The sequence below is a fragment of the Streptomyces bluensis genome (assembly GCF_014650715.1).
GTDB classification, from domain to species: Bacteria; Actinomycetota; Actinomycetes; order Streptomycetales; family Streptomycetaceae; genus Streptomyces; species Streptomyces bluensis.
Genome location: NZ_BMVM01000001.1, coordinates 795,903 through 1,122,599, shown reverse-complemented (window position 1 = coordinate 1,122,599; position 326,697 = coordinate 795,903). Strand labels below are relative to the sequence as shown.

The 326,697-nt window shown below is 71.1% G+C and carries 306 protein-coding genes, 13 pseudogenes and 2 riboswitches (1 of these 321 cut by a window edge); of the genes and pseudogenes, 156 read left to right on the top strand and 163 right to left on the bottom strand.

Translation table 11 applies throughout. The features are described from left to right. The first annotated feature begins 166 nt into the window (after positions 1–166). The 10 genes from clsA (at position 167) to IE262_RS05140 (ending at position 10,532) form a co-directional block, all read left to right on the top strand. A complete protein-coding gene (gene clsA / locus IE262_RS05185) occupies positions 167–775 on the top strand; it encodes a cardiolipin synthase ClsA (protein ID WP_134044073.1) in 609 nt (202 codons plus the stop codon). Positions 776–890: 115 nt separating this feature from the next. Further along, complete coding sequence (locus IE262_RS05180) at positions 891–3,386, top strand: mannose-1-phosphate guanyltransferase (protein ID WP_134044076.1); 2,496 nt, start codon at positions 891–893, stop codon at positions 3,384–3,386. A 105-nt stretch (positions 3,387–3,491) separates the two neighbouring features. Next, positions 3,492–4,397 (top strand): DUF881 domain-containing protein, encoded by a 906-nt coding sequence (locus IE262_RS05175; RefSeq protein WP_189871525.1) that lies wholly within the window; start codon positions 3,492–3,494, stop codon positions 4,395–4,397. Next, the gene (locus IE262_RS05170) at positions 4,394–4,726 is read left to right on the top strand and encodes a small basic family protein (RefSeq protein WP_131564207.1); all 333 of its coding nucleotides are present in this window, start codon (positions 4,394–4,396) and stop codon (positions 4,724–4,726) included. The genes IE262_RS05175 and IE262_RS05170 overlap by 4 nt, the downstream gene beginning before the upstream one ends. Before the next feature lie 5 nt (positions 4,727–4,731). Beyond that, positions 4,732–5,673, top strand: coding sequence for a DUF881 domain-containing protein (locus IE262_RS05165; RefSeq protein WP_189871523.1), 942 nt, complete (start codon positions 4,732–4,734; stop codon positions 5,671–5,673). Positions 5,674–5,863: 190 nt separating this feature from the next. Then, the gene (locus IE262_RS05160) at positions 5,864–6,694 is read left to right on the top strand and encodes a zinc-ribbon and FHA domain-containing protein (protein WP_189871521.1); all 831 of its coding nucleotides are present in this window, start codon (positions 5,864–5,866) and stop codon (positions 6,692–6,694) included. Positions 6,695–6,711: 17 nt separating this feature from the next. After that, positions 6,712–7,470 (top strand): transcriptional regulator FtsR, encoded by a 759-nt coding sequence (ftsR, locus tag IE262_RS05155; protein ID WP_189871519.1) that lies wholly within the window; start codon positions 6,712–6,714, stop codon positions 7,468–7,470. A gap of 85 nt (positions 7,471–7,555) precedes the next feature. Continuing rightward, positions 7,556–8,029: a bifunctional nuclease family protein gene (locus tag IE262_RS05150; protein WP_028797289.1), complete on the top strand. Its 474-nt coding sequence runs from the start codon at positions 7,556–7,558 to the stop codon at positions 8,027–8,029. 379 nt (positions 8,030–8,408) lie between these two features. Continuing rightward, a complete protein-coding gene (locus IE262_RS05145; RefSeq protein ID WP_134044088.1) occupies positions 8,409–9,080 on the top strand; it encodes a MerR family transcriptional regulator in 672 nt (223 codons plus the stop codon). Between the two features lie 78 nt (positions 9,081–9,158). Then, the gene (locus IE262_RS05140; protein ID WP_189871517.1) at positions 9,159–10,532 is read left to right on the top strand and encodes a DNA polymerase IV; all 1,374 of its coding nucleotides are present in this window, start codon (positions 9,159–9,161) and stop codon (positions 10,530–10,532) included. Between the two features lie 265 nt (positions 10,533–10,797). Here IE262_RS05140 and IE262_RS05135 read toward each other — a convergent pair whose 3' ends face one another. Beyond that, positions 10,798–11,166: a PRC-barrel domain-containing protein gene (locus IE262_RS05135; protein ID WP_181587353.1), complete on the bottom strand. Its 369-nt coding sequence runs from the start codon at positions 11,164–11,166 to the stop codon at positions 10,798–10,800. A 121-nt stretch (positions 11,167–11,287) separates the two neighbouring features. Beyond that, positions 11,288–11,382, top strand: a riboswitch (glycine riboswitch). 175 nt (positions 11,383–11,557) lie between these two features. Between IE262_RS05135 and gcvP the strand changes: the two genes are divergently transcribed. Further along, positions 11,558–14,467 (top strand): aminomethyl-transferring glycine dehydrogenase, encoded by a 2,910-nt coding sequence (gene gcvP, locus IE262_RS05130; RefSeq protein WP_189871515.1) that lies wholly within the window; start codon positions 11,558–11,560, stop codon positions 14,465–14,467. Positions 14,468–14,560: 93 nt separating this feature from the next. On the opposite strand, the gene IE262_RS05125 is transcribed toward gcvP, so the two are convergent. After that, positions 14,561–14,755 (bottom strand): DUF5999 family protein, encoded by a 195-nt coding sequence (locus IE262_RS05125; RefSeq protein WP_134044096.1) that lies wholly within the window; start codon positions 14,753–14,755, stop codon positions 14,561–14,563. Positions 14,756–15,146: 391 nt separating this feature from the next. Beyond that, a complete protein-coding gene (locus IE262_RS05120; protein WP_134044099.1) occupies positions 15,147–15,725 on the bottom strand; it encodes a hypothetical protein in 579 nt (192 codons plus the stop codon). A 569-nt stretch (positions 15,726–16,294) separates the two neighbouring features. On the opposite strand from IE262_RS05120, the gene IE262_RS05115 reads away from it, so the two are divergent. Both IE262_RS05115 and IE262_RS05110 read left to right on the top strand, forming a co-directional pair. Continuing rightward, a complete protein-coding gene (locus IE262_RS05115) occupies positions 16,295–17,815 on the top strand; it encodes a glutamate-cysteine ligase family protein (protein ID WP_134044102.1) in 1,521 nt (506 codons plus the stop codon). A 444-nt stretch (positions 17,816–18,259) separates the two neighbouring features. Next, positions 18,260–19,060, top strand: a complete 801-nt coding sequence (locus IE262_RS05110) for a CPBP family intramembrane glutamic endopeptidase (RefSeq protein ID WP_189871671.1) — start codon at positions 18,260–18,262, stop codon at positions 19,058–19,060. A 37-nt stretch (positions 19,061–19,097) separates the two neighbouring features. On the opposite strand, the gene IE262_RS05105 is transcribed toward IE262_RS05110, so the two are convergent. Together IE262_RS05105 and IE262_RS05100 are read right to left on the bottom strand one after the other, a co-directional pair. Next, entirely contained in the window at positions 19,098–19,907 is an 810-nt protein-coding gene (locus tag IE262_RS05105; RefSeq protein WP_189871512.1) for a PhzF family phenazine biosynthesis protein, read from the bottom strand. Between the two features lie 160 nt (positions 19,908–20,067). After that, complete coding sequence (locus tag IE262_RS05100; protein ID WP_134044110.1) at positions 20,068–20,847, bottom strand: SDR family NAD(P)-dependent oxidoreductase; 780 nt, start codon at positions 20,845–20,847, stop codon at positions 20,068–20,070. 284 nt (positions 20,848–21,131) lie between these two features. Here IE262_RS05100 and IE262_RS05095 point away from each other — a divergent pair, with 284 nt between their 5' ends. After that, entirely contained in the window at positions 21,132–21,737 is a 606-nt protein-coding gene (locus tag IE262_RS05095) for a hypothetical protein (RefSeq protein WP_189871510.1), read from the top strand. 184 nt (positions 21,738–21,921) lie between these two features. On the opposite strand, the gene IE262_RS05090 is transcribed toward IE262_RS05095, so the two are convergent. The 3 genes from IE262_RS05090 to IE262_RS05080 form a co-directional block, all read right to left on the bottom strand. Then, positions 21,922–22,260: a hypothetical protein gene (locus tag IE262_RS05090; protein ID WP_189871508.1), complete on the bottom strand. Its 339-nt coding sequence runs from the start codon at positions 22,258–22,260 to the stop codon at positions 21,922–21,924. Between the two features lie 140 nt (positions 22,261–22,400). Continuing rightward, the gene (locus tag IE262_RS05085; RefSeq protein WP_229877092.1) at positions 22,401–23,102 is read right to left on the bottom strand and encodes a Clp protease N-terminal domain-containing protein; all 702 of its coding nucleotides are present in this window, start codon (positions 23,100–23,102) and stop codon (positions 22,401–22,403) included. Positions 23,103–23,428: 326 nt separating this feature from the next. After that, positions 23,429–24,325, bottom strand: a complete 897-nt coding sequence (locus IE262_RS05080) for an aminoglycoside phosphotransferase family protein (protein ID WP_189871506.1) — start codon at positions 24,323–24,325, stop codon at positions 23,429–23,431. A 477-nt stretch (positions 24,326–24,802) separates the two neighbouring features. On the opposite strand from IE262_RS05080, the gene IE262_RS05075 reads away from it, so the two are divergent. Next, positions 24,803–25,441, top strand: coding sequence for a PadR family transcriptional regulator (locus tag IE262_RS05075; protein ID WP_189871504.1), 639 nt, complete (start codon positions 24,803–24,805; stop codon positions 25,439–25,441). 106 nt (positions 25,442–25,547) lie between these two features. Here IE262_RS05075 and IE262_RS05070 read toward each other — a convergent pair whose 3' ends face one another. Further along, positions 25,548–25,976 carry a type II toxin-antitoxin system Rv0910 family toxin gene (locus tag IE262_RS05070; RefSeq protein WP_134031574.1) on the bottom strand — a complete coding sequence of 143 codons (429 nt, stop codon included), beginning with the start codon at positions 25,974–25,976 and terminating at the stop codon, positions 25,548–25,550. A gap of 238 nt (positions 25,977–26,214) precedes the next feature. On the opposite strand from IE262_RS05070, the gene IE262_RS05065 reads away from it, so the two are divergent. The 3 genes from IE262_RS05065 to IE262_RS05055 all read left to right on the top strand — a co-directional run bounded on the left by IE262_RS05065 (position 26,215) and on the right by IE262_RS05055 (position 29,143). Next, entirely contained in the window at positions 26,215–26,781 is a 567-nt protein-coding gene (locus tag IE262_RS05065) for a Clp protease N-terminal domain-containing protein (protein ID WP_229877091.1), read from the top strand. Between the two features lie 113 nt (positions 26,782–26,894). Then, complete coding sequence (locus tag IE262_RS05060) at positions 26,895–27,950, top strand: EamA family transporter (protein WP_189871500.1); 1,056 nt, start codon at positions 26,895–26,897, stop codon at positions 27,948–27,950. Between the two features lie 230 nt (positions 27,951–28,180). After that, positions 28,181–29,143, top strand: coding sequence for a DMT family transporter (locus IE262_RS05055; protein WP_189871498.1), 963 nt, complete (start codon positions 28,181–28,183; stop codon positions 29,141–29,143). 148 nt (positions 29,144–29,291) lie between these two features. On the opposite strand, the gene IE262_RS05050 is transcribed toward IE262_RS05055, so the two are convergent. Beyond that, entirely contained in the window at positions 29,292–29,975 is a 684-nt protein-coding gene (locus IE262_RS05050) for a pyridoxamine 5'-phosphate oxidase family protein (RefSeq protein WP_134031692.1), read from the bottom strand. A 35-nt stretch (positions 29,976–30,010) separates the two neighbouring features. Between IE262_RS05050 and IE262_RS05045 the strand changes: the two genes are divergently transcribed. After that, the gene (locus tag IE262_RS05045; protein ID WP_189871496.1) at positions 30,011–31,342 is read left to right on the top strand and encodes an aminotransferase class I/II-fold pyridoxal phosphate-dependent enzyme; all 1,332 of its coding nucleotides are present in this window, start codon (positions 30,011–30,013) and stop codon (positions 31,340–31,342) included. A 15-nt stretch (positions 31,343–31,357) separates the two neighbouring features. Here IE262_RS05045 and IE262_RS05040 read toward each other — a convergent pair whose 3' ends face one another. Next, positions 31,358–32,302: a DMT family transporter gene (locus IE262_RS05040; protein WP_189871494.1), complete on the bottom strand. Its 945-nt coding sequence runs from the start codon at positions 32,300–32,302 to the stop codon at positions 31,358–31,360. Between the two features lie 75 nt (positions 32,303–32,377). Here IE262_RS05040 and IE262_RS05035 point away from each other — a divergent pair, with 75 nt between their 5' ends. Then, the gene (locus IE262_RS05035; protein ID WP_134031556.1) at positions 32,378–33,304 is read left to right on the top strand and encodes a LysR family transcriptional regulator; all 927 of its coding nucleotides are present in this window, start codon (positions 32,378–32,380) and stop codon (positions 33,302–33,304) included. Here IE262_RS05035 and IE262_RS05030 read toward each other — a convergent pair. Further along, on the bottom strand, positions 33,296–33,763 hold the full coding sequence (locus tag IE262_RS05030) for a pyridoxamine 5'-phosphate oxidase family protein (RefSeq protein ID WP_189871492.1): 468 nt from the start codon (positions 33,761–33,763) through the stop codon (positions 33,296–33,298). The genes IE262_RS05035 and IE262_RS05030 overlap by 9 nt on opposite strands. A 114-nt stretch (positions 33,764–33,877) precedes the next feature. Between IE262_RS05030 and IE262_RS05025 the strand changes: the two genes are divergently transcribed. After that, a complete protein-coding gene (locus IE262_RS05025) occupies positions 33,878–34,573 on the top strand; it encodes a cysteine hydrolase family protein (RefSeq protein WP_134031550.1) in 696 nt (231 codons plus the stop codon). 12 nt (positions 34,574–34,585) lie between these two features. Here the strand turns inward: IE262_RS05025 and IE262_RS05020 are convergent, their stop codons facing one another. Further along, positions 34,586–35,068 carry a Rieske (2Fe-2S) protein gene (locus tag IE262_RS05020; protein WP_189871488.1) on the bottom strand — a complete coding sequence of 161 codons (483 nt, stop codon included), beginning with the start codon at positions 35,066–35,068 and terminating at the stop codon, positions 34,586–34,588. Positions 35,069–35,268: 200 nt separating this feature from the next. Between IE262_RS05020 and IE262_RS05015 the strand changes: the two genes are divergently transcribed. The 7 genes from IE262_RS05015 to IE262_RS04985 all read left to right on the top strand — a co-directional run bounded on the left by IE262_RS05015 (position 35,269) and on the right by IE262_RS04985 (position 41,408). Next, positions 35,269–36,024, top strand: a complete 756-nt coding sequence (locus IE262_RS05015; protein ID WP_134031544.1) for a HipA family kinase — start codon at positions 35,269–35,271, stop codon at positions 36,022–36,024. Beyond that, entirely contained in the window at positions 36,021–36,431 is a 411-nt protein-coding gene (locus tag IE262_RS05010) for a DUF3037 domain-containing protein (RefSeq protein ID WP_134031541.1), read from the top strand. The genes IE262_RS05015 and IE262_RS05010 overlap by 4 nt, the downstream gene beginning before the upstream one ends. A gap of 169 nt (positions 36,432–36,600) precedes the next feature. After that, the gene (fabG, locus tag IE262_RS05005; protein WP_189871486.1) at positions 36,601–37,362 is read left to right on the top strand and encodes a 3-oxoacyl-ACP reductase FabG; all 762 of its coding nucleotides are present in this window, start codon (positions 36,601–36,603) and stop codon (positions 37,360–37,362) included. A gap of 18 nt (positions 37,363–37,380) precedes the next feature. Next, positions 37,381–38,148 carry an SDR family oxidoreductase gene (locus IE262_RS05000; RefSeq protein WP_189871484.1) on the top strand — a complete coding sequence of 256 codons (768 nt, stop codon included), beginning with the start codon at positions 37,381–37,383 and terminating at the stop codon, positions 38,146–38,148. Positions 38,149–38,348: 200 nt separating this feature from the next. Next, the gene (locus IE262_RS04995; protein ID WP_189871482.1) at positions 38,349–39,929 is read left to right on the top strand and encodes an ABC transporter substrate-binding protein; all 1,581 of its coding nucleotides are present in this window, start codon (positions 38,349–38,351) and stop codon (positions 39,927–39,929) included. Between the two features lie 135 nt (positions 39,930–40,064). Continuing rightward, a complete protein-coding gene (gene ung / locus IE262_RS04990) occupies positions 40,065–40,748 on the top strand; it encodes a uracil-DNA glycosylase (protein WP_134031529.1) in 684 nt (227 codons plus the stop codon). A 132-nt stretch (positions 40,749–40,880) separates the two neighbouring features. Continuing rightward, a complete protein-coding gene (locus tag IE262_RS04985; RefSeq protein ID WP_189871480.1) occupies positions 40,881–41,408 on the top strand; it encodes a hypothetical protein in 528 nt (175 codons plus the stop codon). Positions 41,409–41,417: 9 nt separating this feature from the next. On the opposite strand, the gene IE262_RS04980 is transcribed toward IE262_RS04985, so the two are convergent. The 3 genes from IE262_RS04980 to IE262_RS04970 form a co-directional block, all read right to left on the bottom strand. After that, entirely contained in the window at positions 41,418–41,882 is a 465-nt protein-coding gene (locus IE262_RS04980; protein ID WP_134031523.1) for a hypothetical protein, read from the bottom strand. A gap of 73 nt (positions 41,883–41,955) precedes the next feature. Beyond that, positions 41,956–42,468 (bottom strand): DinB family protein, encoded by a 513-nt coding sequence (locus IE262_RS04975; RefSeq protein WP_189871478.1) that lies wholly within the window; start codon positions 42,466–42,468, stop codon positions 41,956–41,958. A gap of 107 nt (positions 42,469–42,575) precedes the next feature. After that, the gene (locus IE262_RS04970; protein ID WP_189871476.1) at positions 42,576–43,175 is read right to left on the bottom strand and encodes a TetR/AcrR family transcriptional regulator; all 600 of its coding nucleotides are present in this window, start codon (positions 43,173–43,175) and stop codon (positions 42,576–42,578) included. 153 nt (positions 43,176–43,328) lie between these two features. Between IE262_RS04970 and IE262_RS04965 the strand changes: the two genes are divergently transcribed. Both IE262_RS04965 and IE262_RS04960 read left to right on the top strand, forming a co-directional pair. After that, positions 43,329–44,546, top strand: a complete 1,218-nt coding sequence (locus IE262_RS04965; RefSeq protein ID WP_189871474.1) for an FAD-dependent monooxygenase — start codon at positions 43,329–43,331, stop codon at positions 44,544–44,546. Between the two features lie 35 nt (positions 44,547–44,581). Further along, a complete protein-coding gene (locus IE262_RS04960; RefSeq protein ID WP_189871472.1) occupies positions 44,582–45,487 on the top strand; it encodes a Gfo/Idh/MocA family protein in 906 nt (301 codons plus the stop codon). Here IE262_RS04960 and lnt read toward each other — a convergent pair. After that, positions 45,411–46,988, bottom strand: coding sequence for an apolipoprotein N-acyltransferase (lnt, locus tag IE262_RS04955; protein ID WP_189871471.1), 1,578 nt, complete (start codon positions 46,986–46,988; stop codon positions 45,411–45,413). The genes IE262_RS04960 and lnt overlap by 77 nt on opposite strands. 178 nt (positions 46,989–47,166) lie before the next feature. Continuing rightward, positions 47,167–47,646: a nuclear transport factor 2 family protein gene (locus IE262_RS04950; RefSeq protein WP_189871469.1), complete on the bottom strand. Its 480-nt coding sequence runs from the start codon at positions 47,644–47,646 to the stop codon at positions 47,167–47,169. Between the two features lie 231 nt (positions 47,647–47,877). Here IE262_RS04950 and IE262_RS04945 point away from each other — a divergent pair, with 231 nt between their 5' ends. Next, positions 47,878–48,063, top strand: a complete 186-nt coding sequence (locus IE262_RS04945; protein ID WP_134031502.1) for a hypothetical protein — start codon at positions 47,878–47,880, stop codon at positions 48,061–48,063. 97 nt (positions 48,064–48,160) lie between these two features. Here IE262_RS04945 and IE262_RS04940 read toward each other — a convergent pair whose 3' ends face one another. From IE262_RS04940 to IE262_RS04925, 4 genes are all read right to left on the bottom strand, one after another. Beyond that, positions 48,161–48,769 (bottom strand): chloramphenicol phosphotransferase CPT family protein, encoded by a 609-nt coding sequence (locus IE262_RS04940; protein ID WP_189871467.1) that lies wholly within the window; start codon positions 48,767–48,769, stop codon positions 48,161–48,163. Positions 48,770–48,779: 10 nt separating this feature from the next. After that, on the bottom strand, positions 48,780–48,959 hold the full coding sequence (locus IE262_RS04935; protein WP_131564309.1) for a hypothetical protein: 180 nt from the start codon (positions 48,957–48,959) through the stop codon (positions 48,780–48,782). A 68-nt stretch (positions 48,960–49,027) separates the two neighbouring features. Further along, complete coding sequence (locus tag IE262_RS04930; protein WP_189871465.1) at positions 49,028–49,183, bottom strand: hypothetical protein; 156 nt, start codon at positions 49,181–49,183, stop codon at positions 49,028–49,030. Positions 49,184–49,506: 323 nt separating this feature from the next. Then, positions 49,507–50,382 carry an undecaprenyl-diphosphate phosphatase gene (locus IE262_RS04925; RefSeq protein WP_134031493.1) on the bottom strand — a complete coding sequence of 292 codons (876 nt, stop codon included), beginning with the start codon at positions 50,380–50,382 and terminating at the stop codon, positions 49,507–49,509. Positions 50,383–50,752: 370 nt separating this feature from the next. Here IE262_RS04925 and IE262_RS04920 point away from each other — a divergent pair, with 370 nt between their 5' ends. The 3 genes from IE262_RS04920 to IE262_RS04910 are packed head-to-tail and all read left to right on the top strand — an operon-like array spanning position 50,753 to position 53,734. After that, positions 50,753–52,012, top strand: coding sequence for a Gfo/Idh/MocA family protein (locus IE262_RS04920; RefSeq protein WP_134031489.1), 1,260 nt, complete (start codon positions 50,753–50,755; stop codon positions 52,010–52,012). After that, complete coding sequence (locus IE262_RS04915; RefSeq protein ID WP_189871464.1) at positions 52,009–52,983, top strand: DUF6807 domain-containing protein; 975 nt, start codon at positions 52,009–52,011, stop codon at positions 52,981–52,983. The genes IE262_RS04920 and IE262_RS04915 overlap by 4 nt, the downstream gene beginning before the upstream one ends. A 40-nt stretch (positions 52,984–53,023) precedes the next feature. Next, positions 53,024–53,734 (top strand): cupin domain-containing protein, encoded by a 711-nt coding sequence (locus IE262_RS04910; RefSeq protein WP_134031689.1) that lies wholly within the window; start codon positions 53,024–53,026, stop codon positions 53,732–53,734. Positions 53,735–53,908: 174 nt separating this feature from the next. Here the strand turns inward: IE262_RS04910 and IE262_RS04905 are convergent, their stop codons facing one another. After that, a complete protein-coding gene (locus IE262_RS04905) occupies positions 53,909–54,691 on the bottom strand; it encodes a TVP38/TMEM64 family protein (protein WP_134031483.1) in 783 nt (260 codons plus the stop codon). 755 nt (positions 54,692–55,446) lie between these two features. Between IE262_RS04905 and tuf the strand changes: the two genes are divergently transcribed. After that, on the top strand, positions 55,447–56,628 hold the full coding sequence (gene tuf, locus IE262_RS04900; protein WP_189871462.1) for an elongation factor Tu: 1,182 nt from the start codon (positions 55,447–55,449) through the stop codon (positions 56,626–56,628). A 139-nt stretch (positions 56,629–56,767) separates the two neighbouring features. Then, positions 56,768–57,613 carry a spermidine synthase gene (locus tag IE262_RS04895; RefSeq protein WP_189871459.1) on the top strand — a complete coding sequence of 282 codons (846 nt, stop codon included), beginning with the start codon at positions 56,768–56,770 and terminating at the stop codon, positions 57,611–57,613. On the opposite strand, the gene IE262_RS04890 is transcribed toward IE262_RS04895, so the two are convergent. The 3 genes from IE262_RS04890 to IE262_RS04880 all read right to left on the bottom strand — a co-directional run bounded on the left by IE262_RS04890 (position 57,575) and on the right by IE262_RS04880 (position 60,857). Continuing rightward, the gene (locus IE262_RS04890) at positions 57,575–58,900 is read right to left on the bottom strand and encodes an MFS transporter (protein ID WP_189871458.1); all 1,326 of its coding nucleotides are present in this window, start codon (positions 58,898–58,900) and stop codon (positions 57,575–57,577) included. The two genes, IE262_RS04895 and IE262_RS04890, sit on opposite strands and share 39 nt — an antisense overlap. 108 nt (positions 58,901–59,008) lie before the next feature. After that, complete coding sequence (locus tag IE262_RS04885) at positions 59,009–60,016, bottom strand: DUF8017 domain-containing protein (protein ID WP_189871456.1); 1,008 nt, start codon at positions 60,014–60,016, stop codon at positions 59,009–59,011. 73 nt (positions 60,017–60,089) lie between these two features. Then, positions 60,090–60,857 carry a FadR/GntR family transcriptional regulator gene (locus tag IE262_RS04880; protein ID WP_134031468.1) on the bottom strand — a complete coding sequence of 256 codons (768 nt, stop codon included), beginning with the start codon at positions 60,855–60,857 and terminating at the stop codon, positions 60,090–60,092. A 236-nt stretch (positions 60,858–61,093) separates the two neighbouring features. Between IE262_RS04880 and IE262_RS04875 the strand changes: the two genes are divergently transcribed. From IE262_RS04875 to IE262_RS04840, 8 genes are all read left to right on the top strand, one after another. Beyond that, positions 61,094–62,461 carry an MFS transporter gene (locus tag IE262_RS04875; RefSeq protein WP_134031466.1) on the top strand — a complete coding sequence of 456 codons (1,368 nt, stop codon included), beginning with the start codon at positions 61,094–61,096 and terminating at the stop codon, positions 62,459–62,461. Beyond that, positions 62,458–64,203 (top strand): dihydroxyacetone kinase family protein, encoded by a 1,746-nt coding sequence (locus tag IE262_RS04870; RefSeq protein ID WP_189871454.1) that lies wholly within the window; start codon positions 62,458–62,460, stop codon positions 64,201–64,203. Before IE262_RS04875 ends, IE262_RS04870 begins: the two co-directional genes overlap by 4 nt. A gap of 11 nt (positions 64,204–64,214) precedes the next feature. Further along, positions 64,215–64,703, top strand: coding sequence for a ribose-5-phosphate isomerase (locus IE262_RS04865; protein ID WP_134031460.1), 489 nt, complete (start codon positions 64,215–64,217; stop codon positions 64,701–64,703). After that, a complete protein-coding gene (locus IE262_RS04860; RefSeq protein WP_189871452.1) occupies positions 64,703–65,482 on the top strand; it encodes a triose-phosphate isomerase in 780 nt (259 codons plus the stop codon). Before IE262_RS04865 ends, IE262_RS04860 begins: the two co-directional genes overlap by 1 nt. Beyond that, complete coding sequence (locus tag IE262_RS04855; RefSeq protein WP_189871450.1) at positions 65,482–66,282, top strand: sugar phosphate isomerase/epimerase family protein; 801 nt, start codon at positions 65,482–65,484, stop codon at positions 66,280–66,282. The genes IE262_RS04860 and IE262_RS04855 overlap by 1 nt, the downstream gene beginning before the upstream one ends. After that, positions 66,282–67,157 carry a phosphogluconate dehydrogenase C-terminal domain-containing protein gene (locus IE262_RS04850; RefSeq protein WP_189871448.1) on the top strand — a complete coding sequence of 292 codons (876 nt, stop codon included), beginning with the start codon at positions 66,282–66,284 and terminating at the stop codon, positions 67,155–67,157. Before IE262_RS04855 ends, IE262_RS04850 begins: the two co-directional genes overlap by 1 nt. A gap of 207 nt (positions 67,158–67,364) precedes the next feature. Continuing rightward, positions 67,365–68,939: a carboxylesterase/lipase family protein gene (locus IE262_RS04845; RefSeq protein WP_229877090.1), complete on the top strand. Its 1,575-nt coding sequence runs from the start codon at positions 67,365–67,367 to the stop codon at positions 68,937–68,939. 71 nt (positions 68,940–69,010) lie between these two features. Next, the gene (locus IE262_RS04840) at positions 69,011–69,661 is read left to right on the top strand and encodes a DedA family protein (protein WP_134031448.1); all 651 of its coding nucleotides are present in this window, start codon (positions 69,011–69,013) and stop codon (positions 69,659–69,661) included. Between the two features lie 28 nt (positions 69,662–69,689). On the opposite strand, the gene IE262_RS04835 is transcribed toward IE262_RS04840, so the two are convergent. Further along, positions 69,690–70,220 (bottom strand): gamma carbonic anhydrase family protein, encoded by a 531-nt coding sequence (locus IE262_RS04835; protein ID WP_134031445.1) that lies wholly within the window; start codon positions 70,218–70,220, stop codon positions 69,690–69,692. Between the two features lie 89 nt (positions 70,221–70,309). Here IE262_RS04835 and IE262_RS04830 point away from each other — a divergent pair, with 89 nt between their 5' ends. Then, complete coding sequence (locus IE262_RS04830) at positions 70,310–71,113, top strand: acyltransferase (protein ID WP_189871667.1); 804 nt, start codon at positions 70,310–70,312, stop codon at positions 71,111–71,113. A gap of 18 nt (positions 71,114–71,131) precedes the next feature. Here IE262_RS04830 and IE262_RS04825 read toward each other — a convergent pair whose 3' ends face one another. After that, complete coding sequence (locus tag IE262_RS04825) at positions 71,132–71,998, bottom strand: EamA family transporter (protein WP_134031441.1); 867 nt, start codon at positions 71,996–71,998, stop codon at positions 71,132–71,134. Positions 71,999–72,091: 93 nt separating this feature from the next. Between IE262_RS04825 and IE262_RS04820 the strand changes: the two genes are divergently transcribed. Both IE262_RS04820 and IE262_RS04815 read left to right on the top strand, forming a co-directional pair. Continuing rightward, positions 72,092–72,664 carry a helix-turn-helix domain-containing protein gene (locus IE262_RS04820; protein WP_189871446.1) on the top strand — a complete coding sequence of 191 codons (573 nt, stop codon included), beginning with the start codon at positions 72,092–72,094 and terminating at the stop codon, positions 72,662–72,664. Positions 72,665–72,706: 42 nt separating this feature from the next. Further along, positions 72,707–73,264: a YbaK/EbsC family protein gene (locus IE262_RS04815; protein ID WP_189871444.1), complete on the top strand. Its 558-nt coding sequence runs from the start codon at positions 72,707–72,709 to the stop codon at positions 73,262–73,264. A 42-nt stretch (positions 73,265–73,306) separates the two neighbouring features. Here the strand turns inward: IE262_RS04815 and IE262_RS04810 are convergent, their stop codons facing one another. Both IE262_RS04810 and IE262_RS04805 read right to left on the bottom strand, forming a co-directional pair. Next, positions 73,307–74,293 (bottom strand): cation diffusion facilitator family transporter, encoded by a 987-nt coding sequence (locus IE262_RS04810; protein ID WP_229877089.1) that lies wholly within the window; start codon positions 74,291–74,293, stop codon positions 73,307–73,309. Between the two features lie 205 nt (positions 74,294–74,498). Continuing rightward, positions 74,499–75,059 carry an NAD(P)H-dependent oxidoreductase gene (locus tag IE262_RS04805; protein WP_189871440.1) on the bottom strand — a complete coding sequence of 187 codons (561 nt, stop codon included), beginning with the start codon at positions 75,057–75,059 and terminating at the stop codon, positions 74,499–74,501. 127 nt (positions 75,060–75,186) lie between these two features. Here IE262_RS04805 and IE262_RS04800 point away from each other — a divergent pair, with 127 nt between their 5' ends. Further along, on the top strand, positions 75,187–75,843 hold the full coding sequence (locus IE262_RS04800) for a TetR/AcrR family transcriptional regulator (RefSeq protein WP_189871438.1): 657 nt from the start codon (positions 75,187–75,189) through the stop codon (positions 75,841–75,843). 7 nt (positions 75,844–75,850) lie between these two features. On the opposite strand, the gene IE262_RS04795 is transcribed toward IE262_RS04800, so the two are convergent. Continuing rightward, the gene (locus IE262_RS04795; protein ID WP_189871436.1) at positions 75,851–76,516 is read right to left on the bottom strand and encodes a CBS domain-containing protein; all 666 of its coding nucleotides are present in this window, start codon (positions 76,514–76,516) and stop codon (positions 75,851–75,853) included. Positions 76,517–76,561: 45 nt separating this feature from the next. Next, entirely contained in the window at positions 76,562–77,023 is a 462-nt protein-coding gene (locus tag IE262_RS04790) for a Crp/Fnr family transcriptional regulator (RefSeq protein WP_134031419.1), read from the bottom strand. Positions 77,024–77,216: 193 nt separating this feature from the next. Between IE262_RS04790 and IE262_RS04785 the strand changes: the two genes are divergently transcribed. Then, the gene (locus IE262_RS04785) at positions 77,217–78,122 is read left to right on the top strand and encodes a universal stress protein (protein ID WP_189871434.1); all 906 of its coding nucleotides are present in this window, start codon (positions 77,217–77,219) and stop codon (positions 78,120–78,122) included. Between the two features lie 95 nt (positions 78,123–78,217). Then, positions 78,218–80,629 (top strand): phosphoketolase family protein, encoded by a 2,412-nt coding sequence (locus IE262_RS04780; RefSeq protein WP_189871431.1) that lies wholly within the window; start codon positions 78,218–78,220, stop codon positions 80,627–80,629. Between the two features lie 33 nt (positions 80,630–80,662). On the opposite strand, the gene IE262_RS04775 is transcribed toward IE262_RS04780, so the two are convergent. Then, positions 80,663–81,382 carry a response regulator gene (locus tag IE262_RS04775; protein WP_166681560.1) on the bottom strand — a complete coding sequence of 240 codons (720 nt, stop codon included), beginning with the start codon at positions 81,380–81,382 and terminating at the stop codon, positions 80,663–80,665. 23 nt (positions 81,383–81,405) lie between these two features. Next, positions 81,406–83,058 (bottom strand): sensor histidine kinase, encoded by a 1,653-nt coding sequence (locus tag IE262_RS04770; protein WP_189871429.1) that lies wholly within the window; start codon positions 83,056–83,058, stop codon positions 81,406–81,408. 292 nt (positions 83,059–83,350) lie between these two features. Between IE262_RS04770 and IE262_RS04765 the strand changes: the two genes are divergently transcribed. The 4 genes from IE262_RS04765 (at position 83,351) to IE262_RS04745 (ending at position 87,646) form a co-directional block, all read left to right on the top strand. Beyond that, positions 83,351–84,334, top strand: a complete 984-nt coding sequence (locus tag IE262_RS04765; protein ID WP_189871665.1) for a Bug family tripartite tricarboxylate transporter substrate binding protein — start codon at positions 83,351–83,353, stop codon at positions 84,332–84,334. After that, complete coding sequence (locus IE262_RS04760; RefSeq protein ID WP_134031401.1) at positions 84,331–84,870, top strand: tripartite tricarboxylate transporter TctB family protein; 540 nt, start codon at positions 84,331–84,333, stop codon at positions 84,868–84,870. Before IE262_RS04765 ends, IE262_RS04760 begins: the two co-directional genes overlap by 4 nt. Before the next feature lies 1 nt (position 84,871). Continuing rightward, entirely contained in the window at positions 84,872–86,368 is a 1,497-nt protein-coding gene (locus IE262_RS04755; RefSeq protein WP_134031397.1) for a tripartite tricarboxylate transporter permease, read from the top strand. Positions 86,369–87,019: 651 nt separating this feature from the next. Next, complete coding sequence (locus tag IE262_RS04745; RefSeq protein ID WP_134031393.1) at positions 87,020–87,646, top strand: GntR family transcriptional regulator; 627 nt, start codon at positions 87,020–87,022, stop codon at positions 87,644–87,646. Positions 87,647–87,759: 113 nt separating this feature from the next. Here IE262_RS04745 and IE262_RS04740 read toward each other — a convergent pair whose 3' ends face one another. The 3 genes from IE262_RS04740 to IE262_RS04730 are packed head-to-tail and all read right to left on the bottom strand — an operon-like array spanning position 87,760 to position 90,290. After that, positions 87,760–88,107: a cupin domain-containing protein gene (locus IE262_RS04740; protein ID WP_134031390.1), complete on the bottom strand. Its 348-nt coding sequence runs from the start codon at positions 88,105–88,107 to the stop codon at positions 87,760–87,762. Further along, complete coding sequence (locus IE262_RS04735; protein ID WP_134031385.1) at positions 88,104–88,895, bottom strand: carbon-nitrogen hydrolase family protein; 792 nt, start codon at positions 88,893–88,895, stop codon at positions 88,104–88,106. Before IE262_RS04735 ends, IE262_RS04740 begins: the two co-directional genes overlap by 4 nt. 39 nt (positions 88,896–88,934) lie before the next feature. Then, positions 88,935–90,290 carry an MFS transporter gene (locus IE262_RS04730; RefSeq protein ID WP_134031383.1) on the bottom strand — a complete coding sequence of 452 codons (1,356 nt, stop codon included), beginning with the start codon at positions 90,288–90,290 and terminating at the stop codon, positions 88,935–88,937. Between the two features lie 149 nt (positions 90,291–90,439). Between IE262_RS04730 and IE262_RS04725 the strand changes: the two genes are divergently transcribed. After that, positions 90,440–91,126: a DUF2848 domain-containing protein gene (locus IE262_RS04725; RefSeq protein ID WP_189871427.1), complete on the top strand. Its 687-nt coding sequence runs from the start codon at positions 90,440–90,442 to the stop codon at positions 91,124–91,126. Between the two features lie 454 nt (positions 91,127–91,580). On the opposite strand, the pseudogene IE262_RS39350 reads toward IE262_RS04725, so the two are convergent. From IE262_RS39350 to IE262_RS04700, 6 genes and pseudogenes are all read right to left on the bottom strand, one after another. Continuing rightward, positions 91,581–92,019, bottom strand: a pseudogene (locus tag IE262_RS39350) (alpha/beta hydrolase); the annotation flags it as partial. Between the two features lie 345 nt (positions 92,020–92,364). Further along, positions 92,365–92,772 carry a CoA-binding protein gene (locus tag IE262_RS04720; protein WP_189871425.1) on the bottom strand — a complete coding sequence of 136 codons (408 nt, stop codon included), beginning with the start codon at positions 92,770–92,772 and terminating at the stop codon, positions 92,365–92,367. Between the two features lie 125 nt (positions 92,773–92,897). Then, positions 92,898–93,767, bottom strand: a complete 870-nt coding sequence (locus tag IE262_RS04715; RefSeq protein ID WP_134031368.1) for a sugar phosphate isomerase/epimerase family protein — start codon at positions 93,765–93,767, stop codon at positions 92,898–92,900. Continuing rightward, positions 93,764–94,783, bottom strand: coding sequence for a Gfo/Idh/MocA family oxidoreductase (locus IE262_RS04710; protein WP_189871423.1), 1,020 nt, complete (start codon positions 94,781–94,783; stop codon positions 93,764–93,766). The genes IE262_RS04715 and IE262_RS04710 overlap by 4 nt, the downstream gene beginning before the upstream one ends. 67 nt (positions 94,784–94,850) lie before the next feature. Then, on the bottom strand, positions 94,851–96,281 hold the full coding sequence (locus IE262_RS04705; RefSeq protein WP_134031362.1) for a sugar porter family MFS transporter: 1,431 nt from the start codon (positions 96,279–96,281) through the stop codon (positions 94,851–94,853). Between the two features lie 9 nt (positions 96,282–96,290). Continuing rightward, on the bottom strand, positions 96,291–97,241 hold the full coding sequence (locus IE262_RS04700) for a TIM barrel protein (protein WP_189871421.1): 951 nt from the start codon (positions 97,239–97,241) through the stop codon (positions 96,291–96,293). 165 nt (positions 97,242–97,406) lie between these two features. After that, positions 97,407–97,592, top strand: a riboswitch (cobalamin riboswitch). Positions 97,593–97,661: 69 nt separating this feature from the next. Between IE262_RS04700 and IE262_RS04695 the strand changes: the two genes are divergently transcribed. The 6 genes from IE262_RS04695 to IE262_RS04670 all read left to right on the top strand — a co-directional run bounded on the left by IE262_RS04695 (position 97,662) and on the right by IE262_RS04670 (position 102,461). Next, positions 97,662–98,684, top strand: coding sequence for an ABC transporter substrate-binding protein (locus IE262_RS04695; protein WP_134031356.1), 1,023 nt, complete (start codon positions 97,662–97,664; stop codon positions 98,682–98,684). Then, a complete protein-coding gene (locus IE262_RS04690; RefSeq protein WP_189871419.1) occupies positions 98,681–99,694 on the top strand; it encodes a FecCD family ABC transporter permease in 1,014 nt (337 codons plus the stop codon). Before IE262_RS04695 ends, IE262_RS04690 begins: the two co-directional genes overlap by 4 nt. Then, positions 99,691–100,542 carry an ABC transporter ATP-binding protein gene (locus IE262_RS04685; protein WP_189871417.1) on the top strand — a complete coding sequence of 284 codons (852 nt, stop codon included), beginning with the start codon at positions 99,691–99,693 and terminating at the stop codon, positions 100,540–100,542. The genes IE262_RS04690 and IE262_RS04685 overlap by 4 nt, the downstream gene beginning before the upstream one ends. Positions 100,543–100,617: 75 nt before the next feature. Further along, positions 100,618–101,289: a hypothetical protein gene (locus tag IE262_RS04680; RefSeq protein ID WP_134031347.1), complete on the top strand. Its 672-nt coding sequence runs from the start codon at positions 100,618–100,620 to the stop codon at positions 101,287–101,289. Further along, positions 101,286–101,825 carry a SixA phosphatase family protein gene (locus IE262_RS04675; protein ID WP_189871415.1) on the top strand — a complete coding sequence of 180 codons (540 nt, stop codon included), beginning with the start codon at positions 101,286–101,288 and terminating at the stop codon, positions 101,823–101,825. The genes IE262_RS04680 and IE262_RS04675 overlap by 4 nt, the downstream gene beginning before the upstream one ends. A 9-nt stretch (positions 101,826–101,834) precedes the next feature. Beyond that, a complete protein-coding gene (locus IE262_RS04670) occupies positions 101,835–102,461 on the top strand; it encodes a YigZ family protein (RefSeq protein ID WP_134031341.1) in 627 nt (208 codons plus the stop codon). A 49-nt stretch (positions 102,462–102,510) separates the two neighbouring features. On the opposite strand, the gene IE262_RS04665 is transcribed toward IE262_RS04670, so the two are convergent. Further along, positions 102,511–103,104: an ANTAR domain-containing protein gene (locus IE262_RS04665; protein ID WP_229877088.1), complete on the bottom strand. Its 594-nt coding sequence runs from the start codon at positions 103,102–103,104 to the stop codon at positions 102,511–102,513. Between the two features lie 114 nt (positions 103,105–103,218). Here IE262_RS04665 and IE262_RS04660 point away from each other — a divergent pair, with 114 nt between their 5' ends. The 7 genes from IE262_RS04660 to IE262_RS04630 all read left to right on the top strand — a co-directional run bounded on the left by IE262_RS04660 (position 103,219) and on the right by IE262_RS04630 (position 109,179). Next, a complete protein-coding gene (locus IE262_RS04660) occupies positions 103,219–103,575 on the top strand; it encodes a helix-turn-helix transcriptional regulator (RefSeq protein WP_189871413.1) in 357 nt (118 codons plus the stop codon). 139 nt (positions 103,576–103,714) lie between these two features. Continuing rightward, positions 103,715–104,674 carry an LLM class F420-dependent oxidoreductase gene (locus tag IE262_RS04655; protein WP_189871411.1) on the top strand — a complete coding sequence of 320 codons (960 nt, stop codon included), beginning with the start codon at positions 103,715–103,717 and terminating at the stop codon, positions 104,672–104,674. Between the two features lie 27 nt (positions 104,675–104,701). Next, a complete protein-coding gene (locus IE262_RS04650; protein WP_134031329.1) occupies positions 104,702–105,379 on the top strand; it encodes a HemK2/MTQ2 family protein methyltransferase in 678 nt (225 codons plus the stop codon). Further along, entirely contained in the window at positions 105,363–105,593 is a 231-nt protein-coding gene (locus IE262_RS04645) for a CDGSH iron-sulfur domain-containing protein (RefSeq protein ID WP_189871409.1), read from the top strand. Before IE262_RS04650 ends, IE262_RS04645 begins: the two co-directional genes overlap by 17 nt. Before the next feature lie 7 nt (positions 105,594–105,600). Then, entirely contained in the window at positions 105,601–106,614 is a 1,014-nt protein-coding gene (locus IE262_RS04640) for an iron-containing redox enzyme family protein (protein WP_189871407.1), read from the top strand. A 78-nt stretch (positions 106,615–106,692) separates the two neighbouring features. Next, on the top strand, positions 106,693–107,256 hold the full coding sequence (locus IE262_RS04635; RefSeq protein WP_189871405.1) for a hemerythrin domain-containing protein: 564 nt from the start codon (positions 106,693–106,695) through the stop codon (positions 107,254–107,256). 141 nt (positions 107,257–107,397) lie between these two features. Beyond that, positions 107,398–109,179, top strand: coding sequence for a glycoside hydrolase family 15 protein (locus tag IE262_RS04630; RefSeq protein WP_189871403.1), 1,782 nt, complete (start codon positions 107,398–107,400; stop codon positions 109,177–109,179). 6 nt (positions 109,180–109,185) lie between these two features. On the opposite strand, the gene IE262_RS40335 is transcribed toward IE262_RS04630, so the two are convergent. From IE262_RS40335 to IE262_RS04615, 3 genes and pseudogenes are all read right to left on the bottom strand, one after another. Next, complete coding sequence (locus IE262_RS40335; protein ID WP_373304965.1) at positions 109,186–109,683, bottom strand: thiamine pyrophosphate-dependent enzyme; 498 nt, start codon at positions 109,681–109,683, stop codon at positions 109,186–109,188. Positions 109,684–109,923: 240 nt separating this feature from the next. Continuing rightward, positions 109,924–111,078: pseudogene (locus tag IE262_RS04620) on the bottom strand (enolase C-terminal domain-like protein). Continuing rightward, positions 111,078–112,874 carry a thiamine pyrophosphate-requiring protein gene (locus IE262_RS04615; RefSeq protein ID WP_134031307.1) on the bottom strand — a complete coding sequence of 599 codons (1,797 nt, stop codon included), beginning with the start codon at positions 112,872–112,874 and terminating at the stop codon, positions 111,078–111,080. The pseudogene IE262_RS04620 and the gene IE262_RS04615 overlap by 1 nt, the downstream one beginning before the upstream one ends. Before the next feature lie 233 nt (positions 112,875–113,107). Here IE262_RS04615 and IE262_RS04610 point away from each other — a divergent pair, with 233 nt between their 5' ends. From IE262_RS04610 to IE262_RS04580, 7 genes and pseudogenes are all read left to right on the top strand, one after another. Next, a complete protein-coding gene (locus IE262_RS04610; RefSeq protein ID WP_134031304.1) occupies positions 113,108–113,554 on the top strand; it encodes an SPW repeat protein in 447 nt (148 codons plus the stop codon). 578 nt (positions 113,555–114,132) lie between these two features. Next, positions 114,133–115,123, top strand: a pseudogene (locus IE262_RS04605) (NAD-dependent epimerase/dehydratase family protein). A gap of 59 nt (positions 115,124–115,182) precedes the next feature. Continuing rightward, positions 115,183–115,488: pseudogene (locus IE262_RS04600) on the top strand (carbamoyltransferase N-terminal domain-containing protein); the annotation flags it as partial. Positions 115,489–115,534: 46 nt separating this feature from the next. Then, positions 115,535–115,912 carry a glycosyltransferase family 2 protein gene (locus tag IE262_RS04595; RefSeq protein ID WP_189871680.1) on the top strand — a complete coding sequence of 126 codons (378 nt, stop codon included), beginning with the start codon at positions 115,535–115,537 and terminating at the stop codon, positions 115,910–115,912. Positions 115,913–115,986: 74 nt separating this feature from the next. Then, a pseudogene (locus tag IE262_RS04590) lies at positions 115,987–116,408 on the top strand (CBS domain-containing protein). A 170-nt stretch (positions 116,409–116,578) separates the two neighbouring features. After that, positions 116,579–117,742 carry an exonuclease SbcCD subunit D gene (locus tag IE262_RS04585; RefSeq protein ID WP_189871399.1) on the top strand — a complete coding sequence of 388 codons (1,164 nt, stop codon included), beginning with the start codon at positions 116,579–116,581 and terminating at the stop codon, positions 117,740–117,742. After that, positions 117,739–120,732: an AAA family ATPase gene (locus tag IE262_RS04580; RefSeq protein WP_189871397.1), complete on the top strand. Its 2,994-nt coding sequence runs from the start codon at positions 117,739–117,741 to the stop codon at positions 120,730–120,732. Before IE262_RS04585 ends, IE262_RS04580 begins: the two co-directional genes overlap by 4 nt. 7 nt (positions 120,733–120,739) lie before the next feature. Here the strand turns inward: IE262_RS04580 and IE262_RS04575 are convergent, their stop codons facing one another. Further along, positions 120,740–121,186, bottom strand: coding sequence for an Lrp/AsnC family transcriptional regulator (locus IE262_RS04575; RefSeq protein ID WP_134031289.1), 447 nt, complete (start codon positions 121,184–121,186; stop codon positions 120,740–120,742). 94 nt (positions 121,187–121,280) lie between these two features. Between IE262_RS04575 and IE262_RS04570 the strand changes: the two genes are divergently transcribed. From IE262_RS04570 to IE262_RS04560, 3 genes are all read left to right on the top strand, one after another. Further along, positions 121,281–121,763, top strand: a complete 483-nt coding sequence (locus IE262_RS04570; protein ID WP_134031285.1) for a rhodanese-like domain-containing protein — start codon at positions 121,281–121,283, stop codon at positions 121,761–121,763. Positions 121,764–121,828: 65 nt separating this feature from the next. Continuing rightward, positions 121,829–122,344 carry an immunity 21 family protein gene (locus IE262_RS04565; protein ID WP_134031282.1) on the top strand — a complete coding sequence of 172 codons (516 nt, stop codon included), beginning with the start codon at positions 121,829–121,831 and terminating at the stop codon, positions 122,342–122,344. A gap of 81 nt (positions 122,345–122,425) precedes the next feature. Further along, entirely contained in the window at positions 122,426–123,271 is an 846-nt protein-coding gene (locus IE262_RS04560) for an SDR family oxidoreductase (RefSeq protein WP_134031279.1), read from the top strand. A 111-nt stretch (positions 123,272–123,382) separates the two neighbouring features. On the opposite strand, the gene IE262_RS04555 is transcribed toward IE262_RS04560, so the two are convergent. Continuing rightward, positions 123,383–125,074 (bottom strand): DUF885 domain-containing protein, encoded by a 1,692-nt coding sequence (locus IE262_RS04555; protein WP_189871395.1) that lies wholly within the window; start codon positions 125,072–125,074, stop codon positions 123,383–123,385. Between the two features lie 79 nt (positions 125,075–125,153). Then, positions 125,154–125,645 carry an Lrp/AsnC family transcriptional regulator gene (locus IE262_RS04550; protein WP_189871393.1) on the bottom strand — a complete coding sequence of 164 codons (492 nt, stop codon included), beginning with the start codon at positions 125,643–125,645 and terminating at the stop codon, positions 125,154–125,156. A 60-nt stretch (positions 125,646–125,705) separates the two neighbouring features. Between IE262_RS04550 and IE262_RS04545 the strand changes: the two genes are divergently transcribed. Continuing rightward, on the top strand, positions 125,706–126,953 hold the full coding sequence (locus tag IE262_RS04545; RefSeq protein ID WP_189871392.1) for a trans-sulfuration enzyme family protein: 1,248 nt from the start codon (positions 125,706–125,708) through the stop codon (positions 126,951–126,953). Here IE262_RS04545 and IE262_RS04540 read toward each other — a convergent pair. From IE262_RS04540 to pdxR, 3 genes are all read right to left on the bottom strand, one after another. Beyond that, positions 126,886–128,265: a GNAT family N-acetyltransferase gene (locus IE262_RS04540; protein ID WP_189871390.1), complete on the bottom strand. Its 1,380-nt coding sequence runs from the start codon at positions 128,263–128,265 to the stop codon at positions 126,886–126,888. The two genes, IE262_RS04545 and IE262_RS04540, sit on opposite strands and share 68 nt — an antisense overlap. 96 nt (positions 128,266–128,361) lie before the next feature. Then, positions 128,362–129,957, bottom strand: coding sequence for an alkaline phosphatase D family protein (locus IE262_RS04535; RefSeq protein WP_134031264.1), 1,596 nt, complete (start codon positions 129,955–129,957; stop codon positions 128,362–128,364). Positions 129,958–130,173: 216 nt separating this feature from the next. Beyond that, the gene (gene pdxR / locus IE262_RS04530) at positions 130,174–131,628 is read right to left on the bottom strand and encodes a MocR-like pyridoxine biosynthesis transcription factor PdxR (protein ID WP_189871388.1); all 1,455 of its coding nucleotides are present in this window, start codon (positions 131,626–131,628) and stop codon (positions 130,174–130,176) included. A 47-nt stretch (positions 131,629–131,675) separates the two neighbouring features. Between pdxR and IE262_RS04525 the strand changes: the two genes are divergently transcribed. From IE262_RS04525 to IE262_RS04515, 3 genes are all read left to right on the top strand, one after another. Continuing rightward, positions 131,676–132,629: a DMT family transporter gene (locus IE262_RS04525; protein ID WP_189871386.1), complete on the top strand. Its 954-nt coding sequence runs from the start codon at positions 131,676–131,678 to the stop codon at positions 132,627–132,629. Continuing rightward, complete coding sequence (locus tag IE262_RS04520) at positions 132,626–133,534, top strand: RNA polymerase sigma-70 factor (protein WP_189871385.1); 909 nt, start codon at positions 132,626–132,628, stop codon at positions 133,532–133,534. The genes IE262_RS04525 and IE262_RS04520 overlap by 4 nt, the downstream gene beginning before the upstream one ends. Positions 133,535–133,679: 145 nt before the next feature. Next, complete coding sequence (locus tag IE262_RS04515) at positions 133,680–134,441, top strand: GntR family transcriptional regulator (protein ID WP_134031252.1); 762 nt, start codon at positions 133,680–133,682, stop codon at positions 134,439–134,441. A gap of 93 nt (positions 134,442–134,534) precedes the next feature. Here the strand turns inward: IE262_RS04515 and IE262_RS04510 are convergent, their stop codons facing one another. The 3 genes from IE262_RS04510 to IE262_RS04500 form a co-directional block, all read right to left on the bottom strand. Continuing rightward, a complete protein-coding gene (locus IE262_RS04510; RefSeq protein ID WP_134031249.1) occupies positions 134,535–135,692 on the bottom strand; it encodes an ROK family transcriptional regulator in 1,158 nt (385 codons plus the stop codon). 137 nt (positions 135,693–135,829) lie between these two features. Beyond that, positions 135,830–136,492 (bottom strand): response regulator transcription factor, encoded by a 663-nt coding sequence (locus tag IE262_RS04505; protein ID WP_131563765.1) that lies wholly within the window; start codon positions 136,490–136,492, stop codon positions 135,830–135,832. A 94-nt stretch (positions 136,493–136,586) separates the two neighbouring features. Next, positions 136,587–137,741: a sensor histidine kinase gene (locus tag IE262_RS04500; protein ID WP_134031247.1), complete on the bottom strand. Its 1,155-nt coding sequence runs from the start codon at positions 137,739–137,741 to the stop codon at positions 136,587–136,589. A 109-nt stretch (positions 137,742–137,850) separates the two neighbouring features. Here IE262_RS04500 and IE262_RS04495 point away from each other — a divergent pair, with 109 nt between their 5' ends. The 3 genes from IE262_RS04495 to IE262_RS04485 are packed head-to-tail and all read left to right on the top strand — an operon-like array spanning position 137,851 to position 140,011. Continuing rightward, positions 137,851–138,780, top strand: a complete 930-nt coding sequence (locus IE262_RS04495; RefSeq protein ID WP_189871383.1) for an ABC transporter ATP-binding protein — start codon at positions 137,851–137,853, stop codon at positions 138,778–138,780. A 2-nt stretch (positions 138,781–138,782) separates the two neighbouring features. Beyond that, positions 138,783–139,505, top strand: a complete 723-nt coding sequence (locus tag IE262_RS04490) for an ABC transporter permease (RefSeq protein ID WP_189871381.1) — start codon at positions 138,783–138,785, stop codon at positions 139,503–139,505. A 59-nt stretch (positions 139,506–139,564) separates the two neighbouring features. After that, positions 139,565–140,011: a hypothetical protein gene (locus IE262_RS04485; RefSeq protein WP_189871379.1), complete on the top strand. Its 447-nt coding sequence runs from the start codon at positions 139,565–139,567 to the stop codon at positions 140,009–140,011. Between the two features lie 25 nt (positions 140,012–140,036). Here IE262_RS04485 and mug read toward each other — a convergent pair whose 3' ends face one another. The 9 genes from mug to IE262_RS04440 form a co-directional block, all read right to left on the bottom strand. Next, entirely contained in the window at positions 140,037–140,588 is a 552-nt protein-coding gene (gene mug, locus IE262_RS04480) for a G/U mismatch-specific DNA glycosylase (protein WP_134031680.1), read from the bottom strand. Further along, the gene (gene purB / locus IE262_RS04475) at positions 140,585–142,027 is read right to left on the bottom strand and encodes an adenylosuccinate lyase (RefSeq protein WP_189871377.1); all 1,443 of its coding nucleotides are present in this window, start codon (positions 142,025–142,027) and stop codon (positions 140,585–140,587) included. Before purB ends, mug begins: the two co-directional genes overlap by 4 nt. A 119-nt stretch (positions 142,028–142,146) precedes the next feature. Next, positions 142,147–142,956: an SGNH/GDSL hydrolase family protein gene (locus IE262_RS04470; protein WP_189871375.1), complete on the bottom strand. Its 810-nt coding sequence runs from the start codon at positions 142,954–142,956 to the stop codon at positions 142,147–142,149. A 67-nt stretch (positions 142,957–143,023) separates the two neighbouring features. After that, positions 143,024–144,040, bottom strand: a complete 1,017-nt coding sequence (locus IE262_RS04465) for a hemolysin family protein (RefSeq protein ID WP_189871374.1) — start codon at positions 144,038–144,040, stop codon at positions 143,024–143,026. Then, on the bottom strand, positions 144,037–145,404 hold the full coding sequence (locus IE262_RS04460; RefSeq protein ID WP_189871372.1) for a hemolysin family protein: 1,368 nt from the start codon (positions 145,402–145,404) through the stop codon (positions 144,037–144,039). The genes IE262_RS04465 and IE262_RS04460 overlap by 4 nt, the downstream gene beginning before the upstream one ends. 217 nt (positions 145,405–145,621) lie before the next feature. Continuing rightward, positions 145,622–146,056, bottom strand: a complete 435-nt coding sequence (locus IE262_RS04455; RefSeq protein WP_189871370.1) for a GNAT family N-acetyltransferase — start codon at positions 146,054–146,056, stop codon at positions 145,622–145,624. A 77-nt stretch (positions 146,057–146,133) separates the two neighbouring features. Beyond that, on the bottom strand, positions 146,134–147,015 hold the full coding sequence (locus tag IE262_RS04450) for an LLM class F420-dependent oxidoreductase (RefSeq protein WP_189871368.1): 882 nt from the start codon (positions 147,013–147,015) through the stop codon (positions 146,134–146,136). A 46-nt stretch (positions 147,016–147,061) separates the two neighbouring features. Further along, on the bottom strand, positions 147,062–149,629 hold the full coding sequence (locus IE262_RS04445; protein WP_189871366.1) for an FtsX-like permease family protein: 2,568 nt from the start codon (positions 149,627–149,629) through the stop codon (positions 147,062–147,064). 4 nt (positions 149,630–149,633) lie between these two features. Further along, positions 149,634–150,497, bottom strand: a complete 864-nt coding sequence (locus IE262_RS04440; protein ID WP_229877087.1) for an ABC transporter ATP-binding protein — start codon at positions 150,495–150,497, stop codon at positions 149,634–149,636. A 229-nt stretch (positions 150,498–150,726) separates the two neighbouring features. On the opposite strand from IE262_RS04440, the gene IE262_RS04435 reads away from it, so the two are divergent. Both IE262_RS04435 and IE262_RS04430 read left to right on the top strand, forming a co-directional pair. Next, positions 150,727–150,999, top strand: a complete 273-nt coding sequence (locus IE262_RS04435) for a toxin-antitoxin system HicB family antitoxin (protein WP_134031214.1) — start codon at positions 150,727–150,729, stop codon at positions 150,997–150,999. 4 nt (positions 151,000–151,003) lie between these two features. Beyond that, positions 151,004–151,378 carry a fic family toxin-antitoxin system, toxin component gene (locus IE262_RS04430; RefSeq protein WP_189871364.1) on the top strand — a complete coding sequence of 125 codons (375 nt, stop codon included), beginning with the start codon at positions 151,004–151,006 and terminating at the stop codon, positions 151,376–151,378. 89 nt (positions 151,379–151,467) lie between these two features. Here the strand turns inward: IE262_RS04430 and bioD are convergent, their stop codons facing one another. Genes bioD through bioB form a run of 3 tightly spaced genes read right to left on the bottom strand, consistent with a single transcriptional unit; the run spans position 151,468 to position 154,694 of the window. Continuing rightward, positions 151,468–152,256, bottom strand: a complete 789-nt coding sequence (bioD, locus tag IE262_RS04425; RefSeq protein ID WP_189871362.1) for a dethiobiotin synthase — start codon at positions 152,254–152,256, stop codon at positions 151,468–151,470. Position 152,257: 1 nt separating this feature from the next. Continuing rightward, the gene (locus IE262_RS04420; protein ID WP_134031205.1) at positions 152,258–153,538 is read right to left on the bottom strand and encodes an adenosylmethionine--8-amino-7-oxononanoate transaminase; all 1,281 of its coding nucleotides are present in this window, start codon (positions 153,536–153,538) and stop codon (positions 152,258–152,260) included. Further along, on the bottom strand, positions 153,531–154,694 hold the full coding sequence (bioB, locus tag IE262_RS04415) for a biotin synthase BioB (RefSeq protein WP_134031202.1): 1,164 nt from the start codon (positions 154,692–154,694) through the stop codon (positions 153,531–153,533). Before bioB ends, IE262_RS04420 begins: the two co-directional genes overlap by 8 nt. Positions 154,695–154,861: 167 nt before the next feature. Here bioB and IE262_RS04410 point away from each other — a divergent pair, with 167 nt between their 5' ends. Further along, positions 154,862–155,989: an 8-amino-7-oxononanoate synthase gene (locus tag IE262_RS04410; protein WP_189871360.1), complete on the top strand. Its 1,128-nt coding sequence runs from the start codon at positions 154,862–154,864 to the stop codon at positions 155,987–155,989. A gap of 41 nt (positions 155,990–156,030) precedes the next feature. Here the strand turns inward: IE262_RS04410 and IE262_RS04405 are convergent, their stop codons facing one another. Both IE262_RS04405 and IE262_RS04400 read right to left on the bottom strand, forming a co-directional pair. Continuing rightward, entirely contained in the window at positions 156,031–156,261 is a 231-nt protein-coding gene (locus IE262_RS04405; protein ID WP_189871358.1) for a DUF397 domain-containing protein, read from the bottom strand. 9 nt (positions 156,262–156,270) lie between these two features. Beyond that, positions 156,271–157,131 (bottom strand): helix-turn-helix domain-containing protein, encoded by an 861-nt coding sequence (locus IE262_RS04400; RefSeq protein ID WP_189871356.1) that lies wholly within the window; start codon positions 157,129–157,131, stop codon positions 156,271–156,273. Positions 157,132–157,382: 251 nt separating this feature from the next. Here IE262_RS04400 and IE262_RS04395 point away from each other — a divergent pair, with 251 nt between their 5' ends. Then, positions 157,383–157,841, top strand: coding sequence for an ATP-binding protein (locus IE262_RS04395; protein WP_189871354.1), 459 nt, complete (start codon positions 157,383–157,385; stop codon positions 157,839–157,841). A 142-nt stretch (positions 157,842–157,983) separates the two neighbouring features. On the opposite strand, the gene IE262_RS04390 is transcribed toward IE262_RS04395, so the two are convergent. From IE262_RS04390 to IE262_RS04380, 3 genes are all read right to left on the bottom strand, one after another. After that, positions 157,984–158,457, bottom strand: a complete 474-nt coding sequence (locus IE262_RS04390; RefSeq protein ID WP_134031187.1) for a C40 family peptidase — start codon at positions 158,455–158,457, stop codon at positions 157,984–157,986. 542 nt (positions 158,458–158,999) lie between these two features. Beyond that, positions 159,000–159,308 carry a hypothetical protein gene (locus IE262_RS04385; protein WP_189871352.1) on the bottom strand — a complete coding sequence of 103 codons (309 nt, stop codon included), beginning with the start codon at positions 159,306–159,308 and terminating at the stop codon, positions 159,000–159,002. A 7-nt stretch (positions 159,309–159,315) separates the two neighbouring features. Then, positions 159,316–159,951 carry an ATP-dependent Clp protease proteolytic subunit gene (locus tag IE262_RS04380; RefSeq protein ID WP_134031180.1) on the bottom strand — a complete coding sequence of 212 codons (636 nt, stop codon included), beginning with the start codon at positions 159,949–159,951 and terminating at the stop codon, positions 159,316–159,318. A 171-nt stretch (positions 159,952–160,122) separates the two neighbouring features. Between IE262_RS04380 and IE262_RS04375 the strand changes: the two genes are divergently transcribed. After that, the gene (locus IE262_RS04375; protein WP_134031177.1) at positions 160,123–160,398 is read left to right on the top strand and encodes a type II toxin-antitoxin system Phd/YefM family antitoxin; all 276 of its coding nucleotides are present in this window, start codon (positions 160,123–160,125) and stop codon (positions 160,396–160,398) included. A gap of 88 nt (positions 160,399–160,486) precedes the next feature. Here IE262_RS04375 and IE262_RS04370 read toward each other — a convergent pair whose 3' ends face one another. Continuing rightward, positions 160,487–161,512: an ABC transporter permease gene (locus tag IE262_RS04370; RefSeq protein WP_134031174.1), complete on the bottom strand. Its 1,026-nt coding sequence runs from the start codon at positions 161,510–161,512 to the stop codon at positions 160,487–160,489. A gap of 135 nt (positions 161,513–161,647) precedes the next feature. Here IE262_RS04370 and IE262_RS04365 point away from each other — a divergent pair, with 135 nt between their 5' ends. The 8 genes from IE262_RS04365 to IE262_RS04330 all read left to right on the top strand — a co-directional run bounded on the left by IE262_RS04365 (position 161,648) and on the right by IE262_RS04330 (position 168,827). Then, on the top strand, positions 161,648–162,298 hold the full coding sequence (locus tag IE262_RS04365; RefSeq protein WP_134031171.1) for a TetR/AcrR family transcriptional regulator: 651 nt from the start codon (positions 161,648–161,650) through the stop codon (positions 162,296–162,298). Between the two features lie 114 nt (positions 162,299–162,412). After that, positions 162,413–162,715, top strand: coding sequence for an urease subunit gamma (locus IE262_RS04360; protein ID WP_103838990.1), 303 nt, complete (start codon positions 162,413–162,415; stop codon positions 162,713–162,715). Positions 162,716–162,731: 16 nt separating this feature from the next. After that, positions 162,732–163,043, top strand: coding sequence for an urease subunit beta (locus IE262_RS04355; RefSeq protein WP_189871350.1), 312 nt, complete (start codon positions 162,732–162,734; stop codon positions 163,041–163,043). After that, the gene (locus IE262_RS04350) at positions 163,036–164,757 is read left to right on the top strand and encodes an urease subunit alpha (protein ID WP_134031165.1); all 1,722 of its coding nucleotides are present in this window, start codon (positions 163,036–163,038) and stop codon (positions 164,755–164,757) included. Before IE262_RS04355 ends, IE262_RS04350 begins: the two co-directional genes overlap by 8 nt. Positions 164,758–164,768: 11 nt before the next feature. Beyond that, the gene (locus tag IE262_RS04345; protein ID WP_189871348.1) at positions 164,769–165,452 is read left to right on the top strand and encodes an urease accessory protein UreF; all 684 of its coding nucleotides are present in this window, start codon (positions 164,769–164,771) and stop codon (positions 165,450–165,452) included. Between the two features lie 152 nt (positions 165,453–165,604). Next, positions 165,605–166,300, top strand: coding sequence for an urease accessory protein UreG (gene ureG, locus IE262_RS04340; RefSeq protein ID WP_189871346.1), 696 nt, complete (start codon positions 165,605–165,607; stop codon positions 166,298–166,300). Continuing rightward, a complete protein-coding gene (locus IE262_RS04335) occupies positions 166,297–167,055 on the top strand; it encodes an urease accessory protein UreD (protein ID WP_189871344.1) in 759 nt (252 codons plus the stop codon). Before ureG ends, IE262_RS04335 begins: the two co-directional genes overlap by 4 nt. 170 nt (positions 167,056–167,225) lie before the next feature. Then, the gene (locus IE262_RS04330) at positions 167,226–168,827 is read left to right on the top strand and encodes an alpha/beta hydrolase (protein ID WP_189871658.1); all 1,602 of its coding nucleotides are present in this window, start codon (positions 167,226–167,228) and stop codon (positions 168,825–168,827) included. 52 nt (positions 168,828–168,879) lie between these two features. On the opposite strand, the gene IE262_RS04325 is transcribed toward IE262_RS04330, so the two are convergent. Both IE262_RS04325 and IE262_RS04320 read right to left on the bottom strand, forming a co-directional pair. After that, the gene (locus IE262_RS04325) at positions 168,880–169,902 is read right to left on the bottom strand and encodes an NAD-dependent epimerase/dehydratase family protein (RefSeq protein ID WP_189871656.1); all 1,023 of its coding nucleotides are present in this window, start codon (positions 169,900–169,902) and stop codon (positions 168,880–168,882) included. Between the two features lie 134 nt (positions 169,903–170,036). Further along, positions 170,037–170,777: a lysophospholipid acyltransferase family protein gene (locus IE262_RS04320; RefSeq protein WP_189871342.1), complete on the bottom strand. Its 741-nt coding sequence runs from the start codon at positions 170,775–170,777 to the stop codon at positions 170,037–170,039. Between the two features lie 522 nt (positions 170,778–171,299). Between IE262_RS04320 and IE262_RS04315 the strand changes: the two are divergent. The 4 genes and pseudogenes from IE262_RS04315 to IE262_RS04305 all read left to right on the top strand — a co-directional run bounded on the left by IE262_RS04315 (position 171,300) and on the right by IE262_RS04305 (position 175,213). Then, positions 171,300–171,851 (top strand): annotated as a pseudogene (locus tag IE262_RS04315) (hypothetical protein). Positions 171,852–172,311: 460 nt separating this feature from the next. Continuing rightward, positions 172,312–172,650, top strand: a complete 339-nt coding sequence (locus IE262_RS39335) for a hypothetical protein (RefSeq protein ID WP_229877114.1) — start codon at positions 172,312–172,314, stop codon at positions 172,648–172,650. A 43-nt stretch (positions 172,651–172,693) separates the two neighbouring features. Further along, positions 172,694–172,835: pseudogene (locus tag IE262_RS39330) on the top strand (carbohydrate ABC transporter permease); the annotation flags it as partial. A 164-nt stretch (positions 172,836–172,999) separates the two neighbouring features. Continuing rightward, the gene (locus IE262_RS04305; protein ID WP_189871340.1) at positions 173,000–175,213 is read left to right on the top strand and encodes a sialidase family protein; all 2,214 of its coding nucleotides are present in this window, start codon (positions 173,000–173,002) and stop codon (positions 175,211–175,213) included. Between the two features lie 54 nt (positions 175,214–175,267). Here IE262_RS04305 and IE262_RS40505 read toward each other — a convergent pair whose 3' ends face one another. Then, positions 175,268–175,552, bottom strand: a complete 285-nt coding sequence (locus tag IE262_RS40505; protein WP_189871338.1) for a non-reducing end alpha-L-arabinofuranosidase family hydrolase — start codon at positions 175,550–175,552, stop codon at positions 175,268–175,270. A 137-nt stretch (positions 175,553–175,689) separates the two neighbouring features. Beyond that, complete coding sequence (locus IE262_RS04295; protein WP_189871336.1) at positions 175,690–177,921, bottom strand: alpha-L-fucosidase; 2,232 nt, start codon at positions 177,919–177,921, stop codon at positions 175,690–175,692. Between the two features lie 436 nt (positions 177,922–178,357). On the opposite strand from IE262_RS04295, the pseudogene IE262_RS04290 reads away from it, so the two are divergent. From IE262_RS04290 to IE262_RS04280, 3 genes and pseudogenes are all read left to right on the top strand, one after another. Beyond that, a pseudogene (locus IE262_RS04290) lies at positions 178,358–178,495 on the top strand (Zn-dependent alcohol dehydrogenase); the annotation flags it as partial. A gap of 11 nt (positions 178,496–178,506) precedes the next feature. Continuing rightward, positions 178,507–178,758, top strand: a pseudogene (locus IE262_RS04285) (SDR family NAD(P)-dependent oxidoreductase); the annotation flags it as partial. 300 nt (positions 178,759–179,058) lie between these two features. Further along, positions 179,059–179,781: a FadR/GntR family transcriptional regulator gene (locus IE262_RS04280; RefSeq protein WP_134031138.1), complete on the top strand. Its 723-nt coding sequence runs from the start codon at positions 179,059–179,061 to the stop codon at positions 179,779–179,781. A 275-nt stretch (positions 179,782–180,056) separates the two neighbouring features. Here the strand turns inward: IE262_RS04280 and IE262_RS04275 are convergent, their stop codons facing one another. The 6 genes from IE262_RS04275 to IE262_RS04255 all read right to left on the bottom strand — a co-directional run bounded on the left by IE262_RS04275 (position 180,057) and on the right by IE262_RS04255 (position 188,201). Next, positions 180,057–181,163, bottom strand: a complete 1,107-nt coding sequence (locus IE262_RS04275; RefSeq protein ID WP_134031135.1) for a ricin-type beta-trefoil lectin domain protein — start codon at positions 181,161–181,163, stop codon at positions 180,057–180,059. A 57-nt stretch (positions 181,164–181,220) separates the two neighbouring features. After that, on the bottom strand, positions 181,221–181,580 hold the full coding sequence (locus IE262_RS40500; protein WP_373304964.1) for an nSTAND1 domain-containing NTPase: 360 nt from the start codon (positions 181,578–181,580) through the stop codon (positions 181,221–181,223). Between the two features lie 65 nt (positions 181,581–181,645). Further along, positions 181,646–183,292 carry a glycoside hydrolase family 27 protein gene (locus tag IE262_RS04270; protein WP_189871334.1) on the bottom strand — a complete coding sequence of 549 codons (1,647 nt, stop codon included), beginning with the start codon at positions 183,290–183,292 and terminating at the stop codon, positions 181,646–181,648. Positions 183,293–183,385: 93 nt separating this feature from the next. Then, the gene (locus tag IE262_RS04265) at positions 183,386–184,801 is read right to left on the bottom strand and encodes a non-reducing end alpha-L-arabinofuranosidase family hydrolase (protein WP_189871332.1); all 1,416 of its coding nucleotides are present in this window, start codon (positions 184,799–184,801) and stop codon (positions 183,386–183,388) included. A gap of 162 nt (positions 184,802–184,963) precedes the next feature. Further along, positions 184,964–187,273: a beta-L-arabinofuranosidase domain-containing protein gene (locus tag IE262_RS04260; protein ID WP_189871330.1), complete on the bottom strand. Its 2,310-nt coding sequence runs from the start codon at positions 187,271–187,273 to the stop codon at positions 184,964–184,966. Positions 187,274–187,832: 559 nt separating this feature from the next. Continuing rightward, positions 187,833–188,201, bottom strand: a complete 369-nt coding sequence (locus IE262_RS04255) for an RICIN domain-containing protein (protein ID WP_229877086.1) — start codon at positions 188,199–188,201, stop codon at positions 187,833–187,835. 554 nt (positions 188,202–188,755) lie between these two features. Here IE262_RS04255 and IE262_RS04250 point away from each other — a divergent pair. Continuing rightward, positions 188,756–189,997, top strand: coding sequence for a PP2C family protein-serine/threonine phosphatase (locus tag IE262_RS04250; RefSeq protein ID WP_189871328.1), 1,242 nt, complete (start codon positions 188,756–188,758; stop codon positions 189,995–189,997). 4 nt (positions 189,998–190,001) lie between these two features. Here IE262_RS04250 and IE262_RS04245 read toward each other — a convergent pair whose 3' ends face one another. After that, entirely contained in the window at positions 190,002–192,296 is a 2,295-nt protein-coding gene (locus tag IE262_RS04245) for a heavy metal translocating P-type ATPase (protein WP_134031119.1), read from the bottom strand. A 149-nt stretch (positions 192,297–192,445) separates the two neighbouring features. On the opposite strand from IE262_RS04245, the gene IE262_RS04240 reads away from it, so the two are divergent. Beyond that, entirely contained in the window at positions 192,446–193,336 is an 891-nt protein-coding gene (locus IE262_RS04240; RefSeq protein ID WP_189871326.1) for a universal stress protein, read from the top strand. A 47-nt stretch (positions 193,337–193,383) separates the two neighbouring features. Here IE262_RS04240 and IE262_RS04235 read toward each other — a convergent pair whose 3' ends face one another. The 3 genes and pseudogenes from IE262_RS04235 to IE262_RS40490 all read right to left on the bottom strand — a co-directional run. After that, positions 193,384–194,409 (bottom strand): 6-phosphofructokinase, encoded by a 1,026-nt coding sequence (locus tag IE262_RS04235; RefSeq protein WP_134031113.1) that lies wholly within the window; start codon positions 194,407–194,409, stop codon positions 193,384–193,386. Further along, positions 194,406–195,257 carry a PP2C family protein-serine/threonine phosphatase gene (locus tag IE262_RS40495; RefSeq protein ID WP_373304975.1) on the bottom strand — a complete coding sequence of 284 codons (852 nt, stop codon included), beginning with the start codon at positions 195,255–195,257 and terminating at the stop codon, positions 194,406–194,408. The genes IE262_RS04235 and IE262_RS40495 overlap by 4 nt, the downstream gene beginning before the upstream one ends. Positions 195,258–195,281: 24 nt before the next feature. Beyond that, positions 195,282–195,407 (bottom strand): annotated as a pseudogene (locus IE262_RS40490) (hypothetical protein); the annotation flags it as partial. Here IE262_RS40490 and IE262_RS40485 point away from each other — a divergent pair. The 6 genes from IE262_RS40485 (at position 195,407) to IE262_RS04205 (ending at position 199,823) form a co-directional block, all read left to right on the top strand. After that, positions 195,407–195,955, top strand: coding sequence for a hypothetical protein (locus IE262_RS40485; protein ID WP_373304976.1), 549 nt, complete (start codon positions 195,407–195,409; stop codon positions 195,953–195,955). The pseudogene IE262_RS40490 and the gene IE262_RS40485 sit on opposite strands and share 1 nt — an antisense overlap. Next, entirely contained in the window at positions 195,952–196,557 is a 606-nt protein-coding gene (locus IE262_RS04225; RefSeq protein ID WP_189871324.1) for an Rv1733c family protein, read from the top strand. Before IE262_RS40485 ends, IE262_RS04225 begins: the two co-directional genes overlap by 4 nt. Before the next feature lie 40 nt (positions 196,558–196,597). After that, complete coding sequence (locus IE262_RS04220; RefSeq protein ID WP_189871322.1) at positions 196,598–197,992, top strand: nicotinate phosphoribosyltransferase; 1,395 nt, start codon at positions 196,598–196,600, stop codon at positions 197,990–197,992. Between the two features lie 11 nt (positions 197,993–198,003). Then, the gene (locus IE262_RS04215; protein ID WP_134031101.1) at positions 198,004–198,288 is read left to right on the top strand and encodes a DUF1876 domain-containing protein; all 285 of its coding nucleotides are present in this window, start codon (positions 198,004–198,006) and stop codon (positions 198,286–198,288) included. Between the two features lie 61 nt (positions 198,289–198,349). Continuing rightward, entirely contained in the window at positions 198,350–198,820 is a 471-nt protein-coding gene (locus tag IE262_RS04210) for an Hsp20/alpha crystallin family protein (RefSeq protein ID WP_134031098.1), read from the top strand. A 139-nt stretch (positions 198,821–198,959) separates the two neighbouring features. Further along, positions 198,960–199,823 (top strand): pyridoxamine 5'-phosphate oxidase family protein, encoded by an 864-nt coding sequence (locus IE262_RS04205; RefSeq protein ID WP_134031095.1) that lies wholly within the window; start codon positions 198,960–198,962, stop codon positions 199,821–199,823. 86 nt (positions 199,824–199,909) lie between these two features. Here IE262_RS04205 and rocD read toward each other — a convergent pair whose 3' ends face one another. The 3 genes from rocD to IE262_RS04190 all read right to left on the bottom strand — a co-directional run bounded on the left by rocD (position 199,910) and on the right by IE262_RS04190 (position 202,639). Then, entirely contained in the window at positions 199,910–201,181 is a 1,272-nt protein-coding gene (gene rocD, locus IE262_RS04200) for an ornithine--oxo-acid transaminase (RefSeq protein ID WP_189871320.1), read from the bottom strand. Beyond that, positions 201,178–201,999 carry a dimethylargininase gene (gene ddaH / locus IE262_RS04195; protein WP_189871318.1) on the bottom strand — a complete coding sequence of 274 codons (822 nt, stop codon included), beginning with the start codon at positions 201,997–201,999 and terminating at the stop codon, positions 201,178–201,180. The genes rocD and ddaH overlap by 4 nt, the downstream gene beginning before the upstream one ends. 148 nt (positions 202,000–202,147) lie before the next feature. Next, positions 202,148–202,639, bottom strand: a complete 492-nt coding sequence (locus IE262_RS04190; RefSeq protein WP_189871316.1) for an Lrp/AsnC family transcriptional regulator — start codon at positions 202,637–202,639, stop codon at positions 202,148–202,150. Positions 202,640–202,717: 78 nt separating this feature from the next. On the opposite strand from IE262_RS04190, the gene IE262_RS04185 reads away from it, so the two are divergent. The 4 genes from IE262_RS04185 to IE262_RS04170 are packed head-to-tail and all read left to right on the top strand — an operon-like array spanning position 202,718 to position 206,850. Then, a complete protein-coding gene (locus IE262_RS04185; RefSeq protein ID WP_134031086.1) occupies positions 202,718–203,473 on the top strand; it encodes a LytR/AlgR family response regulator transcription factor in 756 nt (251 codons plus the stop codon). A gap of 10 nt (positions 203,474–203,483) precedes the next feature. Continuing rightward, on the top strand, positions 203,484–203,843 hold the full coding sequence (locus IE262_RS04180) for a hypothetical protein (protein ID WP_189871314.1): 360 nt from the start codon (positions 203,484–203,486) through the stop codon (positions 203,841–203,843). Positions 203,844–203,852: 9 nt separating this feature from the next. Next, positions 203,853–205,631 (top strand): sodium/solute symporter, encoded by a 1,779-nt coding sequence (locus IE262_RS04175; protein ID WP_189871312.1) that lies wholly within the window; start codon positions 203,853–203,855, stop codon positions 205,629–205,631. Between the two features lie 43 nt (positions 205,632–205,674). Continuing rightward, the gene (locus IE262_RS04170; protein WP_189871654.1) at positions 205,675–206,850 is read left to right on the top strand and encodes a sensor histidine kinase; all 1,176 of its coding nucleotides are present in this window, start codon (positions 205,675–205,677) and stop codon (positions 206,848–206,850) included. A 30-nt stretch (positions 206,851–206,880) separates the two neighbouring features. Here IE262_RS04170 and IE262_RS04165 read toward each other — a convergent pair whose 3' ends face one another. The 5 genes from IE262_RS04165 to IE262_RS04145 form a co-directional block, all read right to left on the bottom strand. Then, positions 206,881–207,039 (bottom strand): hypothetical protein, encoded by a 159-nt coding sequence (locus IE262_RS04165; RefSeq protein ID WP_189871310.1) that lies wholly within the window; start codon positions 207,037–207,039, stop codon positions 206,881–206,883. 148 nt (positions 207,040–207,187) lie between these two features. Continuing rightward, on the bottom strand, positions 207,188–208,132 hold the full coding sequence (locus IE262_RS04160; protein WP_189871308.1) for a cytochrome c oxidase assembly protein: 945 nt from the start codon (positions 208,130–208,132) through the stop codon (positions 207,188–207,190). A gap of 128 nt (positions 208,133–208,260) precedes the next feature. Then, positions 208,261–209,286 (bottom strand): 6-phosphofructokinase, encoded by a 1,026-nt coding sequence (locus IE262_RS04155; protein ID WP_131561904.1) that lies wholly within the window; start codon positions 209,284–209,286, stop codon positions 208,261–208,263. Between the two features lie 177 nt (positions 209,287–209,463). Next, the gene (locus tag IE262_RS04150) at positions 209,464–210,192 is read right to left on the bottom strand and encodes a type 1 glutamine amidotransferase (RefSeq protein WP_134031071.1); all 729 of its coding nucleotides are present in this window, start codon (positions 210,190–210,192) and stop codon (positions 209,464–209,466) included. 38 nt (positions 210,193–210,230) lie between these two features. Then, positions 210,231–211,469 (bottom strand): MurT ligase domain-containing protein, encoded by a 1,239-nt coding sequence (locus IE262_RS04145; RefSeq protein ID WP_134031068.1) that lies wholly within the window; start codon positions 211,467–211,469, stop codon positions 210,231–210,233. Positions 211,470–211,616: 147 nt separating this feature from the next. On the opposite strand from IE262_RS04145, the gene def reads away from it, so the two are divergent. Then, positions 211,617–212,156, top strand: a complete 540-nt coding sequence (def, locus tag IE262_RS04140) for a peptide deformylase (protein WP_134031065.1) — start codon at positions 211,617–211,619, stop codon at positions 212,154–212,156. A gap of 145 nt (positions 212,157–212,301) precedes the next feature. On the opposite strand, the gene IE262_RS04135 is transcribed toward def, so the two are convergent. Continuing rightward, positions 212,302–212,940, bottom strand: a complete 639-nt coding sequence (locus IE262_RS04135; RefSeq protein WP_134031062.1) for a TetR/AcrR family transcriptional regulator — start codon at positions 212,938–212,940, stop codon at positions 212,302–212,304. A gap of 177 nt (positions 212,941–213,117) precedes the next feature. Between IE262_RS04135 and IE262_RS04130 the strand changes: the two genes are divergently transcribed. Beyond that, positions 213,118–214,344 (top strand): acyl-CoA dehydrogenase family protein, encoded by a 1,227-nt coding sequence (locus IE262_RS04130; protein WP_189871306.1) that lies wholly within the window; start codon positions 213,118–213,120, stop codon positions 214,342–214,344. 178 nt (positions 214,345–214,522) lie between these two features. Continuing rightward, complete coding sequence (locus tag IE262_RS04125) at positions 214,523–215,194, top strand: thiaminase II/PqqC family protein (RefSeq protein ID WP_189871304.1); 672 nt, start codon at positions 214,523–214,525, stop codon at positions 215,192–215,194. A gap of 19 nt (positions 215,195–215,213) precedes the next feature. On the opposite strand, the gene IE262_RS04120 is transcribed toward IE262_RS04125, so the two are convergent. The 5 genes from IE262_RS04120 to IE262_RS04100 form a co-directional block, all read right to left on the bottom strand. Continuing rightward, complete coding sequence (locus IE262_RS04120; RefSeq protein ID WP_131561917.1) at positions 215,214–215,450, bottom strand: DUF6213 family protein; 237 nt, start codon at positions 215,448–215,450, stop codon at positions 215,214–215,216. A gap of 25 nt (positions 215,451–215,475) precedes the next feature. Next, positions 215,476–216,861, bottom strand: coding sequence for an NADP-dependent succinic semialdehyde dehydrogenase (locus tag IE262_RS04115; RefSeq protein WP_189871301.1), 1,386 nt, complete (start codon positions 216,859–216,861; stop codon positions 215,476–215,478). Positions 216,862–216,943: 82 nt separating this feature from the next. Continuing rightward, the gene (locus tag IE262_RS04110) at positions 216,944–217,420 is read right to left on the bottom strand and encodes an NUDIX hydrolase (RefSeq protein ID WP_134031051.1); all 477 of its coding nucleotides are present in this window, start codon (positions 217,418–217,420) and stop codon (positions 216,944–216,946) included. Then, positions 217,417–218,955, bottom strand: coding sequence for an ATP-dependent DNA ligase (locus IE262_RS04105; protein ID WP_189871299.1), 1,539 nt, complete (start codon positions 218,953–218,955; stop codon positions 217,417–217,419). Before IE262_RS04105 ends, IE262_RS04110 begins: the two co-directional genes overlap by 4 nt. A 53-nt stretch (positions 218,956–219,008) precedes the next feature. Continuing rightward, positions 219,009–219,983, bottom strand: coding sequence for an NAD(P)/FAD-dependent oxidoreductase (locus tag IE262_RS04100; protein WP_189871297.1), 975 nt, complete (start codon positions 219,981–219,983; stop codon positions 219,009–219,011). Between the two features lie 78 nt (positions 219,984–220,061). Between IE262_RS04100 and IE262_RS04095 the strand changes: the two genes are divergently transcribed. The 6 genes from IE262_RS04095 (at position 220,062) to IE262_RS04070 (ending at position 225,394) form a co-directional block, all read left to right on the top strand. Then, positions 220,062–220,640, top strand: a complete 579-nt coding sequence (locus IE262_RS04095; RefSeq protein ID WP_134031041.1) for a helix-turn-helix domain-containing protein — start codon at positions 220,062–220,064, stop codon at positions 220,638–220,640. 85 nt (positions 220,641–220,725) lie between these two features. Further along, positions 220,726–221,703 carry an NADPH:quinone oxidoreductase family protein gene (locus IE262_RS04090; protein WP_189871295.1) on the top strand — a complete coding sequence of 326 codons (978 nt, stop codon included), beginning with the start codon at positions 220,726–220,728 and terminating at the stop codon, positions 221,701–221,703. Next, complete coding sequence (locus IE262_RS04085; RefSeq protein WP_189871294.1) at positions 221,700–222,881, top strand: acyl-CoA dehydrogenase family protein; 1,182 nt, start codon at positions 221,700–221,702, stop codon at positions 222,879–222,881. Before IE262_RS04090 ends, IE262_RS04085 begins: the two co-directional genes overlap by 4 nt. Further along, positions 222,878–224,011 (top strand): acyl-CoA dehydrogenase family protein, encoded by a 1,134-nt coding sequence (locus IE262_RS04080; RefSeq protein WP_189871291.1) that lies wholly within the window; start codon positions 222,878–222,880, stop codon positions 224,009–224,011. The genes IE262_RS04085 and IE262_RS04080 overlap by 4 nt, the downstream gene beginning before the upstream one ends. A gap of 207 nt (positions 224,012–224,218) precedes the next feature. Continuing rightward, complete coding sequence (locus tag IE262_RS04075) at positions 224,219–225,082, top strand: phosphatidylinositol-specific phospholipase C/glycerophosphodiester phosphodiesterase family protein (RefSeq protein WP_189871289.1); 864 nt, start codon at positions 224,219–224,221, stop codon at positions 225,080–225,082. A gap of 117 nt (positions 225,083–225,199) precedes the next feature. Then, the gene (locus tag IE262_RS04070) at positions 225,200–225,394 is read left to right on the top strand and encodes a hypothetical protein (RefSeq protein WP_134031025.1); all 195 of its coding nucleotides are present in this window, start codon (positions 225,200–225,202) and stop codon (positions 225,392–225,394) included. A gap of 13 nt (positions 225,395–225,407) precedes the next feature. Here IE262_RS04070 and IE262_RS04065 read toward each other — a convergent pair whose 3' ends face one another. The 7 genes from IE262_RS04065 to IE262_RS04035 form a co-directional block, all read right to left on the bottom strand. Continuing rightward, a complete protein-coding gene (locus IE262_RS04065; protein WP_229877085.1) occupies positions 225,408–226,646 on the bottom strand; it encodes a phosphodiester glycosidase family protein in 1,239 nt (412 codons plus the stop codon). Between the two features lie 76 nt (positions 226,647–226,722). After that, positions 226,723–227,055, bottom strand: coding sequence for a DUF779 domain-containing protein (locus tag IE262_RS04060; RefSeq protein ID WP_134031668.1), 333 nt, complete (start codon positions 227,053–227,055; stop codon positions 226,723–226,725). Between the two features lie 173 nt (positions 227,056–227,228). Further along, complete coding sequence (locus tag IE262_RS04055) at positions 227,229–228,497, bottom strand: glucarate dehydratase family protein (protein WP_189871287.1); 1,269 nt, start codon at positions 228,495–228,497, stop codon at positions 227,229–227,231. After that, on the bottom strand, positions 228,494–229,402 hold the full coding sequence (locus IE262_RS04050; protein WP_189871285.1) for a 5-dehydro-4-deoxyglucarate dehydratase: 909 nt from the start codon (positions 229,400–229,402) through the stop codon (positions 228,494–228,496). The genes IE262_RS04055 and IE262_RS04050 overlap by 4 nt, the downstream gene beginning before the upstream one ends. A gap of 661 nt (positions 229,403–230,063) precedes the next feature. Beyond that, positions 230,064–231,053, bottom strand: a complete 990-nt coding sequence (locus IE262_RS04045; RefSeq protein WP_134031016.1) for an HpcH/HpaI aldolase/citrate lyase family protein — start codon at positions 231,051–231,053, stop codon at positions 230,064–230,066. Further along, positions 231,043–232,266 (bottom strand): CaiB/BaiF CoA transferase family protein, encoded by a 1,224-nt coding sequence (locus IE262_RS04040; protein ID WP_189871283.1) that lies wholly within the window; start codon positions 232,264–232,266, stop codon positions 231,043–231,045. The genes IE262_RS04045 and IE262_RS04040 overlap by 11 nt, the downstream gene beginning before the upstream one ends. Before the next feature lie 56 nt (positions 232,267–232,322). Further along, positions 232,323–233,318: a LysR family transcriptional regulator gene (locus tag IE262_RS04035; protein WP_189871282.1), complete on the bottom strand. Its 996-nt coding sequence runs from the start codon at positions 233,316–233,318 to the stop codon at positions 232,323–232,325. Positions 233,319–233,461: 143 nt separating this feature from the next. On the opposite strand from IE262_RS04035, the gene IE262_RS04030 reads away from it, so the two are divergent. The 7 genes from IE262_RS04030 (at position 233,462) to IE262_RS04000 (ending at position 242,331) form a co-directional block, all read left to right on the top strand. Further along, positions 233,462–234,775 carry a CitMHS family transporter gene (locus tag IE262_RS04030; RefSeq protein ID WP_166681553.1) on the top strand — a complete coding sequence of 438 codons (1,314 nt, stop codon included), beginning with the start codon at positions 233,462–233,464 and terminating at the stop codon, positions 234,773–234,775. 14 nt (positions 234,776–234,789) lie between these two features. After that, positions 234,790–236,874 carry a 3-hydroxybutyrate oligomer hydrolase family protein gene (locus IE262_RS04025; protein WP_189871280.1) on the top strand — a complete coding sequence of 695 codons (2,085 nt, stop codon included), beginning with the start codon at positions 234,790–234,792 and terminating at the stop codon, positions 236,872–236,874. A 347-nt stretch (positions 236,875–237,221) separates the two neighbouring features. After that, the gene (locus tag IE262_RS04020) at positions 237,222–238,241 is read left to right on the top strand and encodes a substrate-binding domain-containing protein (RefSeq protein ID WP_134030998.1); all 1,020 of its coding nucleotides are present in this window, start codon (positions 237,222–237,224) and stop codon (positions 238,239–238,241) included. Positions 238,242–238,445: 204 nt separating this feature from the next. Next, a complete protein-coding gene (locus IE262_RS04015; RefSeq protein ID WP_189871278.1) occupies positions 238,446–240,938 on the top strand; it encodes a sensor histidine kinase in 2,493 nt (830 codons plus the stop codon). A 14-nt stretch (positions 240,939–240,952) separates the two neighbouring features. Next, positions 240,953–241,384, top strand: a complete 432-nt coding sequence (locus IE262_RS04010; RefSeq protein ID WP_134030992.1) for a roadblock/LC7 domain-containing protein — start codon at positions 240,953–240,955, stop codon at positions 241,382–241,384. Position 241,385: 1 nt separating this feature from the next. Further along, positions 241,386–241,742, top strand: a complete 357-nt coding sequence (locus IE262_RS04005) for a DUF742 domain-containing protein (RefSeq protein ID WP_134030989.1) — start codon at positions 241,386–241,388, stop codon at positions 241,740–241,742. Then, a complete protein-coding gene (locus tag IE262_RS04000) occupies positions 241,729–242,331 on the top strand; it encodes a GTP-binding protein (RefSeq protein WP_134030986.1) in 603 nt (200 codons plus the stop codon). Before IE262_RS04005 ends, IE262_RS04000 begins: the two co-directional genes overlap by 14 nt. 25 nt (positions 242,332–242,356) lie before the next feature. Here IE262_RS04000 and IE262_RS03995 read toward each other — a convergent pair whose 3' ends face one another. Then, entirely contained in the window at positions 242,357–244,345 is a 1,989-nt protein-coding gene (locus IE262_RS03995; protein WP_373304974.1) for a galactose-binding domain-containing protein, read from the bottom strand. Between the two features lie 265 nt (positions 244,346–244,610). On the opposite strand from IE262_RS03995, the gene IE262_RS03990 reads away from it, so the two are divergent. Both IE262_RS03990 and IE262_RS03985 read left to right on the top strand, forming a co-directional pair. Beyond that, the gene (locus IE262_RS03990) at positions 244,611–245,357 is read left to right on the top strand and encodes a class I SAM-dependent DNA methyltransferase (protein ID WP_189871273.1); all 747 of its coding nucleotides are present in this window, start codon (positions 244,611–244,613) and stop codon (positions 245,355–245,357) included. An 84-nt stretch (positions 245,358–245,441) separates the two neighbouring features. After that, on the top strand, positions 245,442–246,932 hold the full coding sequence (locus tag IE262_RS03985) for an alpha/beta hydrolase (RefSeq protein ID WP_189871271.1): 1,491 nt from the start codon (positions 245,442–245,444) through the stop codon (positions 246,930–246,932). A gap of 36 nt (positions 246,933–246,968) precedes the next feature. On the opposite strand, the gene IE262_RS03980 is transcribed toward IE262_RS03985, so the two are convergent. The 4 genes from IE262_RS03980 to IE262_RS03965 form a co-directional block, all read right to left on the bottom strand. Continuing rightward, positions 246,969–247,805, bottom strand: coding sequence for a carbohydrate ABC transporter permease (locus tag IE262_RS03980; protein WP_189871269.1), 837 nt, complete (start codon positions 247,803–247,805; stop codon positions 246,969–246,971). Next, positions 247,802–248,815 carry a carbohydrate ABC transporter permease gene (locus IE262_RS03975; RefSeq protein WP_134030971.1) on the bottom strand — a complete coding sequence of 338 codons (1,014 nt, stop codon included), beginning with the start codon at positions 248,813–248,815 and terminating at the stop codon, positions 247,802–247,804. Before IE262_RS03975 ends, IE262_RS03980 begins: the two co-directional genes overlap by 4 nt. A 2-nt stretch (positions 248,816–248,817) precedes the next feature. Then, positions 248,818–250,119, bottom strand: coding sequence for an ABC transporter substrate-binding protein (locus IE262_RS03970; protein WP_189871266.1), 1,302 nt, complete (start codon positions 250,117–250,119; stop codon positions 248,818–248,820). Positions 250,120–250,189: 70 nt separating this feature from the next. Beyond that, the gene (locus IE262_RS03965) at positions 250,190–251,431 is read right to left on the bottom strand and encodes an aminotransferase class V-fold PLP-dependent enzyme (protein ID WP_189871265.1); all 1,242 of its coding nucleotides are present in this window, start codon (positions 251,429–251,431) and stop codon (positions 250,190–250,192) included. Between the two features lie 254 nt (positions 251,432–251,685). On the opposite strand from IE262_RS03965, the gene IE262_RS03960 reads away from it, so the two are divergent. Beyond that, on the top strand, positions 251,686–252,387 hold the full coding sequence (locus IE262_RS03960) for a FadR/GntR family transcriptional regulator (RefSeq protein ID WP_134030960.1): 702 nt from the start codon (positions 251,686–251,688) through the stop codon (positions 252,385–252,387). A 155-nt stretch (positions 252,388–252,542) separates the two neighbouring features. After that, positions 252,543–253,670 (top strand): PQQ-dependent sugar dehydrogenase, encoded by a 1,128-nt coding sequence (locus tag IE262_RS03955; protein WP_189871263.1) that lies wholly within the window; start codon positions 252,543–252,545, stop codon positions 253,668–253,670. A gap of 50 nt (positions 253,671–253,720) precedes the next feature. Here the strand turns inward: IE262_RS03955 and IE262_RS03950 are convergent, their stop codons facing one another. The 11 genes and pseudogenes from IE262_RS03950 to IE262_RS40155 all read right to left on the bottom strand — a co-directional run bounded on the left by IE262_RS03950 (position 253,721) and on the right by IE262_RS40155 (position 266,086). Beyond that, a complete protein-coding gene (locus IE262_RS03950) occupies positions 253,721–254,344 on the bottom strand; it encodes a hypothetical protein (protein ID WP_134030954.1) in 624 nt (207 codons plus the stop codon). Positions 254,345–254,541: 197 nt separating this feature from the next. Beyond that, the gene (locus IE262_RS03945) at positions 254,542–255,294 is read right to left on the bottom strand and encodes a FadR/GntR family transcriptional regulator (protein ID WP_134030951.1); all 753 of its coding nucleotides are present in this window, start codon (positions 255,292–255,294) and stop codon (positions 254,542–254,544) included. A 10-nt stretch (positions 255,295–255,304) separates the two neighbouring features. Continuing rightward, entirely contained in the window at positions 255,305–256,351 is a 1,047-nt protein-coding gene (gene denD, locus IE262_RS03940) for a D-erythronate dehydrogenase (protein ID WP_189871261.1), read from the bottom strand. After that, positions 256,348–257,151: a 2-oxo-tetronate isomerase gene (otnI, locus tag IE262_RS03935; protein WP_189871259.1), complete on the bottom strand. Its 804-nt coding sequence runs from the start codon at positions 257,149–257,151 to the stop codon at positions 256,348–256,350. The genes denD and otnI overlap by 4 nt, the downstream gene beginning before the upstream one ends. 83 nt (positions 257,152–257,234) lie before the next feature. Continuing rightward, positions 257,235–258,536 carry an MFS transporter gene (locus tag IE262_RS03930; RefSeq protein ID WP_166681552.1) on the bottom strand — a complete coding sequence of 434 codons (1,302 nt, stop codon included), beginning with the start codon at positions 258,534–258,536 and terminating at the stop codon, positions 257,235–257,237. 57 nt (positions 258,537–258,593) lie between these two features. Continuing rightward, complete coding sequence (locus IE262_RS03925) at positions 258,594–259,340, bottom strand: class II aldolase/adducin family protein (protein ID WP_229877084.1); 747 nt, start codon at positions 259,338–259,340, stop codon at positions 258,594–258,596. Further along, positions 259,337–260,617: a 3-oxo-tetronate kinase gene (otnK, locus tag IE262_RS03920; protein WP_189871257.1), complete on the bottom strand. Its 1,281-nt coding sequence runs from the start codon at positions 260,615–260,617 to the stop codon at positions 259,337–259,339. The genes IE262_RS03925 and otnK overlap by 4 nt, the downstream gene beginning before the upstream one ends. Before the next feature lies 1 nt (position 260,618). After that, positions 260,619–261,566, bottom strand: a pseudogene (ltnD, locus tag IE262_RS03915) (L-threonate dehydrogenase); the annotation flags it as partial. Between the two features lie 157 nt (positions 261,567–261,723). Beyond that, positions 261,724–263,229, bottom strand: a complete 1,506-nt coding sequence (locus IE262_RS03910) for a family 43 glycosylhydrolase (RefSeq protein ID WP_189871253.1) — start codon at positions 263,227–263,229, stop codon at positions 261,724–261,726. Between the two features lie 13 nt (positions 263,230–263,242). Then, positions 263,243–265,942, bottom strand: a complete 2,700-nt coding sequence (locus IE262_RS03905; RefSeq protein WP_229877083.1) for a discoidin domain-containing protein — start codon at positions 265,940–265,942, stop codon at positions 263,243–263,245. Positions 265,943–265,954: 12 nt separating this feature from the next. Beyond that, positions 265,955–266,086: a hypothetical protein gene (locus IE262_RS40155; RefSeq protein ID WP_268249557.1), complete on the bottom strand. Its 132-nt coding sequence runs from the start codon at positions 266,084–266,086 to the stop codon at positions 265,955–265,957. Positions 266,087–266,504: 418 nt separating this feature from the next. Here IE262_RS40155 and IE262_RS03900 point away from each other — a divergent pair, with 418 nt between their 5' ends. After that, on the top strand, positions 266,505–266,645 hold the full coding sequence (locus IE262_RS03900; RefSeq protein WP_189871251.1) for a LacI family DNA-binding transcriptional regulator: 141 nt from the start codon (positions 266,505–266,507) through the stop codon (positions 266,643–266,645). 52 nt (positions 266,646–266,697) lie between these two features. Here IE262_RS03900 and IE262_RS03895 read toward each other — a convergent pair whose 3' ends face one another. The 5 genes from IE262_RS03895 to IE262_RS03875 form a co-directional block, all read right to left on the bottom strand. Beyond that, positions 266,698–267,354 carry a maleylpyruvate isomerase N-terminal domain-containing protein gene (locus IE262_RS03895; RefSeq protein ID WP_189871249.1) on the bottom strand — a complete coding sequence of 219 codons (657 nt, stop codon included), beginning with the start codon at positions 267,352–267,354 and terminating at the stop codon, positions 266,698–266,700. Between the two features lie 195 nt (positions 267,355–267,549). Further along, positions 267,550–268,767 carry an MBL fold metallo-hydrolase gene (locus IE262_RS03890; protein ID WP_189871247.1) on the bottom strand — a complete coding sequence of 406 codons (1,218 nt, stop codon included), beginning with the start codon at positions 268,765–268,767 and terminating at the stop codon, positions 267,550–267,552. Between the two features lie 34 nt (positions 268,768–268,801). Continuing rightward, a complete protein-coding gene (locus IE262_RS03885) occupies positions 268,802–269,896 on the bottom strand; it encodes an ABC transporter ATP-binding protein (protein WP_134030918.1) in 1,095 nt (364 codons plus the stop codon). Then, the gene (locus IE262_RS03880) at positions 269,889–271,664 is read right to left on the bottom strand and encodes an ABC transporter permease (protein ID WP_189871245.1); all 1,776 of its coding nucleotides are present in this window, start codon (positions 271,662–271,664) and stop codon (positions 269,889–269,891) included. The genes IE262_RS03885 and IE262_RS03880 overlap by 8 nt, the downstream gene beginning before the upstream one ends. A gap of 65 nt (positions 271,665–271,729) precedes the next feature. After that, entirely contained in the window at positions 271,730–272,902 is a 1,173-nt protein-coding gene (locus IE262_RS03875) for an ABC transporter substrate-binding protein (RefSeq protein WP_189871244.1), read from the bottom strand. Positions 272,903–273,168: 266 nt separating this feature from the next. Here IE262_RS03875 and IE262_RS40150 point away from each other — a divergent pair, with 266 nt between their 5' ends. Beyond that, positions 273,169–273,933: a FadR/GntR family transcriptional regulator gene (locus tag IE262_RS40150; protein WP_308432713.1), complete on the top strand. Its 765-nt coding sequence runs from the start codon at positions 273,169–273,171 to the stop codon at positions 273,931–273,933. Between the two features lie 166 nt (positions 273,934–274,099). Here the strand turns inward: IE262_RS40150 and acnA are convergent, their stop codons facing one another. Together acnA and IE262_RS03860 are read right to left on the bottom strand one after the other, a co-directional pair. Continuing rightward, on the bottom strand, positions 274,100–276,760 hold the full coding sequence (gene acnA / locus IE262_RS03865) for an aconitate hydratase AcnA (protein WP_189871242.1): 2,661 nt from the start codon (positions 276,758–276,760) through the stop codon (positions 274,100–274,102). Between the two features lie 273 nt (positions 276,761–277,033). Then, positions 277,034–277,960, bottom strand: a complete 927-nt coding sequence (locus IE262_RS03860; RefSeq protein ID WP_229877082.1) for a GntR family transcriptional regulator — start codon at positions 277,958–277,960, stop codon at positions 277,034–277,036. Positions 277,961–278,118: 158 nt separating this feature from the next. Here IE262_RS03860 and rraA point away from each other — a divergent pair, with 158 nt between their 5' ends. Further along, positions 278,119–278,613 (top strand): ribonuclease E activity regulator RraA, encoded by a 495-nt coding sequence (gene rraA, locus IE262_RS03855; RefSeq protein ID WP_189871240.1) that lies wholly within the window; start codon positions 278,119–278,121, stop codon positions 278,611–278,613. A gap of 205 nt (positions 278,614–278,818) precedes the next feature. On the opposite strand, the gene IE262_RS03850 is transcribed toward rraA, so the two are convergent. Next, positions 278,819–280,255: an FAD-binding oxidoreductase gene (locus IE262_RS03850; RefSeq protein ID WP_189871238.1), complete on the bottom strand. Its 1,437-nt coding sequence runs from the start codon at positions 280,253–280,255 to the stop codon at positions 278,819–278,821. 102 nt (positions 280,256–280,357) lie between these two features. Here IE262_RS03850 and IE262_RS03845 point away from each other — a divergent pair, with 102 nt between their 5' ends. Next, positions 280,358–281,023 carry a TetR/AcrR family transcriptional regulator gene (locus IE262_RS03845; RefSeq protein WP_189871236.1) on the top strand — a complete coding sequence of 222 codons (666 nt, stop codon included), beginning with the start codon at positions 280,358–280,360 and terminating at the stop codon, positions 281,021–281,023. Between the two features lie 109 nt (positions 281,024–281,132). Here the strand turns inward: IE262_RS03845 and IE262_RS03840 are convergent, their stop codons facing one another. After that, complete coding sequence (locus tag IE262_RS03840; RefSeq protein ID WP_189871233.1) at positions 281,133–282,143, bottom strand: zinc-dependent alcohol dehydrogenase; 1,011 nt, start codon at positions 282,141–282,143, stop codon at positions 281,133–281,135. Further along, complete coding sequence (locus IE262_RS03835; RefSeq protein ID WP_189871231.1) at positions 282,136–282,567, bottom strand: tautomerase family protein; 432 nt, start codon at positions 282,565–282,567, stop codon at positions 282,136–282,138. Before IE262_RS03835 ends, IE262_RS03840 begins: the two co-directional genes overlap by 8 nt. Before the next feature lie 103 nt (positions 282,568–282,670). Between IE262_RS03835 and IE262_RS03830 the strand changes: the two genes are divergently transcribed. The 7 genes from IE262_RS03830 to IE262_RS03800 all read left to right on the top strand — a co-directional run bounded on the left by IE262_RS03830 (position 282,671) and on the right by IE262_RS03800 (position 290,814). After that, on the top strand, positions 282,671–283,261 hold the full coding sequence (locus IE262_RS03830; RefSeq protein ID WP_189871229.1) for a TetR/AcrR family transcriptional regulator: 591 nt from the start codon (positions 282,671–282,673) through the stop codon (positions 283,259–283,261). 166 nt (positions 283,262–283,427) lie between these two features. Further along, positions 283,428–284,441: a LacI family DNA-binding transcriptional regulator gene (locus IE262_RS03825; protein ID WP_189871227.1), complete on the top strand. Its 1,014-nt coding sequence runs from the start codon at positions 283,428–283,430 to the stop codon at positions 284,439–284,441. Beyond that, a complete protein-coding gene (locus IE262_RS03820) occupies positions 284,438–285,430 on the top strand; it encodes a 2-hydroxyacid dehydrogenase (protein ID WP_229877081.1) in 993 nt (330 codons plus the stop codon). The genes IE262_RS03825 and IE262_RS03820 overlap by 4 nt, the downstream gene beginning before the upstream one ends. Further along, positions 285,427–286,650: a D-mannonate dehydratase ManD gene (manD, locus tag IE262_RS03815; protein ID WP_134030887.1), complete on the top strand. Its 1,224-nt coding sequence runs from the start codon at positions 285,427–285,429 to the stop codon at positions 286,648–286,650. Before IE262_RS03820 ends, manD begins: the two co-directional genes overlap by 4 nt. A 1-nt stretch (position 286,651) precedes the next feature. Further along, entirely contained in the window at positions 286,652–288,172 is a 1,521-nt protein-coding gene (locus IE262_RS03810; protein WP_189871225.1) for a mannitol dehydrogenase family protein, read from the top strand. Positions 288,173–288,204: 32 nt separating this feature from the next. Beyond that, positions 288,205–289,239 carry an NAD(P)-dependent alcohol dehydrogenase gene (locus IE262_RS03805; protein WP_134030881.1) on the top strand — a complete coding sequence of 345 codons (1,035 nt, stop codon included), beginning with the start codon at positions 288,205–288,207 and terminating at the stop codon, positions 289,237–289,239. Positions 289,240–289,419: 180 nt separating this feature from the next. After that, positions 289,420–290,814, top strand: coding sequence for an MFS transporter (locus IE262_RS03800; RefSeq protein ID WP_134030878.1), 1,395 nt, complete (start codon positions 289,420–289,422; stop codon positions 290,812–290,814). Here the strand turns inward: IE262_RS03800 and IE262_RS03795 are convergent. The 13 genes from IE262_RS03795 to xylB all read right to left on the bottom strand — a co-directional run bounded on the left by IE262_RS03795 (position 290,808) and on the right by xylB (position 303,012). Then, complete coding sequence (locus tag IE262_RS03795; RefSeq protein ID WP_189871223.1) at positions 290,808–291,578, bottom strand: maleylpyruvate isomerase N-terminal domain-containing protein; 771 nt, start codon at positions 291,576–291,578, stop codon at positions 290,808–290,810. The two genes, IE262_RS03800 and IE262_RS03795, sit on opposite strands and share 7 nt — an antisense overlap. 188 nt (positions 291,579–291,766) lie before the next feature. After that, the gene (locus IE262_RS03790) at positions 291,767–293,599 is read right to left on the bottom strand and encodes a complex I subunit 5 family protein (protein ID WP_189871221.1); all 1,833 of its coding nucleotides are present in this window, start codon (positions 293,597–293,599) and stop codon (positions 291,767–291,769) included. 9 nt (positions 293,600–293,608) lie between these two features. After that, a complete protein-coding gene (locus IE262_RS03785; protein ID WP_189871219.1) occupies positions 293,609–293,953 on the bottom strand; it encodes a sodium:proton antiporter in 345 nt (114 codons plus the stop codon). Next, positions 293,950–294,705, bottom strand: coding sequence for an MnhB domain-containing protein (locus IE262_RS03780; RefSeq protein ID WP_189871217.1), 756 nt, complete (start codon positions 294,703–294,705; stop codon positions 293,950–293,952). Before IE262_RS03780 ends, IE262_RS03785 begins: the two co-directional genes overlap by 4 nt. After that, on the bottom strand, positions 294,702–294,983 hold the full coding sequence (locus IE262_RS03775; protein WP_134030866.1) for a Na(+)/H(+) antiporter subunit B: 282 nt from the start codon (positions 294,981–294,983) through the stop codon (positions 294,702–294,704). Before IE262_RS03775 ends, IE262_RS03780 begins: the two co-directional genes overlap by 4 nt. Continuing rightward, complete coding sequence (locus IE262_RS03770) at positions 294,980–295,288, bottom strand: cation:proton antiporter (RefSeq protein WP_189871215.1); 309 nt, start codon at positions 295,286–295,288, stop codon at positions 294,980–294,982. The genes IE262_RS03775 and IE262_RS03770 overlap by 4 nt, the downstream gene beginning before the upstream one ends. Continuing rightward, entirely contained in the window at positions 295,285–295,581 is a 297-nt protein-coding gene (locus IE262_RS03765) for a monovalent cation/H+ antiporter complex subunit F (RefSeq protein WP_134030860.1), read from the bottom strand. The genes IE262_RS03770 and IE262_RS03765 overlap by 4 nt, the downstream gene beginning before the upstream one ends. Further along, positions 295,578–296,069 carry a hypothetical protein gene (locus IE262_RS03760; RefSeq protein ID WP_189871213.1) on the bottom strand — a complete coding sequence of 164 codons (492 nt, stop codon included), beginning with the start codon at positions 296,067–296,069 and terminating at the stop codon, positions 295,578–295,580. Before IE262_RS03760 ends, IE262_RS03765 begins: the two co-directional genes overlap by 4 nt. Positions 296,070–296,274: 205 nt before the next feature. Then, positions 296,275–297,798, bottom strand: coding sequence for an aldehyde dehydrogenase (adh, locus tag IE262_RS03755; protein WP_189871212.1), 1,524 nt, complete (start codon positions 297,796–297,798; stop codon positions 296,275–296,277). A gap of 220 nt (positions 297,799–298,018) precedes the next feature. Further along, complete coding sequence (locus IE262_RS03750) at positions 298,019–299,311, bottom strand: GAF domain-containing protein (protein WP_189871210.1); 1,293 nt, start codon at positions 299,309–299,311, stop codon at positions 298,019–298,021. A gap of 123 nt (positions 299,312–299,434) precedes the next feature. Then, entirely contained in the window at positions 299,435–300,046 is a 612-nt protein-coding gene (locus IE262_RS03745; protein WP_189871208.1) for an N-acetylmuramoyl-L-alanine amidase, read from the bottom strand. A gap of 197 nt (positions 300,047–300,243) precedes the next feature. Beyond that, positions 300,244–301,452 (bottom strand): ROK family transcriptional regulator, encoded by a 1,209-nt coding sequence (locus IE262_RS03740; RefSeq protein WP_189871206.1) that lies wholly within the window; start codon positions 301,450–301,452, stop codon positions 300,244–300,246. A gap of 114 nt (positions 301,453–301,566) precedes the next feature. Beyond that, on the bottom strand, positions 301,567–303,012 hold the full coding sequence (xylB, locus tag IE262_RS03735) for a xylulokinase (protein ID WP_134030842.1): 1,446 nt from the start codon (positions 303,010–303,012) through the stop codon (positions 301,567–301,569). Positions 303,013–303,213: 201 nt separating this feature from the next. Here xylB and xylA point away from each other — a divergent pair, with 201 nt between their 5' ends. Continuing rightward, positions 303,214–304,380, top strand: a complete 1,167-nt coding sequence (gene xylA, locus IE262_RS03730; RefSeq protein ID WP_134030839.1) for a xylose isomerase — start codon at positions 303,214–303,216, stop codon at positions 304,378–304,380. Between the two features lie 163 nt (positions 304,381–304,543). Here the strand turns inward: xylA and IE262_RS03725 are convergent, their stop codons facing one another. Beyond that, positions 304,544–305,806 carry an SWIM zinc finger family protein gene (locus IE262_RS03725; protein ID WP_189871205.1) on the bottom strand — a complete coding sequence of 421 codons (1,263 nt, stop codon included), beginning with the start codon at positions 305,804–305,806 and terminating at the stop codon, positions 304,544–304,546. After that, on the bottom strand, positions 305,803–308,655 hold the full coding sequence (locus tag IE262_RS03720; protein WP_189871203.1) for an SCO1167/SCO6262 family helicase: 2,853 nt from the start codon (positions 308,653–308,655) through the stop codon (positions 305,803–305,805). Before IE262_RS03720 ends, IE262_RS03725 begins: the two co-directional genes overlap by 4 nt. 257 nt (positions 308,656–308,912) lie before the next feature. On the opposite strand from IE262_RS03720, the gene IE262_RS03715 reads away from it, so the two are divergent. After that, positions 308,913–309,101, top strand: a complete 189-nt coding sequence (locus IE262_RS03715; RefSeq protein WP_152862407.1) for a tail-anchor membrane protein — start codon at positions 308,913–308,915, stop codon at positions 309,099–309,101. A 42-nt stretch (positions 309,102–309,143) separates the two neighbouring features. Here the strand turns inward: IE262_RS03715 and IE262_RS03710 are convergent, their stop codons facing one another. From IE262_RS03710 to IE262_RS03695, 4 genes are all read right to left on the bottom strand, one after another. Beyond that, the gene (locus tag IE262_RS03710; protein WP_189871201.1) at positions 309,144–309,986 is read right to left on the bottom strand and encodes a hypothetical protein; all 843 of its coding nucleotides are present in this window, start codon (positions 309,984–309,986) and stop codon (positions 309,144–309,146) included. 134 nt (positions 309,987–310,120) lie between these two features. Beyond that, positions 310,121–310,417: a hypothetical protein gene (locus IE262_RS03705; RefSeq protein ID WP_189871199.1), complete on the bottom strand. Its 297-nt coding sequence runs from the start codon at positions 310,415–310,417 to the stop codon at positions 310,121–310,123. A 130-nt stretch (positions 310,418–310,547) separates the two neighbouring features. Continuing rightward, positions 310,548–311,147 carry a class I SAM-dependent methyltransferase gene (locus IE262_RS03700; protein WP_189871197.1) on the bottom strand — a complete coding sequence of 200 codons (600 nt, stop codon included), beginning with the start codon at positions 311,145–311,147 and terminating at the stop codon, positions 310,548–310,550. Positions 311,148–311,309: 162 nt separating this feature from the next. Next, positions 311,310–311,738 (bottom strand): PPOX class F420-dependent oxidoreductase, encoded by a 429-nt coding sequence (locus IE262_RS03695; RefSeq protein WP_189871195.1) that lies wholly within the window; start codon positions 311,736–311,738, stop codon positions 311,310–311,312. A gap of 95 nt (positions 311,739–311,833) precedes the next feature. Between IE262_RS03695 and IE262_RS03690 the strand changes: the two genes are divergently transcribed. Then, a complete protein-coding gene (locus IE262_RS03690; RefSeq protein ID WP_189871193.1) occupies positions 311,834–312,235 on the top strand; it encodes a roadblock/LC7 domain-containing protein in 402 nt (133 codons plus the stop codon). 135 nt (positions 312,236–312,370) lie between these two features. Continuing rightward, positions 312,371–313,363 (top strand): DUF6397 family protein, encoded by a 993-nt coding sequence (locus tag IE262_RS03685; protein ID WP_229877080.1) that lies wholly within the window; start codon positions 312,371–312,373, stop codon positions 313,361–313,363. Between the two features lie 116 nt (positions 313,364–313,479). Here the strand turns inward: IE262_RS03685 and IE262_RS40145 are convergent, their stop codons facing one another. The 3 genes and pseudogenes from IE262_RS40145 to IE262_RS03670 all read right to left on the bottom strand — a co-directional run bounded on the left by IE262_RS40145 (position 313,480) and on the right by IE262_RS03670 (position 315,839). Continuing rightward, a complete protein-coding gene (locus IE262_RS40145; RefSeq protein ID WP_268249559.1) occupies positions 313,480–313,776 on the bottom strand; it encodes an acyl-CoA thioesterase in 297 nt (98 codons plus the stop codon). Between the two features lie 46 nt (positions 313,777–313,822). Further along, positions 313,823–315,328 (bottom strand): cryptochrome/photolyase family protein, encoded by a 1,506-nt coding sequence (locus IE262_RS03675; RefSeq protein ID WP_189871192.1) that lies wholly within the window; start codon positions 315,326–315,328, stop codon positions 313,823–313,825. Then, positions 315,325–315,839: pseudogene (locus IE262_RS03670) on the bottom strand (FAD-binding domain-containing protein). Before IE262_RS03670 ends, IE262_RS03675 begins: the two are co-directional and overlap by 4 nt. A gap of 42 nt (positions 315,840–315,881) precedes the next feature. On the opposite strand from IE262_RS03670, the pseudogene IE262_RS39310 reads away from it, so the two are divergent. Further along, positions 315,882–316,063 (top strand): annotated as a pseudogene (locus tag IE262_RS39310) (amine oxidase); the annotation flags it as partial. Positions 316,064–316,346: 283 nt separating this feature from the next. On the opposite strand, the gene IE262_RS03665 reads toward IE262_RS39310, so the two are convergent. The 4 genes from IE262_RS03665 to IE262_RS03650 are packed head-to-tail and all read right to left on the bottom strand — an operon-like array spanning position 316,347 to position 321,476. After that, a complete protein-coding gene (locus IE262_RS03665) occupies positions 316,347–317,342 on the bottom strand; it encodes a Rieske (2Fe-2S) protein (protein ID WP_189871643.1) in 996 nt (331 codons plus the stop codon). Between the two features lie 11 nt (positions 317,343–317,353). Then, positions 317,354–318,385: a phytoene/squalene synthase family protein gene (locus IE262_RS03660; RefSeq protein WP_189871190.1), complete on the bottom strand. Its 1,032-nt coding sequence runs from the start codon at positions 318,383–318,385 to the stop codon at positions 317,354–317,356. Continuing rightward, positions 318,382–320,148: a phytoene desaturase family protein gene (gene crtI, locus IE262_RS03655; protein ID WP_134030806.1), complete on the bottom strand. Its 1,767-nt coding sequence runs from the start codon at positions 320,146–320,148 to the stop codon at positions 318,382–318,384. Before crtI ends, IE262_RS03660 begins: the two co-directional genes overlap by 4 nt. Continuing rightward, the gene (locus IE262_RS03650; RefSeq protein WP_189871188.1) at positions 320,145–321,476 is read right to left on the bottom strand and encodes a polyprenyl synthetase family protein; all 1,332 of its coding nucleotides are present in this window, start codon (positions 321,474–321,476) and stop codon (positions 320,145–320,147) included. Before IE262_RS03650 ends, crtI begins: the two co-directional genes overlap by 4 nt. Positions 321,477–321,802: 326 nt before the next feature. Between IE262_RS03650 and IE262_RS03645 the strand changes: the two genes are divergently transcribed. The 3 genes from IE262_RS03645 to IE262_RS03635 are packed head-to-tail and all read left to right on the top strand — an operon-like array spanning position 321,803 to position 325,403. Then, positions 321,803–323,086 (top strand): lycopene cyclase family protein, encoded by a 1,284-nt coding sequence (locus IE262_RS03645; protein ID WP_229877079.1) that lies wholly within the window; start codon positions 321,803–321,805, stop codon positions 323,084–323,086. Then, positions 323,083–323,811: a methyltransferase domain-containing protein gene (locus IE262_RS03640; protein ID WP_189871186.1), complete on the top strand. Its 729-nt coding sequence runs from the start codon at positions 323,083–323,085 to the stop codon at positions 323,809–323,811. The genes IE262_RS03645 and IE262_RS03640 overlap by 4 nt, the downstream gene beginning before the upstream one ends. Next, the gene (locus IE262_RS03635) at positions 323,808–325,403 is read left to right on the top strand and encodes an FAD-dependent oxidoreductase (protein WP_189871184.1); all 1,596 of its coding nucleotides are present in this window, start codon (positions 323,808–323,810) and stop codon (positions 325,401–325,403) included. Before IE262_RS03640 ends, IE262_RS03635 begins: the two co-directional genes overlap by 4 nt. A 335-nt stretch (positions 325,404–325,738) precedes the next feature. Here the strand turns inward: IE262_RS03635 and IE262_RS03630 are convergent, their stop codons facing one another. Beyond that, positions 325,739–326,611 (bottom strand): acyl-CoA thioesterase, encoded by an 873-nt coding sequence (locus IE262_RS03630; protein WP_134030794.1) that lies wholly within the window; start codon positions 326,609–326,611, stop codon positions 325,739–325,741. 19 nt (positions 326,612–326,630) lie between these two features. After that, positions 326,631–326,697 carry the end of a DEAD/DEAH box helicase gene (locus IE262_RS03625; protein WP_189871181.1) on the bottom strand. The gene runs 2,447 nt beyond the window's last position, so only the last 67 of its 2,514 coding nucleotides appear in the window; its start codon lies off the right edge, out of view — the gene reads right to left on this strand; the stop codon is at positions 326,631–326,633.

Below are 326,697 nucleotides of genomic sequence, written 5' to 3'. Positions count from 1 at the left end.
TTACAGCGCCGATGGTACTGCAGGGGGGACCCTGTGGGAGAGTAGGACACCGCCGAACTCCTTTTAGAGCTCTGGCTCTTGGGTGAGATGCCCAAGAGCCAGAGCTTTTTTGCGTGAGGTAGGGTCAGGAGGCATAGTTGGCTCGTTTCCCACAGGAGGCCCCCGGGTGGAGGTCCAGGAGACCCGGATCCAGACAGACCGGGTCCTCACCATCCCGAACATCCTCAGCATGGCGCGGCTCGTCGGTGTGCCAGTCTTCCTGTGGTTGATCCTCTGGCCGGAGTTCGGCGGCCCCAACAGTGACGGCTGGGCGCTTCTGGTACTGGCGCTGAGCGGCGTCAGCGACTATCTGGACGGCAAGCTGGCTCGGCGCTGGAACCAGATCAGCAGCCTTGGCCGGCTCCTCGACCCCGCCGCCGACAGGCTCTACATTCTGTCGACTCTGCTGGGTCTGACCTGGCGCGAGATTCTGCCACTTTGGTTGACCGCTGTACTGCTGGCGCGAGACCTGGTTCTGTTGGTGATGGTGGGGGTCCTCAGGCGTCATGGCTATCCACCACCGCAGGTGAACTTCCTAGGGAAAGCCGCTACCTTCAACCTGATGTACGCCTTCCCGTTGCTGTTGCTCAGTGACGGAAGTGGATGGATCTCGTCACTCGCTGCTATTTTCGGATGGGCGTTCGCCGGATGGGGTACAACGCTGTACTGGTGGGCAGGGATCCTCTACGTGGTTCAGGTCCGCCGACTTGTCAGGGCGGACGCCATGGCCGATTGAGCTCGCCTGATTGGGCAGCCGTAGTGGCCTGATGGCCCGTGTCGGAAAAGTGCGGGACAATCTGGACGGGTGAAGTCGGCTAGACCGTCGTCTCTTCGAGGAGGACGCTTCCGACATGAAGGCCGTCGTGATGGCCGGAGGCGAGGGCACGCGCCTTCGCCCCATGACCTCAAGCATGCCCAAACCGCTCCTGCCCGTGGCGAACCGCCCGATCATGGAGCACGTGTTGCGGCTGCTCAAAAGGCATGGACTCAACGAGACCGTCGTAACTGTCCAGTTCCTGGCCTCGCTCGTCAAGAACTACTTCGGTGACGGTGAGGAGCTCGGGATGGAGCTCACCTATGCCAATGAGGAGAAGCCACTCGGAACTGCCGGGAGCGTCAAGAACGCCGAGGAGGCACTGAAGGACGACGCGTTCCTCGTCATCTCCGGCGATGCTCTGACCGACTTCGACCTCACCGAGCTCATCAACTTCCACAAGGAAAAGGGTGCGCTGGTCACCGTTTGCCTGACGAGGGTGCCGAATCCCCTGGAATTCGGAATTACCATCGTGGACGAGGAAGGCAAGGTGGAGCGATTCCTGGAGAAGCCCACCTGGGGCCAGGTCTTCTCGGACACGGTGAACACGGGCATCTACGTGATGGAGCCCGAGGTCTTCGACTATGTCGAGCCCGACGTTCCCGTCGACTGGTCCGGCGATGTCTTCCCCCAGCTGATGAAGGAAGGCAAGCCGATCTATGGCTATGTCGCCGAGGGCTACTGGGAGGACGTCGGTACCCACGAGAGCTATGTGAAAGCGCAGGCCGACGTCCTGGAGGGCAAGGTCGACGTCGAGATCGACGGGTTCGAGCTCTCGCCCGGGGTGTGGATTGCCGAGGGCGCCGAGGTGCATCCCGACGCGGTGCTGCGGGGGCCCTTGTACATCGGTGACTACGCAAAGGTCGAGGCCGACGTCGAAATCCGTGAGCACACCGTCGTCGGGTCGAATGTCGTCGTGAAAAGAGGGGCTTTCCTCCACAAGGCCGTCGTCCACGACAACGTGTACATCGGCCAGCACAGCAATCTGCGGGGCTGTGTCGTCGGAAAGAACACCGACATCATGCGGGCCGCGCGGATCGAAGACGGTGCCGTCATCGGCGATGAGTGTCTCGTCGGTGAAGAATCGATCGTGCAGGGAAACGTCCGGGTCTATCCCTTCAAGACCATCGAGGCCGGCGCCTTCGTCAACACCTCGGTGATCTGGGAATCGCGGGGGCAGGCGCATCTGTTCGGTGCCCGCGGTGTGTCAGGCATCCTGAACGTGGAGATCACGCCAGAGCTGGCGGTACGACTCGCTGGGGCGTATGCGACGACCCTCAAGAAGGGCTCCACCGTCACCACGGCCCGCGACCATTCGCGAGGTGCCCGTGCGCTGAAGCGGGCGGTCATCTCGGCGCTCCAGGCCAGTGCCATCGACGTACGCGACCTGGAGAACGTGCCCCTGCCGGTGGCCCGGCAGCAGACTGCCAGGGGCAGCGCAGGCGGGATCATGATCCGGACGACGCCCGGAGTGCCGGACTCCGTCGACATCATGTTCTTCGACGGGCAGGGGGCCGACCTCTCCCAGACGAGCCAGCGGAAGCTGGACCGCGTGTTCGCGCGCCAGGAGTACCGGCGGGCGTTCCCCGGAGAGATCGGTGACCTGCACTTCCCGGCGAGCGTCTTCGACTCGTACACCGGATCGCTGCTGCGGAACGTCGACACGACCGGGATCTCCGAGTCGGGCCTCAAAGTCGTCGTGGACGCGTCCAACGGCAGTGCCGGGCTCGTACTGCCCAGCCTGCTCGGCAAGCTCGGGGTGGACTCGCTGACCATCAATCCCGGTCTCAACGAGTCCCGGCCGACGGAGACCGCGGACATGCGGCGGTCGGGGCTGGTGCGCCTGGGCGAGATCGTGGCGTCGTCGCGGGCCGCGTTCGGGGTGCGGTTCGACCCTGTAGGTGAGCGGCTCTCGCTCGTTGACGAGAAGGGGCGCATCGTCGAGGACGACCGGGCACTGTTGGTGATGCTCGATCTGGTGGCGGCGGAGCGACGCAGCGGACGGGTGGCGCTGCCGGTGACCACCACGAGGATCGCGGAACAGGTGGCGGCGTATCACGGTACGCAGGTGGAGTGGACGACGACGTCGCCCGACGATCTCACCCGGGTCGGGCGTGACGACTCGACCATCTTTGGCGGGGACGGGCGCGGTGGGTTCATCGTGCCGGAGTTCAGCAGTGTCTTCGACGGGACGGCGGCCTTCGTGCGGCTCATCGGGCTGGTGGCCCGGACGCAGCTCACGCTCAGCCAGATCGACGCGCGGATTCCACGGGCGCATGTCCTCAAGCGGGATCTCGCAACGCCCTGGGCTGTGAAGGGACTGGTCATGCGGAGGGTCGTAGAGGCCGCCGGGGATCGGTTTGTCGACACGACCGACGGTGTTCGGGTCGTGGAGACCGACGGGCGGTGGGTGATGGTACTGCCCGACCCGGCCGAGGCTGTCACGCATCTGTGGGCCGAGGGACCCGACGACCGGTCCGCGCAGGCGCTCCTGGACGAGTGGGCGGAGGTCGTGGACAGCGCCGGGCGCTGAGCACACGCGCGCGTGCCGGACAAGTACCCCCAACGGGGCTTGTCCGGCACGCCGATCGGGCCACCCGGTGGGGCCATTCGGAGGTACTGATCGCGACGTGCGACTATGTGCGGCATGCCGCAGCAGACCCCCGTTCGGGGTACCCCTACGCGACCCTCGCGCCCGGACGCCTCCATGTCGCTGCTCACCAACGTCATGGACCACAGCCTCGACGACGGGTACGCCGAGGCCGCTGCACGCAAGCAGACCGAGGGCATCAGCGGCATGCCCAAGACCGTGCGGGCCAAGCTCGGGCTGGCCGCTGGTCTGGTGCTCGCGGCCCTCGTGGTGACGCTGGGAGCGGCGCAGGCACGCGTCGCGGCCCCCGTCGTGGCCAAGGAGCGCGAGGAGCTCATCGACCGTATCGAGCGCGAGACCGCGGCGGCGGACAAGCTGGAAGGCGCCATTGACGAGCTGCGCGGCGACGTGAGCGCTCGGCAGCGCGAGGCGCTCAGAAAGGGCGGTGGCAGCGACCAGGGGGAGCTCGTAGGTATTCTTTCGGGGGCCGTCGAGGTGCACGGTCCCGGTGTCAAGCTCGTCGTCAACGACGCCAAGGATGCCAGCTCGGGCGGTAACGGCGACGCACGGGCGACCTCCGGGTTCTCCGACACAGGTCGCGTCCGTGACCGCGACATGCAGCGGGTCGTCAACGGGCTGTGGCAGTCGGGCGCCGAGGCGATCTCGATCAACGGGCAGCGGCTGACGGCGCTGTCCGCGATCCGGGCCGCGGGTGACGCGATACTGGTCGACAACAAGCCGCTGGTGCCGCCGTACACGGTGCTTGCCGTGGGGGACGGGAAGAAGCTGAGCACCAGGTTCCAGAACAGCCCCGACGGGTTGTATCTGCATGCGCTGCAGGAGAACTTCGGAATCCGGACGGCCATCTCCGTCGAGGGCGGCGTGCGGCTGCCTGCCGCGCCGAGCGTGATCGTACGAACCGCAGAACCGAGAACTGAGAAGGGCACATCGTGATCGCCGTACTGGGCCTCGTCGTGGGAGTCGTGGCCGGACTCTTGGTCCGGCCCGAGGTTCCGGCGGTGGTTGAGCCGTATCTTCCCATCGCCGTCGTGGCGGCGCTCGACGCCGTGTTCGGAGGCCTGCGCGCGATGCTGGACGGCATCTTCGACGACAAGGTCTTCGTGGTGTCGTTCCTGTCGAACGTGGTCGTGGCCGCGCTGATCGTGTTCCTGGGCGACAAGCTGGGTGTCGGCGCCCAGCTGTCCACGGGCGTCGTGGTCGTCCTCGGTATCCGTATCTTCTCCAACGCCGCGGCGATCCGCCGGCACGTCTTCCAGGCGTGAGGCCGATGAGCGACCACGACGAAACGCCGACGACGAACCTGCGCATGGACGGCGTCCCGAAGATCGGCGGGCAGAAGGACGGCGGGCAGAAGGACGGCGGACAGAAGGACAGAGGCCGGGAGGAGGCGCCGCAGACGCGACTGCGCCGGGAACTTCCCGAAGAGGTGCCCTCCGAGCCCACCGCTGCCGCTCAGGAGACCGAGCAGGAGGACCAGCAGCCTGTTCTGACCGGTCGGCAGCGGCTCGTGATGGGGCTGTGGCCGCCGCGCGTCACACGGGCCCAACTCATCGTGGCCCTGTTGCTGTTCGGCCTCGGCTTCGGCCTGGCCGTGCAGGTGGCCTCCAACAGCGACAACGACAGCGCTCTGCGTGGCGCACGTCAGGCAGATCTCGTTCGCATTCTTGATGAACTGGATGACCGTACTCAGCGTCTGGAAGAGGAGAAGCAGGGTCTCGAAGATCAGCGCACCGAGCTGGAGAACAGTTCGGACCAGGCCGAGGAGGCCCGGAAGCAGACAGTCGAGAAGGAGAGAAAACTCGGCGTCCTCGCGGGCACGGTGGCGGCGGAGGGACCCGGCATCACATTGACGATCAATGACACGAAGGGGACGGTCGAGGCGGACATGCTGCTCGACGCGATCCAGGAGTTGCGCGCGGCCGGCGCGGAGGCGATCCAGGTGAATGGTGTACGAGTTGTCGCCAGCACGTATCTGACGCAATCGGGCAAGCGGATCAGTGTCGACGGGAACAAGATCACCCAGCCCTATCGTTTCAAGGTCATCGGCAAGCCGCAGGACCTGGAGCCCGCACTGAACATCCCGGGAGGCGTGGTGCAGACGCTGGAGAAGGAGCAGGCCACGGTGACTGTGGAGCGGGCGGACAAGATCATCGTGGACGCCTTGCGGGCGGCGGAGCGGCCTGACTACGCTCGGTCGTCCTCCCAGTGAACCCCGGGTGCATGGGGGCCGTCGGACGGGGGCATGAGGTTGCGGGGGGTCGGCGCACCAAACGGGTGGTGCGTGGTGGAAACTGTCTGGTGGATACGGACGTTGTGAGGATGTCCGGGTCGACCGATGTGGTCAATCAGGGTTCGTCCTGCCCCACGGGCGGGTCTGTTTCGGTCAAGGGGAATCGCCCGTGAAGTTGTTTGCGAAGTTGTTCGGCAAGAGCGCGCGAGAGGGCAGCGACAACGCTACCGCTCGCCATCGGGCACAGCCCGACGAAGAGGGCCAGCGCCCTCTGTTCCGTGATCAGGTTTCTGGTCCGGGCGGTGACATTTCCGGAGGTCAGGGCGCGCCGTCAGTTGACCCTGCCCAGTCCGGCCGCATAGGTTTCGGGGATCCGTCAACCCCAGGTGCGGGTGGAGGGTTCGGCCCCGGCCCGTACGAGTCCCATGCCCCGGCGGGGCAGCCGCGGCAGGAGGATCCGTCCATGTCGGCCCTGGTGTGTACGAGGTGCGGTAACCGCAACGCGGAGAACAGCCGTTTCTGCTCCAACTGCGGTGCGCCGCTGCGGGCCGGGGCGGCCGCAGAGCGCCCGTCCGAGACGACCTCCACGATCTCCATCTCGGGCATCGAGGCGTACGACTCCGAGAGCACCGGTCAGACGCCCATGCCGGCTCTGTCGCCCGAGGCGCAGGCGGCCGTGGACGCGCTGCCGCTCGGTTCGGCCCTTCTGGTGGTACGCCGCGGTCCGAACTCGGGCAGCCGGTTCCTCCTGGACGGTGACCTGACGACGGCGGGGCGTCATCCGCAGAGCGACATCTTCCTGGACGACGTGACTGTCTCGCGTCGTCATGTGGAGTTCCGTCGCGGAGCGGACGGCTCCTTCACGGTCGCCGACGTCGGCAGCCTGAACGGCACGTACGTCAACAGGGAGCGGATCGACCAGGTCGCGCTCTCGAACGGTGACGAGGTGCAGATCGGCAAGTACCGCCTGGTCTTCTACGCGAGCCAGCGAGGCTACTGACCCGTCAGGGAAGGTCCATGCTTCATACACCGAGCGGTGGTGCCGGGAACGGCGCCGCCGCCACGGACAGCGGACTGATGAGCATCGGCACGGTGCTGAGCGTGCTGCGCGACGAGTTCCCCGAAGTGACGATCTCCAAGATCCGTTTCCTGGAGTCGGAGGGGCTGGTCGAGCCGCAGCGTACCCCGTCGGGGTACCGGAAGTTCAGTGCCGAGGACGTCGAGCGGCTCGGCCACGTGCTGAGGATGCAGCGGGACCACTATCTGCCGCTCAAGGTGATCCGGGAACATCTGGACGCCCTGGAGCGAGGTGACCCGGTGCGGCTGCCCGTCCTGGGGCGTCAGCGTGACACGGGTGAGGGGGAGCAGCGGCTCGACGAGATCTTCGGGGAGCCCCCGGATCCGGCAGCGGGCCGGCTCGGGCGGGCGGAGCTCCTGGCCGCAGCCGAGATCGACGAGGACCAGCTGGCCGAGTGGGAGTCGTACGGACTCGTCTGTGCGCTGCCCGACGGGGCGTACGACCCGGAGGCGGCGACCGTGGCCACCCTTCTGGTGGAACTGGGGCGGGTGGGGATCGGGCCACGGCACCTGCGGGCCATGAAAGCCGCCGCCGACCGTGAGGCGGGCCTCGTCGACCAAGTGGTGTCGCCCCTGCGACGCCACCGCAATCCGCAGACCAGGGCCCATGCGGAGGCCCGTACGAAGGAGCTGGCGGGGCTCACGGTGAAGCTGCACGCCGCACTGGTGCAGACAGCGCTCCGAGTGAGGCTGCCCTGACTCTCCGGGGTGGGACGGGACCGGTCTGGTGGGCCATTCTCTGTCCGACTACCCAAACGTCCCGCGCACGGCCTAGGGTTGCTGTGTGAACGAGCTCGATGTCGTAGGTGTCCGGGTCGAAATGCCCTCCAACCAGCCGATCGTGCTCCTGCGTGAAGTGGGAGGCGACCGTTACCTCCCCATCTGGATCGGGCCGGGGGAGGCAACGGCGATCGCTTTCGCACAGCAGGGTATGGCCCCCGCTCGACCGCTGACCCATGACCTGTTCAAGGACGTGCTGGAGGCCGTCGGCCAGGAACTCACGGAAGTGCGCATCACGGATCTGCGTGAGGGCGTCTTCTACGCGGAGCTGGTGTTCGCCAGCGGCGTCGAGGTGAGCGCCCGCCCGTCCGACGCCATAGCGCTGGCCCTGCGCACCGGGACGCCGATCTTCGGCAGCGATGGAGTGCTTGACGATGCCGGCATCGCCATCCCGGACGAGCAGGAGGACGAGGTGGAGAAGTTCCGCGAGTTCCTCGACCAGATCTCGCCCGAGGACTTCGGTACGAGCAGCCAGTGAGTCGGTTCGCGGGGCCAGGGAGCGGCGCTTCTTAGCGGGACCAAGCAAGGCCGGTCCGGTCGGCTGGGAAAGCAGTCCGCGGATCCGTCCGCCACAGCGCCTTCGGTCAGTCTGCCGGTTGGGCCAGGAGACAGTCCGCCGGTGAGTGCGAGGCTTGGAAATCGCTGGGGCGATTCGTGGTCGTGTGCGCCCTGCGTACCGATGGCGGCGTGGTATTACGCGGCCCGGCGAAAGCGCATTCGGCTAGCCTTTCCCAGCGGCAGGGCACGGGAAACCACTCCTTGGGTGATTATCACTCGGCGTGCCGAGTGTGGCGATCGTTGACGCACCCCTGGTGACTGCCTACCGTCGAGAAGGCAGGTCAAGGACGGAGGTCGGCGTGAGAAACAGCGGCGACGGTACGGCTGGGGGCGCCCCGGGACACAGTCCGGGGGAGAGTGGCCCGTACCCTCCCCCGAGCGTTCGGCTCCGCGCGAGCAGGGGGTATCCCCATTCCGGCAACGTCTCGCCCAGGCCGACGGCGGTGCCGGTCGACGCGGGGGCGGCGTCCGAGGCGGCAGAGCAGATCGGTTACCGCGGCCCCACTGCGTGCGCGGCCGCCGGCATCACCTACCGGCAGCTCGACTACTGGGCCCGCACAGGGCTCGTCGAGCCGAGCGTACGGCCCGCCTACGGATCCGGTACACAGCGGCTCTACAGCTTTCGGGACGTCGTCGTCCTGAAGGTCGTCAAGCGGTTCCTCGACACCGGCGTGTCGCTGCAGAACATCCGCACCGCTGTCCAGCACCTCAGAGAGCGTGGCTTCCAGGACCTGGAGCGGATGACGCTGATGAGCGACGGCGCGACCGTCTACGAGTGCATGTCCCCCGACGAGGTCCACGCCCTGCTGCAGGGCGGGCAGGGCATCTTCGGGATCGCCGTGGGCGTGGTGTGGCGGGATGTGGAGAGCGCTCTGTCCCAGCTGCACGGCGAGCGGGTCGACACGGGTGAGACGCTCATGGGTCACAACCCCGCGGACGAGCTGGCACGGCGCCGGAACCGGGCGGTCTGAACGACGCAGGACCGCCCGGGGCCCGGTGCGGGTTGCCGTACCGGCGCATTGTCAGTGGTGTAGGGCAGCATCGGAGTTGTGAGAACCGCGCCCACGATCCTGCATCTCGACATGGATGCCTTCTACGCCTCGGTGGAGCAGGCATCCAAGCCGAGCCTGCGCGGGAAGGCCGTCATCGTCGGCGGGCTCGGGCCGCGTGGGGTGGTCGCCACCGCCTCCTACGAAGCGCGGGTCTTCGGGGTGCACTCGGCGATGCCCATGGCCCAGGCCCGGCGGCTCGCGCCCCACGCCGCGTATCTCGTGCCGCGGTTCGAGCTGTACCGGGCGATCAGCGAGCAGGTCATGGGACTGCTGCGTGCGCTGTCGCCGCTGGTGGAGCCGCTGAGCCTGGACGAGGCGTTCGTCGACCTGGAGGCCGGAGGAGCCGCCTGGGACGCGGAATCGGCGCGCCTCACCGGGACGAAGCTGCGCGCGGACATCCGGGCCGTGACCGGGCTGACCGGGTCCGTGGGGCTTGCCGCGTCCAAGATGCTCGCGAAAATCGCGTCCGAGGAGGCCAAGCCCGACGGGCTTGTGCTCATCGAGCCCGGGACCGAGCGGGCGCTGCTCGGGCCCAGGTCGGTGCGGATCCTGCCGGGAGTGGGGCCCGCGACCGGGGACCATCTGCGGCGGGCCGGGATCACGACGGTCGAGGAGATCGTCGAGGCCGGTGAGGACGAGCTCGTGCGACTGGTGGGGAAGGCCCACGGACACGGTCTGTACGCCATGGCGCTGGCGCACGACGACCGGCCCGTGGTGGCCGAGCGGGACACGAAGTCGGTATCGGTGGAGGACACCTACGACGTGGACATCCACGACCGGGTCCGGGTCCGCACGGAGGTGCAGCGGCTCGCGGACCGTTGTGTGCGGCGGCTGCGCGGGGCGCGGCTGTCCGGGCGGACCATAGTGCTGAAGGTGAGGAGGTACGACTTCTCGACGCTGACCAGGTCCGAGACGCTGCGGGGGCCCACGGACGATCCGGCCGTGGTGCGGGAGACGGCGGCGCGACTGCTGGAGGCCGTGGACACCACGGGCGGCGTACGGCTGCTCGGGGTGGGCGTCAGCGGGCTCGCCGACTACACGCAGGAGGACCTGTTCGCTCAGGCGGCGGGGGAGACACCTCTCGACGACGAGGACGCGCTGGAGGAGCCGGCCCGGGAGGACACCGCGCCCGTCGAGCGGCGGTGGCCCGCCGGGCACGACGTACGCCACGCCGAGTACGGGCACGGGTGGGTCCAGGGCAGTGGGCTGGGCCGTGTGACCGTGCGCTTCGAGACGCCCGACTCGGCACCCGGCCGCGTCCGCACCTTCCGTACCGACGATCCCGCCCTCCAGCCGGCCGATCCGCTGCCGCTGAAACGGGATGGGCCAGGACAGTCGGAGGTGACGGCGGTGGGGAGGAAAGAGGGCTGAGGCCGGAGGGGGCCGTTGCGGCGAAAGAGTGAACCCGAATGGCGGGAGCCGGGCGGCAGGGCCTGAGTTCTTCGGCTTCGGGGTGCAGTTCCATCGTTCGCCCGAGGGCGGGCCATGCGGCGTGCGGCGCGCGCTCTCGGCGTGCCGGGCGTCGCGACGGCGCAGAGATTCGGCAGCAGGGCCCTAAGGGCGCCGGGTGGCGGGCTGCCCGGCTCCGCCGCCGGCGCTGCGGGACGAGTCGTCCTGGTCGTGGGACTGTTGCTGCTCAGGCCTCCTCCGTGCCCGCGATCCGGCCGAATTCGCTGTCCACCGGGGGAGGAGGGGCGATGTCCAGGCCGTAGTGGTGGTAGAGCTGGAGTTCCTGCTCCGGGGAGAGGTGGCGGCCGACGCCGAAGTCGGGGGCGTCCTTGATGAGGGCGCGGTCGAAGGGGACGCGGAGGGCGCCCTCTACCAGTTCGCTGGGCTCCAGGGGGACGAAGGCGTCTCGGCTGAACAGGCCCATGCGTATCGCCGCCCACTCGGGGATTCCGGTCGCGTCGTCGAGATACACCTCGTCGACGGTGCCGATCTTGGTGCCCTTGCGGTCGAACGCTTTGCGGCCGATCAGATTGCGCGGATCAATGTCGGTCTGCACGGGCCCTCCAAGTGATCGCATATGGAGCAACTCATCCGTAACACTACGAAAAGGCACATCGAGGGAGGTGGCCACTCGAAGGCGCGTGCGTTGACCGCGCTGGTAGGCTGACAACGGCTGCTGACCCCGTGCGGGAGAGTCCTCCGGCATCGTCGGAGGCGCCGAAGGAGCAACTCCTCCCCGGAATCTCTCAGGCCCCTGTACCGCACGGACGAGGTCACTCTGGAAAGCAGAGCGGGTGTCGACGGCTTCCGCTCTCACCGACGGTGAAAGCCGGGACCCTCGGGTGACCCGGCGAAGCTCTCAGGTTGAGATGACAGAGGGGGAGGCCGTCCGGGCACCCGCGCCGTGGTGCCCCTCGAAGGTCGCGTCAGACCAGGAGGCCTCCGCAATGACCGCCGATCGCATCCCGCTCTCCGAGCTCGAACAGGGCACCCCGTTCGAGCAGCGCCACATCGGCCCCGACCTTGAGGCCCGGGCGAAGATGCTCGCCCAGGTCGGGTACGGCTCGCTCGACGAGCTGACCACCGCCGCGGTGCCGGACGTGATCAAGAACGCCGAGCTGCTGGAGCTGCCGGGCGCCCGTACCGAGCCCGAGGTCCTCGCCGAGCTGCGCTCCCTCGCGGACCGGAACCAGGTGCTGGCCTCCATGATCGGGCTCGGCTACCACGGGACGTTCACGCCGCCCGTCATCCTGCGGAACGTCATGGAGAACCCGGCCTGGTACACGGCCTACACCCCGTATCAGCCGGAGATCTCGCAGGGGCGCCTCGAAGCGCTGCTGAACTTCCAGACGATGGTCGCCGACCTGACCGGCCTGCCGACCTCGGGTGCCTCGCTGCTCGACGAGGGCACGGCGGCCGCGGAGGCGATGGCGCTGTCGCGGCGCATGGGCAAGAACAAGAAGGGCCTCTTCCTGGTCGACGCGGACGCGCTGCCGCAGACCATAGCCGTGATCGAGACGCGTGCCGAGCCGACCGGGGTCGAGGTCGTCGTCGCCGATCTGAGCGAGGGCATTCCGGCCGGGATCGCCGAGCGCGAGATCAACGGCGTCCTCCTCCAGTACCCGGGCGCCTCCGGTGCCGTACGCGACCTGAGGCCCGTCATCGAGCAGGCGCACGAGCTGGGCGCCCTGGTCACCGTGGCCGCCGACCTGCTCGCGCTCACCCTGCTGACCTCGCCCGGAGAGCTGGGTGCCGACATCGCGGTCGGTACGACGCAGCGCTTCGGCGTGCCGATGGGCTTCGGCGGGCCGCACGCCGGCTACATGGCCGTGCACGAGAAGTTCGCCCGCAGCCTGCCGGGGCGGCTCGTGGGCGTCTCGGTGGACGCGGACGGACACAAGGCGTACCGGCTCGCCCTGCAGACGCGGGAGCAGCACATCCGCCGCGAGAAGGCGACCAGCAACATCTGCACCGCCCAGGTGCTGCTCGCCGTGATGGCCGGCATGTACGCCGTGTACCACGGGCCCGACGGGCTGAAGGCCATCGCCCGGCGCACGCACCGGTACGCCACGATCCTCGCCGCCGGCCTCACCGCGGGCGGAGTCGACGTCGTGCACGGCGCGTACTTCGACACGCTGACCACGCGGGTGCCGGGGCGGGCCGCCGAGATCGTCGCGGCCGCACGCGAGCACGGGGTGAACCTGTGGCTCGTGGACGCCGACCAGGTGTCGATCGCGTGTGACGAGACCACCACGCGGGATCAGCTGGGCGCGGTGTGGACGGCGTTCGGCGTCAAGGGTGACATCGAGGCGCTGGACAAGACGACGGAGGACACGCTGCCGGCCGCGCTGCTGCGCACCGACGACTACCTGACCCACCCGGTCTTCCACCAGCACCGCTCCGAGACCGCGATGCTGCGCTACCTGCGCAGGCTGGCCGACCGCGACTACGCCCTCGACCGCGGCATGATCCCGCTGGGTTCCTGCACGATGAAGCTCAACGCGACCACCGAGATGGAGCCGGTCACCTGGCCGGAGTTCGGGCAGTTGCACCCCTTCGCGCCCGCCGAGCAGGCGCAGGGCTACCTCACGCTCATCACCGAGCTGGAGGAACGTCTCGCCGAGATCACCGGGTACGACAGGGTGTCGCTCCAGCCGAACGCGGGTTCGCAGGGCGAGCTCGCCGGACTGCTGGCCGTACGCGGTTACCACCGTGCCAACGGTGACGAGCAGCGCACGGTCTGCCTCATCCCGTCCTCCGCGCACGGCACGAACGCGGCCAGCGCCGTGATGGCCGGTATGAAGGTCGTCGTCGTGAAGACCGCCGAGGACGGCGAGATCGACGTCGAGGACCTGCGGGCCAGGATCGAGCAGTACCGCGACGAGCTGGCGGTGCTGATGATCACCTACCCGTCGACGCACGGCGTGTTCGAGGAGCATGTCGCCGACGTCTGCGCGGCCGTGCACGACGCGGGCGGCCAGGTGTACATCGACGGGGCGAACCTCAACGCGCTGGTGGGTCTGGCCAAGCCGGGTCACTTCGGCGGTGACGTCTCGCACCTGAACCTGCACAAGACGTTCTGCATCCCGCACGGGGGCGGCGGTCCGGGTGTCGGCCCCGTCGGCGTACGGGCGCACCTCGCGCCGTACCTGCCGAACCACCCGCTCCAGCCCGCGGCCGGTCCGGCCGGGACATCAGCCGCCGACGCGGCGGGCGGCGTGGGCCCGATCTCGGCAGCCCCCTGGGGCTCCGCGGGCATCCTGCCCATCTCCTGGGCGTACGTCCGCCTCATGGGAGGTGAGGGGCTCAAGCGCGCCACACAGGTGGCGGTCCTCAGCGCCAACTACATCGCCAAGCGCCTGGAGCCGCACTACCCGGTGCTCTACACCGGCCCCGGCGGCCTCGTCGCGCACGAGTGCATCATCGACCTGCGGCCGCTGACCAAGGCGACCGGCGTGACCGTCGACGATGTCGCCAAGCGGCTGATCGACTACGGCTTCCACGCGCCGACGATGTCGTTCCCGGTGGCCGGGACGCTGATGATCGAGCCGACCGAGTCCGAGGACCTGACCGAGCTGGACCGTTTCTGTGAGGCGATGATCGCGATTCGCGCGGAGATCGAGCGGGTCGGTTCGGGGCAGTGGCCGGCGGACGACAACCCGCTGCGGGGTGCCCCGCACACGGCTGCCGCGCTCGGCGGGGAGTGGGAGCACGCGTACTCGCGCGAGGAGGCCGTGTTCCCGGCGGGCGTCTCGGCCGCGGACAAGTACTGGCCGCCGGTGCGCCGGATCGACCAGGCCTTCGGCGACCGGAACCTGGTCTGTTCCTGCCCGCCGCTGGACGCCTACGAAGAGTAGTCATCCCGGGGTATGCGTCGGGGCCGGTGCGGAGAGTGCTTCTCCGGCCGGCCCCTTCAGGTCTCCGGGCGGTTGCCCGCCGTGGTGTGCGACTCAGACGGCCGTCATCGCGTGTGGACGGTGCGGGGCGATGATCTGGCCGTCGGGCAGGAGCTCACCGGTGTCCTCGAAGAGCAGAACGCCGTTGCACAGGAGGCTCCAGCCCTGCTCCGGGTGGTGCGCCACGAGGCGGGCGGAATCCCGGTCGGCGGATTCGGCTGTCGGACACGATGGCTGATGCTGGCACATGGTGGTAGGGATCTTTCGGTTTGTCGTGGTGTGTGGGATTGCTGTTGTGGCCGGCTCGCGGCTTGAAGCATGGTTCATGGCCGCCCCCGTTGTGATAAGTCGATCGGTCCCAGTGTTGCCCTACGAGCGTCAATCCGCAGCGGTTTTGCGGCACCGCTTTTCTCACAGGTTGATGACGCTTCTCACGCGCGGACGGTTCATCCCCGCCGCACTGTCCCTTCGGGTGGTTCGCCCTGGCCGGATGGGGCTAGTCCACGCCGGCCGACGGGCCTTTCTGGCTCTTACGAGCGTTATCGCGCCCGAAAGAGCGGGAGTCCTGTCGGCATGAAAGCCGTACCCCGCCGCCGGTCATTTCCGGGGCGGGGTACGGGGGTCGTCCGGGTGTGGGGTGTCAGGCGCTGAGCAGTGGTGCGGGAGTCACCCGGTGGGTCAGGACCGGCAGCAGGTCCGCGACCTGGTAGGGGCGGTTGGCCGCGATGCCGGGTGGGGCGGGAGCGAGCGGGACCAGGAGGTCCGTGGCGGCAGGGTGGCCGGTGGCGCCGTCCGCGGCGCAGTCGCCGTGCAGCCAGAGCGTGAGCATGTACAGCTCGGGTACCGACAACAGGCGTGCCTGATAAGGCTGTTGCACGGACTCCGCCTCGCGCAGCGCGAGCTCCGTGGCGGCGACGTACGGGCCTTCGAAGAAGTGCGAGAAGGCCCAGCCGTCGGGCGTCAGCCGGGTTTCGGCGGCGGCCACCGCGCGGTCGCCGCAGCGGATCAGGAAACGCCACCCGGCCAGCCGGGTGGCGGACGCGCCCTCGGGGGTGATCCGGTCCAGTACGTGGACGGGCAGCGGGAGTTCGGGCGTCACTGGTCCCTGGGCGTTGCGCAGGGACGTGGTGCGTGCCTCGCGGACGGCGGTGGGGGAACCGAGTGCCGTCAGGACGGTGCGCAATGCGGGCGCGGGAGCCGGGGGGACATGCAGCGGCATGGTGGGTCGCCTCTCATTCGACAGGCACGGTGGCGCGAGGTCGGGGGCGGACGGCGCTGTCAGCTCTCGGGCTCAGAGAGGTGGGGCCTTGGGATCCGGTGCGGGAGGGCGGTCTGCCGCACGTCGCCCGACGGCAGGCCGAGGACCGCGAGCGCCAGCTCTCTGCCTCGTTTCGCGAATTTTATACGAGAAGTCTTCAGGCGTTGTTTCGGCTAGCCGTCCCGGATATGCGCAGCAAGGCACTATTCGGCCTCGGTAATGCGGGGTTTCATCCCGATTGCAGACGGGGTGCGCGGCGATGACCTCGGAATTTCCCCGGGCAACGGACGGCCGGTTCTCGTCGGCCTTTTTCACAAGGTCGCAAGGCGCGGAAACCGGTGCCACTTCATGCCTAGTGAATGTGCCTATGGGTACTTGGTCAGCCTAGCGGGTCACGGGCCCGCCCGGGGAGTTGTTGAGGGACTCGCTGTGGGACGTTACTGATCGCGCTGCCTGGGCATCATCCCTCGTGGACCCGGGACAGCAGCGGCCGGATCGTCGGCCTGCCCATCCGAGGAGGGGACGCTTCGATGGGGGAGAAGGTCGTGGCGGGGTCGTTCGACCTGTCCGATCGGCACCGCTACCGCGAGAAGCTCCGTCAGTGTCTGACGGTGCTCGGGCGGCTGTTGGAGGAGAAGCGGTTCGACCGGCCCAAGAACCTGATGGGGCTGGAGATCGAGCTGAATCTCGCGGGCGCCGACGGTCTGCCCAGAATGATGAATGCGCAAGTGCTGGAGCGCATCGCGAGCCGTGATTTCCAAACAGAACTGGCCATGTTCAATCTGGAAGTCAACATAGCCCCCCACCGATTGGAGGGCCGTGTATTCGACCGGCTTTCCGAGGAGCTCCGTACGTCCCTGGCATATGCCGACCGGAAAGCGGGTGAGCTGGACGCGGGCATCGTGATGATCGGCATTCTGCCCACCCTCGGCCGGGACGACCTGGTCTCCTCGAACATCTCCGACGTGGACCGCTACACGCTGCTCAACGATCAGATCGTGGCCGCCCGGGGAGAGGACTTCGCGCTCGACATCGACGGTGTGGAACGGCTTGTGTGCACATCGAAGTCGATCGCGCCCGAAGCCGCCTGCACGTCCGTGCAACTGCATCTCCAGGTCACCCCGGGCCGGTTCGCCGACGTGTGGAACGCGGCGCAGGCGGTGGCCGCCGTGCAGGTCGCCGTGGGCGCCAACGCCCCGTTCCTGTTCGGGCACGAGCTGTGGCGGGAGTCGCGGCCTCCGCTGTTCCAGCAGTCCACCGACACGCGGCCGCCCGAGCTCCAGGCGCAGGGTGTGCGGCCGCGCACCTGGTTCGGGGAGCGGTGGATCGACTCGGCGTACGACCTCTTCGAGGAGAACCTGCGCTACTACCCGGCGCTGCTGCCCATCTGCGACGACGAGGACCCGCTGCGCGTCCTCGACCGGGGAGGCACGCCCAGGCTCGCCGAACTCGTCCTGCACAACGGCACGGTGTACCGATGGAACCGGCCCGTGTACGGGATCGCCGACGGCGTACCCCACCTGAGGGTGGAGAACCGGGTGCTGCCCGCGGGGCCGACCGTCATCGACGTCATAGCCAACGCGGCGTTCTACTACGGGGTGGTGCGGGCGCTCGCCGAGGAGCCGCGGCCGGTGTGGACGCGGTTGCCCTTCGAGGCCGCCGCCGCCAACTTCGACGCGGCCTGCCGGCATGGCATCGAGGCGCGTCTGCGGTGGCCTCGGCGGGGTCGCTACGGCGGCGGGACCGTGGAGGTGGACGCCGTGAGCCTGGTGCGCGACGAGCTGCTGCCGTTGGCCGCGGTGGGGCTGGACGCGTGGGGCGTCGAGCCGGCGGACCGGGACCTCTACCTCGGGGTGATCGAGGAGCGCTGCCGACGGCGGGTCAATGGGGCGAGTTGGCAGGCGGAAACGTTCCATCGGGCGCTGGAGAAGGGGCTCGACCGGGATGTCGCGCTGGCCGCGACCACGCGGCGGTACTGCGAGCTGATGCATGTGGGGGAGCCGGTGCACACCTGGCCGGTGGGGTTGCCGGAGCCGGTGCCGCTGGGGTGAGGGGTGTGTCTCGCCCTCACCGCCCCTACCCCCGTCCCATCCCTGGGGGCTGCCGCCCCCAGGGCCCGCTGTCGGCCTGGACGGCCTCGTCTCAAGCGCCGGACGGGCTGGACGGCCGGCTCAGCTCTGGCTGCCCGCCTCCGTGACGGCGTTGATTCGTCACGTTGAGTAACGGTCGTCAGGCGTACGTTGAGTGCGGGAGCGATGTCGGGGGAGGCGGACGGCGGCCGCCGTACCTCCGGCGATGGTGGGGACGAAGACCGTCGCGACCGTGATGGTGCGGCCGAGGGCCGGATGCGCCCAGCCTGGGAGGATCGGGCAAGCTGTGACCGTCCCGTGGGATGGTGCCCTTCGGGTCCGGACGTCGTGACATGACATGGCTCCCCGAGGGCCCCGTCCGGGCGAAGACGGGGATGCGGTGGGATGACGCAGCTGGAGGCAGGAGTGCAGGTGGACGCAGGGGCGGTGGCCGATTTCTCTCCGTTGGAGGGGGCGGCTCGACGGACTCTCCGGAACGAGACGCTGCTCGTACTGGGGCTTTCGCTCGGCGCGAGTGGAGTGTCCGCTCTGATCAGCTTTGTTGGATCGGTCACGAAACCAGGAGGGCTCAAGGATCAGGCTGCGACCCTCAATGCCTCGGCCGCGCCGGGCCGTCCCTGGCTGGATCTCGCCTGGCAGCTCTTCGGGATCACGACGGCGCTGGTGCCGGTCGCGCTCGTCGCGCACTTCCTGCTGCGTGACGGCAAGGGGCTGCGGACGCTGGGGTTCGACCGGACGAAGCCGTGGTTCGACCTCGGGTGGGGGGCGGCGGTCGCGGCGGTGATCGGCAGCACGGGCATCGCGTTCTACCTCGCGGCACGCGGACTCGGCTTCAACCTCACGGTGGTGCCGGAGGCGCTGCCCGATGTGTGGTGGAAGTTCCCCGTCCTGATCCTCTCCGCGATCCAGAACTCGGTGGTGGAAGAGGTCATCGTCGTCGGGTATCTGCTGCGCCGGCTGGGCCAGTTGGGCTGGAGCCCGGGGTCGGCGCTGATGGCGAGCTCGCTGCTGCGCGGCTCGTACCACCTCTACCAGGGCATCGGCGGCTTCATCGGCAACGTGGTGATGGGCGTGGTGTTCGTCTACCTGTACCGGCGCTGGGGGCGGGTCGGGCCGCTCGTGGTGGCGCACTCGCTGCTCGACATCGGCGCCTTCGTCGGGTACGCGCTGCTGGCGGGCAAGGTGGGCTGGCTGCCGACGGCGTGAGGGTGCGTGGAGCCGGCGGTATGCCCCCTCGGTGCCGTCACGCCAGCAGCTCGCCCTCGATGACCGTGACGGCACGGCCGGTCAGGAGGGTGCGGTCGCCGCGGACCTCGGTACGGACCAGGCCGGCGCGCGGTGAGGCCTGGAGGCCGGTGAGGGCGGGGCGGCCGAGGCGGTCGGACCAGAACGGGGCGAGGGCCGTGTGGGCGCTGCCCGTGACGTGGTCCTCGTCGATGCCGAGGTTGGGGTAGAAGCAGCGCGAGACGAAGTCGTAACCCTGGGAGGGGTCTTCGGCGCGGGCCGTGGCGATGACGCCGCGCTCGGAGTAGCCGCCGAGGGCCCTGAGGTCGGGGGTGAGGCCGAGGACGGTCTTCTCGTCGGCGAGTTCGAGCAGCAGGTCGCCGATGTTCGGGCCGGTGTCGAGGGCGGTGAGGGGCTGGGCGCCCAGTGCTTCGGCCACGCCGTCGGGGAGCTCGGCCGGGGCGATGGGTGCGGTGGGGAAGCCCAGGGTGAGGGACCCGTCCTCGTGGGGTGTCGCGACGAGGACACCGCTGCGGGTGGCGAACCTGACGGTGCCGGAATGCGCCCCGCTGGTGGCGAGGACGTGTGCCGTGGCCAGCGTGGCGTGGCCGCACATCGCGACCTCGACGGCGGGCGTGAACCAGCGCAGGGCCCAGTCCGCCTCGGCGCTCTCGGGCAGCCGATGGGCGAACGCCGTCTCGGGGTGGTTGACCTCCCGGGCCACGCGCTGGAGCCAGGTGTCTTCGGGGAAGGCGTCGAGGAGGACGACCCCGGCCGGGTTGCCGGCGAAGGGGCGGTCGGTGAAGGCGTCGACGATTCGGATCCGCATGGTCCGACGCTAGATGCCCGGTGGAGCGGCGGGCCAAGGCCAATTCCGGGGTGCTGGACCCATTTCGGGGGAGCCGGGGAGTGGGGTTCGGGGCAGCGAGGGGCTGGGCGCGGCGAGGTGGCGAGGCCGCGCCCCGGTTCTGGTCGCCCGATGTGGTGGGTCAGTGAACGGAGAACCCGCCGTCGACGAAGATCGCCTGCCCGGTGACGTAGCCGGACGCGCGGCCGGCCAGGAACACCGCCGCTCCGGCGAAGTCCTCGGCCAGGCCGTTGCGCCCGACCATCGTGCGCGCGGCCAGTGCGGCCACCTTCTCCGGGTCGGACGACAACCGCGCGTTGAGCGGGGTCATGACGAAGCCCGGCACCAGCGTGTTGCAGGTGACGCCGTACGGCGACCAGGCCTCGGCCTGCGAGCGGGCCAGCGACTCCAGTGCCCCCTTGGAGACCCCGTATGCGCCGCTCTGGACGAACGCCCGGTGCGCCTGCTGGGAGGTGATGTGGATGATCCGCCCGAAGCCCCGCTCGGCCATGCCGGGCCCGAACCGCCGGCCCAGCAGGTAGGGCGCCTCCAGGTTCACCGCCATCGTGGTGTCCCACACGTCCTCGCTCAGCTCGTCCATCGGCGGACGCAGGTTGATCCCGGCGCTGTTGACGAGAATGTCGGGCTCGCCGAACACCTCGGCTGCCTGCTCCGCTGCCGCGCGCACCCCGTCGCGGGTGCTCAGGTCGGCGCTCACCCAGGCTGCCCGGCAACCGTCCGCCGCCAGCTCGTCGACCGTAGCGGCCAGCTCCGCCTCCCCGCGCGCCACGATCACCACGCTGGCGCCCGCCCGCCCGAGCGCACCGGCGATGGCCCGGCCGATGCCGGAACTGCCACCGGTCACCACGGCGACCCGGCCGTCCAGCGAGAACAGTTCGGAGAGGTAGCTGTGCGAGGTCATGCGCGCACCTTAGACGGCGCGTCCACGGCGACGGTGGCCGGGGCGACGGTGGCCGGGGCGGAGCTGTTGCGTCGCAGACAAGCTGGTCCCGCCCCAGGCTTGTGACCACGCCGCACATCGCGGGCTCGCTCGGCACGGAACTGAGCCGCATGGCGGAGTCGGCCATCGCGGAGCTGCCCCGCTTCGCGTCCGGCGAATCCTCATCAGGGGGAGGCCGGGTGGCGGGCCCTCCTTCTTCGAAGTTCCGGCTACCACCCCCGGATCACTCCCCATACATTGGACGGATGGGACAGAACTGGCGGTTGCATGCCGGCCGGATCCTCGGCGCCGCATGCGGTGTCGTTACGGGCGCGTTCATCGGTGCCCCGATCGGTTCCTGGACGGGAGCTCTGGTGGGTGCCTACGGCGGCTTCGTCAGCGGCACGACCATCGGCAGCGGACTCGTCCGCTCGACAGTGAGCGCTGACGACGAGAAGCGCCGCGAGGGGATCGGCAGGCTCGGCTACGGTATCGGCGCCGCGCTCGGCGCCGCGCTGGGGTACTGGATCGGCACGATGGGCATCGACCGCCTGCCGCCGATGGCAGGCTTCTTCGCCGGGCTCGCCATCGGCAGTCTCGTCATCGGGCTCATCGTCTCCCGTCTGGTGCGGACGGAGATGCTGCCGCCCGCGTTACCCGGCATCCTCACCACCGCGGGTGCGGGAGGCGGTGCCTGGGTGGGGACGGTGCTCGACCATCCGGTGGCCGTCGCGTGCTGGCTCGCGATCGGGAGCGCCGTCGGCCTGCTGCTCAGCCACCTCCTGCTGCAGGGGCTGGAGAAGGCCTTGGACGACTATCTTGAGAACGGCAGAGCCGGGTACGACGAGCGGCGCGGCAATTTGCCCTACTAGCCTCAATCTCGCATGAGGGTCCGTCAGCTTGCTGACGGACCCTTTCGGCACGCGATTCCGTATCGCGCGTCCCTTGCGTATTGATTCAGCGGCGTGCAGCGGATCCGTGTGCCATCGAAGCTTGCCCGATGGCGCGCGAGCCTGCCCCCCCGGCCCGTGAGGCCGCGGGGCAGGCAGGAACGACTCAGATGGAGACGCAGATCCGGTCCTCGATCACTCGGCCGTCGCGTTCCAGGTCTCCGCAGACGAGCTTGGAGCCCGCCTGCTCGTAGCCCACCACCCAACGGTGCCTGGCGGCGACAACCCTTGAGGAGCGGAAGTTCCCCCAGTACGAGCGCAGCGTTCCGGGGAGTCCGTCCCTGGTCTGGACGGTGATGTCCTGCACGAACCTGTTGTGGTGCGCCGTCATCACACAGATGTACCTGCCGCATCGGCTGTCAACCTCGGCGCTCGCCGGCGTAGCGGCAAGAAGAGGAAGGGCGCATGCTGCGAACAGCGTCGCAAGCTTCTTCATGTTGTTCATGCCTGGTTAAACGATCACTTGGCGCTTTGGTGACTGACGTCAGTAAGAGGCGTGGACTCGGTTCGTTGAGACAAACGGCGATCTGTCGAGGGTTGCCCGGACTTGGGTGGGGCGATATTGCCCGTCCGCCGTTGCTGCGATCAGTGAGCGTCCGCAGATGTGTCGTCGATGGATGCCAGGGTGAAGCCGGCGTCGGTCAGGACTGCGGCGGCAACTCCGCGGCCAATTTGGGCGAGGCCGATCAGGAGGTCGTCGCAGTCGATATGGCCTGATCCGTTTTGTTCGGATCGTGCCTCGGCGATGGAAATTGCCTTGCGGGAGTAGGGAGTCCAGGCGATCCGTTCGGCTGCCTGGGAAGCCCCCATGCTGAGCCGGGACCCGACGGAACGGTGGACTGTTTCCGGTGAGACGCCGACGGTCCGCAGGAGCTTGGTGGCGCTGTTGTCCTCCGCGGTCAGTCCCCAGAGCAGGTGCTCGGTGCCGATGTAGTTGTTGCGGTGCTGCACCGCCGCCTGTTTGACGTGGACCATCGCTTCGCGGAGGCTGCCGGTCATCGTCTCGGGGCTGTAGCGCTTGTGCGGGGCGTGGAAGCGCTGCTGGACCGCTTGCCGGGTCACGCCCAGAGCGGTGCCGATGTCTGTCCAGGACGAGCCGTGCATCCGGCAGTGCTCGACGTAGTCCTCGACCAAGTCGTCTGCGAGGGCCTGTAGTTGGCCTGAGAGGTGCGCTGCGACCGTGAGCAGGGCGAGCCAGTCTGGCTGCTCCTGTCTGCCGGCGAGGTGCGCGGTGTCGCATCTCCTGTCGACTTCCGCGATGAGGTCGTCCAGGTCTGGGAGAGTCATGAAGGCAAGTTCGCCTTGACAGTTTGGAATTGTCAAGGCGAACTTGCCTTCATGACTAGTGTCGGCAGGCAGGCCGTCAGTAGCGGTAATGGGGGCCGCCGACGGGTCCGCTGCAACTGCTCGAAGGCCCTGCGCGGACCGCGGCCGCTACCGCCGCAAGAAGCAGGCAGCCGACCCCACCCATGCCGATCCCGCCTGATCTTCGTGACCACCGGTCCAACTTCGGTGGCAATCAGTCCAGATGCGATGTCAGGGGGGGGAGCGAGCGCGTGATGTCCCGTCCCACCCGTTCTGTTCCTGTTGGTGCTGTTGTCGGTGGGGGCGACTCACTCCATCGACTTCAGGATGCGGTCGAGTGTCCGGCGCCCCATTCTGCTCATCGTCGGATTGCTCTCGATGTAGTACCAGACGACACCCATCGCCTGTTGGAGCGCCCAAGCCTTGCCGCGCTCCCACTCCAGATCGTCACAGGCCAGTGTCCGTCGGAGCACTTCCCGCGGGCCTGGCTGCAACAGGTGCCAGGCGCTGACCAGATCCAGCGCGGGGTCGGCCGGGCCGAAGCCGCCGGTGTCCAGTACGCCGCTGAGCCGGTCTCCCGCGACCAGTACATTGCCTGGAATCAAGTCACCATGGCTCATCACGTCGGCACCCGTGCGTGGCAACTCCCGAAAGTTGCTCCACACCTGGCGCAGCCGGGGCACGTCGAGCAGCCCCTTGCTCTCCTCGAAGCACTTCGCCATCCAATCGTCGTGGTCAGCGAGAACACCGCCACGACCTTCGCCGCTGAAAAGCCGCCCCCGCGTCTCGGCGTCCCGCAGGTCTGCGATGAAGGCCGCAAGGTCCTCGGCGAAAGCGTCCGACCCACCCGGGTCGGCATCAAAGGCCACCGTTCCCGGCACCCATGTCTGGACCGACCACGGCATGGGATAACCCGCTCCAGGCTTTCCCAAGGCGACGGGTTCCGGGGCGGGGAACCGGGACACCTGTGCCAGTTCCGCGCTCGCCCGGGCTTCCTGTTCCAGAACCGCCAGCGCCTCGGCGGCATCGGCCAGACGCAGTGGGAAACGCGCAGAGAGGTCGTTGCCGATGCGAAAGATGGCGTGGACCGTGCCGGTCGACGACAGGAGTTGGATCGCCTTGCCGCTCCACTGAGGGAACTGTTCTTGGAGCAAGGTCGCAACGATTTCGGTGGTCACGTCCACCTGGTCATCGTGCATGGTCATGCTCGCAGGCCCTTCCACCGGTCCCATTCGAAACGCTGGAAGCAGACCGGATCAACTGAGACGACTGTCAGTATTCATACGCCAAGGTCCAGATCAACTGAGATTTTCGGCCGCCCAGGCGTCTCAACCGTCCGGTCGCCCCAGGTCACAACTGCGGCTCGGACCAGATCACTTGAGACGGGACGGCGAGCCGATCGCCAAGCTCCCATTCCAGGTCCGGCCGATCGCCGGTGAAGGCTGCTGTCCGTTCATCGCCCGCCATGCCAACTGCCTCCCGCCCCTACCTGCGGCGTTTCCTCGCAGGCGGGATGCCCATGTGCGGCATCGGCGGCTGCTCACCGAAGAGCGGCCCACCGGCGTAGTCGACCTTCGCTGAGACAGGTCAGGCGTGCCTGCTCTGCGAGGCTTGCCATGCGAACTATGCCGATATATCGTTGAGGCATCGCGACAGATCAACGATGGAATGGAGTGAATGCGATGCGTACCCGTGGACAGGACTACGGATTCGAGCGTGGACATGGACGTCACGGTGGGTGCGGCCCGCACGGGCGCCCCGACTTCGAGGCGCTGCGCGGTGCCTTCGGGCCGTTCGGGCCGGGGCATGGTGGCCCCGGTTTCGGGCCGGGTTTCGGTCCGGGCCCGTGGGGCGGGCGCGGCAGGGGAGGGCCGAGGGGGAGGGCACGGCGCGGTGACGTACGGGCATCGATCCTGGCGCTCCTCAGGGACCGGCCCATGCACGGTTACGAGATGATCCAGGAGATCGCCGAGCGTAGCGGCGGGGCATGGAAGCCCAGCCCCGGCTCGGTCTACCCCACCCTCCAGTTGCTGGAGGACGAGGGCCTCATCGCCAGTGAGACCGAGGGCGGCAAGAAGCTGTTCTCGCTCACCGAGTCGGGTCGTACGGCGGCCGAGGAGGGGCCCGAGGCGCCGTGGGAGGAGGCCTCGCGCGGAGTCGACTGGGAGGCGCTGAGCGAGATCCGGCAGGCCGGCTTCGGTCTGATGGAGGCGTTCGGCCAGGTCTGGAAGACCGGCAGCAAGGACCAGCGCGACAAGGCGCTGGCGGTCATCAACGAGGCCCGCAAGAAGCTGTATCTGATCCTCGCCGACGAGGACTGACAGCCGACAGGCCCATGGTGCGGCATGGGGCGCCCCGCGGATGTGGTCCGCGGGGCGCCTTGTTGCGCGCCGGAGGGGCGGTCGGTGCGGAGCCGTGCTTTCGTTCCTACGCCACGAGTCCGCCCAGCTTTCGCAGCGACTCGTTCAGCGCGGCCGTCGCCGAGTCCTTCAGCTTGCCCGCCATCAGGGCCACGGCCGCACCCGTGAACGCGCCGTCGATGCGGACCGTGGTGGCGGAGCCGTCCGGCGTGAGCGTGTAGCGCGTGGAGAGGTCCACGGCCATCGGGCCCTTGCCGCGGATGGTGAGCACCCGGGCGGGTTCGAGTTCCGCGATGGTCCACTCGACCTCGGCCGGGAAGCCCATGAGCTTCAGGTTCTCCTGGAAGGTGCCGCCGACCGCGAGGGTCGCCGGGCCACCCTTGGGAAAGGCGGTGTGTGTCGTGTTCCACTCCCCGTACGCGGACCAGTCGACGAGCTGGGCCCACACCTTCTCGGCGGGTGCCTCGATGCGTGCCTCCGCGCTGACCTCGGCCATGCGACCACCTCTTCGTCTCGGGCTGCGGTGTCGCGGAACGTAGCCGCACGGCCTGGAACATTCAATACTGATGAGCCGTCAGAAAGCGTCCGGTGGTGAACGTGCTGATGTCGTCCCCGAAGGGGTGTTCTCATCCGTAAGGAGGAGAAGCGGCGCATCCATGCCCAACCTGTGTCGGACGCGGAAATGCTGCCGGGCGGGGATGACCCGGCCGGAAGGGACTGATGGGGTGGGGCATGTGCGACCCCGTATTCCCCGGCAGTCAGCCGCCGGACACGACCGGACAAGCCGCGACCGGACAGGTGCGGAGCCCGATGCCCGGCTCACCGACGAACTGGCAGCGGTGATCGCGGGCGCGCGCAGGCGGGCGCTGCGGGACGGGGACCGGCAGATCGACACCGCCCATCTGCTGCACACGCTCCTGGAGTCCGACCCCGAGGTGCGCGCCGTCTTCGGCGACGGCCCGCGGATCGCCCGGCTGCTCGGATACCTCGTGCAGCGGAGCATCGGCTACGGACTGCGCTGGCAAAGCGGCGTCGAGGACTCCGGAGCCGTACCCGTGCTCACCGGCGTGGCGGGCTGGTCACCGGTGGCGGCCGGGGCGCTGGAGGGTGCGTACGGGCGTGCCGCGCGATGGGGTCGGGTACGGGCCCGCGGGATCGATCTCCTCGCCGCGATCATCGCGGACCCCGAGTCACGTGCCGTGGAGGTCCTCGGACGCGCGGGCATCGCCGCGGACGAGTTGTCGGAGCGGATCGAGGGCGGGCAGGCAGGGCGCCCGGCGGGTGGGGACGCCGCCCGCTGAGGCGCTGCCGGACGGGCGCGGGCACCGCGGTGTGCCTCGTCCGGAGCCCGGACCGTCCAGACATTGAGACAGGTGTCAAAGGGGGTGACGCTCATGTCATCGCCTGTCATCATGTGCCGGTGCACACCACTCAGGGCAGTCAGGGCGACCGCGGCAGGGGCGTCGGCCTCGGGCTCGCGCTCGGGTCGGCGATCGCCTTCGGCGGATCGGGTGTCGCGGCGAAGCCGCTGATCGAGGAGGGCCTCGACCCGCTCCACGTGGTGTGGCTGCGGGTCGCGGGCGCCGCGCTGGTGATGCTGCCGCTCGCCGTCCGCCACCGGGCGCTCCCGCGTCGCCGGCCCGCACTGCTCGCAGGGTTCGGCCTGCTCGCCGTCGCCGGGGTACAGGCCTGCTACTTCGCCGCGCTCTCGCGGATCCCGGTCGGTGTCGCGCTGCTCGTGGAGTACCTGGCGCCCGCGATCCTGCTCGGCTGGGTCCGGTTCGTGCAGCGACGGCCCGTCACGCGTGCCGCGGCCGTGGGGGTCGTGCTCGCGGTCGGCGGACTCGCCTGTGTCGTCGAGGTGTGGTCGGGGATGGCCTTCGACGCCCTCGGTCTGCTGCTCGCCCTCGCCGCCGCCTGCTGCCAGGTCGGCTACTTCGTCCTGTCCGACCAGGGCGCCGACGCCGGCGAGGAGGCTCCGGACCCGCTCGGCGTCATCGCGTACGGCCTGCTCGTGGGCGCCCTCGTGCTCACCGTGGTGACCCGCCCCTGGACGATGGACTGGTCCGTGCTCGGGGGAACCGTCAGCATGGACGGCACGGCCGTCGCGGCCTGGCTGCTGCTCGGCTGGGTCGTGCTGATCGCGACGGTCCTCGCGTACGTGACCGGAGTGGTCGCCGTCCGCAGGCTCTCCCCACAGGTCGCGGGCGTCGTGGCCTGCCTGGAGGCGGTCATCGCGACCGTGCTCGCCTGGGTACTGCTCGGCGAACACCTCTCCGCTCCCCAACTCATCGGCGGTGGCATCGTCCTGGCCGGCGCCTTCATCGCACAGTCCGCCACGCCCGCCAAGATCCCGGACGAGCCGGTCGCGGGCGGCCCGGGCCATGCTCAGGGCAACGGTGCCGCAACGGACGGCAGCGGGGCGGGCGGTCCCGAGAGGCAGTTGTCGGCCCCTGGAAGCGCCTCGTAGGATGCGGATCATGCCGTCGACGCTTGTTCTTCCTCCTCCGGCCGCCTGAGGCGGGCCTCCGGAAACCACGTCCTGCCGACGGCAGGGCGGAGCGGTGCTGCCCGCAGAAGAAGTCCCAGGACCTTTCCGTACGCCGGTGAGCCGTGCCGAGCGCACATCAGCGCCCAGCAAGCCTCACCCCGGCGACGACGTGGTCCTTTCCCGAACTTCTGTCTCTGCGGAGAGAACACGTGTCGAACGCTGTATCAGGCCTGCCCACAGGGCGAGGCCTCCTCTTTCTGATCGTCGCCGGTGCCGCCTGGGGCACCGCGGGCGCGGCCGCGTCCCTGGTCTACCGGGCCAGTGACATGGGGCCGGTCGCCCTTTCCTTCTGGCGCTGCGCCGCCGGGCTCGTCCTGCTGCTCGCCGTGCGACGCCTCCCGCGCCCCCGGCCCGCCGTCGCCCTCACGACCGTCCGCGAACCGCTCGGCCGCAAGGCTCTGCGGGCCGGGGCGACGGGCATCGGGCTGGCCGTCTTCCAGACCGCCTACTTCGCCGCCGTCGACGAGACCGGCCTCGCCGTGGCGACCGTCGTGACGCTGGGCGCCGGGCCGATACTGATCGCGCTGGGCGCCCGGCTGACCCTGGGCGAACGCCTCGGACGAGGCGGCGTCGCAGCCGTCGCCGGGGCGCTCGTCGGACTCGCCGTCCTCGTGCTCGGCAGCGGCGGGACGAGCGTACGGCCGTGGGGCGTGCTGCTCGCGGTGGTGTCGGCTGCCGGGTACTGCGTGATGACGCTGCTCACCCGGCGGTGGGGGCGTGACGGCGGGGGCGACGCCTCCGGTACGACCGCGTGGACGTTCGCGGTGGCGAGTCTGTGTCTGCTGCCGCCCGGCCTGGCCGAGGGGCTGGTCCCGGCGACTGCCCAACCTGTTCTGCTGCTGGGGCTCCTGGCGTACATCGCCGCCATCCCCACGGCTCTCGCCTACGCGCTGTACTTCGCCGGTGCGGCCGTCGTCCGCTCGGCCACCGTGTCCGTGATCATGCTGCTGGAGCCGGTGAGCGCGACGGTGCTCGCCGTTGCGCTGCTCGGCGAGCGGCTGACGGCGGCGACAGCCGTCGGCACGCTGCTGCTGCTCGGGTCGGTCGCCGGGCTCGCGCTGGCGGAGGCGCGGGGTGCGGGCGCGGTGGCGGAGGAGGCGGTACACGTGTGAGGGACGGGTGGGTGCGGGCCCCCTCGGCGGGGCCCGCACCGTCACCTGCCGGCAGCCCACACGTCTCGTCGGCGCACCTGAGTTCCCGCGCCGCGGCGTCCCCCAGTGGTGGGCGGCCGGCCGGGGCGCGTCCCACGGGTGGACAGCATCACAGCACCGCCAGGTAGTCGGGGAGTTCCGTGCCCGGCGCCAGGTCCGGGTCGGGCACCGGCGTGCCGTAGCCCTTGTGCAGCGGGACGACGCCGGCCCAGTGGGGGAGGGCGAGGTCCTCGGGCTCGTCATTGACACCGCCTGTGCGGATCTTGGCGGAGACCTCGTCGAGGTCGAGGCGGATCACCGCGGTGGCGGCGGACTCCTTGCCGTTGGCGGGCCGCGCGTCACGTGAGCGGCCGGGCACGACCTGGTCCACCAGCGCGTCCAGGGCCAGACGCTTCTCCTCCGGGTCGGTCACCTGGTGGGCGACGCCGTGCACCACCACGGAGCGGTAGTTGATCGAGTGGTGGAAGGCGGACCGGGCGAGCACCAGCCCGTCGACGTGCGTGACCGTCACGCATACCGCGAGGCCGGGATCGGCCTGGCCGGTCATGCGCAGCGGGCGCGACCCCGTCGAGCCGTGGAGGTAGAGCCGCTCGCCGGACCGGGCGTACAGGGTGGGCAGCACGACCGGAGCGCCGTCCCGCACGAAGCCGAGGTGGCAGACAAAGCCGTCGTCGAGTATCGCGTGCACCACGTCCTTGTCGTAGGAGGCCCTCTGTGCGGAGCGGGTGGGGACGGTGCGGTCGGTCGGGGTGTAGGCGGTGGGCGGCGAGGTCGGCTGCGGGGTCCCCTGCATTGCGGTCTCCATTGCGCTAGTGCATAATCTGCTTTGTGCTAGGAGAGTATCGGATCGAAGGGCGTCGCGCAGCAGAGATCGCGGCGAGCATCGAGCGTGCGGTGGGTTCCGGAGAACTGGAGCCGGGGCAACTGCTGCCGCCGATGAGGGAGTTGGCGGCCGAGCTGGGCGTGAATCCGAATACGGTCGCGGCCGCTTACCGCACCTTGCGTGAGCGCGGGGTCATCGAGACCGCCGGGCGCCGCGGCAGCCGGGTGCGGTCCAAACCGGCCACGACAGGGCGCGAGTACCTCCGGGTGGACGTACCGGAAGGTGTACGCGACCTCGCCGACGGCAATCCGGACCCGGCGCTGCTGCCGCCGCTCGTGAAGGCGTTCGCGGCCGCCGCCGAACAGGGCGATCGTGACCCCGTTCTCTACGGCCGGGCCCCGGTCGAGCCGGAACTGGCACGGATCGCGCGCGCGGACCTGGACACCGACGGTGTGCCGGACGGCCCGGTCACCGTCACCTCCGGCTCGCTCGACGCCATCGAGCGCGTCCTGGCCGCGCACCTCAGGCCGGGCGACACGGTGGCCGTCGAGGACCCGGGGTGGGGCAGTGTGGTCGACCTCGTCCCTGCGCTCGGGCTGCGCACGGTCCCCGTGGGCGTCGACGACGAAGGGCCTCTCCCCGGTGACGTACGCCGTGCTCTGGAGGCCGGGGCGCGGGCCCTGATCGTGACGGACCGGGCGCAGAACCCGACCGGCGCCGCGGTGACCGCCACGCGCGCGCGTGCCCTGCGGTCCGTGCTCGCGGACCACCCGGGGACCCTGCTGATCGAGGACGATCACGGGTACCGGATCGTCGACCAGCCCCTCCACCCGCTGGCAGGTGTCACGCACCACTGGGCCTTCGTCCGTTCGGTAGCCAAGGCCTACGGGCCCGACCTGCGGCTCGCCGTGCTCACCGGCGACGCCGTGACCGTGGACCGGGTGCGGGGGCGGCAGCGACTCGGGCCCGGATGGGTGAGCCGGCTGGTGCAGCGGGCGGTGGTGCGGCTGTGGGCCGACGGTGCCGTGGACGCGCGGGCCGTGGCGGGGGCGTACGGGGGAAGGCGGGACGCGCTGATCGGTGCGCTCGCGGAGCGCGGGGTGGCGGCGCAGGGGCGCAGCGGGATGAACGTGTGGGTTCCGGTCCCGGACGAGACCGGCGCGGTCGCCCGGCTGCTGCACGCCGGCTGGGCCGTGGCACCCGGCGCCCGCTTCCGTCTGAGCGCCCCGTCCGGCATCCGGATCACGGTGTCCACACTCACGGAGGGCGAGACCGGGCCCGTGGCGGACGCCGTGGCCTCGGCGATCCGCCCGGCGCCCGCTCGGCGCTATGTGTGACGCCCCGTCCGGCGCTCACCGTCTCCGGGGCTTCACCTGGGTCAGCGCCGCGCCCGCCAGCACGATCACCGCACCGACCGGAGTGGACCAGGTGAGCGACTCGCCGAGGATCGCGACGCCCGCCGCTGTGGCGATCACGGGAATGAAGTACGTGACCATCTGAGCGGTGGTCGGGCCGACCTCGGCGACGATGCCGTACTGAACGAGCATCGCGAGACCGGTGCCGAGGGCGCCGAGCGCGACGATCGCGAGCAGGGGAAGCACCGGGAAGCCGGCGGGCAGGGACGTGAACAGCGGGGTGACGATGGCGAGTTGGACGGTGGCCAGCAACAACTGGGCGCCCGTCAGCGAGAGGTTCGAGTGGCCGGAGCCCGCCAGTGTGCGGCGGACGTAGATCCAGCCGATCGGATAACTGAGCGAGGCCAGCAGAGCCATCGCCGTGCCCGAGGCGTCGAGGCTGCGGAAGCCCTGCCAGGCGCCGAGCACCGTGAGCACGCCGAGGAAGCCGAGTCCGAGCCCGGCGACCCGCACCCGCGTCGGCCGGTCCTCGGAGAGCGCGACCAGTGACAGGGCCATGCCCCACAGGGGTGAGGTCGCGTTGCAGATGCCCGCGAGCGTGGACGGGATCGTCAGCTCCGCATAGGCGAAGAGGGAGAACGGCAGCGCGTTCAGCAGCAGGGCCGCGACCGCGAGGTGGCCCCAGGTGCGGGCCCCGCGCGGCAGCCGCTCCCGCTTCACCGCCATCGCCACCGCGAGCACCGCCGTCCCGAACAGCAGCCGTCCGAAGGTCACCTGGAAGGGTGCGTAGCCCTCCGTGCCGACCTTGATGAGGAGGAAGCTGAAGCCCCAGATGAGGGCGAGGAAGCCGAAGCGGACGCGCCAGCCGACGGAAGGACGGCGACGTTCGGCGGTGGCCGTGGTGCGGGTGGACGGGCGGGAGGCGCCCGTGGCGGTGGTCATGGGCGTCACGATGCCTCCCAGCGATCTCGTAGCACAAGCGAGAATTAGTGAGCGGAATCTCGTAGCATCACTTACATGTTGAACCTGGAGCGCCTGCGCACCCTCGACGCCCTGGCCCGGCACGGCTCGGTCAGCGGAGCGGCCGAGGGGCTGCATGTCACGACGTCGGCCGTCTCCCAGCAGATGGCCAAGCTGGAGCGCGAGGTGGGACAGCAGCTCCTGGCCAGGAACGGGCGCGGGGTGCGCCTCACCGACGCGGGACGGCTGCTAGCCGACCACGCCGCACGCATCCTGTCGCAGGTCGAGCTCGCGCAGTCCGACCTGGAGGCGCAGCGCGGGCAGGTGGTGGGCGAGCTGCGGCTGACCGCGTTCCCGACAGCGATGCGCGGGCTGTTCCCGGCGGTCCTGAGCGCGCTGCGGGCCGACCACCCGGCACTGCGGGTGCGCTCACGCGAGCTGGAGCCCGAGTCCGCGGTCAACACGGTGATCCGGGGCGACGCCGACCTGGCCCTCGTCCTCGACTGGTACAACAAGCCCCTGCCCATGCCCGAAGGGCTCGCCAAGGCGGCGATCCTGGACGACCCCGTGGAGATCGCGATGCCCGAGGGGCACCCGCTCGCCGGCCGGGACGCGGTCGACCTGGAGGACTTCGCCGACGAGGAGTGGGTCGCCTGGGCCGAGGGCGAGTTCTGTCACGAGTGGCTGCTCTACACGCTGCGGGGCAAGGGCATCGAGCCCTGCATCGCCCATCGCGCCGAGGAGCACCAGACCCAACTCGCCCTGGTCGCCGCCGGGCTGGGTGTCTGTGTCGCACCTCGGCTGGGACGTGACCCGATGCCGGCGGGGGTGCGGGCCGTACCGCTGCGGCATGGCGTCCACCGGTACATCTACGCGGTGTGGCGCGCGGACGCCGACCGGCGCCCGTCGATCAGGGCGGCGGTGGAGGCCCTGCGGAAGGCGGGGGAGAGCATCGGCTCGGCGGCCTCACCCGCATCACCGTGACGCCAGCTTCCTGAAGTCCCACGAAGTGACCGATTCCGGCGTCAGCCGTACCCACGCGTGCCGGCCGTCGTGCGGCATCTCGGTGAGGCCGAAGTTCTTGCCGGCGAACAGGCGCTCGACCGAGGCGAGTTCGGGGACCGGCTCGCCCGTACGAGGCGCCTCCCCGACGAACTCCACGGTGCCCGACAGCTCCACGCCCCGCAGCTCGCCGTAGTCCTCGCCCGCGTCGACCGTGACGGCGACGCGCGGATCACGGCGCAGGTCGGCCCACCGCTTGCTGCGTGTGAGCGAGTACAGCCACAGCGAGGTTCCGTCCCAGACGAACCACAGCGGGCTGACGTGCGGTGATCCGTCGGCCGAGACCGTCGCGACCCGGCAGGTGCGCTGCGTGGCCAGGAACTCGTCCAGCTCGGCCGGTGCCATCATGATTTTCCGGCCCCGGCGCTGCGTGACGGCCATGGAAGCTCCTTTTCTGACGCCGCGTCAAAAAACAGCATGAGTCGTCTTCCGCCCCTGCGCAAGGGACGTTACGCTCGCCCGCCCCGAGTGCCGGTGACAGGACGAAGGGGAGCCATGCCGTCGTACGCGAGTGAGCCGAAGGGACCGCCCCGGAGGCGAACCGAGCCAACAGGACTCGCAGCGCTCAGCGCTCTGCTCGACCCCGCGACCACGGTGCTGCTCACCGTCGAGTGCCAGCGGGGTGTCGTGGGCCCGGACAGCGCACTGCCCGAACTGGCGCAGGAGGCACGCTCGTCGGGCGCGCTGACGAACGTCGCCCGGCTGGTCGCCGCGGCCCACGAGAGCGGGGTGCAGGTCGTGCACGCCGTCGCCGAGCGGCGGCCCGACGGCCGCGGCGCGAGCCGCAACGCCCGGTTGTTCCGTGCGGCTGAACGGCTGCCCGTCCAGCAACTGTCGGGTACCACGGCGGTACGCCTCGCGCCGCCCGTCGAGGTCGCCGAGGAGGACCTGGTCGTGCGGCGGCTGCACGGACTCTCACCGCTCGCCGGCACCGGTCTCGACGCGCTGCTGCGCAACCTCGGCTGCCGCACCCTGGTCGTGACCGGTGTCTCGGCCAACGTGGCCGTCCCGAACGCCGTGTTCGACGCCGTCAACCTCGGCTACACGGCCGTCGTACCCGGGGACGCCATCGCGGGAGTGCCCTCCGAGTACACCCCCGCGATGATCCGCAACACCCTCGCGTTGGTCGCCACGGTCGTGACCACCGACGAGGTGCTGGAATGCATCGGGCGGCCCCGCCCGCGGGCCTGAGAGCCCGCCGGCTCAGGCCATCTTGATCGAGTCGCCGTCGACGGTGATCTCCATGGCGGGCAGGGGCTTGGTCGCCGGGCCGCTCTTCACGCTGCCGTCGGTGATCGAGAAGTTGCTGTTGTGGCAGGGGCAGTTGATGACGCCGTCCTTGACGCTCTTCACGGCACAGCCTTGATGGGTGCACGTCGACGAGAACGCCTTGAACTGGCCCGCCGTCGGCTGCGTGACCACCATCTTCTGGTCGGCGAAGACCATGCCGCCGCCCTCCGGGATGTCGGAGGTCTTCGCCACCTCCGTGCCGCCCGAGCCCGCGCCGCCGCTGCTCGCGCTGTCGCCCTGCTCGGTGCCGGCGGCGGTGGAGTTCGAGGAGGCGGACGAGGAGTCGTTGTCCGATCCGCACGCGGTCAGCGCGACGGCGAGCCCCGTCGCTCCGGCTGCTGCGATCACGGCGCGGCGGGCCGGTTTCGATGCGGGCTGGTGCGGTGCGCTGGTCATGCTGGGGTTCCCTTCCATGGGGGGTGTGCATCTGCCGACAGGTACGGCCGGCAGAGATCGCCTGTTCAGACGATGCCGAAATCTTCGCCCGTATGCGATGAGACATGGGTAAAGCGGAGCTGTCGGTTCGCTGTCGGAGGGTGGCGCACCGCCGCCGGGCCGTCTCCGGCATCCGTCCGTCGCCCCAGTAATCTGGGGCGATGCTCAAAGAAGTCACCGTGACCCGCTACATCACGCCGCTGCGTGAGGGCGGGTCGCTGCCGGGACTGGTCGAGGCCGACGACCTCGGCACCTATGTCATGAAGTTCACCGGCGCGGGCCAGGGCCGCAAGACGCTCGTCGCGGAGGTCGTCTGCGGCGAGCTCGCCCGCCGGCTCGGACTGCGGGTGCCCGGCCTGGTGACGATCGACCTGGATCCCGTGCTGGGTCTCGGCGAGCCCGACCAGGAGGTGCAGGGCCTGCTCAAGGCGAGCGGCGGAGCCAACCTGGGCATGGACTTCCTGTCCCGCGCGATCGGCTTCGACGCCCTCGCCTTCCCGGTGAGCCCCGAGGAGGCCGGCCGGATCGTCTGGTTCGACGCCCTCGTGGGCAACGTGGACCGCTCCTGGCGCAATCCCAACCTCCTGGTGTGGCACGGCGACCTGTGGCTCATCGACCACGGCGCCACGATGATCTGGCACCACAACTGGCCCGGCGCCCGGACTCTGGCCGAGCGGCCGTACGACGCTTCCGACCACGCGCTGGCGCCCTTCGGGCCGGATGTCGCGGGCGCCGCCGACGCGTTGGCGCCCCTGGTCACCGAGGACCTGCTGGCCGAGGTCACCGCCGAGATCCCCGAGGTGTGGCTGGCCGGCGAGCCGGGGTTCGGCGACCCGGACGAGCTGCGGCGGGCATACGCGGAGCAGTTGCTGGCGAGGGCCGCCGTCATCCACGAACGCATCGAGGGGATCACGTGAGCGAGCGCACCCTGGGGACCCGGTCGAGGGAGCAGGACGTCTTCGAGTACGCGCTGCTGCGGGTCGTGCCCCGCGTCGAGCGCGGCGAGTGCTTCAACGCGGGCGTGCTCGTGTACTGCCGTGCCCGGTCCTTCGTGGCCGCACGCACGCACCTCGACGAGACCAAGCTGCTGGCGCTGGACCCCGGGGCGGACGTCGCGGGGGTACGGGCCGCCCTGCGCGCCGTCGAGGGAGTGTGCGCCGGAGGCGAGGCGGCGGGCCAGGCCGCGCGCGACGACGCCGGGCGGCGCTTCCGCTGGCTGATCGCGCCCCGCTCCACGGTCGTCCAGCCAGGGCCCGTGCACACCGGGCTCACCATCGACCCCGGGGCGGAGGCGGAGCGGCTGCTCGACCTCCTGGTCACGTAGGGCCGTGTGCCGTTGACACCGGCTGCCGGGGCTTCTAGCGTCACGTCCGGGCAAGGTACTAAGCGGTCGCTCATCGGAAGGGCGTACCGCGCGGCCGCAGGCTCACCAGAAGGTGTCCCTGGGCTTCCAGGGCCGTCCACACGCTTTCCGAGGGCGAGGAGAAGCAGCAATGTCCACCACTGAGCAGCGGGTCGCCGTGGTCACGGGTGCCGCGCGCGGCATCGGCGCCGCGACCGCCGTACGACTGGCCGCGGAGGGCCGCGCCGTCGCGGTGCTCGACCTCGACGAGTCCGCGTGCAAGGACACCGTGGAGAAGATCACCGCCGCCGGCGGCAAGGCCCTCGCGGTCGGCTGTGACGTCTCCGACGAGGCGCAGGTCGAGGCCGCCGTCGCCCGGATCGCCGAGGAACTCGGGGCCCCGACGATCCTGGTGAACAACGCGGGCGTGCTCCGCGACAACCTGCTGTTCAAGATGAGCTCCGCCGACTGGGACACGGTCATGAACGTGCACCTGCGGGGCGCCTTCCTGATGACCAGGGCCGTCCAGAAGTACATGGTGGACGCGGGGTTCGGCCGCGTGGTGAACCTCTCGTCGTCCTCCGCGCTCGGAAACCGCGGCCAGGTCAACTACTCGGCCGCCAAGGCGGGACTGCAGGGCTTCACCAAGACCCTCGCCATCGAACTCGGCAAGTTCGGCATCACGGCCAACGCCGTCGCGCCCGGCTTCATCGCCACCGACATGACCGCCGCCACCGCCGCCCGCGTCGGCATGGACTTCGAGGAGTTCCAGGCCGCCGCCGCGACCCAGATCCCCGTGCAGCGCGTCGGCACCCCGGACGACATCGCCGGCGCCATCGCCTACTTCACCGGTGACGCCGCCGGCTTCGTCTCCGGCCAGGTGCTGTACGTCGCCGGCGGACCGCTCAACTGAGATCCGGAGACGAAGAACATGACTTCCGCTCAGCTCCCCGAGCCCTCGGGCAAGGTCGCGATCGTCACCGGCGCCAGCCGCGGCATCGGCTATGGCGTCGCCGAGGCACTTGTCCGCCGCGGTGACCGCGTGTGCGTCACCGGCCGTAACGAGGACGCCCTGAAGGAGGCCGTCGAGCGGCTCGGCGCCGACCGCGTCATCGGCGTCCCCGGCAAGGCCCACGACGAGGCCCACCAGGCAGTCGCCGTCGAGCGCACCATGGAGGCGTTCGGCCGCGTCGACTTCCTGGTCAACAACGCCGGCACCAACCCGGTCTTCGGCCCGATCGCCGACCTCGACCTGAACGTGGCGCGCAAGGTCTTCGAGACCAACGTCGTCTCGGCCCTCGGCCTGGCCCAGAAGACCTGGCACGCCTGGCAGAAGGACAACGGTGGCGCGATAGTCAACATCGCCTCCATCGCAGGCGTGTCCGCTTCCCCGTTCGTCGGCGCGTACGGCATCAGCAAGGCCGCCATGATCAACCTGACCCTGCAACTCGCGCACGAGTACGCGCCCAAGGTGCGGGTCAACGCGATCGCGCCCGCGGTGGTGAAGACCAAGTTCGCGCAGGTCCTGTACGAGGGGCGCGAGGCGGAGGCCGCCGCCTCCTACCCGCTGGGACGGCTCGGGGTGCCGTCGGACATCGGCGGCACCGCCGCGTTCCTCACCTCGGAGCAGTCCGACTGGATCACGGGCCAGACACTGGTGGTCGACGGCGGCATCCTGCTCAACGCAGGCGTCGGCTGACGGCGGCGGTGGGCGTCCGCGCGGCTCCCGAGAAACGCGCGGACGCCCACCGGCCGCGAGGCACAAACGGAGAACACCATTCCTTCACGGCACGGACATACTCGCTGATCAAGGCCCGTTCCAGGGGCGGGGTCCCATGGGGCGAACACTGCGGTAAGGTCTGCGCACCCTTGCGGTACGCCCGATCGAGGATGGTGCGCGTGTTCAAGCGGGACAGATGCCTTCGTCAGCTGGCGGCGGCCACATCCATAACCATGGTCGCCGGATGTGGCGTCCTCTCCTCGGACTCGTCCGACGACGACCGGCCGATCGTCGTGGGGACCACCAGCACCCCGAGCACCCTGGATCCGGCGGCCGCCTGGGACAGCTCCTGGGAGCTGTTCCGCAACGTCTTCCAGACCCTCCTGAACTATTCCCCCGACGCCTCCGAGCCCCAGCCCGACGCCGCCGAGAGCTGCGCGTTCACGGACGGCTCAAGCACGGTGTACAGCTGCAAGCTCCGCGAGGGCCTGAAGTTCGCCGACGGGCACGAGCTGAACGCGGAGGCCGTCAAGTACTCCATCGACCGGGTCAAGAAGATCAACGTCAACGGCGGCCCGGCGGGTCTGCTGGGGACCCTCTCCCGAGTGCAGGTCAAGGGCGACCGCGAGGTCGTCTTCCACCTCTCCGAGCCCGACGCCACCTTCCCCTTCGTGCTGACCACGCCCGCCATGTCGATCGTCGACCCCGAGGAGTACCCCGCGGACTCGCTCCGCGAGGACGGCAGCATCACCGGCTCGGGACCGTACAACCTGGAGTCCTACGACGACGGCGACAAGGCCCGGCTCGTGCGCAACGACAGCTACCAAGGCATCGCGGACCGCAAGAACAACGCCGTCACCATCCGCTACTTCCAGCAGTCGTCGCAGATGGTCGACGCCCTCAAGAAGAAGCGGATCGACGTCATCTACCGCGGTCTTCCCGCCTCCGACACCGTCGACATCCAGGCGGGCGGCGAGGAGCAGGGGCTCCAGCTCATCGAGAACCCCACCACCGAGATCAGCTACCTGGTGTTCAACCCGAAGGACCCCTGGGCCAAGAACCCGGCGGTCCGCAAGGCGGTCGCCCAGGTCGTCGACCGCCCGGCGCTCGCCCACAAGGTCTACAAGGACACCGTCGAACCGCTGTACTCCATGATCCCCAGGGGGCTGGTAGGCCACACCACGGGCTTCTTCGACGACTACGGGGACCCCAGCGCGAAGAAGGCCAAGCAGATCCTCGATGACGCGGGCATCACCGAACGCGTCCCGCTCACCCTGTGGTACACCAGCGACCGCTACGGCTCCCAGACCGAGCCCGCCTTCCAGGAGCTGAAGCGACAGCTCGAAGCCTCCGGCCTGTTCACCGTGACGCTCAAGAGCCGCCCCTGGAAGACGTATGTGCAGGGCTACCGGAAGGGCGAGTACCCGGTGTTCGGGCGCGGCTGGTTCCCCGACTTCGCCGACGCGGACAACTTCGTCGCCCCCTTCGTGGGCGAACAGAACGCGCTCGGTACCCCCTATGAGGCCCCCGAGATCACGGGCAAGCTGCTCCCCGAGTCGCGCCGGAAGAGCGACCGCGGAGCCGTGGCCGAGGAGTTCGAGAAGGCTCAGCAGATCTTCGTGGACGACGCCCGGCTGCTGCCGCTGTGGCAGGGCAAGCAGTACGTGGCCGCCAACGTGGAGATCGCCGGCGCCGAGCAGGCCATCGACCCGGCGACGATGATGACGATGTGGGCGCTGTCCTGGAAGACCAGCTGGTAGCTCCCCTTTCGGGGCGCGGTTGTCAGTGGGCGCCTGTAGGTTCTGTGCTCGGAAGGCGGCCGTGCTCTCGCACGGCGGCCCACGGTCGCGCGCTGTGCGGCCGTATGAAGTGAGCGCACACCGGAGGAAGTTGACGTGACCGACATCGCCATGCTGCCCGAGTCCTGGCGCGGCGTCCTGGGCGAGGAACTGCAGCAGCCCTACTTCAAGGAGCTCACCGAGTTCGTCGAGGAGGAGCGCGCGAAGGGTCCCGTCTACCCGCCCCGCGAGGAGGTCTTCGCCGCGCTGGACGCGACGCCGTACGACCGCGTGAAGGTGCTGATCCTCGGCCAGGACCCGTACCACGGCGAGGGCCAGGGCCACGGCCTGTGCTTCTCGGTGCGCCCGGGCGTGAAGACCCCGCCCTCGCTGCGGAACATCTACAAGGAGATGCAGGAGGAGCTGGGCACGCCCGTCCCGGACAACGGCTATCTGATGCCGTGGGCCGAACAGGGCGTACTGCTGCTCAACGCGGTGCTCACGGTCCGCGCCGGCGAGGCCAACTCGCACAAGGGCAGGGGCTGGGAGAAGTTCACCGACGCGGTGATCCGCGCGGTCGTGGACCGGCCCGACCCGGCGGTCTTCGTGCTGTGGGGGAACTACGCGCAGAAGAAGCTGCCCCTGATCGACCAGGAACGGCACCTGGTGGTGAAGGGCGCGCACCCCTCGCCGCTGTCCGCGAAGAAGTTCTTCGGCTCCCGCCCGTTCACGCAGATCAACGAGGCGGTGGCGGCGCAGGGCCACGATCCGATCGACTGGACGATTCCGAACCTGGGCTGACCCGATCACCCGCCGTACGGCCACCGGGACCGTCACCGGCCTGGCCCAGTGGCCGTACGGAGCCGCCTGACCGCGATTGTCAGTGCCTGCCGTTAGCGTCCTGAGGGACTGACGACGAGCAAGGAGGACGCGGTGGCGGAGCAACAGGAACAGGCGGCGCCGGACCCCGTGATGACCCGGATCGGCCAGGTCGTCATGCTGCACCACGCCGGTGACGTCGACGAGGCGCGGGACCGCTTCCTGGAACTGTGGGGGGAGATCGGCGAGGACGGCGACGCACTGCACCGCTGCACGCTGGCGCACTACATGGCGGACACCCAGGAGGACGCCGCCGACGAACTCGCCTGGGACCTGCGGGCCTTGCTGGCCGCCGAGGAGCTGACCGACGGGCGGGTGGAGGACCACCACCACTCGCTCGCGGTGCGCGCCTTCTACCCGTCACTGCACCTGAACCTCGCCGCCGACTACGCGAAGCTCGACCGCACGGAGGCCGCCCGCAGCCACCTCAGCCTGGCCTACGAGGCGGTCGACGCCCTCGGCGACGACAGCTACGGCGACGGCATCCGCGCGGCGATGAACCGCCTGGACCTGCGACTGAACGGGCGCGACTCCATCGGCGGGCAGGAGGAGCGGCCGGGACTGCCCGGACAGCGACCCTAGGTCCTGTCGTCAACGTCCGTAGGTGTCCTGGCAGATGGCGGCCTGCGGGCTGCCGTCCGGCCAGCCGCCGTACTTGCGGCCGAGGGCGCACAGGTCACTGGTCCTGGGCGGTTCGGGCAGGTCCCGGGGGATCGCGGTCCGGGGGGCCGGCACGCCGGGCTTCGGCTGTGCCGGCGGGGCGGGGCGCGGTCGTCGGGGCCTGGCGGAGGGGGCGGCGGCCGGGGTGGAGACGGCCTTCGGCGCCGCGGACGCGCTCGGGGTGGGCGTCCGCAGCGGGCCGACGCGCTCCAGCGCCTCCTGGGCCGGGGCCTGCACGACCTGGGGTTCGGTGTGGCCGTCCGGGGGCGGCGCCGAGGGCCGGGTTCGTGCGGGTGTCACTTCGGGTGAGGCCGGGTGCTGGATGGTCACACAGCCGGAGAGGGCCGAGACGGCTGCGGTGACCAGCAGCGTTGCGGTGGTCGTCGTTCGATGCACCCGTGCCACTCTGCTGTGTCCGAACCGATTCGGGGCGAGGACGGGCCCGGGATGCCCCGCATGAGTGACGGCGTCACTCCCCTGTGGCGCCGTCGATGCGCTCCCTGAGCAGATCCGCGTGGCCGTTGTGCCGTGCGTACTCCTCGATCATGTGGTGGTAGATCCACCGCAGGGTGATGGGCTCCTCGGTGAACCGGCTCCTGCCCTCGCTGACGTCGTCCAGGGCGAAGCGTGCCGCGTTGCGCCGGGCCGTCGCCATCTCGGCCTGCCAGGTGGCGTACGCCTCCTCCCAGGTGTCCGTGCCGGTGAGGTGGAACTCGCCGTCCGGGTCCTCGTCGCTGTAGTGGAGGGGCCCCGCGTCCTCGTCGGCGAGCACCCTGCGGAACCAGTTGCGCTCCACGTCCGCCATGTGCCGTACCAGACCCATCAGGGAGAGCTCGGAGGGCGGCACCGACGCGGTCCTGAGCTGGGCGTCGTCCAGGCCCGCGCACTTCAGCTCCAGCGTCTGTCGGTGGTAGTCGAGGAAACCCTCCAGCATGGACCGTTCGTCCGTGTTGGTCGCGGGGTCGGTGCGCTTGATCGTCATGATGTGCATCTTCCGGGAGTGGCCTCGCGGGGCGCTACGCATTTGCGTGGAGCACCGCATATTCGCCGGAACGCCGGCGACAGCGCGAGCCAGTCGGCCCGCCGGGATCAGCGGCGCAGCATCCCGCTCATCAACTCGCGGAATCCCTTCCGCAGTTCGTCCAGGGTCGGCACGGCCGTGTGGAACGATCCCGCGACGCACGAGAACAGCATCCCGTCGCAGAACGCCACCAGCGACAGCACGTGCCGCGCCGGGTCCCGCGAACCCGCCTCGGTGACCAGCACGGTCAGCGGATCACGGAACCGCTTCCCGGCCGCGTCGTAGAACTCCCGCAGTCCGGGCCGCCGGGTGGCTTCGAGGGCGAGTTCGTAACGGGCGACCAGCAGGTCACGGTGACCGGTCAGGTAGCGGTGCAGGGCGAGAGCGAGCCCGTCCACGAGCCCGTCGACCCCGTCGCGCCCGTCCTGGGCGGCCGGCATCTCGTCCGGTGTGAGCACCTGGGCCTCCCGCTCGGCCAGTCTCCGCACGGCGGTCTCCAGCAGTGCCTGACGGGTGCGCGCGTGGTTCGAGGTCGAGCCCTGCGGGAGCCCCGCCTTCTCGTCGACGGCCCGGTGGGTGAGGCCGCGCATCCCGCGCTCGGCGAGCAGGAGGAGGGCGGCGTCGGCGATGAGATCGGCGCGGGAGGGGCCGGGGCTGCGTACGGGCATGGGATCAAACCTACCTCCAGGACTACACCTGTAGTACGGTCGAGAGGGAGTGCTACTACAGCTGTAGTAACGGCTGTAGTGGCAGCTGTAGTGACAGATGGCAGTGACAGCTGCAGTGACCGTTCGCCGGTTTGGAATGCACGAGGAGGAGCCATGGCACAGCAGCGCGGCAGGGCCCACGCCGTGATCGTCGGAGGCGGCATCGGAGGGCTCACCGCGGCGGTGGCCCTGCACACCAGCGGCTGGCACGTCACCGTCCTGGAGCGGGCTCGCTCGCTGGAACCCGTGGGTGCCGCGATCTCCCTCGCCCCCAACTCCCTGCGCGCCCTCGACGTCATCGGACTCGGCGAGGAGATCCGTGGCCTCGCCGCCTGGCAGGGCGATGGAGGAGTGCGCACACCGAGCGGCCGCTGGCTGTCGCGCGCCCACGCCGCCGCCGTGGCCGAACGCTTCGGCGGACCGCTCGTCCTGCTCCATCGCTCCGCGCTCATCGACCGGCTCGCGGCCCGGCTCCCCGAGGACGCCGTACGGGTGTCCGTCCCCGCGACCCTCGCCGACCCCGGCGGCCCGGACCGGCCCGCCCGTGTCGGCACGCCCGACGGCGAACTGGAGGCCGACCTCGTCGTCGCGGCCGACGGCATCCACTCCGCCGTACGCCGTGTGCTCTTCCCCGGCCATCCCGGCCCCGTCTACGCCGGGTTCACCACGTGGCGTGTCGTCATCCCCGTACCGGGGCTGCACCCCGGCACCGTGGCCTCGCACGAGACCTGGGGCAGGGGCCGCATCTGGGGCACGCATCCGCTCAAGGACGGCAGGGTGTACGCGTACGCCGCCGCCATGACTCCCGCCGGAGGGCACGCGCCGGACGACGAGCAGGCCGGACTCGTGCGCCGGTTCGGTACCTGGCACGACCCGATCCCGCAGGTCATCGCTGCCGCGCGCCCCGAGGACGTACTGCGCCACGACGTCCATCACATCGCCGAGCCGCTGCCCGCCTTCCACCGCGGCCGGGTGGCGCTGCTCGGGGACGCCGCCCACGCCATGCCGCCGACTCTGGGCCAGGGCGGCAACCAGGCCGTCGAGGACGCGATCGTGCTCGCCGCCCACAGCGGCGACCTCGCCGCGTACTCGGCCGCGCGGCTGCCCCGTACGACGGAGATCGCCCGCAAGGCGGTGGGGGCCGCCCGGCTCACCATGATGTCCGGCCGGGTCGGCACGGCCGTACGCGACGCGATGGTCGCCGCGCTCTCCAAGGCCGCGCCGGGCCTCCTCCTGCGGAGCTTCGACGGGATCGCCGACTGGTGCCCGCCTCAGCCGCCGTATGCTTCGGACGAGGCACGCGCCGGCACCCCCCGGAAGCCCTACGAGTAGCCCTGCGCCCCGCACACACTGGACGGGAGATCCCTGTGAAGGTCGGCTGCATCGGACTCGGCGACATCGCGCGGAAGGCATACCTGCCGGTTCTCGGCACCCAGCCGGGGGTCGAACTGCACCTGCAGACGCGGACGCCCGCGACACTCCACCGGGTCGCCGACAGCCTCCACCTCCCCGCGGCGCAGCGGCACACCGACCTCGACGCCCTGCTCGCCCAGGGCCTCGACGCGGCCTTCATCCACGCGCCCACCGACGTCCACCCGGAGATCGTCGCGCGGCTCCTGGAAGCGGGCGTACCGACGTACGTCGACAAGCCGCTCGCGTACGATCTCGCCGATTCCGAACGCCTGGTGGGACTCGCCGAGGAGCGCGGCATCGGGCTGGCGGTGGGCTTCAACCGGCGTTACGCACCCGGGTACGCACAGTGCGCGGACCACCCGCGCGAGCTGATCCTGATGCAGAAGAACCGCGTCGGCCGGCCCGAGGCACCGCGCACGATGATCCTCGACGACTTCATCCACGTCGTCGACACGCTGCGCTTCCTGGTGCCCGGACCCATCGACGACGTGACCGTGCGGGCCCGTGCCGAGCAGGGACTGCTGCACCACGTCGTGCTTCAGCTGTCCGGCGACGGCTTCACGGCGCTCGGGGTGATGAACCGGCTGAGCGGCTCGGCCGAGGAGATCCTGGAGGTGTCCGGGCAGGACACCAAACGCCAGGTCGTCAACCTCGCCGAGGTCATCGACCACAAGGGGCAGCCGACCGTGCGGCGGCGCGGCGACTGGGTGCCGGTCGCCCGGCAGCGGGGCATCGAGCAGGCCGTGCTCGCCTTCCTCGACGCCGTCCGCGCGGGCAGGGTGCTCAGCGCCCGTGACGCACTGGCGACTCACGAACTGTGCGAGCGGGTGGTGCGGGTGGTGGAGGAGATGTCCTCCTGAGCCGCACGGCCCGTCCGCCCTCGACGGCGCCCCACGCGATCAGCACCAGCACGGACACGTGCACCGGCCATGCGCCGAACCGGGCGTAGGGCGTGACACCGTCCGCCAGCGGCACCTCGTACACCGCTGCCGTGCTGGCGCTCGTGCCGAGCCAGGGCCCGATGCGTTCGCCGCTCGGACCGTAGACCGCGGAGACGCCGGTGAGCGTCGCGTGGACCATCGGGCGGCCGGTCTCGGCGGCCCGCAGCGCGGCCAGCGACGCGTGCTGCTCGGGGGCCCAGCTGTGCTGGAAGGTGGAGGTCGAGGACTGCGCGACCAGCAGATCGGCGCCGTCCCGTGCGAGATTCCGGCTCATGTCGGGGAACGCCGACTCGAAGCACACCATCGGGCCCACCTTCAGCCCGCCGTGCCCCACCTCCATGACGACCTGTTTGGTTCCGCGCATACGATCCTCGCCCGCCGCCTTGCCGACCGAGGTGGCCCAGCCGAGGAGCGGACGGAAGGGTATGTACTCGCCGAAGGGGACCAGCCGCATCTTGTCATAGCGTTCGCCGGTGAGGCCCTGCGGACCGACGAGGACCGAACTCTTGTATATGCCGGGGTGACCGGCGCGGCGGGCGTCGACGTTCACGAGGATGTCCGCCCCCGTCTCTCGGGACAGGGCGGCGACGCGGTCTGCGAGGTCGGGGCGGTGGGTGAGGTCGTAGCCGACGCTGCTCTCGCCCCAGACGATCAGATCCAGGTCGCGCCCGGCGAGCCCGCGAGTGAGGGCCTCCTCGCGGGCGAACCGCTTCTCCGGGCTGCCGCTACCCGCGATGACACTGGGCTGCACCACGGCGATCCGCGCCCGCCCGACCACGTCGGGCCGTGGCGACCACACCCAGGCAGCAGAGGTGACGGCGACGGTCGCGACGAGCCCGGCGACCGCGAGAACACGGGGCCGTCGCACGGCGGCGAGCACGGTGACCGCGACGTTGACCGCCACCACCAGGAAGCTGAGCAGCCACACCCCGCCGACCGAGGCGAGCCGCAGCGCGGGCTCCACCTGCCACTGGCTGGACCCGAGCAGCCCCCACGGCCCGCCCAGTCCCTGCCAGGACCGCACGAGTTCCACCATCAGCCACCCCGACGGCAGTACGACCAGCGCGGCTGCCAGCCGCCCGGCCGAGGGCGCACCGGCCAGGAACCGGCGCACCAGCCAGCCCCAGGGCGCCCACAGCACGCCCACCAGCGCCGCTATCACGAAGATGAACACGTGCAGGCTCGGCAGCAGCCAGTGGTGCACGGCCACCAGGAAACCGACACCGCCCAGCCAGCCGTCGTACGCGGCCCGCCTGCCCGTGGGCGCCGAACGGGCCAGCAGCATCCAGGGCACCAGGGCGACGTACGCGAACCACCACAGGGACGGCGCCGGGAACGCGAGCATCGGCAGGGCCCCGGACAACACGGCCAGCAGTCCGCGCCGCCACGGGGAGGCGAGCCAGCGATCGGGCATCTTCATGGAGCGCCTCCCTCCCCGGTGATGCGTACCTCCAGTGTGCGCGCGGCAGACGATCTCCGACAGGTGCTCTCCGGCCAGGTCGGAGGTGACTCCGGGGTGGCTCCGGGGTGGCTCAGGGGCCGCTCGAAGGTGGGTCGGGTTCGTTCAGGGCGTGATGGGCGGCTGCCGGGTGGGTCGTTCAGGGCGTGGTGGGCTGCCGGTCGGGCGAGTGGCGCCACTTTTCCCGGACCACCACCTCGCGCAGCCTCCAGCCCTCGGACGTTCGCACCAGGGCGAAGGCGTAACGGCCGCCGCACACGAAATCGGGGGCCGTGGATCCGCTGTCCTGGCCGGTGAACCGCATCGGGTTGACGTAGTCCGCCTGGACGTGGGCGGTGTCGCCGGTGTCGTGCTCCAGGGAGCCGAAGCGGATGCGCCGGTTGACGATCAGGTGCTGCCGCATGGGGAACGACTCCATGCTCCGGGCGAGCCATCCGGCGACCTCGACCGCGTCCCCTTCGATGCCTCCGGCCGAGCGGTAGTCCGCGCGCCCGCCCGGGCCGAACAACCCTCGGTACGTTTCCCAGTCGCCGTCGTCCACAGCCACGGCGTACTCGGTGATCAGCTCGTCCACGGCGAGCCTGTCCATCACGGTAGCGAGATCTACACGCTGCGTCATCGGCTCAGTGTTGGGGGAGGAGGCGGGCCGCGCCAAGGGCCCTGCAGGGGGATATTCGGTGGCAACGGAGTGCTGTGACGAGGGCGGGTGCTCCGACCACCCTGGCGCAAAGGCCACGTCAGCATCGAAATTCTACTGACAAGACCGGACTGACCGTCCCATAACTAAACGACCCTGGGTAAAATTCCAAACGTCATTTCCGGAACGATCGTTGCGGGTAACGTCGCCGCTATGAGTCATGAAATCCGCATAGACCGCGCCCCCGCTTCTGCGGGCGGCATCCAGATCACCGTCAGTCTTTCCCCCGCGGTTTTGGCGAAACTCCAACAGGACGGCTCCTGGAGTGAAGCGATCGGCGAAGGCCAGGTCACCGGGGACGGACCGACCATCACCCAGATCGAGTTCAGGGTTCCGTAAGAGAAAGCAGCCGTTCGGAGCCGTTCGGCGTAGTAATGATGTGCAGGGCGCGGCGGCGTGTACGTGTATCCCCGTTCCTCTTCCGTCGTGATTCCTCTTACCAAGCGTCGGAGTTCTTCTCCCGTAGCCGCTGGAAGGCCGTGGGCATGGGCCGGTGCGGTAGGAAATCCTTGATGATGCGGGCGCACTGGTGGGGATCGGCGCGACCGGTGTCGCACTCAATGTCGTACACGCCGTGCGCGTGGACCTGCGCCAGCTGCCGTACGGCCAGACCGGCTGGGCGGTCACCACGCTTGCGCTCTCGCCGCTCGACCTCGTCGCGCGGGCAGCGCACCCCGACGAACACGACGTCCTGCGGCACAAAGAGATCGAGACAGTCCCGCAGCCGCCACTCCTCGCTCATTACGTGGTCCATGACGACGTTGTTGCCGGCGGCGGCCATTCCGGCCACCGCCCGGTGATAGCCGCGCCAGGTGTTGTGCAGAACGGTGGTGAGCTGGCCGGGTGGTATCTCCTGACGTGTCCGCATTGCGTGGAACGCGTCCACCGGTAGGTGGAAGTACGGCTCGTCGAGGATCCGGAGCAGCTCGGTGGCGATGCTCGACTTGCCCGAACTCGATGTGCCGTTCAGGAAGATGACGGTCCCGCGTGAGGCGCCGGGATCCGGATGCCCGGCGTCGAACTCCCGGCAGGACGCCTCGCTCACCCTGTGCCCCTCATGCCGCCTCGATGATCTCTCCGCGTATCGCCGCCGCCCACTTGACGACCAGCAACTCGTACTCGGCCCGCTCCTGTGCCGACAGCGAGCCGCCGGCGCGCATCCACAGTGCTCGGATCTGCTCGTTTAAGTCGGCAGCGGACCGCACGGAACCAGGGGTCATGGAATCGGGGGACATGCCGACCAGCGTAGGGCCAAGGACTGACAGTGCGCTACCGCGCCGCTACTCGTGTGGTATGTGGTTGGTCACGATGCGGAGTTCGGGCAGTCAGCCGGTCGGTCCACGGGGTTCGTCAGCCGCTCCCGCATCGCGAAGGACACGTAAGTACGTGCGAGCGCGGCGAGCCGGTCGGCGAAGGAGGCGCCGGCCTGATCCAGTGCCCCGGTCAGCGTGGCCGCCACTTCACCGCCTCCTGGCAGGGCGACCTCGACATTCTGATCAACAACGCCGGTGTCATGAACACCCCCGAAGGCAGACCACCGCCCGAACTCCCTGAGCCGCAGCGGCGACGCCCTCGCCGGCCAGGTCGTTGCGGAGCCCGCCCTGATGGCTGACGGGCGGCCCTTCCGGACCCCGAACACCCCTCAGGTGGTCCCGCAACCCTCGTCTCGGCGGCGAATAGGTACGGCCCCCGCAGAGCGGAAGTGCTCTGCGGGGGCCGCTGTCATGAGCCCCGGGCCGGGAGAGGGGGAGATGAATGAAGCCGGAGACCGGCTTCCCCGGATCAGCCCGCCGACTCGGCCGCGTGAGGGCTCAGTACACCCGCGCTCACCAGCACAATGATCACGACTCCGAGGACGATGCGGTACCAGACGAACGGCATGAAGCTCTTGGTGGAGATGAACTTCATGAACCAGGCGATCACCGCATAGCCGACCGCGAACGCGATGAAGGTGGCGAAGAGCGTCGGGCCCCAGGCGACGTGGCCGCCCTCCATCGCGTCCTTCAGTTCGTAGCCGCCGGAGGCGAGCACCGCCGGGATGGCGAGGAGGAAGGAGTAGCGGGCCGCGGCCTCACGCTTGTAGCCCATGAGGAGGCCGCCGCTGATCGTGGCGCCGGAGCGGGAGACGCCCGGGATGAGGGCCATGGCCTGGCAGATGCCGTAGATCAGGCCGTCCCGGACGGTCAGCTGGTCGAGCGTCTTGCGCCGCTTGGGTACCCGGTGCTTTCCGGCCGTCTCGTCGCGGGCGGCCAGCCGGTCCGCCACGCCGAGGACGATACCCATGACGATCAGCATCGTGGCGGTGATGCGCAGATCGCGGAACGGACCCTCGATCTGGTCCTTGAGCGTCACCCCGAGCAGGCCGATCGGGATGGAGCCGATGATCACCAGCCAGCCCATCTGGGCGTCGTGGTCGCTGCGCATCTCCTTGTTCACCAGCGAGCGGGACCACGCCGAGATGATGTTCACGATGTCCTTGCGGAAGTAGATCAGCACCGCGGCTTCCGTGCCGATCTGCGTGATCGCCGTGAAGGCGGCACCGGGGTCCTCCCAGCCGGAGAACGCGGCGGTCAGGCGCAGGTGCGCACTTGAGGAGATGGGGAGGAACTCCGTCAGCCCCTGGACGAGTCCGAGGATGAGGGATTCAAACCAAGACATGGAGTTAGGTGGTCCAAGCGCTGCTCGTGGGAGGGCCGACGGACACGCCGTGCCCGCGGGGCGGGCTGATCACGGGTGTTGAGGGGCAGCGTAGCGTCCTCCGGTGACAGGGTTGTCACGGGGGCGTCCCCCGGTATGGGCTTCGGGGTAACGGGCACGGTCCGAGGTCTGGTCGTTCTGTCCGGTCGCTCTGTCTGGTCGGTCTGTCTGGTCGGTCTGTCCGGTCAGGGCGTCGGTGGTGTTGACCGGTCACTATGTCGACACATACGTTGCAGCCGGAGGAGAAAGCGCTTGCTGTCACCGGTCCGCCCGGAGTCAACAGGCGTTGGCCGGCGTCTGACGTCCCGTCGATGGAGTGCTGATCACGTCCATGCCCACACCCAGCAACGCCCACAGTCCCGATCCCGCCCAGAACCCGGGCCAGGACCCGGACCCGAGCCCGGCCCCGGGCTCGGCTCCGGACCACCCCGCGGCCCCGCTGAACGGCCGTCGCATCCGGGCCGCGATCATCGGCACCGGTGCCATCGCCCGCGGCTCCCACCTGCCCGCGCTCGTCCAGCTCGCCGCGGAGGGCGAGACGGAGGTGGTCGCCGCGGTCGACATCGACGCCGACGCGGTGAAGGCGTTCTGTGAAGCGGGGGGCGTTCCCCACGCGTACACCGATCTGGACCGGATGCTGGCGGAGCAGCGGCCCGACCTGGTCAGCGTCTGTACTCCGCCGACGCTGCACCGCGAGCAGACCGTGGCCGCACTGCGGGCCGGCGCCTGGGTGTGGTGCGAGAAGCCGCCCGTGCCCACGCTCGCGGACTTCGACGCCGTTGAGGCGGAGGAGGGCACCGACGGCGGACCGTACGCCTCCATCGTCTTCCAGCACCGCTTCGGCTCGGGGTCGCGGCACGTACGGCGGCTGATCGCCGAGCAGTCCATGGGCCGCCCGCTGGTGGCCCACTGCCAGACCACCTGGTACCGCGACGCCGCCTACTACGCCGTGCCCTGGCGTGGCCGCTGGCAGAGTGAGGGCGGCGGGCCCGCCATGGGGCACGGCATTCACCAGATGGACCTCCTGCTCGACCTGCTCGGGCCGTGGAGCGAGGTGCGGGCGATGGCCGGGCGCCTGGTCCACGACGTGGAGACCGAGGACGTGTCCACCGCCCTCGTCCGCTTCGAGAACGGTGCGATGGCCACCATCGTGAACAGCGTGCTGAGCCCCGACGAGGTGAGCCGCATCCGCATCGACTGCGAGCGGGCCACCGTCGAGCTGACCCACCTGTACGGCCACAGCAACGACAACTGGCGCATCACCGCCGCCCGGGGCGTTCCGGACGACGAGGCGGCGGCCTGGAAGGACTTCGGCGCGGACGTGCCGAGCTCGCATCTGGAGCAGTTGCGGGACCTGGTCGCCGCGATGCGCGCGGGGGAGCGGCCGCGCAGCAGCGGTGCCGACGGACGGACCAGCCTGGAACTGATCACCGCGATCTACAAGTCGGCGTTCACTGACACGACCGTGCGGGCCGGCGAGATCGGACCCGGTGACCCGTACTACACCGCCATGCACGGGGGCGCCCCCGGCTGGGCACCCGTGGTGACACCGGCATCGGAGACCGCCCCGAGCGAGGAGATCCCCGCATGAGCGCGAACCAGCAGGCTCCGCAGCCCCGGCAGGCGCAGAACGACGGTCGGCGTCTGCGTATCGTCCACGCCCACGGCGACCGCATCACCGTCACCGAACCCACCACCGGTGTCGAGCTCTTCAGCTACGTCTACCGGCCGGAGGCGGCCTGGGAGGCGCCCAAGCCGTACCTGCACCCGGTGAGGACCCTGGCGGGCGACGTCGTCACCGACTACCGCCCCAACGACCACCGCTGGCACAAAGGCCTGCAGCTGACGGCCTCGCACCTGTCCGGCCAGAACCTGTGGGGCGGCAACACATACGTTCACGGAGAGGGATATCTCAGACTGCCGGAACGGGTGGGGTCGATGGCCCACGTCGGCTTCGACGAGGTCGCCTCGGACGGCGCCCGGGCCGTGATCGCCGAGCGGCTCACGTGGCACCCGTACACCGGGGAGCTGTGGGCCGACGAGGAGCGCCGGATCGAGGTGCACGACGTCGATACGGCGACGGGATCCTGGGCGCTGACCTGGACGAGTTCCCTCACGAACCGGCGTGAGGAGCCGCTGCGGTTCGGCAGCCCGACCACCGCCGGGCGCGAGATGGCCGGTTACACGGGTCTGTTCTGGCGGGGGCCGCGGGCCTTCCGGGACGGGCGGATCATCGGGCCCGACGCCGAGGGACCCGAGCTGATGGGCGAGCAGGCGCCCTGGCTCGCCTACTCGGGGGAGCACGACGGCTCGGACGGGCATGCCACCCTCGTCTTCGCCCACGCACCCGAGAACGACCACGCGGGCAGCGGCGGCACCCATCCGGCCCACTGGTTCGTGCGCAACGAGCCCTTCGCCGCCGTCGCCCCCTCCTGGTCCTTCTTCGAGGAGCTGGAGCTCGCTCCCGGTGACACGCTCACCCGCCGCTACCGGGTTGTCGTGGCCGACGGGGCGTGGGAACGGGCGGAGATCGCCAAGTACCTGGAGGAGCACCCGTGGTGAGCCCCCGCCAGGAGTACCAGGGATACGGGAGGTGAGCGCGATGGAGTTCACGGGACTGCCGGGAGCCGTCGCCGTGTCGCATCTGTCCGTCTACGACTGGCCCGCGGCGGACGGGGTGTGCGGCGGCACTCCCCATATGCATCTGACCTGTTCGGAGGCGTACGTCGTCACGGGCGGACACGGCGCGGTGCAGACCCTGACGACGTCCGGGTACGAGGTCACGCCCCTCGTGCCCGGCACGGTCGCCTGGTTCACGCCCGGCACCATCCACCGGCTCGTCAACGAGGACGCCCTGCGCATCACGGTGCTGATGCAGAACAACGGGCTCCCCGAGGCGGGCGACGCCGTGCTCACCCTGCCGCCCGAGTACCTCACCGACCCGGAGACGTACGCCGCCGCCACGGCCGTCCCGGCGGACGTGTCCGAGGAGGAGCAGGAGCGGGTCGCCCGCGCCAGGCGTGACCTCGCCCTGCGGGGCTTCCGGGCACTGCGCGATGCGGACGGGCCCGAGCCGCTGGCCGCCTTCCACCGTGCCGCGGCCGCGCTGGTACGGCCCCGGCTCGCCGAGTGGCGGGAGCGGTGGCAGCGCGGTGCGCAGGCGGCTGCCGCGGCCACGGGGGACCAGCTCGACCGGCTGGACCGGGGCGACCTTTCGCACCTCTCCGACGCCGTGGTGAAGGCCGAACAGCCCGCGGCCTACGGCAAGTTCGGGATGTGCGGGCGGCTCGACGTCTACAAGGGAACTTCCTGAGGGATTCTGTGGGGAGCCCCCCGGGGGGACTCCCCACAGAATCGCGGGGACCTGTTACGTCACCGCCGGGCCCGCCACCGTCCAGCCCGGGGTCTGGCCGCCGCAGCCTAGGGACGGCGCCCGTCTCCTGCCGCCAGGCAAGGGCGACGCTGGAGAGCGGGATCGGCGCCGGTCTCAGCTTCCGCCCAGGTGGTGCCGCTTGCGCCAGGCGACGACCGCACCGATCAGGGCCGGCACCGCGATGACCCCGATGGCGACCAGGAAGACGGGCGAGGTCGGCGTCGAGGCACGCGCGCCGGCGACGACGTACGCGGCGGTGTTCGGGATCGAACCGAGCGCCGTCGCGAGCAGAAACGGCAGCCAGCCCATGCGGGAGACGGCCGCGCAGTAGTTCGCCGCCCAGAACGGCACCCCGGGGAACAACCGGCACGCCATCATCGAGCGGAAACCGTGCCGGCTGAGCTGCCCGTCGACCACCTTCAGGAAGCGGGCGCGCAGCAGCGGGCGCAACGCGTCCTGCCCGAGGACCCGGCCGAGGCCGAACGCGATCCCCGCCCCGAGGACCGTGCCCGCAAGCGCGGCTCCCAGTCCGAGCTCCGAGCCGAACACGGCGCCCGCCGCCAGGTTGAGCAGCGGCCGGGGCACGAACGCGGCCGTGCACAGCCCGTATGCCACAGCGAACACCGCAGCCGCCGCGGCACCGCCGAGCTGTGGTGGCCAGCCTTCGGCCAGCAGCCGCTGCGGCTCGAACAGCAGCACGCTCGACGCGGCCCCCGCCAGCAGCGCGACGAGCAGCGCGAACCGCGACCACGGCGAGAGCAGCACTCTGGTGCAGCGGGCGGCGATACCGGTCGGGGTCACAGGGGTGACGGTAGCCGGGACGACGGCGAGTTCCGCTGAGGTGGCCTGGGGAACGGCCGTGGCGGTGCCTCCCGAGCGGGTGGTGGCATCGAGCATTCGGCGACACTAACCGACCAATGTGAGTGATCGCCGTACGGTTCGTCTCATCGGCGTCACAGGAAGAGGAACAGCCGGATACCTCCGTCCGGGTGCCGTACGCGCGCCCCGCGGGCGTCGTGCTGACACGAATCACCAGCGCGTACAGCCCCGCGGACACCGGCTTGAAGGGCGCGCGTCAGGGGCGCGGGTCTGCGGGACGTCGCGGCATCACGGGGCCTGACCAGGTCCGTTGATCCCGCCCTGCCGCGGATAGTGCTCGGAAACCCCCGCGTACCCCGACGAGAGGCCACCGCGGCGCGTGGCGCCCGCCGCCGCACCTCCCGAAGCACGGGCACCCCCGCTGTGGAGAACGCCACGGACGACACGACCGAGCGTTCATGTGAAGCATCTCTCGTCCCAACTCCCCTTCACCCGGCACCGCCTCCACCAAGAACCACGCCCACCACGGGCCACCCCGACAGGCGCCGGCCGCACCCGAAAACCATTCGACGTGGACAGCCGAGTCGGCGATGATCGACGGCATGTTCGGGCACGCCTTCCTCCTCGCAGCATCCGCGGCAGTCGCGGATGCCCCGAAGGCTGCCCTTCTGATCGTCGCGGCCGCCCCGGACGGCGCCCGAAGCTGACCCTTCCCGGATCGTCCGGCGGACCCCGCAGGGGGAGGGTCGGCAAGTACTCGGGGTCCCCGTTCCGGCCGCGTTCCCGCGCCGGGGCCATCACTCAGCATCACTGAGAGGCTTCGAGGTACCGTCATGCCCAAGACGGCTTACGTCCGCACGAAACCGCACCTGAACATCGGCACCATGGGTCACGTCGACCACGGCAAGACCACTCTGACCGCCGCCATCACCAAGGTCCTCGCCGAGCGCGGGGGCGCCGGCGGCGGTACCCGGTTCGTGCCGTTCGACCGTATCGACCGCGCCCCGGAGGAGGCCGCGCGCGGGATCACCATCAACATCGCGCACGTCGAGTACGAGACCGACACCCGGCACTACGCGCACGTCGACATGCCCGGCCACGCCGACTACGTCAAGAACATGGTCACCGGCGCCGCGCAACTCGACGGGGCGATCCTCGTCGTCTCCGCGCTCGACGGGATCATGCCGCAGACCGCCGAACACGTGCTGCTCGCCCGGCAGGTGGGCGTGAACCACATCGTGGTGGCGCTCAACAAGGCCGACGCGGGCGACGAGGAGCTCACCGACCTTGTGGAGCTGGAGGTCCGCGAGCTGCTCACCGCACACGGGTACGGGGGCGACTCCGTGCCCGTCGTACGGGTCTCCGGCCTCAAGGCCCTTGAGGGCGACCCGCGTTGGACGGCGTCCATCGAGGCGCTGCTCGACGCCGTGGACACGTACGTACCCGTTCCCGAGCGGTATCTTGACGCGCCGTTCCTGTTGCCGGTCGAGAACGTGCTCACGATCACCGGTCGCGGCACGGTCGTCACCGGCGCCGTCGAGCGGGGCACGATCCGCGTCGGCGACCGGGTCGACGTGCTCGGCGCCGGTCTGGAGACCGTGGTCACCGGGCTGGAGACCTTCGGCAAGCCCATGGAGGAGGCCCAGGCCGGGGACAATGTGGCGCTGCTGCTCCGCGGGGTGGCGAGGGGTTCCGTCCGGCGCGGGCATGTCGTGGCGGCGCCCGGCAGTGTCGTACCGCGTCGGCGTTTCACGGCGAGGGTGTATGTGCTGTCGGCGCGGGAGGGCGGTCGGACGACCGCGGTGTCGAGCGGCTACCGGCCGCAGTTCTACATCCGTACCGCGGATGTGGTGGGTGACGTCGACCTCGGTGAGGTGGCGGTTGCCCGGCCGGGGGACACCGTCACGATGACGGTGGAACTGGGGCGTGACGTGCCTCTGGAGGCCGGGCTCGGGTTCGCCATCCGTGAGGGCGGGCGGACCGTCGGTGCGGGGACGGTGACTTCGGTCCACTGAAGGGGGCTGTTGTCGTGTGCTGTTGTCGTGTGTGGGGGACTGCGGGTCCGTCGTGGCTGGTCGCGCCCACGCGGCGCCAGCCGCATATCGACGCGGCCCCGCGCCCCTTGCGGGCGCTCCCACCGGCACAATGGACCCCGTGACCGAACCCATACCCGTCACCCGCGTCACCGACCTGGGGACCGCCAAGCTCATGCCGGACGTCGACCGGGAGCGGGCCTGGCTGCTGACGGTGGACGGGGCGCCGCAGTCGTACGTCGACCTGGACGCGCCCACACATCTGGAGTTCGAGTACGTGCGGCGGCTCGGGCACGTGCTGGACACGGTCGCCGAGCCGGGGCGGGCGCTCGACGTGCTGCACCTCGGCGGGGGAGCGCTCACCCTGCCGAGGTACGTCGAGGCGACCCGGCCGGGCTCGCGCCAGCACGTGGTGGAGGTTGACCGCGGGCTGCTGGACCTGGTCGTCGAGCACCTGCCCCTGCCCGACGGACACGGGATCACGCCGCACGGCGCGGACGCCCGGGAATGGCTCGAAAGCGCCCCGGCCGGCTCCGTGGACGTCCTGGTCGCGGACGTCTTCGGTGGCTCTCGTATCCCGGCGCACCTGACGACCGTGGCGTACGCGCGTGCCGCCGAGCGGGTGCTGCGCACCGACGGTGTCTACCTGGCCAACCTGGCCGACGCGGCGCCGTTCGCCTTCCTCAGATCCCAACTCGCCACGTTCGCGGCGGTGTTCGAGGAAATGGTGCTGATCGCCGAGCCCGCCGTGCTGCGCGGCCGTCGCTTCGGCAACGCCGTGCTCCTCGCCGCCCACCACCCGCTCGACACCGCTGCGCTCATCCGCCGCACCGCCGCCGACGCCTTCCCGGCGCGGGTGGAGCACGGCAGGGCCCTGCGCGACCTCATCGGCGCCGCCACGCCCGTGGGCGAGGAGGACGCCGTACCGTCACCCGAGCCGCCCGACGGGGCCTTCAGCATCGGCTGAGCCGCCGGCCGAGGCGGACTCCGGCGCGGCCCCACCGCCCGGCGCTCCCTGGGCCACCGGCTTGCTGCGCCGGGTCAGAGTCCGTACGTCCCGCACGCACAGCACCGCCGCCGTCGCCACCACGACCAGTGCCGCACAGCCCCACAGGGCGGCCGACCGGCCGAAGGCGCCCTCCGCCGGGCCCGCGAGTGCCGTGGCGAGGGGCACGACCGACACGGAACCGAACCAGTCGTACGCGGAGACGCGGGACAGTTTCTCCTCCGGGATCTCCTGGTGCAGGGCGGTCATCCAGGAGACGCCGAACACCTCGATCGACAGACCGCTCACGAACATCGCCACGCACAGCAGGGCGACGGGCACGGGTACGGCGAGCGCGGCGGACGGCAGGGCGAAGGGGAAGACGCACAGGATGCCCACGAGGAGCAGCCGGCGCGGTTTCCAGCGGGTCATCAGCAGCGCACCGGCCGCCATGCCCGCCCCGAACAGGGCCAGTGCCACGCCCCACGGTCCCGCCCCGCCCAGACTGTCCCGGGCGACCTGGGGCCCGTAGACCGCGTCGGCCGCGGCGACGACCGCGTTCACCAGGGAGAACTGGACGACGATCGCCCACAGCCAGGTGCGGCCGGTGAACTCCCGCCAGCCGTCCCGGAGATCGGCGAGCAGGCCCCCTCCCGGTTCGCGCGGCGGGATGTGGCTCACATCGAGGAAGGAGCGCATCGCCGCGGCGACCGCGAAGGCCGCCGCGTCCAGCGCCAGCACCCAGCCGGGCCCGACCACGGCCACCATCACGCCGCCGAGGGCCGCGCCGCTCAGCGTCGCGCCCTGCGACGCGAACCGGAACAGGGCGAAGGCGCGGCCCGCCTGCTCACCTGTGACCGAGGCCAGCAGCATGCCCTCGGCCGCCGGGTTGAAGAACGCCTGTCCGGTGCCGCCGAGGGCCGACAGCAGCATCATCTGCCACAACCGCGGCTCGCCGGTCAGCACGAGTACCGCGAAGGCGCCCTGCGAGAGGCAGTTGAGGGCGTTCGCCGCGACCATCACGTGGTGCCGGGGGATCCGGTCCGCGACCGCGCCGCCGATCAGCAGGAACAGCACCAGCGGCAAGGTCCGGGCCGCCGCGACCAGGCCGACGTCACCACCGTCGCCGCCCGTCTCCAGGACCGCGAACGCCGCGGCGATCAGGGCGCCGTGGCTGCCCAGGTTGGTGACGACCGCGGCGGCGGTCAGCAGGGTGTAGTTGCGGCCCGCCCAGGCGGGGCGGAGGCGGGAGGCGGCGGGTGAGGTCACCGAGCGACTATCGCCGCCGTGGGGCCCGCTTGCCAAACACGTTTTCGGCCCCGGCCGGCGGGGACGTCCAGCTCCCGGCCGACCGAGGCCGGCGCGAGCGCGGAGCGCTCACCGAGCGGGGTCGCTCTCGGCGAGGCGCACTGTGCTCAGGATCTTCTGGACCGTGGCCTCCGGGATCTCCCCGTCGACGCCCTTGGCGCCGAACAGGCTCCAGGCCACGAAATCACCCGAGCCGTTCTTGAACGCGAAGGTGATGGCCTTGCCGTCGCTGTCGCACTTGCCCTTGTTCGGTGTGTTGACCGAGTAGGCCGTGGCGAGGCTGCCGGTGAGGCCGGACTTCGTGGTGTACGGCTTCGCCCTGGTGTACGTGATGCTCTTCGTGTCCGGCTGCGTGTAGCCGCCGTACACATACAGCGGCACCCGGTTCTCGGCCGCCTCGTCCGTGGAACTGGCGCCGTTGTCGCCGCTCGTCCCGGTGATGGCCAGCGCGGTCTCGTTCTTGGCGCCGTCCTTCTCCTCGCTCGTGCACCAGGTGGGCTTGAGGTAGGCGGGGGAACTGACGCTGATCTGGCCCCTCTCGCCGTTCTCCGTCCACTCGAAGCCGGTGATCCTGCCCGGGGTGCCGACTTCCCAGCCGGCGGGGACGTCGAACGCCGTGCCGTACTTCGGGTTGATGACGACCTTCCAGCCGGGGACGGTCGGCTTCTCCCCCTCGGAACTGCGCGAGTCGTCCGTACTGTCGTCGGACGCCGAGGCGCGCGGGTCGGCCGGAGCGCTCGCCGGTGCCGTCTCCTTGCCGTTGTCGCCCTTGGCTTCCTCGTCCTTGTCGCCGCCGAGGACGAGGACACCGGTCACCCCGGCCACGATCACGACCGCCGTGGCCGCCACGATGGCGGTGATCTTCGTCTTGTTCCCGTCACCGCTGGGGGCACCGCTCGGCGGCTGCGGGGTGCCGGCCGGCGTCTGCGCGCCCCACTGCTGTTGCCCGTAAGGGCTGGGCTGCTGGTACCCGGGCTGCTGGTACGGGTTGGGCTGCTGGTAACCCGGCTGCTGGTACGGGTTCTGGTCCCGCGGTGGGTGCTCGCCCCCGGGCGGCTGCTGCTGTCCTGGCCACATGGGCGCCAACCTTAGGCCCTGTCGCCGGACTCCCGCCTGCCCCGGGCGGGACGTCCGCGTCCGGGGGCGTGCGTCAGGCCGGCGCTTCGTCGGTCATGGAGGCGCGGAGCCGGGCACTCGCCATGCGCATGTGCTCGGCCATGGCCCGGTCCGCCGCCTCGGGGTCGCGGGCGCGGATGGCGCGCAGCACCGCCTCGTGCTCGCACAGGGTGCCGCTGACGGTCCCCTCGATGTCGCTGACGCGCTCCATCCACACCTGCAGCAACGCGCGAATGCTGTGCAGGATGTCGCTGAGTACGCTGTTACGCGCGATGCGGGCCGTTTCCAGATGGAAGTCGATGTCCGCGTCGATGAAGGCTTTCGCGTCGTCGGCGGCCGCGTGCATGTGCTGAAGGTGCGTTTCCAGCAGTGCCAGATCCTCGTCCGTCGCACGCTCGGCGGCCAGCCGGGCCGAGACCGCCTCCATGTAGGTGCGCACCTCGACCAGGTCCTGGGTCCGGCGCTGGCCCAGCATCAGGCCCCAGTTGATCGCGCGGGGCAGGAACTCCGAGGTGCCCTCGCGTACGTACGAGCCGGAGCCGGGGCGGATCTCGATGATGCCGAGCACGTCCAGGGCGGACAGGGCGCCGCGCACGCTGGAGCGCGCCACACCGAGCGCCTCGGCGAGCTGGCGCTCGGCGGGCAGCCGGGTGCCGGGGCTGATGTCGCCGGCCGACAGATGGTCGAGCAGGCGCTTGGCGACCTCGCTGACCGAGGACTCGCGGACGACGGGACGCAGGAGCCGCGCGAGGTCGGAGGTGGCACCGGAAGGCTGCTGATCAGGCTGACTGGTCACGGTCACCAGTCAACCAGATGGGGTTCGCACGATTCTGACCAGCCAGTTCATCAGTCCTATGGGTCAGGTTTGTCAAGAGTTGGAACGGTGTCGCGTCTATGATCGTCGCCACACCGGTAAATTGGTGACCAATTTGGGTTCTGGCGCCTAGCGTGACATCGAACCGGTCGGCCGTGCCCTGACGCAGAGCTGCCGGAGCACCCACCCCGGACGGAGTTGTCCGGGCGAGCCGAGGAGTCGCCATGGTCGCCGACGCGCCATCCACGGCAGTCGAGAGAACTGCCATCAAGAAGGTCTCAGTCCGCCTCGTGCCGTTCGTGGCACTCATGTTCTTCGTGAACTACCTGGACCGCACGGCCGTCTCGTTCGCCGAACCGAACGGGATGGGGGAGGACCTCGCCCTGACGGCCGCGCAGTTCGGTTTCGCGTCCGGGATCTTCTTCCTCGGCTACATCGTGCTTGAGGTCCCCAGCAACATGGCCCTGCACCGCTACGGAGCCCGTCGCTGGCTGGCCCGGATCATGGTGACCTGGGGGATCGTCTCCCTGCTCTTCACCTGGGTGAGCAACAGCGAACAGCTCTACACCCTGCGCTTCCTGCTGGGCGTGGCCGAGGCCGGGTTCTTCCCCGGCGCCATCCTGTTCCTCAGTCAGTGGGTGCCCGCCCGCCACCGCACCAAGATCCTCGGCCTGTTCTACCTGGCCCAGCCCCTCACCACCGTGCTCGGAGCCCCGCTGGCCGGCTGGCTCATCGGGCACCACGGACTGTTCGGCCTCGAAGGCTGGCGCGTGATGTTCCTGTTCGTCTCGCTGCCCGCGATCCTCCTGGGCGTCGTCGCCTGGTTCTACCTGATCGACAAGCCCGCCGACGCCAAGTGGCTCACCCCGGCCGAGCGGGACTGGCTGACGAACGAGCTGGCCGCGGAGAACGCGCAGAAGACCGGCCACGAGGGCAAGCACGCCAAGGGCGACCTCAGGGCCGCCCTGAGCAGCGGCCGCGTCTGGGTCCTCGCCCTGGTGTACTTCGGCTTCGTCTACGGCCTGTACGCGCTCGCCTTCTTCCTGCCGACGATCATCGACGGCTTCCAGGAGCAGTACGACACCACGTTCAGCGTGATGGACAAGGCCTGGATCACCGCCATCCCCTACCTGCCCGCCGCCATCGTCCTGTTCTTCTGGACCCGGCACGCCACCCGCCATGGCACCCGCACCTGGCACGTCGCCGGCCCGGCCGTCGTCGGTGGCCTGAGCATCCCGCTCGCCCTCTCCATGGGCTCCCCGGCCGCCACGGTCGCCGTCATCACCGTGACCGCCTGCTCCATCTTCGCCGCCCTGCCCGTCTTCTGGTCGGTGCCCTCCCGTTTCCTGACCGGAGCCGCCGCGGCGGCCGGCATCGCCCTCATCAACACCATGGGCAACGTCGCCGGATTCGCATCGAGCTATGTCACGGGCTGGCTCAAGGACTGGACCGGCACCTACTACGCACCGCTCTACCTGGTCGGTTTCTTCATGCTCCTGTCGGCCGTCCTGATGATCTGGCTCTCCGCCCGCGGCCACACCGCCGAACCGGCTGCCGGAACCGAGCAGCAGCAGATGGAGACCGTTCGATGACCCGCCTGTTCAACGACCCCGCCGTCTTCGCCGACGAGGCCCTCGAAGGTTTCGCCGCCGCCCACCGCGACCGGGTCCGCCCGGTCACCGGCGGGGTCGTGCGGGCCGGGACGACCCCGGCCGGGCAGGTCGCCGTGGTCATCGGCGGCGGCTCGGGCCACTACCCGGCCTTCTCCGGTCTGGTCGGCCGCGGCCTGGCCCACGGAGCCGCCGTCGGCAACGTCTTCGCCTCGCCCTCCGCCGGGCGGATCCGCTCCGTGGCCCGCGCCGCCCACGGCGGAGCCGGCGTCCTGCTGATGTACGGCAACTACGCCGGTGACGTCCTCCACTTCGGCCAGGCCGCCGAGCGCCTGGCCGCCGACGGCATCGAGTCCCGCACGTTCGCCGTCACCGACGACATCTCCAGCGCCGCTCCGGGGGAGTCCGCCAAGCGGCGCGGCATCGCCGGTGACCTTCCCGTCTTCAAGGCGGCCGCCGCCGCGGCCGAGCAGGGGCTGCCGCTGGACGAGGTGCTGGCCGTCGCCGAGCGCGCCAATGCCCGCACCCGTTCCTTCGGCATCGCCTTCTCCGGCTGCACCCTTCCCGGCGCCGACCACCCCCTGTTCACCGTCCCCGAGGCCCGGATGGCCGTCGGCCTCGGCATCCACGGGGAGCCCGGCATCGGCGAGGACGCCCTGCCCACCGCCGACGAGGCCGCCCGCCTCCTGGTCACCACCCTGCTCGGCGAACTCCCCGAGGGCATCGGACGCCCGGAGGGACAGCGCGCCGCGGTCATCCTCAACGGGCTCGGCTCGGTCAAGTACGAGGAACTCTTCGTCGTCTACCGCAAGGTCGCCGAACTCCTCGGCGAGGCCGGCGTCGACATCGTCGAACCGGAGGTCGGCGAACTCGTCACCAGCTTCGACATGGCCGGCGTCTCCCTCACCCTGACCTGGCTGGACGACGACCTGGAGCGGCTGTGGCGCGCTCCGGCCGACACCCCCGCGTACCGCAAGGGCTCCTTCGCCGCTCCCGGGGCGCCGGGCGTGGGCAACGTCCCCGCGGCCGAGTACACCGAGCACACCGAAGGCATCGTCCTGCCGGAGGCGTCCGAAGACTCCCGCCGGGCCGCAGCCACCGTCCTCACCGTGCTGCACACGGTGGCCGACACCATCGACACCCATGCCGAGGAACTGGGCCGCATCGACGCCGTCGCCGGCGACGGGGACCACGGCATCGGCATGCAACGCGGCTCCACCGCCGCCCGGCGGGCCGCCGTCGACGCCCACGCACAGGGAGCGGGAGCCGGCACCGTCCTCGCCCGGGCCGCCGACGCCTGGGCCGACGAGGCGGGCGGCACCTCCGGCGCCCTGTGGGGCACCATCCTGCGCGCCCTCGGCACCGCCCTCGGCGACCAGGACGCCCCCACCGCCCCCCGCGTCGCCGACGGCGTGGCGCAGGCCTCCGCCGGCGTGCGCCGCCTCGGCGGCGCCGAGGTCGGCGACAAGACGATGGTGGACGTCCTCGTCCCCTTCGCCGACACCCTCACCGCCGCCACGGCCACCGGATCCCCGCTGACCGCGGCCTGGGACCGCGCCGCCACCGCCGCCGAGACCGCGGCGGCCGCCACCGCCGGCCTCCTGCCCCGCAGGGGCCGGGCCCGCCCGCACGCCGAGAAGTCCCTCGGCACCCCCGACGCGGGAGCCCACTCGCTCGCCCTCATCGCCCGCGCCGTCCACGGCGTCCTGCTCGACCACCACTGAGGAAAGCCGATATGACCGACAAGCTCCGTATCGTCGTCGGATCCGACGACGCCGGCCACCAGTACAAGGAAGCCCTCAAGCAGGACCTGCAGAGCAGCTCCCTGGTCGCCGAGGTCACCGATGTCGGCGTGGACGCCGACGGCCACACCGCCTACCCGAGGATCGCCATAGCCGCCGCCGAAATGGTGGCCCGCGGGGAGGCCGACCGCGCGCTGCTGGTGTGCGGCACCGGCCTCGGCGTCGCGATCGCCGCCAACAAGGTCAAGGGCGTCCGCGCCGTCACCGCCCATGACTCCTTCTCCGTCGAACGCGCGATCCTCTCCAACAACGCGCAGATCCTGACCTTCGGCCAGCGCGTCATCGGCCTCGAACTCGCCCGCCGACTGGCCGCCGAGTGGCTCACCTACCGCTTCGACGAGAACTCCCCGTCGGCCGCGAAGGTCCAGCTGATGTGCGACTACGAGAACGACTATGAGAGCGACGACGAGGCAGCCGCCTGATGTCCGGTCCCGCAGCACCACCCGTCCTGCTGGGGGTGAGCCTGAAGATGTACTTCGGCCACCACCAGACCCTCAACTGGGCCCGCAAGGTCGCCGACCTGGCCCGTGACCACCCCGCCGTCACCTCCGGCGCCGTCCGTCTGTTCGTCCTCCCGGCCTTCCCGGCCCTCGTCCCCGCGAACGGCATCCTCGGCCCGTACGGGATCTCCGTCGGCGCCCAGGACATCGCCACCGAGGACACCGGTCCCTACACCGGAGAGGTCGGCGGCCCGTCCCTGAGAGAGATCGGCTGCCAGTACGCCGAGGTCGGCCACGCCGAACGCCGCCGTCTGTACGGCGAGGACGACACGGTCGTCGCCGCGAAGACGGCCGCCGCCCTGCGCAACGGCCTCACCCCGGTCCTGTGCGTCGGCGAACGCGACCGGGGCACGCCGCAGGAGGCAGCCGAACGCACGGTCGCCGAGGCCGCCCGCCTGCTGCACGGCCTCGACGGCAGCGTGGTCGTCGCCTACGAACCCCAGTGGGCCATCGGTGCGCCCGAGCCCGCCTCCACCGAGCACATCGGGACCGTCTGCACCGCCCTGCGGGAGTGGCTCGACAGCCGACCCCGGCACACCGCTTCGACGGTCATCTACGGCGGCAGCGCGGGCCCCGGCCTGCTCAGCCGACTCGCGGGCACGGCGGAAGGCCTCTTCCTCGGCCGGTTCGCCCACGATCCCGCGAACGTCGCGGCCATCCTGGACGAGATCCGTCCCCCGGTACCCGCGGAGGTGGCGTGATGGCCTACGGCATCAGCACCTACGCCTACTTCTGGCGCGTCTCCCGGCGCGCACCGCGGCCGATGGACCTCACCGACATGCTGCGCGACACCGCACGGCTCGGCGGTCAGGTCTTCCAGATCTGCGACTACCTCCCCATCGAGTCCTACGACTCGGCCCAGCTCGCCGACGTCCGCGCCACCGCGCAGGACCTCGGACTGCGCCTTGAACTCGGCACCCGGGGCGTGCGCACCGAACACCTGCGCACCTACCTGCACCTGGCGGGCGAACTGGGCGTCACCCTGGTCCGTTCCATGCTCAACACGGCCGACCACCAGCCGGATCCGGCCGAGGCGGTCACCCTGCTCAAGGAGTCCGTACCCCACTACGCCGCCGCCGGCGTCACGCTGGGCCTGGAGACCTACGAGCAAGTGGCCACCGAGGACCTGCTGGCTGTCGTACGAGGGGTCGACAGCGAGCATCTCGGCGTCGTCCTGGACCCGGGCAACAGCGTCGCCCGGCTGGAACGCCCGGTGGACGTCGTCAGCGCCACCGCGCCGTACGTGGTCAACATCCACGTCAAGGACTTCGCCTTCACCCGGCGTGACGGCTGGGTCGGCTTCACCTACGCCGGCTGCCCGCTCGGCCAGGGGCTCCTGGACTACGACGCCATGATCGCCGCCGTCCGGCCCGAGGAACGCGGCGTCAACCAGATCGTGGAGCACTGGCTCCCGTGGCAGGACGAGGGCTTCGACGCCACCGCCCGGCTCGAACACCAGTGGACGCAGCACAGCATCAACACCCTTCTGAGGAGCGAGTAATGGCCACCGATATCCAGACCCAGGCCGACGCCAGGACCGTCGCCGTCATCGGGGCCGCAGGCAAGATGGGCCAGCGCGTCTCCAACAACCTGGTCACGAGCGACTTCCGGGTCCTCTTCAGCGAGGCCTCGCCCAAGGGTCAGGAACTCGTCCGTGGCCTCGGCCGCGAGCTGACCGACTCGGCCGCCGCGGCCGCCGAGGCCGACGTGGTCATCCTCGCCGTCCCCGACGTCGTCCTCGGCAAGGTCTCCGAGGAACTCGTGCCCCTGATGAAGCCCGGCACGATCGTCCTCACCCTCGACCCGGCCGCCGCCTACGCCGGACTGCTGTTCGCCCGCGACGACATCCACTACGCCTGCGCCCACCCCTGCCACCCGTCGGTGTTCCTGGAGCGCACCACCAAGGAGGAGTGGCAGGACACCTTCGGCGGCATCGCCGCCCCGCAGGAGGTCGTCGCCGCGTACGAGGGCGGGGACGACGCCAAGCAGGAGCTGGCCGACTCCGTCATCCGCGTCATGTACGCACCCGTCGTCGACGTCCACTGGGTGACCGTCAAGCAGCTCGCCGTCCTGGAGCCGACCCTCGTCGAGACCATCGCCTGTATGGTCGGCGCCCTCCTGACCGAGGCCCTGCACGAGACCGTGCACACCGTCGGCGTACCGGAGAAGGCCGCCCGCGCCATGCTCCTCGGACACACCCAGGTCGCCCTGGCCAATACCCTCAAGGGCTCCAACCCGTTCTCGGACGCCTGTCTGATCGCCATGGACTACGGCCGCGAGTCCATCGTGCGCGACGACTGGAAGAAGGTCTTCGAGGACGAGGAACTCGACAAGGTCATCACGCGCATGCTGAAGATCAAGGAAATCAAGCGCTGACCTCCCCCCATGCCCAGGTCGTGCCCCTTCTCCTCCCCTGAGGGGCACGGACCCGGCCGTTCGTCTTGTTCACTTCATTGACACGAGTCACTCCCGGTCATATTTTTCGCGCCGGACCCGGGGACCGTGACGGCATGTCAAGTGGTGGCCTGCGGTTGGTGCCTTGGCCCGAGATCCTTGACCGCGTACCACCGTGGAGGTGATCAAGTGTTACGCCGACCAGCGATGCGCCGGCTCGTCACCGGGCTGACGGCCCTCGCGGCCGCCCTCGTGGCCCCGCTGCCCGCCCAGGCGGCTCAGGATCCTGTTGTCGTACGCACCGAGGCGGGCCGGGTCCAGGGGGAAACCACCGACGAGGGACGGCAGTTCCTCGGTATCCCCTACGCCCAGCCGCCCGTCGGGAAGCTTCGCTGGAAGGACCCGCGCCCCGTCCGCCCATGGCAGGGAGTGCGTACCGCGGAGGACTTCGGCAACAGGTGTGTCCAGGGAGCGAGCTGGGACCCGGGCTACGAACAGCCCAGCCACACCGAGGACTGCCTCGACCTCAACGTGTACGTCCCCGAAGGCTCCGTACGCCGTCCGGTCATGGTCTGGCTGCACGGAGGCGGGCTCACCGCGGGCGCGGGCCAGGACGTCGTGCCCGACACCTTCGCCCGGCAGACCGGTACGGTCGTCGTGACCATCAACTACCGCCTGGGCGCCATGGGTTACCTGGCCACGGCCGGACTCGACGACGAGGCCCGCGACGGCGTCTCGGGCAACTTCGGGATGCTCGACCAGCAGGCCGCGCTGCGCTGGGTGCGCGCCAACATCGGCCGCTTCGGCGGCGATCCGGGCCGCGTCACCATCGCGGGCGAGTCGGCGGGCGGCCGCTCGGTCTGCACCCAGCTGGCCTCCCCGGGCGGCAAGGGCCTGTTCCGCGCCGGCATCATCCAGAGCGGCGCGTACGGCGACTGCGCGGCCCGCAGCCACGACCAGGCGGTCGAGCAGGGCGCGGCCTTCATGGAGAAGCTCGGCTGCGCGAGCCTGGCGTGCCTGCGCGCCAAGTCCGCCGAGGAGGTCCTGGCCGCCCAGCCGGGCTTCGACTGGGCACCCGTGACCGGCGGTGCCTTCCTGCCCGTCCAGCCCGCCGAGGCGTTCGCGGACGGCGCCGCCGCCCGCGTACCCGTCCTCAACGGCGCGAACAAGGACGAGGGACGGCTCTTCGCCTTCTCGCGGTTCGACGCGGGCGGCACCCCGCTCACCGCCGAGCGGTACCCCGCCGAAATGCGGGCGGCCTTCGGCGAGCGCGCCCTGGAGCGCTACCCGCTGTCGTCGTACCCCTCGCCGTCCATCGCGTACGGCACCGCCATGGGCGACCTGCTGTTCGCCTGCCCGTCGCTCCGGCTCGACGAGGTGCTCGCCGCCCGCGGACCGGTCTACGCGTACGAGTTCGCCGACCGCACCTCACCGCCCTTCGCCTCGCTGCGGAACCTCGGCACGGACTTCGACTTCGGGGCCACCCACGTCAACGAGGTGCAGTACCTCTTCAAGCACTTCGGCCTCGACACCCCGCTGAACGCCGAGCAGCGGGTGCTGTCCCGGCAGATGATCCAGTACTGGGGCTCGTTCATCCGTGACGGCGTGCCGCGTGCGGCAGGGCAGCCGTCACCGCCCGACGGGCGTGATTCCGTGCTCTCCCTGCGGACGGCCTCGGCGGGCGGCAACGTCCTGAGCGCCACCGTGCACGATGAGCACCAGTGCAACCTCTGGGACGCCCCTGCCGTCTCCGTGAACAGGTAGGCTGCCCCGGCGTGCGCCCATGGCCGGGCGCACGCCGGAACGCAGGGTCCACTGACATGGGAGGAGCGGCGTTGCACGTCCAGGAATGGCTCGAATCGGTGCCCGCGATCAGTATCTATCTGCTCGTGGGCCTGGTCATCGGCCTGGAGAGCCTGGGCATCCCGCTGCCCGGGGAGATCATCCTGGTCTCCTCGGCGTTGCTCGCCTCTCAGCACGGTGAGATCGACCCGTTCGTCCTCGGCGCGTGTGCCACCGCGGGTGCGATCATCGGGGACTCCATCGGCTACGCGATCGGACGCAAGGGCGGGCGCCCGTTGCTGGCCTGGCTCGGTGGGAAGTTCCCCAAGCACTTCAGCGAGGGCCATATCGCGACCGCTGAGCGGTCCTTCGAGAAGTGGGGCATGTGGGCCGTCTTCTTCGGCCGGTTCGTGGCCCTGCTGCGCATCTTCGCCGGTCCGCTCGCGGGCGTGCTCCGGATGCCGTACTGGAAGTTCCTGACCGCCAACGTCCTCGGCGGCATCCTGTGGGCGGGCGGCACCACCGCGGTCATCTACTACGTGGGTGTGGTCGCCGAGGCCTGGCTCAAGCGGTTCTCATGGCTGGGGCTGGTGGCGGCGGTGCTGTTCGGCGTGGGGTCGATGCTGATCCTCAAGCGCAAGGCGAAGAAGACGCAGGCTCAGGCCTCGGCGGCCGATCCGGAGCCGGTGCCGGCCGCCGAGTAGGGCCCCCTGCCCCTACTCGGCGACGCCGTCACCCCCCATGCGCTTCCCGGTGCGTCCGGGCCAGTTCCACGTACGCCGCCGCGTTGAGCGCGATCCCTTCCCGTTCCTCCGCCGTCAGCTCCCGTTTGACCTTCGCGGGCACCCCCGCGACCAGCGACCCCGGCGGCACCCGCATGCCCTGGGGCACGAGGGCCTGAGCGGCGACAAGAGACCCCGCACCGATCACCGCGCCGTTCAGCACGGTCGCCCCCATCCCGATCAGGCAGTCGTCCTCGACGGTCGCCCCGTGCACCACCGCGTTGTGCCCGATCGAGACGCGCTCGCCGATGGAGACCGGGAATCCGGGGTCGACGTGGAGCGTGCAGTTGTCCTGCACGTTGCTCCCGGCCCCGACCACGATCGGTTCGAACTCGGCGCGCAGTACCGCGCCGTACCAGACGCTCGCCTCCGGGTGCAGCGTCACATCGCCGAGCACCACGGACGTCGGCGCCGCGAACGCCGCCTGATCCACCTTCGGGTCCTTGCCGCCCACACCGGCGATCAGGGCCTCGTGCGTCATCGTTCACTCACTCCTCGTCTCGGGGACAGGGGCACCGTAAGCCATCGGTGCCCTCCGTCGTGGGGCGAAGATCACAGCCGTACGGCCTCATGGGCACGGCTCCCGCTGAGTACGGTGAGCGGGTGCCCGAGTGGAGGAACACGTTCTCATCCTGGCGTCGCCGTCTGGCGCAGCGCGCCGTTCACGCGGGCTGGGCCTGGGTGCAGCGGACGGGTTCCGTGACCACCGACCGCCCCGGGCGGTTCCGCTTCGGTGCGATGGGAACAGGTACCAGGCTGGCCTTTCCGCTCGGCACCGTGTTCGGCGAGCCGTGGATCCACCTCGGCTCCCACTGCATCGTCGGCGAGCAGGTCACGCTCACCGCCGGGCTGATGCCCGACCTCGACCTCGGCCCCGACCCGATCCTGCGCATCGGCGACGGTGTCGTCCTCGGCCGCGGCAGCCACGTCATCGCCGACACCACGGTCAGTATCGGCAGCGACTGCTACTTCGGGCCGTACGTGTACGTGACCTCCACGAACCACTCCTACGACGACCCCCACGAGCCCATCGGCAAGCAGTGGCCGCGCATGGAGCCGGTGTCGATAGGGCCCGGCTGCTGGATCGGGACGGGGGCCGTGATCCTGCCCGGGGCGCGGATCGGGCGGAACGTGGTCGTGGCCGCGGGAGCGGTCGTACGGGGGGTCGTGCCCGACCGTTCGGTGGTGGCCGGGGCGCCCGCCAGGGTCGTACGGAGCTGGGACCCGGTGGCGGGCTGGCAGCCGCCGCTGCGGACCCCGGCGCCCGTGCCGATCCCGGACGGGGTGACGCCGGAGCAGTTGCTGGCCCTGGCGGAGCTGGGCGAGGGAGCCGCGACGGCACTGGCGGAACCGGCCCCGAAGGGAGAGCACTAGTCATTTCCTCTGGCCGGTTCAGCCCGTGGCCAGCAGGAGCGTGCCGACGAGGGCGAGGCCCGCGCCTGCCGCCTGGACGCCGCGCAGCCGTTCGCTGAGAACGCCGCGGGCGGCCAGGGCCGTCACCACGGGATAGAGCGAGGCGAGGACGGCGACGACCGTGACCGGGCCGCGCTGGGCGGCGACCGAGTAGGTGCCGTTGGCGGCGACGTCCGCGAGGCCGACGAAGGCGAGCGCCGGGAGCGAGCGCCAGGGGAAGCCCTCCGAGGGGAGAGCGGGGGTGCCGCGCCGCACCGCGACGTACAGGGCGGTGCCGCTGGCGGCGACGTTCGTGACGCGCTGCACGAACAGCGCGAGGAACAGGCCGGTGAGCGTCGTCGAGGCCTCGGCGATCAGGGCCATGACCGCGCCGAAGCCGAACGCCGCGAGCAGCGTCAGCAGGATGGCCTGCCGCTGGACCGGGGCGCCCCGGAACTGTGGGCCGCCCGCGAGCACCACACCGGCGACGGCGACGACGATCCCCGCGAACTGCGGCACCCCGGGGCGCTCGCCGAGGACCAGCCCCACCCCGACCGGGACCACCACGCCGAGCGAGCCCAGGGGGGACACCACGCCCATGGGGCCCAGCGCGAGCGCCTTGTAGAAGGCGAGGAGCGCGACCGGTCCGACGAGACCCGCGGCCACCGCGAACCACACCTGTGGCCCGGCCTCGCTCCAGCCGCCGGTCGCGACCACGATCGCGCCGAGTGCGACGACCGCGAGGGACTGCGAGACGACCACCACCGTGAGCGCGGGCGTCCGCCGCGTCAGCAGTCCGCCGCCGAAGTCGGCCAGGCCCCACAGGAGACTGGTGGCCAGGGCGAACAGCGCCGGCGTCGTCGTCATACGGGGGCCTCGCAGTACAGTGCGGTGAACGTAGGGTGCACTCCACCGTAGTTCATTGTATTGAACGCTGTCATTCACAATATTGGACGGAATGTGTCGGACCTCGACCTGCTGACCCAGTCCCTGGCGCGCAACGTCAAGCGCTGGCGCACCGAGCGCGGCTTCACCCTGGACGCGCTCGCCGCCCGGGCCGGAGTCAGTCGCGGCATGCTCATCCAGATCGAGCAGGCCCGCACCAACCCCAGCCTCGGCACCGTCGTCAAGATCGGCGACGCCCTCGGCGTCAGTGTCACCACACTGCTCGACTACGAGCGGGGGCCCAAGGTCCGCGTGGTCCCGGCCGAGCAGGTGGTCCGGCTGTGGCACACCGAGGCGGGAAGCTACAGCAGGCTCCTCGCCGGTGCCGAGGCGCCCGGCCCGCTGGAGATGTGGGAGTGGCGGCTGATGCCGGGCGAGAGCAGCCGGTCGGATCCGCACCCCGTCGGCACGGTCGAGATCGCCCATGTCGTGGCGGGCGAGCTGACACTCACCGTCGAGGGCGCGGAGTACCGCGTCCCGGCCGGCGACAGCGTCACCTTCGAGGCCAACGCCACGCACCTGTACGGCAATCAGGGTGACGTCCCGACGGAGATGGTGCTGACGGTGTCGGTGCCGCCCGTGCGCTGAGACGCCGACTCTCCCGCCCGCGCGGCCTGTTAGCGTGCGCTCATGCGCGCACCCATCGGGCACTTCGACCACGCGGCCCCCGCCCCCGACAGCCTCGACGACCTCACCGCCCCGGTCGCCGAGGCCGTACGCGACTGGAGCGGCAGCATCCCCGCGGACCAGATCGTGTACGTCGACACGGACCCCCAGTGGGCCGACACCGCGGTGTTCGTCCAGCACTACGGGCAGGAGCTGCTCGAACAGTCCGCGAACTGCGTGGTCGTCGCCGGCAAGCGGGGCGGTGAGTCGACGCTGGCCGCCTGCGTCGTCCTGTCCACCACCCGCGTCGACGTGAACGGCGCGGTCCGGCGCCAGCTCGGCGCCCGCAAGGCCTCGTTCGCCCCCATGGACACGGCGACCGGGGAGACCGGCATGGAGTACGGCGGCATCACACCGATCGGACTGCCCGGGCACTGGCCCGTGCTGGTGGACTCCGCGGTGGTCGACCTGCCGTACGTGCTCGTGGGCAGCGGCCGGCGGCGCGGGAAGCTGCTCGTGCCCGGGAAGGCGTTCGCGGAGCTGCCGAACGCGGTGGTGCTGGAGGGGCTCGGGGTCGCCTGACGGGGACCGGGTCGGGCGGGGACGGAGCGTGTACTGCGGGGCCTACGGCGCCACGTGGTGGGCCAGCGCGAGGTGCGGGTCCGTCTCGCCCGGTGCCGTCGTGGGGTCCGCGTGGACCAGGGCCGCGGTGAGTCTCGGAACCGCGTGCAGCAGGGCGTGCTCCGCCTCGACGGCGGTGTGGTGCGCCTGACGAGCGGACACATCCCCGTCGACGACGACCGCGACCTCGGCCCGTAGCCGGTGGCCGATCCAGCGCAGCCGCAGCTCGCCCACCTCCCGTACGCCCGGCACGTTCCGCAGCGCCTGTTCGGCGCGGTCCACCAGCGCCGGGTCGACGGCGTCCAGTACGCGCCCGAACACCTCGCGCGCGGCGTCGCGCAGCACCAGCAGGATGGCGGCCGTGATCGCCAGCCCCACCAGCGGGTCGGCGAGGTGCCAGCCGAGCGCCGCGCCGCCCGCGCTCAGCAGGACCGCCAGTGACGTATAGCCGTCCGTCCGCGCGTGCAGTCCGTCCGTGACGAGCGCGGCCGAGCCGATCGCGCGGCCGACGCGGATGCGGTAGCGGGCCACCCACTCGTTGCCCAGGAAGCCGATGATCGCGGCCACGGCGACGATCGGGACGTGGCCGATCGGGTGCGGGTCGATCAGACGCTGGACCGCCGTCCAGCCCGCGAGGACCGCGGAGGCGGCGATGGTCAGCACGATCGCGATGCCCGCCAGGTCCTCGGCGCGCCCGTAGCCGTACGTGAACCGGCGCGTCGCCGCGCGGCGGCCCAGGACGAAGGCCATGCCCAGCGGAACGGCGGTCAGGGCGTCGGCCGCGTTGTGCACGGTGTCGCCCAGGAGCGCGACCGAGCCCGACAGCACGACCACGGCCGCCTGGATCACCGCTGTCATTCCGAGCACGGTCAGCGAGACCCACAGCGCTCTCATGCCGCGAGCGGAGGACTCCAGCGCGCAGTCCAGCCTCAGGCCATGGTCGTGCCCGTCGCCCTGGCCGTGTTCATGCCCGTTCCGATGATCGCTCACGTCGTTCCCCTTCCCGTGTACGGGAGCGGACGTGCTCGCGCTCATACGCCCATTATGTGCATATAAGCGCATGCAAGCACCTGTCACCTGCGCACGATGTGCAGCCGCGCCTCGGAGAACGAAAAACGGTTCCGGGCGGAGGGTGCGTGCCTCCGCCCGGAACCGTTCGCGGGTCATGGCCGGTGCATCACGCGGCCGTGTCGCATCAGGCGGCCGCGGTGCCCGTGGAGGCCGTGAGCTGCTCCAGGACCTGGGTCAGACCGGTGACGACCTCGGCGTCGTCGGCCGGGTGGGTCTCGGCGAAGCGGGTCACGGAGCCGGGGATGGAGAGCTTGGCGTCCTTCAGGACCGTGCCGCCGGCGATGCCGAGAGCCTTGCGGGTCTCGTCCTGCGCCCACACGCCGCCGAACTGGCCGAACGCGGTGCCCACCACGGCGGCCGGCTTGCCGGACAGCGCACCGGCGCCGTACGGGCGGGACAGCCAGTCGATGGCGTTCTTCAGGACGGCCGGGATCGTGCCGTTGTACTCGGGAGAGAAGAGCAGGAAGCCGTCGGCCTGGCCGGCGGCCTCGCGCAGGCGGGCCGCGGCGGCGGGGACGCTGCCCTCGACGTCGATGTCCTCGTTGTAGAACGGCACGTCGGCGAGGCCCTCGTACAGCTCGATCTCGATGCCCTCGGGGGCGTGCTTGGCGGCGGCCTCGGCGAGCTGGCGGTTGTGCGAACCGGCGCGGAGGCTGCCGACGAGCGCGAGGATGCGAACGGACATGAGCTGACTCCTAGCAAAAAGGATGAGACGCTGAGCGGGGTGATTAAGCGGACCAAGGTCCGTTGAACTTTGTATCACTTATCCGGACCGTGGTCCACTTGTCTGTGGTGAGCGTTACTCTCACTCCATGACAGAGCCGCTGCCGCACCTTCCCGTGTCTCAGGAGCGCGACCCCCTCGACGGGCTCTTGGAGCTCATACCGACCCCGGACGACCAGCCACGTCTACGGGCCGACGCGGCCCGCAACCGCACCCGGCTGCTGGAGGTGGCCGCGCGGCTGGCGGGGGAGTGCGGGGCCGCCAACCTGACCATGGAGGGCGTCGCCACCGCCGCCGAGGTCGGCAAGGGTACGGTCTTCCGGCGGTTCGGCGACCGCACCGGGCTGCTCATCGCCCTCCTCGACCACCAGGAGCGGGAGTTGCAGAGCGCGTTCCTGACCGGGCCGCCGCCCCTCGGCCCGGACGCGTCCCCCGTCGAGCGGCTGAGAGCCTTCGGCGCGGCCGTGGTCCGGCATGAGTACGCCCACCGCGACCTGTATCTGGCGGCCCGCGCGGACGCCTTGCGCCACCACACCATTCCGGCGACCCTCCTCCGGCTGAGCCACCTCTGCATGCTCCTGCGCCAGGCCGGAGCGCGGGGCGACATCGAGCTCCTGGCACAGACCCTGCTGGGGTACCTCGACATCACCCTCGTCGATCACCTGATCTCGCGCCGCGGGATGACGCTGGAGCGACTGGAGGCCGGGTGGAACGACCTCGTCGGGCGTCTCGTGGCGGTGGAGTGATCGGCCCTCAGTACGCCTCGGGGGTGCGGTGCGGGCCCGTCAGCTCGCACTCGACGTCCACCACGCCCTCGACGGCGCGGACCATACGCACCGCCACGGGGATCAGCGCGATGTCGCTGACCCGGCCGGTGACTTTGACGACGCCGTCGTGGACGCCCACATGGACCGGCGACAACGGGGTCGGGAACAGATACGACACCACCTCGTGCCGCACCTCCTCGGCGATGTCCTCGTCGTCCCGGAGGAACACCTTGAGCAGGTCCGCACGGCTGACGATGCCCTGCAGCATGCCGTGGTCGTCGACGACGGGCAGCCGTTTCACCCCGGCGTGCGCCATGGTGCGGGCCGCCGCCGCGAGCGTCGCGTCCGCGTGGACGGTGACAGCCGGGCTGGTCATCAGCTCCCCGGCCGTCACCGCCCGGGCCTTGACCAGGTCCGCCAGCCGGCCGAACCCGACGGGCCGGTCCGGTTCGCTGTCGCGGAACTCCTCCTTGGGCAGCAGGTCCGCCTGGGAGACCACCCCCACGACCCGGCCCTCACCCTCCAGGACGGGCAGCGCGCTGACCTGCCACTGCTCCAGCAGCCGCACGATCTCCTTGAAGCCCGCCCCACGGCCGACGGCCGCGACCGTGTGGGTCATCACGTCACTCACGATGCGGGGGGTGCTGTGCACGGTGACTCCCAGTACGCGTTCCGGATGGTGCGAGCTGTGCAGCGGTCAGTGGCCGCCGCTGCCGTAGGGGGCGTACAGGTCCAGCAGCCGGGTCCGCGCCGACCGGAGCCGATGGGCGAGGATGCCGCCGATCCACTCGGCGACGGTCAGCCCGAACGCGGGATCCTCCCGGCACAGGGCGCGCACGCCCACGGCGTCGAACTCGTACGCCCGGACCGGGCTCGTCGCTTCGGCGCCCAGGTGCCAGGTGTGCGGGGCGAACAGCCAGGACCAGCCGACCAGGTCGTTGATGCCCAGGGTCTCGATCACCACCGCGCGACGGCCCGGCACGCGCATGTCGAGATCCACCGTGCCGGTGCGGATGACCCAGAACCGGTCCGCGCGACCCTCCTCCTCGAAGAGCCGGGTGCCCTGCGGGAACGACACCTGCTTGGCCATGCCCATCAGACGTTGGCGGTGTTCGGCAGGGAGCGCGCGGAACATGGGGGTGGCGGGGGGAGCGTTCATGGCGGTGCCTCCACGGAGCGTAAGAACCTGCCACCTCCAGCGTCGCTCCGCGTCCCCGTCCTCGCCATGGGCTTCCGGCCTCGACCACGGTGGTTCCCCGGCTCCGGACGCGCCGAGGCTTGTCGCGCACAGGGCGGGTACTCGCCCTTTCGGCGATGCTGGAACCAGGCCCCCGATCTGGGAGGTGCGCCCCATGTCACGCACGGTCACCGTCGGGCTCGACGGGTCGCCCGAGAGCCTGGCCGCCGCCGAGTGGGCGGCGCGTGAGGCCCGTCTCAGAGAGTTGCCGTTGCGGCTGGTCAACGTCTGGGAGCCGGTGCCGGAACCCATGGGCAGGGCTCCGCTGATGGGCGAGGACGCCGAGCACGAGTGGCGGGAACGCGTCCCCCGTAACGCGGCGGACGACATCCGGCGGCGCCACCCGGGGGTCGAGGTGACCGTCGGACAGGTCTTCGGCGCGGCCACCGAGGTGCTGACCGAGGAGACGAAGGACGCCGAACTGCTCGTCCTCGGATCCCGCGGGCTCGGCGGCATCGGCGGATTCCTGCTCGGCTCCGTCGGCCAGTCCGTCGTCGCGCACTCGAAGGTGCCCGTCGTGCTCGTACGGGCCGGGGAACAGGCCACCGACGAGCACATGAGGGACTTCGCGGGCGTCCCGTCCGCCGAAACCCCGTACCGGCCGGTCGTCCTCGGCCTCGACACCGCCAGTCCGGACGACACACTGATCGGGTTCGCCTTCGACGCGGCGGCCCGGCGCGACACGGCCCTGAAGGTCGTCCACGGCTGGAGTCCGCCACCCCACTTCGCGCACGGCATCCCCGAGCATCAAGGGCTCGATACCGAGCGGGGCCAGTGGGAGGCCGTCGCCCTGGCCGACGCGCTGCGCCCCTGGAGGCAGAAGCTGCCCTCCGTCGAGGTCGTCGAGGAGGCCCGGCCCGGCAAACCGGCCCACCACCTGGTGGAGGCGTCGCGGGAGGCGTCCCTCGTGGTCGTCGGCCGCCGTGTCCGCCGTTCCCCCATCGGCGCCCACATCGGACCCGTCACCCACGCCGTCCTGCACCACGCCACCGCCCCCGTCGCCGTCGTCGCGCATGGCTGACCCCTCCAGGGCCGGTGTGCCGAGAGCGGCGCCCGCCGGCCGACGCCACTCCCGACACACCCCTGCATGACCCGTCGACGCCCCAGGAGTCACCCATGCCGAAGCCCCCACACCAGGACCTGCCAGGCGACGGACACCAAGGCCGCCGCACCACCCTGACCGACGGCGAGCTGCGGGCCCTGGACGCCCACTGGCGGGCCGCCAACTACCTCGCCGCCGGACAGATCTACCTGCTGGCCAACCCGCTGCTGACCGAGCCCCTCACCGGCGCCCACATCAAACCGCGACTCCTCGGCCACTGGGGCACGTCACCGGGGCTCAACCTCGTCTACACGCACCTCAACCGGGTGATCAAGGCCCGCGGTCTGGACGCGCTCTGCGTGTGGGGGCCCGGCCACGGAGGACCCGCCGTACTCGCGAACTCCTGGCTGGAGGGCAGCTACAGCGAGACGTACCCCGACGTGACCCGCGACGCCGAAGGCATGGCGCGGCTCTTCCGGCAGTTCTCGTTCCCCGGCGGAGTGCCCAGCCACATCGCACCCCAGACACCGGGATCGATCCATGAGGGCGGCGAACTCGGCTACTCACTCGCGCACGCGTACGGCGCCGCCCTCGACAACCCGGACCTGCTGGTCGCCTGTGTGATCGGCGACGGCGAGGCCGAGACCGGGCCGCTGGCCGCCTCCTGGCACGCGAACAAGTTCCTCGACCCCGTGTGCGACGGCGCCGTCCTGCCGATCCTCCACCTCAACGGCTACAAGATCGCCAACCCGACCGTGCTGGCCCGGATCCCGGAACCCGAACTCGACGACCTCCTCAAGGGATACGGCCACGAGCCCGTCCACGTCACCGGCGACGACCCCGTCCAGATCCACCGCGCCCTGGCCGAGGCCTTCGACCGGGCGCTCGACCGCATTGCGCTGCTGCAACGCACGGCGCGCGAGGAGCGGGGGAGCGAGCGCCCCCGCTGGCCCGTCATCGTGCTGCGCACACCGAAGGGCTGGACCGGACCCGCCTGGGTCGACGGGCAGCCGGTGGCGGGCACCTGGCGCGCCCACCAGGTGCCGCTCGCCGGTGTCCGCGAGAACCCGGACCACCGGCGGCAACTGGAGAGCTGGCTGCGCTCGTACCGCCCCGAGGAACTCTTCGACGCCGAGGGCCGTCCGACCGCGGACGTTCTCGCCTGCGTCCCCGAGGGCGCCAGGCGCCTTGGCGCCACCCCGTACGCCAACGGAGGTCTGCGCACCCGTGACCTGCCGCTGCCGCCCCTCGACGGCTTTGCCGTCCCCGCCGACAAGCCCGGCGTGACCCTGCACGAACCGACCCGGGTCCTCGGCGGCTTCCTCGCACAGGTCATGCGGGACACCGCCACCCGCCGCGACTTCCGCCTGGTCGGCCCCGACGAGACCGCCTCCAACCGGCTGGAGGCGGTCTACGCCGCCAGCGGCAAGGCGTGGCAGGCCCAGACGATCCAGGTCGACGAGCACCTGGACCGGCACGGCCGGGTCATGGAGGTCCTCTCCGAACACCTCTGCCAGGGCTGGCTGGAGGGATATCTGCTGACCGGCCGGCACGGGCTGTTCTCCTGCTACGAGGCGTTCGTGAACATCGTCGACTCCATGGTCAGCCAGCACATCAAGTGGCTCAAGACATCACGGGAGCTGCCGTGGCGCGCCCCGGTCCCCTCGCTCAACTACCTGCTCACCTCCCATGTCTGGCGCCAGGACCACAACGGCTTCTCCCACCAGGACCCCGGCTTCGTCGACCATGTCCTCAACAAGAGCCCCGACGTCGTACGCGTCTACCTGCCGCCGGACGCCAACACGCTGCTGTCCGTGACGGACCACGCACTGCGCAGCCGGGACTACGTGAACGTGATCGTGGCGGGGAAGCAGCCGTGCTTCGACTGGCTGTCCATGGACCAGGCTCGCGCCCACTGCGCCCGCGGCGCCGGGATCTGGGACTGGGCGGGTACCGAGGACGGCGACCGCGAGCCCGACGTGGTGCTGGCCTGCGCGGGCGACGTGCCCACCCAGGAGGTGCTGGCCGCGTCCGACCTGCTGCGGCGGCACCTCCCGGAACTGGCCGTGCGCGTGGTGAACGTCGTCGACATGACCCGGCTGCTGCCACGCGAGGAACACCCGCACGGGATGCCCGACTTCGAGTTCGACGGACTGTTCACCACCGACAAACCGGTGATCTTCGCCTACCACGGCTACCCCTGGCTGATCCACCGTCTCGCCTACCGCCGCACCGGCCACCGCCACCTGCACGTGCGCGGCTACAAGGAGATGGGCACCACGACCACCCCGTTCGACATGGTCGTCCGCAACGACCTCGACCGCTACCGCCTGGTCATGGACGTGATCGACCGGGTCCCCGGCCTCGGTGTCCGCGCCGCCGCCGTACGCGAGCGCATGGCCGATACCCGCACCCGGCACCACGCCTGGATCCGCGAGCACGGCACGGACCTGCCGGAGGTGGCGGAGTGGACGTGGGCCGGCTGAACCCGGCACCCGGCCGGACGCGTCAGTGGTTCCTCACCCGCGCCAGCTGTACCGCCGCTCCGGGCGGCCGGCCGCGCCGTAGCGCAGGGACACCTCGGCACTGCCGGCCGCGTGGAAGTACTCCAGATAGCGGCGGGCACTGACGCGGGAGATGCCTGTGGCGGTCGCGCACTCGGTGGCGGAGAGAGTGCCGTCGGTGTCGCGGAGGGCGCGTTCGATGAGGTCCGCCGTCTCCACGCTGAGCCCCTTGGGCAGGGCGTTGCCGGGGCTCGGCGCGAACGCCCCGGCCAGGACGCGGTCCACGTCGGCCTGGCCCCGGACGACCGTGGTGAGCAGCCGGCCGCGCTGCGCGGCGTACCGTTCCAGGCGGACGCGCAGGTCCTCGAACTCGAAGGGCTTGAGGAGGTAGTCCACGACCCCGTGCCGGACGGCGCCGCGCACCGCGTCGGCCTCGCGTGCGGCACTGATGACCATGACGTCGCAGTCGTGACCGGCGGTACGCAGCCGGGGGATCACGTCCAGGCCGAAGATGTCCGGGAGATAGAGGTCGAGCAGGACCAGGTCCGGTCTGAGCTCGTCGACCGCGGCGATCGCCTGCTCGCCGGTGCCGGCCGTGCCGACCACGCGGAACGGCCGGACGCGTTCGACGAAGGTGCGGTGGACCCGGGTCACCATGAAGTCGTCGTCGACGACGAGCACATCGATGGCGTCGCTCATGCTGTTCGTGCTGTTCATGTGGTTCGTGCCGATCATCGGAACCGTCGCGGGCGACGAGCTCATCGGGGCCCTCCTTCCGCCACCGCGCCGGCGGGGTGGCTCACGGACATACGGGCGGTGAACATGGCGCCGTCGGGCGTGTTGGCCACGGCGATCTCCCCGCCACGGCGCTTGCAGACGAGCCGGGTGAGGGCGAGACCGATCCCGCGCTCGCCCTCCTCGGCGGCCTTGGTGGTGAAGCCGTGGACGAAGACCTCCTGGGCGAGTTCGGGAGCGATGCCGGGGCCGGAGTCGCGGACGACGATCTCCACGCTGGCGGCGTCCTGCCGCAGCTCGACCTCCACCCAGGCCGCCTCACCGTCCGCGTACTCGCCCGCGGTGGCCGCGTCGATGGCGTTGTCCACGAGGTTGCCGACCACCGTCGCCACGTCGGCCGCGTCCTCCGGGGCGAGCCGGCCGAGGGCGGTGTCGTCCGAGATGCGCAGGGTGACCTTCCGCTCGGCCGCGAGGGACGTCTTCGCCATCAGCAGGGCGGCGACGGCGGTGTCCCGCACCCGGCGGGTCAGCGTCATGTCGAGCGACTGGCGGCGCTGGTTCAGCGCCCGGATGTAGCGCACCACCTCGTCCTGCTCGCCGATCTGGATCAGCCCGGAGATGGTGTGCAACTGGTTGGCGAACTCGTGGGCCTGGGCGCGCAGCAGCTCGGAGGAGCTGCGGAAGGAGCCGATCTCCCGTTCCAGCCGTGCCAGTTCCGTGCGGTCCCGCAGCGTGGTGACCGAGCCGAGCGGGCGGCCGTCCTTGGTGACGGTCATCCGGTTCATCACGAGCACCCGCCCGTGCCGTATGACGACCGCGTCCCGCGGATCCGCCGACTCGTCCAGGGCACCGACCAGGACGTCCCGCAGGCGTCCCTCGATGCCGAGGTCGGACAGGCTCTTGCCCACGCAGTCCTCCGGCAGGTCCAGCAGGCGCCGGCCCATGTCGTTCACGAGGGTGAGCCGGGCCCCCGGGTCCAGGGCGATCACTCCCTCCGCGATGCCGTACAGCATCGCCTCCCGGTGCTCGGCGAGACCGGCGATCTCGCGCGGCTCCAGACCCAGGGTCTGCCGCTTGACGCGCCGCGACAGCAGCCAGGAGCCGGCGAGCCCCAGGCCGCTGGCGATGCCGAGGTAGGCCAGCAGATACGAGGACGCCCCGCTGAGCCGCTGCCACACCGTCGGGGACGCCTCGCCGATCATGACGGTGCCGAGGTTCTGCCCGAGGTTCTCCTCCATCGCCCCGAGCACCGGCACCTGCGCCACCAGCTCATGGCTGTCGTCCCAGGTGAGCGAGCCGGACCAGCCGCGGCCCGCGGCGACTCCGGCCCCCAGCGGCATCCGGTCGCCGACCACCGTGGGATTCGTCGAGCTGACGATACGGCCGTCCGTGACGGCCAGGGTGACGGAGGTGACCCTGGACTGCACCCGGGTGGACTCCACCAGCGCGTCCAGTGCCTCCCGCGGCCCCGGCTGCGTGAGCTGGCTCCGTACGAGGGGGTTGGCGGCCAGCTGTTCGGCCAGCGCGGCGACCCGGCGGCCCTCGACCCGGTTGAAGGTGGCCTCCGACTGCGCGAGCGAGACCGCGGCGACGGCGAACAGCACCACCACGACGATGGCGAGCTGGAGCACCAGCATCTGGCCCGCGAGGGTATGGCGACGAAACGTGGCGACCACAGTTGACTCAATCTCCACCACTGACACGACCCGGGCGGCTCATCTGCCGAGTCGCCCCATCATGGCGCCCGCCTGCGGCGGAGGAAAGAGACCTGCGGGGACTGTTCCGGCCCGCATGCCCCCGGTAACCTGCCGCCCCACGGCCGGGCGCCCGACCGCAAAGACCACAAGCTCCGTTGGTTCCGCAAGAGAGACAGGCCGGCCGAGATGCGGGCACGATGTGGCGCACATCACCCTCCCCCCACAGGGGTCCCGCACCCGCAACGACTTTTTCAGACAGGTGGTGGCATTAGTGCGCCTGCGCGCCCCTCTCGCCCTGGCCGGGGCCGCCGTGCTGGTACTCGTAGGTCCGCCGCTGCTGACCACGGGCAGTGGCTCCGAGACCGGCACGCAGATCCCCGGCCTGCGCTTCATGGTCCCCAACACCCCCGGCGGCGGTTACGACATCACGGCCCGCACGGCCGCGAAGAACGCCGAGGACGCCGGGCTCACCCACAACATCGAGGTGTTCAACCTGCCCGGCGCCGGCGGCACCGTCGGCCTGACCCGGCTGGTCAGCGAGCACGGCAACGGCAAGCTCGCGATGTCCATGGGCCTCGGCGTCGTCGGCGCCGTCCGCTCCAACGACGCGCCGAGCACCCTCGCCGACACCACTCCGATCGCCCGGCTCACCGAGGAGCAGGACGTCGTCGTGGTCGCCAAGGACTCCCCGTACAAGACGATCGACGACCTCATCGGCGCCTGGAAGGAGAAGCCAGGCAAGCTCCCGGTGGGCGGTGGTTCGTCGCCCGGCGGGCCCGACCACCTCGCGCCGATGCTGATGGCGCGGGCCGCCGGGATCGCACCGAAGGACGTCAACTACATCCCCTTCGACGGCGGTGGCGAACTCCTCGCCTCGATCCTCGGCAACAAGGTCGCGTTCGGCGTCTCGGGCGTCGGCGAGTACCTGGACCAGATCAAGGCGGGTGAGCTGCGCCTTCTCGCGGTCACCGGCCCCGAACGCGTCGACGGTCTCGACGCGCCCACGCTCCAAGAGGCGGGCTACGACGTGAACTTCACCAACTGGCGCGGCATCGTCGCCCCGCCCGGCCTCTCCGACAGCGAACGCGAGAAGCTCACCCGGCTGATAGAGGAACTCCACGACTCGCCCGAGTGGCAGAAGTCCATGAAGCAGAACGGCTGGGACGACGCCTTCCTCACCGGCGACAAGTTCGGCGAGTTCCTGGACGCCGAGGACAACCGTGTGGTGTCGGTGCTGAAGGAGCTCGGGCTGTGACGACGCAATCGACCGGCACCTCACCGGCACCCGCGACCGAGCGCCGCTCCTGGCTGCGTGACCACTCCGAACTCGGCGTCTGCGTCCTGCTGCTGGTCCTCGGCGTGCTCGTCCTCACCGACGCGCTCACCATGGACGTCGACATCGCCCAGCGAGGTCCGGTCGGACCGCGGACCGTGCCCCTCGTGGTCGGTGGGGGACTGCTGGTCATCGCCGCCCTGCTCGCCGTGGACGTGCTGCGTGGCGGCCGCGGCCAGGCCGAGTCCGGTGAGGACGTCGACCTGTCCGAACCCGCCGACTGGCGCACCGTTGCCCTGCTCACCGGGGTCTTCCTCGGCGCGGCCGTCCTCATCAACCCCCTCGGCTTCCCCGTGGCGGGCGCGCTGCTGTTCTGGGGCGCGGCGTTCGCTCTCGGCAGCCGCCGCTTCGACCGCGATCCGCTCATCGCGGCGGTCCTCTCCCTGGCCACCTACGCCGTCTTCAACAACCTGCTCGGAGTGCCGCTACCTGGCGGTCCCCTGATGGGAGCGCTGTGACATGGACGCCCTCAACTCCCTCCTGGACGGCTTCGGCACGGCCCTGAGCCCCCTCAACCTGCTGTGGGCGGCCCTCGGAGTGCTGCTCGGCACCGCCATCGGCGTCCTGCCCGGCATCGGTCCCGCGATGGCGGTCGCGCTGCTGCTGCCGGTGACCTACGGGCTGAACCCGATCGCCGCGTTCATCATGTTCGCGGGCATCTACTACGGCGCGATGTTCGGCGGCTCGACCACCTCCATCCTCCTCAACACCCCGGGTGAGAGCGCGGCCGTGGTCGCGGCCATGGAGGGCAACCCCATGGCCAAGGCGGGGCGCGGCTCACAGGCGCTCGCGGCCGCCGCCATCGGCCACTTCGCGGGCGGCATGGTCGGCACGATCCTGCTGGTCGCGCTCGCGCCGACGGTCGCCGAACTGGCGGTGGACATCGGCGCGCCCGACTACTTCGCCATCATGGTGCTCGCGTTCATCGCCGTGACGTCGGTCCTGGGCTCGTCGCGCATCCGGGGCCTGGCGTCCCTGCTCATCGGCCTGACGATCGGCCTCGTCGGCCTCGACCAGATGACCGGCCAGCAGCGCCTCACCTTCGGCTCGCTCCAGCTCGCCGACGGCATCGACGTGGTGATCGTCGCGGTCGGCCTGTTCGCGATCGGAGAGGCCCTGTGGGTGGCCGCCCATCTGCGGCGTACGACGGGTGAGGCCATCCCGGTGGGCCGTCCGTGGCTCGGCCGCGCTGATGTGAAGCGGACCTGGAAGTCCTGGCTGCGCGGCCCGTTCATCGGCTTCCCGTTCGGCGCGATCCCGGCGGGCGGCGCGGAGATCCCCACGTTCCTCTCCTACGTCACGGAGAAGCGCCTGTCGAAGCACAAGGACGAGTGGGGCAAGGGCGCCATCGAGGGCGTGGCGGGACCGGAGTCGGCGGCGTCGGCCTCGGCGGCGGGCACGCTGGTGTCCATGCTGACCCTCGGCCTGCCCACCACGGCGGTCGCGGCCGTCATGCTGGCCGCGTTCCAGCAGTACGGCATCCAGCCCGGCCCGCTGCTGTTCGAGCGCGAACCCGAGCTGGTGTGGGGCCTGATCGCCTCGCTGTTCGTCGGTATGGTGCTGCTGCTCGCGCTCAACCTGCCGCTGGCGCCGCTGTGGGCGAAGCTGCTGCGCATCCCGCGGCCCTACCTGTACGCGGGGATCATGTTCTTCGCGGCGGTCGGGGCGTACGCGGTCGGCGGCGAGGTGATCGACCTGGTGATCCTGCTGATCATCGGCCTGATCGGCTTCGGCATGCGGCGCTACGGGCTGCCCGTGCTCCCGGCCGTCATCGGTGTGATCCTCGGCCCCAACGCCGAACAACAGCTGCGGCGCGCCCTCCAGATCAGCGACGGCAGTGTCACCGGGCTGGTCAACACGCCGTTCGCGGTGACCGTGTACGCGGTGATCGTGTTGCTGCTGGCCTGGCCCCTGCTGAAGAAGGCGGTCATCCGCAACCGCGTGGTGAGCCCCTGACACAGCGGTTCCTGGGCCGGGCGAGCACCCACCGGCCGGCCCACGCCTCGCCTCGCCCGCCGTCATGATGCGCGGTCCGGGAGTCTCCCGGCGCCGTGCACCCTGACGGCGGGCGGCTGCTGCGTCCGCGACGCCGAGCGGGGTGGGCGAGCCCACCGGCCGCGCCTACTTCCCTACGCCGCCGAACCGGTCGACGTCATCCTGCTGTGTCTGCCGTCACAGGGACCTGATCTCGATCGCGGGGCAGCGAAGGTATAAGTCACCGTGTCGCCGCAAGCTCGTGGGTGGCACCCCTGCGAAGTAGGCATATACGTGGCCATCGCCCCGGCGAGCGAAGCGGAACTCGACATCGTGGGCGGTAGTACATGAAGCGTGCCGGCTTGGTCGGCCTCGATCCGCTGCAACGCCTCCTCGCGCGTCGTGTGCCCGCCGAGGAAGCCGCTGTTGACGATCAGCTTGCCACCGAAGCGTCGCCGCAGCTCCTGCACCAGTTCACTGTGTCCTGGATGTCGATCTCCGGCGAGATCCGCAGCCCGACCCGCTCAGCGCCCACAGCCGTCGCGACCGCTGTGACCACGTCGACGACGAAGCGAGCCCCACCTACGTGGTAGCGTCGGTATACACAGTGTATGCGAGGCACTAGGGGTTGCGGTGGCGTCCGGTCGGGAGAAGGCGTACTCGTATCTCAAGGACACGGTACTGACGGATCCCGAGATGCAGGGAGCGTTCCTGTCGGAGCAGGACATCGCCGACCGGATCGGTGTGTCCCGCACCCCGATCAGGGAAGCCCTGCTGATGCTCGCGGCCGAGGACCTGGTCGAGCTCGTGCCCAAGCGGGGCGCCCGGGTGGCGCCACTGACGGGGCGGGAGATCAGGGAACTGATGGAGCTGCGCGGAATCGTCGAGCGGTACGCCGCGCAGCAGCTCATCGCCACCGACCGGGCTCCGGTGCGGGAGCTGCGGTCGCTCCTGGAGCGGCAGAGCGAGCTGACCGGCCCCGACCAGGCCCGGGAGTTCATCGCCGTGGACCACCAGTTCCACTCGACGCTGGTGTCCGTCGTGGGCAACGCGCTCCTGGACCGGCACTACGACGGCCTGCGCAGCCGCCAGGTCCGGGCCGGAGTGGTGGCCGTGTACAACCAGCAGGGGCGGCAGGAGGCGGTGCTCGAAGAGCACGGGGCCATCCTGGACGCCCTTGCCGCCGGTGACGCCGAGGTCGCGTGTGCCGCGATCGACCACCATCTCGAATCGACGCTCAAGGTGCTGCTCGCCGGCTGAGCGTGCTGCTCGCGGGCTGGGCCCTGTCGTCAAACCCCCGCCGTCCGCCCGGAGGGCGGGCCCCGCGGCGTCTGGTGCTTAAGGCCGTTGGGGAGGGAGTTTGACGACAGGGCCTAGCCGGGCTCGGGATAAGTGATCACGAGCATCGTGACGCCGTCCTGCGAGATCCAGGGGCCGTGAGGCATGCCCGGTGGGCGGCAGGCGTACATGCCCGCGGTAGAGGTCCGGCCGAGCGTCAGGTCGTGCAGCGCTCCCTCGACGAGGTAGACCTCCTCCCAGAAGTCGTGACGTGTCACGCCGTCGGCCGAGGTGTCGGTGCCCGGCGCCCAACGGACCAGTGCGGTACGGCATCCGCGCTCGGGGTCGTGGGCCAGGAGGCGCTCCTCGACTCCGGGGCCCGCGCCGACCGGGGCAGTCCACGGTCCGTCGGGGAGGTGGAATTCGAGCTGAGGCTTGCTCACCGCCACACCTCCGGCCGCCGGTTGGCCAGGACGGACGTCTTCTCGCGGACTGCGGCGACCTCGTCGATGTCCAGTTCGGCCACCAGCAGCTGCGGCGCGGCCGCCAGGGCATGGCGGACGGTTCCGTCGGGACCGACGATCCGGCTGTGCCCGATGCCGGTCGGCGCCGGGCCGGGCGCGGTGCCGGGGTCGGCCTGGTCGACGGCGGCGAGCCACACGGTGGCGTCCAGAGCGCGGGCCCGCACCAGCAGCTCCCACTGGTCGAGCTTGCCCGGTCCGGCTCCCCAGGAGGCCGCCAGCAACGTGGCCTTGGCCCCGGCGTCGGCGTGGGCCCGGAACAGCTCCGGGAAGCGCACGTCGTAGCAGGTGGCCAGGCCCAGTCGCACGCCGTCCACGTCGATGACGGAGATACGCGACCCCGCGGTTACGGTGGCGGACTCGCGGTAGCCGAAGGCGTCGTAGAGATGGATCTTGTCGTACGACGTCTCGACTCCGGGGCCGGTGGCCAGCAGGGTGTTGGCCACCAGTCCGCCCGGGGCCGGGGTGAACATGCCGGCCACGACAACGGTCCCGGTGGCCCGGGCGATCTCCCGCACGCCGTCGGCCCACGGTCCGTCCAGGGGCTGGGCGAGCGGGGCCAGCGGGGTGCCGAAGCAGGCCATCGACGCCTCGGGGAAGACGACGACGTCGGCTCCGGCGTCCGCGGCCCGCTGGGTCCAGTCCTCGATGAGCCGCAAATTCTTTGCGGGGTCGGGGCCGGTGGTGAGCTGGCTGAGGGCGATACGCACGGTGGGCTTCCTCCTTCTCGGGGTCGCGGGGTCGCGGGATCAGACGGCGTCGGCCGTGGCCCGGGAGGACGGTGCGGCGAGCCGGGTGTCCTCGTCGACGGCGGCGTCGGGGTCACGCCCCAGGAACACCCCGATGACGCTGACGGCCGCGGCGACGGCGATGTAGACGGCCAACGGCACCCAGCTGCCGTAGGCACTGAGCAACGTGGTGAACAGCAGCGGTGCGATGGCACCGCCGATGATGCCGGCCAGGGTGTAGGCCAGCGAGGAGCCGGTGTAGCGCAACCGGGGCGAGAACTGCTCGGCGATGAAGGCGGCCTGCGGCCCGTACAGGAAGGAGTGGATCGCCAGGCCGACGACGACACCGATGACCAGCGGCATCCACGCGCCGCCGCCCGCCATGAGGAAGAACAGGAACGGCCACACCCCCGCGGCCACGGCCGCGCAGCCGTACAGCAGGCGGCGGTTGATCCGGTCGGAGACGGCGCCGGCCAGCGGGATGAGGAAGACCTGGAGCGAGGAGCCGATCAGGACGGCCGCCAGGGCGGAACCGCGCGACATGCCGAGTTCCTGAGTGGCGTACGTCAGGACGAACACGGTGAACATGGCGTACAGGACATCCGGGCCGACGCGGCAGAGCATCGCGGCGGTCAGGGCTCGGGGCTGGGTGGTGAAGACCTCGCGGATCGGTGCCTCGGGCCGGGACTGCTCGGCCTCCATCGCCTTGAAGACCGGGGTCTCCTCCAGCTTGGCCCTGATCCACAGCCCGAAGGCGACGAGCACCCCCGAGAGCAGGAAGGCCACACGCCAGCCCCACGACTCGAACTGGTCCTCGGTCAGCAGTGCGCCGAGGGCGGCCAGCACACCGTTGGCCAGCAGGTTCCCCGCGGGCGGGCCCACCTGCGCGGCGGAGGCGTAGAAGCCGCGGCGACGCGGATCCCCGAACTCGCTGGACAGCAGTACGGCGCCGCCCCATTCGCCGCCGACACCGACGCCCTGCGCGAACCGCAGCAGGACCAGGACGATCGGGGCGGCGACGCCGATGGTGGAGTACGCGGGCAGGACACCGATCAGGAAGGTGGCCACGCCGATGAGAACGAGCGTGGCGATGAGCACCTTCTTGCGGCCGATGACATCACCGAGGCGGCCGAAGACGAACCCGCCCAGCGGGCGCGAGACATAGCCGACCGCGTAGGTGGAGAACGCCAGGAGGGTGCCGGTGAGCGGGTCCTCCGAGGGGAAGAACAGATCGCCGAAGACCAGCGCCGCGGCGGCGGAGTAGACGGCGAAGTCGTACCACTCAAGAGCCGTACCGGTCAGGCTTGCGGCGAAGGCCCGGCGGACGCCGGAGCGCCGCTCGGACAGCGCCGGACCGTCCTTGGAGATGTCGTGCATGGTTCTCATCCTTGCGTCGGGAGGGCCGGGGGACATCGACCTTCCGGCATACTTCTTGTATACAGGTCGTATGCGCAAGCCCTGCGCGAGAAGTTAACCGTGGAGAAATCCGCGTCCGTCTACCGAACCCGATCTCTGGGAGTGCCCTCATGGCCGTGCTGACCTTCGAACTGCCCGACGGATCGACGCGCGAGGCCGACATCACACAGGTCCTCAACGCCGGGTACGCCGGGCGCAGCCAGGAGGACGTCGCCGCGCACGTCGCCGAACTCGCCGAGCTCGGCGTGCCCGCCCCCTCCGTGACCCCGGCCCTCTACCCCGTGGCCCCCTACCTCGCCCAGCAGACCGACCGCGTCGAGGTGCAGCACGGACGCACCTCGGGTGAGGCGGAGTGGGCGCTGGTCGTGGCCGACGACGGGGACCTGCTGCTCACGGCCGCCTGCGATCACACCGACCGCGATCTCGAAGTGCACGGCGTGGCCTGGAGCAAGAACGCCGGCCCGGACGTCCTCGCCCGGCGCGCCTGGCTCCTGGCCGACGTCGCACCCCGCCTCGACGACCTGACCCTGCGCGCCTGGGTCACCCACGGCGACAAGGAGACCGAGATCCAGCACGGCACCCTCGCGGAACTCCTCACCCCGGCCTACTGGGTCGACGTCCTGCGCTCCCGCGACGCCCTCACCCCCGGCACCGTCCTCATCTCCGGCACCATCCCCATGGCTCCCGGCGTCGACCAGTTCGCCGACGCCTGGCGCGTGGAACTGAACGACCCGACCACCGGTGACACCATCCGCCTCGCCTACCGCGTGCAGCGCATGCTGGAGCCGATCGGCTGAGGGGCGGCCGGCGGGTGGAGGGCACCGGAGCATCTGGCGGCCGGGCACCTCGGTCAGGTCCCGGCGGTCACCAGCGGTCAAGGCCACCCCTGCCGGAAGGCGGCATACACAGAAGCCCTCTGCCCACGGCAATGCCGTCGGCAGAGGGCTTCTACGGCCGCGCTCAGCACCCCAGCCATGGGCGACGAGCATCGTGAACAGGCGCTCGATCTCGTTGCAGGTGAGCGGGACAATCGCTGAAGAGACTCCGGCCGGGAGCAACTGCTTCCTCCAGCGCAACGTGACTCTTCGCTGAACGGCACGCCCGGCAGCGCGACTCCCTGGTCAGTACTTCCGACCCCTGCCACATCGTCCGTACCCCGGACGGGACGCAGCTCCACGACAGGACGGTCCCGTTGATGCCGCTCCAGGGGAACGGTGTACTGCTTGCAGCGCCGCGCTGTCGTGTCACCCGGCCAACGATGCCGCCCATGGTGTGCTCGGCCTCGGCGATGGCGAGCAGGCTCTTGGGGGCCGGGCTGAGGTGGTAGGTGTCGGTGAACCACTCCGGCTCCCCGGGTGGTGAGCTGCGACTGGTCCTTGCTGCCCGCGATGACCAGGGCCGGGGTGGCCATGGTGGAGAAGTCCGGCTTCAGGAACGGGAGATCCTCGGCGGCGAACGGGGTGAGGGTGTCGCCGGTCCCGGCCGCGGGGATCAGCCTGCCGGCCGACACCGCGGAGTGGGAGAAGTCCTCGCCGGGAACACCGTCGGCGTCGAGTACGCGGGCACCGAGGATGGCGCCCGCGGTCTGGGCGCCCCAGGAGTGGCCGACCACGGCGATGCGCTCACGGTCGACGCGGGTCTCCAGGCCGGCCTGGGCCAGGAGGTCGCCAAGGTTGTCGAGGATCGCGTGGAAATACTTCGCCGCCTTGCGCAGGATCTCGCGCCTCCTCCAGCTCGCGGACTTTCTTGCGCAGAGCGGCGTTCTTCGCCTCCACTGGTGTCGGCGGCTCGGCCGGCACCTCGGCCCGGCGTCCCCGCGACTGGCACGGCGCGACCGCGTCCGCCTTGAACTGCGGCGGACAGTTCTTCATGACCACGAGATGTCCATTGTCAGATCCTCAGGATCCAGTGTCCCGTGTGTCCAAGATCAAGGGTCAAGGCCCCGGGGACGCTTCGCGCAGGCTGCTTGGCGCTACCGCTTCCCGGTCGTGGAGATCGGGGATGAAGGCACGTGGGAACCGCTCGCCGAGCCGAATCAACGTAGTGCGTTAAGTTCAATCGCCGGGCAGCGGTCCATGACCATGTCCAGGCCGGCCGCGCGGGTGCGCTCGTAGGCCGGCTCGTCGACGACGCCCAGCTGGAACCAGACGGCCTTGGCGCCGATGGCGGCGGCCTCGTCGGCGACCGGTCCGGCGAGCTCGCTGTTGACGAAGACGTCGACCACGTCGACGTCGAAGGGGATCGCGTCGAGGGACGGATACCCCGTCTCCCCGTGGACGGTCTCGGCCTTCGGATGGACGGGGACGATGCGCTTGCCGAAGCGCTGGAGGACCTCGGCGACACGGTATGCCGCGCGCTGCTGGTTCGATGAGAGGCCGACGATGGCCCAGGTGTCGCCGAGCTCGGTGAGGATCTTGCGGATCGTTGCTGAGTCGCCGTACACGGCTCGCCTCCCTTGGGCTTCTTTCGGTGCCTGCTCTCGCGGACAACAGCAGGCGGCGAGCGGTGATTCCCCAGGGCTCCGTACCCTGCCGGGCGGTTGTCGGCGCCCGGCAGGGCTTTGGGGTCTCAGGCGGCGAGCTCCCTGGTGATGCGGTCGAGCATGAACGCGGAGGATTCACGGGCGCGTTCCTCCCAGGCGAAGACGCAGGCCGTGGCGACCCCGTCGAAGTTCATCTCGCGCAGGGTGGTGAAGAAGGCGTCCCAGTCGACCTCGCCCTGCCCGATGTCCAGGTGCTGGTGGATGCGGGCCGGGGTGCCGGGCGGGTTGAGGATGTAGCGCAGGCCGGAGGATCCCTTGTGGTTGAAGGAGTCCGCGATGTGCACGTGCCGCAGCTTGTCACCGGCGTAGCGCATCATCGACGCGATGTCCGCTCCGGTCTGCGCGGCGCCTGAGAGGTGGAAGGTGTGCGGGGCGCAGTAGAGGTAGTTCACCCAGGGTTTGTTGATCGCGCGGACGAGGTCGACGGCGGGGGTGTTCTCCTCGCAGAAGTCGTCCGGGTGGGCCTCCAGGTTCAGGGCGATGCCCTCCCGCTCGAAGAGGGGCAGCAGCTCCTCCAGGGAACGCCAGAAGGCGGCCTCGCTCTCGGCGGCGTGCTCGGGGCGGCCGTTGAACTCCGAGTTCATCAGCGGGCATCCGAGATCCGCGGTGATCTCGATCATCCGCTTCCAGTAGCGGACGGCGGCCTGCCGCTCGGTCTCGTCGGGCGAGGACCACTTGTACAGCGGCAGCACGGAGGACAGCTGGACGCCGTGCTGCCGCAGGGACTTCTTGAGCGCGGCGATGCGTTCGTCGTCGGCCCGCGGGTGCAGGAAGAACGGCATGAAGTCCTCGCGCGGGGACAGCTCGATGTACGCGTAGCCGAGTTCGGCGACCGTGCGCACCATGTCGTCGAGCGGCAGGGCGCGGAACATGTAGGGGTCGAGGGCGATCTTCACGCGGTGCCTCCGTAGAACGCGGGTCGGGTCTTCATGCCGACGGTGACAACGGCGCCGTCGGTCTGGAGGGAACGGACGGCGGCGTCGGTGATGACCGTGGCGGCGTAGCCGTCCCAGGCGGACGGGCCGGTGGGTTCGGCACCGGTCGCGACGGCGCCCGTCCACTCACGGAACTCGGTGTCGAAGGCCGCGGCGAAGCGGGCCTTCCAGTCCTGCGGGACCGCGGTGCCGTGCCGTCCGGCGGTGCGGACGGAGACGGAGGCCGGGTCGGGCAGCCGGACCACGCCCTCCTCGCCGACGGCCTCGCACTGGATGTCGTAGCCGTACTGACAGTTGACGAAGACCTCCAGGTCGATACGGACGCCGCCCGCGGTCTCGAAGAGCATGATCTGCGGGTCCTTCAGATGCGCGAACCGCTTGCTCGTGGCCCGTGGAGTGATCACCTGGGCGGAGACGATCTCGTCGTCGAGCAGCCAGCGCAGTACGTCGATCTCGTGGACGGCCGTGTCCTGCGCGGCCATCGCGGAGTAGTACGCGTCGGGCACGGTCGGGTTGCGGTGCGCGCAGTGCACGATCAGCGGCGCGCCGAGGGAGCCGGAGTCGAGGACCTCCTTCATCTGGCGGTAGCCGGCGTCGAAGCGACGCATGAAGCCGACCTGGACGAGACGGCGGCCGTGGGCCTGCTCGGCCTCGACGACGCGCAGACAGTCCTCGGGGGTCGTCGCGAGGGGTTTCTCGCAGAACACGGGCTTGCCGGCCGCGATGGCGTCCAGGACGTGCTCGGCGTGGGTGGGGCCCCAGGAGGTGACGAGGACGGCGTCCACCTCGGGGGAGTGGATCAGTTCGGCGCCGGTGGGCAGCACGGTGGCGCCGACGCGGGCGGCGACCTCGGCGGCGCGGGCGGCGTCGAGGTCGGTCACGGCGGTGACGGCGGCCCCGGTGACGACGTCGGTGAGGCGTCGTATGTGGTCCTGGCCGATCATCCCGGTGCCGATGACACCTACACGTACGGTCATGGCCGTTCCCTTCGATGGGCTTGCGAGGGCCGGGAGCCCATCTGCTCCCGGCCCTCAGGGGAGGAGGTCAGGAGAAGCGGGCCCTGAGTTCCGCTTCGAGGCTTTCGAGCGTGCGGCCCTTGGTCTCGGGGACGTAGAGCTTCACGAAGGTGAGCGAGAAGACACCCGCCACCACGAACAGGAAGAAGGTGCTGGAGATCCCGATCCCGGAGACCAGGGAGGGGAAGACCAGGCCGATCACGAAGTTGGTCAGCCACAGCACCACGGCCGCGACGCCCATCCCGAAGCCACGCATCCGCATCGGGAAGATCTCCGACAGCATCAGCCAGGTCACCGGCGAGATCGCCCCCTGCTGGAAGGCGAGGAAGGTGACCGTCATCGCCAGCACCGCGTACGCCCGGCCGTCACCGGAGGGCAGCACCAGGGAGAAGACGCCGATCAGCAACAGGGCCACCGTGGTGCCCGCCTGACCGGCCATCAGCATCGGGCGGCGCTTGACACGGCCCAGCAGCCAGATGCCGACGAAGGTGGCCAGCACCGAGATCACGCCGTTGGCGATGTTCGCGGTGAGCGCGCTGTCGGCGGCGAAACCGGCGTCGGTGAGGATCTGCGTGCCGTAGTACATGATCGTGTTGACGCCGGTGATCTGCTGCACGACGGCGATGCCGAAGCCGACGAACATCAGCCTGCGCACCCATGGCGTGCTCCTGATGTCCTGCCAGCCGCCGAGTTTCTCCTGCTCGTCCTTCACGGCGAGCGCGGACACCTCGCTCAGTTCGGCTTCGGCCCGCTGCCGCGACCGAACCTGCCGGAGGACCTCAAGAGCGTCGTTGAAGCGGCTCTGGGAGGCCAGCCAGCGCGGGCTCTCCGGCATCACCAGCATGCCGAACCACAGCACGACCGCCGGAAGCGTGGCCACGACCAGCATCCAGCGCCAGACGCCACCGGACTCGCCGCCCACCTGGGCGATGATCGCGTTCGAGGTGAAGGCGAGCAACTGCCCGGTGACGATCATGAGTTCGTTGCGGGTGACCAGCGCGCCACGCCGCTCGGCGGGCGAGACCTCCGCGAGGTAGACCGGTACGGTCACCGACGCGCCACCCACCGCGAGGCCGAGCACGAACCGGGCCACGACCATGACGGCCGTGGTCGGGGCGAGGGTGCAGCCGAGCGCGCCGACGAAGAACAGCACGGCCAGGGTGAGGATGGTCCGGCGCCGTCCCCGCGCGTCCGACAGCCGCCCGCCGGTCACCGCGCCGAGCGCGGCGCCGAGGAGGAGCGAGCTGGTGACCATGCCCTCGGTGACCGGGGTCAGACCGAGGTCGTCGGTCATGTACGGCAGGGCGCCGTTGATGACGCCCGTGTCGTAGCCGAAGAGGAGTCCGCCGAAGGTGGCGACGAGGGTGATGAGCCGCAGCCGCCGGGAGACCTCGGGAGGGGTGTCGTCCGGTACGGCGGCGGTGGCGGGGGCCTGGGGCGTGTCCTTGCTGACGTCCATGGCCACCTCCTACTTGTCGACGGCGGGGCGCCGGGTGCCGGTCAGGCCGCAGCCGGCCAGGTGCTCACGCGTGCGGACCGCGATGGGCAGTGGCACCTCGGGAGCGCAGGGGTACAGGTCCTGCTCGACGATCACGAACAACTCGGCGTCCAGCCTCGCGAGTTCGGCCACCACATCGGCGGGCTTGGGCACGCCCGCCGGAGGCGACACGCACACCCCGCGTTTCACGGCCTCGCCGAACGAGAGGTTCTCGGCGGCGACCTGGGCGAGGATCTCGGGGTCCATCTGCTTGATGTGGACGTAGCCGACGCGCTCGCCGAAACGGCGGATCAGATCGAGGTTGTCGCCGCCGCCGTAGGCGACGTGCCCGGTGTCCAGGCAGAGGTTCGTGCAGCGGGAGTCGGACTCGTTCAGCAGCCGCTCGATCTCCGGCTGGGTCTGGATGTGGCTGTCGGCGTGCGGGTGGATGACGAGCCGTACGTCGTACTCGTCCAGAAGCAGTGCGCCGAGCCGGTCGGCGGCCCGTCCGAAGCCCGCCCACTGCGCGGCGGTCAGCTCCGGTGGCTCGGTGAACGCGCCGGTCTTCTCGTCCCGGTACATCGGCGGGATGAGGACGAGGTGGTGGGCGCCCGCGGCGGCGGTCAGGGTGGCCACCTGCCGGACGTGGGCGAGCATCTCGTCCCACGCCTCAGGGCGGTGCAGCGCGCCGAACGCCGTCCCGCCGGAGACCTTCAGCCCGCGGGCGTCCAGCTCCTCCCTCAGCCGCTGCGGGTCGGTGGGGAGGTAGCTGTACGGGCCGAGTTCGAGCCATGTGTAGCCGGCCGCGGCCAGCTCGTCGAGGAAGCGGGTGTACGGGACCTGGTGCTCGTCCTCGGGGAACCAGACGCCCCAGGAGTCGGGGGCGGAGCCGAGACACAGATTGCCCACGACGGGGCGGAGGGGGGATGGCGTCGTTGCCACGGTGCACGTCCGTCCTTCGAGTACCGGATGCTGTGGATGCTGCGCTCTCTTCAGCGCTCTACTAGCGCGCTCTAGTGTGCGAGTACGATGACCCCTGTCCGAATGTCATGTCAATAGCTTGTTGCCGGGAGATTTCGGGACCGCCCGTAAGCCCCGCCGGCCACGTGATAGCTTGCCGACGCCAGTCGAACCCACGTGCGTGGGTCAGGGAATCCGGTGCGAATCCGGAGCTGACGCGCAGCGGTGAGGGGGACGGGCGGGGCATCGGCCACTGGACCGTACGGCGGTCCGGGAAGGCGTTCCGTCCGGGTGATCCCGAGTCCGAAGACCTGCTGGCGACCCCTGCGGTCGTACGACGGCGGGGGAGCACCGTCCACCGGGCTCCGCGTTCGAGCCCTCGACGACCAAGGACTCACTGCCGTGCCGTTCGCACGTTTCGCCCGCCCCGCCGTTCCGCTCGCCGTCGCCGCACTCACCCTGACCGGATGCGGGTCCGGCTCGTCCGCCGCCCCGGCCGCACGCGCCGCGGTCACGCTCACCAACTGCGGGCACACCGTACGCGTCGAGTCACCGCCGAAGCGGGCCGTCTCCCTCAACCAGGGCACCACCGAGATCATGCTCTCCCTCGGCCTCGCCGACCGCATGGCGGGCACGGCGACCTGGACGGACCCCGTGATGAAGGGGCTGGAGAAGGCGAACCGCGGCGTGGAGCGCATCGCCGACAACGCCCCCTCCTTCGAACGGGTGCTGGACGCCGACCCCGACTTCGCCGCCGCCTCCTTCGTCTCCACCCTCGGCCAGGGCGGCGTGGCCACCCGCGACCAGTTCGAGCGACTCGGTGTGCCCACGTACGTCTCCCCGTCCGACTGCGCGGGCAAGGACAACTCGGGCGACGGTGACGGGTCGCGGGCGAAACCGCTGACCATCGACACCGTGTACGGCGAAGTCCGCGACCTGGCCAAGGTGTTCGGAGTGGAGCGGCGGGGCGAGAAGCTCATCGCGTCCCTCAAGAAGCGCATGACCACGGCCACTTCCGGGATCGACGCCTCCGACGTGACCCTCCTGTACTGGTTCGCGAACTCCGAGTCCCCCTACATGGCGGGCTGCTGCGGCGCACCCGGCATCATCACGCGAGCCCTGGGCGCCAGGAACGTCTTCGACGACACGCACGAGGAATGGCCCCAGATCAACTGGGAGACCGTCGCCGACCGCGACCCCGACCTGCTCGTCATCGGCGACCTGACACGCGAGTCACAGACCGCCGAGTCCGCCGAGCAGAAGATCGCGTTCCTGGAGTCCCACCCCGTCACCAGGAACATGACGGCCGTGAGGAACAAACGGTACGTACTGCTCAGCGGGCAGGCCATGAACCCGACCGTGCGGACGGTGGAGGGTGTGGAGCAAGTGGCCGCCGGACTGCGCGAGTTCGGGCTTGCCGGGTGACCACGCGTGGGCTGGTCCTCGCAGTGACCGGGCTCGCTCTGCTCTACGGGTCCCTCGCCGTGGCGATCACCATCGGGCCGGCCGACATCCGCGTCGGTGACGTGTGGTCGGCCGTCGCCGCACACCTGGGCTGGGGGAGCACCGGCCTGAGCCCCGTCAGGGACGGCATCGTGTGGCAACTGCGGCTGCCGCGCACCCTGCTGGCCGCCGTGTGCGGGGCCGGGCTCGCGGTCTGCGGGGCGGTCATGCAGTCCCTGCTGCGCAACCCGCTCGCCGACCCGTTCGTGCTCGGGGTGTCGTCCGGGGCGTCCACCGGAGCGGTCGCCGTGGTCGTGCTGGGAATCGGCGGCGGCGCCGTGTCGCTGTCGGCGGGTGCCTTCGTGGGCGCGCTGCTGTCGTTCGCGCTGGTGCTGCTGCTCAGCCACACGCTCGGCGGCACCACCGACCGGGTGGTGCTCTCGGGGGTGGCGTCGATGCAGCTCTTCTCCGCGCTGACCTCGTTCGTCGTGCTGACCGCGGCCGACGCCGAGACCACCCGCGGAGTGCTGTTCTGGCTGCTCGGCTCGCTCGGGGGCGCGGGCTGGACGGACGTGTGGGTGTGTCTGGGCGTACTCGTGGTCGCCCTGCTGGTGTGCCTCGGGTACGCGCGGGTGCTCGACGCCTTCGCCTTCGGGCAGGACGCGGCGGCCGCGCTGGGCGTGTCCGTCGCCCGCACCCGCCTCGTCCTGCTGTGCGTGACGGCCCTGCTCACGGCAGCGCTGGTCGCGTCCGCCGGGGCCGTCGGCTTCGTCGGCCTGGTCCTGCCGCACGCCGCCCGTGCGCTGGTCGGGCCGGGCCATGTCCGGCTGCTGCCGGTCGCCGCGCTGGCCGGGGCCGTGTTCCTCGTCTGGGTGGACACACTGGCCCGGACCGTGCTCGATCCGCAGGAGGTCCCCGTGGGGGTGGTGACCTCGCTGATCGGGGTGCCGGCGTTCGTGCTCGTCCTGTACCGGACGAGGAGAGCGCGATGAGGCCGGGTGCGCGCGACGACCGGCCGCGACGGCCGCGACCGGCGCAACCGCCGCGACGGCCGCATGAGGGCCCGCAGCAGAGCGAGGGCCTGTGCGCCGACCGCGTCAGCCGCGGCGCCCACGGCCACCTCATCCTCGACGGCGTCAGCCTCGCCCCGGAGCCCGGCTCCACCGTCGGACTCCTCGGCCCCAACGGCTCCGGCAAGTCCACGCTCCTGCGGCTGCTCGCCGGGGTGCTTGCCCCGGCCTCCGGGGTCGTGACGCTCGACGGCAGCCCCCTCACCGCGCTGCACCGCCGGGACATCGCCCGCCGGGTCGCCGTGGTCGAGCAACAGGCCGACACGCAGGTCGAGTTGAGCGTCCTCGATGTCGTACGGCTCGGCCGGGTCCCGCACCGCCGGGCGTGGACGCCCGTCTCCGCCGAGGACGAACGGGCCGTCCACGAGGCCCTGGACCGCACCGGGCTCACCGACCGCGCCGACCAGTCCTGGCACACCCTGTCGGGCGGCGAGCGCCAGCGCGTGCAGATCGCCCGCGCCCTCGCCCAGCAGCCACGGGAACTCCTCCTGGACGAGCCGACCAACCACCTCGACATCCAGCACCAGTTGGAGCTGCTGAACCTCGTCACCGGCCTCCGCGTCACCACCGTGATCGCTCTGCACGATCTCAACCTCGCGGCCCAGTACTGCGACGCGCTTCTCGTGCTCCGCGAAGGGCGTGTCGTGGCCCGGGGCACACCGCGCGACGTGCTCACGGAGGAACTGATCGCCGAGGTGTACGGGGTACGGGCGGCCGTCACCTGCCCGGGGGACCGGCCGCACGTGCGGTACCTGGGGACCCTTCGCTGACCTGACGTGGGGAATCGGAACGGTTGCCCTTCCCGTGGTCCTGCGCCGGCCGCCGTTCCGTCCTACGCTCACCCCGTGCTGCGTATCACCGACGCCCGCACCGGCGCACCCACCGAGGTCCGCCGGACCCTCACCCGCGTCCAGGCGCATGTGACCGGGGCCGGCACCTCGGCGCTGCGCGTGCTGCTCGTCGCCGATGTGCTCGCACGGGCCCTGGAACTGGACCGCATCCCCGCCCTCACCATCGCCGACCCGCACCCCGACCTACGGGACCGCGCCGATGCCCTGGGCATCCGGCCGGCCGGGAGCACCGCCCCGGTCACCGGCCGCACCCTGCACGTGACCGGTCCGGACACCCCCGCACCCGAGGGCGGCGTCCACATCCGGGTCGCCCCGGCAGCGGGCACGGCGGACGAATCCGTCCTGCGGTTCGCGCTGCTGGCGGTTCCCCGCACCGAGCCCGCCGACCCGGGCGTGACCGCCGACGAGGCCCGCGCCACCCTCGCACGCTGGCGCAAGGCCGTCGCCACCTGGGCCACCCGCCCCTCCCGGCCCGTGCCCGAGCCCGTACGGCAGGACTTGCGCACCGCATGGGAGGACGACCTGGACGTGCCCGCCGTGCTCGATGTCCTGCGGCGCGTCGAGCGCGCCGAGGATCTGCCCGACGGCGCCCGCTTCGAGACGTACGCCTACGCCGACCGCCTTCTCGGCCTCGATCTCACCCGCGACATCGGAGCGGTGCCATGACCGGCACGGCGCTCCGGAGACTTGTCGTCCTGCGGCACGCCAAGTCCGCCTGGCCCGTGGGCGTCCCCGACCACGACCGCCCGCTCGCCCCCCGCGGCCTGCGCGACGCCCCCGCCGCCGGACGCGCTCTCGCCGCGGCCGGCTGCCTGCCCGACCTGGCCCTCTGCTCCACCGCCGAGCGCGCCCGCCGGACCTGGGAGCTGGCCGCCGCCCAGTGGGGCACTCCACCGCCCGTACGACACGACCCGCGGCTGTACGCGGCCGACGTGCCGGAGCTGCTGGAGACCGTGCGCGCGGTCCCCGACGAGGTGGCGACGCTGCTGCTCGTCGGGCACAACCCGGGCCTGGAGCACCTCGTCCTGGAACTGGCCGGGGACGATGTCGACGACGCGCTGGACGCCGTCCGCACGAAGTTCCCCACCTCCGCGATCGCGGTCCTCGACTGGTCCGGCCGCTCCTGGAAGGACCTCGCCCCCGGCGCGGCGCTGCTGACGGCGATGACCGTGCCGAGGGGGAAGAAACGGCGCTACGCATAGGCTGGCCCGATGCAGGACGAGTACCGCACCGTCGCCCGCGCGGGCGTGCACGAGACCGAAGTCAACCGCTCCCGCTTCCTGTGCGCGCTCGCCCCGGCCGCCACCGAGCGGGAGGCCCAGGACTTCGTCGCACGCGTCCGCAAGGAACACGCCGACGCCACGCACAACTGCTACGCGTACGTCATCGGCGCCGACGCCGCCGTCCAGAGGGCGAGCGACGACGGGGAACCGGGCGGCACCGCGGGCGCCCCCATGCTCCAGATGCTGCTGCGGCGGGACATGCGGTACGTCGTCGCCGTCGTCACCCGCTACTACGGCGGGGTCAAGCTGGGCGCGGGCGGGCTCATCAGGGCGTACGGGGGCGCGGTGGGCGAGGCCCTGGACACCGTCGGGACCCTCACCCGCAGACGTTTCCGCCTGGCGACCGTGACCGTGGACCACCAGCGCGCCGGCAAGGTGCAGAACGACCTGCGGTCCACCGGGCGTGAGGTGCGCGACGTGCGGTACGGGGAGGCCGTCACGATCGAGATCGGCCTGCCGGACGCCGACGTCGACTCGTTCCGTGCCTGGCTCGCCGACGCGACCGCGGGCACGGCGGAATTCGAGCTCGGGGGAGAGGCGTACGGGGACGGGTGACGAGCTGTCCGCGCCGGTTCTCGCCGACCTGCGCTCCGGCGACGGCCCGTCAGGTGCTTGTGCTTGCTTCCTGGTCCTGGTCAGCTGTGGGGGCGTTGAGGCGGGCGACCGCGGCGGTCAGTTGTGCCTGCACCGCCTTCGGGAGGGCCTCGCCCTGGACGGAGTCGACCAGTTGCTGGGCTACGCGGTGCAGTTTGGTGTTGGTGTTCTGGGAGGCCATGACCAGGGTGGTCCAGGCGTCGTCCGGGCCGAGCGAGAAGGCCGCCATGAGGATGCCGCAGGCCTGGTCGATGGTCGGCCGGGTCTGCATCGCCCGACGCAGTTGTACGACCTCGGCCCGCGGATCGTCGCCGCCTTCCTCGGAGCAGTCGCGGGAATCGATGCCGCTGAGGTCCACGTCGATGTCCCAGCCCTCGCGGAAGAGCGCCGAGTTCAGCGCGTTGTGCAGATGCCGTTCCGACTCGCGGTCGAGTTCACCGGACACGGTGACGGAGATCCGGTTGCCGTCGGAGCGGCTGTCGGCCTCGCCCCCTCGTACGGGGGCGTCGACGGGGCCGTCGACTCCGGGGTGGGCGTCGGCCTGCCGTGTGTCGGACTGTGCGGAGGGTGCCGGCTGCGGCATGACGGCCTCTCTCGTGGGCACTCGGACAGTTCGCTCCTTCCTCAAGCGTGGCTCCGCCCTTGAGAGACGTCAATAGATACATGAAACGAAGTTCGGCCATTCATCTGCGTGAATCCTGCCTCGTATGATGCCGCTATGGGTGGAGTACCTGAACCTCACACGGGGTGGACGTTCATCACCAATCACGCGCGTGTACTGGCCGCGATCGCCGACGACACCCACGTACGCGTCCGTGACCTCGCCGCACACTGCAGACTCACCGAGCGTGCCGTTCAGAAGATCATCGCCGATCTGGAGCAGGCCGGCTATCTGTCCCGCAGACGGGAGGGGCGGGGCAACACCTACCGGATCGAGCAACGCGCGGCCCTGCGGCATCCGGCGGAGGCCGGGCTCACCGTGGCGTCCCTGCTCTCCCTGCTCGCCCACGACGAGGCCGACCGCCATCAAGCCCACCGCACTGTCGCCGGTGCGCAGGCCGAAGACGGCAGGTGACCCTCCCGCCCGGCAGGATGCGGGACGTCCCGTCGGTCCACGGGACGTCCCGTCGATCCACTCGAACAGGCAGTGTCGGCGGCAGGCCCGACGGGTACCCGGCAACCTCGCTTGAGTACCCCGACTGCCAGGAGAAGCGATGGCCGACTTCGGATACTTCCTGTCCTGTGAGGAGCACGGCCCGGACGAACTCGTTGATCAGGCCCGCATGGCTGAGCAGGCCGGTTTCACCTCACTGTGGATCTCGGACCACTTCCACCCCTGGAATGATCTCCAAGGCCAGAGCCCCTTCGTGTGGTCGGTGATCGGCGCCTTGTCCCAGGCCGTGTCCCTGCCGGTGCAGACGGCCGTGACCTGCCCCCTCGTACGCACGCACCCGGCCGTCATCGCGCAGGCGGCCGCCACGAGCGCGGTACAGCTGGGCGGCCGGTTCCGGCTGGGAGTGGGCACCGGTGAAGCTCTCAACGAACACATCCTGGGCGGTGCCTGGCCCGAAGCATCCGTACGTCTGGAGATGCTCGAAGAGGCCCTCCAGGTCATCCGCCATCTGTTCACCGGGGAACAGACGAGCCACCGCGGCAAGCACTACACGGTGGAGAACGCCCGTCTGTACACCATCCCCGACGAGCCGGTGCCCATCGACGTCTCCGCGTTCGGCCCCGAGGCCGCCGAGACCGCCGGGCGGGTCGGCGACGGACTGATCACGATGATGCCGGACGCCGCCATGATCGAGCGCTTCCGGCGCAGCAGCGGCGGCGGAACCAAGCCGGTCTACGGGGGACTCAAGGTGTGCTGGGCACCCGACAAGCGCCAGGCGGTACGCACCGCCCACAGTCTCTGGGCCAACCAGCAACTGCCCGGCGAACTCGCGCAGATCCTCCCGACTCCCCGTCACTTCGAGCAGGCCTCCCAGCTCGTCACGCCGGAACAGGTGGAGGCCGCCGTGCCGTGCGGCGACGCACCGGACGCCCACATCAAAGCGCTGAACGACTACGTCGAAGCCGGATTCGACACGGTGTACGTCAGCCAGATCGGCAAGGACCAGCAGGGTTTCTTCGACTTCTACCGCACCAGGGTCCTCCCCCACCTGCGCGGTTGACCCGGCCCTGGAGTGGGACACATGGGAATGACCACTGAATCCGACATCCCCGCCTCATCCGTCCGCTGCTGGGCCCCGCGCGGTGTCTACCGCCCTCAGGACGACACGCGGATGTTGAGCCGGGCGATGCGCCGCGAGGGGATCACACCCCGTACGGAAGTCCTGGACCTGGGGACCGGCAGCGGTGTGCTCGCCGTCGAGGCGGCGCGGCTGGGGGCATGCGTCACCGCGGTGGACATCTCCTGGCTCGCGGTGGCGGTCGCCCGGCTCAACGCGTTCCGTAACCGGCAGACCATGCGGGTGCGCCATGGCGACCTCGTGTCCGCGGTGCCGGGCCGTCGCTTCGACCTCGTGGTGGCGAATCCGCCCTATGTGCCGTCTCCCGGCGGTGCTCCGCCGCGCGGTCCCGCGCGAGCCTGGAACGCCGGCGCCGACGGCCGCCTGCTGTTGGACCGCATCTGTGACACCGCCCCGGCGGTCATGCGGTCGGGAGGCACCCTGCTGATGGTGCACTCGGACCTCTGTGGTGTCGCCGTCACCCTGTCCCGCCTGCGCGGCACCGGACTGGACGCCGAAGTGGTGGACCGCGCCCGGATCCCCTTCGGCCGGGTGCTGCGGTCACGGCTTGCGTGGCTGCGCGAACAAGGGGTGCGCACCGACGACATGCGGGAGGAACTGGTGGTGATCCGTGCCGAACGCAGCTGAACGCCCCCGGCGTATCCGCGTCCAACGCGACGGCCCCCTGATCGTCGAAGGCCCCGTCGAAGTCGTGGGCGAGGACGGCGAAGTGACCGTCTCGCACCGTTTCACCGTGGCCGTCTGCACCTGTCGCCGCAGCCAGATCTATCCCTGGTGCGACACCAGCCACCGCCGCCGCCGCGACCGGCGGTCGAGCCGACCGGGCGGCGAGGCCGGGTGATTCCCCCATGGCCGAAGCCCGGAGCGAGCCACGCCGCCATGCGCCACCGCTGCCCGCACCACGCGGCCCCCTCTCGCAGACGGTCGTGGACGCGCTGAAGGGCTCGCGACACGGCGGCGCTCCGCCCGCACCGGCGGACGAGCCCGCCTACGGCGACGACCTGCAACTCGCCCTGTACATCCTCTACGAGCTGCACTACCAGGGATTCGACGGCGTACCGGACGACCGCGAATGGGACCCCGGGCTCCTCGCGGTCCGTCGCACGCTCGAAGACCGCTTCCTCGGCGCCCTGCGCACGGACGTGCCGATCGAGAGCACCGCGACCGCCGAACGGGAACTGGACGATCTGCAACGCGAACCGGCCAGTGACACCGGCCACGACGTCTCACGCTTCCTTCAGAAGGACGGCACGCTCCAGCACCTGCGCGAATACACGGCCCTGCGCTCCCTGTACCACCTCAAGGAGGCCGATCCGCACGCCTGGGTGCTGCCCCGACTGTACGGGCGCGCCAAGTCCGCCATGGCCGCAGTGGAGTTCGACGAGTTCGGCGCCGGCCGGGCCGACGACATCCACGCCGCTCTGTTCGCCGACCTCATGCGGGATCTGGACCTGGAGACCGCGTACGGACACTATGTCGACGCCGCCCCCGCCGAGGTTCTCGCCGGCGTCAACCTCATGTCCCTCTACGGTCTGCATCGCGGCCTGCGGGCAGCACTGGTCGGGCACTTCGCGGCCGTCGAAGTGACGTCGTCCCCGGCCTCACGCCGTCTCGCCCACGCCCTGCGCAAGGTGGGCGCGGGCCCGGCCGCCGTGCGCTTCTACACGGAGCACGTGGAGGCCGACGCCGTTCACGAACAGGTCGTACGTCATGACGTGGTCGGCGGACTGCTGGAGAGCGAACCCCAACTCGAAGCCGACGTGGTGTTCGGGATGCGCACCACCGGCTTCCTGGACAACGGCCTCGCCGTCCGCCTGCTCGGGGCGTGGCGCAACGGAACCAGCGCGCTACGGGCGGACTGACGTTCCAGCCCGGCGGGACGGGGGTACCCGGGCACCGCCAAGGCCCTGGGGGCTCGGATGCCGGAAAGGAGCACGCACATGGGGCATGGAGGAAACGTCATTCAGGAACTGACCACCGACCACCGGGAAGTGGAAGAGCTCTTCACCCGGATTGAATCCACCGCCGGGACCGACCCCGAGCGACGTCAGCTGGCCGACCACCTGACCATGGAACTGGTACGCCACTCAGTGGCCGAAGAACAGTACCTGTACCCGGCGGTACGCCGGTACGTCGACGGTGGCGACGACCTCGCCGACAAGGAGATCGCCGAGCACAGTGAAGTCGAGCACCTGTTGAAGGAGTTGGAGGCCTGCGAGCCCGGCGACGCACAGTTCGACATCCTCGTCGCACGGCTCAGGTCCTCGGTCGCGGCACATGTCAAGGATGAGGAAGACCGCCTGTTCCCCCTGCTGGCCGACGCCTGCCCTCCGGAGGGCCTGGATGGTCTGGGGGAAAAGGTACGCAAGGCCAAAAAGGTCGCCCCGACCCGCCCGCACCCAGGAGCCCCGGACGAGCCGCCGCTCAACAAGCTCCTCGCCCCGGGAACCGGAATGGTCGACCGTGCCCGCGACGCGCTCACCGGCCGCGGCAAGGACGGCTGACGGCGAGGACAGCTGATGGCAAGGACGCCTGACAGAGCGGTGGGGCAGGACCTCGGTTCAGCGCCGGACCACGCATCCCTTCCGGGGTCCGTTCGGCGGATCCCGTGGTTCCCAGCCGGGCAGGACGGGAAATCCCTGCCCATGGACACAGGCGAGAGGCCTGCGGCGGCGCGCGGCGGCACCTGTCCTCCGCCCTGGGCGCTGCGGGACTACGCGTTCCTCGCCGACGGCGAACGCGGGGCCCTGGTGGATCCGGACGGGCGGATCGTCTGGCTGTGCGCGCCGCGCTGGCACAGCGACGCGGTGTTCTCCGCCCTCATCGGGGGGCCCGGACACTTCACGGTGGAACCCGTCGACCGCTGGCACGTGGGGGGCGGATACTACGAGGACGGCACCCTCATCAGGGTGAACCGCTGGGTGACCCGGGACGCCCTGATCGAGTGCCGTGAGGCCCTGGCAGTGCCCTCGTCCCCCGACCGCCTGGTCCTGCTGCGCCGGATGCGTGCCGAACGGGGCGAGGCAGTTCTGCGGCTGGTCCTGGATCCGCGCCCCGGCTTCGGCGCGCACCGCATGGGGTCGCCCCGTGTGGAGGGGGACATGTGGACCGCGAACGCGGGCGGACTGCGCATGCGGCTCCTCGGAGCCCACCGCGCGTCCTGGGATCCCGACTCCGGGCTGCGCGGTGAGTTCCGGCTGCGTGAGGGCGAGGAGCACGACATCGTGCTGGAGCTCGCCGAAGGGCACGACCGGCCCCGGCTCGACGCCGGAGAACTGTGGGACGCGACGGAGCGGGAGTGGCGGCGAGCCGTACCGGACTGCTCCGCCCTCGTCGCACCACGCGACGTGCGACACGCGTACGCCGTCCTGCGCGGTCTGACCAGCGGAGGGGGCGGCATGGTCGCGGCCGCCACCACCTCGCTCCCGGAGCAGGCGAACACGGACCGCAACTACGACTACCGGTTCGCCTGGCTCCGCGACCAGTGCTACGCCGGCCTCGCGGTCGCCGCGCACGGTCCGCACGAGTTGCTCGACAGCGCCGTGCGCTTCATCTCGGAGCGCGTCCTCGCCGACGGCGACGCCGTCAGACCCGCATACACCGTGTCCGGCGACCCGACGCCGGACGAGCGGGCGCTCTCGTTGCCCGGTTATCCGGGAGGCAGCGACCGCATCGGCAACGCGGCGGGCCGGCAGTTCCAGCTCGACACCTTCGGCGAGGCACTCCAGCTCTTCGCCGCGGCAGCCCATCACGACCGGCTCACCAAGGAGGCGGAGCGGGCGGCGGCGACCGTGGTGAACGCGGTGGAGCGCAACTGGTCGCGGCCCGATGCCGGGCTGTGGGAGTTGGAGGAACGGTGGTGGACCCACTCGCGGCTGAGCGTCATCTGCGGGCTGCGCCGGATCGCGCGGTTCCTGCCCCGCGAGGACAGACGCTGCTGCGCCGAGCTGGCGGACGCCGTGTGGGCAGAGACCCGGCGTCGCTGCCTGCGCTCCGACGGGCGCTGGCGCCGGGCTGCCGACGACGACGGGCCCGATGCCGCACTGCTGATGCCGGTCATCCGCGGGTGGCCTCCCGCCGACCATCCCAGCAGCGCCCTTACCCGCGCCCACATCGAGGACGAACTGGCCGAGGACGGGTATCTGTACCGCTTCCATCGCCCCGGGGTACCGCTCGGCGAGGCGGAAGGCGCCTTCCTGCTGTGCGGATTCACCATGGCGCTGGCCACGCACCACCTCGGGGACCGGGTCGGCGCGTTCCGCTGGTTCGAACGGAACCGGGCGGCCTGCGGACCGTCCGGGCTGTTCGCGGAGGAGTACGACGTCCGTCAGCGCCAGCTGCGCGGCAACGTGCCCCAGGCGTTCGTCCACGCCCTGCTGCTGGAGTGCGCCGTACGCCTCAGCAACGCCTCCGCCCTGCCGCTCTGAGGCCGCTCAGCGTCTGCGCCCTCCGAGCAGCGCTCTGAGCCGCCCGGCGCGCTCAGCGGCGTGCCCCGGCGGCCGGATCGTCGGTGGTTCGGTCTCGGCGTCCACCAGGAACTCCAGGACGACCGGGCCGTCCGCCGCCAGTGCGGCGTCCCAGGACTCGGCGATCTTGCCGGGCCGCTCGCACCGGATGCCGTGCAGACCGAGCAGACGGGCGTACTCGGCGTAGGGCACGTCGGGTACGGACGAGGTGCCCAGCAGCCGGGGATTTCCGGTGGCGGCACGACGGTCCCAGGTGGCCTGGGCGAGATCCCGGTTGTTGAAGACGCAGAACACCAGCGGCGGGCCCCCGGCCGGCTGCTCCAGCCGGTCCTTGACGGTGACCATCTCGGCCAGACCGTTCATCTGGAAGGCCCCGTCACCGACGAAGGCGATGACGGGCCGGTCGGGGTGGGCGAGGCGGGCCGCCACGGCGTACGTGCGCGGGACGACCACGCCGATGGGCACCTGACGGAAGTTCGACGCAGTCCTGGGCGTACAGGCCGAGCGAGCCGCTGTCGAAGCGCACCTCTCCGCCGACGGCCTTGCGCAGAGCCCGCTCCAGCCCGCCCACGTCGAGGGTCTGCCGGGATCGTGGCGGCCCCGGGATCTCCGGGTGGGTCTTGGCCGGCACGTCGCGCGTCGTCCGGCGTGTTGCCTTCGCCATCGGATCTCCCCACTCTCCTTTGCGAGCTGTCACGCGCCTGCTCAGGCCGGTCGCGTTCCGTACGCGCGGTAACGCTCCGCATCGGCCCACTTGAACTCCAGACCGAGTCCCGGCCGTACCGTGTCGGGCCGCAGCGCGCCACCGTCGGGCGACAAGGTGCCCTCGAACAGCAGGTCCTCGATCCGCACGTGATCGTGGAAGTACTCCAGGTGCCGCAGTCGGCGCACGGCGCAGAAGGCATGGGCGGAGATCGCCGGTGCGCAGTGGGCGGACAGGTCGAGGTGCTGGGCCGCCGACAGTCCCGCCACTTCCAGCAGTCCCGTGATGCCTCCGCAGCGGGTGACGTCGGCCTGGAGACAGTCGACGGCGGGACCGTCCACGAGGTCGACGAAGTCCCGCGCGGTGTAGGCGTACTCGCCCGCGGCGATCTCCAGGCGCTCCGGGGCGCGGTCGCGCAGCATCCGCAGGCCGGCCACGTCGGGCGAACCGACGGGCTCCTCGAACCACCGCACGTCCCACTCCTCGTGGAACCTGCGGGCCCAGTAGAGCGCCTCCTTGCGGGCGAGCGCGCCGTTGGCGTCGGTGAACAGCTCAGGTTCGTCGCCCACGGCCCTGCGGACCGCGTCGAGGCGCCGCGGATCGCGCTCGGGCTCCCGCGAGGTCTTCAGCTTCAGCCGCGGGATGCCCTGCTCCGCCCAGCCGGTCAGCTGTCCGGCGAGACGGTCGAGGGAGTAGTTCGTGAAGCCGCCGCTGCCGTAGACCGGTACCCGGTCGTGGTAGGCCGGGAGCAGCCGGACCAGTGGAAGGTCCAGCAGTCTCGCCTTGAGGTCCCACAGCGCCACGTCGACCGCCGACAGGGCCATGGCTCCCACGCCGGGCCGGCCGGCGTTGCGGATCTACTTGCCCATGCGGTGCCAGTGCGCCGGCGGCGAGGAGACGGCCTGACCCCGCACCAGCGGGGCGAGCTTCGAGGACACGAAGGAGGCGACCGACACATCCCCGTAGGTGTAGCCCAGCCCGGTCCTCCCGCCGGCGTGCACCCGGACCAGGACCATGGTCGTGGACTCCCACTCCAGGGTCCCGTCCTGCTCCCGGCCGTCCGGACCGTCCGTGGGGATCTCGAAGGCGTGCACATCGACGGTCTCGATACGGCAGTCCACCCCGGCGGGGTCAGTGCCCGTCGGCTCGCCCTCCATCAGTGGCGTCCGGGCAGGTGCTCCGCGAACTCGGTGAGCTTCTGGCGCACGCCCTTGGCCGCGATGCCCACCCTCTCCGGGTCACGGACGACCGCCTTGGCGGCCTTCTTGGCCTGCTCGGTCATGATGTGCGGCGGAATCGGCGCGATCTCCGGATCCACCTTGAACTCCAGCACCACGGGCCTGTCGGAGGCGAGCGCCTCGTCCCAGGCCGCGCCCACGCCCTTCGGCTTGTCGCAGTACACGCCCTTCAGGCCGATGAGCTCGGCGTACTTCGCGTAGGGAACGTCGGGGATGTGCTGAGAACCGGGATACTTCGGATCCCCGGCCATCGCACGCTGCTCCCAGGTGACCTGGTTGAGGTCCTGGTTGTTGAAGACGCAGAAGACGAACGGCGCCGGGCCCGACAGCCGGTCCAGATACCGCTTCACGGTGATCATCTCGTTCATGCCGTTCATCTGGAACGCCCCGTCGCCGACGAACGCGATCACCGGCCGGTCCGGGTAGGCGAACCGCGCCGCGATCGCGTACGGCGTCCCCGGCCCCATCGTCGCCAGAGTCCCCGACAACGACGCCCGCATCCCGCCCCGCAGCTTCAGATGCCGCGCCCACCAGTTCGTCCCCGAGCCCGAGTCCGCCGTAAGGATGCAGTCGTCCGGCAACCGCGGCGACAGCTCGGCCGCCACGGCCTGCGGGTTGATCGTCTTGCCGAAGTGCTGGCCCGCCCACTTGTCGCAGAGCGCGTTCCATTCCCGGACGTCCTGTTCGATCCCCTTCCGCCAGGAACGGTCCTCCTTGCGCCGCAGCAGCGGCAGCAGGGCCTTGAGCGTCTCCTTGGCGTCCCCGACGAGGTGGGCGTCCATCGGATACCGGATGCCGATCATCCGTCCGTCGATGTCGATCTCCACGCCACGGGCCTGCCCCTCGTCCGGCAACCACTCCGCGTACGGAAAGCTGCTGCCGATCATGAACAGGGTGTCGCAGCCGCGGATCATGGAGTCGCTGGCCTTGCTGCCCAGCAGACCGATGGGGCCGGTGACGAACGGCAGGTCGTCCGGCAGCACCTCACGGGCGAGCAGCGCCTTGGCCACCCCGGCACCCAGCAACTCCGCCGCTTCCACGACCTCGCTCTCGGCGTGCGCGGCTCCCTGGCCGACGAGGATGGCGACCTTGCTGCCCTCGTTGAGGATGTCCGCCGCCTTGCGTACCTCCTCCGGGTCCGGCAGCACCCGCGGCCGGCTCCAGCCCACGCTGGAGAACACCGCGCCGTGTGTCTTGGGCGGCGACGGCTGGGCGTCCTCCTCCTGCACATCGTTCGGAATGATCACCGTGGCCACCGAGCGGGTCGTCAGCGCCGTCTTGAACGCCCGGTCGATCACATGCCGCGCCTGCCCCGGATGCACGACCATCTGGCAGAACTCCGACACATCCGCGAACAGCCGCTCCAGATGCACCTCCTGCTGGTAGTGCGCCCCGAGCGACAGCCGCTTCTGCTGCCCCACCACCGCCACCACGGGCTGGTGATCCAGTTTCGCGTCGTACAGGCCGTTCAGCAGATGCACCGCGCCCGGCCCCGACGTCGCCGTGCAGCAGCCCACCTCACCGGTGAACTTGGCGTGCGCGCAGGCCATGAACGCGGCCATCTCCTCATGCCGTGTCTGAATGAACTCGGGGTTGCCCTCCGCCCGGTCGAACGCACCGAGCAGCCCGTTGATCCCGTCACCGGGATAGCCGTAGACCCGCCGGACGCCCCATTCCCGCAGGCGCTGCAATACGTAGTCGGCCACCAGCGTCATGACGCACTCCCTCGGACACGGCTGTGATGTCACAGTGAGTGACCCGTGGGCGGAGTGCGTAAACGGCGGTTCCCCCGTGCCACTCTCCTGACCGACCCACCGTGGCCCCCCACTCCGGCCGCCAGGGAACCGCTCGCGACCAGGCCCCAGTTGGGTCGGCGAGAAGCCGAATAAATCACCCATAAAGGGGTAATACGTGCGGAAGACAATAATCCTCTCAGAGGGGAACTCTCATGTCGTACCAGCGCAACTCCAGCGAAATGGGCACCCACCCCGAGCTCGTAGAGATGCGGGAACGGCTTGAGCGCACGGCCTCCAGCGGTCCGGCGATCGCCGTAGAGGGACTGATCCTCCTGGCGGGCGTCTACGCCGCGATCTCGCCCTGGGTGGTGCACTTCGCGGGTCAAGCGAACATCACCGTCAACAACCTGATCGTCGGCATCACCGTCGGCCTGATCGGTCTCGGTCTGGCCCTTGCGCCGGAGCGGATGCTCCGCGTGGCCTGGGTCATCGCTCCACTCGGCATATGGCTGCTGATCGCCCCGTGGGTGGTCACCGTGGCCCACAGCGCGCGCGCCGGCATCATCTGGAACAACGTCTGGCTGGGCGCGGTGACGGCGGTACTGGGGCTCGCCGCCGTGGGCCTGACCGTCGGCGTCAACCGCCGAGCCCGCCGCTGACGCGAAGCTCGACGGGCGATACACCATCGGTCCGGGGGTTCCCTGCCGGCGGGTGCCCTCCGGGCGGTCGACGGTGGGCACCGTGAGGCCCCGGCCGTTTCCGTCGGCGCGTACTCACTGGGTGTCGCGGTCCGCTTTTCCGACTGTCACCGATTCGCCTGCATGATGAGTCGCGGCGGCCTGGGAACTTCGTTGCGCATGCCACCACCACCGGAGCAACGACCTTGCCCACGGGGCCGAGGAGCGAACGGAACCCGGCCCGGTCGCGAGTCGGACCGGCCCATGTGACACTCGACTTCGGGCGTCTCCCGCCGCAGGTGCGCATCCAGCCACTGTTCCGATGTCGACACGGGAGAACCAGGCCGGGGCTCTTCCAGGCCCCCGCGTTCACCGCCCGTCCCGTCCGGGCAGCCCCACCGGAGCCTCCATGGCGTGACGTCATGCCGGCCGTCCCCACAGGGCCATGTGCCGGACCTCGGATCCCCGTAAGCCGCCAGCCGCCTGGACGCGGCCAGTCGCCGCGCCCGGCGCACACCCGCAGGGGGCGATACGGCGTGGTCGCGTACGAGGAGATCGCCATGACCACCGGTTTCTCACCGAACTGGCAGTACGCAGTCGTCACCGGCGGCGCCGGCTTCGTCGGTTCGCATTTGTGTACGGCATTGATGGACTCGGGCACCGACGTCACCTGCGTCGACGACCTCAGTACCGGCCGCCTCGACAACGTCGCCCCCTCCTCGACCGCCCAGGATTCACACTGGTGCAGGCCGATGTCGCCGAGGAGATCCCGGTGGAGCGGCCCTGCGACCTGGTCCTGCACTTCGCGTCCCCGGCGTCACCCGCCGACTATCTGCGACTGCCCCTGCACACGATGGACACCGGCAGCCTCGGCACGCGTCACGCCCTGGAACTGGCCCGGGCGTCCTCGGCACGCTTCCTCCTCGCCTCGACCTCGGAGGTGTACGGAGACCCCCAGCAGAACCCGCAGGACGAGCGCTACTGGGGCCATGTGAACCCCGTCGGGCGACGGAGCGTGTACGACGAGGCGAAACGCTTCGGCGAGGCACTCACCACCGCGCACGCGGACACCAAGGGCACCGACACCGGCATCGTGCGCCTGTTCAACACCTACGGGCCGCGGATGCGCGGCCACGACGGCCGCGCCGTGCCGACCTTCGTACGGCAGGCCCTCGCCGGCGAGCCCCTCACGGTCACCGGCGACGGGCAGCAGACCCGCTCGCTGTGCTACGTCGACGACACCGTGCGAGGGGTGCTCGCGGCGGCGGCCCAGGGACACGCGGGCCCGTGAACATCGGCAATCCGGACGAGATCACCATGCTCGACCTCGCGCGATTGGTCATCCGCCTCGCCGGGTCACGCTCCGAGATCCGCTTCATCGAACGTCCGGTCGACGACCCCGCGGTGCGCTGCCCGGACATCACCCTGGCCCGCGACAAGCTCGGCTGGGAACCGCGGACGGCGCCCGTGGACGGGCTGCGCCGCACGATCGACTGGTTCCGCGCCGAGCCGGCGGACGCCCCGCCGACCCACCCACCCGGTGGTCCCTGACCGTCGGCTCCCCGCGCGCCCAGCAGCGGCGTCCCCCTCGCCGAAAGGTTCTGGCCCTCATGCGCATCCTCGGAATCAACGCGCTCTTCCACGATCTCGCCGCCGCGCTCGTCATCGACGGCCAAACGGTCGCCGCGGCCGAGGAAGAGCGGTTCTCCCGGCGCAAGCACGGCAAGCGGCCGGTGCCGTTCGCCGCCTGGGAGCTGCCGGAGAAGGCAGCCGCCTGGTGCCTGGCCCGGGCCGGACTGCGCCCCCAGGACCTCGACGCGGTCACCTACTCCTACGACCCCGAACTCGCCCGGCCGGCCCACCAGATGGGCCTCGACGACCCCTGGGACCACCTCCGGCAGACGTACGCGCGGGAAGGTCGTCCGCCGCAGCGCCTTCCTCGACGCGGGCGGTTTCCACCCGGTGCTCTTCTTCGGCGGCGAGGAGACACTGCTGGCGTACGACCTCGCCGCGCGGGGCTGGGGCGTCGCGTACGCCCCCTCGGTGACCGCCCGGCACCATCCGGCGCCGGGCGGTCGACCGGGTCGTACGGCGGTCCAGTCGCGCAATCACCTGCTGACCCTGTGGTTGCGGCGGCCTCTCCCCGTGGCCCTCCGCGGGACCGCCACGGTCGCGGCGGCCGCCGCGCGCCGTGAACCCGGCGCGATGGCGGCACTGCGGGGGACGCTCGCCCGCCTCCCCTCGGCCCTCAAGGAACGGACGCCGCTCCCCGCGCCGGTGGAGAGCGCGGCCAGGCTGCTGGACCGGGCTGACGAAGGAACTCCAGGAGTGACGACGTGAGGGCCGGTCGCCCCCGGGTACTCGCGGCTCCGAGGGCGGTGAGAGGCGCCGCCCACCTGAGGAGGAACGTATCCATGACCCAGCATGTCACGACATCATGACGACTCACCCCACGACCGTCGAACCGCAGACCTCCGTGGCGGTCGTGGCCCGGATGATGCGTGACGAGAACATCGGTGCCGTTCTGGTCGCCGAGGGCGAGCAGCTGCGCGGCTTGGTCAGCGACCGTGACCTGGTGGTGCGCGCGGTGGCCGGGGGCGGCGATCCGGACCGGACGACCGTGGCCGACGCGTGCAGCGAGGATCTGGTCGTGGTGGGGCCCGACGACGATGTGGACCGCGCGGTCGAGGTCATGCGCGAGCATGCCGTCCGCCGTGTTCCGGTCGTCGACGAAGGACATCACCCGGTGGGCATCGTCTCCATCGGTGATCTGGCCATCGAGCGTGACCCCGGCTCGGCTCTCGGCGACATCAGCGCTGCGAGGCCCAATGAGTAACGTCTGACCCCGAACACAGCCCCTTCCCTGGCGTCCGCCGCGACGCGACCGTTCTCCGTCTGCCATCCGACGCCCGACACCGGTGGCAGACTGAGGTCCGTAAGAGATCGGATACCGGTGCTGGGTCCAGGGGCGGAGCGAGGGGGAAACATGCGGGTCGGAGTGGCGTCTTGAGGATTCTGCACACATCCGACTGGCATCTCGGGCGGGCGTTCCACCGGGTGAACATGCTCGGCGCCCAGGCCGAGTTCATCGGCCACCTCGTCCGATGCGTGCGCGAACGCGAGGTGGACGCGGTGGTCGTGTCGGGGGACGTGTACGACCGCGCGGTGCCCCCGCTGGCCGCGGTCGAGTTGTTCGACGACGCCCTGCACCGGCTGGCGGAGCTGGGCGTGCCGACCGTGATGATCTCCGGGAACCATGACTCGGCGCGCCGCCTCGGCGTCGGCGCCGGGCTCATCGGCCGGGCGGGCATCCATCTGCGGACCGACGCCTCGGCGTGCGGCACCCCCGTGGTGCTCGCCGACGTCCACGGCGACGTGGCGTTCTACGGGCTGCCGTATCTGGAACCGGCCCTGGTGAAGGACGAGTTCGGGGCCGACAAGCCGAGCCACGAGGCCGTGCTCGCCGCCGCCATGGACCGGGTCCGCGCCGATCTCGCCACGCGCGCGGGAAGCACGCGTTCCGTGGTGCTCGCCCACGCCTTCGTCACCGGCGGCGAGTCCAGCGACAGCGAGCGGGACATCTCCGTGGGAGGAGTCGCCTCGGTGCCCGCCGGCGTCTTCGACGGCGTGGACTACGTGGCGCTGGGCCACCTGCACGGCAGCCAGGTCATCACCGGGCGCGTCCGGTACTCGGGCTCCCCGCTGGCGTACTCGTTCTCGGAGACCGCCCACCGCAAGAGCATGTGGCTCGTCGACCTCGGCGCCGACGGTTCGGTCGAGGCCGAGCGGGTCGACTGCCCGGTGCCGCGCCCGCTGGCCCGTATCCGGGGGGAGTTGGAGGACCTGCTCGCCGACCCGGAGCTCGCGCGGTACGAGGACGCGTGGGTCGAGGCGACTCTCACCGACCCCGTCCGCCCCGCTGACCCCATGGCCCGGCTGAGTGAGCGTTTCCCGCACACGCTCGCGCTCGTCTTCGCTCCCGAGCGGTCCCCCGAGGACCCGGACGTCTCCTACGCCGGACGCCTCGCGGGACGCGACGACCGGCAGATCGCGGAGGACTTCGTGGCCCATGTGCGCGGCGCCGGGCCCGACGAGCGCGAACAGGCCGTGCTCCAGGACGCGTTCGACGCGGTGCGTGCCGACGAGGCCGTGCGGGAGGTCCGCCGGTGAGGCTGCACCAGCTGGACATCACGGCCTTCGGGCCGTTCGGAGGCTCCCAGCGGGTCGACTTCGACGAACTGTCCGCGGCCGGGCTCTTCCTGCTGCACGGCCCGACCGGTGCGGGAAAGACGTCCGTCCTCGACGCCGTCTGCTACGCGCTGTACGGCTCGGTGCCGGGCGCCCGGCACAGCGGCCAGGGGCTGACCCTGCGCAGCGACCACGCGGCGCCCACCACCCGTACCGAGGTCCGGCTCGAACTCACCGTCGCCGGACGCCGGTTGGAGGTCACCCGGCAGCCGCCCTGGGAGCGCCCGAAGAAGCGCGGCACGGGCACGACGCTCGACAAGGCGCAGAGCTGGCTGCGCGAGTACGACCCGGTGGCGGGTTCCTGGAAGGACCTCAGCCGCTCTCACCAGGAGATCGGCGAGGAGATCACCCAGCTCCTCGGTATGAGCCGCGAGCAGTTCTGCCAGGTCGTGCTGTTGCCCCAGGGGGACTTCGCGCGTTTCCTGCGCGCCGACGCCGAGGCCCGCGGAAGGCTCCTCGGGCGGCTCTTCGACACACACCGCTTCGCCGAGGTCGAGAAGCGACTCGCCGAGCGGCGGCGCACCACGGAGGCCGAAGTCCGCGCCGGTGACGCGGAGTTGCTGGCCGACGCCCACCGGATGCAGCAGGCCGCCGGTGACGCGACGCCCCTGCCCGAGCTGGCGCCGGGCGACCCGGGGCTCGCCGAGGCGGTGCTGGCCTGGGCGGCCGTGGCCCGCAGCACGGCGCGCGAGCGGCTCACCGTCGCGCACTGCGCGCGGGGCGCTGCGGACTCGGCGCGGGCCGCCGCCGAGCGCACCCTCGACGAGGTCCGCGAACTGGCGCGGCTGCAACGGCGGTTCGCGGAGGCCAGGGAGCGGGCCGACCTCCTTCAGCAGCGGGCCGATTCCCACCGCGAGGCGCAGGCGCGCATGGAGCGTGGCCGCAAGGCCGAGACCGTCGCGCCCGCGCTGGAGCTCCGGGACGCGGCCGAGTCCGAGCACCGCCGCGCCGCGGCGGACGAGACGCGGGCGCGTGCCCTGCTCCCGCAGGGGTACGCCGACGCGGGTGCGGCAGGGCTCGCCGCCGCCGCGCGCAAGGCCGCCGAGGAGCTGGGCGGACTGGAGTCGGCCCGGCGTGCCGAGGAGCGGCTGGCCGGCCTCGTCGCCGAGCGCGCCGACCTGGACCGCCAGCAGCGGGCCGACGAGGACGTGCTGGACGAGGCCGAGAGCTGGCTCTCCGGCTGGGACACGGCCCGCGCCGCCTTCCAGAGCCGTATCGAGTCCGCCCAGGAGGCCGCCGCCCGGGCCGAACAGCTCGCTGTGCGGCGCGACCTCGCGCGGGGGCGGCTGGACGCCGCACGGCTGCGCGACCAGTTGGCCGGCGAGACGGACGAGGCCCACCAGCGCGCGCTCGCCTCCCGCGAACGGGCCGCGGACGCCCGCGCCCACTGGCTCGACCTCAAGGAACAGCGCCTGCGGGGCATCGCCGCCGAGCTCGCCGCCCAACTGGCCGACGGCGAGCCCTGTGCCGTCTGCGGCGCCACCGAGCACCCGAGGCCCGCCCGCAAGGTGGCCGGGCACATCGGCCGCGAGGCCGAGGAACGGGCCCTCGCCGACTCCCGGCGCGCCGACGACGTCAGCGCCGAGGACGAACGGCGCCTCGGTGCCGTACGCGAGGCGCTGGCCGCGGCCACCGCCGAGGCGGGAGACACCCCCACGGAGCAACTCACCCAGGAAACGGCCGAGTTGGAAGAGAAATACGCGGAGGCCCGCCGGGGCGCCTTGAGGTTTCACTCCGCGCAGGAGGAGCTCCGCAGGGCCGAGCACGAGCGGGAGCTACGGCTCGCCGCCGGGCAGGAGGCGGCGGTCAGGGCCGCGTCCAGGGCCGCCCGCCGGGACACCCTGGACCGCGAGAAGGCATCCCTGGAAGCGGAGCTGGCCCAGGCGCGCGGCACCGCCGACTCCGTGGCCGCACGCGCCGCACACCTGGAACGGCGGGCCGCGCTGTTCACCGAAGCGGCCGACGCGGCCCGCGCGGCCGACGACTCGGCGCAGCGGCTCAAGGACGCCGACGCCCGGCTCGCCGACGCCGCCTTCCGCGCCGGGTTCGACACCCCGCAGGCCGCGGCGGCCGCGCTCCTCGACGACGCGGAGCACCGCGACCTCCAACGGCGGCTCGACGCCTGGCAGTCGGAGCAGGCCGCGGTGCGCGCCGTCCTGGCGGAGGCCGACACCGCCGCGGCCGCCCAGCGGCCGCCCGCCGACCCGCACACGGCCGAGCGGGCCGCCGAGGCCGCCGGGCGGCGGCTCCAGGACGCGGTCTCCGCGTGGGACGCGGCCGCGCGCCGCTGCGCCGAACTCGACCGGCTGTCCGCCCGGGCCGCCGTCCGCGTCCGGCGGCTCGCGCCGCTGCGTGAGGAGTACGACCGTGTGGCCCGCATGGCGGGCCTGGCGGCAGGCACCTCCGCGGACAACGAACGCAAGATGCGCCTGGAGGCGTACGTGCTCGCCGCCCGCCTGGAACAGGTGGCCGCCGCGGCGACCGTACGGCTGCGGCGCATGTCGGCCGGGCGCTACACCCTCGTCCACTCCGCCGACCGCGCCGGACGCGGCCGCAGCGGACTCGGACTGCACGTCGTCGACGCCTGGACCGGCCGGGAACGGGACACCGCGACACTCTCCGGCGGCGAGACGTTCTTCGCGTCGCTCGCGCTGGCGCTCGGCCTCGCGGACGTCGTCACCGACGAGGCGGGCGGCGTGCGCCTCGACACACTCTTCATCGACGAGGGTTTCGGCAGCCTCGACGACCAGACCCTCGACGAGGTCCTGGACGTCCTCGACGCCCTCCGGGAGCGCGACCGCAGCGTGGGCATCGTCAGCCACGTCGCGGACCTCCGGCGGCGCATCCACGCCCAGTTGGAGATCGTGAAGGGCAGGTCGGGGTCGGTCGTACGGCAGAGGGGTGCCGGCTGAGCCCAGGTCACCGGCCCAGCGGCCGCCGCGGCAGCGGCGACGAGTAGACGACGCTCGTGGTCACCGAACCCAGCGCGCCGATCCTCCCCGCCACCTCCTCCAGATGACGCATCGAACGGGCCGCGACCTTGATGACGAAGCAGTCGTCGCCCGTGACGTGGTGCGCCTCCAGGATCTCCGGGGTCGCGGCGACGAGGTCGTGGAACGGCTTGTAGTTGCCGTGCGGGTACCTCAGCCGCACGAACGCCAGGATCGGCAGCCCCAGCCGCTCCGGGTCCACGACGGCCGCGTACCCCTGGATGACGCCCGCCTCCTCCAGCCGCCGCACCCGTTCCGTGACCGCGCTCGCGGACATCGAGACGGCACGCGCCAACTCGGCGAAGCTGGCCCGGCCCTCCCGCTGGAGGACATCGAGGATGCGCCAGTCGGTGGCGTCCGGGGAATACGCGGTCATGTCGCCCACACAACAGGGGAATCCCCGGCAGATCAAGACCCGATCCGTGGATTGCCTCTTCAGGGGCTCGATCATCAGCCGTAGATTTCCGGCCATGACCCCGACGACTGTTGCGAACCCCGTCCTGCGCGTCGCCCCGGCGCCCCCCACCACCGCTGCCGCCCACTTCCGGGCGAGCCTCGCCTTCCACACCGACGTGTCCGATGTCGCCGCCGCCCTCGCCGCCGACGGCGACCCCGGCTTCGTCGTCCTCGACTCCCGTTCCACGGAGGCCTGGGACCAGGGCCACGTCCCCGGTGCGGTCCACCTGCCCACCGCCCTCATCGCCGACCACGCGGAGGGACTCCTCGACAAGGCGGTCCCCGTCGTCACGTACTGCTGGGGTCCGGGCTGCAACGGTGGCACCCGCGCCGCCCTCGCCCTCGCCGAACTCGGCTTCCGCGTCAAGGAGATGCTCGGTGGCTTCGAGTACTGGGTGCGGGAGGGCTTCGCCTACGAGACGACGGGGGAGGGTCTTGAGCGCCGCGCCCCGGACCGGCTGACCACACCGGTGGACGCGGAGGACTGCGGCTGCTGAACACGTACGGAACATGTAGGGGACACTGATCTTCGTCCGGTGCGCCCCGTGTAGGTTCTCTTCGCATGTCTCGATACGCGGATGCAGGTGTCACGCAGTGGGTGGAATCGGGCGGGGGACCGCTCATCGCGGTACCCGAGGTGGTGTTGCCGTTCTGGACGGGAGCGGACGGCGGCGAGATGTCGTCGGACTACGACCGGGCCTGCGACATCAACGGCTCCATCGGGTTGCTTCCCGTCGGTGACACCAGGGCGCTCGTGCTGGGCGACGAGCCCGCCTCGACCGCTTTCCTCCCCGAGCACGGCACCTTCGTCCGGTGGTACGCCGCGAACTCCGAGGACGAACTCCTCGCGGGCGTTCCCACGGCGCTTCGGACCGCGCTGTGGGAACCGGAGGTGGAGTGGCGGGTGCCGGGCCCGGTGGTCGTGTTCGACGCCGCCTGGCCCGGGGACAGTTCACGGAGCACGGACCACCTGCGCGTCGAACTGGAGCCGGGACGGTACGGGGTGAGCGCCGCGTACGTGTCGGCCGGCCCCGAGACCTGGCTCGGTCTCGTCCGGCTGCGACGGCTCGCCGCCTGACCCAGGGACGGCGACCCCGGCAGCGCGGGCCGAACGAAATGCGCGTGCACCACACGAGCCCGCCCCGCATCATGGTCACCGATGCCTCAACTCCCACACCCCACACCGGAAGAACTACGCCGCGACCCCCTGCCCCTGCGCGGTCGCACGGCCCTCGTCACCGGGGCGAGCAGACGCGGCGGCATCGGTTACGCCGTGGCCCGCCGTCTCGCCGCGTACGGGGCGAGCGTGTACCTGCACCACCATGTGCCGCACGACACGGCCATGCCCTGGGGCGCCGACCATCCGGAAGCGGTGGCCGCCGGTGTGCGCGCGGCGCTCGGCGACCCGGACGCACGGGTGGTGGACGGGCCGGGCGACCTGTCCGACCCGGCCGTGCCCGCCGAACTGGTCTCACGGGCCACGGACGCGCTCGGCGGACGCCTCGACATCCTCGTCGCCAACCACGCCCTGTCCGGCTCGGACGGCACGCTCGACACCATCGACTCCGCGATGCTCGACGCCCACTGGGCGATCGACACCCGCTCGGTACTCCTCCTCGTCCAGGCGTACGCCCGGCTCCGGGCCGCCCTCCCGCCGCGCACCCCGGGCGGGCGCGTGATGATGATGACCTCCGGGCAGGACATCGCGAGCGGCATGCCCGGCGAGATCGCGTACGCCCTCCAGAAGGGCGCCCTCGCCTCGATCACCCGCTCCCTGTCGACCACCCTCGCCGACCTCGCCGTCACCGTGAACACCGTCAACCCCGGCCCCGTGGACACGGACTACATGACCGGCGACGACCACGCGGCCATCGCCGCGATGTTCCCGGCCGGCCGCTGGGGCATGCCCGACGACCCCGCCCGCCTCATCTCCTGGCTCGCCACGGACGAGGCCGCGTGGATCACCGGGCAGGTCATCGACTCGGAGGGCGGGTTCCGCCGCTAGGGCCCTTCTGATGGATCTCCGCGGAGATCCATCAGAAGGGCCCTAGACGGGACGCGTGGGCGCGTGACGGACGCCGCGGGAACCCGGCATCCGTGCGCGCCCACCGCACCGTCAGAGCCGCGACAGCTCGTCCACCAGGTCGTCCAGGCCCAGGGCACCCTGGGACAGGGCCGCCATGTGCCAGGCCTTGAGGTCGAAGGCGGCGCCGTGGCGCCGCCGCGCGTTCTCGCGGCCCAGCAGCCAGGCGCGCTCGCCGAGTTTGTAGCCGATGGCCTGGCCGGGGATGGTGAGGTAGCGGGTCAGCTCGCTCGCCACGTAGTCCGCCGGGCGGCTGCAGTGGGCGCCGTAGAACTCCTCCGCCAGCTCGGGTGTCCAGCGCTCGCCCGGATGGAAGGGGGAGCCGGCGGGGATCTCCAGCTCCGCGTGCATGCCGATGTCGACGATGACACGCAGCGCACGCATCATCTGCGCGTCGAGATAGCCGAGCCGCTCCTCCGCGTCCGCCAGGAAGCCCAGCTCGTCCATGAGCCGCTCCGCGTACAGCGCCCAGCCCTCCACGTTCGCGCTGACGCCACCGACGGTGGCCTGGTAGCGGGACAGGTCGTCCTTCACGTGCACCCACTGCGCGAGCTGGAGGTGGTGGCCGGGGACGCCCTCGTGGTACCAGGTCGACACCAGGTCGTACACCGGGAAACGGGTCAGCCCCATGGTGGGCAGCCAGGTGCTGCCCGGACGGGAGAAGTCCTCGGACGGTGCCATGTAGTACGGGGCCGCGGCGCCGCCCGGCGGGGCGATGCGGGACTCCACCTTCCGTACCCGCTCGGCGAGGTCGAAGTGCGTGCCGTCCAGCGCCTCGACCGCCCGGTCCATCAGGCCCTGCAGCCACTCCCGGACCTCGTCGACGCCCTCGATGTGCCGGCCGTGCTCGTCGAGGTGCGCCAGCGCCTCCCACGGCGTCTTCGCGCCCGGGAGGATCTTCTCCGCCTCCTGTTCCATCTCGGCGAGCAGACGGTGGAACTCCGACCAGCCGTACGCGTACGCCTCGTCCAGGTCCAGGTCCGTGCCGTTGAAGTAGCGCGACCAGCGTGCGTACCGCTCGCGGCCCACCACGTTCGGCGCGCCCTCGACGGCGGGCGCGTACGCGTCGCGCATCCAGTCCCGCAGTTCGACGACGGCCCCGGTCGCCGCGCGGGCCGCCTCGTCCAGTTCGGCGCGCAGCGCGTCGGGGCCCGCCGACGCGAAGTCCTCGAACCAGCCACGGCCCGAACCGTCCGTGTCCGCCCACTCGGTGAGCTGCTCGATGAACGTGGCGGTGGGGCGTGGAGCCGCGTACAGCTTGCGCTCCAGGCCGAGCGCGAGGGACTCGCGGTAGCCCGCCAGCGCGGCCGGCACCGCGCGCAGCCGCTCGGCGATCGCCGCCCAGTCCTCGTCCGTGTCGGCGGGGGTCACGGTGAAGATCTCGCGCACATGGTGGGCCGGTGTCGACATGTTGCCGACCGCCCGCAGGCCCTCCCCGGCCTCGTGCACGGCGAGTTGCGCGGTGAGTCGCTCGCGCAGCAGGCGCGCGCAGCGGCGCTCGATGTCACGGTCCGCGCCCGGCTGCCGCTCCGCCTCGTCGAGCCGGGCGAGCGTCGCCCGCATCAGCTCCGCCTCGGCCTCCTGGCCTGCGGGCGACGTGTCGGGCAGTCTGCTCGAACTCTCCTTCACGCCGAGGTACGTACCGGTCACCGGGTCGAGGGCGACGAGCTCGTCGACATAGGCGTCGGCGACCTCACGGGGCAGCGGGCTCTTGGTGTCAGACATACGGGCCATCCTGGTACGGGGGCGGGGGCGGCGTCAGCCCGGTAAACGGGGCCCGCGCCGCCGGACGGCCGGATTCCGCTCAGGGCGTGCCCCGGTCGGCGCGCGGTGGCAGCAGCGGCCCGCAGTCCCACTGCTGGAAGATCAACCGGGTCTCCACCCGCGCCACTTCCCGCCGCGAGGTGAACTCGTCGAGGACCAGCCGCTGCAGATCCGCCATGTCCGCGACCGCGACATGCACGAGATAGTCGTCAGGGCCGGTCAGATGAAAGACCGTCCGTGACTCCTCAAGTGCCCGGATGCGCTCCACGAACGGCCCCACCAGATCCCGTCGATGCGGCCTGACCTGCACGGACAGCAGCGCCTCCAGTCCGCGCCCGAGCTTGGCCGGATCGAGCCGCAGCCGATGACCGAGGATCACGCCGCAACGGCGCAGCCGCGTCACCCGGTCCAGGCAGGTCGACGGCGCCACCCCGACCTGCGCCGCGAGATCGCGGTAGGTCGTCCGGGCGTCGTTCTGCAACAACCGCAGAAGGTGGAGATCCACCGGATCCAGTGCGACGGATTCAGCCATGGGCCGAACGTAGCACGGGACTCGCCCCCAACTGCCCGCTCGATGTTCACCCTGGCGCCCATGAACCCATCGAGCACGCACGCGTACGACCGCGCACGCCCCACACCGCGGGCGCTGGCCACCGAAGCCGTGCACGCGGGCCGCGACGACCTCGCGCGCCAGGGCCTGCACGCCCCGCCGATCGACCTGTCGACGACCTATCCCTCGTACGACAGCCGTGGTGAGGCCGCCCGTATCGACGCCTTCGCCGCCGACGGCGCACTGCCGGAGGGGACACCGCTCTACGGGCGGCTCGGCAACCCGACGGTCGCCCGCTTCGAGACGGCCCTCGCCCGGCTCGAAGGCACCGAGAGCGCCGTCGCGTTCGCCAGCGGCATGGCCGCGCTGAGCGCGGTGCTCCTCGCGCGTGCCTCGACAGGGCTGCGCCATGTCGTCGCCGTACGCCCGCTGTACGGGTGCAGCGACCATCTGCTGAGCGCGGGACTGCTCGGCTCGGAGGTCACCTGGGTCGACCCGGCCGGCATCGAGGACGCGCTGCGCCCCGACACCGGGCTGGTGCTCGTCGAGTCCCCGGCCAACCCGACCCTCGCCGAACTCGACCTCCGGGCCATCGCCCACGCCTGCGGCTCGGTGCCGCTCCTCGCGGACAACACCTTCGCCACGCCCGTGCTGCAACGCCCGGTGGAACACGGCGCCCGGCTCGTCCTGCACAGCGCCACCAAGTACCTCGGCGGCCATGGGGACGTCATGGCAGGGGTCGTGGCCTGCGACGAGGAGTTCGCCGGGCGGCTGCGCCAGGTCCGCTTCGCCACCGGCGGCGTCCTCCACCCGCTCGCCGGGTACCTGCTGCTGCGTGGCCTCGCGACCCTGCCGGTACGGGTCCGCGCGGCCTCGGCGACCGCCGCGGAACTCGCCTGGCGCCTCGCCGCGGACCCGCGCGTCGCCCGCGTCCACTATCCGCGCATCGGCGGCGCCATGGTCGCCTTCGAGGTCCACGGCGACCCCCACGAGGTCATCGCCGGTGTCCGCCTCGTCACGCCGGCCGTGAGCCTCGGCAGCGTCGACACGCTGATCCAGCATCCCGCGTCCATCAGCCACCGCATCGTCGCGGAGCCGGACCGGCACGGGGCCGGGGTGAGCGACCGTCTGCTCCGTATGTCGGTGGGCCTGGAGGACGTCGAGGACCTGTGGGACGACCTCGACGGGGCGTTGGGCACGGACCGGCGCTCCCGGGGGAGCGTCAGCGCTCCCGGGCCCGCTCGTACGGCAGGCGGGAGGCCACCGGTGTCGCGTCCAGGCGGGCGGTGACGACCAGGGTGCCCTCCTCGATCCGGTAGTCGAGGGGGAGCCCCAGGCCGCGCATCGCGGCGACCATGCCGGTGTTGGCGGACTGCGTGACGGCGTACACGTGCGCGCAGCCCGCCTCGGCCGCCATCGTCACCAGACGGCCCAGCAGTTCCCTGCCGATGCCGCGCCGCTGCCACGCGTCCTCGACCAGCAGCGCGACCTCCGTCTCGTCGCCGTCCCACAGCAGGTGGCCGAGGCCGACGATCTTCCCCGAGGCCGTCTGCACGGCCAGGGTGCGGCCGAAGCGGGGGCTGAGGAGGTGGCCCAGGTAGCGGTCGGCGTCGCCCACCGGGCCGTGGTAGCGCAGGCCCAGCGTGCGCGCCGAGCACCGCGCGTGCATCGCCTTCGCCGCGTCGAGGTCGTCCGCGTCGGCGCGCCGTACCGTGATGTCGCTGCCGTCCGCCGGCTTCAGCACGTCCTCGCCGCGCGGGATCCGCGGACCCAGCCGGGCGTCCAGCTCCACCAGGGCTCGCGCCCGCGCGAACTCCGTCGGCGTGAACGGCAGATACGGCCGCTCCACCGTGATCACCCCGCCCTCCGGCGCCCGCAGCCGCATCACCGTGTCCTCCAGAACCCCTTCCTGGGGCAGCTCCGCGTCGGGGGAGGGAAGCGAGCGGATGGTGCACCGGCCGAGCAACTGCCGTAGGCCGAGCGGGAGTTCCGCCGAGTCCAGCGCCGTCCGCGTGGCCAGGCCCAGCACCCGGGTGGGCGCGTCGACGAGGTCGTGGGCGTCGGCCCGCTCGATCCACGTGTCTGCGCCGCCCGCCCGCGCGACCGCACGGGTGATCTCGGACGCGGCCAGGTCCTCGGGTGCGCGCAGCAGGAACTCGTCCACCGTGCCCTCGGCCAGCGGATGCGTCTGCAGGCTGAGGATGTCCACCCGGTGACCGGCCAGCGCACTGCACAGCGCGGCCAGCGAACCGGGCTCGTCCCTCACCGTCGTCCTCATCCGCCACAGCGCCGACGCGCCTTCGGCCCCGGACGGCCCGGCCTGCTGCTCCTCGGCGAGCGGCCGGGCGCCGGTATCGTCCGCCGGCGGCGCGTGCCCGTGGCGGCGTGACCACCAGGTGTGGAAGCCGGCCGTGGCGAGGAGCACTAACGCCGAGACCAGCAGCAGCGCCGGGCCGTCGGGCCCGTGCCCGATCAGGTTCGCCACGGCGTCGGCGACCGCCACGGCCGTGAACAGCGCGGCGAGTTCCACCGCGTCTCGCCGCCAGTGGTGTACGGGGCGACCGTCTCGCGCCCGCTTCACATCAGGCATCTCAGGAGTCATGCAACCACTGTGCCGGTAGGGTGTTGCGTGATCACGAACTCTCTGTGACTGATCGGTTAAGTGACGTTCCGCACCTTTTGCAGCTCTTTGGTTGGGCTACTGTCCGACGCGTCCCGGCTGGAGGACCTTCGTGAACAGTACGGTCCCGTCCTGCTCGCGCAGCCGTACCGTCAGCTCCCCGCTGTCACCGTCGATGTCGACCTCGCCGAAGAACTGGTAACCGCCGGCCGGTGAGACGTTCGAGGCGGTCGGCGCCTTCACGAACACCCGCTCCGGTCCGAAGGTGTTGTCGAGGGCGCTCGCCGGGAACGCACCCGCGTTCAGCGGGCCGGAGACGAACTCCCAGAACGGCTCGAAGTCGGTGAACGCGGCCCGCGACGGCTGGTAGTGCTGGGCCGAGGTGTGGTGCACATCGGCGGTCAGCCATACCGTGCCCGTGATCCTGCGGTGCTTGATGAACCGCAGCAGCTCCGCGATCTGCAGCTCACGGCCCAGCGGAGCGCCCGGGTCGCCCTGCGCCACGGCCTCGATGTGCTGCTTGCCCTCGGTCGCGTCGGGGACGACCAGGCCGAGCGGCATGTCGGCGGCGATCACCTTCCACACCGCACGCGACCGGGACAGCTCGCGCTTCAGCCACTGAAGCTGCTCGTCGCCCAGGATGCCCTGCGGGTCGGTGGTCTGGTCGTCCGGCGAGTTGGCGTTGCGGTACGTGCGCATGTCCAGCACGAACACGTCCAGCAGCGGGCCCTGGTGCAGCACCCGGTGGACCCGGCCGTCCCGCTCGCCCGGGCGCAGCGTGGAGATCGGGAAGTACTCGCTGAACGCCTGCCGTGCGCGCCCCACCAGCACGTCGACGCTCTTCTCGGTGTAGCGGGTGTCGGAGTCCAGGATCACCTGGCCCGGGTACCAGTTGTTGCGCACCTCGTGGTCGTCCCACTGGATGATCGACGGCACCCGGGCGTTGAAGTTCCTGAGGTTCTCGTCCAGCAGGTTGTAGCGGAAGTTGCCGCGGAACTCCGCGAGTGACTCGGCGACCTTGGACTTCTCCTCGGTGGTGATGTTCCGCCACACGCTGCCGTCGGGAAGCGCCGCGGTCGCCGCGATCGGCCCGTCGGCGTAGATGGTGTCGCCGCTGCAGAGGAAGAAGTCGGGGTCCAGCGCGCCCATCGCGTCGAAGATGCGGTAGCCGCCCAGGTCCGGGTTGATGCCCCAGCCCTGGCCCGCCAGGTCGCCCGACCACACGAAGCGCACTCCGTCACGGCGCTTCACCGGTGCCGTACGGAACGTGCCGGTGACCGGCTCGCCGGTGCGGCGGGGGTCGTCCGGGTCGGCCAGCAGGACGCGGTAGTGGATCTGCTCGCCCGACGGCAGACCGCGCAGGCGGGTCGTCCCGGTGAAGTCCGTGCCGGCGCCCAGCAGGGGGCCGTGCCACCGGACCGGGTTACGGAAGGACTCGGTCGCGGACGTCTCGACGATCATCCGGGCCGGCCGGTCGGAACGCACCCACACCAGGCCCGAATCGGTGGTCACGTCCCCGGTCTGTACGCCCCATCCGGCCTGCGGCCGCCCCGACAGGGTGAACGCCGGTGCCGCGCCGAGGGTGGCGGGCACGGCCAGGGCCGCGGACGCGGCGAGGGAGCCGCGCAGCACGCTGCGGCGGCCGGGCAGGGGGCTCGGCGAACGGTGTGACATGAAGGGGCCTCCAGGGACGGATCCGGCCAATGGGCAAGGCCACAACTACTGGTGCACCACGGCTCACACGGAAACCACAAGTGAACAACCGACCGCGGGAAGAAGGGAACCGGCGTGCGACTCCGGGCGCGTCGCGCTCTCGGGAGGCTGTTCACGGGCCGCTCCGTCCGTGAGGCACGGGACGGACGCGGGCGGGGCGGTGTCCAGCCCGTGCCCTCACGGAACGGCCCGTGCCATCAGTCGCACACCCTCACGAATCCGCCCCGGCGGCAGATGCGCGTACCCCAGCACCAACCGCACCCGGTCGTCCGGAACCCGTCCATGGTCCGCGAGCGGACGCACCGAGACCCCGGCCGCCGTCACCCGTCTCATGAACCGGGCCTGCGGCCCGTACGCGTCGGGCAGCGTGGCGATGACATGCAGCCCCGCCGCGATCCCGGACACCTCCGTGCCGGGAAGGTGTTCCTCCAGGGCGGCTACGAGCGCGTCGCGCCGCTCCCGGTACGCGCGCTGGCAGCGCCGCAGCTGCCGGTCGTAGTCGCCCCGCTCGACGAAGCGGGCGAACACCGCCTGGTCGAGCGTCGGATGGCCGAGGTCCATGGTCCGCTTCCGCTCCACCACCTCCTCCGCCAGTGCCTGAGGGACGAGCAGCCAGCCGAGCCGCAACCCCGGGGCGAGGGACTTGCTGACGGACCCGGTGTACGCGACCCGCTCGGGGTCGAGGCCTTGAAGCGCGCCCACAGGGGCCCGGTCGTAGCGGAAGTCCCCGTCGTAGTCGTCCTCGACGACCAGACCGTCCATCGAGCGTGCCCAGTCGAGGAGTTCGGCCCGCCGGCGCGCCGAGTACGCGATACCGGACGGGAACTGGTGGGAGGGGGTGGTCACGACGACCCGTACGCCCGCTTCCCGCAGCGGGCCCATGGCCAGTCCCTCCGCGTCCAGGGGCAGCGGTACGGCGCCAATGCCCGCCGAGGCGTACAGCGCGTTGTGCTGGGGGCTCCCGGGGTCCTCGACGCCGACGGTGCGTACCCCGCGCGCGTGGAGCATGAAACCCAGCAGGGCCGCCGCCTGGGCCACGCCCGAGACCACCACGATCCGTTCCGGGTCCGCGACCACGCCCCGGCGTCGTGCGAGGAGTTCCGCGAGTGCGGTACGCAGCTGGGGCAGCCCGCGCGGATCCGGGTAGCCCAGCGTGTGGTGGGGGAGTTCGGCGAGCACTCCGCGCTGTGCCGCCGCCCACGCGGCACGCGGGAACAGCGACAGGTCAGGTGTCCCGGGGAGGAAGTCGGCGCGGGCACCGGGAGGGCGTGGGGCGAGGTCACGCGCCCGGGGGCGCGCGGACCGTACGGCATCGCCCACCCAGGTGCCCGCGCCCCGGCCGCTCCTCAGGTACCCCTCGGCGGCCAGTTGCTCGTACGCCTCCGTCACCAGTCCCCGTGACACGCCGAGATCGGCGGCCAGTTCACGGCTGGACGGCAGCCGTGTGCCCGGCGCGAGCCGTCCCGTACGGACCGCCTCGCGCAGCGCCGCCTGCAACGTGCGCCCACGCGCGCGTGACGGCGCGGAGGCGGTCGGCAGAAGCAGTTCCCAGGCGGCGGCCCAGCGAGCGGAACCCGGCGGCGGACCTTGCCGGCCTCGCCGACCATCCGGATTGGTCCCCGATGACGTCATGGAAGTGGACCTTAAACCGGACCGCCCGCCTTCGTAGCGTCACCGCCATGAACGCCACGACCACCCGCGGAACCCTCCTCACCGCCGTCGCCTGCGTCCTTGTCGGCGCCTCCTTCACCGCCAACAGCGTCCTCGGTGACTACCCGTACGCGGGCGGTCAGTTCCTCCGCTACGGCCTCGCCTGTCTGCTGCTCCTCCCGCTGGTCGGCCGCGGCGGCTCGGCACCCCTGCGGCGGCTGGCCCCGCGTCAGTGGGCGCGGCTGGCGCTGCTCGCGGCCGTCGGCATGGTCGGGTTCAACCTCGCGGTGATCGCGGCCGAGCGCACCGCCGAACCCGCCGTACCCGGCGTCTTCGTGGGCTGTGCCCCCGTGGTCGTCGCCGTGGTCGTCCCCCTCATGGAGGGACGCCGTCCGCAACGGCTCGTCCTGTACGGCGCGTCACTCGTCGCGGCGGGCGCGTTCACGGTCCAGGGGTGGGGCCGTACCGACGGCGCCGGAATCGCCTTCTCCGTGGGCGCGCTGGCGGGGGAGGTCGGCTTCGCGGTGCTCGCCGTGCCGGTGCTGCGCCCGCTCGGCCCACGGCTGCTGTCGGCCACGGTGTGCGGGATCGCCGCCATCGAGTCGGCGGTGGCCGGGATCCTCACGGAGGGCACCGCCTGGCTGCGCACGCCGGACCCGACCGAGACGGCCGCGCTGCTGTGGCAGGCGGTGGTCGTCACCGTCATCGGCTTCGTCTGCTGGTACATGGGCATGCAGCGCCTCGGCGCGGAGCGCGCCACGCTGTTCTCCGGCCTCATCCCCGTGGCCGCCGCCTGCACCGCCCCACTCGTCGGCACGGGCTCGTTCGGCCTCGCGCAGGCACTCGGCAGCGCGCTGGTCGGTGCCGGGGTCGCCCTGGGATCCCGGGCGCCCGACCGCGCCACGTCCGGTCCGGCAGGCCGGAGCGGCCGACGGGTGTCGCCTGGACAGGGCGGCACCCGTCGGCTGGGATGGAGGGCGTGACCACCGACACCGCGACCGAGGTCTTCGAAGAGCACCGTCCCGTCCTGATGGGTGTCGCCTACCGCATGCTCGGGCGGGTGGCCGACGCGGAGGACGTGGTCCAGGAGACGTGGCTGCGCTGGTCCGGAACCGACCCTTCCGACGTGCGCGCACCACGCGGCTACCTCGTCCGGATCACCACCCGGCTCGCCATCGACCGGCTGCGCCACGTGAGGTCGCGCAACGAGGCGTACGTCGGCCCCTGGCTGCCCGAGCCGTACGTCACGGACTTCGCGGACACGGTTCCGGACGCCGCCGAGCGGGCCGTGCTCGCCGACTCCGTCTCGCTGGCCGTCCTCGTCGTCCTGGAATCCCTGTCGCCGCTGGAGCGCGCGGTGTTCGTCCTCCGCGAGGCCTTCGGCTACCCGTACGCCGACATCGCGGCCGTCCTCGACCGCAACGAGCCCGCCGTGCGCCAGCTCGCCGGGCGGGCCCGCAAGCACGTGGACGAGCGGCGGCCGCGCTACGAGGTGGACCCCGCCGAACGCCGCGAGATGACGGAGAAGTTCCTCGCCGCCGCGGCCGGGGGCGACCTGGAGGACCTCATGGCGCTGCTGGCCCCCGACGTACGCCTGGTGGGCGACAGCGGCGGCCTCGCGCAGGCGCCCGTGCGCGTGCTGGAGTCGGCCGACAAGGTGGGGCGGTTCCTGCACGGCGTGGCCCGGAAGGGTGTACCGGACGCGGCGTTCCGCTTCATGGAGATCAACGGCGGCCCCGCGCTGGTCACCCTCTCCGGCGACAAGGTCGACAACGTGCTGCAACTCGACGTCGTGGACGGCCGCGTCCAGTGCGTCTACATCCTGCGCAACCCGCGGAAGCTGCTGTCGCTGCCGGTCGACCACCGGCCGTCGCGCGACAGGCCCTAGCCGCCGCCCCACCAGCCGCCGCACTCCCCGGGATTGGTCTTGACCAAGGGTGGGGGCCGCCTTATGGTCGCAGAGAAAGTGCAACAACCTTTAATAAACAAGGGCGCTAAAACGCCGCCGGCCACGGCGAAACGCGGAGGACAGGGTGGGGACCACGCAGCTCGAAACGGCGCCGGAGCCGAAGTACCGGCATCTCAAGACCGTGCTCAGTGAGGCACTGGACTCCGAGTTCTCGGTGGGCGAGATCCTGCCCAACGAGCGTGACCTCGCGGCGCGCTTCGGCGTGGCCCGCGCCACGCTCCGCCAGGCACTGGAGCAGCTCGAACTGGAGGGCCGGCTCCAGCGCCGTCGCGGCGTCGGCACCACTGTCGCCCCGCCGCGCATGGGTGTGGCCGTCGGAACCGGGGAGCAGTCCTGGCCGGGCGCGCCCGGCGACGCCTGGCAGCCCGCCGACTGCACGGTGGCGACTCCGCCCCCGGCGGTGGCCCACATCCTGGAGTCCGTCCACGGCGAGCAGGTGCACACGGTGCGCCGCTCCCGGGTGAGCCGAGGCCAGCCCGTCGCCGCCGAACTGCTGTACGTCCCGGCGTCCTCCGTGCCCGGCCTCCCCGCCATAGACACCCCCTCCGGTGCGGCCCGCGCGCGTGCCGTGCTGCGCGAGCTCCAGCACCTGGAGCTGGAGGGCCGGGACCGTGCGGTGGAGCTGGGCTCGGCCAGCGCGGAGGACGCCAAGGAGCTCGACCGGCTGCCCGGCGCCCCGGTCCTCGTCGTCACGACCCGCTTCTTCGCCGAGGGGCGCACCGCGGCGGTGTCCGTGGCCACCTACCGCGCCGACACCTGCCGGCTGACGTTCGGTGACCACGACGGCGTCGAGATCCACCACGGTCCGGAGCGCCACGCCTCCTGAACCCTCCGGGAATCCGCCCCAGTCGCGCCCCGGGATGCCCGGGGCGCGATGTTCGTGCCCGATGGCGCGAGGCTCAGCGAGGCCCGATGCCGCTCAGCGCCGCGCCGTCACCGTGCTCTCCACCGCGAACAGCTCCTCCTCCACATGGTCCAGCGCCAGCCGCAGCGCTCCGGTCGCGACGGCCGCCCCTCCCAGCTTGGAGAGCGTCACCCTGGGCGGGCGCAGGCAGCAGCGCGCCAGTTCGCCGCGCAGCGGGTCGAGCACCCCGTCGAGACCGGCCGCCCAGCCGCCGATGACGACCACCTCGGGGTCGAGTGCCAGCACGAGCGCCGCCACGTCGTGGACGAGCCGGTCGACGAAGCGGTCGACGGCCGCGCGGGCCCGCTCGTCGCCCTCACGCGCGTGCGCGAACACGTCGGCCACCGCCTGCTCGTCCAGGGGATGCAGGGGCTCGTCGGTGGTCGACAGCAACGCCTCCGGCCTGGCCCCGCGGCCCAGCAGATGCAGCGCGCCGATCTCCCCGGCCGCGCCCCCGTACCCCCGGTGCAGCCGCCCGCCGATCAGTGAACCGGCGCCGGGACTGAGGCCCGCCAGCACGAACACCATGTCGTCGGTGTCGGTGCCCGCGCCCTTCCAGTGCTCCGCGACCGCCGCCGCGTTGGCGTCGTTCTCGACCAGCACCGGGCACTTGAACGAACGGCTCAGCCGCTCGCCCAGCTTCAGCCCCGTCCACTCCGGAAGGGCCGTGCCCAGCCGCACCGTGCCGTCGGCCTCTACGACCCCGGGACTGCCCACGCCGACCGCGCGCAGCGAGCCGCGGGAGACACCCACGCGACGCAGCAGTTCCGCGACCGTCGCGCGCAGCCGCTCCAGCCGTTCGTCCGCCGACGCCTTCTCGTCGACGTCCTTGGACAGCGTGCCCAGCACCCGCCCGTCCAGATCCGCGACGAGCGCCGTCACTCGGTGGGCGCCGATGTCCAGGCCCAGCAGATGACCGGCCTCCGCCCGGAACCGGAACCGCCGCGCGGGCCGCCCCTGCCGCCGTGCGGCGCCCTCCTCGGCCGCCCGCTCCACGACGAGTCCCGTCTCGACCAGCCCCTCGACCACGCCCTCGACCGTCGGCCGGGACAGACCGGTCACCCGGGTGATCTCGGTCAGCGTCGCGTGGTCCGTGGCGCGCAGCGCGTGCAGCACCACCGCTGAATTGATCCTGCGCAGCAGCGAAGGATCCCCGCCGGTCAGCCGCCCCAACGTCCGTCCTCCCAGCTCGTGCGCGTGTTGGGCGGATGCTACTCGCCCTGGCCGACAGCGGCGAGGGCCTCACCGGCCCGGACCGGCGGGCGGGCCCCCACCGGCCCCGGACCCGTCCCGTACCACCGGCGCACCCGTCAGCCCGGAGCCACGAACCCCGACTCGTACGCCGCGATCACGGCCTGCGTACGGTCCCGCGCGCCGAGCTTCGCGAGGACGGAGCTCACATGCGATTTCACCGTCTCCGTGCCGACGACCAGCCGCCGGGCGATCTCCGCGTTCGACAGCCCGCGGGCCATCAGCCGCAGCACCTCCGCCTCCCGCCCCGTCAGCGCGGCCCGCTCCATGGCCGCCCGCGCCTCCCGGTTCCCGCCGTCGTCCCCGTACTCGGCGGCCAACTGCCGCACCGACGCCGGGAACAGCAGCGACTCCCCCTCCGCCACCAGTCGCACCGCGTGCACGATCTCCGCCGGCCGGGCCCGCTTCAGCAGGAATCCGTCGGCGCCCGCCCGCAGCGCCTCGTACACGTACTCGTCGTTCTCGAACGTCGTCACCACGAGGATCTTCGGCGGCTCCGGCACGGTCCGCAGCACCGCACGCGTGGCCTCGATACCGTCCAGCAGCGGCATACGGACGTCCATGGCCACGACGTCCGGCCGCAGCTGCCGCACCAAGGGGATCACCGCGGCACCGTCGGCCGCCTCCCCGACGACCTCGATGTCGGGCTGTGCCTCCAGGACGGCGCGCAGCCCCGCCCGGACGAGGGGCTCGTCGTCGACGAGCAGGACGGTGACCGGCATCCGGTCAGACTAGATCAACAGTGTGGTACGGCGGTCGGCAGTACGGTACGGGGGTCGGTTTCCGGCCTGGAAGGGCCGCTGCGGCCGCCACCGGTCAGCGCAGCGGCAGCTCGACCCGCACCTGCCAGTCGCCCCGGTCCGGGCCCGTGTGCGCCCGGCCGCCGAGCAGCGCGGCACGCTCCCGTATTCCCCGCAGCCCGCTGCCCCGCCCCGGCCCGGGTATCTCCGCCGTCAGCGGATTGCGGACCTCCAGGCCGAGGGAGCCGTCCGCGACCGCGACGCGCACCCGGACCGGTACGCCGCCCGCGTGCCGCAGCACATTGGTCAGCGATTCCTGGAGGATGCGGTAACCCTCGCGGGAGACCGGGCCGGGCACGGTCTCCAGGGGACCGGAGAGCTCGGCGTCCACCTTGGCGCCGGAGGCCCGCGCCGACTCCAGCAGCCGGTCGGCCTCGGTCAGGGTCGGGCGGCTGCTCACCGGGCGGTCCGCCTCGCGCAGAATGCCGAGGACCCGCTCCAGGTCCTCCAGCGCGGCCCGGCCGGTGTCCTCGATGGCGCCCAGGGCCCGGTCGGTGAACTCCGGGTCGCCCGCGGCCCGCGCCGCGCCCGCCTGCACCACCGCCACCGTCAGCGCGTGCCCGATGGAGTCGTGCAGTTCCCGGGCGATGCGGTTGCGCTCCAGCAGCTGCTCGGTGCGCTCCTCCAGGGCGGCGAGCCGCTCGGCGGGGGAGGGGCCCAGGAGACGGCGCGCGATGACGGTGACCAGCTCACCGAGGCCGACCACGAGGCCGTACAGCGCGAGGAGGGGAAGCGGCGCCAGGAGGGCGTACGCCCAGTGCGGCTGCGTGATGTCGAGAAGGGGGTCGTCGTACGGCACGCGCCCGAACGCCGCCCCCATCAGGTCGAAGCAGAGCACCGGCCCCCAGACGGTGCTGCCCATGGCCACCGCGCCCAGCGCCATCCGCACTTCCAGCCACAGCACCGTACGCAGCCGGTCCCGCCATGTCGCCGACGGCACGGTGGAGATCCGCGAGTCCCGCTTGCCCGGCACCAGCAGCAAGTGCGCCTGCACACCTTCGCCGTGCCGCACGGCCGGGATCAACCCGACCGGAATCAGCACCAGCGCGGGCACCCAGGGCTTCGACATGTCGATGAACAGCCACACGCTCTCGAACAGCATGGGCACCCACAGGTGCAACCAGCGCGTGTATGTCGTCCCCCGGAACAGCGGGCGCAGGAAGCGGGCCATTCGGTCATCGTGTCAGCCACCACTGACAACGGACCTCCCCCGAGCGGGGGAGACGACCTCCGCGCGCGGGGGAGGCCCCGGCCCCGCCGCCACGGCCAGGCTGTCCGCCATGACCAGCATCGACGTACAGGACCTCACCAAGGAGTACGGCAGCAAGCGCGCCGTGGACCACCTCACCTTCCGCGTGCTTCCCGGCCGGGTCACCGGCTTCCTCGGCCCGAACGGCGCCGGGAAGTCCACCACCCTGCGCCTCGTCCTCGGCCTGGACCGCCCGACGTCCGGCACCGCCAGGGTCGGCGGCCGCGCCTACGCCACCCTCGACGAACCCCTGCGCCACGTGGGCGCCCTGCTCGACGCCCAGGCGCCGCACGGTTCACGCAGCGCACGCGACCACCTGCGGGCGCTCGCGGTCAGCAACCGCATCGGGGCCCGCCGTGTCGACGAGGTCCTGGAGGAGGCCGGACTGGCCTCGGTCGCGCGGCACCGGGTGAAGACGTACTCCCTGGGGATGCGCCAGCGCCTGGGCATCGCGGCCGCCCTGCTCGGTGACCCGCCCGTGGTGCTGCTCGACGAGCCGTCCAACGGTCTGGACCCCGAAGGCATCATCTGGATCCGCGAACTGCTGCGCCGTCTCGCCCGCGAGGGCCGCACCGTCCTGGTCTCCAGTCACCTCATGAACGAGACCGCGTCCTTCGCCGACCACCTGGTCGTCCTCGGCCGTGGGCGGCTGCTCGCCGACACCCCCATGCGGGACTTCATCCAGGCGCGCGTGGAGCCGCGCGTCCGGGTGCGCACCACGGACGGCCCGGCACTGCGGGAGCTCCTCGCGCGGCACGGTTACGAAGTGAGCGAGGACGACGAGGGGCGGTGGACCGTTCACCACGCGCGCGTGGAGGACATCGGCCGCCTCGCCTCGGGTGCCGGACTGCCCCTCCTCGAACTCTCGGCGGAAGAGGGCACGTTGGAGCAGGCCTACCTCGACCTGACGGCCCCGGAAGCCGAGTTCACCACGACCCCCGCTCAGCCCCAGGAGGCCTGACCATGGCGTTCGCACCCGTACTCCACGCCGAGTGGATCAAGATCCGTACCCTGCGGTCGATGCTGTGGGCCCTCGGAGCGATCGTCCTCGCCACCGCGGCCTTCTCCGCGCTCGCCGCACTCGACGCGGGCGGCACCGGCTTCGACGCGCTGTTCTCGGCGTTCTTCGGCGTCAGCTTCGGGCAGGTCGCGGCGGTCGCCTTCGGCGCGACGGCCGTCTCGTCCGAGTTCCAGGGCGGCGCCCTGCGCGTCTCGTTGACGGCCGTGCCCCAGCGGGGGCGGTGGTTCGCGGCCAAGGCGATGGCCGTCGGCGTACCGGCTCTGGCCGTCGGTCTGGTCACGGGCTTCGTGAGCCTCGCCGTGGGGACGGCGGCCCTCGGCGAGAAGGCGAACGGCCTCACCTGGACCGAGGGGCTGCGGGGAGCCGTCGGCTGTGGCGTCTACCTCGCGCTGATGGCCCTGCTCGCCACCGGCCTCACGGCCCTGCTGCGCAGCGGAGTCGCCACACTCGGCATCCTGATCCCGTTTCTGCTCCTCGTCTCCTTCGTGGTCGGAGACATGTCGGGCACCGTCGCCGACTTCCTGCCCGACAAGGCGGGACAGATGGTTCTCCACGAGACGTCCGAGGGAGCGCTCGGGCCCTGGAGCGGGCTCGCGGTGACCGCGTGCTGGACGGCGGCGGCGCTGCTGGCGGGAGCGTGGAGCATCCGGCGCCGGGACGCGTGACCTCCGGGGCGGGGAGCCCCCACCCCCAACTGTCAGTCCCGGCAGGTTTACTGGACCGCATGGACATCGAGCGGTACCTGGCCGCGATCGACGAGCTGTGCTCCCGCCCCTTCCCGGCGGAGCACGGCAGGTCGGACGCCGGCATGGCAGGACCGGGGTATTTCATCGCGGAGTTAGCGACGAGCCACGGGGCGCCCACGGCCGACGCGGTGGAACGCATACGCACGGCGGAGGACTTCCACGACGTCAAGGAGGCCATCTCCGAGCAGCTGAACAGCCGTTGGGGACGGCAGCAGCTGCCCTGGGGCATGCTCACCCTCAGACTGCGCATCGATCGGGGCGAGGTGATACCCGACCCCTGGAACACGGCGAGCCACGTCGTCGACGAGCTGAACGTGTGGCAGGCGGACGGATCCGGTCGCTGGGTCGCCGTCGGTGTCGCCGACCGGGAGCAGGACGACGAGATACGGCTCCTGGCCATAGTGACGGAGACGGCCCAACCGTAGCCCCGGACAACCCAGCGAGGGCCCGCTAGGACCTGTCGAGCGCCGCCTCCCGCAACCGCCCGAACTCCTGCGCCATCGTCGCCGCCGTCCAGTGCGCGTTCAGCCCACTGGGATTGGGCAGCACCCACACACGCGTGCCGCCGATCCGCCGCTCCTGCGGACCGATCGAGGCCTTGCGGTCATGGAACGCCGCCCGGTACGCGGTCACCCCCACCACGGCCAGCCAGCGTGGCCGCAGCCGCTCGACCTTGGCGGTGAGCAGGCGTCCGCCCTCCGCGTACTCCTCGGCGGTCAGTTCGTCGGCACGGGCGGTCGCCCGCGCCACCACGTTCGTGATCCCGAGCCCGTACGCCGGCAACTGGCCCTGCTCGGAGGGCTTCATGAGCCGTGGTGTGAAGCCGGACAGATGCAGCACCGGCCAGAAGCGGTTGCCGGGACGGGCGAAGTGATGGCCCGTCGCGGCCGTCATCAGTCCCGGATTGATGCCGCAGAACAGCACACGGAGACCGTCCGCGACGACGTCCGGTACGAGACGGTCGCGGGCGGCCTCCAGCTCCGCGGCGGTGAACCGCGTCAGAGGATCGCCCCCGGCGCGTAGCCCGCGGCCTCGGGGCGCTGCTTCACGATCTCCTCGATCCGGCCGACGATCGCGGCGACCTGGTCGGCGGCGGCGCCCGTGAAGGACAGCTTGTCGGCCATCAGCGCGTCGAGCTGCGTCCGGTCCAGCGGGATGCGCTCGTCCGCCGCCAGCTTGTCGAGCAGCTCGTTGCGCTCGGCGCCCCGCTCGCGCATCGCGAGGGCCGAGGCGACGGCGTTCTCCTTGATGGCCTCGTGCGCGAGCTCGCGGCCCACGCCCGCGCGCACCGCACCCATCAGCACCTTGGTCGTGGCGAGGAACGGCAGGTAGCGGTCCAGCTCCCGCGCCACGACCGCCGGGAACGCACCGAACTCGTCGAGCACCGTCAGGAACGTCTCCAGCAGCCCGTCCAGCGCGAAGAAGGCGTCCGGCAGCGCGACCCGGCGCACCACCGAGCACGACACGTCGCCCTCGTTCCACTGATCGCCGGCCAGCTCACCGGTCATCGAGGCGTAACCGCGCAGGATCACCATGAGGCCGTTGACGCGCTCGCAGGAGCGGGTGTTCATCTTGTGCGGCATGGCGGACGAACCGACCTGGCCGGGCTTGAAGCCCTCGGTCACCAGCTCGTGCCCGGCCATCAGCCGGATCGTCTTGGCCAGCGACGACGGCGCGCCCGCCAGCTGCACCAGCGCGGTCACGACCTCGTAGTCCAGCGAGCGCGGGTAGACCTGGCCGACCGAGGTGAACGCCTGAGAGAAGCCCAGGTGACCGGCGATCCGGTTCTCCAGCTCCGCCAGCTTCGACGCGTCCCCGCCCAGCAGGTCCAGCATGTCCTGCGCCGTACCCACCGGGCCCTTGATGCCGCGCAGCGGGTAGCGGCCGAGCAGCTCCTCGACCCGGCCGTACGCCACGAGCAGTTCGTCGGCCGCGGTCGCGAAGCGCTTGCCGAGGGTGGTGGCCTGCGCCGCCACATTGTGCGAGCGGCCGGCCATCACCAGTTCGCCGTACTCGCCCGCCAGCTTCCCGAGCCGCGCCAGCACGGCCACCGTGCGGTCGCGCATCAGCTCCAAAGAGAGCCGGATCTGCAGTTGCTCGACGTTCTCGGTGAGGTCGCGGGACGTCATGCCCTTGTGCACGTGCTCGTGCCCGGCGAGGTCGTTGAACTCCTCGATCCGCGCCTTCACGTCATGCCGGGTGACCTTCTCGCGCTCGGCGATCGAGGCCAGGTCGACCTGGTCCAGCACCCGCTCGTAGTCGGTGAGCGCCGCGTCCGGCACCTCGATCCCCAGGTCCTTCTGGGCCCGCAGCACGGCCAGCCAGAGCTGCCGCTCCAGCCTCACCTTCTGCTCGGGCGACCAGAGCGTGGCGAGCTCGGCGGAGGCGTACCGTCCGGCGAGGACGTTGGGGATGCGGGGCTTGGCTGGCGCAGAAGTCACGTGTCGTGATTCTACTGGCGATTCGTGCAGGCCGGCGCCCCGGGGTTCTTCGGCGGAAGCTACGAGAAAACCCGCGGGGCTGACGAAGCAGGAACGCACCCGGGCTGCCCCGGCGCCGCCTAGGCCGCCGGACCCTCGTACGGCAGCAACTCGGGGCGCTTCGCCGGACGCCCGTCGCCCGAGGAGCGTCCCGTCAGTCGGCGGCCGACCCAGGGCAGCAGATGCTGCCGGGCGAAGCGGACGTCGGCTGCTCGCCGCGCGACCCACGCGGGCGGTGCCGCGGTCGGCGGCGGCGTACGCCAGTCGGGGTCCTCGGGTTCGTGGCCGAGGGCCTGCCAGACCGCCTCGGCGACCCGTCGGTGGCCCTCGGCCGTGAGGTGCAGCCGGTCCACGTCCCACAGCCGGGGATCACTCAGCGAAGGCGCCCCGTACAGGTCGACGACCAGCGCGCCGTGCCGGGCCGCCAGCTCGTCGACACAGGCGAACAGCTCCTCCATCCGCGGCCGGAACCGCTCCAGCACCGGGCCCTGACGGCCGGGGCTGCGCATCAGGACGAGCTGCCCGCAGGACGGGGCGAGGCGTTCCACCGCCTCCTCCAGGAGGCCCCGCACCCGGCCCATGTCGCACTTGGGACGCAACGTGTCGTTGAGGCCGCCGACCAGCGTGACCACGTCCGCCCGCATCGCGGCCGCCGTGTCCACCTGCTCGTCGACGATCTGCCCGATGAGTTTCCCGCGCACCGCCAGATTGGCGTACCGGAAGCCGGGCGCCCGCGCGGCCATCCGCGCGGCGAGGAGGTCCGCCCAGCCCCGGTAGGAACCGTCGGGCAACAGGTCCGACATGCCCTCGGTGAAGGAGTCGCCGACCGCGACAAGGCTGGTGTAAGGGGGACTTTTTGGGTTCGTGGGGTTCAGGGGGTTCGTCCGCATGGCGACAGAGATGATATCCCGTGCACATACCCAGTGGTCGGTCGGCCTTCGTGGCCCGACGCGGGACTCAGACGGCCGACTGCCCGAACAGCTCCCGCAGCACGTCCTCCATGGTCACCAGCCCCGCGAGCCGTCCGTCCGAGCCCAGCACGGCCGCCAGGTGCGTACGGCTGCGCCGCATCGCGGTCAGTACGTCGTCGAGCGGTGCCGTCTCCCGGACCCGGGCGATCTGCCGCATGTCCTTCACCGGGAAGGGCACGTCACGCGGCGCCGCGTCCAGCGCGTCCTTCACATGCAGGTAGCCGACGATGCGGCGCCCCTCGTCCACCACGGGGAACCGGGAGAAGCCGGTCTCGGCGGAGAGTCGCTCCAGCTCCTCGGGGCAGACCCCCACGCGCGCGTAGACGACGCGTTCCAGTGGCAGGGCGACGTCCCGGACGGCCGTGCGGCCGAGTTCCAGCGCGTCGTGCAGCCGCTCCTGCGCGCGGTCGTCGATGAGTCCCGCCTCACTTGAGTCCTGGACGAGACGGGCGAGCTCGGCGTCCGAGAAGGTCGCGGTCACCTCGTCCTTCGTCTCGATCCGCAGCAGCTTCAGCAGCGCGTTCGCGAAGGCGTTGACCGTGAAGATCACCGGACGCAGCGCCCGCGCCAGCGCCACCAGCGGCGGCCCCAGCAGCAGCGCGCTGCGCACCGGTTCCGCGAGCGCGACGTTCTTCGGCACCATCTCGCCGAGCAGCATGTGCAGATACGTGGCCAGGGTCAGCGCGATCACGAACGACACCGCGTGCCCGGCACCCGGCGAGACGCCGACCGCGTGGAACACCGGCTCCAGCAGATGCGCGATCGCGGGCTCCGCCACCACACCCAGGACCAACGTGCACAGGGTGATGCCGAGCTGTGCGGCCGCCATCAGCGCCGACACGTGCTGCAGACCCCACAGCACGCTGCGGGCCCGCCGGTCGCCTTCGTCGGCATGCGGTTCGACCTGGCTGCGGCGCACGGAGATGAGCGCGAACTCGGCGCCGACGAAGAAGGCGTTGACGACCAGCGTCGCGAGACCGATCAGCACCTGCACGGCGGTCATCGCTGCGCCTCCTCGTCGGCGAGACCGCCGGGGTCGTCGGGGTCGCCGGGGTCTTCGGTCAGGAGCGGCTCGTGCATCAGTACCCGAGCGGCCCGGTGCCCCGAGGCGTCCACCACGTCGAGCCGCCACCCGGCGACCTCGACGGTGTCGCCGACAGCCGGTATGCGGCCCAGTTCGGTCGCGACGAGACCCGCGAGCGTCTCGTACGGCCCGCCCGGCACCCGCAGCCCCACGCGCACGAGCTGGTCGGTACGCGCCGAGCCGTCGGCCGAGTACAGCGCGCGGCCGTCGACGTCGGTGCCCGCCGATGCCAGGTCGGGCGATTCGTGCGGGTCGTGCTCGTCGCGGACCTCGCCGACGACCTCCTCGACGATGTCCTCCAGGGTGACGACGCCGGCGGTGCCGCCGTACTCGTCGATGACGACCGCCATCGTGCGCTTGCCGCCCAGCCGGTCCAGGAGCCGGTCCACGGTGAGCGTCTCCGGAACGAACAGCGGCTCGCGCAGCAGCTCGCCCACGAAGACGTGGAGACGGCGCTCGGCGGGCACGGCCAGACAGTCCTTGATGTGGACCGTGCCGACGACCGAGTCGAGGCTGTCGCGGTAGACCGGGAAGCGGGACAGGCCGGTGGCCCGGGTCGCGTTGGCCACGTCCTCGCAGGTCGCCTGGGCGTCCAGGGCGATGACCTGGACGCGCGGGGTCATCACGTTCTCCGCGGTCAGGTCGGCGAGGTTCAGCGTGCGCACGAACAACTCCGCGGTGTCCGCCTCCAGGGCGCCCTCCCGGGCGGAGTGCCGGGCGAGAGCGGCCAGTTCCTGGGGGCCGCGCGCCGAGGCCAGCTCCTCGGCGGGCTCGATGCCGAGGCGGCGCACAAGACGGTTCGCCGTGTTGTTGAGGTGCGTGATGAAGGGGCGGAACGCGGCACTGAACCAGCGCTGCGGGTTCGCCACGTGCCTCGCCACGGCGAGTGGCGACGAGATCGCCCAGTTCTTGGGCACCAGCTCGCCCACCACCATCAGGAAGACGGTCGACAGGCCCGTGCCGATGACCAGCGCGACCGTGCCCGACGCGGAGCTCGGCACGCCCAGGAACTCAAGGGGCCCCGCGATCAGCCGGGCGATGGACGGCTCGGCGAGCATGCCGACCACCAGGTTGGTGACGGTGATGCCGAGCTGGGCCCCGGAGAGCTGGAACGTCAGGTTCCGTACGGCCTTGAGGGCGCCCTGCGCGCCCCGCACGCCCCGCTCTGCGGCTCGCTCCAGCTCACTGCGTTCGACCGTGGTCAGCGAGAACTCGGCGGCGACGAAGGCGCCGCAGACGAGGCACAGCAGCACCGCCACCAGGAGGAGGAGCACCTCGGTCATCGGTTCGCCCCCGTCATGTGATCAGGCAGGGGAGAGCCGTTCGCGCGACGTCGCGGGCCGTGCGGACCGGAGGGCCGAGTACTGGGAGGCTCGCCCATGAGAGGACGCTCACAACCTTTCGGTACGGATTGGGGTGGTTCACCCATGGTAAAAGGACGGGCAAAGTCACTCGCTCCGGTCAGTCCGCCTCAGGCCGTGTCAGGCCGTATCGGCGGCGTCACGCTGTTTCGTTGCCGAGCGGCTTCACCCACCGCCGCCACTTCTCCTCGGGCGCGTACCCCGCGGCACGCCACGCATGATGCGCGGTTTCGTTCCGCTGGAGCACCATCGCGTCCCCGCGCCGCCCGCCGAGCCGTACGAACCGCTCCTCCGCGGCGGCCAGCAGTGCCGAGCCGATGCCCAGGCGGCGGCGGTCCGGGTGCACCGCGAGCCGGTACAGATGGCAGCGCCAGCCGTCGAAGCCCGCGATCACCGTGCCCACCAGCTCGCCGTCCGTCTCGGCGAGGACGAGCGCCTCGGGATCGCGGGCGAGAAGCCGCTCCACGCCCTCCCGGTCGTCGCTGATGCTCGTGCCCTCCGCGGCCACCTTCCAGAAGGCCAGCACGGTGTCGAGGTCGTCGGGCGCGGCGGCCCGTATGCGCAGGTCGGTCATGCGGTGATCCCATCAGCCCGTGCCGCACCGCACCCGGAATTCCAGGATCCGGACACCGCCCGCGGCAGAGCGGGGCCTCACTCGCCGCGCAGGGCGTCGATGACGGGCGCGAACACCTCCATGTTCGGCTCCAGCACCGTCAGATACGAGATCCCGTACCGCTCGCGCTGCGCACGCACCTGGTCGACGATCTCCTTCAGCGTCCCCACCAGCACGATCGGCAGCTGAAGGACCTGCTCCTCGCTGAGGTGCGGGATGCGGGGCAGCCACTCCTGGACGGCCGCGCTCCGGTCGTCCGTGACGACGACCACCTGGAGGAGCAGATTGAGCTCGGCCGGTTCCTTCCGGCCGGCGGCCAGCTCCTCGTACCGGGCGACGCGCTCGTCGAGTTCCTCGGCCGTGATCGGCTGCAGCATGCCGCCGGGCAGCGTCCGGGCGCCCGTGAACGCCGCGATGTCCGCGTGCTCGGCGGTGAGCCGCAGCATCCGGTCGCCGTTGGCGCCGACCAGGAGCGGCACACCGGGCTGCTGTACGGGCCGGGGCTGGAACTCGTCCGAGCCGAGGAGCCGGTCCAGTTCCTCGATCGTGTGCCGCAGATGGTCGACGCGCTCGCCCGGCGAACCCCACGGAAGGCCGGCGCTCACATGCTCCGCCTCCACGTAACCGGTGCCGAGCCCGAGTTCGAGCCGGCCGTCCGTCAACGCGTCCGTGGTGGCCACCTCGCGGGCCAGCAGCGCCGGGTTCCAGAACCCCGCGTTGAGCACGAACGTGCCGAGGCGCGGCCGATCGGTCGCCTCGGCCGCCGCGACCAGGGCGGGGAACGGGGCCGGCATGCCGAGGTGGTCGGGGACCAGGATCACGTCGTACCCGAGCTCCTCGGCCCGGCGGCACTTCGCGCGCCACTCCCCGGCGGTCGTGGATTGCAGCAGGTTGACCCCGAAGCGGAACGGCCGTGGCATGAACTCTCCTCATCCTCAAGGGACTTGAGTGCGCCTGGCGAGTACATCACTCGTGCGCGATGGCCGCCAGTACGTTCATCCGGGAGGCGCGCAGCGCGGGCAGCAGCGCCGCCACGATGCCCACCACGGCCGACCCTACGACGACCGCGACGACCGTGCCCCAGGGGATCGCCAGCGCCTTCATGCCCTGCAACGCCAGCACCTGCTGGGTGCACACGCCCCAGACCAGCCCCAGCGCCAGCCCGAGGACCGCGCCGAACACGGCGATCACCACCGACTCCAGCCGGATCATCCGCCGCAGCTGCCGCCGGGCGAGCCCGATCGCGCGCAGCAGTCCGATCTCGCGGGTGCGCTCGACCACCGACAGGGCGAGGGTGTTGACCACCCCGAGCACCGCGATGACGATCGCGAGGCCGAGCAGCGCGTACACCAGGTAGAGCAGCACCGCGATCTGGTCGCGGACCAGCTTCTTGTAGTCGGCCTGGTCGCGGACCTGCACCTGGGGATACGGGTCGAGGGTCTTCTCCAGCCGGGAGCGGAGCTGGTCGGCGGTGGTTCCGGGGGCGGCGTTCACGTAGAGCGCCGAGTCCTGCCCGCCCGGCACGTACGTCTCGATGGTCCCGAAGCCGAAGTACAGCCCGCCCTGCGTTCCGAAGCCGTCGCCGGTGCCCTGGTCGGTGAGGGCGGCCACCTTCAGGTCCGCCTTCCGGCCGCCCGGGAACTCCACCGGGACGGTGCTGCCGATCCTCACGCCGTGGTCCTTGGCGAACTTCCTGTCCACGGCGAGGGAGCCGTCCGCGAGCGCGGCGGCGGTGTCGCCCTCGGCGTACGTGATGTGGGCGACCTCGTCGAGCCGGGGGTCGTAGGCGGCGGCCGTGGTCTCGATCCGCTCGCCGTCCGGCGTCCGTACCGCGACCGGTGAGAACCGCTGCCGCACGACCAGTCCGGCGCCGTCCGTGGCGCGGATCCTGTCGGTGACCTCCCGCGGGAACGGCTGGAAGTTCTGGTTCTGGACGATGAAGTCGGCGCCCAGGGTTCTGTCGATCTGGTCGTCGAACGACTCGGTCATGGAGGCACTGGCCACGGACATCCCGCCGACCAGCGCGAGCCCCACCATCAGCGCGGCCGCGGTGGCGCCCGTACGCCGCGGGTTGCGCAGGGCGTTGCGCCGGCTCATCCGCCCGATGGAGCCGAACAGCGCGGGGAAGCCCGCGCCCAGTACCCGGATCACCGGCCGCACCAGCAGCGGGCCCGCGGTCACGGCCGCGACGAGCGTCAGGACCACCCCGAGGCCCAGCAGCGAGGCCGCCGACGCGGTCCGGGTGGCGACGGCGCACCCCACGAGCGCGGCGGCACCGGCCGCGCCGACGACCGAACCGACCACCGCGCGCAGCTTGAGGGGCCGTCCCACACCGGCGATCTCGGCGTCCGCGAGCGCGGCCATCGGCGAGACGCCCGCCGCGCGCCGCGCCGGGAGGTACGCCGCGACGAAGGTGACGCCGACGCCCACGGCATACGCCGAGACGGGAGTGGCCCAGCCGATCACGATCTCCGTGGACTTGAGGTTCATGCCGAGGGCGCCCATGAGCCCGATCAGCCCGAAGGCCAGCCCGATGCCCGCGGCGAGCCCCAGCGTCGAGCCGACCAGGCCGAGCAGCGTCGCCTCGGTGAGCACGGACCGGCGCACCTGCCGCCGGTCGGCGCCGAGCGCCCGCAACAGGCCCAGTTCGCGGGTGCGCTGGGCGATCAGCATCGAGAAGGTGTTGACGATCAGGAAGACGCCGACGAGCACGGCGATCCCGGCGAAGCCGAGCATGACGTACTTGATGACGTCGAGGAAGCCGCCGAGGGAGGCCGCGGACGACTCGGCCTGCTCGTCGGCGGTCTGGTACTGGTACGTGGTGCGCCCGAGCTCGGCGGCGATGCGCTGCTTGACCACCGTGTCGCTGACCCCGGGCGCGGCGGTCACCGAGATCCCGGTGGCGGCGTCGGGCGAACCGAGCAGCTCGGTCTGCGCCGTCGGGGTGTCGAGGAACACCAGGGCGGCGCCGGGGTTGGTGGTGGTGAAGGTGGCGATCCCGACGACCTTCACCTTGAAGGAGCCCGGCTGGGCGAGCACCGTCAGGGTGTCGCCGATCCTCACGTTCTTCTTCTGCGCGGTGTCCGCGTCGAGGAGCGCCTGACCGCCCCCCTCGGGCGCGTGTCCCGAGGTCAGCTTCACCGGGCTGCGATCGGTGACGTACCAGTTGGTGGCGATGGTGGGGGCGCCCGTCGTCGGCCCGACCGACTCGTTGTGGCGGTCCACGACGGTGATGTTCTCCACGGAGGCGTCGACATGGGTGTCCGCGACGCCGTCGATCTCGGCGATCCGCTGTGCGAGCGACGCGGGCACCGTCGGCGTCGCACCCGACGGGATCTGTGACTCCAGGTCCTCCTTGGGGGTCACGGTCACGTCGGCCGACGTGGAGGCGAACAGCCGGTCGAAGGTCCGGCCGACCGTGTCCGAGAAGATCAGGCTGCCCGAGACGAAGGCCACGGACAGCAGGACGGCCAGCGCGGACAGCAGCAGCCGGCCCTTGTGCGCGAGGAAGCTCCGGAGCGTCGCCTTGAGCACGGCCTCAGTCCTTGTCGGGGGAGCCTTCGGGGGACTTTTCCGGGATCACGTCGGGCTGTGCGCCCCCGTCGCGGCGTGCGTGTGCCGGGGTGCCGGTTCCTCCGGTGAACAGGCGCATACGCTCCAGCACCGCCTCCGCCGTGGGGCGCCGCATCTCGTCCACGATGCGCCCGTCCGCCAGGAAGAGCACCAGGTCGGAGTGGGCGGCGGCGCCGGGGTCGTGGGTGACCATCACGACGGTCTGGCCGAGGTGGTCGACCGCCTGGCGCAGAAAGCCGAGCACTTCGAGGCCGGACCGTGAGTCGAGGTTGCCGGTCGGCTCGTCGGCGAAGATCAGCTCGGGGCGCGAGGCGAGCGCCCGGGCGCAGGCCACGCGCTGCTGCTGGCCGCCGGACAACTGAGCGGGCCGGTGCTTCAGGCGGGCGCGCAGCCCGAGGGTGTCGATGACCTCGTCCAGCCACTTCTGGTCGGGCTTCTGGCCCGCGATGTCCATCGGCAGCGTGATGTTCTCGGCCGCGTTGAGCGTCGGTATCAGGTTGAACGACTGGAACATGAACCCGATCCGGTCCCGCCGGAGCCGGGTCAACTCGCGCTCCTTCAGCCCCGTTATCTCGGTGTCGCCGAGCCAGACCTGACCGGCCGAGACGGTGTCGAGCCCCGCCAGGCAGTGCATCAACGTGGACTTGCCCGAGCCGGACGGGCCCATGACGGCGGTGAAACGGCCGCGCGCGATGTCCACGTCCACCGCGTCGAGGGCGAGCACGGTCGTCTCGCCCGAGCCGTACGCCTTCGTCAGTCCCCGCGCGCGGGCGGCGATCCCGTCGGCCTCCGCGTGGCCGGGGGCGTGCTCCGGAGCAGCTGTGGGCAAGGCGGCCTCCCTTGGTCGGACCAGGACGACTCCGGTTTTCCGGGACGGACCCCGGTCTCCCCGGCCGAGCGTAGTGTGATCCAGTGCACACTCGGTATCCTCCCGAAGGCCCAGACGCCCTCCCCCGCAGGTCGGTTCCCCGATGCGCATGTAAGGGACACCCAGTGCGGCCTCCGGGGCGGCGCCCGGCCCTCTTGCTCTGCTAGCGCTCTGGCGCTAGCTTCGAGGTATGGCCAAGACCCAGCTGAACGTACGGGTGGACGAGGACACGGCCCGCGCCGCCCGGGAGCGAGCCCTGGAGCGCGGGATGAGCGTCAACCGCTACATCGAGGAGCTGGTGAGACAGGACACCGGCGAGGTGGGACACACCTTCGTGGAGGCCGCCGCCGACTTCATGAAGCAGTACGAGACCGTCTTCGCCGAGGAATTCGAGGCGGGTGCCCCCGATCGGGCGAAGCCCGGAGTGCGGGACCAACGCGAAGGTCGCCGAGGACAGCTCTGAACCCTTGAGTGATCTCCGCATCGACCTCGCCTGGCTCCTGATGGTCGCCGAGCAGAAGACACCCGGGGACCCCGAGGTCACCGACTGGGGCGCCCTCGTCGCCGCCGTCGCCCGGCACCAGGCCGAGATCTTCGACGTCCCTGTCTACGACACTCCGCACGCCCGCGCCGCCGCACTGCTCCAGCTCCTCCTTCACGTCCCGGCCCTGGAGCGCTCCAACGCGCTGTTCGCCTCCGCCGTCGCGTACGCCTACCTCGTCGCCAGCGGCGTGAAGGTCATCACCTCACCCGTGCAGGTACGGGACCTGGCCAGACTGGTGAAGAGCGGCGAGGCGACGCTGCGGGACATAGCGGACGAGCTCCGGAGGTGGAGCGCCTAGGGGCCGGGCCTCCGCGCCGTACCGAGCACGCGGTACGAGGTCGGCACACGCGAGACCGGCGAGCAGCTCGCCGCGGTGGGGCCCAGCGGTTACCGCGATGGTCCCTCACCGCCCGGCTCACCCGTCGCGACGGGGGCCCGCGTCCCTTCCCGGCCACACCACTGGACGGCTTCCCGTGCCGTGAAGGCCTCCGCCTCCCACGTTCCGCCCAGGCGGGGCGCGAGCCAACGCGGCGCGCCCGCCCGGAAGTCGGCCGGGTCGGACGCTCCCGTCCCCGCCGGCACCGCACCCAGCAGCGGTGCTCCCGCCACCACCGGCAGGTCCGTGAGGTTGCACCGGGACGCCAGGTCCGGCTCGGCGGGCCAGCTGCCGATCACCAGGCCGGCCAGGCCGATCCCACGGCGTCGGAGTTCACGCGCCGTCAGCTCGGTCGTGTTCAGCGTGCCGAGCCCCGCCGGGGCGACGACCAGCACGGGCGCGTCCAGCAGCCGGGCCGCGTCCGCCAGGGTGCCGCCCGCCTCGTCGAACCGTACGAGCAGGCCGCCCGCGCCCTCGACCAGCACCAGGTCATGGTCCACGGCGAGCTTGGCCGCGGCCTCGGCCACCCCCTCGGGCCGGACCGGAGGAAGACCGGCCCGCCGGGCGGCCGTCGCCGGGGCCAACGGCTCGGGATAGCGGGCCAGTTCCAGCGTCGTCACGGTGCCCGCGAGCCGGGCCACCTCGCCGGCGTCACCACGCTCGTCCGGCCGTACCCCGGTCTGCGCGGGCTTGAGCACGGCAACGGAGCGCCCGGCCGCGACGGCCACCGCGGCGACGGCGGCGGTGGTGACCGTCTTCCCGACCTCCGTGCCCGTCCCCGTGATCACCAGTACCGGCATGTCAGCCCTCCCGCGCCGCCGCGCACACCGCGCGCGCGATCCGTGCCACGTCCGCGTCGCCGGTCACGTACGGCGGCATCGTGTAGACGAGGTCGCGGAACGGCCGCAGCCAGACGCCCTCCCGCACGGCCGCCCGCGTCGCCGCCCGCATGTCCACCTCGTGGTCGAGCTGTACGACGCCGATGGCTCCGAGGACGCGGACGTCCCGGACGCCCTCGGTCCGAGCCGCCGGGGCGAGCCCCTCCCTCAGGCCCGCCTCGATCCGTTTCACCTCGGTCTGCCAGTCCTGTCCGAGGAGCAGATCGATCGAGGCGCACGCCACGGCCGCCGCCAGCGGGTTGCCCATGAAGGTCGGCCCGTGCGCGAGCACCGGCACCTCGCCCCGCGAGATCCCCTCGGCCACCCGCCCGGTGCACAGCGTCGCCGCCATCGTCAGGTAGCCGCCGGTCAGCGCCTTGCCCACGCACATCACATCCGGTGTCACTCCCGCGTGCCCGGCCGCGAACAGCGCGCCCGTGCGCCCGAACCCGGTGGCGATCTCGTCGAACACCAGCAGCACGTCATGCGCGTCGCACGCCTCACGCAGCACCCGCAGATACGCGGGGGAGTGGAACCGCATTCCGCCCGCCCCCTGCACCACCGGCTCCACGATCACCGCGGCCAGCTCGTCCGCGTGACGCCCGACCAGCTCGCGCAGATGCTCGGCGTACGACTCCTCGTACGCGGCCGGGGGCGGGTCCGCGAACACCTGCCGGGGCAGCACGCCCTGCCACAGCTCGTGCATCCCGCCCTCGGGGTCGCACACGGACATCGGCTGCCAGGTGTCGCCGTGGTAGCCGCCGCGCCAGGTCAGCAGCCGCCGCTTGGCCGGACGGCCCAGGGAACGCCAGTACTGCAGGCACATCTTGACCGCGACCTCGACCGACACCGAGCCCGAGTCGGCCAGGAAGACATGCTCCAGGCCCTCGGGTGAGATGTCGACGAGGCGTTTGGCCAGCCGGACGGCGGGCTCGTGGGTGAGCCCGCCGAACATCACATGGCTCATCCGCGCCAGCTGCTCGCGTGCCGCCTCGTTGAGCACCGGGTGGTTGTAGCCGTGGATGGCCGACCACCAGGACGACATCCCGTCCACCAGCTCGCCCGACCCGTCGGCCAGCCGCAGCCGCACGCCGCTCGCCGACTCCACGACGAGCGGCTCCTGCCGGCCGGGCATCGGGCCGTACGGGTGCCAGACGTGCCGCCGGTCGAGGGCCAGCAACTCCGCTACGGGCAGGTCAGGCATTGGGCGCGAGATCCGTTCCGGCACCCCGGCGGCGTACGGCCACCAGGTCCGTACGGGCCTGGCCGACCGGGGCCGCGGGGGCGGAATCGCACACCCCCGGGGACCCGCAGCCGCCGTCGCTCGCGTGCGAGCCGCACCCGCCCCCGTCGGGAGCCCGGTGCTCCGGCAGCGTCACCTGGCCGGTGCCCTCCACCTCGAACCCGGCGTCCGCGATCATCTCCAGGTCGGCCTTGCCCGCCTGGCCCTCGGTGGTCAGGTAGTCGCCGAGGAAGATCGAGTTGGCCAGGTGCAGGGCCAGGGGCTGCATGGTGCGCAGATGGACCTCGCGGCCGCCCGCGATCCGCACCTCGACGTCCGGGCAGACGAACCGCACCATCGCCAGGATCCTCAGGCACCGCTGCGGGGTGAGGTTCCACTCCTTGGCCAGCGGCGTGCCCTCGACCGGGATCAGGAAGTTGACCGGCACCGAGTCCGGGTCCAGCTCACGCAGCGAGAAGACGACGTCCACCAGGTCCTCGTCGCTCTCGCCCATGCCCGCGATCAGCCCGGAGCAGGCGGACAGACCGGCCGCGTGCGCCTTGTGCACGGTGTCGACGCGGTCGGCGTAGGTGTGCGTGGTGGTGATGTCGCCGTAGGTGGCCTCGGAGGTGTTGAGGTTGTGGTTGTAGGCGTCCGCGCCCGCCTGGCGCAGCCGCTCGGCCTGGCCGTCGGAGAGCAGGCCGAGGCACGCGCACACCTCGACGCCCTCGTTCTGGTCCTTGATCGCCCTGATGGTGTCGGAGACCCGGTCCACGTCCCGGTCCGTCGGGCCCCGGCCGCTGGCCACCAGGCAGACCCGCTTGGCGCCACCGGCCAAACCGGCTGCCGCCGCCCTGGACGCCTCGTCGGGCTTGAGCCACGTGTACTTGAGGATGCCCGTGGTGGAGCCGAGCCGCTGGGAGCAGTAGGAGCAGTCCTCCGGGCACAGCCCGGACTTGAGGTTGACCAGGTAGTTGAGCTTGACCCGGCGGCCGAACCAGTGCCGGCGCACCTTGCCGGCAGCCGCCACCACGTCGAGCAGGTCGTCATCGGACGTGGCCAGTACGGCCAGCGCTTCCTCGCGGGTCGGCAGCTCGCGCCGAAGCCCCTTGTCCACCAGCGTCGTCAGCAGGTCCATGAGAGCCGATCCTGGCGTACGCGGGCACTTGGGGCCAAGGAGGATTCGCACAACAGAGACGCTGCGACGTGTAGGTATGGCCACATCCTGTACCTCCCCGGGGTCGCTTAGGGTCTGTGCACTGCCTACAAAGACGTCGTCAGACGTCACGCACGCTCGGAGGAACCATGGCGTTCGGCTGGATCGACGAGCAGGCGGACGCGCGCCGCCGCGCGGGACTGCTGCGGACCCTGCGCCCACGCTCCGCCGACTCGCCGCTGCTGGACCTCGCGAGCAACGACTACCTGGGCCTCGCCCGGCACCCCGAGGTCATCGAGGGTGCCGCCGAGGCCGCGCGGCGGTGGGGCGGCGGCGCCACCGGGTCCCGGCTCGTCACCGGCACGACCGAACTGCACGGCGAGCTGGAGCGCGAGCTGGCCGGCTTCTGCGGCTTCGAGGCGGCCCTGGTGTTCTCCTCCGGGTACGCGGCCAATCTCGCCGCGGTCACCGCGCTGGCCCCGCACGGCTCGCTGATCGTCTCGGACGCGGGCAACCACGCCTCACTCATCGACGGGTGCCGGCTGGCCCGGGGTGCCACCCAGGTGGTCGCGCACGCCGACCCGGAGGCCGTCCGCAAGGTGCTCGCCAGTGACAGCGGGACGGCGGTGGTCGTCTCCGACACGGTGTTCTCGGTGGACGGCGACGCTGCCCCGCTGGGTGAACTGGCCCATGCCTGCCGGGAGTTCGGGGCGGGGCTGCTCGTGGACGACGCGCACGGGCTGGGCGTGCTGGGTGAGGGGGGCCGGGGTGCCCCGTACGCGGTGGGGCTCGCGGGTGCGCCGGACGTCGTCGCGACCGTCACGCTGTCCAAGTCGCTGGGCAGTCAGGGCGGCGCCGTCCTGGGCCCGGCGCGGGTGATCGACCACCTGGTCAACACGGCCCGCACCTTCATCTTCGACACCGGTCTGGCACCCGCCGCGACCGGCGCCGCCCTCGCGGCGCTGCGGCTGCTGTGCCGGGAGCCGGAACGCGCCGCGCGGGCGCGCGAGGTGGCGACACGGCTCCACACACGGCTGACGGCGTCGGGCCTGGAAGCGGTGCGGCCCGACGCCGCCGTTGTGTCGGTGTGCGCGCCGACCCCCGAACGGGCGGTGCGGTGGGCGGCGGACTGCCGCGCGGCCGGTCTCGCCGTCGGCTGCTTCCGCCCACCGTCCGTGCCCGACGGCGTCTCAAGGCTGCGGCTGACCGCCCGTGCGGACCTCACCGACGGGCAACTCGACCGAGCGGTATGGGTGATCGGCGAGACCAGACCGTGAGTCGGCGTGACACGGCCGTGCGTCGCGATCGACGGAAATGATCAACGAAGCGCTGTGATGAACTCCTCCCATGCCTCGGGAGGGAACAGCAGCGCGGGCCCTGCGGTGTTCTTCGAGTCACGCACGGCGACCAGTCCGGCCCAGGGGCCGGGGCCCGGACGGGCCGTCTCGACGCAGTTGTTCATTCCGGTGCTGCGGCTGCTGCGCAGCCAACGCACGTCCTGCAGTTCGGTACTTGAGGGGATGTTCCGAGGCAGTGGGGGGGTGAACATGGTGCCTCCTTACGCGCCGGCGGCTATCCCGGCGATGTAATCCAACGATTCCTCGGGCGAAAGGGCGTGGATCTGAAGGGCGTTGAAGGCCTCGACATACGCCTTGAGTTCTTCTTTCCGCTCCAGGTAGTGGCTACTCGTCAAGTTGTCGAGAACCACCACATCCAGATCAGATGCGCTCGAAAATGAAAAGATTACGAACGGCCCGGTGACGCCGACGTGTGCCCCGGCAGTGAAGGGCAGTACCTGGAGCCGCACTTGGGGAAGCGTGGCCGCCTCGCACAACTGTCGCAACTGCCGCGCCATCACCGCCGGGCCGCCGATCTCCCGGCGCAGCACGGCCTCGTCCAGCAGCGCGTTCAACTTCAGCGGAGGATCGGCGCGCAGCACGTCCTGCCGGGCGATGCGCACCTCCACCAGTGCGTCCAGTTTGTCCTCCGGCACCCCCTTCACCGCGGCGCGGGTCACCGCGCGGGCGTAGTCGGGTGTCTGGAGCAGGCCCGGCACCACCGAGGTCTCCAGTGTGCGCATGCCGCTGGCCTCGGATTCCAGGCTGATGAAGTCGCGGTACGCCGCCGGCAGCACCCCGCGGTAGGCGTGCCACCATTTCTGCCGCCCGCCGCCGTCCTCGCCGCCCGCGAGGATCAGCAGCAGTTCCCGTAACTCGGCGTCCCGGACGTCGTACGCGTCGAGCAGACGGCACACGTCGGCGGGTTTCACTCCGCTGGAGCCGGTCTCGATGCGGCTCACCTTCGACTGGTGCCAGCCGACGAGGCGCGCCGCCTCGATGCTGGTGAGGCCGACGCGGGTGCGCAGGTCGCGCAGTTCAGTGCCGAGCTTGCGTCGGCGCACCGCAGGACCGTACTGCATGGGTCGTCTCCTTCCGCCCGGCCGAGGTGTCGGGGTAACCGGTAGAGGATGGACCGAAAGGCCCGCCCGAATACGGTCGGTCGTCGGATAGTTCACCGCTTCGGGCGACAGATATATGCATATCTTGGTGGATCGGCACCGTGACGGCCCTGGTTGATGGCACTCTGGCGCGAAGCACCAGTCCGGGACCGTACTCGAATCCACTCGCTCCGTGTCGGACTCCGGTCCCCTGGGAAAGGGACGACGTCGCCATGGCAGACCACCAGGAAGCATCCGTCACTCTGCCGAGCGATCCGGCCTCGGTCTCCGCGGCTCGCACATACGTCGCCACCGTGCTGGCCGAATGGGGCCTGCCGAGCGACACCGAAGTCGCGGACGCCGTACGGCTGATCGTGTCCGAACTCGCCACCAATGCCGTCCAGCACACCCTCGGGCAGTCGCCCACGTTCACCGTGGACATGGCGCTCGACTGTGACGAGCAGCTGCGGATCGGTGTCACCGACAGCCATCCGCGCTTCCCGAAACGTTTGCCCGCGGCCGTTCAGCAGGACAACGGCCGGGGCATGGTCATCGTCCGCTGGCTGGCGGCCGAGTACGGCGGCAGACTCAGCGTCAGACCGACCCGGGAAGGAGGCAAGACGGTGTCCGTCGAACTGCCCTGGACAATCCCCCTGCAACAGGTCACCGCCGGGGGACAGCAAGGACCTTGAGCCGACGCGCGGCGTCATCGGCGAACGGGTGACCGTGTGAGGACCGTGTCACGCGCCGCGGGGCGGCCCAGCAGGCCCATCGCGGGGCCCTCTGGCTCCGAGGGGCGGCGGCCGCCCTCACCGCCGCCGCCCCTCGGGCGGGTCAGCGGACCCGGCCGTACCAGACGCTCTTCGTCCAGATCCTCTCCAGTTTCACGACGTCCCCGGTCTTCGGGGAGTGCCAGATCTTGCCCTTACCGGCGTAGATGCCGACGTGGTAGACGTACGAGCCCGAGTGGAAGAAGACGAGGTCCCCGGCCTTGCGGCTCTTGGCGGAGACGCGCTTCGTCTTGTTGTACTGCGCTGCGGCCGTACGGGGGAGCTTCTTGCCCGCCTTCTTGTACGAGTACAGCGTCAGACCGGAGCAGTCGAACCGCTTCGGGCCCACGGCGCCCCAGCTGTAGGGCGATCCCTTCTTGGATGCCGCGACCCTGAGCGCCTTCGTCGCCGGTGAGGCCGCCTCGGCCTCCGACGCGACGCCAGGGGCCGCGATGCTGCCGCCCACTGCGGCGAGAGTGAGAGCCGAGGCCGTACCGGCCCGGGCCATGAGCGACGGGACACGATTGAGCGCAGTCATGCGCAACCCTTCGTCAGCCGCCTGTGAAGGATGACCTGTCGGATTCGGGCTGGCGAAGTTGCCCGGCCGCGTTGCCGCGGCTTCACCCCAAGGGCTGCTCGGAACTGACGCTCCGGCGGCCCGTCGTGCTCGGGTCCTCCACTCCTGCCGATCCACTCCTGTCGACCGGTCATCCGGGCGGCGGCAGGACTCGGCGTCCGCCCGGACCGCCCCGCCGCGGTGGCGGGGACTTGTCGTCAGATACGGATCTTGGCGCACGCATGTGGGAAGCGGCGAACGGAATCGGCTGTTTGTGGGGTTGGTCACCACTCACCCGTTCGGGTGGACAGCCCTTCGCATACCCGGAAGTCACGAAGCCCGATGAGCGTCCGACCAGCGACGAAACAGAGGATTCCGTCGTTGGGGTACACGCGTTGCGCAACTCCCCTCGGCCCGTGGAGGGAGCGAAAACTGCCCGTTCGCAGGTACGTCGTCTGGTCCGTTCGAGGACCTGGCCGGACGCCCCGTCAGTTCGCCGCGCGACCCGGGTCCGTGCCGTCGCGTCAACTCCCCGATACGGGAGGCAGCGCGACGCGTGCCGCCCGGCGCTCCCCGTCAAGGACCCGCAGGGCCCGCGCGAGCGTCGATGCGTGCATCACGTTCTCACCCCTGGTGTGCATCAGTTCGAGTGCGTCGCGCAGGGCGGTCGCCTTGGCGACCAGGGCCTGGGCCGCCCTCAACCCGCCGTAGGTGTCGCCGGGGCGGGCCGGGTTGATCCTGCCGAGCAGGTCGACCACGTCGAGGTAACGGTCGATCAGGTCGGCCTCGGCGCGGGTCAGCGCGGGCAGCGGCGGCAGTTCGGGTGGGAGCATCGACGGCTCACCTCGTACCGGGCAACGCGCGAGAGGTCTTCCGGCTCGGGACGATCCGGTCCACCAGGCCGTACGCCACGGCCGCCTCGGCGTCCAGGATCTTGTCCCGCTCGATGTCGTCACGCACCCGCTGCGCGCTCTGGCCGGTGTGCCGGGCGAGCATCTCCTCCAGCATCCGGCGGGTGCGCATCAACTCGTCGGCCTGGATGGCCAGGTCGGTCGCCTGTCCCTCGACCGGCTCGGGCAGTGAGGGCTGGTGGATGAGCACGCGGGCGCCCGGAAGCGCGGACCGCTTGCCCGGGGCGCCGCCGGCCAGCAGCACCGCGGCGGCGGACGCCGCCTGGCCCAGGCAGACGGTCTCCACGTCGCAGGTGACGAACTGGATCGTGTCGTAGATGGCCGTCATCGCGCTGAACGAGCCGCCCGGCGAGTTGATGTAGAGCGAGATGTCCCGGTCCGGTGCGGCGTGTTCGAGGTACATCAGCTGTGCCATCACGTCGTTCGCGGCCGTGTCGTCGATCGCTGTCCCGAGGAACACGATGCGCTCCTCCAGGAGCTTCGCGTACGGATCCATCGTCCGGTGGCCCGCGGTCGTGCGTTCGGTGAACTCCGGCAGGACATATCGAGCGGTCGGTCGGGTCATGGGGTACCCCTCCTTGCGGCGGCCTCTGTAAGAAATGTACAGGACGTACGTTCCCGTGTCTCCCTACCTCCTTGCGCTGTGATCCGGAAGGTGCCCCCATAGCGGCTCTGACCTGCGTGTTCGCCGTCCTTCACCGTTCGTGCCGCGCGGGCGCCCCGTAAGCTGGGGGACATGGCCTACGAGATTCCGGTGACGCAAGCCAGGGCTGAACTCGCCGACCTGATCAATCGCGTGGTGTACGGCGGCGAGCGCGTCGTCGTGACGCGGCACGGGAAGCCCCTCGTCGCCCTGGTCTCCGCAGCCGATCTGGAGCGGCTGGAGGAGCCGGCCTCGACGGAGGAGCCGGTGATCCGCTCGGTCTCCGGCGTCCGGGACGCCGCGTCCGCCCCACGCGAACGGCAGCGGTTCGGGATCGCGGCGGAGCACCGCGGGACCGGCGCTTCCTGAGGGGCAGCGCTGCGTGAAAGGCCGTGTGCCCCCGTCCGCTACTGCGGGGGCACACGGTCCGTTTGGTGCTGGTTCCCGGCCGCCCGGTTCAACCGGCCAGGGCAGGCGTCCGTTTCGAGGTCGGCTCGCCGGTCCTGCGGCGTCGTGTGAGCGCGCTGCCGAGCAGCACCGCTCCCAGGCCGAGCGCCGCCCACCAGACGAGGGTCAGCGCGGGGCCGGTCGCGGCGGCGCCGTCGAAGAACGACACCGAGCGCAGCAGTGACGCACTCGCGCCCGGCGGCAGCCACTGGCCGATCGCACCGGCCGGTTCGGGCAGCAACTCCGGCGCCGAGGACGCGCCCGCGAAGGGGTTTCCGAGCAGGACCATCAGTAGCCCGCCCAGCCCCATCCCTGCCCGTCCCATCAGTGCGGCGAGCCCCGCCACGGCGGCGCCCACGGCCAGCGCCGTCAGGCTGAGCGCACCGGCCTCGGCCCACCAGTTCCCCTCCAGGACGCCCAGCCAGGTGTGCGTGATCGCGGTGGCGGCCATGCCGACCAGTGCGGCGGCACCGAGCAGCGCCCCGGCCGCGCGCGTCCCGCGCAGCCCTAGCAGGGTGACCACAGCCCCGGAGGCGACCCCGGCCAGCGCCAGCGGCAGCACGCTCGCGGCGAAGGCCGAGCCGCGCGGATCGCCGGCGGCGGTGGGCGCGACGTCAACGGTCGTTGGCTTGGTGCCCTCCGCTGCCTCCTCGGCCACCGCCTGCTGCAGCATCTGAGCGACGGACGGGCTCGCGGCCGACGCCGTGAGCAGCTTGGGTCCCTCGGCGGTGACGATCACTGCGCCGTATACGGTCCGGTCTTCGATGGCGTCCCGGGCGGCTGCCTCGTCGGCGTAGCGGTGGATCTCGAAGGCGCCGTCGCGCTGTTCCAGCTCCCGCTGGACCGGGGCGGTGGCGCTCGCGGGCCCCGCCACACCGAGCGGCAGGTTGCGGGGCGCGATACGGGCGGCCGGCCAGGTGAAGGCCCAGAGTGCCAGCGCCACGAGGGCGGGCACGAGCACGATGACCGCGATCAACTGGCGGTTCTTCTGCTGGGCGAGTGCTTCGGGCCGGGGCGGTGGAGTAGAGGCGGACATGGCGTTCCTCGGTTCGGGTTGGCAGATCTCGACTTGGGATCGCGCTAAAAAGAAGGATCGTTCGTTTTCTTGAGTCACCATCCTCTCGGTGTACCGGCTTGTCAAGAAAGGAACGTTCGTTTTACGTTGGGCGGCGTGCCCCGCGTATCCCAGGAACGCCTCGACGCCCGCCGCCGCCAGATCCTCGAAGCCGCGGCTCGCTGTTTCGCCCGTAACGGGTTCCACGCCACGTCGATGCAGGACGTGCTGAAGGAGGCCGGCCTCTCCGCCGGTGCCGTCTACCGGTACTTCGCCGGCAAGGAAGAGTTGATCGCCGCGGTCGTCAACGAGGTACTTGAGGAGATCCGCAGCGCCTTCGAGGAGGCCGCCCGCACCAGCCCGCCGCCACCCCCGAACGTCCTCATCGGGGCGGTCCTGCGCAGAGTGCTCCGTGCGAAGTCGGAGCAGGGTGAGGAATGGGCCTCGCTCTACCCCCGGCTGATGATCCAGGTGTGGGCCGAGACGCTGCGTGACCCCGCGTTGGCGGCCGTCCTGCGGCAGGGATTCGAGACGGTCCGCGTGCTGTGGGTGAAGATCGTCGAGGGCTACCAGGACGCGGGCATGATGCGGGCCGACATCCCCGCCCTCAGCGTCGCGCGGACCATGGTCGCGCTGGTCCAGGGGTTCGCCGCGCAGTACGCCCTCTTCGGTGACGTGCCGGTGCAGGCGGTGGAGCTGGGGCTGGAGGCGCTGATGAGCATGGGGGGACCCGGACGCGCGGAGCTCAGCGGACCAAGGGACGGTTAACCTCGCTGAAACGCCGCCCAATTAGCCTGCGCCCACGCCACCAGCGACGTCGCCCGGTGGCCGCGGCAACCGGACCCCGCACGGTCCGGAGCGAGGACTGTGAGGTGGGACGCCGTGCAACTGACGCCGCACGAGCAAGAGAGGCTGCTGATCCATGTGGCGGCCGATGTCGCCGAGAAGCGCCGGGCCCGCGGCCTGAAGCTGAACCACCCCGAGGCGGTCGCGCTCATCACGTCACACATCCTCGAAGGCGCCCGCGACGGCCGTACCGTGGCCGAGCTCATGGCGTCCGGGCGGAAGCTGCTCACCCGGGACGACGTCATGGAGGGCGTCCCGGAGATGATCCACGACGTCCAGGTCGAGGCGACCTTCCCGGACGGCACCAAGCTCGTCACCGTTCACGACCCGATCGTCTGACGAGGGAGGGGTGCGCATGATTCCCGGAGAGATCCTGTTCGACGACGGGCCGATCGTCTACAACGAGGGTCGCGACGTCACCTGGCTCACCGTCCTCAACGCCGCCGACCGCCCCGTCCAGGTCGGCTCCCACTACCACTTCGCCGAGGCCAACCCCGGCCTGGAGTTCGACCGTGAGGCCGCCCGCGGCAGACGGCTGAACGTCGCCGCGGGCACCGCCGTCCGCTTCGAACCCGGAATCCCCGTCGACGTCGAACTCGTCCCGCTCGCCGGCGCCCGTATCGTGCCGGGGCTGCGCGGTGAGACCGGAGGTGCCCTCGATGCCTGAGATCTCGCGTGCGGCGTACGCCGACCTGTTCGGGCCCACGACCGGTGACCGCATCCGGCTCGCCGACACCGATCTGCTGATCGAGATCGAGGAGGATCGTTGCGGCGGACCCGGACGTGCCGGGGACGAAGCCGTGTTCGGCGGCGGCAAGGTCATCCGCGAATCCATGGGACAGTCGCGCGCCACACGCGCGGACGGCACACCGGACACCGTCATCACCGGTGTCGTCATCGTCGACCACTGGGGCATCGTCAAGGCCGACGTCGGCATCCGTGACGGCCGGATCACGGGCATCGGCAAGGCCGGCAACCCCGACACCATGGACGGTGTGCACCCGGATCTGGTGATCGGCCCGGAGACCGAGGTCGTCGCGGGCAACGGCCGCATCCTGACGGCCGGCGCCATCGACGCCCACGTCCACTTCATCTGTCCCCAGATCGCCGACGAGGCACTGTCGGCGGGTATCACGACGCTGGTCGGCGGCGGTACGGGACCGGCCGAGGGGTCCAAGGCCACCACCGTCACGCCCGGCCCCTGGCATCTGGCGCGGATGCTGGAGGCGATGGAGCAGTACCCGCTCAACATCGGGTTCCTCGGCAAGGGCAACACCGTGTCGCACGAGGCGATGCTGTCGCAGATCCGTGGCGGTGCTCTGGGGCTGAAGCTGCACGAGGACTGGGGGTCGACCCCGGCCGTCATCGACGCGTCCCTGACCGTCGCCGACCGGACCGGCATCCAGGTCGCCATCCACACGGACACGTTGAACGAGGCCGGGTTCGTCGGGGACACGCTCGCCGCCATCGCCGGGCGCGGCATCCACGCGTACCACACGGAGGGCGCGGGCGGCGGGCACGCGCCCGACATCATGACCGTGGTCTCCGAGCCGCACGTACTGCCGAGCTCCACCAACCCGACCCGGCCGTACACCGTCAACACCGCCGAGGAACATCTCGACATGCTGATGGTGTGCCACCACCTCAACCCGGCGGTGCCCGAGGACCTCGCCTTCGCCGAGTCCCGGATCCGGCCGTCGACGATCGGGGCCGAGGACGTACTTCATGATCTCGGTGCGATTTCGATCATTTCGTCCGACTCCCAGGCCATGGGGCGTGTCGGCGAGGTCGTCCTGCGGACCTGGCAGACGGCGCACGTGATGAAGGGGCGGCGGGGCGCGCTGCCCGGTGACGGGCGCGCGGACAACCGTCGTGTGCGTCGCTATGTCGCCAAGTACACGATCAACCCCGCGCTCGCTCAGGGACTCGCCCGCGAGATCGGCTCCGTCGAGACCGGCAAGCTCGCCGACCTGGTGCTGTGGGAGCCCGCGTTCTTCGGGGTCAAGCCGTATCTCGTCATCAAGGGCGGCCAGATCGCGTACGCGCAGATGGGCGACGCGAACGCCTCGATCCCGACGCCGCAGCCGATCCTTCCGCGGCCGATGTACGGGGCGATCGGGCGGGCTCCCGCCGCCAACTCGTTCAACTTCGTGGCGCCGCTCGCCATCGAGGACGGGCTGCCGGAGCGGCTCTCGCTCGGGAAGCGGTTCGTCGCGATCGAGTCGACCCGCGGGGTCACCAAGGCCGACATGCGGGAGAACGACGCACGGCCCGAGGTGCGTGTGGACCCCGACAGCTTCGCCGTGCACATCGACGGGGAGCTGGTGGAGGCTGCTCCCGCCGCCGAACTGCCCATGGCCCAGCGGTACTTCCTCTTCTGAGGGAGGCGTCGATGACACGGGCCGCACTACTTGTCCTGGCCGACGGCCGCTTTCCGGCCGGAGGGCACGCGCACTCCGGTGGCGCCGAGGCGGCCGTGAAGGCCGGGCGGATCACCGGTGCCTCGGGGGCGGCGGGGCTGGAGGAGTTCTGCCAGGGGCGGCTGCACACCGCCGGGCTGGTGTCGGCGGGGCTGGCCGCGGCGGCCGCGCTCGGGGCCGATCCGGTGGAACTGGACGGCGCTGCGGATGCCCGTACACCGTCTGCGGCTCTGCGGGTCGCCGCCAGGAAACTGGGGCGGCAGTTGATGCGGGCGGCTCGGGCCACCTGGCCCTCCGGGGAACTCGACGCGCTGGCACGCGAGTTCCCGAAGGGGGCGCATCAGCCGGTGGTGCTCGGGCTGGCGGCGCGGGCCGCGGGGCTGGGGGCGGAGGACGCGGCGTACTGCTCCGTGTACGAGTGCGTGAGTGGGCCGGCCACCGCGACGGTGCGGTTGCTGAGTCTTGATCCGTTCGAAGCGACGGGGGTGCTGGCCCGGTTGGCGCCCGAGATGGACGTGGTGGTGCGGCGGGCGGTGGAGGCGGGGCGGAGGTGTGTCGACGAGGGGGTTGATGCCTTGCCCGCGGGGTCGGCTCCGCTGCTGGAGATCAGTGCGGAGGTTCATGCGGGGTGGCCCGTGCGGTTGTTCGCGTCCTAGGTGGTCCGCCCCCGCCGCCCCTACGCATTCCCGTCCCCTGGGGGCTCCGCCCCCAGACCGGGTCGGCCTGAACGGCCTCGTCCTCAAGCGCCGGACGGGCTGGATGTGGCTGGACCAAGCCGCAGTCCGAACGAATGACAGGAGCCGTTGCCATGCACCTCGACCACACCCATCCCCACACCGACCGTCACGACGGGCCCTCCGGCGTCAGTGCCGACGCCCATCGGCCCGACGGTACCCGCCGTGCGCTGCGTATCGGGCTCGGCGGTCCGGTGGGCTCCGGTAAGACCGCCACCGTCGCCGCGCTCTGCCGTGCCCTGCGGGCCGAGCTGTCACTGGCCGTCGTCACCAACGACATCTACACCCGGGAGGACGCCGACTTCCTCCTCCGCGAGGCTGTGCTGCCGGCCGAGCGGATCACCGCCGTCGAGACCGGTGCGTGTCCCCACACCGCCATCCGGGACGACATCTCCGCGAACCTGGAAGCAGTCGAGGACCTGGAGGACGAGGTGGGACCGCTCGATCTCGTTCTCGTCGAGTCCGGGGGTGACAACCTGACGGCGACGTTCTCCAGGGGGCTCGTCGACGCGCAGATCTTCGTCATCGACGTGGCCGGTGGGGATGACATTCCGCGTAAGGGCGGGCCGGGGGTCACCACCGCTGACCTGCTCGTCGTCAACAAGACGGACCTGGCGCCCCATGTCGGCTCCGATCTCGCGCGGATGGCCGCGGACGCGAAGGCGCAGCGAGCCGGGCTGCCCGTGGTGTTCCAGTCGCTGAGGAGCGAGGACGGCGTCTCCGCCGTGGCCGCCTGGGTGCGGGGACAGCTCGCCGCGTGGACGGCATGACGACGGCGGGAGTGCGGGCCACCGCGCGGATCTCGGCGCGGGACGACGGGCGGGGCGGGACCGCGCTCCCCGTGCTGGAAGGCGACGGGCCGCTCGCCCTGCGGCGCACCCGGGCCAGTGGTGCCGAGGCGCGCGTCATGCTCGTGGGGGCCATGAGCGGGCCGCTCGGCGGGGATCACTTCGCCGTGGAGGCGGACGTCGGTGAAGGCGCCCGGCTGCACGTGGGGTCGGCCGCCGCCACCATCGCCCTGCCGGGCCAGGGGAAGGGCGAGGCACGTTACGACCTGCGGCTCACCATCGCCGCCGGAGGAGAACTGCGATGGCTGCCGGAGCAGTTGATCTCCGTCAAGGGGAGCGAGTTGGAGGTGTCCTCGCTCGTGGAGCTGGCGCCCGGTGCCCGGCTCGTCTTTCGTGAGGAGCAGGTACTCGGGCGGGCCGGGGAGGAACCGGGACGGCTCACCAGCCGGCTTACCGTCAGGCTGGGTGGGCGGACCTTGCTCGACCAGGAGGTGGCGTGCGGGCCGGGTGCTCCGGGGGGATGGGACGGCCCCGCCGTGCTCGCGGGGTGTCGCGCGCTCGGCCAACTCGTCGTCGTACGGCCCGAGTTCGAGGAGCGGCTGCCCGAGCCGAGGGCGCTTGGTGAGTACGCCGCGATCAGCCCGCTCGTCGGGCCCGCCGTACTCGTGACGGCGCTCGCGGGTGATGCGCTGCGGTTGCGGCGCGTGCTCGACGAGGCACTCGCGTCACTCGGCTGACACGGGGCTGACACGCGGTCTCACCGCTGGGCGGAACGTCGCACACCGGCTATCGGGTTGGTAAAAAAGCCTCGTCGTGTCTGTTCGCGGCCGCCTCACAGAGGCGAAGATCCCCCGTGACCACTCGCAACGAGGCAGGGGGGAGTTCTCAGTTGAGCCTGAAGAGCCCGATGAGCCCGAGAGGCAAGCGACCCACCAGGCGCGCGACGGCGTTCGGTTCCGCCGGAGCGCTTGTCTCGGCGGCACTGATAGCAGGCGCCGTCACCGCGCCCCCGGCCGGCGCGGACGCCCGCACCGTCAAGGACCCCGAGGCGCGCGGTGTGGCCGCCGCCGCGGCCAGGGCCGCCAAGAAGGGCATCGACTGGCAGGACTGCCCCAAGGACTGGGGCCTGGAGAAACCGATCCAGTGCGGCTGGGTGACCGTGCCGCTCGACTACGCCAAGCCGTACGGCAAACAGATCAAGCTCGCCGTCGACCGCGTCGGCAACACGGGCACCGCCTCCGAGCGGCAGGGCGCTCTCGTCTACAACCCGGGAGGGCCGGGCGGTTCGGGCCTGCGCTTCCCGCGCCGGGTCACGACCAAGAACCCGCTCTGGGTGAACACGTCGAAGGCGTACGACTTCGTGGGCTTCGACCCGCGCGGCGTCGGCCACTCGGCTCCCATCTCCTGCATCGACCCCCAGGAGTTCGTCAAGGCACCCAAGATGGACCCGGTCCCGGACTCCGAGGCCGACAAGCGGGCCCAGCGCAAGATCGCCGCCGAGTACGCGGACGGCTGCAAGGAGCGCAGCGGCGCGATGCTGCCGCACATGACGACGCCGAACACCGCCCGCGACCTGGACGTCATCCGGGCCGCGCTCGGGGAGAAGAAGCTCAACTTCCTCGGTGTCTCGTACGGCACGTACATCGCCGCCGTCTACGGCACGCTCTTCCCAGGCCATGTGCGCCGCATGGTCGCCGACAGCGTCGTCAACCCGTCGCGGGAGAAGATCTGGTACCAGGCCAACCTGGACCAGGACGTCGCCTTCGAGGGCCGCTGGAAGGACTGGATCAGCTGGGTCGCGCAGAACGACGCGACGTTCCACCTCGGCGACACACCGGCCGAAGTACAGGCGGAGTGGACGGAGTTGCGCGCCACCGCCAAGAAGGACCCGATCGGAGGGCTCGTCGGCCCGGCCGAGCTGATCTCCTTCTTTCAGAGCGCCCCGTACTACGACTCCTCGTGGGTGCCCACCGCCACCGTGTGGAGCGAGTACGCCGCCGGTGACACCCAGGCACTCGTCGACGCCGCCGCACCGGACCTCACCGACACCGCGGGCAACGCCGCCTCGGAGAACGGCACCGCCGTCTACACCGCGGTCGAGTGCGCCGACGCCCGGTGGCCCACGAGCTGGAAGTTCTGGGACCGCGACAACACACGGCTCCACGCGGACTACCCGTTCATGACCTGGGCCAACGCCTGGCTCAACCTGCCCTGCGCCACCTGGAGGTCCAAGCAGCACACCCCGGTCGAGGTGAGGACGGAGAAGGGCCTGCCGCCCGTCCTGATCGTCCAGGCCGAGCGTGACGCGGCCACCCCGTACGAGGGCGGCGTCGAACTGCACAAACGGTTCAAGGGCTCCCGCCTCATCACCGAGAAGGACGCGGGCTCGCACGGCGTCACCGGGCTGACGAACCCGTGCGTCAACGACCGCGTGGACACCTACCTGCTCACCGGCAAGGTGGACAGGGCCGACGTGACGTGCGCGCCGCACGCCACGCCGAAGCCGTAGGCGCACGAAGAGGAGGGAGGGGCGGCCGGAATTCCGGCCGCCCCTCCCTCCCTCACGCCTGGCGGCCGGCCAGCCATGCGTCCTCCGCCTCGTAGTCGAAGAGGTCCCCGTACACCTCGGCCATCCTGGGGTACGCCTCGCGCCAGTCCCGGCCGTCCAGCCGGCGCTCGATCCAGGTGACCGTGTCCGGGAGCGTCTGCGCGTACCGGGCCACCGGGCGGTAGCCCAGCTCCTGTTCGGCCGCCGACATGTCGCAGACCACGGGCCTGGGGACCGACCACGGTGTGTCGCCCACCGTGGGGGACGGGGCGGGGCCGTCGACCAGCACGCTCTGCGAACTGACGCCCATCACGGCGTCGATCGCCGCCGCGATCTCCGCCACCGTCGGCGCGTCGGGATCGACGGCGTTGAGGGCGCGCGAGCCCGGCCGTGCGGCGGCCAGCCGGATGAGTTCGGCGATGTTGTGGACGCTCGCCGGATGGAAGCGGCTCTCCCCGCCGTGGGCGAGGACGCGCCGGGGGCGCCCGTCCAGGTTGCGCTTCACGAAGTACAGCTCGCGGGGCGTGCGGCAGTACGGCCCGTGGATCGCGCCCGCGCGCAGCAGCGTGGCCGGCAGCCGGTCGGCGGCGGCGAGGAGGTCGCGCTCCAGGCCCGCCTTGCGGGTGCCGTACGAGGTCTCGCCCGGCCGGACCGTGCGCTGTTCCTCGGTGAGGGGCACGGGGTACTCGGGGAAGCCGTCCGGCTCCGCCTGGGTGTCGAAGGTGCGGCCCCTGGCGTCCTCGTACACCGCCACGCTGGAGATCACCACCGCCGAGCCGATCCGGTCGGACAGGGAGGTCAACTGGCGTGCGTGCTCCGGGCCGTAGGCGACCATGTCCACGAGCACGTCGCAGCCGTCGCCGATGACGGCGGCCAGCGCGGCGTCGTCCGCCCGGTCGGCCGCCTCGGCACGCACCCCGTCCGGCCACCCGTCGTCCCGTCCACCGCCCCGTGAGACGGCCGTCACGTCCCAGCCGTCCCGCGCCAGCACGCCCACGGCCACGCGCCCGATCTGCCCTGTCGCTCCGATCACCACAGCTCGTCTCATGAGGCGACCGTACGGGCCCGGCGGCGCTGTCCCCAGGTGACTTGGCTGAGAGCAGAGCGGAGCAGAGCAGACGGGCGAGGCGGCACGCGGCCGGCACGGCCCGCGCCCCGAGCGGCGACCCGTCAGCTGAGCGGCATCCGCGGGAACCTGCGTTCCTTCGCCTGCGCCGCGTTCGCCGCGCTCCCTTCGGACTGCTGCGCCTTGACCACGGCCGCGTACTCGTCGACGTACTCCTGACCGGAGAGCGAGAGGATCGCGTACATGATCTCGTCGGTGGCGGCGCGCAGGATGGCCTTCTCGTTCTCCATACCGGCATACCGGGAGAAGTCGAGGGGCTTGCCGAAGCGGATGACCACCGGGTGGATGTTCGGGATGACCTTGCCCGGCGGCTGCGCCTCGAAGGTGCCGATCATGGCACACGGGATGACCGGGACCCCGGCCTTCAGCGCCATGACCGCCACGCCGACCTTGCCCTTGTACAGGCGGCCGTCGTGCGAGCGCGTGCCCTCCGGGTAGATGCCGAGCAACTCGTCCCTGCTCAGGACGCCCAGGCCCTCGCGGATCGCGGCCTGGCCCGCGTCCTTGCCGGAGCGGTCGACCGGGATCTGCCCGGCGCTGCGGAAGAAGTGGGCCGTCAGCCAGCCCTTGATGCCCGGACCAGTGAAGTACTCGGCCTTCGCGAGGAAGGTGATGCGCCGCTTCAGCACGGCGGGCATCAGGAAGTGGTCCGAGAACGACAGGTGGTTGCCCGCGATGATGGCCGGGCCCGACGACGGCACGTGTTCGAGGCCCTCTATCCGGGGCCGGAAGACCAGTCGCAGCAGTGGCCCCAGAAGCACGTACTTGAGCACGTAGTAGAACACGGTGTCCCTCTCACTCTACCGGATCGGCTCTGTAGGCGTGTTCTGCCACGTCACGGCGCACATCTACGGACTCAATCATTTTGCGTGTGTAGCCGCCTGTGGTCAGGTCTGATCGGACTCATGCTGACTCCTTGCTGACTTAGCTGACGCCTCGTCAGCCGCCCTCAGTGCAGGTGAGGCTCGCCCGTGGTTCTCGATGATTGATCGTAGCCCGACCTGTCGCTCCGGTTGGAGCCCTCTGAACTGCTGGCGTTCACCTCGAATGATGCCCCACTGAATCATCCGGTTGTCTACGAGCCCGGGAAGGAGGCCCTCAATGTCGGGCTACGCCGGAGTCAGCATGCATCGCGAGCGGTTGCAGATCACCACCGTCGATCACGACGGTTCGGAGCGGGTGAACCGGAACGTGCCGGCAGGGCAGGTGTGATGCGTGCTCAGTCCGTGAGAGCGAGTTCGCGTAGAGCTCGGCGGGGGTGGTTTCGGTAGTGGTGGTGTGCGGCGGCATGGTTCGTCGAAGCGCACATGGAGGCGGTGCTGGGGGGTGCGGTTCCTGGCGAGTGAGTACGTCATCGACTGTGCTGACGGCGGACGGAGGAGACGGATCGACTCGCTGGGGCTCGATGAGAACGGGGCGCCGGTGGTCGTCGAGTACAAGCGCGGCACCGACGCCGGGTGATCAACCAGGGCCTCTACTGCATGTCGTGGCTCATGGCTCACAAGGACGCCTTCCGGCACCTGGTCCGCGACCGGCTCGGGGTATCGGCCGCGTCCCAGGCCCGGGCTGCCGCCCGTCCGTGGGCAGGGCGGGGCGCTGGCGGAGCCGGCCGAGGCGGTCGATGAGGTGCTGCTCGGCCTCGGGGACGGCTCAGCCGGGTGCAGCGCAAGCAGTACCGGGCGTATCAGCGTCTGCGGAACTTCGCCTGCGTCTGCCCGCCCCAGAAGACCAAGCTCCTCGTCTACCTCAAGGCCGACCCCAAGGAGGTAGACCTCGTGCCCGGCTTCACCCGGGACGTGACGGGACTGGGCCACTGTGGATGTCGGGGTGGTCGTGCCTTCCGACGTACGGGCAGATAGTGGCGGTGGACCGTCAATGACGCGTTTCGAAGCAGGCTGCGTTCACCTGCCCGAGCCGTCATGGGCGCGCCGCAATCGTCAGCGGTGCTTCGGGCGCCGGGCGCCGGGCGGCCTGCGATGCCAGTCCGCACCCTCCCCGAGCCATCGGGGGACAGGATAGGAGCAGGCTGTTCGAAGCGCTTCGACGCCCGGCTGGCGCAAGGGGAACGTCAAGAGATCAACTTGATTACATCAAGCGGGTCATAGCGAAAGTCTCCTCCAGCGCCTCGGAGGAATCTTGGAAGCGACCCTTGTGCGCCCAAGGGTGCTCACCTAACCTCACTTGAAAATCGAAGCGCTTCGACTACAGATCCCCTCGTAGTAACGGGATGTCCGCTCTCAGTTCAGCAGCTCAAGTCACGACACCCCGCAGTCGACGGCCACCGCCGGGTGTCCAGGTGCGCCATGAAGGGTTGACGCAATGACGCCGAACGCCGTCTCCACCTCCTCCGGACCCAGCCGGAGAGGCTTCCTCGCCTCCACGGCGGTCGCCACCGCAGCGGTGGCCGGTGGGATGCCGCTGCTCGCCGCCTGCGGTGGTTCGGATACCGGTTCGCGTACCGGCGAACAGGTTCAGTCCAACTCGGAGTTCCTGATCGAGGGCATGGACTACTTCGGCGCCGACGGCGGCAACCCGCCGCTGTACGCCGGCCAGCCGGCGGGGTTCTGGTCGGTGATCCGCAAGGGTGCCTCGAAAGGAGACCGTGGAGAACGCGCTGGCCGCCGCCGACGTCGCGGCCGCGCCCTACGGCACCGATGATGTCCATCACGGCCGGGAGCAGACCCGACGGGACACGTCCCCGGCGGTCCGCACCGGTCAACTCTCCGCGTCGGGGTTGCAGATGGCGGTCATGGTTCTCGCATTGATTCCCGTCGCGGTCGATTCCCCCGTTCGCCCAGCGGCACTTCAGGAAGGGCATGCTCACCGGAGCGGTTAAGGGCTGACGCCCTGGACCCCACCCCGCCCGCCTCGCGCCGTAGGGCCGTCGGTCCTAGGTCTGCGACTTCGTCGGGGTTCTTCGCGCTCACACGGCGGAGCCGCACAGCGATACCGCTCCGCGCCCTGAGGGCATCACTTTCACCTTTCCTTGGACAAAAAGAGGTATGTCATGCACACGTTCCACCTCGGCAGAAGAGTCGTGCTCGCCGGGACCGCTGCCACCGCCGCGGTCGCCACCCTGCCGGTCCTGCAGGGACGTGCACAGGGCGCCGGCAGCGGCACCGGGACCGCCGCCCCCGCCTACCGCTGGCGCAACGCCGTCCAGGGGGGCACCGGATTCGTATCCGGCATCCTCTTCCACCCGTCCTGCCGCGGCCTCGCCTACGCCCGCACCGACATCGGCGGCGCCTACCGCTGGGACGACCGGACCGACCGTTGGATCCCGCTCACCGATCACCTCGGCTGGGACGACTGGAACCTGCTCGGCGTCGAGGCCATGGCCGTCGACCCGGCCCACCCGAACCGGGTGTACCTGACCCTCGGCGCGTACACCCAGTCCTGGGCCGGCAACGGAGCCGTGCTGCGGTCCGAGGACCGCGGTGCCACCTGGAAGCGCACCGACCTCACCGTGAAGCTCGGGGCCAACGAGGACGGGCGGGGTGCGGGGGAGCGGCTGCTCGTCGATCCGCGCGACAGTGACACGCTGTGGCTGGGTACCCGGCACGACGGGCTGCTCAAGTCGACCGACCGGGGCGCCAGTTGGCGGACGGTGAGCTTCCCGGCCGCGCCCAGTGCCACCGGCCAGGGCATCACGTTCCTCGTCGCGGCCGGCCGTACCGTCTACGCCGGCTGGGGCGACTCCGACGGCACCGCAGGACGACCCAACCTGTACCGCACGTCCGACGGTACGACCTGGGAGGCCGTCCCCGGGCAGCCCACCGGCACCTCGGCCAAGGTGCCGATCCGCGCCGCGTACGACCGGCACACGCGTGAGCTGTACGTGACGTATGCCAACGCGCCCGGCCCCAACGGGCAGTCGGACGGCAGCGTGCACAAGCTGCGTACCGTCGACGGCAAGTGGACCGATGTCACCCCGGTGAAGCCGGGCGGAACCGCGACGGACGGGTCGACCGACGTCTTCGGCTACGGCGGTGTCGCCGTCGACGCCTGCCGCCCCGGCACGCTCGTCGTGTCCACGAACAACCGGTGGGCCGAGATCGACACCGTCTTCCGCTCCACGAACGGGGGCCGCACCTGGACGTCCCTGAAGGACAAGGCCGTCCTCGACGTCTCCGAGACGCCTTACCTCAAGTGGGGCGGGGACAAGCCCAAGTTCGGCTGGTGGATCCAGGCCCTTGCCCTCGATCCGTACGACTCCAAGCACATCGTCTACGGCACCGGCGCGACCCTCTACAGCACCCGTGACCTGAAGAACTGGGCCCCGCAGATCCGCGGCCTGGAGGAGGCGTCTATCCGCCAGCTGGTCTCGCCTCCGACCGGTGAGGCACACCTGCTCAGCGGGTCCGGGGACATCGGTGTGATGTACCACGAGCGGCTCACGGCGTCGCCGTCGCGCGGCATGGCGTCGAACCCGGTGTTCGGCACCTCCACCGGCCTGTCGCTGGCCGCGGCCAAGCCGGCGTACGTGGTCCGGGCGGGCTGGGGCGACCACGGCAACGGCGCCTACTCGAACGACGGCGGCAAGACCTGGGCCCCCTTCGAGACGCAGCCCGCCGTCGCCAAGGAAGCACCGGGGCCGATCGCCACCAGCGCCGACGGCAGCGTGCTGCTCTGGTCCTTCGGCACGGCGAACCCCGGATACCGCTCGGCCGACAACGGCGCCACCTGGTCCAAGGTCGCGTCCTTCCCGAAGGGTGCCGCCCCGATCGCCGACCCCGTCGACCCGACCCGCTTCTACGCCTTCGACACCACGACCGGCACGGTGTTCGCCAGCATCGACAGCGGCCGGACCTTCACCGCGCGTGCCACCGGCCTGAGCGCGGGCGACAGCGAGTTCCAGCTGACGGCTGCTCCGGGCCGCACCGGCGACCTGTGGCTCAGCCTCAAGGGGAACGGCCTGTACCGTTCGAGCGACGGAGGCGCGGCCTTCGCCAAGGTCAGCAGCTGCCATGCCGCGCACACCCTGGGCTTCGGCAAGGCCGCCAGGGGCATTTCCTACCCGGCGATCTACATGGTCGGCGCCGTCGAGAGCTTCAACGCCATCTACCGTTCCGACGACGAGGCGAAGACCTGGACGCGGATCAACGACGACCAGCACCAGTGGGGCTGGACCGGAGCCGCCATCACCGGTGACCCGCGCGTGTACGGCCGGGTCTACATCTCCACCAACGGACGCGGAGTGCAGTACGGGGAGCCCGCCTGATGCTCGACCTGAGCGATGTGGCTCGGGGCCGCCGTCGGCTGAACCGGGCGTCTACTACGCCGACACCACGCACCCCCTGCCCTGGCGCGGTAGAAACCCCCCACATTTACCCCCTCCCATGGAAGGGCCACCATGGTCAAAAGCAAGATGCGCAAGATCACCACGGCGGTGCTTGGTACTGGAGCTGGCATGGAGACGTTGCTCGCCCGTGCGAACGGGTTGCTCTCGGGATGCGGCCAGGGGCGTCCAGGAACCGGCGAGGCTGCCCGAGGTCCAGGACCGGAAGTAGCGTCGGCCATGACGGTGTTGGTGAAGCCGCGTCCTCGCCCTCAACGGCACGGACGCCGTGACTGTGCGTGGCCCCGCGTCCGTCCGGAGGCGATAACGCCCGCGCCGGTCACCGCCACCGCGCTGCCACAGCGGCTGTCCCGGCGTACGAGGAGTACGCCGGGGCAGCCGCTCGCGCGTCCCGGGGGTCAGACGGCCGTGACGGTCCACAGCAGGTTGGTGCTGCTGCCGTACGTCCACTGCTTGGTGACGGAGCCCGAGTTGACGTTGCCTCCGCCGTCGAGGACCAGGCCGGTGGTGCGGTTGGCGATGGAGTAGTGGTCACCGCCCCGGTGGGTGATCTTCCACTGCTGGTTGGTGCCGCCGTTCCAGGGGGCCTGGCGGGCCGGAGAGCCGTCGGAAGTGGCGCCCCAGCCGTCGGCGACCATGCCATTCGTGCGGTTGACCAGCCGGTAGTAGCCGCCCCCGACCGCCTCCGCCTGCCATTGCAGGTGGGTACTGCCGTCCCAGGTCCACTGCTTCAGGGTGGACCCGGAGGCCACGTTGCCGCCGCTGTCCAGGGCGAGCCCGCTGGTGGCGTTGGTGATCCGGAAGTACGTCGCCGGGTTGAACTGGACCCTCAGCGACGTGATCCGGTCGTTGTTGCCGGTGACCCGCAGGTCGGGCTTGTCGGTGGTGAAGGTCCAGGAGGTGCCGGTGAAGTTGTCACCGGAGTAGCCGATCACCTGGTAGCCGGGCGCCGGCCGCAGGGAGGAGAGCGTGCCCGCGCCCAGTCCGGCGGCGGTCAGGTCGGCCGCGGTGTAGTCGCCCACGGCGAACACGCCGGCATTGCCGGTGTAGTTGACGTCCGCGAACGCGACGGCTCCCGCGAGCGGCCGCAGCGCCGGGATCGTGCCGGAGAAAGCCAGCTTCAGGACGTAGGCGTTCGCACTGTACGGCGCCGAGGAAGGCAGGGTGACCGTGAGACCGGAGGAGTTCTGGGCCGGTGTGGGCAGGTCGATGTAGGTGCCGGCGATGGTGCCGAGGAGCTTCACCGAGGTCAGCGAGGAGAGGTTGATCCGCTCCGAGCTCAGTGTCTTGATCGTCAGCGAGTTGCCCGGCCAGCCCAGGACGGTGGCGTACAGGACGGTGTTCGCCTTGTCACGGGTGAAGCGGATGTCCTGCGGCGTGCCGGCGTGCGGGGTGGTGAACGAGCCGCCGCCCATCTTCGTCGGGCCCTCGCCGTACGCGGTCCAGGCGCGGGTCGCGTACACCGACTCGCCGAAGCGCTTCAGGTGGTCTCCGATGCCGAGCAGGATGTCCTTCTGCGCCTGGGGGATGGTGCCGTCGGCCATCGGCGCTATGTTCAGCAGCACGTTGCCGTTCTTGCTGACCCGGTCGATGAACGAGTGCAGCATCTGCTGGATGGTGTAGTAGCCGATGCCCTGCGTGTAGCACCAGCTGCTGCTGGAGATGCTGTCGTCGGTCAGCCAGTACGGGGTGGTCAGGTCGGCTGGGCCGCCGCGCTCGTAGTCGAAGACCTCGCCCTTGCCGTTCATGCCGTCCTTGTACGTGGCGACGACCTCACGGCCCCAGGCGTTGGCCTGGTTGTAGTAGTACGCGAGGAAGTTCAGGCGCTGTTGCTCGTCGACGGCGTCCAGATTGAAGTCCTGCCACAGGATGTCGGGCTGGGCGCGGTCGACGACCTCCTTGAGCTTGTCGAACCACAGCTGGTTCTCCGCGGCCGACCCCAGCTGTCCGTAGAGCTTCTTGAGGCTGGGGTCCGTCTGGGTGGGGGCGTACTCGTAGAAGCCGGTGAAGTTGTACGCGTGGTGCATGGCCACCAGCACCTTCAGGCCCTTCGCGCGGATGGCCGTGGAGAAGAGCTTCAGCAGGTCAAGGCCCGGGCCCTTCTTGACCGAGTTCCACTCGTTGACCTGGCTGTCCCACATGGAGAAGCCGTCATGGTGCTCGGCGACCGGGCCGGCGAACCTGGCGCCGGCGTCGACGAAGAGCTGGACCCACTCGCCGGGGTCGAATTTCCCGCCGGCCGACTTCAGCTTCGGCGCGAACTGCACGAAGTTGCCCGCCAGGTCCTGAGCACCGTTGATGAAGTTGTGGTAAGGCCATGCCGAGGGCCGGCCGTAGGTCGCGATGTGGTGCTGGTTGGCGTTGTTGCCTGCCTCGTACATGTTCCGCGGATACCACTCGTTGCCGTAAGCGGGGACGCTGAAGACGCCCCAGTGGAAGTAGACGCCGAACTTGGCGTCCTGGAACCACTCCGGGGCCGGCGGGTGCTGGTCGACGGAGTTCCAGTCCGGCGTGTAGGTGTTGGGCGCCGCCTGGGCGATGCCGGCGCCGAACCCACCTCCGGCAACGGCCGCCGCGGCGACGCAGGTGGCACTGGCCAGGAAGTTGCGTCTGTTGAACGAACTCGGCATGGGGACATCCCTGGTGCAGAAGGGGACAGGGGAGCGCGGGAGGACACGAGTCGGCGTGGCTGCTGTGCATGGGTCGCCGCTTGTTACGCATGAAGGTCCGCCATGTCTTCCTGGGATGTCAACCGGTGTGCAGGGATGAAAAGCACCGACTGGTCAGGCATTTAGTCCCCTTTGAAGCATGTTTATGGCAATTTTCGACTGGCTAGACATGGCATGTCTGTCTGGCCCTCATGGCTGATTGCGCTTGTCCCACAGTGATGCTTGATGGGATGAATCTTGCTTGCGGGGTGTCACTCCGCCATCGCTGAGTCACATGAATTGGGACCCTGCTGCAAGGTCGCGCAGGAGACTGGACAGTGCATCGAAATCTGGCCTATAAACATCCCATCTCTGATCGATGGTGATGCGCAGATGTCGTCGAGCCGAAACATCTCCCGCTGCGGGACCGCGCAGGCGCGAGGTCAACCTCCGTCGCTTCTTCTGGCGCGAACTCACCCTGGCCGGTGCCCGGTTGTACGACCACGGCGACTTCGAGCGCGCCGCGGCCCTGGTCGCGGACGGCACGGTCCCGGCCGGAGCCACCGCATGAGCGCCTTCGGCCTCACCGGCAAGCTGGCCGTCGTCACCGGTGCCCGCCGTGGCATCGGCCGGGCCATGGCACGCGCCCTCGCCGGGGCAGGCGCGGACGTCATGGGAGTCAGTGCGTCGTTGGAGGAGTCCGGCAGCCGCGTGGAGAAGGACGTTCTCGCCGCCGGCCGCACGTTCGAGGCGATCCTGACCGACTTCGCCGATGCCGAGGCCGTACGGGCTCTGGGCGCCGAGTTCGCCGGGCGCGAGTGACCGGTGGACATCCTGGTCACCAACGCGGGCACGATCCGCCGTGCTCCGGCCGCCGAACCCCGCCGAGGGCCTGAAGTACGACTACCAGGACGCCCCGCCGGCCGTGATCGCCCGTGTCCGGGCGATCGCATCCCAGTATCATCAACGTCACCCTCGGCATGCAGCCCCGGAACAGGTCGTACGGAACGTGAAACTGAAAGATCAGCGCGTGCCTGAAGCTCTCTGGCACGATCTCCGCGCTCAGGGGCTGATCAGGTCGGACGTGCTCTCGGGGCACGATGGGGGGAGGGATGCGCGGTGTCTCTGACGGACAAGGCCATCGAGCAGATCCGTGAGCTGATCCGGACCGGTGCCCTGCCGCCGGGCTCGAAGCTGCCGCCGGAGCCGGACCTGGCGGCCCAGCTGGGCCTGTCGCGCAATCTCGCCCGGGAAGCGGTCAAGGCACTGGCCGTCGCGCGGGTTCTGGAAGTCCGGCGAGGCGACGGCACCTATGTGACCAGCCTCCAGCCGAGCCTGCTGTTGGAGGGGCTCGGCGGCGCGGTGGAGCTGTTGCAGGGCGACTCGGCCGCCCTTCAGGACCTCATGGAGGTACGGCGGCTCCTCGAACCGGTCGCCACGGCGCTTGCCGCCACCCGGATCTCCGAGGAACAGCTGGCCGAGGTCAAGCGGCACTTGGACGCCATGCGCGAGGCCCACGACGACGTCGAACGGCTCAACGCCCACGACGCCGCCTTCCACCGGGCCGTCGTCTCGGCCACGGGCAACGAAAGCCTCCTCACCCTCCTCGAAGGGGTCTCCGGCCGCACCCTGCGCGCCCGCATCTGGCGCGGTCTCGTCGACGACAAGGCCGCTGGCCGCACCCTCGCCGAGCACGAGGCGATCTTCAACGCCCTGTCCACCCGTGACGCCACCCTCAGCCAGGCCGCCGCACTGCTGCACGTGAGCAACACCGAGCAGTGGCTGCGGGAACACTTGCGCTCGGGCGAACCCCTGCCCTTCGGGACGACAGTGCGGAAGTGACGGGCGGGCGCCGCCCGTGCGGAAGGAGTCGGCGTACACGCCATCGACGACCACGCGGGTGTGCGGCACGGGGTAGAGGTGCGCGACCTCGATGGTCGGCCCGCCTGCGTGGACGGCGCGGTCGGCGACCTCCCGGGGCAGGTCCGGGCGAGGATCCCTTCGGCGGTGTGGCGCTCCAGGCCGCCCGCGCGGATGGCTTGGGCAGTCTCATGCCTGCCGTCCCACGCGTCGTTTCGCCCGGGGCCCGAGCCGGGCTCGGGCCCCGGGCGTGGGGTTCATCCGGCGGTCAGAGTGGTCCACTTCTGGTTGGAGCCGCCGTTGCAGTCCCACAGCTGGAGTTGCGCGCCGTCAGCTGTGGACGAGCCCGGAATGTCGAGGCAGCGGCCGGAGGCGGGGTTGCGGTAGCCGCCGTTGTAGGGCTGCCAGACCTGGTTGGCGCCGCCGTGGCAGGACCAGAGCTGAATCTTGGTGCCGTTGGCGGTGGCCCCGCCGGCGGCGTCGAGGCACTTGCCCATGGAGCGCAGGGTGCCGTCGGTGTAGGCGGACCAGTACTGGTTGGCGCTGTCGCCACAACTCCACGTCTGGACGGCGGTCCCGTCGGCGGTGCCGGCGCCGTTGACGTCCATGCACTTGCCGACGATGCCGGACTGTACGCGGGCGGGGGCGGGGGCGGGGTTCCTCAGCCACCCTGCGCTGTCCGCGGCCTGGACGCCTCGGTGGAAGGCGTCGGCCATCTTCTGGTAGCCGGCGTCGTTGGGATGCAGGGGGTCGGCCAGGTCGGCCGTGGTCAAGCCGCTCATGTCGACGAATGCGACGCGTCTGCCCGTGGCCTGTGCGTCGCTGACGATTTGGCGGACGGCCTGGTTGTACGCGCCCCGCCACCGTTCCTCCGAGCTGCTGGTGGACACGACCAGGGAGGCGACGAGGACGGTTGCGTCGGGGACGTCGGCGGTGATCTGGTTGACCAGCGACCTCAGCCGGGCGATGGCGCTGTCGACCTCGGAGGCCCCCTGAAGGTCGTTGGTACCGATATGCAGCGTCACGACGTTGGGCCGGTAGCGGGTCAGTGAGGCGTCGGCGAGGGCGGCGATCTGGTCGATACGGTATCCGGAGTGGCCTTCGTTGTCGGGGTCGGACATCGACCCGCCCCGCACCGTGCCGACGAAGTCCAGCGGGTGGCCGTCCGCCGCAAGCTGGTTCCACAGCGGACCCCGGTAACCGTTGCCCGTGCTGCTTCCCACCCCCCAGGTGATGGAGTCACCCAACGGCATTACCCGCAAAGGGGTGTTGGGGGCGGCGGAGGCACGGGCCTCACCTGCCGCCGTCACCCCGAGCGTGGCGGCGACAAGCGTGAACAGGGGCAGGATCCAGGACTTTCTCATACAGGTGTCCTCTTCTGCGAGTGGTAGCTGAATCAGCGGGCCTGATCGCCGTTCGTGTCAGCAGCTCGGCCACAGCGCCTTCCTTCGGCTTGGCGGCCGCCTCACGTACGGGCAGAACGGGTGGGGGTGGGGGCACGCACCGAGCGGGTCGGCTCGAACCCCTCTCCCGCGCTGACGTGGGTCGGTGTCTGTCCGCCGCGACATCCCCCGCCGCAACTCACTGTCAGCCAGGCCGGGTCGTGCGATGTGTGGAACGAGGGCCGAATGGCGGGGTGCCTGTGATGGACCGTGGGCCCCCGCCGTGAGCACCTTCAGCCGCCTGTCCGGGGCGCGGGCGGACAGCCGCATCTCGATGAAGCGGGCCCGCTCCCCGGCGTCCCGGCACAGGGTGAAAACCTCCTCGAACTGGTCGACCACGGGACAGCTTTCGCGGGACTGCGGCCTTCCGGTCGGGCGTCTACTGTGCGGCAGGGGAGGGAGGGTTACGGCAGTGCGGTCCACTTCTGGTTGGTCTGGCCGTTGCAGGTCCACAGGACCAGCGGGGTCCCGTTCGCGGTGCCGGCCCCGTCGACGTCCAGGCACAGCCCGGAGTGGACGTTGCGGATCGAACCGTCGGAGCCGACGGTCCACTTCTGGTTGGTCTGGCCGTTGCAGGGCCAGATGATGACCCGGGTGCCGTTGGTGGTGCCCTGGTCGTAGGCGTCGAGGCACTTGTCGCCGTAGACGCGGATCTCGCCGCCGGCCCATGTGGTCCACAGCTGGTTGGCGGCCGTGTGACAGTCCCAGATCAGCGTCGTCGTCCCGGCCGCGGTGGAGGCGCGATCCACGTCCAGGCAGCGGCCGGACCCGGTACCGCGCAGTCGTGCGGTGGTGGAGGCCAGCGGGCTGCCGCCGGTCATCCTGAACACGGCGACACCGTGCGCGGGGACGCTCGCCGAGATCTGGCCGGAGGTGCTGGAGGTGCCGCCGGTCCACAGGTCGGTGAGGGTGAACGGCCCGCCCGTGAGGCCGACTTGCGCGGCCGTGGCGGTGACGGTCGCGGTGCTTTCTCCCCGGTTGAACAGGCCCACGGCGACCGAGCCGTCGGACAGGGGCTTGGCGAACACCTCGGTGTTGCCGTCGTCGCGCACCCGGCGCCCGCCCGCACCCAGCCGGTCCTGGTTCACCGCCAGCAGACGGGGGTTGCGCAGGATCGCGCTCACGTCGGCGGACATGGTGCGGATGTCGTTGCCGGCCATGAGCGGGGCACCCAGCAGCGACCACAGGGCGAAGTGGGAGCGGGACTCGGTCAGTGACAGGCCGGGGCGGCCGACGACCAGCATGTCGGGGTCGTTCCAGTGTCCGGGACCCGACTGAGCGGCCAGCGGCGCGGTGACGTCCAGGACGTTGCCGACGCCCATCGGATAGCTGTTGGTGTTGTTGTTCTGCCAGATGTCGAGCAGGTCCTCGGTCGTCCGCCACAGGTCGGCGACCTCACTCCAGTTGTACGTGTCGCCGGTGGGGGCGTGGAAGCTGTTGGGGTTGATGCTGTAGACGATCGGCCGCCCCGTGGCGCGCAGGGCGTCGCGCATGATGGTGAACTGTGCGATCTGCTCGTTGAGGGTGCCGTTGCCGGAGCACCAGTCGTATTTGAGGTAGTCGACGCCCCATGAGGCGAAGGCGGCGGCGTCCTGGGCCTCGTGGCCCTTGCTGCCGGTGGAGCCGGGGTAGGTGCCCACGCCCTGTGCGCAGGTTTTCTCGTTGGGCGCCTGGTAGATGCCGAACTTCAGGCCCTTGCTGTGGATGTAGTCCCCGAGCGCCTTCATGCCGCTGGGGAACTTGGTCGGGTTGGCGCGGAGGTTGCCCGCCGCGTCGCGCTGCGGGTCGAACCAGCAGTCGTCGACCACCACGTACTGGTAGCCGGCGTCCTTCATGCCCGAGGACACCATCGCGTCGGCGGCCTGGCGGACCTGGGCCTCGGTGATCCCGCATCCGAAGCTGTTCCAGCTGTTCCAGCCCAGCGGAGGGGTGAGCGCGGGGCTGCCCGGCGCGGCCTCGGCGGTCGTGCCGGCGGAGGCCGTCACGGACGCGGTGACCGTCAGTGCGGTGGCTACGAGGAGACGCAGCAGTCGTCTGTGTATGGGGGCCATGTAGGGGTCCTTCTTCCTGGGAGACAAGGCGCAAGCCGCTTGTGACCGTGCCTGAGAGGCACGGTCACAAGCTTCTGGTCGTGTGCCCTCGGGTCAGCGCTGCAGGGTGAGCAGGCCCGGCCGGTACGGCAGTTGGATGTAGGGGGTGCCCGACGGTGTGTCGGGGGACAGGCCCTGGTACAGGAACTGCAGGTTGCAGGGGTCGATGGTCATGGTCTGGTCGGGGTTGTTGCGGACCAGGTCACCGTGGCTGATGTCGTTGGTCCAGGTGGCACCGCTGTTGGCCTTGCCGGCGAAGGGGTTGCTCTCGGTGGCGGCCTGCGGGGTCCACGGGCCGTTCAGGCCGGGGGCCGTGAACGAGCGGAAGAACCGCTGCTCAGTCGCACCCCGAGCCTCAACGATCATGAGGTACTGGTTCTGGCCCTGGACCTTGTAGACCTGCGGAGCCTCGAACAGGTTCTTCACCGTGTCTCTCATGATCGTCGTGTACGACGAGCCGAAGCTGGCCGGGAAGTTCCCGATCGGCATGGTCGACTGGTAGATCTCGCCGTTGTCACCAGCGAAGAACATGTGCATGTTCTGGCCGTCGGCGATCATGGTCGGGTCGATCGCGCTGCCGTTGGGGACGCTGCCGGTGAACAGCGGTTGCGGCGCGGACCAGCCGTTGGGGTTGGTGGGATCGCTCGACGTGCGGTAGACGAAGGGCCATTGGGTACCCCACCCGTTTGAGGTCAGCACCCAGATGTTCTTGGGCGCGAAGTAGAACAGCGTGGGAGCCACCGCGCCCTGGCTCATCTGGGTCTGGCCGGCCGACGCCATGTCCGACCAGTTCGTGAAGGGACTGAACCCCATCGATTTCCACGACGATCCGTCAGAAGCGGTCGCGTAGACGAGGTGCTTGCCGTTGTACGTCACGGTGGTGAAGTCCTTCAGCGAGGCCCACCCGTTCGCCGGCTGCGCCAGCGGGCCGGTCGAGCTCCACCGGTACGTCGACGGAAGAGCACACGTGCCGCCCGGCGGTGCGGACAGGCCGGTCCACTTCTGGTTGCTGCCGCCGTTGCAGTTCCATAGCTGCACCGCCGTGCCGTTGGCCGTAGCGCCGCCTGACACGTCCAGGCACAGCCCGGACTCCACGGCGACGATCGTGCCGTCGGCGTTCACCCGCCACTGCTGGTTCGTACCGCCGTTACAGGCCCAGATCACCGGCCGGGTACCGGCCGTGGTGGCGTGACCCGGTACGTCCAGGCACTTGTTGCCGTACACGGTCAGCTGGTTGTTGTCCGTCAGCGTCCACTGCTGGTTGGTCCCGCCCGTGCAGTCCCAGAGCTGCACGTTCGTGCCCTCGGTCTGGCCGGCGCCCGCCACATCGAGACACCTGCCGGAACCAACGCCGCGCAAGGCGCCGCTGGTGGCCGCCTGAGCCGGGTTGGCGACGAGCGTCGCCGCCGAAGCGACCAGGGCCGCGAGCACCACGGTCAGATGCCTGCGGCTGAAACTACCTCTGCGCATGGGATCTCATTCCTTGAGTAAGCGGTTCCCGTTGCCCCGGTCAGGGGCTGGCTGGACTGGTGATGCACTGCGACCCGTGATGTTCGTCATGTCGAACGAAGGTCGAAGTGACGAGCAAGCGGGAGGGTGGAGAGCGACCACAATCTGCTTCCGGGGTGGGCCTCAGCTCCTCACGATGCGCCATCGGTTGTCGGCGGTGCCGTTGTCCGAGTCTTGGACGGCGAACGCGCCGACAGCGGTGGAGTTGTTCGCGATGGCGAGCAGCTTGCCGCTGTTCTCGTTGCGAATCTTGTAGGTCCCGTCTCCCTGGTCGAGCAGCGTCCATCGGTGGTCGGCGGTGCCGTTGTCCGACCACTGGAGTACGGCCGCGTTGTCTGCTGTGGACATGTCCTGGACACCGAGCACCTTGCCGCTGTGGGCGTTACGGAAGCGGAACCCGTTCCCGTCGTTGATCATTTGCCAGTCGTGGTCGGCAGTGCCCGAGTCGTGCCACTGCAGAGCGCGGCCACCGTTGGCCGTGGACATGTTCTGGACGCCCAGCACGAGACCGCTGCCCACGTTGGCGAGACGGACGGTGCCGCCGGCGTTCCAGTAGACGGTGTAGTTGTGGCCGTGCGCGTCGTGGAACGGGCCCAGGTTGACGGTGGAGCCGTTGGCGGTGGCGGTGAAAGCGAGTGACGTGCTGCTGGTCCGTGTGATCGAGGACGTGTTCAGCGACGGGAGGGAGCTGAGCGCGGAGTCGCCGTAGTTGCCGGACAGGACCACCGGGCCGTAGGTGATCGCGGCGACGTTCGCGTTGTCGTTCGCCGCTCGCATGATGACCCGCATGGGCAGGCGGACGGTCACCGTGTCGCCGGAGGCCCACGACCGGCTCAGGGTGGCGTAGCTGCCGGGCGTGGTGGTGATGCTCTGCGCGACGCCGTTGACGCTGACGGTGGCCCCGGCGGTCCAGCTCGGGATGCGGATGCGCATCGCCCAGGTTCCGCTGACGTTGCCGGTGACCTGCAGGGTCGTGGTGTCGCTTGCGGGGTATGTCGTGGTCTGGGTGACCGTGATTCCGCGCTCCGACCAGTTGAGCACCGAGGGCACGAACATGTTCACGATCAGGGTGTTGTCACTGCGGAAGTAGATGGAGTCCATCAGCCTGGTGTGCATCTCCAGGCCCGTGCCCTGGCAGCACCAGAAGGTGCCGTAGTCGGTGCTCCAAGTGCCGCCGCCCCACGCCGGGCCCACGCCGCGTCGGCCTCCTGGGTTGAGCGGGGTGAAATAGGTGATGTGGCCGTGGTCGTCGACAGGGTTCTGCTGGCCGATCATCTGGTTCAGCCATGCCCGCTCGTAGTAGTCGAACAGTGCGACTCGGTTCGGGTCCAGGGCGAACAGTTCCCGGGTGAGGGTGAGCATGTTGAAGGTGTTGCAGCTTTCGCACGTGTCCTTGTTCAGGAAGCCGGCGATGGCGTTCGGGGCGCGGAAATGCTCCGCCTGGCTGTTGCCGCCGATGGCATAGGTGTGCGAGTTGACGGTGATGTTCCAGGCGTTGGTGGCGATGTCCCGGTAGCGGGTGGTGCCGGTGGCCTTGTACTCCCGGGCGGCCCCGATCCACTTGGGTACCTGGGTGTTGGCGTGCAGTCCGCCCAGCTGGTCCTGGCCGGACGCCAGGGGGTCGAACACCGCGGCGTGATCGAACCGCCGGGCGACGGTGAGCCACCGCGCGTCGCCTGTCTGCTGGTAGAGATCGGTCAGCACGGTGTTCATGCCGCCGAACTCGGTTTGCAGCATGGCCTGCATCTGCTGGCCGGTCAGCCTGCCGGTTCGCCAGTCGACCCATCCCGCCAGGGCGAGCAGCACGTCCCGGGCCTGCGTGCTGCCGATGTGGCGCCATACGTCCAGCAGGCCGGCGAGGGTCTTGTGGAGGGTGTAGTACGGCACGTTGCCGTTGTTCAGGGTCCGCTGCTCAAGGGCGGTGAAGTCGGACTCGGGATAGCCGGAGAGGTACCCGGCGTTGAAACCGGCGGCGCTGTTGTTGGCCTGGCATGTGGCCAGCTCCGCAACCATGTAGGTGGCCTTGTCCCGGGAGGCGGTGTCCCCGGTCACCGCGTACAGCTGTGCCCATGCCGTGAGGAAGTGCCCTTGGACGTGGGTGCGGAAGGGGAACGTCGGCGCGTCCCAGCCGCCCGTGGCAGCCGCGCCGTTGGTGGACAGCCGGTGGTTCGCGCGGAAGTTGTACAGCAGCCGGTCGACGTCGACGAACCGCAGGTAGTTCCGCGTACGGTTCTGGTTGTCCAGCCACCGGCTCGCGGAGAGCCGGACCTGGCCGAGTTCGAATGGGTGTGCCAAGACCCCGATATCGGCCCTTGCCGGAGGAACGGCCGCTGCGCGGGCGGGAGATGCGCCGATGAAGGATCCGGTGGCAGAAGCGGCGCCGGCGGCCCCGACTACTTGCAGTAGGCGCCGTCTGCTGACGGAAGAGGACATCTTGCACCTTTCGTTGAGGAGAAGTGGCGCCATTCGTCCAGCAGGGCGACGACATCGCAGCCAGGCTGCGCAAGGAGTCCCGGGGGCGACAGGAGTCTCGGCCCCTTCGAGTCTCGGTCCATCGGCCCTCTCCACTCATACATGGGATGGATTAACGGATATGAACGTTGCCTCTGTCTAGTCTTGCGACACGAAATGCTCGGCTGACGCCGGATGTGTGTCCGGCCGGCGCACTGACGTCGAGCCAGACATTGGATGTGCGAGAGTGCAGTTGGCCGTCCTGTAGCCGCGTGCGGAGCGAGTGAAGGCCGCGCCGCCACGGGGCGGAGCCGCGACGGCACCGCAGGGGCTGGGACGGCACGGCAGGGCGCGGCCGGGGTAGTTGTACGGCCGGAACAGCCTCACCGGCCCATGCGGACGGGCCGGGCCCTGTGCCAGCCGCCGTTGTCGCACGCTTTTCAGGCGCGAGACCTGTGTGCAGAGAAGGCCTACCGTGGTGCTGACGGGATTCACGTCAGGAGACGTTGAACAGCTGATGGTCGGCGTCGTCGAACGGGCGCTAGAGACCGCTGTGGCGGTTGAGGAGCCGGACACGGCCGTTGCCCGCGTCTTCCGCCAGCCATTCGTCGTTGGTGTTCGCGTTGGCCTCGTACGAGTACTGGATGGCCTTCGCGCCCGCGTCGCGGGAGGCCGACCTGATGACGACGTCCTTGCCGCTCGCCTGGCTGACGATCCGCGTGTATCCGTCACCGAGGGGCACGAACGCGAAGCGCTGGTTGGTGCCGCCGGTGCTGGGCCAGCGGATGATCTCGGCGTCGTTCGCGAGGCTTGCGCTCTTCACGTCGAGTACGTGGCTGCCGCCGGCGATGGTCACCGTGCGGTTCCCGGTGGGGATGGCCGGGACCTTGGTGTTGAGATGGCTCGGCACCGCACGAGCGCGGGTATGGACGCACGCAAGTACGCATGGGCGCTCGCGTTGCCTCAGTAAGGCGAGTACACGCTCATCGGTCCGCCTGGCGGGTCACGGGGGCGAAGGCACCGTGGCGTGAGGCTCAGCTCAGACCGTTGGTGACACTGAGCAACCATGTGCGGATGCCGACGGGGCCAACGGAGCGTGCTCGACGCAGGCCGGCCAGCACTGAGTCAGTGCGCCAGCGACCCCGTGCTGGTTCCGTGCTGAAATCGATGCCCGCAATCATAGAAAACCCCCGGTCCTAGCCCCGATCGAATGAGGTGTCGTACAACGTTCAGTAGGAGAACACGGTGTCACACGGTGTCCCTCTCACTCGACCGGGTGGGCAGCACGGTAGGCGTGTTCTGCCGTGATGAGGCTCGCCCTGCGGTTCTCGACGGTCGATCGCAGCCCGACTCACCGCGCCACTTGGAGCCCTCGGTTGCCCGTCCGGCGAGCCCGGGCCGTGCGTCGCTCGTAGACTGGACGTGCGGCGGGTGGTCGCGCTCGCAGGCCACGGAGAGCGCGTCATGACAGCGGACATCGATTTCACGGCCTTCTTCGACGCCACACCAAGCCCGTACCTGGTGCTCGACACGGACCTGGTGATCCGCTACGCCAACCCGGCAGGCACGCAGTCCACCGGACGGACCAGTGAGGAACTGGTCGGGAAGTACTTCTTCGACGCCCTGCCGGAAAACCCCGGCGCCCCCGACGACGACGCGGAGCGGAACGTGAAGGCGGCACTGCGCCGCGTCCTGGACACGGGCAAACCGGAAACCCTGGTGCTCCAGCGGTACGACATGCCCGCTCCCGACCGGCCGGGCGGATTCGAGGAGCGATGGTGGACCGAGATCCTCACCCCGCTGTCCGGATCCGACGGCACGGTGCAGTGGGTCGTCCAGCGGGCCGAGGACGTCACCGCCTTCGTCCGCTCGCACCGGGCCCGCGAGCTCTCCGCGGACTTCACCGAGCGTGAGAAGGGCATGGCGGCCGAGCTGTACGTACGGGCCCGGGAGCTGCACCGGCTGAACCAGGAGCTGCGCGAGGCCCACGCCCGTGAACGACAGGTCGCCGTCACCCTCCAGGAAGCCATGCTCAACGTCCCCGACCTGCACCGGTACACCGAGAACATCGCCGTGCGGTACCTGCCGGCGACCAGCTCGCTCAACGTGTGCGGCGACTGGTACGACGTCGTCGACCTGCCGCCCGACCGCTATGCCGCGGCGGTCGGGGACGTCATCGGCCACGGACTGCACGCCGCCGCCGTCATGGGCATGCTCCGCAGCGCCCTGAGCGCGGCCATCCGCGCCGTCCCCAGCCCCGCCCAGGCTCTGGAAGTCCTCGGTCTGTACGCCCGCTCCCTGGAAGGCGCCACGGCCGCGACCGCGGTCAAGGTACTCATCGACCCCCGCTCCAGACTGATCATCTACAGCAACGCCGGGCACCCGCCGCCCGTCCTGCTCCACACCGACGGGAGCTGCGAGCTGCTGGACCAGGCCACCGATCCACCGCTCGGCGCCCGCATGCGCCATGTCCCCCGCCCCCAGGCCGGCCTGTCCTACGGCCGGGGAGACACCCTCGTGTTGTACACCGACGGCCTCATCGAGCGCCGCGACGAGGACATCGACGTCAGCCTGGCGCGTCTGACCACGGCGCTGGCTGAGGAAGGCGCCCTCGCCCCCGGCCCGCTGGCCGACGGGCTGCTGGACCGCCTCGGCGTCGCCGGTGGCGCCCCCGACGACGTCGCCCTCGTCGTCATCCGCCTGTGACCCCTCACGGTGCCAGCGAGAAGTAGTTCTCCTCCTCCTGCGTGAAGTGCAGTCGCAGCACGCTGTACAAGCCGTACAGGCAGGCGCGCAGGTCCTGGATGTTCTCCGGGCGCAGCCTGCCCTCGGCGTCGGTGAGGGTGAGATGGATGGCGATGCGGTGGGCGAGGCGTTCGATCTCGGCGTGGGCCCGGCTCATCGTGGCCGTGGACTCGGGGCCGCCGAGTGTGTCGGCGAGGGCGGGATAGAGCTGGTGCTCCTCGGCGTGCTCATGGGGCAGCAACTGGTCGGTGAGCAGGCGGTGCACACGCTGGACCGCCGCCCGCGCCTGTTCCTCCGACGCCCCGGACAGCAGGTCGGCCGCGGTGCGCACCGCCTCCACCACCTCCTGGAGATCGTCGTGCTCGGCCGCGAAGCGGTGGACGAGATCCTCCGTGGCGGGGGTGAGGGACCGTCGGGCGGCACGGTCCGGGAGCAGGGCGCGCAGCGCGTTGAGGATGACGGCGACGTCGATGCCCTCCTGGAGCAGAGCGCCGGCCGCCGGAGGCAGCAGGCCGAACGCCGCCGCCACCATGGCGGCGAGCGACATCAGCATGCCGCCCAGCGCGCTCTGCACCGCGATGCGCCGGGCCCGTACGGCGATGCTCATCGCGTCGGCCAGCCGGTCCACCCGGTCCGTGGTGAGGATGACGTCCGCGGCCTGGGACGAGGCGCTGGAGCCGCGGGCACCCATGGCGACACCGATGTCGGCGGCCGCGAGCGCGGGCGCGTCGTTGACGCCGTCGCCCACCATGACAGTGACCGCGTGAGCACGTTCCGCGCGTACCGCCGCGACCTTGTCGGCAGGGCTCTGTTCGGTCGCCACACCGTCGAGGCCGAGCACGGCGGCGACTTCGCGGGCGGGTTCGGCGCGGTCGCCGGTGAGCATCAGCAGCCGCCCGATACCCGCCGCGCGCAGCCGCCGCAGGGTCCTCGGAGCGTCATGGCGCAAGGGATCGCGCAGCAGCACGGCGCCGGTGACGTCGCCGTCGGCGGTCACCCAGACCACCGTCGCACCGTCAAGCACCGCCTGGTTGTCGACCGCGCGGACCCAGGCGGGACTGTCCGGCCCGATGTGCGCCCGGCCGATCCTCACCCGGTGGCCGTCCACGGTTCCCGTGGCTCCCCGCCCAGGATCCTCCTGCACGTCCCTCGGCAGCGACAACCGCAACCCGCGCCGGTGTGCCTCGTCGACGAGCGCCTGAGCCAGAACGTGCGGCGAGAACTGGTCGAGGGACGCCGCCTGGCGCAGCACCTCCGCCGACTCGTGGCGGGGCGCGGCGGACACCTCCACGACGCGTGGACGGCCGGTCGTCAGCGTCCCGGTCTTGTCCAGCACGAGGGTGCGTGCCCGGCCCAGGGACTCCAGGGCCCCACCGTCCCGGACCACCACACCACGGCGGGCGGCCCGGGACAGCCCGGAGACGATGGCCACCGGTGCGGCGAGCAACAGCGGGCAGGGAGTGGCCACCACGAGGACCGCGACGGCCGACGTCGCCGAGCCGCCGACCGCCCAGGCCAGAGCGGCCACCACCAGGGACAGGGGCACGAACCAGGCGGCGTACCGGTCGGCGAGCCGCACCACGGGGGCCGACGCGGCACCGGCCTGCCGGGCCAGACGGACGATCTCCGCGTAGGCGCTGTCCTGCTCGGTGGCGGTGGCGAGCAGGTCGAAGGCGCCGCCGGCGTTGACGGCGCCGCTGCGGACGGACTGGCCGACGGCGCGCTCCACCGGGAGCGATTCGCCGGTGAGCGCCGATTCGTCGATCAGGGCGTTCCGGCCGGTGACCCGGCCGTTCACGGGGACCACCTCGCCCGGACCGACCACGAGTGAGTCGTCCACACGGACCTCGGCGAGGGGCACCGTGCGCACCGTGGAGCCGGTGCGCAGACGGGCCGATCGCGGCGCGTGCTGGAGCAGCGCACTCAGATCGTGTGAGGCCCGGCGCTGCGCGGCGGTCTCCAGCGTCCGGCCGGTGGCCAGCATCAGGGCGATCAGGGCGCCGGCCAGGAACTCCCGTACGGCGAGCGTGCCGCCCAGGGCGAGCACGGCGATCACATCGACGCCCACGTGGCCCTGGTGCAGCGTACGCAGGATCCAGGCCACGGAGGGCACGACGGCCGCCACGGTTCCCGCCGCCCAGCACAGGTGCGCCACGTCCGGCGCTCCTGCCAGCCAGGCGGCACCGCCGGCCACGAGTGCCGCCGAGGTCACCACTAGCAGCAGGAAGTCCGCGCTGAGGGGCGTGTGCCGAGTACGCATGGCGCCTCCGTAGAAAGCCTCGGAACGAGCGCTCCAGAAGAAGGGCCTCCAAGCCCAGCGTGCGACACAACCGGCGGGTGTGCGCACGGCTGCCGGGGAGCACACGGCGGAGCCGGGGTACTCGTCGGGGCGGTTCGAAGGAGGACGTGATGAGTCACCCCGTGCTGGTGGGCGTCGACGGGTCTCCGCCGAGTTCGGCGGCAGCGCACTGGGCGGCCCGGGAGGCCGCGCTGCGTGGTGTCCCGCTGCGCCTGGTCCATGCCTCCCCGCCGCTTCCGGACACCGCGGTGCCGGTCCAGGCCATGGACAGATTGCGTCACATGGGGGAGCGGATGCTCCAGCGGGCGGTCGCCGAGATCGGCGCCCGCTACCCGGACCTCGACGTACGAGGCGAACAGGCCGACGACGCCCCGGCCCCGGCGCTCCTCGCCGCGGCACGTGCCGCTCGGCTCCTCGTCGTCGGCACACGGGGGACGGGCGGGTTCGCCGGTCTCGCGGTCGGCTCGGTGGCCCTGCGGGTGGTGGCGGCGGCCCCGTGCCCCGTCGTGCTGGTGCCCCAGCGTCCTCCGGGCGCCTCGGGGGAAGGCAGGCACACGGCACGTGCTGCTGCCGAGGTCGTGCTGGGGTTCGACGCGCATCGCCCGGTCGGTGAGGTGGCCGACTTCGCGTTCTCGGCGGCCGAGGCACGCCGAGCCCACCTGCGGGTGGTCCAGGCGTGGGCCCTGCCTGCCGAGTCCGTGTCTCCGCGGACCCTGGTGGTGACCGAGGAGGACCGCGCCACCTGGGAGGACCAGGAGGTGCTGCGACTCGCCGACGCCCTGCGCGCCTGGCAGGAGAAGTACCCGCGGGTGACGGTCCGCACCGATGTCATGCTGCTCCACCCCGCGGAAGCGCTCTTGAACGCGTCCCGGAGCGCGGACCTGCTCGTCGTGGGCCGCCATACCGATCCGCGGGCGGCCGAGGGCCGGCTCGGCCCGGTCACCCACGCCGTACTGCACCACGCCCGCTGCCCGGTGGCGGTCGTACCGCACGCCGGCTGAGGGCGGACCGGCGGGTCCGGTGAGGTCTGGCGAGCGCCGGGCCACGGTCAGCCGAAGAACACCCCGAACTCGTCGTACAGCGAGGGATCGACCACCTTGGTCTGTGTCGTGACATCGGCGAGGGGCACGCGGACGATCCGCGTGCGCTGCAGGGCGACCATCACACCGAAGGCGCCGTCCTTGACCGCGTCGATGGCGTGCAGCCCGAAACGCGTGGCCAGCCACCGGTCGAAGGCGCTCGGCGTGCCACCGCGCTGGATGTGACCCAAGACCGTGGTGCGGGCATCCGTGCCGGTGCGTTCCGAGATCTCCCGCGCCAGCCATTCGCCGATGCCCGACAGCCGCACATGGCCGAACTCGTCCAGCGTCCGGTCCTTGAGGACCATCTGCCCCTCCTTGGGGACCGCCCCCTCGGCGACCACGACGATCGGCGCGTAGTTGATCTTGAATCTGCTCGTCACCCAGTCACAGACCTGATCGATGTCGAAGGGCCGCTCCGGGATGAGGATCACGTTGGCGCCGCCCGCGACCCCGGCGTGCAGCGCGATCCATCCGGAGTGCCGCCCCATCACCTCCACCACCAGAGTGCGCATATGGGACTCCGCGGTGGTGTGGAGGCGGTCGATGGCCTCGGTCGCGATCCCTACGGCGGTGTCGAAGCCGAAGGTGAAGTCGGTGCCGGAGACGTCGTTGTCGATGGTCTTCGGCACACCGACCAGCTTGATCCCCCGACGGCTCAGCTCGGCTGCCACCCCCAGCGTGTCCTCGCCGCCGATCACGACGAGCGCGTCCACGTCGTGGGCGGCCAGGGTGTCCTGCACGCGTCGCAGCCCGTCCTCGTGCTTGAAGGGGTTGGTACGGGAGGAGCCGAGGATGGTTCCACCGCGGGGCAGGATTCCGCGCACGCTGGGGATGTCCAGCGGCACGACGTTGCCCTGGAGCGCGCCGAGCCAGCCGTCCCGCAGGCCGACGAACTCGAAGGCGTACTCCTGGACGCCTTTGCGGACGACGCTGCGGATCACGGCATTGAGACCGGGGCAGTCACCGCCGCCGGTCAGCACGCCGACCTTCATGGTGTCCTCCCATCCGCCGGTCCTCCCTCCAGCCTCCTCCCGTTCGAACCGCCCTGACCACTCGACGGGGGCCTGCGCGGCGGGGTGCGCAGGGCCAGCACGGCCATGTCGTCGTGGCCGTCGCCGGGGTGGTGGTCGACCAGGGCCTGGCACAACTCGCCCGGGGACAGACCGGCGTGGGCCGCGGCGACGCGGGCCAGGGTGTCCAGCCCGGTGTCGAGGGAGCGGCGGGGGTGCTCGATCAGTCCGTCGGTGAAGAAGATCACGGTGGCGCCGGGACACAGGGGGCAGCTGTGGTCGGGGCGGGGCTGGTCGGTGTCCACGCCGAGCGGCACCCCGGGGTCGGCGTAGAGGTACCTGGCACGGAGGTCCGGGGTGACCAGCAAGGGCGGCAGGTGGCCCGCACTGCTCCAGTGCAGCGTCCAGCGCCCCTCGGTGGGTTCGATACGGGCCAGGCAGGCGGTCGTGACCGGGTTGTCGGTGATCGCGTGCAGCGTGCGGTCCAGTTGGCTGAGGACCGCGCTGGGCGGGGTGCGCCGGTCGTACAGCAGGGCGCGCAGCATGCTGCGGATCTGGGCCATGGCGGCAGCCGCGTACAGATCGTGGCCCACGACATCGCCGATGACGGCCGCACAGGCGTCGTCGGGCAGCAGGACGGCGTCGTACCAGTCCCCGCCGAGCCGGCCGGGGGCGCTCGCCGGCCGGTAGACGGCGGCTGCCGTGAAGGGCCGGAGATCGGAAAGGCGCGGCAGGAGCAGGCGCTGGAACTGTTCGGCGCCGGAGCGGACCTGGTCGAACAGGCGGGCGTTGCCGATGGCGACGCCGGCGGCACCGGCCAGGGCCAGCACCAGGCTCTCGTCGTCGGCGTCGAACGGCTGCCCGTCGCGCCGGTCGGCCAGGTACAGGTCGCCGTAGATCTCGCCGCGCATGGTGATCGCCACGCCCAGCAGGCTGCGCATGCGCGGGTGGCCGGGCGGGAAGCCGGGCGGCGAGGGGGGTGGGCGGACACGTCGGCGACGCGCAGCGGCTCCGGGTCGTGGATCAGACGGCCGAGCAGACCCCGGCCCCGGGGCAGCCCGACGCCCGCCAGGTCGGCCCGTTCCTGTTCGGTGAGTCCGGCGGTGATGAGCTGTGCCAGGCACTCGCGCTGCTCGTCCAGCACGCCCAGGGCACCGTAGCGGGCGCCGACCAGGTCCATCGCCGTGGTGACGATCCGGTGCAGCACCACCGGCAGCTCCAGCTCCCCGCTGATGGCCAGCACCGCCTCCAGCAGCCTCTGCAGGCGGGTCTGGGCGCGTGCGACAGCGTGGATCTGCCGGCTGACCTGGTCCAGCTCGGCGTCCAGGCGCAGCTGCAACCTGGGCCGGTGAGACTGCTGCACAGGCTCCATGGCGTGACCTTGGGATCGCACACGTTGTCCTTCCTCCACGGTAGACCCGCCGATCAGGGACCTTCGGCCCCTGTGAGCGGGGCCGCCGCCGTCCCATGGTGGAAGGGAGAAACGGTGGGGGAACGGACCAGCGACCCGCTGGAGGCCGGCTCATGAATGCACACGGTCCGCCGTACGCGTCCGGCCCGCATCCGCCGCACCGGGAGCGGGCGCCGGGAGGCGCGAACCCGCTGCGGCGCACGTCCGACAGGATCGAGACCTGGTTCCTCCGCTTTCTGCTGCTCGTCCTCACCCTCGGACTGCCCGTGGCCTCGGTCAGCGCGGGGGCGACGGCATACGAGTCCTCGATGCGCACCGTGCACGCCCAGACCGCGCAACGGCACCAGGTCACAGCCCGACTGACGTCGGATGCCGGGGGCGGTGCCGCAGACGGTGCGCGACAGGCGGGGATCCGCTGGACCGACAGGAACGGCAAGGAACGCAGCGGAACCATTCTCGTGAGGGCGGGAACGCCCAGGGGCACCACCGTCCGCGTCTGGCTGGACCGGCACGGAACCGTCACCGGTCCGCCGATGACCGCGTACAACGCGAGGGCCACGGGCTGGTTCGCGGGCAGTACGGCGGCGGCCGGGATGGTCGCCGGGTTCCTGGCGGCGCGGGCAGGCATGCGCCATGCGCTGGACCGGAGAAGGTACGCGCGGTGGGAGGCCGAGTGGGCCCTGGTGGAGCCCCTGTGGTCCGCGCGCTTCCGGCAGTGACGGGCGCGGGACACGCACGGGAGCCGAGGAGGTGGCGCTGATGTCCGATGCGGCGACCACCGATCTGTACGAAGTGACGATGGCCATGTCCTATCTGAGGGAGGGGATGACCGGCCCGGCGACGTTCAGCCTCTTCGTGCGCGAGCTGCCCCGTGACCGGGGCTTTCTGGTCGCCGCGGGGCTGGAGTCGGTGCTGGACTACCTGTCCGGTCTCCGGGTCGGCCCGGAGGACGTCGACGCGTTCGCGTCCGCGCTGCACCGGCCGCCGCGGGATCTGGAGCCGCTGCTCGGCATGGAGTTCACCGGCCGGGTGCGGGCGGTGCCCGAGGGCCGGATCGTCCTCGCCGGGGAGCCGCTGCTGGAGGTGACCGCGCCCCTCCCACAGGCACAGCTGGTCGAAACGTACGTGCTCAACCAGCTCAGCCATCAGACGACGATCGCCTCGAAGGCCGCGCGGTGCGTGCTCGCGGCAGCGGGACACCCCGTCGTGGACTTCTCCCTGCGACGCACCCATGGCCCGCAGGCCGGGTTCCAGGCCGCCCGCCTCGGCGCGATGGCCGGCTTCACCGGAACCAGCAACGTGGCCGCGGCCACGGCCTTGGACATCCCCGCCGTCGGCACGATGGCCCACTCCTACGTGGAGGCGTTCCCCACAGAGGAAGAGGCGTTCCGGGCCTTCGCACGCTGCCACCCCGGTCCGGTGACCTTGCTGGTGGACACCTACGACACCGAGTGCGGCGTCCGCGTCGCGGCGCGCGTGCTGCGGGACCTGGGGGAACACGGGCCCGGCTCCGCCGTACGGCTGGACAGCGGTGACCTCGGAGCCCTGGCCGTCCGGTCCCGGGCCGTCCTCGATGCCGCGGGCCTGCCGGACGTACACATCATCGCCAGCGGCGGCCTCGACGAGCACGGCGTGGACGAACTGGTGCGCTCCGGCGCGCCCGTCGACGTCTACGCGGTCGGCACCCGCGTCGGGGTCTCGGCCGACGCACCCTATCTGGACTCCGCCTACAAGATGGTGGAGTACGACGGCCGGCCGGTGATGAAGCTCTCCTCGGCGAAGGCGTCGGCACCCGGCGCCAAGCAGGTGTTCCGCCGTCCCGGGTGCGTCGACGTGATCGGTCTCGCCGACGAGCCCGCGTCCGGCGACGGCAGGCCGTTGCTGGAGACGGTGATGCGGAGCGGGCAGCGCACCCGTACGAGGCCCACGCTCGACGAGTGCCGGGAACGACTCGCCGCCGACCTGGCCGAGTTGCCACCGGCGGCCCGCCGGATCCGCGCGCCTGTCGCCCCTCGCGCGACGCTCTCCGCGCGGCTGAGCGCACTCGCCGACCGGCTCCGCCACGGCATCGAGGCGGAGACCCGGGCCACCGCCGTGCGGCTCCGGGGCCAGGAACGAACCGTGTACGGATCGCAGCGTTCCGTACGGAGATGAGGAGAGAGCCGATGCCGCATACCGTGGAATGGAAGGTTCGTCTGTACCTCTTCGAGGACGAGGGAACGACGAAGGCACAGGTGGTACTCGACAACGGAACCACGGTGCTCACCGGCCAGGGTGCCGCGCACCGCAATCCGGCGGACGTGGATGTGCCGGAGATCGGTGACGAACTGGCGGCGGGCAGGGCCATGCACCATCTCGCCCAGCAACTGGTGAACGCCGCCGAGCGCGACATCGAGGGCATGGGTGCGACAGCTCCCGGTTCCCACCCGGTCGCCGGATGGCTCACATGACCGATGAGGGTGAAGCGACCCGGCCGGCCTCGCGCACGCTCCAGAAGCAAGGAGAATGACGATGACGCTTCCTGTACGTCGCGGTAGGGGCGCGTCCCCCGTGTGGGACCCCTTCCGTGAGATCGAGGATCTCCGGACCCGGATGGAACAGCTGATGCGTTCCACCTTCCCCTTCTCGGGCGGCGGCCCGGCCGAGCCGGGCGCGGTCCAGACGTGGGCGCCGCTGTCCGACGTCGAGGAGACCGAGGACGCCTACCTCGTGGAGCTGGAGCTTCCCGGGGTGGACAAGGACCGGATCACCGTGGAGGTCAGCGAGGGCGAACTCGACGTCCACGGCGAGATCGAGGCCAGGGAACGCGCCGGCGTGGTCCGGAGGCAGAGCCGCCACATCGGGGAGTTCGACTACCGCACGAGTCTGCCGCCGAACTCCGACACCGAGCACATCAGCGCGGAACTCACCAACGGAGTTCTCAGCGTGCGTGTCCCGAAGGCCGAGCAGGCCAAGCCGCACCGCGTCGAGATCTCCGGCTAGCGACGGGGCAGGACGCCCTGGACCGCCGACGCCGACGCCGACGCCGACGCCGACCACGGCAGGCCGGCCCGGTCTGCCGTGGAGGCTCCCCGGTCGGCGGACCTGCGCGGCAAGCACCTGTGAGGAAGGGGCGGCGATCATGCGAGCTCATCTGGGCGACCATCTCGTGATCGAGAGTCCGGTCACCGGCGCCACCAGGCGTGACGGTGAGATCGTCGGACTCCACCACGAGGACGGAACACCTCCCTATGACGTGCGGTGGTCGGACACGGAGGAGGTGACGCTGGTCTTCCCCGGGCCCGACGCGCACGTCCGGCCTGTCGAGCAGGGGCTCGGGAGCGCCCCGAAGCCGCAGGCCCCCAACCCCGGTGACATCGGCCGACGCGTGGCCGCCGAGCGGCGGCGGCAGGAGCTGAGCCGGGAGGAGACGGCCCGCCGCGCCCGTATGTCGCCGGAATACCTGGCGTACCTGGAGGAACGGCCGGCCGACCCGACCGTGGCGACGGTCATCAACCTGGCCGCCGCGCTGGGCGTCAGTCCCGCGGCCCTGCGGGGCGGCGGCGCCGATCTGCCGCCCGGCCAGGGGAAGGCGCTGCTGCACCCGCAGCTGCGGGACCTCGGCCTCGACGAGTGCCGCGCCCTGCTGTCGACACACGGTGTGGGACGCATCGCGGTGTCCACGCCCGAAGGCCCGGCGGTCGTCCCGGTCAACTACGAGATCGTCGATGACGCCATCGCCTTTCGCACGGCGCCCGGCTCCGTGCCCGCGGCGGCCGTGGGAACGGACGTCGCCTTCGAGGTCGACCACGTCGACGAGGCCATGAGCCAGGGCTGGAGCGTGCTCGCCGTCGGACCCGCCCGGGTCGTCGCGGAGCCCGACGCCACCCGGCGGCTGGCCGAGCGCGCCCACTCCGAGCCCTGGCCGGGCGGTGAACGCGAGATGTGGGTGTCGATCCGGCCCACGCGCCTCACCGGCCGCCGCATCACTCCGGCCGCCGAGTGAGCCCGCCCGCCGCCGCGCGGCGCGGTGGCGGGCGGGCACGTCACCGTGCACCTCTCAGCGAGCCTGAGATCCCCTCACCCCGGCTCTCACGCCCCGCGCGCCAGAACGTTCTCCAGGGCACCCAGCGCCGAGCGCAGTTCCTCGGCGGTGATGGTGAGCGGCGGAGCGAGGCGGATCGTAGAGCCGTGCGTGTCCTTGACGAGGACACCCTCGGCCATCAGGCGCTCGCTGATGCCGCGGCCCGTACCGAACACCGGGTCGATGTCGACGCCCGCCCACAGCCCGCGCGCCCGGAACCCGAGGACGCCCCTGCCCAGCAGAGCCGTCAGACCGTCGGTCAGGACCGTGCCCAGCTCCGCCGCCCGGCGCTGGAACTCACCCGTTGCGAGCAGCTCGACGACCGCGGAACCGACCGCCGCGGCGAGTGGGTTGCCGCCGAACGTCGACCCGTGCTCGCCCGGACGCAGAACGCCGAGGACGTCCCGGCGCCCGACCACGGCCGACACGGGCACGATGCCGCCGCCCAGCGCCTTGCCGAGCAGCACGAGGTCGGGCAGGACCCCCTCGTGCTCGACGGCCAGGGTGCGGCCGGTGCGGCCCAGGCCCGACTGGATCTCGTCGGCGATGAACAGGCAGCCGGTGCGGCGGGTCAGTTCGCGGACCCCGGCGAGATAACCCTGCTCGGGGATGATCACGCCCGCCTCGCCCTGGATGGGCTCGATCAGCACGGCCGCGGTCGTCTCGTCGACGGCGGCCTCCAGCGCGGCCAGGTCGTTGTACGGGACCACGCGGAAGCCCGGCGTGAACGGGCCGAAGCCCGTACGGGCCGTCGGGTCCGTCGAGAAGCTGACGATCGTCGTCGTACGCCCGTGGAAGTTGTCGGCCGCCACCACGATCGTCGCCCGGTCGTCGGGGACGCCCTTCACGTCGTACGCCCACTTCCGGGCCACCTTCACGGCGCTCTCCACGGCCTCGGCGCCCGTGTTCATCGGCAGCACCATGTCCAGGCCCGTCAGCGCGGCCACGCCCTCGGCGAACTCGGCGAGCCGGTCGTTGTGGAAGGCGCGCGAGGTGAGGGTCAGCCGGTCGAGCTGACGGTGGGCGGCCTCGATCAGCGCCGGGTGGCGGTGGCCGAAGTTCAGCGCCGAGTAACCCGCCAGCATGTCCAGGTAACGGCGGCCCTCGACGTCCTCGACCCAGGTGCCCTCGGCGCGGGCGACGACCACGGGCAGCGGGTGGTAGTTGTGCGCGAGGACCGGCTCCTCGGCGCGGATCAGCTCGGCGGACGAACGGCGAGCGGGATCGGAGGGCTGCACGAGGGCGTCGGCGGAGGACTGCGTACGGACGGGAGCGTTCATGAGCGGATCTCCTGAGTGCAGCACTTGATGCCGCCGCCGGCCTTGTGGAACTCCGACAGATCGACGGGGACGGGAACGTAGCCCTGACGCGCGAGCTGGTCGGCCAGCTCCTTGGCGCGCGGGGCGATGAAGACATGACGGCCGTCGGACACCGAGTTCAGCCCGAACGCCATCGCGTCCTGACGGGTGGCGAGTACCGCGTCCGGGTACAGCCGGGCCAGCACCTTGCGGCTGCCCGGCGAGAACGCCTCCGGATAGTAGGCGATATTTGCTTCGTACCCCTCGTCGAGGACGAAAAGCGCGGTGTCCAGGTGGTAGAAGTACGGGTCCACCAGCCGCAGGCCGATCACGGGGACGCCGAAGAACTCCTGCACCTCGTGGTGCGCCTCACGGGTCGTCCGGAAGCCGGTGCCGGCCAGGACCCAGCGGCCCGCCGGAATCAGGTCGCCCTCGCCCTCGCACACCGAGCCGGCCCGGTACACGTCATAGCCCGCGGACCGGAACCAGGACTCGTACACGGTGGACTCGGGGCGCCGCTCGGGCGCGTGGAAGAGGGAGCCGAAGACACGGCCCTCAAGGACGAGCGCGGAGTTGGCCGCGAACACCATGTCGGGGAGGTCCGCGACGGGCTCCACGGTGTCCACGGTGTGGCCGTGATCGCGGTAGGCACGGATCAGCTCCGCCCACTGACCGCGGGCGAGATCGACGTCGACGGGCTTGTCGGGGTGCATCCAGGGATTGATCGCATACTGCACGGCGAAGTGTCTGGGTTCGCAGACGAGGAAGCGCCGCCGGCGCGGCACACGGCTTTCGGGCACAGAGGGGTTCCTCCGCTTCCTGCGGTGTGGTGTGGAGAGTGATACCAAGGTAGGAAGCGGCGGAGATGGGCGACAAGTGCCGAAGATTGCGTGTCTGTGCAGGAACACTGCGTTCTAAGAGGGAACAACGCATGCCTGGTGCGTTTATTCACATGCCTTCCGGTGCCGGCTGGCTGGCACCCGCTTCCGGGCTTTCCGGGAGGAGGTGGGACAGCACCATGTAGCTGATCGTCTTCCGGATGAACGGCTCGATCCGGATCCGCTCCAGCACCTCCTCGAAGTGCTCGACATCCCGCGCCCGCACATGCAGCAACGCGTCCGCGCCACCCGTCACCGTCATGGCGGCCACGATCTCCGGATGGTTGCGCACGACCTCCGCCAGCCGCCGGGGCGGCGCCGCGCCCTCGCAGTACACCTCCACGTACGCCTCCGTGCGCCACCCGAGCGCCGACGGCTTCACCGTGGCCGAGAACCCGGTGATCACCCCGGTCTCCCGCAACCGGTCCACACGCCGCTTGACCGCCGTCGCCGACAGACCGATCGCCGCACCGATCTCGGCGAAGCTGGTCCTGGCGTTCGCCATGAGGGCGGTGACGATCTTTCTGTCGAGCTCGTCGAACGGCGCGGGCCTGCTGTTCATGGTCGGAACCCTATCCAGCCGGGACATCCACGCCCGGCACATGTCCTGGGGTACGAATTACTCCTACACTCCACGTTCATGCTGCGTGTGCTCGCCGTCGATGACGAGAACCCGTCCCTTGAGGAACTGCTCTACCTGCTCAGGGCCGACCCCCGGGTCAGCAGTGCCGAAGGCGCGAGCGACGCCACCGAGGCACTGCGCCGCATCAACCGGGCACTGGAGTCCGGCCCCGACGGGCCCGACGCGATCGACGTCGTCTTCCTCGACATCCACATGCCCGGTCTCGACGGCCTCGACATGGCCCGTCTGCTCACCGGCTTCGCCCGTCCGCCGCTCGTCGTCTTCGTCACCGCCCACGAGGGCTTCGCCGTCCAGGCCTTCGACCTCAAGGCCGTCGACTACGTGCTCAAGCCCGTCCGCCGGGAACGGCTCGCCGAAGCCGTCCGCCGCGCCGCCGAACTCCTCGACGCCACCCCGCCGATACCCGTCCACGAACCCGACCCCGACCACATACCCGTCGAGCTCGGCGGCGTGACCCGCTTCGTGGCCGTCGACGACATCACCCATGTCGAGGCCCAGGGCGACTACGCCCGGCTGCACACCGCCCAGGCCAGCCACCTCGTACGCATCCCGCTCTCCACACTGGAGGAGCGCTGGCGGGCCCGCGGTTTCGTCCGCATCCACCGACGCCACCTCGTCGCCCTCCGCCACGTCGACGAGCTCCGCCTCGACGCGGGCACCGTGAGCGTCCTCGTCGGTGAGGTCGAGCTCCAGGTCAGCCGCCGCCACGCCCGCGAGCTGCGCGACCTGCTGATGCGCCGGACCACGGGCTGAGGAGGACGGCATGCCCCAGGACCCGACCGAACGCCGCGTCGTCGTCACCGGAGTGCCCCGGCGCACCCGCCGCGGCTCCGGCTACTACCGGCCCCGTACCGAGATCGACGAACAGACCACCCTCGGACACACCTACGTCCGCTCCCTCATGCGCAGCCAACTCCGCACCGCCCTCGCGGTGTTCACGGTGCTGGTGCTGCTCGTCGGGCCGATGCCGCTGGTGTTCCTGGCGATGCCCGACAGCGCCGGCCTCGAATGGGCCGTCCTCGGCTTCGGCATCTACCCGCCGCTCGTCCTCCTCGCCCGCTGGCACGTACGCCGCGCCGAGCGCAACGAGCGGGACTTCGCACGGCTCGTCGAGGACCGCTGAGGGCCGGCCGTGAACGAGAACTACGTGGTCCCCGCGGTCGCCCTCGTCGTCGTGGCGACCATCCTCGTCGGCGCGTTCGGCCTGCGCATATCCCGGACGACCTCCGACTTCTACGTCGCCTCCCGCACCGTCGGCCCCCGCCTCAACGCGGCCGCGATCAGCGGCGAGTACCTGTCCGCCGCCTCCTTCCTCGGCATCGCGGGCCTCGTCCTCGTCCAGGGCCCCGACATGCTCTGGTACCCGGTCGGCTACACCGCGGGCTACCTCGTGCTGCTGCTGTTCGTCGCGGCCCCGCTGCGCCGCTCCGGCGCGTACACCCTGCCCGACTTCGCCGAGGCCCGGCTCGCCTCACCGGCCGTACGGCGGCTCGCGGGGGCCTTCGTCGTCGGCGTCGGCTGGCTGTACCTGCTGCCCCAACTCCAGGGCGCCGGACTGACCTTGGCCGTGCTCACCGATGCGCCCGACTGGCTCGGCGGAGTGATCGTCGCGGCCGTCGTGGTCGCGACCGTCGCCGCCGGCGGTATGCGCAGCATCACCTTCGTGCAGGCCTTCCAGTACTGGCTCAAACTCACCGCGCTGCTCGTCCCCGCCCTCTTCCTCGTCCTCGCCTGGCAGGGCGACGGTGCCCCGCGCCACGCCTTCGACGAACCCGCCACGTTCCGCGAGCAGCGGGTCGTCCGCGTCGACGACAGCCTCGACCTCAAGCTCGACCGCCCGCTCGACGTCACCGCCTCCGGCACGATCGACGGCCGCCGCTACCAGGACCAGCGCGTCTCCCTCTCCGCCGGCACCCACCGCGTCGAGCGCGGCACCCGGCTGACCTTCACCGAGGGCGACGCCGTTCCCGTGGCGGACCGCGGCAGCAACGGCGGCATGTCGACCTCGCTCGCCGCGGGCCGCGAGGAACGCCCCCTGTACGCCACGTACGGACTGATCCTCGCCACCTTCCTCGGCACCATGGGCCTGCCCCACGTCGTCGTCCGCTTCTACACCAGCCCGCACGGCGTCGCCGCCCGCCGCACCACGGTCGTCGTCCTCGCTCTGATCGGCGCCTTCTACCTCCTGCCGCCCCTCTACGGTGCGCTGGGCCGCCTGTACGCCCCCGAACTCACCCTCAGCGGCGACGCCGACGCGGCCGTGCTGCTCCTGCCCGAACGCATGATCGGCGGGCTCGGCGGGGACCTGCTGGGCGCGCTGGTGGCGGGCGGGGCGTTCGCGGCGTTCCTGTCCACCGCCTCCGGGCTGACCATGGCCGTGGCGGGTGTGCTCACCCAGGACGTGCTGCCCTCGCGCGGGGTGCGGCAGTTCCGGTTCGCCACGGGACTGGCGATGGTGGTGCCGCTCGCGGTCAGCGCGCTGGCGGGCGGCCTGCCGGTGGCCGACGCGGTGGGCCTCGCCTTCGCCGTGTCCGCCTCGTCGTTCTGCCCGCTGCTCGTGCTCGGCATCTGGTGGCACCGGCTCACCCCGCCGGGCGCGGCCGCCGGGATGCTGGTCGGCGGGGGATCGGCGCTCGTCGCCGTCGCGGCCACCATGGCGGGCTACCCCGGGGGCGGGCCCCTGCACGCCCTGCTGGCCTGGCCCGCGCTCTGGTCCGTGCCCCTCGGGTTCCTGACGATGGTGCTGGTGTCGCTGGCCACGCCCGGGAAGGTCCCGGCCGGGACGTCGGCGATCCTGGCACGGTTCCACCTTCCGGAGGCGCTCGCCGGTGGCCAGGCCCACGGCGCGGCCACGGAGATCGAGGCGGGCGCCGACTCATGGAGGAGGGTGAGAACACGTGGGAACGGGTGAGCTCACCGGATTCCTCGCCGGACTGTGCGTGGCGGTGCTCCCGATGCTGGCCGCCGGGTTCTGGCTCGGCCGCCGCACCGCCCGGCAGCGCAGCCTCGGCGGGCTCGGCACACCCGTCGAGCACGCCACCTTCGAGACCCTGCACACCGCCTCGCTCGCCGCGCCCCCGCTGCGCGCCGGACTCACCGAGGAGACGGCCCGCAAGTCCGCCCGCCGGCTGCGCACCCTGCTCGGCACGGACGCGCTCTGTCTCACCGACGACCAGGCGGTCCTCGCCTGGGACGGCGTGGGGGAGCACCACCGCGCCGAGATCACGGAACGGCTCCTCGGCCCCCTGGAGACCGGGCGCGGCGAGGCGTTCCGCCTGAAGTGCGACGAGCCCGACTGCCCGCTGCGCTGGGCCGTCGTCGCTCCCCTCACCGTCGACGACCGCGTCCACGGCGCCCTCGTCGCCTGCGCGCCCGGCGAGTCCGCCGTCCTCGTCCGCGCGGCGGGGGAGGTCGCCCGCTGGGTCTCCGTCCAGCTCGAACTGGCCGACCTCGACCGCTCCCGCACCCGTCTGATCGAGGCCGAGATCAAGGCACTGCGCGCCCAGATCTCCCCGCACTTCATCTTCAACTCGCTCGCGGTGATCGCCTCGTTCGTCCGCACCGACCCCGAGCGCGCCCGTGAACTCCTCCTGGAGTTCGCCGACTTCACCCGCTACTCGTTCCGCAGGCACGGCGACTTCACCACCCTCGCCGACGAACTCCACGCCATCGACCACTACTTGGCGCTCGTACGGGCCCGCTTCGGCGAGCGTCTCTCGGTCACCCTCCAGATCGCCCCCGAGGTCCTCCCGGTCGCCCTGCCCTTCCTCTGCCTCCAGCCCCTCGTGGAGAACGCCGTCAAGCACGGTCTGGAGGGCAAGGCGGTGACGGCCGGAGGCAAGAGCCACATCAGCATCACCGCCCAGGACGCGGGCGCCGAGGCGCTCGTCGTGATCGAGGACGACGGCGTCGGGATGGACCCCGCGCTCCTGCGCCGCATCCTCGCCGGAGAGGGCAGCCCCTCCGGCGGCATCGGCCTGTGCAACGTCGACGAGCGGCTCCGCCAAGTGTACGGCGACGACCACGGCCTCGTCATCGAGACCGCGGTGGGCGCGGGCATGAAGATCACCGCCCGGCTGCCGAAGTACCAGCCGGGCGTGCACTCGGGGGGACGGCTGCCCCGGGAGTGATGCGCGGTGCGCGGACCGGATGCCGCGGGATCAGCCGGTCTGCGAGGCCACCATGGCGAGCGTGATCAGGCCGAGGACGACCCAGCCGAACCACAGCCAGCCATTGGAGCCGAGGGCCACCGTGTAGGCCGTCACCACGACGAGCCCACCCATGGTGAGCACCCCCATCGTCTTCGTAGAACCGGGCATCGCGACACCCTCCTCAGACTTGGTCTCCCTCCATGGTGCCCGTTCCGCGGCCCGACAGCGCCTACGGCGTCATGCGAGGGCGTTTTCCGGGCACTCCCGCGCGTAGTCCTGAGGAGGCAGGTGGCCGACGGCCGACGGGAAACGGGGCTCAGCGGCCGCGTGCGTTGAGTGAGGCCAGGTAGGCGTTGTACGCCTCCAACTCCTTGTCCCCGTCGCGGTCGGCGGCGCGGTCCGCGCGCCTGGCCTGGCGCTGCTCGGAGCCGTACCACTGGAAGAGCAGCGCGATCAGCACGAGCACGGAGGGGATCTCGCTGAACGCCCAGGCGATACCGCCCGCCGCGTTCTGGTCGGCGAGCGCGTCGATGCCGAGCGAGGCCGGCGGGTTCGCGTACGTCTCGACCATCGGCTCCGACGCCATCATCAGCGCGATTCCGAAGAACGCGTGGAACGGCATGCCCGCGAAGAGCTCCAGCATCCGCATCAGATAGCCGGGGCGGTGCGGGCCGGGGTCGACGCCCATGATCGGCCAGAAGAACACCAGGCCGACCGCGAGGAAGTGCACCATCATCGCGATGTGCCCCGGCCTGGAGCCCATCAGGAAGTCGAACAGCGGCGTGAAGTACAGCGCGTACAGGCTGGCGATGAAGAGGGGGATGGTGAACGCGGGGTGCGTCACGATCCGCAGATAGCGGCTGTGCAGCATCATCAGCAGCACCTCGCGCGGCCCTGTGCGCCCCTTCCCCGCGACCGGCAGCGCCCGCAACGCCAGAGTGATCGGCGCGCCGAGCAACAGCAGGATCGGCGCCAGCATGCTGATCACCATGTGCTGCACCATGTGCACGCTGAACATGACCATCCCGTAGTCGTTCAGCCTGGTGCACATCATCAGCAGCACGAGCAGCACCCCGAAGACGAACGCGACCGTCCGCCCCAGCGGCCACTTGTCCCCGCGCCGCACCAGCCGGACGACCCCCCATCCGTACAGCGCCAGCGCCACGAGGCAGCCGATGAGGAAGAACGGGTCCGCCGACCAGCCGAGTCCCCGCCCCAGTGTGAAGGGCAGGAGATCCATGCCGTGCCCGCTGTGATCCATCCGCCGGCTCCTGTTTCGTGGGGGTTGAGCGCAGTCTGTCCGCACCAGACTAGAACTGCCCCCGGCGGCGAACGCCGCCGGGGGCAGTCTTGGGGCGAGGCGCCGGCGGCGCTACCGACCGCGCACCCTCACAGCACGCACTCCGCCTCCGCGTACCGCTCCTCCGGCACCGTCTTCAACGTCTCCACGGCCTCGGCCAACGGCACCAGCACGATGTCGGTACCCCGCAACGCGGTCATCCGCCCGAACTCTCCCCGGTGCACGGCCTCCACCGCATGCCATCCGAACCGGGTGGCCAGCACCCGGTCGTACGCCGTCGGAGTACCCCCGCGCTGGACGTGCCCGAGGATCACCGGCCGTGCCTCCTTGCCGAGGCGCTGCTCCAGCTCGACGGAGAGCTGCCGGGCGATCCCGGCGAACCGCTCGTGGCCGTAGATGTCCTTGCCGCCCTCGTCGAACTCCATGGAGCCCGCCTTCGGCTTGGCGCCCTCGGCGGCCACGACAATCGCGAACCGCTTGCCCGCCGAGAACCGTTCGGCGACCCTCGCCGTCAACTCCTCGATGTCGAAGGGTCGTTCGGGGACGACGATGGCGTGGGCGCCGGCCGCCATGCCGGAGTGGAGCGCGATCCAGCCGGTGTGGCGGCCCATGACCTCCACGATGAGGACACGCTGGTGGGACTCGGCGGTGGTCTTCAGCCGGTCCAGGGCCTCGGTGGCCACGCCCACGGCGGTGTCGAAGCCGAAGGTGACGTCCGTGACGGCGATGTCGTTGTCGATGGTCTTCGGCACGCCGACGATCGGCAGGCCGTTGTCGGACAGCAGGCGGGCGGCCTTGAGAGTGCCCTCGCCGCCGATCGGGATGATCGCGTCGAGACCGAGTTCCTCGACGTGGCCCTTGGCCCGCTCCACCCCGTCACGCAGGTGTTCGGGACGGACCCGGGAGGAGCCGAGGATCGTGCCGCCGCGAGCGAGGATGCCGCTCACCGCGTCGAGGTCGAGCTTGAGGTAGTCGCACTCCAGGAGACCCTTCCAGCCGTCCCGGAAGCCGATGACCTCGTCGCCGTGGTCGACGACGGCACGGTGTACGACGGACCGGATGACGGCGTTCAGCCCGGGGCAGTCGCCGCCCGACGTGAGGACACCAATGCGCATAGCCCGAAACACCTTCTCCACGTGGGCCGGGAACCGGACCACCCTGTCCGGCAGGATCGCGGCCACCCTACCGGCGGGAGGGGGCAGGCCCGTACCGGCCGTCCGCCTGCTGGACGCCCCCGCACACCTGAGCGGTGCCCTGGTCAGACGGGCCGCCGTACGGGCCGCCGTACGGGCTCACGCAGGCTGCTGCGCGGCCGCGATGCGCTCGTTGCGCAGGGCCTCGTACCAGCGGTCGTCGGTCGGCGGCAGCGCGTTCACGTCGAGCGCCAGCTTCAGCAGCAGATCCGCGATCTGCGGGTTGCGGGCGAGCACGGGGCCGTGCATGTAGGTGCCGAAGACGGTGTCGTTGTACGCGCCCTCCGTGCCGTCCCCGGTGCCGTTGCCCTTGCCGATCTTCACCTGTGCGAAGGGGCGGGCGGTGGGGCCGAGGTGCGTGACGCCCTGGTGGTTCTCGAACCCGGTCAGCGGCGGCAGGCCGAGGCGCGGGTCGATGTCGGCGAACACGTCACCGACGCAGCGCTCGCCCTCGCCGCGCGTCGAGGTCACGTCGAGCAGGCCGAGGCCGGGCTCGCGCTGCCCGAGGTCGTTGATGAACTCGTGGCCGAGGATCTGGTAGCCGGCGCACACCGAGAAGACGATCGCCCCGTTCTGCACGGCCTGGTACAGGTGGCCGTCGCGCCGCAGCCGCTCGGCCGCGAGCCGCTGCGGACGGTCCTCGCCGCCGCCGATCAGGTAGATGTCACCCGAGGTCGGGATCGGCTGGTCGCTGCGCACGTCGAGCCGTGCCACGTCGAGCCCGCGCTGGCGTGCCCGGCGCTCCACTACGAGGACGTTGCCCTGGTCGCCGTACGTGCTGAGCAGGTCCGGGTAGACCCAGACGACCCGCAGGCTGTTGTCGCTCATGAAGTCAGTGCCCCTCTGAGTCGTTCGTGGTCGGGTGCTCAGTTGCCGACGTGGCGGCGCAGGTCCTGGAACGCGGTGTAGTTCGCGATGACCTCGATGCGGCCCGGCGGGCACATCTGCACGGCCTGGTCGATGTTCTCGCAGACCTGGAAGTGCTGGTTCGCCACCTCAAGTCGCACCGCGAGGTCCAGCTTCCGGTCGCCGATCACGAAGATCGGGTGCCCGGTCAGCCGCGTGTAGTCGACGTCCCACAGCCAGGAGGTGTCGGTGCCGTCGGCGCCGCGCGCGTTCACCGAGAGGATCACCGGGGCCGGCGGCGGGTCGATCAGCGAGAACGTCTCCAGCCAGCCGGCCGGGTTCTTGGCGAGCAGCAGCCGCAGGTCGCGCTGCATGAACTGCACGACGTCGTATCGGCCCGCCACCGCCTGCACCTGGTACATGCGCTCCAGGGCGACCTGCGGCGGCACGCCGAAGACGGCGGCGACGGCGGCCGAGGAGGCCGCGTTGGCCTTGTTCGCCCGGCCCGGCAGCTGGAGGTGGATCGGCCAGGCGGAGCCGTGCGGGTCCAGGACGTGTTCGCCGGACAGCGCCCAGCTCGGTGTGGGGCGGCGGAAGCCGCACTCGGCGCAGTACCAGTCGTCGCCGGGGCGCTGCATCACACCGCCGCAGGACGGGCAGGACCAGGCGTCGTCCTTCCACATCTGGCCGGCGGCGACCCAGATCACGTTCGGGGAGGAGGACGCGGCCCACACCACCAGCGGGTCGTCGCAGTTGGCGACCACGACCGCCTTCGACCCGGCCAGTCCCTCACGCCAGTTCTCGGCGAGCATGCGGGTCTCGGCGGCGCGGTCGAGCTGGTCGCGGGAGAGGTTCAGCAGCGCGATGCACTTCGGGGCCGTGTCGCGTGCCACTCCGGCGAGATACTTCTCGTCCACCTCGATGACGCCGTATCGGGCGTCGGAGCTGCCGGCCAGGGCCGAGGTGATGCCCGCGGGCATGTTGGCGCCGAGCGCGTTCGACACGACCGGGCCCGCGGCGCGCAGGGCCTCCGCGATTAGGCGGGTGGTCGTGGTCTTGCCGTTGGTCGCCGAGACGAGGATCACATCCAGGTTCTGGGCCAGCCGGGCGAGGAGGTCCGGGTCGAGTTTGAGCGCCACCCGGCCGCCGATCACCGACCCGCTTCCGCGACCCGCCGCGCGCGATGCCGCCGCGACCGCCTTGCCGGCGGTCACGGCGATCTTGGCCCGCGGCGTGAGCGGGTCCGAGTTGCCTGCCATCAGTTCTCGATCCTCCTTGCGAGCACGCCTCGCCTGAGCCTCTCGGCACCATGGTGTGGACCTCAGCCTATCGAGATCCACTCACACGCCCGAATCGTGGCACCACCCCGGCACCCGCGTGACAGGCAGGACCGTACCCTTGCGGCCATGCGAAACGGCTCTATCCCCGGCGCCCGAGGGCGTGTGCGGCCCATGACCCTGTTCGGGGACCCCGTTCTGCACGCACCGTGTGAAGAAGTCACGGATTTCGGACCCGAACTGGCAAGTCTTGTGGAGGACATGTTCGCCACGATGTACGCGGCGCGGGGTGTGGGCCTGGCGGCGAATCAGGTGGGCGAGCGCTCGCGGGTGTTCGTCTACGACTGCCCGGACGACGAGGAGGCGCGGCATGTCGGGCACGTGGTCAATCCGCGGCTCGTCGAGGCGGGCGGGGTGGTGCTGCGCGGGCCCGAGGGGTGTCTGTCGCTGCCGGGTCTTGAGGCGGGGACCGAGCGGTACGACGAGGCCGTGGTCGAGGGTTTCACCGTGGACGGTGATCCGGTGCGGGTGCGGGGCACCGGCTTCTTCGCACGGTGCCTGCAGCATGAGTGCGATCACTTGGAGGGCCGGGTGTATGTGGACCGGCTCACGGGGTGGCGGAGGTGGAGGGCGGGGCGGCAGGCCGCGCGGGCACCGTGGGGGCGGTGACGCTTCGGCGGGTGCGGGGCCGTTGCGGCCGATCGCGCCCACGCCGCGACAGCCGCACACCGATCACGGCACCGCGCTCCCGGAAGACCGCGCGGTTCTCCGCTTCCGTGGCGAACGCGCGGTTCCCCGCGGAGGGGGCCGGAGATCAGAACCCGGGCCCGCCGACCTTGTCCCCCGCCGCCGCCAGGCGGCCCCAGAGCAGGTCCGCCAGGCTGCGTACCAACTCGGCCCGTGTGCAGGGGCGTTCGCCCAGCCACCAGTCGCCGGCCGCGTGCATCATGCCGACGATGCCGTGGCCCCACACCCGCGCGAGCTGCTCGCCTGCCGGGCCGAGGTCGAGTCGGTCCCCGATGACCTGGGCGAGTTCCTCACCCATGCGGCGCAGCAGAGGAGCGGAGTGCTTGCCCACGTCGAAGCCCTCGCTCTGCTGACCGCCCTCCGACGGATGCATCAGAAAGCGGTACACCTGCGGACGTGCCTCGATCGCGGTCAGGTAGGCGTCGAGTGTCTGCTCGACCCGTTCACGGCGCTCCGCCGGGGCGTCCAGTGCCGCCCGCAGCGAATCGAGGAGTGCGTCGGTGTGGCGCTTGGCGAGGGCGGCGTAGAGCCCTCCCTTGTCGCCGAAGTGCCGGTACAGGATCGGCTTGGTGATGCCCGCCTCGGCGGCGATGGCGTTCATCGAGGCCCCGGGGCCGTCGCGGAGCACCACTCTGTCGGCGGCCTCAAGGAGCTCGCGCCGGCGGTCGGCGGACCGTGCCTGATCCGTCCGCTGTGTGGTGTCCATGTGCTTCTCCCCACCCGTTCCGATTCGGTGACGCTTGCGCAAACTAACACTCATGGGCGCGTGCCGATCGAAGATCGAATGGGCTGTCGAGCCCGTCGCGGGAGTTGACTTTTCCTACCAGTCGGTAACAAACTGCCGTTACCATAGGTAACACCTTAGTGCAGTGCTGGAGGGGTCATGCCCGAGTTCACGATGGACCTCAATGAGGAACAGAAGGAGGTCCGCGACTGGCTCCACGGGTTCGCCGCCGATGTGATCCGCCCCGCGGCCGCCGAATGGGACGAGCGCGAGGAGACTCCCTGGCCGGTCATCCAGGAGGCCGCCAAGGTCGGCATCTACTCCCTGGACTTCTACGCCCAGCAGTACTTCGACCCCACCGGCCTCGGCATCCCCATGGCCATGGAGGAACTGTTCTGGGGTGACGCGGGCATCGCCCTGTCCATCGTCGGCACCGGCCTCGCCGCCGTCGGCGTCCTCGCCAACGGCACCGAGGAGCAGATCGGCACCTGGATCCCCCAGATGTACGGCGACGCGAGCGACGTCAAGGTCGCCGCTTTCTGTTCCTCCGAGCCCGACGCCGGCTCCGACGTCGCCTCCATGCGCACGCGTGCCGTGTACGACGAGGCCAAGGACGAGTGGGTGATCAACGGCACAAAGACCTGGGCGACCAACGGCGGCATAGCCAACGTCCACGTCGTTGTCGCCGTCGTCGACCCGGAGCTCGGCTCCAAGGGGCACGCCTCCTTCATCGTGCCGCCGAACACGCCGGGCCTGTCCCAGGGGCAGAAGTTCAAGAAGCACGGCATCCGCGCCTCGCACACCGCCGAGGTGGTCCTGGAGGACGTCCGCGTTCCCGGCTCCTGCCTCCTCGGCGGCAAGGAGAGGCTCGACGAGCGGCTCGCCCGCGCCCGCGAGAAGGCGAGGGCCGGGGGCGAGCGCGTGAAGAACGCGGCGATGGCCACGTTCGAGGCGTCGCGCCCCGCGGTCGGCGCCATGGCCGTGGGTACGGCCCGTGCCGCGTACGAGGTCGCCCTCGACTACGCCAGGACCCGTGAGCAGTTCGGGCGGCCGATCATCGACAACCAGGGCGTCGCGTTCCAGCTCGCGGACATGCGGACGTCCGTCGACGCGGCCCGGCTGCTGGTGTGGCGGGCCTCCTGGATGGCGGTCAACGGGAAGCCGTTCACCGCGGCCGAGGGCTCGATGTCCAAGCTGTTCGCCAGCGAGACGGCGAAGAAGGTGACCGCGCAGGCGATCCAGATCCTGGGCGGGAACGGGTACACGCGCGAGTACCCGGTGGAGCGGATGCACCGGGACGCGGCGATCTACACCATCTTCGAGGGCACGAGTGAGATTCAGCGGTTGGTGATCGCGCGTACGTTGTCGGGAATGCCGATCCGGTAGTGCCGCCGGGGTGCCCGCCCTCCGCCGGCCCCGCGGCCGGCGGAGGGGCGCACCATGATCACCGTCCACGATCACCCGACTGCGTGAGGATCTCTCGCCCGACTACTCCCCACCGGGCAACCGTGTCAGGGTCGAAGAGCGGTGAGACGGACCCGCGGCAGCCACGAGGGAGTGCGCGATGACGCTGACGGCCAGGGAACTTCTGGACACCACCACCGGAAGGCTCGCCCCGGATCCGGGCACCAACCGGCTGCTGCCGCTGATCGCCCGCGGCGCGGCAGGACGCGACACACTCGCCGCGCTGGCCCTCGAACAACGCCATGTGATCGCCGCGGACCGGCGCTCGTTCCGTCATCTGGCCGAACGGTCGGCCGCCGAGGAGCCCGCGAGCGTGCCCTTCTTCGAGCTGCTCGCCGAGGGCGAGGAACTGGCCGCTCAGCGGCTGGGGGCGTTCGCCGGGGCGTGCGGCGTGGAGGAGGCGCGGGCCGTGGAGTACGAGCCGCTGCCGGGCTGCCAGGCCTATCCCTCGTACGTGGCCTGGCTGGCGCTGGACGGCGAACCGGCCGATGTCGTGCTCGCGCTGAGCGCCAACTTCTCGGCGTGGGGCGGCTACTGCGCGACGATCGCGGACGCCCTGCGACGGCACTACGGCTTCAGCGACGAGGCCTGCGGTTTCTTCGACTTCTTCGCCGAGCCCGCACCGGAGCTGGACCAGCGGGCGCGGGAGGCGGTGCAGGCGGGACTGGACGAGGGACGCATCGACGAGCATCTGGTACACCGCTACGGCCGTCTGCTCCAGAGCTACGAGACGATGTTCTGGCACACGCTGTGGGAGCTGGAACAGCGCTGAGCGAGGTCAGAACAGTGCCCTAGCCGGCCGGGCCGCTGCTGTGGGCGATGCAGGCCACGTCGATGCGGTCGGCCAGCTTGGCGAGCTCGATCGTGAGGGTCGCCACCGTTTCCTCGTCGAGCCCGTCCTCACCCGCCTCCACCAGGTGCAGCCACCGGCCGCCCACCGTGCGCAGCAGCTTGCTGACGTCGGCGGCCGCCACCTGCAACGTGCCGCGGTTGTCGACGATCAGAGGCAGAGTCACTTCGCGGTTCACAGAAGGGATCGTAGCTGCGGAACGCTCACGCCCCGTGCCACACGGTGGTGATGTTGCAGAACTCGCGTATCCCGTGTCCCGACAGCTCCCGCCCGTATCCGGATCGCTTGGCTCCGCCGAACGGGAACGCGGGGTGGGACGCCGTCATCCCGTTGACGTACACCCCGCCTGCCTCCAGGTCGCGGACGAACCGGTCGACCTCGGTGGCGTCACGCGTCCACACGTTCGAGCTCAGTCCGAAGGGCGAGTCGTTCGCGACCGCGACCGCCTCGTCCAGGTCGGCGACCCGGTACAGGGTGGCGACCGGTCCGAAGGCTTCCTCGCGGTGGACGCGCATCTCGCGGGTCACGCCGGTGAGGACCGTGGGCGGGTAGTACCAGCCGGGTCCCTCGGCGCGCACCCCGCCGCACAGGACCGTGGCGCCGCCCTCCACCGCGTCGACGACCAGCTCCTCCAGGTCACGGCGGCCCTGCTTGCTGGAGAGCGGCCCGACGTCGGTCTCCTCCTTCATCGGGTCGCCCACCTTCAGTGCCTTCATGCCCTCGGTGAAGCGTTCGGCGAAGGCGTCGAACACGTCCGTGTGCACGATGAACCGCTTGGCGGCGATGCACGACTGCCCGGTGTTCTGGACACGCGCCGTCACCGCGGTCTTCGCGGCCCGGTCGATGTCCGCCGACGGCATCACGATGTACGGGTCGCTGCCGCCCAGCTCCAGGACCGTCTTCTTCACCTCGTCCCCGGCGACCGAGGCCACGGAGCGGCCCGCCGGCTCGCTGCCGGTGAGCGTGGCGGCCCTGACCCGAGGGTCGCGCAGGACGCCCTCCACGGCGCCGGAGCCGATGAGCAGCGTCTGGAAGCAGCCCTCGGGGAAGCCCGCGCGGTGGAACAGGTCCTCCAGGTACAGGGCGGTCTGCGGCACGTTCGAGGCGTGCTTGAGCAGGCCCACGTTGCCCGCCATCAACGCGGGCGCGGCGAACCGGATCACCTGCCACAGCGGGAAGTTCCACGGCATCACCGCGAGCACCGGGCCCAGCGGCCGGTAGCGCACCAGGACGCGCGAGGCGCCGGAGTCCTTCACATCCGACTCGTCGGGCTCCTCGTCGGCGAGCAGCTCCGCCGCGTGGTCGGCGTACCAGCGCATCGCCTTCGCGCACTTGGCGGCCTCGGCGCGGGCCTGCCCGACCGGTTTGCCCATCTCGGTCGTCATCACACGGGCCACGGCATCCGTGTCCTCGTCGAGGAGATCGGCGGCCCGGCGCAGCAGGCGGGCGCGCTCGTCGAAGGAGCTGGTCCGATAGGTGCGGAACGTGCTCTCGGCGGTGGCGAGCCTGCGCTCGGTCTCCTCCTCGCTCAGCGCGTCGTAGGTCTTGATGGTTTCACCGTTCGCCGGGTTCACCGTCGCGATGGGCATGGCCGGCCTCCTCAAGGACGGACGGGCTGTGTCGTGGCCTTCCCGCGCGGCAACGGGGCGCGGTGGCCCATGCGACGCGGGGTCAGCCCGGGCCGTCCGAGTGCTCCGCCAGCCGGTCCAGAAACACCGCCTGCGCCCTGACGATCACCTCGCGCGCCAGGTCGAGGGCCAGCCACTCCACACGGTCCAGTTCGGGGAACTCCTGGACCCGTCCCGACCTCGGCGGCCACTCCATGCGGAACGTCCCCGGCACCACGGTCGCCGGATCGAGGTCGGCCTCGACCGCCCAGGCGGTGACGACCTTGCCGCCCGTCTGCCGCACCTCGCCCAGCGGCACGGCCTCCCCGACCGGCGGCGGAACGCCCAGCTCCTCCTGGAACTCGCGGCGGGCCGCGTCCCGGGCCGGCTCGTCGGGCTCGTACTCGCCCTTCGGCACCGTCCACGCCCCGGCGTCCCGCCGGGCGAAGAACGGGCCGCCCATATGGCCGAGCAGCACTTCCAGACCGCCCGCCGCGCGCCGGTACAGCAGCAGGCCCGCGCTTCGCCGTGCCGTCGTCACCGGGTCACCTCCGGGTGCGCGGCGAGCAGCGTCTCGACGGTGTCGGCCTCGGCGGGGGACTTGTCCTCCCGGTAGCGCACGACACGGGCGAAGCGGAGCGTGACACCGGCCGGGTAGCGCGTGGAGCGTTGCAGACCGTCGTACGCGATCTCCACGACGAGCTCGGGGCGCACGGTGACGACCCAGCCGTCGTCCTCGACGGCCAGCTCCTTGAGCCGTTCGGTCTGCCAGGTGAGCATCGCGTCGGTCATGCCCTTGAACGTCTTGCCCAGCATCGCGAAGGAGCCGTCCGGGGCGCGGGCGGCCAGGTGCAGGTTGGAGAGCTTGCCCGTGCGGCGGCCGTGGCCCCACTCGGCGGCCAGGACCACCAGGTCGAGGGTGTGCACCGGCTTCACCTTCAGCCAGGACGCGCCGCGCCGGCCCGCGCTGTAGGGGGCGTCGAGGGCCTTGAGGACGACACCCTCGTGGCCGCGCCGCAGCGTCTCGGCGAGGAACTCCTCCGCCGCGCCGAGGTCGTCGGGTCCGTGCGCGAGCGCGCGACGCACCCGCATCGGCTCGGGCACCAGCCGGGCCAGCTCCGCGTGCCGCTCGGCGAACGGCAGGTCGAGCAGGTCCCGGCCGTCGACGGAGAGCGCGTCGAAGAAGACCGGCGAGACGGGCATCTCCCGGGCCGCCGTCGCCACGTCCGTCCGGGAGCCCACCCGCCCGGCGGTCTCCTGGAAGGAACGCGGCCGCCCGTTCCCGTCCAGCGCGATGACCTCCCCGTCGAGGATGAACCGCGCGCCCCTCAGCGCCAGGGCGGCCGAGGTGAGTTCGGGCAGCCGGTCGGTGATGTCGTCGAGGGTGCGGGTGAAGAGCCGTACGGAGTCGCCGTCGCGGTGGACCTGGACGCGGATGCCGTCCAGCTTCTCCTCGACCGCGCAGGAACCGAGCTTCCCGACACCCTCCGCCACCGAGGACGCGGTGTGCGCCAGCATCGGCAGCACCGGACGGCCCACGGTGAGCCGGAACCGGTCCAGGGCGGGCGAGCCGTCCGCGAGCACCGCCTCGGCCACCGCCTGCAGCGAACCGGCGAGCATCACGGCACGGCGTACGCCGGCCGCGGGCGCCCCCGTCGCCGCCGCGAGCCCCTCGACCGCCAGCGCGTCCAGGGCGCCCTGCCGGACCTCACCGGTGAGGAGCCCGAACAGGAACCGCTGCTCGTCGTCGGTGGCCGCGGCCAGCAACTCGCCGACCAGGCGCCTGCGTTCGGCCTGCGATCCGGCGCCGGTGACGGAACCGATCCGGGTCAGCCGAGCGTCGACCTCCCGCACGGTCAGCGAGGGTTCGACGGCGGGCGCGATGTGCTGGTTGAGGAGCTTCCAGCCGATGCCGAGCCGCCCCTGAGGCAGGCGGCCCGCCAGATACGGGATGACGATCGGCACGTCGTCCGCCTCCGCGTCCCGGAACAGTTCGGCGAGCAGAGCCGTCTTCCGGGAGCGCGCCGAGCTGGCGGCGATCTCCCGGGACACACGGGCGAGCCGGGCGAACAGCATGCAGCCATGGTGCATCGCGGGCGGCCGGACGACACCCGGACGGCCGCCTCGGACTACACCCGGACGGCCGCCTCGATGTCCTCCATGACCAGCTCGTTGTTGATCGTGCCCGCGGCCTTGTAGCCGTCTCCGGCCGCGTGCACCACCTGCTGGGTCATGAGCGTCGCGTTGCCCGCCGCCCACACGCCCGGCACCGTGGTGCGGCCCGTCTCGTCGACCGCCGGGGCCATGCCGAACGGGGTCTCCTTCATCTCCGCGCCCAGCCGCTCCAGCAGCGCCGTCCGCGGGACGAGGCGGGGCGCGACGAAGACGGCCGACCGCGCGTGGACGGTGCCGTCGGCGAGCCGTACGCCGGTCAGCCGGTCGTCCTCGACGACGAGCTCCGCGACCTCGCCGGGCACGACGTGCACACCGGCGGCCGCCAGCCTGCGCAGGTCCTCGTCCGAGAGGTCCGCCTCGGCCGTGGTGTGCGGGAACAGGGTCACGTCCTTCGACCACTGGGTGACCAGCAGCGCCTGGTGGACGCTCATGGGTGAGGTGAGGATCACCCCGAAGGGCAGGTCGCGGACCTCCCAGCCGTGGCAGTACGGGCAGTGGAGCACATCCCGCCCGAAACGCTCGGCGACTCCCGGGACGGGCGGCAGTTCGTCGGCCAGCCCCGTGGCGACGATCAGCCGCCGGGCGCGCACGGTCCGGCCGCTCGCCAGCTCCACGGCGAAGTCCTCACGGCGGGTCACGTCCACCGCCTGGTCGTGGACCAGTTCGACGCCGTACGACGCCACCTCTTCCCGTCCGACCGCGAGGAACTCCGCCGGCGGCATGCCGTCCCGCGACAGATAGCCCTGCATGTGTGCGGCGGGCGCGTTGCGCGGCTCGCCCGCGTCGACCACGAGCGTCCGGCGCCGGGCCCGGCCCAGGACCAGGGCGGCGGACAGTCCGGCCGCGCCACCGCCGATGACGATCACTTCGTACGTCTCGGTCCCGTACGTCTGGGTCCCGTACCTCTCAGTCCCGTACTTCTCGGTCATGGTGACCACCTCCGCTCCCGACAGTCGTCCGAGTACCCCCGCATTGACAAACGCCTTTGCCGAAACTGCAATGTCCGTATGAGTGACGACACGCACGAGGTTCTCGCCGAGGTCGGTCCCCGGCTGCGGCGCGTCCGCAAGGAGCGCGGTGCGACGCTCGCCGGCCTGTCCGAGGCCACCGGTATCTCGGTGAGTACCCTCTCGCGGCTGGAGTCGGGCCTGCGCAAGCCCAGCCTGGAACTGCTGCTGCCCATCGCCCGCGCCCATCAGGTCCCGCTGGACGAACTGGTCGGCGCCCCGCCCGTGGGCGATCCGCGGATCCGGGCCGAGCCGATCGTCATGCACGGCCGGACCCACTGGCCACTGACCCGCCAGCCGGGCGGGCTCCAGGCGTTCAAGGTGCTCGAACCGCAGCGCAGGCTCGAACCGGACCCTCGGGTGCACGAGGGCTACGAATGGCTGTACGTGCTGTCCGGGAAGCTGAGGATCGTGCTGGGCGAGCACGACGTGGTGCTCACGGCGGGGGAGGCCGCCGAGTTCGACACCCGGGTGCCGCACTGGTTCGGGTCGACGGGGGAGGGGCCGGTGGAGTTCCTCAGCCTGTTCGGGCCGCAGGGGGAGCGGATGCACGTCCGGGCGCGGCCCAGGAAGCGGTGACGCCCCTGAGGTTCCCCCAGGGGCAAGCGACCGCTTAGTATGCACGGGCGACCCCGCTCAGACGACGCAGTCCTGTGGAGGCCCCATGCAGGCATGGCACGTGCACGAGAACGGCGAGCCGAGCGAGGTGATGCGGCTCGCCGACGTCGAACGGCCCACGCCCGGCGACGGCCAGGTCCTGCTGAAGGTGCGCGCGGCGAACATCAACTTCCCGGACGCGCTGCTGTGCCGCGGGCACTACCAGGTCAGGCCCCCGCTGCCGTTCACGCCCGGCGTGGAGATCTGCGGCGAGACCGAGGACGGGCGCCGGGTCCTCGCCACCCCCGCGCTGCCGTACGGCGGACTCGCCGAATACACCGTCGCGGACGCCGCGGCCGTCCTGCCCGCGCCCGAGGCGCTCGACGACGCCGAGGCCGCCGCGCTGCACATCGGCTACCAGACGGGCTGGTTCGGCCTGCACCGGCGGGCCCGTCTTGAGGCGGGGGAGACGCTGCTCGTCCACGCTGCCGCGGGAGGAGTCGGCAGCGCCGCCGTGCAGCTCGGCAAGGCCGCGGGCGCCACCGTCATCGGTGTCGTCGGCGGGGCCGGCAAGGCAGCCGTGGCACGGGAGCTGGGCTGCGACGTCGTCGTCGACCGGCGCACCGAGGACGTCGTCGCGGCGGTGAAGGAGGCCACCGGCGGACGCGGCGCCGACGTGATCTACGACCCGGTCGGCGGGGAGGCGTACACACAGTCCGCCAAGGTCGTCGCCTTCGAGGGCCGGATCGTGGTCGTCGGCTTCGCGAGCGGATCGATCCCCAGCCCGGCCCTCAACCACGCCCTGGTGAAGAACTACTCGATCCTGGGCCTGCACTGGGGCCTGTACCGCACCCGGAACCCGAAGCTGGTCCTGCACTGCCACGAGCAGCTCACCGAACTGGCCGCGCGGGGAGCGATCAAACCGCTGGTCAGCGAGCGTGTGCCGCTCGGCGGGGCGGCCGGCGCCGTACAGCGGGTCGCCGACGGCAGCACCACCGGCCGGGTCGTCGTGGTCCCCGGACCGGCCGAGGGGGAAGCGGTATGACCGACGCGACCGAACTGCGCCGCCGCACCCAGGAGTTGTTGGCGTCCCACCCACCCGCCACCACCGGGCGCCTGGACTTCCTCAGGGCCCGCTTCGACGCGGGACTGGCCTGGGTGCACTACCCGGAGGGACTCGGCGGCCTCGGCGCGCCGCGCTCCCTCCAGGCCGTCGTGGACGCCGAGTTGGAGGCCGCGGGCGCCCCCGACAACGACCCCCGGCGCATCGGTATCGGCCTCGGCATGGCCGCGCCCACCATCCTCGGCTTCGGCACGGACGAGCAGAAGCGACGCTTCCTGCGCCCCCTGTGGACCGGCGAGGAGGTCTGGTGCCAGCTCTTCAGCGAGCCGGGCGCAGGGTCCGACCTCGCCGCGCTCGGTACGCGTGCCGTGCGGCAAGGTGACAGATGGGTGGTCAACGGGCAGAAGGTGTGGACGTCCAGCGCTCATCTGGCCCGCTGGGCGATCCTCATCGCCCGCACCGACCCGGACGTGCCCAAACACCGGGGCATCACGTACTTCGTCTGCGACATGACCGACCCGGGCGTCGAGGTCCGTCCACTCAGGCAGATCACCGGCGAGGCCGAGTTCAACGAGGTGTTCCTCACCGACGTCCGCATCCCCGACGCGCGCCGCCTCGGCGAGATCGGTGACGGCTGGCGGGTCGCACAGACCACGCTGATGAACGAGCGCGTCTCCATCGGCGGCATGCGGCTGCCGCGCGAGGGCGGCATGATCGGCCCGGTCGCGAGGACCTGGCGCGAACGCCCCGAGCTGCGCACGCACGACCACCACCAGCGGCTGCTGACGCTGTGGGTCGAGGCCGAGGTCGCCCGGCTCACCGGGGAACGGCTGCGCCAGCAACTCGTCGTGGGCCAGCCCGGCCCCGAGGGCTCCGGCATGAAGCTCACGTTCGCCCGCCTCAACCAGGAGATCAGCGGTCTGGAGGTCGAACTCCTCGGCGAGGAGGGCCTGTCGTACGACGACTGGACGATGCGGCGCCCCGAACTCGTGGACTTCACCGGCCGTGACGCCGGCTACCGCTACCTGCGCTCCAAGGGCAACAGCATCGAGGGCGGGACCAGCGAGGTCCTGCTGAACATCGTCGCCGAGCGCGTCCTCGGGCTGCCCGCCGAGCCGCGCACCGACAAGGACGTCGCTTGGAAGGACCTCGCCCGATGAGCCCCGAGAGCCCCGAGAGCCCCGAGAGCCCCGACGGCCCCGTGGACACGCGGCCCGACCTGCTCTACACGGAGGAGGAGGACGCGCTGCGCGCCGCCGTCCGCGACCTGCTCGACGACCACTGCGACGCGGCGGGCGTGATCGTGCGCACCGAGTCGGACGCTCCGCACGACCTGGAGCTGTGGAAGGCGCTCTCCTCTGACATGGGCCTCGCGGGACTGCTGGTGCCCGAGGCGCGGGGCGGCCAGGGCGCCACTCACCGTGAAGCCGCCGTCGTGCTGGAGGAGCTGGGCCGCGCGGTCGCCCCCGTGCCGTACCTCACCAGCGCCGTCGTCGCCACCGAGGCCCTGCTGGCCTGTGGTGGCGTCGAGGACCTGCTGGCCGAACTGGCGTCGGGACGGACCATCGGCGCCCTCGCCGTCGCGCTGAACACCGCGCCGGGCGGCCCCTACAAGGTCGTACGGCAGGAAAACGGCACACTCCACGGGGAGTTGACCGCCATCGCGGACGCGGCCGTCGCCGACGTGCTGCTCGTTCCCGCGGACGACGGCGGGCTGTACGCGGTCGACGCCTCCGCTGCCACCGTCATACCCCGGGTGTCCCTGGACCTGACCCGCCCACTCGCGAAGGTCGTCCTCCACGGGGCACAGGGACGTCGTCTCGGCGACGCCGAACCCGCCGTACGACGCGCCCTTCGTGCCGGAGCCGGGCTGCTGGCCTCCGAACAACTCGGCCTCGCCGAATGGGCGTTGACCGAGACGGTCCGCTATCTGAAGGAGCGCAGGCAGTTCAACCGGCCCGTCGGCGGCTTCCAGGCACTCAAGCACCGGCTCGCCCAGCTGTGGCTGGAACTCGTCAGCCTGCGGGCGGCCGCCCGCAACGCCGCCGACGCCCTCGCCACGGGCAGCGACGACACCGACGTGGCGGTGGCCGTGGCCCAGGCCTACGCGGCGCCCGTCGCGGTCCACGCCGCCGAGGAGGCACTCCAGCTGCACGGCGGGATCGGCATGACGTGGGAGCACCCCGTGCACCTGTACCTCAAGCGCGCCAAGGCCGACGCGATCGCGTACGGCACGGCCGGCGGCCACCGCGCGGCGCTGGCCGAACTGGTCGACCTGCCCGCACCCTGACGTACACCTGGGAGAAGCCTGCGTAACGCCCACGAGAAGGCCATGAAAAGCCCGCCCCACCTCAGGCGGGCTTTTCCGTGTGCACCGCACGGACGAAGTGAACGGAGGACGGCAGTCCGGCCAATTGCCCGCACAGCACTGCGCTTTGGGGCGTACAGGACTCCATACTCACTGGCGTCCGGTACGGCACTTCCAGGGAGGCAGAACATGGCCCTCACCACCCGCCGCAGAGCCCTCACGACCCTCGGCGCCGCCCTCGCGGGTTCCGTCGCCCTCCCCGCCGCCCACGCGTGGGCGGGCGACGGGAAGCACGGCCCGCGCCCGCTGTGGCGCGCCCACGCGCACAACGACTACGAGCACCCGCGCCCCCTCTTCGACGCCCTCGACCACCGCTTCGGAAGCGTCGAGGCCGACATCTACCTCGTCGAGGGACAACTCCTCGTCGCCCACGACCCCGAGGACCTCGACCCGGCCCGCACCCTCGAATCCCTCTACCTCGATCCGCTCGCGGCCCGGGTGAAGGCCAACCGGGGGTCCGTGTACCGGGGGCACCGGGGGTCCTTGCAGCTCCTCATCGACATCAAGACCGAGGGCTCCTCGACCTACCTGGAACTCGACCGCCATCTTGCGCGCTACCGGCACCTGTTCACGACGTACGCGCACGGCCGCGTGTACCCGTGCCCGGTCACCGCCGTCATCTCCGGCGACCGCGCCGCCCGGCCGCCCATGGAGGCGCAGACCGTGCGCCGCGCCTTCTACGACGGCCGCCTCGCCGACCTCGGCAGCTCCGCGCCCGCGTCGTTCGTCCCGCTCATCAGCGACAACTGGACGCTCAACTTCACCTGGCAGGGCGTGGGCCCGTTCCCGGACGCCGAGCGGGCGAAGCTGCGCGACATCGTCTCCAGGGCGCACGCGCGAGGCCAGCGGATCCGCTTCTGGGCGACGCCCGACCAGCCGGGCCCGGCCCGTGACGCGCTGTGGGGCGAACTCCTCGCCGCCGGTGTCGACCACCTCAACACCGATGATCTCGCGGGACTCCAGGCGTTCCTGGACGCGCACGAGCGGCCGTAGGGCCGCGGAAGCGGACACCACACGTTCGGAGGACACGTCAGCCGCCCGGACGAACCCTCCGCTACGCCACACTTACGGCCGAACGCCGCGAAGCGGACGTGGCGGAGGAGGTTGACGATGGCCGTTTCCATCTCGGTGGTAGTGCTGCTTCTGGTCCTGGCGGTGGTGTTCCTGCGCAATGGCACGCTGAAGCTCTCGCACGCCGTGGTCTGCATGCTGCTCGGCTTCTATCTGGCCAGTTCGAGCATGGCCCCGACCATCCACAACGGGCTCACGGCCACGGCGGACATCGTGAGCAGCCTCAAACCGTGACACCCGCCAGACCTCAGGGGTGTTCTTGGCGTGAGAACACCCCGATGCCGTTCGGTACGGGGCGTTCGGCGCCGCCACTGGGGTGGTTCCACACGGAGACGCTATTCGCGCCCGGTTCGCGTGCGACCAGCGTGCTCGAACCGCCGCCGTCCAGGCCGAACGCGTCCGTCGCGCCCAACCGGCGCATGGTTTCGGCCACCTCGGCGATGGTGAGTCCCGTGCGGAACTCGGGCGCCCCGTCCAGGGCGAGCAGCAGCATCCGGCGCCCGCCGTTCGCGATGCCGGCGGCCGTGCGCACGGCCGAGACGGTGTCGTCGAGGCCCGGCAGCGGCCGGCCGCCGGCGAGGACCGGGCTGCCGCCGATCGCGAAGGCGTACGGGACGCGCGCCTTCGCCGCCACGAGCCGGTGCCGAACCGTGACCCGCTCGCCCGCCGACAGCTCGCGCAACTGCTGGGCGCCCGCCTCCCGGCCGACCAGGACGGTGGTGCCGGAGGAAATGGGTCCCCGGCCCGGAGACCCGGCCGTCGCCACCACCCGGCCGTCAGTGACCGTCACCTCATAGGTGTCCGTGCTGCACGGCGCCGACCGGTCCGTGTCCGTGCCGCACACCGCCCGCTCCCGGGAGACATCGCCCCAGTCCGAGGTGAACGCGCCGATGGAACCCTCCGGCAGCGCGTACTGGTTGAGGCCGCGCAGCGGCAGGTCCCCCTCGTCCGTCCCGATCGAGCCGTCGAGCGCGAGCCGGTCCAGGCGGGCCGTGCGGTCGGTCCCGACGCCGAACACCTCCTCGGTGGTCGTGCCGGGCGGCAGGGCCGGGCCGAAGCGCTGGCCGTTCGGGACCGCGGCCTTGAGCTGGCGCCCGTCCGCGACCGCCGGGCCGACCGGCGCGCCCGTGGCCTCGACGCCCGGGTGCTGCGTCTCGGTGATGTTGAAGAAGTCGCCGTTGATCCCCGCGACGGCACCCGCCGTGTCGGCGAGTTGTGAGACGGCGGCCCGTGCCGCCACCACCCCGGGGTACAGGAGACCGACCCGTACGTGCGGGGCGCGCAGATCGATGCTCAGCACATGGGCGTGCGCCACACCTTTTGCCGCCACGATGTCGAAGTCGGTGTACTCGACGCCCGGCGCGACCTCGGTGGCGGCCGGCGCGGCACTGGCCGGCGCCGCGCCCACGAGGGCGGCACCGGCCAGCACGTTCCAGACCGCGAGAACCGTCAGTGCCGTTCTGAACCGTCCGATCCGACGCGTCACGGCGCCCCCCTGATGTCTCGTCAACTGTCCCAGCACTCACGGGCAGTGCACCAGACACCGGGCGCCATGACGGTGGCTAGGCGTCGACGACTCGGGAACGGATCAGAAAACGCACTCCTTCGGGTGCTTCCAGGGAGAAGCCGCTGCCCCGGCCCTCGACGACGTCGACGATGAGCCGCGTATGGCTCCACACCTCGTACTGGTTCCGTGACATCCAGAACGACACCCGCTCCTCCACACCCTCGACCGCCAACTCGGCCAGCAGCACGTCGGAGCCGCCCGTACGGAACTCGCCCTCCGGGTAGCACATGGGCGCGCTGCCGTCACAGCAGCCGCCCGACTGGTGGAACATCAGCGGCCCGTGAGCGGCACGCAGCCGCCGGACGAGGTCGGCGGCCGCGGGGGTCAGTTCGACGCGGGGGACGACGCCGGTCCGCGGGACGGCCTGTGGGGTGGTTGCGGGCGTGGTCTGCGGGGTGGTCTCCGGTTCGGTCACGGGGCATCGCTCCTCGGGTCGGCGGTTCCAGCCAACCCGCTGTCACGTTGCGCCGAGGTTGCACGTCCCCGCAGACCCGGCAGGGGTCACCAGCGGGGGAGCCTCAGCTCGTAGTCCGGCTGGACACGGCGCATGTAGCCGGTGTCGTCGCGGGCCCGCATCCCGGAGTCAAGGTAGAGGCGGTGCAGGCGGTCGAGGGCCTCGTGGTCGAGCTCCACGCCGAGGCCGGGACCCGTGGGGACCGCGACCGCTCCATCACGCAGTTCCAGGGCGCCCGGGACGATCACGTCGTCGGCCGAGTTCCACGGGTAGTGCGTGTCGCAGGAGTGGTCGAGGTTGGGGATGGTCGCGGCGACATGGGTCATCGCGGCGAGGCTGATGCCCAGGTGCGAGTTGGAGTGCATCGACAGCGCGATGCCGAACACCTCGCAGACCGCGGCCAGTTCACGGGTCCGTCGCAGCCCGCCCCAGTAGTGGTGGTCCGTGAGGAGCACCTGGATCGCGTTCTGCTCGATCGCGGGCCTCAGGTGTTCCCACGCGACCACGCACATGTTGGTGGCCAGCGGCATCGGGGAGTCCTTGGCGACCTCGGCCATGCCGGGGATCGTCGGGGTCGGGTCCTCCAGGTACTCAAGGACACCGTCGAGTGCGCGGGCGACGTACTTCGACGTCTCCACCGTCCACGCCGTGTTCGGGTCCAGGCGCAGCGGCCGGCCGGGGAACGCCTCCGCGAGGGCCCGGACGGCGGCGATCTCCTCGTCCGGCGGGAACACCCCGCCCTTCAGCTTGAACGAGCGGAAGCCGTACCGCTGCTGCATCAGCCGGGCCTGCTCGACGACGCCCGCCGGGTCGAGCGCCTCGCCCCAGTCGTCGCCCACGGCCGGGCGGCCGTCCAGCGCCGGATGCTCGGCCCACTTGTAGAACAGGTACGCCGCGAACGGCACCGAGTCGCGGACCGTGCCCCCCAGCAGATCGCTGACCGGACGCCCGAGCAGCTTGCCCTGCGCGTCGAGGCAGGCCACCTCGACGGCCGAGGTGGTCCAGCCGCGCTCGTGCGAACTGGGCACCGTGGGCAGGAGAGCGGCGTCGATCGCGGCGCAGACGGCGGTCGTGTCGAAGACATCCAAGCCGACGACTGCCTTCGCGGCGGTCAGGAGCCGTTCCAGGCGTACCTCGCCGCCCGTTGACTCGCCGAGGCCCACCGTGCCGTCCTCCAGGACGAGTTGGAGGACGCAGCGCAGGGCGAGCGGTTCGTGGACGCCGGTCGCGTTGAGCAGGGGCGGGTCGCGGAAGGCGATCGGGGTGACGATCAGTTCGCGGATACGGGTCCCGGGGGCCCCCAGGGTGGTGCTCATGCGTGAATCGCCTCCAGCCCGCGGTCGATCAGTTTCGTCAGCCGGTCCCTGTGCTCCGGAGTGGGGTCGAGCAGGGGTGCCCGCACGCCGCCGACGTCCAGGCCGCGGAGGGTCACTCCGGCCTTGACCAGCGAGACGGCGTATCCGGGAACCTCGTCGCGGAGTTCGACGAGAGGCTTGTAGAACTCGTCGAGCAACGTGGCGACCAGTGTGTCGTCGCCCTCGGCCAGGGCGCGGTGGAACGCCGTCGCGATCTCCGGGGCGAAGGCGAACACCGCGGAGGAGTACAGCTCGACGCCGATCCCTCGGTAGGCGGATGCGGTCATCTCGGCGGTGGGCAGACCGTTGAAGAACTGGAAGTCCTCGGTGCCCGGCACGGCACGTACCGCCCGGACGATGCGGTGCATGCGCTCGATGTCGCCGAGGCCGTCCTTGAGGCCGGCGACGGACGGCAGCGCGGCGATCTCGGCGGCGGTGGCCTCGGTGAGGCGGGCCGTGCCGCGCTGGTAGAACACGACCGGCAGGCTCGTGGCCGCCGTCACTTCTCTGACGTACCGGACCAGGCCCTGTTGCGGTGCGTTCACCAGGTAGGGCGGCAGCAGCAGGATGCCGTCGGCGCCCGCGCGTTCGATGCGGGTGGTGTGGTCGCGTGCGACCGGCACGGGGCCGCCCGCGGCGGCGAGGACGGGCGTGCGCCCGGCGGTCGTGGTGACCGCGACGTGTGTGGCCCGTTCGATCTCGTCGGCGGACAGTGCGTGGAACTCACCGGTGCCGCAGGCGACGAAGACGGCTCCCGCACCTGCGGTGACGCCGGCCTCGATGTGCTGGGCGAGCCGTTCCTCGTCCAGTGAGCCGTCTGCGGAGAACGGCGTGACCGGGAAGAACAGCACTCCTTGGAACTTCATGTCTCCCTCATACGTGGCGGGGCCCCTCTCGACACGGGTGCCGTCCACATATCTGAACTCGCTTCATGCATCTAAATGGCTGGAGGCAAGCTAAGACTTCGATTCCGTCACGTGTCAAGGTGTGTTCGATGTTTTGGGTTTCGCCCCCGCCGCCCCTACCCATTCCCGTCCCCTGGGTGCTGCCGCCCCCAGACCCCCGCTTGTCGGCCTGAACGGCCTCGTCCTCAAACGCCGGACGGGCTGGAAAGCCGCCCGCGGCCGCTCAGCACCCAGCGCCGCCCGACATTCCAGTGCCGCCCGGACAATCCAGCGCTTCCCCCATAAACCAGCGCTGCCCCGGCAATCCAGCGCCGTCCGGACAATCCAGCTCTGCCGTACAAGTCAGCCCCGCCCGCACAATCCAGCCCCTCCGGCGTTTGAGGAGCGGGGGTCCGGGGGCCGGCCCCCGAAGAGGGGGTCGGGGGCGCAGCCCCGGAATCGGGGGTCAAGGGGGCGGAGCCCCTTGGGGGCGGGGTCGAAGGGGCGGAGCCCCTGGGGATGGGACGGGTAGGGGCGGCGGGGGCGAACAAACCGGTGACCCGACAAGCCGTCGGTCTGGGCGGGGCGGGCGCCGTCGTGGTGCGGTGCCGTGGAGTCTTGGGGGACGGCCGTTCGACGGCCGCTACGCTCCCGCGCCGCCGAAGCCGCCGCGGTGCCGCGCGAGCACCTGGCGGGACGCCGCCGCCATGGCCTCGTCGATCATGCGGCCCTCGAAGCGGATCGCGCCGGAACCCTCGGCCTGGGCCTTCTCCACCGCGGCGATCAGCCGTTCATGGCGCGCGAGTTCGTCCCCGTCCGGAGAGAACACGTCGTTGACGATGCCGACGTGCGACGGGTGGATCACCATCATGCCCTCGTAACCGAGCCCACGGTTCTGCTCCGCGAAGCGGCGCAGGCCCGCCAGGTCCGCGATGTCGGCCCACAGGCCGGACACCGGGTGCGGAGAGCCGGCGGCGCGGGCGTCGAGGAGAACGCGGGCGCGCAGGTCACGGGTCTCGGTGCCGTCGGCGCTCCAGCGGTAGCCGACGGCACGCTCGACGTCGCCCCCCGGCGCCGTCAACGCGCCGAGGTGCGCCACGCGGGTGGCCGCCCGGCCGATGTCGTACGCCTCCCGCAGCGCACGTGCCGTCTCCAGGAGCGGGACAAGCGCGAAGTGCCCTTCGGGCAGGCCGTGTTCGCGCTCGCACCAGGCAAGGAGACGGTCGGCCAGCCGAATGTCGTCGGCGCTCGACACCTTGGGCAGCACGATGCCGTACAGGCCGGGGCGGGCCACCGCGCGCAGTTCGTCGGCGCTCGCCCAACCGGCCGCCGTGTTCAGGGCGTTGACCCGGACGAGCAGCCGCATTCCCCTGCCGTACGACCGGGACACGGCCTCGGCCACCCCTGCCCGTGCCGCGGCCTTCGCGTCGTCCGGTACCGCGTCCTCCAGGTCCAGGATCGCCGCGTCGGCGCCCGCCGCCTCGGCCTTGGCGAGCCAGCCCGTACGGTTGCCGGGCACGAAGAGGAGTGAACGCAGCGGGGCACGGGCGGGTACCCGGCCGTCGTACGAACCCCCAGCCGTCACCCCGCTCCTCGCGTCGGCCGTCGCGTCGGTCGTCGCCTCAGATGACACCCGACTCCTCCAGCTTCGCCCGCCGGTCGTCGTCGAGGCCGAGCCACTCGCCGTACACGAGGTCGTTGTCCGCGCCGAGCGCCGGGCCGGTGCGCCACACCGCGCCGGGAACCTGGCGGAAGTGCGGGATCACCGCCTGCATGCGTACGGGGCCGAGGTCGGGGTCGTCCACGGTGATGATGTCCTCGCGTTCGGCGTACACGGGGTCGGCGGCGATGTCCGCGGCGTCGAAGACGCGGGACGCCACCACCTCGGCGCGCTCGAACTCCGCCAGGCACTCGGCGGTGGGACGCGCGGCGATCCAGGCGCGCAGGCCCTCGTCGAGGCGTTCGCGGCCGGCGTGCTGCTGCTCGGTCGTGGCGAACTCCTCGTCCGGCAGGCCCAGCAGCCGGGCCACGTTGCGTACGGACCGCAGGGTGGCGGAGGTGACGGTCAGCCAGTCGCCGTCGCGGCTGCGGTAGGTGTTGATGACGGCGGCCGGGGCCACGGCCAGCTGGTTGCCGGCGCGCATCGGAGCGTCGCCCAGTTGGTCATGGGCGATCACCTGCCACTCCACCAGCCGGAACAGCGGCTCGAAGAGCGCGAGGTCGATCCACTCCCCGTCGAATTCCGGGTCCGTGGCGCGGCGGTGCAGGGCGGCCAGGATCGCGTACGCGCCCATCAGGCCGGTCACGGCGTCCCCGTGCGAGAAGCCGGTGTGCACGGGTGGCCCGTCCGGGAAGCCGGTCAGGTGCACGACCCCGCTGCGGGCCTCGCCCATCTTGCCGAAGCCGGGGGCGTCCGCCCGCGACGAGGTGGCGCCGAAGCCGGAGATCTGCAGCAGCACGGCCTTCGGATTGAGCGCGTGGACCGCCTCCCAGTCCAGGCCCCAGGCGCGCAGCCGCCCGGCCCGCAGGGTCACGATGACCACATCGGCCCAGGCCACCAGGGACCGGGCCACCTCCCGGCCCTCCTCGCGGTGCAGATCCAGCGTCACCGACCGCTTGTTGCGGCCCGCGACCTTGAACCAGAGGGGGACCCCGTCCCGTTTCGGCCCCATCGCCCGCGCCGCGTCCCCCGCGCCGGGCGGCTCCACGTGCACCACGTCCGCCCCCTGGTCGGCGAGCATCGCCCCGGCGAGCGGTCCGGCCACGACGTGGGCGAACTCCACCACCTTCAGGCCCGTCAACTGTCCCTGCCGTGCGCTGCCGCGCTCCTCGTTGCGGTCGTCCATGCAGTTCAGGCTGCGGGGTGGGTCGTATGCGAGTCCAGCAAGGAACGGGGATCAATTCATGCGGATACCGCATCGGTCGGCGGGGGTGGCGTCCCCGTACGGCCGGAAGGAGCCGGGGACTCCTCCGACTCCCACGAAACCCCCTTCGGCAGGTCGTGGCCCGAGGCCCGGAACTCGTCCAGCTGTTCCAGGAAGGCGCGTGCCCCGGGCGGCAGGCTCCGCCGCGCCGGCAGGACGACGTACAACTGCCGTTCCACCACCGGGTCCACCAGCGGGCGCCGTACCCACTTCCCGGGCGCCACCAGCGGGTGCACGAGCGCGGGCATGGCCGAGACCCCGAGCCCGGCGGCGACCAGGCCGCCGACCGTGGCCACGCTCCCGGCCTCGGCCGCGGGCCGGGCCTCGACGCCCGCCTGCGCGAACGCCGCGTCGGTGATGCGGCGCACGCTGGAGTCCGTGCCCACCGCCAGGAAGGGCTCGCCGCCCAGGTCCCGCCAGGTCACCTCGTCCCGCTCGGCCAGCGGATGCCCCTCGGGCAGCACCGCGTCGAACCGGTCCCGGACCAGCGGCCGGAGCTCGATGCCGGGGGTGCGGGGGCGGGCCACCGTCGTCACCGCGAAGTCGGCGTCCCCGTCCACGACCCGCTCCAGGACGAAGCGTTCCAGGCCGTCCAGGATCCGTACGGTCACCTCCGGGCGGCGCTTCCGGAAGGCCGAGATCACCGGGGGCAGCAGGACGGCGGCGGGGGAGGGCAGCGTCGCCAGCGCCACCGTGCCGCGCTCACCGGTCACGTACCGGCCGAGCTGGGCCAGTCCGGCGCGATGGGTGGCGAGGATCTGGTCCGCCACGCGCAGCGCCTCCTCGCCCGCCGGAGTGAGCTGCACGTTACGGGTGTCGCGCTCCAGCAGTCGCATGCCGAGCGTGCGTTCCAGGTCGGCGACCGCCCGGCTCAGCGACGACTGGGACACATGCATCTCGGCGGCGGCCGCGGTGAAGCTCACGGCCCGGGCCACCGCGGCGTAGGCGGCGAGCTGGCGCAAAGTAACGTCCATGGCCGGGAGCGTAGGCGCGCGGGCAGCCGTAGGGAACTGATGCGCTAAACGCATGGACAGATCTGTGTTCAATGCTGGACGCGGATCTTTCACCGCTCCGAAACTCATCGGCAACACCGGCCGGACTAGGAAGTGGGCGGATCATGCTGGCGGCACTGGGCTTCTGCACCATCGGGGCTTTCCTGCTCCTGACCATGACCAAACGCGTGTCCGTCCTGGTGGCCCTGGTGCTGCTGCCGGTGCTCGCCGCACTGGCCAGCGGGCACGCCGACGAGATCGGGCCGATGGCGCTCAAGGGGCTCACCCAAGTCGCGCCCACCGGCATCATGATCGCGTTCGCGGTCCTCTACTTCAGCCTGATGATCGACGCCGGGCTCTTCGAACCCCTGATCCGCGCCATCCTCAGGGCGGCCCAGGGAGATCCGGTACGTATCGCGGTGGGCACGGCCGTGCTCACCATCTGCGTCGCACTCGACGGGGACGGCGCCTCGACGTTCCTGATCACCGTCTCGGCCCTGCTGCCCGTCTACCGGCGCCTCGGGATGAGCCGTCTGGTGCTCGCCGGAATCGTCTGCCTCGGCGCGGGTCTGATGAACCTGGTGCCCTGGGGCGGTCCGACGGCACGCGCGGCCGCCGCCCTGAAGCTCGACACGTCCGACATCATCACGCCCCTCCTGCCCGCCCTGGGCGCGGGCATCGTCTGGGTACTGTTCGCCGCGTACCTCATCGGCCGCCGGGAACGCCGCAGGCTCGGCGAACTGGAGCCCGCGGAGCGTACCGAGGTCCCCGAGCCGGTGGGCGACGGCCCCGGCACACCCCGTGTGACGGCCGCCCGGCACCCCGCACTGACGGTCTTCAACCTGGTGCTGACCCTCACCCTGCTGGTGCTGCTGGTCCTGGAAACCATGCCGCTGCCCGTGCTGTTCGTGCTCGCCTTCATCATCGCGCTGCTCGTCAACCACCCGCGCTGGGAGGACCAGCAGGCCCTGCTGGAGAAGCACAGCAAGAGCGTCGTCCTCGTCACCTCCATGATCTTCGCGGCGGGCGTCTTCACCGGCATCCTCGGCGGCACCGGAATGATCGGGGAGATGGCCCAGGCGATGGTCGACGTCATCCCCGACGCACTCGGCGGGCACCTGCCGGTCATCGTCGCCGTCACCAGCATGCCGCTCAGCCTCGTCTTCACCCCCGACGCCTACTACTTCGGCATCCTGCCCGTGCTCGCCGGAACCGCCGACGCCTTCGGCACCGACAGCGCCGAGATCGCCCGCGCCGCCGTCCTCGGACAGATGACGACCGGCTTCCCGCTCAGCCCGCTCACCGCCGCCACCTTCATCCTCGTGGGCATGACCGGCGTACAACTCGGCGAACACCAGCGCTTCATCTTCCGCTGGGCGTTCGGCACGACCCTCGTGATGACGGCTGTGGCACTCGCCACGGGCGCGCTGCCGCTGTGAGGAGGACCCCATCCATGCCCCGCAGACTCCCGCTGCTGCTGGCCTGCGCACTGGCGGTCACCGCCGCCCCGATCGGCCCCGCCGCGGCCGCACCTTCTTCCCAACTCCCGCCGTACGTCACGGAGCTGGCGTCCACCCGGTACGACGGCCGCACCGACGACCTGCTCACCGGCGGCCTCGGCTTCGCAGGACTCCGCGCCACCACACCTCCCGGCTTCGCCGATCCGGACCACCCCACGCCCGCCGAACTGCGCCGCCGCGCCCTGTGGAGCTCCGCCGGACTGGCGGCGGGCGACGGCGGCGGTCTCGGTCGGCTGTACGGGGCGAACGTCGACCGCGGGCGGCCCGTCCCCGGGGACGGCAAGGTCGCGGGCACCGAGTACCGCGCGGTGGCGGGCCGGGGCGCGCGCAGTGTGAGCTTCGTCGTCCAGGTGCCCGACGACTTCGACCGGGCCCGCCCGTGCGTGGTCGCCGCGCCAGCCTCCGGACTGGGCGGTGTCTACACCATGGTGGGCACGGCCGGGGCGTGGGCCCTGCACCGGCGTTGCGCCGTCGCCTACACCGACAAGGGCATGGGGCCCGCCTTCGACGACCTGCACTCCGGGACCGTGATGGCGTACGACGGCACCACCGGGCCCCGGGCGGACCTCGGCGGCCGCGCCGCCTTCGACGCCGGCCTCAGCGCTGAGGAACGGGCACGGTTCGACGCCGAGCGCCCCTACCGGGTGGCGTACAAGATGGCGCACAGCGGTACCGATCCGCAGGCCACCTGGGGCCGCGACGTGCTGCGGTCCGTGGAACTGACGCTCGCCCTGCTGAACCGTGACCATCGACCGGGAGCACCTGCCGCCGGCTACACCCCGGCCACCACCACCGTCCTCGCCACCGGGGTCTCCAACGGCGGCGGCGCCGCGATCGCCGCGGGCGAGGACGACCGGCACGGCCTCGTCGACGCCGTGGTGGCCTCCGAGCCGCAGATGAACCTCGCCCCGCTGAACGGCGTCGAGGTCCGCGAGGGCGACCGGCGGGTACCGGCCGCGGGGCTGCCCCTGCTCCAGTACGGCTCCGTCGCCTCACTGCTCCAGCCGTGCGCGGCCCTCACCGAGCCGGCCGCTCCCGGGTACGGAAACCTGGACCCGGCCGCCGCGCGGCGCCGCTGCGCCGCGCTGGTCGGCGACGACCCCCGCCTGATCACGCGCCGCGACGCCGCCCGAGCGGGCCAGGACGGGCTGCCCCGCCTCGCCCAGGAGGCGCTCGTCCGTATCGGTTTCCCACCGCAATCCTCTTACTTGCAGGCGGCCCACTACGATCCGCAGACGCCCGCCTCGTACGCCATGAGCTTCGCCCGCGCCTCGGTCACCGACTCGCTGTGCGGCTACGGCTGGGCCCGCACCGACTCCTCGGGCCGGCCCGCCCCGTACAGCAGGGCGGAACTCGCCGCCGCGTTCGCCACCAGTGCGGGCCGGGCCCCCGCCCCCGGCGTGCTGATCGACGAGAACTCGCCCGGTGGGCCCGTCGCCGACGCCAAGTCCCTCGGACCGGACGGGACGCACGCGTACAACCTGCGCGGCGAGCGCTGCGTCCTGCGACTGGCCTTCCCGCGTGCGAAGGCCCCCAGCGAGGAGCGGGCGTGGGCGCGCCGGGTCGCCGAAGGACTGGACGCCACCCGCCGCAGCGGCGACCTGCACGGCAAGCCCACGCTGGTCGTCCACGGCCGCGACGACGCCCGCGTCCCCGTCAACCACAGCTCACGCCCCTACCTGGGCCTCAACTCCCGTGCAGAGCGAGGACACGGCACGGTGAGCTATGTGGAGGTCACCCACGCCCACCACGCCGACTCGACCGCACCCGGGTACGACAACCGGTACGTGCCCCTCGGGTTCTACTACCAGCAGGCGCTGGACCTGATGTGGCAACGGCTGCGCGAGGGCACGCCCCTGCCGCCCAGCCAGGTCGTGCGCACCACACCCCGAGGCGGCGAGCCGGGCCGCGCGCCGGCTCTGACGACCGTCAACGTCCCACCCGTCGCGGCCACTCCGGCCACCGGGGACCGGATCCGGGTGAGCGGCGGCACGGTACGGATTCCGGACGGGAAGTGAGGCCGGGGCGTCCGGGGCCGGAGCAGACGGCACATGACACGGGTTCGGAATCAGCCCTGGACGCCACGCCCCGCACGGGCCGGGAGGCGGCCGCGGACACCGTGAGCCGCTCGCGCCTGGAATGTCACAGAAGATGGCAGCGGCACATGCCAGAGGGAACCCCGTGAGGCCAGGGAGCTGGCCGGGCTGTGTCGTCCCCGTTGATGGTCACTTGACTACCAGGCGTCACACACGGTTGGCTCACGGCCAACGAAAGTCTGAAAGCCGACACGCGTCGCTCGGTGCGCGTGTCGGCTTCGGTCTCCCCCTTTCCTCCGCTCGGTCGCACAGCGAGGTGCCACACCCTCATGAACACGTCCCCCACCCCCCACGGTTCCCCCAGACACTCCCGCGCCACGGTCCTGGCGTCCGCCGCGGCCGTCGTCGGCCTCCTCACGGCAGGCTGCTCCGGTTCCGGGGGGCCGGCTTCCGACAGTGCCGACACGGCGGGCAAGGCGGGCACGACCCGGATCAAGGTGGCGATGATCACCCATGGGGCCGAGGGCGACGAATTCTGGGAGCGCGTGAAGAAGGGTGCGGAAGCCGCGGCCGCGAAGGGCAACATCGAGCTGACGTACGCGAGTGACGCCGACCCGGCGGGGCAGGCAGGGCTGGTGCGTGACGCGATCGGCGAGCGGGTCGACGGCATAGCCGTCACCCTCGCCAGGCCGGACGCCATGAAGGCCGCCGTCGCCCAGGCCCGCGCGGCCGGCATACCGGTGGTGGGCCTCAACTCCGGTATCGATGCCTGGCAGTCGCAGGGCCTGCTGGAGTACTTCGGTCAGGACGAGAGCGTCGCCGGCCGCGCCCTCGGCGACAAGCTGGACGACCTGAAGGCCAAGCACGCCCTGTGCGTCGTCCACGAGCGCGGCAACGTCGCCGTGGAGGCCCGCTGCGCCGGAGTGAAGAAGACCTTCAGCGGCCAGACCGAGAACCTCTACGTCGACGGAACCAACATGGACGCCGTGACCTCCGTCATCGCCACGAAGCTCAGGCAGGACTCCGGCATCGACGAAGTCATCCTCAACGGCGCCCAGTTCGCGCTCGCCGCCGTCGACTCGGTGAAGGAGTCCGGCAGCAAGGCGAAGATCGCCACGTTCGACCTGAACAACGACCTCGTGAAGGCCGTGCAGGACGGAAAGGTGCAGTTCGCGGTGGACCAGCAGCCCTATCTGCAGGGCTACCTCGCGGTCGACGCGCTCTGGCTCTACAGGTTCAACGGCAACGTCAGCGGCGGCGGAGAGGCCCCGGTGCTCACCGGTCCCGCCTTCGTCACGAAACAGAATGTCGAGAAGGTCGCGAAGTTCGCGGCGAACGGCACCCGTTGAACCTGCTTCCGTGAGGTAACGGGGGCGCCACGTTTTGGGCCCCTCGCGATGCGTGCGATCACGTGTACGGATAGCATTCTGGCCACCTCCTGTGCGTAACCGGACACGCGGCCACCCGCCGCGCTCTTCTCCCCTGAGCCCCTCCCTCTCCGACCGTTTCTCCCGATCACCCATCCCGATCACGTCAATCGCCCAAGGACGACGATGCCTTCACGGACAGGTGCCCGGCGCCGTCTCGGCTCCATACGTCTCTCGCTGATCCTCCTCGCGCTCATCCCCAGCGTCACCCTCGCGGCCCTGTGGAGCGTGACGACGATTCAGATGTTCTCCGAGGGGCAGCGGCTGCGGGAACAGACCGAGCTGAGCAAGGCGACCGGCGCCATGGGCACCGACGCGACCCTCGCCCTGCAGCGGGAGCGCCGGCTGTCGGCCGCGTGGCTGGCGAACCCCCGGGGCGACCGGACCGCACTCGACGAGCAGCGGGAGGAGACGGACGCGGCGATCGAGAAACTGGTCCGTCAGGCGGACACGATCGACAGCGCCCCCTCCCGCATCAGCGACCGGCTGAACTCCGTCCTCGGTGCGGTGGCCAGCCTGGAGTACTACCGGGACCAGGTGGACAAGCCCGTCGACATCACCCCGCAGCAGACGCTGGACCAGTTCACCTCGATCATCGAGACCCAGATCACCGCCTTCCACGAACTCTCCCAGGTCGACGACGGCGACCTGACCTCCCAGGCCGCCCCGCTCGTCGCGCTGGAACGGGCCGGGGAGATGGTCGCCCAGGAGGACACGCTGCTCACCCTCGCCCGGCCGTCCGGGCACCTGGACGACGCGACACGTCTCCGGTTCTCGGAACTGGTCAGCGCCCGGCGCTGGCTCGTCGAGGACCAGATCGTTCCCTCCCTGAACGGCAGCCTGAAGACCCAGACCGAGCGGATTCTGCAGAGCCCGGGCTGGCAGGCCATGGAGTCCATGGAGGACCAGGTCCTCAGGGCCCGCGCGGCGGGCACCGCCGACAACCGCACGACGGCTCTGCCCGCCGGGGTGCAGAACAGGTGGACCGGCGGGTACGACGCCCTCGCGGGCGAGTACACGAAGCTCATCCAGCAGCAGACCCGCGCTCTGCTGCAACGCAGCGGTGACGACGCGGACGCGCTCCTCCTCAAGGCCCTCGTCCTGAGCGCCGCCGGATTCGTCGCCCTGCTGGTGTGCGCCGTGATGTCCTGGCGCATCACCCGCTCCCTGTCGCGGCGGCTGCGCGGACTGCGCATGGCCACCCTCAGCCTGGCCGAGGAGCGGCTGCCCGACGTCGTCGCGCGCCTCGACCGCGGTGAGAAGGTCGACGTGGAGTCCGCCACCCCGCCGCTCGACTACGGCCGGGACGAACTCGGCCAGGTCGCCCAGGCGTTCAACACCGCGCAGCGCACCGCCGTGCACACCGCGGTGGAACTCGCCGATACCCGACGCGGCTTCCAGAAGGTCATCCTGGGCATCGCCCGGCAAAGCCAGAACCTGGTCAACCTCCAGCTCAGCAAGCTCGACAAGCTGGAACGCGAGCACCAGGACCCGGACGTCCTCCAGGGCCTGTACGAACTCGACTCCACCGCGAGCCAGTTGCGCCGCTATGAGGAGAACCTCGTCATCATCAGCGGTGAGCGGCCCGGCCGCACCTGGATGCGGCCGGTCGCGCTGATCGACATCCTGCGCAGCGCCGTCGGCGAGGTCGCCCAGTACCAGCGCGTGGAGGTGCACACCGAGGAGGAGGTGTCCGTCGCCCCGCCCGCCGTCGCGGACGTCATCCACCTGCTGGCCGAGCTCATCGACAACGCGACCGCGTACTCGCCCGCCCCCAGCCCCGTGAGTGTGCGGGCCGCGATGGTGGCCAGAGGCCTGGCCGTGGAGATCGAGGACCGCGGCCTCGGCCTGTCCGAGGAGGACTACGCCGCGTTCAACGCCCAGTTGGCGGTGGAGCCGCAGTTCGACGTGGTCGCGCTGGCCGACGACCTCCGGCTCGGCATGTTCGTGGTCGCCCGGCTCGCCACCCGGCACGGCATCGCGGTCACGCTGCGCTCCTCACCGTACGGCGGCACCACGGCGATCGTGCTGATCCCGCACGACATCGTGGTGAGCGAGTCCGCCGACGCGCCCGCCAAGGACACCGAGGACACCGCCGCGGCGGCCGAGAACGACCGGCCCACCGGCCCGGTGAAGGCACTGGTGCACGAGGCGGCCGCCGCCGAACGGCCCTCCGCCGACAACCCCGACGACGGCGCGCACGGCCACGAACACGCCCGCGAGCCGCAGCCCGCCGCGGCCCCCGCGCGGACGAACGGCGCCACCCCGGCCGCGGCCACCGCACGGCCCGCGCCCCGCACGCCCACGACCGGGCGGCCCACGTCCCGGCGCGCGGGCCTCGCTCCGCTGCCCCGCCGGGTTCCGCAGACCAGCCTGGCCGCCGAGCTGCGGGAGGACACCTCACCCGTCCAGGACGACGATCCCTTCGACTCCGACGACTTCACCGCGGAGCGCGCGGCCTCCTCACTGGCCGGCTTCCAACGCGGCACCCTCCAGGCCCGTGACGACGGTGCGGAGACCACGTACGACCGGACGGAAGAGACCGCACCCGAGGGCGCCGACGAGAAGGTCTCCGCCTCAGGCACGCCCCTCACCGCCGCTCCGCACGCCGACCGCTGATGAAGGACACAGAAATGACACGCCCCACCCCCGCCACACACAGCCAGCTCGACCAGCTGCTCACCGGACTGGTGGACCGGGTTGCCGAGGTGAACCACGCCGTCGTGCTCTCCGAGGACGGACTCGTCGTCAGCAAGTCCACGGCCTTCGTCCGGGACGACGCCGAGCGGCTCGCGGCCACCGCCTCCGGCCTGATGAGCCTCAGCAAGGGCGTCAGCATGGACTTCCGGGGCGGCCCGGTGCGCCAGTTGCTGATCGAGATGGGCAACTCCTACCTGCTCCTCACCAACGCCGGCCCCGGCGCCAGCCTCGCGGTGCTGACCAGCCAGGGCGCGGACATCGGTGTGGTGGCGTACCAGATGAACATGCTGGTGAAGAAGATCGGCGAGCACCTCAGTGCCGCCCCGCGGGGCGGTGCCGTCGGCGCGGCGGACAGCGGCGAGTGAGGTGAGCGGAGGCGATACGGCCGGTCGGCTGGTCCGGCCATTCACCCTGACCGGCGGCCGGACCCAGCCGGAGCGCGGCGACTTCACCCTCATCACGATGGTGACCGCCGCGCCCCCGCCGCCCGGCGGTGGCGCCCGGCTGCAGCCCGAACACACCCGGATCCTGCGGCTGTGCCGGGAACCGGTGGTGGTGGCGGAGCTCGCCACGCGACTCGACCTGCCGGTGAGCGTGGTCAGCATCCTGCTCTGTGACCTGCTGGCGGCGGAACGGATCGTCGTCCAGCCGCCGCGGGCCGTCTCGCGCACCTTGGACCTGGAACTGCTGCAGAAAGTGAGGCAAGGCCTTGACCGGCTCTGACGCCACCCTCCAGAAGGTCTCGGCACCCGACACGGTCAAGATCCTGATCGCCGGGGGCTTCGGCGTCGGCAAGACGACCATGGTCGGATCGGTCAGCGAGATCGTCCCGCTGCGCACCGAGGAGCCGCTGACCACCGCGGGCCTCGGCATCGACGACCTCAACGGCATCGAGGAGAAGAAGGCCACCACGGTGGCCCTGGACTTCGGCCGCATCACCGTCAGCCAGGACCTGGTGCTGTACCTGTTCGGGACGCCGGGGCAGCAGCGGTTCTGGTTCATGTGGAACGATCTCGCCGTCGGCGCCCTCGGCGCGGTGGTCCTCGTCGACGTGCGCCGGCCGGAGTCCAGCTTCGCCGCCATCGACTTCTTCGAGCGCCGCAAGATCCCGTTCGTCATCGGTGTCAACGGTTTCTACGGTGAGCATCCGTACGAGCCCGAGGAGATCAGGGAGTCCCTCGCGCTGCCGGAGGACGCCCAGGTGCTGCTCTGCGACGCACGCGAGCGCGGATCGTGCCGGGACGTGCTGATCGCCCTGATCGACCAGCTCATCGCCACCACGGCCCGTGGATCGCATCCCTCACCACCGTGACGTGGTCGTCGGTGATCGCCGTTGGTCAGCCGCCGTACACGCCCACCTCACGCAGCGAATAGCCCCAGTCCGTGCCGCGGTCCAGCCCGTGGACGCGCACGTACCGGGCCGGTGTCGCACTGAACCGGGCCGTGTCCAGGCCGCCGTCGCCGGAGGTCGTGGACCACGCCGTCTGCCAGGCCGTGCCGTCAGTGGAGAGCTCGACGCGGTACGACGCCCCGTACGCCCGCTCCCAGTCGAGCGTGACGCGCTGGACCGTCCGCGTGGACCCGAGGTCGACGCGCAGCCACTGGTCGTCGCTCCAGTCGCTGGCCCAGCGGGTGCCGGTGTCGCCGTCCACGGCCCGGCCGGGCGCGTAACTGGTGAACGGGTTGGACTCCGACGAACTGGCCGTCGCCGACCGGCCCTTGGCGAGGTTGACCCCGGCCCGGTGGCTCTCGGACGCGCCCCAGGTGCCGAGGTAGGACTCGGCGCCCCGGAAGAGGTCGTCGACGACGTCCTGCCCGCCGACGAGCCGGATGTCCTCGATCCAGTCCGGCACGAGACCGTAGTGTGCGGCGCCGTCGGCGTTGAGGTCCCAGGTGCGCCGGCCGGTGGTCTGCCGGTCGAGGACGGCACCGCCGTCGACGCTGGTGAAGGGGTACTTCACGGGGTTCGAGGTGCCCGTGCCGCGGGGCGCGGGCCAGCCGCCGACGCCGTTCATGTCGGTGCCGTAGCCGTACCCCACACCGTACTTGTCGCGCAGCGCGTCCGTGCGCTTCGCCTCCGTGCTGAACTTCTCCGAGCCGTTCATGTACTGGGCGACGAAGCCGCCGAGGGAGTAGACCCGCTCGGTCCAGTTGAGGTCCATCCAGCTGTGCGAGGACAGCACGCCCGGGTACTGCTCGGCCTCGAAGATGTCGAGGACCCGGCCGGTTGCCTTGACGCTCATGTGGTCGATTTCGAGCATCATCCCGCGTTGCATCAGGCCGCGCACGGCGTACTCACCGAGACCGGTGAGCCCCCGGACGTTGCACCGGGCGTCCTCGTCGTACTCCGGGACCTCGGTGCCCGGCGGCAGGTCCTCCTCGGCCCCGGACGGGGCACCGCCGATGGGGTTGTCCTTCTGCGGACCGGCGCACTTCTCCGTCTTCCAGAACGTGCCGGTGGACAGGAACTGGCCGACGTTGATCGCCGTGCCGAGTCCGCCCTCGTCGAAGCGGACCCCGCACAGGGCGTTGTCGAACTTGTGGCACAGGAACATGCTGCGGACACCCAGGTCGTACAGTTCGTCCAGCCCGGCGTCGATGTCGTCCTTGTCGCACTGCGCGATGTCGAGGACCTGCTTGCAGCCGAACGGCTCCGAGGTCTCGACGCCGAGGACGACGGCCAGCTTGCCCTGCTCGATGACCTCGCGGGCCTGCGCGCTGTCGGTGACGATCCGGAACCAGCCCTTGCCCGTGCCGCCGTACTGCCTGTCGATGTAGTCCTGCATGGCGTACGTCAGCCTGGCCTGGAGCCGGATGGACGTCATCTCGTCGCAGCCGCGGTCCTTGAAGAAGTAGACCGAGCAGATCACGCCGTTGGTGACGAGGTCGTTGACCAGGATGCGCTGACCGCCGCGCCACGCGCGCTCGATCCACGCGTAGTAGTTCTGCTGGTGGGTCATCGAGTCGTACGCGGGCCAGTCCTCGAACGTCGGCCAGCCGACCGGATCGTGCCTGCCGTCGCCGCCCTTGGTGATGTAGTCGAAGATCGCGAGCGAACCGTCGGGGTAGTGCTCGGGGCAGTCCTTGAGCGCGTCCGCGATGCCCGTCTCGGCGAACGGCCTGCCGCAGATGAGTCGGCCGCCGAACGCCTCATTGGCCATGATGTGGTTGTGCGCGTCGACGAACCCGCGCACCTCGCCCGCGGAGTTCGTGCCCTTGAAGGGCTCACCCGTGACGTTGATCCCGGAGTCCGGCGAGGGCCGTGCGCCCGGCGTCCACCAGTCGGTGCCGGCCGCCGCCGAACTCGGTGCCGGGCCCAGCGTCATGGCGAGCACGACGAGGAGCAGGGACAGCAGCGCGAGGTGCCTGCGTCGGCGGTGGGGGCTCAGGGGGCGCGGGCTCCCGGGGTGCGGGCGGCGAACCGTGGTCATCGGTCACGTCCCTCGGTTGTCATGACTCGCACAAGGAATGTGATGAGAATCGCTACTGGCGGGTACGGAGTCAAGGGTCCGGGACGCTCGACCTGATGGCCGCCCCGGCCGCCGGAAAACCGCGTGCGCGGGCTGCTTTACGGACGCTACGGTCCCCGGCATGACGGAACCGGACGAGGACGGCTACTTCGGAGAAGACATCGCGGCGACGTACGACGAGTCGTCGGCGGACATGTTCCGGCCCGAGGCGGTGGAACCGGTGGTGGACGTGCTCGCCGGGCTCGCCGGCGACGGACGGGCGCTCGAACTGGGCGTCGGCACCGGCCGGATCGCGCTGCCGCTGAGCCGGCGCGGGGTTCCGGTGCACGGCATCGACCTGTCCCGGGCGATGGTGTCCCGGCTGCGCGCCAAGCCGGGCGGCGACGCGATCGATGTCGCGATCGGCGACTTCGCGACGACGCGTGTGCCGGGCGAGTTCGCGGTCGCGTACCTCGTCTTCAACACCATCATGAACCTCACGACGCAGGACGCCCAGGTGGACTGCTTCCGCAACGTGGCCGACCATCTGCGGCCCGGCGGCTGCTTCGTCATCGAGGTGATGGTGCCGGACCTGCGCAGGCTGCCGCCGGGGCAGAACGCCGTGCCGTTCACGGTCAGTTCCACCCGGCTCGGGTTCGACACCTACGACACCGTCACGCAGGCGCTGACCTCCCATCACGTCAAGATCGACGGCGGGCACGCCTCGTACTCGTCCGGGCCGTTCCGGTACGTCTGGCCCGCGGAACTGGACCTGATGGCGCGACTCGCCGGGCTGCGGCTGCGTGACCGGTGGGAGGGGTGGCAGCGCGAGCCGTTCACCAGCGAGAGCCGCCGGCATGTCTCGGTCTGGGAGAAGCCTGTGGAGTAGGGGAACCCTGGGGGGTAAACCCCCGTCGACTGAGGCCGGTTGGCAGGATGTCGGCGACCTGCGGCGCGGGCGAAGCTCGTTCCCATGACGAAGATCAAGCGACCCTCCGCGCTTTTGGCCGCCACCGCCGCTGCCCTGAGCTTCGCCGTGCCCCTCACCTCCGCGACGGCCTCGCCGGCCGCCGCCCCCGAGCCGCCGTCCCTCGACTGGACGCGGTGCGAGGGCACGGGGCTCGATCCGCGGCAGCAGTGCGCGACCGTCGAGGTGCCCATGGACTACGCCGACCCGCAGGGCAAGCAGATCACCGTGGCTTTCTCCCGTATACCGGCCGAGAACCCGGGGAAGCGCCGTGGCGCGCTGTTCCTGATCCCGGGCGGCCCCGGTGGCGGCAGCCTGAACCAGCCCTCGGACAAGGGGCAGAAGCTGCCGCAGGAGGTACGGGACAGCTACGACCTGATCGGCTTCGATCCCCGCGGGTACGGCCGGTCCACGCCGGTCAGCTGCGGTTTCGACCACGCTGACCTCGCCCCGTCGAAGACGCGGCCCTGGCCCGCCCCTGACGGCTCCGTCACCGAGAACATGGCCACCGCACGGCGCATGTCGGACGCCTGCGCACGCAACGGCGGTGAGCTGATCCAGCACATCAGCACCGCCAACGAGGCCCGGGACCTCGACCGCATCCGGGCGGCCCTCGGCGAGCGGAAGATCTCCGCGTGGGGAGTCTCGTACGGGACGTACGTCGGCGCCGTCTACAACGAGTTGTTCCCGCACCGCACCGACCGCGTCGTGCTGGACAGCAACGACGATCCCGACCACACCCGGGTGGCACGCGGTTGGCTCGCCGGCTTCGAGACCGGCGTCGAGGACACCTTCCCCGAGTTCGCCAAGTGGGCGTCGCAGCCGGGCAATCCCGACCGCGTGGCCCGGACCGCCGCCGAGGTACGCCCGCTCTTCCTCCACCTCGCCGCACGCCTCGACCGCGAGCCCATCCCCTGGCCCGGCGCCAACCCGGAGGAGCTCAACGGCAACGTACTGCGCCAGACCATGCTGGACAGCCTCTACGACCCCGACGACTACCCCATACTGGCCCGGATGATCCTGGCCGCCCGGAAGGGCACCGTGCCGCCCGCGCCCCAGACGCCGCCCGACTCCGTCCTTCAGAATGGCTTGTCCTCCGGAGCGGCCATCTGCAACGACATCGCCTGGCCCAGGTCGGCGGCCGTGTACGAGAAGGGGGTCGCCGAGAGCCGCGCCACGTACCCGCTGACGGCGGGCCTGCCGAGGAACGCCATGCTCTGCGCCGCCTGGCCATGGGCGCCGAAGGAGCCCGCCGCACGGATCACCGACCGTGGCCCTTCCACCGTCCTCCTCGTCCAGAACCGGCGCGATGTGGCCACCCCGCTCAGTGGCGCCCTCAAGCTCCGCGAGGCCCTCGGCCGGCGCGCCGTCATGGTGACCGTGAACTCCACCGGCCACGGCGCCTACCTCGACAGCGGCAACGCCTGCGGCGACCGGACGGTGTCCCACTTCCTGGCGACGGGGGAGCGCCCGGCCAGGGACGTCACCTGCGACTAGAGCGCGCTCTGTCCGTACCCTCTCTCCTCTCTCCGTTCAGCCCTTGACCGCACCGGAGGTGAGGCCCTGGACGATGTGGCGGCTGGCGAATGCGAACAGGACCATCGTGGGCAGGATGGTGAGCACGGCCGCCGCGGACATCGAGCCCCAGTCGATGTTGAAGCTGGAGATGAACCCGTTCAGGGCCGTGGGGACCGTCTTGTTGGCGTCGCTGTTCATCAGCGTCACCGAAAGGAACAGCTCGTTCCAGCAGTTGACGAAGTTGAAGATGAACGCGGCCACGATCCCGGGCCGCATCACCGGCAGCAGCACCCGGAACAGTGCCCCGAACCGGGACAGTCCGTCGATCATGGCGGCCTCCTCCAGCGCGTCCGGGATGTTCTCGAAGAAACCGCGGAGCATCACCGTGCAGAACGGGATGCACACGGCGATGTAGACGAGGACGAGCCCGAGACGGTTGTCGACCAGCCTGAGGTCGGTCATCAGCAGATACAGCGGCCCGAGCGCGATGAAGGTGGGGATCATCTGGGTGACCAGCGCCGCCATCAGCAGGGCGGACTTGGTGCGGAACTCGAACCGCGCCAGCACGTACGCCGACAGCATCGAGATCGCGGTGGCCACCACACCCGCGACGGTCGCGACGACGAGGCTGTTGGTGAGGTAGGTCCCGAAGTCGGCCGTGCCGAACAGGCCGCTGTAGTTCTCCAGCGAGAAGTGCTCGGGCCAGTAGGCGATCGGGAACGCGAAGATGTCGCCCGGCGCCTTGAGGGACGTGACCGTGATCCAGTAGAGGGGGAACACGGTGAAGACCAGCCACAGCCCGAGGAAGGTGAACTTGACGGCCCGTCCGATCGCGCTCTCCTTGCCGATCACGGCTTCACCTCTCGCTTCTCTCGCGTGGCCAGTAGGAAGAACGTCGCGAACAGCAGCAGCCCCGCCACCACGAGGAGGCCCAGTGCGGAGGCCCTGCCGTAGTCGCCCTGCTGGGTGATCTTGATCATCCAGGTGGTCACGATGTGCGTCTCGTTGTTGGGGCCGCCGCCCGTCATCCCGAAGATCAGGTCGGGGAAGTTGAAGATCCAGATGACCCGCAGCAGCACGGTGAGCGCCAGCGTGGTGCGGATGTACGGAATGGTGATCCGGAAGAGTGTGCGAACCTTGCCCGCGCCGTCCAGGGCGGCCGCCTCGTACAACTCGTCCGGGATCGACTGCAACGCGGCCAGGATCATGATCGCGAAGAAGGTGACGCCGTACCAGACGTTGGCGACCAGCACGGCGGCCATCGCCGTGTCCGGATCGGCCAGCCAGGCGATCGGCTCGTCTATCAGGCCGGCCTTCTGCAGCAGGTCGTTGACGACGCCGAACTCACTGTTGAACATCCAGCGGAACAGGATTCCGATGAGGAACCCGGAGATCGCCCAGGGAAAGAAGATCAGCGCCTGGTAGATGCCGCGGAAGCGGAAGCGACGGCGCAGCCACAGGGCGAGCGCGAAGCCGATCACCAACTGGGGGACGATCGAACCGACCACCCAGAGCGCGGTGTTGGCCAGCACGGTGCCCCAGGCCGGGTCGGCGAAGACATCGCGGAAGTTCCTCAGGCCCACCCAGGAGGTGTCGGTGAGATCCGTCAGCTTCCAGTTGCGGAAGGCCATCTGGCTTCCCGCGATCACCGGGTAGTACGTGAAGACGGCGACGAAGACCGCGGCCGGCGCCATGAAGGCGGCGATGAGCAGGCCCCGGCGGGTGGTGAACTCCCGTTTGCGGCGCCCCGGTCGAGCGCCGGGGGCGGGCGCGGCACCTGACGTGCGGGAGGTGCGTCCCGCCCCCGGGGGTGTCGCGCGCGTCGTCTTTGTCGTGTTCGTCGTCGGGGACGCGCCGGCCATGCCTACTTCTCCCGCTGCCACTTCTCGGTCCAGTACGCGTCCCAGGCGGCCAGCAGCTCCTTGGGAGTTATCTTGCCGAGGATCATCTTCTGCACGTCGGCATCGGACTTCTGCTGCCACTCGGTCCACCAGTCGACGCCCCGCGGCTGGGTGACGACCTGGTACTTCTCCGGGTTCTCCGTCATGGTGACGTAGCTCGACCAGGGGCCGGTCCGGTAGAACGGGTCCTCGGTGGCCGACTTGAGGATCGGCACCAGACTGTTCTTCTTGGTGAAGGCCGTCGACGCCTCGCCCTCGGAGAGGAACTCGACCAGCTTGACCGCCTCGGCCTTGTGCTTGCTGCCCTCCGCCACGCCCCACCCGGCGGTGGCCAGCGGCTGGACGGTCCTGCCGCTGGGACCGGCGATCAGCGGGGCGGTGGCCCACTGGTCCTTCGAGACCGACTTGGACTGCGAGACCGTGGCGATCACTTCGGGGTCCTGCAACAGGAAGGCCGTGGAACCGTTGGTGAAGCCCTCGACCATCTCCGGGTAACCCCAGGAGACCGACGACTTGGGGGACGCCTCCTTGAAGAGCTTGAGGTACGTCTCCATGGCGTCCTGGGCCTCGGGCGCGGAGAAGATGGTCTTGCCGTCGGTGAGTTTGAAGCCGTTGGCGGCGTCGATCCTGTCGGCGACGTACGCCTCGATGATCGCGGTGGCGTTGCTGTTGGCGTTGGCCCCACCGCGGAAGGCGTAGCCGTACCGGCGCTTCGCCGGGTCGTGGATGGCGGTGGCCTGCTCCAGGAGCTCGTCCCAGGTGGCCGGCGGCTTGCTGAAACCGGCGTCCTTGATCAGGTCGGTGCGGTAGAAGAGGCTCAGCCCGTAGAAGCCGTAGGGCACGAAGTAGGTGCGGCCCTTGGCGTCCTTGGAGGCCTTGACGGCGTTCTCCGTCATCGCCTGCCAGCCCTGCCAGCCGTCGAGGTCCTTCTTCATGTCGTAGAGCCAGCCGTTGTTGGACCACGGCCCCACGGTGATGTCGCGCACCTCAAGGGTGTCCACACCGCTGCCGGACTGGAGCATCTGCTGGATCTTCTGGTCGGCCTGCTCGGTGGGCGGCGAGACCAGATTGACCTTGATCTTCGGGTTCTGCTTCTGGAAATCGGCTATGAGGCCCTTGAGCAGGTCGGTGCGGGCGGGGTTCGTCAGGCTCTCGACCATGTTCAGGGTGACTGTTCCGTCCGCGCCGGGACTCATGGTGGAACAGCCGGTCAGGACCATCACGGCGGCGGTACCGAGGGCGAGGGCTGCCGTCCTTCTTCTCATCGTGCTGACCTTCCGTGGATGGGGAAGTCCGTGGACAGGGAAAGGGGGAGTGGGGGAGTGACGACAGGACCTACGGCGTGTCGTGCTGCTCGCGGGCCGCGCGGGCCCACTCGCCGAGGACGGGGACGCATGCCTCGGCGAAGTACTCGTAGTCGGCGGGGGTGTTGTAGACGTGCGCGGACAGCCGCAGATAACCGATGCCGTCGAAGCTGGTGAAGGCCGCCTCGACAGCCAGCTCCTCGGCCACCCGGTCGCGCAGTGCGTCGGCCTCGACGCGGGTCGCGCCCAGACCCGCGGGCAGCCGCACCAGCCGCATGCCGGGCACGGGCATACCGACGCCGACGGGGCCGCTCGCCCTGGTCAGCTCGGCGAACGCGGCGCCGATGACCTGCTCGCCGTAGTCGGCCAGATCGTCCATGTAGCGGCGAGCGGTGTCCCAGCCCCAGGTGCGCCCGATGAAGTCGAGTGCCGTGGGCGCCGCCAGATAGGAGGTGGCGTCCAGCGTGCCCTGCTGGTCGAAGCGGTCGGGGTACGGATCGGGGGCGCCCCACGAGTCGATCAGCGGGTAGAGCTGCTCCCGCAGAGGGCCCCCGGCGACCAGCGTCGCGGTGCCGCGCGGTGTGCAGCCCCATTTGTGGAGGTTGCCGACCCAGAAGTCGGCCGTCACACCGGCGAGCGGCGCGGCGATCAGACCGGGGGCGTGGGCGCCGTCCACGAGGAACGGGATGTCACGCCGCCGCAGCTCCGCGCCGATCAGGTCCACCGGCATGCGGCGTGCCGTCGCCGAGGTGATCTGGTCGACGACGACCAGGTCGGTGGCCTCGCTCACCTCGGCGACCACAGCCTCGTACGCCTGCTGCGCGTCCGCGTCCAGCGGCACCCGGGCCGTGCGGACGCGGCCGCCCCAGCGCCGGGCCAGCCGCTCGGCGCCCATGGTCACGGCGCCGTAGCCATGGTCGGTGACGACGATCTCCCCGCCCCGGCGGCGGCTGAGGGAGGCGTACACGACGCTGGCGCCGGCACTGGCGTTCGGCACCAGCGCGAGATCGTCCGGGGCGACCCGCAGGAAGGCCGCGAGGTCGACCCGGGTGGCGGCCAGCCGTTGCGGCAGCGCCGGGAACCACACCACGGGGGAGCGCTCCATCTCCGAGCGCAACTCGTTCTGCCGCTCCTGTGCCACCAGGGGCACCGCTCCGAACGAACCGTGGTTCAGGTGCCGCAGGGCGGGATCCAACGACCATGCCCCGGCCGCCGGCCGGCCGTCGGCCAGCAGGAGAGGGCTGGGCGCGGTGGTGACCTCTGTCTCGCTCACAGGAATCCACTTCTGCGGGACGTGGCGCCCTGGCCGGAATCGAGTCGTCGAATCATCGGGACATCGGATCCGTACCAGGACACGTATGATGACTGGGAATGTTGGCACGCCGTTTTCAGCCATACAAGAGGTTGGGAAGCAAAGTCATCAGACGACTCACGGTCGATACATGGCAGACATCTGATGACTCGGCCTCGATACAGTGCACCGCGAGGGTCCTGGCCGTGCCGCCGGACCGTCAGGGGAGGAGATCGATGTCCGCGGTCGACAAGGCGTTTCACGGTCTACGGCACATGATCGCCACGGGGCGCCTCGGCGCGGGCGAGCGCATTCCGCCCGAAGGGGAGCTCTGCGAGGAACTGGGCGTCTCGCGCGGGTCGTTGCGTGAGGCCGTGCGGATGCTCGCCGCGCTGGGCGTGATCGAGCCGAGGCACGGCTCCGGCACCTACGTCTCCCAGCTCAGACCGGAGGACGTGATCGGCAGCCTGTCGCTGACCCTGGAACTCCTGCCGCTGACCGGGCTGTTGGAGGTCTACGAGATCCGGCGTGTGCTGGAGGCCCATGTCGCTGCCCAGGCCGCGGCACGCTGCACTCCGGAGGCGGTGGGGACGCTCTTCGCGCTCATCGAGGCCATGGAGGCCACCGACGACCCCGCCAAGGCCTCCGAGCTCGACCACCGGTTCCACCTGGAGATCGCCCGGATCGGCGGCAATCCCACCCTGGCCTCCCTGCTGTCGGTCTTCCGCGCCCGTTCCCGCAAGTACCAGGTCTTCACCCTCCCCGAAGGCCCGGAGCTGCGCCGCAAGAGCGACGAGGACCACCGGGTGCTGGCCACCGCCATAGCGGACCACGACCCCGTCGCCGCCGCGGGCGCCGCGCAGGCCCATGTCGCCCAGACCGAGCGGTGGCTGCGTGCCTTCATGCCGCCCGTGGAGGAGGACGACAGTACGGGCTGACGGTGGGGGCGCGTGGTGACTGCCGGTGTCCATGAGCCCGGTACGGACCTTTGGCTTCATCTGCTCTTGACCCCTGCGCGGCGCACCTCCTACCGTCCCGGTGACTGACGCAGCGTCATGTCCCTGCCAATATGCCGGGCCAGGAGGGCCGTTCCATGGCAAGCCACCCCCACATCACCACACGACTGCTGCCCCCTGCCCTGACCGCGGCGGCGACGGCGGTCGCCCTGGCCGCCGGTCTCCTCGGCGTGGCGGCCGGCACCGGAAGTGCCACGGTCCGCGGCGAGAGAGGCGCCGACAGCGGCATCGACTCCGTCCCCTCGGCCATCCGCACCGTCTCGTCCGGCTGGACCGTTCCCTGGGGCCTGAGCTGGCTGCCCGACGGGTCGGCACTCCTCACCGAACGGGACTCCTTCAAGATCTTCAAACTCACCCAGTCGGGCACCAGGACCCAGATCGGTACGGTGCCCAATGTCGTGACGACCGGCGGCGAGGGCGGCCTCCTCGGCATCGCGGTCTCACCGAACTGGAACAACGACCACTTCATCTACCTCATGCACTCGGCCGCCGCCGACAACCGCATCGTCCGGATGACGTACGACGGCTCCTCGCTCAGCGGCTACACCGTCCTCGTGACCGGCATCGCCAAGAACAGGTACCACAACGGCGGACGCATCAAGTTCGGCCCCGACGGCTATCTCTACGCCACCACGGGCGACGCGCAGAACAGCGGCCTCGCCCAGGACGTGAACTCCCTCAACGGCAAGATCCTGAGGATGACGACGGACGGCAGGCCCGCGCCCGGCAACCCGTTCGGCACACTCGTCTACTCGCTCGGTCACCGGAACCCCCAGGGCATCACCTGGGACGATCAAGGCAGGCTGTGGGAGGCCGAGTTCGGCAACAGCAGGTATGACGAGCTCAATCTCATCGAGTCCGGCAAGAACTACGGCTGGCCGGTCTGTGAGGGCAGCTGCTCGACGTCCGGAATGACCAGCCCCACACGGCAGTGGGCCGTCAGCGAGGCCTCCCCGAGCGCGGTCGTGTACGCCGACGGCGCGCTCTATCTGGCGGCCCTGCGCGGCGAACGGCTGTGGCGCGTTCCGGTCAGCGGCACCAGCGCGGGTACCCCCGTCGCCTACTACACCAGCCAGTACGGCCGACTCCGGACGGTGGAGAAGATCCCCGGCCGGAACGCTCTGTGGCTGTCCACCACCAACGCCGATAACAACGGAGGCGAGCCGGACGGCGCGGACAAGGTGTTCCAGGTCGACCTGGGGTAGTGCCGGTCGGCGCCGCGGCTCGGTGGCCCGGCCGCGGCGCACCGCACCGGTCAGTAGAGCTTGTCGACGGCCGTGACGGTGGTGTTCTTGAAGTCGTCGACCTGGGCGTGCTGGAAGGTGCCCATCTGCGCCCACCGGACGAGGGTCACGGTCGTGCCGTCCCGGCCGACCGAGTACAGGCCGATGTCCGAGGCCCCCCAGGTGGTCGTGGTGTGGACACCGTAGACGTACGCGCCCTCCTCGACGCTCAGCCTGCCGTAGTACCGCTCCGTGGCGGTGACCTCGGGGTTCTCCCGCATCAGCTTCTCCGCGCAGCCGGCGAGGTCCTGGCGCAGCAGGGCCGCGAAGTCCTTGGCCCGCTGTTCGCTGCGTTCCACCACCGTCACCTGCAGCGCGTTGGTGTCGTACTCGGTCCAGTAGGCACGGTGACTGGCGATCGACGGCAGCGCGTCGCCCCCGCACGCCGGCAGCGGATCGGGCTGCCCGGCCGTGACGGGACCGGCGTACCAGGGCGATGCCGGGTGCGGCGGGAGCTCTTCGGCTGCCAGGAACCGGGGTGTGCCGGAAGCCGGCGCGGCGGCCGCCGGGACGGCGGCCACGGCGACGGCGACTCCTGCCGCCACGGCCGCCACAGCGGCGACAACACGTCGGGTACCGCGAGCACGGACGTTCATGATTCCCCCATGTCGGTGATCGGTGGTTTCTGTGGCCGGTGGGACCGACCGGCTCCGCCCCGAGACGCATGAGCGGAACCCGCAGGTGCCTTCACGCGCCTGCGCTTCATACGACCCGTCACCGCGCGCAATCGTTGTGCCCGCCTTTGTCACAGCTCCGTCCCGGGGGTGTGGAGGCGCTGTTGCGGAGGCGGGTGTCAGGGAGCGGCGTCGAGATCCACGTCGAGGTCCTCGGCCCGGGTCCAGAAGCCGTCGTCCGCGTCCTGGAGCCGGGACGCGGCGTGGTCCATGTGGCGGCGCGCGGCAGCGCGGGCCCCTTCGGCGTCCCCTGCTTCGACGGCGGCCAGGATGGCGTGGTGCTCCTGCCGCACCGCCTCGATGAAGTCGTCCCGTCGTGCCTCGTTCGCACGCGTGACACGGATACCGCCGCGCAGCACCTCGCCCAGGTAGCGCACCGTCGAGACCAGCACCGCGTTTCCGGTCGACTCGGCGATGGAACGGTGGAAGGCGAGATCCTCCTCCACGCCGTCGCCGCCTGCCGCGACCGCCGAGTCGATCGCGTCCAGGGCCTGGCGCATCCGGGTGACGTCGCGGGGCGTGGCCCGGGTGGCCGCGAGACAGGCCGCCTCGCCCTCCATGGCGCGGCGTACCTCCACGATCTGCAGCACCCGCGCCTTGGTGTCGGCGGTCTCCGCCTCCAGGTCGAGCGGACGGGTGCGCCGGGGGAGGACGAACACGCCGAGACCCTGCCGCGGTTCGATCAGGCCCGCGTTGCGCAGCCGCGACAGGGCCTCGCGCACCACCGTGCGGCTGACGCCCAGTTGCTTGACCAGAGCCACCTCGGTGGGCAGTTGGTCCCCCTCGGCCAGCCGCCCCGACTCGATCTCCTCCGAGAGGATCGCGGCGACCTGGTCCGCGAGCCGGACGGGACCGCTCACCTTGGAAAACATGATGGTCAGTCTATAGACCCACGCCGGGTCGCCCCTCCGCGAGCGAGCTGCCGGCCAGGACGGCGTCAGGGTGGTCGCCGATGTAGTCCCGCACCACCGATTCGAAGGTCGGATCGGGCTCCAGCCCGAGCGCCGCGGCGCGCGCGTTGTCGAAGGTGGAGGGCCACGAGCCCACGATGGCCTCCACGTCGGGATCGGGCGCGATCGTCACCAGGTCGGCGACGGTGTCACCGGCCACCCGGCGCAGCGTGGCCAGCATCTCGGCGACCGAGACGGTGAGGGCCGGAAGGTTGACCGGTAGTGCGCCGTCGAGCCGGCCCTTACCGGTGCCGCGCTCGACTTCCGCGATACGCAGGATCGCCTCGACGGTGCGTCGTGGCGAGGCCAGGGCCACGCGCAGGCCGGGACGCACCGGGCAGACGGCCGGAAGGCCCGCGAGCGGCTCGCGGATGACGCCGGACAGGAAGCCGGAGGCGGCCGCGTTCGGTTTGCCCGGCCGTACCGACACGGTCATCAGACGGGCGACGCGACCGTCGATGAAACCCCGGCGGGTGTAGTCCGCGACCAGCTGCTCGCAGACGAGTTTCTGGATCCCGTAGCTCGACCGAGGGGTGGGCAGGGTCGACTCGCTGACCACGGGCGGCAGCGGGAGCGCCGGGTCCGAACCGTAGACCGCCACGCTGCTGGAGAACACCACGCACGGCACCGGCCCGCCTGCGGCCGACTGCGCGCGGGCGGCTTCGAGGAGCGCGCGGGTGGTGTCCAGGTTCGCGCTCATGCCGAGATCGAAGTCGGCCTCGCACTCGGCCGAGACGGCGGCGGCGAGGTGGATCAGCACGTCCACCGGCTCTGCGAACACCTCGTCGAGGCAGTCGACCAGGTCGCCCCGCACGATCTCCACCAGCGGATCGGCCGCCGCCCGCGACTCGTCCGGCACGATCCGGTCGGTGAGCACGAGGCGATCGATCGGCGCGCCACGATACGTCCGCGTGCTGAGCAGGGTGGCGGTGACCTGTCGTCCCAGGAAGCCGAAGCCGCCCGTGATGACGATCCTCATGCGCTGTCTCCTCGGTAGTCGTGAAGCCAGCCGAGCCCCTCGCTCGTACCGGCGTGGGGGACGTACTCGCAGCCGATCCACCCGTCGAAGCCCAACTCGTCGACGACGCCGAACAGATGGCTCACGTCGATCTCGCCGCGGTCGGGCTCGTGGCGGTCGGGCACCCCCGCGATCTGCAGATGACCGACCCGCCCGGTCGGCAGGTCGCGCCGCAGCGTCGTGGTGAGGTCGCCCTCGACGATCTGGCAGTGGTAGAGGTCGAGCTGCACCTTCAGATTCGCGGCTCCCACGTCCCGCACCACGGCGTGAGCCTCCGCCTGCCGGGACAGGAAGTAGCCCGGCATGTCGCGGCCGTTGATCGGCTCGACCAGGACGTCGACGCCCACCGCGGCGGCTCGCTCCGCGGCCCAGGCGAGGTTGGCCAGGTAGGTGTCGCGGTGCTCGGCCAGTTCCTTCGGTGTCGCGTCCGGCCGTACGAGCCCGGCCATCACATGCACCCGCGGACAGTCCAGCGCGGCGGCGTACTCCAGCGCCCGCTCGATCCCGGAGCGGACCTCCGCCTCACGGCCGGGCAGTGCCGCGATCCCGCGCTCTCCTGACTCCCACGCTCCGGGAGGCGCGTTGAAGAGGACCTGCCTCAGGCCGTGGCCGTCGAGCAGGCGGCGCAGCCCGGTGGCGTCGTACGCATAGGGGAAGAGGTACTCGACGGCGTCGAAGCCGTCCGCCGAGGCCGCCGCGAAGCGGTCGAGGAAGTCGTGCTCGGTGTACATCATGGACAGGTTCGCGGCGAACCTCGGCATGCTGGCTCCTGACTTCGGATACTTCGGATACTGCGGCCCCAGGTCGACCCCGGCCAGTAGACCAGGGACCAGGCCGGCTCAGGTCAGCGGTTGACGACCTGCTTGTCGGTGGTGAGCACGGCGGCGGCCCCGGCGACAAGGGTGAGTGCGAGGACGTACATCGGGAGCGCCGTCGAGCCCGTGGCGTCCTTGAGCGCGCCGATCATGTACGGACTGACGAAACCGGCGAGGTTGCCCACCGAGTTGATCGCGGCGAGGCCGACCGCGGCGGCGGTACCGCCGAGGAAGGCGGTGGGGAGCGACCAGAACAGCGGCGCGCAGGTCAGCACGCCCGCCGCGGCGAAGGACAGCGCGGCCAGGGACAGCGCGGTCGACCCGGCCCAGCCCGCCGCCAGCGAGAAGCCGACGGCACCCATGAGGCTGGGGACGACCAGGTGCCAGCGGCGCTCGCGGCGCCTGTCCGCCGAGCGCCCGAACAGGTTCATCGCGACGAGCGCTGCCAGGAACGGCACGGCGCTGAGCACTCCGATCGCGAGGCCTCCCTCGATGCCGGTGGACTCGATGAACGTGGGCATCCAGAAGGTCAGGGCGTACTGACCCATCACGAAGCAGAAGTAGATGAGGCACATCAGCCACACCCTGGGCTCACGGAAGGCGTCCCAGACCCGGCCGTGCACGGTCTGGTGCGCGGTGTCCTGAGCGACCGCCCGTTCCACGACGGCCTTCTCCTCATCGGTGAGCCACTTCGCGCCGCGCACGCTGTCGTCGAGGTAGAACAGTGTGGCCACGCCGATGACGACGGCGGGTATCGCCTCCAGCAGGAACATCCACTGCCAGCCCTGCCAGCCGCTCACGCCCTGGAACCGGTCCATGATCCAGCCGGAGAGCGGGTTGCCGAAGATGCCGGCCACCGGGATGGCGGACATGAACATCGCGATCACCCGGGCACGACGGTGCGACGGGAACCAGTAGGTGCAGTACAGGATCACCCCCGGGTAGAAGCCCGCCTCGGCCGCGCCGAGGAGGAACCTGAGGACGTAGAACGTCGCCTCGTTGGTGACGAACACGAACGACGCCGACACCAGACCCCAGGTGATCATGATCCGCGCGATCCACCGGCGGGCGCCGACGCGTTGCAGCATCAGGTTCGAGGGGACCTCGAAGAAGAAGTAGCCGATGAAGAACAGGCCGGCACCTAGGCCGTACGCCGCCTCGCTGAACCCGAGGTCGTCGGACATCTGCAGCTTCGCGAAGCCGACGTTGACCCGGTCCAGGTAGGAGACGACATAGCAGAGGATGAGGAAGGGGACGATACGGCGTACGACCTTGCGGAAGACGGCGTTCTCACGGTCGAGGGCGGGGACGTCGGATGCCGTCGTTGGCATTGACATGGTGATCCTTCTGTGCGGCTCTGGGGAGTTCTCTGACGTGCGGGGAGCGGGTCACCACGCGGCGCCGAACGCGGACCTCAGTTCGTCGAGCGCGTGGGCGGGGAGTGGCTCGGGGCGACGGTCGGTCAGGAGCCAGAGACGTGCCGTCTCCTCAAGTTCTTCGAGGACGGCGAGAGCGGTGGCCGCGTCGGGGCCCCACACCACGGGGCCCAGACGGTCGAGCAGCACGGCCCTGATCGGCGTACGGCTCGCCGCGTGCTCGGCGATGCGGGCGGTCACCAGGTCGGCCACGCGCGGGTCGCCGGGCCGGTGGTAGGGGATGAGCGGGACGTGCCCGACCTTCATCACGTAGTACGGCGTGAGGGGCGGGAGCACGTCGTCCCGGCTCCACACGCCGGCCAGAGTGAGCCCGACCAGGTGTGTGGAGTGGGTGTGGATGACGAACCGGGCCGTGGGGTCGGCGGCACAGATGCGCCGGTGGAGCGTCAGGGTCTTGCTGGCGCGGTCGCCCGCGATCTGCTCACCCCGTGCGTCGACCAGCGCGAGGCGGTCGCGTTCGAGGAATCCCAGGGCGGCGTCGGTGGGCGTGATCAGATGCGAGTCGCCGATTTTTGCGCTGATGTTTCCGGCGCTGGCGTGGACATAGCCCCGGGCGAACAGGCTCGTGCCCACGCGGACGATCTCGCCGCGTGCCTCGGCCACGGCTTTGTCATGCGTCTCCTCGGCCGCCTTGTCCTGTGGTGCGTCGGCGACCTTGCCGTCCGCCGTCTCGGGCGTGGTGCCCGTGTGCCGTGTCATGAGGTCTCCTCGTCCAGGACGGCGAACGCGTCGGTGAAGAAGTCGGGGCCGCCGAAGTTGCCGGACTTGAGCGTGATGTGGAGCGTGTCTCCGTCGGGCAGGGCCGCCGCGCACCATGGCACACCGGGGTCGATCTGCGGTCCGATCCGCAGCGCGGTGACGCCGAGTTCCCGGACGACCGCCCCCGAGGTCTCACCGCCCGCGACGACGAGCCGTCGGACACCCCGGTCCACGAGTCCTCGCGCGATACGGGCGAGGGTCAGCTCCACGAGCTCACCGGCCTCGGCGGCGCCGAGCCGGCCCTGGACGGTCCGGACCGTGTCGGGCGACTCGGTGGAGTGGACGAGGACCGGCCCGTCGTCCAGGTGCGACTCGGCGAAGGCCAGGGCCTGACCGACCACGTCCTCACCGGCCGCGACACGCAACGGGTCCACGCTGTACGCGGGTCGGCCGTCGCGCAGGTACTGGCGGACCTGACCGTTGGTGGCGACGGAGACCGATCCCGAGACGATGGCCCGGTGGCCGCTGGGCGGCGGCAGCTGGGCGGCGGCGCGGGACGGCTTGAACCCCCAGTTCGCGGGCAGACCGATCGCCAGACCGGAACCGGCGGTCACCAGGGGCAGCCCCTGGACCGCCGCGCCCAGGCGCAGCAGATCGTCGTTGGAGACGGCGTCGACGACGGCCATCCCGCAGCCGTCCTCGCGCAGGGCGTCGATGCGGGCCTTGATCGCCTCCGCGCCGTCGGCGACCACCGTGTGGTCGATCAGACCGACCGCTCGTGTGGTCTGCGCGCCGAGGACGGAGACGAGGTTGGAGTCGGTCATCGGGGTGAGCGGGTGGTGGCGCATACCGCTTTCGCTGAGCAGCACGTCGCCGACGAAGAGATGGCCCTTGAAGACCGTGCGCCCGTTGTCGGGGAACGCGGGCGTCGCGATCGTGAAGTCGGTGCCGAGCGCGTCCATCAGCGCCTCGGTGACCGGCCCGATGTTGCCGGCCGGTGTCGAGTCGAAGGTGGAGCAGTACTTGAAGTAGACCTGCTCGGCACCCAGGGACCGCAGCCAGGACAGTGCCCGCAGCGACACCTCGACGGCGTCGGCGGCCGGGACGGTCCGCGACTTCAGGGCGATGACCACGGCGTCCGCGTCCACCTCCCGCCCGGTGCCGGACGGCGGCACGTCGATCAGCTGGACGACGCGCATGCCCGCGCGCACCAGGTTGTTGGCCAGGTCCGTGGCGCCGGTGAAGTCGTCGGCGATGCATCCGAGGCGGATTCCCATGTCAGACCTCCACCGGCTCGGGCAGGTCGACCCCCGGGAAGATCTTGATGACCGCGCTGTCGTCCTCGGCCCCGAGTCCGGACGCCGACGCCTGGAGGAACATCTGGTGGGCGGTGGCGGCGAGGGGGAGCGGGAACCGCTCCGGCCTGGCGGAGTCCAGCACGAGCCCCAGGTCCTTGACGAAGATGTCGACCGCGGAAAGGGGCGTGTAGTCACCGGCGAGCACGTGCGCCATGCGGTTCTCGAACATCCAGGAGTTTCCGGCGCTGTGCGTGATGACCTCGTAGAGCGCCTCGGCGGGAACACCGGCCTTGATGCCGAGGGCCATCGCCTCGGCTGCCGCGGCGATGTGCACGCCCGCGAGAAGCTGGTTCACGATCTTGACCTTCGAGCCGAGTCCGGCGCGGTCTCCCAGGCGGTAGACGGTGCTGCTCATGGCTTCGAGCACCGGGTCGGCGACGGAGTACGCCTCGGCCGAGCCCGAGGTCATCATGGTGAGCTCACCCGCCGCGGCACGTGCGGCGCCACCCGAGACGGGGGCGTCCAGGTAGAGCACCCCCTTCTCGGCCAGGCGTCCCTCGCACGCGGCGGACCAGCGGGGGTCGACCGTGGAGCACATCACGAAGACGGAGCCCGGGCGGAGCCGGTCGGCCGCTCCGTCGGCGCCGAACAGCACGGACTCGACCTGCGCCGCGTTGACCACCACGCCGACCAGGACGTCCACCGCCGCTGCCAGTTCGCCGCAGGAGGCGAACGCCGTGCCGCCGGCTCGCGCGAAGTCGTCGGCCACATCAGGTCGCAGGTCGTGGACCCCCACGTCGTAGCCCGCGTTCCGCAGGCTGCGGGCCATGCCGAGACCCATGGCTCCTAGTCCCACCACACCCACGCGTGGCCGTACGGTCCTGTGCTGGTCGTTCATGCGAATCCTCGTCCTGCTGCGCCGACTTGAGCGGTCGGCTCGACTCCCCCGGCCGCTGAGATCAGGTCATATGATGACCTGAGGACGAGGATTAGCACCCTGTGATGTGCATCACATGGATCATCGGCGGGTCATCGCGTCGATGCCATGCGATGACCCGTTGATGATCGTCGGCCCCGGGAAGGACCTACTCGCCGGACGGCGAGGTCAGCGGGGTACCGAGGGCAACCGGTGTACCGAAGTTCGGTGTGCCGTCGGCGTTCCAGGTGAACTTCTGCGCTCTGGTGGACCGGTTCATGTCGCAGCCGCCACCCGCGGAGCTGTTGGCGTGGTAGACCATCCAGTCCTCGGTTCCGTCGGGCGACTTGAAGAACCCGTTGTGGCCGGGCCCGTACACGCCGTTGGCATTGGACCTCTGGAACACCGGGTTCGGTGACTTGACCCACGAGGAGGAGCTGAGCGGGTCACCGCCGTTGTACGTGAGCATCCCCAGCTTGTAGTCGGGCGTGGAGCAGTGGCTCGCGGAGTAGATGATGAACGTCTTGCCGCCCCGCTGAAGGACCTCCGCGCCCTCGTTGACCGCGCCGCCCACCGTCTCCCAGCTGTAGGTCGGGGTGGACAGCACCCGGCGGGTACCGCTCGCGGTCCACGGGTTCGACAGCGGCCGGATGAACATCGGCTGCGAGCCGTTGTAGAAGGTGCCGAGGAGGTAGAGCTTGCCGTTCAGTTGCAGGATGCTCGGGTCCAGCTCCCAGGTGTTGTCCTGGGAGGGGTCGAGCAGGTCGGCCTTGAAGCTGTACGGCCCCATCGGATCCAGGCCGGCGCTCTCCAGGACGTGGATCCGCTGGGTGCCCAGGTCGTACGGTTCCCGCCCGGCCGTGTAGTAGAAGTACCACCGCTTCCCGTTCGGGCCGTCGAGCAGATGGAACTCCGGGGCCCACATCGTGCCGGCCCCGTTGGGCCGGGTGAGATTGAAGATCACCTGGTCGGTGGCCGTGGCGAGCCCTGCCAGCGTGCTGGCCTTGCGCATGGTGATCGTCGAGTTCCAGGTCGTGGTGGCGAGGTAGTAGTAGCCGTCGTGGTACGTGAGCCAGGGATCGGGCCCGCGCTGGGAGATCGGGTTGGTGAACGTGCGCGGGCTCATGCCGCCACCGGTGAAACCGGGCAGCCGCCACACCCTGCCGTTCGCGGTGCCGCACGGCAGCTGCACCAGACCGGTGTCCGCAGCCGACGAACCGCCGCTCGGCGCGACGCACTTGCCGGAGGCGACCGAGACGAGGTTGAAGGTCTTGTCGGTGCCGCTGACGGTCACGGGAACGAGCCGCCACTGCTGGTTCGCTCCGTTGTGGCAGCTCCACTGGATGATCGTGGCGTTGTCCGCCGTGGACGCGCCATGGACGTCGACGCACTGGCCGGAGGCGTCCGCACCGATGGTGTACGTGTCGGTCGTCCCCGCGACCTGGGTGAAACCGAAGGACTGGCCCGCACCGGAGCCGCACGTGCCGGCACGGAGCTGCGTGCCACTGGTCGTCGAACCGCCCGGGACCTCAAGGCAGTTGCCGCCGCTCTGGTTCACCCCGGTGGAGGTGAACGTGACGGCGGCGGCCGCGGGCGGGGGCGGAGGCGCCACGAGGAAGGCCACCGCCATGGTGAGCACGGCGATGAGCGTGGACAGGGATCTGGATCGCGTCACGGGAGCACACCCTTCAGCGCTTGGACGTTGCGGTGGGGCCGTACCGGTTGTAGACCTTGACCTCGGTGAGGCCGGTCCTGGCGCCGGAGGCGTTGGTGGCCAGGACCCTGACGCGCTGGGCGCTGATCGCGGGGAACCGCACCAGGTTGTAGTTGGCGCGTGGCGCGGCCGGACTCCTCGTCTGGCCGGGGGCGTTCACCCACGAACCGCCGTCGTAGTACTGGACGGTGTTCGCCGACGGGGCCCGGTAGGTGGTGCTCGCCGGTCGGCTGTCCTTGAAGTACAGGCGTACCTCGTCGAGCGTGCGGGCGGTGCCGAAGTTCAGCTCGTACCAGTCCTGGCTGTTGGCGGAGCCACCGGCACCCCAGAAGGGCTCGTTGGTGGGGTAGCCGTCGACCGCTCCCGCGACGTTGCTGCCCGATCCGGTGTGGGACGCGGACACGGTCGCTCCGGAGGCGAGGTTGGTCAGGTCGGCGGTCAGGTCGACGCCCGCCTTGGCCAGCATGTCGACCATCTGGGGACTGTCCTGCACGACCTGGTTGGGGGCCTTCAGCCCGGGGACGGCCGTGTGATGGGTGACCGTGCCGCTCGTGGTGACGTCCCCGGTCGCCGGGTCCCAGGTGAGCGGCACCAGAGAGCTGACGGTGGCGACGCGGTTGCCGTTGACGTAGATCGAGTACCCCTCCGGAACGCCCGGGTAGCGCACCACGCCGTCGGCCGGGTCGTCCCAGACGATGGTCAGGTCGGCACCCCGGTAGCGGAGGTTGTTGACGGTGAAGTGACTCCAGCCGATGTCGATGGGGGAGAGCTCGACCTTCGCGTCGTTGCGGGGCCGCAGGCCGGCGACGTCCTCGATCACGGTCCAGTTGCTGCTGCCCAGGATGTTGTGGTGGATCCAGGAGCGGTAGTTGATCGTGCTGCCGTTCCAGTCGGCCCAGAACTCGTTGGCGTCGGGCCACTGGGTGTTGCCGCCGATGTACTGCGCCCAGGCGTTCCAGTAGAGCAGCTTCTTGTAGTCCGTGGCGCTCATCCAGGAGTTGGGGTAGTTGCGCAGCACCGAGGAGTAGAGCCGGAACTGCACGGTGGAGTTGATGGTGGAGAAGTTGTTGGAGCCCGGCTGACCGGCGTCGGCCGCCGCCTTCTTGTCGACCTGGTTGGCCGTGTAGAAGGGGAAGACCGGGTACTGCGCCGGATCGTCGTACAGCCTGAGGGCCTGCCTGTACGTCGCGGTGTTGGGCACGGCTCCGACCGAGAACGGGTAGTAGTTGTTGATCTCCTTCCAGGGCACCCACTCGTTGGTCGACTTCAGACGGTGCTCGAACAGCTGCCGGTTCGGGTTCCACAGCACGCTGACGATGGCGTCCTTGATCTGGTTCGCCAACGTACGCATCTCGGCGGCCTTGGAGGTGTTGCCGGTCGCCTCGTAGGCCTGCGCGGCGGCCAGCGCGCCGCTGTACTGGTAGGCGGACTCGGCGCGGTCCATGGTGCCGGGCTTCCAGTGGAAGGAGACGGCGTCGGCGTCGTTGCCGGTCAGGGCGCCCCAGTCGTATTCGATCAGCTTGTTGTTGTCGTGGTCGTAGTAGGCGAGCTGGCCCTTGACGTCTCCCTCGGCGTAGCGGGCCAGGTTGGCGGCGATGCCCGGCTGGCCGCCGTGGATCTGGTAGCTCTTCCAGGCCGCTTCGGCGATGTACTGGGTGTAGCTGTTGGACCAGTTCTCCGGGTCACCCGGGTTGTCGAGGAAACGGCCGCCCTTGGAGGTCTGGCCGACGCTCAGCCAGTCCCCGTACGCGTAGGCCGGGTTGCGCAGGTACTTGAGGTCGTCGATGTGCATGGGCTGGGTGAGCGCGATCACGTTGTTGTAGCCGAGGACGCCCTCGGTCGAGGTCGGGAACTGGAAGGTCTGCCCGGGGATGTCGGCGTCGAGGTTGTTGAACCGCATCAGCCACCAGCGGTAGTAGACGCTCTTCTTGATCGCGGCTTCGGGCACGTCGATGTAGGGCACGTTCTGCGCCCACCACCGGTTGTAGTCCCTGACGTGGGTCGCGAACGCGGTGGCGTTGGAGTACGCCGCATAGGCGTTGTACTCCGTGAGGGACCCGGGGATCTCGTCGGTGATGAAGCCCATCACCACCTTGGCCGTCACCGTGGCCCCGGCCGCGATCGTCACGGACCGGTTCAGGCCGCCGCCGGAGGCGGAGAACCCGTCCCCGGTGAGCCGCGGACGGATGGTCGTGAGGTTGTTGTACGCGTTCACCTGCCCGGTCAGCTCGCTGCCGGTGCCCGTGGTGGCGTACGGCGACGTCGCCCGCAACTGCAGTGTGGTGGAGCCGCTGCCGTTGTTCTTGATGGACAGGTTGGTCACGGCGACGTTGTTGTCGGTGATGAACTTGGTCTGGCTGACCGTGATCGAGCCGGCTGTGTGCACGCTCTTCCAGTGGCTGGGCGCCTGCCAGCGCTGGGAGACCTGTTCGGTGAAGGTGCCCGGACTGATCGTGACCGTATAGGCGTTGTTTCCGTTGTTGCCGTTGATGCTCTCCCAGTAGGCGACCTTGCCGGCGAACCCGAGCCGCGAGGGGTCGTGCTCCTTCATGAACACCGCGCGCCCACGGCTCATCAGCCACGGTCCGGCCGGGTCGTTGCCGGAGCGGGCCAGCAGGCGGTCCATCCAGAAGTCGGTTCCCGAACTCTCCGCGTCGTAGATGGTCCGCATCATGTCGCCCGGCGTCTAGGCGACGGGCGGGGCCGGGATCGCGGGTCCGTTGAAGGTGGGGAACCCTATGGTCTGCGCGGCGGCGGCCGGGGTCGCGGAACAGACGGAACCGATGATGAGCACCAGGGCCACGAGGAGGCGCTTCATGACAGGGCCCGCCGGCCGTTGACGGGGACGCTCGGATGGGGGTCGCGCTTCAGGGTGCCGGTGACGGCCTCACACACCGCCGCCGTCCTTCGTCTTCTCATCGGGTGCTCCCTGTCCGGTTGACAGCAGGCGTTCGCTCACGATGGTGCTGACGAGGTGCAATGTCGTGCTCCTGACATGCATGAGAGTGCAGGGAGGAGCCGCAGGCTGGGGGCGAGGATCAGGCCGGGACGATGGGCGCCCACGTCGATGTCCTCCGCGTCCCCTGAGGAGCAGTGAGACGGACCTAAAAGGTTTTCGCAACGTAGGGGTGAACCCTCGCACTGTCAAGAGAGGAGGGTGCGCCGCATTACTTATCTGGCAAGGGCTAACCGGACTGGATTCTGGTATCCCCTCGGTGAAAAAGGTTTTCGGAACGATGAGTTCTCAGCGGCGGCGGGCGACCACGATCACCGATGTGGCCACGCGCGCCGGGGTGTCGGTCGCGACCACGTCCAAGGGCCCCGCCGTCGACGCCTACCTTCTGTGGGAGTGGTGCATCGCATGCCCGGCAGCCTGACGATCCGTGAATCGGCCATGACCCAGTTGGCCCGCAGCCGGGCCGGCACCAGTCAGCCGAGGACGAGCGGGAGTTCCGCGGCCAGCGCGCCCAGATCCGCCTTCTCCGTGGCGGTGGGGGCGCGCCGCCCGGTGCCGACCAGCAGCGCGTCCTTGTCGGAGAACGACGCGGGGAACGTGGCCCCGGCGATCTTCTCCAGCATCTCGCGTGACCGGGCAAGCCCCTCCGAGGGCGGTCCCGCCACGCCCGGAAGGTGCACGACCAGGTCGAGGTGGTGCAGCGTCCACTCCATGACGTACGCGCAGAGGTAGTCGCTCGCGGTGAGGACCACGTCGCGGGTGCTGACCCGCAGGCCCGGGTCGGCGAGTTCGGCCGCGCGTCCGGCGGCGGAGCCGACGTCGTCGAGGTGGAACCTGAGCAGCCACGGCTCCTCGTACGCGGCGGCCAGCCGGACGGTCAGCGCGTCGAGCGGGTCGTCACCGGTCGGCGGCGTTTCGGCGACCTCCCAGTACGTCACCGCGTCGCGGGTCGGTTCCGTATGGGCGGGGGTCACCAGGGTGATCAGGACATCCTGGGCGTCGATGACCAGGTGGCAGACCAGGTCCCGTACGAGCCAGCCGGTGCAGCCGGACGGCTGTGCGAAGTCCTCGTCCGCGAGCTGGGAGACCGCCGTGCGCAACGCTGTCCACGAGCGTGAGAAGAGATCCACACCGGCACGGTAGTGCGGTGCCGTAACAGCGGACAAGCACATGCATATGGTCAGCTCGTGTCCGGTTCCAGGCGGGCGCGGCCGGGATGTCGGACAGCCGCAGGTGCTCAGCGCGGCGAACAACCGCCGGGGTCACCGGGTCGCGTTCGCCGCGCACGCCGACATGCCGCGCCGTGCGTGACGACTGGCCTCCGGCTACATCGCCTGCCACGTGCCGTCGATGAGGCGCTGGGCGAGGGCGCGGTGAGCGTTGCCGAAGATCTCAATGTGGCGTTGCACCCCGGCACGGCCCATCAACAGGGGGTTGGGCGCTGACGGGTCGGCCTTGAGCGCGCGGAGATGGCTGTAGGCGGCACCCTGGTAGGCGTGGGTGTTGATGAAGGAGTCCGCACCTTCCTGACCGGCGAGTCCTTGGACGAAGTCGGCCGATACCGCGTACTGGGCCGCCTTCTCGATGTTGTCGTTGCCGCTCCACACGAGGAGCTTGTGGGTCTCCCCCTGGTGGACGACCGGCACGATGACGTGCATCTGGCCGTCGGTGTGCCCTGGCGCGAGCATGGCGACGGCCGTGGTCCGCCGGCCGATTCGGATCCGTTTCATGCCGACGGTGTGGCCGGGATACGCCTCGATCTCGATGTCGATCCGGCCGGGGAGCCTGGCGAGCCGTGCCCGGAACTCCTCCTCCGTGTACTCGTGCCGCCGCTCCCACAGGTCGGCGCGCTGTGCCGAGATGACCGCGGCATCGGGCTGCCCCATGACGAACTTGGCCGTCGGCGCGTACTCGTCCCTGATCAGATTCGCGCCGCCGACGTGGTCGACGTGATGGTGGCCGAGGAAGACATAACGGATGTCCCCGGGGTCGAGACCCGCCGCGGCGGCCTGGTCGAGGAACTGGGTGCGCATGTCGTCCGGCGTGGTGAGCGCGTCGAGCATGATCAGCCCGTCCGGGGTGCGGACGATCACAAGCCCGGTGTGGTCGGTGCCGAAGTACCAGGCGTTGTCCAGGAACCGGACTCCCCCCGTCGGCATGGGCCGGACATACTCCTTGAACAGGAAGCCCTTGGGGGACACCAGATCGACGGCCGGGTCGACCAGTTCGTCGACGGGCTGCCCGGTGCCCGCACTGCTGGGACTGCGATACCCGGTCCGGCACCACACGCGGTACTGCCAGCGGATCATCGGGTTGTCGTCCACCCCCGCCAACGCCCTGGCCGCGTCGTCGTAGGCCTTGGCCAGCGGTTTGTCGGGCGCCAGCGGACCGCCCCAGGGCGCCTCCGCGGCGGTGCCCTGGGGCACCTCGGCGGCGGTCTGCGCCGCGGCCGTCCCCGAACCCGCGAGCAAGGTGGACGGGATCGCCGTCGCGCCTGCCCCGGCCAGGACCAGTGCGCCGAACTCACGTCTGGTGGGTGTCATCGCTTCCTCCTGTCTCTCGAAGTGCGTGCGCGGATCAGACCGTCGCCGGGTACAGCAGGCAGTCCTCGGGCCGGATCAGCAGGCTGATCTCCTCGCCCTCGTGGCGGACGGTGCTCTCGGCGTGGATGTCGAGGTCGCCGACGGAGAGTTGGTACTCGAAGCGGGCGCCCGTGTAGGAGCACTGCTTGATCCTCGCGCGGAGGACGTTGACGCCGTCTCCGGCCACGTCCGCCCGGTGGGAGAGCGTGATGCGTTCGGAACGCAGGCCGACGGTCGCGCTCTGGCCCTCCCTGACGTCCTGTGTCCGTACGACCTTCAAGTGCTGGCCGGTCGAGCCCAGTTCGACCCGGACGGTGCTGCCCTCCGCCGGGGCCTCGTCGACACGGCCCTCCAGCAGGTTGCACCGGCCGATGAAACCCGCGACCTCGGGGGTGGCCGGGGTCTCGTAGATCTCGGTGGGCGTGCCCACCTGCTGGAGGCGGCCGTGCATGAACACGGCGATGCGGTCGGACAGGGACATGGCCTCGACCTGGTCGTGGGTGACGTAGACCGTGGTGATGCCGACCTCGCGCTGGAGCGACTTGAGCCAGATCCGGGCCTGGTCGCGCATCTTGGCGTCCAGGTTGGACAGCGGCTCGTCGAGCAGCAGAACCCCCGGCGCGTAGACGATGCCGCGGGCGAGGGCTACGCGCTGCTGCTGGCCGCCGGAGAGCTGGTGCGGGTAACGGTCGCGCAGATGCAGCATGTCGACCTTGTCGAGCGCCTCGTCGATCAGGCGTTTCTGCTCGGGCCCCGAGACCTTGCGCAGCTTCAGCGGCAGGGCCAGGTTGCCGGCGATGGTCATGTGCGGCCACAGCGCGTACGACTGGAAGACCAGCCCGAGGTTGCGGCCCTCCGGTGGCACGGCGGAGCGCGGGTCGCCGTCGAAGAAGACCTGGTCGCCGACGCGTATGGTGCCGGACTCGGGGTGCTCCAGCCCGGCCACGCAGGCGAGCGTGGTGGACTTGCCGCAGCCCGACGGGCCCAGCAGGGTGAAGAACTCGCCGTCGGCGACGGTGAAGTTGATGTCCTCCAGGACGGCGTTGCCGGCGAAGGACTTCTTGAGGTTCTCGACGACCAGTTCAGGCATTGTTCTTCTCCTTCCTGCCCTTGAGTAGGAGTCCGGCGAGGCCGGCGACGACGGCGGTGACGGCGATCTGCAGGGTGGCGAGCGCGGCGACGGAGCCGGTCTCGCCCTGGGTCCACAGGTCGATGGCGGTGGTGCCGATGACCTGGGACTCGGCTCCCGCGAGGAACATGGCGGGCGCGTACTCGCGGATCATCTGGGTCCAGATGAGCAGGAAGGACGCGAGCATCGCGGGGACCAGGAGACGGATCAGGATCCGGGAGACGGTGCGCCACCAGTCGGCCCCGGCGACCCGGGCGGCGTTGTCGAGTTCACTGCCGAGCTGCATGGTCGCCGGTGAGATGGCCCCGTAGGCCGACGGCAGGGCCCGCAGGCCGAAGGCGATGACCAGCGCGAAAAGCGTGCCCCGGACCGCGTCCCCGCCCGGCATCCACGCGAAGGCCCAGAAGAAACCGATACCGATGATGAGCCCCGGCACCGCGTGCGGGGACTGCGCGGCGGTCTCCAGCAGCCGGGCCAGGCGGAAGTCCGAGCGCCGGGCGACCAGGACCACCACCGTGCCGAACACGGTCACGGCGACCGCGCCGATGAAGGCCACGGTGATGCTGTTGGTGATCGACTCGGTGTACGGCGCGTAGGAGAAGATCAGCCGGAAGTTGTCCAGGGTCAGCAGCTTCAGCGGGTTCACCAGCGGGGTCAGCAGCGAGGTGAACGCCCGCAGGACCAGCGCGATCATCGGCAGCAGCGCGCCGAAGACGACGTACACCCCCACGAAGGCGAAGCCCACCCACTTCCAGCCGCCGAGGTCGAGGAGGTTCGAGCGCGCCGCCTTACCGCGCACCGACACGAACCGCTGGGCCTGCTTGAGCAGCCGCGCCTGCACGATGACGAGCCCGACGGTGGTCACCAGCATGAAGGTGGAGGCCGCGCCGAGGAGACCGTAGTCCGGGCTGACGGCGTCGATGCCCTGCTCGTACAGGAAGCTGGAGAAGAGGGTGAGCTCCGCGGGGCCGCCGAGGATCAGCGGGATGGACAGGGTCTCGACCGCCGTACCGAAGATGAGCAGACCGGCGTACAGCACCGGCGGCCGCAGCATGGGGATGACGACGGACCGCAGGACGCGCACCGGCCCGGCGCCGACCGAACGGGCCGCGTTCTCCAGTGACGTGTCCGACGCGGCAAGGGCGTTGGCGCAGAAGAGATAGGCGACGGGGACCTGGGCGACGGCCTCGACGAAGGCCATGCCGGGCAGCGTGTAGAGGTTCCACGGCACCCACCCCATCGCCTCGCGCACCGTGGACGTCAGGAAGCCGGCCGGGCCGTAGACGACGATCCAGCCGAAGGCCAGGACGAGCGGGGAGATGTAGATCGGCCAGCGCAGCACCTGCCCGAACAGCCGGGCGGCGGGAAACCTGGTCCGCTCCAGCAGGATCGCCATGGGGACGGCGATGGCGAGGGCGAACACCGTGGTCAGCACGGCGAAGAGAAGGGTGTTGAGGATGATCGTGCCGAACTCCGCCTCGGTGAAGAGGTGGACGTAGTTCGACAGGGTGAAGGCGCCACCGGCGGCGTACAGCGGCTGGTTGCGGATCGACTGGTAGAGGATCGGGACGACCGCGGCGAGGACGAGCGCGGCGGTGACGAGGAACGTCACCCAGTGGATGGTGACTTCGCGGCCGGCGCCGAACAGACGCCGGTACTGGGGTGTGCCGAGCTCGCCCGCGCGCAGGGTGCGCGGCGGGGCGGGCGCCGGGGGTGTCTCGGTGGCCATGGCGACTCCGTGCGAGGATGACGAGGGCGACGAAGGTGAAGGGCGGCGGGTGACGGGCGGGCGGATCAGCCCATGGCCTTCTCCCAGCGTTCGACGTACGCGTTCTGCGTCTCCTCGGGTACGCGGGTGTAGCGGTACAGGTGGACCCGGTCGGCACCGAGCTCGCGCTGCATGTCCTGGAGGCTGTCGGTGTCGTCCTGCTTCACGCCGTCCCGGTATGGCGCCAGGCCGCCCCTGGCGACCGCGGCCTGGCCCTCGGCGGAGAGCAGGAAGTCGACGAAGAGCTGGGCGGCGTTCGGGTGCGGGGCCGTCTTCACGATGGATGCCGCGCGCGGCACCACCACGGTGCCCTCCTCGCAGTAGGTCCAGCCCAGCAGGCCGCCGCTGCCCTCCGCGGCGGGGACCGCGACACCCCCGCTGAGGTTGAAGGAGGCGTCGTACTCGCCGGAGACGACCTTCTCCACGAGGGCGCCCGAGGAGTGCTCGGCGCGGGCGAAGGGCAACAGGCGCCCGAACGTGTCCCAGCCGCCCGCGACGCTGCTGGTGTAGCCCTGGTTCGTGGAGTAGCCGTAGGCGTTGGTGGGGTCGTACACGCCGATCTTTCCGCGGAAGCGGGACGGCTCGGCCTCCGCGAGGGCGGCCAGCGAGGTCAGGCCCTGGGGGTTCCGGGACGTGTCGAGCGTCTTGCGGTTGTACAGGACCACGACGGGGTCGGTGGTGAAGACCCAGACGCCGGGCAGCATCTCCGCCCAGTCGGGAAGGTGGCCCTTCTCCGGCGAGCTGTAGTCCGCGGTGACCTTGCGGGTGGCGTAGTCGGCCCAGAGCGCACCGCCGTTGGAGACGAGCAGGTCGGCGGGGGAGCCGCCGGTGGCGGCCTCGCTGTAGTAGCGCTCGTAGACGGCGGAGCTGCCGAGGTTGGTGGCGCGGATGTCCACCAGCCACGGGTAGTGGGCCGTGAAGGCGTCGAAGACCGGCTGCCAGTTGGTCTGCGAGGTGTTCGAGTAGATCAGGAGCTTCTTCTCACGGCGTGAGCCGTCGACGATCTTCTCGTACGAGGCGGTGTAGTAGGCGGGCGTCGGCTGCGCGGCGGCGTTCGCGTCCGTCGTGGTGCAGCCGCCGAGCGTGCTGCCGGTGACGGCGAGGGCTTCGACGGCGGCGGCGCCGCGCAGAACGCTGCGGCGGGACGGCCTGCGATCGGGTTCCGCTGCGGCTGCGCGGCCGGAACGGGTGGGAATCATGGGGGCTCTTCTCGTGTGGGCGCGACGGCGCTGTCAGCTGCGTCGAGAGCACCGGATCCTGCGGCTGCCTCCGCCGGTGCGACGGTGCCGGTGCTGCTCCCGTGGGTTTGATGACGATGACCTCAACCGGTCAACCTGTCAACCATTCCAGGTGGGTTGATGTGTTGCGGTTCGGAGAACGCGGGACCATTCCAGGGCGGTGAGCGCCCCATGCCACGGACATGCCGCGGCGGTGTCCCGGAGGGCGGGCGGCTACCGTGTCGGACGTGCGCGACAGTCCTGACGCGCCGGTGGACGACCAGACAGGGGAGGCTGCGGGCATGGCCGGGCTTGCACGGATCGAACGGGAGGAGCCGCAGGCTCCCGCGGTGGAGGTGGCGCGGCGCCTGCTGGACCACCTGTTGACGTCGGGCCGGCTCAGGGCCGGTGACCGGCTGCCGCCGGAGCGGCAGCTCGCGGAGACCTTCGGGGTGGGCCGCTCGGCGGTCCGCGAGGCCCTCAAGTCCCTGTCGCTGCTCGGGCTCCTGGAGATCCGGCAGGGCGACGGCACCTATGTGCGGGGCGCCACCTCGGACCTGTTGCCGCAGGTCCTGGAGTGGGGACTGATGCTCGGTGACCACACGATGGACGAACTCCTGGAGGCACGCGCGTGCGTGGAGGTCGACCTCGCGGAACTGGCCGCCCTGCGCAGAACGGACAACGACGTCACCGCCCTTGAGGCACATCTGGCCCGGATGGCGGCCGAACACGACGACCCCGAGCGCTATCTGGAGGCCGACCTGGCCTTCCACCGGGCGCTGGCGCAGGCCTCGCACAACAGCGCACTGGCCGGCCTCCAGGCCCGCCTCGAAACGCTGGTCGCCGTGTGGATCCGGCAGAACATCCGCAAACCGGGGGAGGGGCGGCTGGGCGAGCACGAGGCCGTGCTGAAGGCGGTACGGGCCAGGAACGCCCGAGCGGCGCGGGCCGCCATGCACGCCCACATGGACTCGGCGACCCGTCGCCTGCGGGCTCGGCTCGGTCGGGGCTGAGGGGCACAGGCCGCCGGAACGACCGACGTAAACCGGTTTACCGGTTGCTGTATGTCTGGTTGCCGTGTGTCCGGTTGTCATATGCCCGGTTGTCATGTGTCCCACATCGAGGTCGCGAGGCTGGTGTCCGCATCCTCGGCGACAGCCTCTCCGCCCTCTTCGCGGCTCATGACGAGGAAAGAGCGCGACGCACGACGTACGGCAGGATGCCCCCGTGCCGGAGGTAGGTCAGCTCCTGACGGGAGAAGATCCGCAGCCGCAGTCCCGCGGTGGCGAGGCGGCCCTGTGTTCCCCGCAGATGGAAGGTGACGTGGTTGGTGCCGACGTCCAGGTTGTCGAGCCCTTCGAAGGAGAGCTCTCCCTCTCTGGAGAAGGGGTACGACGACGCGTCGTCACCCTCGGCGAATTCCAGCGGAAGGACGCCCATGCCGATCAGGTTGCTGCGGTGGATGCGTTCGTACGACTTGGCGATCACCGCGCGCACGCCCAGCAGGGCCTGGGCCTTGGCAGCCCAGTCCCGGCTGGAGCCCGCCCCGTAGTTGCGGCCGGCCACGACGACCAGGTCGTAGCCCGCTTCCCGGTAGGTCGGCGCGGCCTCGTGGACCGGAAGGACGTGGGTGCCGTCGGCCGTGTACGCGTACCCGCCGGGCCCCGGCGGCGTGTCGGTGTCGTTCAGCAGCAGGTTGGTGACGGCGGCGTTGGTGAAGGCGCCCCGCAGCATGACTTCGTGGTTGCTGCGGCGTGTGGAGTACTGGTTGAGGTCGCGGCGGGCGACTCCGCGTTCGGTGAGCCACTGTCCGGCCGCGCTGCGGGAGGGGATGGCGCCGGCGGGGGAGATGTGGTCGGTGGTGACGTTGTCGCCGAGCCTGAGGAGGACCCGGGCCCGGTCGATCCTCAGGTGGGCCGGCGGGTGTGCGGACAGACGTGTGAGGTGCGGGGGGCGGCGGACGTACGTCGACTCCGGGTTCCACGGGAAGTGGGTACCGCCGGGCGCGTCGATCTCCTGCCAGGCCGGGGTGCCCTGCCGGATGCGCGCGGCGTTGGCGCGGAACATCTCCGGCCTGACGAACTCCACGACACGCGCGGCGACTTCGTCATCCGTGGGCCACAGGTCCCTGAGGTGGACGGGGCGCCCCTCATGGTCGGTCCCCAGCGGCTCGTGGTCGAAGTCGTGCAGGACCGAGCCCGCCAGGGCGTAGGCGACGACCAGCGGTGGGGAGGCGAGGTACGACAGGGAGACACGTGGGTTGACCCGCCCCGCGAAGTTGCGGTTGCCGGACAGGACGGCGACCGGTTCGACGGCGCCGTCCTCGGCGAGCCGCTCCATCGCCGGGTGCAGGGGGCCGGAGTTGCCGATGCAGGTCATGCAGCCGAAGCCGACGATGTGGAAGCCGGTCTTCTCCAGGGCGGGCAGCAGTCCGGCCTCACGCAGATACTCCTCGACCACTCGTGACCCGGGGGACAGCGAGGTCTTGACCCAGGGTTTGGCGGTCAGCCCCGCCCGCACGGCCCGCTCGGCGAGCAGGCCCGCCTGCACGATGAGGGCCGGGTTGGCGGTGTTGGTGCAGCTGGTGATGGCGGCGATGGCGACCGGGCCGTTGGGGAGCCGTTCGCCGAAGGTGCCGGATGCGGTGTCCGGCTGCCCGGCAGCCGTACGCACTGCGGCTCGCCGGAAGGAAGCCGGGACCTGGGACAGCGGCAGCCGCTGGTGCGGCAGGTCCGGGCCCGCCACGCAGGGCTCGACGGTGTCGAGATCGAGGTCGAGCAGCTGGTCGTAGCGGGGAACGGGGCGGTCGTCGGTGCGCTTGAGGCCCTGTGCGGTGAGGTAGGCGTCGACGAGTCCGACATGGGACTCCTCCCGGCCGCTGAGCCGGAGGTAGGCGGCCGTTTCGTCGTCGTAGGGGAAGTAGACGCAGGTCGCGCCGTACTCCGGTGCCATGTTCGAGACCGCGGCGCGCTCGGCCCAGCCCAGTGTCGTGACGCCGTCGCCGCAGAACTCGACGAACTTGTTCACCACGCCCGTGGCGCGCAGCAGCTCGGTCAGGGTCAGGGCGAGGTCGGTGGCGCCGACGCCGGGGCGCAGCCGCCCCGTCAGGCGGACACCGACCACGTCCGGGTAAGGGATGGTGACCGGTTCGCCCAGCATGGCGGCCTGCCCTTCGAGGCCGCCGACTCCCCAGCCGACGACGCCGAGGGCGTTGATCATCGGGGTGTGGCTGTCGGTGGCGACGAGGACGTCCGGATGCAGCCAGGGCAGCCCCCCGTCCTCCGCGTCGGTCACCCACACCACCCGGGCCAGCGCCTCCATGTTGACCTGGTGGATGATCCCGGTGCCGGGCGGTACGACACGAAAGGTGCGCACGCTCCGCTCGGCCCACTTCACCATCTCGTACCGCTCGCCGTTGCGCCGGAAGTCGATCAGCAGATTGCGCTCGACGGCGTCGGCACGGCCGTACTCCTCGACGATCACGGAATGGTCCACCGTCAGGTCCACCGGGACCGACGGCTGCAGCACTTCCGGGTCCCCTCCCAGTTCCGTGACGCTGTCGCGCATGGCCGCGAAGTCGGCCAGCGCCGGGAGGCAGGTGGTGTCGTGCAGCATGATCCGGTTCGGAAGCACCGGCACCTCACAGACGCCGCTTCCAGCTCCGGCCCGCGCCACCACGTCCGGCAGTGCCGTGGGTGACCGTCGTGCGACGTTCTCCAGCAACACCCGTACCGCGTAAGGGAGTTCGTCCAGCTCTGTGGGCGGCAGGATCCGGTCCAGGGGCTGATAGCGGTACGAGCGGCCCTCGACGGTGAGCACAGCGGTGCGGTCGGCGTTCATGATCCCTGCTGTCGTAGGCGTGGCGATGTGTCGGCGAGATCGCATCAGTGATCGATCGAGCTGCGTCACGGCTCCTGATGACCGATGACCGATGGCTGATGTCCGATGTCCTGATGCCCGGTGAGGCGGCGCCCTCATATTGTCTCAGGGTGTTCATTAATACAATGGTTCCGACGGTGCCTCTTCGTGCACTGTGTCGTCAACCGCATCGACCGCGCGAACGTGGGGTTCGCCGGGGGCTGTCAGGGCCCGGCGCACCTCGCCGGTTACGCCCTAACCCTTCCCGCCGGCGATCCCCGTCTTGATCGACCGCACCTTGTCCAGGTGCGCGCTCAGGAAGGCGGACGCCTCCTTCAGGTCCCCGCTCTCCACCAGGTCCAGGAGCCTCAGGTGCTCCCGCGCCTGGCCCGCGAGCCGCGAGCGGTCGAGCTGGTGGCGGTACTCGATCAGGCGGCGCAGCCGGTTCTGCCGGCGTACGGCGTCGAACAGGAACTGGTTGCCGGAGCAGCCCACCAGCATCTCGTGGAACGAGGCGTTGACCTGGAACAGCTCGGCCCGCGGCAGCAGCAGGATGTCCCCGTGCAGCAGGGCCTCCTGCTGCTGCCGGTGGTGCGCGAAGGCCTCGGCGTCCACGGTGAAGCCCGGCTCCAGCAGCGCGGCGGGCTCGATGATCATCCGGAACCGGTAGCTCTGGTCGTGCGCGTCGACGGTGGCCATGACGTGCTGGAACTCCCAGCCCCGCCCGCCGGTCCTGCGCCGTACCAGGTCCTCGCCCTCCATCCGGGACAGCACCCGGTCGGCCTGGCGGGGCGTGAGCCGGTAGCGGCGGCTGATGTCGGCCGCCGTGAAGGAGCCGGTGAAGCGCCCGCCGACGTAGTCGTCGGCGATCTCGAAGTACGCCGCCTGCTCCACGTCCTCGCCCTCGCCGAGGTCCGGCCGGGAGAGGGTGCCCGCGTCACGCGCGAGGAAGAAGCCGCGGTTGGGGACCCGGTCCAGGATGCCGACCTCGGCCAGGAACAGCATTGCCTTGCGCACCGGCGTGCGGGAGACGTCCAGCTCGTCCGCCGCCCACTGCTCGGTGACATGGGCGCCCTCTTCGAGGCCTCTGCGGCGCATCAGGTCGACCAGTCTGGTGGCCATGGGCGTGGTCAGGTTCGGCCGCGACATCGCTCCTGCGCTCTTCACGTGGTGGGTCGGCAAGGCTTCATCCTACGAATCCTCCTGGAAGAGGACACACACCGGCGAGCCCTGTCCCACGGGAAATGATTGTATCTTTCGAGTGTTTGATACAACAGGCTTGATATGGCAAGGGCGGGATCGCAGCATCCGCCCGTCAGCGCTCGTCTCCTGGAGGCCCCGTGCACGCGACGCCCCTTCCCACAGCGGATCTCGCCGACGAATACGGCGACCACCTGCGTGTCTGCGACGTGCAGTTCACCTCGTACGGCGCCGTCCGTTCCTTCTCAGGGCCGATCCGGACCGTCGCCTGCCACGACGACAACGCCCTGCTGCACACCCTGCTTCGCGAGCCCGGTAACGGTCACGTCGTGGTCGTCGACGGCCGCGCCTCCCTGCACACCGCCCTGCTCGGCGACCTCATGGCCGAGCGCGCCCGGGACAACGGCTGGGCCGGTGTCGTGATCCACGGGGCGATCCGGGACGTCGCCGCCCTGGCCGGTGTGTCCGTCGGCGTGCAGGCACTCGGCACCAATCCGCGCAAGAGCGGCAAGGCGGGGCATGGCGAGGTGGACGTCCCGGTGTCCTTCGGGGGCGTCACCTTCACGCCCGGAGACATCCTGCACGCCGATGAGGACGGGGTCGTGCTGCTTCCGGCAACCGCGCCGACCAGGTAGAAGAGCGGCGGCAGCGCCGGGGGCCCTCGCGGCCGCCCCCGGCGAGCCCGGCCCGCCCGCGCCTGCCGTTGATCCATGGCGGCCTGGGTGTTCGGCGTCCCCGACGGCGGCGCACACGCCGAGGCATGGTGACGCGCGGTGACTCGTCGGTGGGATGCCCGGCCCCCTCAGCACACCGCTGCCCGCGGGGGCTCCGGGGTGGCGTCTACTTCCCGGGTGCAGGCGCGATGTTCTTGTTGTGGCGGAGCAGGTTCCGTGGATCCCACACCGCCTTGATCTCGGTCAGGCGCCGGTACTTGGCCTCGCTTCCGTACACGCCGCGCCGCCAGGCGTCGCCCTGGTCCTGGGTCAGATTGGTGTACGCGTTGGGGAGCGTGTGGGGCCGCATGGCGGCCGTGGTCCCGTCGGCCCACGCATCGTAGGGGCCGTCGTGTTCCGGCTCCGTCCACACGCTGACGGCCTCCCAGAGCCAGGACGCTCCGGCACGGGAGAACGCGGTGGCGTCCTCGTCGACGTCCTCGGAGATCGCGCCACCCAGCGACCAGACGTTGACCGCGGTGATCGTGCCCGGCAGGTGCGGTGAGGCGGCCGTGCGCTGGAGCAGCGTGTCGATCACGGGTTCCGTGAGTGAGGCGAGATAACCGCCCCGCGCGTTGGTCCGCCATCCATAGGGAGCGGTCGCGTCCAGCATGCTGTTCGTCTTGAGCCATGTGGTGCGCTGCACCGTGTTGACGGCGGGCGTGCCCAGCGCGGCGAGCTCCGCCACTGTCCTCTCCGCGTCCGCGAAGTCGCCCGTGTGGACCGGGATGAGGATCAGGACCAGCGTGCCGTGCGCCTCCTCGGGCAGCTCGGGAAGCGGCGGCGCGAAGGTGAGCGCGGTCGCCAGCCCCAGTTCGCGGGGGGCGTCGGCCATGAAGGCGGGCAGCTGGGCCAGGACCGCCGCGGCCTGGTCGCCGGGGAAGACGATCTGCCCCGAGACGACGTCCGGGCCCAGGGGGTGGGCGCGGTACTCGAAGGCGGTGACGACGCCGAAGTTGCCGCCGCCTCCGCGCAGCGCCCAGAACAGGTCCGGGTTCTCCTTCTCGTCCGCGCGGACCTTCCGGCCGTCGACCGTGATCATCTCGCAGGCGAGCAGGTTGTCGACGGTGGCACCGAAGCGGCGCATGAGGTGACCGATGCCGCCGCCGAGGGTCAGTCCGGCGACGCCGGTGCTGGTGACGGTGCCGGACGGCACGACCAGGCCGTGTTCCTGCGCGGCCGCGTCCAGTTCACCGAGCAGGACGCCGGCCTGGGCCCGCACGGTACGGGTGTCCGGGTCGACGGTGATCTCGCGCATGCCGGACAGGTCGAGGACGAGGGCCCCGCCCGGCATGGCATGGCCGTCGGTGCCGTGACCGCCGCCGCGCACCGCGACGGGCAGGCCGCGGGCAGAGGCGTGTCGCAGGGCGATGGCGACGTCGTCCTCGTCGACACAGCGCGCGATCAGCGCGGGTTCGCTGTCGGCGGTCCGGCCGTTGAAGACGACCCTGGCCTGCTCGTAGCCGTCGTCCCCCGGGCGCAGGACGGCGCCGCGGAAGCCGGCCGGGAAGTCTTCGTGGGTGGGGGGTGCGGGGGATATGTGGGTCGAGCCGGTCGGGCTCATGCGTGCCTCCCTGAAGGCGGGCGGCCCGCATCCGCGGGCAGCCCCGGCGACTAACCGGAAATTCATTTTCCGGTACTGCTCAGGAGCGTAACATCCGAGGTCATGAGCGAAGTCGTCCCCTCCGGTGCCCGCCCGCAGCGGGCCGACGCACGCGAGAACGTCCGGCAGATCCTGCGTGCGGCCCGCGCCGTCTTCGCCGACCGCGGCTACGAGGTGTCCATTGAGGAGGTCGCCCGCCGCTCCGGCCTCGGCATGGGCACGATCTACCGCCATTTCCCCAACAAGCGCGCCCTCGTCGAGGAGGTCGCGATCGGCCACATGAGGGAGACCTCGGAGGTCCTGGCCCGCGCCCTGGCGGACGAGCCGGACGCCTGGTCCGCCTTCACCCGGGTGATGCGCCACATGGCCGAGGTCCGCAGCAGCCAGATGTTCCCCGTCTCCCGAAGGCGCACGACGGAGTCCGGCCCTGCCCTCGTCGCCGCCCGCGACGCACTGCTGTCCGACCTGGACGGCCTGATGGATCGGGCCCAGCGGGAGGGGTCTCTTCGGGCGGACGTGAACGCGTACGACGTGGTCCTGATGATGGTCTCGCTGCCCCCGCGGATCGCGGACGACGGCGCGGGCGGCGGCCTCTCGGTCGACCTGACGGGCCGTCAGCTATCCGTCCTGCTCGACGGCCTGCGCGCCCCGGGCGCGGAGCAGCTTCCCGGCTCGGCCGCCACCCGCCCGGACCTGGACGAGTTCTTCCGGACGCGCTTCGGGATCTGACCTTCCGTCGTTCCGTGTTTCCGGAGCCTCCATCCTCCGCGAGACGTACGGCGATCCGTACGCCTCGAACGGAGAGGGAGGAGCCGGCTCGCCCGCGGTCGCCACGTGGTCAGCCGTCGGCGCGGACGAACACCGGCTTGAGGTGCTTCTCCGGCAGCGCGTCGGGGAGCTGTTCCCAGTCGATGACGTGGGAGACGACGCGGGCGGGGTCGACGGTGCCGGAGCGGGCGAGGTCGAGGGCGTCGGGGATGTGGTTGCGAACGTTGTCGCGGGCGATGCGCAGCGTGACGCCGGTGAGATACATGTCGAGCAGCGGCAGCTCGCCGGGGCGGAAATGGTTGCCCGCCGACTCGCAGATGCCCTCCGGAGCAAGGCATTTCACGGCGAGGGCGAGTTGGTCGACGCGTCCCGTGGCCTCGACGGCGAGGTCGAATCCGTGCCGGACGGGTTCGACCGTCTCGGCGGTGCGGGCGCCGTAGCTCTCGGCGAGCCGCCGGTGTGCGGGGTCGGGGTCGACGTACAGCACGTCGGAGGCGCCGAGCGCGCGGGCGATGTCGCAGACGTACAGGCCGATGCTGCCGCGGGCGACGACCAGGACGCGGGCCCCGGGCCTGTTCTTCAGGTGGGGGGCGACCAGACGCCACGACAGGGACCAGTTGTCGCTGGCCGAGGCCATGGCGACCGGGTCGAGACCGGCGGGCAGGGGTACCAGCATGGCGTCCGCCCAGGGGACGCGGACCAGGTCGGAGAAGAGCCCGCCCCAACTGCCGCCGATCGGCGCGCCGTACATGGCCATGTGCGGTACGGCGGTGCAGTGCGCGGTCAGTGCGGTGCCGCAGTTGTCGCAGGTGCCGCAGTTGATGGACCAGGGGACGACCACCAGGTCGCCGGGGGCCACGGTGGTGACCTCGTCGCCGGTCTCGACGACCCGGGCCACGCATTCGTGACCGAGAGCGAACGGAGGGTCGATGAAGCCATGTCCGGCCAGGATCGCGGAGTCGACGTCGCAGGAGGTGGCGGCCACCGGGGTGACGATCGCCTCCTGGTCGGACCGGAGCTTCGGGTCGGGCACCTCACGCCACTCGACGGTGTGCCGGGCAACGTAGGTCAGTTCACGCATCGGCCCGCTGCTCCTTCGCGAGGGCGACCAGGTCGGCGTAGCGGATGACGGAGCCGCCCGCGCCCCAGGTGCCGTCGGCCTGCTCGTGCACCAGCACCCACACACGCGGGGCGTCGGCCTGGGAGAGCCCGGCGGCGTCGAGAACGGTCCTGGTGGCGTCCTCGACCAGGCCGGCCCTGCGTCGCTCGGAGAGCGCGCCCTGGGGAACCGTCACGTCCACGAGGAAACGGGGCGCGTCGTCCTCGGCGGTGGTCCGCGCCCCTTCGGGCAACTCGACGAGACAGCTCCACGCCTGGGCGCGGAAGAACGCGGTGTCGGGCGCTCCCTCCCAGCGCAGCAGCACGGCGGCCAGGTCGCGCTGGACGGTCTTGCGGCCTTCCTCGGTCAGGGAACCGGGCGGGACGGTGAGCCGGATCAACGGCATGACGGAACTTCCCTTCGGCAGAGCACGATGGGCTATGACAGTCGTTATATTCGGGCGTCACGCTAGACTATGACGATCGTTATGGCCAGAGGGGAGCACGGTCTTGGTCAAGCCCAGCGCACCGTCGCGCGAGCGCATCGTGGCCGGTGCGGCGGACATGATCAGCAGACGCGGCCTGAATGCCACGAGCATCCGGGAGCTGGCCAAACACGCCAAGGCGCCGCTCGGTTCGACCTACCACTACTTCCCCGAGGGGAAGGGGCAACTGGCCGCCGAGGCGGTGCGGTACGCGGGGGGAGCGGTCGCGCGCATCCTGCGCAAGGAGCTGGAGGCCGGTCCGGTCGCCGGATTGCGTGCCTTCCTGGCCCTGTGGCGCGGCATCGTCGTCGAGAGCGACTTCCGTGCCGGCTGCCCCGTGCTGGCCGTCTCCGTCGAGGAGCCCGCGGCCGGCGAGGTCCCGCCGGCCCTCGCCGCCGCCGCGGAGGCGTTCGAGGACTGGGAGCGCTTGCTCGCCGAGGCGCTCCGGGAGCACGGTGCGGACCCCGAGCGGGCGCCGGGGCTCGCGGCACTTATCGTGGCGTCCGTCGAGGGAGCCATCGCCATGTGCCGTGCCAAGCGCAGTATGCGGCCCCTGGACCAGGTGGCGCAGCAGCTCGAAGCGCTGATCGCCGGCGCGCTCGACCGCGCGGCCTGACGGCGGAGGGCTCCCGTCCCCACCCGGTCGGGAAGACGGCCCGCTCAAGCGCCCCGTCACTGAAAAAATCCTCCCCTTGCGCAAGCATTGACAAGCTTGCGCAAGGTTGCCAATCATGGGCCCACGCCGTTCAGGTTTCGCACCTTCGAGGAGACGGAGTAGCCGCGTGGCCCCCACCTTGACCGATGTCGCAAAGCGCGCGAACGTCGCGCTTTCCACGGCCTCCCGCGCCTTCAGCGACCCGCAGCGTCTGGGCCCGGAAACCTTGCGCAAGGTCTTGGACGCGGCTCAGGAACTGGGGTACGAACCGGCTCCGCCGCGCCCTGCCGAGACACCGTCGGACGCCGCGACCGTCGCCGTGGTCGTCCCCGACATCGCCAACCCCGTCTTCGGCACCTTCGTCAAGGCCGCCCAGACCCAGGGATGGCACCGAAGGCAGACGATCGTGCTCGCCGACACCGACTTCGACCCCGATCGTGAGCGGGAGGTGATCTCGCAGCTCAGCGCCAGGTCGGTCGGTCTCGTCGTGTGTTCGCCGCGGCTGGACGCCGAGGACGTGCTCGCCCTGTGCGGTGACACTCCCGTCGTCCTGGTCAACCGTGAGACCACGACGGCCGACTGCGTCCTCGCCGACGCGAGCGACGGTCTGCGGCAGGCGGCCGAGTACCTGGCGGCGCTGGGGCACCGTCACCTCGCGTACGTCCAGGGCTCGCAGCACTCCTGGTCCAACAGCCACCGCGTCGACGTGGCCCGGGCGCAGGCCGAACAGGCCGGTCTCCGGCTGGAGGTGCTCGGCTGGCAGTCCGAGACGGTGTCCGGCGGCACCGCCGCAGCCGCGAGCGTGATCGCGTCCGGTGCCACCGCGGTCATCGCGCACAACGACCTCGTCGCCCTCGGCGTCATCACCGGAGCACGCCAGCTGGGGGTCGGGGTCCCGGACGACCTCAGCGTCATCGGCATCGACGACATGCCTCTCGCCGCCACCGCCCACCCCGCCCTGACCACCATCGCGGTCCCCATGGAACGCGCCGGGTCACTCAGCCTGGAACTGCTCACGCAGTCCGTCGCCGACGAGCACCACCAGCCGCGCACGCTGCGTCTGCCCACCCAGCTCGTCGTCCGCGGGTCCACCGGCCAGGTGGCCGGCCGCGCCCACTCCGTCATTCGGGAGCACGCATGACACGCACGCCCCGCAGCCTCGGGCTGACCGTCGTCGTCACCGATCCCCATCTCCGGCGGCTGCGCGCGCAGTTCGAGGCTGCCCTGCCTGCCGCGACGACCGTACGCTGGCCCGACCCGGCCGACAGCGACGCGGTGTCGGCGGCGCTGGGCGATGCCGACGTCCTCGTGTCAGGTGTCTGCCCGGCCAGGACGGCCGCCGCGGGCAAACGGCTGAGGCTCGTGCACGCCGCGGGCGCGGGCATCGACGGAATCGACGTCGGCGCGCTCGCCCCCGGCACGCTCGTCGCCAACACCTTCCACCACGAGGACGCGATCGCCGAGTACGCCGTCGCCTCCGCGATCCTGCTGAGGCGGGGCTTCCTGCGTGAGGACGCGGCGCTGCGCCAGGGCACCTGGGCGCCGCCGACGTACCCCCGTCTCCTGGGCGAAGCCACCGTCGGCTTCATCGGCTTCGGGCACATCGGGGCCCGCGCCTGGCACCATTTCCGGTCCTTCGGGGCACAGGGCGTGGCCGTCACCCGCCGCGGCGGCGTCGACGCCGTGGCCGAGCGTCTGGCCTGGTCCGGCCGCATGGACGAGTTGGACGCCTTGCTGGAGACCTCGGACGTGGTCGTCGTCTCCGTACCGCTCACCGACGAGACCACCTCACTGATCGGACCGAAGGAGCTGGCGCGCATGGGGCAGTCAACCGTGCTGATCAACGTCGGACGGGGCCGGGTCGTCGACGAGGACGCGCTCTACGCGGCCCTGCACGACGGCGTCATCGGCGGCGCCGCCCTCGACGTCTGGTACGACTACCCCGCCGACGGCCGGACCGGGCCACCCAGCCGCCACCCCTTCCACGAACTGCCCAACACGCTGATGACACCGCACTCCTCGGGGCTCGCCCAGCAGACCTTCGTCCGGCGCATGGAGGACATCACCACCAACATCCGACGGCTGGCCGCGGGACAGGGGCTGAGCAACGTCGTGGCGGTGGCCCGATGAGCAAGCACGACACCATCGTCGCCGCCGACGTCCTCGTCACCAGCCCGGGACGCAACTTCGTCACCCTCAAGATCACCACCGCGGAGGGGCTGGTGGGCTGGGGCGACGCCACGCTCAACGGCCGCGAACTCGCCGTCGCCTCCTACCTCCGCGACCATGTCGCCCCGCTGCTCGTCGGGCGTGACCCGGCCCGTATCGAGGACACCTGGCAGTACCTGTACCGCGGCGTGTACTGGCGGCGCGGCCCGGTGACCATGACCGCCATCGGCGCCGTGGACCTCGCCCTGTGGGACATCAAGGGCAAGACCACCGGCCAGCCCGTCTACCAGCTCCTCGGCGGCGCGGTCCGCGACCGCGTCCTGACGTACACGCACGCCACCGGATGGGACGTCCCCCAGCTTCTCGACTCCGTCGACACCCAGCGGGAACGCGGCTTCCTGGCGGTCCGCGCCCAGATGGGCGTACCGGGTCTGGACACGGTCTACGGGGTGACTCGGGAGGCTGCGGGCTACGAGCCCGCAGGCCGGGGTACCGCCCCCGCCGAGGAGGTGTGGGACACAGCCGCGTATCTGCGCCACGCGCCCGGCGCACTCGCGGCGGTCCGCGACCACGTGGGCCCCGACCTGCACCTCCTCCACGACTCCCACCACCGGCTCACCCCCAACGAGGCCGCCCGTCTCGGCCGCGCCCTGGAGGACGTGGACCTGTTCTGGCTGGAGGACGTCACACCGGCCGAGAACCAGGAGGTGCTGCGCCATGTCCGCCGGCACACCACGACTCCGCTCGCGATCGGCGAGGTCTTCAACACCGTCTGGGAATGCCAGTCCCTCATCACCGAGCAGCTGATCGACTATGTGCGCACCTGCGTCACGCACGCCGGCGGCATCAGCAGTCTCCGGCGGATCGCCGCGCTCGCCGACGTCTGGCAGGTCAGGCTCGGCCCGCACGGACCCTCCGACGTCTCCCCGGTGGCCCTGGCGGCCTCGCTGCACGTCGGCCTGGCCACACCGAACTTCGCCATCCAGGAGTACATGGGCTACGAACCGCTCGTCCACGAGGTGTTCCGGCACGACTGGAGCTACGCCGACGGATATCTGAGCCCCGGCGACTCGCCCGGCCTCGGTGTCGACGTCGACGAGGACCTGGCCGCGCGGTTCCCCTACGAACGCGCCTACCTGCCCGTCGCCCGGCGTCGCGACGGCTCGATGACGGACTGGTGAGATGGCGACCGCTTCCCTTCCCCGCCTCAACTCCGCGACCGTACCCCCGCGTTCCCTGCTGCACCGGCGCACGGTCGCCGAGACCGGCATCGTGCACCTGGGCCTCGGCAACTTCCACCGCGCCCACCAGGCCGTCTACACCGCCTCGGCGCTGGAGCGCAGCGACGGTCCCTGGGGAATCCTCGGCGTGGCGAGCCGCTCGGCGCGGGTGGCCGACGCCTTGCGCGCACAGGACTTCCGGTACTCCGTGGTGGAGATCGCCCCGGAGGGCTCACGGGTCGTCGTGCCCGCCGTGCACACCGGCGCGCTCGTCGCCGCCCACCGTCCCGAGGCCGTCGTCGACGCCATCGCCGCGCCGGACACCCGGATCGTCTCCCTCACCGTCACCGAGCACGGCTACACCTTCTCGCCGCGCACGGGACACCTCGACCTCGACCACGAGGACGTGCGAGCCGACCTGCGGGGCGACACCCCGCCCAGAACCGTGATCGGACAGATCGCCCGCGGTCTGCAGCACCGCCTGCGCCGGCACGCTACGCCCATGACCGTGCTCAGCTGCGACAACCTCGCGGGCAACGGAACCCAGACGGCCCGCCTGGTACACGAGTTCGCGGCAGCCCTGCCGGGCACCGAGGGCGACGATCTGGCCGACTGGCTGGACCACGCCGTGACGTACCCGAACACCATGGTCGACCGGATCGTCCCGGCCACCACGGACGCCTACCGAACGGCCGTGGCCGACCGGCTCGGACTGCACGACGACGTCCCCGTTCCCGCGGAACCGTTCACCATGTGGGTGCTGGAGGACCGCTTCGCCGCCGGGCGGCCCGCCTGGGAGCACGGCGGCGCGCTGTTCACCGACGACGTCGAGCCGTACGAACTGCTGAAACTGCGCCTGCTGAACGGCACCCACTCGCTGATCGCCTACCTCGGCGCGCTCGACGGCCGGGCCACCATCCCCGACGCGGTCGCCCAGCCCTTTGTCGCCGACGCGGCACGCCGTGTGCTGCACGACGACTACCTGCCCAGTCTGACCGTGCCCGACGGCATCGACCTCGACGCCTACGTGGCACAGCTCTTCGAACGCTGGGGAAACTCGGCGCTGGGCCACCGCACCCGTCAGGTCGGCTCGGACGGTTCCGTCAAACTCCGCCAGCGCGTACCGGAACCCGCACTCGGGCATCTGCGCGCGGGGCGGACTCCCCACCATCTGGCCCTCACCGTCGCCGCCTACCTGTGCTGCATGGCACCGCCGCCCGGCTTCGACGCGGGCCCGCAGGCCGCCGCCATGGCGGACCCCGCCCGCAGCGACCTGCGGAAGACCGCCCAACGCACCACATCCGTACGGGACTTCGTGGCCGCTGTCATCGACGGCGGCCTGCTCGGAGACCGGCTCCCCGAGCACCCCGTCTTCACCGACCGCGTCGCCGAACTCATCGGCGTCCTCACCCGGCACGGCACAGCCGCGGCGGCCGCCGACGCGGCCGAGGCCGCCGACTCGGAGCCGCCTCCCGCGGCCTGAAACACCTCCCCCCTCACAAGGATGTGAGACCCATGCCCCTCCCCACCATGACCAGAGCGGCCGTCCTGCACGGCCCCGAGGACCTGCGCATCGAGGAGATACCGCTGCGGCCACTCGGCCCCGGCGACGTCCTCGTCGAAGTCGACGCCGTGGGCGTCTGCGGCTCGGACATGCACTACTTCGCACACGGCCGCAATGGCGCCAACCAGCTCCGCCGGCCGACCGTCCTCGGCCACGAGGCCTCCGGTACGGTCGTCGAGGCCGGGCCGGAAGCGAGCCTGGAAGCCGGCACACGGGTCGCGATCGAGCCCGCCGTCGGCTGCGGCGCCTGCGCCACCTGCCGCTCGGGCCGGTACAACCTGTGTCCGGCCGGCACCTGCTTCGGCTCACCCCCGACGCACGGCGTGCTCGCCACCCACGTCGTCGCCCCCGCCCGCGCGGTGCACCCACTGCCCGACACCATTCCCCTGGAACTGGGCGCCCTGATCGAGCCGTTGGCCGTCGCGGTCTGGGCCGTGCGACGCGCCGAGATCGCCGTCGGACACCGGGTCCTCGTCACCGGAGCAGGACCGATCGGCCTTCTGGTGGCCCAGGCCGCGCGCGCCGCGGGCGCCGCCGAGGTGATCGTGACCGACGTCAACGACGCCCGGCTGGCACGGGCCCGCAAGCTGGGCGCCACCCAGGTGGTCAACACCGCCACGCAGGACCTCGAACTCGCGGACATGGACCGTCTGGTGGAGTGCTCGGCGCACCCCGCCGCGCTGTGGCAGGGCATCCGCACCCTGGGACCCGCCGCTCGGGCGACCGTCGTCGGCCAGGCCGCCCCCGCCGTGGACGGGCTGCCCCTGGCGCATCTGCAGCGCTGGGAGATCGACCTGGTCACCGCCTTCCGCTACGCCCACGCCTTCCCCACCGCTCTGTCCCTGGCCGCCGACGGCCGGGTGGACCTCGCTTCCCTCCTCACCGGCCGCTTCCCCCTCGCGCACGCCGCCGACGCGCTGCGCGCGCCGGTCCTGGACCCGACGCACCTCAAGGTCGTGATCCGCCCCGACGGCACCTCCGTCTGACCGGGCCGGAACCTCACCCCGCTCACCCCCCTGCTCGCTCCGCTCCCTGTTCACCGACCTCGGGGCGTCCGGGGTCTCACACGCCCTCAACCAGGCGTTTCCTCCCGATTCTTCTGTTTCGCCGCACCTCCACGTCCCCCACCGTGCAGAGGACCCGTCCCCTTCAAGGAGGCATGGCTGATGGACACTCCCACCGGATCCCTGACGAGTGATCCCACCCCACCCGCACCCGCCGATCCCGCGCCCGCCGACCCCCGGGCGGTCCGCCGCGCGGCCTGGGCAGGCCTCGTCGGTACCGCTCTCGAACAGTACGACTTCGTCATCTACGGCACCGCGTCCGCCCTGGTCTTCGGCGACCTGTTCTTCCCCAACGCCTCACCGGCGGTCGCCCTGCTGGCCAGTTTCGCCGCCTACGCCGTGGGGTTCGCGGCCCGCCCGCTCGGCGGACTGTTCTTCTCCCGCTTCGGCGACCGGCTCGGCCGCAAGTGGATCCTGATCACCACCCTGTTCCTGATGGGCGGCTCCACCTTCGCCATCGGGCTGCTGCCGACCTACTCCCAGGTCGGTGTCCTCGCCCCGGCGCTGCTCGTGCTGTGCCGCTTCTTCCAGGGCTTCGGAGCCGGCGCCGAGCAGTCCGGCGGAGCCACCCTCCTCACGGAGACGGCCGTCACCGGACGCCGAGGGCGGCTCGCCTCGCTGGTGATGACCGGCGCCGCGCTCGGCACCGTGATGGGTGCCGTCGCCTGGATCCTCGTCCAGACCCTGCCCGACGATCAGCTGATGAGCTGGGGCTGGCGGCTGGTCTTCGCCAGCAGCCTGCTCGTCACGGTCGCCGCCATGGTCATCCGGCGCAAGCTCAGCGAGAGCCCCGTCTTCCAGGACCTCAAGCGCCGGCACGAGAAGCCCAAGTCCCCGGTGAAGGAGGTCTTCCGGCACGGCAGGAAGCCCATGCTGCTGGTGCTGTTCATGAACGCCGGCATCAGCGCCCAGTCGTACACCTACCAGGTCTTCATGGCCTCGTACCTGGTCTCCACCGTCGGTGTCGACGCGTCCTTCGTGCCGAAGGTCCTGATGGTCGGAGCCGCCTGCGGCGGTCTCGCCGCCATAGGATTCGGCATTCTCTCGGACCGTGTCGGCCGTAAGCCGGTCTACACCTCGATCCTCACCGCCCTCGTGCTGCTGCCCGGTCCCTCCTTCGTCGCCCTGAACACGGGCTCACCGGCGGCCATCACCGTGACCATGATCATCGGCTTCGTTCTGGCCGGCCAGGGCGCGGTCGGAGTCCAGATGAGCTACTTCCCCGAACTGTTCGGCAGCCGCTACCGTTACGCCGGCGTCACCCTGGGCCGGGAGTTCTCCTCCGTGCTCGGCGGCGGGGTCGCCCCGCTGATCTGTGCCTCCCTGCTCACGGCGTTCTCCGGCTCGTGGATCCCGGTCGCGGTCTACATGATGCTGATGATGATCGTCAGCCTGGTCGCGGCCCTGATGGCTCCGGAGACCCGCGACCGTGATCTGGCCTCACCCGTCGACGCCACGGCCCCTGCACGGTCCCTGACCGAAACGAGCCCTCAGTAGCCGCCCAGGAGGGCCCGCACCCCGCGCAGGGCCTCGGGGCCGGCGGCACTGTGCCAGCGAGACGGGTCCGCCGGCCGTCGTCCCCACAACAGCAGCACCCGCACGGCCGCGTCGCTCTCGATCGTGGCCGTGCCCTCGGGGGCGGCGAGCCGGATGCTGCTGCCGTCGGCGTCGGCAGCCACCACGACATCGTCCGTTCCCGGGGTACGCAGCCGGCCTTCGACACGGCCGTCCGGTCCCAGGTCCAGACCGGCGCGGCCCCGGGCCAACAGCGGTCGGCCGACCGACACCACGCTGTGTTCCGTCATCCACGGCTCGTTGAGCGCCTGCACGGCCGTCCGGTCGTCGCCGGTCAGGTCCCAGCGATGCAGGATCAGTTCCTCACGCATGTGCTCAGCGAAAAAAGGAACCTTCACGGTCCGACCGGTCCACTGCACTTCCGTGTCTGGTGACAGGTCCTGTGCGGCGGCCGCGGCGACCTCGGTGAGCTGTTCACAACGGGCCAAGAACGCTGCCCAGAGGTCCGAGTCGGACATCTGCCGGTAGGGGGCCTCACGCTCGAAGCCCCTGGTCTCCACCGGTGTTCCCGCGAGGAACGCCTGGAGCACCCGGGCCAGTTCCTCCGCATTGCCCGTCTGGTGAGCCAGAACGTCACGTACCGTCCACGCCTCACACCATGTGCCGTCGTCGGGCCTGCGTGCCTGCACAGCGTGAACGAAGGGCGCCAGCTCCGGCAGTGTGTCGTCGACCTGAGAGGGAATCATGCGCCATGGGTATCCCGAGCAGGCCGCCGGCCAAACCAGCAGCGTCCGATACGGTCACGCTCGGTCGAGGCTACGGAAACCCGTCCGCGCCGAGCGGCGGACCGGTGGCCCGCTCGTTCCGGCCGGCGCATCACGTACGGTGACAGGCCGGCCGAAGCGGGAGCGGATCGGTAAGGACCAGCGGGGCTCTACGCGGCCATCACGACGAGAAGCACCGCCACCCCGACGACGAGCCACGTGACGTAGTCGCCGAGATGCCCCGAGTGCAGTCGGCGCAACGGCAGGACGACACGCTGTCTCACAGCCCGGCCCACTCCGTGCCAGGGAAGGCCCGTGCCCCAGACGGCGGCCGCCGCGAAGAGCGCCGCGAGCGCGGTCGAGGCGAGCGCGAGGAGCACGCCTTCCACGCTCCATCCGACCTCCGGTAGGGGTGCGGACGGTGTGACGGCGTGCCCGAAGACGGCGGCGGTGTAGGCGGTGCGGTCGGTGAACTGTCGTGCGGCGTGGGCGAGGGCGGAGCCGAATCCGGGCAGGAGCCCGGCCGCGAGCGAGGCGCAGAGTAGGGCGGCGGGCACGGCGAGCATGGGAATCGGGATGGGGCGTTGCGGATCGCGGATCTCGGGTGCCTCGCCGCTGCCGGTGGTTTCCGTTCCGTCGTCGTGTTCCCGCGGCCGGGGACCGACGCCGGCGAAGATCCTGGCGCAGGCGCGGAGCACGGCTCCGCCGGTTGCCGCCGACACGAGTACGAACACGACGGGCAGCCAGGGGAACCGGTCCCCGGCGGCATGCTCGGTGACGGCCTTGCCCAGGGACGTGCCGAAGGGCGGCAGGCCGGCGAGCGCGAGGCCGCCGAGACCGAACAGGGCACCGACCAGCGGCAGATCGCGGCCGCGCCCGTACAGTCCGTGTTCGTCGACGGATCCGTGCCGGTCCAGCAGTACGCCCGCGGTGGCGAAGAGAGCTGCCTTGACCCCGGCGTGCGCGGCGACGTAGAGGGCCACCCCGGCGATCCCCTCTGGAGTGAGCAGCGCCATCCCGATGAGGAAGAGCCCGACATGGCCGACGGTGGAGAAGGCCAGCATGCGCTTGAGGTGGCGCTGCTGCCAGCACATCACCGCCCCTACGAGGGCGGTCAGCACACCCGCGGCAACGAATGTGGCCCTCAGGTGCGGTGGCGCGATGCCGTGGGGGCCGGAGAACACGACCCAGTAGATGCGCAGGGTGCCGTAGAGGCCCAGCTCGACCATGACTCCGGAGAGCAGCATGCAGACCGGGGTCGGTGCCACGGCATGGGCGTCGGGCAGCCAGAAATGGAAGGGCACCACGGCCGCCTTGACCAGCAGTCCCGTGATGACCAGGACGAACGCGGCCGTCAACAGGGAGTCGGCATGATGCCCGGCCAGCTTCAGCCCGATCTGCGCGAGACCGAGTTCACCGGTACGGGCATAGAGCAGCCCGATGCCGAGCAATGTGCAGTACGCACCCAGCGAGTTCACGACACCGAAGATCAGCGCACCCTGCACCGGACGCGGGTCCTCGATGCGGTACCCGGTCAGTGCGTAGGCCGCCGCTCCCATCAGTTCGAAGAAGACGAAGGCGTCGAACAGGTCGCCGGTGAGAGCGAAGCCGCACATGCCCGCCTCGAACAGGAGGATGAGCGCGGGGAAGGTACCGGCATGCTGTACGGGCGGCTCGTCGAAGTAACGCCAGGAGTAGACGACGACCGCGAGGACGAGCGCGCCGGCCAGCAGCGCCAGGCCGATGCCGATCCGGTCGCCGACCAGGACGATGCCGACGCTCTCACCGCGGACCGGGTACCAGCCGCCGAGCCAGGACACGCTGTGGCCGTCACCGGTCCGCTGCCACAGCACGGCGAGGCCTGCGACCTCCAGCGCCGCCCAGGCGGTGGCCAGTGCGTCGATGGCGACCCGCGGCAGCCATCGCCCGCCGACGGCGAGCACGACGGCGCCGAACAGCGGAACGGCGACGGCGAGCGGCAGCAGATCCGCGGTGCGCACCATCCTGCCGGGCTAGCCCTTGAGCCCGGTGAGGGCGTCCGGGTCGACCGTGCCGTGCCGCTTGCGCACCTGCATGACGAGCCCCAGCAGCAGTGCCGTGACGGTGGCACCCACCACGACGTCCGTGAGAGCGAGGGCCTGTACGACCGGATCCACCACGCGTGTGCCGAGAGGGGTGTCGGTGAAGTACGGCGCGGTGCCGCCGCGCCGGTATCCGACGGTGAGCAGCAGCACATACGTCGAGGACTGCGCGACAGCGAGACACCCAACGGCGTGGATGGCGTTACGGCTGGTGACCAGGCCGTACACCCCGGCGAGGAAGATCCAGCCGGCCGAGAGGAAGGGCAGGATCGTCATGTACCGCCTCCGCTTCCTGAGCGGTCCTGTGACCTGACCTCCACGGCCTGGTCGAGAAAGGACGCGAGCAGGACGATGAGGCCGGAGCCGACCTCGACGCCGACCGCTGCGTTCAGGACAGGCACCAGCCCGCCGGAGGAGAGCTGCCCGAAGGTGCCGAGCGGCAGCACGTTCTGCAGATAGGCGCCTCCCGCGATCAGCCCGGCGAAGCCCAGCGCCACGAAGGCGCCCGCGCCCACGGCATCGGCCACATCGAGCACCGAAAGCGGCCGGACCCGCTTCAGGACCCGGTAGTCCGCCGCCACGTAGGCCATGTGCAGCCCGGTGGCGAGGATGACGCCGCCCTGGAAGCCGCCGCCGGGCGACAACTGGCCGTGCGCGACGATATAGACACCGGTGAGCAGCGTCACCGGCAGCAGCACCAGACCGAGCAGGCGGGTGCTGGGCAGCACCCGGCCCGCCGTGGGCTGCCCGACGCGCTCGTCGCGGGTGCGGCGCAGCAGCACGATGGTCCCCAGAACGGCGGCGAACAGGATCGACTCCTCGCCGAGCGTGTCCAGAGCGCGTTGGTCGAAGTTGACCGCGGAGACCGCGTTGGCGGTGTGCCGGTGCAGGGCCGACGTCACCGCGCGCGTGCCGTAGGGATGCACCTCGGTCCCGAAGCGCGGCAGCCCGGTACAGGCGGCCGTGTACGCCACGGCGAAGACGGCGGCCGCGACCCAGAAGAGCCGGATGCGGGCGGTACGGCTCATCGCCGCCGCCCGTCGTCGCCCCCGGACGAGGTGCCGCGCACTTTCCGTACCGTCAGCAGGATCAGCAAAGGGGTGACGACCGTACCCACGGCCACCTGGGAAAGAGCCACATCGGGTGCCTGAAGGAGCGTGAAGAGCACCGCGAGACACAGACCGAGCATGGCCAGGACCACCGCCTGGCGCATCGGATCGCGGGTGAGCGCCGCCGCGGTGGCGCTGACCGTCACGAGCACCAACGCGACGGCGATCACATAATCCTGAGCAACAGCACCGTTCACTGGGGGGAATTCCTTTGCAGCAGTCGGTCGTGCTGGGCCGTGGCTCTGCCGATCGCCATGGTGGTCACCGCCCCGCCGGCCGCGACGACTGCGCCGATGAGGACAAGTTTCACCGCGGCACGCCCCGGCCCGGTTTCGACTGCCGCGGCGAGTGCGACGAGCGGCCCCCCGACGGAGGTGGCCGGAGTGAGAGCGTGCAACCGCTGGTACGGCCGCGGAAGCACGACCAGGCAAGCAGCGGACAACAGCAGCACGCCGATCCCCGCGACGAGCAACACCACCGCGCACACGTGACGGGCCGTCATCTCCGGCCTCCTCGCGCCGCCTCGTCTTCGGCGGCGTCGATCGACCGTCCTCCCAGGAAGCGGGCGAAGACCAGGGTTCCGGCAGGGCCGATGACCGCCAGGACGAGGGCGAGGTCGGCGTACGAACTGCGTGCGTAGCCCTGGGCCGTCAACAGGAAGAACACGGTGACGAAGGTGGTCGCCAGAGTGAGCCCCGCGAGCCGCTCGTGCGCCGTTCCCCGGCTCGCCACCCACAGGCACGGCGGCAGACCCAGGGTCAGCAGGAACGCGGTCGCGATCAGCCAGGCGTTCACCGTCGTGGCCCCACGGTGAGCACCCGATCCAGCCGCGACAGCTCACGGTCCATGACATGCACGACGACTGTCTGCCCGCCTTCCGTCCTGCCCTCGGGGACGTCGACGACGTATGTGCTCGGAGTGGACGACAGCACGCCGCAGGCCCACGCCGCCCCCGTACCAGGCTGCAGCGTCACCGTCTTCAGTGCGCCCTCGGGCGAACGGCCGTGCAGAGCGCGCACGGTGACCACGCACAGCCGCCCCAGGTCGGCGAGTACGGCACCGGGCCACGCGAGGAGTGCGGCACCCCACCGTCGCGCACCGCCCGGGCCGGCTTCCGAAGCCGAGTGCACGGCCCGTGCGGCGAACGCGGCGATCATCGACCCCGCTGCGGCCACGACGATTTCCAGCGTCGAGATCGAACTGATGAACATCAAGTTGACGACAACCAGCACCGCCCACCACGCGAGCACCTCACCCCCGGCGGCGAACCACCCCTGCCGCATAGCCCCTCCTCACGGCACTGACCGTCACGAACCAGCAACGTGTACCGTGCGAGGCGACTTCCGTGCCCCACGCACGCCGGGCAGGCAGGCCGAGCATCACTGCGATGGAGCATCAACTCCGGCCTACGCGCCGAAAAGGGCGAAGCATTGGTGGGGCGTGGGGCGCGGGGCGGGTCAGGATTCCTGGACGACCCGCTGACCACGTCTAGAAGAAGCCGAGCTTCTTCGGCGAGTACGACACCAGGAGGTTCTTGGTCTGCTGATAGTGGTCCAGCATCATCTTGTGGGTCTCACGGCCGATGCCCGAGCCCTTGTAGCCGCCGAAGGCCGCGTGGGCCGGGTAGGCGTGGTAGCAGTTCGTCCAGACGCGGCCCGCCTGGATGGAACGGCCCGCACGGTAGGCGGTGTTGATGTCCCGCGTCCACACGCCCGCCCCAAGGCCGTACAGCGTGTCGTTGGCGATCTTCATGGCGTCGTCGAAGTCGTCGAAGGAGGTCACGGACACGACCGGCCCGAAGATCTCCTCCTGGAAGATCCGCATGCGGTTGTCGCCCTCGAAGATGGTCGGCTGGACGTAGTAGCCGCCCTTCAACTCGCCGTCGAACTCGACGCGTTCACCGCCCGTCAGCACCCTCGCGCCCTCCTGACGGCCGATGTCCAGATAGGAGAGGATCTTCTCCAGCTGGTCGTTGGAGGCCTGGGCGCCGATCATCGTGTCCGTGTCGAGCGGGTGCCCGGCCTTGATGAGCTCGGTGCGGGCCACCGCGGCCTCGATGAACTCCGCGTAGTGGCCGCGCTGCACGAGCGCCCGCGAGGGACAGGTGCACACCTCGCCCTGGTTGAGCGCGAACATCGTGAAGCCTTCGAGCGCCTTGTCAAGGAAGTCGTCGTTCGCCGACGAGACGTCGTCGAAGAAGATGTTCGGTGACTTGCCGCCGAGTTCGAGCGTCACCGGAGTGATGTTCTCCGAGGCGTACTGCATGATCAGCCGCCCCGTCGTGGTCTCGCCGGTGAACGCCACCTTCGCCACGCGTGGGCTCGATGCCAGCGGCTTGCCCGCCTCGACACCGAACCCGTTGACGATGTTCACCACCCCCGGCGGCAGCAGATCGGCCACCAGGCTCAGCCAGTAGTGGATGGACGCCGGTGTCTGCTCGGCCGGCTTGAGGACGACCGCGTTGCCCGCCGCGAGCGCGGGCGCGAGCTTCCACGTCGCCATGAGGATCGGAAAGTTCCACGGGATGATCTGCGCGACCACGCCGAGCGGTTCGTGGAAGTGGTACGCGACCGTGTCGTCGTCGAGCTCGGCGAGCGAACCCTCCTGTGCACGGATCGCTCCCGCGAAGTACCGGAAGTGGTCGATGGCGAGCGGGATGTCGGCGGCCAGCGTCTCCCGGACCGGCTTGCCGTTCTCCCAGCTCTCCGCGACGGCCAGCTTCTCCAGGTTCGCCTCCATCCGGTCAGCGATCTTGCGGAGGACGTCGGAACGCTCGCCCACGGACGTGCGGCCCCAGGCGGGCGCGGCCGCGTGCGCCGCGTCCAGCGCCCGCTCCACGTCCTCGGCGGTCCCCCGGGCGATCTCCGTGAACGGCTGCCCGTTCACGGGACTCGGGTTCGCGAAGTACCGCCCACTGGCCGGCGGTACGTACTCGCCGCCGATGAAGTGGTCGTACCGCGACTCGTACGAGACGATCGCGCCGTCGGTACCGGGCGCTGCGTAACGCGTCATGGTGCCTGCCTCCCGAGAACGCACTGCCCGCCGTTGGGCAGCTCTCGCCGCGAGGCTAGGGACACCGACGTTGCGAGAACGTTGCCGTGCTGGGTGCTGGGTGCTGGGTGCTGGGTGCCGGGTGCTGGGGATGGTGATAGTGACTGGGATGGGGATGGTGATAGCGACGGGGAGCTGGTGGACGGGTGGGGCGCTGTGCGCCGGGACGAATGCCGGTGAGTCAGTGGTGCGTCGGGCGAGCCGGCTGACGTGCCCACCTCGGTGGTGCCGCCAGCTCGGACTCCAGTTCCTCCAGGCGCACCCGCACCGCCACCGTCGGCCGGACGGCCGCCAGAGCGCGCCATACGTCGAGGTCGTCCTCGCCCCAGGGCGCGTGTGCCCAGTCCGCCAGCAGGTCGGGGTCACGGCGGGCGATGAGCGCCGTACGCAGCCCGTCGGCGATCCGCTGCCGCAGCCGCACCACCGCCGGGGCCTGCGAACCTGGCAGGAGCGGACCGCCGTACGCCGCCGCGGCCGCTGTGACCGAGCCCGTCTCCAACCTCCTTTCGACGACGGCGACATCGGACTCGACCGGAACCATGAGCCGGTACGGCCGGGAGCCCAGCAGCGCTGGGCCGAGCAGCCTGCGCAGCCGGGCCAGTTCAGCGCGCAGAGTCACCGGTGTCACCGACTCGTCCTCGTAGAGGGCGCACAGCAACTCGTCTCCGGTCAGCCCCTCCGGGTGCCGGGCGAGCAGTACCACGATCTCGCTGTGCCGACGGCTGAGCCTGAGCTTCCGGCCGTCCACGACCAGGTGGGCCTCGTCCCTGCCGAGCGCGGTCAGGCCGAGCGCGTCGGCTGCCGCCGTCTCGGGCGGGGTGAGCAGCGCGAGCTGGGACTCTGCGGCGCGCGCCACCGCCTGCACGAAACCCAGGCTGTGGGGATGCGCGAGACCGTCCCCGCCGGTGATGTCCACCGCGCCGAGCACCCGGCCGGTGCGCGGGTCGTGGACCGGCGCTGCCGCGCAGGTCCAGGGCTGAACCCGCCGACTGAAGTGCTCCGCCGCGAACACCTGCACCGGCCGGTCCACGGCGACCGCCGTACCTGGCGCGTTCGTGCCGACCGCGCTCTCCGCCCAGCGCGCGCCCGGAACGAAGTTCATCCGGTCCGCCCGCCGCAGGGTCGCCGGATGCCCCTCGACCCATAGCATCCTGCCCTGCGCGTCGCACACCGCCAGCAGATGCTCGCCGTCCGCCGCGAAGGTGCCCAGGAGTTCCCGGACCAACGGCATCACCCGCGCCAGCGGATGCTCCGCCCGGTAGGAACCGAGGTCTCCGTCCGTGAGCTCCACGCTCGCGGTGCCGTCCGGGCCGACCCCCGCCTTCGCCGATCGCCGCCACGAGTCGGCCACCACGGAACGCACCGGTCGCTCCACCGTGCCCGCCTCGGTGAACGTCTCATATGCGCGGCGCAGTGCCCGTACCCGTTCGACGGGATCGGCGCCCGGTTCCAGGGCCACCCATGGATCGGTCAACTCGGCCTCCCCGGAAGGTGATACGGCTCCCGCCCAATCGTCGCCCTCCTCGCTAGCCCGGACAAGTTTCTCGACTGTCACCTCCAAGACCTGTCTCGACGAGCTGTCGCCTCCGATGCGGCGTCACGAGGAGTTGACCAGTTCTATGTACCGTGCCCAGTCCCAGCTCGGCCCGGGATCAGTGTGGTCGGTGCCCGGGACCTGGTGGTGGCCGATGATGTGGGCGCGGTCCTTGGGGATGCCGTACTTGGTACAGAGGGCAGCGGCGAGTTTGGCCGACTGCTGGTACATCGCGTCGGTGAAGTACGACGGCTGGTCCACCCAGCCCTCGTGCTCGATCCCGATGCTCCGCGTGTTGTGGTCCCAGTCGCCGGCGTGCCAGGCGATGTCGCGTTCCCGCACGCACTGCGCGACGGACCCGTCGGCCGACCGCACGAGGTAGTGGGCGGACACCTTCTTCCGCGGGTCCTCGAAGATGGACAGCGCCTTCCTGTATGTCGTCTGTGTCACGTGGATGATCACGTAGTCGAGGGAGTGGCTCGTTGGGCGCTCCGCGGCCGTGTAGTTGGACGTGCTCGCCGGGCGCCATGTGGCGTGGGGGTAGTCGGGTGCCTGCGGTTGCGCACCGGCCCGGGGGTCGGGCAGGAGCGCGTAGGGGATCGCGGTGAGGACCGCGCCTTTCAACAGCCGTCGCCTCCCGAAGGACTCGCGCGGCAGCTTTGGAACCGTCTCCATGACCATGTGACCCCCCGGTGTGTGAAACCCGATGCGAGTGAATACGCAGTCCCCGCCAGGGCGGTTGCGCCTCACGTGGATCAAGGTACGGCGCTCGGGGATCAGACAGGAAGAAGGTGCTGATTCCGGTGGACAGCGTCGAGAATGTGGATAACTTCGTCACCCGCACGGGGGAAGCCGCCCTGTGTACCTGTGCGTTATGGCCGCCCGGCCACCGCGGCAGGATCGTCCAGCACACCCCGCACCACCGAATGCGCCGCTCCCAGCAGCGGGCCTTCGGAACCCAGCCGCGACACGGTCACGGAACAGGCGGGCCCTGCCGTGCGGCGGGCCAGCTCCCGCTCCAGCGACGGCAGCAGCCACGGCGCGAGTCCCGCCAGCGCACCGCCCACCACCACGGTCTGCGGGTCGAGCAGGTTGACCGCACCGGTCAGCGCGATACCGAGCGCGGTTCCGGCGCCGCGCAGGGCACGCCGTACGTCTTTGTCGCCCGCGGCGGCTCGTTCCGCCAGCAAGTCGACGCGATCCTCGCCCGGTGTCAGACCGGCTGCCCGCAGGACGGCCTCCTCACCGGCGTACTGCTCCAGGCATCCACGCCCGCCGCACGCGCACCGAGGCCCTTCTGGCCGGACGGGCACATGCCCCAACTCGCCCGCGAAACCGCGGGTCCCCCGCAGCAGCCGGCCATCCACGACCACGGCGCCGCCGATGCCGATCTCGGCGGAGACGTGCAGGAAGTCGCGCGGGGTCCCCTCGCCGAGCCACAGTTCGGCGAGGCCGCCGAAGTTGGCCTCGTTGTCCACGGTCAGCGGCAGATCGCCGGACAACAGCGCGCCCAGGTCCGTGTCGTGCCAGTCGAGGTTGGGGGCGCGGACCACCGTACGGGCGTCCCGTGCCACCAGGCCCGGTACGGCGACCGCGAGGCCCGCGGGCCACAGTCCATCCTGTGCCGCAGCGGCGACGACCTGCTCCACCAGCGTCGTCAGTTCGCCGATCACGGACTCGGGTGAGCGGCTGCGGTTCACGCCGTGCCGCACGGCCCGTGCCCGTACCTCGCCCCGCAGGTCGACCGCGCACACCGCGAGATGGTCGACGCCGACCTCCGCGCCGATTCCGGCCGGGCCGCGCCCGCTGAGGGCGAGCGCGGAACCCGGCCGGCCCACCCTGCCGGGCCGTTCGGGCCCCAGCTCCTCCAGCAGACCCGAACGGATGAGCTCGTCGACCAGCGTCGAGACGGCCGCCCTCGTCAGGCCGATGTGCGAAGCGACGGCCGCACGGGACAGCGGCCCCTCGGCATTGACGGCGTGCATCACCCGGGAGAGGTTGCGACGGCGCATGCCCTGTTGGGTGTCGGGCAGCCGAGGCCCGGGACTCGTGGGGTGGGCTTCGTGCAGTGGTGCGGTCATTCCTCTGTCAGTCCTTGTCCGGCCGTCCCTTTCGCGCGGGGCCGAGCCCGATCAACGTGCCCGGCCCGTGGGGCTCTTCTGCTCGGGGCTCCACCGCTGTGGAGGCGGCCCCCTTCAGCGCTTGTCGGGCTCCCGCTCCAGCAGCGGCGCCGCGTCGGAGAGTACCCCGGTGATCCTGGCCAGCGTCGCCTCATCCCGTTCCACCGGGTCCAGAACGGGTCCGCGGGCGGTGCCCCAGCGGCGGGCGACCGCCGCCGGGTCTTCGCCGGTCAGCAGCCCTGCGGCCTGGGCGGCGGCGCCGAGGGCGACCAGCTCCTGGGCCTCCGGTACCTGTACAGGACGCCCCGACAGCCGCCGCACCGTCTGCTGCCAGGCCGTTCCCCGTGCGCCTCCGCCGATGAGCAGCAGCGGCGCGGAGCGGTCCGCGTCCGCGTCGAGCACCAGGCCGAGGGCGCCCAGCAACGAGTGGACCGCGCCGTCGTACGCCGCCTGAAGGAGTTGTCCGGCCGTCGTGTCGTGCCGCAGACCGTGCAGCAGACCCGAGGCGTGCGGCAGGTCCGGAGTGCGCTCACCGTCCAGGTAGGGGAGCAGGGTCACACTCGTGCCGGGCTCGACGGCCTCGCGGTCCAGGCCCAGCAGTGTCGCCACGCGGTCGACGGCGAGCGTGCAGTTCAGGGTGCAGGCCAGTGGCAGCCAGTCACCGCGCGCGTCGGCGAAGCCCGCCACGGTGCCGGTGGGATCAGCGGGGCGCCGAGTCGAGACGGCGTACACCGTGCCGGAGGTACCGAGGCTCAGCACCGGTGTGCCAGGACGCAGCCCGAGCCCCAGCGCGGCCGCCGCGTTGTCGCCGGTACCCGGGGCGACCAGCGTGCCCTTGGAGAACGGCAGATCATGCGTGTCCCGCACCGTGCCGGCCACCTCACCCGGCCGGACCACACGCGGCAGCAGCGCCGGGTCGAGCCCCACATGGGTGAGGATCTCCTCGTCGTACGCCTCCGTCCCGGACGCCCACCACCCCGTACCGGACACGTCACCGCGGTCCGTCGTGCCCTGTCCGGTCAGGCGCTCCGTGAGGTAGTCGTGCGGCAGACGCACGGCGGCCGTCGCACGGACCGCCTCCGGTTCGTTCTCGGTGAGCCAGGCCCACTTCGTGACCGTGAAGGAGGCAGCCGGCACGAGTCCGGTGCGTTCGGCCCAGGTCTTCGAGCCGCCCAGCTCCTCCACCAGACGGCGGGCCTGCGGAGCCGACCGCACGTCGTTCCACAGGAGCGCCGGGCGAACGGGTTCGCCCTGGGCGTCGAGCGTGACGAGCCCGTGCTGCTGTCCGCCGATCGACACCGCTGCGGCCTCGTGCGCCGCCTCCCCGCACTGGTGCAGTGCCGCACACAGCGCGTCCCACCACTGCCGCGGATCGCTCTCCCTGCCCTCCCCGGAGGACACGGTGTGCGGTGCCTGACCGCTCGCCACCACCCGTCCGGTCGACACGTCGACGACCAGGGCTTTGGTGGACTGGGTGGATGTGTCCACCCCGACGACGAGCGGACCCTCGGCTGCTGACATCGGGCTCTCCCTCTTCCGCGGCTCGCGGGATCTGTCCTTCTACCTGGAGTCTCCCGGACCGCACGGCCCGGATGCCACACAGTCTCCTCACGGAGACACGTCGTCTCTTCGCGGAGACGCCTCTCTTCCCAGAGATGCCTCCGCATACTAATTTGTTAAGCGCCATGACGAAATGGTTCGGAGCGAGCAAGGAGCCGCGGCATGAACTACCAGCCCACCCCCGAGGACAGGTTCACCTTCGGCCTGTGGACCGTCGGCTGGCAGGGGAGGGATCCGTTCGGCGACGCCACCCGGCGCGCCCTCGACCCGGTCGAGACGGTGCGGCGTCTGGCGGAACTCGGTGCCCACGGAGTGACCTTCCACGACGACGACCTGATCCCCTTCGGGTCTTCGCACAGCGAGCGCGAGGCGCACATCAAGCGCTTCCGTGAGGCCCTCGACGCGACCGGCATGACCGTGCCGATGGCCACCACCAACCTGTTCACGCACCCCGTCTTCAAGGACGGCGCGTTCACCGCCAACGACCGCGACGTGCGCCGCTACGCGCTGCGCAAGACGATCCGCAACATCGACCTGGCGGCCGAACTGGGCGCCAGGATCTACGTCGCCTGGGGCGGCCGGGAGGGCGCCGAGTCCGGCGCCGCCAAGGACGTGCGCCTGGCGCTGGACCGCATGAAGGAGGCCTTCGACCTCCTCGGCGAGTACGTGACCTCCCAGGGCTACGACCTCCGCTTCGCGATCGAGCCCAAGCCGAACGAGCCCCGCGGTGACATCCTGCTCCCCACGGTCGGTCACGCCCTGTCGTTCATCGAGCGCCTGGAACGTCCGGAGCTCTACGGCGTCAATCCGGAGGTGGGCCACGAGCAGATGGCCGGGCTCAACTTCCCGCACGGCATCGCCCAGGCCCTGTGGGCGGGCAAGCTCTTCCACATCGACCTCAACGGCCAGTCCGGCATCAAGTACGACCAGGACCTGCGCTTCGGGGCAGGCGATCTGCGCGCCGCCTTCTGGCTGGTGGACCTCCTGGAGAACGCCGGTTACGCGGGACCGCGGCACTTCGACTTCAAGCCGCCGCGGACCGAGGACCTCGACGGCGTGTGGGCGTCGGCCGCGGGCTGTATGCGCAACTACCTCATCCTCAAGGAGCGGGCGGCCGCCTTCCGCGCCGACCCCGAGGTTCAGGAGGCCCTGCGTGCCTCCCGTCTGGACGAGCTGGCCCAGCCGACTGCGGCCGACGGCCTGAAGGCGCTTCTCGCGGACCGCACGGCCTTCGAGGACTTCGACGCGGAGGCCGCCGCCGCGCGCGGGATGGCGTTCGAGCGGCTTGACCAACTGGCGATGGATCACCTGCTGGGTGCCCGCGGTTGATCAAGCGCGCAGGGGCCTCGGGCCGGTAGTGCCTCTGGCGCGCCCTTCCGGTGGCATGCCACCGGAAGGGCACCGGAATCCTCTGTTCATCGGTCACGGATGATCCGACGAGAAGGCGCCCGCCGAGAGCGGCTGATGCCGCGTGGCGCGGTGTGCCCCGGGCTCATGCCTCACCGTCCACCGACGCCAACGCGGTGGCCGGGTCATGGGCCGCCGGCCCGGCGGGAACCCAACGGCCGTGCTCCTCGCGGTACGGCCACCAGCGGCCGTCCCGGCTGAGGCGCAGCTGGGTCGAGGTGCCGATCACCGTCCAGCGGTTGTGGGCGGCGCGCAGCCGTGGCCGATCACCGTCGTCCCAGGCCGATTCCAGGGCGGCACGCGCGCGTGCGAGCGATTCCGCCTCCGGGGCCCACCCGTCCTCCAGTACCGACAACGCGGCCGTACCCCCGTACCGCCAGGCACGGACGGCGATCTCCAGCTCTTCCCGGCCGCGCCCCGTCCCCTCGGCCAGGCGAGCCGCAATCGCCGCTTCGGAAGCGTCGGCGGCGAGTCGGACGGCATCCTGGGAGAGCGTCAACCCCTGTTCGACCGGGTCATGTTCGTGCCCTGGCACCAGTGCCGCGGAGAGCAGCCGGTGGGCCTCCGCCGCGGCCCGCGACGCGAGAAACGTCAGAGCGGCCGGGTCGACACCGGGCGCGGGCGGGGTCTCGGTGTCCAGCGAGGGCGGGGATCCGGGCTGTGCGGGCAGCTCCGGGGCTGAGGGGAGCGGCGGCAGGATGCTTCCGGTCGCGTATGCCTCGGCGGCGTCCACCCCCTCCCGAGGAGCTTCCTGAGGGGCCGTGGGCTCCGCGCTCGGGGCGGCGCTGCGTACCTGGAGATCGTCGAGGACCTCGCGCTCACCGCGTCCACGCATCAGCAGCAGAACGAACGGGTCCTGGTCCAGCAGCCGCGCCATCTGGTAGCAGAGCGCCGCGGTGTGACCGCAGTGGTCCCAGGCGCCGCACTCGCACTCCGGCTCCAGATCGCCGAGCCCGGGCAGGAGCTCTGCCCCGGCGTCGGCGGCGTCCTCGACGAGATGCGGTGGCATCTCACGGTCGAGCAGGGCCGCGATGTGCCCGGCTCGTTGGACGGCCATGTCCAGGAAGCGGTCCCACTCTTCCGCGGACAGTTCCTGCAGCAGGACGTCGGCACGGTGCGTGGTGCGATCGGGGTCCTGGACGACGGCGGTGATGCGCCCCGGGCGCACCGACACGGAACCCACGGCTCCCGCGCGCGCGAGTCTGCGGCCGGTCTTGACCTGTTCGGAGTCCAGGGCCGCGTCCTCCAGTGCCTTCAGCCACGCCTGGCCCCACCAGGTCCGGGCGAAGCCCCGCCCGCGCGCGGGCGGCAGTGCCGCGAATGTGCGCTCGCTGTCGTGTTCCCTCATCGTGCGCCCCCTCGCAGCTCGACCAGATCGGCCAGTTCGGCATCGGACAGTTCAGTGAGCGCCGCATCACCGGAACCGAGCACCGCGTCGGCCAACTCCCGCTTGCGCAGCAGCATGTCCGCGATACGGTCCTCGATCGTCCCCTCCGCGATCAAGCGGTGCACCTGGACCGGCCGGGTCTGACCGATGCGGTACGCGCGGTCGGTGGCCTGCGCCTCCACGGCCGGGTTCCACCAGCGGTCGTAGTGCACGACGTGCTCGGCACGGGTCAGGTTCAACCCGGTGCCCGCGGCTTTCAACGACAGCAGGAAGACGGGGATCGCGCCGTCCTGGAACCGCCGGACCATCTCCTCGCGCTCCTGGACCGGCGTGCCGCCGTGCAGGAACTGCGATGACACGCCGCGCGCGGACAGATGCTGTTCGATGATCCGCGCCATCCGCACGTACTGGGTGAAGACGAGAACGCTCGCTCCCTCGGAGAGGATCGTGTCGAGCAGTTCGTCCAGCAGTTCCAGCTTTCCCGACCGGCCCGCGATTCTCGGCCGTTCCTCCTTGAGGAACTGCGCGGGGTGGTTGCAGATCTGCTTCAGCCCGGTCAGGAGTTTCACGATCAGCCCACGCCGCGCCATGTGGTCGGCAGCGGAGATCTCGGCGAGGCTCTCGCGCACCACGGCCTCGTACAGCCCCGTCTGTTCCTTCGTGAGCGACACGGCACGGTCGGTCTCGGTCTTCGGCGGCAGTTCGGGCGCGATGCCCGGGTCCGACTTTCGTCGGCGCAGCAGGAACGGCCGCACGAGCCGCGCGAGCCGTTCCGCCGCGGCGGGATCCTGGCCCCCTTCGACTGCCTGCGCGTACCGGGTGCGGAAGGTGCCGAGCCTGCCGAGCAGGCCCGGTGTCGTCCAGTCGAGGATCGCCCACAGCTCGGAGAGGTTGTTCTCCACGGGAGTACCGGTGAGCGCCACGCGCGCGCGTGCACCGATACCGCGCAGCTCCTTCGCCGTGGCCGAGTACGGGTTCTTCACGTGCTGAGCCTCGTCCGCGACGACCATGCCCCAGGCGACTTCGGCCAGCTGGGGCGCGTCCAGGCGCATCGTGCCGTACGTGGTGAGCACGAATTCGCCGTCATCCAGCCCGTCCAGGGAGCGCCCGGAGCCGTGGAAGCGGCGCACGGGGACACCGGGCGCGAACTTCTCGATCTCGCGCTGCCAGTTACCCATCAGTGAGGTCGGGCAGACGACGAGTGTGGGGCCCGCGGCCGACGGGTCGGTCTGCCGGTGCAGATGCAGGGCGATGAGCGTGATGGTCTTGCCCAGGCCCATGTCGTCGGCCAGGCAGCCACCGAGCCCCAGAGAGGTCATCCGGGCCAGCCAGTTGAGCCCTCGCAGCTGGTAGTCGCGCAGCGTCGCGGCGAGCGCGGAGGGCTGCCCGACCGGCTCCTGTCCCTCCGGGTCCGCCAGCCGCTCCCGCAGCGTCGCCAGCCACCCCGTCGGCCGCACGTCGACCCGGACGCCGTCGATCTCAGCGGAGCCCGTCAGGGCGGCGCCGAGGGCGTCGACGGGCGTGACCTTGTGGTCCTGCTGCGCGCGGGCGCGGCGTACCTCCTCGGGGTCCAGGAGGACCCATTGGTCACGCAACCGCACCATCGGACGGTTCGCCTCGGCGAGACGGTCCAGCTCCTGCCGGGTGAGCTGCTGGTCGCCCAGCGCGAAGGACCAGTTGAAGGCGAGCAGCGCGTCGGTCGAGAGGAGCGACGGTGTGTCCGACACGGGGCCGGCCGGGTCCTGGCCGTCGTCGGGCGGCCCGATGACCGCGCGGGCGGTCAGCCGGTGCGCCAGTTGCCTGGGCCAGTGCACGTCGACTCCCGCGACAGTGAGGAGCCGGGTGCCCGCGCCGAGGAGGTCGGCGATCTCGTCGTCGGCGAGTTCCAAAGAGTCCGGCACCGCCGCCGACAGCAACGGCGTCAGCGGCGACCAGGCACGGGCCGCGCGCCGTAGCGCGAGCAGGGCGTCCATGCGCGCGCGGGGGCCGAAGGCCTCGGTCCCAGCCCACACCGCCGCGGCATCCGCGACGAGCGCGGGATCGCTGACGCTGTGGACCTGCGGTACGACACGGAACGGCAGCCGTGACCCGTCCGGCGGGTCGTGCGCGAGACCGGGCACCTCGACACGCAACGAGAGACGGACTCCGGCGTCGTGTCCGGCGGCGACATCGGACGCCCAGGCACGCTGCTGGGGCAGGTGCTGCGGCTGCGGTGCGGCGAACGCCGGGCCGCCCGCCGCGAGTGCCGCGGCGGGGGAGCGGGGCAGCGAGTCGGCAACCGCGTCGAGGAAGCCGCGTACCAGTCGTTCCGGGTCGGGCAGACGCAATGGCTCGACGTCGTCCAGGGGCACGGCGTGGGCCTCGGGCGGCATCGCGGCGGCCAGGTCACGTAGTCGCTCCAGGTCATCAGCTCGCAGTGGGCCCGCGCGCCACGCGTCGTGGTCGGTCGGGGACAGTCCGGGCAGCAGGAGCCCCCGGGCGGTCAGCCGAAGCGCGAGCACGGCGGCCGCGCCCCAGAACGCGGTCGCCCGGTGGGCCCGGGCGTTGGCACGTGCGCGCGTGAGGACCGGCAACGCGGCCCTCACCGGCAGCAGGACAGCGGGCACGGTCACCGACTCCACGCCTTCGTCACGGTGTACGACGACGTCGACGTCATCGGTGGAACCGGCAGCGGGCACCGGGGGCGCCGCACCGTCGGGCCGCCAGAAGGCGACATGGCTGGTACGGGCCGGGTCGGCGGGTATGAACACGGCGCAGCAACAGGCCAGTCCGGCGGTCTCGGTCGGCGTGGTTGCGGGAATCCTCTGCACAGTGATGGCGCGTTCCTCAAATTTGACTACTGGAGTCGGGCCGCCGAGGATACATCACTCCGGATGCTTCGGAGGGACGTTCGGGACAGCGAGAAATCGCGAGGCGGCGCGGGGCGCCTTCTGCGGACCTCCGGGGGCATCAGGGTTCCATCAGGGGCACATCAGGGGCACCATCAGGGTCGGGACCTGGAACTGCCCGATGCGCGGACCCGTTGTCAGGACAGAGAGCGGCAGTGGCCGCGAAGGAGGCGACGGAGATGTCGAAGAACGCGAAGATCGCCGCAGGGGGTGTGGCGATCGGGATCATCCTGCTGATCCTTCTGCCCTTCCCCTTCTGGGCCAACCTCCTGATAGTGCTGGGGATCCCGGCAGCCGCGTACCTCACGCTGGACCCCTCGCAGCGGCGCAGGCTTCGCCGCGTCTCGCGCAAGGAGCTCGGCCGCTGAGGGGTCACCGGCCCGCGCTGCGGGCCGGTGCTCGATGGGGGTTCAGTTGGGGCGTACGGCGATCTTGTCGAGGGATTCCAGAAGTCCGGGCAGCTCCGGTCCCCGCCCTACCGGCAGCACCTCGCCGGGCTCCTCGTCGATGAGGAGGAAGGCGATGTCGTCGGTCCTGGCCACCATGGACCAGCCAGGACCGTCGGCACGGAGGGTCCGGGCCTCGCCCGGCGCGAAGGACGAGCGCACGCGCCCCAGCGGTGGCGGCGTGTCCACGTAGGCGCGCACCTCGGCGAGGACACGGCGGATGCTGCTGCGAGTGCTGCTCTGCCCGGCATCGTCCTCGGTCGCAGGGGTGTCGGCCGCCTCGCCGGTCTCCCGGGTCACAAACGAGTCGTCGTCGATCTGCTCCCGCCAGCTGGCCCACTGGAGCGCGATCTCGTCGGCTCCAAGACGCCGCTGGGCAGGTCCCCAGACCTCGGTGTTCGGCGGGCACAGCGGTGGCCGCTCGGCCATCTCGGGCGCGGGATCGTGCGGAGCGGGCACACCGGGCGCCGCCACGGCCACCGCGAGGGGCCAGCCGGGCAGCGCGACCACGACCGACCGCTCGTCCGGCGACAGGTCGTACTCCATGCCGCAGTCCCACGACGCGATGGCCACGGCCACCAGCGACACGTCGTCGACGACGACCGTCCAGCGCGCCCCGTCGCCGTCCTGGCCCAGCACGAGGCCGTACCCGTCGGTGAGCGGCGCGAGGTCGAGCGCAGCGCAGGCCTCCGGATAGTCGTCGCCCAGCACGCTGGGGAACTGCGCCGGCGTCAGCAGTACTGCTGTCAGTACATACAGTGCGTCGTCGTCCCCGGCGGCGAGGGCGTCCTCGTCCGTCCCGGCCATCCCAGCCTCCCCATCGCTCTGATCCGTCGGCGCACCCTAATGTGCCCGGAAGGCGCTTGTCACGAGGGCGAAGTCCCGGGGGAGCTGCGGCCGCCCCGCAGGCCGGGACGAATGGGCCGTACGCCGCCACTCGGTCAGGTGGCGGGCAGCCCGAGGAGATCCCGCGCCACCGTCCGGGGCGACTCGTCGCGCTCCCGGGCGAGCGCGATGACAGCCCGGCACGCCAACTCGTTCACCCCGAAGGACAGCGCCTCGGGAGACACCCATGTCGCGGCTTCGTCGATGCGGTCCTGATCGTCCTCGGCGCACGCCGAGACGTACGCCGCGGCAGCCTCGAAGAGGTTGTGCGCGCGTTGGTCCTCGCTGGTGCCGACGTCCGCGCGCATGGAGCTGACGAATCTGCCGAACGATGTGCGGAGCCTGCCGAACATGTGGACTGCCTTCCCCCTGCGTTGATGCGCTGATCGCACAAGTGCTCCGATCCAACGTAGGGTCGCGGCTTCGGCGAAAGAAGAGGGCCTGCGTGGCGCAGCGCGCGCCCCCAACCCCGGCGGGCATGGCTCAGCCGTCGCGTTCGGCCAGCGCCAGGAACCGGTCGTCCTCGTCCACGTAAGACGTCATCCGCCAGCCCGCCCCCGCGAGCAGTGGCCCGAGGTTGGCCTTCGCACGCAGATCGTCCGGGGTGATCCGCCGCCCCTGGCGTGCCGCCAGCGCCGCTCTGCCGATCGGGTGGAAGAGCGCCAGCGTGCCGCCGGGGCGCACCACCCGCGCCAACTCCCGCAGGTTCTCGGTGGGATTCGGCAGGTGCGCGATGAGCCCCGCTGCGAACACCGCGTCGAGAGATTCCGCGCGCAGGGGCAGGGTGGCCACGTCGGTGAGGAGCAATTGTCCGTCACGGTTCCGTCCGGCACGCACGGCTTCTTCCAGCATGGCCGGAGTCAGGTCGGCCCCGAGAACGACTCCGGAGGGCCCCACGGCTGCGCGCAGCGGCGGAAGCGCCCGCCCGGTCCCGCAGCCCGCGTCGAGCACGCGGTCGCCCGAACGGAGCCCGAGTTCGGCGACCGCGGCCGCGTACGCGGGACCGTCGTCGGGGAACCGCCTGTCCCAGCCGGCCGCGCGCGCCGTGAAGAACTCCTGGACGTGTGTGTGGTCGTCGCTCATGCCCGCATGATCCCTCACCGGCGCGGAGAGAGGCACGGTGCACATGGCGGGGTCAGGGCTGTCCTGTCCCGGTACCTCTTCGCACGTACGGCGCCTCGTGGAGTACGCCGGGCGGGTGCGCACCCGCCCGGCGTACTCGACTCCGTGGGCTGACAGCGGGTTCTAGTCGACTACGCCCGCGTACGCCACAACCTTGTCCACCCGTACGCGGACGAGGAGCTCACCCGGAACCCCGTTCCGGGCACCGAACTCCTCGGCCCGGTCCTCGCCCATGTAACGCCCGCCGATCCGTGTGGCCCAGCGACGGACCTCGTCCAGATCCTCCGACAGCTCGGCCCGCCCCTCAAGGACGACGAAGCCGTACGGGGGCCGGCCGTCGTCCACGCACAGGGCGACCCGGCCGTCCCTGGCCAGATTCCGCCCCTTGACGGTGTCCTGCCCGGTGTTGAAGACCACGTCGTCACCGTCCAGCAAGAACCAGACCGGGGTGACGTGGGGCCGTCCGTCAGCGCGAACGGTCGAGAGTTTGCCGGTGCGGGTCCCGTGCGAAACGAAGGCCCGCCATTGCTCGTCGGTCATCTTCTGTGCCATGTACTCATCTTGCTTGCCCGGACGGCGGAGGTGGGGAAGGCTGATACGTCGGATCCTCCGGCCAGGGGGGAACGACACCACGGGGAGAACTGAACATGCCGCAGAAGGCGGGACTGGGCTGGCTGTTGGACGACCTGACCGAGCGCGTCGAACAGGTACGGCACGCCATGGTGCTGTCCAGTGACGGGCTCGTTACGGGCGCGAGCACGGGGCTGAGACGCGAGGACGCCGAACACCTCGCCGCCGTCGCCTCCGGGCTGCACAGCCTCGCCAAGGGTTCCGGTCGCCACTTCGGCGCCGGTCACGTGCGTCAGACCATGGTCGAGTTCGACGACGCGGTGCTGTTCGTCAGCGCGGCGGGCGAGGGCAGCTGCCTGTGCGTGCTCAGCGCCGCGGAAGTCGACATCGGCCAGGTCGCCTACGAGATGACTCTGCTCGTGAACCGCGTCGGAGAGCACCTCGGCCTGGACGCGCGCCAGCCGCAACGTGCGCCATAGGCCTCTGACCTGCTGTTTCGTCGAGGCTGGAGGAGTTATCCACAGGCCTGCCGCGATGTCCGGCAAAACGGTTACGGTTTTTCCGATGCGAGCGCAGACCAGCGCCGGCACGTCATCGCACGGGGGAGAACCGTCATGTCCGGAAACACCGCCACCCAGTCCGTCACGGCCATCGTGCCCACCGCCCCGGCCCGCCCCCGGGTACGCGACACCTCGCTCTCACAGAGCCGCGCAGCACGGGAACTGGGGCTGAAACGGGGAGAGTTCGACCTCGCCGTCCACCTGGGCTGTATCCGCACCGTGGCCGACGACGGAGGCGGAGGCCTCCACGTCACCCGGGCGGAGATCGACCGGGTGAGCTCCGAGAGCGGCTTTCCCGAAACGCTGAGGGAGCGCGTCAGGGCGGTGGGCACCTCCGACGGCGCGGCCATGCTGGACGTGACGACCGCCCGGTTCACACGCCTCGCCCGCCTGGGCCAGGTGGCACCGGTCAAGTTCTATCTGAACCGCTACAGGGCGGTGGTCTGGCTGTATCTCGCGGAGGAACTCCGGCAGTACGCAGCGGACGAGAAGAATGCCCCGTTGCTGACCGGGCGTACGCCGGAACACCTGCGCGACCAGTTGGATGAGGGTCTGGACCTCCGCCCCCGAAACTGGCGGGGACGCCACCTCGGATTCCTGTTGCGCCAGGCCGAGGACCTCTGGGCGCGGGCCGCGGCCGTGGCGTCGCTCCTCGACCCCGTCCAGGTCGCGGAGATCGTCCGCGACCCCTACGAACGCGCCTACCTGAACCGCCTTCGACCCGCACAGCCGGCCCACGGCGCGCCCGGCTCACCGGCCGCGCAGGTCGCCGCGAACATCACGACGGCCGAATACCCCGACGAGATCGACTGGCTGCGGTCCGATCTGCGACAGACCGTCGCCGAGGCCCGCGAGCACCGGCCGGCGCCACGACCCGGGCCGAAGGCACCGTCGCCGCCGGGTGCGGTACAGCATGGAGTGCCGGTGGTGCGGGCATCGAACGCCGTACGGTCGGGAGAGCTGGCGTGCGGGCAGCCGTCCCACCCCGGCGAGGCTCCGGAGAATCCACGCGGCCTGCTCGGATGGCTGCGTCGTCGAACCCCCTGATCGGCCAACCGGCCCAACCGGCCCAACCGGCCCAACCGGCCCAACCGGCCCAACCGGTCCAAGCGGCCCAACCGGACGAACCGACCGACCAGCCCGGACCCGGGTCGAGGGACACGTCAGGTTTCGAGCTTCCGGAACAGTCCTTCCTGGACGACCGAGACGAGCAGGCGTCCCTCCAGGTCGTAGATACGGCCCCGGGCCAGCCCGCGGCCGCCCACCGCGATCGGGGACTCCTGGTCGTAGAGGAACCACTCGTCCGCGCGGAACGGCCGGTGGAACCACATGGTGTGGGCGGCGGGAGAAGCCGCGAGTGCTCGGTGACCTGTACGTTTCTGGTGTAGGGAGCGCCTGGGCCCTCTTGCCGCAGGCTGTTTCCCGGCAGGTGACGTGGCGCCGCACGACGAATCGGGCAGCTGGCAGCCGCCCCTCTACGTCACGAGGCCCGAACCGGCCGCCGCCTCACGGTGCCTTGCCCGCCCGCCGCCGCTCCTGCCGCAGCACCTCGTCGAGGTCGCCGAGCCGGTCCAGGCCCTTTACCGCGCGCCGCATGCGGGCGTTGCCGGACAGCAGCCGCCGGTGCCGGTGCAGGAAGGCCCAGTACCCGGCGGTGTAGGGGCACGCACGCGGGCCGGTGCGTTCGGTGGGCCGGTAGGCGCAGCCGTCGCACAGGTCGCTCATGCGGTGGAGGTAGGCGCCGCCCGACGTGTACGGCTTGGTGGTCATCCGGCCGCCGTCGGCGTACTGGGACATACCCACCACGTTCGGCACCATCACCCAGTCGTGGCCGTCGACGAAGCAGCGGTGGAACCAGTCGGTCACCGCGGCGGGGTCCCAGCCACGCTGCAGGGCGTGGCTGCCCAGCACCATGAGCCGGGGAATGTGATGCGTCCACCCGGTGTCGCGCACCTGGGCGAGTACCGTGGCCAGGCAGCGCGCGGTGACCGCGTCCGCGTCCAGCTCCGCGAAGTACTCCGGAAGCTGCTCCGTGTGCCCGAGCGTGTTGCCGTGCCGGTAGTCCTCGCCGAAGTGCCAGTACAGCTGCCAGACATACTCCCGCCAGCCCGCGACCTGCCGAACGAAGCCCTCCGCGCTGTTCACCGGGACGGTGCCCTCCCGCCAGGCCCGCTCGGCCCGCTCCACGCACTCAACCGGGTGCAGCAGCCCCAGGTTCAGCGAGGACGACAGCAGACTGTGGCTCATCACCGGATCACCGATGAGCACCGCGTCCTCGTACGGTCCGAAAAAGGCCAGCCGGTGGTCCACGAAACGCCGCAGGGCCGACAGCGCCTCCCGCCTGGTGGCGGGGAAGCGTCGGGGCCCGTCCCGGCCGACGAACCGCACCCCGTCCTCGCGTTCCCACCGGTCGAGATCGTCGCGCACCTCGGCGTCGATGTCGTCCTCCCGCGGCCTGTACGGGCCCGGCACATCGAGCGATCGGGCGCCGCGCGGCGGCGGCTCGCGGTTGGCGTGGTCGTGGCTGAGCCTGCCGCCGGCCGGGTGGCCGCCCTCCATCAGCAGGTCGTGCTCCCGGCGCACCCAGCGGTAGAAGTCCTCCTGGAGCAGCCGCCCACCGCGTCCCTCGGCCCAGCCGGCGAACTCCTCGCGCGTCACCAGGAAGCCCCGGGCGGGCAGTACCCGCACCTGGGGCAGGGAGCGCACCAGCCGGAGCGCCGCGTACGAGGTGGGATGGCACACCGTGACCGGCGCGCCGCCCACCGTGCGGCGCAGGCCCTCACGGTAGGTCTCGGCGCGTACGTAGGTGACACGCCGGCCCAGTTCAGCCGCGCGGTGCCGCATCGCGGAGAGCACCAGGTGCGCCTTGGCACGGTGCAAGCGGCGCCGCCGGAGCACCGACCTGGCTTCGATCATCACCACGGGCGCCCCGCGACCGGGGCCGCCCTCACCGGTCGGCGTGAGGAAGTGCGGGCCGAGCTGGTCGCCGAAGATCCAGTGCGGGGTCGTCATGGCAGGGAGGCCTTCCGCGCGGGCGGGGTGCGGCATACACCTGTTGAGGCGTTGCCAGCGGCGGCCGACGGCGCGTCGGATGTCCTCCCACCGGACGTCACGAGCGTCCCCGGGCCCGCCTGAAGCGGGTCGAGGCCCTCCGCCAGCGACACCCCCGGCGCGGGGTAACAGGTCCCCGCGTGCTCCTTCGCCACACGCTTCCACGGCTCGTGCACGACGTTCCCCTCGGCGTTCCGACAGTTCCTCGACCCGGCGCCGCACGTACACTGCGCCGGGGTCGTACCGCTTGCCCCGGGCGACGGGCTGAGCACCCGGTGGGGCCGGGTGCCGGCGCCCGTGCCGGCCATCCACTGCCAGTTCAGCTGGTTGTTCGCCATGTCGCCACCGACCAGCAGGCCAGGAAGTGCCGGGCGCCCACCCGCCAGTCGACGTACAGCGTCTTGGTGAGGAAGCTCGCGGCCGGCAGCCGGCCCCGGTTGTGCACCCAGCCCTCACGGCGCAGCTGCCGCATCGCCGCGTCATGCCGGCCGACCCGCGCCGCCGCCCGACGCTCGCGCGCACCGTCGCGGACGCGCTGCCCGCCATTCCGCCGCCGTGGCCGCTCACCGGACCTGTCGCACCGCGCCGGGCTGCCATGTCTGCGGGGTCCACCGCGGCACGGGTTCCGTTCAGGGCGCCCTCGCCTGTGGCGCGCGAGCGGCCCGGGAGGTGCTGGTGGACCTCGGTGGAGACTGAACGCGCACCACCGTCGCACCCCGGGCGCGGACGTTCAGGTGCCGAACCGGATACGGGGCGCGCCCGCCCGCGCAGGCTGTCGACACGCGGTGCGGCGCCCCGACGAGGTGGCGTCCCGCGCGGGCGGACGGGCGCGTCCCCTCTCGGCCGCTCCTTCCCTCGGAACGCGTCGAACGGTCGCAGACCCCTGAGACCCCGGCCGGTGCGCAGTGCGGGGCTCCGCCGTCACCCCCTGACCGGTGATCTTCCGGTTCGCGAACGGCCCGGCGGCCCGGTTCGCCGCTCACCCCGGAAAGCGGCCCGTGGACCGCAGCTGCCAGCGCCGCTCGGCGTAGGCCAGGTCGTCTCGCCACAGCCGCCCCGCCGCGGCGCGCACCAAGGGACGCAGCAGCGGGGCGGCCCGGCGAACGACGGCGAAGCCCGGACGGTGCGAGGCGGCGACGACCGCCTCGATGACGGCGGTACGGGGCCGGCCGGCCCCGTCCGCGTCGAGCGGCGTGACGTGGGTCTCCACGACCGAGCCCGTGCCCTCTCCCTCGGTGATGCGCATGACGACCGTGCGGGGGTCGGGCGTGGTGAAGACGGCGCGGACCGGCACGACCAGCCGACCCGCCACCTTGAAGGACACGTCGACGATCAGGGCGTCGGGGCCGTCGTCCACCGCGCCGTCCGGGCCGTCCGGTGCGTCGAGCACCGTCAGATCGACGAACGAGTACGGGTGGAACCACGCCCCGTGCCACGGATCGAGCCGGTTGGCCACCACGTCCTCGGGCTCACAGGCACCCACTCCGGTGTAGACGGCCGTCAGGGCGCGCGAAGGCTCGGGCCGACGCGGTACGACCGGTTCGTCCAGCGGCTCCTCGCCGCCCACCGCGTCCAGCCGCGCCCACACCAGAACCCCGTCGTCGTGCACCGGCAGCGGCGACCAGCCCCCCTGGGGGTCGCCGTCCAGGGCCAGTCCGTGCCAGTGGCACACCAGAGTCCCGCGGCACACCGGACTGTCCCGCAGCGGTGCCCCCATGTGCGGGCAGATCCCCGGTCCGCCGACGAGGCGCCCGTCGGGCCCCCGCCACACCACGACCTCCTGCCCCGCCACCGTCCGCGCCAGTTTGCCGTCCCCCGACAGGGAACGGGAGGCGCCGACGACGTACCAGTTACCGGACGGGCGGCCCTGCGCCCGCTTCAGCGCCCCTGCGATCGACCCGGGCCGCGCCTCGCGCCAGGTGGACCGCTGACGCTCCCAGGGCACGGCACGGCGGCGCAGTGACAGCAGCGGCATGCGACGGCGGTTCACGCGACCTCCTCGGCGGAGCGGACGGCCGTCGCCGGCGAGAGCGCGGGCGCGCGCAGGGTGCGGTCGCGAGCGGGCGGCCGGTGCCCGGCACGGGTCCGCGCACGCAGCCGGGCCGCCGCCAGCCGAGCCAGCCCGTCGGCGGCGACCACCGCCCTGCGCCGTCGCTGCACCACCGACCGCCGGTGCAGCACCGCGTAGCCGTCGCGGGCGACGGCGTCCAGGATGCCGCCGTACAGGACGGCCGCGGTGCGGATGCACGGCCGCGCCACCGGTTCGAGCAGTTCGACACCGGGCATCGCCGCCCGGTAGACGCCACGGGTCAGTGCCTCGAACTCCCTGAGCGCGGCGATGATCCGGCGGTCCGGGTGGCCCGTCGCGCGGCTCCAGATCAGCAGCTCCCGGTCCACGCCGTGATCGGCGAGCAGGTCGGCGGGCAGGTAGACGCGCCCGCGGTCCAGGTCCTCGCCGACATCCCGCAGGAAGTTGCTCAGCTGGAAGGCGACGCCGAGCGCCGCGGCGTACGGCGCGGCCTCCTCCCTCGGCACCACCGTGCCGAGTACGGGCAGCATTTCGAGCCCGATCACCGCGGCCGACCCGTGCATGTACGCGCGCAGGTCGGCGTAGGTGGAGTAGGCGGTCACGACCAGGTCGGAACGCATCGCGGTCATGAAGTCCCGGAAGTGGGCGTGGTCGATGGCGTAGCGGCGGGCGGTGTCGGCGAGCGCGCGTACCACGGGCTCGCCGCTGCCGCCCTGCCGCAGCCCCGTCTCCAACTCCTCCTGGAGGCGGGTCAGCGCCCGCACCCGCGCGTCCGTTTCTGCGCCTGGGGCGGGAGAGTCGACGATGTCGTCGGCCCAGCGGGCGAAGCCGTACAGGGCATGTACGGCGGGCCGCCGCTCGACGGGCAGCAGCCGGGTGGCGAGGAAGTAGGTCCTGCCGTGCCGGGCGTTGAGGGCACGGCAGTGGCGGTAGGCCGCACGCAGCGCCGGATCGGTGACTCCCGCCGAGTCCAGCTCTCGATCGATCATCCTGTCCTGCCTTCGCTCGCGGGGGCCGTGGGGTCGGCCGGGGGGCTTCCCGGCAGCGGAGACCGCCGTGTGGCGGCCGGGGAGTTCGGCGATGAGGCCGGCGGCTCCTGCGCGGCGGTGAGGCGGTTGCGAGGCGCCTCATGCGCCGGTGGGACGGCCGCCGCCCCGCGCCCGACGCCCCCGGACCAGGACGGCACCCGGAGGTGAGCGGGGGCCGGGGCGCCGGCCCGCTCCGCAGGAGCGCCGGTCGGGGAGGGACGCGAGCGGGGGCTCTTCCGCCCGGGTACGCCCGTGACGCGGGCCGCGGCCAGCTTGCCCGACAGCAGCACGGTCGGCACGCCGACGCCAGGTGTGGTGCCGCAGCCGGCCAGGACCGCGTTCTGTGTGCCGCGCACCAGGTTGCGCGGCCGGAACGGCCCGGTCTGGGCGAACGTGTGGGCCGCCGAGAAGGGGGTTCCGGCGGCGTGCCCCCGGGCGTGCCAGTCGGCCGGGGTGATCAGGCACTCCTCCTCGATGGAGGCTTCGACGCCCTGCAGGCCGCGCCGCTCCAGTTCCCGCAGCAGCGAGTCCCGGTAGCGCGGGCCGATGTCGGACCAGGCCGCCGCGTCCGGGCCGACGTCGGTGTTGGGGCAGGGGGCGAGGATGTAGTGCAGGTGACGGCCCGGCGGCGCGAGGCCGGCATCGGTGGCGGTGGGGCGAGTGACGAGCAGCGACGGATCGCTCATCAGCCGCCCGGCCCGGGTGAGTTCGTCGAACGTGGTGTGCCATGCAGCACCGAAGGAGATCGTGTGGTGGGCGAGGCGGGGCCAGGTGCGGTCCGTGCCGGCGTGCAGCACGACCGCGGAGGGGGAGTGGCGCAGTGCGATCGGTCTGCGCGGCCGGCGTCCGAGCAGCCTGTAGGTGACGGGCAGGTCGGGGGTGAGGACGACCGCGTCGCACGGGATGCGGCCGGAGTCGGTGACGACGGCCGTGATGCGTTCGCCCGAGCGCTCCAGGCGGGTCACCGTCTGCCCGAACCGCAGGTCGGCGCCGGCCGCGGCGGCCGCCTGGGCCATCGCCCGCGGCAGCGCGTGCATCCCGCCCCGGGGGAAGTACACGCCGGCGACGGTGTCCATGTAGGCGATGACCGCGTAGGCGGCCAGCGCCCGCGCCGGCGGCACACCCGCGTACAGGGCCTGGAAGGAGAACACCCGGCGCAACCGCTCGTCGCTCAGGAATCGGCCGATCCGGGCGTCCAGGCGGCCGAAGCCGCCCAGGGCGGCCAGCCGGGCGAGATCGGCGTTGAGCAGCCCGAACGGTGAGTCGAAGTTGGCGTCGATGAACCGGCGGATCTGAGCCCGGTACAGCCGCTGAAGCCAGTCGCGCAGCCGACGGTAGCCCGCTGCCTCGGCCGCCCCGGCGAACCGCTCCACCTCCGCGGCCATGGCGTCCGCGCCGGTGTGCACGTCGAGGCTGCTGCCGTCAGCGAAGCAGGCCCGGTAGGCAGGGTGCAGGGGGATCAGCTCGACCCGCTCGTACAGGCTGTCGCCGACGGCGGCGAACGCCTCGTCGGCCAGGTCCGGCATGGTCAGCACGGTCGGTCCGGTGTCGATCCGGTAGCCGGCCAGGTCGAGTCGTCCGGCCCGGCCGCCGGGCAGCTCCTCGCGGTCGACGACGGTGACCCGGCGTCCGGCGCCCAGCAGGTGCAGCGCCGCCGACAGCCCGGCGAGTCCGGCGCCGACGACCACCACGTGGTCCGTGGGACCGGGCAGCGTACGAGTCACCGGCCACCCCTCTCACCGCCGTGGGCATGGGTCGGGTACGGACCGTGCCCGGGCCGCAGAGGTACGGCGGCACCCCCCTCCGGCCGTGCCCCGGCCGCCGCGAGCAGCAGACTGCGCAGCCGCCCGGCGCCCTCCGGGTCGAGCGGGGCGCCGTCGAAGTGCCGCAGCCCTTGTGCGGTGAGCCGGTCGATCTTGTTCTCCACGGTGGCCCGCGCGCCAGTCGCGATCAGCACGTTCCGCACCTCCTCAAGATCGCGCTCGGTGAGCGCCGCGTCACCGAGCCACCGGTCCAGGACGGCCAGCGCGGCGCCGTCGCCGGCGGCCTCGGCCCGCGCGCGGGCGACCGCGACCAGATAGGTGGGCTTGCCCTCCCGGATGTCCCCGCCGCACGCCTTGCCGGTCTCCCGCGGGTCGCCGAAGACGTCGTCCAGGTCGTCGCGCAGTTGGAACGCCATGCCGACGCAGTGTCCCGCGTCGCACAGCCGGCGCAGGGTCACCTCGTCCGCGCCCGCCAGGGCGCCCCCCAGGGCGAGGGGCCGCTCCACCGAGTAGACGGCACTCTTCAGGTCGGCGGCGCGCAACGCGCGGGGCAGGGACCGCGCGGCCGTGATCTGGCCCCGCACGTCCAGGTACTGGCCCGCCACCATCTCCGTGCGCATGTCGCTCCACAATCGCCGCACCACCACCGCCGTCCAGGGCGCCAGCGGCGTCTCCGCCACCAGGTCGTCGGCCCAGGCCAGCGCCAGATCCCCGGCGAGGACGGCCGCCGACTGCCCGAACCGTTCGGCCCGCTCGGCCCCCGCCCGGCCCGTGTACTCGCCGGCCAGCTCCGTGTGCAGCGTGGGCCGACCACGCCGCAGCGCGGCCCGGTCCATCACGTCGTCGTGGACGAGTGCGCACGTCTGGAGCAGTTCCAGGGCGCTTCCGATCCGCAGCGCCGCTGCCGCGGACGACGGGTCACGGCCCGCGCAGGCCCGTGAGCCCCACCACACCAACTGCGCGCGCCTGCGCTTGCCGCCCTGCAGCGTGAAGCGTGCCACCCGTGCGGCCAGTTCCCCGGCGAACAAGCGATCCGCCAGCCGTGCGCGGCGCAGGCGCTCCGCCAGCGCCTGGTCGAGCACCCGGCCGACGGCGCCGGACACGTCGGCGTCGACCTCGCGCACATCGACGGATCCGGCGGCAAGCGGTCCGCTCGCCGCGGGGCAGGTCCGGTCGTGGCCGTCGCCGCCGGCGGCCACCGGCCTGCGCGGGAGTGACGCCACGGGCGTCGCGGCGACCGGCCGCGGCGGCGCGGTCGCAGGGTGGTCCTTCGTGTGGGTGGGCCGCATCCCGGTTCCCTCCGTCGTGTCTGTGTCCGTCGTTCCCGTCACCCGTCTGCCTCGGCGCGGGCGGCGTGGACGGATGCGCGAACACCCCACGCGATCGCGGCGACCACCGGGGATCCGTCCCCTCCACCGTGCCGTGTCCCGTGCTCGGCCGCTCGCCGCCAGGAGGTGCCTTGCATCCGCCGGGGTACACAATCCGGAAGACCAGGCAGGGACATCCGGGGGTGGGCGCCGTACCTCTCACCGCCGGTTCGGCGGCCCGTCACCGCCGTGGGACGGGCCGCTGCGAGCCGATCGACCGGGGAAGCACACCGAGGAAGGGAGAGGCCGTGCCGGAGACGGACGTGGCCGTCGTGGGTGCGGGCGCAGCCGGGCTGTCGCTGGCCCACCGGCTCGCCGGGCACGTCCCCGGCCTGCGGACACCTTCCGTGGTGCTGGTCGACGCGCCGCCCGGCCCGCTGCGGCCGCCACCGCGGACCTGGTGCTACTGGACGGTGGGCTCCGGCCGGTTCGAGGCGGCCGTGCGGGCCGAGTGGCGGCGGCTGAGGGTGCGCCCGCGCACCGGCGCCCCGGTCGAGGGGGACATCGCCCCGCTGCGGTACCGCATGATCCGCTCCGACGACTTCGAGCGCCTTGTCTCGCGGGAACTGGACCGTAGCCCTCATGTGCGGCGCCTGGAAGCGACCGTCGAAGCGGTGGAGGACGTGCCCGGTGGCGCTCACGTCCACCTGAGGGACCCGAGCGGACGGGCGCGGGTGCTCAGCGCCCACTGGGTGTTCGACTCCCGCCCCCCTGGCAGCCTGCCGGCCGCCCGCACCATCCTGCTGCAGCACTTCCACGGCTGGTTCGTGCGCACCGCCCGGCCCGTCTTCGACCCGGTCGCCGTGGAGCTGATGGACTTCCGCACCCCGCAGCCCACCCACGGCCTGTCCTTCGGCTACGTCCTGCCGACCGGGCCGTGCGAGGCGCTCGTCGAGTACACCGAGTTCTCCCGGCGCACCCTCACTCCGGACCGCTACGAGGCCGCCGTGCGGCACTACGCCGACGAGGTGCTGCGGCTCGGCGAACGGCAGGTCCTGGCCACCGAGACCGGCGTCATCCCGATGACCGACGCGCCGATGCCCCGGCAGACCGGAGCCTCGGTCTTCCGTATCGGCGCCGCCGGCGGAGCGACCCGCCCCGCCACCGGCTACACCTTCGCCGGACTGCAGCGCCAGACCGCAGCCGTCGCCGACGCCCTGCGACGCGGGCGACGCCCGGTACCGCCCGCCGCCCACCCGGCGCGCTCCCGTCTCATGGACGCCGTTCTGCTACGGGCCCTGGACAGTGGCAGGGCCGACGGTCCCGAACTGTTCAGCCACCTGTTCGCCCGCGTGCCCATGACACGGCTGCTGCGCTTCCTCGACGGGGACACCCGCCTGCACGAGGACCTGTCCATCGGCCTGCGCACACCCGTCGGGCCGATGCTGCGCTCCGCCCTGGAGCTGCCCCGCCTACCCCGCCGCCCCTTCGACCCGCCCGCGGCACCGCATCCGCCGGCACTCCCCGCCCCCTGGCCGCTCCCCGCGCCGGACCCGTCCGCCCCGCACCTTCCCCCGACGGAGACCGCATGACGCTGCTGCGCGACGAGCGCCTCGTCGCCGCCTTCGACCACGCCTCCCGCACCTACGACACGCTCGTGGCCGCCAACCCCGGCTACCACGCCCACCTGCGCCGCTCGGTGCGCCGGCTCGGCCTGCCCGGACGGGGTCAAGGGCTGCGCCTGCTCGACCTCGGCTGCGGCACTGGTGCCTCCACCGCCGCGCTGCGATCCGTCCTGCCCGCCGCGGACATCACGGCCGTGGACGCCTCGGCCGGCATGCTTCGGCGGGCCGCGGCCAAACCGTGGGCGGACGGGGTGACGTTCGTGCACACCTCCGCCGAGCGGCTGTCCGAGGCCGGGGTGCGCGGCCCCTACGACGCTGTGTTCGCGGCTTATCTCTTCCGCAACGTCGGCGATCCCGACGCCGTCCTCGCCGCCGTGCGCGGGCTGTTGCGGCCGGGCGGCAGGCTCGGCGTGCACGAGTACACCCTTCGCGGGCGCCGCGCCGACCGCGCGGTGTGGACGCTGGTGTGCCGGGGCTTTGTGCAACCCGTCGCGACTCTGCTGGGGGACGGGCCGCTGTACCGGCACCTGTGGCGCAGCGTGGTGGAGTTCGACACGGCCGGGTGCTTCGCGCGGCGGCTCGGCGCGGCCGGCTTCGACCGGGTCCGCGCCCTGCCCCTGCCGGGCTGGCAGACGGGCATCGCCCACACCTTCGTCGCCCGCCGGGCGCACGGGGACAGGGAGGAGGCATGAGCACCGGGCATCAGGGCGCGCCGCACCAGGGCGCCGCGCGCCGGGGACGCGACCGGCGGGCCCGGACCCTCCCCGCCCGGCCCGGCGTCTCCCGGGTGCAGGGAACCCCGCCGTCGGTCGCGGTGGTCGGTGCGGGCATCGCCGGCCTGGCCGCCGCCACCGCGCTCGCCGAACGCGGGGTGGCCGTCACCCTGTATGAGAAGCGGCCGTATCTGGGCGGGCGGGTCGGCGGCTGGCCGACCGAGCTGCGCGACGGCACCACGACGACCATGAGCCGTGGCTTCCACGCGTTCTTCCGCCAGTACTACAACCTGCGCGGACTGCTGCGCCGAACCGACCCCGGCCTGGAGCGGCTCACCGGCCTTCCGGACTACCCGCTGCTCAACTCCGGCGGGCTGCACGACAGTTTCCGGCACGTCCCGCGCACCCCGCCGCTCAGCGCGCTCGGCTTCGTGGCGCTCAGCCCCTCCTTCCGGCTCGCGGACCTGCGCGCCATGGACCCGTCGGCGGCGCTGCCCCTGCTGGACGTGCGCGTGCCGGAGGTGTACGGCCGCCTTGACGGCACCAGCGCCCATGACTTCCTGGGGGCCGTACGCTTCCCCGACAACGCCCGTCATCTGGCCTTCGAGGTGTTCTCCCGCAGCTTCTTCGCCGACCCCCGGGAGTTGTCGGCGGCCGAGATGGCGCTGATGTTCCACATCTACTTCCTCGGTTCCGCCGAAGGGCTGCTGTTCGACGTGCCCCGGGCTCCCTTCCCGGCCGCACTGTGGGAGCCGCTCGCCAGCTATCTGGCCCTGCACCGCGCGGAGGTGCGCACCGGTACGGCTGTCGAGCACATCGAGCCCATCCCGGTCGGCGGTCTCGTGGTCACCACCGGCCGCGACGAGCGTCACCACGACGGGGTCGTGCTCGCTCTGGACAGCGCCGGGCTGCGCTCGCTGGTCGGGCGCAGCCGACAACTGGGCGACGCGCCCTGGCGCGAGCGGATCGGACGGCTGCGTACCGCACCGCCCTTCCTGGTCAGCCGACTGTGGTTGGACCGGCCCGTCGCAGCCGACCGGCCCGGCTTCCTCGGCACCAGCGGCTTCGGCACCCTCGACAACATCAGCGTGCTGGAGCGCTACGAGGACGAGGCGGCCCGCTGGAGCGCGCGCACGGGTGGCTCCGTCGTCGAACTGCACGCCTACGCCGTACCGCCCGGAGCCGCCCGGGACGTCGAACAGAAGCACCTCCTCGGCCAACTGCACCGCGTTTACCCGGAGACCGGCACGGCCGCGGTCCTCGACGCCCGCCATGAATGGCACGACGACTGCCCCCTGTTCCCCGTGGATGGCTACGGCGACCGTCCCACCGTCCGCACCCCGCACCCACGGCTGGTCGTGGCCGGCGACCTGGTCCGCACCGGTCTGCCCGTGGCGCTCATGGAACGGGCGGCCACAAGTGGCTTCCTCGCGGCCAACTTCTTGCTGGAGCAGTGGGGGGTGCGGGGCCAGACGCTGTGGACGGTGCCGGACCGCGGGCGGAGCGCGATCCTGAGGACCCTGGCCGCCATCTGGGGGCGGACGCCCGCCGCCCGCGGGCGGCGGGGCTGAACGGCCGCGCCGAACCGGACGCGTGGGCGACGGCTCGCCGCAGAGCCCGGCTGCCGCGAGGTGCGCCGCCCGTGAGGCCGGGAGACGCACACTCGCCGTGCGGCCGCTGGGCGCGTGGCCGGTGCTCGCGCCGGAACCGGTCCGCGTCCCCGCGGAGGTCGATCAGACCTACTGGGGCAATCACTGTGGGGTGCGATGAAACCGCGGCGAGACACAAGTGGGATGCGCCTCGGCCACGCCCCCTGCTTCGTTCTCGGCAAGAACGCCGCGATGACCGGCCCGCGGAGCGTCGCACGACGGGACGCAGGCCGGTCGACGATCGGTAAAGCCCCAGGTCAGCCCAGCTTGCGGAACAGTCCCTCCTGGACCACGGACACGATGAGCTGCCCTTCGAGGTTGTAGATACGGCCCCGGGCCAGCCCGCGGCCGCCCACCGCGATCGGGGACTCCTGGTCGTAGAGGAACCACTCGTCGGCGCGGAACGGCCGGTGGAACCACATGGCGTGGTCCAGCGACGCCATGTCGAAACCGCGCGGACCCCACAGGGGTTCCACCGGGATGCGGACCGCGTCCAGGAGGGTCATGTCGCTCGCGTACGTCAGGGCGCAGGTGTGCACCAGCGGGTCGTCGCCCAGCGGCCCGACTGCCCGCATCCACACCGCGCTGCGCGGCTCGGCGTTCTCGATCTCGTCGTGCGTCCAGCGCAGCCGGTCCACATAACGTATGTCGAAGGGCTGACGCCGTGCCATGCGCTCCAACCGCTCGGGCAGCGCGCCCACATGCTCCCTGATCTCCTCGGCGAGTGTCGGCAGCGACTCGGGGTCCGGCACCTGCCGGGCCGGCGGCAGCTGATGCTCGAAGCTCCCCTCTTCAGGCTTGTGAAAGGAGGCGGTCAGATTGAAGATCGTGCGGCCCTGCTGCACGGCGGTGACCCGCCGGGTGGTGAACGACCGCCCGTCCCGAACCCGCTCGACCTGGTACACGATCGGCACCCCCGGGCGGCCGGGACGCAGGAAGTACGCGTGCAGCGAGTGCACCGGCCGGTCGCCCTCCGTGGTGCGTCCGGCGGCGACGAGTGCCTGGCCGGCCACCTGGCCGCCGAAGACCCGCTGCAGGGACTCCAGTGGGCTGCGGCCGCGGAAGATGTTGACCTCGATCTGCTCCAGGTCGAGCAGGTCGACGAGGCGCTCGGCGGGGTTGGTCGTCATGTCCTGGTCTCTCCAGTGCTCACAGCTGGCCTACGTCGGTGACTCTGACGACTGCGCGTCCCTCGGCATCGGACGCCGCGAGGTCG

Excerpts from the sequence above, each read along its gene's own strand:
- IE262_RS04040 (WP_189871283.1), bottom strand. The coding sequence starts at position 232,266 with ATGGACGACCGCAACGAGGAGCGCGGCAGCGCACGGCAGGGACAGTTG.
- IE262_RS04570 (WP_134031285.1), top strand. The coding sequence starts at position 121,281 with ATGACCCCGACGACTGTTGCGAACCCCGTCCTGCGCGTCGCCCCGGCG.
- IE262_RS04075 (WP_189871289.1), top strand. The coding sequence starts at position 224,219 with ATGGCCCTCACCACCCGCCGCAGAGCCCTCACGACCCTCGGCGCCGCC.
- IE262_RS03985 (WP_189871271.1), top strand. The coding sequence starts at position 245,442 with ATGACGAAGATCAAGCGACCCTCCGCGCTTTTGGCCGCCACCGCCGCT.
- IE262_RS03725 (WP_189871205.1), bottom strand. The coding sequence starts at position 305,806 with ATGAGGGAACACGACAGCGAGCGCACATTCGCGGCACTGCCGCCCGCG.
- IE262_RS04260 (WP_189871330.1), bottom strand. The coding sequence starts at position 187,273 with ATGTCCTCTTCCGTCAGCAGACGGCGCCTACTGCAAGTAGTCGGGGCC.
- IE262_RS04210 (WP_134031098.1), top strand. The coding sequence starts at position 198,350 with ATGACGCTTCCTGTACGTCGCGGTAGGGGCGCGTCCCCCGTGTGGGAC.
- IE262_RS04375 (WP_134031177.1), top strand. The coding sequence starts at position 160,123 with ATGGCCTACGAGATTCCGGTGACGCAAGCCAGGGCTGAACTCGCCGAC.
- bioB (WP_134031202.1), bottom strand. The coding sequence starts at position 154,694 with ATGGACCTGCTGACGACGCTGGTGGACAAGGGGCTTCGGCGCGAGCTG.
- IE262_RS03685 (WP_229877080.1), top strand. The coding sequence starts at position 312,371 with ATGTCCGGAAACACCGCCACCCAGTCCGTCACGGCCATCGTGCCCACC.
- IE262_RS04635 (WP_189871405.1), top strand. The coding sequence starts at position 106,693 with ATGGGGCATGGAGGAAACGTCATTCAGGAACTGACCACCGACCACCGG.
- IE262_RS05180 (WP_134044076.1), top strand. The coding sequence starts at position 891 with ATGAAGGCCGTCGTGATGGCCGGAGGCGAGGGCACGCGCCTTCGCCCC.
- IE262_RS04910 (WP_134031689.1), top strand. The coding sequence starts at position 53,024 with ATGGAGTTCACGGGACTGCCGGGAGCCGTCGCCGTGTCGCATCTGTCC.
- IE262_RS03635 (WP_189871184.1), top strand. The coding sequence starts at position 323,808 with ATGAGCACCGGGCATCAGGGCGCGCCGCACCAGGGCGCCGCGCGCCGG.
- IE262_RS04150 (WP_134031071.1), bottom strand. The coding sequence starts at position 210,192 with ATGAGCGACAACAGCCTGCGGGTCGTCTGGGTCTACCCGGACCTGCTC.
- IE262_RS04405 (WP_189871358.1), bottom strand. The coding sequence starts at position 156,261 with ATGTTCACCCCCCCACTGCCTCGGAACATCCCCTCAAGTACCGAACTG.
- IE262_RS04160 (WP_189871308.1), bottom strand. The coding sequence starts at position 208,132 with ATGGATCACAGCGGGCACGGCATGGATCTCCTGCCCTTCACACTGGGG.
- IE262_RS03640 (WP_189871186.1), top strand. The coding sequence starts at position 323,083 with ATGACGCTGCTGCGCGACGAGCGCCTCGTCGCCGCCTTCGACCACGCC.
- IE262_RS03630 (WP_134030794.1), bottom strand. The coding sequence starts at position 326,611 with ATGACGACCAACCCCGCCGAGCGCCTCGTCGACCTGCTCGACCTGGAG.
- IE262_RS05040 (WP_189871494.1), bottom strand. The coding sequence starts at position 32,302 with ATGACCACCGCCACGGGCGCCTCCCGCCCGTCCACCCGCACCACGGCC.
- IE262_RS04035 (WP_189871282.1), bottom strand. The coding sequence starts at position 233,318 with ATGGACGTTACTTTGCGCCAGCTCGCCGCCTACGCCGCGGTGGCCCGG.
- IE262_RS04050 (WP_189871285.1), bottom strand. The coding sequence starts at position 229,402 with ATGAAGTTCCAAGGAGTGCTGTTCTTCCCGGTCACGCCGTTCTCCGCA.
- IE262_RS04830 (WP_189871667.1), top strand. The coding sequence starts at position 70,310 with ATGGGCACGGCTCCCGCTGAGTACGGTGAGCGGGTGCCCGAGTGGAGG.
- IE262_RS04485 (WP_189871379.1), top strand. The coding sequence starts at position 139,565 with ATGGACATCGAGCGGTACCTGGCCGCGATCGACGAGCTGTGCTCCCGC.
- IE262_RS03780 (WP_189871217.1), bottom strand. The coding sequence starts at position 294,705 with ATGAGCCGTACCGCCCGCATCCGGCTCTTCTGGGTCGCGGCCGCCGTC.
- IE262_RS04240 (WP_189871326.1), top strand. The coding sequence starts at position 192,446 with ATGAGTCACCCCGTGCTGGTGGGCGTCGACGGGTCTCCGCCGAGTTCG.
- IE262_RS04550 (WP_189871393.1), bottom strand. The coding sequence starts at position 125,645 with ATGGCTGAATCCGTCGCACTGGATCCGGTGGATCTCCACCTTCTGCGG.
- IE262_RS04785 (WP_189871434.1), top strand. The coding sequence starts at position 77,217 with ATGTCACGCACGGTCACCGTCGGGCTCGACGGGTCGCCCGAGAGCCTG.
- IE262_RS04560 (WP_134031279.1), top strand. The coding sequence starts at position 122,426 with ATGCCTCAACTCCCACACCCCACACCGGAAGAACTACGCCGCGACCCC.
- IE262_RS03675 (WP_189871192.1), bottom strand. The coding sequence starts at position 315,328 with ATGACGACCCCGCACTGGATCTTCGGCGACCAGCTCGGCCCGCACTTC.
- adh (WP_189871212.1), bottom strand. The coding sequence starts at position 297,798 with ATGACGCGTTACGCAGCGCCCGGTACCGACGGCGCGATCGTCTCGTAC.
- IE262_RS05050 (WP_134031692.1), bottom strand. The coding sequence starts at position 29,975 with ATGCAGGGGACCCCGCAGCCGACCTCGCCGCCCACCGCCTACACCCCG.
- IE262_RS04145 (WP_134031068.1), bottom strand. The coding sequence starts at position 211,469 with ATGGCAGGCAACTCGGACCCGCTCACGCCGCGGGCCAAGATCGCCGTG.
- IE262_RS04525 (WP_189871386.1), top strand. The coding sequence starts at position 131,676 with ATGAACGCCACGACCACCCGCGGAACCCTCCTCACCGCCGTCGCCTGC.
- IE262_RS05175 (WP_189871525.1), top strand. The coding sequence starts at position 3,492 with ATGTGCGGCATGCCGCAGCAGACCCCCGTTCGGGGTACCCCTACGCGA.
- IE262_RS03770 (WP_189871215.1), bottom strand. The coding sequence starts at position 295,288 with ATGACGGCCCGTCACGTGTGCGCGGTGGTGTTGCTCGTCGCGGGGATC.
- IE262_RS04080 (WP_189871291.1), top strand. The coding sequence starts at position 222,878 with ATGAGCCCCGAGAGCCCCGAGAGCCCCGAGAGCCCCGACGGCCCCGTG.
- IE262_RS05030 (WP_189871492.1), bottom strand. The coding sequence starts at position 33,763 with ATGGCCGTCACGCAGCGCCGGGGCCGGAAAATCATGATGGCACCGGCC.
- bioD (WP_189871362.1), bottom strand. The coding sequence starts at position 152,256 with ATGCCGGTACTGGTGATCACGGGGACGGGCACGGAGGTCGGGAAGACG.
- IE262_RS03945 (WP_134030951.1), bottom strand. The coding sequence starts at position 255,294 with ATGTTTTCCAAGGTGAGCGGTCCCGTCCGGCTCGCGGACCAGGTCGCC.
- IE262_RS03805 (WP_134030881.1), top strand. The coding sequence starts at position 288,205 with ATGCCCCTCCCCACCATGACCAGAGCGGCCGTCCTGCACGGCCCCGAG.
- IE262_RS04055 (WP_189871287.1), bottom strand. The coding sequence starts at position 228,497 with ATGAGCACCACCCTGGGGGCCCCCGGGACCCGTATCCGCGAACTGATC.
- gcvP (WP_189871515.1), top strand. The coding sequence starts at position 11,558 with ATGACCGCCGATCGCATCCCGCTCTCCGAGCTCGAACAGGGCACCCCG.
- IE262_RS03700 (WP_189871197.1), bottom strand. The coding sequence starts at position 311,147 with ATGAGCGACGACCACACACACGTCCAGGAGTTCTTCACGGCGCGCGCG.
- IE262_RS05080 (WP_189871506.1), bottom strand. The coding sequence starts at position 24,325 with ATGACCATGCACGATGACCAGGTGGACGTGACCACCGAAATCGTTGCG.
- IE262_RS04215 (WP_134031101.1), top strand. The coding sequence starts at position 198,004 with ATGCCGCATACCGTGGAATGGAAGGTTCGTCTGTACCTCTTCGAGGAC.
- IE262_RS03925 (WP_229877084.1), bottom strand. The coding sequence starts at position 259,340 with ATGACACGGCACACGGGCACCACGCCCGAGACGGCGGACGGCAAGGTC.
- IE262_RS04015 (WP_189871278.1), top strand. The coding sequence starts at position 238,446 with ATGCCTTCACGGACAGGTGCCCGGCGCCGTCTCGGCTCCATACGTCTC.
- IE262_RS03800 (WP_134030878.1), top strand. The coding sequence starts at position 289,420 with ATGGACACTCCCACCGGATCCCTGACGAGTGATCCCACCCCACCCGCA.
- IE262_RS05165 (WP_189871523.1), top strand. The coding sequence starts at position 4,732 with ATGAGCGACCACGACGAAACGCCGACGACGAACCTGCGCATGGACGGC.
- IE262_RS04410 (WP_189871360.1), top strand. The coding sequence starts at position 154,862 with ATGGCGTTCGGCTGGATCGACGAGCAGGCGGACGCGCGCCGCCGCGCG.
- IE262_RS04395 (WP_189871354.1), top strand. The coding sequence starts at position 157,383 with ATGGCAGACCACCAGGAAGCATCCGTCACTCTGCCGAGCGATCCGGCC.
- ureG (WP_189871346.1), top strand. The coding sequence starts at position 165,605 with ATGCACCTCGACCACACCCATCCCCACACCGACCGTCACGACGGGCCC.
- IE262_RS03795 (WP_189871223.1), bottom strand. The coding sequence starts at position 291,578 with ATGATTCCCTCTCAGGTCGACGACACACTGCCGGAGCTGGCGCCCTTC.
- IE262_RS04330 (WP_189871658.1), top strand. The coding sequence starts at position 167,226 with ATGAGCCCGAGAGGCAAGCGACCCACCAGGCGCGCGACGGCGTTCGGT.
- IE262_RS04100 (WP_189871297.1), bottom strand. The coding sequence starts at position 219,983 with ATGACCGAGAAGTACGGGACTGAGAGGTACGGGACCCAGACGTACGGG.
- IE262_RS04500 (WP_134031247.1), bottom strand. The coding sequence starts at position 137,741 with ATGGCCCGCTTCCTGCGCCCGCTGTTCCGGGGGACGACATACACGCGC.
- IE262_RS03705 (WP_189871199.1), bottom strand. The coding sequence starts at position 310,417 with ATGTTCGGCAGGCTCCGCACATCGTTCGGCAGATTCGTCAGCTCCATG.
- IE262_RS04205 (WP_134031095.1), top strand. The coding sequence starts at position 198,960 with ATGCGAGCTCATCTGGGCGACCATCTCGTGATCGAGAGTCCGGTCACC.
- IE262_RS04860 (WP_189871452.1), top strand. The coding sequence starts at position 64,703 with ATGTCCGGTCCCGCAGCACCACCCGTCCTGCTGGGGGTGAGCCTGAAG.
- IE262_RS05090 (WP_189871508.1), bottom strand. The coding sequence starts at position 22,260 with ATGAACAACATGAAGAAGCTTGCGACGCTGTTCGCAGCATGCGCCCTT.
- IE262_RS04180 (WP_189871314.1), top strand. The coding sequence starts at position 203,484 with ATGCCCCAGGACCCGACCGAACGCCGCGTCGTCGTCACCGGAGTGCCC.
- IE262_RS04385 (WP_189871352.1), bottom strand. The coding sequence starts at position 159,308 with ATGCTCCCACCCGAACTGCCGCCGCTGCCCGCGCTGACCCGCGCCGAG.
- IE262_RS05115 (WP_134044102.1), top strand. The coding sequence starts at position 16,295 with ATGGGGGAGAAGGTCGTGGCGGGGTCGTTCGACCTGTCCGATCGGCAC.
- IE262_RS04085 (WP_189871294.1), top strand. The coding sequence starts at position 221,700 with ATGACCGACGCGACCGAACTGCGCCGCCGCACCCAGGAGTTGTTGGCG.
- IE262_RS05105 (WP_189871512.1), bottom strand. The coding sequence starts at position 19,907 with ATGCGGATCCGAATCGTCGACGCCTTCACCGACCGCCCCTTCGCCGGC.
- IE262_RS04010 (WP_134030992.1), top strand. The coding sequence starts at position 240,953 with ATGACACGCCCCACCCCCGCCACACACAGCCAGCTCGACCAGCTGCTC.
- IE262_RS04400 (WP_189871356.1), bottom strand. The coding sequence starts at position 157,131 with ATGCAGTACGGTCCTGCGGTGCGCCGACGCAAGCTCGGCACTGAACTG.
- IE262_RS04245 (WP_134031119.1), bottom strand. The coding sequence starts at position 192,296 with ATGCGTACTCGGCACACGCCCCTCAGCGCGGACTTCCTGCTGCTAGTG.
- IE262_RS04170 (WP_189871654.1), top strand. The coding sequence starts at position 205,675 with ATGCTGGCCGCCGGGTTCTGGCTCGGCCGCCGCACCGCCCGGCAGCGC.
- IE262_RS05020 (WP_189871488.1), bottom strand. The coding sequence starts at position 35,068 with ATGACCAGCGCACCGCACCAGCCCGCATCGAAACCGGCCCGCCGCGCC.
- IE262_RS04780 (WP_189871431.1), top strand. The coding sequence starts at position 78,218 with ATGCCGAAGCCCCCACACCAGGACCTGCCAGGCGACGGACACCAAGGC.
- IE262_RS04545 (WP_189871392.1), top strand. The coding sequence starts at position 125,706 with ATGAACCCATCGAGCACGCACGCGTACGACCGCGCACGCCCCACACCG.
- IE262_RS05120 (WP_134044099.1), bottom strand. The coding sequence starts at position 15,725 with ATGCCGCTGCATGTCCCCCCGGCTCCCGCGCCCGCATTGCGCACCGTC.
- IE262_RS04725 (WP_189871427.1), top strand. The coding sequence starts at position 90,440 with ATGGCCGTGCTGACCTTCGAACTGCCCGACGGATCGACGCGCGAGGCC.
- IE262_RS04465 (WP_189871374.1), bottom strand. The coding sequence starts at position 144,040 with ATGACCGCCGTGCAGGTGCTGATCGGTCTCGCGACGCTGGTCGTCAAC.
- IE262_RS04250 (WP_189871328.1), top strand. The coding sequence starts at position 188,756 with ATGACAGCGGACATCGATTTCACGGCCTTCTTCGACGCCACACCAAGC.
- IE262_RS04670 (WP_134031341.1), top strand. The coding sequence starts at position 101,835 with ATGCAGGACGAGTACCGCACCGTCGCCCGCGCGGGCGTGCACGAGACC.
- IE262_RS03970 (WP_189871266.1), bottom strand. The coding sequence starts at position 250,119 with ATGAGAAGAAGGACGGCAGCCCTCGCCCTCGGTACCGCCGCCGTGATG.
- IE262_RS03880 (WP_189871245.1), bottom strand. The coding sequence starts at position 271,664 with ATGGCCACCGAGACACCCCCGGCGCCCGCCCCGCCGCGCACCCTGCGC.
- IE262_RS03960 (WP_134030960.1), top strand. The coding sequence starts at position 251,686 with ATGTCCGCGGTCGACAAGGCGTTTCACGGTCTACGGCACATGATCGCC.
- fabG (WP_189871486.1), top strand. The coding sequence starts at position 36,601 with ATGTCCACCACTGAGCAGCGGGTCGCCGTGGTCACGGGTGCCGCGCGC.
- IE262_RS04355 (WP_189871350.1), top strand. The coding sequence starts at position 162,732 with ATGATTCCCGGAGAGATCCTGTTCGACGACGGGCCGATCGTCTACAAC.
- IE262_RS03950 (WP_134030954.1), bottom strand. The coding sequence starts at position 254,344 with ATGAACGTCCGTGCTCGCGGTACCCGACGTGTTGTCGCCGCTGTGGCG.
- IE262_RS05025 (WP_134031550.1), top strand. The coding sequence starts at position 33,878 with ATGCCGTCGTACGCGAGTGAGCCGAAGGGACCGCCCCGGAGGCGAACC.
- IE262_RS04925 (WP_134031493.1), bottom strand. The coding sequence starts at position 50,382 with ATGTCTTGGTTTGAATCCCTCATCCTCGGACTCGTCCAGGGGCTGACG.
- IE262_RS04185 (WP_134031086.1), top strand. The coding sequence starts at position 202,718 with ATGCTGCGTGTGCTCGCCGTCGATGACGAGAACCCGTCCCTTGAGGAA.
- IE262_RS04870 (WP_189871454.1), top strand. The coding sequence starts at position 62,458 with ATGACCCGCCTGTTCAACGACCCCGCCGTCTTCGCCGACGAGGCCCTC.
- IE262_RS04380 (WP_134031180.1), bottom strand. The coding sequence starts at position 159,951 with ATGACCCGACCGACCGCTCGATATGTCCTGCCGGAGTTCACCGAACGC.
- IE262_RS04855 (WP_189871450.1), top strand. The coding sequence starts at position 65,482 with ATGGCCTACGGCATCAGCACCTACGCCTACTTCTGGCGCGTCTCCCGG.
- IE262_RS05095 (WP_189871510.1), top strand. The coding sequence starts at position 21,132 with ATGGGACAGAACTGGCGGTTGCATGCCGGCCGGATCCTCGGCGCCGCA.
- IE262_RS04025 (WP_189871280.1), top strand. The coding sequence starts at position 234,790 with ATGCCCCGCAGACTCCCGCTGCTGCTGGCCTGCGCACTGGCGGTCACC.
- IE262_RS04950 (WP_189871469.1), bottom strand. The coding sequence starts at position 47,646 with ATGACGCAGCGTGTAGATCTCGCTACCGTGATGGACAGGCTCGCCGTG.
- IE262_RS04905 (WP_134031483.1), bottom strand. The coding sequence starts at position 54,691 with ATGCTCGATGCCACCACCCGCTCGGGAGGCACCGCCACGGCCGTTCCC.
- IE262_RS04275 (WP_134031135.1), bottom strand. The coding sequence starts at position 181,163 with ATGAGAAAGTCCTGGATCCTGCCCCTGTTCACGCTTGTCGCCGCCACG.
- IE262_RS04305 (WP_189871340.1), top strand. The coding sequence starts at position 173,000 with ATGCACACGTTCCACCTCGGCAGAAGAGTCGTGCTCGCCGGGACCGCT.
- denD (WP_189871261.1), bottom strand. The coding sequence starts at position 256,351 with ATGAGGATCGTCATCACGGGCGGCTTCGGCTTCCTGGGACGACAGGTC.
- IE262_RS39335 (WP_229877114.1), top strand. The coding sequence starts at position 172,312 with ATGACGCCGAACGCCGTCTCCACCTCCTCCGGACCCAGCCGGAGAGGC.
- IE262_RS03875 (WP_189871244.1), bottom strand. The coding sequence starts at position 272,902 with ATGATTCCCACCCGTTCCGGCCGCGCAGCCGCAGCGGAACCCGATCGC.
- IE262_RS04350 (WP_134031165.1), top strand. The coding sequence starts at position 163,036 with ATGCCTGAGATCTCGCGTGCGGCGTACGCCGACCTGTTCGGGCCCACG.
- IE262_RS04790 (WP_134031419.1), bottom strand. The coding sequence starts at position 77,023 with ATGAACGCTCCCCCCGCCACCCCCATGTTCCGCGCGCTCCCTGCCGAA.
- IE262_RS04335 (WP_189871344.1), top strand. The coding sequence starts at position 166,297 with ATGACGACGGCGGGAGTGCGGGCCACCGCGCGGATCTCGGCGCGGGAC.
- IE262_RS04135 (WP_134031062.1), bottom strand. The coding sequence starts at position 212,940 with ATGGACACCACACAGCGGACGGATCAGGCACGGTCCGCCGACCGCCGG.
- IE262_RS03715 (WP_152862407.1), top strand. The coding sequence starts at position 308,913 with ATGTCGAAGAACGCGAAGATCGCCGCAGGGGGTGTGGCGATCGGGATC.
- IE262_RS03760 (WP_189871213.1), bottom strand. The coding sequence starts at position 296,069 with ATGCGGCAGGGGTGGTTCGCCGCCGGGGGTGAGGTGCTCGCGTGGTGG.
- IE262_RS04615 (WP_134031307.1), bottom strand. The coding sequence starts at position 112,874 with ATGACGCTGGTGGCCGACTACGTATTGCAGCGCCTGCGGGAATGGGGC.
- IE262_RS03995 (WP_373304974.1), bottom strand. The coding sequence starts at position 244,345 with ATGACGCTGGGCCCGGCACCGAGTTCGGCGGCGGCCGGCACCGACTGG.
- IE262_RS03990 (WP_189871273.1), top strand. The coding sequence starts at position 244,611 with ATGACGGAACCGGACGAGGACGGCTACTTCGGAGAAGACATCGCGGCG.
- IE262_RS04850 (WP_189871448.1), top strand. The coding sequence starts at position 66,282 with ATGGCCACCGATATCCAGACCCAGGCCGACGCCAGGACCGTCGCCGTC.
- tuf (WP_189871462.1), top strand. The coding sequence starts at position 55,447 with ATGCCCAAGACGGCTTACGTCCGCACGAAACCGCACCTGAACATCGGC.
- IE262_RS03850 (WP_189871238.1), bottom strand. The coding sequence starts at position 280,255 with ATGAGCCCGACCGGCTCGACCCACATATCCCCCGCACCCCCCACCCAC.
- IE262_RS05070 (WP_134031574.1), bottom strand. The coding sequence starts at position 25,976 with ATGGCCGAGGTCAGCGCGGAGGCACGCATCGAGGCACCCGCCGAGAAG.
- IE262_RS04130 (WP_189871306.1), top strand. The coding sequence starts at position 213,118 with ATGCCCGAGTTCACGATGGACCTCAATGAGGAACAGAAGGAGGTCCGC.
- IE262_RS03840 (WP_189871233.1), bottom strand. The coding sequence starts at position 282,143 with ATGCGTGAACTGACCTACGTTGCCCGGCACACCGTCGAGTGGCGTGAG.
- IE262_RS04575 (WP_134031289.1), bottom strand. The coding sequence starts at position 121,186 with ATGACCGCGTATTCCCCGGACGCCACCGACTGGCGCATCCTCGATGTC.
- IE262_RS03695 (WP_189871195.1), bottom strand. The coding sequence starts at position 311,738 with ATGGCACAGAAGATGACCGACGAGCAATGGCGGGCCTTCGTTTCGCAC.
- IE262_RS04920 (WP_134031489.1), top strand. The coding sequence starts at position 50,753 with ATGCCCACACCCAGCAACGCCCACAGTCCCGATCCCGCCCAGAACCCG.
- IE262_RS04610 (WP_134031304.1), top strand. The coding sequence starts at position 113,108 with ATGTCGTACCAGCGCAACTCCAGCGAAATGGGCACCCACCCCGAGCTC.
- IE262_RS04555 (WP_189871395.1), bottom strand. The coding sequence starts at position 125,074 with ATGTCTGACACCAAGAGCCCGCTGCCCCGTGAGGTCGCCGACGCCTAT.
- IE262_RS04675 (WP_189871415.1), top strand. The coding sequence starts at position 101,286 with ATGACCGGCACGGCGCTCCGGAGACTTGTCGTCCTGCGGCACGCCAAG.
- IE262_RS04915 (WP_189871464.1), top strand. The coding sequence starts at position 52,009 with ATGAGCGCGAACCAGCAGGCTCCGCAGCCCCGGCAGGCGCAGAACGAC.
- IE262_RS03890 (WP_189871247.1), bottom strand. The coding sequence starts at position 268,767 with ATGACACCCACCAGACGTGAGTTCGGCGCACTGGTCCTGGCCGGGGCA.
- IE262_RS04495 (WP_189871383.1), top strand. The coding sequence starts at position 137,851 with ATGACCAGCATCGACGTACAGGACCTCACCAAGGAGTACGGCAGCAAG.
- IE262_RS04190 (WP_189871316.1), bottom strand. The coding sequence starts at position 202,639 with ATGAACAGCAGGCCCGCGCCGTTCGACGAGCTCGACAGAAAGATCGTC.
- IE262_RS04685 (WP_189871417.1), top strand. The coding sequence starts at position 99,691 with ATGAGGCCGGGTGCGCGCGACGACCGGCCGCGACGGCCGCGACCGGCG.
- IE262_RS04885 (WP_189871456.1), bottom strand. The coding sequence starts at position 60,016 with ATGTGGCCAGGACAGCAGCAGCCGCCCGGGGGCGAGCACCCACCGCGG.
- IE262_RS04460 (WP_189871372.1), bottom strand. The coding sequence starts at position 145,404 with ATGACCGAGGTGCTCCTCCTCCTGGTGGCGGTGCTGCTGTGCCTCGTC.
- IE262_RS05075 (WP_189871504.1), top strand. The coding sequence starts at position 24,803 with ATGCGTACCCGTGGACAGGACTACGGATTCGAGCGTGGACATGGACGT.
- IE262_RS04490 (WP_189871381.1), top strand. The coding sequence starts at position 138,783 with ATGGCGTTCGCACCCGTACTCCACGCCGAGTGGATCAAGATCCGTACC.
- IE262_RS04535 (WP_134031264.1), bottom strand. The coding sequence starts at position 129,957 with ATGTCACACCGTTCGCCGAGCCCCCTGCCCGGCCGCCGCAGCGTGCTG.
- IE262_RS04370 (WP_134031174.1), bottom strand. The coding sequence starts at position 161,512 with ATGTCCGCCTCTACTCCACCGCCCCGGCCCGAAGCACTCGCCCAGCAG.
- IE262_RS04805 (WP_189871440.1), bottom strand. The coding sequence starts at position 75,059 with ATGTCCGTTCGCATCCTCGCGCTCGTCGGCAGCCTCCGCGCCGGTTCG.
- IE262_RS05015 (WP_134031544.1), top strand. The coding sequence starts at position 35,269 with ATGCTCAAAGAAGTCACCGTGACCCGCTACATCACGCCGCTGCGTGAG.
- otnK (WP_189871257.1), bottom strand. The coding sequence starts at position 260,617 with ATGGGAATCCGCCTCGGATGCATCGCCGACGACTTCACCGGCGCCACG.
- IE262_RS03975 (WP_134030971.1), bottom strand. The coding sequence starts at position 248,815 with ATGGCCGGCGCGTCCCCGACGACGAACACGACAAAGACGACGCGCGCG.
- IE262_RS04775 (WP_166681560.1), bottom strand. The coding sequence starts at position 81,382 with ATGATCGGCACGAACCACATGAACAGCACGAACAGCATGAGCGACGCC.
- ftsR (WP_189871519.1), top strand. The coding sequence starts at position 6,712 with ATGCTTCATACACCGAGCGGTGGTGCCGGGAACGGCGCCGCCGCCACG.
- IE262_RS04970 (WP_189871476.1), bottom strand. The coding sequence starts at position 43,175 with ATGCCCGTACGCAGCCCCGGCCCCTCCCGCGCCGATCTCATCGCCGAC.
- IE262_RS04565 (WP_134031282.1), top strand. The coding sequence starts at position 121,829 with ATGTCTCGATACGCGGATGCAGGTGTCACGCAGTGGGTGGAATCGGGC.
- IE262_RS04295 (WP_189871336.1), bottom strand. The coding sequence starts at position 177,921 with ATGCCGAGTTCGTTCAACAGACGCAACTTCCTGGCCAGTGCCACCTGC.
- IE262_RS04125 (WP_189871304.1), top strand. The coding sequence starts at position 214,523 with ATGACGCTGACGGCCAGGGAACTTCTGGACACCACCACCGGAAGGCTC.
- IE262_RS04115 (WP_189871301.1), bottom strand. The coding sequence starts at position 216,861 with ATGCCCATCGCGACGGTGAACCCGGCGAACGGTGAAACCATCAAGACC.
- rocD (WP_189871320.1), bottom strand. The coding sequence starts at position 201,181 with ATGAACGCTCCCGTCCGTACGCAGTCCTCCGCCGACGCCCTCGTGCAG.
- lnt (WP_189871471.1), bottom strand. The coding sequence starts at position 46,988 with ATGAAGATGCCCGATCGCTGGCTCGCCTCCCCGTGGCGGCGCGGACTG.
- IE262_RS04020 (WP_134030998.1), top strand. The coding sequence starts at position 237,222 with ATGAACACGTCCCCCACCCCCCACGGTTCCCCCAGACACTCCCGCGCC.
- IE262_RS04540 (WP_189871390.1), bottom strand. The coding sequence starts at position 128,265 with ATGACTCCTGAGATGCCTGATGTGAAGCGGGCGCGAGACGGTCGCCCC.
- IE262_RS04975 (WP_189871478.1), bottom strand. The coding sequence starts at position 42,468 with ATGACGATCAAGCGCACCGACCCCGCGACCAACACGGACGAACGGTCC.
- IE262_RS03745 (WP_189871208.1), bottom strand. The coding sequence starts at position 300,046 with ATGGAGACGGTTCCAAAGCTGCCGCGCGAGTCCTTCGGGAGGCGACGG.
- IE262_RS04630 (WP_189871403.1), top strand. The coding sequence starts at position 107,398 with ATGGACACAGGCGAGAGGCCTGCGGCGGCGCGCGGCGGCACCTGTCCT.
- IE262_RS04225 (WP_189871324.1), top strand. The coding sequence starts at position 195,952 with ATGAATGCACACGGTCCGCCGTACGCGTCCGGCCCGCATCCGCCGCAC.
- IE262_RS03710 (WP_189871201.1), bottom strand. The coding sequence starts at position 309,986 with ATGGCCGGGACGGACGAGGACGCCCTCGCCGCCGGGGACGACGACGCA.
- IE262_RS04095 (WP_134031041.1), top strand. The coding sequence starts at position 220,062 with ATGAGTGACGACACGCACGAGGTTCTCGCCGAGGTCGGTCCCCGGCTG.
- IE262_RS03930 (WP_166681552.1), bottom strand. The coding sequence starts at position 258,536 with ATGCCAACGACGGCATCCGACGTCCCCGCCCTCGACCGTGAGAACGCC.
- IE262_RS03740 (WP_189871206.1), bottom strand. The coding sequence starts at position 301,452 with ATGACCGCACCACTGCACGAAGCCCACCCCACGAGTCCCGGGCCTCGG.
- IE262_RS04755 (WP_134031397.1), top strand. The coding sequence starts at position 84,872 with ATGGACGCCCTCAACTCCCTCCTGGACGGCTTCGGCACGGCCCTGAGC.
- acnA (WP_189871242.1), bottom strand. The coding sequence starts at position 276,760 with ATGAACGCCGACCGCACCGCTGTGCTCACCGTCGAGGGCCGCTCGTAC.
- IE262_RS04825 (WP_134031441.1), bottom strand. The coding sequence starts at position 71,998 with ATGACGACGACGCCGGCGCTGTTCGCCCTGGCCACCAGTCTCCTGTGG.
- IE262_RS04505 (WP_131563765.1), bottom strand. The coding sequence starts at position 136,492 with ATGCCGGTCACCGTCCTGCTCGTCGACGACGAGCCCCTCGTCCGGGCG.
- IE262_RS04640 (WP_189871407.1), top strand. The coding sequence starts at position 105,601 with ATGGCCGAAGCCCGGAGCGAGCCACGCCGCCATGCGCCACCGCTGCCC.
- IE262_RS03665 (WP_189871643.1), bottom strand. The coding sequence starts at position 317,342 with ATGCCGCTGCTGTCACTGCGCCGCCGTGCCGTGCCCTGGGAGCGTCAG.
- IE262_RS05000 (WP_189871484.1), top strand. The coding sequence starts at position 37,381 with ATGACTTCCGCTCAGCTCCCCGAGCCCTCGGGCAAGGTCGCGATCGTC.
- IE262_RS04875 (WP_134031466.1), top strand. The coding sequence starts at position 61,094 with ATGGTCGCCGACGCGCCATCCACGGCAGTCGAGAGAACTGCCATCAAG.
- IE262_RS04420 (WP_134031205.1), bottom strand. The coding sequence starts at position 153,538 with ATGCCTGACCTGCCCGTAGCGGAGTTGCTGGCCCTCGACCGGCGGCAC.
- IE262_RS04865 (WP_134031460.1), top strand. The coding sequence starts at position 64,215 with ATGACCGACAAGCTCCGTATCGTCGTCGGATCCGACGACGCCGGCCAC.
- IE262_RS04660 (WP_189871413.1), top strand. The coding sequence starts at position 103,219 with ATGGGTGGAGTACCTGAACCTCACACGGGGTGGACGTTCATCACCAAT.
- IE262_RS04090 (WP_189871295.1), top strand. The coding sequence starts at position 220,726 with ATGCAGGCATGGCACGTGCACGAGAACGGCGAGCCGAGCGAGGTGATG.
- IE262_RS03690 (WP_189871193.1), top strand. The coding sequence starts at position 311,834 with ATGCCGCAGAAGGCGGGACTGGGCTGGCTGTTGGACGACCTGACCGAG.
- pdxR (WP_189871388.1), bottom strand. The coding sequence starts at position 131,628 with ATGACGTCATCGGGGACCAATCCGGATGGTCGGCGAGGCCGGCAAGGT.
- IE262_RS04105 (WP_189871299.1), bottom strand. The coding sequence starts at position 218,955 with ATGCTGTTCGCCCGGCTCGCCCGTGTGTCCCGGGAGATCGCCGCCAGC.
- IE262_RS04935 (WP_131564309.1), bottom strand. The coding sequence starts at position 48,959 with ATGTCCCCCGATTCCATGACCCCTGGTTCCGTGCGGTCCGCTGCCGAC.
- otnI (WP_189871259.1), bottom strand. The coding sequence starts at position 257,151 with ATGCCGAGGTTCGCCGCGAACCTGTCCATGATGTACACCGAGCACGAC.
- IE262_RS03790 (WP_189871221.1), bottom strand. The coding sequence starts at position 293,599 with ATGGTGCGCACCGCGGATCTGCTGCCGCTCGCCGTCGCCGTTCCGCTG.
- IE262_RS03785 (WP_189871219.1), bottom strand. The coding sequence starts at position 293,953 with ATGACGATCCTGCCCTTCCTCTCGGCCGGCTGGATCTTCCTCGCCGGG.
- IE262_RS04835 (WP_134031445.1), bottom strand. The coding sequence starts at position 70,220 with ATGACGCACGAGGCCCTGATCGCCGGTGTGGGCGGCAAGGACCCGAAG.
- IE262_RS03820 (WP_229877081.1), top strand. The coding sequence starts at position 284,438 with ATGACACGCACGCCCCGCAGCCTCGGGCTGACCGTCGTCGTCACCGAT.
- IE262_RS04235 (WP_134031113.1), bottom strand. The coding sequence starts at position 194,409 with ATGAAGGTCGGCGTGCTGACCGGCGGCGGTGACTGCCCCGGTCTCAAT.
- IE262_RS03900 (WP_189871251.1), top strand. The coding sequence starts at position 266,505 with ATGAGTTCTCAGCGGCGGCGGGCGACCACGATCACCGATGTGGCCACG.
- IE262_RS03885 (WP_134030918.1), bottom strand. The coding sequence starts at position 269,896 with ATGCCTGAACTGGTCGTCGAGAACCTCAAGAAGTCCTTCGCCGGCAAC.
- IE262_RS04390 (WP_134031187.1), bottom strand. The coding sequence starts at position 158,457 with ATGACTGCGCTCAATCGTGTCCCGTCGCTCATGGCCCGGGCCGGTACG.
- IE262_RS04655 (WP_189871411.1), top strand. The coding sequence starts at position 103,715 with ATGGCCGACTTCGGATACTTCCTGTCCTGTGAGGAGCACGGCCCGGAC.
- IE262_RS03650 (WP_189871188.1), bottom strand. The coding sequence starts at position 321,476 with ATGCGGCCCACCCACACGAAGGACCACCCTGCGACCGCGCCGCCGCGG.
- IE262_RS04435 (WP_134031214.1), top strand. The coding sequence starts at position 150,727 with ATGGCCAAGACCCAGCTGAACGTACGGGTGGACGAGGACACGGCCCGC.
- def (WP_134031065.1), top strand. The coding sequence starts at position 211,617 with ATGCGAAACGGCTCTATCCCCGGCGCCCGAGGGCGTGTGCGGCCCATG.
- IE262_RS04270 (WP_189871334.1), bottom strand. The coding sequence starts at position 183,292 with ATGGCCCCCATACACAGACGACTGCTGCGTCTCCTCGTAGCCACCGCA.
- IE262_RS04070 (WP_134031025.1), top strand. The coding sequence starts at position 225,200 with ATGGCCGTTTCCATCTCGGTGGTAGTGCTGCTTCTGGTCCTGGCGGTG.
- IE262_RS03810 (WP_189871225.1), top strand. The coding sequence starts at position 286,652 with ATGGCGACCGCTTCCCTTCCCCGCCTCAACTCCGCGACCGTACCCCCG.
- IE262_RS04965 (WP_189871474.1), top strand. The coding sequence starts at position 43,329 with ATGGCACAGCAGCGCGGCAGGGCCCACGCCGTGATCGTCGGAGGCGGC.
- IE262_RS40155 (WP_268249557.1), bottom strand. The coding sequence starts at position 266,086 with ATGAAGCGCCTCCTCGTGGCCCTGGTGCTCATCATCGGTTCCGTCTGT.
- IE262_RS05100 (WP_134044110.1), bottom strand. The coding sequence starts at position 20,847 with ATGACCTCGCACAGCTACCTCTCCGAACTGTTCTCGCTGGACGGCCGG.
- IE262_RS03845 (WP_189871236.1), top strand. The coding sequence starts at position 280,358 with ATGAGCGAAGTCGTCCCCTCCGGTGCCCGCCCGCAGCGGGCCGACGCA.
- IE262_RS04220 (WP_189871322.1), top strand. The coding sequence starts at position 196,598 with ATGTCCGATGCGGCGACCACCGATCTGTACGAAGTGACGATGGCCATG.
- IE262_RS04030 (WP_166681553.1), top strand. The coding sequence starts at position 233,462 with ATGCTGGCGGCACTGGGCTTCTGCACCATCGGGGCTTTCCTGCTCCTG.
- IE262_RS03905 (WP_229877083.1), bottom strand. The coding sequence starts at position 265,942 with ATGATGCGGACCATCTACGACGCGGAGAGTTCGGGAACCGACTTCTGG.
- IE262_RS05035 (WP_134031556.1), top strand. The coding sequence starts at position 32,378 with ATGTTGAACCTGGAGCGCCTGCGCACCCTCGACGCCCTGGCCCGGCAC.
- IE262_RS05085 (WP_229877092.1), bottom strand. The coding sequence starts at position 23,102 with ATGACTCTCCCAGACCTGGACGACCTCATCGCGGAAGTCGACAGGAGA.
- xylA (WP_134030839.1), top strand. The coding sequence starts at position 303,214 with ATGAACTACCAGCCCACCCCCGAGGACAGGTTCACCTTCGGCCTGTGG.
- IE262_RS04705 (WP_134031362.1), bottom strand. The coding sequence starts at position 96,281 with ATGGACGTCAGCAAGGACACGCCCCAGGCCCCCGCCACCGCCGCCGTA.
- IE262_RS04800 (WP_189871438.1), top strand. The coding sequence starts at position 75,187 with ATGACAGAGCCGCTGCCGCACCTTCCCGTGTCTCAGGAGCGCGACCCC.
- IE262_RS04470 (WP_189871375.1), bottom strand. The coding sequence starts at position 142,956 with ATGCGGACGAACCCCCTGAACCCCACGAACCCAAAAAGTCCCCCTTAC.
- IE262_RS04650 (WP_134031329.1), top strand. The coding sequence starts at position 104,702 with ATGACCACTGAATCCGACATCCCCGCCTCATCCGTCCGCTGCTGGGCC.
- IE262_RS04815 (WP_189871444.1), top strand. The coding sequence starts at position 72,707 with ATGCGCGCACCCATCGGGCACTTCGACCACGCGGCCCCCGCCCCCGAC.
- IE262_RS04710 (WP_189871423.1), bottom strand. The coding sequence starts at position 94,783 with ATGACCGTACGTGTAGGTGTCATCGGCACCGGGATGATCGGCCAGGAC.
- IE262_RS04730 (WP_134031383.1), bottom strand. The coding sequence starts at position 90,290 with ATGCACGACATCTCCAAGGACGGTCCGGCGCTGTCCGAGCGGCGCTCC.
- manD (WP_134030887.1), top strand. The coding sequence starts at position 285,427 with ATGAGCAAGCACGACACCATCGTCGCCGCCGACGTCCTCGTCACCAGC.
- IE262_RS04455 (WP_189871370.1), bottom strand. The coding sequence starts at position 146,056 with ATGACCGACCTGCGCATACGGGCCGCCGCGCCCGACGACCTCGACACC.
- IE262_RS04945 (WP_134031502.1), top strand. The coding sequence starts at position 47,878 with ATGAGTCATGAAATCCGCATAGACCGCGCCCCCGCTTCTGCGGGCGGC.
- IE262_RS04165 (WP_189871310.1), bottom strand. The coding sequence starts at position 207,039 with ATGCCCGGTTCTACGAAGACGATGGGGGTGCTCACCATGGGTGGGCTC.
- IE262_RS03955 (WP_189871263.1), top strand. The coding sequence starts at position 252,543 with ATGGCAAGCCACCCCCACATCACCACACGACTGCTGCCCCCTGCCCTG.
- IE262_RS04345 (WP_189871348.1), top strand. The coding sequence starts at position 164,769 with ATGACACGGGCCGCACTACTTGTCCTGGCCGACGGCCGCTTTCCGGCC.
- IE262_RS04450 (WP_189871368.1), bottom strand. The coding sequence starts at position 147,015 with ATGCCACGGCCGTTCCGCTTCGGGGTCAACCTGCTGCAATCCACGACC.
- IE262_RS05125 (WP_134044096.1), bottom strand. The coding sequence starts at position 14,755 with ATGTGCCAGCATCAGCCATCGTGTCCGACAGCCGAATCCGCCGACCGG.
- IE262_RS04155 (WP_131561904.1), bottom strand. The coding sequence starts at position 209,286 with ATGCGCATTGGTGTCCTCACGTCGGGCGGCGACTGCCCCGGGCTGAAC.
- xylB (WP_134030842.1), bottom strand. The coding sequence starts at position 303,012 with ATGTCAGCAGCCGAGGGTCCGCTCGTCGTCGGGGTGGACACATCCACC.
- IE262_RS04265 (WP_189871332.1), bottom strand. The coding sequence starts at position 184,801 with ATGCGCAGAGGTAGTTTCAGCCGCAGGCATCTGACCGTGGTGCTCGCG.
- IE262_RS03835 (WP_189871231.1), bottom strand. The coding sequence starts at position 282,567 with ATGCCGTTGATCCGGCTCACCGTCCCGCCCGGTTCCCTGACCGAGGAA.
- IE262_RS03660 (WP_189871190.1), bottom strand. The coding sequence starts at position 318,385 with ATGATCGATCGAGAGCTGGACTCGGCGGGAGTCACCGATCCGGCGCTG.